Annotated in this window: 403 protein-coding genes, 3 tRNA genes and 3 pseudogenes (2 of these 409 cut by a window edge); 210 read left to right on the top strand and 199 right to left on the bottom strand. The window is 36.0% G+C overall.

Annotation, left to right across the window (positions count from 1 at the left end; genetic code table 11):
- The 6 genes from KFE94_01240 to KFE94_01265 form a co-directional block, all read right to left on the bottom strand.
- Positions 1 to 853, bottom strand: the 5' portion of a protein-coding gene (locus tag KFE94_01240; protein UTW66765.1) for a DUF2911 domain-containing protein. The gene continues 14 nt to the left of window position 1, outside the view; only the first 853 of its 867 coding nucleotides appear in the window; its start codon is at positions 851 to 853; its stop codon lies beyond the left edge, outside the window.
- A 229-nt stretch (positions 854 to 1,082) separates the two neighbouring features.
- Complete coding sequence (locus tag KFE94_01245) at positions 1,083 to 1,883, bottom strand: DUF2971 domain-containing protein (protein ID UTW66766.1); 801 nt, start codon at positions 1,881 to 1,883, stop codon at positions 1,083 to 1,085.
- Positions 1,884 to 1,979: 96 nt separating this feature from the next.
- On the bottom strand, positions 1,980 to 3,080 hold the full coding sequence (locus KFE94_01250; protein ID UTW66767.1) for a putative phage abortive infection protein: 1,101 nt from the start codon (positions 3,078 to 3,080) through the stop codon (positions 1,980 to 1,982).
- A gap of 86 nt (positions 3,081 to 3,166) precedes the next feature.
- Positions 3,167 to 4,588 (bottom strand): T9SS type A sorting domain-containing protein, encoded by a 1,422-nt coding sequence (locus KFE94_01255; GenBank protein UTW66768.1) that lies wholly within the window; start codon positions 4,586 to 4,588, stop codon positions 3,167 to 3,169.
- Positions 4,563 to 7,334, bottom strand: coding sequence for a T9SS type A sorting domain-containing protein (locus KFE94_01260; protein ID UTW66769.1), 2,772 nt, complete (start codon positions 7,332 to 7,334; stop codon positions 4,563 to 4,565). The genes KFE94_01255 and KFE94_01260 overlap by 26 nt, the downstream gene beginning before the upstream one ends.
- A 420-nt stretch (positions 7,335 to 7,754) precedes the next feature.
- The gene (locus tag KFE94_01265) at positions 7,755 to 8,561 is read right to left on the bottom strand and encodes a T9SS type A sorting domain-containing protein (GenBank protein UTW66770.1); all 807 of its coding nucleotides are present in this window, start codon (positions 8,559 to 8,561) and stop codon (positions 7,755 to 7,757) included.
- A gap of 272 nt (positions 8,562 to 8,833) precedes the next feature.
- Here KFE94_01265 and KFE94_01270 point away from each other — a divergent pair, with 272 nt between their 5' ends.
- The gene (locus KFE94_01270) at positions 8,834 to 11,653 is read left to right on the top strand and encodes a histidine kinase (protein ID UTW66771.1); all 2,820 of its coding nucleotides are present in this window, start codon (positions 8,834 to 8,836) and stop codon (positions 11,651 to 11,653) included.
- On the top strand, positions 11,646 to 12,374 hold the full coding sequence (locus KFE94_01275) for a response regulator transcription factor (protein ID UTW66772.1): 729 nt from the start codon (positions 11,646 to 11,648) through the stop codon (positions 12,372 to 12,374). The genes KFE94_01270 and KFE94_01275 overlap by 8 nt, the downstream gene beginning before the upstream one ends.
- Before the next feature lie 56 nt (positions 12,375 to 12,430).
- Here KFE94_01275 and KFE94_01280 read toward each other — a convergent pair whose 3' ends face one another.
- The 5 genes from KFE94_01280 to KFE94_01300 form a co-directional block, all read right to left on the bottom strand.
- Positions 12,431 to 15,451, bottom strand: a complete 3,021-nt coding sequence (locus KFE94_01280) for a T9SS type A sorting domain-containing protein (GenBank protein UTW66773.1) — start codon at positions 15,449 to 15,451, stop codon at positions 12,431 to 12,433.
- A gap of 137 nt (positions 15,452 to 15,588) precedes the next feature.
- Positions 15,589 to 16,254, bottom strand: coding sequence for a response regulator transcription factor (locus KFE94_01285; protein ID UTW66774.1), 666 nt, complete (start codon positions 16,252 to 16,254; stop codon positions 15,589 to 15,591).
- 85 nt (positions 16,255 to 16,339) lie between these two features.
- A complete protein-coding gene (locus tag KFE94_01290) occupies positions 16,340 to 16,483 on the bottom strand; it encodes a hypothetical protein (GenBank protein UTW66775.1) in 144 nt (47 codons plus the stop codon).
- Positions 16,480 to 16,758, bottom strand: a complete 279-nt coding sequence (locus KFE94_01295; GenBank protein UTW66776.1) for a hypothetical protein — start codon at positions 16,756 to 16,758, stop codon at positions 16,480 to 16,482. The genes KFE94_01290 and KFE94_01295 overlap by 4 nt, the downstream gene beginning before the upstream one ends.
- An 81-nt stretch (positions 16,759 to 16,839) precedes the next feature.
- Positions 16,840 to 19,785 (bottom strand): AsmA family protein, encoded by a 2,946-nt coding sequence (locus KFE94_01300; protein ID UTW66777.1) that lies wholly within the window; start codon positions 19,783 to 19,785, stop codon positions 16,840 to 16,842.
- A 191-nt stretch (positions 19,786 to 19,976) separates the two neighbouring features.
- Between KFE94_01300 and KFE94_01305 the strand changes: the two genes are divergently transcribed.
- The 8 genes from KFE94_01305 to KFE94_01340 all read left to right on the top strand — a co-directional run bounded on the left by KFE94_01305 (position 19,977) and on the right by KFE94_01340 (position 28,830).
- Positions 19,977 to 20,867, top strand: a complete 891-nt coding sequence (locus KFE94_01305; GenBank protein ID UTW66778.1) for an SDR family oxidoreductase — start codon at positions 19,977 to 19,979, stop codon at positions 20,865 to 20,867.
- 132 nt (positions 20,868 to 20,999) lie between these two features.
- Positions 21,000 to 23,159, top strand: a complete 2,160-nt coding sequence (locus KFE94_01310) for a TonB-dependent receptor (GenBank protein ID UTW66779.1) — start codon at positions 21,000 to 21,002, stop codon at positions 23,157 to 23,159.
- 20 nt (positions 23,160 to 23,179) lie between these two features.
- A complete protein-coding gene (locus tag KFE94_01315) occupies positions 23,180 to 23,839 on the top strand; it encodes a hypothetical protein (GenBank protein ID UTW66780.1) in 660 nt (219 codons plus the stop codon).
- A 21-nt stretch (positions 23,840 to 23,860) separates the two neighbouring features.
- A complete protein-coding gene (locus tag KFE94_01320) occupies positions 23,861 to 24,262 on the top strand; it encodes a DUF2141 domain-containing protein (protein ID UTW66781.1) in 402 nt (133 codons plus the stop codon).
- Positions 24,263 to 24,324: 62 nt separating this feature from the next.
- Positions 24,325 to 25,371 carry a sensor histidine kinase gene (locus KFE94_01325; protein ID UTW66782.1) on the top strand — a complete coding sequence of 349 codons (1,047 nt, stop codon included), beginning with the start codon at positions 24,325 to 24,327 and terminating at the stop codon, positions 25,369 to 25,371.
- 6 nt (positions 25,372 to 25,377) lie between these two features.
- Positions 25,378 to 26,148 carry a response regulator transcription factor gene (locus tag KFE94_01330; protein ID UTW66783.1) on the top strand — a complete coding sequence of 257 codons (771 nt, stop codon included), beginning with the start codon at positions 25,378 to 25,380 and terminating at the stop codon, positions 26,146 to 26,148.
- An 84-nt stretch (positions 26,149 to 26,232) separates the two neighbouring features.
- Positions 26,233 to 28,119, top strand: coding sequence for a M1 family metallopeptidase (locus tag KFE94_01335; GenBank protein UTW66784.1), 1,887 nt, complete (start codon positions 26,233 to 26,235; stop codon positions 28,117 to 28,119).
- Between the two features lie 60 nt (positions 28,120 to 28,179).
- Positions 28,180 to 28,830 carry a hypothetical protein gene (locus KFE94_01340; GenBank protein ID UTW66785.1) on the top strand — a complete coding sequence of 217 codons (651 nt, stop codon included), beginning with the start codon at positions 28,180 to 28,182 and terminating at the stop codon, positions 28,828 to 28,830.
- A gap of 64 nt (positions 28,831 to 28,894) precedes the next feature.
- On the opposite strand, the gene KFE94_01345 is transcribed toward KFE94_01340, so the two are convergent.
- Positions 28,895 to 29,707, bottom strand: coding sequence for a T9SS type A sorting domain-containing protein (locus KFE94_01345; protein UTW66786.1), 813 nt, complete (start codon positions 29,705 to 29,707; stop codon positions 28,895 to 28,897).
- A gap of 101 nt (positions 29,708 to 29,808) precedes the next feature.
- Between KFE94_01345 and ppk2 (KFE94_01350) the strand changes: the two genes are divergently transcribed.
- Both ppk2 (KFE94_01350) and ppk2 (KFE94_01355) read left to right on the top strand, forming a co-directional pair.
- A complete protein-coding gene (gene ppk2, locus KFE94_01350) occupies positions 29,809 to 30,660 on the top strand; it encodes a polyphosphate kinase 2 (GenBank protein ID UTW66787.1) in 852 nt (283 codons plus the stop codon).
- 4 nt (positions 30,661 to 30,664) lie between these two features.
- Entirely contained in the window at positions 30,665 to 31,453 is a 789-nt protein-coding gene (ppk2, locus tag KFE94_01355) for a polyphosphate kinase 2 (protein UTW66788.1), read from the top strand.
- On the opposite strand, the gene KFE94_01360 is transcribed toward ppk2 (KFE94_01355), so the two are convergent.
- The 5 genes from KFE94_01360 to KFE94_01380 form a co-directional block, all read right to left on the bottom strand.
- A complete protein-coding gene (locus KFE94_01360) occupies positions 31,438 to 31,860 on the bottom strand; it encodes a response regulator (GenBank protein ID UTW66789.1) in 423 nt (140 codons plus the stop codon). The two genes, ppk2 (KFE94_01355) and KFE94_01360, sit on opposite strands and share 16 nt — an antisense overlap.
- Positions 31,850 to 32,959, bottom strand: a complete 1,110-nt coding sequence (locus KFE94_01365) for a hybrid sensor histidine kinase/response regulator (protein UTW66790.1) — start codon at positions 32,957 to 32,959, stop codon at positions 31,850 to 31,852. Before KFE94_01365 ends, KFE94_01360 begins: the two co-directional genes overlap by 11 nt.
- Positions 32,952 to 35,123 carry a GHKL domain-containing protein gene (locus KFE94_01370; protein ID UTW66791.1) on the bottom strand — a complete coding sequence of 724 codons (2,172 nt, stop codon included), beginning with the start codon at positions 35,121 to 35,123 and terminating at the stop codon, positions 32,952 to 32,954. The genes KFE94_01365 and KFE94_01370 overlap by 8 nt, the downstream gene beginning before the upstream one ends.
- Before the next feature lie 13 nt (positions 35,124 to 35,136).
- Positions 35,137 to 35,823, bottom strand: a complete 687-nt coding sequence (locus KFE94_01375; GenBank protein UTW66792.1) for a hypothetical protein — start codon at positions 35,821 to 35,823, stop codon at positions 35,137 to 35,139.
- Positions 35,824 to 35,951: 128 nt separating this feature from the next.
- Positions 35,952 to 37,052 (bottom strand): Rv1355c family protein, encoded by a 1,101-nt coding sequence (locus KFE94_01380; GenBank protein UTW66793.1) that lies wholly within the window; start codon positions 37,050 to 37,052, stop codon positions 35,952 to 35,954.
- A gap of 183 nt (positions 37,053 to 37,235) precedes the next feature.
- Here KFE94_01380 and KFE94_01385 point away from each other — a divergent pair, with 183 nt between their 5' ends.
- Entirely contained in the window at positions 37,236 to 37,724 is a 489-nt protein-coding gene (locus tag KFE94_01385) for a response regulator (GenBank protein UTW66794.1), read from the top strand.
- Positions 37,725 to 37,777: 53 nt separating this feature from the next.
- Here the strand turns inward: KFE94_01385 and KFE94_01390 are convergent, their stop codons facing one another.
- From KFE94_01390 to KFE94_01400, 3 genes are all read right to left on the bottom strand, one after another.
- A complete protein-coding gene (locus KFE94_01390) occupies positions 37,778 to 38,467 on the bottom strand; it encodes a hypothetical protein (GenBank protein ID UTW66795.1) in 690 nt (229 codons plus the stop codon).
- Between the two features lie 107 nt (positions 38,468 to 38,574).
- Entirely contained in the window at positions 38,575 to 40,230 is a 1,656-nt protein-coding gene (locus KFE94_01395; protein UTW66796.1) for an alkaline phosphatase family protein, read from the bottom strand.
- 147 nt (positions 40,231 to 40,377) lie between these two features.
- The gene (locus KFE94_01400; protein UTW66797.1) at positions 40,378 to 41,445 is read right to left on the bottom strand and encodes a Cj0069 family protein; all 1,068 of its coding nucleotides are present in this window, start codon (positions 41,443 to 41,445) and stop codon (positions 40,378 to 40,380) included.
- A 473-nt stretch (positions 41,446 to 41,918) separates the two neighbouring features.
- Between KFE94_01400 and KFE94_01405 the strand changes: the two genes are divergently transcribed.
- The 5 genes from KFE94_01405 to KFE94_01425 all read left to right on the top strand — a co-directional run bounded on the left by KFE94_01405 (position 41,919) and on the right by KFE94_01425 (position 46,782).
- Positions 41,919 to 42,398, top strand: coding sequence for a hypothetical protein (locus KFE94_01405; GenBank protein ID UTW66798.1), 480 nt, complete (start codon positions 41,919 to 41,921; stop codon positions 42,396 to 42,398).
- Between the two features lie 67 nt (positions 42,399 to 42,465).
- Positions 42,466 to 43,359: a GntR family transcriptional regulator gene (locus KFE94_01410; protein UTW66799.1), complete on the top strand. Its 894-nt coding sequence runs from the start codon at positions 42,466 to 42,468 to the stop codon at positions 43,357 to 43,359.
- A 52-nt stretch (positions 43,360 to 43,411) separates the two neighbouring features.
- Positions 43,412 to 44,932 carry a 2,3-bisphosphoglycerate-independent phosphoglycerate mutase gene (gene gpmI, locus KFE94_01415; protein ID UTW66800.1) on the top strand — a complete coding sequence of 507 codons (1,521 nt, stop codon included), beginning with the start codon at positions 43,412 to 43,414 and terminating at the stop codon, positions 44,930 to 44,932.
- A gap of 117 nt (positions 44,933 to 45,049) precedes the next feature.
- On the top strand, positions 45,050 to 46,069 hold the full coding sequence (locus KFE94_01420) for an SRPBCC family protein (protein ID UTW66801.1): 1,020 nt from the start codon (positions 45,050 to 45,052) through the stop codon (positions 46,067 to 46,069).
- 83 nt (positions 46,070 to 46,152) lie between these two features.
- Positions 46,153 to 46,782: a CPBP family intramembrane metalloprotease gene (locus tag KFE94_01425; GenBank protein UTW66802.1), complete on the top strand. Its 630-nt coding sequence runs from the start codon at positions 46,153 to 46,155 to the stop codon at positions 46,780 to 46,782.
- Position 46,783: 1 nt separating this feature from the next.
- Here the strand turns inward: KFE94_01425 and KFE94_01430 are convergent, their stop codons facing one another.
- Complete coding sequence (locus KFE94_01430) at positions 46,784 to 47,788, bottom strand: DUF481 domain-containing protein (protein ID UTW66803.1); 1,005 nt, start codon at positions 47,786 to 47,788, stop codon at positions 46,784 to 46,786.
- A 121-nt stretch (positions 47,789 to 47,909) separates the two neighbouring features.
- Between KFE94_01430 and KFE94_01435 the strand changes: the two genes are divergently transcribed.
- The 5 genes from KFE94_01435 to KFE94_01455 all read left to right on the top strand — a co-directional run bounded on the left by KFE94_01435 (position 47,910) and on the right by KFE94_01455 (position 53,195).
- Entirely contained in the window at positions 47,910 to 48,398 is a 489-nt protein-coding gene (locus KFE94_01435; protein UTW66804.1) for a hypothetical protein, read from the top strand.
- 198 nt (positions 48,399 to 48,596) lie between these two features.
- A complete protein-coding gene (locus KFE94_01440; GenBank protein ID UTW66805.1) occupies positions 48,597 to 48,899 on the top strand; it encodes a hypothetical protein in 303 nt (100 codons plus the stop codon).
- 211 nt (positions 48,900 to 49,110) lie between these two features.
- Positions 49,111 to 51,756, top strand: a complete 2,646-nt coding sequence (gene clpB / locus KFE94_01445) for an ATP-dependent chaperone ClpB (protein ID UTW66806.1) — start codon at positions 49,111 to 49,113, stop codon at positions 51,754 to 51,756.
- A gap of 123 nt (positions 51,757 to 51,879) precedes the next feature.
- Positions 51,880 to 52,176: a hypothetical protein gene (locus KFE94_01450; protein ID UTW66807.1), complete on the top strand. Its 297-nt coding sequence runs from the start codon at positions 51,880 to 51,882 to the stop codon at positions 52,174 to 52,176.
- Between the two features lie 143 nt (positions 52,177 to 52,319).
- A complete protein-coding gene (locus KFE94_01455) occupies positions 52,320 to 53,195 on the top strand; it encodes a cupin-like domain-containing protein (GenBank protein ID UTW66808.1) in 876 nt (291 codons plus the stop codon).
- A 14-nt stretch (positions 53,196 to 53,209) separates the two neighbouring features.
- On the opposite strand, the gene KFE94_01460 is transcribed toward KFE94_01455, so the two are convergent.
- Positions 53,210 to 53,659 (bottom strand): DUF4440 domain-containing protein, encoded by a 450-nt coding sequence (locus KFE94_01460; GenBank protein ID UTW66809.1) that lies wholly within the window; start codon positions 53,657 to 53,659, stop codon positions 53,210 to 53,212.
- A 78-nt stretch (positions 53,660 to 53,737) separates the two neighbouring features.
- Here KFE94_01460 and KFE94_01465 point away from each other — a divergent pair, with 78 nt between their 5' ends.
- Positions 53,738 to 54,388 carry a chloramphenicol acetyltransferase gene (locus KFE94_01465; GenBank protein UTW66810.1) on the top strand — a complete coding sequence of 217 codons (651 nt, stop codon included), beginning with the start codon at positions 53,738 to 53,740 and terminating at the stop codon, positions 54,386 to 54,388.
- A 58-nt stretch (positions 54,389 to 54,446) separates the two neighbouring features.
- Here KFE94_01465 and KFE94_01470 read toward each other — a convergent pair whose 3' ends face one another.
- Complete coding sequence (locus KFE94_01470; GenBank protein UTW66811.1) at positions 54,447 to 55,073, bottom strand: hypothetical protein; 627 nt, start codon at positions 55,071 to 55,073, stop codon at positions 54,447 to 54,449.
- Between the two features lie 22 nt (positions 55,074 to 55,095).
- Entirely contained in the window at positions 55,096 to 55,944 is an 849-nt protein-coding gene (locus KFE94_01475) for a hypothetical protein (GenBank protein UTW66812.1), read from the bottom strand.
- Positions 55,945 to 56,109: 165 nt separating this feature from the next.
- On the opposite strand from KFE94_01475, the gene KFE94_01480 reads away from it, so the two are divergent.
- From KFE94_01480 to KFE94_01500, 5 genes are all read left to right on the top strand, one after another.
- Positions 56,110 to 57,585 (top strand): NAD(P)/FAD-dependent oxidoreductase, encoded by a 1,476-nt coding sequence (locus KFE94_01480; protein UTW66813.1) that lies wholly within the window; start codon positions 56,110 to 56,112, stop codon positions 57,583 to 57,585.
- 117 nt (positions 57,586 to 57,702) lie between these two features.
- Positions 57,703 to 57,987: a hypothetical protein gene (locus KFE94_01485; GenBank protein ID UTW66814.1), complete on the top strand. Its 285-nt coding sequence runs from the start codon at positions 57,703 to 57,705 to the stop codon at positions 57,985 to 57,987.
- A gap of 100 nt (positions 57,988 to 58,087) precedes the next feature.
- The gene (locus KFE94_01490) at positions 58,088 to 61,129 is read left to right on the top strand and encodes an ATP-binding cassette domain-containing protein (GenBank protein UTW66815.1); all 3,042 of its coding nucleotides are present in this window, start codon (positions 58,088 to 58,090) and stop codon (positions 61,127 to 61,129) included.
- 128 nt (positions 61,130 to 61,257) lie between these two features.
- The gene (locus KFE94_01495; protein UTW66816.1) at positions 61,258 to 61,590 is read left to right on the top strand and encodes a tetratricopeptide repeat protein; all 333 of its coding nucleotides are present in this window, start codon (positions 61,258 to 61,260) and stop codon (positions 61,588 to 61,590) included.
- A gap of 151 nt (positions 61,591 to 61,741) precedes the next feature.
- Entirely contained in the window at positions 61,742 to 63,784 is a 2,043-nt protein-coding gene (locus KFE94_01500; GenBank protein ID UTW66817.1) for a dihydrofolate reductase, read from the top strand.
- 639 nt (positions 63,785 to 64,423) lie between these two features.
- Here KFE94_01500 and KFE94_01505 read toward each other — a convergent pair.
- The 10 genes from KFE94_01505 to KFE94_01550 all read right to left on the bottom strand — a co-directional run bounded on the left by KFE94_01505 (position 64,424) and on the right by KFE94_01550 (position 81,728).
- Positions 64,424 to 65,326 (bottom strand): T9SS type A sorting domain-containing protein, encoded by a 903-nt coding sequence (locus KFE94_01505; GenBank protein ID UTW66818.1) that lies wholly within the window; start codon positions 65,324 to 65,326, stop codon positions 64,424 to 64,426.
- Positions 65,327 to 65,346: 20 nt separating this feature from the next.
- Entirely contained in the window at positions 65,347 to 66,150 is an 804-nt protein-coding gene (locus KFE94_01510; GenBank protein ID UTW66819.1) for a T9SS type A sorting domain-containing protein, read from the bottom strand.
- Between the two features lie 23 nt (positions 66,151 to 66,173).
- Positions 66,174 to 67,106 (bottom strand): T9SS type A sorting domain-containing protein, encoded by a 933-nt coding sequence (locus KFE94_01515; GenBank protein ID UTW66820.1) that lies wholly within the window; start codon positions 67,104 to 67,106, stop codon positions 66,174 to 66,176.
- A gap of 16 nt (positions 67,107 to 67,122) precedes the next feature.
- Positions 67,123 to 67,983, bottom strand: a complete 861-nt coding sequence (locus KFE94_01520; GenBank protein UTW66821.1) for a T9SS type A sorting domain-containing protein — start codon at positions 67,981 to 67,983, stop codon at positions 67,123 to 67,125.
- Between the two features lie 18 nt (positions 67,984 to 68,001).
- Positions 68,002 to 68,913 carry a T9SS type A sorting domain-containing protein gene (locus KFE94_01525; GenBank protein UTW66822.1) on the bottom strand — a complete coding sequence of 304 codons (912 nt, stop codon included), beginning with the start codon at positions 68,911 to 68,913 and terminating at the stop codon, positions 68,002 to 68,004.
- Between the two features lie 20 nt (positions 68,914 to 68,933).
- Entirely contained in the window at positions 68,934 to 69,800 is an 867-nt protein-coding gene (locus tag KFE94_01530; protein ID UTW66823.1) for a T9SS type A sorting domain-containing protein, read from the bottom strand.
- A 16-nt stretch (positions 69,801 to 69,816) separates the two neighbouring features.
- Positions 69,817 to 71,355, bottom strand: a complete 1,539-nt coding sequence (locus KFE94_01535; protein UTW66824.1) for a T9SS type A sorting domain-containing protein — start codon at positions 71,353 to 71,355, stop codon at positions 69,817 to 69,819.
- Positions 71,355 to 76,295 (bottom strand): T9SS type A sorting domain-containing protein, encoded by a 4,941-nt coding sequence (locus KFE94_01540; protein UTW66825.1) that lies wholly within the window; start codon positions 76,293 to 76,295, stop codon positions 71,355 to 71,357. The genes KFE94_01535 and KFE94_01540 overlap by 1 nt, the downstream gene beginning before the upstream one ends.
- Positions 76,296 to 76,614: 319 nt before the next feature.
- A complete protein-coding gene (gene rocD / locus KFE94_01545; protein UTW66826.1) occupies positions 76,615 to 77,862 on the bottom strand; it encodes an ornithine--oxo-acid transaminase in 1,248 nt (415 codons plus the stop codon).
- Between the two features lie 233 nt (positions 77,863 to 78,095).
- Positions 78,096 to 81,728, bottom strand: coding sequence for a T9SS type A sorting domain-containing protein (locus tag KFE94_01550; GenBank protein ID UTW66827.1), 3,633 nt, complete (start codon positions 81,726 to 81,728; stop codon positions 78,096 to 78,098).
- Positions 81,729 to 82,099: 371 nt separating this feature from the next.
- On the opposite strand from KFE94_01550, the gene rlmD reads away from it, so the two are divergent.
- Complete coding sequence (rlmD, locus tag KFE94_01555) at positions 82,100 to 83,545, top strand: 23S rRNA (uracil(1939)-C(5))-methyltransferase RlmD (GenBank protein ID UTW66828.1); 1,446 nt, start codon at positions 82,100 to 82,102, stop codon at positions 83,543 to 83,545.
- A gap of 1 nt (position 83,546) precedes the next feature.
- On the opposite strand, the gene KFE94_01560 is transcribed toward rlmD, so the two are convergent.
- The 3 genes from KFE94_01560 to KFE94_01570 all read right to left on the bottom strand — a co-directional run bounded on the left by KFE94_01560 (position 83,547) and on the right by KFE94_01570 (position 87,502).
- On the bottom strand, positions 83,547 to 85,016 hold the full coding sequence (locus tag KFE94_01560) for a hypothetical protein (protein UTW66829.1): 1,470 nt from the start codon (positions 85,014 to 85,016) through the stop codon (positions 83,547 to 83,549).
- Entirely contained in the window at positions 85,016 to 86,713 is a 1,698-nt protein-coding gene (locus tag KFE94_01565) for a hypothetical protein (GenBank protein UTW66830.1), read from the bottom strand. Before KFE94_01565 ends, KFE94_01560 begins: the two co-directional genes overlap by 1 nt.
- A gap of 84 nt (positions 86,714 to 86,797) precedes the next feature.
- The gene (locus KFE94_01570; protein ID UTW66831.1) at positions 86,798 to 87,502 is read right to left on the bottom strand and encodes a response regulator transcription factor; all 705 of its coding nucleotides are present in this window, start codon (positions 87,500 to 87,502) and stop codon (positions 86,798 to 86,800) included.
- A 144-nt stretch (positions 87,503 to 87,646) separates the two neighbouring features.
- Between KFE94_01570 and KFE94_01575 the strand changes: the two genes are divergently transcribed.
- The 9 genes from KFE94_01575 to KFE94_01615 all read left to right on the top strand — a co-directional run bounded on the left by KFE94_01575 (position 87,647) and on the right by KFE94_01615 (position 96,415).
- Entirely contained in the window at positions 87,647 to 88,900 is a 1,254-nt protein-coding gene (locus KFE94_01575; GenBank protein UTW66832.1) for a T9SS type A sorting domain-containing protein, read from the top strand.
- Positions 88,897 to 89,964 carry an isochorismate synthase gene (locus KFE94_01580; protein UTW66833.1) on the top strand — a complete coding sequence of 356 codons (1,068 nt, stop codon included), beginning with the start codon at positions 88,897 to 88,899 and terminating at the stop codon, positions 89,962 to 89,964. The genes KFE94_01575 and KFE94_01580 overlap by 4 nt, the downstream gene beginning before the upstream one ends.
- A gap of 41 nt (positions 89,965 to 90,005) precedes the next feature.
- Positions 90,006 to 91,688, top strand: a complete 1,683-nt coding sequence (gene menD, locus KFE94_01585) for a 2-succinyl-5-enolpyruvyl-6-hydroxy-3-cyclohexene-1-carboxylic-acid synthase (protein UTW66834.1) — start codon at positions 90,006 to 90,008, stop codon at positions 91,686 to 91,688.
- A 49-nt stretch (positions 91,689 to 91,737) separates the two neighbouring features.
- Positions 91,738 to 92,559: a 1,4-dihydroxy-2-naphthoyl-CoA synthase gene (menB, locus tag KFE94_01590; protein ID UTW66835.1), complete on the top strand. Its 822-nt coding sequence runs from the start codon at positions 91,738 to 91,740 to the stop codon at positions 92,557 to 92,559.
- A gap of 22 nt (positions 92,560 to 92,581) precedes the next feature.
- Positions 92,582 to 93,568, top strand: a complete 987-nt coding sequence (locus tag KFE94_01595; protein ID UTW66836.1) for a fumarylacetoacetate hydrolase family protein — start codon at positions 92,582 to 92,584, stop codon at positions 93,566 to 93,568.
- 11 nt (positions 93,569 to 93,579) lie between these two features.
- Positions 93,580 to 94,197 (top strand): rhomboid family intramembrane serine protease, encoded by a 618-nt coding sequence (locus KFE94_01600; GenBank protein UTW66837.1) that lies wholly within the window; start codon positions 93,580 to 93,582, stop codon positions 94,195 to 94,197.
- Complete coding sequence (locus KFE94_01605) at positions 94,197 to 94,685, top strand: HAD family hydrolase (protein UTW68188.1); 489 nt, start codon at positions 94,197 to 94,199, stop codon at positions 94,683 to 94,685. The genes KFE94_01600 and KFE94_01605 overlap by 1 nt, the downstream gene beginning before the upstream one ends.
- Positions 94,682 to 95,524: an aminotransferase class IV family protein gene (locus KFE94_01610; GenBank protein UTW66838.1), complete on the top strand. Its 843-nt coding sequence runs from the start codon at positions 94,682 to 94,684 to the stop codon at positions 95,522 to 95,524. The genes KFE94_01605 and KFE94_01610 overlap by 4 nt, the downstream gene beginning before the upstream one ends.
- A 147-nt stretch (positions 95,525 to 95,671) precedes the next feature.
- Positions 95,672 to 96,415, top strand: coding sequence for a T9SS type A sorting domain-containing protein (locus KFE94_01615; GenBank protein UTW66839.1), 744 nt, complete (start codon positions 95,672 to 95,674; stop codon positions 96,413 to 96,415).
- A gap of 73 nt (positions 96,416 to 96,488) precedes the next feature.
- Here the strand turns inward: KFE94_01615 and KFE94_01620 are convergent, their stop codons facing one another.
- The gene (locus tag KFE94_01620; protein ID UTW66840.1) at positions 96,489 to 97,199 is read right to left on the bottom strand and encodes a Crp/Fnr family transcriptional regulator; all 711 of its coding nucleotides are present in this window, start codon (positions 97,197 to 97,199) and stop codon (positions 96,489 to 96,491) included.
- Between the two features lie 130 nt (positions 97,200 to 97,329).
- Here KFE94_01620 and KFE94_01625 point away from each other — a divergent pair, with 130 nt between their 5' ends.
- From KFE94_01625 to KFE94_01650, 6 genes are all read left to right on the top strand, one after another.
- Complete coding sequence (locus KFE94_01625) at positions 97,330 to 98,571, top strand: response regulator (protein UTW66841.1); 1,242 nt, start codon at positions 97,330 to 97,332, stop codon at positions 98,569 to 98,571.
- A gap of 1 nt (position 98,572) precedes the next feature.
- Positions 98,573 to 99,505, top strand: a complete 933-nt coding sequence (locus KFE94_01630) for a pyridoxal-phosphate dependent enzyme (protein UTW66842.1) — start codon at positions 98,573 to 98,575, stop codon at positions 99,503 to 99,505.
- 72 nt (positions 99,506 to 99,577) lie between these two features.
- Positions 99,578 to 100,699 carry a peptidoglycan DD-metalloendopeptidase family protein gene (locus tag KFE94_01635; GenBank protein UTW66843.1) on the top strand — a complete coding sequence of 374 codons (1,122 nt, stop codon included), beginning with the start codon at positions 99,578 to 99,580 and terminating at the stop codon, positions 100,697 to 100,699.
- A 344-nt stretch (positions 100,700 to 101,043) separates the two neighbouring features.
- Positions 101,044 to 101,748, top strand: a complete 705-nt coding sequence (locus KFE94_01640) for a hypothetical protein (protein ID UTW66844.1) — start codon at positions 101,044 to 101,046, stop codon at positions 101,746 to 101,748.
- 80 nt (positions 101,749 to 101,828) lie between these two features.
- Positions 101,829 to 102,641, top strand: a complete 813-nt coding sequence (locus KFE94_01645) for an SDR family oxidoreductase (GenBank protein ID UTW66845.1) — start codon at positions 101,829 to 101,831, stop codon at positions 102,639 to 102,641.
- Positions 102,642 to 102,696: 55 nt separating this feature from the next.
- The gene (locus tag KFE94_01650; protein UTW66846.1) at positions 102,697 to 103,482 is read left to right on the top strand and encodes a class I SAM-dependent methyltransferase; all 786 of its coding nucleotides are present in this window, start codon (positions 102,697 to 102,699) and stop codon (positions 103,480 to 103,482) included.
- A gap of 2 nt (positions 103,483 to 103,484) precedes the next feature.
- Here KFE94_01650 and KFE94_01655 read toward each other — a convergent pair whose 3' ends face one another.
- Together KFE94_01655 and KFE94_01660 are read right to left on the bottom strand one after the other, a co-directional pair.
- On the bottom strand, positions 103,485 to 104,576 hold the full coding sequence (locus tag KFE94_01655) for a DUF5106 domain-containing protein (protein UTW66847.1): 1,092 nt from the start codon (positions 104,574 to 104,576) through the stop codon (positions 103,485 to 103,487).
- Between the two features lie 30 nt (positions 104,577 to 104,606).
- Complete coding sequence (locus KFE94_01660) at positions 104,607 to 104,966, bottom strand: DUF4369 domain-containing protein (protein UTW66848.1); 360 nt, start codon at positions 104,964 to 104,966, stop codon at positions 104,607 to 104,609.
- 390 nt (positions 104,967 to 105,356) lie between these two features.
- Between KFE94_01660 and KFE94_01665 the strand changes: the two genes are divergently transcribed.
- Both KFE94_01665 and KFE94_01670 read left to right on the top strand, forming a co-directional pair.
- The gene (locus tag KFE94_01665) at positions 105,357 to 106,112 is read left to right on the top strand and encodes a hypothetical protein (GenBank protein UTW66849.1); all 756 of its coding nucleotides are present in this window, start codon (positions 105,357 to 105,359) and stop codon (positions 106,110 to 106,112) included.
- A gap of 2 nt (positions 106,113 to 106,114) precedes the next feature.
- On the top strand, positions 106,115 to 107,095 hold the full coding sequence (locus KFE94_01670; protein UTW66850.1) for a cytochrome-c peroxidase: 981 nt from the start codon (positions 106,115 to 106,117) through the stop codon (positions 107,093 to 107,095).
- A 55-nt stretch (positions 107,096 to 107,150) separates the two neighbouring features.
- Here the strand turns inward: KFE94_01670 and KFE94_01675 are convergent, their stop codons facing one another.
- The 4 genes from KFE94_01675 to KFE94_01690 form a co-directional block, all read right to left on the bottom strand.
- Positions 107,151 to 107,342 carry a cold shock domain-containing protein gene (locus tag KFE94_01675; protein ID UTW66851.1) on the bottom strand — a complete coding sequence of 64 codons (192 nt, stop codon included), beginning with the start codon at positions 107,340 to 107,342 and terminating at the stop codon, positions 107,151 to 107,153.
- 113 nt (positions 107,343 to 107,455) lie between these two features.
- Positions 107,456 to 108,280, bottom strand: coding sequence for a ChaN family lipoprotein (locus KFE94_01680; protein ID UTW68189.1), 825 nt, complete (start codon positions 108,278 to 108,280; stop codon positions 107,456 to 107,458).
- A 54-nt stretch (positions 108,281 to 108,334) separates the two neighbouring features.
- On the bottom strand, positions 108,335 to 108,859 hold the full coding sequence (locus KFE94_01685; protein ID UTW66852.1) for a DUF192 domain-containing protein: 525 nt from the start codon (positions 108,857 to 108,859) through the stop codon (positions 108,335 to 108,337).
- An 18-nt stretch (positions 108,860 to 108,877) separates the two neighbouring features.
- The gene (locus KFE94_01690; protein ID UTW66853.1) at positions 108,878 to 110,755 is read right to left on the bottom strand and encodes a M1 family metallopeptidase; all 1,878 of its coding nucleotides are present in this window, start codon (positions 110,753 to 110,755) and stop codon (positions 108,878 to 108,880) included.
- Positions 110,756 to 110,926: 171 nt separating this feature from the next.
- Between KFE94_01690 and KFE94_01695 the strand changes: the two genes are divergently transcribed.
- The gene (locus KFE94_01695) at positions 110,927 to 114,226 is read left to right on the top strand and encodes an SBBP repeat-containing protein (GenBank protein ID UTW66854.1); all 3,300 of its coding nucleotides are present in this window, start codon (positions 110,927 to 110,929) and stop codon (positions 114,224 to 114,226) included.
- On the opposite strand, the gene KFE94_01700 is transcribed toward KFE94_01695, so the two are convergent.
- On the bottom strand, positions 114,223 to 114,729 hold the full coding sequence (locus KFE94_01700; GenBank protein UTW66855.1) for a GNAT family N-acetyltransferase: 507 nt from the start codon (positions 114,727 to 114,729) through the stop codon (positions 114,223 to 114,225). The genes KFE94_01695 and KFE94_01700 overlap by 4 nt on opposite strands.
- 141 nt (positions 114,730 to 114,870) lie before the next feature.
- Here KFE94_01700 and KFE94_01705 point away from each other — a divergent pair, with 141 nt between their 5' ends.
- Positions 114,871 to 116,067 (top strand): pyridoxal phosphate-dependent aminotransferase, encoded by a 1,197-nt coding sequence (locus tag KFE94_01705; protein UTW66856.1) that lies wholly within the window; start codon positions 114,871 to 114,873, stop codon positions 116,065 to 116,067.
- A gap of 72 nt (positions 116,068 to 116,139) precedes the next feature.
- Entirely contained in the window at positions 116,140 to 117,060 is a 921-nt protein-coding gene (locus KFE94_01710) for a D-glycero-beta-D-manno-heptose-7-phosphate kinase (GenBank protein ID UTW68190.1), read from the top strand.
- Positions 117,061 to 117,210: 150 nt separating this feature from the next.
- On the opposite strand, the gene KFE94_01715 is transcribed toward KFE94_01710, so the two are convergent.
- From KFE94_01715 to KFE94_01765, 11 genes are all read right to left on the bottom strand, one after another.
- Positions 117,211 to 117,690 (bottom strand): hypothetical protein, encoded by a 480-nt coding sequence (locus KFE94_01715; protein ID UTW66857.1) that lies wholly within the window; start codon positions 117,688 to 117,690, stop codon positions 117,211 to 117,213.
- A 226-nt stretch (positions 117,691 to 117,916) separates the two neighbouring features.
- Entirely contained in the window at positions 117,917 to 120,331 is a 2,415-nt protein-coding gene (gene priA, locus KFE94_01720) for a primosomal protein N' (protein ID UTW68191.1), read from the bottom strand.
- Positions 120,332 to 120,497: 166 nt separating this feature from the next.
- Positions 120,498 to 120,953, bottom strand: coding sequence for an effector binding domain-containing protein (locus KFE94_01725; GenBank protein ID UTW66858.1), 456 nt, complete (start codon positions 120,951 to 120,953; stop codon positions 120,498 to 120,500).
- An 81-nt stretch (positions 120,954 to 121,034) separates the two neighbouring features.
- On the bottom strand, positions 121,035 to 121,661 hold the full coding sequence (locus KFE94_01730; protein ID UTW66859.1) for a hypothetical protein: 627 nt from the start codon (positions 121,659 to 121,661) through the stop codon (positions 121,035 to 121,037).
- Positions 121,662 to 121,674: 13 nt separating this feature from the next.
- On the bottom strand, positions 121,675 to 121,908 hold the full coding sequence (locus KFE94_01735; GenBank protein ID UTW66860.1) for a hypothetical protein: 234 nt from the start codon (positions 121,906 to 121,908) through the stop codon (positions 121,675 to 121,677).
- A gap of 4 nt (positions 121,909 to 121,912) precedes the next feature.
- Positions 121,913 to 122,371, bottom strand: coding sequence for a GNAT family N-acetyltransferase (locus KFE94_01740; protein UTW66861.1), 459 nt, complete (start codon positions 122,369 to 122,371; stop codon positions 121,913 to 121,915).
- Between the two features lie 55 nt (positions 122,372 to 122,426).
- Positions 122,427 to 123,011: a DinB family protein gene (locus KFE94_01745; protein UTW66862.1), complete on the bottom strand. Its 585-nt coding sequence runs from the start codon at positions 123,009 to 123,011 to the stop codon at positions 122,427 to 122,429.
- Positions 123,012 to 123,067: 56 nt separating this feature from the next.
- Positions 123,068 to 123,610: a Crp/Fnr family transcriptional regulator gene (locus KFE94_01750; protein ID UTW66863.1), complete on the bottom strand. Its 543-nt coding sequence runs from the start codon at positions 123,608 to 123,610 to the stop codon at positions 123,068 to 123,070.
- A gap of 24 nt (positions 123,611 to 123,634) precedes the next feature.
- Positions 123,635 to 123,880, bottom strand: a complete 246-nt coding sequence (locus KFE94_01755) for a hypothetical protein (GenBank protein ID UTW66864.1) — start codon at positions 123,878 to 123,880, stop codon at positions 123,635 to 123,637.
- Positions 123,877 to 124,293: a phage holin family protein gene (locus KFE94_01760; GenBank protein ID UTW66865.1), complete on the bottom strand. Its 417-nt coding sequence runs from the start codon at positions 124,291 to 124,293 to the stop codon at positions 123,877 to 123,879. Before KFE94_01760 ends, KFE94_01755 begins: the two co-directional genes overlap by 4 nt.
- A 68-nt stretch (positions 124,294 to 124,361) precedes the next feature.
- Positions 124,362 to 124,661: a YtxH domain-containing protein gene (locus KFE94_01765; GenBank protein ID UTW66866.1), complete on the bottom strand. Its 300-nt coding sequence runs from the start codon at positions 124,659 to 124,661 to the stop codon at positions 124,362 to 124,364.
- A gap of 188 nt (positions 124,662 to 124,849) precedes the next feature.
- Between KFE94_01765 and KFE94_01770 the strand changes: the two genes are divergently transcribed.
- Both KFE94_01770 and smpB read left to right on the top strand, forming a co-directional pair.
- Complete coding sequence (locus KFE94_01770; protein ID UTW66867.1) at positions 124,850 to 125,515, top strand: metal-dependent transcriptional regulator; 666 nt, start codon at positions 124,850 to 124,852, stop codon at positions 125,513 to 125,515.
- 2 nt (positions 125,516 to 125,517) lie between these two features.
- A complete protein-coding gene (smpB, locus tag KFE94_01775) occupies positions 125,518 to 125,970 on the top strand; it encodes an SsrA-binding protein SmpB (GenBank protein UTW66868.1) in 453 nt (150 codons plus the stop codon).
- Positions 125,971 to 125,974: 4 nt separating this feature from the next.
- Here the strand turns inward: smpB and KFE94_01780 are convergent, their stop codons facing one another.
- From KFE94_01780 to KFE94_01800, 5 genes are read right to left on the bottom strand one after another with little or no spacing between them, the layout of a single operon-like run.
- A complete protein-coding gene (locus KFE94_01780) occupies positions 125,975 to 127,657 on the bottom strand; it encodes a S8 family serine peptidase (GenBank protein ID UTW66869.1) in 1,683 nt (560 codons plus the stop codon).
- Positions 127,632 to 128,324, bottom strand: a complete 693-nt coding sequence (locus KFE94_01785) for a toxin-antitoxin system YwqK family antitoxin (protein ID UTW66870.1) — start codon at positions 128,322 to 128,324, stop codon at positions 127,632 to 127,634. Before KFE94_01785 ends, KFE94_01780 begins: the two co-directional genes overlap by 26 nt.
- Positions 128,325 to 128,344: 20 nt before the next feature.
- Positions 128,345 to 129,337, bottom strand: coding sequence for a glycosyltransferase (locus tag KFE94_01790; protein ID UTW68192.1), 993 nt, complete (start codon positions 129,335 to 129,337; stop codon positions 128,345 to 128,347).
- A gap of 22 nt (positions 129,338 to 129,359) precedes the next feature.
- Complete coding sequence (locus KFE94_01795; GenBank protein ID UTW66871.1) at positions 129,360 to 130,334, bottom strand: glycosyltransferase family 2 protein; 975 nt, start codon at positions 130,332 to 130,334, stop codon at positions 129,360 to 129,362.
- The gene (locus KFE94_01800) at positions 130,327 to 130,938 is read right to left on the bottom strand and encodes a DUF4199 domain-containing protein (GenBank protein ID UTW66872.1); all 612 of its coding nucleotides are present in this window, start codon (positions 130,936 to 130,938) and stop codon (positions 130,327 to 130,329) included. Before KFE94_01800 ends, KFE94_01795 begins: the two co-directional genes overlap by 8 nt.
- Positions 130,939 to 131,071: 133 nt before the next feature.
- Here KFE94_01800 and KFE94_01805 point away from each other — a divergent pair, with 133 nt between their 5' ends.
- Complete coding sequence (locus KFE94_01805; protein UTW66873.1) at positions 131,072 to 132,253, top strand: acyloxyacyl hydrolase; 1,182 nt, start codon at positions 131,072 to 131,074, stop codon at positions 132,251 to 132,253.
- A 53-nt stretch (positions 132,254 to 132,306) separates the two neighbouring features.
- Positions 132,307 to 134,058, top strand: coding sequence for a DUF748 domain-containing protein (locus KFE94_01810; GenBank protein UTW66874.1), 1,752 nt, complete (start codon positions 132,307 to 132,309; stop codon positions 134,056 to 134,058).
- Here the strand turns inward: KFE94_01810 and xth are convergent.
- The 4 genes from xth to KFE94_01830 all read right to left on the bottom strand — a co-directional run bounded on the left by xth (position 134,048) and on the right by KFE94_01830 (position 138,070).
- Positions 134,048 to 134,803, bottom strand: coding sequence for an exodeoxyribonuclease III (xth, locus tag KFE94_01815; protein UTW66875.1), 756 nt, complete (start codon positions 134,801 to 134,803; stop codon positions 134,048 to 134,050). The genes KFE94_01810 and xth overlap by 11 nt on opposite strands.
- A 75-nt stretch (positions 134,804 to 134,878) precedes the next feature.
- Positions 134,879 to 135,682 (bottom strand): META domain-containing protein, encoded by an 804-nt coding sequence (locus KFE94_01820; GenBank protein UTW66876.1) that lies wholly within the window; start codon positions 135,680 to 135,682, stop codon positions 134,879 to 134,881.
- A gap of 78 nt (positions 135,683 to 135,760) precedes the next feature.
- Positions 135,761 to 136,834 (bottom strand): cytochrome-c peroxidase, encoded by a 1,074-nt coding sequence (locus KFE94_01825; protein ID UTW66877.1) that lies wholly within the window; start codon positions 136,832 to 136,834, stop codon positions 135,761 to 135,763.
- A gap of 78 nt (positions 136,835 to 136,912) precedes the next feature.
- On the bottom strand, positions 136,913 to 138,070 hold the full coding sequence (locus tag KFE94_01830) for an iron-containing alcohol dehydrogenase (protein UTW66878.1): 1,158 nt from the start codon (positions 138,068 to 138,070) through the stop codon (positions 136,913 to 136,915).
- 174 nt (positions 138,071 to 138,244) lie between these two features.
- On the opposite strand from KFE94_01830, the gene KFE94_01835 reads away from it, so the two are divergent.
- Positions 138,245 to 138,625: an OsmC family protein gene (locus tag KFE94_01835; protein UTW66879.1), complete on the top strand. Its 381-nt coding sequence runs from the start codon at positions 138,245 to 138,247 to the stop codon at positions 138,623 to 138,625.
- A 69-nt stretch (positions 138,626 to 138,694) separates the two neighbouring features.
- On the opposite strand, the gene KFE94_01840 is transcribed toward KFE94_01835, so the two are convergent.
- Positions 138,695 to 139,207 (bottom strand): flavodoxin, encoded by a 513-nt coding sequence (locus tag KFE94_01840; GenBank protein UTW66880.1) that lies wholly within the window; start codon positions 139,205 to 139,207, stop codon positions 138,695 to 138,697.
- Between the two features lie 20 nt (positions 139,208 to 139,227).
- A complete protein-coding gene (locus KFE94_01845; protein UTW66881.1) occupies positions 139,228 to 139,863 on the bottom strand; it encodes a response regulator transcription factor in 636 nt (211 codons plus the stop codon).
- A 141-nt stretch (positions 139,864 to 140,004) separates the two neighbouring features.
- Here KFE94_01845 and KFE94_01850 point away from each other — a divergent pair, with 141 nt between their 5' ends.
- The 4 genes from KFE94_01850 (at position 140,005) to KFE94_01865 (ending at position 144,436) form a co-directional block, all read left to right on the top strand.
- Positions 140,005 to 140,544, top strand: a complete 540-nt coding sequence (locus tag KFE94_01850; GenBank protein ID UTW66882.1) for a hypothetical protein — start codon at positions 140,005 to 140,007, stop codon at positions 140,542 to 140,544.
- A 121-nt stretch (positions 140,545 to 140,665) separates the two neighbouring features.
- Complete coding sequence (gene folE / locus KFE94_01855; protein UTW66883.1) at positions 140,666 to 141,334, top strand: GTP cyclohydrolase I FolE; 669 nt, start codon at positions 140,666 to 140,668, stop codon at positions 141,332 to 141,334.
- Positions 141,321 to 141,563 (top strand): hypothetical protein, encoded by a 243-nt coding sequence (locus KFE94_01860; protein ID UTW66884.1) that lies wholly within the window; start codon positions 141,321 to 141,323, stop codon positions 141,561 to 141,563. The genes folE and KFE94_01860 overlap by 14 nt, the downstream gene beginning before the upstream one ends.
- Positions 141,564 to 141,745: 182 nt before the next feature.
- Positions 141,746 to 144,436: a T9SS type A sorting domain-containing protein gene (locus KFE94_01865; GenBank protein ID UTW66885.1), complete on the top strand. Its 2,691-nt coding sequence runs from the start codon at positions 141,746 to 141,748 to the stop codon at positions 144,434 to 144,436.
- 130 nt (positions 144,437 to 144,566) lie between these two features.
- Here KFE94_01865 and sucC read toward each other — a convergent pair whose 3' ends face one another.
- On the bottom strand, positions 144,567 to 145,754 hold the full coding sequence (sucC, locus tag KFE94_01870; protein ID UTW66886.1) for an ADP-forming succinate--CoA ligase subunit beta: 1,188 nt from the start codon (positions 145,752 to 145,754) through the stop codon (positions 144,567 to 144,569).
- A gap of 203 nt (positions 145,755 to 145,957) precedes the next feature.
- Between sucC and KFE94_01875 the strand changes: the two genes are divergently transcribed.
- Together KFE94_01875 and KFE94_01880 are read left to right on the top strand one after the other, a co-directional pair.
- Positions 145,958 to 146,617: an ABC transporter ATP-binding protein gene (locus tag KFE94_01875; GenBank protein UTW66887.1), complete on the top strand. Its 660-nt coding sequence runs from the start codon at positions 145,958 to 145,960 to the stop codon at positions 146,615 to 146,617.
- A gap of 8 nt (positions 146,618 to 146,625) precedes the next feature.
- A complete protein-coding gene (locus tag KFE94_01880) occupies positions 146,626 to 147,402 on the top strand; it encodes a TIGR02757 family protein (protein UTW66888.1) in 777 nt (258 codons plus the stop codon).
- A gap of 47 nt (positions 147,403 to 147,449) precedes the next feature.
- On the opposite strand, the gene KFE94_01885 is transcribed toward KFE94_01880, so the two are convergent.
- Positions 147,450 to 147,914 carry an ester cyclase gene (locus KFE94_01885; protein UTW66889.1) on the bottom strand — a complete coding sequence of 155 codons (465 nt, stop codon included), beginning with the start codon at positions 147,912 to 147,914 and terminating at the stop codon, positions 147,450 to 147,452.
- Between the two features lie 115 nt (positions 147,915 to 148,029).
- Between KFE94_01885 and KFE94_01890 the strand changes: the two genes are divergently transcribed.
- Both KFE94_01890 and KFE94_01895 read left to right on the top strand, forming a co-directional pair.
- Positions 148,030 to 148,350: a helix-turn-helix transcriptional regulator gene (locus KFE94_01890; protein UTW66890.1), complete on the top strand. Its 321-nt coding sequence runs from the start codon at positions 148,030 to 148,032 to the stop codon at positions 148,348 to 148,350.
- A 34-nt stretch (positions 148,351 to 148,384) separates the two neighbouring features.
- Positions 148,385 to 148,921: a hypothetical protein gene (locus tag KFE94_01895; GenBank protein ID UTW66891.1), complete on the top strand. Its 537-nt coding sequence runs from the start codon at positions 148,385 to 148,387 to the stop codon at positions 148,919 to 148,921.
- Positions 148,922 to 148,986: 65 nt separating this feature from the next.
- Here KFE94_01895 and KFE94_01900 read toward each other — a convergent pair whose 3' ends face one another.
- Complete coding sequence (locus tag KFE94_01900) at positions 148,987 to 149,214, bottom strand: hypothetical protein (protein UTW66892.1); 228 nt, start codon at positions 149,212 to 149,214, stop codon at positions 148,987 to 148,989.
- Between the two features lie 217 nt (positions 149,215 to 149,431).
- On the opposite strand from KFE94_01900, the gene KFE94_01905 reads away from it, so the two are divergent.
- The 6 genes from KFE94_01905 (at position 149,432) to KFE94_01930 (ending at position 152,986) form a co-directional block, all read left to right on the top strand.
- Positions 149,432 to 149,803: a hypothetical protein gene (locus KFE94_01905; protein UTW66893.1), complete on the top strand. Its 372-nt coding sequence runs from the start codon at positions 149,432 to 149,434 to the stop codon at positions 149,801 to 149,803.
- A gap of 10 nt (positions 149,804 to 149,813) precedes the next feature.
- On the top strand, positions 149,814 to 150,311 hold the full coding sequence (locus KFE94_01910; protein ID UTW66894.1) for a DinB family protein: 498 nt from the start codon (positions 149,814 to 149,816) through the stop codon (positions 150,309 to 150,311).
- A complete protein-coding gene (locus KFE94_01915; GenBank protein ID UTW66895.1) occupies positions 150,308 to 150,820 on the top strand; it encodes an alpha-ketoglutarate-dependent dioxygenase AlkB in 513 nt (170 codons plus the stop codon). The genes KFE94_01910 and KFE94_01915 overlap by 4 nt, the downstream gene beginning before the upstream one ends.
- Positions 150,821 to 150,850: 30 nt before the next feature.
- On the top strand, positions 150,851 to 151,312 hold the full coding sequence (locus KFE94_01920; GenBank protein UTW66896.1) for a hypothetical protein: 462 nt from the start codon (positions 150,851 to 150,853) through the stop codon (positions 151,310 to 151,312).
- 84 nt (positions 151,313 to 151,396) lie between these two features.
- A complete protein-coding gene (locus KFE94_01925; protein ID UTW66897.1) occupies positions 151,397 to 151,882 on the top strand; it encodes a hypothetical protein in 486 nt (161 codons plus the stop codon).
- A gap of 105 nt (positions 151,883 to 151,987) precedes the next feature.
- Entirely contained in the window at positions 151,988 to 152,986 is a 999-nt protein-coding gene (locus KFE94_01930; protein ID UTW66898.1) for a metal-dependent hydrolase, read from the top strand.
- Between the two features lie 82 nt (positions 152,987 to 153,068).
- Here KFE94_01930 and KFE94_01935 read toward each other — a convergent pair whose 3' ends face one another.
- Positions 153,069 to 153,632, bottom strand: a complete 564-nt coding sequence (locus tag KFE94_01935) for a hypothetical protein (GenBank protein ID UTW66899.1) — start codon at positions 153,630 to 153,632, stop codon at positions 153,069 to 153,071.
- 486 nt (positions 153,633 to 154,118) lie between these two features.
- Here KFE94_01935 and KFE94_01940 point away from each other — a divergent pair, with 486 nt between their 5' ends.
- Entirely contained in the window at positions 154,119 to 155,966 is a 1,848-nt protein-coding gene (locus tag KFE94_01940) for a hypothetical protein (protein UTW66900.1), read from the top strand.
- A gap of 45 nt (positions 155,967 to 156,011) precedes the next feature.
- Complete coding sequence (locus tag KFE94_01945) at positions 156,012 to 157,190, top strand: hypothetical protein (protein UTW66901.1); 1,179 nt, start codon at positions 156,012 to 156,014, stop codon at positions 157,188 to 157,190.
- On the opposite strand, the gene KFE94_01950 is transcribed toward KFE94_01945, so the two are convergent.
- Positions 157,187 to 157,402 carry a helix-turn-helix transcriptional regulator gene (locus KFE94_01950; GenBank protein UTW68193.1) on the bottom strand — a complete coding sequence of 72 codons (216 nt, stop codon included), beginning with the start codon at positions 157,400 to 157,402 and terminating at the stop codon, positions 157,187 to 157,189. The two genes, KFE94_01945 and KFE94_01950, sit on opposite strands and share 4 nt — an antisense overlap.
- Positions 157,403 to 157,496: 94 nt before the next feature.
- On the opposite strand from KFE94_01950, the gene KFE94_01955 reads away from it, so the two are divergent.
- Together KFE94_01955 and KFE94_01960 are read left to right on the top strand one after the other, a co-directional pair.
- Positions 157,497 to 157,685: a SymE family type I addiction module toxin gene (locus KFE94_01955; GenBank protein ID UTW66902.1), complete on the top strand. Its 189-nt coding sequence runs from the start codon at positions 157,497 to 157,499 to the stop codon at positions 157,683 to 157,685.
- A gap of 70 nt (positions 157,686 to 157,755) precedes the next feature.
- Positions 157,756 to 158,559 (top strand): alpha/beta hydrolase, encoded by an 804-nt coding sequence (locus KFE94_01960; protein UTW66903.1) that lies wholly within the window; start codon positions 157,756 to 157,758, stop codon positions 158,557 to 158,559.
- Between the two features lie 71 nt (positions 158,560 to 158,630).
- Here the strand turns inward: KFE94_01960 and KFE94_01965 are convergent, their stop codons facing one another.
- Positions 158,631 to 159,065 carry a hypothetical protein gene (locus tag KFE94_01965; GenBank protein ID UTW66904.1) on the bottom strand — a complete coding sequence of 145 codons (435 nt, stop codon included), beginning with the start codon at positions 159,063 to 159,065 and terminating at the stop codon, positions 158,631 to 158,633.
- A gap of 268 nt (positions 159,066 to 159,333) precedes the next feature.
- On the opposite strand from KFE94_01965, the gene KFE94_01970 reads away from it, so the two are divergent.
- Positions 159,334 to 159,915: a hypothetical protein gene (locus KFE94_01970; protein UTW66905.1), complete on the top strand. Its 582-nt coding sequence runs from the start codon at positions 159,334 to 159,336 to the stop codon at positions 159,913 to 159,915.
- A 110-nt stretch (positions 159,916 to 160,025) separates the two neighbouring features.
- Here the strand turns inward: KFE94_01970 and KFE94_01975 are convergent, their stop codons facing one another.
- Positions 160,026 to 160,616, bottom strand: a complete 591-nt coding sequence (locus KFE94_01975; protein UTW66906.1) for a LemA family protein — start codon at positions 160,614 to 160,616, stop codon at positions 160,026 to 160,028.
- An 83-nt stretch (positions 160,617 to 160,699) separates the two neighbouring features.
- On the bottom strand, positions 160,700 to 162,592 hold the full coding sequence (gene htpG, locus KFE94_01980) for a molecular chaperone HtpG (GenBank protein UTW66907.1): 1,893 nt from the start codon (positions 162,590 to 162,592) through the stop codon (positions 160,700 to 160,702).
- Positions 162,593 to 162,808: 216 nt separating this feature from the next.
- Between htpG and KFE94_01985 the strand changes: the two genes are divergently transcribed.
- The 3 genes from KFE94_01985 to KFE94_01995 all read left to right on the top strand — a co-directional run bounded on the left by KFE94_01985 (position 162,809) and on the right by KFE94_01995 (position 164,687).
- On the top strand, positions 162,809 to 163,426 hold the full coding sequence (locus KFE94_01985) for a DUF4136 domain-containing protein (GenBank protein UTW66908.1): 618 nt from the start codon (positions 162,809 to 162,811) through the stop codon (positions 163,424 to 163,426).
- A gap of 1 nt (position 163,427) precedes the next feature.
- Entirely contained in the window at positions 163,428 to 164,021 is a 594-nt protein-coding gene (locus KFE94_01990; protein ID UTW66909.1) for an outer membrane beta-barrel protein, read from the top strand.
- A 246-nt stretch (positions 164,022 to 164,267) separates the two neighbouring features.
- Positions 164,268 to 164,687 (top strand): OsmC family protein, encoded by a 420-nt coding sequence (locus KFE94_01995; GenBank protein UTW66910.1) that lies wholly within the window; start codon positions 164,268 to 164,270, stop codon positions 164,685 to 164,687.
- 14 nt (positions 164,688 to 164,701) lie between these two features.
- Here the strand turns inward: KFE94_01995 and KFE94_02000 are convergent, their stop codons facing one another.
- From KFE94_02000 to KFE94_02010, 3 genes are all read right to left on the bottom strand, one after another.
- Positions 164,702 to 165,553, bottom strand: a complete 852-nt coding sequence (locus tag KFE94_02000; protein ID UTW66911.1) for a hypothetical protein — start codon at positions 165,551 to 165,553, stop codon at positions 164,702 to 164,704.
- Between the two features lie 97 nt (positions 165,554 to 165,650).
- Positions 165,651 to 166,595 (bottom strand): thioredoxin-disulfide reductase, encoded by a 945-nt coding sequence (gene trxB / locus KFE94_02005; protein UTW66912.1) that lies wholly within the window; start codon positions 166,593 to 166,595, stop codon positions 165,651 to 165,653.
- A 319-nt stretch (positions 166,596 to 166,914) separates the two neighbouring features.
- Complete coding sequence (locus KFE94_02010) at positions 166,915 to 170,400, bottom strand: hypothetical protein (GenBank protein ID UTW66913.1); 3,486 nt, start codon at positions 170,398 to 170,400, stop codon at positions 166,915 to 166,917.
- A gap of 282 nt (positions 170,401 to 170,682) precedes the next feature.
- On the opposite strand from KFE94_02010, the gene mtaB reads away from it, so the two are divergent.
- On the top strand, positions 170,683 to 171,972 hold the full coding sequence (gene mtaB / locus KFE94_02015) for a tRNA (N(6)-L-threonylcarbamoyladenosine(37)-C(2))-methylthiotransferase MtaB (protein ID UTW66914.1): 1,290 nt from the start codon (positions 170,683 to 170,685) through the stop codon (positions 171,970 to 171,972).
- A gap of 42 nt (positions 171,973 to 172,014) precedes the next feature.
- On the opposite strand, the gene KFE94_02020 is transcribed toward mtaB, so the two are convergent.
- The 3 genes from KFE94_02020 to KFE94_02030 form a co-directional block, all read right to left on the bottom strand.
- Complete coding sequence (locus tag KFE94_02020; GenBank protein UTW66915.1) at positions 172,015 to 174,012, bottom strand: T9SS type A sorting domain-containing protein; 1,998 nt, start codon at positions 174,010 to 174,012, stop codon at positions 172,015 to 172,017.
- A gap of 345 nt (positions 174,013 to 174,357) precedes the next feature.
- A complete protein-coding gene (locus KFE94_02025) occupies positions 174,358 to 174,849 on the bottom strand; it encodes a hypothetical protein (protein ID UTW66916.1) in 492 nt (163 codons plus the stop codon).
- Between the two features lie 36 nt (positions 174,850 to 174,885).
- Entirely contained in the window at positions 174,886 to 175,272 is a 387-nt protein-coding gene (locus KFE94_02030) for a nucleoside triphosphate pyrophosphohydrolase family protein (protein ID UTW68194.1), read from the bottom strand.
- 172 nt (positions 175,273 to 175,444) lie between these two features.
- Between KFE94_02030 and KFE94_02035 the strand changes: the two genes are divergently transcribed.
- From KFE94_02035 to KFE94_02080, 10 genes are all read left to right on the top strand, one after another.
- Positions 175,445 to 176,485 (top strand): MoxR family ATPase, encoded by a 1,041-nt coding sequence (locus KFE94_02035; GenBank protein ID UTW68195.1) that lies wholly within the window; start codon positions 175,445 to 175,447, stop codon positions 176,483 to 176,485.
- A gap of 24 nt (positions 176,486 to 176,509) precedes the next feature.
- Positions 176,510 to 177,385: a DUF58 domain-containing protein gene (locus KFE94_02040; protein ID UTW66917.1), complete on the top strand. Its 876-nt coding sequence runs from the start codon at positions 176,510 to 176,512 to the stop codon at positions 177,383 to 177,385.
- A gap of 23 nt (positions 177,386 to 177,408) precedes the next feature.
- A complete protein-coding gene (locus KFE94_02045) occupies positions 177,409 to 178,359 on the top strand; it encodes a hypothetical protein (protein UTW66918.1) in 951 nt (316 codons plus the stop codon).
- Position 178,360: 1 nt separating this feature from the next.
- Positions 178,361 to 179,350, top strand: a complete 990-nt coding sequence (locus KFE94_02050; GenBank protein UTW68196.1) for a VWA domain-containing protein — start codon at positions 178,361 to 178,363, stop codon at positions 179,348 to 179,350.
- Complete coding sequence (locus tag KFE94_02055) at positions 179,350 to 180,387, top strand: VWA domain-containing protein (protein UTW66919.1); 1,038 nt, start codon at positions 179,350 to 179,352, stop codon at positions 180,385 to 180,387. Before KFE94_02050 ends, KFE94_02055 begins: the two co-directional genes overlap by 1 nt.
- Positions 180,384 to 181,250: a tetratricopeptide repeat protein gene (locus KFE94_02060; protein ID UTW66920.1), complete on the top strand. Its 867-nt coding sequence runs from the start codon at positions 180,384 to 180,386 to the stop codon at positions 181,248 to 181,250. Before KFE94_02055 ends, KFE94_02060 begins: the two co-directional genes overlap by 4 nt.
- On the top strand, positions 181,251 to 183,062 hold the full coding sequence (locus KFE94_02065; protein ID UTW66921.1) for a protein BatD: 1,812 nt from the start codon (positions 181,251 to 181,253) through the stop codon (positions 183,060 to 183,062).
- Entirely contained in the window at positions 183,059 to 183,829 is a 771-nt protein-coding gene (locus KFE94_02070; GenBank protein ID UTW66922.1) for a tetratricopeptide repeat protein, read from the top strand. The genes KFE94_02065 and KFE94_02070 overlap by 4 nt, the downstream gene beginning before the upstream one ends.
- Before the next feature lie 70 nt (positions 183,830 to 183,899).
- Positions 183,900 to 184,433, top strand: a complete 534-nt coding sequence (locus KFE94_02075) for a hypothetical protein (GenBank protein UTW66923.1) — start codon at positions 183,900 to 183,902, stop codon at positions 184,431 to 184,433.
- A 108-nt stretch (positions 184,434 to 184,541) separates the two neighbouring features.
- Positions 184,542 to 186,596 (top strand): M48 family metalloprotease, encoded by a 2,055-nt coding sequence (locus KFE94_02080; protein ID UTW66924.1) that lies wholly within the window; start codon positions 184,542 to 184,544, stop codon positions 186,594 to 186,596.
- 19 nt (positions 186,597 to 186,615) lie between these two features.
- Here KFE94_02080 and KFE94_02085 read toward each other — a convergent pair whose 3' ends face one another.
- On the bottom strand, positions 186,616 to 187,332 hold the full coding sequence (locus KFE94_02085) for a hypothetical protein (protein UTW66925.1): 717 nt from the start codon (positions 187,330 to 187,332) through the stop codon (positions 186,616 to 186,618).
- Positions 187,333 to 187,500: 168 nt separating this feature from the next.
- Between KFE94_02085 and KFE94_02090 the strand changes: the two genes are divergently transcribed.
- The 6 genes from KFE94_02090 (at position 187,501) to KFE94_02115 (ending at position 192,201) form a co-directional block, all read left to right on the top strand.
- Positions 187,501 to 187,935, top strand: coding sequence for a GNAT family N-acetyltransferase (locus KFE94_02090; protein ID UTW66926.1), 435 nt, complete (start codon positions 187,501 to 187,503; stop codon positions 187,933 to 187,935).
- A gap of 109 nt (positions 187,936 to 188,044) precedes the next feature.
- Positions 188,045 to 188,563, top strand: coding sequence for a hypothetical protein (locus KFE94_02095; protein UTW66927.1), 519 nt, complete (start codon positions 188,045 to 188,047; stop codon positions 188,561 to 188,563).
- 83 nt (positions 188,564 to 188,646) lie between these two features.
- Positions 188,647 to 189,234: a TetR/AcrR family transcriptional regulator gene (locus tag KFE94_02100; GenBank protein UTW66928.1), complete on the top strand. Its 588-nt coding sequence runs from the start codon at positions 188,647 to 188,649 to the stop codon at positions 189,232 to 189,234.
- A 47-nt stretch (positions 189,235 to 189,281) separates the two neighbouring features.
- Positions 189,282 to 190,526, top strand: coding sequence for a beta-ketoacyl-ACP synthase II (gene fabF / locus KFE94_02105; protein UTW66929.1), 1,245 nt, complete (start codon positions 189,282 to 189,284; stop codon positions 190,524 to 190,526).
- Complete coding sequence (locus tag KFE94_02110) at positions 190,519 to 190,791, top strand: hypothetical protein (GenBank protein ID UTW66930.1); 273 nt, start codon at positions 190,519 to 190,521, stop codon at positions 190,789 to 190,791. Before fabF ends, KFE94_02110 begins: the two co-directional genes overlap by 8 nt.
- 345 nt (positions 190,792 to 191,136) lie before the next feature.
- On the top strand, positions 191,137 to 192,201 hold the full coding sequence (locus KFE94_02115) for a hypothetical protein (protein UTW66931.1): 1,065 nt from the start codon (positions 191,137 to 191,139) through the stop codon (positions 192,199 to 192,201).
- Between the two features lie 148 nt (positions 192,202 to 192,349).
- Here the strand turns inward: KFE94_02115 and KFE94_02120 are convergent, their stop codons facing one another.
- From KFE94_02120 to KFE94_02155, 8 genes are all read right to left on the bottom strand, one after another.
- Positions 192,350 to 193,708: a T9SS type A sorting domain-containing protein gene (locus KFE94_02120; protein UTW66932.1), complete on the bottom strand. Its 1,359-nt coding sequence runs from the start codon at positions 193,706 to 193,708 to the stop codon at positions 192,350 to 192,352.
- A gap of 146 nt (positions 193,709 to 193,854) precedes the next feature.
- Positions 193,855 to 195,216: a T9SS type A sorting domain-containing protein gene (locus KFE94_02125; protein UTW66933.1), complete on the bottom strand. Its 1,362-nt coding sequence runs from the start codon at positions 195,214 to 195,216 to the stop codon at positions 193,855 to 193,857.
- A gap of 170 nt (positions 195,217 to 195,386) precedes the next feature.
- Positions 195,387 to 196,751, bottom strand: coding sequence for a T9SS type A sorting domain-containing protein (locus KFE94_02130; protein UTW66934.1), 1,365 nt, complete (start codon positions 196,749 to 196,751; stop codon positions 195,387 to 195,389).
- A gap of 146 nt (positions 196,752 to 196,897) precedes the next feature.
- Positions 196,898 to 198,409 (bottom strand): T9SS type A sorting domain-containing protein, encoded by a 1,512-nt coding sequence (locus KFE94_02135; protein UTW66935.1) that lies wholly within the window; start codon positions 198,407 to 198,409, stop codon positions 196,898 to 196,900.
- Positions 198,410 to 198,425: 16 nt separating this feature from the next.
- A complete protein-coding gene (locus tag KFE94_02140) occupies positions 198,426 to 203,534 on the bottom strand; it encodes a T9SS type A sorting domain-containing protein (protein UTW66936.1) in 5,109 nt (1,702 codons plus the stop codon).
- 365 nt (positions 203,535 to 203,899) lie between these two features.
- Entirely contained in the window at positions 203,900 to 204,310 is a 411-nt protein-coding gene (locus KFE94_02145; protein UTW66937.1) for a transcriptional repressor, read from the bottom strand.
- A 9-nt stretch (positions 204,311 to 204,319) separates the two neighbouring features.
- A complete protein-coding gene (locus tag KFE94_02150) occupies positions 204,320 to 206,629 on the bottom strand; it encodes a TonB-dependent receptor (protein UTW66938.1) in 2,310 nt (769 codons plus the stop codon).
- Positions 206,619 to 207,182, bottom strand: coding sequence for a type 1 periplasmic binding fold superfamily protein (locus KFE94_02155; protein UTW66939.1), 564 nt, complete (start codon positions 207,180 to 207,182; stop codon positions 206,619 to 206,621). Before KFE94_02155 ends, KFE94_02150 begins: the two co-directional genes overlap by 11 nt.
- Before the next feature lie 239 nt (positions 207,183 to 207,421).
- Between KFE94_02155 and KFE94_02160 the strand changes: the two genes are divergently transcribed.
- The 5 genes from KFE94_02160 (at position 207,422) to KFE94_02180 (ending at position 212,471) form a co-directional block, all read left to right on the top strand.
- Positions 207,422 to 208,009: an aspartyl/asparaginyl beta-hydroxylase domain-containing protein gene (locus KFE94_02160; protein ID UTW66940.1), complete on the top strand. Its 588-nt coding sequence runs from the start codon at positions 207,422 to 207,424 to the stop codon at positions 208,007 to 208,009.
- 57 nt (positions 208,010 to 208,066) lie between these two features.
- The gene (locus tag KFE94_02165) at positions 208,067 to 208,339 is read left to right on the top strand and encodes a hypothetical protein (protein UTW66941.1); all 273 of its coding nucleotides are present in this window, start codon (positions 208,067 to 208,069) and stop codon (positions 208,337 to 208,339) included.
- A gap of 59 nt (positions 208,340 to 208,398) precedes the next feature.
- Positions 208,399 to 209,484, top strand: coding sequence for a BamA/TamA family outer membrane protein (locus tag KFE94_02170; GenBank protein ID UTW66942.1), 1,086 nt, complete (start codon positions 208,399 to 208,401; stop codon positions 209,482 to 209,484).
- Between the two features lie 195 nt (positions 209,485 to 209,679).
- Positions 209,680 to 211,020: a Trk system potassium transporter TrkA gene (trkA, locus tag KFE94_02175; protein UTW66943.1), complete on the top strand. Its 1,341-nt coding sequence runs from the start codon at positions 209,680 to 209,682 to the stop codon at positions 211,018 to 211,020.
- Positions 211,020 to 212,471 (top strand): TrkH family potassium uptake protein, encoded by a 1,452-nt coding sequence (locus KFE94_02180; GenBank protein ID UTW66944.1) that lies wholly within the window; start codon positions 211,020 to 211,022, stop codon positions 212,469 to 212,471. Before trkA ends, KFE94_02180 begins: the two co-directional genes overlap by 1 nt.
- A 32-nt stretch (positions 212,472 to 212,503) precedes the next feature.
- Here the strand turns inward: KFE94_02180 and KFE94_02185 are convergent, their stop codons facing one another.
- The 5 genes from KFE94_02185 to KFE94_02205 all read right to left on the bottom strand — a co-directional run bounded on the left by KFE94_02185 (position 212,504) and on the right by KFE94_02205 (position 219,734).
- Positions 212,504 to 213,283 carry a C40 family peptidase gene (locus tag KFE94_02185; protein ID UTW66945.1) on the bottom strand — a complete coding sequence of 260 codons (780 nt, stop codon included), beginning with the start codon at positions 213,281 to 213,283 and terminating at the stop codon, positions 212,504 to 212,506.
- 142 nt (positions 213,284 to 213,425) lie between these two features.
- Entirely contained in the window at positions 213,426 to 214,604 is a 1,179-nt protein-coding gene (locus KFE94_02190; protein ID UTW66946.1) for an acetyl-CoA C-acyltransferase, read from the bottom strand.
- Between the two features lie 107 nt (positions 214,605 to 214,711).
- Positions 214,712 to 217,534: a PAS domain S-box protein gene (locus KFE94_02195; GenBank protein ID UTW66947.1), complete on the bottom strand. Its 2,823-nt coding sequence runs from the start codon at positions 217,532 to 217,534 to the stop codon at positions 214,712 to 214,714.
- Complete coding sequence (locus KFE94_02200) at positions 217,527 to 218,069, bottom strand: heme NO-binding domain-containing protein (GenBank protein UTW66948.1); 543 nt, start codon at positions 218,067 to 218,069, stop codon at positions 217,527 to 217,529. The genes KFE94_02195 and KFE94_02200 overlap by 8 nt, the downstream gene beginning before the upstream one ends.
- A gap of 108 nt (positions 218,070 to 218,177) precedes the next feature.
- A complete protein-coding gene (locus tag KFE94_02205) occupies positions 218,178 to 219,734 on the bottom strand; it encodes a hypothetical protein (GenBank protein ID UTW66949.1) in 1,557 nt (518 codons plus the stop codon).
- A 225-nt stretch (positions 219,735 to 219,959) separates the two neighbouring features.
- Between KFE94_02205 and KFE94_02210 the strand changes: the two genes are divergently transcribed.
- The 3 genes from KFE94_02210 to KFE94_02220 all read left to right on the top strand — a co-directional run bounded on the left by KFE94_02210 (position 219,960) and on the right by KFE94_02220 (position 223,377).
- Complete coding sequence (locus KFE94_02210; GenBank protein ID UTW66950.1) at positions 219,960 to 220,424, top strand: transcriptional repressor; 465 nt, start codon at positions 219,960 to 219,962, stop codon at positions 220,422 to 220,424.
- Between the two features lie 14 nt (positions 220,425 to 220,438).
- Positions 220,439 to 221,725, top strand: a complete 1,287-nt coding sequence (locus KFE94_02215; protein UTW66951.1) for an adenylosuccinate synthase — start codon at positions 220,439 to 220,441, stop codon at positions 221,723 to 221,725.
- A gap of 86 nt (positions 221,726 to 221,811) precedes the next feature.
- On the top strand, positions 221,812 to 223,377 hold the full coding sequence (locus tag KFE94_02220) for a hypothetical protein (protein ID UTW66952.1): 1,566 nt from the start codon (positions 221,812 to 221,814) through the stop codon (positions 223,375 to 223,377).
- Positions 223,378 to 223,406: 29 nt separating this feature from the next.
- Here KFE94_02220 and KFE94_02225 read toward each other — a convergent pair whose 3' ends face one another.
- The 7 genes from KFE94_02225 to KFE94_02255 all read right to left on the bottom strand — a co-directional run bounded on the left by KFE94_02225 (position 223,407) and on the right by KFE94_02255 (position 229,196).
- Positions 223,407 to 223,871 carry a DUF1572 domain-containing protein gene (locus KFE94_02225; GenBank protein ID UTW66953.1) on the bottom strand — a complete coding sequence of 155 codons (465 nt, stop codon included), beginning with the start codon at positions 223,869 to 223,871 and terminating at the stop codon, positions 223,407 to 223,409.
- 111 nt (positions 223,872 to 223,982) lie between these two features.
- On the bottom strand, positions 223,983 to 224,228 hold the full coding sequence (locus tag KFE94_02230) for a kazal domain protein (GenBank protein UTW66954.1): 246 nt from the start codon (positions 224,226 to 224,228) through the stop codon (positions 223,983 to 223,985).
- Between the two features lie 87 nt (positions 224,229 to 224,315).
- Positions 224,316 to 224,801 (bottom strand): ABC transporter ATPase, encoded by a 486-nt coding sequence (locus tag KFE94_02235; GenBank protein ID UTW66955.1) that lies wholly within the window; start codon positions 224,799 to 224,801, stop codon positions 224,316 to 224,318.
- A gap of 2 nt (positions 224,802 to 224,803) precedes the next feature.
- Complete coding sequence (locus tag KFE94_02240; protein ID UTW66956.1) at positions 224,804 to 225,595, bottom strand: (Fe-S)-binding protein; 792 nt, start codon at positions 225,593 to 225,595, stop codon at positions 224,804 to 224,806.
- A gap of 89 nt (positions 225,596 to 225,684) precedes the next feature.
- Positions 225,685 to 227,034, bottom strand: a complete 1,350-nt coding sequence (locus tag KFE94_02245) for a (Fe-S)-binding protein (GenBank protein UTW66957.1) — start codon at positions 227,032 to 227,034, stop codon at positions 225,685 to 225,687.
- An 8-nt stretch (positions 227,035 to 227,042) separates the two neighbouring features.
- Positions 227,043 to 227,951, bottom strand: coding sequence for an MCE family protein (locus tag KFE94_02250; protein ID UTW66958.1), 909 nt, complete (start codon positions 227,949 to 227,951; stop codon positions 227,043 to 227,045).
- Positions 227,952 to 228,008: 57 nt separating this feature from the next.
- A complete protein-coding gene (locus tag KFE94_02255) occupies positions 228,009 to 229,196 on the bottom strand; it encodes an N-acetylmuramoyl-L-alanine amidase (protein ID UTW66959.1) in 1,188 nt (395 codons plus the stop codon).
- Between the two features lie 140 nt (positions 229,197 to 229,336).
- On the opposite strand from KFE94_02255, the gene KFE94_02260 reads away from it, so the two are divergent.
- Positions 229,337 to 232,003 (top strand): LPS-assembly protein LptD, encoded by a 2,667-nt coding sequence (locus KFE94_02260; protein ID UTW66960.1) that lies wholly within the window; start codon positions 229,337 to 229,339, stop codon positions 232,001 to 232,003.
- A gap of 57 nt (positions 232,004 to 232,060) precedes the next feature.
- On the opposite strand, the gene msrA (KFE94_02265) is transcribed toward KFE94_02260, so the two are convergent.
- The 12 genes from msrA (KFE94_02265) to KFE94_02320 all read right to left on the bottom strand — a co-directional run bounded on the left by msrA (KFE94_02265) (position 232,061) and on the right by KFE94_02320 (position 245,427).
- Entirely contained in the window at positions 232,061 to 232,675 is a 615-nt protein-coding gene (gene msrA / locus KFE94_02265; GenBank protein ID UTW66961.1) for a peptide-methionine (S)-S-oxide reductase MsrA, read from the bottom strand.
- Between the two features lie 98 nt (positions 232,676 to 232,773).
- Positions 232,774 to 234,087 carry a spondin domain-containing protein gene (locus KFE94_02270; GenBank protein ID UTW66962.1) on the bottom strand — a complete coding sequence of 438 codons (1,314 nt, stop codon included), beginning with the start codon at positions 234,085 to 234,087 and terminating at the stop codon, positions 232,774 to 232,776.
- 192 nt (positions 234,088 to 234,279) lie between these two features.
- Complete coding sequence (locus KFE94_02275; GenBank protein ID UTW66963.1) at positions 234,280 to 235,725, bottom strand: HAMP domain-containing histidine kinase; 1,446 nt, start codon at positions 235,723 to 235,725, stop codon at positions 234,280 to 234,282.
- Positions 235,726 to 235,728: 3 nt separating this feature from the next.
- Positions 235,729 to 236,427, bottom strand: a complete 699-nt coding sequence (locus KFE94_02280) for a response regulator transcription factor (protein UTW66964.1) — start codon at positions 236,425 to 236,427, stop codon at positions 235,729 to 235,731.
- 83 nt (positions 236,428 to 236,510) lie between these two features.
- Complete coding sequence (locus KFE94_02285) at positions 236,511 to 237,023, bottom strand: DinB family protein (GenBank protein ID UTW66965.1); 513 nt, start codon at positions 237,021 to 237,023, stop codon at positions 236,511 to 236,513.
- Between the two features lie 139 nt (positions 237,024 to 237,162).
- Positions 237,163 to 237,477 (bottom strand): YbjQ family protein, encoded by a 315-nt coding sequence (locus tag KFE94_02290; protein UTW66966.1) that lies wholly within the window; start codon positions 237,475 to 237,477, stop codon positions 237,163 to 237,165.
- 93 nt (positions 237,478 to 237,570) lie between these two features.
- A complete protein-coding gene (locus KFE94_02295; GenBank protein ID UTW68197.1) occupies positions 237,571 to 238,905 on the bottom strand; it encodes a c-type cytochrome in 1,335 nt (444 codons plus the stop codon).
- Positions 238,906 to 239,041: 136 nt separating this feature from the next.
- The gene (locus KFE94_02300) at positions 239,042 to 240,115 is read right to left on the bottom strand and encodes an imelysin (protein ID UTW66967.1); all 1,074 of its coding nucleotides are present in this window, start codon (positions 240,113 to 240,115) and stop codon (positions 239,042 to 239,044) included.
- A 10-nt stretch (positions 240,116 to 240,125) separates the two neighbouring features.
- Complete coding sequence (locus tag KFE94_02305) at positions 240,126 to 241,424, bottom strand: autotransporter outer membrane beta-barrel domain-containing protein (GenBank protein ID UTW66968.1); 1,299 nt, start codon at positions 241,422 to 241,424, stop codon at positions 240,126 to 240,128.
- A 187-nt stretch (positions 241,425 to 241,611) separates the two neighbouring features.
- A complete protein-coding gene (locus tag KFE94_02310; protein UTW66969.1) occupies positions 241,612 to 243,864 on the bottom strand; it encodes a transglycosylase domain-containing protein in 2,253 nt (750 codons plus the stop codon).
- 110 nt (positions 243,865 to 243,974) lie between these two features.
- Positions 243,975 to 244,412 carry a heme-binding domain-containing protein gene (locus KFE94_02315; GenBank protein UTW66970.1) on the bottom strand — a complete coding sequence of 146 codons (438 nt, stop codon included), beginning with the start codon at positions 244,410 to 244,412 and terminating at the stop codon, positions 243,975 to 243,977.
- A 94-nt stretch (positions 244,413 to 244,506) separates the two neighbouring features.
- On the bottom strand, positions 244,507 to 245,427 hold the full coding sequence (locus KFE94_02320) for a winged helix-turn-helix transcriptional regulator (GenBank protein UTW66971.1): 921 nt from the start codon (positions 245,425 to 245,427) through the stop codon (positions 244,507 to 244,509).
- A gap of 172 nt (positions 245,428 to 245,599) precedes the next feature.
- On the opposite strand from KFE94_02320, the gene KFE94_02325 reads away from it, so the two are divergent.
- From KFE94_02325 to KFE94_02335, 3 genes are all read left to right on the top strand, one after another.
- A complete protein-coding gene (locus KFE94_02325) occupies positions 245,600 to 246,820 on the top strand; it encodes a T9SS type A sorting domain-containing protein (protein UTW66972.1) in 1,221 nt (406 codons plus the stop codon).
- Between the two features lie 93 nt (positions 246,821 to 246,913).
- The gene (locus KFE94_02330; protein ID UTW66973.1) at positions 246,914 to 247,417 is read left to right on the top strand and encodes a hypothetical protein; all 504 of its coding nucleotides are present in this window, start codon (positions 246,914 to 246,916) and stop codon (positions 247,415 to 247,417) included.
- Positions 247,418 to 248,092: 675 nt separating this feature from the next.
- Positions 248,093 to 248,713, top strand: coding sequence for a hypothetical protein (locus KFE94_02335; protein ID UTW66974.1), 621 nt, complete (start codon positions 248,093 to 248,095; stop codon positions 248,711 to 248,713).
- A gap of 105 nt (positions 248,714 to 248,818) precedes the next feature.
- Here KFE94_02335 and KFE94_02340 read toward each other — a convergent pair whose 3' ends face one another.
- Positions 248,819 to 251,530 carry a T9SS type A sorting domain-containing protein gene (locus KFE94_02340; protein UTW66975.1) on the bottom strand — a complete coding sequence of 904 codons (2,712 nt, stop codon included), beginning with the start codon at positions 251,528 to 251,530 and terminating at the stop codon, positions 248,819 to 248,821.
- A 119-nt stretch (positions 251,531 to 251,649) separates the two neighbouring features.
- Between KFE94_02340 and msrA (KFE94_02345) the strand changes: the two genes are divergently transcribed.
- Positions 251,650 to 252,192: a peptide-methionine (S)-S-oxide reductase MsrA gene (msrA, locus tag KFE94_02345; protein UTW66976.1), complete on the top strand. Its 543-nt coding sequence runs from the start codon at positions 251,650 to 251,652 to the stop codon at positions 252,190 to 252,192.
- A 57-nt stretch (positions 252,193 to 252,249) separates the two neighbouring features.
- Here the strand turns inward: msrA (KFE94_02345) and KFE94_02350 are convergent, their stop codons facing one another.
- Complete coding sequence (locus tag KFE94_02350) at positions 252,250 to 253,842, bottom strand: endonuclease (GenBank protein UTW66977.1); 1,593 nt, start codon at positions 253,840 to 253,842, stop codon at positions 252,250 to 252,252.
- Between the two features lie 111 nt (positions 253,843 to 253,953).
- On the opposite strand from KFE94_02350, the gene KFE94_02355 reads away from it, so the two are divergent.
- The 5 genes from KFE94_02355 to KFE94_02375 all read left to right on the top strand — a co-directional run bounded on the left by KFE94_02355 (position 253,954) and on the right by KFE94_02375 (position 259,708).
- Entirely contained in the window at positions 253,954 to 255,885 is a 1,932-nt protein-coding gene (locus tag KFE94_02355; protein ID UTW66978.1) for an ABC-F family ATP-binding cassette domain-containing protein, read from the top strand.
- 204 nt (positions 255,886 to 256,089) lie between these two features.
- Positions 256,090 to 257,133 (top strand): T9SS type A sorting domain-containing protein, encoded by a 1,044-nt coding sequence (locus KFE94_02360; GenBank protein ID UTW66979.1) that lies wholly within the window; start codon positions 256,090 to 256,092, stop codon positions 257,131 to 257,133.
- Positions 257,134 to 257,299: 166 nt separating this feature from the next.
- Entirely contained in the window at positions 257,300 to 258,073 is a 774-nt protein-coding gene (gene rfbF / locus KFE94_02365) for a glucose-1-phosphate cytidylyltransferase (protein ID UTW66980.1), read from the top strand.
- Complete coding sequence (gene rfbG / locus KFE94_02370) at positions 258,058 to 259,158, top strand: CDP-glucose 4,6-dehydratase (GenBank protein UTW66981.1); 1,101 nt, start codon at positions 258,058 to 258,060, stop codon at positions 259,156 to 259,158. Before rfbF ends, rfbG begins: the two co-directional genes overlap by 16 nt.
- Positions 259,159 to 259,171: 13 nt before the next feature.
- Positions 259,172 to 259,708 carry a dTDP-4-dehydrorhamnose 3,5-epimerase family protein gene (locus KFE94_02375; GenBank protein UTW66982.1) on the top strand — a complete coding sequence of 179 codons (537 nt, stop codon included), beginning with the start codon at positions 259,172 to 259,174 and terminating at the stop codon, positions 259,706 to 259,708.
- 1 nt (position 259,709) lies between these two features.
- Here the strand turns inward: KFE94_02375 and KFE94_02380 are convergent, their stop codons facing one another.
- The 4 genes from KFE94_02380 to KFE94_02395 form a co-directional block, all read right to left on the bottom strand.
- Positions 259,710 to 260,387, bottom strand: a complete 678-nt coding sequence (locus KFE94_02380) for an SCO family protein (protein ID UTW68198.1) — start codon at positions 260,385 to 260,387, stop codon at positions 259,710 to 259,712.
- Positions 260,329 to 260,913 (bottom strand): toxin-antitoxin system YwqK family antitoxin, encoded by a 585-nt coding sequence (locus KFE94_02385; GenBank protein UTW66983.1) that lies wholly within the window; start codon positions 260,911 to 260,913, stop codon positions 260,329 to 260,331. Before KFE94_02385 ends, KFE94_02380 begins: the two co-directional genes overlap by 59 nt.
- A complete protein-coding gene (locus KFE94_02390; GenBank protein UTW66984.1) occupies positions 260,885 to 261,646 on the bottom strand; it encodes a YHYH protein in 762 nt (253 codons plus the stop codon). Before KFE94_02390 ends, KFE94_02385 begins: the two co-directional genes overlap by 29 nt.
- Positions 261,647 to 261,816: 170 nt before the next feature.
- On the bottom strand, positions 261,817 to 264,408 hold the full coding sequence (locus KFE94_02395; protein UTW66985.1) for an adenosylcobalamin-dependent ribonucleoside-diphosphate reductase: 2,592 nt from the start codon (positions 264,406 to 264,408) through the stop codon (positions 261,817 to 261,819).
- Between the two features lie 886 nt (positions 264,409 to 265,294).
- Here KFE94_02395 and KFE94_02400 point away from each other — a divergent pair.
- From KFE94_02400 to KFE94_02480, 17 genes are all read left to right on the top strand, one after another.
- On the top strand, positions 265,295 to 266,965 hold the full coding sequence (locus KFE94_02400) for a hypothetical protein (protein ID UTW66986.1): 1,671 nt from the start codon (positions 265,295 to 265,297) through the stop codon (positions 266,963 to 266,965).
- Positions 266,962 to 267,285, top strand: a complete 324-nt coding sequence (locus tag KFE94_02405) for a hypothetical protein (GenBank protein UTW66987.1) — start codon at positions 266,962 to 266,964, stop codon at positions 267,283 to 267,285. Before KFE94_02400 ends, KFE94_02405 begins: the two co-directional genes overlap by 4 nt.
- 2 nt (positions 267,286 to 267,287) lie before the next feature.
- Positions 267,288 to 267,872 carry a DUF4255 domain-containing protein gene (locus KFE94_02410; protein ID UTW66988.1) on the top strand — a complete coding sequence of 195 codons (585 nt, stop codon included), beginning with the start codon at positions 267,288 to 267,290 and terminating at the stop codon, positions 267,870 to 267,872.
- Positions 267,873 to 267,874: 2 nt separating this feature from the next.
- On the top strand, positions 267,875 to 268,888 hold the full coding sequence (locus KFE94_02415) for a hypothetical protein (protein UTW66989.1): 1,014 nt from the start codon (positions 267,875 to 267,877) through the stop codon (positions 268,886 to 268,888).
- Positions 268,889 to 268,905: 17 nt separating this feature from the next.
- The gene (locus tag KFE94_02420; GenBank protein ID UTW66990.1) at positions 268,906 to 270,795 is read left to right on the top strand and encodes a phage tail sheath family protein; all 1,890 of its coding nucleotides are present in this window, start codon (positions 268,906 to 268,908) and stop codon (positions 270,793 to 270,795) included.
- A gap of 33 nt (positions 270,796 to 270,828) precedes the next feature.
- The gene (locus KFE94_02425) at positions 270,829 to 271,287 is read left to right on the top strand and encodes a phage tail protein (GenBank protein UTW66991.1); all 459 of its coding nucleotides are present in this window, start codon (positions 270,829 to 270,831) and stop codon (positions 271,285 to 271,287) included.
- Between the two features lie 2 nt (positions 271,288 to 271,289).
- Complete coding sequence (locus KFE94_02430) at positions 271,290 to 271,736, top strand: phage tail protein (GenBank protein UTW66992.1); 447 nt, start codon at positions 271,290 to 271,292, stop codon at positions 271,734 to 271,736.
- 2 nt (positions 271,737 to 271,738) lie between these two features.
- Complete coding sequence (locus KFE94_02435) at positions 271,739 to 271,897, top strand: hypothetical protein (GenBank protein ID UTW66993.1); 159 nt, start codon at positions 271,739 to 271,741, stop codon at positions 271,895 to 271,897.
- A 1-nt stretch (position 271,898) separates the two neighbouring features.
- Positions 271,899 to 272,558, top strand: a complete 660-nt coding sequence (locus KFE94_02440; GenBank protein ID UTW66994.1) for a LysM peptidoglycan-binding domain-containing protein — start codon at positions 271,899 to 271,901, stop codon at positions 272,556 to 272,558.
- A 4-nt stretch (positions 272,559 to 272,562) separates the two neighbouring features.
- A complete protein-coding gene (gene vgrG, locus KFE94_02445; protein UTW66995.1) occupies positions 272,563 to 274,347 on the top strand; it encodes a type VI secretion system tip protein VgrG in 1,785 nt (594 codons plus the stop codon).
- Positions 274,348 to 274,349: 2 nt separating this feature from the next.
- Positions 274,350 to 274,805 (top strand): GPW/gp25 family protein, encoded by a 456-nt coding sequence (locus KFE94_02450; protein ID UTW66996.1) that lies wholly within the window; start codon positions 274,350 to 274,352, stop codon positions 274,803 to 274,805.
- A gap of 3 nt (positions 274,806 to 274,808) precedes the next feature.
- A complete protein-coding gene (locus KFE94_02455) occupies positions 274,809 to 278,474 on the top strand; it encodes a hypothetical protein (protein ID UTW66997.1) in 3,666 nt (1,221 codons plus the stop codon).
- Positions 278,471 to 279,226 (top strand): hypothetical protein, encoded by a 756-nt coding sequence (locus KFE94_02460; protein UTW66998.1) that lies wholly within the window; start codon positions 278,471 to 278,473, stop codon positions 279,224 to 279,226. Before KFE94_02455 ends, KFE94_02460 begins: the two co-directional genes overlap by 4 nt.
- Before the next feature lie 12 nt (positions 279,227 to 279,238).
- The gene (locus KFE94_02465) at positions 279,239 to 282,124 is read left to right on the top strand and encodes a hypothetical protein (GenBank protein ID UTW66999.1); all 2,886 of its coding nucleotides are present in this window, start codon (positions 279,239 to 279,241) and stop codon (positions 282,122 to 282,124) included.
- The gene (locus KFE94_02470; protein ID UTW67000.1) at positions 282,121 to 286,296 is read left to right on the top strand and encodes a hypothetical protein; all 4,176 of its coding nucleotides are present in this window, start codon (positions 282,121 to 282,123) and stop codon (positions 286,294 to 286,296) included. Before KFE94_02465 ends, KFE94_02470 begins: the two co-directional genes overlap by 4 nt.
- Complete coding sequence (locus tag KFE94_02475; protein ID UTW67001.1) at positions 286,287 to 287,633, top strand: ATP-binding protein; 1,347 nt, start codon at positions 286,287 to 286,289, stop codon at positions 287,631 to 287,633. Before KFE94_02470 ends, KFE94_02475 begins: the two co-directional genes overlap by 10 nt.
- Before the next feature lie 118 nt (positions 287,634 to 287,751).
- Positions 287,752 to 288,141: a DUF4280 domain-containing protein gene (locus tag KFE94_02480; GenBank protein UTW67002.1), complete on the top strand. Its 390-nt coding sequence runs from the start codon at positions 287,752 to 287,754 to the stop codon at positions 288,139 to 288,141.
- An 80-nt stretch (positions 288,142 to 288,221) separates the two neighbouring features.
- Here KFE94_02480 and KFE94_02485 read toward each other — a convergent pair whose 3' ends face one another.
- From KFE94_02485 to KFE94_02495, 3 genes and pseudogenes are all read right to left on the bottom strand, one after another.
- The gene (locus KFE94_02485; GenBank protein UTW67003.1) at positions 288,222 to 289,400 is read right to left on the bottom strand and encodes a DUF4157 domain-containing protein; all 1,179 of its coding nucleotides are present in this window, start codon (positions 289,398 to 289,400) and stop codon (positions 288,222 to 288,224) included.
- A gap of 1,763 nt (positions 289,401 to 291,163) precedes the next feature.
- Positions 291,164 to 291,622, bottom strand: a pseudogene (locus KFE94_02490) (DUF4157 domain-containing protein).
- Between the two features lie 9 nt (positions 291,623 to 291,631).
- Positions 291,632 to 292,291: a TIGR02594 family protein gene (locus KFE94_02495; protein ID UTW67004.1), complete on the bottom strand. Its 660-nt coding sequence runs from the start codon at positions 292,289 to 292,291 to the stop codon at positions 291,632 to 291,634.
- Between the two features lie 180 nt (positions 292,292 to 292,471).
- Between KFE94_02495 and KFE94_02500 the strand changes: the two genes are divergently transcribed.
- Positions 292,472 to 293,056, top strand: a complete 585-nt coding sequence (locus tag KFE94_02500; GenBank protein UTW67005.1) for a methyltransferase — start codon at positions 292,472 to 292,474, stop codon at positions 293,054 to 293,056.
- Positions 293,057 to 293,089: 33 nt separating this feature from the next.
- Positions 293,090 to 293,599: a phosphoribosyltransferase gene (locus KFE94_02505; protein UTW67006.1), complete on the top strand. Its 510-nt coding sequence runs from the start codon at positions 293,090 to 293,092 to the stop codon at positions 293,597 to 293,599.
- Here the strand turns inward: KFE94_02505 and KFE94_02510 are convergent, their stop codons facing one another.
- A complete protein-coding gene (locus KFE94_02510) occupies positions 293,600 to 294,112 on the bottom strand; it encodes a shikimate kinase (protein UTW67007.1) in 513 nt (170 codons plus the stop codon).
- Between the two features lie 127 nt (positions 294,113 to 294,239).
- Here KFE94_02510 and KFE94_02515 point away from each other — a divergent pair.
- From KFE94_02515 to KFE94_02530, 4 genes are all read left to right on the top strand, one after another.
- Positions 294,240 to 294,312 (top strand) — tRNA-Lys (locus tag KFE94_02515).
- 157 nt (positions 294,313 to 294,469) lie between these two features.
- Positions 294,470 to 294,542, top strand: a tRNA-Lys gene (locus tag KFE94_02520).
- A gap of 166 nt (positions 294,543 to 294,708) precedes the next feature.
- Positions 294,709 to 295,746 carry a histidine kinase gene (locus tag KFE94_02525; GenBank protein ID UTW67008.1) on the top strand — a complete coding sequence of 346 codons (1,038 nt, stop codon included), beginning with the start codon at positions 294,709 to 294,711 and terminating at the stop codon, positions 295,744 to 295,746.
- Between the two features lie 5 nt (positions 295,747 to 295,751).
- The gene (locus KFE94_02530; protein ID UTW68199.1) at positions 295,752 to 296,480 is read left to right on the top strand and encodes a response regulator transcription factor; all 729 of its coding nucleotides are present in this window, start codon (positions 295,752 to 295,754) and stop codon (positions 296,478 to 296,480) included.
- A gap of 69 nt (positions 296,481 to 296,549) precedes the next feature.
- Here KFE94_02530 and ettA read toward each other — a convergent pair whose 3' ends face one another.
- Together ettA and KFE94_02540 are read right to left on the bottom strand one after the other, a co-directional pair.
- On the bottom strand, positions 296,550 to 298,238 hold the full coding sequence (ettA, locus tag KFE94_02535) for an energy-dependent translational throttle protein EttA (GenBank protein UTW67009.1): 1,689 nt from the start codon (positions 298,236 to 298,238) through the stop codon (positions 296,550 to 296,552).
- Positions 298,239 to 298,244: 6 nt separating this feature from the next.
- A complete protein-coding gene (locus KFE94_02540) occupies positions 298,245 to 299,021 on the bottom strand; it encodes a hypothetical protein (protein UTW67010.1) in 777 nt (258 codons plus the stop codon).
- Between the two features lie 158 nt (positions 299,022 to 299,179).
- Between KFE94_02540 and KFE94_02545 the strand changes: the two genes are divergently transcribed.
- The 8 genes from KFE94_02545 to KFE94_02580 all read left to right on the top strand — a co-directional run bounded on the left by KFE94_02545 (position 299,180) and on the right by KFE94_02580 (position 309,552).
- The gene (locus KFE94_02545) at positions 299,180 to 301,327 is read left to right on the top strand and encodes a T9SS type A sorting domain-containing protein (GenBank protein UTW67011.1); all 2,148 of its coding nucleotides are present in this window, start codon (positions 299,180 to 299,182) and stop codon (positions 301,325 to 301,327) included.
- Positions 301,328 to 301,330: 3 nt separating this feature from the next.
- A complete protein-coding gene (locus KFE94_02550) occupies positions 301,331 to 302,617 on the top strand; it encodes an OmpA family protein (protein UTW67012.1) in 1,287 nt (428 codons plus the stop codon).
- A 77-nt stretch (positions 302,618 to 302,694) separates the two neighbouring features.
- A complete protein-coding gene (locus KFE94_02555; protein UTW67013.1) occupies positions 302,695 to 303,519 on the top strand; it encodes a universal stress protein in 825 nt (274 codons plus the stop codon).
- A gap of 126 nt (positions 303,520 to 303,645) precedes the next feature.
- Complete coding sequence (locus KFE94_02560; GenBank protein ID UTW67014.1) at positions 303,646 to 304,464, top strand: universal stress protein; 819 nt, start codon at positions 303,646 to 303,648, stop codon at positions 304,462 to 304,464.
- Between the two features lie 154 nt (positions 304,465 to 304,618).
- The gene (locus KFE94_02565) at positions 304,619 to 306,784 is read left to right on the top strand and encodes a S9 family peptidase (protein UTW67015.1); all 2,166 of its coding nucleotides are present in this window, start codon (positions 304,619 to 304,621) and stop codon (positions 306,782 to 306,784) included.
- 66 nt (positions 306,785 to 306,850) lie between these two features.
- Positions 306,851 to 308,380, top strand: coding sequence for a peptide MFS transporter (locus tag KFE94_02570; protein ID UTW67016.1), 1,530 nt, complete (start codon positions 306,851 to 306,853; stop codon positions 308,378 to 308,380).
- Between the two features lie 96 nt (positions 308,381 to 308,476).
- Positions 308,477 to 308,992 carry a thioredoxin family protein gene (locus tag KFE94_02575; GenBank protein ID UTW67017.1) on the top strand — a complete coding sequence of 172 codons (516 nt, stop codon included), beginning with the start codon at positions 308,477 to 308,479 and terminating at the stop codon, positions 308,990 to 308,992.
- A gap of 2 nt (positions 308,993 to 308,994) precedes the next feature.
- On the top strand, positions 308,995 to 309,552 hold the full coding sequence (locus KFE94_02580; protein UTW67018.1) for a DUF255 domain-containing protein: 558 nt from the start codon (positions 308,995 to 308,997) through the stop codon (positions 309,550 to 309,552).
- Positions 309,553 to 309,561: 9 nt separating this feature from the next.
- On the opposite strand, the gene KFE94_02585 is transcribed toward KFE94_02580, so the two are convergent.
- Positions 309,562 to 311,517: a TonB-dependent receptor gene (locus KFE94_02585; protein ID UTW67019.1), complete on the bottom strand. Its 1,956-nt coding sequence runs from the start codon at positions 311,515 to 311,517 to the stop codon at positions 309,562 to 309,564.
- 418 nt (positions 311,518 to 311,935) lie between these two features.
- Between KFE94_02585 and bioB the strand changes: the two genes are divergently transcribed.
- Genes bioB through KFE94_02615 form a run of 6 tightly spaced genes read left to right on the top strand, consistent with a single transcriptional unit; the run spans position 311,936 to position 317,003 of the window.
- Positions 311,936 to 312,925 (top strand): biotin synthase BioB, encoded by a 990-nt coding sequence (bioB, locus tag KFE94_02590; protein ID UTW67020.1) that lies wholly within the window; start codon positions 311,936 to 311,938, stop codon positions 312,923 to 312,925.
- 3 nt (positions 312,926 to 312,928) lie between these two features.
- Complete coding sequence (locus KFE94_02595) at positions 312,929 to 314,038, top strand: pyridoxal phosphate-dependent aminotransferase family protein (GenBank protein ID UTW67021.1); 1,110 nt, start codon at positions 312,929 to 312,931, stop codon at positions 314,036 to 314,038.
- Entirely contained in the window at positions 314,035 to 314,655 is a 621-nt protein-coding gene (bioD, locus tag KFE94_02600) for a dethiobiotin synthase (protein UTW67022.1), read from the top strand. The genes KFE94_02595 and bioD overlap by 4 nt, the downstream gene beginning before the upstream one ends.
- Positions 314,627 to 315,928: an adenosylmethionine--8-amino-7-oxononanoate transaminase gene (bioA, locus tag KFE94_02605; protein UTW67023.1), complete on the top strand. Its 1,302-nt coding sequence runs from the start codon at positions 314,627 to 314,629 to the stop codon at positions 315,926 to 315,928. Before bioD ends, bioA begins: the two co-directional genes overlap by 29 nt.
- A 2-nt stretch (positions 315,929 to 315,930) precedes the next feature.
- The gene (locus KFE94_02610; GenBank protein ID UTW67024.1) at positions 315,931 to 316,542 is read left to right on the top strand and encodes a hypothetical protein; all 612 of its coding nucleotides are present in this window, start codon (positions 315,931 to 315,933) and stop codon (positions 316,540 to 316,542) included.
- Between the two features lie 53 nt (positions 316,543 to 316,595).
- On the top strand, positions 316,596 to 317,003 hold the full coding sequence (locus tag KFE94_02615) for a DUF1232 domain-containing protein (protein UTW67025.1): 408 nt from the start codon (positions 316,596 to 316,598) through the stop codon (positions 317,001 to 317,003).
- Here the strand turns inward: KFE94_02615 and KFE94_02620 are convergent.
- Complete coding sequence (locus KFE94_02620) at positions 317,000 to 317,908, bottom strand: glycosyltransferase family 2 protein (GenBank protein UTW67026.1); 909 nt, start codon at positions 317,906 to 317,908, stop codon at positions 317,000 to 317,002. The two genes, KFE94_02615 and KFE94_02620, sit on opposite strands and share 4 nt — an antisense overlap.
- Complete coding sequence (locus KFE94_02625) at positions 317,908 to 318,576, bottom strand: ATP-binding cassette domain-containing protein (GenBank protein ID UTW67027.1); 669 nt, start codon at positions 318,574 to 318,576, stop codon at positions 317,908 to 317,910. Before KFE94_02625 ends, KFE94_02620 begins: the two co-directional genes overlap by 1 nt.
- Before the next feature lie 191 nt (positions 318,577 to 318,767).
- Between KFE94_02625 and KFE94_02630 the strand changes: the two genes are divergently transcribed.
- The 3 genes from KFE94_02630 (at position 318,768) to gyrB (ending at position 325,779) form a co-directional block, all read left to right on the top strand.
- Positions 318,768 to 321,920 (top strand): tetratricopeptide repeat protein, encoded by a 3,153-nt coding sequence (locus KFE94_02630; GenBank protein UTW67028.1) that lies wholly within the window; start codon positions 318,768 to 318,770, stop codon positions 321,918 to 321,920.
- Positions 321,913 to 323,649 carry a hypothetical protein gene (locus tag KFE94_02635; protein ID UTW67029.1) on the top strand — a complete coding sequence of 579 codons (1,737 nt, stop codon included), beginning with the start codon at positions 321,913 to 321,915 and terminating at the stop codon, positions 323,647 to 323,649. Before KFE94_02630 ends, KFE94_02635 begins: the two co-directional genes overlap by 8 nt.
- Before the next feature lie 171 nt (positions 323,650 to 323,820).
- On the top strand, positions 323,821 to 325,779 hold the full coding sequence (gene gyrB, locus KFE94_02640) for a DNA topoisomerase (ATP-hydrolyzing) subunit B (protein ID UTW67030.1): 1,959 nt from the start codon (positions 323,821 to 323,823) through the stop codon (positions 325,777 to 325,779).
- Between the two features lie 55 nt (positions 325,780 to 325,834).
- Here the strand turns inward: gyrB and KFE94_02645 are convergent, their stop codons facing one another.
- The 3 genes from KFE94_02645 to ccsA form a co-directional block, all read right to left on the bottom strand.
- On the bottom strand, positions 325,835 to 326,695 hold the full coding sequence (locus KFE94_02645; GenBank protein UTW67031.1) for a hypothetical protein: 861 nt from the start codon (positions 326,693 to 326,695) through the stop codon (positions 325,835 to 325,837).
- A gap of 79 nt (positions 326,696 to 326,774) precedes the next feature.
- Positions 326,775 to 327,563, bottom strand: a complete 789-nt coding sequence (locus KFE94_02650) for a 1-acyl-sn-glycerol-3-phosphate acyltransferase (protein ID UTW67032.1) — start codon at positions 327,561 to 327,563, stop codon at positions 326,775 to 326,777.
- A gap of 3 nt (positions 327,564 to 327,566) precedes the next feature.
- Positions 327,567 to 330,692: a cytochrome c biogenesis protein CcsA gene (gene ccsA, locus KFE94_02655; GenBank protein UTW67033.1), complete on the bottom strand. Its 3,126-nt coding sequence runs from the start codon at positions 330,690 to 330,692 to the stop codon at positions 327,567 to 327,569.
- Between the two features lie 234 nt (positions 330,693 to 330,926).
- On the opposite strand from ccsA, the gene KFE94_02660 reads away from it, so the two are divergent.
- The 4 genes from KFE94_02660 to maf are packed head-to-tail and all read left to right on the top strand — an operon-like array spanning position 330,927 to position 333,772.
- A complete protein-coding gene (locus tag KFE94_02660) occupies positions 330,927 to 331,694 on the top strand; it encodes a DUF2520 domain-containing protein (protein ID UTW67034.1) in 768 nt (255 codons plus the stop codon).
- Positions 331,691 to 332,218 (top strand): HAD hydrolase family protein, encoded by a 528-nt coding sequence (locus KFE94_02665; GenBank protein ID UTW67035.1) that lies wholly within the window; start codon positions 331,691 to 331,693, stop codon positions 332,216 to 332,218. The genes KFE94_02660 and KFE94_02665 overlap by 4 nt, the downstream gene beginning before the upstream one ends.
- Entirely contained in the window at positions 332,212 to 333,204 is a 993-nt protein-coding gene (locus KFE94_02670) for a geranylgeranylglycerol-phosphate geranylgeranyltransferase (GenBank protein UTW67036.1), read from the top strand. The genes KFE94_02665 and KFE94_02670 overlap by 7 nt, the downstream gene beginning before the upstream one ends.
- Positions 333,197 to 333,772: a septum formation protein Maf gene (gene maf, locus KFE94_02675; GenBank protein ID UTW67037.1), complete on the top strand. Its 576-nt coding sequence runs from the start codon at positions 333,197 to 333,199 to the stop codon at positions 333,770 to 333,772. The genes KFE94_02670 and maf overlap by 8 nt, the downstream gene beginning before the upstream one ends.
- Before the next feature lie 323 nt (positions 333,773 to 334,095).
- Here the strand turns inward: maf and trxA are convergent, their stop codons facing one another.
- On the bottom strand, positions 334,096 to 334,458 hold the full coding sequence (gene trxA, locus KFE94_02680) for a thioredoxin (GenBank protein ID UTW67038.1): 363 nt from the start codon (positions 334,456 to 334,458) through the stop codon (positions 334,096 to 334,098).
- A gap of 84 nt (positions 334,459 to 334,542) precedes the next feature.
- Between trxA and KFE94_02685 the strand changes: the two genes are divergently transcribed.
- A complete protein-coding gene (locus KFE94_02685; protein UTW67039.1) occupies positions 334,543 to 334,965 on the top strand; it encodes a hotdog fold thioesterase in 423 nt (140 codons plus the stop codon).
- 2 nt (positions 334,966 to 334,967) lie between these two features.
- Here KFE94_02685 and KFE94_02690 read toward each other — a convergent pair whose 3' ends face one another.
- On the bottom strand, positions 334,968 to 338,465 hold the full coding sequence (locus KFE94_02690) for a hypothetical protein (GenBank protein UTW67040.1): 3,498 nt from the start codon (positions 338,463 to 338,465) through the stop codon (positions 334,968 to 334,970).
- Positions 338,466 to 338,708: 243 nt separating this feature from the next.
- Between KFE94_02690 and KFE94_02695 the strand changes: the two genes are divergently transcribed.
- From KFE94_02695 to KFE94_02705, 3 genes and pseudogenes are all read left to right on the top strand, one after another.
- Positions 338,709 to 339,317, top strand: coding sequence for a superoxide dismutase (locus KFE94_02695; protein ID UTW67041.1), 609 nt, complete (start codon positions 338,709 to 338,711; stop codon positions 339,315 to 339,317).
- Positions 339,318 to 339,449: 132 nt separating this feature from the next.
- Positions 339,450 to 339,938: pseudogene (locus KFE94_02700) on the top strand (SRPBCC family protein).
- A 620-nt stretch (positions 339,939 to 340,558) separates the two neighbouring features.
- Positions 340,559 to 340,816 (top strand): hypothetical protein, encoded by a 258-nt coding sequence (locus tag KFE94_02705; protein ID UTW67042.1) that lies wholly within the window; start codon positions 340,559 to 340,561, stop codon positions 340,814 to 340,816.
- A 98-nt stretch (positions 340,817 to 340,914) separates the two neighbouring features.
- On the opposite strand, the gene KFE94_02710 is transcribed toward KFE94_02705, so the two are convergent.
- From KFE94_02710 to KFE94_02735, 6 genes are all read right to left on the bottom strand, one after another.
- The gene (locus KFE94_02710; GenBank protein UTW67043.1) at positions 340,915 to 341,640 is read right to left on the bottom strand and encodes an FKBP-type peptidyl-prolyl cis-trans isomerase; all 726 of its coding nucleotides are present in this window, start codon (positions 341,638 to 341,640) and stop codon (positions 340,915 to 340,917) included.
- 7 nt (positions 341,641 to 341,647) lie between these two features.
- Positions 341,648 to 342,370, bottom strand: coding sequence for an FKBP-type peptidyl-prolyl cis-trans isomerase (locus KFE94_02715; protein ID UTW67044.1), 723 nt, complete (start codon positions 342,368 to 342,370; stop codon positions 341,648 to 341,650).
- Between the two features lie 114 nt (positions 342,371 to 342,484).
- Positions 342,485 to 343,261 carry a TerB family tellurite resistance protein gene (locus KFE94_02720; GenBank protein ID UTW67045.1) on the bottom strand — a complete coding sequence of 259 codons (777 nt, stop codon included), beginning with the start codon at positions 343,259 to 343,261 and terminating at the stop codon, positions 342,485 to 342,487.
- A gap of 1 nt (position 343,262) precedes the next feature.
- Positions 343,263 to 343,946 (bottom strand): two pore domain potassium channel family protein, encoded by a 684-nt coding sequence (locus tag KFE94_02725; protein UTW67046.1) that lies wholly within the window; start codon positions 343,944 to 343,946, stop codon positions 343,263 to 343,265.
- Between the two features lie 12 nt (positions 343,947 to 343,958).
- On the bottom strand, positions 343,959 to 344,768 hold the full coding sequence (locus tag KFE94_02730) for a TPM domain-containing protein (protein UTW67047.1): 810 nt from the start codon (positions 344,766 to 344,768) through the stop codon (positions 343,959 to 343,961).
- 8 nt (positions 344,769 to 344,776) lie between these two features.
- Positions 344,777 to 345,220: a TPM domain-containing protein gene (locus KFE94_02735; GenBank protein UTW67048.1), complete on the bottom strand. Its 444-nt coding sequence runs from the start codon at positions 345,218 to 345,220 to the stop codon at positions 344,777 to 344,779.
- 116 nt (positions 345,221 to 345,336) lie between these two features.
- Between KFE94_02735 and KFE94_02740 the strand changes: the two genes are divergently transcribed.
- The 7 genes from KFE94_02740 (at position 345,337) to KFE94_02770 (ending at position 353,530) form a co-directional block, all read left to right on the top strand.
- Entirely contained in the window at positions 345,337 to 345,795 is a 459-nt protein-coding gene (locus KFE94_02740) for a DUF962 domain-containing protein (protein UTW67049.1), read from the top strand.
- A 14-nt stretch (positions 345,796 to 345,809) separates the two neighbouring features.
- Positions 345,810 to 346,418: a GNAT family N-acetyltransferase gene (locus KFE94_02745; GenBank protein ID UTW68200.1), complete on the top strand. Its 609-nt coding sequence runs from the start codon at positions 345,810 to 345,812 to the stop codon at positions 346,416 to 346,418.
- 327 nt (positions 346,419 to 346,745) lie between these two features.
- Positions 346,746 to 347,630, top strand: a complete 885-nt coding sequence (locus tag KFE94_02750) for a DUF916 domain-containing protein (protein UTW67050.1) — start codon at positions 346,746 to 346,748, stop codon at positions 347,628 to 347,630.
- 34 nt (positions 347,631 to 347,664) lie between these two features.
- Positions 347,665 to 348,444 (top strand): hypothetical protein, encoded by a 780-nt coding sequence (locus tag KFE94_02755; GenBank protein UTW67051.1) that lies wholly within the window; start codon positions 347,665 to 347,667, stop codon positions 348,442 to 348,444.
- Between the two features lie 64 nt (positions 348,445 to 348,508).
- Positions 348,509 to 349,135, top strand: a complete 627-nt coding sequence (locus KFE94_02760; protein ID UTW67052.1) for a hypothetical protein — start codon at positions 348,509 to 348,511, stop codon at positions 349,133 to 349,135.
- Between the two features lie 82 nt (positions 349,136 to 349,217).
- Positions 349,218 to 352,178, top strand: a complete 2,961-nt coding sequence (locus tag KFE94_02765) for a hypothetical protein (protein ID UTW67053.1) — start codon at positions 349,218 to 349,220, stop codon at positions 352,176 to 352,178.
- A gap of 77 nt (positions 352,179 to 352,255) precedes the next feature.
- The gene (locus KFE94_02770; GenBank protein ID UTW67054.1) at positions 352,256 to 353,530 is read left to right on the top strand and encodes a DEAD/DEAH box helicase; all 1,275 of its coding nucleotides are present in this window, start codon (positions 352,256 to 352,258) and stop codon (positions 353,528 to 353,530) included.
- Positions 353,531 to 353,538: 8 nt separating this feature from the next.
- Here KFE94_02770 and egtD read toward each other — a convergent pair whose 3' ends face one another.
- Positions 353,539 to 354,501, bottom strand: a complete 963-nt coding sequence (gene egtD, locus KFE94_02775; GenBank protein ID UTW67055.1) for an L-histidine N(alpha)-methyltransferase — start codon at positions 354,499 to 354,501, stop codon at positions 353,539 to 353,541.
- Positions 354,502 to 354,735: 234 nt separating this feature from the next.
- Here egtD and KFE94_02780 point away from each other — a divergent pair, with 234 nt between their 5' ends.
- The 5 genes from KFE94_02780 (at position 354,736) to KFE94_02800 (ending at position 358,985) form a co-directional block, all read left to right on the top strand.
- Complete coding sequence (locus tag KFE94_02780; GenBank protein ID UTW67056.1) at positions 354,736 to 355,128, top strand: acyl-CoA thioesterase; 393 nt, start codon at positions 354,736 to 354,738, stop codon at positions 355,126 to 355,128.
- On the top strand, positions 355,128 to 356,378 hold the full coding sequence (locus tag KFE94_02785) for a permease (GenBank protein UTW67057.1): 1,251 nt from the start codon (positions 355,128 to 355,130) through the stop codon (positions 356,376 to 356,378). Before KFE94_02780 ends, KFE94_02785 begins: the two co-directional genes overlap by 1 nt.
- Before the next feature lie 11 nt (positions 356,379 to 356,389).
- Positions 356,390 to 357,334, top strand: coding sequence for an ion transporter (locus tag KFE94_02790; GenBank protein ID UTW67058.1), 945 nt, complete (start codon positions 356,390 to 356,392; stop codon positions 357,332 to 357,334).
- A 5-nt stretch (positions 357,335 to 357,339) separates the two neighbouring features.
- Positions 357,340 to 358,008, top strand: a complete 669-nt coding sequence (locus tag KFE94_02795) for a hypothetical protein (GenBank protein ID UTW67059.1) — start codon at positions 357,340 to 357,342, stop codon at positions 358,006 to 358,008.
- Between the two features lie 191 nt (positions 358,009 to 358,199).
- Entirely contained in the window at positions 358,200 to 358,985 is a 786-nt protein-coding gene (locus KFE94_02800) for a tRNA pseudouridine(38-40) synthase TruA (GenBank protein UTW67060.1), read from the top strand.
- A gap of 66 nt (positions 358,986 to 359,051) precedes the next feature.
- On the opposite strand, the gene KFE94_02805 is transcribed toward KFE94_02800, so the two are convergent.
- Positions 359,052 to 359,540 carry a lipocalin family protein gene (locus KFE94_02805; GenBank protein UTW67061.1) on the bottom strand — a complete coding sequence of 163 codons (489 nt, stop codon included), beginning with the start codon at positions 359,538 to 359,540 and terminating at the stop codon, positions 359,052 to 359,054.
- Positions 359,541 to 359,743: 203 nt separating this feature from the next.
- On the opposite strand from KFE94_02805, the gene KFE94_02810 reads away from it, so the two are divergent.
- Positions 359,744 to 361,429 carry a glycosyltransferase family 39 protein gene (locus KFE94_02810; protein ID UTW67062.1) on the top strand — a complete coding sequence of 562 codons (1,686 nt, stop codon included), beginning with the start codon at positions 359,744 to 359,746 and terminating at the stop codon, positions 361,427 to 361,429.
- Positions 361,430 to 361,436: 7 nt separating this feature from the next.
- On the opposite strand, the gene KFE94_02815 is transcribed toward KFE94_02810, so the two are convergent.
- Positions 361,437 to 363,593, bottom strand: coding sequence for a S46 family peptidase (locus KFE94_02815; GenBank protein UTW67063.1), 2,157 nt, complete (start codon positions 363,591 to 363,593; stop codon positions 361,437 to 361,439).
- 113 nt (positions 363,594 to 363,706) lie between these two features.
- On the opposite strand from KFE94_02815, the gene KFE94_02820 reads away from it, so the two are divergent.
- Positions 363,707 to 364,273: a hypothetical protein gene (locus KFE94_02820; protein UTW67064.1), complete on the top strand. Its 567-nt coding sequence runs from the start codon at positions 363,707 to 363,709 to the stop codon at positions 364,271 to 364,273.
- On the opposite strand, the gene KFE94_02825 is transcribed toward KFE94_02820, so the two are convergent.
- The 5 genes from KFE94_02825 to KFE94_02845 are packed head-to-tail and all read right to left on the bottom strand — an operon-like array spanning position 364,270 to position 367,664.
- On the bottom strand, positions 364,270 to 365,442 hold the full coding sequence (locus KFE94_02825; protein UTW67065.1) for a BamA/TamA family outer membrane protein: 1,173 nt from the start codon (positions 365,440 to 365,442) through the stop codon (positions 364,270 to 364,272). The genes KFE94_02820 and KFE94_02825 overlap by 4 nt on opposite strands.
- Positions 365,443 to 365,463: 21 nt before the next feature.
- Positions 365,464 to 366,123 (bottom strand): tRNA (5-methylaminomethyl-2-thiouridine)(34)-methyltransferase MnmD, encoded by a 660-nt coding sequence (gene mnmD / locus KFE94_02830; GenBank protein ID UTW67066.1) that lies wholly within the window; start codon positions 366,121 to 366,123, stop codon positions 365,464 to 365,466.
- Positions 366,124 to 366,139: 16 nt separating this feature from the next.
- Positions 366,140 to 366,724 carry a DUF479 domain-containing protein gene (locus KFE94_02835; GenBank protein UTW67067.1) on the bottom strand — a complete coding sequence of 195 codons (585 nt, stop codon included), beginning with the start codon at positions 366,722 to 366,724 and terminating at the stop codon, positions 366,140 to 366,142.
- 4 nt (positions 366,725 to 366,728) lie between these two features.
- The gene (locus KFE94_02840; GenBank protein UTW67068.1) at positions 366,729 to 366,953 is read right to left on the bottom strand and encodes a hypothetical protein; all 225 of its coding nucleotides are present in this window, start codon (positions 366,951 to 366,953) and stop codon (positions 366,729 to 366,731) included.
- Between the two features lie 27 nt (positions 366,954 to 366,980).
- Positions 366,981 to 367,664: a Crp/Fnr family transcriptional regulator gene (locus KFE94_02845; protein ID UTW67069.1), complete on the bottom strand. Its 684-nt coding sequence runs from the start codon at positions 367,662 to 367,664 to the stop codon at positions 366,981 to 366,983.
- Between the two features lie 176 nt (positions 367,665 to 367,840).
- On the opposite strand from KFE94_02845, the gene KFE94_02850 reads away from it, so the two are divergent.
- The 18 genes and pseudogenes from KFE94_02850 to KFE94_02935 all read left to right on the top strand — a co-directional run bounded on the left by KFE94_02850 (position 367,841) and on the right by KFE94_02935 (position 383,401).
- Positions 367,841 to 367,922, top strand: a tRNA-Leu gene (locus tag KFE94_02850).
- Between the two features lie 126 nt (positions 367,923 to 368,048).
- A pseudogene (locus KFE94_02855) lies at positions 368,049 to 368,336 on the top strand (tyrosine-type recombinase/integrase).
- Positions 368,337 to 368,396: 60 nt separating this feature from the next.
- Positions 368,397 to 369,017: a hypothetical protein gene (locus KFE94_02860; protein UTW67070.1), complete on the top strand. Its 621-nt coding sequence runs from the start codon at positions 368,397 to 368,399 to the stop codon at positions 369,015 to 369,017.
- Between the two features lie 220 nt (positions 369,018 to 369,237).
- Positions 369,238 to 369,858 (top strand): hypothetical protein, encoded by a 621-nt coding sequence (locus KFE94_02865; GenBank protein ID UTW67071.1) that lies wholly within the window; start codon positions 369,238 to 369,240, stop codon positions 369,856 to 369,858.
- A gap of 97 nt (positions 369,859 to 369,955) precedes the next feature.
- Positions 369,956 to 370,384: a hypothetical protein gene (locus KFE94_02870; GenBank protein ID UTW67072.1), complete on the top strand. Its 429-nt coding sequence runs from the start codon at positions 369,956 to 369,958 to the stop codon at positions 370,382 to 370,384.
- 513 nt (positions 370,385 to 370,897) lie between these two features.
- A complete protein-coding gene (locus tag KFE94_02875) occupies positions 370,898 to 371,176 on the top strand; it encodes a polymer-forming cytoskeletal protein (GenBank protein UTW67073.1) in 279 nt (92 codons plus the stop codon).
- Positions 371,177 to 371,212: 36 nt separating this feature from the next.
- Positions 371,213 to 371,800 (top strand): alpha-ketoglutarate-dependent dioxygenase AlkB, encoded by a 588-nt coding sequence (locus KFE94_02880; protein UTW67074.1) that lies wholly within the window; start codon positions 371,213 to 371,215, stop codon positions 371,798 to 371,800.
- Between the two features lie 291 nt (positions 371,801 to 372,091).
- Positions 372,092 to 372,898, top strand: coding sequence for a hypothetical protein (locus KFE94_02885; protein ID UTW67075.1), 807 nt, complete (start codon positions 372,092 to 372,094; stop codon positions 372,896 to 372,898).
- Positions 372,899 to 372,955: 57 nt separating this feature from the next.
- A complete protein-coding gene (locus tag KFE94_02890; GenBank protein UTW67076.1) occupies positions 372,956 to 374,095 on the top strand; it encodes an AraC family transcriptional regulator in 1,140 nt (379 codons plus the stop codon).
- A gap of 84 nt (positions 374,096 to 374,179) precedes the next feature.
- Positions 374,180 to 374,902: a hypothetical protein gene (locus KFE94_02895; GenBank protein ID UTW67077.1), complete on the top strand. Its 723-nt coding sequence runs from the start codon at positions 374,180 to 374,182 to the stop codon at positions 374,900 to 374,902.
- A 5-nt stretch (positions 374,903 to 374,907) separates the two neighbouring features.
- Positions 374,908 to 375,621 carry a M23 family metallopeptidase gene (locus KFE94_02900; protein UTW67078.1) on the top strand — a complete coding sequence of 238 codons (714 nt, stop codon included), beginning with the start codon at positions 374,908 to 374,910 and terminating at the stop codon, positions 375,619 to 375,621.
- Between the two features lie 208 nt (positions 375,622 to 375,829).
- Positions 375,830 to 378,070, top strand: a complete 2,241-nt coding sequence (locus KFE94_02905; GenBank protein UTW67079.1) for a T9SS type A sorting domain-containing protein — start codon at positions 375,830 to 375,832, stop codon at positions 378,068 to 378,070.
- Positions 378,071 to 378,215: 145 nt separating this feature from the next.
- Entirely contained in the window at positions 378,216 to 379,337 is a 1,122-nt protein-coding gene (locus tag KFE94_02910; protein UTW67080.1) for a transglutaminase domain-containing protein, read from the top strand.
- Positions 379,338 to 379,435: 98 nt separating this feature from the next.
- Entirely contained in the window at positions 379,436 to 380,482 is a 1,047-nt protein-coding gene (locus KFE94_02915; protein UTW67081.1) for an alpha/beta hydrolase, read from the top strand.
- Positions 380,479 to 381,015: a GNAT family N-acetyltransferase gene (locus KFE94_02920; protein UTW67082.1), complete on the top strand. Its 537-nt coding sequence runs from the start codon at positions 380,479 to 380,481 to the stop codon at positions 381,013 to 381,015. The genes KFE94_02915 and KFE94_02920 overlap by 4 nt, the downstream gene beginning before the upstream one ends.
- A gap of 12 nt (positions 381,016 to 381,027) precedes the next feature.
- Positions 381,028 to 381,552, top strand: a complete 525-nt coding sequence (locus KFE94_02925; protein ID UTW67083.1) for a DinB family protein — start codon at positions 381,028 to 381,030, stop codon at positions 381,550 to 381,552.
- A 58-nt stretch (positions 381,553 to 381,610) separates the two neighbouring features.
- Positions 381,611 to 382,342: a hypothetical protein gene (locus tag KFE94_02930; GenBank protein UTW67084.1), complete on the top strand. Its 732-nt coding sequence runs from the start codon at positions 381,611 to 381,613 to the stop codon at positions 382,340 to 382,342.
- Between the two features lie 153 nt (positions 382,343 to 382,495).
- Positions 382,496 to 383,401 (top strand): hypothetical protein, encoded by a 906-nt coding sequence (locus KFE94_02935; protein UTW67085.1) that lies wholly within the window; start codon positions 382,496 to 382,498, stop codon positions 383,399 to 383,401.
- Positions 383,402 to 383,479: 78 nt separating this feature from the next.
- Here KFE94_02935 and KFE94_02940 read toward each other — a convergent pair whose 3' ends face one another.
- Positions 383,480 to 383,830, bottom strand: coding sequence for a RidA family protein (locus tag KFE94_02940; GenBank protein ID UTW67086.1), 351 nt, complete (start codon positions 383,828 to 383,830; stop codon positions 383,480 to 383,482).
- Positions 383,831 to 384,049: 219 nt separating this feature from the next.
- Between KFE94_02940 and KFE94_02945 the strand changes: the two genes are divergently transcribed.
- The 4 genes from KFE94_02945 (at position 384,050) to KFE94_02960 (ending at position 388,292) form a co-directional block, all read left to right on the top strand.
- Positions 384,050 to 385,801 carry an amidohydrolase gene (locus KFE94_02945; GenBank protein ID UTW67087.1) on the top strand — a complete coding sequence of 584 codons (1,752 nt, stop codon included), beginning with the start codon at positions 384,050 to 384,052 and terminating at the stop codon, positions 385,799 to 385,801.
- Between the two features lie 6 nt (positions 385,802 to 385,807).
- Positions 385,808 to 386,977 (top strand): hypothetical protein, encoded by a 1,170-nt coding sequence (locus KFE94_02950; protein UTW67088.1) that lies wholly within the window; start codon positions 385,808 to 385,810, stop codon positions 386,975 to 386,977.
- A 63-nt stretch (positions 386,978 to 387,040) separates the two neighbouring features.
- On the top strand, positions 387,041 to 387,553 hold the full coding sequence (locus tag KFE94_02955; protein UTW67089.1) for a M23 family metallopeptidase: 513 nt from the start codon (positions 387,041 to 387,043) through the stop codon (positions 387,551 to 387,553).
- 163 nt (positions 387,554 to 387,716) lie between these two features.
- Positions 387,717 to 388,292, top strand: coding sequence for a DoxX family protein (locus KFE94_02960; protein UTW67090.1), 576 nt, complete (start codon positions 387,717 to 387,719; stop codon positions 388,290 to 388,292).
- Positions 388,293 to 388,351: 59 nt separating this feature from the next.
- Here the strand turns inward: KFE94_02960 and KFE94_02965 are convergent, their stop codons facing one another.
- Positions 388,352 to 388,903 carry a hypothetical protein gene (locus KFE94_02965; GenBank protein UTW67091.1) on the bottom strand — a complete coding sequence of 184 codons (552 nt, stop codon included), beginning with the start codon at positions 388,901 to 388,903 and terminating at the stop codon, positions 388,352 to 388,354.
- Between the two features lie 96 nt (positions 388,904 to 388,999).
- Here KFE94_02965 and KFE94_02970 point away from each other — a divergent pair, with 96 nt between their 5' ends.
- The 3 genes from KFE94_02970 (at position 389,000) to rplS (ending at position 390,963) form a co-directional block, all read left to right on the top strand.
- Positions 389,000 to 389,782: a hypothetical protein gene (locus KFE94_02970; protein ID UTW67092.1), complete on the top strand. Its 783-nt coding sequence runs from the start codon at positions 389,000 to 389,002 to the stop codon at positions 389,780 to 389,782.
- 24 nt (positions 389,783 to 389,806) lie between these two features.
- On the top strand, positions 389,807 to 390,484 hold the full coding sequence (trmD, locus tag KFE94_02975) for a tRNA (guanosine(37)-N1)-methyltransferase TrmD (GenBank protein UTW67093.1): 678 nt from the start codon (positions 389,807 to 389,809) through the stop codon (positions 390,482 to 390,484).
- 128 nt (positions 390,485 to 390,612) lie between these two features.
- Complete coding sequence (gene rplS / locus KFE94_02980; GenBank protein ID UTW67094.1) at positions 390,613 to 390,963, top strand: 50S ribosomal protein L19; 351 nt, start codon at positions 390,613 to 390,615, stop codon at positions 390,961 to 390,963.
- Positions 390,964 to 391,041: 78 nt separating this feature from the next.
- Here the strand turns inward: rplS and KFE94_02985 are convergent, their stop codons facing one another.
- From KFE94_02985 to guaA, 4 genes are all read right to left on the bottom strand, one after another.
- On the bottom strand, positions 391,042 to 391,518 hold the full coding sequence (locus KFE94_02985) for a hypothetical protein (protein ID UTW67095.1): 477 nt from the start codon (positions 391,516 to 391,518) through the stop codon (positions 391,042 to 391,044).
- Positions 391,508 to 392,047, bottom strand: coding sequence for a DUF4920 domain-containing protein (locus tag KFE94_02990; GenBank protein ID UTW67096.1), 540 nt, complete (start codon positions 392,045 to 392,047; stop codon positions 391,508 to 391,510). The genes KFE94_02985 and KFE94_02990 overlap by 11 nt, the downstream gene beginning before the upstream one ends.
- Before the next feature lie 19 nt (positions 392,048 to 392,066).
- Positions 392,067 to 393,839: a LysM peptidoglycan-binding domain-containing protein gene (locus KFE94_02995; protein ID UTW67097.1), complete on the bottom strand. Its 1,773-nt coding sequence runs from the start codon at positions 393,837 to 393,839 to the stop codon at positions 392,067 to 392,069.
- An 84-nt stretch (positions 393,840 to 393,923) separates the two neighbouring features.
- Positions 393,924 to 395,456 (bottom strand): glutamine-hydrolyzing GMP synthase, encoded by a 1,533-nt coding sequence (gene guaA / locus KFE94_03000; GenBank protein ID UTW67098.1) that lies wholly within the window; start codon positions 395,454 to 395,456, stop codon positions 393,924 to 393,926.
- Positions 395,457 to 395,592: 136 nt separating this feature from the next.
- On the opposite strand from guaA, the gene KFE94_03005 reads away from it, so the two are divergent.
- Positions 395,593 to 397,719, top strand: coding sequence for a lamin tail domain-containing protein (locus KFE94_03005; protein UTW67099.1), 2,127 nt, complete (start codon positions 395,593 to 395,595; stop codon positions 397,717 to 397,719).
- A 76-nt stretch (positions 397,720 to 397,795) separates the two neighbouring features.
- Here KFE94_03005 and bshC read toward each other — a convergent pair whose 3' ends face one another.
- The 34 genes from bshC to KFE94_03175 all read right to left on the bottom strand — a co-directional run bounded on the left by bshC (position 397,796) and on the right by KFE94_03175 (position 434,781).
- Positions 397,796 to 399,385, bottom strand: a complete 1,590-nt coding sequence (bshC, locus tag KFE94_03010) for a bacillithiol biosynthesis cysteine-adding enzyme BshC (protein ID UTW67100.1) — start codon at positions 399,383 to 399,385, stop codon at positions 397,796 to 397,798.
- Positions 399,386 to 399,462: 77 nt separating this feature from the next.
- Positions 399,463 to 400,278 (bottom strand): 3'(2'),5'-bisphosphate nucleotidase CysQ, encoded by an 816-nt coding sequence (cysQ, locus tag KFE94_03015; GenBank protein ID UTW67101.1) that lies wholly within the window; start codon positions 400,276 to 400,278, stop codon positions 399,463 to 399,465.
- Between the two features lie 31 nt (positions 400,279 to 400,309).
- A complete protein-coding gene (gene rimO / locus KFE94_03020) occupies positions 400,310 to 401,626 on the bottom strand; it encodes a 30S ribosomal protein S12 methylthiotransferase RimO (protein ID UTW67102.1) in 1,317 nt (438 codons plus the stop codon).
- A gap of 9 nt (positions 401,627 to 401,635) precedes the next feature.
- Positions 401,636 to 402,595, bottom strand: a complete 960-nt coding sequence (gene ftsY / locus KFE94_03025; GenBank protein UTW67103.1) for a signal recognition particle-docking protein FtsY — start codon at positions 402,593 to 402,595, stop codon at positions 401,636 to 401,638.
- Between the two features lie 138 nt (positions 402,596 to 402,733).
- Positions 402,734 to 402,886 (bottom strand): DUF4295 domain-containing protein, encoded by a 153-nt coding sequence (locus KFE94_03030; protein UTW67104.1) that lies wholly within the window; start codon positions 402,884 to 402,886, stop codon positions 402,734 to 402,736.
- 16 nt (positions 402,887 to 402,902) lie between these two features.
- On the bottom strand, positions 402,903 to 403,088 hold the full coding sequence (rpmG, locus tag KFE94_03035; GenBank protein ID UTW67105.1) for a 50S ribosomal protein L33: 186 nt from the start codon (positions 403,086 to 403,088) through the stop codon (positions 402,903 to 402,905).
- Positions 403,089 to 403,103: 15 nt separating this feature from the next.
- Positions 403,104 to 403,343 carry a 50S ribosomal protein L28 gene (gene rpmB, locus KFE94_03040; protein UTW67106.1) on the bottom strand — a complete coding sequence of 80 codons (240 nt, stop codon included), beginning with the start codon at positions 403,341 to 403,343 and terminating at the stop codon, positions 403,104 to 403,106.
- Between the two features lie 55 nt (positions 403,344 to 403,398).
- On the bottom strand, positions 403,399 to 403,887 hold the full coding sequence (locus KFE94_03045) for a CinA family protein (protein UTW67107.1): 489 nt from the start codon (positions 403,885 to 403,887) through the stop codon (positions 403,399 to 403,401).
- A gap of 3 nt (positions 403,888 to 403,890) precedes the next feature.
- Positions 403,891 to 405,075, bottom strand: a complete 1,185-nt coding sequence (locus KFE94_03050; GenBank protein UTW67108.1) for a DegT/DnrJ/EryC1/StrS family aminotransferase — start codon at positions 405,073 to 405,075, stop codon at positions 403,891 to 403,893.
- 72 nt (positions 405,076 to 405,147) lie between these two features.
- Positions 405,148 to 405,786 (bottom strand): acetyltransferase, encoded by a 639-nt coding sequence (locus KFE94_03055; GenBank protein UTW67109.1) that lies wholly within the window; start codon positions 405,784 to 405,786, stop codon positions 405,148 to 405,150.
- Positions 405,787 to 405,797: 11 nt separating this feature from the next.
- The gene (locus tag KFE94_03060) at positions 405,798 to 406,403 is read right to left on the bottom strand and encodes a sugar transferase (GenBank protein ID UTW67110.1); all 606 of its coding nucleotides are present in this window, start codon (positions 406,401 to 406,403) and stop codon (positions 405,798 to 405,800) included.
- Between the two features lie 4 nt (positions 406,404 to 406,407).
- Complete coding sequence (locus KFE94_03065; GenBank protein ID UTW67111.1) at positions 406,408 to 407,646, bottom strand: glycosyltransferase family 4 protein; 1,239 nt, start codon at positions 407,644 to 407,646, stop codon at positions 406,408 to 406,410.
- Entirely contained in the window at positions 407,612 to 409,426 is a 1,815-nt protein-coding gene (locus KFE94_03070; protein UTW67112.1) for a heparinase II/III family protein, read from the bottom strand. Before KFE94_03070 ends, KFE94_03065 begins: the two co-directional genes overlap by 35 nt.
- A gap of 92 nt (positions 409,427 to 409,518) precedes the next feature.
- Entirely contained in the window at positions 409,519 to 410,610 is a 1,092-nt protein-coding gene (gene wecB, locus KFE94_03075) for a UDP-N-acetylglucosamine 2-epimerase (non-hydrolyzing) (GenBank protein UTW67113.1), read from the bottom strand.
- Positions 410,611 to 410,644: 34 nt separating this feature from the next.
- Positions 410,645 to 412,765, bottom strand: coding sequence for a bi-domain-containing oxidoreductase (locus KFE94_03080; protein UTW67114.1), 2,121 nt, complete (start codon positions 412,763 to 412,765; stop codon positions 410,645 to 410,647).
- 29 nt (positions 412,766 to 412,794) lie between these two features.
- Positions 412,795 to 414,675, bottom strand: a complete 1,881-nt coding sequence (asnB, locus tag KFE94_03085) for an asparagine synthase (glutamine-hydrolyzing) (protein UTW67115.1) — start codon at positions 414,673 to 414,675, stop codon at positions 412,795 to 412,797.
- Complete coding sequence (locus KFE94_03090) at positions 414,663 to 415,799, bottom strand: glycosyltransferase family 4 protein (protein UTW67116.1); 1,137 nt, start codon at positions 415,797 to 415,799, stop codon at positions 414,663 to 414,665. The genes asnB and KFE94_03090 overlap by 13 nt, the downstream gene beginning before the upstream one ends.
- Positions 415,786 to 417,108, bottom strand: a complete 1,323-nt coding sequence (locus KFE94_03095; GenBank protein UTW67117.1) for a hypothetical protein — start codon at positions 417,106 to 417,108, stop codon at positions 415,786 to 415,788. Before KFE94_03095 ends, KFE94_03090 begins: the two co-directional genes overlap by 14 nt.
- A 3-nt stretch (positions 417,109 to 417,111) precedes the next feature.
- The gene (locus KFE94_03100) at positions 417,112 to 418,077 is read right to left on the bottom strand and encodes a glycosyltransferase family 2 protein (protein ID UTW67118.1); all 966 of its coding nucleotides are present in this window, start codon (positions 418,075 to 418,077) and stop codon (positions 417,112 to 417,114) included.
- Positions 418,078 to 418,079: 2 nt separating this feature from the next.
- On the bottom strand, positions 418,080 to 419,279 hold the full coding sequence (locus tag KFE94_03105) for a glycosyltransferase family 4 protein (protein UTW67119.1): 1,200 nt from the start codon (positions 419,277 to 419,279) through the stop codon (positions 418,080 to 418,082).
- Positions 419,263 to 420,321: an NAD-dependent epimerase/dehydratase family protein gene (locus KFE94_03110; GenBank protein UTW67120.1), complete on the bottom strand. Its 1,059-nt coding sequence runs from the start codon at positions 420,319 to 420,321 to the stop codon at positions 419,263 to 419,265. Before KFE94_03110 ends, KFE94_03105 begins: the two co-directional genes overlap by 17 nt.
- A gap of 10 nt (positions 420,322 to 420,331) precedes the next feature.
- Positions 420,332 to 420,928, bottom strand: a complete 597-nt coding sequence (locus tag KFE94_03115; protein ID UTW67121.1) for an acyltransferase — start codon at positions 420,926 to 420,928, stop codon at positions 420,332 to 420,334.
- Positions 420,925 to 422,412: a hypothetical protein gene (locus KFE94_03120; protein UTW67122.1), complete on the bottom strand. Its 1,488-nt coding sequence runs from the start codon at positions 422,410 to 422,412 to the stop codon at positions 420,925 to 420,927. Before KFE94_03120 ends, KFE94_03115 begins: the two co-directional genes overlap by 4 nt.
- A 2-nt stretch (positions 422,413 to 422,414) precedes the next feature.
- Entirely contained in the window at positions 422,415 to 423,887 is a 1,473-nt protein-coding gene (locus KFE94_03125) for an O-antigen translocase (GenBank protein UTW67123.1), read from the bottom strand.
- A 2-nt stretch (positions 423,888 to 423,889) separates the two neighbouring features.
- On the bottom strand, positions 423,890 to 424,987 hold the full coding sequence (locus tag KFE94_03130) for a DegT/DnrJ/EryC1/StrS family aminotransferase (protein UTW67124.1): 1,098 nt from the start codon (positions 424,985 to 424,987) through the stop codon (positions 423,890 to 423,892).
- Positions 424,980 to 426,173: a hypothetical protein gene (locus KFE94_03135; protein ID UTW67125.1), complete on the bottom strand. Its 1,194-nt coding sequence runs from the start codon at positions 426,171 to 426,173 to the stop codon at positions 424,980 to 424,982. Before KFE94_03135 ends, KFE94_03130 begins: the two co-directional genes overlap by 8 nt.
- Positions 426,170 to 426,580: a WxcM-like domain-containing protein gene (locus KFE94_03140; protein ID UTW67126.1), complete on the bottom strand. Its 411-nt coding sequence runs from the start codon at positions 426,578 to 426,580 to the stop codon at positions 426,170 to 426,172. The genes KFE94_03135 and KFE94_03140 overlap by 4 nt, the downstream gene beginning before the upstream one ends.
- A complete protein-coding gene (locus KFE94_03145) occupies positions 426,570 to 426,980 on the bottom strand; it encodes a WxcM-like domain-containing protein (GenBank protein ID UTW67127.1) in 411 nt (136 codons plus the stop codon). Before KFE94_03145 ends, KFE94_03140 begins: the two co-directional genes overlap by 11 nt.
- Positions 426,977 to 427,846: a glucose-1-phosphate thymidylyltransferase RfbA gene (rfbA, locus tag KFE94_03150; GenBank protein UTW67128.1), complete on the bottom strand. Its 870-nt coding sequence runs from the start codon at positions 427,844 to 427,846 to the stop codon at positions 426,977 to 426,979. Before rfbA ends, KFE94_03145 begins: the two co-directional genes overlap by 4 nt.
- Positions 427,847 to 427,849: 3 nt before the next feature.
- Complete coding sequence (rfbB, locus tag KFE94_03155; protein UTW67129.1) at positions 427,850 to 428,902, bottom strand: dTDP-glucose 4,6-dehydratase; 1,053 nt, start codon at positions 428,900 to 428,902, stop codon at positions 427,850 to 427,852.
- Positions 428,903 to 428,904: 2 nt separating this feature from the next.
- Positions 428,905 to 430,191: a nucleotide sugar dehydrogenase gene (locus tag KFE94_03160; GenBank protein ID UTW67130.1), complete on the bottom strand. Its 1,287-nt coding sequence runs from the start codon at positions 430,189 to 430,191 to the stop codon at positions 428,905 to 428,907.
- 175 nt (positions 430,192 to 430,366) lie between these two features.
- On the bottom strand, positions 430,367 to 431,503 hold the full coding sequence (locus tag KFE94_03165) for a DegT/DnrJ/EryC1/StrS family aminotransferase (GenBank protein UTW67131.1): 1,137 nt from the start codon (positions 431,501 to 431,503) through the stop codon (positions 430,367 to 430,369).
- 26 nt (positions 431,504 to 431,529) lie between these two features.
- Positions 431,530 to 433,977, bottom strand: a complete 2,448-nt coding sequence (locus tag KFE94_03170) for a polysaccharide biosynthesis tyrosine autokinase (protein UTW67132.1) — start codon at positions 433,975 to 433,977, stop codon at positions 431,530 to 431,532.
- 3 nt (positions 433,978 to 433,980) lie between these two features.
- Positions 433,981 to 434,781 (bottom strand): polysaccharide biosynthesis/export family protein, encoded by an 801-nt coding sequence (locus KFE94_03175; GenBank protein ID UTW67133.1) that lies wholly within the window; start codon positions 434,779 to 434,781, stop codon positions 433,981 to 433,983.
- Between the two features lie 255 nt (positions 434,782 to 435,036).
- Between KFE94_03175 and galE the strand changes: the two genes are divergently transcribed.
- Positions 435,037 to 436,074 carry a UDP-glucose 4-epimerase GalE gene (gene galE, locus KFE94_03180; GenBank protein ID UTW67134.1) on the top strand — a complete coding sequence of 346 codons (1,038 nt, stop codon included), beginning with the start codon at positions 435,037 to 435,039 and terminating at the stop codon, positions 436,072 to 436,074.
- A gap of 6 nt (positions 436,075 to 436,080) precedes the next feature.
- Here galE and KFE94_03185 read toward each other — a convergent pair whose 3' ends face one another.
- Positions 436,081 to 436,554: a 23S rRNA (pseudouridine(1915)-N(3))-methyltransferase RlmH gene (locus KFE94_03185; GenBank protein UTW67135.1), complete on the bottom strand. Its 474-nt coding sequence runs from the start codon at positions 436,552 to 436,554 to the stop codon at positions 436,081 to 436,083.
- Positions 436,555 to 436,690: 136 nt separating this feature from the next.
- On the opposite strand from KFE94_03185, the gene KFE94_03190 reads away from it, so the two are divergent.
- From KFE94_03190 to KFE94_03200, 3 genes are read left to right on the top strand one after another with little or no spacing between them, the layout of a single operon-like run.
- Positions 436,691 to 437,077, top strand: a complete 387-nt coding sequence (locus KFE94_03190; GenBank protein UTW67136.1) for a DUF4783 domain-containing protein — start codon at positions 436,691 to 436,693, stop codon at positions 437,075 to 437,077.
- A 14-nt stretch (positions 437,078 to 437,091) separates the two neighbouring features.
- A complete protein-coding gene (nadC, locus tag KFE94_03195; GenBank protein UTW67137.1) occupies positions 437,092 to 437,928 on the top strand; it encodes a carboxylating nicotinate-nucleotide diphosphorylase in 837 nt (278 codons plus the stop codon).
- Positions 437,929 to 437,933: 5 nt separating this feature from the next.
- The gene (locus tag KFE94_03200; protein ID UTW67138.1) at positions 437,934 to 438,887 is read left to right on the top strand and encodes a YihY/virulence factor BrkB family protein; all 954 of its coding nucleotides are present in this window, start codon (positions 437,934 to 437,936) and stop codon (positions 438,885 to 438,887) included.
- A 1-nt stretch (position 438,888) separates the two neighbouring features.
- Here the strand turns inward: KFE94_03200 and KFE94_03205 are convergent, their stop codons facing one another.
- On the bottom strand, positions 438,889 to 442,383 hold the full coding sequence (locus KFE94_03205) for a gliding motility-associated C-terminal domain-containing protein (protein UTW67139.1): 3,495 nt from the start codon (positions 442,381 to 442,383) through the stop codon (positions 438,889 to 438,891).
- A 138-nt stretch (positions 442,384 to 442,521) separates the two neighbouring features.
- Here KFE94_03205 and KFE94_03210 point away from each other — a divergent pair, with 138 nt between their 5' ends.
- The 3 genes from KFE94_03210 to KFE94_03220 are packed head-to-tail and all read left to right on the top strand — an operon-like array spanning position 442,522 to position 445,117.
- Positions 442,522 to 443,463 (top strand): glycosyltransferase family 2 protein, encoded by a 942-nt coding sequence (locus KFE94_03210; GenBank protein UTW67140.1) that lies wholly within the window; start codon positions 442,522 to 442,524, stop codon positions 443,461 to 443,463.
- Positions 443,460 to 444,482 (top strand): polysaccharide pyruvyl transferase family protein, encoded by a 1,023-nt coding sequence (locus tag KFE94_03215; protein ID UTW67141.1) that lies wholly within the window; start codon positions 443,460 to 443,462, stop codon positions 444,480 to 444,482. Before KFE94_03210 ends, KFE94_03215 begins: the two co-directional genes overlap by 4 nt.
- 5 nt (positions 444,483 to 444,487) lie before the next feature.
- On the top strand, positions 444,488 to 445,117 hold the full coding sequence (locus KFE94_03220; protein UTW67142.1) for a CatB-related O-acetyltransferase: 630 nt from the start codon (positions 444,488 to 444,490) through the stop codon (positions 445,115 to 445,117).
- Here the strand turns inward: KFE94_03220 and KFE94_03225 are convergent.
- Positions 445,110 to 445,985: a hypothetical protein gene (locus KFE94_03225; protein ID UTW67143.1), complete on the bottom strand. Its 876-nt coding sequence runs from the start codon at positions 445,983 to 445,985 to the stop codon at positions 445,110 to 445,112. The two genes, KFE94_03220 and KFE94_03225, sit on opposite strands and share 8 nt — an antisense overlap.
- Before the next feature lie 70 nt (positions 445,986 to 446,055).
- Between KFE94_03225 and KFE94_03230 the strand changes: the two genes are divergently transcribed.
- Positions 446,056 to 447,591, top strand: coding sequence for a polysaccharide biosynthesis C-terminal domain-containing protein (locus KFE94_03230; GenBank protein UTW67144.1), 1,536 nt, complete (start codon positions 446,056 to 446,058; stop codon positions 447,589 to 447,591).
- On the opposite strand, the gene KFE94_03235 is transcribed toward KFE94_03230, so the two are convergent.
- The 3 genes from KFE94_03235 to carB all read right to left on the bottom strand — a co-directional run bounded on the left by KFE94_03235 (position 447,588) and on the right by carB (position 453,374).
- A complete protein-coding gene (locus KFE94_03235) occupies positions 447,588 to 450,134 on the bottom strand; it encodes a YfhO family protein (protein UTW67145.1) in 2,547 nt (848 codons plus the stop codon). The genes KFE94_03230 and KFE94_03235 overlap by 4 nt on opposite strands.
- 112 nt (positions 450,135 to 450,246) lie before the next feature.
- Positions 450,247 to 450,537, bottom strand: coding sequence for a DUF4834 family protein (locus KFE94_03240; GenBank protein ID UTW67146.1), 291 nt, complete (start codon positions 450,535 to 450,537; stop codon positions 450,247 to 450,249).
- A gap of 20 nt (positions 450,538 to 450,557) precedes the next feature.
- Positions 450,558 to 453,374 (bottom strand): carbamoyl-phosphate synthase large subunit, encoded by a 2,817-nt coding sequence (gene carB, locus KFE94_03245; GenBank protein UTW67147.1) that lies wholly within the window; start codon positions 453,372 to 453,374, stop codon positions 450,558 to 450,560.
- 183 nt (positions 453,375 to 453,557) lie between these two features.
- Here carB and KFE94_03250 point away from each other — a divergent pair, with 183 nt between their 5' ends.
- Positions 453,558 to 454,385, top strand: a complete 828-nt coding sequence (locus KFE94_03250; GenBank protein ID UTW67148.1) for an alpha/beta hydrolase — start codon at positions 453,558 to 453,560, stop codon at positions 454,383 to 454,385.
- Positions 454,386 to 454,438: 53 nt separating this feature from the next.
- Here KFE94_03250 and rpmH read toward each other — a convergent pair whose 3' ends face one another.
- Positions 454,439 to 454,597 carry a 50S ribosomal protein L34 gene (gene rpmH / locus KFE94_03255; protein ID UTW67149.1) on the bottom strand — a complete coding sequence of 53 codons (159 nt, stop codon included), beginning with the start codon at positions 454,595 to 454,597 and terminating at the stop codon, positions 454,439 to 454,441.
- Between the two features lie 400 nt (positions 454,598 to 454,997).
- On the opposite strand from rpmH, the gene KFE94_03260 reads away from it, so the two are divergent.
- A complete protein-coding gene (locus tag KFE94_03260) occupies positions 454,998 to 456,689 on the top strand; it encodes an ATP-binding cassette domain-containing protein (GenBank protein UTW67150.1) in 1,692 nt (563 codons plus the stop codon).
- An 18-nt stretch (positions 456,690 to 456,707) separates the two neighbouring features.
- Here the strand turns inward: KFE94_03260 and KFE94_03265 are convergent, their stop codons facing one another.
- From KFE94_03265 to KFE94_03280, 4 genes are all read right to left on the bottom strand, one after another.
- The gene (locus KFE94_03265) at positions 456,708 to 458,066 is read right to left on the bottom strand and encodes an exopolysaccharide biosynthesis polyprenyl glycosylphosphotransferase (GenBank protein UTW67151.1); all 1,359 of its coding nucleotides are present in this window, start codon (positions 458,064 to 458,066) and stop codon (positions 456,708 to 456,710) included.
- 102 nt (positions 458,067 to 458,168) lie between these two features.
- Positions 458,169 to 460,022 carry a hypothetical protein gene (locus KFE94_03270; protein ID UTW67152.1) on the bottom strand — a complete coding sequence of 618 codons (1,854 nt, stop codon included), beginning with the start codon at positions 460,020 to 460,022 and terminating at the stop codon, positions 458,169 to 458,171.
- A complete protein-coding gene (locus KFE94_03275) occupies positions 460,015 to 461,094 on the bottom strand; it encodes a DUF1972 domain-containing protein (protein ID UTW67153.1) in 1,080 nt (359 codons plus the stop codon). Before KFE94_03275 ends, KFE94_03270 begins: the two co-directional genes overlap by 8 nt.
- Positions 461,091 to 461,373, bottom strand: partial view of a glycosyltransferase family 4 protein gene (locus tag KFE94_03280; GenBank protein ID UTW67154.1) — the 3' end only. It continues 797 nt past the right edge of the window; only the last 283 of its 1,080 coding nucleotides appear in the window; its start codon lies beyond the right edge, outside the window; the stop codon is at positions 461,091 to 461,093. The genes KFE94_03275 and KFE94_03280 overlap by 4 nt, the downstream gene beginning before the upstream one ends.

Consider the following 461,373-nt stretch of genomic DNA (forward strand, 5'->3'; position numbering starts at 1 on the left):
GTTTTTCAATCAGCAACTCACACTTGGCCACATATCCGTAATCTCCGGATGAACTTTCTCTGGCCATTCTCAAACTCTTTTGAACCATTTCATTGGCTGTGTCATAATCTCCCAAAGTAAAAGCCAATTCCGCTCTATAGTACACATACCAAAATGCATTAGGTCTTAGTTCCATAGCTTTCTCAAACCAAATCGCAGCTTGCTCTAAATCTCTATTCTTTTCATAATAAAACTGTGCGGCATCAAAATATGTCTGCGCTTTCACCGGGTTCTGTCCACCATCAATAATTTTTTCCTGAATTTCCTTATAGATCTGATCATCTGAATCTACAAAAACCGGAACCACTACTTTCGTATTTTCCCACATGATCACCAAATCAGCCCCATTGGCATGAAATGCTTCAAAGTGTATAGATAATGTTTCTACATAATCTTTTAGTTCTATAACCGGAACTTCAACACGAAATAAATCTTCCTTTTCAGAATATCCCCCGGCACCCCACAATTCAGAATTCTTACTGATGATAATGGTCCAACTTGATTTTCCGGGAATACTATAAATTGCATAAACACCTTTTGGAACCACCTTCTCTGCCAGAGACACATCTCTATCAAAATGAATTTTTGTAGACGAATTTGCTCCAGTTCGCCATACTTTTCCATACGGAATTAAAGCTCCAAATATGGCCCTATCCCGTACACTGGGTTGCCCATATTCCAATTTTACATGCGTTAAACCCACCTGAAGTTCTTTGGTCACTTTAGGACTCAAACCCGGTTTATTAATTTGAGCTATTCCTAAAACGGGAAGAATACAGATCAAGAATACCAGAGATTGAATAGAGATTTTCATAGGACGTTTTTATTTGATTTAAAACGAACGAATATAAATCTCGATTTAAAGAATTTCAGAGATTCTCAGAACATTAACAAAATTCTAAGAAAGGGTTATTTAACCTCAAACTGTATCGTTTGGGTTTGATCTTTCATTACCAGATACTATGTTAAGAATTTTCCCTCTTAAACGTTTAAATTTACTTACTCACCTAGAAAGTACTTTTTGAATATAATATCATACGAGTTTAATATACTTTCATCGTATTTTCTATGTATTCATCGCTAAATGGGAAACTTTTGAATCCCTCATTGCTATATGCTATTTTTTCAATTTTAATTCCATCACTAAGCTTAATCAAACTTGGTAAATAAACTAGATTAAATTCACAACCAATAATTATTCTTTTAATAGACTTCTTAATAGATACATACTCATCTAAATCTGACTCAGTCGAAAATTTTAATAGTCTAGTTTCTCTTTCTGCCTCCCAGTCAACGAATTTTTTAAAAAATAGATAATCCATATTAGCTTTCTTAAATTCATTAAAATATCTTTCTTCTCCTACTTCTTTAAGTCTATCATAATAAATCCAGGGATAATCAAATTTATAGACATAGTCTATTGCCTTTAAAAAAGTATTTTTTAATCTATCGCTATTTTCATCCATAAAAATATTTTTATCGATTTCAAAACAAACTCCAGTATGATTATGTCCATAATGAGCCCACATCCTTGGTAGATTATATCCATCAAACCATTCCTCATCTATTTTATAATCTTGAGAAAAGCATAAAACCTTCACTCCCTTTCTAATCAAATTAGTTGCTTTTGAATCCCATTCTTGATGTTCTCTAATTTCTTTTCCACTCGAAAACTTTCCATTTATAGCACCAAAACCAAATGATTTGTATTCTCTGGGGTCATTTGTATTTACAATTGAATTAAGCCTTAATTCAAAATTAGGTAAAATGTGTTCCAAAGCGACCTTAAAATTAGTAAAATGGTATAACGAATTTGACGGTTCCTTTTCGTAGTTTTCTTTCATCTTTTATATCAAATTTAAAGTCTGAATGAATTAAATTTTGGAAGGTTTAAATACCAGTATTAATCACAGCGCATTTTGATTTAAGAATTAATACTATTATTCCCAGTCTTGAAACTCAAACAATGGGTCCTTTTGTCTATTCTTTTCCGTTCTATATCCAATTTGTAAATCAAATATTTCGTGGAATTGAAAGTCGTCCACTAAAGCATCTCGTTCAATATTGTGAATCATACGGTAATCTGTAAAAAATTTATTTCTCTCATCTTCCCATTGGCTTCCATATCCTGACAGCCAATTATAAAAGAGTAACATTTGCTCTTGGTTTGATAATTCCGCCCTAAGGATTCGTAAGTATCTTCTTTTTTCTTCATATGTAATGAAGGACTCATCTTGATTTGCTACAAACTTTACGATTTGAAATAATTGTCTATAATAATGTGCTAACTGATTTGAATGACCGAGAAACATATCATACTTTGGAGTAACCAAAAAATTATATGGAGGCCCCAATCTCATTTCCAATAACAAATCCAAATTCCAATAGTATTTCCTTCGGTGATCCGAGTTAATTCTCTTTAAATATTCTCTAAAAATCGGATAATCATAATAATTTTCAATTCCACGAAAGAAATAACTATATGCTATATTAATAAGTGATTTGTCAGTTTTATCAGACAATTCTTTTTTAACTAATTCATAAGCTATTTCAAACTCTGTTAGTAAGTAAACTAAGGCCTTAATACCTCTAATTGTTGTAACGGTATATTTTTCATCACTTTCATAATTCTTTTGAGTAATTTCAATATTATTTACGTTCTGGTTATGTAATTTAAGCATTTCATAAAACTGATTCTCAAATCTATTTTTATGGAACTGATCTTTTTGTAAATCTAGCTCTTGACGAAATTGTTCTTTTTCTTTATTTAGTTGAATATTAAACTGATCTCTTTGATAGTGATTTGCTTTGTATTGCATATAGAAAGCTAAAAAAGTTACAGCTACACCTGCCATAGCAATAAAGGGGTTCATAATTCCACCTAACGTATCTCCAATTTCACCCGTATCAGTAAAATCTACAATCGAATATTGCGTAAATATTAAAGGAGCAATAATTGATAAAATAATAAGTGAAATCGCTATTGCAAGAAATATAATTATTAATCTTCTTATTTCTTCTTCCTGATTTTGGTTTTCCATTATTTAATAATTGAAGTTTTTAGAGTTCCATCGCATATACTTTCCAGATAGTGACTTTTGTTTTTTCAGAGTCTTAAATACATAAATCACTCCTTCACAAAAGAGAACACATAGTTCTTATTCTTTGTGATCAATTCTCCAAAGTACATCCCTTTAGAAAGCTGGGATAAATCCAGTTGTAGCTTTTGATTGGCTAAATACTGAGAACGCTGGAACATCAACTGCCCTACCTGATTGTATACTAGAATTTCCACTTCTTGATTTTGCAATTCAGGGAGCATTAAATGAATTACATTACCGGCAGGATTTGGATACCCCACAATCTGTTTTCTTTCGGCTTCCAGTGTTTTAATCCCCACAGTGGTTGAACCACAGGTGTCTGCAAAATCATCTCCAATAAAACGTGCAATTTTAGCAATACTGTCTCCATCAATATGATTAAATCCACCACCAATATAGAGCGTATCTCTATAATGAGTCATAGCTACGATTTGACCATCAAAAGTTGAACCGCATCCACACCATTCATTTCCATCCCAACGGGCAATAGAATTCGCAGGAATTCCTCCCGGGGTTTGAAATTGACCAGCGACATATAAATATCCATCATGAACGTGCATCACATCTATGGTTTCAGAACCAGGTGCGATGCCCCAACCAAATCCTCCACCCACGGTTTTCCAGTTTTGTCCATCCCATCGAGCTATCATATTTTCTTTACTATGATTGGTTTGGTAAAACATTCCTCCAATATATAAATCTCCTTGATACTCGATCATATCATTGATTCCACCCAACTTTGAAACATCCGTAATCCCACTATCACAATCCGACCAGTTTTGTCCGTCCCACATCATCACGCCATTCATCAAACTACCTGATACGTAACTACCTTTTCCACCCACATATAAATTCCCTTGATATTGGGTCATAGCAGAAATCCTGTCCCCTTTATAGGTCACATCCGTAATGTTTTGAAACTCGGTAAATGTGGTATCTCCATCCCATTTTAAAAGTTGAGGTCTTTTCTTTAACGGATAAAAATAGCCTGATGCCAACAGATAATAGTTTTTATATGGAATGATTTTCCGAAAACTATGATATAAATTATGGTGGTTATAAACCCATTGACCGTTTTTATATATGGAAATCCCAAAATCTCCAACCACAATCATGGAATCATGAGAAAATAATACATCATGAACCGTGGAAATGCCAACGATATTATAATCATGAGGGGCTAAAATTTCCACGCCATTTTCTGGTGTCCATTTTAAAATAGACGAAGACGAAACACCATTTACTTCTGTTAAATAATCTGTCCCTCCTAAAACCAGTTTGTCTTGAGTAGAATCTACTGATAAGTGATTAAAATAGGCTAATCGAATATCTCCAATTCCTAACCCTTCCCATTTTTGAGCAAAAGAGGTTTGGATCAAAAAGAAGAAACTGATACCACAAAGTGGTATCAGTTTAGTTAGTTTATTGTTTAATAAATGAATACACATATTTTTTAGTGTTTGGATCATTTTTCGGTTCAATTCTCATAAAATACACCCCACTTTTGAGTGAAGTAATATCGAGATTTAGACGGTTTCCTTCGGTAAAGGTAGCTATTCGTTGGATTTCTTGGCCTCCATTATTGTAAATTATCAATTCTACTTCGATAGATTGAGTAAAAGGCATCTGTACCTGAATATTATTTATTGCAGGATTTGGATAGCCTTCCAAATAATCAATCGTCCCTTTTTGCGTCAACTCTTCTAAAAAGAGCGCTAAATCCGTCACATTCACTTTGGCAATATATCCATCATTGACTCTGGTATTACTTAAAATAGATCCTTGTTGATCATCATAGTATGCTCCTGCCCAGGACTGATGGCGTGGCGTGTTTAAACTTCTGGTATTGCCCCCAAAATAAATCCATTCCGAATTAAACACGGTTAATGCCTCGACATATTCATCTCCCTGATCATCGGTACATCCTGAACATCCACCCCCATAATAAGTAGACCATAATCGGGTATTGTCTTCATCAAACATCAACAAGATATTATCTGAACCATTTCCACTTTCAGTGATATGTTGGTTATCGAACTGATAATACACCCCACCAGGATCATTTGTGCTCATGTTACTTGGACTCGAAGGATTCGGTAACGAATTGGCAGTTACATAAACATTATCTTCCTGATCAGATACGCAGTTTACAAATCCGTAATAGGCTTCTTGTCCGGTACCGCCATAACAGGTAGACCAATGTAAGACTCCAGCATCATTAAACTGGGTAATCAAAACATCACGCATCCCTTGATTCGAAGCCGTATAAGCCGTTGGAGATGTGGCACATTTAGGGATGTCTCCATTTAAATTCGTGGTACATGTTCCTGAGTTATCAGTACTGGATTCAGTATACCCTACTACAGTGACCCCGTTACCATTAGTCGCAATATCGGAAAACTGATCATCACCATCGCCTCCATAAAAAGTTGACCAAACCAATTGGCGTTGATCATTGAATTTCGCTAAAAAACCATCTGCAACACTGGTAGATGCAGTTGCCCCCAATACAGACTGGAAGTATGCGCCTCCCTGTGGATCAGCCAAAGGGAAACTGCCATTAGAATTGGCACTAACAGGCGAAGTATATGAACCTGTGGTTTGAGAAGTACTGGTTTTTCCGGCCAAATAAATATCATTTTCTTGGGTGGCACTATTGTACTTGTAGGCTATGGAATAGGCTCTATCATTTTGATCTCCCCCTAAAAATGTACTCCATTCTAATTGGATTTGTTGTAATGGTTTGGCACTAAACTGCGCCACAAAAGCTTCTTTTCCTCCTTGATTTGAGTTTTGATAAAAACTATTTCCCAAACTGTTGCACATCGGCATTCCGGCAGAACCTGAACAATTTCCAGTATTAGTAGATGAAGTAACTCCACAGATATAGAGTTCTTCAACGGAAGCTTTCATATCCATAATAAACTCTGATCCATTTCCGCCAAAATAAGAGACCCAAAGTTTTAATCCTAAACTAGCTTCAAACTTCATCAAAAGGCCATCTAATCCTTGTTGCTTGGTTTGGTTAAATGTAGAAGTACTTTGTCCATTCTCTAAATTATCGCTAAGCGTATATCCTCCTATGTAAATATTCCCTTCTGCATCCGGTACAACCTGATACGCTATGGCCATTCCATTATCGTCTTCCGTACCACCGATATAAGTGGCATACTCTCTCTCTTCATACGGATAGAATTTAGAAATCATAATATTGAATGATAGATTATTGGGGTAAGTTACACCATCAAGAGCCGGAAAAGAAGCGCCACTCCCTTTCACATTGCTCAGGGTATAAAAGTTACCAACCTGATCAATATCAAAGTCTTTGTTTTCATCAATCCCTTCGCCCCCATAATACGTTCCCCAATGTGCAGGCGTACTTGATCCTGATAATCCGGATGGAGACGCCAAATCAGGACCACCCATTTCAATGATTAAAGGCAAATCCGCATTATATGATCCAGTCGTAATAGAGACAATTCCATTTCCGTCATGTACCCATAGAGGTGTCCAATTCACTAAAAACGGTTGTCCGTTACTGACTTGATAGGCATAGGCTTGTTTGAATTTGAGTTCCCAGGAACTCAATAAGAATTCAATGTCTCCATTCGGATGTTCCGTGATGTTGTCTTGTCCTGTGAATTTCAAAAGGATATCGTCAGGGTCTGCGCTAGGCTGTACGATGAAACGTGCTTTTAGACCGGATATATTACTGGTAAACTCCACATCAATATCAGGGTAGGCATCTTCGTATACCAACCGTTCATAACCATGAACTTGCTCTATCCCTTCAGAACAATGGGGCAAATAGTAGTTTAAATGTTCTTCTTTTTGATTTTTAGGTACAGGATTATCTACAGCTTCATTCACATTTATACTTGGAGTTCCCTGATAAAATTCCATATCAATCCGTAGACTGGTATCGGGGTTGATCGAATCCAATCGCAATGTGGTAAAGCTGACTTTGTTATTATGAAAATAGTAGGATGGGGAAGTCATTTCGGTATAAAACAAAACTTCGGGGTGTAAATTTCCATCGTCATCGGCAATCTGTCCTTGATTGGGATAATAAAAGTGGGACGGATTTACCGGATCGTTACTTAAAAAAGGTATTTCAGTTTCTTGTGCTTGAATATTTGCACTAAAGAGAGCTACAAGGCTAAATGTAATGGCTCTCGAAAAATAAGAGTTCATGTTCTAAATAGTTAATGAATAAAATTTGTGTGATGGTAGGTGCTTTAGCTTTATTTGATTCAAGCTAAGTGAATCCTGAAAGGGATAATATTCTCTTTTGAGTGGTGTTTTTCGAAAACATTATTTTAAATTAAAAATTTCCTTTAAAACAAATAAGGAAACATACATTTCACAACAATCACAAATCTATAACTTAAATATTTAATTTTATATCCGCATAAACACGTATTTTATCAATGTGGTAAACACGTACATAAAACTCGTTAGACATTGATATTAAAGCAAAAAAGCCTTGATGTAAAATACACCAAGGCTTTTCATAAAGTGATTTTTAATCCAAATTCGTTTTAATAAAATATCAAAACATCATACGATAGATTTTTACGATTCTTAGTACATTAACAAAATTCTAAGAAAAGGTTATTTAACCTCAAATTGAATCGTTTGGATTTGATCTTTCATTACCAATTGTAAAACATATACTCCTGTATTAAGTTCTTCGATATTCAAGCTTCTTTCATTTGCGGTATAACGTTTTACTTCTCTTCCATTTAAGTCCCAAATACTGATTTGATCTATCAGGATATTCTGATCAAAATCCAGATTTAAATATTGAGATGTCGGATTGGGATACACCTGAACCTGATTCAAAGTATTTTCGATTTCTACTCCACCCACAGTACTGGATACGCTTATATTGTCGATCGATACATCCAACCAATTTGACGTGGTTTGATACCTGATTCCAAGGTAAAAACTATTCGAAGCATTTACCGATACCGGAATATTGTAAAATGTTCGCCAGGTATTATCATTCGCATAGGTAGAATCAGTGAATAACTTCAACAAAGTCATAGATGTTGCCTGCTCCGGGTCGTTACTTCCTTCAAGGACATATAACGCAATAGTATCTTCTCCCATCGGCATTCCAAATCCACCTGCTTTAAACATAATGGAATCAATAATAGCTCCGGAAGTATAACTCAATTCGGGAGAAACCATCCAGTCATTGGTGAGTTGTGAGCCTCCAACCGGATAACTATGGTTTAATTGATTCGAACCAAAGTTCCATTTATACAGAGGGTCTTTAGCCGGCCCTACTCTGAACTCAGTCCATTCAGACTGCTCCTGCACGGTTTCAAACCCCGTTGCATATGGTAATGTTTTTTGCGCATTTCCAAGAAGTGGTAGTAATAACGCTAAGGCGAAATAGTATAGTTTTTTCATTTTGGTTGATTTATATGGTTTATCAATAAGACTGATAATCAAGTTAAATGGTTGGTTCGGTTTGAATACTTCTTGCCAACTTTAAATTATTTATCCACGTATAACAGATATAGTCTTACCTTTCCGCTGGAATGAACTTTATTTATTTCAATTGTTGGCATTTAACTTGTGACCATATTAGATAGATTTTCCAGGAAGACCTATTGTTATTTCTTACCTCAATGAAACTTTACATCATATCAGTTTTATATGCTCTATTGATCTGCTTCAAAATGTCAGCACAAATTCTTCCGGTTAAACATTTCGGACAAGAGGATGGATTGTCCGATGAAAAGTGTTATGATATTCTACAGGATTCAAATGGTTTTATTTGGTTAGCTACAAATTCCGGTATTATTAAATATGATGGTATAGAATTTAAAAATTTCCCATTTCCTCAAGATACCGAGGAAGATGCTTATAGAATTGTTCCATATAAAGATTATTTTATCATCACTTCTGCAGACCATGGTTTCTATCTACTCAAAAACGATTCTCTGTTTCAACCTGAATACTTCACGCAACTACATAAGTCTAAATCAAAGCATCGATTTACAAAACGGGAATTTACACAGGATACTTATCAAAATTTATGGTTAACCTATCATGCCCAGGATACTTCTATCTTCAAATTCACTCAAATCACTTCAAATAATCAAATCCAACAGATTTACATACCCGCAGACCAAAACGAAATAGGATACGCCAAAGTATTTGTCAATGAAAACATCCAGTTCTCGTCTTGTCAACCTCAAAATAAAGATGGCCATAACTTTACCCTAATAATAGAAGATCAACGCACGGATACTACATTTTATGTAGATCTTCCAAATCCACAGGTGATCTATGATGTAAAATGCAACTCCAAAAATCTATTTGCGATTTCACAGGTAAGAAAACTCATTTTCACCAATGGTTTGACCACTAAAGTCATTGACACTAAAGAATTCATCCAAGTAGATGGTCTTTATTTTGAAAACGATTCCACCATTTGGTGCGCGTTTAGAAATGCCCCCACATTAAGGTTTATCATTAATAATCTTAAAACACTGGATTATAGCATCACAGAATATCCGGAACTCATTAACATAACCAACTATTACCTTTCAAAAAATCAGTTATGGTTGACTTCAGGTACACTGGGTTTTTATCAAATAGCGTCAAACAATATTCAACAAATCCGTACCAATACATTAGTTACAGACTTTACTTTTTTTCAAGATCAACTTATTTATGGAGATCAACATCGGATATTTAAGCATCATACCACGACTCCTCCTGATACAATACTAAAGGTATCATCTACAATCAAAAAGCTGTACTCTACCTCCCAAAATATAATCCTTAGTACGAATTCCAGTAAAATTAAAATTAATCATCCCTTTATTTATCATATCCTTTTTCAAGGAAACAGAGAACACTTTATAAACTATGACAGTACACTAGTCTTTTCTAAAAGAACCGCATCCAGATATCATAAAACCAAAGACAATATTCTCAAAACCACGTCTTTTGGAGATTATGACCAATTCGTCCAAATCAATCGAAACTTGTTTTATGCACTAAAAGGAAATGAATTACTCCAAATATTTGCTTCCAATGATTCCATAAATAATATGGATATACTGGCACAAGATGTATACAAAATTTATACGGCACAAAACGGAAGAGTTTTTTACACCACCTTAAATGGTGATTTATATGAGATTTTTGAAGATCAAACTTTAACACTGATCATAGAACAACATCCTTTGTTTAAAGGACAAATCAAGCAGGTTGTTCCATATAAAGACTTCCTCTTCTTTTTACTTGGTAATGGTATGATTCGATATGACCAGAAAAATCAACGACATCCACTCCAATATTATTTTGGATCTTCAAAATTATATAAGGGTCCTTTTCAAAAACTCAAAATCCATAAGGACACCTTGTATTGGCTTGCCGATGGTCAAATTTTCTATTCAAACAACCCTTTTGAAAAATCATCGCTCCCTCAATTTAATACCTATCTCACCGAAAACGGAAGTGAACGTAAAAAGGAAAGCTCAATTGATAAAACATTTTATGAAAATTCGATTCTACTCCATAGCTCATCTTTCAATTATTCTAAAAAACCTTATATCCGACAAATGATGAAGATTGTTTCCGATCGAAACGAAATTGTTTCTCCGGTTTATCAGAATAAAATCTTTCTTCCTGACCTTGATCCCGGAGCTCATACAATATTGACGTATCACCAAAATATCATTACTTCAGAAACTTCCGCACCTTCGAAAATTGTAATCTCCATCGAACGTCCGTTTTGGAAAGAGTGGTGGTTTTGGCTCATCATAGCTTGTGCAACTATAGGCCCATTGGTTGTTTTTATTCGCCATCGTAACATTGCAAAAATTGAAAAACTCACTTTAACACATCAATTAAATCAGTTACATTCTCAAGCAATTTCGTCCCAACTCAACCCTCATTTTATCTTTAATGCACTGGGTAGTATTCAGTTTCTGATCAATGATGAAAAAACGGAAAAGGCAGACGATTACTTAAGCACATTTGCGCAGTTACTCCGATCGGTTTTAGAAAATTCAACGCATGACTGGTATTCCTTTTCTAAAGAACGAAAGGTTCTGGAACTCTATTTGTCTTTGGAAAATCTAAGATTCAAAAAAGACAATAAAATTGAATTCGTATATGGTTCTGGAATCACTGAAGAGCATATAATGATTCCTCCATTACTCCTTCAGGTAATTGTCGAAAACTCGATTATTCATGGACTTCAACCATTGGAACAAGATGGTGTAATTCGAATAGAAATCCATAACTATGATCAGGGTATGATTCAAATATCCGTACTGGATAACGGAATTGGATTTGGAAATACGCCATCCCAGTCGAAAAACAAAAAATCATTAGGATTGGCAATGATTGCCGAACGTCTAGAAGTTATTTCTAAGATGGAAAATACAACTTGTCATATGACTTATGGAATCGTAGATCATCCCAACACGTTTAATTCTTTCGTTAAAATGACGATCCCCAAAAAATTATCACATGAATAAACTTAAAACCATAATTGTAGACGATGAAATAGATGCCATTTCATTGATTCAAAAATATTTTCAGAAGTATTTTAAAGATGATATTGAGGTTATAGCAACTTTTACTCAGTCCACAGAAGCATTCTCATTTATCTCTTCACAAGATCAACTGGATTTAGTGATTTTTGATATTCAAATGCCAGAAATGGATGGTTTAGAACTCATTGAATCTTTTCCTAACCGGAATTTTGAAGCGGTATTCATTACAGCTCATGTTGATTTCAGTTTAGAAGCATTTAAATCTAAAGCATTGGATTACATCTTGAAACCCATCAACCGAAAAGAGTTTATTCAATCGATGCAAACCACCATTGAACGTGTAAGACAAATCAAATCCAAAACAGATTTGGGACCTGATTCTAAAAGGTTTTCGATCGTCCATAAAGGAATTAATACGTATATCAACTACTCCGATTTGGTCTACTTACAAGCGGATGGCAGTTACACCAAAATTCAAACGACCTCGGAAGATTATATAACCTCTAAAAATCTTAAAACTACATTTAGCGACCTTCATTATAAAAACCTACTTAAAGTCAATCGGTCATTTGTGATTAATCTGGACCATGTCGTGGGTTATTCGAAAAGTAATGATGGTCATATTGTATTATCCAATCAGTATGAAGTCGGAATTAGTAGAAAACTAAAAAAAGAAGTATTACAGGTTTTAGATCAACTTTAAATAAAAAAGCCGATGCTTCCCAGCATCGGCTCTTCCCCTATTTATTCACTTCACCTTTATTTCACTACTTTTTCGGAACGCATTCCAGCTAAAGTCTCTACCTGGAAAATGTATACACCCGAAGGCATATGAGCCAAATTCACTTGCTGAGATGTGGAATTCTTATGGGTACTAAATACCAATTTTCCGATCATATCAAAAACTTTGATTGACTGAATATCTTCTTCTGATTTTACATTAAACACACCAGGATCTTCCGATCTCCATACTTTAACATCAATCTCTTCTTTTTGAGTAATTATATCAAAGATCGATGTGGTCGAAGTTGGTTTGGTTTGCATAGCTTTTTTATATGACACACCACTATTTTGATTACAGGCATAACGGTCCCCTAATTCTGCGGAATTGTTAATAGTAATCGGGTATTCATTGAAGTTGTCTGTCACCACACTAAACGGACGTTGAATCACATTAAAAATCAAAGGGTTACTATTAACTGTAAATTCTTCCACACAAGGATGTCCATCTATTTTATTTGGATCGGGAGATGTCAAGATCAAAGACTTACCAAAATCATTACCATTTACTCCCATTAAAATGTTCTCTTGTCCATTTTGTTGGTTTGTTATCATTGCGGAACTTAAAACTCTACTGGTACTATTCTGATTGTCATATATATAGTTTTGAGGGTTTGCAATTCCGGTATTTCCATCAACATTTATCATTATAATCTTATCCGTTCCATTAAAACTAATGGTCGCTGGATACATAATGTTTGGATTACCCGGAATACTTAATAGCTGTCCTGAATGCCCATTTATCACTCCGGTAATATTTGGGGTATAGTAATAAGAACCCGCTGGATTCAGATTTGAATTCAACAATAGCATTCCCGGCCATAACATTCCGGAATTATCAGAAATCGCGTATCCAATTCTGACTTCATTATTAATCATTGTTACCGTAATTTCAGCAGGTACTATTCTCTGTACGGGTCCTTGTTGACCTGTAGGTGTATAATATTTTATCGGTGATGCAGGTAACCCACTCGACAAATTAATTTTACACGTAAAGATGCTTGAACTTGTATTAGATACAGTAGAACCTACAATTAATAGTTCATTACCCATAACCAAAGCTCTGCAAGGAACCAAATGTACATTTGGCATCATAGGATCTTCTATGTGACTAATTGCAGATACCGCATTTAATGTATTTAATAAGACCAAACTAGGTCTAATCATAATACTAGGATTACTATGAAAGGCCAACATTATTTTTTGACCTCCTGCTTGAATAAATTCCACAGGATGTGTTTCTACCCCATCTGTAGAATTCCCTAAAGACATCATCACATCCACCTGACTTCCATTAATTGCATCTCCAGTTAATTTGTTAATCTCATATTTGACGAAACCACTTGACATATTATTTCCAGCAACCAATAAATCAAGGGGAAAATCTTTAATCACCGGGAAATCTCCAATATTACCTGGAAAATCATGATGTCTGGATTTATAGGTATGCCCACTGGTCTTATCTACACCAAGCAACCAGTATCCATACTGATCCACCTGAGAAATATCCCAAAAATAATCGTCTCCTTCAGCAATACTATGAGACCAAATTCTATTTTCTGACCATATATTATTTGCTTCATATTGATTATCCCAATAGGCGCTATTGAATAACTTTACCATCCAACCATCTGCCATTCCATTGTTGGGTGTTGTTTTATTTGATGGTGGTAGACCTGCAGGGGAAAAAGATTGACCGCCAACCAAAATATGATCATCAAAAGTTTGAATTACATCGTTGTTGAAATCTGTTGCAGACCCGCCCAATGACTTTTGCCAACAAATTGATGCATTTGAATTCATTTTAAATACCCAGGTATCCATAACGCCAATTAATGGCATGCTTTTATTTCCGGTTTGGCCAGAAAATGAAGAACATGAAATTACATAGTTATTATCCGAAGTTTTAATAAAACTACCTAGTTGTTCATCACTATTACCTCCGATAACATCTTGTGGTAAAACTCCTCCGGAGGATGTCAGTTTTACTAACCAAATATCACTGGAACCATTGATATTGGATGGAATTTTATTTCCAGACATCCCAGGTGAATCTGAGGTACCTGCCACCCAAAAATCTCCACTAGGCATTTCAACAGCTATGGGGTTTTCATCAATATCATTCCCCCCATAAGTTCTATCCCAAAGTAGATTTAAATTTTGATCTAGCTTAATCACCCAATAATCTTCCAAACCATAAGCCCCGGAAGTTTTATAGCTGGCATTAGATCCAGATTGTGTTGTTCCGGTAATAACGAATTCATTATTACTGGTTAAAATAATCTTATGAGCGATATCATCTGCAGTTCCTCCGTACACTTTTTCATTTGTAACATTCCCAGAAAAATCTGTTTCTACCACCCAAATATCATATCCTCCTAAATTCGGGACTGTCTTATTATTTGTAGGAGAAATAAGCCCTGCAGGCGAATTAGATGAAATCACAAAAACATAACCTGTACTGGTCTCTACCATATCCGCCATGATTTCATTTCCTGATCCTCCGTAAGACCTTTGGATGACGGCACCTCCTGTTCTAGCCATCAATATAACCCATCCATCGCTGATACCTTTTAGAGGAATAGTTCTTCCACTCCCTCCAACTCCGCCAATACCACCGTATGAAGTTCCTCCTGCTACAATATTGGTAGTCGCAGAATAGGCAAAACTTAATTCATCATTTGCAGTGGAACCATAACACCTTTCCCATATAAATGCTGATCCAGAAGTTCCATCACCCTTAGAATCAGTTATACCAATCCAGTAATCGGATAATCCGTGATTCGGGGTGTTTTTCAATCCAGAACTAAAATTAGATGCTGATCTCATTCCCAATAGAATGTCATTGTTAGGCTCTTCGTTCAGAGATATTATCTCATCCATATTGGCAGCGCCAAATCCTCGTTGCCATTTAATGTCTGGAGTACCTTGTGCCCATGCTCCAGATGCACATGCCCATAAGCAGGCTGCGGTAAGTAAATGTTTTGTTCGGTTTTTCATAAAAATTAAATTTTAAGTTAATAATCCACCGAAAATTACTTTGTGCGCTAATTACAAATTGTTCAATTTATGTAGGCTGTAGGGTTTCTTTTGTGAGTCGTAGGTTTTATTTTATAAATGGTAATTTAGGTATAATTCTAAATCCGTTCTGGCTTATCCACCTCATACAAACCATTTCGAATCGCATATAAAACTATTCCCACAACACTATTTACTCCAATTTTAGTATATATGTTCTTTTTGTAAATCTCAACGGTCCTTCTGGTCACAGATAGTTTTTCTGCCATTTCTAAAGTTGTCAGCTCATTACAAATCATCTTAATAATCTCCAATTCTCGCTCTGAGAATTCATGTTCTGTTGCTTCTTTCTTTCCTGTTCTTAAGAAAAAATCGATCAGTTTTTTTGATTCCCGTTCTCCTAAGTAATACCCCGTTTCCAAAACCGATTTCACGGCTAACAAAAACTCTTCTCTACTAGCTCCTTTACTGACATATCCGCTCACCCCAATTTCAAATAGTTTCTTCACCAATCGAATGGATTCATCTATGGATATAACCAATATTTTTTGATCCGGATTTTGAGATAAAATAATTTCTGACGCTTCAATACCATTTAAATTAGGCATATACGTATCCATTATGACCAAATCTACCTGATGGTGCTCACAAAAATTAATAGCTTTTAAACCATCCCCCACAGTGCCGACCACCTGATATTCATCTGAATTACCATCAGTTAGAAACAACTTCAAACCCAGGCTAATCAACTCGTGATCTTCAACAATCAATACACTTTGGCTCATAAATATTCGTTTTCACGAATATACAATACTCCTTAAATAGAATATTCTATTTCGTAAAAACGCAAACATAAATTCTACGTTACTCCTATATGCTATTTCTTGGTGTTTGTCTTTTTAGCTCATTTTCCTTCCAGATTTTTTCTTGTAAGTCACCTTTTCGTTTTAATGAAATACCATAAAACACCAACCCCATAGGAATAATGACTATAAAACCATCGAATAAAGTCATGCTAAATAGTGTAATCCCGATTCCAATAAAAATCCACAAAATACCCATACCTTATTCTTTTGGTAATTCAAGGGATCTCCTTCTGACATATGTCCAGCCCTCGACATTTTCCTTTCAAAATGAGCAACTACCTCATCTTTATCTTCATCATAATCATTACAATTACCTTCAAAAGTGGCATGTTCACCGGTTAAACTGCACAATAATCCTTTTTTAATGTTTGGTTTTCTCTTGGTACATACCAGACAAAACTCTAAACGCTCTTCTCTTGTCATATTCTAGAGTTAATTTCAAAATAGTAATTAGAGTTAAAAAAGGTCTGAAAATATACATCAGACCTTTATTTATATTTTATTCTAAGCCGCTTCTATTTTAGCATCCGCCTTTTTCTTGGCGTCTTCTAAAATCTTATCTGATTTCTTTTGGGCTGCATCAATTAGTTTTTTACCCTGCGCATCTGCTTCTTTTTCCAGTTGTTTGGCTTTGGCATCTGCTTGTTTATTCAACTCCGCGGCACCTTTTTCAGCTGCAATCTTAGCAAATGGATTTGTGGCTTGTTTAATCAACTCTTTACCTTGTTTATCTGCTTCAGCTTTAAGCTGCGCTCCCAGTTTTTTCGCTTCCTGATTCAGTTCATCCGCTTTCTTTTTTGCCTCATCCATTAATTCTTTCTGCTGCTTACGGGCATCTTCCATAATCTTATCCGCTTCCTTTTGCGCATCTTTCTTCAGGTCTTTTTTCACCTCTTCTATTTTCTCTTTGGCAATCTCTTTCACCTGGTCTTTAACCTCATCCGAAGCTTCTCCTTTTCCAAATACCGGTTTGAACTTAGGATCATCCATTTTCCCGGTTACGGCTATAACTACAGGAATCGTCTCCGGCATTTTCGCATCTACCCCATTGCTTTTCAGAAATCCACTGACCTGACTCATTACGGCATCCGCTCCTGCACCCATTTCAGAGGTTTTGATCTTTGTATCAATTAAATAATTGATATCCTGATCCAATGTAGTATAACCGGAAATCTTCGCTTTTTGTGTTCCAATCTTCACATCAAAAGGCTCTACCTCCAGGACTCCATTTGTACACTTATACTTCAACGTTAAATCCTCAGCTTTTAATGGATTGTAATTTTTGGTTTTTGTGATACTGTTTAGTTTTTCCAGGTTATCACTTTTCAGCATCAAATCTTTGGTGGTAGAAACACCACTAAATGACAATTCATTTAAGATCGGTTCCAAATTCGCATCTAAAGTTCCGGTTGTATGAATTTCCGTACTAAATGTTCCCGAAGCTGTTTTCAAAATCGGAGCCAATTTATCTATGGTATTGAATGTATTCGCTACGGGACTAATCGCCCAGTCTTTAATACCCATATTAAAATCAAACGATGGCTTTTCCGGATGTGTTGTTGGATCAAATACCCCATCCATAGATGCAGTACCCTCAAACATTCTTAACCCTGCATCTTTAAAGATCACTTGCCCATCTCTGATGATAATCGACCCTTTTAAATCCTCAATCTTCATGCTATCATAAGCGATAAGCTTCATATAGGCATTCATCGTAAAATCAATATTGGTTGGAATTTCATAGGTCTCAGCAGCTGCTGTATCCATAACAGGAGCTTCAACGGCCTCAGTTTCTTCCACTACCTCTTCTTTAGCCACTTCTGTCTCCGCAACTTCTTCCTCTTCTGTCATCCATTCATCTACATCAAAATAATTGGAATTAAAGTCCAGAACACCAACTAAAGTGGACTCACTCATGTACCATGGAATAAAGTTTTCCAATGCACCAGTGGCATGTACATCTGATTTACCCACCATGGCATCAAATGCGGTTAAATCCACCTTATTCATATCAAAATTCATGGCGACATGCTCAATCTTCATAGGTACACCTCCGGTTCCATCATCATATTGAATACCCCATGCTTCGAATAAACCATGAGCTTCTACTTTATCGTATTGCTCATGATCGAGGCTATTCATGTCTGCCTTGAAATTCAAATCAGTTTTCATTTTTCCGGCATACTGTTCTTCCTCTTCTACTGGCATCATAGTTGGAATCGTAGCCAAATCAAAATCCATTTTAAAATTACCCGTCATTACCGGATTTGTCATAGAATTTTGAATCAACAAACGCATATCAAAATAGTTCTCAGCCAACTCTAAATGGGCTTTCTTTAAATCCACAACCAGTCTATCCATATCTCCTGCTGGTGAGTTGATATGTAAATCAATTCCAATATTCTCAGCTGTGGCAGGTAAATCAGGATATTTCACCATACCATTTTGTACTCCTAAATCAATCTTAAATGCCGGCATTAACTCTTCATAATACACACCTTTAAATTCAGCTCCAAAAGACATTTTTCCGGTTACTTTAACATCTTCATAGCCTTCGATATATGCATCTGGAATCAGAGAGAATAATTCTTTAAACGAATTATTTCTTGAAGACATTTTAATATCCATATCAATAGAATCATTTGGCATTGCCAACCATCCTTCCAGATTTAATACCAGTGCATTTAGTTGAACAAAAGTTGTATCAAACTGAAATCTCATTTGATCCATATCCATGGCCATATTAATACTGGAATTTAAACTGGCCTTCTTCAATAGTTTATCCCCTTCCATCGCAAAGCTCATAGACTCTACGGTAGTTTTAGTTTCCAATATGAATTGAGAAAGGGTAAAATCGCCCTTACCATCATGATTCATATTTTTCATTTCAAAATACATGTCTCCTTGCTGGTCGTCATAGATCAAATTGAAATTATGAATGTAATATCGTTGTAACTTGATTTGTAACTCGGTTTCCGCACTACTGGTCTCTTCAACCGGAGCACTTTCCTCAGCTTCTTCTGTCTCTGTTTCAGTTTCGGTAGTACCCGATTCATCTTCAATTGCAATATCATAATTTGCTGTTCCATCTTTCAGGACGATCACATTCACATCCATTCCATCTATACCCACTTCTCCGATTTCAACATTTCCATCAATCAATTTCATTAAATCGACTGTTGTTGTAATGGTTTGCGCACCAAATAAAGTAACACCTTCAAACTCATCTTTTCCGGATACTTTTAATCCCGATATTTCTGCAGTAAGATTTGGGAAATTTGGAATTAAACTCAGATCAAAATCTGCCATTTCAATCCTGGCATTTACAGTTTTATTGGCCTCATCCATAGCCATTTGCTGTAATTCAGCTTTAAATAACATAGGGATCGCTACTATCGCTACGATAATTAATAACATAATCGTACCGATGATGATAAGAAACTTTTTCATATTGAAAGTGAATAAGGTTTTAATTACGCTCAAAAGTAATTTAGTTTTTGAGATGTAGAACTATTTTAAGGCTTTCATCAGTATAGAAATTTATTGTGTACCACTGTGAATTAAAAATGATTTTACGGTCAATTATTTTGGAACTTTATTCAATGTCAAAACCTAACTTTGACGCCTAATTAACTTATGACATGAAAATTCTAATTTTTGGCGCCTCAGGTTTAGTTGGAGGCAATATGCTTAAATACTTTAAATCATTACCTGATGTTGAAGTTGTGGGAACACACTTTTCTTATGAAACTCCTGATACGGTTCCTTTCAACACGTTAGATTTAGATGCTGAATCGAATTTTGATGCGCATAGTTATAACCCTGATGTGATTATCAATTGCGGAGCACTTACCTGGGTGGATTACTGTGAAGAAAACATTGATGAAAGCTATACCAAAACTGTTGTTTCAACCATCAATACCTTAAAAATATGCAATGCTGTAAATGCCAAGTATCTGTACATCGGGACAGATTATGTTTTTGATGGTGAAGCTGGACCTTATACGGAAGATGCTCATCCACATCCGCTAAACGTATACGCACGACATAAACAAGAGGCAGAAACTTTGGTTTTTAACACCAGTAAAAAGAACCTATCACTTCGTATCACCAATGTATATGGAGACGAACTAAGAGATAAGAATTTTGTTGCCCGATTAATGAACCTTGCAAAAAGCGGAGAACCACAACATTTAAAATTACCATTTGATCAATATGCAACTCCTGTAAACGCATGGGATATCGCCAGAGCTGCTTACCTTCTTTTAAGAGATGACAAAAACGGCATTTACAATATCGCATCTACGGATTTTGTCAACCGGGTACAATTGGCACAAATGGTTTTGAATAGATTTCCCGGACATCAGGTGACCATTGAACCTATTTCTACGGAAGATTTAAATCCACCGGCAAAACGTCCATTGACCGGAGGATTAATCACGGCTAAGTTTCTATCAGAATACCCTGATTTTCAATTTGACAATGTGAGTTCTTATCTTACCAGAAAGTTGGAAGAACAGGCTGTTTCATAGAAATTTACCGCCTCTTTTTTTAGAAAAAGAATTACATCCTGACATTTCATCCCCTTAATCCTACGTTTCGGTCAGAACAATTTTAGGTTGGACTGATCTGATTTCATATTTGCCTCTGTAAATGAAACGAATATGAAAACAACTATACTATTTCTCTTCTCTTTATTCACTTTCCAGGTAATGGCTCAGACCATTTCAGGAACAGTTGCAGACAAAGACGGAATCGGACTGCCTGGAGCAAATGTATATATCGAAAACACTTTCTCGGGTGCTTCTACAGATGCCAACGGACACTACTCTTTTACATTTGATAAAAAGGGCACCCATAACCTAATTGTAGAATTTGTTGGATTTGAAGATTATAAAAAAGAAATTCAGCTCGATGGTCAAGATCATCAATTTCAAATTGAGCTCAAGGAAAAATTCAACCAGCTAAAAGCGGTAACCATAACTGCCGGAAACTATGGAACGGGCAAATCGGAAACCGCAGTAGTAATGAGTTCACTTGAAATGGTCACTACAGCAGGTTCTTTAGGAGATATTAATGCAGCTATGCGTTCTCTACCTGGAACCAGTAATAATGGTGAATCGGGTAAACTATTTGTACATGGTGGCGAAGGCACAGAAACCGGAACTTACATTGACGGAATTTATGTGCACCAACCTTATACCACATCAGCACCCAATATGGCCGTGCGTGGTCGATTTAACCCTTTTATGTTTAGTGGAACATCGTTCAGCACAGGTGGTTATTCAGCTGAATACGGTCAGGCTTTATCATCTGTTCTTACCCTAAATACGAATGATATGCCAGCCGAAGACGCATTGAATATTTCGTTAATGACAGTTGGTGGTGATGTAGCCGGAACCAAAATGTGGAAGAATGGTGCCATCACGGGTTCTTTTAATTACATCAATCTAAAACCCTATATGCAGCTAATTCCTCAAAACTACGAATGGAATCAGGAACCTGAAGCTTATGGTGGTTCAATCAATTTCAGACAAAAAACCAAAGGCTCCGGGATGTTTAAAATCTATGCTTCCATGGATCAATCTAACTTGTCTCAATTTGCCATCACCAGTGACGGAACCAATGCACCATCAAGTACTGATATTCGAAATGATAACAAGTTCATCAATCTGAACTGGCATGGGTCTCCATCTAAAAAGTGGTTCACTACAGTGGGAAGTTCATATACCTATAACAATGATCGCTACACGCAAGGAGATTTGGTTTTAAATCAAAAATTAGAAGGGAATCACCTAAAAGCAACAGCTAAATATGAATTAACTGAGAAAACCAGATTTAGATTGGGAATCGAAAACTTCTATACTGATTTTGAAAATCAATATTCTCAAGCTCAGATTGAAGGTGATAGTACTGTGGGGTATCAGGAAAATTTAACTGCTGCATTTATAGAAGCTCAAATCTATACTTCTCCTAAGTTCTTAATTAATGCAGGGTTAAGAGGCGAACATTCGCAATACCTAAACGGCAACACGCTGGCACCAAGAATCTCGGCTGCATACAAATTGGATGAAAACACCAGTTTATCTGCCGCATATGGATGGTTTTATCAAAATCCATTAAACGAACAATTACTTAATAGAAATTACCTGAAAAACGAAAGAGCTGAACATTACATTCTAAGTCTTTCAAGAAACGTGAACAAACGTACTTTCAGAACTGAGGCTTACTATAAAAAATATTCTGATTTGGTAAAGTATGGAGCTTCATTTCAAGATCCATATAAAAACACAGGTTCGGGATATGCTTACGGTTTTGACCTGTATTTCAAGGACACCAAAACCATTAAAAACGGTACTTATTGGGTTTCTTATTCTTTCTTACAATCCGAGCGGGATTTCAGATATTATCCGCATGCCGCTACTCCAACCTTTACGGTTCCACATAGTGTAACAGTTGTTTACAAACATTGGATTGGAGACTGGAGATCATATGTAGGTGCATCATTCAGATATGGAAGTCCGAGAGTTTATAATGACAAAAACAGTCCGGAGTTTAATGCTGCTAAATTACCATCCAATGCCAGTCTGGATGTGAACTGGAGTTTTCTATACCGTCAAAATGTAATTTTCTATGCTTCAGCTACGAATATCCTGGGATTCGATCAGGTTTTCGGATACCGATATGATGCCGTTCCGGATAATAATGGCATCTATGGTAGAACACCTATTCTACCGGCTGCGAAAAGTTTCTTCTTTATTGGTTGTTTCATCACTTTAACGAAAAATGGCGAAACCAATCAAATGGATAAAATCAATATGTAACAACTTAAAACATCAATACCATGAAAACAATGACACTCGCATTCACAATTTTTATAGGCTTCAGTTCTTTTGCAGGTACACCTGCATTTAACGAAGCCATGAAAAATGCTTTAACACAATTTGGACAATCTAAAAATGTAGCTGATTTCCAAAGTACTGCAAATACGTTCCAACGAATTGCCAATTCTGCTAAAGACGAATGGCTTCCCGAATATTACCAGGCACAATGTTACATCCTAATGAGTTTTATGGATCAAGATAAAATCCAGAAAGACGCTTATTTGGATATTGCAGAAAAAGCAATCAACAGTATACTTTCTAAAGTTCCGGAAAACTCGGAGGTTTACGCTATTCAAGGGTTTATGTATACCGCAAGACTGGTGGTAGACCCCGTAAATCGTGGACGAGAATATTCCATCTTATCCATGGAATCATTAAAGAAATCCTTACATTTCAATCCACAAAATCCTCGTGCTCTATACCTTCAGTTAAGTAATGAAATAGGCACTGCAAAATTCTTTGGAACAGATGTTTCCATGTATTGTGAACGTATAAATACCCTGATTAAAAACTGGGATGATTATAACCAGGCTGAGCCTTTATACCCATCATGGGGAGAAAAACAAGCGCAAGGTCTTACCGAAAACTGTACAGAAACCAATACCGATTCAATTAAATAAATCACTTAAATCTTTATTATTATGAAAGCTATTATTTTAACAATCTTCATCTCTGTTCTATCATTCTTTACTCAAGCACAGAACACATTAACGATCGAAATCACCAATTTAAAAACCGACAATGGTACCGTGATGATTGCCCTCTATGACGGACAGGAAAAAGCCGTAAAAAAATTAAAAGGTACTGTTAAAGATAAAGTTTGTACGGTTGAAATTTCTGATCTTCCAGCAGGAACTTATGCGGTTCAGTACTACCATGATGAAAACGATAATGGTAAAATGGATACGGGAATGTTTGGTAAACCTGAAGAAGGATACGGGTATTCAAATGATGCCAGAGGATTTATGGGACCAGCTGATTTTGAAGATCAAATTTTTGAATTAACCGAAGATATGAAGATCGTACTCAAAACAGTACGCTAGTATTTTTTAAATCATTTCACTTACACAGGCGAGAATCACATTAAGAAACTATTTTTGAATTCATGAATTTTAAACAAGTCATACATCCATTTAAAAATATTTGGCAGGTTATCGGTGTCATGGTATTGATCAACCTGGTATTCTTTATGTTTTTCTGGCCTGCTGTTTATGACAGTTGGTCCAACTTCATTATGGGTATGATTTGGGGATCAACAATCTGGTTGACCCAATCTGTGGGTAACAGCGCTGTATTTAGATTTCTGGACGAAAAACTTCCCTGGAGAGATGGTATGTTAAGGAGAGCCCTGGCGACAGTCGTATCTGTTGGAACCTACTCCGCATTCGCCTATTTAGCCGTTCAATTCATAATGTTCTTCATTTTTGTGGATAATGCAACGGTTGAAATGGTTTGGACCAATTCTATACGATCTCTTTCTCTAACATTGGCCATATCCTATGGGATTTCTTTTATTCTCACTTTCGTTGGTTTTGGTAAAGCACTCATTCGATCTGAAGTTGAAAAGGAAAAGCTGAATTCCGAAATGATGACTTACAAATACGAGTCTTTACGTAATCAAATCAATCCCCATTTTCTATTTAATAGTTTTAACGTGTTAAGTGAATTGGTGTATGAAGATCAGGATTTAGCCGTAAAGTTTATCCGTCAACTCAGTGACTTATATCGATACGTGTTGGATGCGAAAGAGAAAGAAGTGATTTCTTTATCCGAAGAATTAAAGTTCATCGAATCATTCACATTTTTACTTAAAACGAGATTTGAATCCAGAGTTAATTTTGATTTTGAAATCCAGGTGCAAGAAGAGGAGTACATCGTTCCGATGTCACTTCAGTTACTTATTGAAAATTGTATCAAACACAATGAAGCGACTTCCAAAAGCCCTTTAAACATTAACATAACCAGACAGGGAAAATACATTGAAGTCAAAAACAACCTGCAGCGAAAATCTGTCCCGGATGTTTCATTCAAAATTGGACTCAACAACTTAAAAGAACGCTATAGCTATTTTAACGATCAGGAGGTTTTGGTAAATGAAACCGATGATGCTTTTATTGTTTCCATCCCGATCATCCAAATCTCTGAAAACTAATTGATCATGAACGCCATTATTATAGAAGATGAACCTCGTGCAGCCAAGAGATTACAATCATTACTCAACGAAATTGATCCGTCCATTCAAGTTCTGGCTCAAATAGAATCTATTTCCGAAGCAAAAGAGTTCTTAGAATCCCATCAACACCTGGACCTCATATTTTCTGATATTCAATTGGCCGATGGATTAAGTTTTGAGATTTACGATAACCTCGTGCACCTCCCTCCTATTATTTTTACTACGGCCTATGATCAATACGCGATTAAAGCATTTAAAAATAATGGGATCGATTATTTGCTTAAACCTATAAATCCGGAAGAACTTCAAAATGCCATAGGCAAGCTCAATCGATTTCAACAAAAATCTATTGATCCCAACATTCTTCAACTGCTGGCACAACAAATTCATCAACCCGATACGCAATCTTACAAGGACCGTTTTCTTGTTAAAGTGGGACAACATTTAAAGAGTTTCTCCACTCAAAACATCCATGCATTTTATAGTTTGGAAAAAGCCACATTTATTCAGACCCATGATGGCCGACATTATGTCATTGATCATACCATTGATCATCTGGAATCCATTTTAAATCCGAAACTTTTTTTCAGACTTAATCGTAAGTACATCCTGAATATTAACGCTTCGTTTGAAATCACTGCCTGGACCAATAGTAGATTAAAAATCACATTGGAAGGTTCAGATGATGATATGATAATTGTGGCGCGTAACAGAACCAAAGAGTTTAAGCATTGGTTGGGCGAATCAAGTAATTAGATCTTAGGGATTAAAAGTTATATCTCTTGTCATTACAGACTGCAAGTTCTAAGCTATATTTGTGGCCAACTAATATCAAAATATATGACCAATTCGTTTCGATTTTTATTCGGTATTCTTTCTATTCTAGTAGTTGCTTCTTGTAATCCTCCTCAAAAGGAAACAAAAACAGAAGAAGTTGTTGAAATCACTTATGATTCTACAGATACACATACTTATGCGCAAAAACAAGATGCGTATGTGACCCATCTTTTCTGGGATGCAGAAATAGATTTGGAAAATCACATTATTACTGCTACAGCTACCTGGGATTTTGAAAATGTATCTGATACCGATACGATCATTTTTGATATGGTAGACTTAAAAATTAAAGACGTTAAACTAGATAACGGTGAATCTACCGGATTCAAAATTGGTGAATCCATTCCACATATGGGGGCTCCATTATATGTAGCCATTACCTCGGAAACTAAATCGGTAAGTATTACATATGAGAGCGATCCTTCTGCCGGAGCTGTTTTATGGTTAAGTCCGGAACAAACTTATGGGAAGAAGCACCCTTTTATGTTTACACAGTCTGAGGCGATTTTAGCACGTAGCTGGATTCCTTGTCAGGATAGCCCGGGTATCAAGTTTACTTACGATGCCAAAGTAACCGTGCCTAAAGATTTACTTGCGGTAATGAGCGCAACTAATCCGCAAGCTAAAAACGAGACCGGAACATATGAATTCAAAATGAGCCAACCCATTCCAAGCTATTTAATGGCTTTAGCAGTAGGTGATTTAGAATTTGGTAGCTTAGGTGAACGTACTGGTGTTTACGCAGAACCAGGACAATTAGCAGCTGCAGTATATGAGTTTGGTGAAACCGAAAAAATGGTTCAGATCGCTGAAGAGCTTTTTGGTCCTTACCGTTGGGAAAGATATGATATGCTGGTATTACCTCCATCCTTCCCTTTTGGTGGAATGGAAAATCCAAGATTAACTTTCGTAACACCAACCATTATCGCTGGAGATCGTTCACTAACTTCTTTGATCGCACATGAATTGGCGCATTCCTGGTCTGGTAATTTAGTAACCAACGCCAACTGGAATGACTTCTGGATGAATGAAGGTTTTACCGTGTATTTGGAACGTACAATTATGGACTCTCTTTATGGAACTGATTATGCGGATATGTTATCAATATTAGGCTATCAGGATTTACAATTCTCATTAGAGGATTTACCAGCTGAAGATACCCGATTAAAACTTGATTTAAAAGGTAGAAATCCAGATGATGGGATGACTGATATTGCTTACGAAAAAGGTTATTTCTTCCTGACCATGCTTAAGGAAAAATTTGGCAAGAAAACCTTGGATAACTTCCTAAAACAATACTTTACAGATCATTCTTTCCAAAACATTACTACAGAGAATTTCATCACTTATATGGATTCTAACCTGATCGTAAAAGATTCTGCTGCGCGTCCATCATTGCTTATCGAAAAATGGATTTACGAACCTGGACTGCCAAGAAACTGTCCGAAAATTGTATCTAAAAGATTCCAGAATGTAAGTTCTACTTTAAAAGCATGGAGCGATGGGTCTTTTCATGCAGATGAAATTGATACTAAAAACTGGTCTACTAACGAATGGTTGCAATTCATCAGAAAACTTCCTGATTCTTTAGATGTAGAAAGATTTGAAGAGCTGGATAAAGCTTTTGGATTTACAAACTCAGGAAATAACGAAATACTGGCAATTTGGTTAGAAAAAAATGTTCTGGCTGGAAACCATGCGGTAGACCATAAACTAGAAGTATTCCTGGTAACGGTAGGAAGAAGAAAATTCTTAACGCCACTTTACCGTGCCATTCTTAAAGTAGACCCTTCTGGAAAATGGGCGACTGATATTTATACCAAAGCAAGACCAAATTACCATTCCGTATCTACGGAAACATTAGACAAACTTTTAAATTTCAAGAATTAATCTAACATTTAATCTTTAATGGATTAATAATTATTTATTTTGACAATTAAATTTATAACTATGAAAAATAAACTACTTATTGCATTACTAGCCCTGGCGTTCGCTCCGATTATTGGATTTTCTCAAATTGACCTTATGCCTTGGGGTGGATATAACTTTGGCGCCCGTGTAGGGATTTACGGAGGTGAATTACGAGTAAATGGAGCGGGTACTTTTGGGATCAATATCGATTATAATTTGGATTATGACAATGCCATTCAATTTTCATATTCTAACACACAATCAAAAATTAGAATCAACGATTATTACTATCCTGGAGGTGGAATCACAAATGGAAATTTCTCTAACGTTTCTGAAAATTATTTCCTTTTAGGTGGCGTAAGATACTTCATGGATGATCAAATCAAGCCTTATGGTTCTGTAAGCATGGGATTGGCTTATTACAAAATAACAAATGTGGATAATTATTATCAAAACTATCCCCAAGAAGATATGCTACGTTTTGCTGTTGGATTTGGATTAGGTATGAAAGTAATGCTTTCTGACATGATCGGAATCGATATGCATATTCGTGCATTGGCTCCTATTCAATGGGGCGGTGTTGGTATTGGTGTAGGAACCGGTGGCGCAAGTGCTGGCGTATATGCGGGCTCATCTTTCATCTCAGGTGATGTTGGTGGTGGATTAATCATCAGATTAGGAGATAAATAAACAATATATCATTCAATAAAAAAGGCGCTCATTGAGCGCCTTTTTTATTGTTTAAACTTTTATATTAGTTCTTTACAAACCTTAAGTACTGCACATCCTGCCCTGAAGATACTTTTACGATATATGTTCCTTTAACATAATCTTCTACATTAAATCTAACGTTATCTGTATTCACAGCTCTTTGTTCCATCAAAGTTCCGTTCAAAGCATATATCTGAACTTCTTGCATTTCTTCACTTGAAGAACGAATAATGACTTCAGAAACCGTAGGATTAGGATACAATTCCAGTCCTTCAGTAACATTCACATGAAATACACTATTTGGAGTTCCTTCTGGTAATTTAACTGGAGAAATACTCACGTATTCATCACCATTTGTCAATCCATCACCATTGGTAGATAAAGCACTTCCATAAAAAGTTACTTCTCCACTCCCCGCTGCAGGTGCCACCCAGGTCATTTCATACGAACCTCCGGTTACCGTTTGCGATTGTTCAAAATACCATCTGCCACCTAAACTTGTTTTTTGCGTTCCGGATGTTACTACCGTACATGATCCCGCAGATGAATTATTAGCTAACAAGCCAGTGATTTGAAATCCATGTCCGCTGTTACCCGTAGATTGAATATCTACTTTTACAGTATAGGTTTCTCCAGGAATATACTCTGTAATTGGTCCTGTACCATCACTAACTACAATAGAAGCTGAAGTTGAAAAATTTGCACCTGCTAAATGACACATGGTACAAGCCGGGGAGCTCACCGGACTATTGGTTCGATCCTTCTGTTGGATCTTTGCTACTCCACCTGATGCACTCATCCAAAGAACGGCCCCTAACGCCAATGGAAGTGGAGATAAAATGTAAAGTTTTCTCATATCGGTTTATATTTATTTCACCCCAATAATAGCTATAATATCTACGAAAAAAAATAAAAAGTTCAACAGTTAAATTTTATCTTTGAGGTAATGATATAACCATGAATAAGAAAATCACTTCAGAAGAATTTCTCGGTATTAATTCAAAGGAAGAATTAATGGATTTGATCCACAAAAAGAAGATCGATATATCCAAAATTGAAAACACTATTGCGTACGAGCAAGAGTTACGTGCTTTGCAAATTGAATTGGTAAAGCTGCAGCAGTGGATTGTGAAAACGAAAAAGAAAGTGGTGATCATTTTTGAGGGTCGGGATGCAGCCGGAAAAGGAGGTTCTATCAGACGTTTTGTAGAGCATATGAATCCTCGTTCTATGCGCGTGGTAGCATTAGCTAAACCCACCGAAAAAGAGCGGGGTCAATGGTATTTCAGACGCTATGTTAAAGAATTACCTCAGCCAGGAGAAATTGTATTCTTTGACAGAAGCTGGTACAATCGAGCGGTGGTGGAGCCGGTAATGGGGTTTTGCAATACACATCAGTACAATACTTTCTTGATGCAGGTTCCTGAATTTGAGCAAATGCTTTACGAGGAAGGTGTGATCATGATTAAATTCTGGTTCTCTATAGATAAAGAAGTACAGTTGGCCAGATTGGAGTCTAGAAAAACTGATCCGCTTAAAATATGGAAGATTAGTCCGGTAGATGAACTAGGACAAGAGTTATGGGATAAGTACACCCACTACAAAGATGAGATGTTCAGTAAAACGCATACAATGGTTTCTCCATGGATTATCATCAAGGCCAATACCAAAAAAATTGCGCGACTGGAATCTATCAAATACGTACTTTCTAAGTTTGAATACGAAGGAAAAGAAGATGCCAATATCGTATTGGCTCCTGATCCGAATATCGTAATGAGGTATCAACGTTCACTATACCTAACAGATTAATACAATGGAATTAAACGAAAAAGAGGCCAAACTTTTAAGTTCTAAAAAGGGCCTGAAAATATTGCTTTCGCAAAATGAACTTAATCTGGAACGTGGTTTACGTAATGTAAAATACGAGAAGGAATTGGTGAAACTGCAAGTGGAATTATTAAAACTCCAACGTTGGGTTCGTGATCATAAAAAACGCGTGATTATCATTTTTGAAGGGAGAGATTCTGCCGGAAAAGGTGGGGCGATCAGAAGGATTACGCAATATCTAAATCCTCGATTACTTCGTATCGTAGCATTACCTAAGCCCACTAAAGAAGAAACAGAGCAATGGTATTTTCAACGCTATGTCTATCATTTTCCTAAGTATGGTGAAATTCTATTTCTGGATCGTAGTTGGTATAACCGTGCAGTTGTAGAACCTGTAAACGGATTTTGTACGCAAGAACAATACGAGCAATTTATGGGCGAAGTCAACAACTTTGAAAAAATGCTGGTTTCAGAAGATTCTATTTTGATTAAGCTCTATTTCTCTATCTCAAAAGATGAACAGCTTAAACGTTTTACCAGTATTCTGGAAAACCCATTAAAGAAATGGAAATACAGCGAGGTAGATAGTAAAGCTCAGGAACTTTGGGATGAATACACCAGGTATAAAAAAGAAATGTTCCTAAAAACAAATACAGAACATGCACCCTGGAAAATTATCAAAGCCAATAAAAAAGGATTGGCACGTTTGGAGGTTATCAAATATATTCTGGGAAAAATACCTTATCAGGAAGACGAACCTCAGGAGGAAGAATGACATTGAGGTAATCCATTGATCACCTGATTTATGGTATCAACAGTTAAGGGCTTTCCAATAAAACCTTTAATCAGATCAGATTTCTTTACTTTTTTCAAATCTAAATCATCAATAGTAGCAGAAAGTAAATAAAAAATGGTGTTCTTTTTATCGTATTTGGATATTTGATCAAATATTTCCTGTGATAACTTAAAACCATTACCATCAGGCATATAGATATCTATAAAAAAAACTACATCGTTTGATGCAAAATAATCTTCATCAGAGCGCACCCATGATACGACCTCACAAAATGAAGAAAAGGTCTTCACCGTAATGTTAGAATCAACTCTTGATATCAAACGTTTACCAATCATTAAGTCTATTTCATTATCGTCTACAACTACTATGTTTACATCATTCTTCACCTTTTCCGGGTATATTCATAATAATTTCAGTTCCTTTACCAAATGTAGACTTTAAATCTATATTACCACCTAATTTTTCAATAGCTTCTTTAACAATAAATAAACCTAAACCTGATCCTTTATCGTCTACTTTTTCCCGGTAGTACATATTAAAGACTTCATCTACTTTGTTTTCTTTAATACCGATACCATTATCAATAACACGTATCAAAGCATTTCCATTTTTAACTGTTGCTTTGATATCTACCCATTTATTGGCCTCTTCTTCTCTTTGATATTTAAACGCATTTGAGATTAAATTACTCAATATCGTTTTAATATTCATATGGTTAGATACAAATGATCCTTCTTGAACAACATTCACATTAAATCTCACGTCCTGCGCTTCTGGGTGGAACTTAATGCTTTCGATAATTTCATTTATTAATTCTTTAAAATCTATTTGATCCGAAAAATCACTTCCGTGAGTTCCTTTATAATGATCGATAATTTGATGAATATATCCATCTAGTTTATCTACCATTCCTTTAATAGATTTAAAATATTCCAGGGCTTTTTCGTCTTCAACATCCAACTCTGCCAAATTCGCGATTCCCAAAATCGACATCAAAGGTGATCTTAAATCATGCGATACGCTATAGACAAACTTGTCCAGCTCATTATAGGCTACCTGTAACGATTCATTCTTGGAACTTAACGCTTTTCTGGTATCATACAATTCTATGGCATCATGCAGCGCCATTCTTACACGATCGGTATCCCAGGGTTTATCAATAAACCTGTATACCTGACCCTTATTAATCGCATCTACAACTGCATTAATATCAGAGTAACCAGTGAGAATTATCCTCACCTTATTCGGATATATATGTCTGACCTTTTCAAAAAACTCAACTCCGGTAATGTCCGGCATACGCTGGTCAGAAATAATTACTTTAATGTTGGGGTGCTTTTTAAGCTGTTTCAGTGCTTCAACAGCATTAATAGCAGTGTACACATGCAATTCTCTTCTGAATGCAGCTCTGAAAGAATTTAAATTATTCTGTTCATCGTCCACATAGAGAACTGCCCCATCATGCTCTTTTTCCAGTTTAATCATCGCTCAGTGGTTTAGTGGTGTTTGTTATAGGTAGTGTGATTATGAATTCTGTTCCTTCATCTATCTCTGATTTTACATCTATTTTTCCATTAATTTTTTCAACTATCTTATAAACTATGGATAATCCCAGACCTGTTCCCTCTCCTACTGGTTTGGTGGTAAAGAAAGGTTCAAACAACTTGTTTTGAACTTCCTCTGTCATACCCGGCCCATTATCCGCTATAGAAATATATACGTGACCCTCATCGTGAGAAGTTGAGATCACAATTTCTCCTTCCAACGTTTTCTCATCGCTTTTAATAGCTTGAATCGCGTTATTCAAAATATTCATGAATACCTGATTCATTTTTCCGCCATAACACTCTACGTTTGGAATATTGCTAAAGTTCGTTTTTACTTTTAAATGATGCTTAATATTACTATTAAGTAATACTAAAGTTGACTTGATTCCATCTTCCAGATTTACCATTTTCAAATCATCTTCATCTACTCTGGAGAATAATTTCAAACCTTTAATGATCTCAACAGTTCTATTCGCTCCATCCTTCATGCCATGTAAAAGATGATTAATTTCTTCTTTCACATAGTCATATTCTATTTCTTCCTTAAGATCTATAATTTCCTGATACATTTCCGGGCTCATAGATTCTTTGGCTAATTTTTCGGTCGCTTCAAAAACACTCACGATATCCTCCACATCTCTTTTCAATGGTCCTACGTTAGAGCTCACAAAGTTAATCGGATTGTTAATTTCATGTGCTATCCCTGCAGTCAATTGTCCCAAAGACGACATTTTTTCTGCATTAACCAGCTGCGATTGCGTATTCTTTAATTCGGAGTATGCTTTTTCTACTTCGTGATTCTTTTCCTCAAGAACTTTATTGGTTTCATTCAACTCTTTGGTTCTCGCATTAACCTTTTTCTCCAGGATGATATTCTGTTCAAATATCAGTGTTGCTTTTTCCTTCTCTAATCTTAATGACAAGCTTACGGCTTCTTCTTGTTCACTCTTCAGAATATTAATTCTATTTGCCAGTGCAAAAGAAAGTAATACAACTTCCAGTCCGGCTCCAAATGTAATCGTGAGCGTAGTGATATTGTTTCTTTCAATCACACCTACTTCAGCCATTACAAAAACCAGAATTCCCAACAAGAAGGTCGACCATGCCAATAAATAATACTTTGCAGGTTTATAACCACTCATCATTACCACAATGGCAACTGAGAGTATAAACAATGCGATGATCGGTTGAAAAGCAAGTAATAGTGCATTTACTATGGTTACATCAAACCATACCAACACTACTAATACTGAATAAATAACCAGGAAAATTTTCGATACGATATTTAGTCTTGGAGCATGTTCAGCCGTTTTCAAAAATGCATTCATGAATATTAAACCTCCCATTGTAGCTACAGCGGTTAGCAATTCACTACCTATATTCTGGAAAAATATATTCTCCGGCCATAAATACTGATATGATACCCCATAGAGTACCATTTGCAAAATTCCGGTTAAAAATGATAAAATCACATAGATTAAATACATGGTTTCCCTCAGCGAAACATATAAAAACAGATTATAGCCTACCATGGCAAATATGACTCCAATCAGAACCGCAAATATCACGATTGCAGTGGTTTCATATTGCATCACAGCATTATGCTCCCCCACAATTATATTGTAAGTAGTTTGTACTTTATTTCTTAATCTCACATAAAATACCGTTTGCTCTTTCGAAACATCTATGTCAAAAACAAAATGATTGACTTTGTACTTACGATGATTGAACGGGTAATCATTTCCGTAATTGATGACACGCCAACTCCCATCCGCATTTCTCTGATAAAAATCAATGGTATCCATATTGGCCTGATCCATTAAAAACACCAGTTCATGCATCTTATCCAGATCGACATTCATGTCCACCTTGATCCAGGTATTGTAGGTATTGAATATCTCAGATCTGTTTTCCTTAGTCTTTCTAGTGAAATTCGCATTTTCAATTTCATCAATAGACAATTGATATGTTGAATCCACATAGAATTCAAAATCTTGAAGATTATAGACCTTATCAGGATTGTCAATATAATTCACCTCCTGTGCACTTACTATCGTAGTGACAAATACCAAGCAAAGCCATATGTATTTTAAATAATGCATCCCAATCTTCTTTTTATGGTAGCTTCAATCGGTATTCCAATTCAAACTCACCTTTTGGCCATGTTTCGGTCGTTCTAAAATTTAATAGCTCTCTTAACTTAAATATTTCAGACCGCTCCTTTTCAGTAGCCAAATGTAATTCCATTGGATCATAACAAACCACTGCCGTAGCAATTAAATCCAATTTCGGATAATTAAATTCGCCCTGATTTCCTACCACGGTAAATGGCTCAAACCCTTTTTCGTATCCTCGCTGTCTTGTTGCCCTTGAAGCAAACGATAACATGGTATCCAATCCAACTTGAGGAGCTAAAGCAATAGACGACCGCATCAAATAAATGGCACCTAATCCCAGTCCCATAATTTTACGGCTATTCCAAATGCCACAAATTTCCGCAGTTCCAGCATCCATGAGTTTATCGATTTCCTCGTAAATACGCGTGTCAACTTTAGCAATAGCCTCCACCATTGGTAGAACGGTCACACGATTTGCAACATGCAATCGTACTCCCCCAACAATCTCATTGTCATTAGCAGTATCTTCTACTACCATAACATAAACATTGGGATCGTCTATCCAATCGTTTTTACCCGATGTTACTTTGACACCTATATCTTCCAGTACCTTTCTATGACCAACCGCAAATCTTTCACCTGCATCTTGATCGTCTGGTGCTTTAAAAGCGCGTATCCTTAACATCGGTTATGTCTTAAATATTTAATCATTTGATGTTCGGGATATCGACAACTGGAATTAAAAACCTAAAATCCATGACGAATCTTTTTATTCTAATAACGTATATTTTTCATTATAAATCTAACATATTTTTATGATTTGTTCTTAATAATACTTTCAATATCAACATAATACCTACCTGAATCTTGAAATTGATCTAACAAAATTCTTCTTGAAACATCAGCTCCAACAGCACCTCCTAAAATGACAGAAGTTGCTAATTGCGGCCAGGTAGTTATTGTCTTTTTTACTTCTGCCAATGAAGACTTGGCCCGATCAGATAATTTCTCAAAATCCAGGATTTTAAGAACTACCGGAATTTTTTCTTCATTGGTAAGACCTTTTAATGTTTGACTATCGATACCATCTAATCTTCCATGTAAAATCGGACGATCAGGTGTTAAATCAAATCTTTCCACATCAATCATTCCTCTATCAGAGGTATCCATGATTACCGGGATTCTATGTTCTTTTGCAAATTCACGGGCATATATCTTCATATCTAACCCATCGCATTCATCCACAAATAGATCTAGCTTCCCATCGGAAAACATAAAGTCTTCAATATTTTCTTCGGTAATACCTTCTTTGTAAATCTTGACTTTTACAAATGGGTCTATTTCAGCAATCTCTCTTGCTGTAGCCACTACTTTATGTGTCCCAAGATTATATAAAGGTGTCCGAATTCTGTTCAAATTAGAAAGTTCTAAATGATCAAAATCGGCCAGACGGAGTTCACCACAGCCTCTTTCCATGACTAATGTCAATGCGATAGACTGTCCGACACTAAGCCCCATGATACCGATTTTCTTCTTAGAAAGTTCCCTTTGCTCAGCAGTTGTAATTTTATTACAATTCCTATTGGTACGAAGCGCAATAAATTCATCTTCGTCCAATATATGTACTACCTTACATAGCCATGGATAATATACCCATACACCATATTCGTCTTTGCTCTTAGATCCAAATACTGATTTAACTTTCGATTCCAGATTTTCTGTCTCCAAACCTTCAGGATGCCGTGATTTAATAAGCTCCCTGACTTGTGCATCAATTTCATCAGTTATCGAAATATGGGGATTTTGCGACAACAACGTATGTAATGATAGTTTTGAAGAAGAATCACTTAACCGGAAGAAATCAGGATGAATCACATCATGCTGATTATCAACGCGTTTAAAATTATCACTCATTATTTTTATTAAGTAAATTCATCTATAAATCCAAAAGTATAATAAAAAGCTATCGGCATATGGGGCTGATTATCAATCCTGATTCAAATCCTATCTCTAAAAATTAAATTATTAATATTTCGTCAAAAGGTTTAAAAGAATTAGGTTATTTTCGAGCCTATAATCCCCATAATACCAATTTTTATGTCAGAAAATCAAAACAAATCAGCTAAATCCGATCGAATGCAGCTTCTGTATGTTGACGATGAGGTGAATAACCTAATTAGTTTTAAGGCAGCATTTAGAAGGGATTATAAAATTTTCACTGCAGAATCCGGCTCAGAAGGACGCAAAATACTAGAACAAAATAATATCTCGATCGTTATTACCGATCAACGTATGCCTTTCATGACCGGTGTAGAGTTTTTAGAATCTATCGTAAACGATTACCCAGAAACCATCAGAATATTAATTACTGGTTTTTCAGATATCCAGGCTGTAATTGACGCTATTAATAAAGGTAGAATTTACCACTATGTTCAAAAACCATGGGATGAAACATATCTAAGAAACATTATTAATAATGCATTCGAAACACATAGACTTAGAAGAGAAAATAAATTTATGATGGAACAACTCAAGCTTTCAAACGAGCAATTAGAGTTTCTGCTCCGTCAGGAAATGTTATCATAAAAAAAGGGTTCGTATTAAATACGAACCCTTTTTTTATGATTTGATTTGGTTCTTTATTTCGAAAATGCTGTTAATTCAGATTTACCCATAAATTTCTGTTTCTTATCGTAAACCTCCTGCTTTACCATTCCAACTCCCATAGCAAACCAGGTATATGTTGTAGATGTTACTGTCATCATCCCAATTTTTGTTGTGGAAATTTGTTTGATTTTAAAACACTTATAAGTTCCTGCTGAAGTCGTCACTTCTTCCTCTGCCATCACTTCTCTATTGGTGATATTAATGGCAATACTCATAATATTTACCCCACTGGATTTAAACTTCACGTTGACCTTACCATCGGGTAATTTATCACCCACTTTTATTTGCTCCGGAAATTCTAGAAACGACTCTGCCATTTCCATCTCCATTCCTTCCATTGAAGCCATCTTATCTGATGGAATAAATGTGGTCATATCCAAATAGAACTTCCCACCATTGCATTTCGCTAAATAATCCGTGGTCACCAGTTCTTTGCCTTTTACATCCCAGGTTTTAGCCTGAACTTTAAGGTCCACTCCATTTCCATTTGAATTACTTTCTTTGATCTCGTGTTTTACCTTAGCAACCTCTTTATTCTTCTTGTCGTAGTTCGTTATTTCAAACCTGGTTCCTTTCTCTGTAGGGAAGAATACATTACAATCTTGCGCTTTTATAAAGTTAATGGTAGATAGTAGTACTAGAATTAATAAGATTTTTTTCATTTTGAATTATTGTTTAGTTATTAGATTCGGAAGCCAAATTTAGACTTCCAATCAAAATAAAAAAACTGCTACCCACTTATTTTCAAAAGATTATTCTAACACGTCAACTATCGAATGGCTTGATGCACATTTTTACCTGTACATCCCATTGGAGGTTGAATCCCAACAATTGCCGAAACAGTTGGAACAATATCCTCTACTCTGGTTCTTTTCTGAGTTTCACCTTTTTCTACACCATATCCATATAATAAAAATGGGACATGCGTATCATAAGTCCATGGTGAGCCATGAGAAGTGCCTCCTCTTCCTTCATAACTATCCGAAATCCATCCTGGCATCATGATTAAAGCCACATCGCCTGAACGTTGATGGTTCCATCCTTTTTGTACCACTTCTTTTGTTCTATCCGTGTATTGTTGCGAAATCAAATCTTTTTTAGTCATACCTGATTTCACTCCATCTTGTTGCATTGCAATTTCAACAGTCTTTTCACTTAATTCGGAGATATTAATTTTATGCTTTGCAATTAGGTCATGATCAAAAAAGAACTGATAATTTGAATAACTCTTTATCAAACTATCTACTCCATATTGTGCCATTAAGCCAGAATTAACCGATGCCCAAATCGTAGAGTCATTATAATATCCTACTTCCACACCTTGATCTATTAACTCCTGAGGAACATGTGCAGCTCCGTGATCAGCTGTTAAGAATAATACGTATTCGCCTTTTCCTACTTTTTGATCCAAATAATCCAACAATTCTGAAATGGATTGATCCAGTCTTAAATAGGTATCCTCTACTTCAATTGAATTTGGGCCATATTTATGACCAATGTAATCCGGACTTGAGAAACTAATTGTAAACAAATCCATTATACTATCCTGACCTAATCGTTCATGTTCAATCGCTTCTTTCGCAAAATCAACTAAAAGATTATTACCAAATGGTGTACTCTTTATCAAGCTATATCCTTCTTTTTCTTTGATTTTCTTCAAATCATACGGAAATGTCGGGCTATGTCCTTTATGAATACTTTGTTCATAATGGTTATCATCCGGATTAGATTCTGTGTACTCACTTATAGGGAGCATGGTTTCCCATGTTTGAGATAAATAATGCTCAGGTAGCTGTTTTTGATTAAAGGTCTGTACCCATTCTGGTAATTCATTCATATAATAGGTGGAAGAGATAAACACGCCATCTTTTCCTCCTTTAAACCAATATGCCGCATCAGCCATCTTTCCAGCCGGTAAAACCGCAGCGCGATCTTTAATTGAGATTCCAATCACCTTACCCTTATGATTCGTAGCCAACTTCACCTGATCACCTAATCCGGTAACCAACATATTGCGGGGAGATCTGTTTTCCTTTTTAAAATCTCCTCCTACTGACTTTACCAGAGTATCTTCCACACAATAAATCAAACGCTCTATGGATTTATCATACCAATTGTTTGCTATAATACCATGAACCTGCGGTGTTGTACCTGTAAATACGGAAGCATGTCCGGGCCCTGTAAATGTTGGCATATAACTAAAATGATGTGACTTACATTGAAACCCATCACCAATCAATCTCTTGAATCCTGTTTCACTATACTTACTGGCATAACGTGTGAGATAATCAAATCTCATTTGATCCACGACCACACCTACAACCAATTTAGGAGAAGAAGCAATTCCGGTATGTTTTTGTTTTTTTTCGGCCGGCTGACATGAAAATAGGATGGCAGCCAAAACAAGATATAATATGTTACGCATCTGATTCATTAAAATATAATTCGCAAATGTAAGTCATGATCATTTTCTTAGGTTGACTTCATGTCAAGTGAACGTTAATAAAATGTCATAAAAAAAAGGTAGCCGATTACTCGACTACCTTTCCGCGCACGTAGGTTCAAAATAGAGTTATTTCGTAAATGCTGCCCATTTGGAGTTTACTGCAGACTCTGCATCCAATAATGCCAGCACTTCATCTGCAATGTTTTCGCTCAATTCCAAATGTGTGGTAAATCCAACGCATGAAGCATTAATCTCACCTAAAATATATTTGTCCTGGCCAGTTTTCTTATCTGTATCCAGAATAAAATCAGCAGTCCAAATCAATGGTAAATCATAGTTACCTAATCTCCTCTGGATCATCGGAATTGATTTTGAAATAGCTTTCACTAAATCAGGCCATTGTTCCGGTTTATCGTAACGATATTTCGCTCCTGAGAATAATGTTGCTGAAAATGCATCTTTTGTCTCTGCCGGTTTTTTGTGTACGATATTCACTACCGAATCTCTTAACATTAATACACGAATCTCACCTTCAACGATTCTTTCCAAAAATGGCATATCTAATAACATCCCATTTTCACCTTCCAAATACTGGATACAGAACTCTAAAAATTCTTGTAAAGTTTTTTCTTCTGTGTGGTTGTCTTTTGCTTCAGTTAATTTCAATTTCGCATCCAATGGTACACGACCTTTCATTTTTTCTTTTCCAAGCACTTCAACTCTCCAAATACCTTCACCGGTAGATCCTCTGTTTTGCTTGATCACACGTACACCATTCAATAAACTCTTTGGGAATTTTTCTTTTAGGGTATCAAAATCATAATAAGTGTACACATCATCCGGAACGATATCTGTTCCTTTTAACTTCTCTACCGAATTTTTAGCGCCATATGCCACCATAGCATCCGGATGGGGCAATCCTTCCACTCCATTTGCTACCAATTCTTTCAACATTTGGAAATATCCTACCTCACTTGGCAAGTTACCTGGGTTAACTCTACTGATATAAGCATCAGCTTTGCTCGTAGTGTAACGATAAATCTCTCCACGATCTTCGTCCGAATAAAAAATAATCTCTGCTGTCCATCCTCTGGATTTTAAAGAATCAATAATAGGCTTAGAATCCATTCTGAATCCATATTTACCCTTATCCGATCCTCCACGAGCCTCAAAAATTACAACATGTTTTTTCATTTAATTTTTTGTTTGTTTTCTGATTATTACTACCCAAATTTATTTTGCAATTATAGATCAATAAATGATCTACATACATATTAAAATTTGAATCTAATCATATTAAAAATTAACATTTATCCATAAAAAAAGTGCGACAAATATTGTCCTCTTAAGTGATTATTTTTAGGCGTTTAGGTTATCAAATTTTTATTTTTTCACCTGGTAATTTTATCAAATTGTTAGAAAGTCATAAAATCTATATTTCCAGTATGTTTCCAGATCATTTTAAAGCACATAAATATGAAGAATTTTCATTCTCATTCTTAAAATACTGATCTAAATCATATCGAAACATACAAATAGAAAATTCGAGTTTTTTTTGTCAAAAACGCGTAATAATATAGGTGTCATTTTGGATAATGATTCTTCTTCATTTGCATTCGATCTCTAAAGCACTTTCTTTTGCATTTTAAGCATCTTAATTATCAATAATGCATTATTTCACACTGGCAAGAGTCGTTCATATTGTTGCTGTTGTTTTTTGGATTGGAGGCGTAGCTATGGTAACTACTGTAATTTTACCTGCAGTGCGAAGAATGAACTCAAAAAAGGATAAGATCGATACATTCGAAAAAATTGAGGGTAAATTCTCCTTGCAGGCAAAGGTCACCACTTTGCTCACCGCAATCAGTGGCTTCTACATGATGTATGAATTGGATGCCTGGGATCGATATCATCAGTTAAGATATTGGTGGATTACAGCCATGACCATGATTTGGGTCTTGTTTACGGTTGTATTGTTTATTCTCGAACCTTTCGTTCTGCACAAATGGTATCAAAAGAACGCAGAAAAAAATCCCGAAAAGACCTTTCAATTTATACAACGCTTCCACTGGGTTTTATTGACCTTAAGCATGATCACATTAATCGGAGCTGTTGCAGGAAGTCATGGGCTTTTCTTTATTCAGTAAATTCAAGCCAAAAGATCAGTAACCACTCTATATCCCTAACTTATCTTTGCACCATTAAATCAAAAGAATGGAATTAGGAGAATTCAATAAGTTACATATTCTAAGATTCAGAAGTAATGGGTGCTATCTGGGAGAATTTGATGGAAACCCGGAAGATATTACAGACGATGTAGATCCGGCAGAAAATCCATTTGGAGAAGGTGTGCTTCTGCCTCAGCGTTATGTTACGGAATCAATGAAATTGGGCGATGAATTAAATGTTTTCCTATATACCGATTCTGAAGATCGAATTGTAGCCACAACGGAACATCCTAAAGTAGTCTTACATGAATTTGCCCCTTTAAAAGTGAAGTCGGTTACTGCTGTAGGTGCTTTTATGGATTGGGGATTATCCAAAGATCTTTTTGTGCCTTATGCTGAGCAAAACAAAAACGTAAAAGTTGGAAATACCCATGTGGTCTTTTTATATCTGGACGCTGAAACAGAAAGGCTGGTTGGAACTACTAAAATTGAGAATGTAATTGACAACGAAGAAATCATTGTATCTGAAAAAGAAGAAGTCAAATTACTTATCTATAAAGAAACCCCTTTAGGTTATAAGGCGATCATTAATGATGAAAATATAGGTCTACTCTATCGTACCGAATTGAACAAGACTGTGAATATTGGTGATTACCACACTGGTTATGTCAAAAAGATTCGTGCAGACCGTAAAATCGATTTAGCACTCGATATCCAGGGAGTAGAAATTATCGAATCCAGTGCTAAAGCACTTTACCAAAAAATCCAATCTGAAAACGGATTTGTGCCTTTCCATGATAAATCTGATCCACAAGACATAAGAGACTATTTTGGAATGAGTAAAAAGACTTTCAAAAAGGCTGCCGGAGCACTTTACAAACAACACCTCATAGAAATCAAAGATGACGGTCTACACCTCATCATCGAAGATATAGACTAACCTACACGATTTTATTTAAATTTTAAATTTGCCGAAAATTAAAGATCAGTTCATGAGCAATAAAGTTATCCTAATGATATTTGATGGATTTGGAATCGCTAAAAATCCGGAAGTATCTGCTATTCATAAAGCTAAAACACCATTTTTAGATTCACTCTATCAAAAGTATCCTAATGCACAACTTGAAGCATCCGGGCTTTTTGTAGGACTCCCTGATGGACAAATGGGTAACTCTGAAGTTGGACACATGAATTTAGGTGCTGGTCGTGTGATTTATCAAGATATCGTTCGAATTAATAAAGACATCGAAGATGGAGCTTTTTATCAAAATGAAGTTTTGGTAAACGCATTTAAAACAGCGATTCAAAACAATAAGAAAGTTCACGTTCTGGGACTTCTTTCTGATGGCGGAATCCATTCGCATATCAATCACCTAAAAGCAATTTCGAAATATGCGAAAGACTTAAATTTCGATAATTTGTTCTTACATGCGTTCATGGATGGTAGAGACACAGATCCTAATAGTGGCAAAGGTTTCTTAGCGGATATTGAGCATCATTTCAACCAAAACTCAGGTAAAATTGCTTCTATTGTAGGGCGTTACTATGGTATGGATCGTGACAACCGTTGGGAGCGCGTTCAACAAGCATATCACCTGCTTGTAAATGGGAAGGGTGCCGAATTTACTTCTGCTCAGGATGCCATAGAAAGTTCTTATGCGCAAAACATCACCGATGAATTTGTTCCTGCATCTGTGATTACTGAAAATAACAATCCTGTTGCGACAGTTGAAGAAGGTGATGTCATTATTCACTTTAACTTTAGAAGTGATCGTGCCAGAGAGCTTACTGCTGCTATTACCCAAGGTATCGAAAATGAATATGGAATGAAAAAATTGGATGTACATTATAATTGTATGACCAATTACGATTCTAAATTCGAAGGCCTGGAAATTCTTTATAGAAAAGACAACCTTAATAACACCTTAGGTGAAGTTGTCGCACAACATCAAAAAAAGCAAATTCGAATTGCGGAAACAGAAAAGTATCCACACGTCACCTATTTCTTTAATGGAGGCTGTGAAGAACCGTTTACAGGTGAAAAAAGAATTCTCATCCCATCTCCTAAAGTAGCGACTTACGATCTTCAACCTGAGATGAGTGCATTTGAAGTCAGAGACGCCATCGTAGCTGAATTAAAAAAACAGGAAACTGATTTGGTTGTATTGAATTTTGCCAATCCGGATATGGTAGGTCATACCGGTGTAATGGAAGCTGCGGTTAAAGCAGTAGAGACTGTTGATGATTGTGCGCAAACGGTTGTTTCAACAGGTTTAGAAAATGGCTACAGTACCATTCTATTGGCAGATCACGGAAATGTGGATTGTATGATGAACGAAGATGGATCACCCAATACGGCACATAGTACACAACCGGTTCCATGGTTCTTTATCGATCAAAACCAAAGACCAGAACTTAAAAATGGGAAACTGGCCGATGTAGCGCCAACCATTTTGAGTTTTATGGGAGTTCCTATTCCAAAAGAAATGGATGGAGAAGTTTTGATCTCCTAATCTTATTTTACGGATCATGTGAAACTTTCGTTTTTCGCATGATCCCATCTCTATATTCCAAATAAATAGTATTTTTCTCGCTCACTTAATATCAACCAGTTATATATTGTCCACACGATGAAAACTTTCAAATACATTGGCACTTCCCTCCTTATTCTTGTACTCATTTTTGTAGCATTCGGATTCTTTCAGAGTAAAGAAGTTTCTGTGAGCCGATCTATCGTGATTGCCGCACCGATGGATATCGTTTTTGACCAGTTCAATGATCTGGAAAAAAGAATCAAATGGTCTCCCTGGGAAGCTCAGGATTCTACTATGGTTACACAACTGGGTGATATTACCAAAGGAGTTGGAGCAAGCTATTCATGGACTTCTGAAAACTCAGGTAAAGGAACCATTAGATATTCTGAAGTAGTTCCGCATCAGTTAATTCAATCTGATCTATTATTCGGTGAACCGGGAGACGAGCCTGCTCAGGGTTTAATGATATTCGCGGAAGCTGAAGATGGAGTCAAGGTAACCTGGGAAGTTCATATGGATATGGGTAATAATCCGTTCATGAGAATTATGGGACGCTATATGGATGACATCGTGGGCTCAACTTTTGAGATGGGTTTAGAATCGGTAAAACAAATCTGCGAAGCTGAAAAAGCATCACTTCCGGATTATGGCGATGTAAAAATTGAAGAAACTACAGTTGAATCTATTTCTTGTATCAGTTTAAACGATTCTTGTAGTTTGGCTGAATTGGAAGGTAAAATCGCTGAGAACTTTCAAAAACTAGATGCCTATATCCATTTATACAACCTAACTCCAAGTGGCTATTCGAGGATTATTTTTCACAAATTCGATCCTCCAAGTTCTGTGGTATTCCAACCGTTGTTTGTGACGACAAAACCTGCTGAAATTTCTGAAAATGGAATCACTCCGGGTAATACATATGCTGGTAAAGTAATTACTGCAACGCATATTGGTCCGTACAATAAATCTGCTCATGTTTGGGAAGCATTGGATGCATATCTTGCTAAAAATAATCTGGAAATGAATGGCTCTCCATGGGAACAATATGAAAACACACCTAGAGATGAGCCAGATGAAGACAAACTCATCACGCATATCTTTATACCGGTTAAATAAAGATTTTCCTCATCTAAAATCATAGTAAATATTACTTCCCTACTTGGATCACTTATGTAGATTTGCACTCCTTTTATTGAGAGATGCCAAAATCTAGATTATATGCCATGGGCTTTGCTACTTTATTGGGTTTTCCAATTGTAGGAATTACTCTGGTGGGTTTTATTGAATCCAATCCGTGGGATTTTGAGTTCAATTGGCTTTATCCAGAAAACCTGATTATCCAATTAGGTGTTGGATTAGCTTTTGGAATACTTGCTGGATTTCTGGCCTGGTTTATTGTAAATCACAAAAGTTTCATTCAAATCAAAATGAAGTATGGTGTTTTAATCCATAGTTTCAGAATGAGCACGTGGGAAATCTTATTCATTTCATTTTGTGCAGGGGTTGGAGAAGAATTCCTTTTTAGAGGCATTATTCAACCCTATTGGGGTGTCTGGATTACAGCTATATTCTTTGTGGCCATACATGGTTATTTAGACCCAAGGGATCGCAAAATGATGTTTTATGGAATGACTATGACTATCGTTATCGGGATTTTAGGATACATGAAAGTCCATTTAGGATTAATCGCACCTATGGCTGCGCATTTTGCAATAGATGTAGTTTTACTTTACAAACTCACAAATGACAAATCATTTAAGATCATTCAGATCCCTACTCCACCACCAGTAGATGAAGAATCAGATTACCCTGAAAATTTAGAAGATTAATCTACCACTCCCAACCAAATCCTGTATTTAAAACATAATCCACTTCTCCTGCTCCTACAGTAGGTTGATTATCGTAGTTCAATGTAAAACCGCCTTTAATGTAAAAATCCAATGGTAAATCGTATTTAACATCCATCTTAAAGTCAGTTCTAAATCTACCTCTTTCCGTAATCCCGGGATAAGCTGAAACTTTAGTAAACAATCCAAAATCCCCAAAATCAAATAAGTTTAACTCTGTACTGATAAACCCCTCCATACTCTCTTTCCCATTCTCACCATTACTATAAGTTTCATTGATATATGCTGCTCCCCCAGCAAAACTCCAATACCATGTATTTTTATGAACGATATAATAACCAAATCCTCCACGCCCATTAATCCTTAAATCTAAAAGCTGCTCCGTATTCGATAAAAAATCTGTTGCTCCGGTTAAAAACCAATCATCCGGTAAAAACAAATTAGCCGAAACACCACCTTCATTTCTAATCGTGGGTTGAATAGAATCTTGTGTAGAATTTAAAGAACTGTATCTGGCATCCCATGACCAGTTCTCACCCAAATATCCCAAACCTGCTGTAATGTTTAACTGTCGAAGGTTTTTGGCTTTGGTCACACTTAAACCAATATCCACATTCGCGTAAATCTGGCTCCAAAGTCCTTCATCTAAGGATTTAAGATATACGATTTCATTCGATCGGACATATTTTTCTCCCTCCATAGTTTTGAGCATTAGGCTTACCGAATCCCCATGCGCAATAGCGCCTTTAAATCGGGTTCCATCTGATAATGTAATCAGAAATATAGTAGCTGTACTTAATCTTTTAACCCCCTTCCACTCTATCTTAAAATCAGAATCACTATAGGAAGTTTTAAAGGTAATCACCCCTCTATCCAAAGTCTTTAATTCTCCTACTATCTGATCCCCATTGTTAAACAGAATAGTGTCTTGCCCATATGACATTAAAACTCCAAAAAAACATATTAAAAGTAGTATCAGGTGACGCATATTGATTTATTTCAAGGTTTAAACATTTTCCAAGTTTCTACAATTTCCCCTCCAGGGATGAGAAATTTGTGCTTTGGTAATTATTATTACTTTTATCGCATACAATTTAAATAAAGCAAATATGAAATTAAAATCTCTCTCGCTACTATTATTAAGTTCTGTATTTACCGTTTTTACAGTTTTAACCAGTTGTAACTCTTCTGCTGAAAATGATACTTCAAAAGCCAACGTAGAGCAAACTGCAAACGAAGATGATTCTGAAACATCTAAAAAAGAATGTAAAAAAGGTGATGCGGAGTGCAAGAAGAAATGCAAAAAAGACAGTAAGTGCAAAAAAGATAAAGAATGTAAGAAGGATGGCAAATGTGAGAAAAAATGTGTTTCGACTTGCAAAGAAAAATGTAAAGGTGAATGTGGTAAGGGCGATTCTAAGTGTGATGAAGAATGTCAAAAAGCATGCGCAGAAAAATGTAAAAAAGAATGCTCTAAATCTGACTCAGCAGGTGTAGATCATAAATGTGGTGAAGGCAAGTGTGGCGAAGGTAAATGTGGTGATAGCACACAAACTGAAGAACACAAATGTGGAGAGGGAAAATGTGGGGAACAATAAAACTTAAAAACTCTCATTTTTTAAAGGCCTTTTGAAATTCAAAAGGCCTTTTTTATTGACATCTACCTAAATATGAAAATCAGACTGAATGTAATGCCGAGAAACTTTCTTTCATTAACAAATAATTAGCTTCTTTTTTATCTTCTAAAAACCCTAAAACTCCTATATTTACTGGCTATAACACAAAAAACATTTTATATGAAAATCAACTTTTTATCTATTGTAGCTCTATTCTTATTTACACTGACCACAGTCACTATTCATGTAAATGCCAATACCTTACAATCCACCTCTATTTCTATTATTGATCACGATGGAGATTGTGATAAATGTAAAGATGGAAAATGCGATGGCAAGTGTACCAAAAAGGAAGGTGAAAAAAAGTGCAGCGATGACTGTAAAAAAGAAGGGAAATGCACCAAAAAATCAGAAAGCGAAAAGAAATCTGGATGCGCTGAAAAGAAATCCTGTGGAAATAAAAAAGGATGCGGTAAACACTAAACCCAAAACAATTTAAATTTTAAAAGCTCAGAATTACATCTGGGCTTTTTTTATATCTCAACATTATAAAATCCAGACATTTTTTCACTCAAACCCACTATACATCAGCCATATAGTCACAATTTAGATTTAAAGCATGTCAAGAATTCTGAAAAATATAATCGGTCTACAATTTGTCTAACGCCAACCGAACCACGAAAAAAATAGACAAATGAACTTCGATAAATTCACAATAAAATCACAAGAAGCCATTCAACAAGGACAACAAATTACTTTGGGGAATGGACAACAAACTATTGATACTGCTCATATTCTGAAAGGTATCTTAATGGTAGACGAAAACGTTACGCCTTTTCTTTTGAAAAAAATGGGTGTCAACGTTCCTATTTTCACACAAGCTATTGACAGAATAATTGGGACATATCCTAAGGTCAGCGGTGGACAAATACAACTATCTCAAAATGCATCTCAAGCTTTAGTCAATGCGCAAAATATTGCACAAAAAAATGGTGATGAGTACACGAGCATTGAGCACATCATTTTAGGTTTACTAAAAGGAAATGATGAAATCGCTCGTATGATGAAAGACAGTGGACTAAATCAAAAAGATCTGCTATCTGCAATCAACGAATTACGTAAAGGTGAAAAAGTAACCAGCGCCAACGCTGAAGACAATTATCAATCTTTAGCAAAATATGCCATCAACCTAAATCAACAAGCCCAGGATGGTAAGTTAGATCCGGTTATTGGTAGAGATGAAGAAATCAGAAGAGTACTTCAAATTCTATCCAGAAGAACTAAAAACAATCCAATCCTGATTGGAGAACCCGGTGTGGGTAAAACCGCCATTGCAGAAGGTTTAGCACATCGTATTATTAATGGAGATGTGCCGGATAATCTAAAAAGTAAAAGTATCTATTCATTAGATATGGGCGCTTTGGTTGCCGGAGCAAAATTTAAAGGCGAATTTGAAGAACGTCTTAAAGCAGTGGTCAAAGAAGTGATCTCGGCTGACGGTGAGATTGTACTTTTCATTGATGAAATCCATACACTGGTGGGAGCTGGTAAAGGTGAAGGAGCCATGGATGCTGCGAATATATTAAAACCAGCATTGGCTAGAGGAGAATTAAAAGCCATTGGGGCCACTACATTAGCGGAATATCAAAAGTATTTTGAGAAAGACAAAGCATTAGAAAGAAGATTCCAAAAGGTAACGATTGATGAACCAAATGATGAAGATGCGATTTCCATCTTAAGAGGAATTAAAGAAAAATATGAAACGCATCATAAGGTTAGAATTAAAGACGAGGCCATTTTAGCTGCTGTAGAATTATCTCAACGTTACATTACAGATAGATTCCTTCCGGATAAAGCGATTGATTTGATTGATGAAGCCTCTTCCAAAATGCGTATGGAAATGAACTCCATGCCAGTAGAGTTAGATGAAATTGAAAGGAAAATCAGACAACTTGAAATTGAACGTGAGGCCATTAAAAGAGAAAAAGATCAAAAGAAACTAGATATTCTAAATGCGGATATTGCGGAACTCAGCGATAAGAGAAATGATCTGAAAGCCCAATGGGAAAGCGAGCGTCAGGTGGTGGATGGAATTCAAAGCACTAAGGAACAAATTGAACAGTATAAACTCGATGCGGAACGTGCTGAAAGAGATGGAAACTTTGCTTTAGTTGCGGAAATCAGATATGGAAAATTAGTTGAAGCTCAAGAAAAGTTAAATCAACTGGGCACCAAATTTCAGGAATTAAAAGACAAAGGCTCTGTTCTGATTAAAGAGGAAGTGGACGCTGAAGATATTGCTGAGGTAGTCGCAAAATGGAGCGGTGTTCCGGTAAGCAAAATGCTTCAATCTGAAAGACAGAAACTCCTTAATCTGGAATCTGAATTACATCATAGAGTTATCGGTCAGGATGAAGCCATTCAAGCGGTTAGTGATGCGGTACGTAGAAGTCGTGCAGGATTACAGGATCAACACCGTCCAATTGGATCTTTCCTCTTTCTGGGGACTACCGGGGTTGGAAAAACTGAGTTGGCTAAAGCCTTGGCAGAATTCCTATTTGACAACGAAAACGCAATGACCAGAATTGATATGAGTGAATATCAGGAACGTCATGCCGTTTCAAGATTGGTAGGTGCGCCTCCGGGATATGTGGGATATGATGAAGGAGGTCAATTAACTGAAGCAGTCAGACGTAAACCTTATTCGGTGATTCTTTTAGATGAAATAGAAAAAGCGCATCCTGATGTATTTAACATCTTACTGCAAGTATTGGATGACGGTAGATTAACCGATAATAAAGGGCGCGTAGCGAACTTTAAAAATACCATTATCATCATGACATCCAATATGGGATCTGACATTATCAATGAAAGCTTTCAACAAATCAATGCTTCAAACTTGAATAGTGTGTTACAAAAAACAAAAACACAATTATTGGAGTTATTAAAGAGAAGTTTGAAACCTGAGTTTTTAAACAGAATTGATGAAACAATCATGTTCCAACCACTCAATGAGGGAGACATCCACGAGATTGTAAGATTACAATTCAAAGGGGTTCAGAAAATGCTACAAAAACAGGATATTCATATCTCCATTACAGACCAGGCCATTCGCCTCTTATCCAATGAAGGATATGATCCTCAATTTGGTGCCAGACCAGTAAAAAGAGTCATCCAAAAACAATTGCTCAACCAATTGTCAAAAGAAATTCTCTCTGGTAACGTCCACGCTGGTGCCCGCATTAGCATTGATGCAAGTGATGGTAAATTCATATTTAGCAATGTATTTAAAGACTCAGAGAATCCGGAAAATCCGGAATTGATGAATCATTTAAATTAAACATAAATCAAAAAGGGCAAGCCCCATCCAACAGAGTTGGATGGGGCTTTTTTGCTTCTTCACGTAATAACCATTCATGAGGTCCGTTATCCAGATATTAAAACGTAATCAAATTATAATCAGATGACTTCAGAGCTTACCGTACAAAAAACAGATCCCTCTCTCCTACTACTAACAAATGCTGCATTTATCACATTGTTTTTATTCTTTATTGACGAAGGCTACTATAACTTCAACTGGATGACCAACTGGGGCGCCTGGCTTGTATTTAGTATTTATACCATCGTCTTATTTCTGATTCAGGTTGGTATTTCCAAATTAATCGAAATCAAAGTTCAATCCGCTAAAAAAGTAGCTTTGGGAATTATCTCAACAACATCATTGGGGATACTACTGCTTAGTATTTTACTCGCGATATAGTGTAATATAATTGTAACATTTTCATTTTTTAACCTTTCTAAATTGGTATTCTCAAATGAATCATTCACTTTTGAGCGCTCAATAAATCAATTAAACCATCAATATTTTAGCAATTAAAAAAATCTCAAGGATTTGAGTTTATTATGGCTTTAGATTTAAGTTTAGAATGTGCAGTTGAAAACGCTGCCGACCTTACTGTAGAAGAATTTAGAAGGAAATATTTAATTCCTCAAAAACCAGTACTCTTAAAAGGCTTAGCAAACCTTCAACCTGCCGGAAAGAAATGGACAATTGATTGGTTTAAACAAGAAATGGGTGATTTGGAAGTAGGTGTTTTCGATAACACAAAAGAAAGACACGTCTACTCTACAACCGTAAATCCAGATTTCAACATGCCATTTGGTGAGTTTTTGGATATTATTACCAAAAAGGAACCAAGTACAATTAGAATGTTCAGATATAATCTGTACAAACAATATCCAAGCCTAAAGAAAGACTTCTCTTGTCCTAAATTCATTAATAAAGGGATTATGAAAACCTTTGGATTTATGTTTTTAGGAGGAACCGATACTGAGGTAAGATTACATTATGATGTAGATAATTCAAATGTATTACTCACTCAAATCCACGGAACCAAAAGGGTTGTTTTGTTTGCTCCAGATCAGGGGAAGTATTTATACAAGGTTCCTTATAACACACATTCATTAGCTGAACTTAAGGATCCGGATTTTGAAAAATGGCCTGGACTTAAGCATGTAAAAGGTTGTGAAGTTATTCAGGAAGCCGGTGACGGCATTTTTATGCCAAGTGGTTACTGGCATTACAATACCTATTTGGAAGGTGGTATTTCTGTTGCTTATAGAATGCTGGCTCAGGATCCAGTCACGTTGATGAAGGGTGCTTTCTTTATGGGCTTTACGATGCCATTCGATAAAATCATGAATATGATATTCGGCAAAAAGTGGTTCGAACGTAAAAAGAAATTAAGTATAGCAAGAGTAAATAAAGCGATTTCATAATCGCTTTTTTACTTTTATGAGGTATGGTCAATTACAATTTTCCATTCTCCATCTATCTTTCTCCAAAGTAGCGAGAACTTTCCGCCAAAGTCCACATCCGACCTTTTTAAATTCCACGATCCTAAAACGACCATGGCATCGGGTGATAACTGTTCCGTTTTATCAATATCAAAAGTCAACGTTCCCATCAATTCTTTTGAGCTGTACTTGGCTTTATAATTATCAGTCACTTTTTGCCACCCAAAAGAAATTTTCTCACCACTGACAAAAACCAAACTATCGCTATTCCAATAACCATTCATAAAGCAATCTATATCCCCTTCATTCCAGCAGTCTTGTTGTTTAAATAATTCTGCTAAAACAGCCTCTTTTACATTTTCTTCCTGTACTTGAGGGGTTGGAGCCGTACTACATGAGGTTAATGCCAAAAACGCAAATAAAATAGATGCCCAAATAAATTTCATAGTTCGATTTTTCACGAACATACAAAAAAGCTTTGGTTTAATATTTACTAGTTTTTTATTTGCAATCAATTTGAAAAAATGGGCACGGTCAATCATAAATATCAGGAAATTTCAATAGAGAACTGGAACAGAAAATCCACATTCGATTTCTTCAAAACATTCGATTCTCCTTTCTATAATATCACTGCTCCTGTTGATGTTACACGATTAAAAGCGTTTTGTAAAAAGCACGATTATTCCTTTTTTCTGGTATCACTATTTATCTCTCAAAAAGTGATTGATCAAATCGAAAATTTCAGATACAGACTATATGAAGATTCGGTTAGAAACTATGAGATAACCCAAGCTGGGAGTACCGTTTTACTGGATGACAATACTTTTGCTTTTTGCTATTTCGATATTGAGTCAGACATTCATCAATTCGTTCAGAAAGGTGAACAGGCTATTCATCAATTAAAGTCCGACCCCGATTTTGAACCACGTCAGGGTGATTTAAATATGATCTTTTATTCTGTGATTCCATGGGTCTCTTTTACTTCATTTCAACATGCCCGAAAAAATGACTTGAGCGATAGTATTCCAAGAGTTGTTTTCGGGAAGTATTATGAACTCAATAACCAACTTAAAATGCCAATTTCCATCGAAGTTCATCACGCATTAGTGGATGGTTTTCATGTTGGGCAATATTTTGAGCTATTTGAAAAAGAAATTCAGCAGTTAGAATTATAAAACTATACGCAATAAAAAAGGCAGCCTTGGCTGCCTTTTTTATTATAATGATTTCTGTTTAATGCGTTTGCATGGTACCCTCACTTTCCTCTTCAGGTAAGAATAAGTATCCCATCATCATCACTACACACCCACGACTGGTATACGATCTGTCTTCCGCATCCGTTGGAGGAATTAAATATTCTACAAACAAATAAGACCCTTTAAAATCTTCTGTCAACTCAAAAGTATTGATGGGTTCATCCGGGTTAGATTGAAATAATAATTTTCTTTTCTTCTCCCCTTTGGCCTTGTCGTATACTTTAATTTGGATGTTTTGAGGTAATCCTTTTGTACTAAAAATAATACGGTGATCATTACTATTATAAATAGGAATCAAAACACGCATTAACTGCGGATATCTCTTATAAGTAACCGTAGTGGTTTTAGATAGATTATATTTAAAAGGACGAATCAATAAACGTACTTCTTCTCTCAATTCATTTCTGTTTTCACAACTATTCTTGACCGGTTTCATTTTCGGTTGTGATGAAGTATTATTTGTAGCAGTATTGGATTCCTTTTTTTCAGCTTCTTTATTTTCTTCCTTCTCAGTCCAAAAATCTTCTCCCTCTTGTGCCATCACAGGAGAAACCATTCCCATCATTATAAACAGGAACGCGATGGATAAAAATTTAACTTTCATCTGATTTAAATTTAGTATAGAATTACTCTACGATTAAGTTTCTTAATTTTAAAATCTTATCCCCTAACAATTTCATATCAGTAGATGGAATTTCAACTTCGGTAATGTTACCTTCCATTTCTGCAATCACAGGGATGTTGATATAGAATTCATATAATTCTCTCATGTGATTTAACACGACATCTACTCTTTTGCTAGAACCTTCCAAAGGAGTCAACCCTTCGATTAGCTTATCTAAAATCACCATTTGCTCGATGATTCTTCCGGTGAGTTCCGAATGATCAGTCAAACTCACTGTAGAAACACCTAAATACATCCCTTCTGCCCATCCGCCAACAAAAGCCACTAAAGCAAACTCTTCCTGACCATTATCTTCAACATAAGCATCGGTACGCTCATCAATTTCAATCAATATAGATAAAATAGAATCGTTATTCTCTAAGTTACGATCAAATCTGTCCAATAACTCTTTGTTATCGAAAACTTCACCTGCACCCAAATCCGTAGATAAATCTTTGATTACCTTCATGTATTTACGCGCTTCCTGACTTTGATTGTTTAATACACAATAGGTCATATCCGTCCAATACGCACCAAACGCAAAGTACTTATCATAGGTGGTATTGTAGCTGGACGCTTTTTGCGGATCTAACGTTAATCCTCCTACATACTCTAATCCTGAATTCCTGAATAAATCTCCAATCTGAACCGTTGATGGTAATACAAACTCTTCCACTTCTCTAATTTCAGTATCATCAGTTTGTTCAGTAGGTACGGTTACTTTCTGGTCTTCTGCTTTGGGTTCTGAACCGCATGAAGCCATAAACATAGCACCTAAAACAGCGCTATACAGTCCAATTTTCATTTTCATCTTTCTTATTTTGATGTAACAAATTAATTCCAAAGTTACACCTTGAAATCAAACGGTTGTAATAATTTCAAATTTAATTTAACTGTTTCATAACTTTTGAACCGAATCTATGGGATTCAAATCGAAACATATTACTTTAGTTGGACAAACTAAAACCATAATACCTTGAAACATTACGATTTATGCATTATCGGAGCGGGACCATCCGGATTCGCTTCCGCCATGAGAGCCATCGACTTCAACAAAAAAATATGCCTAATTGAACGTGAAAGTGTAGGTGGAGCGGGTATTTTTAATGGAGCTTTATCCTCCAAAACCATGTGGGAACTTTCGCAAAACTATCAAATGATGAAATCGTCCAAATACGGCTATTACGTATATGATTCTCATCTTAGTTTTTCAGCGGTGGTCCATGAAACACATAAAGCTGTAAATGAGAAGTTTCAACAGTTAAAATCTCAAATTGACTTCTACGTTAAGTCCGGTCAATTGGATTTCATTCGTGGATCGGCATCTATGCAATCTACCACAGAAATCTTTGTTGAAAGAGAAAACGATGATGATTTAATGGTTTCTGCAGACCACACAATTCTGGCTATCGGAAGTCGCCCTAGGTATTTACCGAACATCCCGATTGATGAAAAAATCATCTATACGAGTGATGGTATCCTTTCTATGGAACACTATCCAGAAAGTATCGTTATTCTGGGAGCCGGAGTCATTGGTTGTGAATTTGCTACTATTTTTTCCAACTTCGGAAAAACTAAAGTATACCTGATTGATAAAGCACCACGCATTTTACCATTTGAAGATCCTGACATCTCAGACATGGTAGCAACAAACCTAGTTGCTAATGGTGTTCATATTCATAAAGGCGCCAGTCTGAGTGAAATGACTATAGATAATGGTAAGGTGAAATACACTTTGGAGTTTGATGATGGAACCAAAGAAATCCGATATGTTGAAAAAGCACTTGTATCGGTGGGTAGAGTTCCAAATTCTGAAAATATTGGTTTGGATAAAATCGGATTAAAACTAAACAATCGTGGTTATTGTGAGGATGAAGACACCCAAACTTCGATTCCAAATATCTACGCTATTGGAGATTTTACGGCAGATATTGCTTTGGTAAATATCGCAGAACTTGAAGGTAGACATGCAGTGGAACGAATCTTTGGTAATGCACCTAAACCACTCAACTATGATAATATTTCTACTATCATGTTCTTAAATCCTGAAGTCGCATCTGTAGGGATGAATGAAACACAAGCCAAAAAAGCGGGAATCCCCTATCGGGTTTCTAAAATGAGTTTTGACTATATGAATCGGGCCATTGCCATGCGCCAAAAACAAGGGTTTATAAAACTCATCGTTTCTGATGATGATGAAATGACACTCTTGGGTATGCGGGTATTGGGGGCACATGCTTCCAGTACAATTGAGGCAATCGCCTTACTGATTTCTATGAAAAAGAGTGTTCGCGTCCTTGCCGAGTTGATTCATGCACATCCATCTATCCCGGAAGGAATTCAGGAATGTGCTAGAATGCTTTTGGGCAATTCGATTACCAAACCGGAAGTCTTTTCTCAAGGTCTAACATGTTATTCGGTAAAAACCGATGGAACCATCAAAAATTTATAATTTGGTCTTGCTAAAACTAACTTAAACAAACTAAAAATGCTTAGACTATTCACCCTGCTGATTATTACTTTCACAAGCCTGTATTTTTCATCTTGTAGGAAAGTTTGTAACTACAATATGATAACAATCGTTGTTAACGTTTCGGGAGAGACTCTAACTGACTTTTATACTATTCGGGACTTAAGTGAAGATACCATTCGGTTTAAGTCTTCCTTTCCTTTTCATTCTGATACCTTATATCCAATTTTAGATGATGATTATAACGACATCATACAATTTCCCGAAACCTTCAGGTTTATTGGGGAAATAAATGATTCTATTGTCATTAACGAGAGATATATCATAGACAGCGATGGCTGCCATATTGATAAATTAAAAGGAAAAAAAGAAATTCAATTATAGCAAAACAAAATTTCATACCTGCTTTACAAAATATAAGTATTTTTAGAGCTAATTTTTAATCAATCGTCACTTACTAACTAAGTAAAAACCTACTAATACCATGAGTGAGGAAATATTGAGGGCAATGATGCAGCTCTTTGCGCTGGCATCCAATACTAATGATATCACCAATGAGAGTCGGGATATCATCAAGCACTCTCTAAGAACAGAATTGCGTAAAGAACGTGTCAATAAATTTCTTGCAATTTATGACGAGTATCTTCATGAATTTCATTCTGGTAATTCCAGCTATGAGGAAGCTCTTAATCCAGAAAATGTAAAGTCAATTTGCGAGAGCATTAATGCGGAACTCAGCAAAGTTCAAAAGTTTATTGTTCTGTTTAGATTACTGGAATACATCTTCGTGGATGGTAATATTTCTGAACATGAATCCAGATTCGTTGAGATTCTATGTGATACCTTTAGTATCTCTGAAGAGAATTACAAAAATGCTGTAGAATTTACCAAAGTAAAAATTGGAAACTGTCCGGATAACAGCCAAATGATGGTGGTTTCTAAGGATGCGCATAAAGAATTCAAAAAAACCAAATACATTTCGGGAGCTAATTTTGATGGTGTTCTGATCATTCTGCAAATCAAGGAAATCAATATGTATGTCTTTAGGTATGTGGGTACATCAGGATTGTTCTTAAACGGTTCTGCGGTAGCTCCGGAAAGAACATACATTTTCAATAGCGGTTCAGCCCTTAGAGGCAACAAGATGAACCCGGTCTATTTTAGTGATATTCTTTCCGTTTTTGTGAATGAATCTGCCAGCGAAAAAATTGTTTTCCAGGCACATAAAATATCTTACGACTTCCCTTCCGGTGATGTGGGACTTCATGAATTCAGCTTTAGAGAGCGCACAGGTCGACTCGTAGGAATTATGGGGGGCAGTGGTTCCGGAAAATCCACCATGTTGAATGTCCTTAACGGCAATTACAAACCTACCACCGGAAAAGTCACCATTAATGGCGTGGATATCAACAAAAATGAAGAAGATATCAAAGGTGTTATCGGATTTATTTCTCAGGACGATCTACTTATTGAAGAGCTTACGGTATTCCAAAACCTTTTCTTTAGTGCGAAACTGAGTTTTTCAAATTTATCGGATAAAGAAATCACGCATAAAGTCAATGATGTACTTAAGTCACTGGGACTCTACAAAGTCAAAGATCTTAAGGTCGGTAATCCAATTGATAAAGTAATTTCCGGAGGACAAAGAAAAAGATTGAATATCGCATTGGAATTGATCCGAGAACCTTCCATTCTATTCGTAGATGAGCCTACATCCGGATTATCCTCCAGAGACTCGGAAAATATTATGGATTTAATGAAAGAGCTAGCCTTAAAAGGTAAACTTGTATTCATTGTAATCCATCAACCGTCTTCATATATCTTCAAACTATTTGATCGTTTATTACTTCTGGATAATGGCGGGTATACCATCTATTATGGTGAACCGGTAGAAAGTGTCACCTACTTCAAGAGTCTGGCGCGACATATTGATGCAGATGAAAGTGAGTGTCTCACTTGTGGTAATGTCAACTCTGAATTAATCTTCGATATTATTGATCAGAAAGTAGTCAATGAATACGGTAAAAAAACAGATCGAAGAAAAACACCTCCACAAGAGTGGTACAAAAAGTATAAAAAGAACGAACCGGAAAAAGTAACGGCTCCACCGATTGAGCAAGAGGTTCAGCTTCCGAGTTCATTATCTACTCCGCATCCACTTAAACAGTTTTTGATCTTCTTGAAAAGAGATGTCCTATCAAAAATCACCAATAAACAATACCTCATTATCAATCTTCTGGAAGCCCCATTACTGGCTTTGTTCATCTCCTATTTTGTAAGATATTCCGCCTGGAGTCGCGATGGCCAGGAAGCTTATAAATATTTGTTTAATGAAAACATACCAGCCTATATATTTATGGCAGTAGTGGTCGCACTATTTATAGGGATGACGGTGAGTGCAGAAGAGATTTTCAGAGATCGCAAACTTCAAAAAAGAGAAAAATTCTTAAGTCTGAGTAAAGGCAGCTATTTATCCTCAAAGTTTGTCCTCCTCTTTTTTATCTCTGCCATACAAACCTTACTATTCATTTTAGTGGGGAATTCTATTTTAGGAATCGAATCGATGTATTGGCGCTATTGGTTGGTCATGTTCTCTACCTCTTTCTTTGCCAATATGGTCGGGTTAAATATCTCCAACAGTTTCAATTCTGCTGTTGCGATTTATATACTTATTCCATTTATGATTATCCCTCAACTTATTTTTAGTGGCGTAATCGTGAGCTTTGACCGATTAAACCCTGCTGTAAGCTCCAGAAAGGTTGTTCCGGTAATTGGTGAGGCGATGGCTTCACGTTGGGCTTATGAAGCGTTAATGGTCACTCAATTCAAGGATAATCCACTGGAAAAACAATTGTATCCTGTCGACAAAAAATTAAGCCAGATCAACTATTTAAAGACCTACTGGATCAGTGAACTGGAATCACAACTTCAGTTTATTCGATACAATCTGAAAAATCCAAAATCGGAAGAAAAAATCAACCGATTTGGAAAAATCATCCAGAATGAAGTAGCTAGAAAACATCCGGGAATTGAGTTTCCTCAATTCGTCTTTAAATCTGACTTCACCATTCCGAATATTGATCAAAAACGGGTCAAAAAGATTGAATACTATCTTCAGGAATATAAAAAGTACCTGAACAAGGAATTCACTAATCAATCCAAAGAGCGTGATAAACTTATTTATCAGATTGAAAAAAATAGTGATGAAAACAATTACTTTAATCTTTTAAAAGAGCGCTATTTTAATGAAACACTAACCGATCTGGTAAGGCTCAACAACAAGTTCAATAAAGTCATTGTCATTGATGACGCATTAGTACCGATTGTCGATCCCGTATTTAGGGATGCGGCCGGAATTCGTTCCCATTTTTATGCTGCCAATAAAAAACTGGGAAGTCAAACCATAGATACCTTCTGGTTTAATGTAGGAGTACTTTGGTGCATGAGTATTTTGATGATGGTTACCCTATACTATGATCTATTTAAAAAGCTGGTGGAGTTTTTTGAGAAAGGAAAGAAACGCTAGTTTTAATCTGCTTGCATAATGTATTGATTTATATATCAATAATGTTGAAAAGTTGTTTCATAACGTTTTAAAACCCCTCCAAAATAGGGATTGTTTTCAGCTATCTTTGAGAGAACAAAACCTAAAACATGGAACAAAACAGACTACAATTCATCAATCAAATGCACGAAAAAAACCCCAAAGATTCGTATCTCGCATTTGCAGCTGCTGTGGAACACCAGCAGGCTGGAAACCGTAAAAGGGCCATAAACATCATTGAAAAATTGATCATTAATGATCCCGAATACACTGACGCCTACTTTAAACTGGGTAAGATGTATGAAAATGATAAAAAGCTCAAAAAAGCGATACAAACATATCATGCGGGTAAAATCGTGGCGACTAAAAACAAAGATCAAAAGTCTTTAGGAGAGATCACAGAAGCTTTGATGCTGTTAGATGAAGAAGAGGGCAACTGGTAAACCTCTATTCACATTAAACCAAATCAATCGTTTTTATTTCTTACCTCACACATTTCATTTAGTTAATTTTCTGTGTATAAACATTCTATATTAATTGAGATTTCCGCATCTCAATCGTTACATTTGTGGCTATACTCAAAATAAATATTGAATGAAAACAAATACAATTATTGGAGCCATTGTGGCCTCATGTATGTTGGGCTCATGTGCGACAAATGAACCCAAAGAAACACCAACAGAAAACAAACAGGAAATGGTACAAGAAGAAAAGACTACCAATTTTGAATGGATTGTTGAAGATTTCGCTGATTTAAGAGTGCTGAGATACCAGATTCCGGGATGGGATCAACTAACACTTCAACAACAAAAGTTAGTGTATTACTTAACTCAGGCTGGTTACGAAGGCCGAGATATTATTTGGGATCAAAACTATCGTCACAATATTGAAATTCGTAAAGCTTTAGAAAACATCGTAAAAAATTACGAAGCTGATAAAACTTCTGCGGATTGGAACAACTTTATGGAGTACACCAAAAGAATTTGGTTCTCTAACGGGATTCACCACCATTATGCGAATTATAAATTTACTCCAGAATTCTCAAAAGAGTATTTCAACCAACTTTTAACAGAAACCGGAACTCAGCTTGATGCTGAAATCGTTGACATCATGTTTGACCCGGCTAAAGACGCTAAGAAAGTAAGCTTAGATCCTAAGTCTGATTTAGTTTTAAGTTCTGCGATCAATTTCTATGATCCGGAGATCACTCAAAAAGAAGCGGAGGCATATTATGCTGCAATCATTGATGCTGATTCTAAAGAGCCAATTTCATATGGATTAAATTCTAAATTGGTAAAAAATGAGGATGGAACTATTTCAGAGGTCGTTTGGAAAGCTGATGGAATGTACGGTCCAGCGATTACTAAAATCATTGGTTGGTTGGAAAAAGCCGTGGAAGTAGCAGAAAATCAAGCACAGGCTGATGCTTTAAAATTATTAATCGAGTATTACAAAACAGGTGATTTAAAAGTCTGGGATGCTTACAATATTGCTTGGTGTGGTGCAACTGAAGGAGACATCGATTATATCAATAGTTTTATTGAGGTTTACAACGATCCTTTAGGATACAAAGGATCTTACGAAAATATCGTACAGATCAAAGACTTTGAGGCTTCTAAGCAAATGGCTGTTGTAGCAGATAACGTACAGTGGTTTGAAGACAATTCTTCAATCATGGATGAGCACAAAAAGAAAAAAGTTACTGGAGTAACTTATAAAGTAGTAACTGTTGCTGGTGAGTCCGGAGATAGTTCTCCTTCTACTCCAATTGGTGTAAACTTACCAAATGCCAACTGGATTCGTGCTACTCATGGTTCTAAGTCTGTAAGCTTAGGTAACATCATTTCTGCGTATGACAATGCAAGTGGTGGTGCATATACAGATGAATTTGCGTATTCTGAAGAAGAAAAAGAAAGAGCTAAAAAACACGGTCAGCTAGGTGGTAAATTACATACCGCATTACACGAAGTTGTAGGACATGCTTCCGGCCAGTTAAATCCTGGTGTAGGAACTCCTAAAGAAACTTTAAAGAACTACGCGTCTACTTTGGAAGAAGCGAGAGCTGATTTGGTTGCTTTATATTACTTAATGAACAATAAACTAATTGAAATTGGTTTAATGGAGTCTTTAGAAGTGGGTAAAGCAGAATATGATGGTTATATCAGAAATGGTATGATGGTTCAATTAAGACGTCTTAAAAAAGGCGAACACCTGGAAGAAGCGCATATGCGTAACCGTCAGTTGGTGGCATCATGGGCGTATGAAAAAGGACAAGCTGAGAACGTAATCGAAAAAATCACTAAAGATGGAAAGACTTACTTTGTGATTAACGACTACGTAAAACTTCAAAGCATTTTCGGTGATCTACTAAAAGAAATTCAACGTATCAAGTCTGAAGGCGATTACGAAGCTGGAATGGCATTGGTTGAAGGATACGGTGTAAAGGTAGATCCGGAACTTCATGATGAGGTATTGGCACGTTCTGAAAAATTAAACGTTCCTGCATTCTCTGGTTTCGTAAACCCAATGATTGTTCCTGTAACTGCAGGTAATGACATCGTAGGCTTTGAAATCAAGTATGCAAATTCATTCGAAGAGCAAATGTTAAATTATAGCGCTACTTACGGGAATCTATAATTCATAATACTAAAAAGAAGAGCCATTCTCGACTTTGTTGGGAACGGCTTTTTTTATATTTTCATTTCTCACAAATAAGTCAAATTACATTTTAACTCAAAATATTATTTTATTTAACCTTATTCAATCTTACAAATTCATTATTTTTACAATGTTTGAATCTAGATTTAAAACAACACTTAAATTTTAAAATCTTTGAAATTATAGTGTATCGCCCATAGAGATTTACCACACATATTTGCTTCCAGAAGTTTAAATGCTTCCCCCACTAACACACCAAAACACCAACTAGCTACCTGGTTATTTTAATAATCAAACCGCTAATCACTTACAAACACTAACCACTGTCTTGGCAGTCTAAACCGCTAACAAGAACTTGAGACCGGTAACGAGAGTTACCGGTTTTTTTGTGACCGATTAAACCCAGCAACTATAAGTTCCCCTCTCTCCTTTCTGTTGCTATCTAATCATTTCACACGAAAGTGTACTCAAAGAAGTTTACATAACAAGACGTAGCTGCCATTATCGACCAATAAACTGGGTGCTGGGCGTCCTGTGCTGAGCGGAGCCGAAGCAAGTCGAAGTGCCCTCTGTAAACTCTACACCAATCAAACCTCATCACTCAAAACTCAACCCTCCTTACTCCACGACCATCTTCCCTCTCTGATCCCCTATCACATACATATATACCCCGGATTCCAGCGTTTCAATATTGATCTCCGATTCCGGTGGATAAATCATTTGATGTAGTACCAATTGTCCGGTGATGGAATAAATCTTTAATTCTTGGGCGTCTCGAATATTAGGATCTAAAAATTGAATTCGGATGGTTTCTTGAGCCGGGTTTGGGGATATTCCTAACTTCTCTGAACTAACATCTAAACGCTTAACCGAATTTATAACAGCACAATTTGTATCGCAAGTAATTACTGAATAAATTACATTTCCATTCTGGACAACACAATTTAGGCTTTCACTGCTTTCAAATGGACAATAAAAAGATCCTAATGGCCCAAAATTACTACCAATACCCTCAATATGATATAGATATACATCTTGCCATTCTATACAACTATCTAATAATAAACGTTTTCTGGGTATTCCGTCTATATCTATTGTATCTATACTCTTTACAGTTCTAAAGTTGTTATAAATAGGATGTTTTAGAGTATCACCAATATTTAAGCTAAAGTCATACCACACCCTATCATCATTCCAATCGTTCATCCTTAAATAGACCTTTCTTTCAGTACTATCATTCCTGAAATAACCAATTTGTTCTTGAACAAAATATGGAGTCGAATTAAAAATACCTCCCCATTCCCAAGGATAGATTAAACTCCGTTCCATAAGTTTATGATATACCTTACCACTAATAACTGTATCACTATCAACTATAATTTCATATTTACGCCAATAACCTTCATGATTGGTTTCAAATCCTTTCCACCTCATATGCTTAGTAGGAAAAGGAACATACGATTGTGAATTTCCAATCTGAAATATTCCAAATAAAATCACTATTAAGTATAAAGTTCTCATAGGCTTTTTATTTAATTATATCACTCCACCACCATCTTCCCTCTATAATCCCCTATCACATACATATACACACCAGATTCCAATGTTTCAATATTAATCTCCGATTCCGGTGGATAAATCATTTGATGCAGCACCAATTGTCCGGTAATGGAATAAATCTTTAGTTCCTGGGAATCTCGTATATTGGGGTCTAAAAATTGAATTCGAATGGTTTCTTGTGCTGGGTTTGGGGTTATTTTAACTTTTGTTTCTTTATTATTCTCATAAACGCTTTGTGGAAAATCAAACATATAAATATCATCAATTATCCATCCATCTCTTCCTTCTGAAACACTATCACTATAGATGGTGAACTTAAATAACAAACTATCAGAATTTCCCCAACTTGCGCCAAAGGTAAAACCTTGCCAATTTGAGCTATGACCTTTAAACTGACCATCGTCAATTATCTGCCAAGTAATTCCCTTATCTCTAGAATATTGTATTTCTCCAAAATCATTTACCGAATCCATATCGACCATGTACACAAAATTTAGTTCAGGCCATTCCCAAGAACTATTAAGTTTAGGAAACCATAAATAAAATGTAGAAGTATCATTTACAGAGTACGGATTTATAGTATCAGTAACAATCGCGTTTGGCTGAGTTGTAGAACTAGTAAAATTCGATTTTTGTGGCTTCCCAATCTGCCAGATATTATTTGGATTAGATACTGTATCTATCGTAATCAGATCCAAATTATTAGTATCATCAAAGCTTATTCTAATGGCTGATTGACTAAATACCTCTAAAGGGAATAAACAAATAGTAAGTAAATATTTCAAATTCATCCTATTTAAGTCTTTAATTATTCAATAACAATCTTCCCTCTATAATCCCCTATCACATACATATACACTCCCGATTCCAGTGTTTTAATATTGATCTCCGATTCCGGTGGATGAATTATTTGATATAACACTAATTGTCCGGTGATAGAATAGATTTTCAATTCTTGTGAGTCTCGAATATTAGGGTCTAAAAATTGAAGTCGGATGGTTTCTTGCGCTGGGTTTGGGGATATATTGATTACGGTTTCATTTGCAAGCTCATTAACATTATTAAAAATATCCATTTTAATACATAGGTTATCAATTTGCCATCCTTCATGTCTGCCTATACTATCAGCCACAAAACTGAATTTCAACAAAATACTATCCTCTTTGAAAAGAGAATCACCAAAAACAAGCTGTTCAATATTCTTTGAAATTTTTGAATGTACCCAACCATTTGAGTTTCCTGTAACTGATAAACTATCAAAGATTGTATCATTAAGGCCAAAAAAATAGTGGTAATTTTCATAATCCCCCCAGGTATAATTATATGTACTGGACAAAACATCATACCAGGTGTTTCCTCCGTTAAATGACATTTCAATAGTTCCGTAATCATAAATTGAGTCTGTATCAAATCGATGTATCAATTCAATCTCCAAAGGATAAAATAGTCCTAGATAATTGGGTATCCACCCATGATACGAATACGAAGCATAAAATATTGAAGTATCCTTGTTAGGATATAACGAATCCAAATCCGTAACGATCGAATTTAAACCTGAATAAGAACTATCAAACTCAGATTTATTTGGTTTGCCAATTTCCCAAATTCCACTACTATCTATGTTTATTAAAACAACATTTGAATCAAAAGAATTACAGATTGAAAATGAATCAATCTGAGAGTAAGAATTCACCTGGACTATTATTAGATTTAAAAAAATAAGTAGTTTCAAATATTTCATCTTGTTAAGTTTTTAGTTACTCCACGACCATCTTCCCTCTCTGATCCCCTATGGTATACATATACACTCCGGGTTCCAGCGTTTCAATATTGATCTCCGATTTCGGTGGATTAATCATTTGATGAATCACCAATTGTCCGGTTATAGAATAAATCTTTAATTCTTGGGCGTCTCGAATATTGGGGTCTAAAAATTGAATTCGAATGGTTTCTTGAGCTGGGTTAGGGTTAATATTGATTTTTAACTCAATATTCTTCTCTACTATGTTTGATATATAATCATACATCTTTATATCATCTATTATCCATCCATCCTTAACATCGGGAATATTGTCAGAGTAAAAAATAAATTTAAATAGAATACTATCAGTATAACCATAATTATCATCCCAATTACCAAACCCTATAAACATATCCGTCCAATGTAAATTTCTTCCTGTAAAAGGGTTATTTCGATTACAATTACAATTTACCGAAATACCAGGATTGTTATCTTCAACCTTAAACCAAGTACTTCCTTTATCTGGAGAAAATTGAATCTCTCCATAATCATTTAACGAGTCAGTATCAGTTTTAAATTTAAATTCTAAAGTAGGCCACCACCCAGGTTCTTTATGTTCAGTATACCACAAATAAAATACAGATGTGTCGTTAATTGGATAAGGATTTATTGTATCAGTAACCATGACGTTTGGATCAGAATAAGCACTGTTAAAAGAGCCTTTTTGAGGTTTCCCAATCTGCCATATATTATTGGGATTAGATAAGGTATCTATGATAATCAAATCCAAATTACTGGTATCGTCAAAAGAGATTACTTCTTGCCCCAAAGTCCCAAAAGGGAGTAGACAAAAAAACAATATATATTTAAAATCCATCTCTTGTTAAGTTTAAAGTTACTCCACCACCATCTTCCCTTTCTGATCACCTATCGTATACATATACACTCCAGATTCCAGCGTTTCAATATTGATCTCCGATTCCGGTGGACGAATCATTTGATGAAATACCAATTGTCCGGTGATGGAATAAATCTTTAGTTCTTGTGAAGCACGAATATTAGGGTCTAAAAATTGAATTCGGATGGTTTCTTGAGCAGGGTTTGGGGATATTCCTAACTTTCCTGAACTACTATCTAAATGCTCAACCGAATTTATTATTGAACAGGCAGAATCTAAAGCGAATAAATAATAGATTACACTACCATTTTGCTCCACACATTTTAATATTTCAGAATCCTCGTAAGCACAATCATACGAAGCGAATGGTCCGAAAGTACTCCCAATGCCTTCTATAAAATATAAATTAGCCAATAAATTAGTTGAATCACCGCATTCGGCTAATAACAATCTTCTTCTCGCTAACCCGTCAATATTAATTGTATCTATATCAATTACAGATTTATATGATACCGGATGAAAAGGATTAACCATAGTATCTCCAATATTTAAACTGAAATCATACCAAATTTCCTCTTTATTCCATCCTTCAGCTAATAAGTAAATCTTTTTATTTATGCTATCATTCCGAAAAACACCCATATATTTTTGAGAAAATACTGGAGGTTTATATGTTAAACCTCCCTGAGCATAATACGTCCAACTTTTTTCGATAAGCTTATGATATGTTATCCCCCCAATAATTGTGTCTCCGTCAATAATAACATCATAAAACTTCCTAGAGTTCGGATAATACATATATTCCATTCCTTTCCACCTCATATTTTCGGTTGGAAACGGAACATAAGTTTGAGCGTTTCCTATCTCAAATATTCCAACTAAAATCACTATTAAGTATAAAGTTCTCATAGGCTTTTTGTTTAATTATATCACTCCACGACCATCTTCCCTCTCTGATCCCCTACGATATACATATATACTCCGGATTCCAACATTTCAATATTGATCTCCGATTCCGGTGGGTAAGTCATTTGATGAAGTACCAATTGTCCGGTGATGGAATAAATCTTTAATTCTTGGGCGTCTCGAATATTGGGGTCTAAAAATTGAATTCGGATGGTTTCTTGTGCTGGGTTTGGGGTTATATTAATCTGGGAGACATTGTTACTCTCCTGAACGTCCATATAATAATCGTAGGTAAAAATATTATCTATCATCCAACCTTCACGATCATTATGAATACCATCACTATAGAACGTAAATTTGAATAAAATACTATCTGTATATCCAAAATAATCATCCCAACCAACAAAGGCTATTCCGAAATCTAACCAATCAGAACCACTATTTCCAGTAAATAAATCTTTACAACTACTACACCTTAAGTTATATGGTAAATTGGTATCAGCTAAAGAATACCAAGAAACTCCCTTATCAGTTGAAAATTCAATTTTACCAAAGTCATATAATGAATCTGAATCAATTTTATAATTGAACAATAAAGCTGGCCAATTATATGGAGTAAGATGATTTGTATGCCATAAATAAAAAGATGATGTATCATTAATTGGATACGTATTGACCGTATCTGTAATTATCGCATTGGGACTGGTCTGAGCACTATCAAATAGCACTTTTTGAGGTTTCCCAATCTGCCAGATATTATTGGGATTAGATAGTGTATCTATTATAATCAGATCCAAATAATTGCTGTCTTCAAAGTTTATTGGAGAAGTCCATTGTCCCATTAACCATACTGGGCACAAACAAAAAATAAATAAATATCTTAAATTCATCTTATTAAGCTTTTAGTTATTCAATAACTATCTTCCCCCATACCTCATCGATTTTATAGGTATAGATTCCTGAGGCTAAACCGGAAACGGATATCGTATTTTGATACGATTGCAGTTTTTGAGTCAGTACGCGTTTACCTAACAAATCATAAAGTTCAAAATCATATACGCGAGGGTTCCCATTGGGAGTGATTTCGATATTTAGAAGATTATGTGTTGGGTTGGGATATATTTTTAGCGCAGCAATAGATGTTTCTATTTGAGGAACACTTACCACTTCACAGCCTTGAACTAAACATCCAAAACTATCTACTTTGACCACCCAGGTATCTTGCGTTCCGGTATCGGGTGGATTGGGGAGCAAATATCCTGCTGCTGCAAAACCTCCATCATCTGTTTGTACTATACTATTAAAAAAATGATCGGACCAGGGACTTTGTACGTTCTCAGGATGAACAAAACTTCTACTCCATAAGGAATCTCCATTCGCAGAATATTTAGCAATCACACCCATCGTACTGTATTTTCCCTTAAAATTTACAGTATCTAGATTAAGTCTAACATGCGTTCCACAAACTACCAAACTCCCATCGGCTAATTCTATCAAATCGTGATATTCTGAAAATACAGGTGAAGGAGAACCTTCTTTATTCATCTTAGACCACATGATATTTCCCTGACTATCCAATTTCACTATCCAGGGAAAATGAGTATCAGACCCAGTATATTTCATAACCCCCAAACCACCTACAAATGCGTAACCTCCATCTTGTGTATTTATAATATTATACACGGGTAAATTGTTGGTATCTACTGCCCCATACGTTTGTTCCCACTCCACATTTCCAACACTATCAATCTTAATAATATACGGACGTTGTTCATCTGAAAAATCCGGGTGATAAACCGCTCCTCCTATTATATAGCCACTATCTGGAGTAATTTGAACCGAAAAACCTTGTTCAAAATTCGTAGTATTTCCATAAACCCTACGCCATAGTTCATTACCTAAACTATCAGTTTTAATCAAAATTATATCTTCTGTTCCCATTTGATTTGCAGGAATAGTTTGAATTCTTCCGACAAATACTAACCCCTCATCCCTATCTTCTACAACATCAAGTACTGACAGAAACAAAGAATTATCTATATATGTTTTAGTAAAGACTGTATCGCCATAAACATCATACTTAACGACCATATATCGATAAACCAAACTATCGGTTATGGATTCAATACTCATTACATCATAAAATCCTCCTTGAGAATAACCAATTAATGAACCTGAAAAAACTTCTGTACTATCTGCTTCTATTCTTACACCAAGGGTATTGCTTCCATTGGTAATGTTCATGGTCGAAAAAGTCTGACTTTTAAACCCGGCTGCATTAAAGTTATAGCCGATATTCACATATAATGAATCATTTTGATTCACTATGGCCCGAGTGCCGCTTCCCCAGGCACCCGTTTCCGGGTACCGCATATTAAAATAGGTGGATTGGGCTCCCAACTGAGAGCCTAATCCGAATAATATGATGATCCAGAAGAATCGCATTATTTGATGATTTCTAACATTTGTTTTTGTACTTCATGTGCTCCATCCAAAATACGGATCACATACATTCCGGTAGGTAATGATCCCATATTAATATTTTGGCTTGCTGTGTTCATTTTTTGGTTGGTCAATACCACTTTCCCCTGGCTGTTAATGATTTCTATACGAATCACATTTTCAGAAGCATATCCAGCACTTTGTACTGTAATATATTCCTGTGCCGGATTTGGGAATATTTCAAAGATAACTTCTTCTTGTACTTCGCGCAATTCAAAAACGCTTTGTTGCGCTCTTTTACCTGCTGGTGGGTTATAGGTCACCATCTCCGGTAAATACAGCTCTTCCTGACTAAACTTTAACCACGATTTTGCATACACCCCTTTTCGGGTATCAGTTTCCTGACTATAGTTATCTAAAGTCGTCTCGGTAATGGAACTCAACTCCTTCAATTGCTGTTTCCCTCCGGAAACGGCCTGATCATATATATTGTATACATCTTCAACGCCTGAGATCATATCCTGTTGCCAGGAGGTTAGTTCATGCGCATCATCCATCGCACTCATAATCAAATTTGCTTGCTCCATATTTCCCATCCCGCGGTAATACGCGATGCGTTGCAAATCCGCCATTGGCGTTGGAATCTCAGCCAAGAGTGCCGGAATACTATCTGAATCATCTCCGGTACTATCCGCCATCCAGTGGGCAATCAGTAATCGTGCAGATTTATTCATGGCTATGGCTTCATGGGCAATCTCAGCTTCGAGTACATCACGTTGTGACAGTACTTCAAATAATCCTAAAAAGGTATTGATCATATAAGCCGGCATCGGAACCGTTTTGGTTTCTAATAAGTTCATGATTTCCTCATTTCGAGAAGCATGAGCATTCACCATCAATACATCCAAAAGTAGCGCATTGGACAATAATCCATCATTAATGGTTTCTATAATCACTTCATCACTTAACGGGGAATCATTGATTAAATCATTACGTAAATTCCAGGCATCCTGAGGTTGTGTGGTTTGCACGGTATTCAATAACCCATAGGTATCTCCACCATCAACCGTACTGGTATAGACATATTGCGCTTGATGGTAATTGGACTTAGCTTCATTAAACACACTGCGTTCACTTTCTCCTTTTTGTTGATCCATTCGTCCGCGATCCTGACTTAAAAAATGCTCAATACTCGAAAGACAATTATCATTAGGGTTGATGCCCCCTTGTAAATCATGGGTAATGACCTTTAACGGATCAATATCGGTCGGTTCTAAAATATATCCTGCCGAATTGGTATGATGAAAGTAATTCATGATCACCCCAATGGAAGAATTATTGGCAATATGTTTTTCAGGAAATAAACTACTGCTATTGGTAAAGGCATTATCCGCAGCATGATTTGAAGCTCCTTGATTTCTGGCAATTCCAGTTCCTCCATGAATGGTGATATCATAAATCCCCGGATTTTGATGGAGATTACATTCATATTGTAGTCCAAAGAAAGTATTACCAGGGTCATTATTATCCTTATACGCCATATTCCCATAATAGGCATTCTCAAAACCATTCTTATCAATCAGATTCACTGCTCCACCGGTAGAACGCGCTAGAATCCCAGTCGTGAGTCCATCCAGTTTATTTTGGGTTACGGTAAATTGATCTGCCACATTTAAATAAATCCCAATAGAACTTGGGGGTTGCACCCCAAAACCATTGGCATCCAGGCTAAATGAATTTCGGGTAATCACCGCATGTTGTACTCCATTGGCCACCACCCCATAATCACAATTGATAAAGTTGGTCGTATCTACCATAAACGCATAGCCCATTCCACTACTGGTGGCATCAATTCCGGCTTTTAGTCCTATAAAATGACTTTGTACCGGAGTAGTACATGGATACTGGTTACACCATTCTTTTACGGTATAATCGGCATCCCAGGAGTAAATCCCCGCTTTGTTTAAACTCTGCCCCGAGATGTTTTTAAAATCACATCCGTCAAAATCAATTCCACGTACTTGCCATAGGGTTACCATGGCATCTCTTGGTGGTTTCACATCAAATAAATAGTTCTGGTCTATGATAAAATCACATTTATAAAACGCACTGCGATAAGGCGCCACTTGTCCTGCATTTGGCCCACTATTATAGTGGTTTTCAAACGCCATAAACTCTACATCTCTTCGGTTGTTTTTAAAGAATGAACTACTTGCATAGATCATTCCCCCACGCATATTCCAATCATTTGGATTCCATAAACGCACCGCATTATCCGCATTTTCAATAGTGGAATAATTCATGGTTAGTTTCCCCACCAAACAAGATGTCCCAGAAGGACAATACTGGGAATTGGTGTTATATGAACTATTCCCCCATACTTCAATGCCATCCCAAAAAGCCCCACATTCATTGGTAATGGTACTTGAGTTTAAAATCAACTCCGCCCCCTGATCTACAATAATCTTGGTTCCGGCTGCCATACTGATGGTCGCGTTGTTGATGGTGAGTTTATCTCCCGGTTTGATATGTATCGTTTGATGTATTTTTTGATCTGCATTCCATACTTCACCATTAGGACTACCTGCTAGAATTTCATTCGCAGGTAATAAATCTGTACTCCACATCCCTCGCCCATATGTAGCTGCATATATTTTTCGATGACAATAATTTATCTCTACATCCATCACCACCACTGAAGGTAATCCTGAATTAAAGCATTCCCATTGATTCATAGATGCGTCTCTATAAAACACACCGATATCCGTAGCTAAATACAATCGATCATTGGAACCTTTTTCATATTTAATCTGGTGTACCGGAAAGTTCTCTAACCCCTCAGAGTAATTACTCCATGTTGTCCCTCCATTTGTAGAATGAAATACTTTATCTGGATTTGGAGTATTTGAATTATCATAAAAACCACCTAACGTAATCCATAATTCTTGATCATCATCCGGATTGACTTCAATATCCGTTATGGATGAATTATCTCTGGCCGCCCATTCCGGAGTAATCCCTATCCAGGTTGCGCCACCGTCAGTTGTTTTAAATAATGCCGAATCAATCAATGTTCCAGAACCCCATTGCGTTCTATCCGTAGATAAATAGATCAGATTAGAATTGGTATAAGACATGGCTAAGTCAGACACATATCTTTTGGAGTTTAATGTCGGTGATATATTTACTTGCGAAGCATATATATTTGATGCTGTTAAATCATGTTTATATACATCATGAAGTCCAAAATAAAACACACTTGGATCCTGTGTATCCAACATAAATGCAGTAGTATGTGTAGCAACTCCTAAACACAAGGATCCTGGCATCCCTACTTTAGCACAAATATTTGTTTCAATGGTCTTCGTAGAAGATAATTGATTAATATCCGACATACCAATATAGCTATTGGTACTATGAATCACATATTCTTTACCTCCAAAATTGGTAAACATTGAACTTCCGCCATCTCCACCTGATATTTTTCTCCATTGGCGATTTACCTGCAACATGGTTCCATTATCCTGCGTTCCCATAACTTCATAAGCCTTGCCATATTTATTCACGTCACATTCCCAGGCTTGTGTGATATCTAAACCATTTCGCGTCTTTTTATATACTGAACTGGGGCCGACAATTAAGCTTACACCACCATCTGTTCCGATTAACAATGAATCATTTATACCATTCGTCCCAGAGGCTGATGATGATATATATGCAATGGAATGAATATCATCATGAATACTACCATAACTTGTATATTCAACAAAACTATTTCCATTATTAATAGTCCTATGCACATCCTTTCCTCCAATGTAAAAGATGTTAGATTCGGTAGGAGAAACCGCCAATGCGTTTCGATTGGGTATTTGCCCACTAAATGATGCTGTCTTTGACGTATATGTGTTTCCTCTATCATTTGAAATAAATGCTTTTCCAACATATTCTAAATATAAATTATCTGGCGCTGCAGGAGTTACATCTATAAAAAAACGCTCTCCGGTCATATTGGGATCAGTAATATCTGTCCATATGGTAGTATTCATATTATAACGCCAGACCCTAGCTGGATTTGAACCATTCTTATGCGCAGTCACATACAATAACATATCCCCCCCTGAATTGATCATCTTTAACTTATCAAATTTTTGTCCATTGGGGTCCGTTCTAAAAACTGAAAAAGTGGTACCTCCATCCAATGTCCTCATGATTTGACCCTCATAGGTTACATACAACTCATTGACGTTCAGTGGTGACATTTCAATATCTGCAACAATTTTATATTGGGTAGTACCATTAAAAGTCTGAGATATATTTTCCCAGGTTTGCCCTCCATTTGTCGTTTTATATATTCCTGCTCCATACCGAGAACTTATTGGACCCGATAATCCTGTTGCAATCCATACAATATCAGAATTAGTCGGATGAATTACGATATCCACAATACCTAAACCCGGAACACGAATAGAATCCACGTCAAATACACTTTGCCATGAATTACCCAAATTGGTACTTTTAAACAGGCCTCCAGTATTTGAACCTGCATATACAATGTCGTGATTTTGCTCATACACTGCTATACTTTCTATTCTACCAATTCCATTAGAATTAATTGGTAAGGTCCCCAAGGGAATTGTTGATGGCCCCTCACTTTTCCAGTTTCCCAGGCTTCCACAAGTTACAAATCCAGCATCAGGTGCATCTGTATAACCTGTAGTTCCATCAGTGTTCAATCTAGTTTTCCAAAATTGCTCCCATCTGGCATAATTCTTTAAATCTGAAGAATCACTATCGGTAAGAATAGCCTTATTCTGATATAAGGCTTTAACCGAAGTTTGAATGTTCTCAAAGGTCATGTTATGATTACTTATATAATCATCAACTGACTGTCCAAAAGAGTTAAATGTAATGGTTAGCGCTAAAAGAGTTTTAAAAAGTTTCATAATGTTTTGTGTGTTTAATATTTCATGTCGTAAACTTAATTATTCATTTCTCTTTACACAATACGTATAAACCACATTTGTCATTAACTATACGGTTAAAATATTTAAATATACATTCAAAAAGTCTATTTTCATCAAATACAGGGTCAAATCCGTTTCATTATTAATTCAAAAAATGAGTACATCATTTACAGTTAGCAAACTTAATCGGGAACCAAAAAGAAATTTTTATTACATTTTAAATCCCAATAAAAAGTAGGCGCATAAAAAAAGCCATCCTCAAACGAGAATGGCTTTTATCATTATAATGTATTTCGAATTATGCTTTTTCGAAATCTAAAATCGTATTGCTAATAATCTGAACACAATCTAAAATTTGCTCTTCGGTCATCACCAATGGTGGCGCAAAACGAATAATGTTACCATGTGTTGGTTTTGCTAATAATCCGTTTTCAGCCAACTTCATACAGATATCCCATGCCGTAGTACTGTTTGGAGAATCATCAATTACAATAGCATTCAATAACCCTTTACCTCTTACCTGACATACCAGTTTGCTCTTCTCAACCAATTTGTTGATTTCAGAACGGAATAACTGACCTAAAGTCTCTGCGTTCTCTGCTAGTTTTTCATTCTTCACTACATTCAAGGCTGCAATTGCAACTGTAGCCGCTACCGGATTTCCTCCAAACGTAGATCCATGTTGTCCCGGGTGAATCACTTCCATAATATGCTTATCTGCCAATACTGCAGAAACCGGATAAACACCACCAGATAATGCTTTACCCAGAATTAAAACATCTGGTTTTACATTTTCGTGGTCTACCGCTAACAACTTCCCAGTTCTTGCTACACCAGTCTGTACTTCATCCGCAATAAACAATACGTTTTTCTCTCTACACAATTTAGCCGCTTCGGTAATGTAACCTTCTCCCGGAACATATACCCCAGCTTCTCCTTGAATAGGCTCTACTAAAAACGCTGCAATATTTGGATCGTTTAAAGCTTCTCTTAACGCATCAATATCATCATAAGGAATACGAACAAAACCTGTTGTGAATGGTCCAAAGTTTTGACGTGCATCCGGATCATTACTAAAAGAAATGATCGTAGTCGTTCTACCGTGGAAATTGTTTTCACAAACAATAATCTTCGCCTGATTTTGTGGAATTCCCTTTTTCTCGTATGCCCACTTACGAGCCAGTTTTAACGCAGTTTCTACTGCCTCAGCACCAGTATTCATTGGTAATACCTTCTCAAAACCAAAGTATTCTGTTACAAACTTTTCGTATACACCTAACTTATCGTTAAAAAATGCACGAGATGTTAAAGTTAAAGTGGAAGCCTGTTCATTTAAAGCTCCGATAATTTCAGGATGACAATGTCCCTGATTTACTGCAGAATAAGCAGATAAAAAATCATAATACTTCTTTCCTTCTACATCCCAAACGTGAACACCTTCACCTTTGGACAAAACCACTGGTAGCGGATGATAATTATGTGCGCCATATTTATCTTCCAACTCGATATAGTGCTTTGAGCCTAACTTTTCCATTGTATTTGCCATACCTAAAATTTTATTTAATCAATAGCGCGAATTTAAACGTTTCTCAGCATCTTATAAAACAAAAAAGGGGGAAGAAATCATCTTCACCCCTTTATGCTAGTTAACTGTCAAATTCTAAATTTCACAGTTATTAATACCAAACATCAATCATTGTAGTAAGTGTTTAATTAGTAATTGTAGTTAGCGTGTTAAAAGCATTAAGACCAGCGCCTTAATGATAGATAGTTAGCCTTTTAATATTTTATAAATTTAATGAATTTTATGTGGTTTTCCACATTTGTCTTGAGCAGGTAAACACCGGCAGAAAACTCAGAAACTGATATATTTTGCGAAACGTAACCTTCCCAAACACCCGACTGTATTGACTTTCCGGATAAATCTAATATTTCATATGCCACATCTCGATCCGTATTTAAGTCAATATGTAAAACATTATTGACAGGATTTGGATATATTTTGATAAAATCTGTTGTGATTTCATTTACCCCGGTGCATACCATAACTTCAATTACAGAGGACGTTTCATTTTTACAACCATTGCCATCTTCTATCTTATACGAAATTGTATGCTCACCGGTTCCTGCAAGCTGTGGATAAAACTTGCCATTTTGCAATCCATTTCCGGAATATATCCCGCCTAAAGGAATGGCATTCGGTAATTCTATTCCACTCGTTTGATCCAAACAAACCTGGGCAACCGAAAAAGCATCCATTTGCACCAATGGTAAAGGATTCACCTTTACAAATCGATCTTTTGTATTTTCACAACCATTCACATCCACGATTTTAGCCGTGTAAGTAGTCGAACTCTGTGGTTTTACAATCGCTCCATTTGGAATTCCAGAATTCCAGGTGATTGCTCCATTCCCAATTCCATTCAGTAGAACCCCTGCTCCCTCGCAAATTGTAGTATCTGAACCAATATTCAATGTTGGAATATCATGTACTTTAATAGTAACTTCTGTGGAATCACTACACCCCTGATTATTTTGAACGATGGCTTTATAGGTTTGTGTTTGCTGTGGAGTCACCACAATATTTCCGGTCACCCCGTGATTCCAAATCACAGGTGCATTTCCAAATACAGAAATATCCACCGAATCTCCGATACAAATTTCATTTTGGGATGGCTGCACAATTAGCCACGGCTTTGGCAAGATTTGTACATAAACCGAATCTGTTTGCGAACATCCATGAACATTTGTCGCAGTTGCGGTACCATAAGTTGAATTCCCCAATGTAACCTGAGTAGGATTCCCAGCACCTAAATTCCAGGTTACATTACCATTGGAAATAGCAGATAACGTTACAGGCTGTCCATAACATACTGGAGTAACGTTATTGATGTTTAACGTTGGCAATGGATGCACCGTAACCCAAACCGAATCTGAAGTTTCACATCCATGAATACTTGTTGCAGTGGCTTTATATACTCCAGAATTAGATGGATTTATCACTACTGTATTCCCTACCCCCGCATTCCAGGAAACACTGGTTGCTGATGTCGCATTGGCATGTAGTACCACAGACTGCCCCACACAAATTGGCGCCACACTATTGACACTTAATTGTGGTTTTACATGCACTACAATTAATGTACTATCCATAGTTGTACATCCGTAATTATTTGTTGCGGTTACAAAATAATGCGTTGATGAAGTGGGTGAAGCATATACCGGATTCCCTCCAACATCCCAGACTGATGCAGCATTAGACGTAGCACTCAAAAGCACAGAATCTCCTTCACAAATTGTATCCGAAGCATTTACATTCAAAGTAGGTTTTGGCCATACAGTTAAATGTATCGAATCCGAGTTCACACATCCATTTGCATCAGTTGCTATTACCGAATAAGTGGTATTTACCGATGGACTCACCGCTATTGACGAATTGGTCGCACCCGTATTCCATACCAATGACTCATTTGAATTGGCCTGAATAGTGGCCGACTCTCCCAAACAAATTGGATTGACTGGAGCTATATTTAAACCTGGCAAATTCCAAACGGTTACTTCAACCGAATCTAGACGAATACATCCAGAGTTATCTGTCGCAGTCACATAATACATGGTATTCTGTTGTGGACTCACGCGAATCACACTTCCTGTACCTGTATTCCATTGAATGTTCGCATTAGAATTTGCAATTAAATCAATCGAATCTCCCATACATATTGGAGCGGTGCCTGCAATACTTAAAGTCGGATTAGGGTTTACGACTACGGTGGAACTATCCTCCGTTATACAACCAAATGCATTGGTTGCTGTGGCATAATAAGTTGTGGTCGTTGCCGGGGAGACCATTACAGAACTCCCTACTCCCACATTCCAATTGACCACTCCATTAGATATCGCATTTAATTGTACTGAATCTCCATCACAAATAGTTGGAGTACTTGCCGTAAATATGACCGGATTCGAATGTACGATCACCTCAATGGAATCTTTACTTTGACATCCATTTGTTCCGGTGGAGGTTACAAAATATTCAGAGGTCGTTTGCGGATATAATTGAATATTATTTCCTACTCCAACATTCCAATTCAATTGCCCATTCGTATTGGCATATAAAATGGCCGCATCGCCTTCGCAAATTGGAGGTACCGGATTTATAACTAAAGATGGCAAAGCCAATACACTGACTTCTGCAGAGTCTTTTGTCACACAACCCTGAACGGATTGCGCAGTGACCACAAACGTTTGCGAAGTTTGCGGTTTCGTATAAAAATTATTTCCTGGACCTACATTCCAATTTACACTCGCATTTGAGATCCCGCTTAATAAAATCGAATCTCCGGCACAAATCGAATCCGGAATCGAAAAACTTAATGTTGGATTTGCAAAAACTGTTACCTCCACACTGTCCTTCACTTCACAACCAAAACCGTTTATAGCCTGCGCTACATAAAATGTATCTTGTTGTGGTGAAACCTGCATAGGACTACTATGACCTGAGCTCCACGAAATCGTTCCGGTACCGATAGCACTTAAACTCACTGTATCACCAACACATAAACTTATCGGAGCACTTACGGATAATTGAGGTAAAGGAATAACAAAAACAGACGTTGAATCATAATTTACACATCCACTGGCATCTTCTATGGTAACAAAATAATCCATTGAAGCTTGAGGGGCTAAAGTGAAAGTTCCGGTATCTCCGGTATTCCAAATCATCGTACCATTTCCAATGGCCTGCAAAGTCACCGAGTCACCTGCGCAAATCATACTATGAGAAGCAACCGCTTGTACGGATGGTGTTGGGTAATTTATAATTTTTGTTACAAAAAAGGAATCGCATACTGTAGTACTATATACGGTGTCGTAATAAAGTCCGGGATTTGAAAACCACTCTCCCCTAACCAAAACCGAATCATCCACACATTTGTAAATTGTTTGATGTACTTGCGTACTGTCCTTATAAGAAAGATAAACCCCCATTACACTATCACAACCAAAAGTTGATGTTAACGTATCGAAATACAATCCCGGAGACTTTCTCCATTCATGGCCTAACAACATACTATCTCCATTACAAATGGAGTCTTGCGTGTAATAAAAATAATGGGGTTTAAACAAAACATTGTATACCACTATACTATCACATCCTCCGGCTGAAACCAAAGAATCGGTATACAATCCACTACTATAAACTGTTTGATTATTTATTGTTAAAGGTGAACCCGCACATAAGTCCATATCGACATATACGGTAGTATCACAAGAATTACTTCCTCCAACATTATTGGAGGTGATATCGGCTCCATAATTCAATTCCATACGCCAATCTGGGGAGATTGCTTTTGCGTAGGTGAATGAAAGAGCCAGCACAATGAATGTGCTTAATAGGTGGTGTGGTGCTTTCATACGTGGCGCAAATATAGACAGCCCAAACACTCGAAAAGCATGAATTACAACACACTAACACCTATTGAAAGTTTAATGAAACAGATTGCTAAAATCTTTAAAAACACAGGTTTCCAACTCACTTACTCAAAACTTAAAACTGAAAATACATTAAATCACAACAACCAACAATATTTACATATCATAAAATACTACTTCACAAAACCTTATTTCGAAATCATTATTCCACAATCAAATCAATGACTTTATAGCTCAAAAATTTGCCATGCGATTATAAATCATCTGTCAAAAGAGAAATTTCAATCGATCTTAACATTGCTATTTTTCGACTTAGAATTATCAATAAATTTGCAGGCTCTTAATGAAACGGTATGGATATCAAAAAGATTAAAAAAGGACACATTATCGAACTTCAAATTTCAGATTTGGCATTTGGAGGAAAAGGAATATCAAAAGTTAAAACCGAAGATGGAGATTATGTGTTTTTTGTACTAAATACTTTTCCCGGACAAACGGTTAAAGCACGAATCATTAAGAAAAAAAGAAAATACGCGGAAGCAAAAGTTACGGAGATCGTCAAACCATCTGAAGACGAATATGAGATTCCATATCAAGCTATACCTGGCGCACCGTATGCGACATGGCCAGTAGCTAAACAACAGGCGCATAAGAAAAAAAGTACATTAGATGTACTTCAAAGATTAGGTGATGTACAGAATACCGAAGAGTTATTTGATGAATTTATCGCTTCCCCTTCTGACTGGCATTATCGCAACAAAATGGAATATTCTTTTTCCACCATTATATGGGATGAAAAAGAGAAAACTGATATTGATGAATTTGGTTTAGGGTTTAAACATCGCGGGCAATGGCGTGTGGTGGATAATTTAAACGCGGATTCCGGACTATTTGATGCCCAAATCGAAAATGGCGTTCAAACGATTCGTCAATGGTGTGAAAACTCGGGGTTACCTGCCTGGCATCCGGTAAGACATCATGGTTTTTACAGATACCTGACTGTTCGAAAGAGTTTTTATAGTGACAAAATTCTATACAAACTCACTACAAGCTCTTCACATTTAGACCAGTTTGATGTTGAAGGATTCATTCAATTGTTAAAGGATATAGTAGGAGATCGTTTGGCAGGAGTCATCCATACTTTGAATGATGGACAGGGAGATCGTACACAGGATGAAAGTTTGATCTCAAAAGTCATTTACGGTGAAGATCGTTTAGAAGAAAAAATTCATGATCTTAAGTTTGATGTGAGTATTGGTAGCTTTTTTCAACCAAATCCACAATCTGCAGAACTATTGTATCAAAAAGCCATTGACTATACGTTCTTAAATCAAAATTTCACCGATCAGGATACTATCGTAGATCTTTTTTGTGGAACAGGTACCATTGGACAATTGGTTGCCAACCAGGCCGAGGGAAATGTACGTGTCATTGGGGTGGATATCATCAAAAAGGCCATTGAGGATGCCACAAAAAATGCCCAAAAGAATGGGTTGCAAAATCTGGGATTCTTTGCAGCCGATGTCAAGAATTTCTTAAACGAACACCCGGAATACAAAAACAATATTAAGACCGTAATTCTCGATCCACCCAGATCAGGGATTACTCCTAAAGCACTAAAAAGAATCATTGAATTAAACTCTTCTCGCGTAGTGTATATCTCCTGTAACCCAGCTACACAAGCCAGAGATTTACAGGAATTCACCGCGGCCGGTTATGTCATTCAAAAAATCAGTATTGTAGATCAGTTTGTACATACCGCACACGTAGAAAGTGTGGTTCTAATGGAAAAGGAATAAGCTATTTCCTCAAAGTCAATCCGACAAATAATATGATGGCATCGCCTTTAAAATTCATATTATTCTGCTGAACACCTTCTAATTTATATGGTGTTTCTGATTCTACATGAATAGGCGGTGTGAAGTTCGCGAATGCAGGTTGATTTTTTGCTCTGGAAAAAGAATATTCAATTCCAAACAGGACATCAAAGTTCAAGAACGCAAAGTTTTTTCCCGCAGAAAAATGATAGTAATCGGTCTTTGCATTTAACAGCTTATTTAGAGGTGCCAATTCTTTATAATCAAAGTTATTGAGTGCATCGAAATCTGTTTTAAAGCCAAATAACCACGATCTGTTATTTGGTAAAAACTTCTCCATTCCTATTGCGATATTTAAAATACTGTTCCCACCAGCGGCAAAAGACAAAAACTCATCTTGTTGCTCCACATTTTCCGTAACGGTGGTTTCCACGTTTCCCTGACGCTCATCCACCAATCTATACGGTTTTAATCCGGCAAACCATTCCATCGTTAGATTCCAACGGTAAAATTTATTATATCTATAATCCACCCCCATCGCAATAGACATCGGATCCTTAATTTTAAAACCCAAATTACTTCCTACTTCATCGTACATATAATCCGGCAAGAACTCAGTATTATCCTTATTCAGTACATTTACATAGGATATATTACTTGCTGCATCCGCACTACCAAAAACAAACATAGATGGCGAGGTAAATACCAAACCTACTTTCACTCTATCATTTATCGCGTAATTCGCTCCAACTTTAATTGTAGCCCGCCAGCAGTAACCTTTAATATAAGAGGTGGAATTATTCACTGATACCATTTCAGAATTATCTACAGTATCTCGAGAAGTGACCTCAACTTGTTTTCTGGCATTGTATCTTAGATTCGAATTTCGTGCGAAAAAACTGGCTCCAACAGAAAAACGAGAATTAAAGAATTTCGCCACTCCCAGCCCATACCAATAATCATTATACTCTCTTCGAGAACTCACCTTTCCCAAATACTGTTCATTCCCCGGGATATTCTGATATACATCAAACTGTGTACGGTGTTCCCCGGAAAAACTATTATCGAAATTGGTTTTATTAAACACAGCGGCTTTCCAAACCAATCCAAATTTATCTTTTGGATATAAGCCCACAGATATAAACCCAGAAGCTACCGTTGGCTCCCAGTTTTGCACATCCAAACCTTCGCCCATTGCATTCTCATAACGCACCATATCAAACTTAACCAGGCCATTCGAAAAGGTAAAGCTACTTTCATTGCTATCTCTTAATATGGACGGGTTATAGTAAATTGATGTCTCATCAGCATATCCTCCTACTACTGCTCCGGAAAGCAATGCCGCTTTGGTACTAAAACTTTCGTTCCAGTGTCGGGTAAATTGTCCCAGACTATTCTGAGTCCAGAAAAACACCCCCAAAAAGCAAAGTAGTAGAATTCTATTTCGATTCATTATAAAATCTTAAGGATCGGTAATCGGTTATGCGATGGTTCATAATATGGTGATTTTTTATACAACCAATATAGTCTGTAATCTCCACTCTCAGAAAATCTTTTATCCTTAGCCATCATTTGATCATATTCCATTTGCAGCAACGGATCTTCTTCTAACATTTGCTGTGCATACGGTTCAAAGACATAGGCTGAATACCATTCTTTTTGCTGCACAATTTCATCATAAAAATTCCACGCAAAAAAACTATCCTCAGATTTAGGTTCCAAAACATTAATTAAATATCTCCACCCAGCCTGTCCCGTTGGAATAATATAATCTCCTTTCTTAAATGTCATTTGAATCACAGAATCCGTCACCTCTACATGAGAATGTAAAAAATGTCCTTCGTATGGAGTTCGCTTACTTTTATAGGATTTGATAAACATTCCCACGCCATCCATCACGGAATCTTGTTCCAAAAGCATCATTTGAATCTGATTTCTTTTCAGACGATCAATCACATCTCCCCAGGCCGCAGAGACTACATAATACTTTGGTATTTGAATCTCATCTACTTTATCAAAGTAATTGTAATACTTAATAGATATTTCTTCAGGAGCGTTTCTATCGTAATACAATTGCTTTCTCCCCAAAATTTCACTATATCGATATTCCGCTTTGTATGATTTGAATGGAATCATATCAAATCTGGTAGTATCCAGTTTCAAATTCACCGCTTCGAAAGGCATTGGTAATTCCGTATCCGAAGTTCTTTTGTTTTGAATAATTTCTTTAGAATTTGCATTTGAGAACGTAGCAATTAAATCAATAAACTTTTTGGTCGCCTCCACACGATCATCATAGGGTTTCCACATATGTGCTTCGGTAGTAAAACCGATACAGTTGAATAAAGATACATAGCCGGTGGAAAATCTAGGTAAATCATTAAACGCATGAATTCCATTGTTCGGTGTGGTACCAAAAACATTTACATATGGAGTTAAAGGTTTAAAATTATCGTAAATGTACGGCTCTAACTTTCCTACCAAAAACTGACTCAAATGAGCGTCCAGACGTTCTTTTCTTGGAGATAATAACGTCATGGTGTACTCATAATCCGCACCATTTGAGGTATGCGTATCTATAAAAATATGCGGTTTCAACCAATGAAATAAGCGCGTAAATGAAGTTGCATTTTTACTATCGTTCTTGATATAGTCACGATTTAAATCCAGATTTCTGGCATTTCCTCTAAACCCATGTGTTTCCGGACCATTCTGATTGGCTCGGCTACAACACCCGCGATTTAACATACCTCCAACATTATACACTGGGATAATTCCGATCACGACATTTTCAGGGATCTTATTATTCTCAATGGTAGATTTTGCCCATTCCAAACTCGCATCAATACCACATGGCTCGCCTGCATGAATTCCATTTTGGATCAAAATAATCGTCTTCTGTTGTAAAGCTTCAGGATAAAAAGCACTATCACCATTTATTAAAAACAGATGCAACGACCTTCCTGAATCGGTCTCCCCAAAAGTAATCAGATCACATGTTTGATATCGATTTGAAAGTTTTTGATACTGATGAATTAACGCATCATAGGTGATCGTTTGGTTAGATGCTCGGGAATATTGTTGAGCGAATGCATCATTTACATTCCAAATGAGCGCACTAATGAATAATAATCGTAGATATGTTTTCATATGATGATTTAAACCTCGCAAGCAAAGTTAACAGGAGTTTTAAATGCACCAACGACCAGGTTATGAATCGCTAATTTTTGGCTTTTAATCTTCAGATTCAAACTTATACCCTACACCACGTACCGAAAAGAAATGTTCTGGTTGTCTTTGATTTTTTTCAAAATACTTACGGTACGCCAGAATATAATTATCAATTGTTCTGGTAGATGGGAATACATCATACCCCCAGATTTTCTGTAGGATTTCTTCTCTTGAAACCACTTTCCCCCGCTTTTCAATCAACAACTTCAATAGCTTCATTTCACGTTTGGAAAGCGTTTTTTGTTCCCCATTCCAGGTCTCAATTTCAAAACTTAAAAAATCAACTTTATTCCCTCCAAACTCAAAGTTATCAAAGTTTTCCAACTGCGAATCCGACAATTCATGGCCTCTTTTCACCAATAAATTCACACGAAGTAAAAACTCCTCCAAATTAAATGGCTTAGCCATATAATCATCTGCTCCGGTCTTTAATCCATTGATCTTATCTTCTGCACTGTTCTTCGCAGACAAGAACATAATCGGCACTTTAGAATTCTCCAATCTAATGGTTTCACAAACCACAAACCCATCAATCTTAGGAATCATGACATCCAAGATAATCAAATGAAAATGTCCAGCCTTAAACTTTTCTAACGCCTGTTCCCCATCCACAGCAACGGTTACATTATAACCTTCAAGTTCCAGGTTCAGTTTTAAAGCTTCATATAATGACGGTTCATCTTCAACGATTAAAATACGGTCTGCCATAGTTTTTGATTTTTCACAAATTTAAATGTTTATGTACGCATTATTTCTGTCCAATATCATTTATCCATTCCCATTTTGAAAATTTACAGAATAATGACAGTTACAAATATTGTATGCGCCCTTGAATACTCATATTTTTGAACCATGCAGAGTGTCTATGTCAGCTTGATTTTATTTTTTTCAGTTTTAGGTGGTTTTGCCCAGACATCATCTCATATTCACAAGTGCAGCCAGCAACAGCATAGTGACTCGATTCGAAAAGCTCATCCTGAAATTAATGAGCTCATCAATCAAAACGAACAGGAACTTCAACAATGGCTGAAATATACTTCTCAATATCCTCAAGTACAATCGGTCATTACCATTCCTGTGGTTTTTCATGTATTATATGCCAATGAGGATCAGAATCTTCCTGATGATCAAATTATGGCACAATTAGATGTGCTCAATAGAGACTTCAGACGTCAAAATGCCGATACGATCCTCACGCCTCAAAGATTTAAATCCATTTCAGCCGATACTGAAATTGAATTTTGTTTGGCCACTCAAAAGCCAGATGGTCAGCCAACAAATGGTATTATTAGACAACAAACAGATATTCCAAATATTGGGAATACTAATAAATACTATAGACCTACGCAGGGTGGTTCTCAAATTTGGGATCCGCGATACTATTTGAACATCTGGGTTTGTGAAATCACAGACACTTTATTAGGATTTACCTATCTACCTGGAGAAGCTCAACCCAATTATGACGGAGTCGTTTTGAACTACAAAGTTTGTGGGGACAAATCCTATATTCCAGCACCTTTTAACATGGGGCGAACATTGGTTCATGAAATCGGTCACTGGCTCAACTTGCAACACGTTTGGGGGCCACAAGATGGTTGTCAATATGATGATGGCATTGCTGACACACCTCCACAGGAAAAATCCAATTCTAAATGCCCAAACACCGTGGTCTTATCTTGTAATAACGGCCCAAATGGAGATATGTGGGTCAATTACATGGATTACACCTACGATCAATGTCAAACTGCATTTACCTATGGTCAAAAAAACAGAATGTTAGGCACTTTAAATACCAGCAGAAAACTTCTGCCATCTTCTCAGGGTTGTGCGCCTCCGGATACCACACAGCCATTTGTTGAATCTCTCAAAGTCTATCCTAATCCGGTTAGAGAGGTTTTAAACATTGACTTTAATTTATCCAATCAACAAACAACCACTGTTTACATTTATGATATTACAGGCCGTTTAATAATGAGTTCAACCGAACTGATGGATATAGGAACATCATTTATTGATGTGAGTCACCTAAACTCCGGATGCTATATTGCATCGATTTCAACCTCCAACCTGAATCAAAAAATTAAATTTATAAAGACGGACATATGAGTCTATTTCAGAAGATCGTAAATATCTGTTTAGATAAAAATTTAAACTTCGTTGTATTTAGTTATCCTGGAAAACAAGATTTTCAACTCGTTATTGAAAATCCGGATTCTGATCTTCGTACCGATTCGGAGTTTATTTTTCATCCCTTTAAGGTATCGAAAGCGACTCCGGAAATCAGAATCCAATCACATTTTTGCTTCAACTCTTCAGAGCTTAACGATCACAATTTGGAAGAAATTCAAACGCTTAAGTCAGCTCCTAAAATTGAAATTAGTGAAGAAATTGAAGAGATTTCTAAGGATCAATACGTAAATGACCTTGGAAAAGGGATCAAAAACATGGGAACAGCAGGGTTAGATAAATTCATCTTCTCAAGAATCACAACACACATAAAATCAAATAATTTAGATTTATCGAATTATTTGATTAGCCTTAGAAAAAACCACAAAAAAACCTTCACCTACCTACTTCAACACCAAAGTTCAGGCATTTGGATGGGAGCCACTCCCGAAACTTTACTCAGTTGGAAAAATCAAATGATCTCAACTATGTCTTTGGCCGGCACACAAAAATCTGATTTGAACGTTTTGCCGCTATGGACACAAAAAGAAATTGAAGAACACGAATACGTCACGCAATATATTGAACGCACATTTGCGGACCTCAAAATTCCCATTATCACTAAAGCCAGAGAAACAGTTCATGCCGGTCCGGTTGTTCATCTTAGAACATTAATCTCATCCAAAGGTCAGGTTGATTTTAAATCCGCTTTACAATGTGCGAATGCTTTACATCCTACCCCAGCCGTTTGTGGGTTACCCTTAGAAAAAGCACAACAATACATCTCAGAAATTGAATCTTATGACCGCACCTATTACACAGGATATTTGGGTTGGATACATGCAGATAAAGAATTAGAATTATTTGTGAATTTAAGATGTATGCAAATACACCCAAAGAAACTAGCTTTGTACGTTGGTGGTGGAATCACCTCAAAGTCTGATGTAGAAAAAGAATGGGAAGAAACAATGCTTAAAGCACAAACATTGTTGAACGTTCTCTAGTAATTCATCGGACCTTTTTTTGAACTTTTTATTGCTATAAATTGATAACAACAAATAAAAAAAGTGTTCAACAGCTTCTAGATAAACTTTGGCAAAAAGGTGTTCAACACATTGTTATTTCTCCGGGGTCCAGAAATGCCCCAATGATTTTAGGTTTTACTTCACACGATAAATATACTTGTCTCTCTGTTCCGGATGAGCGCGTAGCAGCATTCGTTGCTTTAGGAATTGCAGACGAAACAAAACAACCGGTAGCATTGGTTTGTACCTCCGGTTCTGCATTGTTAAATTATTATCCTGCAATTGCGGAAGCTTATTACCGTCATATTCCTCTGATCGTATTATCTGCAGATCGTCCTGCGTATTTAATTGATCAGGGAGATGGTCAAACCATTCGACAGAAAAACGTTTTTTCAAATCATATTTTATATTCAGCGGAATTACACGAAGCGCCTCAAAACAAAGAAGATGAACAGGAAAATATGGATCGCATCCAAGCTGCACTACGATTTTCAAAACCAAATATGCTTTCCAATGGAGGTCCCGTTCATTTAAATATGCCCTTTGAAGAACCGCTATATGATAGTGAAGAATATCAGCCGAATGTGGACTCCTCAAAAACAATTCAAATCGCGGAAGAAGTTTCCAATGATGATGTGCAGTTAATTCTCAATCTTTGGAATCATGCGGAAAAGAGAATGATTCTTATCGGACAAATGGATGCGGATACGGAATTAAAGGAGTCGCTCCAAGGGTTATCCCCAAACGCACTCATCCTTTCTGAAACTACCTCCAACATTGAAATACCGGGAGTTGTTAAGAATATTGATCGTTTGATTACACCTTTTTCTGAAGAGGAAAAAGAATCATTTCAGCCGGATATACTGATTACGTTTGGTGGAAATGTAGTTTCCAAAAGAATTAAATCAGTCTTAAGATCGTATCAACCTAAAAATCATATTCATATTCAGCGTACCTCTCCTCCACTCAATACGTATCAATGTCTCACACATCATGTAGAGTATACACCTTCTGTATTTTTAAAAGCGTTTGCAAAAAATGTAAATTCAGAGTCTTCCGATTGGGTTAAACACTGGATAAACCTGGACCTGTCGAGACAACAAGCGCATACGAATTATATCGCAAAAGCACCTTATTCTGATTTAACAGTCATTCATAAAATCAGTCAATTAATTCCGGACGATAGTATTGTGCATTTAGCCAATAGTACCCCGGTCAGATATGCCCAACTATTGGATTGGAAAAACAATTTGGAGTTTAAATGTAACCGTGGAACCAGTGGTATTGATGGAATCGTTTCCACTGCAGTGGGTAATGCCATTGCCAGTAGCAAACAAGTATACCTAATCGTTGGAGATTTGTCTTTTTTCTACGACACCAATGCGTGGTGGCATAGACATATCCCTCAAAACATCAAGGTTATTGTAATCAATAATGCAGGTGGAGGAATCTTTAGATTTATTGACGGACCAAATAGTACCGGTCAATTAGAGAATCACTTTGAAACGCACCAGAAAAACAGTGTTGAACACATTGCTTTAGGTTTTGACGTTAATTATCTTTGCGCGTCAAATTTGGATATGGTAGAAGAACAATTTAAAATACTTTCAACGTCTGATCAGGCTGGTATTTTAGAAATTACCACACCACAAATCCAAAATGCAGAAATTTTAAAACAATATTTTAAGAATCTTATCAATTGATCATATGATCAACTGATTGAAACATATTATTCACCATAAATTTAAATCAATGGCAAATAGAGAATGGACCACCATCAAAGAATACGAAGACATTTATTTCGACTTTTTTGAAGGTATTGCAAAAATCACAATCAACCGTCCGGAAGTATATAATGCTTTTAGACCACAAACCAATATGGATATGCTAGATGCGATGACGATCGCTAGAGAAGATCCGAAAATTGGAGTTGTGGTTTTAACTGGAATTGGCGACAAAGCATTTTGTTCAGGTGGAGACCAAAACGTAAAAGGAATTGGTGGATACGTTGGAAAAGACGGAGTTCCAAGACTAAATGTATTGGATTTACATAAAGCGATTCGTTCATTACCTAAACCAGTAATTGCTATGGTAAATGGTTATGCCATCGGTGGTGGACACGTTTTACACGTAGTTTGTGACCTGACCATTGCTTCTGATAATGCACGATTTGGACAAACAGGTCCTAAAGTAGGAAGTTTTGATGGCGGATTCGGTTCAAATTATTTGGCACGCCACGTTGGACAGAAAAAAGCACGTGAAATATGGTTCTTATGTGAACAATACACTGCTGCTGAAGCTGAAAAAATGGGTATGGTCAACAAAGTAGTTCCTCTTGCTGATCTGGAAGATACTACGGTTGAATGGTGTAAAACCATTATGAAACGTAGTCCAATGGCGATTAGAATGCTTAAACGTGCACTAAATGCAGAATTAGATGGACAGCACGGAATGATGGAGTTCGCTGGTGATGCAACTATGATGTATTATTTGATGGAAGAAGCTCAGGAAGGAAAACAAGCATTCCTGGATAAGCGTGATCCTGATTTCCAGAAATATCCAAAATTCCCTTGATCCACTGAAAGATTTTTAATCCATGAAATTAGCAACAGTTAAAAATAATACCAGAGATGGACAATTGGTCGTAGTCAATAAGACTATGACCAAAGCTGTTTCTGTAGCTCACATTGCTTCAACAATGCAAGATGCAATGGACAGATGGGCCGAAGTTGAACCACAATTACAAGAAGTTTCTCAAAAATTAAATTCTGACGAATTATCCGATGTATTTGATTTTGATGTAACACAAACTATGGCGCCTATCCCAAGGGCATATCACTGGGCAGATGGCAGTGCATATGTAACACATGTGGAATTGGTACGTAAAGCGAGAAACGCGGAATTACCGGATACATTTTGGACCGATCCTCTGATGTATATGGGCGCAAGTGATGCTTTCATTGGTTCTACTGACGATATTGAAATTGAAAACGATGAATGGGGTATCGACTTCGAATCTGAAGTAGCCGTGATTACTGATGATGTTCCTGCGGGAGTTTCGGCAGAAAAGGCTCTGGATCATATCAAACTCATCGCGATTGTAAATGACGTTTCTTTAAGAAACTTGATTCCGCAAGAATTACACAAACAATTTGGATTTTACCAATCTAAACCATGGACCTCATTTTCACCGGTTGCAGTAACACCGGACGAACTGGAAGATTCGTGGAAAGAAGGAAAGGTACATTTGCCTTTGGTTTCCACCTTAAATGGTCAAAAAATTGGGACTCCAAATGCGGGAGTAGATATGACATTTAATTTCGGACAGCTCATTGCGCATGCTGCAAAATCCAGGTCGTTAATGGCCGGAACGGTAATTGGATCAGGTACAGTAGCCAATCAAGGGAGTCCAACAGGCTCAAGTTGTTTGGCCGAAGTAAGATGTTTGGAAATTATCGCTGATGGTAAGCCTTCTACTCCATTTATGACTTATGGCGATCAAATTGAAATTGAAATGTTTGATCAAAACAATGCTTCTATATTTGGAAAAATCAACCAAAAGGTAGTTCAATACAATCCATAATTTAAAATAGAATGATCACTTTTCTCATCATCGGAGCCACTGCGTTACTTTCCATTCCGGCATTTAACAATCGAGATTTATTTAATAAATACTTGTTTGATCCATACCTGGTTTCTCATAGAAAACAGCATTATAGAATCGTCACGCACGCTTTCTTGCACGGTAGCTGGATGCATCTATTAGTCAATATGTTTGTACTATGGCAATTTGGTGGTGCCGTGGAATCTTCCTTTGAAGCTTTCTTTGGTCAGATTGGGACATTCTATTATTTGGTTCTTTATTTCGGTGGGATTATCGCATCTTCTCTACCCACATTAAAGAAAGAAGCGAACAATCCTTACTATCGTTCTATTGGGGCTTCAGGGGCTGTATCAGCAGTACTGTTTTCATATATTCTGATGTATCCAACAAGCATGTTAGGCTTTATGATTGTAATTCCAATTCCAGCTATTGTATTTGGGGTACTATACATATGGTATGAAAAGCGTATGGCTGAACAAGGAATTAATGATGGGATCGGACATGATGCCCATTATTTTGGTGCACTATTCGGAGTAGTAGCGACTATCGCATTTAAACCTGCTTTAGTAGTGAACTTCTTTCAACAAATTCTTGGCGTTTTCTCATGATCTCAAAAAACAAAGCGCTCTTTTTGGACAGGGATGGTGTAATTAATAAAGAACGTGGGACATACACCTATAAGGTTGAAGATTTTGAAATTTTACCATCTGTACCCTCAACGTTAAAAAGGGCTCAGGATTTAGGTTATCAGCTTATCGTGATTACCAATCAAGGTGGAATTGCTAAAGAAATCTATTCGCATAAAGACGTAGAAAAAGTACATCAATATCTGAGGGAAGAACTAAATACTCATGATATCCAACTTACGGATATTTTCTATTCTCCACATCACGATGCTATTGGAAAATCGTTAGATCGCAAACCGAATTCTCTGATGCTAGAAAAAGCCATTGCGATATATAACATTGATCCCAAACAAAGCTTTATGATTGGGGATAGTGAGCGCGATATTATTGCAGCAAAAAAAGTGGATGTTTCTGGATTTCTGATCCAGCCCAATGAATCTATTGAGTTTATTTTAAATCATTTGAAATGAGCGGTTATATCAGTTTAAACGGTAAATTACTTCAAAAAGATGCTGCAATTTTATCTGTAGCCAATCGCGCATTTAGATATGGTGATGCCTTATTTGAAACCGTGAAATGTGTCAACGGACTTCCGTTGTTTTTGGAAGCGCATCTGCAACGTTTGTATTCTGGTATGGAAATATTAGAATATACATGGAACGACCAATTACTAAAAACGGTTTTAAATGAAGAAATCAAACGCTTACTGGTTCGAAATCGTTTAAAAGAAGGCGCACGTTTAAGAATTACAGTGTTTAGAAATGATGGTGGTTTTTATACCCCGGAGACCAACGAGGTTTCTGTTGTATTGGAGACCACTCCGGATATTGACAGTTATCAGCTAAATGAATCGGGATTATCTATAGGTGTGTTTGACGAAATTTTCAAACCCATTCATGCTTTCAATGGTTTAAAATCCGCGAATGCCTTACTCTTTGTCAAAGCTGGTTTAGCTAAAACCAGAAAACAAGTTGATGACCTAATTATCCTGAATTCCAAAGGACTCGTTTGCGAAACAATTAGTTCAAATATTTTCATGATCATTCACAAAAGGCTGATCACCCCTCCTCTTTCAGAAGGCTGTTTACCGGGAATTATGCGTCAAAATATATTGGCACTGGCCCCTAAACTCGGCCTGGAAGTATTGGAAACTCCGGTAGGTGTAAATGCTTTGGATCAGGCCGAAGAGGTTTTTGTGTCAAATGCGATTCATGGAGTTCAGTGGATTAAAGGTTATGAAAACAAAAGATATTTCCATAAAATCTCCAAGCGAATCATTGATGAACTCAATACTTTAATTCAGGTTTAATTCATTCTACACCTTTACGAATTAAACCTTTATAAACGTGCACCTTACCTCACTTTTAACCCGAGGTAAAAAATAATTTAAGATTTAATTACTTTTCCCTAATTTAGAGCCCAAATTAATTTACGAACTATTATTAAGAAATAACTTATGAAAAAACTTCTACTTTTTGCTTTATCCTTAGGTCTTGGTGCTACTGGATTTTCTCAGGGAACTCCAACCAACTTATCGGTAAATTCTTTTATTCAACCTACAGGAACAGTATACATTGATGGTACTGGAAACGGAAACGTTTTAACAACTATTGAAATTGAAATTCAAAACAATGATCCAGCTGTAACTTTCCCAAGTGGGGCTCAAGTATCTTATGGGGTTACTCTTGATGGAACACCGCTTACAGATCCAAACGGAACAGCATGGGTTAAAAATTTAGCCGTTGCATTAGCTCCAAATGCAACACAAAACGTTGTATTGACAAGTGCATGGGGTGCTTCTACTACTGCTGGAACGCATAATCTTTGTGCATCTTTAAATGGTGTTGTAATTGTTGCGGCTCCTCCGGTATTATATACCAATCAGGATCAAAACAAACAATTATGTAAAGATTTCACTTTTGACTTCGCTTCAAGTGTAAACAATTTAAGTTTAGCTGAAATTTCTCAGATTAAAACTGAAGGTGATATAATGACCGTATTCGTAAAGAATTCTAGTAATAACGCACAAGTTCAAATCATGAGCATTACCGGTCAAATTGTAAAGACTGTAAACGCTGCTAGCGGAGGCCAAAACTTCTATCAGGAAATCAACATCTCTGATTTAACTTCAGGTGTTTATGTAGTTGCGATCCAAACCGAAAAAGGTATTTCAGCTGCACAAAAAGTAATGGTACAATAATCAATAAAAGTTTATTGCATAAAAAAACACGGTCGATGACCGTGTTTTTTTATGCTTTATTTTTAATTCTTTCTTAGTAGATATTCCCTACTTTAACCAAACGTTGCGCGTCTAATACCATGATCTTACGCCCATTGGTTTGAATCAAATTCTCTTCTTTAAAATCGTGTAGTAAACGAATAATTGTTTCCGTTGCCGTACCTACGATATTCGCTAAATCCTCTCTGGTCAAATTAATCTCAGCAGGTTCGTTCGGGCGATCTTCATCGATGTAAATATCCTTTAGCATCAATAACGAAACAGCTAATCTTTCTCTTACTGACTTTTGTGCCAAGTTCGTTAATGATTCGGTCATCATACCCAATTCATGACATGCTTCTCTTAATAGCATCTTAGAAAAGTCAGGAGAATCAGTTAGCAATCTTTCAAACTCAGACTTTGGTATAAAACAAACCTGTACATCTTCCAATGCTTCTGCAGTCACCGGATATAAATCCTCACCAATCATGGCACGGTATCCCAATAAATCACCTGGCTTTGAGACCTGAATAATTTGATCCTTTCCATCATCACCAGTTTTATAAACTTTTAGTCTTCCTTTATTGATACAGAAAACTCCCAAAGGTCTGGTATCCTCATGAAAAATGATTTGCCCTTTTTTATATGCGGTACAAGATTTATTGTAATTCACCTTGTCTAAATTCTTCGCACAAAGGGTTCCGAATTTTGAAATTTTCTGAACCTGGCATTCATCACAAGTAATACTAATTCTGCGGCCTCTCATACATAGTCAAATTTGCATTGCAAAGTAACAATTTTACGGTTACATTACATAATACCGCTAGTTTTATTTTAACAGAAAGTATTTTAACAAGCAACATGTAATCGTTACTTTAGCTACAAATATTGAGGCCATGTCATACAAAATTCTAATTACCGAAGACGATAAAGTGACCGCACTTTTCGTTCAGCGTGTGATCACGCAAATGGGGCACCAATCAGTCGGTATAGCTTACTCTGGTACAGAGGCTTTACAACTGGTTGAAAGTTCCAATCCTGATCTGGTTTTAATGGATATCTCTCTCCCCGGAGAAATCGATGGTATTTCGGTGACAAACCAATTGATGAATGACTACGATCTTCCCGTAGTTTACATCACTGGATTATCAGATAAGGATACCATGAATCGTGCATTGAATACGCATCCTTACGGCTATATTTCAAAGCCTGTTAAAGAAGGGGTGCTACGGACCGTTATCGAACTTTCCATGCAACGATTCAATCTGGAGAAAGAGCTTCTAAGCAGTCAGGATCAACTTAAACAACTCAATTCTAATCTGGAGGAAAAAGTTAAAGAACGTACACAAGAATTAAACTCCAAAAATCAAGCACTGAACAAAGAGGTTGCAAAAAGAAAAAAATCAGAAGCGCAACTGAAAGTTTCTTTGGCCAGAGAAAGAGAATTAAATGAGTTAAAGTCGCGAATTGTAAATATCATTTCTCATGAAATCAAAACACCTTTAACCAGTGTAAAGAGTTCTGCAGAACTGATTGAAATGCATCTCGAAAACAATTCTCCTGCTGAAAAAGTAAGTAAACACATTAAGAATATTGATCGCTCGGTAAACTCACTAACCAATATTATCAATGAAACCTTATTAATCGGTAAAATTGAGTCCGGAAATCTCAAACCGGAAATTGAACCTACGCATCTTAGAGAACTGGTAGATGAAATTGTTCAAACCGTTGAGAATGGAGTGGGTAAAAATCATTCTATCTTACTTGAATTTGGACCTGAGGTCCCGGTTTTGTTTAAAACGGATAAACGTTTATTTACTCAAATTTTTACCAACCTCTTAAGTAATGCTGCTAAATATTCTCCTGATGCTGAAATTATTGAAGTGAAATTCAATATAGATGATGGCATGTTGCATTTCGCAGTTATTGACTATGGTTTAGGGATACCTGAAAAAGATCAGAAATTCTTGTTTGAGATGTTCCACAGGGCTTCAAACACCAATGATATTGAAGGTGTTGGTTTAGGACTGGCTATCGTAAAAAAATCTATTGAAGAATTAAACGGTCAGTTAGATTTTGTAAGTTCAGAAAATCAGGGAACCACTTTTATGGTTAGCCTACCGCAATCTGAAGGTTAATATGATTCAAGCTAAAGATATCATTGAAGCGCACGAAAGGATTAGTCCTTTTATTCATCAAACACCTGTTCTAACTTCAAAATCTATCAATCAGATGGCACAGGCTTCTTTATTCTTTAAATGTGAAAACTTCCAAAAAGCAGGTGCATTTAAATCCAGAGGGGCCACAAATGCGATTCTTAAAATTCCAGAAAATCAACGACAATTTGGAGTCGTAACACACTCTTCTGGAAATCATGCACAAGCGTTGGCTTTAGCAGCACTTCGTAACGATATCAAATGTTATGTAGTTATGCCTGAAAATGCACCTCAAATCAAAGTTGATGCAGTAAAAAGTTATGGTGGTTTAATCACCTTCTGTCCCCCTACGCAAGCAGATCGGGAAAAGTATACTCAGGAAATAATTTCAAATACTGGAGCTACATTTATCCCTCCATATGATCATAAACATATCGTTACAGGTCAATCTACTGCTGCCAAAGAAGTATATGATGAACTATCCGAATTAGACTTTATCATTACTCCGGTTGGAGGTGGTGGCCTGTTATCTGGTACTATTCTCTCTACCCAATACTTTTCACCTAATACCCAGGTCATTGCTGCGGAACCATTTGGCGCAGATGATGCTTATAGAAGCTGGAAATCCGGAGAACTGGTTCGCCAACAACAACCCAATACCATTGCAGATGGTCTGTTAACAACCCTGGGAAATCTAAACTGGTCTATTATTCAACATGGTGTGCATGACATTATTCGTGTGGATGATGATGAAATTCGCCACGCGATGGAATTGATTTTCCAAAGAATGAAGATTATCATAGAACCTTCATCTGCAACAGTTTTAGCAGCTGTTCTCAAAAATCAAAACTATTTCAAGGGTAAAAAAATTGCTTTGATTTTATCCGGTGGGAACTATGCGCCCTCTATCCCTTAAAATAGATTCAATTTGTTTCAACAAAAGTTATTTCATTTCTCCTTTTTAATAAAAGTATATTTTTGACCTTGCATGACGAAACCAACTTTACATTTCTATTGGGGAATAAAGATGTGTATTGCCCTGATTTTAGGTCTTTCTACGCTTTCTACCCAGGCTAGTGATAAAGGTCCAAAAAAGGATACCTTGATTGCCCAGGTCGTCTATGGAAATCAATACTTATTCAAAGGTATTGATACCATGAGTATCGCTCAATTACAGGTATATGAAGATTCCCTAAATAATGCATCTACTCCGCCAACCGAGCTGATTTCTCAATTGCATCTTTATTTAAAGATTAAATCAATGAAATTTGATGCGATCTACGAAACTATCGACTCTTTATTTGAACTGGAACAAGTTCCTTTTGCATTGATAAATGAACTCAATAAATACATTGCCAATCATCAAAAAGAGACTTTAGCGGAAGAAATTATTGATACCAGTCAATATCCCGCAGATTACTATTATCAGGACTGGAATACAATTACACCAAATCCTTATAATTCTCAGAAATTGGCGAGTTCGGATTCTGTAATTGAACTCCAACTTATTGGAACAAAACAAAGTCCAAAGTTTGTGATGCCCATAAATGATGTCTTAACTTCAAAATATGGTTGGCGAGATGGACGTATGCATAATGGAATTGACATAGACCTTCAAGTTTGGGATACCGTAGTATCGGCTTTCTCCGGTATGGTTCGTGTGGCCAGAACTTACGGTGGTTACGGTCGTGTAGTTGTCGTAAGACATTTCAATGGATTAGAAACACTTTACGCTCACTTACATCGCATAAAGGTAAAGCCAGGGCAAATTGTTCAGGCAGGTGAACTTATTGGACTGGGAGGTAGTTCCGGGCATTCTACCGGTAGCCATTTACACTGGGAGGTTCGATTTAAAGGTGTTCCTATCAACCCTTTAAATTTTATCGATTATTCAGAGCAAAATCTAATCAATTCTACGCTGGTTTTAAGAAAAACCAAACACGGATTTGCAGGATATCCTAAAGGAAGTGTATTCTATACCGTGCGAAATGGAGATTATTTATATAAAATTGCAGCGCAATACGGCACAACTGTTTCAAAGCTTTGTAAATTGAATGGAATTCGTAGAAATTCCAGTCTTTGGGTTGGCCAAAAGATACGTGTAATATGAATCTTCCTTCCTTTGATTTTACCAATTGGCGTGAGCATCCTAGTGACAATAGGTATACCATATTCTTTTTTAAAAACAAATTGGAAAGTGATTACTTTGAGAAACTCTTACGTTCTCATAATATATGGTTTGAACATAATTTTGACGATGAGGAACCTACCTATAAGTACTTTTTTGCCGTTAATAAATTAAACACCAAGGAAGTCATTAAGTTAAATCACTTGGCGATTGGCGAATACAGAAAACCTTTTATCTCAAATACTTTTTTGAGATATGGGCTCGTTATTCTGATGTTAATTATAATGACGATTGCAATTACAGGATATATTAAATCTCTTTAAACATTGAAAAAGACAGTTTTATTTGTTACGATTTTACTTTTAGGACAGCTAGTTTATGGCCAATCCAAGGGATATAGTGGTGGCTTCCAATTTAAAGGGATGGTGGCCAATAATTTTTTATCCGGAGGTACTGAAACTATTGGTTTAGACTCCGTTCAAATTAATAATAGTCAAAAGTTTGGCTATGTTTTTGGGATGACCATCCGTAAACAATTCAATAAAACTTTAGCTGTTGAATCCGGTTTAAGATTTGTACAAAGAAACTATAACACCAAAATTGACAGTACGTTTGGGAATTATAATGGTTCTATTGACTATCGAATTATTGGATATGAAATTCCATTCAAAGGGATGGTTAGATTAAGAGCTTCTGATCACTCTTACTTTAGTGTGTCTTTGGGAGCACAATTGGATTTTTATCCAAGTGATATATTCAATGAGGACAACGAATGGCAAGTTGAAGTAAGACGTGTAAGCTGGATTCAGGGTTCATTTTTAGCCAATATGGGCTGGGAAATTCATCCGCCCAACAACGGGACATTCTATGTCGGTTTTTCATTTAATCAACCTTTTGCAGATCCGTTTGTAGCTAATATTGGATTATATAATACTCCGGTCGCAATAGCAAATACGAAACTGAATGCCTCTTACTTATCTTTAGACTTAAGATACTACTTTGAGCAAAAAAATGATCGCCCTTCCAAATAGTGATTTTATGAGGTAATTTAAATCTAAAAAAAATTGCCTTCATTCATAAAATAATATATTTGCTTCAAACAAATTTTACAATGGGAAAAGATCTTTTAAAAGGAAAAAGAGGAATCATTTTTGGTGCCCTTGATGCAAACTCGATTGCTTGGAAAACTGCTGAAAAAGCACATGAAGAAGGTGCTACTTTTGTTTTGACAAATGCACCAATTGCTCTTAGAATGGGTGCTTTGGATCAACTTGCTCAAGATACCGGATCTACTATTATTCCAGCTGACGCTACTAACAACGAAGATTTAGAAAAGCTAATTACTCAAGCTGTTGAAATACTTGGAGGACCTTTAGATTTCATTTTACATTCTATTGGAATGTCTCCTAACGTTAGAAAAGGAAAACCTTATTCAGACTTAAATTACGACTGGTTCCACAAAACATTAGACGTATCTGCGATGTCATTACACCGTGTACTTCAAACTGCATATAGATTAGATGCAATGGCAGAGTGGGGTTCTGTAATTAGTTTATCGTTCGTTGCTGCTCAAAGAGCATTCCCAGGTTACAATGATATGGCTGATGCAAAATCTTTAATGGAGTCTATCACTCGTAACTTTGGTTACCAATATGGAAACAAGAAAAAAGTTCGTGTAAATACAATTTCTCAATCTCCTACCCTTACCACTGCTGGTAAAGGTGTTGGTGGATTTGATCAGTTTATCAACTTTGCTGAAGATATATCTCCTTTAGGAAATGCATCTGCTGAGCAATGTGCGGATTATACAGTAATGATGTTCTCAGATTACACCAGAATGGTGACCATGCAGAACTTATTCCATGATGGCGGATTCTCTTTCACAGGAATTAGTGAAAAAGTAATGAAAAAATACGGAATGTAATATTCCATAATACGATAAGTCGAGGGGTGGTTTTTCCACCCCTTTTTTGTGTCTTATGAATCAACTTCAAATCATAATCTCTTATCTCAAACATCAATGGAGTGCCAATAATCGTCATGGTATCCATTCTCCGTTTGTCTATAAGTTTTTAGATGAAGTTTTATATCATGACATTAAAAACCCTGAATACAATCAACTGCGGAACCTTAAACGAAGTTTATTGAAAGACTCCAGAACCATTTCCATTACGGATTTAGGCGCTGGATCAACTATCAATAAAAGTCCTAATCGTCTGGTACGTGATATTGCCAAAAATTCTTCCAAACCTGAGAAATATGTGCGACTGTTCTTCAGAATGGTCAACTACTTTCAACCGAGAAGTATTATTGAACTGGGGACTTCATTAGGGCTTAGCACAATTTATTTTGCAAAAGCTCAAAATACAATTCCGGTTCATACCTTAGAGGGATGCCCCGAAACTCTTGCTATTGCTCAAGAAAATTTTGGGAAGCTCCATCTCAAAAATATCACTGGTCATTTAGGAGACTTTAATGATACGCTTCCTAATGTTCTAAAAGAAACCAGTACCGCTGATCTGGTATTCTTTGACGGAAACCATCGTGCTGAACCTACTTTAAATTATTTTGAATTGTGCCTAAAACACATGACTGATCAAAGCATATTCGTATTTGACGATATTCACTGGTCGGATGAAATGCACCAGGCATGGGAAAAAATAAAAGGCCACCCCAAAACTGTGGTGACCTTAGATTTGTTTTTTATTGGGATCGTATTCTTTGATGCCAGACTATCCCCTCAACACTTTAAAATCAGATTCTAGTTTTACTTTTTCTCCGATTTCTTTGCTTTTTCTGCTTCCTCAGCTTCTGCTGCTTGTCTTGTTTCATATTGCTTAATGAAATCAGGCATTTGCTCTGCATTGATTTTCTTCGCAATAATCATTTTATTTTCATCCAGTAAATAAAACTGCGGAGTTGAGAAGATATCCCAGTAATCCCTGAAGTTCAAGCTATTCAATGTTGTCTTACCTTCTAAAATGTATTTATGTGCATCCTTATTTATTTCAGGATTATCTGATACATCAATCCAGGTATAACCCTGCTCCTTGATATAAGCAGGCCAATCTTTATTGTCAAACTCTGTACTTACTGCAAATACCTCTACTTCACCTTTATTCTCTTTGTAAAACTCCTGAAGTTTCGGCATTTCTTTTTTACAGTGTCCACAATTTGGATCCCAAAATACCACCACAGTATATTTTGCTTTAACATCATATAAAGACCTCCAGTTAGAATCCACATCCATTAATACGATATTTTCAGCCTTTTTCCCAATCAACAAATTCTTTCTGGTGTTATACATCTTTAAAATCTCGTCCAATTTGTCATCTTCAACCCACCAGGCTTTTCCTTCAGCGTAATAGTTTTCAGCGATACACACAAATACACCATCCATTCCCATAATATCCGACTTTTCAAAAGTGTTTGTTGTATACTGAATAATATACTTGTACATCAAACTTGTATCCGATGCAGTTTGGCTGGTCAAATACTGAACGGCAGCACAAATAGAATCCGGTACCTGTGGAGTTAGCTTAGTTAGATACGTCTCAATCTTTTGGTTTAACACCGGAGTTCTTAACAAACGGTCATCTTTTAGATCTACATTATCGAAATAGTGATCATGATAATATCTAAAGCGTTTTTGATCATCCTTTGAACCATCTTCTTTCTTGAATTCAGGTACATTGATTTCATCAGAAGTACTTAACACTTTTGCGGCAAAAAGCTTTTCATTCTTCTTTAAATACTCCGCCTTAAATTTTTCTGCTTTTTCCTGTTCCTCCTTAATTTGCGCATCAATCTTTTTAACGTTTGCTCCTTCTTCTGCTTTTTGGTTATTCAAATCTGTCATTCTTTTTTGAACACCGGTTACAAATTTCAACTACGCATAAAAAGCTTTATTTTCTTCAGAAACCTTCACAATCATATTGGCCTCAGGATTCTGAATTGTGGTTTCCATAACAATCTTTTCTTCATTTATAACCACTTGAAAATAGGTCTTATTATCTGGAAATATCACAGCATAAATACCGCCTGGTTTCGTTTCTTTCCCTTTGAATCTTACCACTCCATTTGCATCGGCAACTGTTGTATCATTATAATACATTTTACCCCCAAAATAGTTGGCTAAATACATCGTAGTATCGGCAATACCGTCAATTTTAAATGTGAAATCGTGCTGAGCGTAAGAACTAATTGTTGATAGAAATACAGTAGTTAAGAGTAATACCTTTTTGATCATATTTATTCTATTATTTTCTGAGGTTTACAAATGTAATTGCTTTGGCATAATGACTCCAAAAATGAAGATAAAATGCCGCACAAATTTGGCTTAACAATTCTTTAACAGCATAAAAAAAGTTAAATGGTTTGATTCTAAACCGCTAGATTCCCTGGTCTCTACCATAATCCTACGTTGTTCTTTTATAACTTATAAAACTTCTATTTATCCATCCTTATTTCTCCTCAAAACCCATACGGAAACATTGTATTTAACAAATACGTATGGGGTAGTATAAAATATCACTGACTTCATTTTTAAAGTCTCATATATTTGTCAACGATCATTAAATAGTTTGAAGCAAACAAATATTTGAGTATTATTACCGAACGTATTCTTTTAAATATGACTATGAAATTTACTGCGCGAAATACCTTCCACTTCCTAACCATGATCTCTATAGCTGTAGTTTTACAATCTTTTTCAGGTTGTTCAGGTGGGGATCCTGAGCCGGATCCGGTAATTAAAGAGCCTATAAATATTCATATCAAACACTTCTATAACGGACAAGCTTTAGAATTCAATCATATTTATAAAAGTCCTCAAAACAACAATATGTGGTTTACGAAAAAGAAATACTACTTATCTAATATTGTGGGGGTCAAATCAGACGGAAGTAAAGAGCTTATCGCAGATGTGGGACTTATTAATGCGTTTGAAAATAGTTCAACAATAAGTGGAAACATCGTTCGTGGTAATTATACCGCAATTATGTTCGACTTAGGTGTCCGTCAGGATTTAAACGCAATGGATCCCGCTACTTTTGTTGTTTCTCACCCTTTAAGCGTTACCAATAACATGTATTGGGGTTGGTCTACACAATATATTTTCTCTAAAGTAGAAGGTTATGAAATTGGCCAGCAAGACACAGCAAGTTTCGTCATTCATACTGGAACTCAAGGATTATACCGTCCGGAAGTATCTGTAGCAAGAAAATTCACTTTAGGCTCAGGAGGTACCGATGTTACGGTTAATTTGGATTTATATGCTTTACTAAAGCAAAATGATTATACTTTTGATTTGATTCAGGATGGGCAATCTCATACTGTGGATAACAAACCTCTTGCCGTCCAATACATGGATAACTTTGAAAATGCGTTCAACTAAAAATGAAATGGGTTTATAGCCTTCTCATATTATTTCTTTTTATTCGTTGTGAAACAACATCTAATGAGCAGCAGGATGTTGTAGAAATTCCTACGCATTTTGACACATTAAACCTTGATTTTTTAAATGATCTCACTCCTGCGAAGATTGAGTTGGGTAAACGGCTGTTTTTTGACAATAGACTGAGTAAAAACCAAAACATTTCGTGCGCTTCCTGTCACCAACCTCAACACGCTTTTGCAGATAGTGTATCTGTCAGTGTTGGAACTAATGGAGAACCCGGGTTTCGCAACTCTCCCTCAATCGTTAATGTAGCTTTTAAAGAACTGTTTCATAAAGATGGTGGAGTAAAAACTTTAGAACTACAGGTTTTAGCTCCAATCATTGATACCAATGAATTAGGGGCTGATTTTCTCGTGGTGTTAGAGCGTTTAACTCAAGATTCCAATTATGTCAAAATGTTTAAAGATGCTTTTGATACCTTACCTAATGTTTTTGGAATTACCCGTTCTATAGCGGCATTCGAACGGTCATTGGTCATGGGCAACTCAGCATACGACAGGTATATTCTCGGAGATTCCAATGCGCTCAATTCTAATGAAAAAAACGGATTGCGATTGTTTAACTCTTCCCGTTTAAACTGTACTTCTTGCCATTCGGGAGTACTCTTTACCGATTACTCTTATCAAAATATTGGGTTGGAACATCAATTCGAAGATAGCGGGCGTGCCAGAATTACGTATCGACCTTTGGATGCTGGAAAGTTTGAAGTACCCAGTTTAAGAAATGTTGCGATAACTGCTCCTTATATGCACGATGGTTCCATGGACACTTTGGATGAAGTTATCCGATATTTAGAAAAAGGAGGCGGAAGTCATCCGAATAAAAGTGAACTGTTAAAACCATTCACTTTAACTGCCAATGAACGTAATGACCTTATTGAATTCTTATACGCCTTAACCGACCAACAGTTCTTAAATTAAAGGCATAAAAAAACCTGTCCGAAGACAGGTTTGTGATATAAAAAAATATAAATACTTACGCAATCTTAACGTTCACAGCGTTTAATCCTTTTCTACCTTCTTTTAGTTCAAATTCAACTTGATCATTTTCTCTGATCTCATCGATTAAACCTGTTACGTGTACGAAGTACTCGCTATTAGAGCCTTCTTCAACAATAAAACCGAAACCTTTAGTTTCATTGAAGAACTTTACTTTTCCTTTGTTCATTACAATTATGTTATATAAAAATCCAAAGTTAAGTTATTTAATTAATGCAAAAAGTCGATCATCGTGTTTTTTATTGAAAATCAACAAAAAACAATGATCGCTTAACAATGAGACTAATAGGTTTTAGTCATATCCTCTGTGATGACCAAAATATAATCCCCTAATTCCTTATACTTCTCTTTGAATTCCATTTCTCCACCAGCTTCAACTGTACTTATGGTTAATACATCCAAACTGGATTTCCAGTGCTTTAAATACCAATAAATTCCACCATAATGCGCTGAATGAAAATCACCCTGATAATGAATAAAAGTGGTTTTCTTTTCGATGTTTTCTAAAATAAAATGTGCCATTGTTGCATCTTTAACAGACTGCGCCTTAACCATAGACTCTACCTTAGGGCCTCCTTTACCGTGCCCAAAATCCATTTGTAACATTCTTTGCGCACTTGGATTGGTGGTATCATACACCATTGGTAATGGCATCATATAAGATTTCGATTCATCCGATAAAGAATCCAACACCGTAAAACCTTTTCGATTCACTAATGCCGCATATCTACGCGGAATATTTGTCGCCACAAAATTCACCTTATGCTCTCTCGCAAACTCTAATAAAGGTTTATAGTCCGTTTCGTAATTTTTCCACAAACGCATTTCTTTCTCAAAGTCTTTTTGACGAATAAACCCTTTAAAGTATTCATCAATCAACAACTGGTTATCTGCTTCAAACATTTCAGCCCCCATAGTTAGTTTCTGATTCTTTTCATAAATGGCCTGGGTTACTTTTAACTGCATCCAGTGACAAATTGGATTATTATGTAATTCACCAAACAATACCACATCAGATTTTGCTAAAGATTTTACCATTTTATCCATGGACACTTCTTTGCCGTCTTTTGTGTATAATTTATATGTTGCCTGTCCATATGACAACATCCCTATGAGCATAAATGCTAATCCTAAAATCTTAGATTTCATCTTTTGTAATACCTAATTTCTATTATAAATAAATTTTGTCCCTTTTCTTAATTGATGACGCTCCATATAACCTCCGTTAACTTCCAAAACATATTGCGCAGCTCCGGACGATGGTAATGGTTCTACTGAATATGGCGTAGTGGATTGATAATATGAGTCAATTAATCCTTCTTGTGTGATATAAATAATATCTAAAGGAATCTTCGTGTTTTTCATCCAGAAAGATCTTTTTTCCATATTGTTAAACACAAATAACATCCCTTGATTTTCTCTCATTTGCGAACGATCCATCAAACCTTTGGTGATTTTGTAATCTGTATCCGAAATCTCTACATCGACATTCGCCAAAGTATCTCCGGTTTCTGATATAAACCATGCACTTCCCTGACTATAGTCCTCTGCAGCATTATTCAACTTCACTTTACTTGAAACATGTGTCTTTGTTTTCGTTTTAAATGTCGGTAAAACCTTTACCAGAAGAAATGCGACCAGCGCAATTGACATAACGATTATAGTAGTTTTCTGATTCCCGATCATCTTCCCCTCTTTTACGACCTACTTCTTTTTGTTTTTGCTTTTCTTTTTCTTCTTGCCTTTTGATTTTGACTTAGGTTCTTCTTTCTCCGGAACTTCTTTTCGAGGATATATATTATTCTCCATATGGATATCTGCTAACATTCTATTTGGATCAATCTCCACACTTTGAATATCATTCATAGAATACTCCACATCGAAACTATAATTTGGATCTACCCACGCCCATGGTTTTAATGTTTTCGCATCCGTAGATTTTGCACCTCTCATTTGTCTTAGAGGAATATAATACCAGATCTCTTTCCCATCTTTCAGTGTAACTCTTACATCAATTGGCATCGGAAAATTTCCTGCATTTTTAATTTGAATTTGAGTCCCCTTATCCGTATTTGCTACATTTATATCGTAATCAATATGATGTAAGGTATATACCCAATGTTCGAAAAACCAATCCAATTCCATATCCGACTCCAACTCCATAATTCTCAATAAATCATTTGGAGTAGGATGTTTGAATTTCCATTCTTCAAAATATCTTAATACCGCACGATAATACACTTCATCTCCAACAATGTATCTCAACATATTTTGTGTGATTGCTCCCTTAGAATATGCACTGATACTATAAACTCTATTGTAATCAAACAAATCTCCCGGAGTAGCTAATGGCTCTTCTTTTTCAGCCCATTTAACCGCTAACGCTCTATAAGAGTCGTAAGAATGCATTAGGAAATTCTCCCCATTCAAACTATCCAGTTTATCCATGGCATATTCTTCAGCATAAGTCGTCATTCCCTCATCCATCCATGGATATCTGTATTCATTTGTTCCTAACACCCCATAATACCAGTTATGAATGCTTTCATGTGTAATCAAACCAACCATTCCATGGCGAGAACCATGCCCAAGAACCATCGTACACATCGGATATTCCATTCCTCCATCTCCACCTTGAATAATTGAAAAATCAGAATATGGATAGCGTCCAAATGTTTCATTGGTTATTTTAAACATCTGTACCACATCGGGTTGAATTTCTTTCCATTGATCTGCTAAAGTATCTGCCTGATAAAAGAAATGTAGCTGTAATTGATCGTCAACCGGTACAATATCATGTTGATAATCCGGATCAGCAGCCCATCCAAAATCATGTACTTTATCTGCTTTAAAATGCCAGTTTAATTTATCAGTTTTTGCTTGCGAATTACTATAACCATGTCCTACTTCTTCGGGGTTTTGAACGACACCCGTTCCCGCTAAAACATAGTTAGAATCTATTGTAATATGTACGTCAAAACTTCCCCATACGCCATAAAACTCTCTTCCTACATACTCATTTGCATGCCATCCATCTCGATCATACTCTGCCATTTTAGGATACCATTGCGTCATGGTATATTCAATACCTTCAGCATTATCTCTTCCCGACCTACGAATTTGCTTAGGTACCTGTGCTTTAAATTCCATATCGAATACCACTTTCTCACCCGGTACAATGGGATCTGCTAATTTCACGGTAAGAATAGTTCCTTCAATAGAATACTCCACATTTTTTTCATTTTGCGTCAGAGATAGAATCTTTTGATATCCTATTTCGTCCGGTGACAACTTATAAATTCTGTCTTTTACCCTACGATCCGGATCCGAAATTGTTCTACTTCTCACATCCATCATACTTCCGGGTTGAAACGCATTAAAATACAAATGATAGTATACTTTGTGTAAAGTATCGGGTGAGTTATTGGTATAAATCAATTCCTGTTTTCCATTAAACTGGTTCGTTTCAACGTTCATATCAATGTCCATAGAATAGGCCACATGTTGCTGCCAATAACCTTGAGCTAAAACATTTACACCAAGAAAGGTTAAGATAAAAATACTTAGGAGTTTACTTCTCATATTTGATTCTTTAATTTGGGTGCCGAAGATAGAATTTAAAGTTAATTCATTCGAATCCATTTAGGATCTTAAGCAAATATTATTCTTATCAAAAAGTTCACTTTTTTATATCTACTTAATCATAATATATTTACGATCTAAATATTCAAATCCATTTTCAAAAAGCTATACATGAAATCCCCAGATTTTTTCCTGAAATTTATTCTCATTTCAGTATTCTTTTTTATTCAACATCTATATGCTCAGGATATGTCTTTGGATTGGGCACATGGATTTGGTGGTACGTCATATGATGTTAGTCAAGATATGACCATTGATGATTCAGGTTATGTTTATGTGACCGGATACTTCAATACAAATGTTGATTTTGACCCTGGAGTTAATTCAGTTTTATATACTGCATATGGCAATGACGATATTTTTATACAAAAACTGGATTCATTCGGAAATTTGGTATGGGCTAAACATATCGGAAATGGTTACAATGATAGGGCTAATTCAATTGCTACAGATGATTCAGGTTATGTTTATGTGACCGGATACTTCAACGACACTATTGACTTTGATCCTGGAGTTGGTGTCTATAATGTAATTTCTACAGGAGGGCCGGATATGTTTATTCTAAAACTCAATTCATCTGGTGATTTTATTTGGGTAAAAAGTACAGAAGGAGCATATTCCAGCGGTGAAAATATATGTTTGGATCACACAGGAAACATATATGTATCTGGTGAATTTGGAGGAATAATAGATTTAGACCCTGGATTAGGTGTCTCCAGTTTTACTTCATACGGTCAATCAGATGCTTTTATCTTAAAACTGGATACGCTTGGAAATTTTGTTTGGGCCAAACGAAGAGGAAGTATTCATGTGGATAAAGACAATGATATGATATTGGATAGATTCCATAATATTTATCTGACCGGTTATTTTGCAGATACCGTTGATTTTGATCCCGGAGTTGGGGTTACCAACAAAATTTCAAATGGAGATGCGGATATTGTCATTCAAAAATTAAATTCTTCAGGAGATTTAATTTGGGTAAAGACAATGGGGGGAAGTTATATTGATATGGGAATGAGTATTTCGTTAGATACAAATGGATATGTTTACTCTGCAGGTCTTTTTTCTAATCTGGTTGATTTTGATCCAAATTCTGGAACACAAATGATCAGTTCCCAGGGGGAATACGATGCATTTGTACTCAAGCTTGATACACTTGGTAACTTTATTTGGGTAAAAACCATTGGAGGGGTTTCCAATGATGTAGCAAGATCTATTACTGTAAAACCTAATGGAGATATTATTTGTTCTGGTGTGTATTCCAGTACATGTGACTTAGACCCAAACTCAGGTGTGATCTCAAGAAGTACATCTGGAATCTATGATTTTGATATTTATATTCAAAAGTTAGATGCCAATGGAAACTTAATTTGGGTAAAAACGATGGGAAGTACTTTCAATGATTTACCCAATGCTATTATCTCAACAGCAAATAATCAGATTTATACTACAGGTTATTTTTCAGCAAACATGGATTTTGATCCCAATGCAGATACTTTCAGTATTTCCAATCAAGGTAACTCGGATTATTTTATTCAAAAATTAAAACCATGCGTTTCTACATCTAGTATTGACCATCAAACTGCTTGTAATAGTTATACCTGGATCAATGGAGTGACCTATACCGCAAATAATAATACTGCTACCACTATTCTGGCCAACAACGCAGGATGTGATTCTGTGGTTACTCTAAATCTTACTTTATATCAACCATCATCTGATACTCAAACAATCACCGCTTGCGGAAATTATACTTGGATTGATGGAAATTCTTATTCTTCAAATAATAATACCGCCACGCATACATTAACAAATAGTCAGGGGTGTGATTCTGTGATTTATTTAGATTTAACCATTTTAAATAACGCCGCCTCAACAGACATTCAAATGCAGTGTGACTCATTAGTATGGATAGATGGGATCACATATTATACCTCAAATAATACCGCAACTTATACGTTTGCTAATGTAGCTTCCAATGGCTGTGACTCCATTGTAAGTTTGAATCTTACGATATTATCAGATTCAACCACCTATACCGTTACCGCATGTGATAGTTTCAATTGGATTGATGGGAATACCTATTACTTGAGCAATAATTCTGCTAGCCACACGCTAACGAACAGTCATGGTTGCGATTCAACAATTATCCTGGATTTAACATTAAATCATTCAACCAATTCTATGGATTACATCACCGCATGCGACAGTTTTACCTGGTTAGATGGAATCACTTATACCTTGAGTAATAATACAGCTGTTCATACAATTACCAATAGTTTGGGATGTGATTCCATTATCACACTTGACCTAACGATCCATAATTCGGATCAAACAACTGAAACCATTACATCATGTGATTCATATACCTGGATAGATGGAATTACCTACTACTCCAACAACAATACCGCTACACATACACTTACAAATAGTAACGGTTGCGACAGCATCATCACGTTAAATCTTATCATCAATCAATCTGATAGCATTACCGATATAATTTCAGCTTGTGGTAGTTATACATGGATTAATGGAACAAACTATACGTCAAATAACGTTATAGATTCTATGCTTTTTGTAAACTCTAACGGATGCGACAGTATCGTCTATTTGGATTTAACTATAAATTATCCTTCTTCTTCAATTGATACTATTGTTGCATGTGATAATTATACATGGATTGATGGAATAACGTACACTTCAAATAATACAACAGCAACCCATACTTTAATTAATAGTTTAGGTTGTGATTCCGTAGTGACATTAAATCTAACAATCCATCATTCTAATAATAGTACCGATATCATCACTGCCTGCCAGAACTATACGTGGATCAATGGAGTAACTTATACCACTAGTACCAGTAATGTAAAGCATACACTCGCAAACGCTCAAGGTTGCGATAGCATTTTAGTACTAGACTTAACCATTATTCCAGTAGATACCTCGGTTATAAGAAATGGATTAACACTTGACGCCCAGGCCACAAACGCTAGTTTCCAATGGGTTAACTGTAATACAAATGCATATATCCCCAATCAAACCAATTCCTCATATCAAATAGAAAATAGCGGTCAATATGCCGTAGAAGTCACCCAAAACAATTGTACCGATACTTCTTCCTGTTTCACATTTATTAATGTTGGTATAGAACAAAATAGGTCAATTGGAGACATATCAGTCTACCCCAATCCAACCAAAGATGCTATTTTCATAAGTATCAAAGGGAGTTTCAGCACTTCAAAAATTCGATTGTTGGATCAAGTTGGACATCAATTAATGTATAAACAGTCAGATATACGACAATTGAATTATAGCTTAGATTTAACTCATTTAGCTACCGGAACATACTATATTGAAATTATTATTGATGAATCTATCTACAGATATCCTGTGTTTAAACTTTAATTAGATTCTTTCCTCACCGCATAAATCAGTTCATCTAAAAAGACTCCATTCTTAAAAAACGTTTTTTCCAATCTGGCTTCCAGAGTGAAGCCTGCTTTTTCTAAAACACGTTGTGATGCTAAATTCGGACCATATGGTCTTGCATATATTCTGGTAATATCAAATGTTTCAAATGCATACGAAACAATCTGCTGGATGGCTTTGGTAATGATTCCATTTCCCCAATAAGGTTCAGCCAACCAATACCCTAATTCCATATTTTTAGCATATACATCATTATGATCATGAACTCCTATTCCACCTACTGCATTACCATCGACATCGATTGTAAAAATTTGTGTCGGCTGATAACTCATCGCCATTTGAATAAATGCTTTGGCATTTTCCAATGTATATGGGTGCGGAAATTTATTTGTAAGGTTATTTGCGATCTTTTTATTGTTTGCAAAATGTGCCAGGTTTTCAGCATCTGACTCTTGCCAGGCTCTAAGTTGAAAGTCCATCTGTAATTGTATTAAGAACCCAAATTTATATCAAATTGAAAATCTAAATATCAGTCTATAAAATACACAAGACAAAAACACGTCTTACACCTTTGTATAACCCCAATCTATTATACTTTTGAAACGATCTATATTTAGAATATGAGTAAACATATATCGAACCGCATTCTGAACCTTAGCGAATCTCAAACACTTGCTATGGCAGCAAAAGGGAGAGAACTTCGTGCTCAAGGAATTGATATCATCAGCTTAAGTTTAGGTGAACCTGATTTTGATACACCGGACTTTATCAAAGAAGCTGCATATGACGCTATTCGCAATAACTATACGCATTATCCTCCGGTTACCGGATATTTGGAAGTTAGGGAAGCGATTGCACGTAAATTCAAAAGAGATAACAATCTGGATTATGGTCCCGAAAATATTATCATTTCCACCGGAGCAAAACAATCATTAATGAATGTTGTTTTGAGTCTGGTAAATCCAGGAGAAGAAATTCTACTTCCAGCGCCATATTGGGTAAGTTATCACGCAATGGCGGAAGTTGCAGAGGCAAAACCGATAATCATTCCAACGACTATTGAGAGCAACTTTAAAATTACTCCTGAACAACTTAAAGCGCATCTATCAGAAAATACACGTTTAATGATCTTCAGTTCCCCTTGCAACCCAAGTGGAAGCGTGTATACCAAAGAAGAATTAGAAGCCTTGGCGGATGTTGCAGCGGAAAAAGAAGACTTTTATATCATTTCTGACGAAATATATGAACACATCAATTTCTCGGGAAAACACGCCAGTATTGGAACGATTGAAAAAATTAAAGATCGTGTAATTACCGTAAATGGTGTAGCCAAAGGCTTTGCCATGACAGGTTGGAGATTAGGCTATATCGGAGCTCCGGAATGGATTGTAAAAGCAGCAGCTAAAATCCAGGGACAATTTACATCTGGTGCAAATACCATTGCGCAAATGGCAGCCAAAGCAGCTGTTGAAGCTGATCCGGAAGTCACTAAAGAAATGCAAGCTACATTCTTGAAAAGACGTGGAATTATCATTGATGCCTTAAGCCAAATTGAAGGAATTCAATTAAATGTTCCTCAAGGGGCGTTTTACATCTTCCCTAATATCAGCAGTTTCTTTGGGAAGAAATATAAAGATTATCATATTCAGAATGCATCGGATTTATCCATGTATATTTTGGATGAAGCACGTGTGGCTACCGTAACAGGAGATGCTTTTGGAAATCCGGAATGTATCCGGTTGAGTTATGCCACTAGTGATGAGATCATCATTGAAGCTGCAAAAAGAATAAAAACTGCATTAGATAAATTACAATAAGTGAATCCGCATTTAGTAAACAGAGTTTTTGATATATTTCCTAATCTTAACGCACTGGTTATCGGTGACGTAATGATCGACTCCTATTTGTTTGGGTCCGTTGATCGAATTTCGCCTGAAGCTCCAGTTCCGGTGGTTTCAGTAAATCAAAAGGAAAATCGATTGGGCGGAGCGGCCAATGTTGCATTAAACATCAAAGCACTAGGAGCACATCCCATTCTTTGTTGTGTAGTAGGCGATGATCAAAATGCCAATCACTTTTTTGATCTGATGAACCAAAATGAATTAGATACCATTGGAGTTCTAAAAGATGATTTCAGACCAACTACCGTAAAAACTCGGGTGATTAGTCAGCATCAGCAAATGCTTCGCATTGACGAGGAAGATTCAACCAACTTAAATAGAAGTGTTACTGAACAAATGACCACTAAGATTCTAAAAATCATGGACGAATCTAAAATTGATGTGGTCATTTTTGAAGATTACGATAAAGGTCTCATCACACCCGAATTAATTCAGGCGGTTGTGGCTAAAGCAAATGAAATGAATATTCCAACCACTGTTGACCCTAAAAAAAGGAACTTCAATGCCTATGAGAATGTGACTTTATTTAAGCCCAACTTAAAAGAGCTCAGAGAAGGTTTAAATATTTATGTTGAGCCGGTTAATCTAATCAATTTGAAAACCGGGGTGAATACGCTCAAAGAGATTTTAAATTGCGAAAATGCTTTGGTTACCCTCTCTGAATTAGGAATGTTTATTAGTGATGGTGAACATGGTGAAATTATTCCTGCACACGTCAGAAATATTGCAGATGTTTCAGGAGCCGGTGATACAGTGATATCAGTAGCTTCGCTGAGTTTAGCTGCAGGTATGGATGCGGTATTCTCTACAAAATTGGCAAATCTGGCAGGAGGCCTGGTGTGCGAAAAAGTAGGGGTAGTTCCAATTGATGGAGAACATTTAAAGAACGAAGCTTTAAGACTTTCGTAAAACAAAAAGGGTATAAATAGAAAAAGTTCCACCTCCCGGTGAAACTAGTTCTTTTCTTTACCCTGCTACGAGATTCTTAAATATTTTGTAAAATCAGGCGGGTTGGAAAAAAGGGGTATTTTCCCAACCCGCATTACTATCAATCCTGACTTATTGACTTAATTTATTGGTGTTGATTAATTGATTACCGCGATATACGTTTACTGTATACTCTCCTTTAGGCATTGCTTCCAGATTATACATCTCGCTAGAATCTTTTGAAGAATATACCTGGTTTCCTTTTGCATCAACAACGATTACAGTAATTACATCTTGAGATACCGGCATATTAGACATTGTTGTGGTATTGATGACCTGATCACCTTTCTTTACACGAACAGTGTATTCTCCATATGGTAATTCTTCCAAATTATAGTCTAATGTTGGATCCGTTGAAGTCACTACATCTGTAAATTTTACATCACCGTTTACATCTACAACCTCTACATTCATTGTAGCAAGCGGTGCTGCTTTTTCTCCTTTCTTGCCATCAAAATCTGATTCTGAAGCCCAGGACTGTACTCCTAATAAAAGCATTACCATTGTAAGGCCTGTAAGTACGAATTTGAATTTTAGTTTACTTGTTTTCATCTTGTATTTATTAATAATTTTAAATGGTTTAGTTTGATTTGTTGAAACAAACGTACCACGTAAATACAAGGCCTGAAATAACTTTATATACGAGCTACCTTATGAATAATTTGAATTACAATATGGGGTATGTGAAATGCAATAGTGCAATTTGAAATGCATCAAAATTTTAGATGATATGCATTTTTAAATCCTTTTTTAATACCGAAAAAAGCGTCTAACTGCACTAATACGGATCAACATCAATAAAAACCTGTACAGATCCAAACTCTTTGTTTTGTCTGAAATCTAAAATCTTGGATTGCAAAATAGATTTGGCTTTCTTAATCGAAGCTTCTTGTTCAATCTTAATATAAAGGTGATTGATGTATTTATTTCTAATTCGAGGAATTCCCGGAAATTCCGGTCCCAGAATCCGCGAACCAAATGTTTGATTCAGAATCTCACCCAATATCGTAGCAGCATCTACCAACTTATCTCTGTTAGCGTGCTTCATCACCAATTTCAATAATTTAAAATACGGTGGATACATATACTCTTTTCGCAGATTTAACTCTCTTGTATACATCCCTTCATAGTTATTCTGTACGACCTGTTGTATAATGGGATGTTTTGGTTGGAAAGTTTGAATAATCACCAACCCTTGTTTGGAACTCCTTCCTGCACGACCTGCAACCTGAGACATCAACTGATAACTTCTTTCATGCGCACGAAAATCCTGGAAGTTTAACGATTGATCCGCATTTAACACCCCTACCAAACTCACATTTTCAAAATCCAGACCTTTAGTCACCATTTGGGTTCCTACCAGAATATCAATATTATGATCTTCAAATTCAGAAATAATTCTCTGATACGCATTTTTCGAACGTGTGGTTTCCAAATCCATACGTCCTACTCTGGCATCCGGAAACATCAACGAAATATCCTCCTCAATTTTTTCCGTACCAAACCCACTTAACTCTACCTCATGCGAACCACAGGCTTCACACTTTTTGACGACATGACTTTCGAAACCACAGTAGTGACATTTTAATCGATGCAAATATTTATGATAGGTTAAACCAACATCGCAACGATTACAATACGGAGTCCATCCACAAGATTTACATATGATATAAGGTGAAAATCCACGCCTGTTTTGAAACAAAATCACCTGCTCCTTTTTCTCCAGGGCTTGTTGAATACTTTCCATCAACTGCATGGAAAAATGCCCTTGCATCTGCTTCTTTTTATGCGCATATGCCAAATCAGCGATTTCGATTCTTGGCATCTTCACTCCCCCATGTCTTTTCGATAAAGTCACCAAACCATACTTTCCTGTCTCTGCATTATGCATAGTTTCAACAGCAGGAGTAGCAGAACCCATCAATACTTTTGCACCAAACATATGCGCCAGTACTACTGCTGAATCACGCGCATGATATCTTGGAGCAGGTTCATATTGTTTGAAACTTGAATCATGCTCTTCATCGATTATGATTAATCCGAGATTGTCAAATGGTAAAAATATAGACGAACGTGCTCCTAATACAATATCGTAACAGTCAGAGCTTAATTGTTTATTCCATATCTCTACGCGCTCACTTTGATTAAATCGAGAGTGGTATACACCAACCTTATCTCCAAAATATTTTCGTAATCGATTAATTATTTGGGTAGTCAGTGCAATTTCGGGTAACAGATAAAGCACCTTTTGCTTCTTTGCCAAAACCGATTCTATGAGCTTCACATATACCTCTGTTTTTCCCGAGGAAGTCACCCCATGCAATAAAACCGTGTCCTTACTTTCAAACTGAGCTTTTATGGAATGCAGCGCTTTTTCCTGATCAGGATTTAACGTCACCTGATGAGATTCCGATTTGGAATACTGACCTAATCTCCCAACAATGACCTCATCCACAGTAAATATCCCTTTTTCAACCAAGGACTTAAGTTGTGCCGAAGATGCCTGACTCGATTCTAAGAGTACTTTTTGCTTTACAGCTGATTCTTTCTCACTAAACATTTGACTCAACTCGATATATTTCATCAAAATCGCCAGTTGCTTCGGTGCTTTACCCAGTTTATCAAACAAAGCGCGCAGCACTTCCTCTTCCTGATATTCGGAATTCAGCTTTACATATTTATCCTTTTTGGGTTTAAATTTAGACTTGATTTCCTCCAACACCACAATGACATTTTGCTCCAACATGGTCTTAATCACCGGATAAATCGTTTTACGATCTAATATTTTTGAGATTTCGTCCAGAGACAAAACCTGATTGATTTCCAATGCTTCGTAAATTAAGTATGCATCATCACTTAATGTTGAAGTATTAATTTGAGAATCTGATTGCAATAAAACCTGAGTCTCACTGCTTAACTTGAGTCCACTTGGCAAAGCAGCACTCATCACATCTCCTGGGTGACATAAATAATAGGATCGAATCCAGTCCCAAAACTTTAGTTGAGTTTCTCTCACCACTGGTTTCTCATCCAAAACCATGTGAATATCCTTTGCCACATACTTTTGGGGAGCATCATGATGAATTTGATACACAATTGCACTATACAATTTAGATTTACCAAATTGCACAATTACACGATGACCTAACCCCACCTGATCCACCCATTCTTCTGGCAACCGATAGGTATACATATTCGGAATACCTAATGGCAGGATCACATCTATATATGTTTCTTGAAACAGCAAATCTTGTCTTGTCTGACAAAGATGATGGCTTCAAAGGATTTCTTCACTATTCGTTTAAGGATTTTTTTGAACCAAATTCCACCCTATTGATTTGATGTAGGATAAACTCCTATTAGACAGCAATGTAAATATCTACCTCTGCATTTTCCGGGTTTTGGGCTTTTGCTCCGTAGATTTCAAAATCGGAGGTGTATTTACGATCTAAATCTGAGTTCCAGATCTTTTGCCATTCTGCAACAACCACCCCTTCGTTTAGATTTCCTTTCGCAACAAAAGGTTGATAGGTTCCTTTTACTACTTTATGCGCAACCATTCCCTCCGGGACTTCATCAACACTGTTGACTTTACATCCTAAGATGGTCGTATAAGGCAAAGTATAATCCCCCTCATATTCGGTATACACAGAATAAATATCAAATCCTGATTTATTTGGAATTTTCTCGGCTATTCCTTCACCAATAAATCTATTCCATAGTGCACCAATGTCTTTAGCTCCTTGTCCATTTGCATTGGTTGTTCTCACTGAGATTCCAATAATGTGGAATTCTTGAATGTCTTGTATTTCCATTTTTTAATTTTTGATTTCTCAAAAGAACATCGCACTTATGACACATGATGTCAGACGTCTATTCTCTTATCAAAAATATGATCATAGTTTAGACACTTTATCCAGGACTTTCAGAATACGCTTCTTCTTACTCTCTTTTTCTACTTCAGGTAATCTGGATTCCAAAGTTTGCGTAAAGCCAGATTTATTGTGCACATCAACAACTTTTAATGCTTTTTCGGCATACATAGGTAATTGATTTGTTGGACAACTTAACAGTTGCTCTCGTAACAATTCATACGCCTCAACTTTATACGGTTCCAAACCTGCTAAATAAATGAGCAGATACACGGCTTGATCTCGTGTGATGACCGAACCTTTATCAACGGTCTCCATTATGATATCCAGATGTTTATATATCACCTCAGGATTTAATCTCACAATCTGATTTAAAGCAGTCATTGCCCCCCACTGTAATCTGTTATTTTTAGTTTGTAATGCCTGAAGAAAGACGTTCCAATGTGGCTCAATTAATTGAGGCTCCAATACTCCAACTTCATAGAGTACTTTGATACTATCATTTTGGACAGCTTTGCTGCTCCCCAATAATTCAACTAACTCTGCTATGGATTTTTCATTTTTTGTAGCAATGATATCCAAAGCCAATTCAATATTAGGTTGTTCATCTTTTCTATTTTGTGATGATGCCAATCTATCTTTTATACCCATTCTCCAAAGATATTTAACGACCTATATTATGAACTCTTCCTTTCAAATTATGTCTGTTAAATTTACTTACTCGATCACTATCTTGTTTCTTGAGTAATGCATAAACAACTCCTGGAAACAATAATGAACCGGAAGTCACATATATTCCATATGGGTTATTGGTTTTATATAGCAGTGGGTAAACAAAAAGATATGTTGAAAAAGCTATTTCTTCTTTACATTCCGTGCATTTGGAATATACTTTCATAGGGTTAAATTTTTAATTTCATTTCTAAAACGACCTGATGTTTACATTGAATCCCATTCTCGTATATCGGCTCAGGATAATTTTTGATAAAATGATCTTTTACAATTTCAACCATCTCAAATCCCATTTTTTGATACAACGCCAGTTGTCCAATACTTGAATTCCCTGTAGCAATCATCAGTTTTTGATATCCGGAATCCAATGCAACCTCCTTTGCAAGCATCAACATTTTTTTCCCATATCCCTTACCCTGGTGAACTTCTGAAATTGCCACATTTTTTACCTCCAACTTTTCGGGGGTTAATTCACTTAATACAAGTACTCCTGCAATTTGGTTTTCCAACTTTAAAACAAAACACCTACCTTGTTTTAAGTACAATTCAATCTGTCTGCGAGATGGATCTGCCAATTCCAGCAAATCAAATGGAGCGTCCTTAGGGTCTTGTAATTCTTCTATGGTCATTTTTGACGAATTCGTATTCACGTATTATACTTTGATTCGTCTAAAGTACAGTTTTTTAATGTACCTGAAGTTGATATTCTTTGAGTCGCTTTACTGTTCGACATGCCTGACGCACATGCCTTTGGTTGTGAAGTATTTCAACTCGAATGGTATCTCCTAATCTTAATCTAACCATAGGTATAGTTGAATCAGTTCTAACTTTATTTAAATCAATTTTCTCTGCCTGATTCAATAACTCTTTTAATTCATCCTGTTGCTTTAAAAACTTATCCAAGACGGAAATATCCAAAGGTTTAGATATCGGATTTAACTTTTTAAACGCATTCATTTTATTCAACTCAGCTTCAGGTCTTGGAGCTACTGCGTTTGCAAAATAATTACCCCACCAACTATATTTAAAGTTCAAACTTTCGGGATTGTTCCCAGGAGTTACAGATTGAATTCTTTTTCGAATTTCAGGAATATAGAAGTCTCCATACATATTTAAATGCTCAATACATTCCAAAGCATTCCAGCTATCCGGGTTTTCTTTCCACATTAAAATTTCAGGATCCAATTGTGTTAACTGCTTCACACTTTGCACACATTCTTCTAACCCTTCCTGTAATTCATTGATCAGCGCTTTATTCGATATCTTCATTTGATTTATTTTCAAACAAAGTACGCGAATCGAAAATCTTTAAATCTTGATTGAGATCAAGATTTTTTTAAGCGTGTAAATGTTTCAGGAGTCATCCGTAAATACGATGCAATATATTTCCCCGGAACAATTTGAAACAATTTAGGGTTACGTTTCAAGACCCTTAAATAACGTTCTTTGGGAGATGATGTCAACAAATCCAGTTCTCGTTCTCCCTGATCCAGTATTACACCATTCATCAGGTCCTGCCATAATTTTTGATGCGCAGAATTACTTTCTAAAAACTGTACAAAATTTGATTTTTTAATCACACGAACTTTACTCTTTTTGATCGCCTTTATCCCAAAATCAGATGGCTTTTCAGAGATATAAGAATCTAAGGCTGAAATAAAATTTCCATTATAAGCAAACCGAAATGTGATTTCCTCTTCTTCTCGTTCTAAGATAATTCTTAGACTTCCTTCCTCAATAAAGTAAACGTTGGTGTCTTTGGTTCCTGGTACTTTTAAATATCCATTTCGTAAGACCGTAATGTCTTTCTCCCAGATATCAATAGGATACTGATCTATTCTTAATTTAAGCTCAGCAAATAGATCCATAAATCATGAATTCAGGTGGGTGATTTATTTCATAAATCGCAATAAAAATGCAGGTAGGTATTTCATTGCCAGCCTTTGACCCAATGATTTTCCTTCCTCTCTAAAAGTCTCTTTAATGCTTTCAGGTTGAAGATTCATTTGCACTTGAATCAAACTGGCTTTAAACTCTAATTGCTTTAACTGCATTTCATATTTCTTTTCCAATTTCAAACGATTCAGGTCTTCCACGGACTTAATCTCAGAAATCAGTTTAACTCTTCGCTTCATCATATCGCATCCGGTTTTGATGTTTCATTTTTTTCATCATCCGATGAATCTAATCCTAAATCATGTGCAGTTTCTTCTACTGCTTCAGTTAGCGCTGCAATAATTGGATTTAAAATCCATTGTACTCTGTTTCGCCACAAAATCCAACCACCAATGCCATATAACACAGCCACAATTAAATAACCAATTGAAATATGTGCCAACAGTTCACCTAAAAACTCAGCCAATGCAAACGAGCCAAAAAAGATGACCATAAATACAGTAAATCCCGCTATCGCTGATGAAATCGATTTAGATAGTAAGAACACCAGCTTATCAAATGCAACGATTTGATAATAGTCCAAATGGGCATTTACCAAATCAATAATCTTGTTGGCAGCATCTTTTATGGACTCCGATATTTTAAGAAATGACATACGAATAATTTAAATCACTGATCTTCATTGATCAAAATGAATTTACTCCTGAAAAATACTCAGAGTTATTAAGCCATATTCTCTTTTAACGCTTCTGTAGCATCCTCTAACCTGGATTTTACATCAGCTGCTTTGTCTTTTATTCCCGACTCTTCCACTTTAGTCTTCAACTCGTCAGTGAGTTCAGATACTTTTGCTTTTAGTTTTTCGATCTCCGTTTGATAGTGCTTATCCAACTCATCACCCAACTCTGAAGCTTTATTTTTAATATTTTCTCTTGTTTTCTCTCCCATTTCTGGTGCAAACAAAACTCCTGCTACAACACCTGCTGCAAATCCTGCAGTAAGGGTTACTAATAATTTACTCATATCATTCATGGTCGGTTATTTTTTAATTACACACAAATTTACGATTTAATACGAACCAATGTTCCTATCCATATTTTACTATTTGTTTAAAGAATCATAAAACAACATTATGTTGTAGATAAAATAACATCTGAGTCAAACCTCACCCAGCTTTTTAAATAAATTTGTATGCTCAAATTTCGAAAATCATGTTATCACATACAGAAGAAAATTATCTTAAAACTATTTTTTCACTTATCGAAAACAATAAAGGTACTGCCTCTACAAATGAAATAGCTGAAAAAATAAAAACTAAGGCTCCTACTGTAACAGATATGCTAAAAAGGTTATCGTCAAAAAACATGATTGTTTACAAACCTTATCAAGGAGTTCAATTTACCGATGAAGGATTACAAACCGCTGTGATTCTGGTTCGTAAGCATAGAATTTGGGAAACTTTCCTGGTTAAGAAATTAGGGTTTGGCTGGAGCGAAGTTCATGATATTGCAGAGGAATTAGAGCATGTAAAAAGTATTGAGCTTATTGATAAACTAGACGAATTCTTAGGCTTCCCCAAGCATGATCCTCATGGAGATCCAATTCCGGATTCGAAAGGACGTATGGAATACCATCAGGATGTAACCATAGCTACGTTAGGATTAAATCAATTCGGATTAATTGTAGGCTTAAAAGATACATCTCCGGATTTCTTAAACTATTTGGTAAAATCCGGTTTGACTTTGGGCCAATCTGTTGGGGTTAAGGATATCAATGACTATGATAATTCTATAGATGTATTAGTGGGTTCCAGTAATAACCTCACGATTTCAAATATCGTAGCTCAAAATATTTATATCAAAAAACTTTCGCGCTAAACATGTCGAACGATATTGTGATTAAAAATAAAAAGGCTTCACACGAATATGAATTTCTGGAAACCTTTACGTGTGGTATTGTTTTACAAGGCACCGAAATCAAATCAATTCGACAAGGCAAAGCCAGCATTATGGAGGCATATTGCCGATTTGATCGTAGTGAATTGTTTATTTATCATATGCATATTTCAGAATATGATAAGGGTGGCTTTGTAAATCATGTTCCAACACGAACAAGAAAGTTATTACTCAATAAACTGGAGCTTAAACGACTTGAAAAGAAACTTAAAGATCAGGGGTTAACCATCGTTCCAACACGACTATTTATTTCTGAAAGCGGCTATGCAAAACTCAATATCGCACTAGCGAAAGGAAAGAAACTCTTTGATAAAAGAGAGTCTTTAAAACAAGCGGATAGTAAAAGAGATATGGACCGCGCGATGAACAGGCGCTAGAACTTTAGTTCTTAAGCACCTTCACAATTTGAATTCCATCATCCGTTTGTACTCTAATCATGTACACACCATTAGGATAAATAGATAAATCCAACTCTATGGTTGATCCGGCTATTTGAGGTTGATTGATTTGTGCAACTTCATGTCCTATGTAGTCATATATAGATACAGACTGTACTTTGGAATTTCTGGATGAAATATAAAAATATCCATTCGTTGGATTTGGATACCCTGAAATGCTTACTTGATTCTTATTAACTTCCTCTAAATCTGTGATCAGATAATGCGCCATTCCCATATTAGGAATTCCATAACCATAATGGTCATTTGGAGATAAATACTTATCCGCACTTTCTTCAATTGCGTGGAATATTTCCATATTATTATAGCTTGATCTGGATTGCCATAAACAAGCTGCAGCACCCGCTAAAATAGGTCCGGAAAATGAGGTTCCATTGATAAATTGCACATCAGAGTCTCCAATAGGTTGTGGTACTCCTCCCCCCATTGCCATAACATTTGGTTTTACTCTTCCATCTGCCGAAGGACCTCTTGAACTAAAATTGGTAACCACTCTATTCGCAGAAACAGCTCCGATAGCCAAAACGCTATCTCCATCCGCAGGTGCACCAATATAATACCAGGAGCTCGCTCCGGAATTACCAGCACTATTTACCATTAACATTCCTTTAGACGCTGCAATATCCGCTCCTCTGGTAATCACTGTCGTATTTCCATCTAAATCTGCATACGTATGATCTTTTGAAGGATCGTCAAATGTGGTATAACCTAAAGAAGTATTTACAACATCCGCTCCAACACTATCTGCAAATTCAGCTCCAGCCACCCAGTTATACTCTTCAATTATATTTTCTGTAGGCGCATCTTCCGTACGAATCAACCAATAGTTGGCATCAGGTGCTGACCCAATATAAAAGCCTGGAATATTTGCTCCCATACAATCCAATACGCCCGTTCCATGGCCAGAATGTTGAGTATAATCCACCGTTTGTCCATCTACAAAATCCCAGGTTCCCATAATTTGATTGTTATTAAATAAGGGTAACAATGCTGTAGTGGTATCTGCACCATAAAATCCTGCATCCAATACCGCTATGGTCATGCCTGCTCCGGTAAATCCCAAATCATGTAAATAATCTACTCCAATCATGGTATTCTGGTGTTCCGAGATTCCATAATCTAAAGCTTCAGACCCTCCGGTTTCCAGATCTTCTGCCTTATAGGTCATTCCGGCTGTTTCCATTTTTACCGATGCAACCTCACCACCTTCTGTGATCACACTTTCAGCATTTGCCGAATCTACATATGGCAATGCCATAATCTGAGCCAATCCCACGGTATCGGTAGTTTGAATGATAATCCCATTTAACCACCTGGATTGTAACAGTACATTTACATTCGCAGCTTGCTGCACACCTTGAATGTAAGATGGGTTTACCGGAAAATCTTGAGATGTAATTGCTATACCCTGAGCATTTCGTCTATCAATTGCTTTTTGAGATAAAAACACCAAAGGGGCATTCACCGAATATGGACTGTTATTCTTGTCTGTAAAAGGAATCCAATATTTTTCAGGAGCGACCTGCCCCCAAACAGATGATATTCCACCCATCATCAACAACATACATATTCCGATATTTTTAATCTTTTTTAATCCCCAGTTCATAGTGTTCTACTTTAATCTGTTTTCCGTTTTCATCGAAATATACCCAGTCTCCATCTTTAACAGCATGTTTGTATGCACCCTTAACACTTACTTTTCCATTGGTGTAAATAATTTGCATTCCATCCATCTGTCCATCTTTGATTTCCCCTTCAGTAAGCAAATTACCTTCACTATCGTAAGTCTTTCGGTATCCGTTCTCTACACCTTTTACAAAATATGTTTCTCTTGAGATTGATCCATTCAAATTGTATACGATGTATTTTCCGTCCTTTTTACCATTAGAATACGCTTCTTGACTGGCTATAATTCCTTTTCTATCATAGAAACGCCAAATTCCTTCCTTTTGTTGGTTCACATAGTAACCATATGCTGCTTTTTTTCCATTGGAATGATAATGCGTAGCCATAACGGTGTCCGGAGTAATGTACTCCAGGATGGAAGAAATAGTTCCTTCTTTATCGTAATATTTAAACTTCCCATATGGTATATTATCCTTAAACTGACCCTTATAGTGAATTTTCCCACTTGGTCTTTTCTTTTCCCAATAGCCTTGTTTACGACCTTCTTTATCGGTCACATTCGTTTGAGAAAACACTTGAGAACTTACGAGTACAGCAAGTAAAAAAAAGCTAGCTTTTAAGAATGGAAATACTAATTTATTTTTCATAGATTTAACTATTTCAAAAATTAATCGTAAAACGAATTATCGAATGCAGAATACAAATCCTGTCCCAAAATAATTCTCTTCCAACCAGCCATGATAAATCCTAAACCATAGCTTAGTAATTGAATATAGCTCGTTATCACAGAAAGTAACCCAATTAAAAGGTTTTTATTCTGTATAGAAGAATCAATAAAAATAGTTGTTATATGAATCAGCGGGAAAATCAATAAATATTTGGAATAGAAAATACTCCCTAAAAGAACGGTCAACAAACCCATAAAAAAAACCGAAGGCGCAAAATGAACCAATTTCAGCGATGATGGATAGAGTTTATATAAATTAATTCGTGCAATACCCGAATTATAAATCTGTTTGTAAAACTGTCTTAAATTCGTTCTTCTTTTATGATACACATATGCATCTTTGAACAACCTGGTTTGAAAACCATTACCCAGAATTCGAATACTCATATCTATGTCCTCCCCAAAACGCATTTTCGAAAACCCACTAGTTTTATTGAACACGTCTCTCGAGTATCCCATATTAAAACTTCTTGGGTAAAATTTATCCAATTTCTCCCCTCCGCCCCGAATACCTCCGGTGGTAAAAAAAGAAGTCATTGAATAATTAATCGCCTTTTGTAAACTGGTAAAATCAGCATGAGCGGCATCCGGACCTCCGAATGCATCTACATAATTACTAGTCAATTGCTCAGATACAATTTCAAAATACTTTTTAGGAATAACACAATCTGAATCCAGGAAAATAGCATAATTACCTTCAGCTTTTTCAAATCCGTAATTTCTACTTTGACCGGGTCCAGAATTTTTTTTATAGAAATATCTAATATCCAGAACATCTTTAAATTGTTCTACAATATTATCAGACTTGATTTTCGAACCATCTTCGACAATAATTATTTCGAATCCTTTTTTTGTTTGTTCGCTGAGGCTTTGCAATAGTTCGTTTACCTCATCGGGTCTATTAAAAACTGGAACAATAATTGAAATATTCAAATCCATTTTCCTTTACAAACTATTAATCATTATTTGTGATTTTCTCTATTTGATATTTGTTTCGATCGCTTGACGATCTGGAAATCATTTCGCCTAAGAATCCAGCTAAAAACATCTGAGTTCCCATAATCATCATCGCTAAAGCTATGTAAAAATAAGCACTGTCCGTCACCAATCTTAACGGTTCGTGGATAAACAAATAATATAGTTTTTCCGCTCCAAGAAAAGTAGCCAAAACAAAACCCACGAAAAACATAAAAGTCCCAATAAAACCAAAAAAGTGCATTGGTTTTTTGCTGTACTTGGTCACGAATGAAATAGATAATAAATCTAAAAAACCATTGATAAATCGTTCCAATCCGAATTTGGTTACCCCATATTTTCTGGGATAGTGTTTTACCACTTTTTCTCCAATCTTAGTGAAACCACTTCTTTTAGCTATCACCGGGATATAACGATGCATTTCACCATATACCTCAATGGAGCGGACTACCTGTCCTCTATACGATTTCAATCCGCAGTTAAAATCATTCAATTCGATTCCTGACAACTTACGTGTTGCCCAGTTAAACAACTTGGTTGGAATCGTTTTTGAAATAGGATCATGACGCTCTTTTTTCCAACCGGAAATTAAGTCATACCCATCTTTCATAATGAGATCATACAATTCAGGAATTTCATCCGGGCTATCTTGTAAATCTGCATCCATGGTCATCACCACATCTCCCTTCGTCTCCTGAAAACCTACATGTAAAGCACCGGATTTACCGTAATTTCTTCTAAACTTAATTCCCTTAATGTTCTTATTCGAACTACAAATGGATTCTACAATACTCCAGGAAGTATCCGTACTCCCATCATCTACAAACAAAACCTCGTAGCTAAAGTTGTTGGCATCCATTACTCTGGCAATCCAATCTGCCAGTTCTTGTAGTGATTCTTCTTCGTTGTAAAGAGGAATAACCACTGATATATCTAATGTACTCGATTTATTCATGTAAGTTAATCGAATCTTCGTGGAATGGATTCGGATTTTCTTTTTTGGTAATTGCTGCACCAATCAATGCACCTATGGTTCCCATGGCTACCATAGTTACATATGTTTGTATGAAACCACCTATTGTGTAATTGTCATGGATATCTTCTCTAACGGTACCCATTTCATTATAAGTCTCTTCTAAAACCTCTTCCGGCACATCAAAACTTTCCATCATTGACATGGTTTTCTCAATCGTGGCCTCAGCCATTTTTCCTGGAAGTTCCGGATCAATTACTGTACCTAGCAGGTGATTGAATAACAAGTATAAAAACGTACCCAAAGCATATATTACCATAAGCGATTTAAATCCTTCGCTTAAAGTCATGTATCCACCTCTTGCCTTTCTCACCTGGGTTCCCATAAAAATCATAATTGCCAAACTAAAGACCAAAGAGAATCCGATATTCCAGAAACTAATCATGGTTTCTATCCCCATAACGTAAGTTACCATCATGTATACAATATTGACAACCCCGTAGATTAATCCGTTTTTGATGTAAAATTCTTTATCCAGCATCTTTAAGTCTTTTTTAGGTTTTTCAGTGCCAGCAAATATATTCAAATGCATAGAATTTATGGCTTTTGATTCACGTTATTACATAGATGGTTTCGCTTCAATTTCAAATACTCAGATTTTCATCAAACTATTTTTTTAACTATTTCAGAAATATATTTTTGAAGCCACTTTTAAGAATATGAATTTACTTCGATTAACTTTTCTTACTCTTCTCTTATTCACCGGAATAATTGGAAACGGACAAGAGAGCCTGGATGAAAAAGCCTCTTTAAATAGTCCAATTTCTTTTAGGTTGAATTATGGGCACGCCAGTGTAATTGCCACCAATGATTTTTTAAGAACGGAAAACAAAAATGGAACTCCAATCACCGAAGCAAGAAATATTACGGGAGAAATTCTATTTCAAACAGTTGGAAAAAAAGACTGGCATCAATTAAACAGTTTCCCTAAATATGGTTTTGGAGTCCAGTATATGTGGTTTCCGCAAACAGATGAAATTGGAACTCCTCTATCCATTTATGCATTAATGGAAGGCCCCATACACCGATGGAAAAATGCACAATTGGATTGGGCATTTCATTTTGGGATGAGCGTGGGATGGAATCCTTTTGATTCAATTTCCAACCCCTATAACGTTTTATTAGGGTCTACAGCATCCATCTATGCACATTTAGGTGTTTTGTATCATCAACGAATTACCGATAGATTTGGATTAGAAGCAAGCCTGGGATTAAGTCATTCAAGTAATGGAGCCCTTAAAATGCCCAACTTTGGAATTAATATTTTAGACCCCAGAATTGCAGTGACGTATAGTTTGAGTAAGGAACGTCCTCAGTTCATATCCAAAAAATTATCGGAATTTAAACCTTCAAATGAAATCTCATTGACCTACGCCATGGGCTCCAAACAAATTGATGTATCCGGATCTGACCCTCAATATCAACAACAATTTGGTAAAATGAGTTTTACGGTGTATAACTTCGTTCTGGCATATCAAAGACAAATATCCCGAAGATCAAAAATCGGTGCAGGAATCGATTTTACCGTTGATCCATCCGATAATGTTCATGGATTGGCTTATGGTGATGAGAATGCTGCCTTCCCTGTACCTTTTAGCGAACAAGCTAAACTGGCTTTGGTTTTGTCTTACGAATACAATATCGATAAATTCTCACTACTCTTACAACCGGGCTTTTACTTTTACCGAACCACGCATGATCCTACTCCATTCTTTTATCAAAGAATTGGTGGACGGTATATGCTTTACAAAGGCTTATATGCCGGAGTTTCTCTAAGAGCCGTGAACTTTGGTCAGGCAGATTGGATTGAATTTAACTTCGGATATAAAGTTAAATTCTAAACCTTTAGGTTTTGATAATTCTTTATATTTATCGATCATTATTACTATACTTAATGAAATTTAAAAAAGTTTTACTCTGGTTTCTCGGTATCCTGATTCTTGCCCTGGGAATAGGTTTGGGTTATTTGTACTTCAATGCACAACAAATTGCACAAAACATTATCCGAAATAAGATCATTAAAAGCTATAATGAAAGTCCTGAAACCAAATACCTTTTATCTTTAGAAAGTATTAAACTTAATCTTATGGATGGCTCCATCCGACTCATCAATATCGATGCAACTCCCAAGGATAACCTGGTAACATTTGAACGAAATCTTGATGGAAAAACCATCGCAAATACGAGTATCAATGTACACATTGATGAAATAGCGCTACTTGGATTTGATTACATGAAAGCGCTAAATGAGCGCAACATCAGTATTGATGAATTTGAAATCAATCAACCGATTATCGATGTCTATCAATACGAAGGTGTCCCGGATGAAAATACAGCACAACAAGATACTATTGATTTGAGGAGTATTTTCTTAACTAATTACGACACTTTTAGGATTAAGGAGATTCACCTGGGAGATATGCGCATGACATTTTACAAATTGAATGAGCAGTTCGATACTCTGAATCAAATCAAACTAGAGCAAATAGATTATCGAATTACCAACGTTACGGCCAACAAAAAAACACTTTATAGCTCTTATTATTTTGAATTTGAGGATTACTTCATTCATACCGGGAATGTAATAGCTGATATTAAAAACAATCCGCATTTAAGTCTCAAATCGGTTGACTATGATAGTGAAAAGGAACATTTAACCATTGAAGACTTTGAGCTTAAACCCAGAGTTACACCTACCGCATTTTGGAGGGGTAGAAAATACAAAAAGGCCTGGCTACAGTTGAATGTAAATAAAATCCAAATGGATAGTTTGAACATTAAAGACTGGTTGGCAAATGAAGAAATTGATATTTCAAATTTAAAAGTCGAGAAACCTAAACTTTTGGTTTTTACCAACTCCACACTTGAGTTTCACCCTAACGATAATAAACCCATGCTGGGAGATATCATCAAATCATTACCGATACCTATACATGTAGATGAAGCGGATATCACAGATGCACATATTGAGTTGGACATCATTGGAAAAAACACGACCCAACACGGTAAACTCATGTTCCATAACATGAATATTATGGCTTACAATGTGACCAACATTCCACAAAAAATCGATCAAAATAAGAACCTGGACATCCTGGTCAATACAAAATTGAACAACACCGGAAACATTCATTCCAAACTCAAAATTGATCTGGCCAGTAAAGAAAGCACCACCAAATTTGATGTAAATGCTAAAAATCTGGATTTAAAGAAATTCACTTCTATCCTGAAACCTATTCTTAGAATCAGTATTCTGGATGGTAAAATGGTTTCTTTAAAAATAAATAGCACGCTTGATATCCATGGTGGCCAGGGACAGATGGATGCCCATTATCGTGATTTAAAACTTCAGTTAGAATCTAAAGAACTTTCCAAGAACCCTGGTTTCTTTAACAAAGTTGTTTCGGATTTAGCTAATGGTATCCTTAAAACCCAGAATATTCCCGGGGATAAATTTTACCATCAAGGGAACTTTGAATTCACTAAAAGCAAGCACGATGCGTTCTTTAAGATGCTCTGGTTAACCACTCTATATGGTCTGGAAGACTCTGTATTTGGTAGTGAAAGTAGAGATCAACGCAGAATCAAACAAGAGCAACGTAAGAAAAAGAACAAAGACAAATGGTGGAAGAGCGCTATACTGTAATTCCTACAGGACAGTGATCTGACCCCATTACTTCATTCATTATGTAGGAGTCTTTTACGTTAGAAAAATAGGCTTCTGAAACTAAAAAATAATCCAATCGCCAGCCGATGTTTTTCTGTCTGGCTCCACCTCTATAACTCCACCAGGAATATTTCACTTCTTCAGGATATAACTTTCTGAAAGTATCTACCAACCCCGAATTGATATAATTTGACATCCCATCAATTTCTATTTGTGTATATCCGGCAGATTTATTGTAATTCGGTTTTGGTCTGGCAATATCAATTTCCTGATGACAGACATTCATATCACCGCAAAAGATGACTGGTTTCTTTGCTTCCAAAGCTTTTAAATAAGCCAGCATATCCACGTCCCATTGTTGGCGGTAATCCAAACGTTTTAATCCCTGGCCTGAATTCGGCACATAAGAATTCACCACATAAAAATCTTCAAATTCTGCAGTAATCGTTCTTCCTTCCTGATCATGTTCTTCAACTCCTATTCCATTTGCAACGGAAATTGGTTTTACTTTAGAGACAATGGCAGTTCCAGAATACCCTTTTCTTTCTGCTTCATTGGCGACCACGTGTAAATTTAATGGCGCTAAAACTTCCTCTACCTGATGAACCTGTGCTTTAGTTTCCTGAAAACAAACAATGTCAGCGTCAAATCCTTCTACAATTTCTAATAGTCCTTTTTTAGCTACAGCACGAATGCCATTTACGTTCCATGATACCAATTTCATATGCGTTGATTTAATCTTATTCGACTCCCAAAATTAACTTTCTATTCCAATAAGGAATACCTGTTCCAATGAATTTTACTGAGCTCTTTCCAATTCAAATACGACTTTATTATCTGCTAATAACACCATCTCATCGTCCGATACAAAGCTATACGCCAGGGATACACCTGATATATTCTTTGCCAGTTTTTCTTCAAGGTCCATGTGCTTATCACACATCATCAATGTTGTAATCGTATTTTTATTGAAGTGTAAAATATTCTTATCCAAGACATAACCTCCTCCCATGGAATTACAGCTAATCCGAGCGCCTACTCTATCATTTTTGCTATCGAAAGTGAGGGTTCCGTAATTTCCATTATTGGTTTTCCCCATCTTTTTTCCATTCATTTTACGAATCCACCATTTACCATTTAATCTCGGGTCTTCCACATAAACCCCACAACCATTTTGCCCTGATTCTGATTCACTATTGGTGCGCGTGACACTCACTCTAAATGGTCGGGTGATTCCTTCAAACTGATCTCTACAGTCTGCTTTTACAAAATCAATAATAATCTTATTCCCCAATGAATCTATCCCGGTATAGGTTACTTGATTGGAATCAAATGTGGTCATCAAATGATAAGTAACCGGTTCACTCAATCGAATATCCGAATATATCATATCATCATTCTCCAATTTGACTTTCCACTCCGGGTTATGCCCAACAGCCTCAAAACTTTCTCTGTAGCTCTGAAACATATACTGACTCGATTCAAATCCCTTTTCATCCGGACCATATGTCCAGCCCACCGTTTTGTTCACACATGCTTTTCGATTACATGATGTAAAACCTAAAATCACAACGAGTATCCATAAAACTTGATTTCCATTCATAAGCATAAAATAAAAAGGCCTGCGTATAGCAGGCCAATCTAACATATTATCATGGAAGTTTAAAACTCCGTTCAAACTTTACATCTTTAATTCTGCTGGAACTTCTCCGGTAAGCGCATTTAAGAAAACTTCAATTTGAGCCACCTCAGTATCGGTCAAATCTTTATTCAACTGCAATTTCCCCATGATTTGAATCGCTTTTGCCAAATCATCCACGCTTCCATCATGAAAGTATGGTGCAGTTTTAGCCACATTCAATAACGATGGTGTTTTAAACATGTATTTATCCGCTTCATTTTGGGTCACTTCAAATCTTCCTTCATCTTGTTTTTCACTTCCGGTTAGCGCCCAGTAATCTCCATAAACGCCAAACTTCTGATACATATTTCCACCCAGCGTTGCAGATGAATGACAAGTCACACAACCTACAGAAATAAACGTTTCCATACCAGCAACTTCTTCATCGGTTAAGGCTGCATCATCACCATGCATAAACTGATCAAACCTACTTTTAGTGATTAATTTACGTTCAAATGCCCCAATCGCTTTTTTCATGTTTTCGTAGGTAATCGCTTCCGCATCTTCCGGGAATGCTGCATCAAACATATCGATATACTGATCTTCTTCAGACAGACGTTCTACAACCTCTGCTTCACTGCTCATTGCCATTTCTACAGGATTTAGCACTGGTCCTCCAGCCTGGGCTTCCACATCAGGTTCTCTACCATCCCAGAATTGCGCCATATGCAATGCCGCATTTAAAGTACTTGGGGAATTTCGACCACCTAAGGTTCCATCATTACCCGGTGAAAAACTAAGATTATCCACACCATAGGTATCCAGGTTATGACATGAATTACATGAAATTGTACGGTCTTTAGATAAAATCACATCGTAATACAATGCCTTACCTAATGCCACCTTTTCAGGAGTTATTGGATTCTCCGGATTCTCAGCTACATCCGGTAAAACATCAAAAAAGGTTTGTGCCTTCTTTAAAGCTTCCAAATGGCTGGTACCTGTTTGCTCGCTTTTAACTTCTTGTACCGGTTCACTTTTGGGTGTCGATACTTCTTTTTGTTCGGTATTAGATGGTTCGCAACTTACTGCTCCCAACAAGATAACTCCTAATAATAAATGATGACTTTTCATGCTGACAATTTTGTGACAAATGTAAAAGCCATCATTTAATTAAACAATTTAATTGTTTCTATATATTTATAACTAATACTAATACGACATCTCTACGATCTCTTTTGCTTCTTTAGGTCCAATCTCTTTTCGCTCTCCCATTTCTAACCAGCCCCTTTCTTCAAATCGGTTGAATACCACCTGAGAAGTTTGCTCATAGTTTTCCGCATTCTCAGAAAGTTTTGTCTTCATTCCCATTTGATGATAAAATGCAATGGTCTGTTCTATGGCTTGCTTTGCTACCTGCGCATCATCACCAGACAGTCCCCATACACGTCTACCATATTGTGCCAACTTCTCTTTCTTGTTTTCAAACTGGTGCTTGTACAAATTTGGTCCAATGATCGCCAATGTACGTGCATGATCAATCCCATGAAGCGCGGTCAATTCATGCCCAATCATATGAGTTGCCCAATCGGTTGGAACACCTTTTTGGATTAAACCATTTAAAGCCATTGTACAAGCCCACATAAAGCTAGCCGCTAAATCATAATCTTTTGGATTTTGTACAATCTTTGGCCCTACTTCAATCAGTGTCTGCAAGATCCCTTCAGAAAATCTATCCTGGATGTAGGCATTGTGTGGATATGTTAAATATTGTTCCATAACATGCACATAAGCATCAATCACTCCATTTTGCAATTGTCTTTCCGGAATGCTATAAACCACAGTTGGATCTAAAATCGAGAACTTTGGGAATAACCCTCTTCCGCCCATCACTCTTTTTTCCTGGGTAGCTGCTTTAGTAATCACTGCCCCTGAATTCATTTCCGACCCGGTAGCCGGCAAAGTCAATACAGTTCCAAATGGCATTCCGGTTAAACTTGGAATTCCCCGTGCCAAAATTTCCCATGGATCTTCTCCATCGTACACTGCCGCACCACTTAAGAATTTAGTTCCATCAATGACAGAACCACCTCCCACAGCCAACAAATAGTCTACATTTTCAGATTTAATAATCTGGTACGCTTCCATTAAAATCTCATATTCAGGATTAGCCGGGATCCCTCCAAACTCAATCACCTCATACGATTCCAATGCCTGCATCACTTGCTCGTAAATCCCATTACGTTTAATACTTCCACCTCCATACAGCATCAATACTTTAGAGTTCGCAGGGATTTCATTTTTTATATTCTCGATTTGTCCTTTTCCAAAAAGGATTTTCACCGGATTTTGAAATTCAAAATTGTTCATCTCGTCAAATTTTATCTAACAAACTTATAGAATCCTGAAATGTCATTTCAAGTGAATCAAAATTTTCACTAAAATTTCACATAGTCTACATATTTTATTTGTCTGCAATATTTATCACAAAAAGTCAGCACCAAATCGTCTCAAATTTGCAGCACAAAACAAAAGTTAAACAAAATGGAAATTGAAATAAAATTTGATCAACACGGGCGTATCGTCCCATATATGAATGGAAGTGAAATCACCATGGATGTTTCACCATTCCTAATCTTTTTGGCTACTGCCGGTATGTGTTCCGCAGTATTTGTACAAGCGTTTATGAACCAAAGAGGAATGTCTACGGACGGAGTTAAGATCATCCAACGAATGAATTACGATTACGCGACTAACAAAGTAAAAGACATCGACATTCATGTAGATTTACCGGAATCATTCCCAGAAAAATACAATACTGCTATTAAAAGAGTTGTAGACCAATGTCCGGTGAAACAACACTTGCTGGCTCCACCAACATTTAATGTAATCACCAACATCGATAAAAAGGTAGCGGTTAACTAATACTGACGCACCTAAACCAAAGAAGTCCGGCAAAACCGGACTTCTTCTTTATAATTAAAACAATGGATTTTAGAATCCGAATGCTTCTTTGACCATCGGTACCCACTTTTCCAATCTCTCTTCAGTATAATCATCCTGATTATCCTCATCTAAAGCCAGTCCCATAAAATATCCATCTCCCATATCTGCTTTAGATTCTTCAAAGTCATAATCATCGGTAGGCCATTTCACCACCAATTCTCCACCTTGATCCGTTACATATTTTCCAATGATTCCTACTCCATCGATAAAGTAATCCGCATATCCAAATTGATCTCCCAATCCAAATAACGCCACTTTTTTCCCGGTAAAATCTATAGATTGAAAAGACAATTCAAAATCGTCAAACGCACTCACCAATTGTCCATCATACCAGGTAGACAAACCAAAAATGATTTTATCATATTTGGCAATATCCTCTACTTTCACATCATAGATATCGTAAATATCTACGATATCCTCTCCCATCATTTTCTGAACTAACCCTGCAACAACTTCCGTGTTTCCAGTGTCAGAACCGTAAAACAATCCTATCTTATTCATTCGTATTTTTAATTTGATTGTTAGTTTAATTCAGCATGCAATCCATTTTGCACGGCATAAATCACTAATCCAGCTGTGTTTTTTAAACCCAATTTACTCATCAGGTTCTTTCTATGGGTTAAAACAGTATGTACAGATAAAAACATTTCTTCTGCAATCTGTTTATTAGAATATCCTTGAGCAACCAATCCAATCACTTCCAACTCTCGCTTCGACAATTTAATCCCTTCACAAGTAAACGATTTTTGAGAATTCTCTTTGTCTATGACTTCAATCACCTTTCCACAAAAGAAACGTTCGCCTTTTAAGGTATAAGTCATCGAATCTGAAATCTCCTGAAAGTCGCATGAATATAATAAGTGACCATCAATTCCATTTTTGATGTATCGCATTACACTCGTTCGCTCCGGTCTATCTGTAATTCCTATCACCTTAATATCCGGTAAAGTGTTCATGATCAGCTCCACATCACTTTCCACAATTAAAGGAGAAGAATAATTAATAAACAAAATATCCGGAGATGCGTTTACTAACATAGGAATCAGTTCTCCACTATTTTCAGCTTCACCTACAAGAGATGCTCCCGGAACCTTATGGATAACAGATTTTAAACCTTCTCGTACTAAAAAACTACTTTCGGCAATAAAAACTTTCACGACTCACTATTTAGAATAATTCTTAATAACGCAAATGTAATTTTTTTACAGATACAAACACAAAAAGAAATGATGATAAAAATCAGTTTTTAGTAGCAGGCAAAAATTTACTATTTTGCACACTCCTTAAAACGTTACATTATGTGGAAAAACGCATTTCTTTTTATCCTGATTTCCAGCTTTTTTACCTTTCAATCATGTAAAAAGTCATCTGGTGATGGCGGAACTCCTCCTACTCCGATAAACAACCATATTTCATTTAAGGTAAACCAAACTCCGGTTGAAGCAAAATTCAAAGTAATTCTTCAGGATCAGATTTTCAATGCGTATTTCGTTAAGGACCAAACCATAGAAATGCAAAGACTGGTGGAAAACGGAAATCCACAGCGTTTGATCTTTAAAGTAGAACGTATCGATTTGGAAAACATTGATTTTCCACATGTGGTAAAATACAGTTTACTTCAAACAGAATCTTCGGTTTCTGTTACTTATGTGGATGCAAACAATGTCCCATATGGTTCAAATACTTCTAACCCGGATGATTTTGTACTTACGGTAAATGGATATGACAATAAAGTACTCAATTGCTCTTTTGAAGGCTCATTATATGCTGCGGATCCAACACAAACTCCAGCGGTAATTTCGGAAGGTACTTTAAATCTGGAATTGGTCGAATATTAATTCTTCCTATACGTCTTTAACAAAAGAATATATCTTTTTCCGCTCCCACATCTTATATATAGGTTAACTTTGTCCGCTAAATTTGGAGTGACTATAGTGTTACTCACAACCATTTAAAAGGATGAAATATAAAGAAAATCTAATGGATGAAATGGGTGATGCTCATGCTTCATCTTCTTCAGAAACTCCATTGCGCGCAGACGCTTTTGACTTACAACCAAAAGAGAAGAAAGAAATTATTGAAAAGCATTTCTTTAAAATCATGGAGACCCTTGGATTGGATATGACCGATGATAGTTTGAAAGGAACGCCTCATCGGGTTTCTAAAATGTTTGTCAACGAAATCTTTAGCGGATTAGATCCTGCGAATAAGCCAAAGATGTCTACCTTCAGTAATAAGTACGATTACAACAAAATGTTGGTAGAAAAGCATATTTCAGTCAATTCTACCTGTGAACATCACTTCTTACCAATCGTTGGAAAAGCGCATGTTGCATACATTTCTACAGGTAAAGTGATTGGTTTATCAAAAATCAATCGTATCGTAGATTATTATTCCAGAAGACCTCAGGTTCAGGAGAGGCTGACTATTCAGATCATGGAAGAACTGAAAAAAGCTTTGGATACGGATTCTGTTGCGGTAATTATTGAAGCACAACATCTATGTGTTACCAGTAGAGGTATTACAGATAGAACCAGTACTACTGTAACGGTAGAATACAGTGGTGAATTCAAGAAAGAAGACATTAAAGCTGAATTCTTAAAATACATTGGAGATGGTATCAACTAAAACAAACTTTCACTTTGAAGATTTAATCATTAAAACTTTAAAGGAACGAAAAGATCTTATTGGTACTGATCCTGGTACAGATGCTTTGGTTAAATTCCTGGTGGAGATTAGAGAAAGTGCTCGAAAAAATGAAAACTATGAGGCCTATGAACACATCACGAGTGCCTTTGAAAATGAGCTTTCCATCCAATTAAAGGAAGAAACCAGAATTACGGCTTTCAAAAAATAGTCGTGAAAATGTCAAAAGAGGACATATTGGTCGATTAGTTTTGACCAGTTCTAATTTTGAACATATATTTACGCGGTTCGAAATTCACACCAATGCTACGAAGCGTATTCAAGTTTCGGACACATAAGTAATATTGTTTGTAACCATTATGGTTATAAATTCAAACGTATCAATATATTTTAATGAAAATATCTAAGTTATTTTTTGCGTCCGTTCTGACAGCAACGTTTATTTCATGTGCGCATAATGAGACTAAAGAATTATCCAAACATGAAGCTACAGTATTAGGGCGCGCGGAGTTTCAGTTTGAAAGATTAAAAGATCCTGCTACCGGTCAAATTCCGGAAAATATTAGAATGCGTGAATTGGCATTCGCATCAAGTGTTCCAAAAACTTTTTCTAAAAACGCCAGAGCCAGTGCTCAGGAGTTTATTCCTATCGGGCCAAGAAATGTGGGAGGAAGAACACGAGCTATTTCTTTTCATAAAGACAATCCCAATATCATTTTAGCCGGAGGTGTTTCCGGAGGAATGTGGCGTAGTACCGATTTCGGTCAATCTTGGGAACGTGTAACTAACTATGAAGATCAATCTGCTGTTTCTTGTGTGATTCAGGATCAAAGACCAGGTAAATCAAATGTTTTCTATTACGGTTCAGGAGAATCTGTAGGAAACTCAGCCAGTAAAAGTTTCTCTGCAAACTATTATGGTAGCGGAATGTATAAATCTGTAGACCATGGAGCTACCTGGACGCATATTGCTTCTACGGCAGCATTGGTTCAAAAACGTACAGAATGGAGCTATATCTATAATATCGCTATTGATAATTCGCGTACGGATAAAGATATTTTATATGCCGCAACTTCTAACGGTATTCGCAGAAGTGAGGATGATGGCCAAACCTGGACATTAGTTTTAGGGGGAAATTCCGGGGCAGATTATACCAATGTAGTATTGACCAGTACCGGAGTTTGTTATGCAACTATTAGCGGAACCGGAAGTTCTCCAGGTTTCTGGCGTTCGGATGATGGAACCAACTGGACCAACATTTCCCCTGCAGATCTTCCACCAAATCACCAACGTACCTTAATGGCTATTGCTCCGAGCAATGAAAACACGGTGTATTTCTATTCTGCGACACCTAACTCAGGTTCTTCTGATGTCACTTTCTGGAAGTATAGCTACGTTTCAGGTAATGGAAGTGGCGCTGGTGGCCAATGGAATAACAGAACAAATAATTTACCTCCTGTAAACGGATATAGCTTAAATACGCAAGGTTCTTATTGTATGAGTTTAGCTGTAAAGCCTGACAACGAAAACATGGTTTTCTTGGGTGGCACCAATCTTTTCCGTTCCAACAATGCTTTCTCAAACAATTCGAGTATGAGACAGTTGGGAGGGTATGATGCTGATGGGTATTCTAACTTCGATTACTATCAGGATAACCAACATCCGGATCAACAAAGTTTAGCTTTCAATCCACACAACCCGAATGAACTATTGGCGGGTACTGACGGTGGATTACACTTCACTACAAATCCTACTGGATCAAAAGTGGTATGGCAAAGCTTTAACAAAGGGTATCAAACCACACAATTTTATGGAATTGCAATTGATCACCAATTAGAAACTGAAATTGTATGTTCGGGTTATCAGGATAATGGTAGTTGGTGGACCAACTCTGCGGACACCAATACAGATTGGTTATTTACACTAGGTGCGGATGGCTCCTATTGTGCAAAGCAAAACGGACAAGACAATTATTATTTCTCTTCTCAATATGGTAACATTCGTAGAATCAAATTGAATGCGAATGGTGATGTACTTTCAAGAAGAAGCGCAAATCCTCAGGGCTTAAGTGGAGGTTACTTATTTGTACACCCATTTATCTTAGATCCTTCGGATAACAACCGTATGTACTTACCAAATGACAATACAGTTTGGAGAAATAGCAACTTAAATGCAATTGATAACAATCAGTATTTATGGACGCAAATTGCGACTCTTCCTGTAACGAATGACATTACAGCAATTGCTGCTTCTAAAAGTTCTCCGGGTATTGTTTATGTAGGAACACGTAATAGAAAGATCTATAAAATTGAAGACAATGGTTCTTCAAATGCAACCATTACAGATTTAACTACGGGTATTTCTTCCGGAACTTATACTTCTTGTATTGCGGTTGATCCGGATGATGCAGATAAGATTCTAGTTGTATACTCTAACTACAACGTTATTAGTATTTGGTACACTGAAGATGGTGGTAGCAACTGGAGTAATGTAGAAGGAAACTTAAAAGGAAATACCGATGCAGGTGTACCACCTCAATTGGATTACATTGGCGATGGACCTTCCTTCAGATGGGCTAGATTTATCAAAACCGATAATGGTTCTTCTGTATTGATTGGAACATCTATTGGTCTATTCGCTACGCCTACTCTGGATGGAGCAAATACAGAATGGATCCAACAAGCTTCTGATGTTGTAGGTAACGTGGTTATTGAGCAAATTGATTACCGTGAAAGTGATGGATTCTGTGTGGTAGGAACACATGGTGCCGGAGCTTATAAGACTTATTTTAAAAACAACTGGGATATTACTTCTGTAGAAAATGTAGAAACTGATAAATTGAATGTTTCAGTATATCCAAATCCAGTAGTTTCTAATGCATGGGTAGCATTTAATTTAGATGCTCCTGAAGAAATTAGAATTGACTTAATGAATGCAAACGGACAAATTGTTCAAACGAAATATACGCAAGGCGTAAATGGTGAAAATAAAGTTGAATTGAATTTATCTGACATGGCACAAGGTGTGTATTATGTAAGATTGAATTCTCAATATGGTAACTTTACAAAGACCATTATCAAATAAAGGCGTTATTACCTGAGAAAAGGGCGAGTTTCATTTTTGATCTCGCCCTTTTTTATGCGCTAAAGTTTAGACATAAAAAAATCCCTTAGCATTTCTGCTAAGGGATTTTTATTTGAATATGTTTAACGGATTAAACCGCTTCTCTTACTCTATCTGCAGCATCTTGCAATGTAATTGCAGACGTTACCTGAAGTCCTGAGTTATCGATCAATGCTTTTGCTTCTTCAGCATTTGTACCTTGTAAACGAACGATTACCGGAACTTTGATGTCACCGATTGATTTGTATGCATCAATTACACCTTGCGCCACACGGTCACATCTTACGATACCTCCGAAGATGTTTACCAAAATAGCCTCAATCTTAGGATCTTTCAAGATCAAACGGAAAGCTTGCTCTACTCTTTGTGCATCAGCAGTACCACCTACATCAAGGAAGTTTGCCGGATTACCACCTGACATTTTAATAATGTCCATAGTAGCCATTGCCAAACCAGCTCCGTTTACCATACAACCTACATTACCATCTAACTTCACGAAGTTCAATCCTACTTTGTCTGCTTCGTATTCCGCTGGATCTTCTTCAGTAACATCACGCATTTCAGCGATGTCTTTATGACGGTACAATGCACTGTTATCAACAGTTACCTTAGAATCTACTGCGATGATGTTATCATCACTTGTTTTTAACACCGGATTGATTTCAAATAATGAAGCATCAATACCTTCGTATGCTTTATATAATGAAGAAACGAATTTCACCATTTGCTTCATTGACTTTCCAGATAAACCTAAGTTAAAAGCGATTTTTCTAGCTTGAAAACCAGTTAAACCTACTTTAGGATCAATTTGCTCTGTAAAGATTCTTTCAGGAGTTTTTTCCGCAACAGCTTCAATATCCATACCTCCATCCGGAGAATACATTACGATATTTCTACCTGCCTGACGGTCCATCATTACAGACATGTAATATTCTTCCGGCTCAGAATCACCAGGATAATATACATCCTGCGCTACCAATACTTTGCTTACCAATTTACCCTCTTTTGAAGTTTGAGGAGTAATTAAGTTCATACCGATGATGTTACCAGCGATCTCTTTTACTTCGTCAAGAGATTTTGCCAATTTAACACCGCCACCTTTACCACGGCCACCTGCGTGAATTTGCGCTTTGATTACCCACCAGTCGGTACCAGTAGTTTTGTTTAATTCCTTCGCAGCCTCAACAGCTTCTTCAGGAGTATTTGCTACGATTCCTTCCTGGATCGCTACTCCGTAACTTTTCAAAAGGGACTTACCCTGATATTCATGCAGATTCATTGATATATCTTTAAAAAATTAGTTCAAATTTAAAGCCCCAAATGTAACATTTAATTGTAGAAAATACGGAGCTAAAAAACATCAATTTAAAAGGGCTTACTAACAATTGTTTAAACCATCTTTATTTAATTTATTCATCCTATTATTCCTTGCTTTAAATATAAAGTGGAATCCCGTATTTTCGCAGCACCAAAAAAGAACGTATGACCGTTATTGAAGCCAAAAACATTTATAAAAACTATGATGATTTACAAATTCTAAAGGGAATTGATTTGTCGATCAACAAAGGTGAAGTGGTTTCAATTGTCGGGGCATCCGGAGCGGGAAAAACTACGCTGTTACAAATTCTGGGAACACTGGATGCTGTAGATCAGGGAAGTTTAAAAATTATGGATACCGAAGTCAGCCAATTAAAATCTAAAGCATTGGCCAAATTTCGAAATAAGAACATTGGTTTTGTATTTCAATTCCATCATTTATTGCCTGAATTTACTGCATTAGAAAATGCGTCACTCCCACTCTACATTGCCGGATATTCCAGGTCAGAAGCAGCTAAGACAGCAACGGAATATTTGACTTTTATGGGACTGGAACATCGTTTGCACCATAAACCTTCAGAACTATCGGGCGGGGAACAACAAAGAGTAGCCGTAGCCAGATCGCTGGTTAATAAACCGGCTATTGTTTTTGCAGATGAACCTTCGGGAAACCTTGATTCAGCTTCTGCCCAAGAACTCCATCAATTGTTTTTTGATCTCCGCGATCGGTTTGATCAAACGTTTGTAATTGTAACCCATAACAACGAATTGGCCAATATGGCCGATCGTAAACTTTTGATTCAGGATGGTAAAATCAGCCAGTAACCATTTCCATGACGAAATCAGAATTACAAGGCTTTTTAGATGAAAAAGCCGAATATTACGAAACCTTGAATTTTATCGAATCTGATCCCATTCAGATTCCACATCTCTTCTCAAAAAAAGAGGACATTGAAATTTCTGGTTTTCTGGCGGCATCCATTGCCTGGGGCCAACGCAAAACAATCATTCGAAATGCCAGGTTTTTGATGGAACATATGGACATGGCTCCTTATGACTTCATTTCTCATTTCGAAGATTCTGATCTGGATGCTTTTGCGAACTTTAAACACCGTACGTTCAATTTTGACGATCTCAAAGGCTTCTTTACGGCACTGCAAAATATCTATCGGAATCATGGTGGGTTGGAATCTGTATTCGCCACCCATACCGAAGATATGGCAGCCAATATTTCTAACTTCAAAAAAGTATTTTTTAAAGCTGAACATTTGCCACGTACCCACAAACATGTCTCCGATCCTTTAAAAGGTTCCGCAGCCAAACGCATCAATATGTATTTACGTTGGATGGTGCGTTCTGCAGATAAAGGGGTAGATTTTGGGATTTGGAATCAGGTGCAACCGCAACATTTGTATTTACCACTAGATGTGCATACGGCCAATGTATCCCGGCAGTTAGGTATTCTTAAACGGAAACAAAACGATTGGAAAGCCCTCAATGAGCTGATGACCCAACTACGATCTTACGATGCGACCGATCCGGTAAAATACGATTTTGCTTTGTTTGGATTAGGAGTATTTGAAGGGTTTGGAAAACCCAAAGACAAATAATAATTTAAAGACCTCTCCACGTCTGAAACGAAGAGAGGTCAATTTCATTATGCTCCTTTTAGCTGGTCAAACATTCCCGCAAGATCTTCGACATGCCAAATTTCAACTACTTTACCGTCCTCGACTTTTAGTAAATCATGTCCAACAAAGTTTACCATATTGTTGGTTGCAGGTACACCAAAAAACGCTCCGGTATGCTTTGCGGTCATTCTCCATCTCACAAAAACTTTATCATCTCCAATCAGTTCTACAACTTCAAGTTCGTGTTTAGAATTTGAAAAACCTTGTTTTAACGCCAAAGTCAACTGTTTAATCTCTTCAACTGCATTGCCTCCATGTCCATCATGATCAATTAATCCCGGTGCCAATAAATCTTCCATTTTTTCTGCATTTCCCTGATCCAGTATCTCGTAATACGATTTTGCAATTTGATTTCTTGTTTTCATGTTCTTTTTTGTTGTGAAAGCCATTAATGCCAGACTTCCAATGAATAATAAAATTGTTTTATACATAATATTGAATTTGTGAGGCCAAAACTATACCTTTACCCACTGTTCATCAAGTACTTACGAAATAGTTCAGTACTTACCAAAAAGTAAAAATTATTGTTTATCAGCATTTTACAACATGGAGAATATTCAAAATAAATGTCCGGTGGGTGAAGCGTTAAAATATATTGGTGGTAAATGGAGCCTCCAGATCATTTATGAAATCGGGACGGAAAAAAGACGATTTGGAGAGTTGAAAAGGCTTCTTCCGGAAATCAGTGAAAAAATGTTGATTCAAGAGCTGAAGAAAATGGCACAAACCCATATTGTTCATAGAAAAGCATATCCTGAAATCCCTCCGCGAGTGGAATACTCTTTAACTGAACGTGGAATTAGAATTCTACCCATTCTCGAACAAATAGAAAGTTTTGGTTTAGAATTGTTAGAAGAAAAATGCTAGTGTTTAAACCAATCATGTTTCATTTATCATACGTATGCAAGACTATATCGATTTAGCCAAAAAGAATGGTGTGACGCTCTTAGATGATGGACCATGTCAATTTTGTGGTGCACACACTCAAAGAGGTGTTCATGAATGTCTGGAGATTTTCAATGTCGGTTTTCAGGATATTGACTTTTCTAATCCGGCCAATCACATCTATCGATTCCTGATCGTAGACGCGCATACTTTACAACATCCGGAGATTCACGGAAGATGGAATAATCATTTTCATTTGTCTCGATTGCATCTGATATTTAACTACAAAGTAAAATGGACCTATGCCCATTCTCCGCGGTTGAGTGATCATTTAAATCGCTACAAAAAGGATAAACAAAATGAGTATTTAACCCCTCCTCCACTTTTACAAAGAGGCCAAATCACCACAACAGATATATTGGCGGTTTCGGATGATCCCACAAAACGTAAAGAGCTAATTACCCAATGGGCGCTAGAAGTGTATGATACATGGAAAACGCATCATTCGACTGTGGATATGGTCGCGCAGGGATTTTTAAAGTCGTTATATTAAATTATGAGTGGAATCATGAATAAAATTCTATTGTCAAAAGAGGTTTCCTTGAGTACTTCTCCAAATCAATTAAATGAAATATTCTCTAAAATGGATTCCAAATCATTTCGAGTAAAAAAACTAACCGCCAGGAAATATAAATTCCTGGCCAGGTTTTCTTTAGGGACTTTAATATTTGGGAGTACTCCGGGAATAGTTGAAGGAATCAAAGTATATGGAGAAATCAAATCCACATCAGATACCAAAACCACAATAGAGTTCACCACTGAACTTAGAATAGAATTAATCCTCATTTGCTTTTTTTGGTTTGCTGTTATTTTAATTCAAATATTTGGAAATGAAACCTTTCCAATATGGGTGAATTTGCTAATTTTTCCGCTGTTTTTATTTTGGTTCTGGTTTATTTACAGAAAACAAGAAAACGAACTGTGTGACAACGTCATAAGGGAGTTACAAAATAACCATCGGATAAAATCTAACTCGTAATCAAATGATGATATATAACTTCCAATGAAAAACAGCAAACACATTATCACTCTTTTGGTATTAGCCTTAATAGGCTCCAATCTGTTTTGGATGGTGGATAAATATCGATCCAACAACAAACAGAGGTATGAGGATACTTACAACTGCGAACTCAATGAATTGAATTATTGTCTGAATACGTTTGAAAAAGGAATGTCCTACTCCACCTTTAAAAAGAAGATCAAAAAAATGAACCTGGTTCCATTTAACACATGGAATAACAATAACCTTCAGTACCTCATGATCCAAAACATTCTATTGCCATGTCCGGAATCCAACCGTCCCTATTGCGGAATACGCTTTACATTTGAAAATCAAAAACTGACTCATATTGAAGTGGGTTATCCTTGTCATTAATATCTCTTAAATGAATCCAAAACCACAATTTAGAACAAACGGAGCTATTGGCGCCTTACTGGATGAATACGAAAAGGCTTTAACCGAATTAAAGCGCACCATATCTGATTTAACTCGTGAAGAGTTGATCCGCATTGTAGATGCCGAAACACAAAACGAAGAATGCAAATCCATTCAAACCATTTTATCGCATATCGTGCAAAGTGGCTATACCTACGTGGTTGAAATCAGAAAATGGATGGGCAAACCGGATGATTACCGACCCGTGATCCTGTTGGATAGTTTAGGCGAATATCTCACCGCGTTGGATCGCATGTTTCATTATACCGAACAGTTGTTTTTGGATCATCCTCAAGTCAAATTAACCGAGTATGATTTCGACAAAAAAATCAAAGTACGTTGGGGTCAATCTTACGATGTGGAACAGCTCATGCAACACGCTATTGTTCATGTGCTCCGACATAGAAGACAAATTGAGAAGTTTAAGCTTCAAATGAAAACAACATGAAAGGGATCACCTATATAGAAAACTTTATAGATACACATTTGGAATTATTTGAATTCCTAAAATCTCATGTAGATTGGGATGAAAGAATGTATTCCAGAAAGACCGCAAGTTTTGGAAATGCGTATAATTATTCTCAGATCAGCTATCCTTACAAAGAATTCCCAAACGAGCTGGAAACTGTCATTTCATTGATAGAACAAACGCTACATTTTAGACCAAATAACTGTCTGATTAATTATTACCTCGATGGGAAATCCAAAATGGGATTTCATTCCGATCAAACAGATATTCTTTCAGAAAATACCGGGGTTGTTATCGTTTCTTTAGGAGCTACCCGAACGCTTCGATTTAGAAATATAAAAGACAAAGAACTGATTCATGATTTTACCCTTCCTTCCGGTTCACTCATCTATATGACCCAAGAAGTTCAGAATCATTGGCAACATGCCATTCCCAAATCTCCAACAGATTTTGGACGAATGAGTTTGACTTTTAGAAAGATGGTATAGTCTATTTTGAAACACAGATGATCAATTACTATGAATAAAAGCATCACACTTGAAATCGTAAAGAAAGATCCCAAATACTTCGGATATATCTGGATCATTATCATCATTCTGATGCTTTCTTCCATATGGGTTTACTTTGCTGCTTTTGGTCCACTAATGGGGTTATTAGTGATGTTCAGTTTATATCAGACTTTTCGAAAAAAATCTAGAGGCCAAATCACTTTCAATCACTCAACTGTGATCATACAGTTTGAAAATGAACCTGAATTAAAAGTCGGATTGGATCAAGTTTCTGAACTAACGGCAGACCTCCATCACTATCAATATGAACCACCCCATTTGGGTAGAATATTTTCAGAAAGCCGGAATTATTCCGGATATGAAAATAGCATTCGGTTCAAAATCGGAGAGGTTGAACATGAATACTTGGTATTTATTAAAAATGCTACACGTTTAGAAAAGATTAGAGATTATTTTATGGAATCTAAATAAACCTCCATCATACTAAACACCTTCCGACACACGTATTATAAGATGTCAATAACGGATATGCGCTTTAAACAGATCTCAATCATTATGTTGTTTCTCCTCGGTATAGAAGGTCTGAGTATAGGGCAGAATTCAGAAACGATTAACAATACGTCAAATCCAAAAGAGCCCGCTACTCCATCTCAAGAATTAATAGGCACATGGGTATTAACCCAGACTGTTACACCTGATGATTCAATAACACATGAACCCTCTTTGCAATTATGGAAAACTCCAGATGCACCACCCTTTACAATCATTCAAATTGATTCGGCATACCGCTTTGAAATTGAACAATCCTGTATGAAATGTCCGCTATTGTTGTGGTCTGGCACCTTAAATTCCTGGCCTAGCAAATTAAATGGCGTCTGGTATTTATATCTGCACTTCACAGATTCCCGCTTTGTCAAAAAAACACGACAAAAAGAAACAGAACTCGCATTTAACGGCTATCTCACATATCTTGAAAATAACCTGATGATTATTATAGATCGTAAAGGACAGCAATGGGTGTATCAACATTTGGAGGAATGAACGTTTTGGTTCATGTTAAAAAATTTAACTGTCATAAATGTCTCTAAAACTTGAGGAATATAATTATCCAACAAACTCTCCACGCTTCTCTTTACATTTGCGGTCATGGATTCACTCACACAGGTAGTTTTAGGAGCAGCAGTAGGAGAATTGGCTTTGGGAAAGAAAGCCGGCAACAAGGCCATGCTGTATGGAGCCATTGCAGGTACCATTCCTGATCTGGATGTGTTGTCCTCTCATTTTACAGATACCACCCGGGCATTAGAACTCCATCGGGGGTTTACACATTCCATAGTTTTTTCGGTGGTCTTTGCGCCTGTTTTTGCCTGGCTTGTGACCCGGTACGAAACCTATAAAGATTTCAAAGGATGGTTCTGGTTATTTTTCTGGGCGTTCTTCACGCACCCTATTTTAGATGCCCATACCACCTGGGGAACGCAACTCTTTTGGCCATTTGATTTACGCCTGGCATTCAAAACCATCTTTGTGATTGATCCGTTGTATACACTCCCCTTCCTCACATTTTTGATTTTGGCACTGATTCGCAAGCGTACCAACCCCAAAAGACAGTTTTATAATAACCTGGGATTAATCATCAGTTCCAGCTATTTGGCGTTGACTTTCCTGCTTAAATTTATAGCTACTTCTCAGTTTGAAGCAGCACTGGAAGAACAACAAATCCAATACAGTCAATTGGACACCCGACCCGCTCCGCTCAATACCATTTTGTGGAGTGCCAATGTAGATACCAAAGATGCGTATCTACTGGCCGATTATTCCTTTTTTGATACACAGCCTATTCAATTCAGATCCTATCCTAAAAATCATCATTTACTCGGCCAATTAGCCCAAAATGAACGCATTCAACGGATGATTCACATCTCGAAAGGCTGGTATATTATTACTCAGGAAAACGATACACTTTACTTTAACGATCTGCGCTTCGGGATGCTGGGCATGGACTCCAATGCCCAAAACTTTGTATTTAAATATGCCATCACTCCCACCGATCATGGTGAAGTGGAATTAACCGAAGTAGAGAAATCGCCTCGTGATGGGAAGAAACTCTTACAAGAATTGTGGACGCGTATACAGGGGAATTAATGATCATCATAGAAAAAAAGAACAATATTTATTGGGTCTATCAAACGTTTGAAGAATAACAAATGCGCTCTATACGCGTCAACTATTCTATAATCACATCAACAGTTACTTTGTAACCACCGGTGGCTTCGTCCTCAATCATATCGTATACACCCTCTATCAAAATTATAGAGTTCACCCCAAGTAATTCTGCAATTTCTTCACCCAATTCTAATTCAGGTGCTGTAAATGTACCATCAATATATCCACCTTCATCAAACCAACCCTCCCGAATTTGACCAATATTTAGTGTTAATGTATTATTACTTGCATTTAATGAAATAGAACCACTAGCATCTGTTCCTAATACATAATCCCCGGTGGTCAATGGAGAATCATAATCGGGACAAAAACCCGGACCATATGGACATGTACCTGTATCACCATCCAATTTAAGACCATAATACACCTGATTTTGATTCTCAGGCCCATAAGGAATCTGAGTTGCCGGATCTACAGAAACAACTTCTTCATTTAATAATATATTTTTATGAGACTCCGAATTGGTGATCGTTTCATCTTTGCTACAACTGGTATACAGCATAACTAATGAAAGTACACCGGTCACTATTAATCCAAATTTTACAGGTTTCGTTTTTGAGTTCATCTTTTTTTCATTTTAGTAGTTAAATAGTTATATCACTATAAATCTAGATGATTACCACAAACAGTACGTTAATCATTTCATAACCACGGCAGTTTATTTCATAAACCCCACATCTGATTTCATAAATGACTTTTTAACTTATGGACAATATGTATCAATTGTTTGATGGTAAAAAACACTATACGGGTACTTTTATTAAAAACTAAATCATTATCCTCATCTGCTCCCCTTCTTAAAATATGCGGTGCATAGATGACTCCTCATGTTTTCTTGTGTCTGATGTGTTTTTATTACACCCTAAAAACCAACACTTGATAAGATTATTATACGTATAAACCACATCAGTAAAATACGTATTTACCACATTTTTTAAAAAGTTTGGAAGTTCTAGTTTTACTGGGTTTTATACGAACTATTTTGCTTAAAAAACCATCCATGGTCCTTTTTAAATGGATATAAACTTGGATAGAAATAAACCTTCATTTTATGAAATTAGAAAAAATCTTAGATAAACTTGGGTCCATTGAAAAAAACTCCTTTATCAAAATAATTGACAATATCATATCCAAAGAACCTAAAAACATTAAACAAATACAGGATATTTTAAGTTCTTCAGATAAAGGCTTAAAATCTGTGGATAATCAAAATATTGCAAATGTATTTTCACTTATTGAAAATGAATTTCAAGATCATATACGATGCGAATTCCAGGAAATATCCTCTCAATTAGATATTTTAATTGATATCATAATCCGTGACGGAAACAGTATTATGAAACAAGATTGGTTTTCAAGACTCTATGAAAACGAAATAAAAAACCTGAAAAAGAAAACCAAACTATTAAATGCTGATTTTGAAAATGAAAAATCGGAGTTAAGTGAGTCTCGTAAAAGAGATTACAAAATTTATAAAGCCTGCCTAAATACAGCTTATAACAACGATATCGAAAATAATAGAGATGCAAAAATATCATCAGATGAACTTTCAATTATACTTACTCTTTCAAAACAACTAGGTCTATCTCAGGAAGAAGTAAAATTGGTAAACTACTCGATTTTACCAATAAAGAAGATTGATATTCAAGATGTCATTAAAGGGCTTAAAAACATTGGTGTAATCTTCTACTCAAATAAAGAAAATACTGTTTACGTAGCTGACGAAATGGTTAGAATGTTACGTAAAATAAGAGAAAAAGAAGTGGCAGAAAAGTTTTATCGTAGAACTCTCAAACTTTTAAGAGAACCTATTATCAATCAAATTGCAAGAAAACATAACATAGATCGAAAGCTCTCGTATTCTCAAAAAATTGAAGAAATAATAAAAGAGGGAATTTCGTTCACAAATCTTCTTTTAGATGACATATATAAACCTGGGAGCACATTAACTGAAAAGAAGAAAATTCTAAACGAACTTTGTGAAAAGAGTCTAAGTATAAAAAACCTAAAAGGAAGTACATTAGATGATAAAATAAAAAGCCTAATCCAGTATTTTGACGACATTGAACGAGACGAAAAAGTGGGAATATCATTAGATGGTTTTGACAAATTACTTGCCGAATTAAACTTAACCTTACCTAAGTTAAACGTTCAAATAAAAAAACAATTTGAACTTCAGGATGAATTTGTTCTTAAAGCTGATTATCTATTGGACTATAACATTAAGCCTAGAGATGTTCTTGATTTAATTATAAAACCAGATTTAACTAAATTCATAAAGGATAACGGAATAAAGCAAAGAGGTAACGATATATTAAACGTTCTTGAACATTATAAAGATGTTGAAAATCTTTATTTGGAGAATTACGAAAATGTAGCTTACAGAAATCTGAATCAATTAAAGGAAAATGGAATTACAGTAAAAGAAAGTGAACTTGGAACTAAGTTTGAAGAATTAACGAAAGTGATATTTAATGATTTAGGATTTAATGTCGATGAAGTTTTTAGAAAAAAACTCAATACCAAAAAGGATATTATGGATATTCTTTTGAATCTCGGAAGTAATGAGATTATCATAGTCGAATGTAAAACCAGTAAAGAAAGAGGATATAATAAATTCAGTTCAGTATCTCGTCAACTAAAATCCTATCAAAATTTGGCTCTGAAAAACGATTTAAGAATTGTAAAAATCTTATTAGTTGCCCCAGAGTTTAGTGATGATTTTATAACTGACTGTGAAATGGATACTGAAATGAATTTATCTCTCATTACAGCATCTACTCTATATAATATTTCAGAAGCATTTAAAACATCAAAGTATAAAGAATTCCCTCATGTTCTATTTCGTGATATAGTGATTAACGAAGAGCGTATCCTAAAGGCTTTGAGTAAAAAATAATATTAAGCTAATCGCAAACATTAACCTTAATTCTAAGGCAATCAAATGGATTTTGAACAACTGAGAAACCTTTCAGAACAGTATGAAGTTCGAATAGATAACCACTCTGATTTCGAAAGAACACCTCCCTTCTATTATGATTCTTTAAAGCATGCGTTTACAGCTTATTTTAACACATTCCATACCCAAAATGCATCATATGATTACTACGCTCGAGGTCTAAACAATAGAAATATAGAAATTCTGAAAAGACAATTATTAGATGAGGATAATACCGTTTTGGCTATAATTGGATTTGAGCGATACTTTGAATTATTTCTAAAGGATTTATTAAAACAAGTTGATAGCAATCTGATATACCAAGTAAAAGATAATAATAAAAATATATCAACTTTAATCAATAGAATTGAATGTAATAAATTTAAACTAAAAGAAATAGGTGGTAAACCTCTTACGATTCCATTTAGGGAAACTATAAACAGATTTTTTGGTCTTGCCGAGCTGGTTAAGAATGAAGGTAAAAGTAATTTGATTATCCCTAAATTTACCTTAATGCTTAAACAGTATTCTTTTCTTGTGTCTACCAATAACAAGGCTTCTTTAAAACTACTTAATTGGTATAGAGACAGAATACTTCACAATGGGAACAGATTACCGTCATTATGGCTACTTGACTATATTGTAACGCAACGGTTTGCTCCAATTATTAAAGATATTATTAACACGGATCACAAAAGACTTGGTAAATCCATGTATTATCTAACAACAGTAACTGAAATTGATATTTTAAAAGAACTATGCTCAGTACACTTTGAATTTAGTGATCTACAAAACAAACCGAAGGACAATCAAATATTTCAGTTATTACTTCGCATAGGGCACTTGAAAGAACTTGGGAGAGCTAATCTTAATATGAATCTTTTCGTCAGAAAAAATTACCAAGCAGGATACGAATACAATTATAAAGACCCAATTGGTAGAGGTAAGAGATTTGCTCAAATTGAAAAGAAAAAACATGAACACGCAAAAGACATCAAAAATTGTCCTTGCTGTGGAGAAAACTCTTTGGTTCTTTACAATGAAAAAATAGACGATATTTTTAACCAAGGTCAAAAAAAAAATATTCAATGGATTAAATGTTATACTTGTGATTATCATCTACGCGATAATGCAGATGATCCTTTCTTTTTTAATTTATATCCAGAAACGATTTTTAAACCCTAAAAATCCACCAACTTCTTTAGGTTCACTTCCAATGCTATAGAGATTTCCAATAGAGAATATAGTGTAGGATTAACTTTACCGTTTTCTAACTTTTCGAGGGCTTGTCGGTCTTTATTGCAAGCACGGGCTAGATCAGACTGACTCCACCCCTTTTGGGTTCTAAGTTCTACGATACGCTGACCGATTTTCTTTTTGAGTTGCTCTTTAGTCACATCCAAATGTCATCTTATTATACGACAATTTTGTCATATTTTAGTTTGACAAACCAATTTATTTTAATAGCTTTGTCGTATACTTATATGACAAATGAATAGATTTAGACAATTAAAAATCCAGCGGAGATTTCGCTATAAAGGGTCATATACCACCACCGTCCCTGAAATCAGATTGGAAGGTCGGTGGTTAGAAAAATTAGGATTTAATGAAGGAGACCAGATACAAATAGAACAACAACCCCAAAAACTAACCATCACACTTCTTAAAGAATCGCAATAAATCTCTATTTTTAGGGTTAACGAGTCTGTACATCGCACTCACATAATTAATAATGTATTAAGATTTAACCATGAGATATATTAAAGTAGTCATTCTATTCCAACTGTTTATCCTACTAGGGTGTTCAGGTATACGCAATAAGATGACCTTTTTCCCGGATACAAAAAGTGAAATCCCAAAAGAAAATATTCCGGAATACATCTCCGAAAAGAAAATAGTAACATCAGATCAAGAACGTATCCAGGCTTTTTATTTTAATCACCCTGATCGTTCCAACCATCCATTGGTGATCTATTTTCATGGAAATGCGGGAAATCTTTATGGCCGATTTGGCTATGCGCAGCAACTCTATGAAATGAACCAAAATGTACTGTTGATTGGCTACAGAGGCTATGGCAAAAGTTCAGGCAAACCCAGTGAAGAAGGAATCTATATGGATGGACAAGCCGCGGTAAATTTTGCAAAAGATAGTTTGGGATATTCGGAAGGTGAAATCACCATATTGGGTAGATCTTTAGGAACTACCGTTGCAGTAAACACTGCTCAAAAAAGAAGTTTTAAAGGAGTAATACTCATTACTCCACTGACCTCAGGAAAAGAAATGGCTGCAGCTATGGGAATGAATTCTTTAACTTCAGTGGCAGGAGATTCTTTTAATTCTATTGGTAAAATTGATCATCTAGAATCTCCTATTCTCATCATTCACGGAACCGATGATGAAGTCATCCCATATGACATGGGAGAAGCGCTTTTCAAAGCGTATTCCGGAGACAAAAAATTAATCACCATTGAAAAAGGAAACCATAACAATTTACAAGATGTTGACTCAGAATTATTTTGGGGAGAGATCAATGAATTTGTAAATAAGATGTAACAAACCACAAAGCCAGTCAACGCAGCATGGATACTGCGCCAACTCCGCTTTGAGGTTGTCCCTAAACCTGGCTACAATGAAGTTTGTTCGTAATTGTATGGTTGAATATCATAAGAAATTTCCCCACCCGAACTAAAGATATAAAATTCAGAAGGTTTCGTATTTCCGGCAGATTGGTTTTGGCTTACAATCAATGAAGCATCCGCCCATTCTCCGTTGACATTTTTCAACTTAAATTCGTAATTGACATAACCTGATTTCTTATTGGTTTTTACTTTCATTTTTTCGATGGTAAAGATTTGCTCACCCAATTTTAAAGTGCCATTTAAAATAGAAATCTCAATGAGCTGTGAAGCCGACTCTCGCTCTACCCATTTATCAGATGTATAACTATATTCAAAAGAACCGGTGGTCATATAGGTTCCGTCAATAGTAAGTGGTTCGTTGGAAAGTGCAGAAGTTGCTATACCTAGTACAAACAACATCCATAGCGTGATCTTTTTCATAGCATTTGATTTTGATGTGTAACTAACTCATATGGTGAATCATACTATCAAACGCAACTCCCATTTTATTAAACGCTAAAAATCAACATTTTACACAAAGTCAACCTCTTGCAATTTTCCAGAATATGGAATAATTTATCCTGATCGGGAAAAATACGCTCCATATTTATATCGGCAATCATGATATATTATATACATTCGCCTCTTTTAATAACCGAAGATTTAGAAATCTTCATTTAATTCTATAACAAACCTGAAACATATTACGATGGAAAAATTTAAACTTTTAATTTCTATAACCTTATTCTTTGCACTCTCAATCTTTACAGTATCAGCAAATACCGTGATCACTGTTTATAAAACTTATGAAGATTATCAGAATAAGATTGGAGAAAAGTATGACAAGTATGATGGATATATTCATTCCTTGGGCAAAGTGAAACTTTATTTGTATAAAAATGGGGTCAAAACCAAAGTTAAATGTGCAGATATATGGGGTTTTACATACAATACCGAACTATTTCGTATTTATAAAAAGGATGCTCAACCAGTAAGAGTTATAAACAATGGAAGCATTATTTATTACGAAAATGGTGTTGCACATTTAGAAATGTTAGCAACAAACTCGAAATCAGCAGAGTTATATGTAGGATACTACTGTTTTCTATCAAAAGGTATTAATACTCCGATAATACCTATGCCAGGTGTTTGGACTATCACAGGTTATGCTAAAAAGCAAGTCAAAAAATTTAGAAAAGAATACCCTGAATATTCGGATTTATTTGATTGCATTGACGAAAACTATAGGTACACCAAAATGAGGGTTTGTGTTCAGATATATGGAAAATAAGTCTATTAAACCAATGCCAGATTAAGGGTTAACATCTTTAATCGATATGTAATTCATTAAAAAAGCCGGAAGATTACTCCCGACTTTACATCACTAATGATATGTTTTCCTTAAAACTTCACTTCAGGGGCTACATCTGTACCTTCTTTGGCTTCGAAATATGGTTTCTCTTCAAAGCCGTTACTTGAAGCTATAAACTTGTTTATAAATCCTTTGATATATCTATTGTATTCCTTAGATGTATCATTATATCTGGTTCTGGCCACACTGATTCTATTTTCAGTACCTTCCAATTGTGCCTGTAACTGTAAGAAGTTTTGATTGGCTTTTAAATCCGGATACTTCTCTACCACTACCATCAATTTAGACAATGCACTGGCCAATCCGGTTTGCGCACCATTAAAATTTTGAATATCCTGTGCAGTCATATTACTCGGGTCAATATTTACCGAAGTCGCTTTGGCCCTTGCCTCAATTACCGCAGTTAAAGCTTCTTTTTCGTGCGCAGCATATCCTTTGACCGTACTCACCAAATTGGGAATCAAATCGGCTCTTCGTTGGTATTGCGCTTCCACATTTGCCCACGAAGCATTTACTTCTTCTTCCATAGCTACCATCGTATCATATTTTCCGGTAAACCATGAAAATCCAATGAGTCCCAAGACCACTATAGCCGCAATTCCTATTAATAAATTTCTCATATTTTCTGATTTAATTAAGTTATCGATAAAAGTAGGCAAAAAAAGAGGCTTTCAAATCTGAAAGCCTCCTCTTTTAAGCTTTATTAGTCAATCAATTCAACACTTCGTTTTAAGAAAGCGCTTAATTTTTCACCTTTTAATAAGTTTTGAGAAAGCAATGCCAAATCAATAGCTTGTTGTGCCAAACTTGATTTTTTATCTGCATCTACTTCTACCAAAATCTTACTGGTTAACGGGTGATTGGCATTCACTACTAAATTATACATATCCGGGAAATTGCTCATTCCCATCATACCGCCACCCATGGCTTGTTGATCTTTCATTCTACGCATAAACTCTGGCTGTGTAATAATCACAGGCGCATCATTTTCAGTCAGCGCTTCGAATTGAACGGTATAAGATTGTTTGTCTACCAATTGCTCTACCACTTCTTTCAATTCTTTCTCCTGATCTTCAGATAAGTTAGATGCCACTTCCTCATCTTTCTTGATCAATTTATCGATCGTATCCGAATCAACACGCACAAATGAAGCATTCTCCAATTTTGTTTCCAGGAACTGTACATAATGCGGAGTTAATGGCGTATCAAATACCAATACATCATAGCCTTTGTTTTTTGCACTTTCTACAAATACGTGTTGTTCTTCGGCATTATCAGAATACAAGTACACCAATTTGTTATCCTTATCCGTTTGGTTTTCCTTGATTTTCTCTTCGTACTCAGCTAATGTCGCATATGTATTGTCTGTGCTCTTTAACAACAATGATTTTTTAATTCTATCAAAGAATTTTTCATCCGTTAACGCACCATACTCCATAAATACTTTGATGTCGTCCCATTTAGACTCAAAATCAGCGCGGTCTTTCTTAAACATAGAAGCCAATTTGTCGGCAACTTTTTTAGAGATATGAGATGAAATTTGTTTCACCTGCTTGTCCTCTTGTAAGTAAGAACGAGAAACGTTTAATGGAATGTCCGGAGAATCAATCACCCCGTGTAAGATCGTTAAGAACTCAGGAACGATGTTTTCCACGTTATCGGTAATAAACACCTGATTCGAATACAAGCTGATCTTGTTTTTCTGTACCTGAATATTATTGCTCAATTTCGGGAAGTATAAAATTCCTGTCAAATTGAACGGGTAATCCACGTTTAAGTGAATGTGGAACAACGGCTCTTCAAATGTAGCCGGATACAACTCTCTGTAGAAATTCTTGTAATCATCCGCTTCCAAATCAGCAGGCTTCTTCGTCCATGCCGGAGTTGGGTTGTTGATGATGTTATCTACTTGTCTTTGTAATTGTTTTACATTACCGTTTTCATCTTTCTCACCACTTGGATCGTCATAAGACTCACTCTTTGTTCCGAATTTGATTTCAATTGGCAAGAATTTACAGTATTTGTTTAAGATGCCGCCAATTCTGCTTTCTTCCAAAAACTCTAAAGAATCATCATCCAGGTGTAAAACGATATCCGTACCACGATTTTCTTTCGTGATCTTTTTCATGTTGTACTCCGGATCTCCATTACAAGTCCATTGTACCGCATCCGCATCTTTATATGATTTGGTGTTTACCTCTACTTCTTTAGCCACCATAAACGCAGAATAGAAACCCAATCCGAAGTGACCAATAATTCCCGCTTCTTTACCTTCTTTCTCGTATTTTTCTAAGAATTCTTCCGCACCGGAAAAAGCCATTTGGTTTAAGTACTTCTTGGTCTCCTCTTCCGTCATCCCGATACCATTATCCGAAATGGTTAATGTTTTGGCATCGTTATCAATCTTCACTTCAACTCTAAGGTCATCAACATCACCTGAAAATTCGCCTGCTTGTTTTAATGCTTTTAATTTTAATGAAGCATCAATTGCATTTGAAACCAATTCACGTAAAAATATCTCGTGATCAGAATATAAAAACTTCTTTATTACAGGAAATATGTTTCCCGATTCTACTTTTATTTTTCCTTTCGCCATTTTAGTAATTTTATATGATGGCGCCCTTTTCAATTGATATACCAAACCGTAAATGCTGACAGGGTGTCGCGATATTTCAAAAATCGCTTTTTAACACGAGGTTTTAATGACATTAAAACTGCAATTCTGACAACTATTGATCTGACGCAGTACATTGCCTGTGCTTTAAAATTTGTTAAATTCGCGCAACAGAAAAACTAATTAATTACGAAAATTATGAAACTAACAAAATGGATGTCTTTTCTTTTTATAGCTGGAGTCATTGCTTCCTGTTATCCTGAGAAAGATAGAACGATTGAAGATTTTGATTTAGTAGGGACCCGATTTGCCGACAATGTGAATTTTGATGACTACAAAACCTATCACCTGTATGATTCTGTAGTGATCGTTTACGATACCACTGAAGAAAAACCAGATTACCCAAAAGAAGAAGCGGATATTATTATCAGCGGAATCAGACAAAATATGATGAACTACGGATGGGTGGAAGTTGCACAAGGTGACACTCCTGATGTGTATTTAGAAGCAGCTGTTTGGACCAATAAAATTGTAGGTGCTTCATATTACCCGGGATGGGGTTATCCTGGATGGGGATGGAACCCATGGTGGGGATATCCTGGATGGGGTGTTTCATACTACTCGTACACAACAGGTACAGTATTGATGTCTATGATGGACGTGAAAAACTATGATTATTCTGACAAGCCTGCCCAGGTGATCTGGACCGGAGGACTAAATGGTTTAGTGTCTTCTTCGAATAACAATAACCTGAGCAGAATTGAATATTCCGTGAATCAGGCATTTACTCAATCTGCTTACTTAAATAAAAAATAAGATGAAAAAGTTTAAACTATTTATACTAGCGAGCGTATTATCTACCGGTTTATTCGCTCAGGACAATTTCTTCGCGATTACGTATAACATGGCAGCACCTATGGGTGAAACTAAAGATTTCATCGACAAGTATAGCTGGGGAGCGATGGGCCTTGAATGGAAGAAAATGATGTCGGACAATGTATCTGTTGGATTGAATATTTCATGGCAGATATTGAGTCAAAAAATCAACAAAGCAACACTTGAGATTCCGGAAAGAAATATGACTTTATCCGGAACACAATTGCGTTACTTAAACTATTTCCCAATGACTTTAACAGGTAATTATTTTTTCAACCCTGAAGGTAAAGTCATTCCTTTTGTAGGTGCGGGAGCTGGTTTATACAGAGTATTACAAAGATTTGATATCAGTGGTTTTGCGTATAATCAAGATACCTGGAACTTTGGGTTCTATCCTGAAGCAGGTGTGATCTTCCCTACAGGAGGTAGTGCAGATTTCTTTGTGAATACTAAATACCACTACGTGCTTCCAGCTGGAGGACACCAAAGTCACAATTTCTTAAACATTAATGTTGGGTTTAGTTATTTCTATTAATCTCCAACGTTAAATCATATTAAAGCGGCTTCATGCCGCTTTTTTTATGCGCATCATTTTACCCGATTGAAAGCGGTTGACATCTAAATTCTTTATTCTGCGCGGACCGGATATTTCAATAAACTTCGGGCGATTTGTTCAGCATCTGACCAAAAGGTCAATTAGATGGTTTTTACTGGATAAATGTCACTTAACTTCAGATCATTTCCTGTTACATTTGTGCAGCAATAATTAAAAATAGAACATATGAATCACGAAGTTTCTTTTGGATATAATGGTGGCATGTCTCTTAAAGGTGAGGTAAATGGTCATGAAATGATTTTGGATGCGGATGAGAGCTTTGGAGGGAATGATCAGGGCCCAAGACCTAAACCTCTTATCTTAGCTTCTTTGATCGGCTGTACTTCTTTGGATGTGATCTCACTACTTAAAAAAATGCGCGTAGATTTTAAAGACTTGCAGGTGACCGCCAATGGTTCTTTAACCGATGAGCATCCAAAATATTACGATCACATTAAGTTGATCTATAACATCTGGGGAAAAGATTTAAACCGCGATAAAGTTGAAAAAGCTGTGGTGTATTCTCAGGAAAGATACTGTGGAGTTACTGCTATGTTAGAGAAAGCAGCTAAAATTGACTATGAGATTGTATATCACGAAGACTAATCTTGCAAAACGTCTTAAACCATTTGTTTAAGGCGTTTTTTTCTTCTCGCAGCACCACCATCACCATTTGAAAACGCATCTTTTAACTCATGCTTGTGTGAGTCTAATTTATACATGCGATAGCGTTTAATATCGATCTGCTCTCTTCCGGCAATGATCAGATAGGCCAATATGATTCCGAAAATGACATTTACCAAAATCATCAAATACGGATTTCTGACACGCACTACCCAGAACATCAAATCGTAAAAACCAACCATCATCAGGATGACCACTTCGCGCATCATCAGTTTTTCATTTCGCTCCTCATACTGTGCATAAAACTTACCGTATTTGCGTTTTTGCTTGTCATATACCAATCGAATCTTTTTGGTATACCAAAAAAGCTGTAAGTACCACAATACATGCGCTGAAACCAAAACGTATCTGGCAATTTTTTTACTGGTGACTCCTGACTCTAATTTTTGCAGGGTAAGAATATCATTTACGTCTTTGATCGAAAAAATAGACAAACCTACCACCAGAATCAGCACACTATAAATGGCCGGCACAAAGTTTAAAGCAATCTTCTGATGTCCCAAAAGTTTGTGCTTCATGCCCATTAAAGATTTCTGATACATCAACAATAAAGGTCCGGCCAACATGGAAAACGGCATCAATAACACAAAACCTACAATTTGTGTTTCACCCATTTCCACCTCGGTCATCAGGTTGAATAAAAAGAAGCTTAAAACTGAAAATAAAAATGCACCGAATATCGTTCTCGAGATTCCTTTATTTCTATTGGAATAAATATCCAACAGCCCAATGGCAATGACGCCCACCGGAATAAGAAAGGTAATTAATGATAGTATGAATAAATTCAAAAAGTGTGCAATTTGTTGCGACTAAAATAAAAAAAAGGAGACATATGTCTCCTTCTCTTATCACAAATTTTGACTATTTGGTCAAATAGTTAAACTATTATTCCATCGCAGCAAGATATCTTTCAGCATCCAAAGCAGCCATACATCCACTACCCGCTGCTGTAATCGCTTGACGGTAAGTATTATCCGCTGCATCACCTGCAACAAATACACCTTCAACATTAGTTTTTGAAGTTCCTGGTACATTTTTAATGTAACCCACCTCATCCACATCGATAAACTCTTTAAAGATATCCGTATTTGGCTTGTGTCCGATAGCCACAAAGAATCCGTCTACTTTAATATCCTGTTCTTCACCGGTCACATTGTTTTTAGCTCTTACACCTTCCACAACATCTTGTCCCAAAACCTCAACCGTTTCAGTATTGTATAATACTTCAAGATTTTCTGTAGCATTTACACGGTGTTGCATTGCTTTAGACGCACGCATTTTGTCTTTACGAACCAACATGTATACTTTGTTACATAGCTTCGCTAAATACGTTGCTTCCTCAGCCGCAGAATCACCCGCACCTACAATCACCACGTCTTTTCCTCTATAGAAGAATCCATCACAAGTTGCACAGGCGGAAACTCCACCTCCACTCTTTCTGATTCTTTGCTCACTTTCTAAACCTAACCACTTTGCAGAAGCACCAGTTGAAATAATTACAGTATCCGCAGTGATGTGTTTTTTCTCATCTACTACCACTTTATGTGGCTTACTTGAAAAATCAACAGAAGTTACTCTACCAAATCTCACATCCGTTTCAAAACGTACAGCTTGATTCTTAAGATCTTCCATCATTGCCGTTCCATCTACACCATTCGGATATCCTGGGAAGTTATCTACTTCTGTGGTGGTAGTTAATTGTCCTCCAGGCTCCATTCCTGTATACATTACCGGACTCATATCCGCTCTGGCAGCATAAATTGCAGCAGTATAACCTGCAGGGCCAGATCCTATAATTAGGCATTTTAAGTGTTCTATTTCTTCTGACATCTTATTATTTATTTTTTCAAGTTCACAAATTTAATTTTTTCTCATTCCCAATAAAATCTTATTGGAAACCAGGCAAAATTGCAACAAACCTAAACTTTAAATTGTAACATATCTTACAGTTTTGTAATACTTCTATAAACAAAATATTAACCTCCGTTGAAACCATATAAACGTCCAATAAATCTGTATTTTACTTATTGGGTTTTCTTATACAGTTGCTTTTTTATTTATCCCAAAACACAAAAAATAACTTCACAAAAAAAGCCCCTTTCGCTTTCGCAAAAGAGGCTTCGTTTTCAAATCTAAATTTTAAATATGATTAATGACCTTTAGTTTCTCTATTGTACGTTGCTTCGTCAATTTTCTTTCCATTTTTAAAGTAGAAAACCGCACCATAGTTATACACTTCTTTCTTGTACTCATCCCCTCTACCATTGGCTACAATTACAATTCGTGTAGTGGTTTTACTTCCTTTCTTGGTCGTTTCATTTAAACCATTTGGATATTGTTCGGCCAACTGACGGTTAAACTCCGTATCATTCTTCGCATGGAATTCAGCCAGTTTACGTGCTTCTTCAATCTGTGCAGAGACATCACGCATCTTTTGCGTCACCACTGCATCACCCGCAATTAATTTCAGGGCCGCTTCGTATTTGTACTTCCCTTTCTCCAATTCTCCTTTTTGTACAAAGTCATCACCTTCTGCAACTAAAGCATCAAACTTTTGTTGGTTTTCTTCACGTTGCTTGGCCAGCAATGCTTCTTCCTCAGCTTTTCTTTGCGCCTCTAATTCCAGACCTTCAATCTTTTTCAACTGAACTCCCGGATAAGGTTTGTCCGCAAAAATTTGCTGTGCTGCCTGATACTCTGTTTTCGCCTTAGCGTAATCTTTGGCTAACAATGCTGCATCACCCGCTTTAATCGCTGTTTGATATTGTGCTTCTTTAGCTTCTAATTCTGCCTGTGCTTTTGCTTTTGCAGCTTCTTCAGCGGCCAATAATTCAAGCTTCTCATCAATCTGCATGATTTGACTGGTTGGATACGTCTTCCCTTCAAAAATGGTCAATGCATTTTGATATTCTGCTTTCGCACCATTCCAATCTCCAGCTTTAAACATTTGATCTGCTTTCGCTATCGAAGCTTTATAGTTTTGCTCTTTCTCAGCTAATGCCTGTGCCTCAGCTTCTGCTTTAGCCTCAGCCGCAGCGATCTCAGCTAGTTTTGTGTTGATCACTTCTATTTGAGTCTTAGGATACTCCTCTTTTGGTTTCACCTCTAATGCACTTTCATAAGCGGTTTGCGCTTCAGTATATTTCTCTAATGCCATTTGTGCGTCTCCCTCTGCCACAAAACCATTGTATTTATCTTCAACCGCTTTTTTCTCAGCTGCTAACGCAGCAGCCGCAGCCGCAAGTTTAGCATCAATAGCCGCAATCCCATCTTTAGGCTTTTGCTCATTTGGCTTTAATTCAGATGCCGCCTGATAGTCTGCTTTTGCTAATTCCAGTTTCCCGGATTGTTGCTTCTGAACAGCACTTACCATTAACTTATCGTATTGTTTATCGATACCTTCTAACTTAGCTAATGTTTCGTTGATCGATGCAATTTGCGTTTTTGGATATTCCTCTTTTGGCTTTAACGCCAATGCCCCTTCATAATCCGTTTTTGCTTTTGCATAATCCTTATTCTCTAAAGCACCATCTGCACTTGCGATTAAACCATTGTATTGATCCTCCAGTGCTTTTTCTTTAGCTGCCAACTCCGCTGCCATAGCTGCTAATTTCGCATCAATTGCAGCAATCTCATCCTTTGGCTTTTGTTCAGCTGGTTTTAACTCAGATGCAGATTGATAATCTGTTTTAGCTAACTCCAATTTCCCTGCCTGTTGCTTTTCAGCCGCACTCGCCATCAATCTATCGTATTGCTTATCGATGCCTTCTAATTTGGCTAATGTTTCATTGATTGACGCAATTTGCGTTTTTGGATATTCTTCTTTTGGTTTTAATGCTGATGCCCCTTCATAATCCGTTTTTGCTTTTGCATAATCCTTATTCTCCAAAGCACCATCTGCACTTGCGATTAGACCATTATATTGATCCTCCAATGCTTTTTCTTTGGCCGCAATCTCAGCTGCCATAGCCGCTAATTTTGCATCAATTGCTGCAATCTCATCTTTCGGCTTTTGCTCAGACGGTTTTAACTCAGAAGCGGCCTGATAATCCGTTTTAGCCAATTCCAGTTTTCCGGTTTGTTGCTTCTCAGCTGCACTCGCCATCAACTTGTCGTATTGCTTATCGATGCCTTCAAGTTTCGCTAATGTTTCATTGATTGATGCAATTTGCGTTTTTGGATATTCCTCTTTTGGTTTTAGTGCCAATGCACTTTCATATTCAGCTTTCGCTTTTTCGTATTCTTTATTAACCATCAAAGCATCTGCACTGGTAATCATGGCATCATACTGCTCTTTCAATGCAGCCTCTTTTTGAGCAGCCAACTCTGCTTCTTTCGCTTTCAATGCAGCCATATTTGCCAGCAACACATCAATCTCAGAAATCTTTGTTTTTGGTAAAGCCTCATCCGGCTTCAAAGCCAATGCCTGATTATATGAAGCTTTTGCCGCATCATAATCTTTATTGTTCATTTGCGTATTTGCGGTAGCTAACAGACTTTGATAATCCTTATCCGTTTTCGCATTTGACGCTAAAATAGCGTCAATCTCTTTGATTTTAGTCTTTGGATATACCTGTTTAGAATCCATCGCAACAGCTTCGTTGTACTTTCCTTTAGACTCTGCATATTTTGATAATGCCAATAATGAATCCGCTGAAGCAATGACCGCATCGTATTTGGCTTTTCTTTCCTTTTCTGCCATTTCAGCGGCTAATGCTTTTTCTGCCGCTATACTCTTAATAATTTTATCGATCTGATCTTTTGGATATTCAATCTTTGGCTTCACATCATGCGCCATTTCGTAATTCTTACGCGCTGTTTCCCATTCTTTGTTGTCAAATGCCTCATCCGCAGCCTGAATATGAGTCGCGTACTGTTCATCCACAGATTGGTTGGCCTGCATGATGGCCATCGTTTTCTTAATCTGTTTGTCCGGATATGTTTCTTTAGGTAAAATCTCTTTGGCTGCCTCGTATTGAATCAATGCATTTTCATAATCTCCTTCTTTTAAGAAAGCATCACCATCTTTTACGGCCAACATATAATCATCATAAGCTTCTTCCGAATTAACGTCTTTTTGCTCATATGCATCATACACCTGATCCGCTAATTTTATCAAACTTGGACGGACTGAACGTTCGTATTTTTTATCGGTACTAAATCCATCTTCCGTTGGGTTATACACCACAACCGCTACAGGTTTTTTTAGAATAGAATAATCCACATCCAAATCCAATGGATACATATCTACCCTCCAGCCTTTGTAATAGAAAGGGTATTTTCGATTGTTTTCGGGAACATTACGGGTATCTATTTCCACAATCTTATCTGCAAAGTCATCCTTTACAAAGTGCAACGTAAAAATCTTATCTAATTTGATTTTTACTTTAAATTTTCCGTTCTCATCACTACGTACTTCATCTACTACATCTCCATCTTCCTTGAGCAACAAAGACACATTTTCCAGACGTAACCCATCTGCATATAAAGTTCCGCTAATCGTTAAATCTGCCTTCCCGACTTTTCCAGAACTACCTTCTGCTCCACCATTATCTTCCTGAGAATAAACCGGAACGGTGAACATCAAACAGCTCAATAAAATGAACAAAATAAACTTGGGGAATTTATGTATCATGGTGATGTTTAGTTTATACGAACACGCAAATTTAGCCAATTTAGTATGTGATCAGATGCAATTTTATGAACTCTAAACAAATTGATTCATTGGTTAAAATGGCATCAGATCGATGTGGCAAGGGGAAAACAAAAATAAAACCAACTTTAGTATTCTCCAACTCCGTTTCTCCTAATAAATACCCATTTCGTCACAAGACCATAGTGTTTAACAGAATATTCGCATTCATCCTATCGCATATGCATCTATTATTTCATTTAAACGATATACTTTTGCGCGCCAATGAAAGCTTATAATACTGCTGCATATTACACTTTAGGTTGTAAACTGAATTTTTCAGAAACATCGACTATCGCACGTAATTTAAAAGATGCCGGCTATGCCAAGGTAGATTTTGAACATGGCGCAGATGTTTACGTTATTAATACCTGTTCCGTAACCGAAAATGCAGATCGTAAATGTAGAAATATTGTAAGACGTGCGCAGAAATATAATCCGGACGCCAAAGTAGTTGTCCTGGGTTGCTATGCGCAGTTAAAACCAGAAGAGATTTTAAAAATCCCTGGAGTTAATTTGGTTTTAGGAGCCAGTGAAAAGTTTGATGTGGCAAAATACATGGAGCAACTGGAAACTGACGATAAGCAAGCACACTATAAAAAAGTGAGTCGCGCCAAAACCTTCTATCCTTCTTATTCTGTTGGAGATCGTACCCGTACATTTTTAAAAATCCAGGATGGATGTGATTACTTCTGTTCCTTTTGTACCATTCCTTTAGCACGTGGTAATAGCCGTTCACAAAGCATTGCGGAAACTATGAAAGTGGTGAGCGAGATTGAACAAACGGACGTGAAGGAAGTAGTTCTTACCGGAGTAAACACTGGAGAGTTCGGAATTGGAACGGATGAAAATTTCCATGATTTAATTCAGGTGTTAGATCAAACTGAAATTGATCGTTTTAGAATATCATCTATCGAACCAAATCTGCTCACCAACGAGATTATTCATTTCTCTGCGCAGAGTAACAGGTTTGTTCCACATTTTCATGTACCATTACAATCTGGATCCAATCGGATTCTTAAAGATATGAAAAGGAAATATCTCAGAGAATTGTATGCGGACCGGGTACATACCATCAAAAAAGCTATGCCAGACGCTTGTATTGGTGTGGATATCATTGTAGGATTCCCTGGAGAAACGGACGAAGAATTTATGGAAACTTTTGAATTTGTAAGAGACCTACCCGTTTCCTATTTTCATGTATTCACATATAGCGAAAGACCAAATACCATCGCCAATCGTATGGACCATCCGGTCCCAATGCATGTGAGAAATGAACGTAGTGAAAAACTAAGAATCTTATCACAAAAGAAAAGACGTGCATTCAATGAAACGCAATTGGGCAAAACCAAAACCGTTTTATGGGAATCACATCAAGATGAAGATGGAATGATGCATGGTTTTACCGAAAATTACGTAAAAGTATCCAAACCTTATGATGCCGATTTAACCAATACTTTTGAGCAAGTCACGCTAAAAGAATTGGCACCTGAAGGAGTGGTGAGGGTAGGCTAAAAAAACGGAGCCTTTTATATATAAGGCCCCGCTTATGAAAGACTATTTGTGCTGGATAATTACCTTTTCATTATGAATAAACCCATCAGCTACAAAACTCAGTATGTAAATTCCATTTGGAATTTCATTTGTCTGTAAGGTCCATTTTGAATCATTCCCGATCTGAGTCTTATTGATTCCAACATTTACTCTTTTTCCTACTGCATCTGTCATGTATATTTCAGAGATTAAGCTTGAATTCACACCTGACAGTTCAATTGATAACTGTTCAGAAGCAGGGTTAGGATATATACTCAACTCTTTAAATATTTCCGTTTCATTTATGCTAAGCCCCTTCTTCCATTCTCCTTTTTCCAGACACAATTCAGAATTATGATTAATAACTTCATATTCACCTCCTGGCTCAACAACGAAGTTTGGACCAAAGAATACTTGTCCTCCTGCTTCAAAAACAACTTTCACTCCACTTTGAATAACAAAATCTCCTCCTGAATAATTTTTATTTCCCATAGCATCATCCGCTTGATATGGTGAGTTTTCATAACCCACATAAAGGTTATCCTTTGCATAAAAATCCTGATCAAAATAACAATATCTATTGCTTAAGTATAAGCTATAACACTCTTTATCCCAATGTGCAGCAACCATATCTCCCCATCCTTTCATACGCATTCCTTCAGTTATGTAATAAACAGAAGCATCATTGTGATATTTAATATATGCACCATATAAATCCATAATTATGTTATAAACATTTGGAGCAGTATTACTTCCTGAATTGTCAAACTTATATAATGGAGTCCATGCTAATCCAAATAGTCTCGCTTTAGGATCATCAAAAGTAAAGGTCATAAAATCTGTGTATATATTATTTTGCGTGGTACCGTCAACCCCCATATGGAATCCATCATAAACTTGTCCTCCACAACATACATAATTATTATCCCATATATTCTTAGTGAAAGTGTTTCTAAATCTTTCCATATGGAAATTCTCAAAGTATTGACCGGTAGTTACATGATTATAAATCAAAGACTTGTTCTTATTATATAACAATGGAAACATGATATCCCATGTGGCATGTCCCATATCTTCAGTAAAAGTGTAAGAACACGCATTCCAAGGATTATGTCTCCACCAATATGCGCCAGTTGAAAAATTATATTTCAAAGCATTAGAAGTCGGCCATTGCGCTGTCCAACCGCAATTTTGTTCATCACAGCCATTTCCCATAATCAACTTTGCAATATCCACAGCCCTTTGTCCATATAAGTAATAGTTATTTACATTAGACAGATACATGTACAAAAATGCAATGGCCCAGGGAGTTTGATGATTAAATTCTGCCATAGCTTCATTGGCAAAGTTATGCCCCATACCACTCTTGTTTAAACATTCTGAATCATTATACCACATGTTATTCATATTTTGAGAATTGTTCCACGAAATCGCCCATTTCAACGTCTGATCAACATTTTTTTCCACCCAATTGGCATACGCTCCGAAAGTGTAATAATTCTTGTATAGCGTATTTCTATCCTCTCCTGGATATAGCTCAATTGGCGTGTTTTGAAGGTACCAATCTTTTTTGACGATATAATTAAAATGTGCGAGAACTAACAATACACGACCATTAAATGCAGCCCCTAAACCATTTCCCGTAGCATCTACGTTATTGTTATAATCGACATCACGAAACCATAATGGATAATGATTAGAACCATACACATAATCTCGTCTAGAATTAATAATTTGTGTACTTTCCTTCATAAAAGCATATAAGTATGCTTTATCTTTTGTCGTTTCATACATCGTTAACAATGCTTCCAATGCAGGACACCAGGCTGATGACAATCTACTTGCTAAGCCACTACCGCCACCCAATTGTAGTTCATATCCGGTATAATCGTATTTAGTCCTATTCTGGTAAGATTCGATAAACATTTTGTCAAAATGTTCCTTGATATGATAGTTTTGGTATTGAGAAAACGCGGCAATATTAATGACCACGAACATTAGGATTAATGATACTTTTTTCATTTTAGATATTTTAAAGTTAGTATAGAGTTTTACTAATCCAAATGTATGTATTTATCTTATCAAACCATAACTAACTTCTTAATAATCGAATCAAATTGTTCGAATTCTACCCAGTGGAATCAAATCCCATTTAAAATTCTTTTCTAGAGCATTTTTCTCCTTCACACCAGCGTATTTTGAATTGATACAGAAAATAATCCCTCTTTTAATTTCACCGTTAGTAGCTATATATTCAATTTCCTGACCTATTTCATATCCATAGTATCGAATTTGATCTTCGGTTTTAGAGGCATGTAAAACATGTGAATAATGATAGTTACTATACCCATTAGTGTATACTACTTCTCACCGCTTTTGTCCAAAACCAGAAACATAACCTTTATCCAAAGTCATCGCATACTCGTTGGTCATTACGTAAACAGTATCTCCAACCTTAAATCCTACATGTGCATTGGGGTTATAAAGTAAATATACATCTTCGAATTCCTCTTCGGTATCCATTGGATTAAAATCTATCACATCAGCAGAAACAGTTATCAGAGTTTTTTCATAAAATAAAACAAATGTCTTTTTTATATCAACAGTCACGTTGGCTAAAGCCTGACCTTTTCTCAGTGGGTAATTCGTCAACATATCCTTCTTAGCTTCCAATACCAAAGCTGACTTTGAGAGTCCTCCAATGCCTAAAATATGTGTAGTAGAAGCCTGACCATCAATTATTCCTGCGACTCTAAAGTTATTATTTGCAATACTCGCATTTCCAGTCATCATTCCAGTATGAAATGCACATGAAGACATGATAAGAGCCAAAAGGTTAATAAGTAAAAGGTTTTTCATAGTTAAAATATTATATCATAATGTTTTCGAAAATAGTTAATTATCAAAAAAAGCACCAATATCAGGTTTAAAATAATTCTCCCCTTTAAGGACTTTCCCATCCGCACGATATACTGGTTTTCCATCTGCTCCCAATTTCGACATATTGCTCCTGTGAATTTCGGTAAACACCTCTTCAATTTTCCCCTGCATTCCATGCGCTAACATTGTTCCACATAAAATATACAGCATATCACCTAAAGCATCAGCTACTTCAACCAAATCACCTTTTTGCGCGGCTTCCAGATATTCCTGATTTTCTTCTTGCATTAAATCAAAACGCAATTGAACTGTTTTAGGATCCAATTTCACCGAAGGCTGATCTATACTATTGATACCGAAAGCATCATGAAATTCACGAACTAATTTTATCGTTTTTTCCAGTGTCAATTTTGAATCCATATTTCCAGTTTTAGAAATTCAAAGTAATTTCAAAACATCAATAAAATTAAGGTTTTCAAACAGAATTGTTAACAAAATTTAACGAGGTCGGATTTGATTAAAATTATCATTAATCCATATTTGTTGGTTGCTAAAAAATGCTTACAAAATGGATATGTTACAATCAGACGGATTGAATCAAAATACAGCTGCTACTTCTACCCCGGCTGTAGATATCAGATTACTCAATGAAATGATTCAAAAAGAAAGCGCTTTTATTGATCTCGTAAGAATGGAGATGAAGAAAGTACTGATCGGTCAGGAATATATGATCGATAGATTATTGATCGCTATGTTGGCCGATGGACATATACTTTTAGAAGGGGTTCCTGGTCTGGCAAAAACATTGGCCATTACCACACTATCAAAAACGATCGATGCAGATTTTAGCAGAATTCAGTTTACTCCGGATTTGCTTCCTGCCGATTTGGTTGGAACCATTATTTACAATGCCAAGTCAGGTGAGTTCACCAATAAAAAAGGGCCGATCTTTGCCAATTTTGTATTAGCAGATGAGATCAATCGTGCGCCTGCTAAAGTGCAAAGTGCGTTACTGGAAGGAATGCAGGAACGTCAGGTCACTATTGGAGATACCACATACCCGCTACCTAAACCATTCCTCGTAATGGCTACTCAGAATCCGGTAGAACAAGAAGGTACATATCCGCTTCCGGAAGCACAGGTAGACCGTTTCTTAATGAAAGTGGTTATTGACTATCCTACCCGAGAAGAAGAAAAACTAATTGTAAGAATGAATATGCAGGCTAAAGGTTTTGCCAAACCTAACCCTGTGTGCAAACCTGATGATGTAATCAAAGCCCGTGAGGTGGTTCGTCAGGTCTATATGGATGAAAAAATTGAGCAATACATCGTTGATATTGTTTTTGCTTCCAGATACCCAAAAGATTATGGCTTAGATCATCATGAGAATTTAGTCAGCTTCGGAGCTTCTCCAAGAGCTTCTATTAGTTTGGCTTTAGCAGCAAAAGCATATGCTTTTATCAACCGAAGAGGTTATGTGATTCCTGAGGATGTACGTGCCGTTTGTATGGATGTCATGAGACATCGAATCGGAATTTCTTACGAAGCAGAAGCAGAAGACATTACCAGTGTTGATATTGTCAATAACATTCTGAATAAAGTTGAAGTTCCGTAACATTTTCTCCTGCTACCACACTAAATGGAAACAAAAGAACTATTACGTAAGGTTAGACGCATCGAGATTAAAACTCGTGGGTTATCCAATCAGATTTTCTCTGGGGAATATCATAGTGCCTTTAAAGGACAAGGGATGACGTTCTCTGAAGTTAGAGAATATCAGCCGGGTGATGAAATCCGAAAAATTGATTGGAATGTAACTGCACGGATGGGACATCCATATGTAAAGATTTTTGAAGAAGAGCGTGAACAAACCGTAATGCTTATTGTAGATGTCAGCGCCTCAGAAGATTATGGCAGCCACGAAATTCTAAAAAGAAACTATGTAACTGAAATTTGTGCAGTTTTAGCATTCTCCGCAATTCAGAATAACGATAAAATTGGAGTCATCTTTTTCTCCGATAAAATTGAAAAGTTTATTCCGCCCAAGAAAGGTCGTGGACACACATTACATATCATCCGTGACCTGCTCAACTTCAAAGCAGACAGTAAAGGAACAGATATTGAAATGGCCCTGAGCTATTTCACTGGAGTCATCAAAAAACGAAGCATTGCTTTTTTGATTTCTGACTTTATCAGTAGTCCATTTGAAAAAGCCATCAAACTAGCGAACAAAAAACATGATTTGGTAGCACTTAGAGTGACTGATCCTATTGAAAGTCAATTCCCTGAAGTTGGACTGGTTCCATTAACAGATCCGGAAACAGATGAAGTGTTTTGGGCAGATACCAGTTCTAAAAAATTCCAGGAAGCTTATGCTTATGAGCTTTTAAAATTCGAAGAGGAATTAGAACGAACTTTTAAGACTGCCGGTGTAGATTCGGCTATTATGCCTACACATGAGAATTACGTACAACCATTGATGAAACTATTCAAAAAAAGAGAATCTAAGCGATGATTGAGGCGTTAAAACATAGCACTTTGAAATGGGGATTTATAGTGTTACTCTCATTTATCAGCGTACTTTCTTTGGCGCAAACCAAAAGAGTTTCTATTAATCCGTTTAGCCAGTCCATTTTAATTGGTGAGCAGGTTCGGGTAGAATTGCAGGTAAATGCTTCGGCTCATGAAGAAATTATTTGGCCTGAATTTAAAGATACGATTACAACTCCTCTGGAGATCATCGAGTCACATCCGATTGATACATTATTTGATGATTCTACCACAAAGGCCAACATATTAGGGTACCAAAAGCAATGGGTCATCACTTCATTTGATTCTGGTTTATGGGCATTCCCTGAAGTTACTGTATGGATAGATTCTATCCCATTTAGTACCGATGCTTTTCTATTTGAAGTCAATACCGTAGAAGTCGATACTTCTAAAGCGTTTGTAGACATTGTGGAACCTATTGAAGTTCCGATGACTTTATTGGAATATATTCAGGAATATTACATCTATGGATTGTTGGCTTATGGAGCGATAATTATGGCTGCCATTATCGCCTTCCTGATTGGAAAAACTCCGGAGAAAAAATCAACTGCACCAATTATTCCTAAAGTGGCTGCACACGTTTTGGCTATTGAACGATTAAATCAGTTGAAATCAGAAGAACTCTGGCAAGTTGGTGCATTTAAGGCTTACCATGTCCAAATCTCAGACATTACCAGAGAATATATTGAAAATAGATTCCATATCCCGGTAAAGGAATCCACTACAGATGAAATTAAGCATCTGTTGAAAAAAGCTAAAATGGACAGAGCTTTACGTCAAAGAATTATCGAATCGTTACGGATTTCCGATTTGGTAAAATTTGCGAAAGCCACTCCTCTACCTGAAGAAAACGAACAATGTATGCACATTGCATTTGAGCTAGTGGAAAGCACCAAAATTGTAGAACCCCAAGAAGAACAGGATACCACAAATGAATAATATTGAGTTTGCATATCCGTGGGTTTTATGGACTTTGGTCATTGTTCCGTTACTATGGCTTTGGCACTTTATGAGATATGAAGGCCGGAAAACGAAAGTAAACCTGCCTACACTTTCATTCGCAAAAAAAACCGCTCCGACCTTTAAGATCATTTTATATCATAGCTTATTCATTGCTAAAACAGTTGCGCTGGGACTTATTCTGGTAGCCATTGCGCGTCCACAATCTTCCAGTAGTTGGCAAAATATTAAAGCTGAAGGTATTGATATTATTCTTTCCATGGATATTTCCGGGTCTATGCTTGCGCGTGATTTGGAACCCAATAGATTGGAAGCCGCCAAAACGGTAGCAGCGGATTTCGTAGATAAACGAATCAATGACCGAATCGGATTGGTGATTTATGCCGGAGAAGCCTACACACAATCTCCTTTAACTACCGATCATTCGGTAATTAAAGGTTTATTGAGAAGTTTACAAAATGGTATGGTTGAAGATGGAACCGCAATTGGTTTGGGATTGGCAACTGCTATAAATAGGCTCAAAGAAAGTGAAGCTAAAAGTAAAGTGGTGGTTTTACTTACAGATGGAACTAATAACTCCGGTGATATTCCTCCATTAACCGCTGCTGAAATTGCACGCAAATTTGGTATCAAAGTCTATACAATTGCAGTGGGCACCAATGGCATGGCACCTATGCCATTCTCTCAACCCAATGGTCAGATCATCTACCGCAATCAACGTGTTTCTATTGATGAAATCACACTGAAGAAAATCGCAAAGCAAACCAATGGCAAATACTTTAGAGCCACAGATAATGAATCTTTGGAAGGTATTTATGCACAGATTGACGAGTTAGAAAAAACTGAAATTGACGTTAAAGAATTCAGAAAGCGAAATGAACAGTTTTATAGTTGGGCCATGGCCGCAGCGATTATCTTGCTTCTGGAGTTTTTATTACGTAAAACCATACTAAAATCTATTTCCATATAATGTTTCGTTTAGCACATACAGAATATTTATGGTGGTTAGCTGCAATAGCGATCTTCGCAATTGTATTTGCGATAGATTTAATCTGGACCAAGAAAATGGTTCGCAAACTCAGTCATGTGAAGTTCCGAGGGTATGTATTACCTCAGATGAGTTTTCAATCTAAGTGGATGCATTTTCTTCTATTTTCAGGAGTATGGATTTTCCTTATTCTGGGAATCACCAATCCTCAAATTGGCAGTAAATTATATGAGGCCAAACGTGAAGGTATTGACATCATGCTTGCGGTAGATGTATCTAACAGTATGTTGGCCGAAGACATTCGCCCAAATCGTTTGGAGCGTACACGAATGGGTGTAGAAAAATTGATTGATAATTTGGATGGCGATCGTTTGGGTATCATTGTGTTTGCAGGACGTGCTTATGTACAGTTGCCATTAACCACAGACTATGCAGCTGCAAAACTATTTACCAATTCATTAAGCACCACAAGTGTCAACAATCAGGGAACTTCTATTGGTGCCGCATTAGATATGGCTTTGGAATCATTTGATTACAACACCAAAACCAGCAAAGCCATTGTGATTGTAACAGATGGTGAAGATCATGAAGAAGATGCGGTAAATCTGGCGGAAAAAGCACAAGATATGGGTGTTGTGGTATATACCATTGGTTTAGGCTCAGTTCAGGGTGCTCCAATTCCTATTTATCGTAATGGAATTCAACTGGGCTTTAGAAAAGACAAAGAAGGGAATACCATCGTGACCAAATTAAATGAACAGATGCTTACGGATATTGCGGAAGCAGGAGGTGGCAGATTTTTTAGAGCGGATAACGGAAATATTGGTTTAAAATCCATTTTAGAAGAAATCAATAAATTGGAAACCACCGAACTGGAATCCAAAATTTATAGTGATTATGAAGATCGTTTTCAATACTTTTTAATTGCCGCTGTTCTACTTTTGATTCTGGAAATTTTATGGCCGGAGAAACGTATGAAGTTTATGGATAAGTTAAATTTATTCGAAGTCAAAAAATGAAGTATCTATTCGCATTCATAGGGTTATTTATCGCGCTTTTAGGTTTTTCTCAAAATCCTAAGAAGTGGGTACGTGAAGGTAATGCGTCTTATAAAATAGATTCTACACAAAAAGCCATTTTGGAGTACGAAAAAGCTTTGGAGATAGATCCTAAAATGGAAAGTGCCAAATTCAACCTTGGAGATGCGCAATATCGTTCAGGAAAATATGCTGATGCGATCAAAACGTACGAACAACTGGCGCAAACAACTACAAATCCTAAAATCAAATCAGACTCGTATTTCAACATGGGGAATGCACATATGCAAACGCAGAAGTATCAGGATGCAATGAATGCCTTCAAAAATGCAATGAAAGCCAATCCGCAAAACTCAAAAGCCCGATATAATTATGAGTACGCCAGAAAGAAACTAGAAGAACAACAAAAACAAGATCAGCAGGATAAAGACAATCAAGATCAAAATAAAGACGACCAGAACAAGGACGATAAAAATAAAGATCAGAATAAAGACAATAAGGATAACAAGGATCAGAACAAAGATCAAGATCAAAACAAGGATCAAAACAAAGACCAGAATAAAGATCAGAATAAAGACCAGGAAAAGAATAAAGACGATCAAAACAAAGACCAGAACAAGGACAACAAAGACAACAAGGATCAAAATAAGGATGATCAAAAATCAGATCCAAAGGATGAAAAAGGGGATCAAAAAGATCAACAACCTCAACCTGGTCAAATGTCAAAAGCTGATGCGGAGCGTTTGTTAAAAGCAATGGAGGATAAAGAGAAAAAGACACGAGAAAACGTTGCTAAAAAGAAAGCTAAAGCTGCTTCACGTAAAAAATCAGAAAAAGATTGGTAGATGAATAGACTGATACTCTTCATATTATTTTTAACATCTGGTATTGCTTCAGCGCAAACTCCGGTTTTGAATGCTTTGGTTAGCAAAAACACCGTACCGGAAGGAGGCAATTTCACCTTAAGCTTTCAGTTTAATGCTTCTGGTGATGATTTTACCGCTCCGGGAAACCTGACCAAAGATTTCAGAATTTTACGTGGCCCGAGTAAATCATCCGAGATGCGTTATATCAACGGAAAAATGTCAAGTAGTGTCAGCTACTCTTATATTCTTTCTCCGTTGAATAAAGGGAAGTATACTATTGAACCTGCGCGGATTCAATTTGAAGGGAAAACCTACAAAAGTAAACCTGTTGAAATCACAGTAACGGAAGCTTCAGCAAATCAAAATGGCAATGGTTCTGCAACTACTCAATCCGAAGTAAACCGTCAGGAAAAACAAAAAAAGGAACTCAAGAAGAACATTTTTATACGCCTGGAAGTCAATAAACGCACGGTCTATCAGGGAGAACAAATTATTGCGACTTATAAATTGTACAATCGTGCGAGCTTAAGAGGGATTGAAGCGCAAAGGATGCCTGAATTTGACGGATTCTATACTTCTGATATTGAGATTAGCAATAACAATAACCACACCAGAGAGATTATTAAAGGGATGCAATATGACGTTTTCACGTTAAAGAAAACCATTTTAATTCCACAGAAAACCGGAGAGCTTACTTTGATCCCTCTTGAAGTGGATGCTGTGGTACAAATTCAGGGTTCAAAACCGGTAAATACCTGGTTTGGTCCAAGGTATCAAATGAAAGATGTCAACGTTCTTTTAAAAAGTAATCCCATAAAAATCAATGTAAAGCCATTGCCTCCCGGAGCCCCTGAAGGTTTTTCAGGAGCAGTTGGACAGTTTAATTTTTCTACAAAAATTACCCCTACAGAATTGGCGGTAAACGATGCGTTAAACTATTCCATTAAAATCTCTGGTTCTGGAAATATCCCACTTATTGATCATCCTGTTCCGAATTGGCCTCAGGAATTTGAGGTATATGATCCAAAATTAAAATCTAGCGTAAATAATAAAGCCAATAGATTAGCAGGGGCTAAAACCTGGGAATATCTGGCTATACCAAGAAATGGAGGTACTTATGAATTCCCATCCATTTCATTCTCTTATTTTGACCTGGCTACAAAAAAGTACAAAACCATCGAATCCGAGGCGGTAGAAGTTAATGTTTCCGGAACTTCTGATGCCGGTTCAGGAGGAGCCCAGGGTCCGGGAGTTAACCGACAAGATGTTTCTCGTCTGGGAACTGATATTCGTTTCATTCATACCAAAAATCCTGAATTAGAAATGGAAGGTACTTCCTTCTTTAATTCCGTATGGTATTATTTCTGGATCGTTGTTCCAATATTTCTTGCAGGATTAGCCTATATCATTTTACGAAGACAAAATGAGTTACAAGCGGATACTATTGGTATGAAAAAACGTAAAGCAACAAAGTTTGCTAAACGTTTACTCAAACAAGCTGAAGAAACACTTAAATCCAATAACAAAAACGCATTTTACGAATCTGTTTTTAAAGCTCTAAATGGTTATTTGGCCAACAAACTCAATATTGCCAATACAGATTTAAACAAATCATTTATACAAAAGAAACTACTCCAGCATCAGGTTTCTGAAAATACTGTACAACTTCTGATCACTACTTTGGATCATTGTGAAATGGCTCGATTTGCTCCGGTAAGTCAAATCAGCGATGCTGAACTTTTGGAACAGGCGCAAAACATTATTGTTAAACTTGAAGACGAAATCAAATGAAACAGTTCATATTAATCTCTTTTTTGGTATCCGGTTTTCAGTTTATGGCAATAAGTTCTGAACTTAATGCGCATTATGATTCGCTATACACACTGGGAAATCAAAGCTATCAGGAACAAAAGTTCGAAGACGCCTTAAAGTCGTATAATGCCATTGCCGAATCTGGCATGCGTTCTTCAGATTTATATTACAATATTGGAAACTGTTACTACAAACTCAACAAAATCACTGAGGCGATTCTTTACTATGAACGAGCATTAAAAATGCAACCAAATGGTGAAGATATCAAATACAATCTGGCTTTGGCCAATAAGCAAATCGTAGACAAAATTGAAACCCTCCCTACCCCTTTTTATAAAGAATGGTGGTATACACTGGTCAATTCATTTGCAATGGATACCTGGGCATATATAAGTATTGTATTCATCGTTTTAGGCATGTTAAGTCTGCTCTTATTTTTAATGACCAGATCCACCGGAGTTAAGCAATTATCCTTCTATTTATTTTTGGTTCTCTTACTGGCTACCGGAATGACCTTCCTATTTGCACGTGCACAATATCATAAAAATATTGCGGAGCAAAATGCCATTATTTTTGAAACCAGAACTAATATCTATTCGGAACCTAATACAACCAGTACCGTTTTATTCGTGATTCATAATGGACTAAAAGTGAAAGTACTCAAAACATCCGGACAATGGTTAAAGATTATGTTACCAGACGGAAGTATTGGCTGGATTCCTGAGGAGACTTTAATGGTGATTTAAACCGTCTGTCATAAATCTTACCTTACCGGCAAAATTAAATCCTACCTTTAGTCCCAATAATCTTCGGGTATTGGATGAACACAAAAAAATATTTCGACTAGACCTACTAGAACTGGCACTTCGTATTTGGACTGCATTTTTCATTTTCGTTTACGGTGTGGCAAAATGGAAACAATTTGAAGGTGCTAAGCTTATAGAAGTTGCAATCAAAGATGCTACCGAATTTCAAATCATGTGGGCTTTTTTTGGAACCACCAAAACATATCCATTAATTGTTGGTGGCATTCAGGTTATTGGTGCTTTTATGCTACTATTTAGGAGAACAAAACTTCTGGGAGCAGTATTACTCACTCCGGTATTTATCAATATCATCTTATTGGATATTTTGTATAAAATCAATCAGGGTGCGCTTTTAAATGCCATAGTTTTTCAATCGGTCTTCATCCTGATTTTCGTTCAACAACGAAAGAAAATTATCCAGGTCTTTAAAACCTTACGCATAGATGAAGCTCCCTCCATGACTCAAAAAACGAAATGGATCAGATTTGCATGGGCCACGCTTATTGCCATTGGAATGTTCTTCGGATATCAGGTGCTTACTTAAAGTAATGTAACCATAGATGCAGAACAATTGTCAATCAAAAAGACTACTTTTACAAGCGTTAATTAATAACATTTAGAATTATCCCTTATTCGTACAAAAAACTCTAACATGATGCAACAGGATATTAAACTGTCTTCTCAATTTAAAACCCAAACCACTAAATCTGTAATCAGTATTCTTTTATTTGTTATCACTTATATTGCTATTCTATTATTTGCGATTGGATTAACTATAGGCTCCTTTTATGTTGGGCTTATTCTAATTTTAAAAATACCAAACCTCTTCACTGTTTTTATTGGAATTGGCTTCGCTAGTTTAGGGATTTTGATTTTGGTTTTTATCTTGAAGTTTGTCTTCAAATCTCACAAAATTGACTTATCACATCTTATTGAAATTAATCGAAAAGATGAACCTGAATTGTTTGAAATGATTGAAGATATTGTAAAAACAGTAGATACTGACTTTCCTAAAAAAATCTATCTATCACCGGATGTAAACGCAGGTGTTTTTTATGATTCCAGTTTCTTTAGTATGTTTCTCCCAATAAGAAAGAATTTACAAATCGGTTTGGGGTTAATTAATACGGTTACGAAAAATGAGTTAAAAGCCATATTAGCGCACGAATTTGGTCACTTCTCGCAAAGGTCTATGAAAGTAGGAAGCTATGTGTATAATGTCAATCAAGTTATATTTAACATGTTATACGATAATGAATCCTTCGATCGAGTTATTCAAAAATGGGGTAATGTAAATGGTATTATTTCAATATTCGTCTTATTAGCCATCAAAATAATAGAAGGAATTCAATGGGTATTAATCCAACTATACAACATTATCAACAAATCATATATGGGATTATCTAGAGAAATGGAATTCCATGCGGATGAAATCGCAACTCGCGTAACCGGTTATGAACCTCTAAAAAACGCTTTGCTCAGAATGAATCTCGCTGAGTACTCTTTTAATTCGGTTCTTTCTTTTTACGAAAAAAAAATATCAAATAATCAGAATAGTCCGAATATCTATCCTGAACAATCATATATCATGAACTTCATTGCCAGGGATGATGAATTAAAATTCATAAATGAATTACCATCAGTAACCATTGATGAATTAAATAAGTTCAATAAATCTAAATTGGTTATTAAAGATCAATGGGCTTCGCATCCTAGTACTGAAGACCGAGTGAACAAAATTGAAGCACTGGGAATAGAATCAACTAGTTCCGATCAAGCACTTGCAAACAACCTTATAAATCGATTGAATGATTATCAAAAAGAACTTACAAAAAAGGTTTTTTCTCAAATTGAGTATAAGGGTCAGGTCTCTCAACTTTTATTTACAAATTTCAAGGATGAGTATGATACTTTATTTAATCAAAACTCATTTTCAAAAATTTACAATGGATATTATGATATGAAAAACCCACTTCCGTTTGATCCTATTACAATCAGCGGAAATACGGAGTCAAAGTCATTGAATCAACTGTTCTCTGAGCAAAATATCAATATGGTGTTCTCCTATGTATATTTAAAAAGTGATTTAGACATCATAAAACAAATCTCAGACAAAACCATCCGGATTAAAAGCTTTGATTACGATGGTATAAAGTATAGCAAAAAAGAGAGTTCTAAACTTTACAACAGATTAAATACTGAACTTTTAGATCTTGAGGAAAAAATTAAACAAAACGATATTAATGTCTTTTCACACTTTAAAAAAATAGAACACGACAAATTACTTACCAATAAATTGGCTTCGCTTTACAAGAACTTTTTCGAATTTGATGTCAGATACGATTCTAATTATAAAATATACGAAGAGTTAAGTAATCAATTACAATTTGTTCAATTTTCACTACCTATTGAGGAAATAGAAAAACAGTTTAGAAATATAAAATCACAAGAACAAAAACTCAAAATTGAGATCCAGGCAATTCTAAACAATCCTCTTTATAGAGAAGAACTCACCCCCGAAATCAAAGAAAACTTTGAAACCTATTTATCAAAAGACTGGTTATACTTTGGGCACAGCGTTTACAATGATAAAAATTTAGAAATGCTCTTTTCAGCATTAAATGATTATGCATTCCTCCTATCTAGAGGATACTTCATAATGAAGAAACAAATTCTGGATTATCAAATAGACCTGATTTCAAAATAAACACACATCGAAATAACATTTACTTAAACAACTCATCATTATGATACGTTTCAGAATACATTTCTGCGCAACTACATTCTAAATGAACCGGTTTATTCGGAAAGAATTTCTGATATAATTCAATGCGTTTTTCTAATGCGATATTTATCCCCCACGCCCCTCTATTCATCCACATCCCTAATACTAGTAAAGGCTCATGAATAGGAGGCCTCCAGCCATCATATCCACAGAAACGCGTGTGATATATCAAATGCATTCCCAAAATCTTTTCATTAAAAAAATTAGGCTCCAGTTCTCTATAATTTGATTGTTCAAACGCTTCGACATCCTCCAGCGCAGATGCATATAGAATTCCCACGCTCAATACCCCAACCAAACAGATTTTAGACCCAACAAAAAATGCTTTGCGTATCATTTTAGAGCCTTCCTTTAGAAAAAGCTTATACCATATTTGACCAGCTAAAAAGTGAGGCGTAAAAGTTAAAATTGCAGATCCTGTAAATATGAAAATAAGCCCCCAGAAATTCATCTCTCCCAGGAAAATAATGCAATAGAGATACATCCAAAAAGACAACGCCCCAATAAACCCAATAATAAAATGATACTTTTTATATTTAATCACAAAGGGCAAAATAATGGTATATAAAAAGCTAATGGTAATAAATACAATCGCCCAGGAAGATGGATTACAGAATACCTGCCAATAAGAATTAGCCCAAATTGCCGCTAATATCAATAACGTATTTAGAGCGGATAACCGTATTGGATTTGCAAAAAAAGAAATGAGCTTTCGGATCATATGATTCTGTAAACGCCAAAATCAATTTTTATTTTATCACATCTAAAAGTACAATATCTTTATATCTTGATATTGCACATTTTCATTCATCAAATTCGTTATCCATTGGAATTCCAAATCAGACCTGTTAAATCAGAAGATGCCTTAGCCATCACACGGTTATCCGATCAACTAGGGTATCGTTCTCCTCAGAAATCCATAGCAACCAGAATTGAACTCATCCTTAAAGATCCGAATCATCAGGTATTTGTGGCTGTTTTAAACCAACAAATCGTAGGCTGGATTCATGGTTTTTATGTGCTAAAAATAGAGTCCGAACCATTTATGGAAATCGGTGGCTTAATAGTTGATGATCAATTTCGGAAAATGGGAATTGGTAAAAAACTGGTTCAGCAAATAGTCATCTGGTCAAATCACAATGGCATCTCAAAGTTACGTGTCAGATGTAATGTCATTCGATTAGAATCACATAAATTCTATGAAACGATTGGTTTTGAATTAAACAAAGAACAAAAAGTTTTTGACCGTTTTCTAGGTTAAAGGTCTAATTATGAGAATTAAAAATACCATAAGATTATGTCTCCTCTACATTTTTTTAACGTGTATACCTCTAGTTAGCGTAGGGCAACATTTTTTGGATAGTCTTCGTATGGAATCTGAAAGAATTTATCCCAATTCAAAAATTGACACCATTGATCTGGATCTCTTTAATCAAGATTTCTTTACTTCCTCTGAAGTAAAAATGAAAATCAGACCAACCGGTCAATACCAAATCATGTTTATTCATGAGACGGGTTGGTCGCATACGTATGGTATGGAAGGCCCATGGACCTATAAACAAGCTCAAAAAGAATCTCAAATATTACATCTGATAGACTCCAATTCCATTTCTACTGCAAAAACACAGATACTCCATTGTCATGCTGCAAAAAGCTATTCCGGACAAGAGCTCAGTAACGGTCTGGGATTCCTCGTTCGAAAAAATGATCATTATCAGACTATCCATTCATTCCCTGACGTTTACGAAAGAGATGATCCTTTAAACCGAAGGTGGACATACTTTGAAAATGATACATATTTGGTTCTTAGATATGTCCATAGCTACCCACATGGAAATCAAACCAGTTTTTACAATGAAATTGTGATCTATTTCAAGCGTTTAGATTAAGAATTAAGTACTTTAAAAAACTCCTCTATCAATCAAAACCTTAAATAATTTGCATTTCATATACCGTACAGTATATTTGTTTTATGATTCGATCTGAAAAAACCAGGCAACTCATCATTGAAAAAACCGCATCTATTTTTAATAAAAAGGGATATACCGGCACCTATTTGTCAGATTTAACCAATGCTACGGGTCTTACCAAAGGCAGTATTTACGGAAACTTCAAAGACAAAAATGAAGTAGCGATTGAAGCATTTCGATACAATTATAAATTTCAATCGGACCAACTATTTGCTAAAATGCAATTACATGATCATGCCATTGATAAACTGTCGGCCTTCTTAAATCATTTTAGAACGCATTACCAGCAGGTTTTTAATAATGGTGGATGTGCCATACTGAATACCGCTGTAGATTCGGATGATGGAAATGAATCTCTAAAAAATGAAGTGGTTTTGAAAATTAATAACTGGATTAAATTAACCAATGAAATTCTGGTGTCGGGAGTTCAAAAACAAGAAATTAAGCATATCGAAACTTTAGATTTTTCCAATAAAATTATTGCATTATTAGAAGGGAGCATTCTTTTAGCCAAGACATTAAATCAACCTGGAATTCTACTCAAAAACATAGATGCACTGGAAAAAGAAATTCAAGAACTAAGAACCTAAAATTTTTTATCAAAACATATACCGTACGGTATATATAATTAACTATTATGAAAAAAGTTGTTATTACCGGATTAGGAGCCATCACTCCTATTGGAAAAAATGTAAATGAATACTGGAAAAGTTTACTTAACGGGCAATCAGGCGCAGATAAAATCACTCGATTTGATCCCGAAAAATTTAAAACCCACTTTGCCTGTGAAATAAAAGATTATGACCCCAAAGACTATTTTGACCGAAAAGAGATACGCAAATTAGATCGTTACAGTCAATACGGGATAATCGCTGCGGATGAAGCCATTGCCGATGCAAAATTGGATTTTTCTAAACTAAATACGGACAAAATCGGAGTTATTTTCTCGAGTGGAATCGGTGGTTTTGAAACATTTGAGAAGGAAATAATTGATTACACTCAAAAAGACTTTATCCCACGATTTAATCCATTCTTTATCACTAAAATCATTTCTAATGGCTTATCCGGATTGATTTCTATCAAACATGGTTTAAGGGGGATCAATTATTGCCCGGTGACGGCATGCGCTTCCTCTACCCAAAGTATTATTCAGGCCTTTAATTATATCCGACTGGGAAAAGCGGATATCATTATTGCTGGAGGGTCTGAAGCACCAATTACAGAATCATCAGTTGGGGGTTTTAACGCAATGAAAGCTATGTCTACCAACAATGAGAATTTCATATCGGCCTCCAGACCTTTTGATACACACCGGGACGGATTTGTAGTTGGCGAAGGCGCAGGCGCTTTAGTCATTGAAAGCATAGATTCTGCCAGAGCAAGAGGAGCAAAAATCTACGCGGAAATCGTAGGCGGAGGCGAAAGTTCTGACGCATATCATATTACGGGAACTCACCCGGATGGATTAGGCGCTTATCTGGCTATGGAAAATGCCATTTCTGAGGCCAATATCTCACCTGGCCATATTGACTATATCAATGCTCATGCAACTTCAACAGGTGTAGGAGATATCTCTGAGATTAATGCCATAAAAAGATTATTTCAATCTCATTTAAATGAATTGCAAATCAGCGCCACTAAATCAATGACGGGTCATTTATTGGGTGGAACCGGTGCGATTGAAGCTATTGCTACTTGCCTCACAGTTCAATCCAACTGGATTCCTCCAACAATAAATACTACACATGTAGACGAAAGAATTCCAACAGAACTTAATCTTTCTCTGGGAAAGAAATCTACAAAACAGGTTAACTACGCATTAAGCAACAGTTTCGGTTTTGGAGGACATTGTGCGGCTTTAGTTTTAAAGAAATATGTGTAAGGAGTTGGGAGTTGGGAGTTGGGAGTTGGGAGTTGGGAGTTGGGAGTTGGGAGTTGGGAGTTGGGAGTTGGGAGTTGGGAGTTGGGAGTTGGGAGTTGGGAGTTGGGAGTTGGGAGTTGGGAAAGGTGTTATTTCAGACGACACAAATATTATTATTCAAATAAAATTATTAACGAAAACATTGATTATATCTCACGCTCAAAAACGCTTTACTTATTGTACGGTAATCCGAAGTGAATATATAAAACCCATAATGGGACACTGAACGAAGTCGAAGTGCCCTTACTACTCTATACTTCCACCTCAATACTCATTCCTTGTCTCTCGTTGCTCCCTACTCTACGCTTATTACAAACTAAGTATAAACCACATTCCTTATACGTAGTTTCCACATTTTTTTGATTTCCACATGAGATCAAATTGCCTTCTGAGTCCATTAATAGTTGTGACTTTTCGGTGGAATTGTTTGTCCAAAAGCACATTCTTCCATTGAAGCCTCATTTTAAAAAGCTTCATTATCCGGAATGAATTGTTTTATTTTATAGAAACCAATACCATCAGTCCGATGCAACTTTTCAAAAACATATACATCATCCTACTATGTCTTGTTATGCCATTTGTTGTAGATTATCCGGAACCATTTGGAGCAATATCTATTGGATATGGAGTCATTGCATTGATCTATTTTATTTATACCACCACACGTAAAGACCCCATGGATGAAGTCTTTGTTACACTGGATAAAAAATTAGACGAAGTCGATAGCTATTTAGATCAGGGAAAGGGAATTTTTGAAGTAGCTCAAACATTCAAAAATGAAGCCGGTATTCCACCCGTACTTACCATCAAAAGTATTTTATATACCATACAAGAAGCGTGTAAAGAAGATGTTTTACCCTATACCCATGCCCTGGATCGTAAGGCTCCTTCTGATGTCGGGGTGATGATGTTATTGCAACAAATGCTAAAAGACTTTAAGAAAAAAGAACATTTTGATATCTCTGAAACCATTAAAGAGATGGATGAATTTGAAAATGTACTGTACGTAAAGGAGAATGTAAACTTTAAAATCACCAGAGAAAATGAAGAACCACGTAAAGGTTTTGGTGTTCTAATTCTCACGCTACATGAAATTCTTTTTATTCCTATGAAATGGGAGTTTCTTAAAAATCTGGATAAAGGAAAACTATTTGATTTACTGGGAGAAGCTACTTCAAGTATGCCATTTTTAAATGTGGGGTTGGCCACTTCTGAACTGTTTTTAGCATATAAAGATGCTCAAAAACCCGAAGAAATATATTTCAATGAAGAACGAAAAACAGAAATGTTAAGTCATTTTGAGATCAATAATGGTTGGCATATCCCATACCATCATGTAGATGAATTGACTTTTCCATATAAAATGAGAGGTCTAAAAGGTGTGGATCATTCATTATATGTCAGATCAGATCAAACCACGTATCAGCTTTATCACATTGAAGATAATGAGGATTTTAAAATCGAAATACTGGAACAACTTTTATTGAGTACTTTACTGAATCAGAATATTTATTACCCGATTAATGACAAATATGATGGCCACTTTCACAAATGTGATTTGGTTCCGCATACAGAAATCGATTACGATGATCCCAGAATGGTGGAATTTCGGGAACAGGAAATGAAGAATTCTTAAAGAGGGTGTATTGAGTTTTGAAGGACGAGTAATGAGAGTTGAGTATTGTATTAGAATATCATAATTAAACACACGTTATACATTCCTCTACAACACTCAATTCTCAATCTTGTTTACTCATTACTCTATCCTCTTTACTGTGCGCTTCTTACTCCAACACCACCATTCCCCTTACCGTTCCTAAACGATAGGTATAAACTCCGGTGGGTAAATGTGATATGGAAATAGAATTAACCCCGTTTATTAAATTAGCTCTTAAAACTTGTTTGCCTAAAACATCATAGAGTTCGAATATTGAATTTTGATTATATCCGGTAACCAAATCTATATGTAGAATATCATGTACAGGATTTGGATATACAGAAACTTCACTGGTTTCTAAAACAACATGAGGCACATCGGTTACGATTTGACACGGATTATTTGCCGGGTAATTACCCACAGCAATACGTTTTCGAAGATAATCCTTACCACAGTTTGTTTCAACCTTTAGTTTTACTGTATAACATTCATAAACTCCCGCTGGACTATAAATATGGTTTGGATTAGCTCCCATTGAAGTATCTCCATCACCAAATTCCCAGTAAAATTTACTTCCACTACCATCATAGTAAAAATCTACGTCAAGCCCTTGAATTGAAGACTTAATTCTTGACCCCCAATACAAACCACTATAGACATATATCACCTGTTCAAACGTATCTATCCCACACTCATTAAACGCATATAACTTAACATTGTAACACTTCTCATTTTCAATGGTCCACGGATAAACATGCACAGGGTATTTATTTGTAGAATATAGTCCATCCCCAAAATCCCAATAAAACGAATCCGCATGCATAGATACATTATCAAAAACAACAGTAAAGTTACTTGATGAATCAAAAAAAAGAGCAACCGGATCTAAAACCGACTCCACCCAAATGGAATCTGTACTAGAACATTGTTGCTCAGTCACGGTTACTGCATAATATCCGGTATCTGCTACTTGAATGGATGGTGTGGTATCTCCATTGCTCCATACATAAGAATCATATAATCCGGCATCTAAAACCACACTATCATTTTCGCAATAATGTGTTGAATCGTTCAAGTCAACAGGTAATATCGTATGGATTACTATTGCATTGGTATCATTGGTCATATCACCATCCATATTACCATTGGGCCATTTGGTCCATGCTACCATAACGATATTGTTAGACGGTACGGTAACCGTTGTTAGTGCTATTTGTTCGGTTATTGACCCCGTACCACCTATAGTGTCTAGCGGTTGATATACCCACATTGAATCCAGCACCAAATTGATTTCCCAAAACACCATAAAACTATCAATGGGATTGATTCCGTAATTGGATACTTCTGCATATACCGTATCAGTATTACCTACACATAAGGATACAGGTTGAATCCCCTGAACACCTATATCATTGGATGTTTGAGCATGGATAGCCAGCACGGATAAGATACTGAACCATACAGTTACGAGTATATTTTTTGTCATTATTTTAAATTTAGTGGTTTTCCTTTTTTGCTTGTCAAAAAAAGAAAACAAAAAATACTTTATTTATTACGGTTAGCTCATTACTCGCCACCGTTAGGTCACTGAGCGTCTTGTGCTGAGCAAAGCCGAAGCAAGTCGAAGTGCCCTTACTCCAACACCACCATCCCTCTTACCGTTCCTAAACTATAGGTATAGACTCCGGTGGGTAAATCTGAAACCGAAATAGAATTAACCTCATTTATCAAATGAGTTCTTAAAACTTGTTTGCCTAAAACATCATAGAGTTCAAATATTGAATTTTGATTATATCCGGTAACCAAATCTACATTTAGAATATCATGTGCGGGATTAGGATATACAGAAACTACACTTGTTTCTAAAACAACTTTGGGCACATCGGTTACGATTTGACATGGGTTATTTGCTGGATAATTACCTACAGCAATACGTTTTCTAACATAATCATACCCACAATATGTTAAAGCTCTAACTTGTACTGTATAACATTCATAAGCTCCATTTGGACTATATGTGTGTACTGGCTTGGACTGTTTCGAGGTTTGCCCATCTCCAAATTCCCAGTAGAACTCTGTAGCCGATCTGGAATATGAAAAATCGACTTGCCAATTATTTATAGAAGACCCGATACCAGAGTACCATATAGGTGGATAAACTCCGACATAAACAATTTGTCCAAATGTATCCGAACTACATATGTTTGAAGCAATAAGAATTGGATTGTAGCATAAGGAATCATGAACCGTCCAAGGATAAGTGTGAGTAGGACTTATATCGGTAGAATAAGTTCCATCTCCAAAACTCCAATAAAAGGAATCCGCATACAAAGATAAATTGGTTAAAACTACAGTCCAAAAGCTTGATGAATCATGAAAAATCGCAACCGGATCTAAAACCGATTCGACCCAAATAGAATCTGTACTAGAACATTGTTGCTCGGTCACTGTTACTGCATAATATCCGGTATCTGCAACTTGAATGGATGCTGTGGTATCTCCATTGCTCCATACATAAGAATCATATAATCCGGCATCTAAAACCACACTATTATTTTCGCAATAATGCGTTGAATCGTTCAGGTCAACGGGTAATATCGTATGGATTACCATTGCATTGGTATCATTAGTCAAATCACCATCTGTATTACCATTGGGCCATTTGGTCCATGCTACCAAAACGATATTGTTAGATGGTACGGTAACCATTGTTAGTGCTATCTGAGCGGTCATTGATCCCATACCACCTATGGTATCTAAGGATTGATATACCCACATTGAATCCTGCACCAAATTGATTTCCCAAAACACCATAAAACTATCAATGGGATTGATTCCGTAATTGGATACTTCTGCATATACCGTACCAGTATCACCCACACATAAGGATACAGGTTGAATCCCCTGAACACCTATATCATTGGATGTTTGAGCATGGATAGTCAGCACGAATAAGATACTGAACCATACAGTTACGAGTATATTTTTTGTCATTATTTTATTTTTTGTTTTTGAGTAGTGGGGAACGCATTTTGAGTAATGAGAGTTGAGTATTGTATTAGAATATCATAATTAAACACACGTTATTCATTCCTCTACAACACTCAATTCTCAATCTTGTCTATTCATTACTCTACCCTCTTTACTCATTACTGTTCATTACTTCACTCCAACACTACCATCCCCCTTACCGTTCCTAAACGATAGGTATAGACTCCGGTGGGTAAATGTGATATGGAAATAGAATTAACCCCGTTTATCAAATGAGCTCTTAAAACTTGTTTGCCTAAAACATCATAGAGTTCAAATATTGAATTTTGATTATATCCGGTAACCAAATCTATATGTAGAATATCATGTGCGGGATTTGGATATACAGAAACTACACTTGTTTCTAAAACAACATGAGGCACATCGGTTACGATTTGACATGGATTATTTGCCGGGTAATTCCCTACAGCAATACGTTTTCTAACATAATCATATCCACAATGTGTTAAAGCACGAACTTGTACGGTATAACATTCATAAGCTCCATTTGGACTATAAATATGTATGGGGTTTGCTTGTGTAGAAGTTTGTCCATCTCCAAATTCCCAGTAAAACTCTGTCGCTGATCTGGAATATGAAAAATCAACTTGCCAATTATTTATGGAAGACTTAATTCCAGAATACCAGTTTGATGATCCATAAGACCCAACAATAGTAATTTGTCCAAATGTATCTGAACTGCATACATTCGAAGCAACTAGAATGGTATTATGGCATATAGTATCCTCATTGGTCCAAGGGTAAATATGCACAGGATCTTTATCCGTTGAATGGGTCCCATCTCCAAAATCCCAATAAAACGAATCCGCATGCTGAGATAGATTCAAGAAAGCTACCGCAAACAAACTAGATGAATCATGAAAAAAAGCAATCGGATCTAAAACCGATTCCACCCAAATGGAATCTGAACTAATACACTGTTGATCAGTCACAGTTACTGTATAATATCCGGTATCTGCTACTTGAATGGATGGTGTGGTATCTCCATTGCTCCATACATAAGAATCATATAATCCGGCATCTAAAACCACACTATCATTTTCGCAATAATGCGTTGAATCGTTCAAGTCAACTGGTAATATCGTATGGATTACTATTGCATTGGTATCATTGGTCATATCATTATCCACATTACCATTGGGCCATTTGGTCCATACTACCATAACAATATTGTTAGACGGTACGGTAACCGTTGTTAGTGCTATTTGTTCGGTTATTGACCCCGTACCACCTATAGTGTCTAGCGGTTGATATACCCACATTGAATCCAGCACCAAATTGATTTCCCAAAACACCATAAAACTATCAATGGGATTGATTCCGTAATTGGATACTTCTGCATATATCGTATCAGTATTACCTACACATAAGGATACAGGTTGAATCCCCTGAACACCTATATCATTGGATGTTTGAGCATGGATAGCCAGCACGGATAAGATACTGAACCATACTGTTACGAGTATATTTTTTGTCATTATTTTAAATTTAGTGGTTTTCCTTTTTTGCTTGTCAAAAAAAGAAAACAAAAAATACTTTATTTATTACGGTTAGCTCATTACTCGCCACCGTTAGGTCACTGAGCGTCTTGTACTGAGCAAAGCCGAAGCAAGTCGAAGTGCTCTTACTCCAACACTACCATTCCTCGGACTGTTCCTAAACGATAGGTATAGACTCCGGTGGGCAAATCTGAAACCGAAATGGTATTCATATAAGGCTGTAACTTGGTTTGATAAACTCTTTTACCTAACATATCATAGAGTTGAAATTCATACGTATTATTTTTAGTTTTTTGAATTCCCGAAGTGATTTCTATATGTAATATGCCTTTAGATGGATTCGGATAAATTTTCAACGTTTCTATGGTTTGTGCAATTTCAGGAACACCAATGACTTCACAACCCGGTTCTAAACATCCAAAACTATCTACTTTTATCACCCAGGTATCTTGGGTCGTATCAGTTGATGGATTTAACCACCCAGCCGCCACAAAACCGCCATCTGAAGTAGGTTCCACGTCATACAAAAAATGTTTCGTATTCCATAAATCCACTGCTTCAGGATGTCGATATCTTCGTTCCCAAATATGTACTCCGTCCCTAGAATATTTTGATAGTATGCCATGTAATCTAAATTTAGCCGGTTCAACAATATTGGGATTCCAAATATTCCTCTGTCCACAAGCAATTAATGAACCGTCATCCAATTCTAATATATCGTAATACTTATTGTCAATGATGGTTGCATCCTTTGTAGAAGCCGTATCATTCCATATCATATCTCCCAAGGAATCAATTTTAACAATCCATGGAGATTTTTCGTCTTTAACGCCATCATTCCGAACTCCAACCCCACCTACGAATACATAACCTCCATCTTGTGTTTGTAAAATTCCATATGCTGGTGAATTACTTAAAATATTGCTTCCATATTCTTTTCTCCATTCTATATTCCCCAAACCGTCTAATTTGACCACCACGGGTTTCACCTTTTCTTTTGGTACTATTGTGTAATCATTTTCCGCCCCCCCTATAATAAACCCACCATCATCGCATAAAGCAATACATTCTCCATTATGGCCATTTCCTCCTAGCCAAAGTGATTTTTGCCATAATTCATTCCCCAGACTATCCATCTTTACTACAAAAACTTCTTCATCATTGGGATGGGTTCCTGATTTTTGGATTGTTCCTACCGCAATAAAATTTTTATCCGGTAACTCTTGTATTTCATTTATTACTACAAATTGATATTGACCAGTATTCATATTATGAAAAATCATTTTTCCATTCAAGTCATACTTCATCATTCCATAATGATGCTTACCAGAACCAATATCCAATATTGTAAAAGCTTGGTATAAAGTAGAACCTTTAGACTTTTTAAAACTATTTACATATATCTGTTTATCTAAAAAATGGATGCTATCAGTATTTGAAATCATATTACCATTCGCATCAAGCTTACCTATTTTATTCCACCATGTACCGTCCAACTTATCTAACGACCATCTAGAAACAAAATAACCAGAAGATTCGTTGACAATAGAAAATGATCCACTCGCCCAAGTCCCTGAATCCGGAGGATAACGCATATTAAAATAGGTTTGCCCCCAAAGAATTTGGGGACAAACCATTAAAAAGCATAATATTTTAATGAATAACTTCAAGTGGTTGTTTTTCAAATAAAACTTCGTTTTGGTAAATTAACACAAAATACGATCCGGGCGCAAGGTTTTGTGTCATTAAGTTTATGACCATCCCATTTTGCACCTGATCACGGTGGGTCAACATCACTTGACCAGCCGTATTGATCACCTGAATCTGTACAGATGTTTGTGCCTCTATATTTTGCATTTTTAACGTGACATAACTATTGGCCGGAACAGGATACATCTCCATTGTCTTTTGTGGTGTTTCTACCCTTGGTGCACGTGGATTACGCCATGCTTTTTTCCCTGCGAGAGCATCCGGCAATACCGGCCAATACGTTTCCTCATTTAACCACATTAAATAGTTTTTTGCCATCCGTCCTCCTTTTAATTCCGGTTGCGCAGCCAACTGTTCTAAAGCAGATTTTTGTGATTCACTCGGATTTTGTACCGCATCGTTCTGAATCAAATTGATCCAGGTATTGTAATAATCATTCAACACATCATATTGATTGGTCGCCCAATCTCCCAATTCAAATTTACCCGGAATCGCATTTTTAACGATCTGTGCATCTTCCAGATTTCCACGCGTGACCAGATACGCCACACTGTTCCAATCGGCCTCCGGAGTATGGAGTTGCTGATTGTAAATCAATAAACTATCATCATATGGATCAATAGAATCTGCACGCCAGTCTACATAGATTTGACGCATCGCTTCACGGGCATCTTGCATGGCACTTGCCATTTCAGCTTCTAATACATCTTTTTGCGTTTGCCCCTCATAAATTCCAAGTAGCGTATTGATCATATATGCCGGCATCGGATTGGTTTTGGTTTCCAATACATGCATCACTTCTTCATTCCGTACCGCATGTGGATTGACCATAATGACATCATGCAGTAACGCATTGGACAATACACCTTCTTCAATGGTTTCCATAATCACTTCGATACTTAGAGGAGAGGCATTAATCAACTCCGTTCGTAAATCCCAGGCCGTTTGGGCATTGCTACTTTGCACACTATTTAACAAACCATAGGTATCTCCCCCATCAATCGTACTCACATATACATATTTGGCCTGGCTATATGCATTTAATGCCCCATCAAAATCATTTCGGATCAGTAACGAACGTCCTCCGGTCGCCAACCCCTTAGGATTTTGATCCATGACATTTCCCAACCTGGAAGGACAGTGGTCATTTATATTGAATGTAATATTCACTTGAGAAGTAGTCACATTTCCACTAATTTTAAGCGGTTCAAATACATACCCTCCATCATCTGCTCTGTGATAGTAAATTATTGGATTAGCCCCATCATTTGCTATATGCCCTTCCGGGTTTACTATATTGGAAGTAAACATATTATCTACCGGACGGTTATTGCCCCCTTGGGCTCCTGCAATTCCTCCTGGTTGATCTATGGTATACACATTAAAGTCTCGATATTTAGAACCAGCCAATTCGTTACACCCATATTCCAAACCTTTATTTGGTTCACCTGGATTAAAATTAGTACCAAAAGCCGTATTGCCTACATATACTTCTTTAAAGGTATTTTTATAAATGGCATTATTTCCAGCCCCTGAGTTCTTTACTACAATCCCACGGTCATCACCCAGAAATGGAATCCCAACTGGTGGTTCCGGTGGAGAATAATTGATCATGGTATTCTCTATAAAATTTTCCTGCACGGTATATTGATCGGAATTCTCCAGAAATATCGCAGTCGGTTTATGAAACAAAAAATCATTGGTAATTTCAAAATGGTTATTGGTCACCACCGCATAATCTACAGCAGATGTGGCCACCCCAAAACGACAATCCGTAAACTCTGCATGATCTACCACAAAATGGTAGTCCAATCCGGTACTTAAAGCCGTAATTCCTGAAGCCAGATGTTTAAATGTTGATTTTTTATGGCTCGTACATGGGATATTGCTATTGGTACAATAATCGGTCACCACAAAATGCGCATTATGCAGGTAAATACCCGCTACTTCCAAAGGTTGTCCTGAGGTGTTTTTAAAATCACAACCGTAAAATTGTACTCCTCGTACTTCCCATGCCGTAATCATTTGATCACGTGGGGGCTTTACATCAAACATATAATTGGCATCAATTTCGAAGATACAGTCTTTAAAACGACTCGCATTATCCATCACCGTAGAAGTGCCTGGGCTATGGTTTTCAAATTTGGCAAATGCAATGGCTTTTCTATTATTTAAAAAATGTACATTGGTGGCATTAATCACGCCTCCTCCATTGACATATACGCCATCCTGATCACTATTTATCGCGATATCTGCTTTTTCAATAGTTGAATTTTGGATTACTACTTTTCCGACCAAACATCCTGAGTTACAATATTGCGTTTGTGCATTTGGATCTGACCAGATTTCTATTCCTCCCCAAAATGCATCACAATAACTAGTTAATATAGAATTGGAAACATTTAATTTCCCACCTTTTTTTACAATGATCTTGGCTCCTCCGGCCATAGAGATGGTGGCTCCGGTAATATTAAGGGTCGCACCTTCTTCAACTACCACATCAGAATAAAATGTTTGATTAGTTGTCCAGTTTACAGTAGCGCCTCCGGTTCCTACTTTTTTCTGCGGCCATAAATCACTTAAATCTGCTTTATAAATCCCATGTCCAATCGTTGCTGCATATAATTCGCGGGTACAATATTTGACTTCAAAGTTTTTTACAATCGTTGGTGGCAATCCATTATTGTAACATTCCCAATCAGAATTGTTATCTAATACACGGTAATACACCCCTAAATCCGTTGCAGCCAATAAAACATTATTCGGATAGGCATCAATCATCTCCAATTCATGTACTGCCACATTCGGCAACGATCCGGTAAAATCAGCCCAACTGTTTCCTCCACCCAACGAACGAACCACTTTATACGCTCCGGGAACAACCCCACTAATAGACAAATACACATGATTTTGATTGTCCGGATCAACCAAAACATCTGTAATATGTTGGTCACCGTTATTATAGTTTAATATATGATTAGAACCAATCGTTAATGTAGAAGACATATCTGTCCAATCGGTGCCCGATGGCCCTCCCTTGGTTGTCGTCTTATATAATGATGCATTATTCTCTCCGGTTCTAACATTTGATACCCAAATTACATTTTCATCACTATGCGACATCGCAATTCCGGTGATTTTATTATTTCCGAAGTTGGATAGTTTAGTATAAATTGGAGGGCCTTGAGTAACAAAACTGGTTTGGAAGTTTACATTCTTATGAGCCGTCAAATCATATTCAAATAAATCGTACTGCCCTAGCAAAGCTCGATCTCCATGTACGGGATTTTGAATTTGCGGACATCCCATAAAAACCTCATTATTACTTTGAGAAAAGGCGATCGTAAAAGCCTGCTCGTTTTGTCTATCAAAATAATAAGGATCACCGTTAACATGAAATAAACCATAATTTTCATCATCATCAAAAAACAATGCAGGTGATCCATCTCCACCACGTAAAAACCCAAACCAAACTCCATTTTTATTCCAATGAGTACCAATATCTAAAGCACCAGCAATAATATCGCTATGACTTTCCGCAATTCCAACATCATAATACTCCCCAATCGTCATATTTTTATGTTCTAGTATCCAAGTGCTCCCTTGGTCTGTTGAACGGTGGAGGCCACCATCATGCGCTACCCAAATTTCTTCAACTCCATTGCGTATAATAATTTCAATGTCTCTTACATCGTCATGAAAACCAGGAACTGTTTTCCACTTATTTCCTGTATTTAAATTGGTTTTAAGAAATTCAACAGCAGCATTATAAAATACCTGATTATTATTTGAGGTTAATTTTGAAAATGCGATATCATTTCTATAAAAATTCATTCCCGTTCTAGAGGTAGCAGAATTCGTATTAAACACACTGGCCCAGGTAATACCATAATCATCTGATTTAATGACTTCTACTACGGAACCTTCTCCATAACTGGCTATAATACTTTGCGGATTATTTCTAGAAATATCAATCGCAATACGTTTTACGTTATGTGGATTTGTTTTAATCAAGTTCACCGTTTGCCAATTGTTTGCATTATTTACTAGTTGCAAATTATTTGTCGCATCCAGATCGTGATACATAAGTTCCGCTTCTTGAAAAGCAAAAACATCATGAGTACTGATAAAAATACGTCTTGGAGCACCATTTTGAGGCGCAACAAATCTAATATCTCTAATCAGTTTTCGGTAGGTTGAACCCGGAGCAGGATTGGGATGTGTTGAAAACACTTCTATAAAATTATTTCCATCATATCGATACAATTCATTTCCTACACTGGCAAATAAAGTATAGGGAGGAAAATCAGTATACACCACTGCTATAGCCTCCTTATCATACTGATTATTCGAAAAATTAATTCGCTCCCAGGTATCTCCTCCATCCGTGGTATGAATCAAACCAATTCCATACCCATGCATTCCTTGATATCCGCCATAAGCTGTGGCACAATAGATTTCATTGGGGTTGGTGGGATGAATCGCTATTTCCTGAATTCCCAATGCCGGGAAACCAATTTTATCGGTAATATTCTCCCAATTATCCGTCCCAATGGTTTTACGCCATAAACCACCAGATTCTGATCCAGCATATACCAAATTATTCACTTTATCTATAGCCACACTAGTTAGCCTTCCATTATTCCCCATATTAATGGCATAAGAATTCCCTTGATTTGGCGCTATAAGATTATCTACCATGTTAGGTCCCAAACTTTGCCATCCTTTTGATGGCCCTACACCACAACCATTAATATTGGGTAAAGGTTGAGCCAATGCTGCAGATTGTGTTAAAAAACCGGGATAAAAATGATCTACAGTTCCATCTGCTCCCAAATATGGACCATAATACGCTTGATGACGGTTATAGGCTTTAATCAAACTTTGATCTACTGTTCCTCCTCCGGTCACATAATTATTCATCTTTTGTTGCAATTCGAGGTAATCGCTTTCCGGGTTGGCCATCATACTTCTGATGGAATCTACGGGTTGTGTAAGTCCTACCTGGCTTAAACACCATAGGGCACCTACTAAAAGGTAGTTTTTCTTCATAGTTAAATATAATTTTAGTTTTAAGGCTATAAATCTATCGCTTCATTTTAATATTTCATATACGTATAAACACGTATTTTATAAAATAAAGAAAAAACCATAAAACACAATCAAAACACTAAAAAACAATATTTTAAACATTTAAAATTTCGATTTAAGAAAATAGATAGAATTGAAAAAAGAAAATATCAACGTCAGTTTTGAAGTATTAGAGTTAAAAACAACAATAAGTTAAAATTACATAAAGGATCAAAAAGAAACATTTATTACATATTTATTATCAGTTGTGAGTAGTGAAAGTTATTTTTTATATAACTCAATACTGTTAACTCCCTACTCGTGCCCCAACACTCTTCCCTCATCACTCACTTCTTACAATTCTCACAAACACCAGTAGCAACCACCTCTATTTGATGGATGTCATGGTTGGATAGTGGAATTTGAAATGAAGATTCTATTTCCAAACAAGATACCGTTTTACATTCCACGCACTTAAAATGAATATGTTCATGGTGATGATGGGTTGAATCACAAGTATGTTCACACAAAGCGTAATAGGTATCGTTTTCGTCAATGGCTGCTTTATGAATAATTCCTTTATCCGTTAAACTGTTCAGGGTTCTATACAGTGTAACTCTATCAAAATTAGTTAGTTGTTTTTGCAGAACGGTATACGGAATCGCACTCTCAAATTCAGAAATAATCTGTAATACTTCAAGCCTTATCCCCGTGGCTTTCAAATTCCTATTTCTAAGTAATGCTTTTAATTCCTCCATGTTATTCTACTAAAAAGAAAACGAAGCACCGAATACAATACTTCTTCCCAAATCATCTGCAAAATAACGCTGTCTGTTTAAATAATCTCTATACTTTACGTTGAATAAATTATCGACATGGATAAAAAAGTGCCATTCGCTTTTTTTCATGGGAGCGGTACCTGATATTTTCATCCCTACCAAATTATATGCATCAGGAGGTAAAACGAAATCCTGCCCCTCAACAATATTGGTTTGCTCAAAAACATACTTATTGGTCAACGAGAAGTCGAGGATAGAAAAGAATCCATTCAAATTCCAAGCATATTTTACAGAAGCAAATAGACTATTGGAAGGCATATTGATCAATCCTAAATTATTGGTCAGATCTTCACCTTTGATCCAACTGTATTTCAATGAAGTTTCAACCGCTTCGATTGGTTTATATACCACAACTGCATCCCACCCCATAATTTGTGCAAAGGTTTGCTCATACTTAAACACCGGAAAAGCACCACGAATCGTAAGCCTAATTTCATTTTGTGGAGCTAAATAAATATAATCCTGAATAGACTGGAAATATAATTCGGACGAAACATTCCATTTGGTGCTTAATTGGCTCCTCCAGGATAAAGTTGTTTTTAACGACTTCTCAATTTTTAAATTAGGATCGCCTTCTTCAATTCCTCCAACTCCCTGATGTAAGCCATTACTATAAAGCTCATTAACCTCCGGGTTTCGGGATGCATATCCAATGTTAAAAGCTAATTTAGAGTCATTTCTGACTTGATAAGTAACTCCCCCCAGAATTCCGAATGTATTGTACACATTTTCAGAACGTACAATTTCGCGTGGAAATCCATTTGTAATTCTCACCACTCTTTGGTCTACTCTATTCCATCTCCCACCGGTTTCTATTTCCCAGTTATTCCATTGTCTTTTAAGTATAGCAAAAACACCATTTTCGTATGACAAATAATCCGGAATTAAAGGTAATATATTCGTTTCCGGATCATTCGTATTATCTATGCTTCGGTATTGAACTCCTCCGACCAAACTCCAGTATTCACCAAAGTACCCATGGTATTTACCTTCTAAAAAATGTGACCACTGATTTAGACTTAATGCCGGAATATCCGAACGCCCTCCTCTTCGTACATCAAACTCTTTTCGGAGGTCCCATTGCCCTGCATAGGTCGCTTCTACCCATTGTGTGCTGTCAATCGTATATTTTGAATGTAGCTTTAACAACTGGTGATTCACTAACTGACGCGGGGCTTCAATATCATACGAAAATGTACTCCTGGTAAAAAAGGGTTCTTCTCTTTGCAAGGCTTCTTCTAAATCAGTGGTATTCCCAATATGAGATCCTCTTAAAATCCCAATTTCCGTATTATAAGAACTTAAATAGGCATCTACCTTCCATTTATCATTGAATCTTTTTTCAATTTGAAAAGCACCATTCGCTTCTTTGCTACCGGTATTGGTTAAGTAATAATCCGGAGTATGCAAATCTCCGTTTTGCTTTAATGTAACATTTGCCCGCCAGGCCCAACCATTTTTGTAATTTCTCAGTTGTAAATTCGTTGCATGTCCACGTCCATTGGTTTCATACACATACAACGCACGCCCGTGCCAGCCTTCTTCGTGTGGAATATCTCCAGGGTTAACAATCACTACGCTACCTAATGAACTTCCCATATAAGCCAGCGCACTTGCTCCTTTGATTACCGAAATTTCTGAAGCTACCAAAGGATCTATTTCAGGGCTATGATCTACTCCCCATTGTTGCCCGCTTTGCGCAACTCCATTATTCAATAAAGTCAATCGGTTTCCATATAATCCCTGCACAACAGGTTTCGAAACCTTATTTCCACTTTTTATAGTGGTTACCCCAGAAATATCTTCCAGCATATTTGCCAGATTCTTGTTACTATTCTCTGTGATCGTTAAACGATCCAGTACAGCCGTTTCCTGGGTAGATGCTGTACTCGAAGTTCCTACGATGGTAAGGTCTTGTAAAACCTCACTATTAGGTCGGAGTTTAACCGTAAAACTCGTATCGGAATTTACCGACACATTTAGATGCTGTGCTGAATAACCCACACAGCTTATTTCTATTTGATAAACTTTGGTACATAAATTATGAAGAACAAACTGCCCGACAGAATCACTTACATCCCCTTGTTGCAATTCACTAATGTAAATGTTTACATACGGAATTGGCTGGCTGGTTTGATCATCCAGTACTTCACCTTGAATGTGAAAATTGCATTCCTGAGTTTTACCGGTTAAAAATCCGATTGATAAAAAAAATAAAAGAATAAACTTATTGTACATTCACATTAAACGTTACCTGGATATCTGTTTCTCCACCCGCATTTGCAATCTCTCCATCAGATACTCCAGGAGCAGTTTTGTCCGGTTGGTGGCGCAAAACTACAGTAAGTGTTCCACTTCCCTGTGCTCCGGTAACAACATGTGTTTTAATTCCGATTGGTCTGTTGTTTTTATCTTGATCCATATAATTTACCTGTAAACCAGCAATATCATTTGGAAAGAAAAACTGATGCTCATCTCCTTCTTCTTCAACTTCCAGCGTAATATCCTCTGCTGGAGATTCTTGCTCGTTTAATAATTGGATCACACCTGAATACTCTGTATTCTCCTTTAAATCACCATTAACAATCACAGGATCATCTCCTCCATCTCCATCTAAATCTTTAAAACTCAATACCACCGGTGTTCCCCCTGCCGTAGGAGTTAAAGTATAAGTTAATGTGGTAATTACTTCTTCTTCATTTGGGACTTGTGGAGTCTCTTGTTCTTTCTTACAAGCTGACAATCCTACTAATAAACTAATCGCTAACGCTCCAAAAAATTTAATTTTCATGATAATATTTTTTATGACGGTGCAAACATAGTATTTAATGCAACAATGTTGCATTTAAACTTTAATTAATTTTTTATTTATCTTCAAAATGCGCTTTCAACCTACATAATACTTCAGAAAATCTCTATTCAAGTCGTAAAAAATATTAGTTTTACCATATTAACCAGACTATTGCTCCAACCACACAGTAAAGGTCTGATAGACTTATTAATTTATTATCTCTATTTAAAACATTTACTATGTCAACTCAAACAACCGAGGCTATTAATGACCGTGTGAAACTTCCACTCACATTTGATGCGGAAAGAATGTTGGAAGAAATTCGTAACATGAATCTGGAAGAATTTACCCACTATAATGTAATTCCATTACGCTCTCCCGCACATATTGTGGATCCTTCTCGTCCATTCCCTCCACCCGCTGATGATTACGCAGATGGTTCCTGGACCGAATGGCTAAATACCCCACAATTGGAAAGTAGCCCCTACCTCACCGAAGTTATCAATACATTTAGAAAACATACTGACGTAACTCTGGTTAGAATACTGAGACTAGAACCGGGAGGTATTTTACAACGTCATACTGACCCTACATTAGGATTAGAGATAGAAAAATCTGTAATCAGATTAACCATACCGGTTTATTCCAATGATCAGGTTCAGTTTTTATTAAATGATACCCATGTACCAATGCAAAATGGAGAATGTTGGTATATGAGATTAACAGATCCACACGAAGTTCTAAATCCAGGAGAAACTGAACGAATTAACATATCTATTGATATGATCCCTAATGATTGGGTGCGTTCAATGATATTAGACAATTAAAGTAGGTTCCCCTTAAATATTATTTTAAGGGGACTTTTTGCTTGTATTTCTTGCAATATGGATAAGCTTTTTAAGCTATTCTTCTGGCTTCGGATATTTATTTCTCCCACGCTCATTGGGGTTATATTAGGGCTTATCACACTTGCATATTTAAATGACCCTTATGGACTTGTCATTGGTATTCTACTATCTATTACTGGCATTATTCTAGGAATTGTATTTGCTGAAAAAATGAGAAAAAAACATGGAACAGCTAGGTTTATTTCTAAAGTTGATTCCAGTATTCCCGTCAAAACCGAAAAGAGAAAACCTCAGATACCGCATAAGTAAATGCATACCTGTATGCATGAATAATACTACTTTTGACGCGTTTAACTAAAGCCATCAATATGAAAGTATTGTACCGTTTTTTACTTCTAATTGGAATTTGGAGTTGTTGTGCATCTAACTTATATAGTCAGGGTGTGCCAAGCACCGGAGGTGGGAATAATGAAAGAAGTGATGAAAATTTCAAATTCATGCCAATTCCTTATATTGATTATAACCGGAGTTTGGGATTTACTGTTGGAGCCGTTCCAATTGCCATGTATAATCTGAGTAAAAAGGATACGATTTCCCCATCATCATTATCCGGAGCTATTGGAATGTACACCACCACACAATCGTGGTTTGTGGTTCAGTTTAACCGTTTTTATTTTAATGAAGATAGGTACCGTGCCACATTAGTTGGAGGACAAGGAAATATTAACTTCCAGTTCTTTCTGGACATGCCATTTTCTCCCGGATATATCGATTACAACACGGGTGCCACTTTCTTTATGGTAGAACTTCAACGGAAAGTTTACAAGCAGTTATATCTAGGGGCAAATTACACTTATACCAAGTTGATTACCAACTTTGACATTGCCAACGCACCTCAACAAGAAGATTATTTAAACGGATTGGGAGCTGTGGCTTCCCTCGACCTCAGAGATAATGTGTATTACCCGCATAATGGTTTTATTGCCAATCTGGACTACTCCACCTTCCCTGAATTTTTAGATAATGAATTCGTATCTCAAAAAATCGAAATGGACTTTGATTATTTCATTGAGATGAAAAACAAAAAAGACATTATTGGAACCCGAATCTATACGGGATTTGGAATTGGAGATTTAAACTTTAATCAGCAATTTGTGGTTGGACAAACTGATATCCGTGGGTATTCATTAGGAAAATATAGAGGAGAACAAATTATAGCCGTTCAGGGAGAATATCGTTACAATCCTTTTAAAAAGTTGGGATTCGTTGGCTTTTTAGGATTCGCTTCCATTTTTGGATCTATCAACGATGGAGACAATGGATTGATTTTACCTGGACTTGGAACTGGATTTAGATACATGGTTTTTGAAAAAAATCATTTAAATGTCGGGATGGATGTCGCTGTAGGTAAAGGAGATTGGGGACTATACTTTAAAATTGGAGAGTCTTTTTAGTCTAAAAAGTTGATCCTTATCCTAATTTATTCCGTATCTAAATCATATTCTGGAAAGGGAAACGGTTATACATTTACACATAGAAAAAAAGTCTAATCTCAAGCTTTAAGGATTAGAAACATAGGTGAATGATATTGTATAAATTACATGTATATTGGACGCCTCAAAAAAGGAGATAAAATTAGATAGAATCGGATGAAGATTATTATTGCCGGAGCAGGAGATGTGGGGTTTCACCTGGCCATGCTATTATCGTACGAAAACCAGGAGATTACGGTAATTGACATGGATGAGGAAAAATTAAAACACATTTCATCTAAACTTGATGTGGCCACCGTAAAGGGAAACTGTACATCATATAAATCATTGGAAGAAGCAGATATAAAATCTGCAAAGCTCTTGATTTCTGCCACGTCCTCTGAGGAAACAAACATCACTACGGCCATTTTTGCCAAGCATCTGGGTGCTCAAAAAACAGTTGCCAGAGTTAAAAATCTGGAATACTTACAAGACCGTGAACGTGCCTACCTTAGAGAATTGGGGATTGATGAGATTATTTCTCCTGAATATCTGGCTTCAAAGGAGATCAAGAGACTTTTAAACTCCACGGTTTTAACCGATGTTTTTGACTTTGAAGATGGTAAGTTGACTCTCTTAGGTATTCTGGTAGATGATCAGTGTATTCTACGAAACAAGACATTAGCTGAATTAGCATATCTCAATCCCAACAATGATTTTATTACCGTAGCCTTATTGCGTGACGGACAAACAATCATTCCGCATGGAAACAATAGTTTCTTGCCAGGAGATCATGCTTACTTCCTTGCAAATCCGGAAGGGGTAGATCGTGTATTGAGCTTTAGCCATATCAAAAAGAAGGTCATCAAAAATGTGATGATTCTTGGTGGTAGTTACATCGCCAGACATGCCGCTAAAAAACTAAGTGAGAAGTATAATATCAAACTCATTGAACAGGATAAGCACAAATGTTTTGATCTTGCTGATGAAATGCCAAATGTATTGGTTGTTCACGGGGACGGTAGAAATTCCGACCTTATTGAACAAGAGGGGATTCAAAATATGGATGCATTTATCGCCTTAACCGGAAACTCTGAAACAAACATTATTTCCAGTTTGGTAGCCAAGCAGCATGGTGTTGAAAAGACCATTGCATTGGTTGAGAATGTAGATTACATCCACCTTTCTCAAAATATTGGTGTAGATACTTTAATCAACCGTAAACTGATCGCGGCAAACTTTATTTTCCGTTACATTCGTAAAGGAGATATTATGGCTATCACCAGTATTCATGGTGTGGATGCCGAGATTGTAGAGTTTGTAGTAAAAGAAAAATCTAAGATTACCACACAGTATATCAAAAATCTAAAATTCCCTAAAAACGCTTTAATTGGTGGGGTGGTACGTAAAGACCGTTCCATTATCCCAAATGGAGATTTTCGTATTCGAACCGGAGACCGTGTAGTGGTACTCTGCTCTCGTCAGGCTATTCATACTGTTGAAGAATTTTTTAACTAATGAGTTTTAAAAATATATTCGGAATTCTGGGAATGCTGATTGCGCTAAATGGTGCGTTTATGCTCACCGCTATTCCATTTTCCATTTATTATAAAGAGGATTATTTTCCATTGCTTACGGCCAGCTTAATCTCTATTATCCTGGGTTTATCCACATGGGCAACCATGCGGATGAAAAACAAGAAGGAACTGAGTAAAAAAGAAGGTTATTTGGTGGTCGCTTTGGGCTGGGTTTCGATGTCCACGTTTGGAATGCTTCCATTCTTACTCAGCGGGTCCATTGAAACCATTCATGAAGCCTTTTTTGAGACCATGTCGGGCTATACTACAACAGGTGCTTCCATTCTTAATGATATTGAGGCGGTACCCAAAGGGATTCTATTTTGGCGCAGTCTTACCCAATGGATTGGGGGTATGGGAATTATTGTACTGACCATTGCACTCCTCCCTATGTTGGGTGTTGGTGGAATGCAGTTATTCATTGCCGAAGCTCCCGGAATCAGCCCCGATAAACTCAAGCCCAGAATTGCAGATACAGCCAAACGTTTGTGGTTAATCTATCTAGGTTTAACTGCTGTCGAAACAGTTCTTTTACGTTTGGGTGGAATGAACTTTTTTGATGCCATCAATCATAGTTTAACCACCATGGCAACCGGGGGATTTTCAACAAAAAATGCATCTATGGCACACTATGAATCTACTCCGTACATCCAGTATGTTGTCATGATTTTTATGTTCCTGGCCGGGGTCAATTTCACCCTAACTTACTTTGGTCTAAAAGGTCGTTTCCAAAAGGTCTGGAAGAATGAGGAATTCAAAACATATCTGTTTTTTACAGTTATTTTTTCTGTTTTTACTACCGCTGGAATTCTGATTTTTACGGATTCTGAATTTGAACCTGCTTTTAGAGATGCTACATTTCAGGTCATTTCTGTGATCACAACTACCGGATACATTTCCGCGGATTATACGTCCTGGGCTCCAATTCTTACCGTGATGTTCTTCTTCTTAATGTTCTTGGGAGGTTCAGCTGGCTCTACTGCTGGTGGGGTGAAAATTGTACGTCATTTGGTGATGATCAAAAACTCATTTTTAGAAATGAAACGTATTCTCCATCCATCTGCCATTTTACCGGTGAGATTGAATGATCATGCGGTAAGTCAAAGCGTTACGCACCATGTTCTGGCTTTTATTATTGTATACTTATCTATATTCGTTTTTGGATCACTAGCGGTCGCTTTAACCGGGGTAGACTTTATGACAACGATTAGTGCCGTAGCTACTAGTTTAGGGAATGTTGGACCAGGTTTAGGATCTGTTGGACCAGTAGATAATTTCGCTCATCTTCCAATGCTCACAAAATGGATGTTGTCTTTCTTGATGTTAATTGGAAGACTTGAATTATTTACAATTCTTATCCTATTTACACCTTACTTCTGGAAGAAGATTTAAGTGGGGTTGAATACGAAAATCAAAGATTTAAATTATTTGATCACGCGTGTGATTAATCTCAAATGATGAGAATAATCATACATTTCATCATTAAAAATACCTTGATGATCTATACGATCTACGCGTACTTTTCCCGAAGCATGGATGATCTTATTATCTCCAAGTAGAATACCTACGTGAGTAATTCGTCCTTCACTATTATCAAAGAAAGCCAAATCACCAGGAGTTGCCTCTTCAATAAAACTCAATCGATCTCCGACCTCTGCCTGTTGCGATGCATCTCTAGGAAGATCTACTCCACACATACGATATACGATTTGGGAATAGCCCGAACAATCGATGCCAAAAGGAGTTCTTCCACCCCATAAATAAGGAGAGTTTAAATATAAAAATGCAGTCTCTATCAATAAATCCCTTCCAACCGTTGGATGTTGTAAAACCTCGTCTTCGAATTCAAATTTTTGATCGGAAAATTCTAATAACCCCTCAGAATATTGAGGTAAAACACTTCCCATTACCAAAGGAGAAAATGTCTCGGTTTGAAGCGACTTTAGTAAGGAAATGAGTTCAATAGAAAATGTCCTGGGGCTTTTCTCCAAAGACATGAACTCTTCACGTTTCATCTCTTTGTGTTGCTTTCGATCAATCCAGGATTCATACCCATCATGTGCCGCACGGATTTTCACCCATTTCTTACGCTCATCAATTACACGGTAAATTTCACCAAATAACAATTGAGATACCATCTCACTGGTATCTGCAGGTTCTAGTCTGCACGGGACAATACTTAAGGCACAAATGCCGTACTTCATTCTAATTGTTTTTGGTCCGCTTTAAATAAATCGAATCACTCGAAAGAAATTTAAATGCCCGACAAATAAAAGCATTGGTCTGCTAATTTGTCGGGCATCTATAATGATCTTATTAACAACTAAACGTTATTTTATAAAACGTTTAAGCTAATTCTAATACAAATGCAGAAGCACCTCCACCACCGTTACAAATTCCAGCAGCTCCACGTTTACCTCCGTTTTGTTTCAATACATTGATTAATGTTACCAGGATTCTTGAACCTGATGATCCAAGTGGGTGTCCTAACGATACCGCGCCACCATTTACATCAACTTTTGCAGGGTCTAATCCTAATTTTTGAGTATTTACAATCCCTACTACTGAGAATGCCTCGTTTAACTCCCAGAAATCGATATCAGAGTTTTCTAAACCTGCTTTTGCCAATGCTTTTGGTAATGCTTTAGATGGTGCTGTTGTAAACCACTCTGGCTCATGTGCTGCATCTGCATAGCTCACTACTTTTGCCAATGGAGTTACACCTAACTCACGCATTTTTTCACCACTCATTAAAATCAAAGCCGAAGCTCCATCATTAATAGTTGATGCGTTTGCAGCAGTTACCGATCCATCTTTTTTGAATACCGGACGCAAAGTTGGAATCTTTTCGAATTTCACATTCTTATACTCCTCATCTTCGGTTACCATTAATGGCTCACCTCTTCTTTGTGGTACTTCAACAGGAACAATTTCATCATTAAATTTTCCAGCTTCCCATGCTGCAGCTGATCTTTTGTAAGACTCTACTGCGAATGCATCTTGCTCTTCTCTGGAAATATTACACTCAGTGGCACACATATCTGCAGCAACTCCCATGTGGAAATTGTTGTATACATCTTGAAGGCCATCTAAAATTAAACCGTCTTGCGCTTTAAAATCACCTAATTTAAATCCTCCACGTGAGTTTTTAATGTAATGTGGTACCTGAGACATGTTCTCCATTCCACCTGCAACAACAACATCGTTATCTCCAGTCATAATAGATTGTGCAGCCAACATTACCGCTTTCATTCCTGAAGCACATACTTTGTTTACAGTCGTACATGGTACATTTTGCTCAATTCCAGCAAAGATTGCAGCCTGACGTGCCGGAGCTTGTCCTGCACCTGCTTGTAGTACATTACCCATAAATACTTCTTGTACCCATTCTGGTTTGATACCACCTTTATCTAATGCGCCTTTGATTGCAGCTGCCCCTAACTTGGTTACAGGTACCGAAGATAAGATTCCGTTGAAACTTCCCATTGGTGTACGCACCGCTGAAACTATATATACTTCCTTCATATTGTATGTTTTAAATATTCAAATTTTACGGCTGCAAATTTAATGAATTCAACATACTTTGGAAAGTGAAATTCCAGTGTTTCCCGAGGATTAAAATCAAACCGAATCTAATTCATTTTCTTTTGCTGAAAATCTTCTGAAATCAGATTCATCACTTCACAATACTTCTCGATTATAGTGGTAATTCGATCTACATTCTCCCCTTTTTCAGCCCATTTTTCCAGTTCACGGATCTCATCAGTTAATGATGAGATACTCAATTGATCGATAACCGGTTTCATTTTATGCGCGACCTTTTTGATTTCAGGAAAGTCATGTTGCTCAAGTGCTTCTTTAAATTGTCCTGTGGTCAGTTCCGTTTCTTTAATGAAAATTCCAACTACTTTTTTAATGAAAGCATCGCTTCCCCGACTAATCTGTTCCAATTTATCCATAGAATAGAGACCATCTGCAGAATCCATTTTTTCAGGCTCAAGCTCCAAATCCACTCCTAACCATAAAGACAGTTTACCAATGATCTGATATTCTTCAAAAGGTTTAGGAACAAAATCGTTCATCCCGGAGTTTAAGTACTTTCTTTCGTCTCCTTCAATCACATTTGCCGTTAGAGCAATGATCGGGATATCCATTTTTAATCGATCTCTGATAATTTGAGTCGCCTGAAGCCCATCCATGACCGGCATTTGTACATCCATCAAAACCAAATCAAACTCTTCGGTTTGTAGTATATCAATTGCTTCAGCTCCATTCTCTACAAAAGTTAAATTCATCTCATAGGGCTCTAATGTAGCTTCTACCACCATTTGATTCATGGAGTTATCTTCTGCTATTAAAATCCTTTTATCTTTTAAATGATTCACACTATTGGCATCTATTTCTTCTACTTTGGTATTGATAATCCCTTCATGTAATTCTAACGGCAATTGAATCGTTACAGTAGTCCCTTTTCCTTTTTCACTCTCTACAGCAATATTTCCATCCATCAACTCCACCAACTCTTTACAGATATTCATACCTAGGCCTGTACCTCCGAATTTGCGTGCGGTTGAACTTCCTTCCTGAGTAAACTTCTCAAAAATCTTATCCAGGAACTCTTTATCCATTCCATAACCTTCATCAATAACCGCAATTGAAATCAGTTGTCGATCTACAGTATTTCCAATTAAATCCGCTTTAATTTTAATGACTCCTTCTGGGGTAAACTTGATAGAATTTCCAATTAAATTCAATAGAACCTGAGTGATTCTATGGGAGTCGCCAAAAAACGAAGCATTAATTTCCGGTGCAACTATCACTTCTATTTCCAAATCAGACTCCTCTGCTTTTGGAAGCATGACATGACGTGCGTGGTGCAGCATTTTACTAAAATCAAATGCCTCTTTCTCAATGGTAAACTTCCCTGCCTCTATCTTCGATAAATCGAGAATATCATTCAGAATTACCACCAGGTTATCTGATGCGGATTTAATAATATCTAAATAAAATTTCTGCTTATCACTTAAATCAGTCCTGAAAAGCATTCTGGTCATCCCAATAATTCCATTCATCGGTGTACGAATCTCATGGCTCATATTGGCTAAAAACACTTCTTTGATCTTAGCCGTTCGCTCAGTTTCCAGCTTAGATTCTATCAATTCCTTTTCAAGATTCTTATGCTCTGTCAAATCCAAATGAATCCCAATTGATCCTGAAACCGCTCCGACCTCATTATACAATGGGGCCCCACTGATAAGCCACCACCTTTCATCTCCTTCCTTATTTCTTACCGCTACTTCATACGTATCGGAAACCCCGGTTTTTCTAGACTCAATCTTAGAATCAATAATTGGCATATTTTCTTCATCCAAAAGAATCTCGGTTGAAGATTTACCCAGTATCTCAGACAATTCATAACCACTCATTTTACTAAAACTTCGGTTGACATACTGAACGATTCCTTCAGTATCCACTTCCATCAGTCCCAAATTCATATTAGTGATAATACGCTGATACTTTTCTTCACTTCGTTGGAGGTTCTTCAGATATTTTCTTTGTTTGGTTACATCCACATAATTCCACATGTGACCGCTATAGTAGTTTTCCACATATATCGGGATAAAAGAACGTTCGATGATTCTTCCGTCTTTAAGTTCCAATTCTTCATCAATAACCAACTTTTTGTCTGTTAGAAGTTCTTGAATCCGATCTTCATATTCTTTTTCAGATTCGAAAGCTCCTTTAACCTGAGATAATAAGTTAAATCCCATTTTGCCTATCAGCTCTGTTGGTGATTTAGCTATTCCAAACAGTTCACAAAATGCTTCATTCACAATGACAGATCTACTTTGTTCATCTTCTAGTAAGACCGCAGTATGGAGGTTTTTAATCAGATTATTTAATCTGGTTTGAGAAATTTTAGCATCTGTAATATCTCTCGCTACCGCATTGACCTGCAAAACATCTCCTTTTTCATCGAATTGCATCATGACGTTTTGCCCGAGCCAAAACAATTCACCCGTTTTTGATATGACAGGAAATTCTTTGTAGGTATCAACAATCTTCTCTTCCCATTGCTTGTAATAAAACTTACTCATACTTTCCTGATGACCGGAAAGTATCAACTCGGTAAAGTGTTTCTTTTTTATTTCTTCAATGGTATAACCGGTTTTCTTTAATGTAACCGGATTGGCATATGTAAAATACCCTTCTGCATTTAACCTGTAGATTAAATCTGACGCAGTTTCAACGATAGATTTAAAACGTGCTTCATTGATCTCCAGTTGGCGTGATCGTTCTTCAACCTGATCCTCGAGACTTGCATTGAGTTGCTTAAGCGCCTGATTCGCCTCATACAACTCAAAACTTTTTAACTCCAGAATTTTTTCAGCTTCTCTCCTTGCCAGCCTTTCACGTTCAATCTTTCGTTTTAAAAGATCTTCTGTCTTACTCATCAAGAACTTTTTTCACTAAAAATAAAACGCTGTTTCCTTCGTCATCCAGTTTTTCAATTTCTAATTTCTCCCCAAAATATGCCGCGCATCCATGCATCAATCCAATTGCCACATCTCCCATACTGCGGTGAGAATCGTATCTCACCTTCATGGTATTTTCATCAATTTGCTCTCCTTTGATTTGAGGTGGATTGGCTTCCGGATATAACTTTCTGACTTCGCTATGAATCAAACCATCCACATTCATTAATAATTGAAAAGTACTATCAATACCCCGTAGTAAATCCGGGTGACTTTTAACCAGTTTAGGGAATAAGTATTCGCCATAAGTGCTTAGTAAAACTTCAAGCGGAACATCTGTTTTTTTCTGTAGTTCTATAATTAATTGCACCAAATGAGAATGCCCATAGGTACCTACAGAAGTATAAGCTCCGTTATGAGGGTCATTTGCATTTTCTAAGATTTCGTCAACAATTTCATAGCCAAATTTCTCTTCGGCCATTTCTAAGAATTCGGTAAAAATAATTCCTTTCATATTTGATGGATTAGTTAATGAGTTCCTAAAAATAAAGATTTTAAATGAAAAAAGCCGCTCCCAATAGAATTGGAAACGGCTTTTCAAATAAAATAAGTTTAACTAATGCTAAAACACCAATTTCACAAACTTGGTGGCTTTTCTTGCCTGTCCCAGAATAATCATTTCATTTTCGCTTACAGGAACACTTACATATGGGCGACTAATCACTTCCTCATCAGCCCCTTTGTATAAAATATACCTTCCCAATTGACCTTCATCTGAAATCTCAAACAACACCACATCAGTATTTTTCTTATTTGGATTCCATGTATAGAATTTGCCTGAAGTATCGTAGTAACTATTTTTAGGGTTGTCATTAAACACAAATACTAAATTTCCATTTTGTAATTGCATTAAAGCATATCCAGAATAATATCCTCCGTCAGTCGAGTGTTGACGTTTAGGAATTAACTCCATCCAATCTACATCTCCATTTTCATCAAACTTTACGATAATGATATTACCATAAATATAATGCGTGGTATAATGTGTATTCCCGTTTGCATCAGTATAAGATGTTGTATAGGTATAATACTGTTCTGCAATCATGGTAATCGTAGCATCCTTATTTTCAATCAAAGCATCGATGGAATAAGAATACATTTCAATTTCTTTACCTTTAGCTTCTTTCTTCTTTGCTTTTTTCTTTGACTTTTCTGAAGAGTGCTGTACAATAAAATCAGTTGGGAACTCAGTCGTAGATTGATTTGAAATGGTATAATCCGCATCAAATAGCATATTAAATACTCCATTTTGTCCGTATCCATCCGTTGAATAAAATCCAGCTACCTGAATCTGACCATTATCCAATCTTTCAAAAGTGATATCAGTAACATGCTCACCTTCTAATGTTACGTCAAACTCTTCAGGTTCTCCCTCTCCTTCTTCATCGTATACCATCATTTTAAAAGAATAGTTGATTTCCCCTCTTTTGTATTTTCTGGAAGAATCATACACTTTAGCCAACAAGTATACTTTTCCATCATTTCCTACCTGCATGTCATATCTGTAGAAATCATCTTCCTCCTCTTCTACTTCCAGTTCTTTCTCACTCCAAACCTCATTCATTTCATTATCATAAACAATGAATCCGAATTTATCTTTATCGTCTTTGTTCGTTGGTAAATCTGACACAAACAACAGATAACTTGAATCAGCAGAAGTCGTAAAAGAATAACGCGCAGACTGTCTCTTTTTGTAACCTTCGTAAGATGCTTTCGCCAAAACTTTTGGTTTTGAAAAAGTCAATGATTCTTTATCTAACATCTGACTGTACAGATAAGTCATCTTTTCCTTCTTATCTCGATAAGTTGTAAAAAGTACAAACTCATCTTTCATTTGAACAATTCCTTTATACCATAAATCATGTTTTTGGTATTCCAGTTTAAAAGAATTCTTACGCTTTTGGTTCAGATCATTGTCGTAGTAAAACAAAGTCACCTCTGAGCCATACTTGGCCATTACATAGGTTCCATCCTCGTCTTTTCCAATGATCTTGTCAATAAGCTCTTTCTTCTTTAGCTTAATTTCTTCTCCAATAATAATTTCCAGGTCGGGTCTCTTATTTTGTGCTGCAAGGGTTAAGGTTAGCAGTGCGAATAAAAATGATGTGAATAATCTCATTACTAATTTTTGATTTGTTAATTATTGCATCCAAAAATATATTTTCTGTCAAGTTATAAAAGATTATGGTAGATATATTTATACTCCATTTAGGATTTATTTACACATTCCATTCACAATTTATGATTTAAAGATTTTATAACTGGTGGATAACTTACATTAAAACTTAAGTTTTAGCTTTATTATACCCCACAAATTCGGTAATATTGCCTGTCATTTTTTCTTATGGAAAACACGGATAGAAAAGAGCAGGTAAAACAAATTTTTTCCAACTTTTTGGAGCAAAACGGACACCGTAAAACGCCCGAAAGATTTGCAATACTTGAAGAAATTTATAGTCATGATGGACATTTTGATGTAGAATCGTTGTACAATCAAATGACCACAAAAAAGTACAGAGTGAGTCGCGCTACTTTGTATAATACCATTGAACTATTACTTTCTTCCGGCTTGATTCGTAAGCACCAATTTGGAAAAAATCAAGCGCAATTCGAAAAAGCCTTTGCCAATAAACAACACGATCACTTAATTGATGTGGAATCGGGCAAAGTAATCGAGTTCTGTGATCCACGTATTCAGATGATCAAAAACAGTATCGCAGAACAATTCGGGGTGGAAGTTTTATATCATTCTTTAAACATCTACGCTAACTTTTCACCTGAACAATCAGATAAAGAAAATTCAAAATAAAAATATAACCAGCAATGCAGGCAGACGTATTATTAGGGTTACAATGGGGTGACGAAGGAAAAGGTAAAATTGTTGATTTTTTGACTCCCAAATACAACATTATTGCAAGATTTCAAGGTGGACCTAATGCGGGCCATACTTTGGAGTGGGAAGGCAAAAAACATGTTTTACACACCATTCCTTCTGGAGTATTCCGTCCGGATACGATGAATCTAATCGGAAACGGAGTTGTGATTGATCCTTTTATACTTAAAAACGAAATAGAAGCGCTTGAGCCGTTTAATGTCAACATCAATGAAGTTCTTCAGGTTTCGAGAAAGGCACATCTTATTTTACCTACTCATAAATTGTTGGATGCGGCTTCTGAACAAGCAAAAGGAAAAACAAAGATTGGATCTACCCTTAAAGGTATTGGCCCAACTTATATGGATAAAACCGGAAGAAACGGTTTAAGAGTAGGTGACACCACGCATCCAAAATTTCAGGAGAAATATAATGCTTTAAAGGCTAAGCATATTAAAATCTTAAATCAATACGGATTTGATCTTTCAAACCTGGAGAATCTTGAAAAAGAATTTTTCATTGGTGTGGATAGATTAAAACAAATTCCATTTGTAGATAGCGAACATGCGGTTAACAATGCTTTAAAAAGTGGTTCTTCTGTATTAGCAGAAGGTGCACAAGGGTCCCTATTGGATATTGATTTTGGCTCTTATCCTTATGTGACTTCTTCAAATACAGTAACAGCAGGAGCGTGTACTGGATTAGGATTAGCTCCAAATAGAATTGGTGAGGTATTCGGTATTTTTAAAGCTTACTGTACACGTGTAGGTAGTGGACCTTTCCCTACTGAGTTATTTGATGATAATGGTGCGGAATTGGCAAAAAAAGGACACGAATTTGGCGCAACAACTGGTAGAGCCAGAAGATGTGGATGGATTGATTTGCCAGCGCTTAAATATGCAATTATGATTAATGGAGTTACCCAATTGATCATGACTAAAGCAGATGTTTTAAGTGGTTTTGACAATGTTCAGGTATGCACACATTACATGTATCAGGGAGATCAAATCGACTTCTTCCCATATGATATTGTAGATAACGAAATCGAGCCGGTATATAAATCTTTCCCGGGATGGGAAGATGATCTGCAAAATTTGAACTCTGAAGATGATTTTCCAGCGGAATTGAAAAACTACATTCAATTCTTAGAGGAAGAACTGGAAGTTCCTATCGCTATTGTATCTGTAGGACCGGATAGAGAGAAAACATTGGTGAGAGATCAAAGCATTTTATCTTAAACTGATTTGATAATAAAATTTAAAAAAAGTGATTAGATTGAAGTTTAATCACTTTTTTTGTCCTCCAAATTTAAATCCTTGATTCATTGAAGGTTTCCAGTACATATTTCGTATTTCTAATAATCCTTTTTCTTGGTATCGCATCTACTGCTTTTGGACAGAAAAAATCCAAACTGAAACTGTTGGGCGCTGAGAAAATGGTATATGACGAAGAAGCTCATGGTAAGGTTAGGATCTTGCAGGGTAATGTACGCTTTAAGCAGAATTCATCTTTGATGTATTGCGACAGTGCTGTACTTTACTCCGAAACGAATTCAATGAAAGCATTTGGAAACGTGAAAATTATAGATTCACGTAAAAAGACCGAAATGCGTGGTGACTCTCTGATTTACAATGGAAACACCAAAAAGGGTAAACTTAGAGGCAAAGTAACTTTCATTAGTGAAAGCCAGATTTTGGAGACGCGTCACCTGGACTTCAATACACAAACGGATGTGGCTCAATACTATGGCGGAGGGCACATCATCAATACTGATGACCAATCTGAATTAGATAGTAAAATTGGCTATTATTACTCCAGCACCAAATCTTTCTTTTTTAAAGATTCTGTAAAGTACATCACCAAAGATTACGAGATTTACTCTGATACCATGGAATATGATGGCAACGAAGACATCGTATACTTCCATGGACCTACAAGAATGTATGGTGATTCCAGCTCTATTTTATGTAGCAGTGGTTGGTATAATAAAAAGACCAAATTGTCTACGTTTTCTAAAGATGTGGTTATCGAATCCGATGGACAGGTATTAAAATCTGATAGTGTAATTTATCATCAGGAATCCAAAACCGGAGAAGCATTTGGATCAGTAGAGATTTTAGATACTACTAACAATACTCAGGTTAACGGTGATTACGCAAAATACGATAACATCAAGAAAAAATCTGTGGTTTCCGGTCATATCGAATTGGTGCTGATTTTCTCTGAAGACTCCCTGTATCTTCATTCGGATACCATGTATACGGACTATGATCCAACGAATACTCACCGTTTGATTCATGCATATAATCGTGTTCAGTTTTATAAATCAGATCTTCAGGGAAAATGTGATTCTTTAACTTTCTCTGAAGTGGATTCTACCATCAGAATGTTTGTGACTCCAGTAGTTTGGATTGACAGTAATCAGGTAACGGGTAAAGAAATTGTCATTAAAACCTATGATGGTGTAATTCAAAACATGCAAATCTTTGAAGAAGCGTTTATGGTTTCAGAAGAAGATTCTGCATTGTATAATCAGGTCAAAGGAAAATCTTTATATGCCCATTTTAAGAACAATGAGATTTATAGAATTGATGTGAATAGATCAGGTCAAACCATTTACTATGTAAGGGATGAAAATCAGGAATTGATGGGGATGAACCGCTTGGATTGCAGTAATATGAGCATCTATGTGGATTCTTTAGGCATCAATAATATCAAGTTCTTCAAACAACCTGACGGTACCTTCCATCCTATGAAAGAAGTGAAACCGGATATGCAGATTCTACGTCATTTTTATTGGAGAATTGATGAGCGCCCGGCAAAACGTGAAGATATTTTCCATTGGAAAGAAGTTCCCGAACGTATTGCCAAAAGAAGTAAAGGAAAATAATTCAATGTTCCACCTTTAACTTCAAAATTCTAACTTCGAATCATTTTTTTGATTATAGCAATTTGCCCTAAATGATAATGCGTATGTTCTATCAGGCCTATTAAATTTCTAAAATAAATCCCATACTTTGGGTCTGCAAAATCTTGCCACATTTTCTCCTCAGGAAGCTGTTCAATTAAATCTGCACATTTTTCCGCCTCATCCCAAATCTCATTACGCATCTTATTCCAGTCTTCTGGTTTGTTTATTTCCGGATGGTCAAAACTATATGCATCTTTTGCTTCCAAAGGCTTTCCTTCAAGTACCTTACGAATAGCAAAAACGTAATAACTCATATGGTAAGTCAGAGTCACGATATTATTCAAGGAATCAATTTGATGTAACGCTTCGGTCCAGGTAACATCATCCAGCAGGTCCTTTAAATTTGAAGTGGTCCAATTACCACCGAAAAATACCTCTCTAAAATGTTTGGCTGTTTGTTGGGATACATTCATAATACAATCTGATTAAGCCCTAAAATTAATGGTTTATCTCTTATTGTACCGATTCATTTTATCATAAAAAAAGCGCACATTAATGTGCGCTTTTAAATATGGTTGACTGAATTATTTCTGACTACAGGGAATGGTATCTGCAGGATGTACTTCGAAACCCGCTTTCATTGCTTCACATTCATTACAATACGTGACACCGTTACATGCACAAACACCATCACAAGTTGCCACACAAACCGAATCTTTCATAGACTCGGCCAGAGCTGCATCATAACAAGCATCATTACGTGGATCGTTACTACAACTAATAACGAATAACACGCCTAAGATGAATAATGCTAAAACAATTCTTTTCATTTATATATTTTTCATTCCGGATATCCTTCTCACCTTGAGGTTCGAAATCATCATATTTGCCTCAAATATAGTCTTTGTTCAAAATGGTTACAACAACTGCTGATGCCAACTCTCTTTTAAAGCGACTTCCCATTGATTTCTTAATCCGCCCATATTCTCAACGAGATTATTAAAAACAGTGGTTTCCGCGTTAATAGTTGCCGAATCCAATTTGCTTTGGAAATCAAACATAGGTTCTACCAAAACCTCTTGCGATTCGTTTTTATACGCAATATTCAATTTATCCAATAGTGTTACCTGATACTTCTTTTCTAATTCTTGTATAAATCTTACGGAACTATCAATCCCGCATCCCGAAACACCAGCAACTTGTTCATCAGCCGCGATGATGATAAAACGTCCATACATGACAATACAATCTGCTTCCAAAGCACTTCCGTGCGCTTTCCAGTTAGACACAAATGCTTTACCCAATTGAGTGATTTCATCAGTTTCTACAGAAGTAAACTCTCTTGAAGCAGTATAAATCCACACGCGTGAATGATCTGGTAAATGTGATAATATTGTTTCCATAATTATAGATCAGCAGCATTAGCAATTAATTCTGCGACATCCAGTACTTCTATTTCGTCTTCTTTGTTAAAACGCTTCACTCCATCTGTTAGCATGGTGTTACAGAAAGCACATCCAGTAGCTACTACATTGGCGTTCGTTTTCAAAACATCTTCCGTTCTTTCTACAAAAATCTCCTTGTCGCCTTTTTCAGCCTCTTTAAACATCTGTGCACCTCCAGCTCCACAACATAATGAGTTTCTTCTGGAACGTGCCATCTCTACCAACGCAGTATCAATCTTACCTAAAACTTCACGTGGTGCCTCATATACATCATTTCCTCTTCCTAAATAGCAAGGATCATGATAAGTAATCTTTTTACCTTTAAATTCCCCTCCTTCTACAGTGATCTTACCCGCTTCCAGTAAATTATTGATCAACTCGGTGTGATGAAGTACTTCATACTTTCCTCCTAATTTAGGATATTCGTTTTTCAGGGTATTAAAACAGTGTGGACATGTAGTTACCACTCTGGTTACATTATACCCATTCATTACCTGAATATTCATCATGGCCTGCATCTGAAACAAAAACTCATTTCCAGCTCTCTTAGCAGGATCACCAGAACATGCTTCTTCAGTTCCCAGAACAGCAAATTTTATATCCGCCTTGTTCAATATCTTTACAAATGCTTTTGTAATCTTTTTGGCTCTATCGTCAAAACTTCCTGCACAACCTACCCAGAATAATACATCCGGAGTTTCTCCGCTTGCAGTCATTTCAGCCATTGTAGGCACTTTAATCTTGTTTTCCATTTCGCTATCGAATTCTAAAAATCAAAACTTGATTTTCGGTTTGAATCACATGATGTAATTCATAATCATTAATCCCTCTACTAAAAAGTCTATTCGTCTTTCCAGTTTAATCTATCCGCCTGAGCAAATTGCCAAGGTGCTCCGTTGTTTTCGATGTTGGTGTAAACCGCATTTAACTCAGATGGTCCTTGCGATTCTTCCATCACTAAATATCTTCTTAAGTCAATGATAATAGATGCCGGATCAATCAAAACCGGACAAGCTTCCGTACAGGCATTACATGTAGTACAAGCCCAAAGTTCTTCTGGTTTGATATAATCATTTAATAATGACTTACCATCATCATAATCTGCTCCATTTTTATCTATGTTTTGCCCCACTTCTTCCAAACGATCACGTGTATCCATCATGATCTTACGAGGCGACAATAACTTACCTGTGAGGTTTGCCGGACATACTGAAGTACATCTTCCGCACTCTGTACAGGTATACGAATCCATCAATTGTTTCCAGTTTAAATCCTGAACATCTTTGGCTCCAAATCTTTCCGGCACAGCGTCCTCCGCTCCAGCAGGAGGTGCTGCATATGGATCTGCAGAAGGATCGAACATCATTTCAACCTCTTTGGTTACAGACTCCAAATTGTTTAATTCTGTCTTAGGCTCCAATTTCGCATAGAACGTATTTGGGAAAGCCAAAATAATGTGGAAGTGTTTAGAATATGGTAAGTAATTCAGGAACAACATAATTCCTATGATATGAAACCACCAGGCACCTCTTTCAATATAATGTAGTGCATCCAGATTTTCCGGCATTAATCCGGTTAAAAACTGGCTTACGGCAAACTTACCATCTAATCCCAAAGCATACTTTGACAATCCAGCAGCTTCTAATTGGTCTACAGGGGTAGCCATTAAAACCTGATCAGCAGCGTTCATAATTAGCAAAGCTGACATTAATACAAACTCAATGTATAAAATGTACAAAGCATCATTTTTAGCCCAACCTTTCATTTCCTTACTCCAGAAACGTGGAATCTTAACCACCATTCTTCGAATCCAGAATACTGTAACGCCAACGATTACCAAAACCGCCAGAACTTCAAAGAAGTTAATGATCATAAAGTAAAAATCACCTAATACAGAATGAAACAATCTATGTGTTCCGAAAATTCCATCCAAAATGATTTCTAAAACTTCAATATTGATTAGGATAAATCCTACATAAACAAATAGATGTAATAATCCTGCGACCGGACGTGCACTCATCTTAGATTGTCCCATAGCTACTCGAGCCATGGTCTTCCATCTCTCGTCTTTGCGATCAGAACGATCAATATCTTTACCTAAAAGAATGTTTCTTCGAATAACACCCACCTTTTTGGCAAACACATAAATCCCCGCTGCCAGAATAATTATAAAAATTACCGAACTTATCATACCTCTCTCTAATTATCAGATTCGTTTTTTTCCTCTTTGTCTTTTCCTCCCCAGATAGAAAAGTGAACATAGCGTTTTGGATGCTCTTTCATGTCTTTAAGTAGCAAATCCAAATCTATAGCTGACTGATTGAGGTTCGTATATAGCGAACTATCATTCAACATCTTGCTCATGGTTCCTGTTCCATTGTTGACCTTTTCCATCGCCTCTTTCATTTGAAGCAAAGCCAAATTCGCATTTTCTAACATCTTTTTGATATCCGCCTGACTCAACGAATCGCTTAAAGCAGACATATTTTTTAAGCTATTCGAAATATGCGCGTTATTATCTTCTAAATTTTGAGTGATTGAAGCTGCATTACTGGTAATGGCATGGATGTTTTTTCGCTCATTTTCCAACATAGAATTCACCGTCACAAAGGTTTGATTCACATTGGTTAATAAATCTTTTACAGCGGTCATTGTAGAATCATATTTCACCTTAAGCGGCTCAAATCTGTTCTCTACCTCAGCCATCATACTCACAGCTTCCTGACTTACTAAAGTATCCCCGGATGCCACATATTGATCTGAACTCTGGATTAAAAGGTTAATCGCTTTTGATCCAAAAATATCCGTACTTAAAATTTGGGCTACTGTATTTTTTGTGATTTGAATAGATTCGTTAACTACAACATACTCTACTAAAAGTTTCCCATCTCCACCACTCGCAAACGTGATCTTTCTTACTCTTCCTATCGGGAATCCATTAAGTACCACTTTACTTCCAACATGGAGGCCTTCCACATCATCATATACAGAGTATAAGACAGTACCTTCATTGAGCAGGCTATTTCCCTTTAAATAATTAAAACCGAAATACGCAACTACAAGACCTGCAATCGATAATATACCTACTTTAATTTCTTTAACTCCCATCTAGAAAAAATAATTTCCAAAGTTGACAAATTTCGTGAAATTACCGAATGAAAACTACTATTTATTTTGGTTAATGATATTCTCAGCTTCTTTTAGATTGATTTCTTTTCCTTTGTAAAACACTACGATATAAGCGTCTTTAAATGCTTCCTTTCGTAATTCTCTTTGGAAAGCAACAGCGTCTTCAAAATTGGAAAAATGGCCTAAAAAATATCGATACTTTCCATTTTTCTCGATCATTGAAATATCGCTATATCCTTTAAAGTTGTAACTCTTTAATTCCAGTTTTTTTGTAGATAATGCCACCTGAACTCTATAATCAATTCCTTCAACTGTTTTCATCTCAGGTTTTAAATCCAGATTTGTTGGAGTTGATGCATTGGGATTGATATCTGTTTTAACAGGATCTTCTTTTGCTTCCTGCTTTGGAGTCGAGCCAGTTTTAGGTTTGGATGTATCTACACCCTCCATTTCAGTTTTATAATCTCTAAAAGCTCTATAAATGGCAGAAGCCATATACACTTTACCATTTTCTGAATTTAGAAAATCCTCCTCGCTATTGTTACTGATAAAACCCAACTCAATTAAAACACTAGGCATCAATGTATATGAAATTACCCAATAACCTGCTTGCTTTACCCCTCTATTTTTTCTTCCCACACGATGTTCAAACTGCTGCTGTACTTTATTGGCAAACAAAATACTTTGCTCCAAATATTGACTTTGCATCATCGTTAAAGCAATCATACTTTCCGGAGAATTAGGATCAAATCCAGCGTAGTTTTCTTCGTAATCCTCCTCTAAGTAAATCACCTGATTCTCGCGCTTTGCCACTTCCATGTTGGCTTTGGATTTGTGCATTCCGATCACATAAGTTTCTGCTCCGTATGCAGATGCATTTCCATTCGTATTACAGTGGATCGAAATAAAAAGGTCTGCTTTAGCTTCGTTGGCAATTTTCGTTCTTTCGCGCAATTCAACAAAATTGTCCGAATCCCGGGTCATAATCACCTCTACGTTATCGTAATACTTTAAGATGTATTCTCTTACTTTTAGACTTACATCAAGCGCTAAATCCGCCTCCGTATCCGAATGTCTACCTGTCCCAATCGCCCCCGGGTCTTTTCCTCCGTGTCCTGCATCAATAATGACTCTTTTAATTTGGTAACCAGTAGGAGTTTGCCCCAATAGAAATATAGGGAAAACCAAGCCAATCAGGACAATAACTAAAAATTTCGTCTTCATTTAAATTTTCTTTCTTTCAAATTGTTAAGAATTGCTGTTACCATAATCGAATTCTTAGTTTTGCAGCATCAAATTTATTGTAACAAAAATATTCGGTTAAATTGTTTCGCATCTTCAACCTGTATAAAATAATTCACGTTTTGCTGTTAATTGTTATGGTATTCAAATGCAATGTTATCAATGCATATGCCAACAATTCAGGGGATGATATTTCAACGCCACCAACCGAAAAAGATTATACCGTTGAGGACTTCCAAGAGGATTTCATTTTATACAATGATAGTGTTGAACGTGTAAAAGGCGATACTATTCCATTTGACTCGGCAAGAATAGATTCTCTTAAAGAAATTATTAAGAATCCAAAGAAAGCAGAATCTACATTTAAATCTAAAGTCACGTATCATGGCGATGATTCTATTATGATTGATAATCGTCATAATAAAGCCTATATGTGGGGAAATGCCTGGGTAAAATATGAACAGATTGAACTCCAGGCCGACTATCTGGAAATTGATTTTGAAAATAATGAGGTCTATGCCAAGGGGCTGCCGGATTCTACAGGGAAACTACAAAACACCCCTGTTTTTATTGAAAAAGGTCAGGAGTACAAGTCGGGTGAAATGGTATACAACTTCAAGAGTAAAAAAGGTCTAATTAAAAAGATTACAACTCAGGAAGCCAGTGGTTACATTCATGGAGAAAAAGTAAAAATGGCTTCTCAGGATGTGTTTTATATCAAAAACGGACGCTACACCACTTGTGAATTGGATCATCCGCACTACTATATCCAGTCTAAAAAACTAAAAATCATCAATAATGATAAAATTGTAACGGGACCGGCTTATATGGCTGTTGAAGATGTTCCTACATTTTTGGCCATGCCATTTGGTTTCTTTCCGAATCAAGATAAAAGAACTTCTGGTATTCTTATTCCTGCTGTGGGTAGTTCACAAACCAAAGGTTTTAGCTTAACAGATGGCGGTTATTATTTTGGTTTTAGTGATCAATTTGATTTGACCTTCCAGGGGGATGTCTATTCTGATGGAAGTTGGTCCGGGAGAGCCTTAGCCAATTATAAAACTCGTTATAAAAGAAACGGATCACTTCGTGCGAGTTATACCAACAACAAAGAAGGGGACAAAGACGACCCCAACGCGGTAATTAGAAAATCATTCTTCGTCAACTGGCGCCATACTCAGGATCCTAAAGCAAAACCAAACAGTACGTTTACTGCAATGGTAAATATTGGTAGTAGTGATTATTTCCAAAACGATTTAAATACTTCAAGTAGTAATTTCTTACGAAATGAGTATACCTCTAACATCACCTATACGCAGAAATTCAGACAAAGTCCATTTACGGCTACGGTTAACGCCAGTCACAACCAAAATAACCAGGATTCTATTATCAACTTCGTATTACCAGAGGTTAACTTAACCATGGCCAGAATTTATCCATTGAAAAGAAAAAACAAAATCGGTAGAGATAAATGGTACGAGAAAATTGGGGTAACCTACTCGGGTGGATTTAAAAATGAACTTTCTACAAAAATCACTAATATATTTCCTACTGCCGATTCTGAAAACCAGCCAATGACTCCTGCTGATATTATTGGTGATTTTAATAATGGAGTAAGACATCGAGTGAATACAAGTACTTCATTGAAGTTAGGCCATTTAAATGTTTCTCCGGGAGTCGCTTACAGTGAAACCTGGTACTTTAAATCCGTTAACCAGGAATACGACACTGCAAATAATATAATTAGAGATACCATACCTGGGTTTAGTCGTTTTGGAAGTTTAAATCTAAATACCTCTATGTCAACAAAATTATACGGGATTTTTGCCTTTAAAGGAGAACGTATCAAAGCAATTCGTCATACCATGACCCCAGCTGTAACTTTTTCTTATCAACCTAACTTAAGTAAAATCCACCCGGAATACTTTGGAGAAAGAACCGATACTGCAGGTAATACTACAACCTATAATGTTTTTGAAGGATCTGTATATGGTACGCCAAATGGAAGTGAAATGGGACTGGTTTCATTTCAACTGCAAAACATTGTAGAAATGAAACACAAAAAACGTAATGACACTACCGATAAGTATACCAATGTAAATTTATTAGATGCATGGAATTTTAGTACATCCTATAATATGCTAGCTGATTCTTTTAATTGGCAACCAATGCGAATGGACATTAGATCCAGAGTTGGAAAGTTTGTAAATTTAGTGGTAGGGTCTACCTCCGATTTCTATGGATTAAAAACTGATCCTGAGACGGAAAAAGTTTCAAGAAGTACTAATTTCCATTACAACCAAACCGGTAAATTTTTAAGATTAACTCAATTAAGAACCAGTGTAGGTTTATCCTTGTCAGGTGAGTCTTTGGGGACCACTAAACAAAATGAAGAAATAGATCGTATTAAAGCACCTCAGGATGAAAATACCATTTATGAGGAAGAACGCTATGTAAACTTTAATGTGCCATGGGATCTAAAAGTGAATTACGTATTGACCTATAATAAACCTCTAGATGAAGTTACCGTAGTTAACTCACTTACCTTCTCAGGTAGTATTAACCTAACTCCTGGATGGAAAGTTAGAATGCGTTCTTCTTACGATTTTGACCAAAACAAACTGGGATATACAGCTTTAGATATTTATCGTGATTTACACTGCTGGCAAATTGATGTAAATGTGATTCCTTTTGGTTCCAGAAAGAGTTTTATGGTGAACGTCAAAGTAAAACAAGGGTTCTTACAAGATCTGAAGCTGACTCGTAATAGCAGATGGTTCGATAACTAATAAAAAAAAGGGACGGAAGCATTACCCCATCCCTATTCTCACCTATACTACTACTCTCTACTTTAACTGATCTTTAAATACTTTTCTAAATTTTTCTAGCTTAGGTTGTATTACATAGGTACAATATCCTTGATTTGGATTGTTACTGTAATAATCCTGATGATAGTTTTCAGCGATCCAAAACTTCGTTAATGGTACCACCTCAGTTACGATTGGATTTGGATATGCTTTCTCTGCATTTAACTCTTTAATGATTCTTTCAGCTGTCTCCTTTTGATAATCATTGGCATAAAAAATCGCAGATCTATATTGCGTTCCATGATCTGCTCCTTGATAATTGAGTGTAGTGGGATCGTGTGTTTTAAAAAATACAGCCAGAAGTGTTTCAAAACTTACAATATCCGGATCGTAAGTGATTTTTGCCACTTCAGCATGACCAGTTTTTCCAGAGGTGACTTCTTTATATGTGGGATTGGCATACGTTCCTCCGGTATATCCACTTTCTACACTATATACTCCTTTTAATTCTTGAAATACGGCTTCTACACACCAGAAACAACCTGCTCCAAATACTGCTACTTCCATTTTTTTATGATTCATTTCTTTTGTATTGGCCCACAAACTTTGAGCTCCTATTAATAATACCGATATTACAATTCCTAGCTTTTTCATCTTACTTCAATTTACGTTAAACAAAAATAATAGTTCAAGAGTGGTGGTTAAAAAGAGGAACTACATACAGCAGCCCCTCTTCACTTATGGGAGGATGATTAGTTTAATGACAAGGTCACTCTAATACTCTTGTCATTCATAATGTAGGTGTAGCCATCGTTTACCGGAATCACTGTTCCGTTTTCATCAGCTCCGGTATTTGGACCGGATTGACGTGGTGGTTGATTCATTCCAAATCCAGGTAATTCATTTACCTCAGTACCTGCATCCCATAATTGTACAACTGAAGTGATATCTCCACTTTGTGGAGAATTGCCACTCCAAAGCTCGTATCCATCCTGACCAAATCCATAGAATAAATCATTGGATTGAACATACATAGTTGCGATAGATAAGTATTCCCCTTTTGTTGCAGTGAATGTAAATTCATACTTATCTCCAGGGAAAATTGGACCTGGTGCAGATGCCCCCATCGGGGTATTGAATACACCAGAAGACGTCACACCACTTGCTGTTTCCAAAGCTGTACCTAATACCGATGCATCACCATCTTCAGCTAACGCTTCTAGTCCTGCAGAACTGTTATCTCCTGACATAAAAACTGGTTTTACGTTAGCTGAATGTACTGCCCAAACTCCCGGTGCAAATGGTGTATTGATCCCTGAATTCATTTCTAAATAAGCTCCTAATGCTACTGGTGATCCATCTTCAGCTAATGCTTCCAAACCATTTCCAGCATCTGCCATGTTTTCTCTAAAAATAGGATATCCTGATTTGTGAACTGACCAAACACCTGGTGCGATTGCGGTGGTACTCCCTGACAAGTTTTCAATTCTAACCACAACTTCATTCGCGTTCGTACCTGCAGTTAAAGTCACTCTAATCGTGCTAGCTACTGAAGGATATGTGAATCCGTCCATCACATTGGCGATATCACGAACTGTTCCGTTTTCAGCAGGCCCAGTATTTGGACCGGATTGATTCATCGGTTGATTGGCTCCCGAACCCGGCATTTCATTTACTTCGGTTCCCGCATCCCATAATTTAATTTGTGCGGTTACATCTCCTGTCACCAATGTCCCATTGTTATATAACGGTAACCCACCTTCATCAGGCGCAAAAAACAAATCATTTGAACCAACAAACATTGTTGCAAAAGACAATCTACTATCCTGATCCGCAATTACTGTAAATTCATATGCATTTCCCGGAGCTGCACCTCCTGGCATTGATGCTCCAACCGGAGTATTAAAAATTCCAGATGACTGATACATATAAGGTGTTTGAATATTCTCAATCGTTACTTTGAACTTTTGAGTTTCTACACTCGGAGTTTCAGTAGTGTCATCCTTCTTACAAGAAGCCATTGTAACTGTAGCTGCAGCTACGAATAATAATGCTTTGATTTTCATAGTATATTGTTTTTAACTTTATGACACAAACGTACCCGTAGGAAATCACGAGAATATCACAAAAGCGTATACAGAATATAGAATCCTCAACTTAGAGTCAATATATTGTCATGAAATGGGAAAGGCACTTAAAGAATGATCTCTAAGTGCCTTTAAATTCAAACGTATATACGTTTGAGGAAGGATCTTTACTTACTTCATCGGCAAACTGAATGTGAATGATGTTCCTTGTTGAAGGACACTCACCACATCAATTTTACTATTATGTAATTCCAATATTTTCTTCACAATTGCCAATCCTAAACCAGTCCCTGATTCAGAATTTCCCTTGCGATATCGATCAAAAATGTACGGTAATTCTCCATCTGGAATTCCAACTCCGGTATCCTTAACAGAAACCATAAGTTGATTGTTGATCATTTGAATCACCACCTTGACTTTTCCACCTGAAGGGGTATGTTTAATGGCATTATCGATTAAATTCTGCATGACACGATTAATCAAAGCAATATCCGCATAGACATAAGGCTTTTTAACATCCGATTCAAATTCCAATTCCAGATCATTGCTTTTAGCAATCAACTCATATTTAGAAACAATATCCGAAACCATTTCTTCGATCGAGAAAGTTTCAAATTGCGCACGTACACTATTGGACTCTAGTTTTGAGATTTCAAATAAATCATCTACCAGTTTTTTAACTTTTTCCGTACTCGACAAAATAAAATTGGTGTATTTCATTTTATCTTCTTTACTCAACTTTTCATCTAACATGACCAGCGTTTCAGCATATCCCTGGATGGATGTTAAAGGAGTTCTCAAGTCATGCGATACGTTAGCTATTAATTCTTTCTTGAGATTTTCCAGTGACTTCCTTTCATTGATGTATTCTACCAAAGTGTCTGACATCTCATCAATGTTATTCGCAAGAACGGACAGTTCTCCCTTTGTTTTTAAGTTAATCCGCGCATTTAAATCGCCATTCTTAAAATCATTTACCGACTTTATAATTTTATTGAGATTCTTAGTCAAATACCAAATCAAAATCAACCCGATCACGATAGTTGAAATCAACGTAATTAGAATTGACTTTGTAGCCAGCTTCATTCTAAAACTATTCTCCAACATATGAGTGACGGTAGTATACTCTTCACTAGCTAAAATCACATAAATATATCCGACCTGATTTTCGCTATCTAATATTTTCGATGCTGAAAAAATCTTGTATACTCCAGGGTTTCTTGGATCTTCGCCTTTAATCACAGCATCAGGGTTTTCTTCAAATTCATGAATTGGGCCTAAATCCAAATGTGTCAATTTCACTTTGCCGAATGGGGCGTAAAAAGACAAAATTTCCCCTTCATTATTTAATAAATACACTTCAACGGATGGATTCAAAACCATCACATTATGAAAGATATTTTTGACTTCTAGAGTATCCAAGCTTCCATTTAAAAACGGCTTGGTATGTTTGGCTATTCTTTTGGCAACAGATCGATTTAGTTTTTGCGAAGTTTCCTGTGAATACTCTAAAGATGTAGAATAGGTAATATAAATATAACCACCTGCCAATAACATTAATCCTAGAAGGAAAAACAGAGATAAACGCCAGAACAAACTATTTTGTAAAGATTTCATAGGCTATAGTTCATCGTTAAATTTATATCCTACTCCCCAGGATGTTAAAATATAATCCGGTTTATTTGGTGTTTTTTCAATCTTCGCTCGTAGTCTATTAATATGAGAATTCACCGTATGCTCATACCCTTCAAATTGGTATCCCCAAATCAAATTCAAGAGCTTTTCTCTGGTGTAACTTACACCTTTATTTTGTGCTAAAAGAAACAATAAATCGAATTCTTTCTTGGTTAAATCTACCGGAGTTCCTCTTAAAATCACTTTACGCTTGGCTTCGTCAATTTCTAAATCGGCAAATTTTAAAACTTCAGCTTCTTTGATTGGAGGTAATACTTCACCCCTTCGGATACTCGCTTTAACTCTAGCTAAAAACTCTCTAATTCCAAATGGCTTGGTCACATAATCATCCGCACCTGATTCCAGACCTAACACTTTGTCAATCTCTTCGTTTTTAGCTGTAAGGATGATAATTGGAGTTTGGATTTTTTCCATGCGTAACTTACGGCAAACATCCATTCCGTCACCATCAGGAAGCATTAAATCTAATAAAACCAGTTGATAAGATTGATTCATCGCATGATCCATTCCCGCACGAACGGTATCAACATGATCTACTTCATATGAAGCATTTTCCAAATGAAGTTTCACCAACTCTGCGATAGATGGATCATCTTCAACCAATAAAATCCTCTGTTTACTCATGGTTACAAAAGTAACAGTAGAATATCACAAAATTCTCACGAAATGATTTTTCGCTGATTTTGAAGGGTTAAAACATCTTATTTTTACAAATATCTTTCTCTGATAATTCTATTATGATGGTAATTATGTCCAGCCATGAACCATCCTATAATTCTTGGGGTCACAATGATTCCATTCCCATTACCTTCCAAATCCAAAACATCCGGTTGAATAGATTTCATTAATGAAATTGTGGACAATCTGGAAACAGCATAATCTTCACAAATGGTATTCAAATCTACACGCTTGGTATAATCGTTATCCACAAATAACTGATCATCAAATCCGGGTAACTTCTGCATATCACCACGTGCAATACTCAGGGCTCGATAACAAAATACGCGTTCACAATCGATCACATGCTGAAATAGCTGCTTGATATTCCATTTGCCTTCTGCATAAGCAAAAGATTCTTTTGGAGCAGATATATTCTGAATCAAATCGATTGTTTCTGCTCTGGAATTCACCAAAGCAGATATTAAATCCTCTTCGGGTGCCGTATCAATTATGGATGCAAAATAGGCATTGGGCACATACTTGGTTGGCTTCGAAATCATAGCTTAATTATCACGATTTTCAAAATCCTCATGTTTTTTGGACTCTATTCTTTTCATGATAAAATAGATCAACAAAACGAAAAGGATAACTCCTCCCAAACCATAAAACCCTAAAATCACTAACGGAAAAGCTTCCATCTTACGAAAGTTTTACGGCTGTTCCATATGCCAATATCTCGGAACATCCTTGCATGACCATTGATGTGGTCAAACGGACATTGACGATCGCATCAGCACCTGATTTTTGTGCATCCTGAATCATACGCTGCATCGCCTGTTCTCTAGATTCTGCTTGCAGTTTAGTGTATTCACTAATCTCACCTCCAACAATATTTTTCAATCCAGCGAAAATATCTCTACCTATATTTCTAGCTCTTACGGTGCTACCACGTGCTACACCTAATATTTCAGTGATTTCTTTTCCGGGTATTGTTTCAGTTGTTGATACAATCATCTTATTTAAGTTTGGTTACCACCAAATATAAATCATTCTGTAAATTCAACTGAAATAATGTGTTAAACGGAAAATTCTCGTTTACATATGGTTTTATAAGGAATTCAAAAAGGCGATTACAGCTGCTCTATTTTTCGCATCGAGTGATTTAAAGTTACTTGTAGACTTAGCAGCTTCTCCACCATGCCATAAAATAGCTTCAGTCAAATTTCGCGCACGTCCATCATGTAAAAAATGTGTGTGTCCACCAACCACTTCTGTTAAACCAATCCCCCACAAAGGTCTGGTTTTCCACTCTTGTCCGTTGGCACTAAACGAAGGTCGGTCATCTGCCAAACCAAAGCCCATATCATGTAGTAACATATCCGTATACGGATAGATCGTTTGATTAGATATTTCGGGAATTCCCGGAAATACACCAGTTTCATGTTTGGGCACGTGACATTTCGCACAACCTATTGTTTCAAACAGTTTTTCTCCAATTAAAACTTCTTCATTATTGACATTTCTTGGAGCTGGAACCGCTAAAGTTCTACAATAGAACGTAGCATCATCCAACGATTGCTGATCCAGTTCAGGATCATTTGGATTTGGATCAGAGTTATTGGTTTGACCAAATGAATTCTCAACAGGAAAATACGGATTGGTAATCCCCATATCATTGTTATATGCACCCGCACATTGTTGCAATACAGTTGGATTAATTCCTTTCCAACCAAATCGACCCAACTGCATAGTTGCTTCTTCATGATTCCACACATAATTTGGTTTTCCGGAAATTCCATCACGATCACTATCTTGTTCGTCTGCCAGAGCTACAATACTTTCTTCAGGAATAGCTTCCAACAAACCCAATCCAAATACCGGAGGACCAACTCTTGGAGAAAGCATGACTTGAGATGGTAAAGGGATGTAAGTATTTTTTAAGTAATAGACAGGCTTGCGTAATGTCACAGGAGTTCCATCATCAAAAGTAACCACAGTTTCCGTGTAGACTACTGCAAAGTCTGCCTCAGGTTTTGTTCCGATTACTGAATTTTGTTGAATTTGATCACCAAATCCCGGAATTGGTAAAGGACCTCCATGGGCATCTGTTCCCACAATACTGCCTCTTAGAAACAATCCGGTAAAATCGTTTAATTCTGTTGGGTGTGGTGCTCTCCCATCTTTGGGATGACAAGCAATACATGAACTGTTGTTATAGATGGATCCTAAACCCTGATTCAGTGGTGCCGGAGGAGTTACAAAAACCTGTTCGAAAGCTGCATCTCCATCTAAGTGCTGCGCTAAGTTATCTCCAGTCAGGTTTGATGCCGGTGAAGAGAAGGCAAAACTACTTTCTTCAAAAATGGTGGTCTCTCCACCAGCATACAACCTTGATCTGGACTGTGGTTTTATTTCTTCTTTAGTATTACATGAAGTAGTCATTCCTAACACGACCCCTACTCCAATAAAAATTTTTCCTTTTAAAAATTTCAATGCGCTCATATTCATCGTAAAACAAAGTGGAGCCCAACATTGGACTCCACTGTCATTTAGGGGTATAACACTAAATCAACCTAAATTATAAATTGTTAATGATCGGTAAGATCTCTGATTCCAGAGTAGTTTGAATTACCGTTATTTTATCTTTTGCTTCGTTTACAGCGGCTTGATTATTGAATACCGCATCACTGAATGTTCCAGGAATGTTATCAATTGCAGTAATCGCTGCGTTAATTTCATCATTTAAACGATCTGCTAAATTTTGATCTGATTCTTTTACCACATCATAAATTCCTAATCCGTTTACATTGAATTTTCCATTGTAAACATTTGAAATACTACGAACGTTATTGGCAAAGTCATTCTTAGAGTTATGGCTAAACTGTGATTCTTCTTTGCTTAAATCTTGTTGAGATAACGGATCGTTAATCTTTCCATTAGCCACCTCATCAGCAATTCCAATCATACCCTGAACTAACTCTTGTAACGCAGACTTTTCGGTTAAGTAAATACTTGAAGAAGTCCCTGCTTCTGTTAAATTTTTAACAAAATTCTCCCCTGCCGGATCCCATGAATCCGCTAAAATTTTAGTCTTATTCTTAAGGTTTTCTGTTACACTTAATAAGTATTCAAATTCACGTGCTGTGAAATCTCCAACTTGCTTATTTCCTGTTCCTCCCCATAGTAAATACTCAATGGTATGAAATCCTTTTAATTCACCAGCTAGTGCATCAATAAAACTTTCTGTTAATGCATCCGAACCAGCCAAAACAGCATCCAGATCAATTTTGTTTACCGGCCAGCTATCAATAGCCGGGTCAATTCCTTTCGTGTCTACAGGTCCAAACAAAAACCCTTCTGATTTCTCCCATGGCACACGAGTGTCTCTCCACGCTCCACGTGCAATATCCAAATTAGAAGCCGTTTGGTTATCTTTTAATTTTACTACTTCACTGTACAGAATTGCAGATTTACTGGCCAACTCCTTATACGTTTGGGTAATCACATTGGTTCCAATGTTTGAAATATTTGCAGAATACGATTTCTTCGCAGTAGGTGTTTCAGTTGAGTCCTTTTTACACGATGTAAAAGTCATTGCCATAAGTCCTAAACCAATAGCAGTCGTATTTCTCCAGTTTAATTGTGTCTTCATATAGTTTTAATTAATAATTGCGAGTACTGAATTTAAATCCAATCCCAATCAAGAACGTGTTTTCTTTGTTATCTACTGCTAACCCCAGCGTTCGCATAGCGTAATGTGATTTAATTACCACCTCTGGGTGTGGGAAATAATTAATCCCAAATGTAACCGCGCTTCGCTCCCATCTCGGATTTTTAAAAATCCCAGGCTCCACACCATACATAGTATCATAAAAGTCATATCTGCCAAAAACAAAAAGCTGTTTGTCTTTCACTTTTGTAAATGACAAGACATCATATCCTGACTCCACAAAAAATCCTAACATATCAGATCCAACCGGAGTTCTTTTCTCGTTCAAATTGTTAGATAGATTTCGATTTGCTTCGGAAATCAAATCTGAGTTTTGCAGATGTCCATACATCAACATACTACGCACTTTAAACTTCTTGAAGTTCAAACAAGCATGAGCGTCCACAATACTTACATGTCCGGGCACTCCTTCTAAATCAGGCTTAGGGCGGTTGTCGTTAGAGTTTCCAAAGTATCCTGAAACGCCTACCCAGCTTTTGTTTTTCAAATTGTAATCGAATCTACCAGCTACCGCTAAGTTTTCTGCATTTGCCACCTCAAAACGTCTTTGAAAACCACGCTTGATCCAATTCGCAGAAGAGAAACCTGAACTAGAAAGTCCGTTTACCAAATACAACTTGTAACTCCATTTTTTCTTTAGACCAATATCACCAAATGCCTCTAACCCAACTTCATACCATCCTAGTGGTAAAATGGTATTCTCCATAGTTGAACGATATCCTGTGAAATAATCAACCGGCAAGTCTAGCTTAGAGGAAACACCCACATATAGTTTTAATCGACCCGCGCGAATATTTAACCAGGGTTTATAATTGAAAGTAATATTTAACTGCTCCAATAATACCGCTCCACCTGCTTCAATTTCAGTCTCAAACTCTCCAAACTCCTCAAATTTGTCCAACTCCATGGTTGCTCCGGTCCCACCATGCTCAATTTCAAACTCGGTCTTTAGGGTAATTTTATCTGTGAAGCGATATTTCATATACATATTGATACGTTCAATATCTACAGCATCTCTTCGATCCGGATCAGTTTGCCAGTCATAGTTATAGTAATTCACTACTCCATAGGCTTTCATACTTAATTTGCTGATGGCCTTAGCCAGCTTTTCAGCCAACTGAACTTGTTGAGTCGAATCGTTTGGGTTTGAAGTGGTATTCTGACCAAATCCTTCAACCTGATGCCCCAACAAGATGATCACAAAAGAAAGTATAGTAAATCCGTTTTTCATTTAAATCATTATTTAGATTGATTCTAAATAGACTGCAAATAAAGATTCTATTTAGACTGATTCCAAATAACAAATAGGGAGATTTTGAAAATTACCTACTAATAGGTAGTTCGCTGAATGCACTATAAACAGTGGGCTTTAGAGACAACAACTTTAAGTAATCCTTTGATATAAGCAGGGTTAAATGCTATTTTTTCTTCTTAAACAAGCCTCTTTTCTTTTTCTTCTTTTTGGACTTTTTCTTCTCGGGTTTGTTTTTACTTTCTTGTTTTTCAATCGTGGTTTTGTCTTTTTTCAAGAACAATTTCAATTTATCCAATGTACTATCTTCTTCAAAATCCGGACAGTTTAATTCTTGCAATAAAGGATCTGATAATTCCTTAAAATCCTGATCGTATAATTTCAAAACTTCCTTTGATTTTTGAACCTGTTGCAATGTTAAAGCTACAATTGGCAAAGCCAATCTCCCGCCAGAGCCTTCGCTACCGGAATTAAAATGAATGGAGGAATATGAATTCCCTACACGACTTACCATCACTACATCCGGATTATAACCTACAAACCACGCATCCCCATAATTTTGAGAAGTTCCTGTTTTCCCGGCCCAGGGAATACGCACACTATATCGAGAGCGTATCGCTGTTCCTGTTCCCTGATTAATTGCTTTCTGCAATATTTCATTCATGAGATGACTTGAACGCGACTCCAAAATGGACTCGTTCAAGTCCTGTTTTTTCTTTTCATATATAACCTCTCCATCAGCCGTTTTTATGGTCTCAATGGTATAGGTATTGATCTTAAATCCTCCATTGGCAAATGATGCATAAGCAATAGCCATTTCCTTCATATTCGCTTCAACCGTCCCTAAAGCCATTGAAGGCGTGTGATGCAATTTACCTGTGCATCCCATTTTACGCCACAGATAATCTACCTCATCAAAACCTACTTTAAAAAGCAAATCTACCGATGGGATATTTTTTGAACGAATCAAAGCACCTGTGAGAGAATACTCTCCCCCTTCCGAATGATCATAATTTGATGGTTTCCATCCGCCCTGATCTTCATATTCTAATGGGGTATTACTCAAGTAATCACATGGGGACATTCCCTTTTCCAATGCTGCTGCATATAGTACGGGTTTAAACGTAGACGCAACTTGTCTTTTGGCCAATATTTGATCATACGGATTTGTTCTGAAATCAATTCCTCCTACCCACGCTTTTACCGCACCCGTTTTCGGTGAAATTGCCAAATATCCGGCCTGAATGGTTAACAATGCATTTTTTATACTGTCTTCTACAGTAATGGAGTCATAATAGATACTATCCCATGAAAACACTTCTGCGCGAACTATTTCATCTTTTCTATTTTCCCATTTGTTCCGTTGAATAATAGAAGTTACCAACTCGCTCAAATTCTTTTTAGAAGTACCACTTTGATACTGTTGAATCAACTTTTTTTGTTTGCCCGATAAGTGCTTTTTAAACGAATTCAAAGCAAAACCCTGTACTCGCGAATCCAGTGTTGTTTCTACAATTAAACCATCGGTTCTATAATTCCAATTCTTCCCCGTTTGATTTAAAACTGTTTCCAGAATTTGCTTCAACTCCTTCTTCACCTCTACCATAAAATAGTTGGCACGACCCTGGGACTCCAGATTTGCATAATCTAAAATGATCTCTTGTTTTTGAAGTGAATCCAACTCAGTTTGATCCAGATACTCATACTTAAACATTTGTCCCAACACAACATTTTTTCTTTGGAAAGCATGCTCTGGATATAATCGTGGATTGTAATATGTATTGGCCTTCAGCATCCCTACCAGAACTGCGCTCTCGGTAATATTTAGTTCTGAAACAGGTTTATTAAAAAACAACAATGAAGCCGATTCTATTCCATAGACTGTTTCTCCAAACGGGATAGTATTTAAGTAAAGCGTCAGTATTTCTTCTTTGTTATAGATGGATTCTAAACGATAAGCCAATAAAGCTTCTTTTGTCTTATTTACCAGAATGGTAAACGGGCCAAACTTCTGACGACCATACATGTTCTTCAACAATTGTTGTGTGATCGTACTACCTCCTCCTGATCGTGCATCGTTCATAAGGATGGTTTTAAACAAAACGCGAATCAAACTTCTGGAATCCACACCTTCATGCTCAAAATAGCGTGCATCTTCTGTAGCAACCAACGCATCAATCAAATGTTGTGGCAACTCATCGTAAGTAACATTTGTACGGTTTTTAGCAAAGAATTTTCCAATCAAAATTCCATCCTGACTATAAACTTCCGTGGCTAATTGATTTTTAAAATCTTTTAACTCTTTTTTACTATACAGATGACCAAAAACCTCATAATTGACCGCAACAACAAACAATACAAATAGAGTTATGCTTATTAGAATAAGCCCGATTGCGTAGCGAACAATACGTTTTATCATAAGTTTCTGTGGTTTCTTGCTGGATAACGATCCGAAAATAAAGATATTTTAATGGACAAAAAAAATCCCGAATGCAGATACATTCGGGATTTGTATTCATTTTTAAAGAACTATCTTACTGAATTGAACCACTCTTCCAGTAATTCTTTTTGTTCATCCGTTAACTTGGCATCACCATGTGTAATGGTATATGGCTGCAATGGCATTTCGCCTTCTTCTACCTCCTCAGCACACTCTTCCAATTTGTGATCTTTACGCTCTGCATCGTAAGTACCCCACTCTGAAAAATTCAATTCTTCTCTCCCTTCTTCAATATGATGTTCTACCCACCAGGAAACTGGCGCAACATTACTATACCATGGATAATTGGTTTCATTCGAATGACAATCATAACATGACGTTCTCAAAATTGCCTCCACCTCAGCGGGAGGATTCATCATTGAAATAAAATCATGTTCATAATTTACAGTAGGATTCTCCATATCAATTCTAAACAACTGCATGCCTAAAAACAATATAACCAGCCCCAATAAGATTCGCTTTTTCATACTTCTTTTCTATTTGGTGCAATTTTACTATTAAAATCTGGCTATATCGATACCTACAATTCGTTATTTTTTGATCTCCCAAAATCAGTAAATTTTAAGCATCATTCAATACTAACTTATAGCCAATCCCTCTGATATTTATGATTTTGATATTCGGATCCCGATCTAATTTCTTTCTCAGCTTGGAGATAAATACATCCAGAGTTCTTCCTACGTAATCTCCCTCATCCCCCCACACATTCTTTAATATTTTTTCGCGTTCCAAAGTTTCATTTACAGAATGATACAGAAGTGTAAGTAAATCTGTTTCCTTCCCCGTTAACTCTTCATTTTCACCTTCGAATTGTAATACCATGTTTTTTGTGTCAAACTGATATTTTCCAAGTACCAACATATTGGATGGTAGCACGTCCTCTTCCTTTCTCCTTTTATACATGACCCAACCGAGACCAATAATGATCGGTAAAATCCATAACATCAGTTTTGATTTATGCTCTCCTTTTTCTTCAGGATCTGATGACACGTTGCTGCTAAATAATACAGGGGAAAATACAGAGTCAACTTTTGGGTTCTCTGGGGAAGGTCCTAAAATCGTTACAAATACTTCATAACATGCTTCTGGATATTCTCTCCCTCGGCATGGAATCACATAAGAATCCTTCCTGGTCCCATATTCATATGCATACACCACTTGATGGTCAGTACAATCTTCCACTTCCACAATGTAATGCTCAGCTATTTTATATTCAGCGATTACACTATCCATATGTAGTGTCAAATCATCAGGGTTAAAATCAAACGAAGACTCAAATTGAATCTGAAATCGTCCCTCTTTTAATTCAACCGGTAATACTCTTGAAGTAGAATCCCCTACACTTTTTAGTATTTCATGACCAATCATTCTCATGGCCACTTTGTAGTGTTTTAATTCATTCGATTCTCTGGCAGTGATTTGCCCCAGACTAAAAAACCAAATGAAAATAAGAAGTAAATATCTTAAGTGCTCTCTTCGCATATTACAAAACTACTGGATTAATATTTTCTCAAATGGCTTTCAAATCAAATTACCATAGATTTACATTAATTTACATTTGAAATATCGAAAAAATGCAACTCCGATCAAATTGATTTATGAAATGGCAACTGAATCTGGAGCAATTCGTTCTAGAGGATGTTTTTAAACTCATATGAAAAAGGTTCTACTTATTTTGATGCTGATCGTAGCCATCAAATCTCACGCGCAAAATACCACTCAAATTCTATTTATAGGAAACAGTATTACTTATTATAATAATATGCCTCAAACATTTGAGTCCATTGCAAACTCCCTCGGAGATACTACGGAAGTTACTGTTTATGCCCCTGGAGGAACCGGTTTTGTCAATCATGTGAATGATCCAAATGTTTATAACCATTTTATGCAAAAACAATGGGACTATATTGTCTTACAACCTGGTTCTAACGAATCTCCTGGATACTCTTTTCCAATTGAGATAACCTATTCAAGAGCGCAGATTTTACTAGATTCTATTTATAAATACAATCCATGTACTCAAGTATTATTTTACGAAATTTCATATGGAGTATGGGGAAATAGCACAGCTGATTTGGTGACCTATAACAATACGATGTCCGCTATCAAAACCAATTTAGAATATCTTGTCGATTCTACAAATACCTTTTTTGCCCCAGTTGGGGAAGTCTTTAGACATAAATGGAATACCGATCAAAATGATATTTTATGGGGAGGTTTCGGAGATATTCATCCTAATGACAAAGGTTCATATGTTGCAGCCTGTACCTTCTATTCCTCAATTTTTCAAAAGCCATCTTTAGGCACTTCCGAAATTTCTTCTTTAACATTATCTGATGCCAATCAAATTCAAAAATTAAGTGATAGTGTCGTGTTAAATCATTTCTCAAATTGGAGAATTAATACCTATAACCAAGTCACAGACTTTAGCTATACCATTCAATCCGATACGGTATTATTCACCAATACATCTCAAAATATAGATAGTTTGACATGGGACTTTGGGGATGGGACATATTCTAATCTTTCAAACCCATCTCATGTATTCCATTCAACCGGATCATTCGAGATTTCTTTGACCACATACCAAAATGGTTGTGAACAAGTGAAAAAAGATACCATTCACATTCTTTCAATTGATCATTTTTCAAATACGTTTCAATGGCAGATTTACCCCAACCCTGTTTCTGATGTATTGTATATTGAGAACAACAAAAAAGGCCTGTATTTATACAAAATATACAATGCAAATGGTCAATTAATTTACTCCGGTCAAAACCATATAATTCCAGTATCCACATTCGAATCTGGACACTATTTCATTCAAAGAATTGGTAAAACGGATTCACAAGTAAAAAGGTTTATAGTATGGTAATGATTTTCTTTTATGAAAATGATAAATCTAGATTTTATTTGATTTTTTAAAAGTGAATTATTCTTTCGCAGTTTAGTACATACAATTTCAAATATGACCGAACTTTTCCATACTGAACTTAAGAATGATCGTATATCAGTTAACCCTAAATTAAAGCTACTTTTAGCTATAGCAGGTATTATTGTTCTTATTAACCTAAACGACCTATTAATAAGCTTGGTGGGCTCTAGTATTTGTGTTGTCCTTATCATTATCTCCATTTTTCAACTAGGAAAAAGGCATGTAATTATTCTTACAGCTGAATCGCTTTATTATGAAACTTGGATATTCGGTCAACGATTCATTGATACCTATCATATTTCTGAGATTAAAGATTTAATGTACAGAAAATTTGTGAAATCTGATTTAGAAACTACAGCAGCCCGACAAAAAGTCTTTGGGGTTGATGTCACACCTGATTCAAGCCGAACATTCTATATACATCCTGAAATCGTCCAATTTTCCTATCAAGGTAAAACAATCTCAATTGGGAAGTACAAAGAAGAATTCGGTGGTCAAAAACTATTTGATTTGATCACAGAACTTCAGAACGAATAAAAAGTAATACCCTACCGTATAATGTTTATAGTCGTTTATTCTAACAAGGTTAAGAATGAAACAATATATGCTGTACCTTAGGTCATCAATTTTAAACAATAAAAAATAGCCGTTATACAGAAGGTAATATTATCCAAATCCTTATATCAAACCTTAGAACGTTGACAGTAATTATGAGAAAATCTATTCTAATAATCCTTATTTATTCTCAAATAATTGCCTGTTCTATTGTGAAAAATAATACCAAATATGATCCTTCTTGCAGGGGTGTTTTTTTGACAAAAGTGGATTGTAAAACAATTATTAAAACCGAATCAGATAGTGATAACATTGAATATACTATTGTTAGTTACCGAGAATCAACAATAATCCCAGATCCATTTATCGGTATAATATAAGACCGATTCAAAAGACACTACCCAAACTATAAATGAGGGATATTCTAAACTTTATTTAGAAAAGGGGGAATAGGATCTATTTTTAACGAAGAAGGGCTTCGCAAGTTTAGTGATTTCTAAAATTCCGATATCCAGAGATAGCGTTGTTCTTATAAATGTTCTGTTGGGTCCCAATTGTAATCACATTATTGATAAATTAGATTTAAGAACTTGATAAATATAAAACTACAATTAACGCGTAATATATAATTTAGTTTTTTAAAAGAATCTAATATAAATGCAAATCATACTGTACATAATTGGAGGATTAATAGGGTTAATTGTAATTTTCTTGATTTATAGATATTGGGCGACAATAAAAGCCTCACAAAAAAGAGATAAAGATATATTTGAAAAAGTCAAACCGCTTATTAATTCATTGGATAAAAAAACAACTATTGACCATGAACTAATCAATAAATTAGCCAATGATCCCGGAACAAGAGGAATACTTTATTCAATATTAGAAGAACACAATAAGACCAACTTGTTTCCTGATAAATACAATAACTTCAAATCAAGTGCTGAGTCCTCATTGGTTTATTGGCTTCTACATCCAAATGAATTAGGAGACCGACCAGACCAAATTGAATACGTTCAAAAAGTAACAAGGGAACAGGAAGTTAATAACAAAAACCAAAAGCTTGATTACTATGTATTCAAATTCAAGATGAATCCTCCACATTGGGCCGCTGATGACGGCTGGACCATTGGGATTGCAGGCCCTTATGATAATGATAATGTGCCCTATGATTTTGCTCCAGGAACATTTAGTTCTTTTGAAAAATTTGACTCAAAATCTCCTGATGAACATGTGGATTGGCTACATGGAACTCTGAACAAAAAAGGTTTATATTAAAATATTCATAAACAAATGAAAGTAAACTTATTAATCCATAAAGAAATCGAATCAAATAAAAAAGGCCACATAAATGTGGCCTTTCATTTTAGATTCTTATTCGTGTTACTTCACAATAAAATTGGAAGTATACACCTCTTCTCCAACGAAAATCTGAACATAGTATACTCCAGCTCTCCAAGTTCGAACATCAATCTCTTCAAGTTCATTTTGAATTATTTTTTGATAGCTCAAAGCTCCTTTGGCATCTACTATTCTAAGTTCCGAATCTACCCATTCAGGTCTTAAGTCTAAATATACTTTATCCGAAGTGGGATTTGGGTATAGTGATATTTCATGACCTTTTCGAACTAAATCCTCAATACCAACACAGATTTCTGTTGTGACCACGATGGTATCTGATCCACTACACCCATTATTATTGGTAGTCGTTACAGAATAACTTCCTGCTGTATTTACTGAAATCATTTGAGTGGTTTCTCCTGTAGACCAAATCCAACTTATTCCTACCCCACCATCTAATGTGATTATAGCTGTATCACAAATCAATGTATCGGGTCCAAAATTCACAATTGGTTTTGGGTGGATTGTTGCAAAACCCGAATCTGCATTTGAACATCCATTAACCGCTATTTGTACCCAATAGATACCCGCTTGATTCGTTGAAATACTGGAAGTTGTATCTCCTGTTGACCATAAATAGGATGCCCCATTTATGGTGTTGGCATGAACTGAACCATAATCACCATCACAAAATGTCAGGGCCGTATCTGATAAAAATACCGGAGGAGCCGGATTTTCTACTGCAAATGCCGAATCTATATCCGAACACCCCTGAGGAGATGTTACAGTTACAACAAAAATTCCCGGTTGGCTAATCGAGGTTGGATTGCCTGTAGTTCCATTACTCCAGGTATAAAGATTTCCGGTTCCCTGAGCAGAAACCTGAACGGAACTTCCCTGACAATAATGCACCGTATCTCCATTGATCTGTGCTACCGGAGTAATTCCTTGTTGTACAAAAGAGAATCCTGTTTCGGAGCATCCATCAGAACTCGTTACGGTCACATGATAGGTTCCCGGAGTGTTTACTACAATTGAAGAATCTGTTGACCCGGTTGACCATAAATAAGTATAAGTCGGATCATTATTTGCTACCAAAGTTGCTGATGTATTATCACAGATTCCAACCACTGCCGGAAGTACAACAATTGGTAATGGTAATTCACTAACCACAATCGTATCTCTTACTGCACAACCTCTGGCATTGGTTACCTCTACCCAAAAATTAGTATCAGCCATTGAAACAGTAGACACTTGTGTTGTTGATCCATTGCTCCATAAGTAAGAAGAAAATCCGGAAGGAGCGGTTAAATTAATAGAAGAACCCGCACAATATCCAGTATCATTACCTAAAGAAACCGTAGGCCAGGAAGCTACGCCAAAGTTTGGTCGAATTGCTAACGAAACATTGAATCCGGAAGACTCAAATGAAGTCCACCCAGTACCTCCATTAAACCAGGTTACACCCGGTTCATAAAACTCAGAAGTATATCCCATCGATAAATTGTTGGTCGCCAACTGCTCTATCGCAAAAAAGTATTTACCTGGTGTTAATATGCGGTCACATGGAAACTGCAATGTGTACCATTGTGCCGTATCGGCAGGAATATTAAAACTGGCCGTAGAATCCATAATAGTTCCAGGTTGTCCGGTTGTACTATTCCATTGATAGATTTTTACTTTGATATCATCATTAATGGTCGGTCCTACTAATTTGAAAGAAACAGACGTTAATGAATCCGTATTAAATATTTCAAACATTTGTCCAAATACACCCGTGGCACCTGTAAAACCAATTCCTTGCGTAACATTATCATTTTCACGTGCATAAATCGTATCTGAAATTTCAAACATATATTGCGCAGAATCATTGAATAAGGTGGTATCCGTCTCTGAGATGGCAACCGTAAAATCAGCAATATATAGACCTATTGTAGAAGGGGTATATGTTGAACTTAAAGCAATGGTATCTTCAGTTGAAGGAAGAATCTGCGTCACAGAACCAGACATAGGAGTTGTATTCACAGAAGCATTTAGAGTCACATTGGTAATTGTATCTGCTCCTTCATTACTCACCACCCCGGAAAAAGTTACAGTTTGCAATTGAGAATGTGGCGTCATGTAATACGGATGTGAAGGCAAAATTTTGTTCAAACTCGCATCGTATGGCGTCATCTGAATCAGACTTACATCATCAATAGCCATATCTCCTGACCATGCAGTACCAAATTCTGCTCTAAACTTCACTTTAATCACTCCGGAAAAAGCGCCCAAATTCACCACTTTATTTAACCATGGGTCGGCCGGATCAGCTTGCGTAGCTCCAATTAAAGAATCTACGCCCAATTGCCAGGTTCCCCCACTCAATACATCGATATACATATTTCCCATTGCAGTTCCTGCCATATGGTACCAAAAACTCAATCCCGGATTTGGCACTCCTGTCAGGGTAATGTTCGGACTTATTAATGATGCCGTATCTCCAACCGCAGCAGGCAATGAAGCTTCTACATACATATAGATTCCGGCTGCTGTTCCCAGTGTGTGATCCACATTTGGTCCGGTTCCCGGAGAGATTGTGGGTCCTGCATTTGCACGCCAACTATAATTGGTTGTAGGAGACCCTAACCAACCATTTGAAAAACTTCCAACATCACCGGAAGTTAATCCATCAAAATTGTAAGATTGGGCTGTCGCATCTGAAACAAAAAATGCGCTTAATAATGCGATCATGAGAGTGTAAATATTTTTCATAGCATTTCAGGTTTGTTTGCTCATAAAATTAATAAAATTTTAACAATCAAGGGGTTCCGTTAAAAACTTCCATTATTGATCTAATAAATTAATTTCGTCCACGATTAAATCATTCGAATATGGAAAAGGGTAAAAATGAAATTGCAATTTTAGGCGCGGGTTGTTTTTGGTGTATTGAAACCATATTTCAACAACTCAATGGGGTGGAATCTGTTCAATCCGGATATAGTGGTGGACATGTTAAAAATCCATCGTATAAAGAGGTTTGTAACGGGACAACCGGACATGCTGAAGTTGCTAGAATTAATTTCAATCCTGAAGTCGTTTCATTTACTGAAATACTTGAAGTATTCTGGAAAGTACATGATCCTACCACATTAAACCGACAAGGTGGTGATATAGGTACACAATATCGTTCAGCTGTTTTTTATACGTCTGAAACACAAAAAGAATTGGCAGAAAAATATAAAACCAAATTAGATCAATCTGGTGTTTATGCTAATCCTATCGTTACAGAGATCACCGCTTTTGATGTATTCTATCCAGCTGAAGATTATCATAATGATTATTATAATCTTCATGGAGATGAGCAATACTGTAGATTAGTGATTCAACCTAAGGTAGAAAAATTCAAGAAGGTCTTTAGTGATAAATTGAAATAGTCAGGCACCTTTAGAAATTATTAAAAGTCCTGCATGTTTCAGGACTTTTTCATTTCATTATTTTACCATCAAAACCGTCTTTTTCAACTGATCGCCATTTACTGCTTTTACCACATAAGCACCCGCCTCCAGATTTGACACTTGAATTTCGCTCTGAGTTGAAGTACTTACACCACTATAAACCAGCTCTCCCAGCACATTGAAGATTTGGATCTCATAATTAGTATTCCCTTCCCAAACGATATTTACAGTCTCATTTGACGGATTTGGAAAAACCTCTAAATTGTCTTTCGCTTCAATTTCAGAAGTAGAAACCGTAGTCCACTCTCCCAACAACGCAATGCTCACCTGAGACATTCCGGTTGCATCAGAATCAAAGTTTAGAAAATCCGTCACTGTGGTATTTGCGGTTGGTGTGACATTAATTTTGATTTCTAATCCTTTACCCGGTAACAGCACTTCTGTGCCCATAGTTTGGGCGAAAGAAAAGTTACTGGAATTTGGAATATCAAAGTTGGTCATTGTTATTGCCTGATTTCCTGTATTCACTATTCCAATGGTGTAATACAAACTGTCTGTTTGAAAACGCATATCTACGGTATCTCTGGACACGTATAGAGTTTTAACCACAGGTGCTACTGAATTTCCGGATATCTTTTGGATTCGTTTTAAAAATTGCGGATAATCCACAAATGGATTTCTATTCTTCTGTAATGCATGAATATCATCATTTCTTTGAATCTCTTTCGCATCCGGTAAATCATTGTAATACCAATCTCTTAAAATGCTTTCTTGTCCCTGAACATGATTGGAATAATCCTGATATCTCACCACAAAATAGAATAATGCTCTGGCCACATCTCCTTTATGTGGATCTCTTGGCTCAAATACACCACCACCTTTTTTAGAACCACCATTACTCCAACTTGGAGTTCCAAATACCACACCAAATGGTAAGTTTCCTCTTTGGCTATTTGAAGTCACATCAGTTGGGAACAAATGATGAATATCACTTCTCATCGGTAAACCCTGACTAAAGAACCCTTGTGGGAAAGTATGTTCACAATTAAAATTATTCGCATTTGCCCCCGGACGCGTATTAAATGTGGCTACTCTGGCTGTATATACACAAGTTACATCACCATTCACGTTATCAATACTTCCGTACATATTATCACGTGCCACGTTGTATGACAATTGTTGATATCCCGAAGCCAGGATACTTTTCAGTTCATCCTTAAGCGCTTGCTCTTTTTTATCAAATGTTGCTGAATAATAAGGATTACTAAACAATCCGGATCCTCTTAAATCCAACAAATAATCTCCTCTAAAATCTGTATGTACTACGGCCTGCATCTCATGGAAAATATTCTGCTCAGGTTTAAAATACATAGGCACCGTATGTGTTCCTCCTGCTGTAATGGTAAAAACAGAATCAAATACATAAAACGGGCGATGATCATATTTTGAGAAAAAGGTCAGCCCGGTCACATTGATATCATACCCGGAAACATTATCAATTATAACATTGATATAATTCGAATCCGAATAAATAACATTTTGAAAATCATAGCTTTTACTAGCAAAATCAAGCGGTTGTGAATATCCAAAAAAAGGTATTAAAAAAAGAAATACGAAAAGCTTTTTCATCATCATCAATTGTTTAGAAAATCAAAAGTAACTTAATTCATCAATTCGTTTGATATGATGCCGCTTCGGTTAAATTTGTGACTCTCGAAAATCACTTTAAATTAATTTGTTTTGATCAGTATTAACGGTATCAGTGTTTCTTTTTCAGGAATTGATCTTTTTAAGGACATTTCATTTTTGGTTAATTCCAGAGATCGTATTGGATTAGTGGGTAAAAACGGAGCGGGAAAATCCACACTCATGAAGGTCATTATGGGGCGTCAAAAACTAGACTCCGGTTCTGTTACGGTATCGAGTGATGAGAGTTTGGGTTATCTGGCTCAGGAACTCATGTTTCAATCTGAAAAAACGGTGTTGGAAGAAGCTTTAAGCGCATTCGAAGAAATGAATACACTTAAACAGGAAATCGAAGACATCAATCATCAATTAGAAACCAGAACAGATTATGAAAGTGATGCATATCAGGCTTTAATTCAGCAGCTCACCGAAAAGCACGAGCGTCTGGATATTATTGATTTGGGAAATCCGGAAAGTGAGGCAGAGAAAATTTTAATTGGGTTAGGTTTTACGAGAGACAAACTCCAAATGAAAATGACCCAATTCAGTATGGGGTGGCAAATGCGTGTGGAACTGGCAAAACTACTTCTCATCAAGCCTACGCTATTGCTACTGGATGAGCCGACCAACCATTTGGATATTGAAGCTATTATCTGGCTGGAAGGATATTTAAAAAACTACTCCGGTGCGATGATGATGATTTCACACGATAAAATGTTTTTGGATAATGTGACCAATCGTACCATTGAAATCGTTATGGGTAAAACATACGATTACAAAGTGCCTTATACCAAATATCTCACATTAAGAGAGGAACGTATTGCACAACAATTACGTGCACAAAAAAATCAGCAGGATTACATTAAGCAGCAAGAACGATTTATTGAGCGATTTAAAGCCAAAGCAACCAAGGCAAAAGCAGCACAATCCAAACAGAAACAACTAGACAAAGTAGAGCGAATAGAAATTGATATTGTGGACAATAGCAGTATTCAATTTAAATTTCCAGAAGCGCAAAGATCCGGTCAGGTGGTTTTAAAGGCAGAAAATGTAGCTAAAGCGTATGGCAAGCATCAGATTTTCACAGATGTGAATCTGGAAGTGAATCGTGGCGAGAAAGTGGCTCTTGTTGGACAAAATGGAATGGGGAAATCCACTTTCCTCAAGCTATTCTGTGAAGACGAAAGACATGAAGGAAAAATAATGTTGGGACACAATGTGGAAATGAACTATTACGCTCAGGTTCAGGAAAACACTTTAGACACGGATATCACCGTGTATCAAACCATTGAAAACATTGCAACCAACGAATGGACCAACCCCGCACGTATGCGTGGACTTTTAGGAACTTTCTTATTTAGAGAAGACGATATGGATAAGAAGGTAAAAGTACTTTCAGGAGGAGAAAAATCTCGATTGGCTTTAGCTAAAATGTTATTGGTATCGAGAAACCTGCTCGTAATGGATGAGCCTACCAATCACCTGGACATTGCTTCTAAAGAGATGCTGAAAAAAGCACTTTTGGAATACAATGGAACTTTAGTAGTTGTTTCTCACGATAGAGATTTCCTGGATGGATTAACACAAAAAACCTTTGAATTTATCGATGGTCGGGTTCAGGAACATTTAGGTCCAATCAATGATTTCTTACGTAAACATCAATCTGATACCTTTAGAGATTTTGAAACATCAGCTAAAAAAGCTCCCGTTATCAAGACGAATAAGGAGTCTGCGCAAAAAGATGCGTATCTACAGAAGAAAGAAAATGATAAATTGATTCGAAAAATCAATAAGGATATCCAAAAAGCTGAAAAGAAAATCGAGAAATTAGAAACAGAAATTTCAAATATCGAATCACAATTAGCTCAAGCGGCAGATTCCAATCCTGAAGAACTCTATACCCAACATGCTGAAAAATCAAGAGAATTAGAAACGGTTATGGCCAATTGGGAAAAACTTCATACCGATTTGGAAGATCTGCAATAGATCAAATTCCTCGTACATATAGAAAAATTAGGGGTTATCCCCTATTGTGTAGATTTCAAAACACCTTTACGTTTGTTGTATAAGTTTTCATTAGGATGTAAAGGGGGGAGCCTTTACATCTGCCCCTAAAAACCGTTTTGGCCCCTAATCAAAACGGTTTTTTTATGGTTCGATTTTTGTTATTTTTGAGTAAACACCGGATTCATGACAAGACTTATATCTCTCGCTTTCTTTTTGTGTACACTCTCATCATATGCTCAAGTAACTATTGAATCATTTGATCTTCCACAACCCGGTAAATCATATATCCGATCTAATTCAACCGCTACCAATTTGGATTTGACGCAAACCGGACCTAATCAAACATGGGATTTCACCAGTCTGGTGAGAAGTAGCAGAGATACCATCACTTATCAAGCGGTATCCCAAACACCCCTCTTCTATCAAATCATGTTTAACAATCCGTTAAATCCTCCGTATAAAGCTTCAGAAGCACGTAAGAGTCCGGATGTGAATATTGGTGGCTTTCTGGATTTAAGTAACAACTATCTTTTCTTTAAAAATTCATCCAGTGAATGGAATGAAGTTGGAATTGGAACCACCATTATGGGTGCCCCATTACCTACACAATATTCTGATATTAAAACAAAGTTGCGACTCCCACTAAATTACAATGATGTCAATACTGACAATTATACGTACCTCATTCAGGTCCCTACTTTTGGGGCTATCGGACAAAGTGGCACCTTAAATTATGTTGTGGACGGTTGGGGTATTCTGAAAACTCCGGGGGGTACATTTGATGCTTTACGTGTTAAAACCGAGGTGATCAAAGCAGATACCGTATATGTGAACCTTCTGGGAATTGGAACTTCTATACCTTCAATGGAAACTACTTACGAATGGTATACAAAAAATGAAGGTTATCCGGTTTTGTCCGTAACCACCCAACTAGGTGTGATTACTTCTGTGCAATTTGCAGATGATCTCACGACCAGTATCAACGAAGAAGATATTGTGGTACATCAAAACAGTATTTACCCAAATCCGGTTAAAGATTTATTGCATTTACAATTAACCCAAAATGATCTTAAAATTACCGTTTTAGATATTTCAGGTAAAGTGGTTATGCAACCGGATCAACTGAGTCCAAAAGTTTTGGATATGAATCATCTCCCTAAAGGAATTTACTTTATCAGGTATTCCAATGATCAAACCAATGAAGTTCAGCAGTTTGTTAAGCAGTAACTGCTTCACTCAGTAGTAATTGGTGGCATTTAGTATCGTGATATCCTAAGGTTAATTTTTGGTTATTTCACTCTTTCATTTTTTAAGAAACTTAAACTTATTAATCCATAGTCAATGTCTTATATTTGCGACATATCGCTGTTAAGCAGGCACAATAAAATACCGAATGAAAGTAGTCATTTTTGCCGGGGGTAAAGGCACCCGAATCTCAGAAGAATCACATTTAAGACCAAAACCAATGATTGAAATAGGTGGCAAACCTATTTTATGGCATATCATGAAAATGTATGAGTCCTATGGTCACAAAGAATTCATCGTTTGTTTGGGTTACAAAGGTTATATGATCAAAGAGTATTTCCTGAACTATTATTACCACAATGCGGATGTGACTGTTGATTTGGAAAGCAATCAGGTGAAAGTCCATAAAAACAAATCTGAATCATTTAGTGTGACTTTAGTCGATACTGGTTTGGAAACAATGACTGCCGGAAGATTAAAACAAGTTGAGCCTTATATTGGTAATGAAGAATTCATGTTGACCTATGGTGACGGTGTATGCGACATCAATATGGATGATGAATTAAAATTTCACCGCTCACATGGTAAAATTTGTACGATGAGTATTGTACAACCGGGTAGTAGATTTGGAGTGATTGATCTGGACGAGAATAATGTCGTTCAAAAATTTGTTGAGAAGCCCAAAGAAGATGGTGCCTGGATCAATGGTGGTTTCTTTATTCTAAAACCGGAGGTGTTCAAATATCTTCATGATGATGCAAACGATATCATGTGGGAGCGTCAGCCATTGGAAGATATTGCCAAAGATGGTGAGTTAGTCGCATACAAACATGATGGTTTCTGGAAGTGTATGGACACCTTGAGAGACAATAAGGATTTGAATGCACTTTGGGAACAAAAACCTAAATGGAGAAACTGGTAATGCTGGATTTACTCAAAAAAACTTACGCTGGAAAAAAAGTATTTCTAACAGGGCATACCGGTTTTAAGGGAAGCTGGCTTTTAGTTATGCTCAAAGAACTAGGGGCTGAAGTGGTAGGTTTTTCTCTCAAACCGGAATCAGAAAAAGATTTATATCACCAAATCAACGGGGATCAACTGTGTACTTCAATCATAGGTGATATTAGATATCGTGAAAGAGTTAAACATGCGATCTTAGACTTCCAACCTGACTTTGTAATTCATATGGCCGCACAAGCTTTGGTAATTCCATCTTATGCGGATCCGCTGGGAACTATGGACACCAACGTGATGGGAACTCTTCATGTTCTGGACGCTTTCAGGCAATTGGAAAAACCTTGTGTAATGGTTAATATTACCACGGATAAAGTCTATGAAAACAAAGAAAGACTTGAACCATATACCGAAGATGAACCAAAAGGTGGTTACGATCCATATTCAGCTTCTAAAGCGGCTGCGGAGATCGTGAGTCAATCTTATAGATTATCATTTCTAAATCCTGAGCAGTATGAAACACACCATAAATCTATGTCTACCGTAAGAAGTGGAAATGTGATTGGCGGTGGAGATTGGAATGAAGCAAGAATTATCCCTGATCTGGCACGTGCATTGGGACAAAACGAGAAACTTATTTTAAGGAATCCTAATGCAGTAAGGCCCTGGCAACATGTATTGGATCCATTATACGGATACTTGTTGATCGGAGCTAAAATGGCTGAAGATCCGGTGAATTTTGCCTCAGCGTATAATTTCGGACCTGAACCGGAAAATGAATTGACAGTTGAGGAACTGGTTCAAATTTCGATTGATGTTTGGGGAAGTGGTTCTTATGAAGTTCAACAAGTAGAAGGTCAATTACACGAAGCCGGGTTGCTTAAACTAGATATTCAAAAAGCAAAATCTACTTTAAACTGGTATCCTATGTTAAATGCGAAGGATACGGTCATCTGGACCATTGACTGGTACAAAGCACCTGAGTCCGAATGGGCTGAAAAAACGACAGAACAAGTACGTTCGTATTTTGATAAATTGTCTTCCTTTGCGTAACTAAAGCGGTATGATGAAAATCCGAAAAACCAATATTGACGGTTTATTTGTAATTGACTTATTTCATGCTGAAGATGCGCGTGGCGGATTCGTTAAGACTTTCCATGCTTCTACCATGAAAGCGTCCGGATTGAATACCGATTTTTCGGAAAGCTTCTACTCTATCAACAATAAAGGAGTGATTAGAGGAATGCATTTTCAAACTCCTCCTCATGATCACGATAAACTTGTTTTTTGTAACCATGGCCGTTTAAATGATGTTGTATTAGACATTCGTACATCATCTCCAACCTTTGGACATTTTGCGAGTATAGAACTATCGGGAGACAATCATCGCGCACTTTATTTAGCCAAAGGTTTGGCGCATGGGTTTGAAAGTCTGGAAGATCATACCATCATGACATATTTGACGTCTACTGAACATCAACCTTCACACGATCAGGGAATTCGTTTTGACAGTTTCGGTAAAAAATGGGATACTCCAAATCCAATCATTAATGAGCGAGATTTATCCTGGCCAGGATTGGACGAATACGATTCGCCATTCTAAATCAAGATTCTTTTTTTAATATATGAATGTCGGCTATGAGTTGTTTGACATCTACCAACAAGGTGCCATTATATATTCCCCGAATTCGTTGATTCTCATCTACTAAAATAAAATGTTCCGTATGTAAAAATTCGGTACTGTCTTTTGTAAAACCTATATCCTCTTCTGCAAAATATGATTGTCTGGCTAAATCATATATTTCACTTTTGCTCCCGGTCAGGAAAAACCAATTCGGGTCTTTGATTTTTTTGTCATAAACATATTCATTCAATCTTTTCACGGAATCACTCCAGGGAGTTACTGAATATGATAATAACATCACTTCATCATCATCTAGAAAGGCATCACTCACCAGCTTCATGTTGTTGGTCATTTTAGGACAAATACTGCCACAACTGGTAAACATAAAATCTGCTACGTGAATTTTTCCTTTGATGTTCTCATGGGTGACATCTTGATTTAAATGATTTTTAAATTTAAAATCATCTATGGTATGTGTGATCTTTTCAGTTACTTCATTCTCATTTTGTATAAAATGAGGAGTAAAATCCGGAGTATTAAAATATGGTAAGCGTTCAATTGGTTCGGAACATGAAAATAAAGTCAATACTCCAATAACGCTAATCCACAAATAAACTATCAGAGATGTTGACGCAGTTTTTCGTCCCCAAAAGCCCATACCTTCTACCATTTTTGACCACATAATTTGATTTAATTTTTCCATTATCATACCATACTTTTTGTGTTCCCACTTCGTGTCCTGCTACATAATTCATTTCGCGAACTAAACTTCCCTCCGAATTCCATTCTTTTAAAACCCCATGATATTCATCGTTTTTAAACATATATTCAAACTTCTTCTTGCCATTTGGCCACCATCCGGTATATATGCCTTTTTTCTGTCCATTCTGAAAATATCGGCTTTCAGCTAATTGTTGTGTGGGATAGTATTTTCGCCATTCTCCATTTCGCTTCCCCTCAATATATTCTTTAATATACATAGTGTCTTCGCCAGATGGATATAGCTTAAACGATTGTCCTGAAAACAACGTTCCATTCCTGTACATCAAGCCTTTGGATTGTTGCCATTGAGATGACTCCTCATTCACCAATTCAAGATGTCGGATCTTCTTAGGTGAACAAGAAATCATCAATGTCAGGCTCAAAAAGATGATGCTATTGCGAAACTGTTCCAGGTATACCATAGTAACCATTTCCGTTTATATATGGATCTACTGAAGTGATATGATAATGATAGATCCCATCCGGATAATCAGTTGTAGCATGTGTATGTCCATGGTAATCGTCCAAATCTGATTCCTGAACCAATTGCCCATTTTCCATTGGTCCATACACGGGAAATCCATCTAACAAAAAGCCCAATAAAGCCTCTTGCCCGTTATTCGCTGTTAAATAAACAGGCTCCAAATGATAATGGTAATTTCCTTGTTGCTGTGGATGTCCGTTAAACTGATCAAATGAATTGATCTCATCTGTCAAAGGCTGATTATTCGGTCCGGCATACTGATTATAAAATGCTACTCCATTCAAGGATATTCCAATTGGCCCCAAAGGTGTTGCGGTATGATTCGCATCCACAGTAGGGTTTAATGGAATCTTATACGTCATCGTAAACTCCGAGATTCTATTTGGATTTAAATGGAATTGTGGGTTACTCCCATTATATGCTTCATACAACGTATTTTCCCATTGCGTATCTAAATAATAAGGACTCTTATGATCTGGGGTTCCCGGAGTCTCAATTACCACATAGTCTCCGGAAATATAAATATCTGATGCTCCGTAAATCTTTTTGTAAACATCCGGAACAGTTCCTCCTGTATTTTGATTATTTGACCCTGACGTTTCCGAATCCTTTTTGCACGCTCCCAAAACGATAAAAGCCAGTGCCATGATGATAAATGATACCCTTTTCATAAGCATAGTTGAATTTAGTTTAACTGATTTCCTACATAGGACTACTACTTTGTGAAAAGGTTTAAATCGAAAGAAAAGTTTTTTAATTCTTTTCTGCAATTGAGGGCTTTATAAACAAAAAAGGTGATTTCATAATGAAACCACCTTTTCTAATCTGTTATATCCTTAGATTAACCACATTTAGAATGTCCACATGACTTACATGTTAAACAACCTTCCTGGTAAACCAGACTGTTTTCACCACAACCAGGGCATTGGTTTTCTACAGGTTTTTCTCCGTCTTTAATGAACTTCTTTAAAGAACGAACAACACCATTTTTCCAGGTATTTAAAGCATCATCTCTCAAGTGTAAGTTAGATACCATGTGCACCACGAATGGTAATGGCATTCCGTGACGTAATACACCTGAAATCAATTTCGCATAGTTCCAGAACTCCTTGTCGAAGGAACGAGATAAACCTTCAATAGTCGTTCCGTAACCATCGCGATCTTCATATCTAAAGTCATATCTAGTTGAGTCCTCTGCGTCTTTAGATTTGATTACCCATCCTTTTTCCACGTATGACGGTAAGAAGAATGAGTCTACAGCTCTACCTGTAAATACTTCATATGGACGTCCATTTAATACTCCGATAACAGCAATCCATTTTTCTTCATCGTTCATAAAACGAACAATTTCAGCTTCTAAGATGTCCGGTCTTTTTGGAGCTTGAGTTTCAGCAAATACATTTTCTTCCTCTGCTTCTTCTTTCTTATCATTTGAAACCAATACACCAGATCTAGAACCGTCTCTATATACTGTAATTCCTTTACAACCTGACTCCCATCCGGTTTGATAAATCTCACTTACCAAACTCTCTTCTACATCATTAGGAACATTTACAGTTACACTAATAGAGTGATCTACCCATTTTTGGATAGTTCCCTGTAAGTGTACTTTTTGTACCCAATCTACATCATTTGCAGTCGCCTGGTGATATGGAGATTTCTCAATAATTTCTTTTAACTCCTCATCGGTCATGGTTTGAACTTGATTTACATCATATTCATTTGCCTCTAACCAGGTTTTGAAGTTATGGTGGAATACCTGATACTCTTCCCAAGAATCTCCAACCTCATCTACGAAATCAACTCTAGAATTCGTATCATTTGGATTTACTTTCTTTCTTCTTTTATAAGCCACCATAAATACCGGCTCAATACCAGAAGTTGTTTGAGTCATCATACTTGTTGTTCCGGTTGGAGCAATAGTTAACAACGCAATATTTCTTCTTCCGTATTTTTCCATATCCTGAACTAAAGCAGGATCTTGTTTACGTAGTCTTTCTACAAAAGGATTCCCTTTTTCACGATCTGATTCGTATACAGGGAAAGAACCTCTTTCTTTCGCCATAACCACTGAAGATCTGTAAGCTTCGACTGCTAAATGACGGTGAATTTTTTCAGAGAAGAAGATAGACTCATCAGAACCATAAGTAATTCCTAATGCTGCTAACATATCTCCTTCTGCGGTAATACCAACACCAGTTCTACGACCTTCGATCGCTTTCTTTTTAATGTTATTCCACAAGTTACGCTCTACACTTTTAATGATATCGTCTTCTGGATCTAAATCTACTTTTTCTAAGATTTTATCAATTTGCTCTAACTCCAAATCAACAATATCATCCATAATTCTTTGTGCCATTGCTACATGCTTCTTGAATAATGGAAAATCAAACGAAGCCTCACTTGTAAACGGATTGTTCACATAAGAGAATAAGTTAATCGCTAACAGTCTACAGCTATCATAAGGACAAAGAGGAATCTCCCCACATGGGTTTGTAGATACTGTTTCAAAACCTAAATCTGAATAGGTATCCGGAATAGACTCATTTACTACTGTATCCCAAAATAGAATTCCTGGCTCAGCAGATTTCCATGCATTATGTACAATCTTATCCCATAATTGCTTTGCATTTACAGTCTTTGTATATTTTGGATTGTCTGAGTCAATCGGGAATTTTTGTACATAATCTTTTCCCTCTTTAACTGCTTGCATAAATTCATCATCAATTTTCACCGATACGTTTGCTCCGGTCACTTTTGTACCATCCAATTTTGCATCAATAAAATCTTCCGAATCCGGGTGTTTAATAGAGATACTCAACATCAAAGCTCCTCTACGACCATCTTGAGCAACTTCTCTTGTAGAGTTCGAATAACGTTCCATAAAAGGAACTACACCTGTAGAAGTTAAAGCACTATTCTTCACCGGGCTACCTTTAGGACGAATGTGAGAAAGATCATGACCAACTCCTCCTCTACGTTTCATCAACTGTACTTGTTCCTGATCGATTTTCATAATTCCACCATATGAATCTCCTTTTCCATTGTTTCCAATAACGAAACAATTAGACAAAGAAGCTACCTGATGTGAATTACCAATTCCAGACATCGAACCGCCTTGAGGTACTATATATTTAAATCCTTTGATTACCTCATAAATCTCATCTTCAGAATAAGAATTTGGATATTTTGACTCCACTCTGGCAATCTCTCTTGCCATTCTTCGGTGCATATCGTCCGGAGTTTTCTCAAAGATGTTTCCGTCAGAATCTTTAAGAGCATATTTGTTTAACCAAACATTTGCAGCCAGGGTATCACCATCAAAATACTCTGTACTTGCTTCTAAAATTTCTTCATAAGTATACGTTTGAGGTGTTTGTTTTTTGCTTTCAACAGCATCCTGTGCTTTCTTTTGGTCGATGTCTAACTCCATAATTTAAATTGCTATTCGATAAAAAATAATAAGATTTCCCCGTTTTTACTGGGATTTTGCCCCTTCGATTTCGGATTGGAAAAGTATGTTCCCTACGACCCAAAATCCAAGCATAATATATTCACAATTTCCATTAGTTTTCAACGAGAATATTTTTTAGTATCTTCATTCAATTGTTAATTATTTTTAATTGAAAAAATCTCAATATTTTGTTTTTTTTTACTTATTTTAGAAGCGGCTCGTTTCAACTCTAAATCACATAAAACACTACAAAACAACAAAATACGACTCACATCAAAAGCTACACGTATATATTTCAACGGTTTATTCTAAAAGTTATTTTATTTTCTAACTGGACTTATTCCCTCCTGATTCCACTCTAATTTGCACCCTTAAATTCACCTAAAAAAGGCCGAAAAAACTGAGCTTTTTAGAGCTCAAAACCTTGCTAATTTTCATCCATTTTAAGACCTTTTTTTAAAGTTTTTATCTATCGGGATACAAAAATCAAATTACGACCTCAGAATTCTTATCAAGTCTCTTTTCTTTGATTTCATTCAATTTTAAATCCATCCGATTCAGACTTAAAGTCTTATCCTTCATTACCGCTTGTTTTCTCCCATTTTTACTCGCCTAGGTAAAATTACCTGTTTTGAAGAATCGCGTATTAATCACATGATTATTATTTGTTTACGGCTTTAACTATATCTAAAATTGAAAAGGATTTGACCAAATAGTGTTCGCAAATCCGAATTATTACAAACCACATGACGATATTCTTTAAGCTATACACCAAAAAATATCCATCAGATTAAAATGACACTCTAGAAACATGCACGGCAAGAACAAAATCATACACTACTATATATTATATATACTATGTAGTATGTTCATCTCTTCGCCTGCATGGACCCAAAAAAGCGATTCGTCCAAAACAAAATCTAAAGCAGAGTCAGGGTTTAAGAAAGAACTTAAAAAAATTGAAAAGGCTATTTCATTTAAAAATCTGATTCATCATTTCGACTCTGTTCGAATGGTCAATCGGTTTATTCATGAACAACATCAACTTACCAAAGGTCGTCAGGGTTATCCTTACAATGTCAAGCATGAGGATATTCCATTAAAAGTTACCCCTTACCAACCGGATAGCATCTTTGCTTTGGATTATGAAGTTTTAGGTTGGTACCCTTACTGGGAAGACAGTTTATATAAAAATCTAAACTATTCTTTACTGAGCACCATTGCTTATTTTTCCTATGAGGTGGATCCAGCCACGGGAAAACCCACCACCATCCATGATTGGAAAACTTCTCCGGTCATCGATTCTGCTCATGCCCATCAAAAAGATATCCTTTTAACAGTAACTAACTTTAGCGAAGCCAATAACAGACAATTCTTGACAAACAGTAAATCTGTTCAAAACTGTATTACTGAAATTAAATCATTGCTTAAATTTCGATCGGGTAATGGAGTTTGTATTGACTTTGAAGGAATTGCTAAAAGTGAAAAAGAAGACTTTTCAAAATTCATCACACTCCTTCATCAGGAATTAAAACAGGCCAACAAAGACTATAAAATATACATTACAATTCCGGCTGTAGATTGGCAAGGATATCTAAATATCGCAGCGCTAATCCCTGTAGTAGACCAATTTGTAATCATGGGATATGGCTATTACGGATCTACCAGTACAGTGGCCGGACCTGTGGCTCCATTACATAGTGGTAAGGAATGGGAACATTACAACCTCACCACCTCGGTAGATTATTATCTCGGAAACAACATTCCCGAATCCAAACTTATTCTGGCGTTACCATATTACGGAGTCATCTGGGAAACTGAAAATGGTAATCTGGGTTCGAAAGTGAAAAGTTTTATCGGAAATCGAACCTTGGACTATATCCAAACCTATGTAGACACTTTTGCCATTCAATACGATACAGTAAGTCAAAGTGCGTGGTGTAGCTATGTCGTGAATTCCGATCAGTCACAATACCGTCAATGTTGGTTTGATGATGATTCTACATTAGCCATTAAACTCAATTACATCAAGAGTAAAAAACTCAAAGGAATGGGTATTTGGGCTCTGGGTTATGATCAGGGATATCATAAAATGTGGAAATCCTTAGCAAATAACTTCACCAATACAAAAATTATTGCTGAAGGTGGAGTAACTCCGACTCATACAGACTCTTTAAATGCGGATAGCTCTATGACCGGTTTTATGAAAACCATTACACAGATTGAAACTGTAATTAGTACAGTAACCAATTATAAAACTGTTCTTCTTTACACCTTATCATTTGTGGTATTCTTCGGTGGAGTCGGATTAGTAATCTCGATGTTCCAACCCAACACCCGAATATTCTTTTTTGGAAATACCGCCTACACCATCTATTACACCGCTACTATTCTATTGTTCCTCATAGTCATTTTGAGATGGACCAATATAATAACTGACCAAACCATTCTATTCTTTTTAGGATTTGTCTTAGGAAGTATCGCAATGTATATCGTCAATCGAATTATTAAAAATATCGATAACAACAGACCATGAGTAATACACTGGCACAGGAAAAAGCCAATTTGGCTAAGGACGAAGGGATTATAAAAAAACTCTTCGCTTCCATTCAAAAATTCTTTGCAAAAGAGTTTTTATGGGTGGTCTTTGTTCTCATCCTGGGATTACCATTAGGTCTCACAATTACATATTTGATCCAGCATTTGGCATCTCTACAAATTAAAAATGCCATTCTCGAAATTATTCATCATAAACCATTGTTCATCGCTTGTTACGTATTCAGTCTGGTGGGAATCTATTTTACCAGAACAGTTATCGGAGCTATTGATATGATGGTTCATAAATCAAAAGGGTAAAAATGATCGCTAAAGCACTCACATTCATTTCCAATTTCCTAAACAAGGAAATCAAAATGGACTACGGTATTGATGAAGACCGTGTCGTGGTGAGTAGTTTGATTAATCCTGACGGGACGGTTTCTGATCAAATTGAAAATAAAGTCATTATCTCTGTAATCAATTTAGAACATGAAACTACGGTTAAGTCTTTGAACAATTATGTTTCCGGAAATACCAATAGTTTCGGCAAAATAGCTCCTCCGGTTCACCTTAACCTGTATTTGTTGGTGTCAGCAAATTACGATTCCGGAAATTATATCGAAGCTTTAAAGATGCTCTCATCCGTCATCGGAATTTTTCAATCCAACACCTACTTCACCAAAAGTCTAAATCCAGAAATGCCAGCTCCATTAGAGAAATTGACATTCGAAATTTTCAATCTGCCCATTAACGAATTAAGCCATATATGGAGTGGTATTGGAGCAAAATATGTTCCCTCGATATTATATAAAGTACGTATGATCACCATGCAAGAAAATCTTATCAGAGAAGAAATCTCTGGTATTGATGGGCTGAAAGGAGATCCTAATCTCAAAAACAATTAAGCATGGATATCACCTATCATAACTGGTTAAATATTGAGATTACGCATTTGTACTTTACCGATGGTATCTGTTCTAATATTCATTTGAATCCATTTCAAAATACCTCGACTATATGCCAGAATTATAATATCTTACTTCATCAGAAACAAAACACGACTTCTTTCTTTGTAGGAAACAAAAAATCCAACTATACACAGGAAGATTTTCTGGCTATCACTCCGATGTATTTCCAAATCACATCAGATGATTTATACTTTTTCAATTACACAAACATCTCTCCTACCCCCGATTCATTATTGTTTTTTGAAACCAGCTCACACATCAACATCCAGAACGGAGATTATGCTTCTGCCAAAAACTTGATTTCGCATAAGCCTTTAGTGTTCGATATTTCCATACCATACAACAATGTTCAAATTGAGGTACAACCCATTCACGGCAGACCTTTTATTTCAGAATCCGTTGATGGAACTCAAAACTCAGAATACAACGTAAACTTAGTCACTCAGGAAACCGGAGTATATCAAATCTTATTGAATGGAGAAGTCGAAGAAACCTTCTTCATTTCAACAGTGGAGTTAAACCCGAACTGCATTGGAATCTTATATCTAAATCCTTTAGAAGTGATCTCACAAAATCTGAGCACTCCACTAAAGATAAACTTCCAAACGCGTTCTACCTATCGTGAATACCAAATTGTGGTTCCCACCAAAAGAAAAATCAATATTTCAAGCATTACAATTCAAGGGGGAAATGGAGAAAAGTACTCAGGTCCTAAGGAGGATAAAATTCTAAATGGCCAAACTGCACAGGTCTTCACTTCTACATCACCACTCCCGCTTGAAAAGGAGCCTAAAACACATCCTAAACTATATCTGGATTACACCAATCAATATTCTAACCGCACCAACCAAATGGAAGTGTTGTTACCCAATCCAGATACTCAAAATATAAAACCATACAATCTCAAAGGGGATTCCAATTCCTTTTACTCATCCAATATCGTATATGTTTAATTTAAATCAATAATTCTATGTCAACAACAATGAAGACCCCCGGGGTTTATATCCAGGAACTGGATGCTTTTGGAAATGCGGTTGTACCAGTTGCAACTGCAGTACCGGCATTTATTGGGTATACAGCAAAGACTTCCTACAATGGGAAAAGTCTGGTAAACAAAGCTGTTAAAGTGACTTCTTTAACAGAATTCCTAACCATTTTTGGAAATACACCTCCAGAAGTTCAATACAATATCACCTCATCGATATTACCTGAACGAATTGAAACCTTACAAGAAATTGCCGCCCAAGCTGCTGCAAATTTAGCTGCTGCTCAGGCTGTGGTTGATAAGGTAAAAGCTGCAAAAGGAACGCCAACACCTGCGGAGACTAAAGCGGTAACCGATGCCACTACTGCGGATACCAATGCAAAAAAAGCGGTAACTGATGCGCAGGCAGACAAAAACATCGCTGCATTAACCGCTGCTCAAACTGCGCTGACAAAAGCTCAGGAAGCAAAACCTCAGGTCCCAGCTGATATAACCAAAGCACAGGCTGCTGTAAAAGCTGCGCAAGATGTATTTACTAAACTGGAAGCTGAAGCTAGTTTTAATAGCGAAGGATACGCTTATAACATCAAGAACAAAACCATCAATTACAGATTATATAGCAGTATTAAATTCTTCTATGAAAATGGCGGGGGTGATTGTTATATCATGACGATCGGCACATATGATTATACCAAAGAGGCTATCACCGATACTACAGATTTTACAAATGCCATCACACTTCTAAAAAAGGAAACTGAACCTACAATGTTGGTCATTCCAGATGTGGTTGAGATTATGGACCCAACAGCTGATCCTACATCAGCGACATACTTACAAGATAAGTACGCTAATGCTTATTCTCTTCAAAGTGAAATGCTAAATCACTGTGGAGATATGATGAATCGTGTGGCTGTTCTGGATATTCCTGGTGGTTTTAGCGAGCCATTAGTTGGGACCACAAGTGTAGAACAATTTAGAAATAGTGTGGAACCTTCAATATCTAAATTCAATAGTTACGGAGCGGTATACTACCCTTGGTTACATACTACGGTTTATCAAACATCAGAGATTTCTTTTAAAAATGTTGAAAAAGCGTCTTATGCTCAAGTTCAACAAATGCTGACTGCTGAATTTACCGATCCTAAAAAAGGACTAAATTCTGATATGGCAAAAATCATTTCTGCTTTTGCTACCCCTCCTGGAGCAGATGCACCTCAATTAGATGCTGCAGATACCATTTTACAGAACCTTAGTAAATCTTATCAATTATTGATGGGTGCAATTATGGGCAACATGAACCTTATGGCACCTAGTGCGGGTATGGCTGGTGTATATACCACTGTAGATAATAATGAAGGTGTTTGGATAGCTCCAGCTAATGTTGGGGTACAAAGCACTATTTCTCCTGCAATTAAAATTGACAATGCCATGCAGGAAGACCTAAATGTTCCAATTAATGGTAAATCAGTATGTGCGATTCGTGCATTCACCGGACGTGGAAATTTGGTTTGGGGAGCCAGAACTTTAGATGGTAACTCTAACGATTGGAGATACATCAATGTACGTAGAACCCTTATTTACATTGAACAATCGGTAAAAGAAGCTGCTAAAGCTTATGTATTTGCGCCAAACGATGCCGGTACCTGGGTAGACGTAAAAGGAATGATTGACAATTTCCTTACCGGGTTATGGAATCAAGGTGGATTAGTTGGTCCTAAACCAGCAGATGCATTCTCTGTAAGTGTTGGACTGGGAAGTACGATGACTGGAGATGATATTCTAAATGGAATTATGAGAGTTGCTGTAAAAGTAGCTGTATCTCGTCCTGCGGAATTCATTGAAATCACATTCCAACAAGAAATGCAAAAAGGTTAATCATTAAATCAATAACATTAAAAACATATAATTATGGCAGACGGAGCTACTCAAGATAATGTGTGGCCATTACCAAAGTTTTACTTTAAAGTAAACTTAGGCTCACAAGATAATACGGTTTCTTTCCAGGAAGTTTCAGGCTTAGAAACAGAAACACAACCTATCGAATACAGACACGGAGATAGTAAGGTTTTCTCTACTATTAAAATGCCTGGAATCGCGAAAACAGGAAATGTTACCCTAAAAAAAGGTGTGTTTGTTAAAGACAATAACTTCTGGAAATGGTATGACGCGATTAAAATGAATACCATTAAAAGAGAAACGGTTACGATCCAATTGTTAGACGAAAAAGGAAGTCCTACGATGACCTGGACCCTGACCAATGCATGGCCAACAAAAATTTCCAGCCCTGATTTAAAATCAGATGCCAATGAAGTGGCAGTTGAAACACTGGAATTGGCTCATGAAGGATTGACGATTGCAAACAGTTAATCATGAACTCATATCCTCCAGTATCATTTTATTTTAAGCTTTCATTTTCCGGCATTTCCGGACAAGTGGAAGCTTCCTTTAAGGAAGTTTCAGGAATAACAATGGAAATGGGGATAGAAGAAATTGCAGAGGGAGGAATCAACGGTTATAAACATCGTGTTCCTACCACTGCAAAATTTTCAAATCTGGTTTTAAAACGTGGTTTAGTACCTAAAGATTCCGAACTCGCGGAATGGTGTACCAATACAATAAGCGGAAATTTGGAAGAATTGGTAGAAACGAAAATGATCACAGTTCATCTACTTGAAGCATCACGTAAACCGCTAAAGTCATGGAGTTTTAATAATGCCTGGCCAGTAAAATGGGCCGTATCTGATCTAAATTCCATGAATAATGAAATTGCCATTGAAACTTTAGAATTTGCCTATAGTAATTTCCAAGCCAGATAACCATGTCCATAGAAATCAGAGAACTTCTAATTAAAGTAAAAATTGAGGATCCGGAACAAGTTGCATCTGGCGACCTCAATATGAATCAGATCAGACAATTCATCTCAAGAGAATGTAAAAAGGAAATCAAAAAACAATTGAATAGAAAAAAGGAACGATAGTATGGCAGCACAAAACAAAATGACAATTGTTGCATACCCAAATAATAAATACTCTGGGAATGGAAATGGAAAATGCACGGTTTCTATCAATCCGGCATCCTACACACACAACCATAAAGCAAATTACAACAACCATACTGCTCAAGGTGCACCTGGAACCACTTTATTGTTTCAAGGGATTCCACCTGAAACCATTTCTTTTGATATTCACTTTGATGGCACGGGAGCTATTGAAAACAATAAAACACCTGTTAAAACTCAGATTGATGATTTTAAAAACATCTGTTTTGTTTACAATGGAACCATTCATGAACCTAACTACTTAATTGTATCGTGGGGCTCTCTGGTTTTTAAATGCAAATTAACCAGTATGAATATTACCTATTCCCTTTTCAAAAAGGATGGGACTCCGCTACGTGCCAAAGCTTCTGTTACATTTGAGGAAGCGGTAAGTGCTTCCAACATTGCTAAAGAAGCCAATAACCAATCTCCTGATCTTACGCATTTGATTGTAGTAAAAGAAGGGGACACGCTTCCATTGATTTGTTACAAAACTTATGGTAATCCCAACTATTACCTTCAAGTAGCTGAATTTAATAACATCGTGAATTTCCGGGATATTACTCCTGGAACCCAATTGTATCTCCCTCCAATAAAATAAGTATATGCCGAATTCTCCATTAAAAGTTGACGCCAGTATTGTTTCCTACTCTATTCTTTCAGCCGGGAGTGAAATCCCTGCCACATATGAGATTTTAGATTTAAGAATCGATCAGCATATCAATAGAATTGCGGAAGCAGAGATTACAGTACGTGATGGAAATACTGCAAGTCAAACTTTTGAAATTACGGATTCTGATACTTTCAAACCCGGAACTGAAATAGAAATCAAACTAGGATATCAGGGTGAAGAAGATTCCGTTTTTAAAGGGGTAGTTACCAAACAAATTTTAAAGGTTGGTCAGGACAACGGTTCTCAATTGGTCGTGGTCTGTAAGGACAAAGCGCTTGCCTCTGCCATTAACCGTAAGAACGCCATCTTCACAGATATGAAAGATAGTGCGGTTATTGAACAATTAGCAGGGAATTATGGACTTCAAACCGATGTGGCTTCAACTTCTGTAGAACATAAAGAACTGGTTCAATATTACTCTACCGACTGGGATTTTATAATCAATCGTTCTGAAATCAATGGACTGGTGGTGGTTACAGATAGCGGCAAACTTACAGTAGCTAAACCAGCGGTCTCAGACTCTCCGGCATTACAAGTTCAGTTTGGTTATGATATTATCGAATTTGATGGAGAATTAGACGCAACTTCACAATACTCCGGTGTTGAAAGTAATGCCTGGGACATGTCTTCCCAAAGCATTATCAATGCATCGGCCAGTGAACCTTCAGTCAATGAACAAGGAGATCTCTCCGGATCCACTTTGGCAGATGTATTGTCTGCTGGGGATAATTCTTTGAATGCTTCCGTTCCTATCACTCAAGGAGATATTGAAAACTGGGCCAATGCTGCTCTCTTAAAATCCAGACTTTCTCGATTTAAGGGAAGTATCACTTTTCAGGGTTCATCCAAAGCCAAAGTCAACTCCACCATAAAAATAATGGGTATGAGTAATCGCTTTAATGGTAACGGATATATCTCTGGAGTCACCCAAATCCTAGATCAGGGACAATGGCATACAGAAGTCAAAATTGGACTTTCACCAGAGTGGTTTGTAGAAAATCATCCAGTATCTACCCCAATTGCATCCGGACTACTTCCCGGAGTAAAAGGATTACAAACCGGAATTGTCAAAAAAATATATGACGATCCTGATAATGAATTTAGAGTTCAGGTAGAGATTCCAATTCTCGGTGCAGATGGTGAAGCCGTTTGGGCCAGATTAGGAACATTTTACAACGGCAATAGTTTTGGTGCGTTCTTTATGCCTGAAGTCAATGATGAAGTCATTCTGGGCTTTATGAATGATGATCCAAGATTTCCTATCATTTTGGGAAGTGTTTATAGTAGCTCCATCCCAGCCCCTGAAACTCCGGATGAAAAAAACACTATTAAAACCATTCTTACGCAAAGCAAACTACAGCTCAAGTTTGATGAAGAAAACAAAGTCATTACACTACTCACCCCTGGAAATAACACCATTGTGATTAGTGATGAGGACAAAGGCATCACACTTCAAGATCAAAACAACAACAAAATTCAAATGAATGACAGCGGAATTGTGGTGGATAGTGCATCAGATCTAACGCTAAAAGCGGCACAAAGTGTCACTATTCAAGGAATGTCTATTTCAGTAAAAGCTGATCAATCTTTAAGCTGTACCGGAGGAACTGTTTCGGTCACCGGTAACCAAACTACAACCGTAAAAGGAAGTGCACAATGTACCATCAGTAGCGATGGGCAAATGAATGTTAAAGGAACAATGGTCGGAATAAACTAACGATGAATAAAGACAAATCATTTTTAGGACGTGGTTGGAGCTTTCCTCCCACTTTTAGTAATAAAAACACAAGAGGTGTGGTTATGGTGGAAGGTGAAAAAGACATCAAACAATCTCTCGAGGTTTTGATGTGCACCAGTTTAGGTGAACGTACCATGTTACCCGAATATGGCTGTGATCTCCAAACCTATTTGTTCGACTCCATTTCAAATTCAAAAAAGTATTTCTTAAAAGAACTGATTAAAGATGCGATTATCAATTATGAACCTCGTATTGAATTGAACGATATCATTATTGATGCAACTGATTACCAGGATGGAATCATACGTGTCAAATTGGATTATACCATTCGCACTACAAATACCCGATTCAATCTGGTATTCCCTTATTACAAAATTGAAGGAACTGATATCCCTCAATTGTATCACAAACAAATCACACAAAGTATTGTACAATAATTCATGATAGAAAGAAGAAATGGCATACAAAGAGATAAAAGGTTAAATGGTAATCTTTTAGACAGTCCTTTTCAGATTGACCAAAGACCTTTTTGGCATCTTCTGGGATATATTTCTTCATTGCTCAAGCACATTAACTATTATGACTTAAACAATGAACATGACGGTCAATGGAATGAAGTCATTAAAAGTGACCCTATCATCTTAATGGTACACATCATTAACGAACCTGTAGATCGTCTAACTAAAATCATTCAGGATAATGAACTGCAATTATCTACAGATAATATACTGAAAAAAGAAGTGGTTGGGATCCTCATCAAATGGTATGATAAAATTGAATCATGGTATCATCATTTACTAAGTCATGGAGAAGAAAAATTGGCTTATAAAATCAAAAATGTCCTTGTGGATGTTTTGGAATTGCAAAAAGAACATCTCATCACATATCAAAATCAAATTAATCCTAAAGGTGCGTTCGTTCAAAAACTTAGTTCACCCGGACCATCTGATGATGACACCCCTTTTAGTTTGGAAAAATCACTCCATAACTTCACTAAAGTCATCATTCATATCCAGGAATTTACCAAGGATTATCTGGAAAAGAATATTTACAGTAACAACGACCTCACCCCTAACAATGCGCTATATGTAGCTTTTTCATTACTATTCAGAACCGCTCAAAATCATATCAATACTTTATCCCAAAGGCATTTAGACTTTTATTATTCCGATATTCTAAAACAAAGTATTGGGAAAGGACGATCTACATCTACCATCGTCAATTTTGAATTATTACCAGACATTGAGTATTCTCTGGTAGATAAGGGGGTGCAACTCTCCGCAGGCAAGCTATTTGGAAGTAAATCTGATATCTTATTTGAAACCGAAAAGCCACTTATAGTATACCAAATGGAATTGGTTGAATTGCAAACCTTGCTTTTTGAATCTAATCCTTATATCAAAGTGGGTACAGATCAACCTTTGGTTTCCTCCATTACGCAAAACACCTTGATTTCTAAAGGCGAGGAAGCTTCATCAAAAGACCAATGGTATACTTTCGGAGCGAATAAGAGAAGTATCAGAAACACACAAATCCAGGCAAATTCCATTGCAGAAATGGGGTTCATTATTGGGTCCTCTGTTCTTATTTTACAAGAAGGAAACAGACATATTCGATTACAATTCAATCTCCAAAAATCAGATCAACCCAATACATTCTGGACCTTACTTAATGAGATTAAGGAAAACCGAAAAATTGCCATGGATACGGTTTTTTCTGATGTTTTCGACAATGGGTTTAACATCTCCTATTCCAGTAAATCCGGTTGGGAATCTATACCTGAATATGTTATGGAGTATAATGAAACTTCCGGTAGTTTTTCAATTTTACTGTTTTTAGACAGCGCTGCACCAGCGGTTACAACGAGTGAAAAAATATCTCCGACATTAACCTGGCCATCCATAAAAGTGGAGCTAAATCCATATGCTCCCAACTACCTGTACTCTTTCTTTAGAGGTGTTGATTTAAACTCCATTCGAATTGATGTTGAGGTGGAACAAATGAAAGATCTAATGCTTTACAATAACATTGGTAAAATGCCGCTCAATAAGACTTTTGATCTATTCGGACCTATCCCGGAAAAAGGTGCTTTTTTGATGATTGGTAATCCTGAATTGTTCCAAAAACAAATTAACTCGCTCACCGTTAATATTGACTGGTCTAATCTCCCTGATGATTTCGGAGGTTTTGAATCATATTATAAAGGGTACTCTACAGCATTTAATAATGATTCTTTTCAGGTTCAATTTTCCGCACTCTCCAATGGCTATTGGTTGCCCAATGTAGAACCAGAAATTCCTGTATTCAATTTATTTGATACCATAAATTGTGTCACTCCGGAAGGATATTCCAGTACAAAACTGAAATCCACCACACAGATTAATTTACAAGATTTTGGTGATTTAGGAATTGCGCAGAACTTCAATATCCCACTCCCTCTTGCTTATGATATCACCTCTCAAAGTGGTTTTATCAAATTCACATTATCCAGTCCTTCTGTCGGTTTCGGAAATGACCTGTACCAAAAGGAGTTTATTGACATTGCGACATTTAATGCTAAAAACAAAACTCAAATTCCATATCCTAATAAGCCGTATTTACCAAAAGTAAATAGTGTTTCCGTCAACTACAAAGCTTCAGATACGCTATATTTTACTGAAAGTTTATCCAAGAGTTCAGCCTCAGTAGAAAACACCGGAAGTTTCCAACATATCACTCCATTTGGAATTACAGATGTTATATCCGGACATCAAATTAATAGTCAGACACTTTTAGCCAATTACTCAGCCGAAGGTTATCTTATTTTGGGGTTAAACGGAGTAAAAGAAGACACGTTTATTTCTGTTTATTTTCATTTTCTCCATTCCAGTACTTCTACTCAAATCGATCCGAACGGATTGACCTGGGAATATCGTCAACAAAACGAATGGATCGAATTTAATCAGGGCAATATTGTACTGGACGAAACCAATGGATTTATTAAATCAGGAATCGTTGAACTCATCCTCCCCAAAAAGAAAAACTACAACGAAACTACCTCAAATGCGACCTATTGGATCAGAATTTCTACAGCTCAAAATGCACCACACTACCCTATTATCAAGGGTATTTATCTGAATGCCATTAAAGCCACATGTATAGATCTAACTCCAAATGTAGTTGGACAAACCATCCCTGCAGGAAGTATCACGAAGCTTGTAGGAAAACATCCGGATATCAAAAAAGTAAATCAACCCAGAAACTCGCTGGGAGGAAAAGTGACGGAATCCGCAACTCAATATTATACAAGAGTAAGCGAAAGACTCAGACATAAATCCAGAGCCGTCACCATATGGGATTACGAGCGACTCATTCTGGAAAATTTTGATGAAGTTCAAATTGTTAAATGCACCAATTTCAACAAAAATTTTCAATCAGTTCCGCAACAGGTAAAAGTCATCGTTATCAGCTCCAGGTGGACCAATAGCGAGCGTCATTATTTTAATGAAGATGCGCTAGATCAAATGAAAATGTTCTTACGAAAATTGACAAATCCATTTGTGAATATTACGGTTATGAACCCTACCGTTGAATATCTCCTGGTTAACTGTATTGTCGAATTTATGCCGGAGGATAATGGCGGATATTACATCCATCAACTCAACCAACATATCACTGATTTCTTATCTCCGATATCCAACTCCAATACCGGAATCGGTGGCATTGGCGGAACTGTAGTTCCTACTATGGTAGTGAGTTCTATTGATAATTTATCCTTCATTAAGTCCATTAAAAAACTCACCATCGAACATATTATTCGAACAGATATTGAAACGTTTACTCTTGGGGTGTATCAAGGTGGACAAGAAATTCAAAGCACTACTCCATGGGCCATTTTGGCTCCAATGCAAAACCACAGAATAATCAGTCAACTTCCCGGTCAAAAGTCTACTAATGATTTGGATGTAGGCATTTGCAATATGCAAATCGGGGTTGATTTTATTCTGGAATCAGAAGCAGAAATCACACAGCATTCCGGTTCACCACCTTCAACTTCTTCACACCAAAACGGTGGAGATTTAACAGATTCAATTCTTGTTTTTAAAGATAAATCACAGCAATCATGAGCGAAAAACCTTTAAGTAGAGGGAGCTTAAAATCCCTATTTAGTAATGGGAGCAGACCAAACGAGACCAATTTCGGTAGTTTAATTGATTCCATGATCAATAAGGTGGATGATGGAATTTCCAAAAATCTGGATGATGGATTGATTCTTTCACCTGAAGGTAAAAGTTCCAACCGTTTAATCAGTTTTTACGAAAAGATTCAGGATGAAACTCCGGAATGGGGTGTGAATTTATCTGAAGAAGCACCACAAGGATTAGGAATTGTTGAACCCATTTCGGCCACAGAACAAAACACCAGAATATTTCTCAAAAAAGGAGGGAATATCGGCATTGATACCAATACACCTCAAACATCACTCGAGGTCAATGGAATTTTAGGAACTAAAAGTCGAGTTGGCACTTATAAACTAGCTACAGTCCCGGCAGATGGAAAATGGCACGATATCCTTTCCAATCTGAATGGTTGTACCGCATTCGAAATTGTCGCACAGGTAGGAAAAGAAAAAACCGGAAAGTATGCGTTGCTATTTGGGCATGCCTTAAGCACATTTGGTAAATCCAGAAGTAAAATCAAAACAACTCAGGCGCATTACGGGTGGTGGTGGAACAAACTCGCTTTACGCTGGACCGGAAGTACCTATAACTATAAACTTCAATTACGAACCCGTTCTAATTACGGAACCGATCAGGAAATTAAATATTATATCACCAAACTATGGGATAATGAAATAATGTCTCTGTTTGACCAATAAGACTAGACGTTTATGTCAAAAGGATTTATCCATAAAATAGAAGATAATACCTCCGATTATCAGGACATTTATACCGAAGGTTTAGAGCTTTTGCAAAGACTTTCCGGTGCGGAATGGACAGACTTTAACGAGCATGATCCTGGGGTCACTATTCTGGAAAACCTATCCTATATTTTTACGGATGTTAATTTCAAAACCCAGATTCCTATTCAGGATATTCTTACTGAATCAAAAGGGAAACGTCTTAAATCTGGAGATAACGGTTTTTTTATTCCTTCTGAAATACTGACTACTAACCCAATTACCGAAAACGACTATCGTAAAATTTTTATTGATCAGATTACCAACGTTAAAAATGTCTGGTTAAAGGTACAAGGGCAAAATCAACACAATGATGATTCGATTACCAGTGGTAATAATCTGAAAGGTTTATACCATCTCTTTATCGAATTGTATGATTATGATAATGACCCCGAAGATTTTGCGGAAGAAAAAAATCGAATCATTGACGAGGCTCAAACCTTATTTCACGCGCATCGGAATTTATGTGAAGATTTGTATGGAGTAACTATTTTCTCTCCGTTTCACTTACAAATGGATTTAACACTCAATCTGGATTCGAATACCAACGGAGAAGAAATATTAGCCCAGATTTATTATCAGATTGATGATTTTCTCACACATGAAATCTTGTTCTATTCCCTTTGGGAATTACAAGATCAGGATGAAAACATCAATCAAATATTTAACGGTCCCCTATTAGAAAACGGTTTCATTAAAGAATCGGAACTCAAAGGACGTTTACGAAAAATCATTCCTTCGGACATTGTTAAAATCATCGCCAAAATTGATGGGGTAATCAGTGTTGATCAATTTCTGTTGTCCTATAAAGAAAATAACATCTGGACTCCGATACCTGAATCGGGACTCTCACTTCCTGAAAACACCTCCCCAATTCTTCTTTTCCCTTCGGAAAACAAGCATCTGATTTTTAAAAATGAGGGCGTGGCATTTTCTCCGGATTTAAATGAGGTCCAAAAGCAGTTCTCTTATATTCAGGCGATGAATTACGGAAGTTTTAAATCAGTTTCCCAATCCATTAATACTATTGACATTCCCAAAGGTGAATCAAAAAATGTGGTTTCCTATTACCCGGTCAGATATCAATTCCCTACTGTTTACGGTATCGGTCAATTTGGTCTTCAGACAGGATTACCTCCACAGCGTTATGCGCAAGCCAATCAACTAAAAGCGTATTTACTTCCTTTTGATCAATTGTTTGCCAATTTTTTGAGTCAGCTCGGAAACCTGTATACGCTATATGATGTAAGAGACGATAATTATCAATCCTACTTCTATCAGTCGCTTTCTGATATGGATAAACTTACTGAATTAGTCTCTTCAAATAAGCATTCAGATACCTTACACCATTGGGAAGACAAACTCCATTCACTGAATCATAAATTTGATTCTAATGCGATCCAAAGATTGAATGAAGTTGCAGATAATTTACTGGCCAGATTTGCGGAACAATTCCCAACTTATGCACTTAGAAAAATCAATACCAATAGCTACGGGAAAAGGCTTACTGATGAATCTTTTGAAACAGACCTGCTCTCCTGGAAAAGAAAATTGGTTAAACACTATGGTGAATTAAGTTATAACAGGGCCAAAGCTTATGATTATACACAGCCTATTGATATTAGCAGTGGGTTTATTGATTTGGAGAATAAACTTACTCCAGGTTTAATTCAAAAAACTGCCATTTTAATGGGGATTCACAATCCACAACTCAAGTCATTATCCGAAGTTATTCTAACCTCGGGAATCAAAGTCTATCAGAAAAAAGACGGGGTAGATATCGTTAATGAAAAGTTGGAAATTCTGCTAAAAACTAATGATATGGAAATCATCCTGGCCGATGATATTGTTATTGTGGATGACAAAGTAGAAAACCTAAGAGATGCTTTTTATTTTCTGGGAAACTCCAACTCCATATTAGATGATACGCTAAAAAATGGAGTCATCCGAAGAAATTACACTATCAAAGAAACAAGTGGAGATCATAAAAAATCTTACTATGTTTTATTTGCTCAAGATGGAGGCAATTCCAATATCATTCATATTTCAGAATCTGAACAAGAAGCAAAAGATGCCATTGATTATTCTATTCGATTTTTAGTGGAACTCAATAAAAAAAGCGAGGGGTTATATCTGGTAGAACATTTATTGTTAGCGCCTTCGTATCATGGAAACCACTTTGGCTTTTCTTTTACTATTCCACTCAATGACAACACTGAAATTGAATTCAATCATTTTGAATTAAAATCTATTGGAGATCGGAATTCAGTGATCGAGGAACTTATTGAGAACCTCATCGGTTCAGGCAGTTTACAATTCCGAAGCATTACATGTGACAATAAGTATGTGATCCAAATTCTAAACAAAAACGGAGATCAATTGGCTGTAACAGTAAACGCTTATGATCATAAACACGAATCGGAAAATGAAATCAAAAAAATCGTGGATCAACTGTATACGTTTGCTGAAAAATACTTTGCCGATAGATTTACACATTTTGCTTACTACGGAGAAGGACAAAAAGTGGATGAAACATTTTTTACATTTCAAATTAGCTTCATTCTGCCTGCATGGCCCGTGCGCTTCCAATCTGAAAGTTTTAAAGCCAAATTCAATAATATTGTTTTTGAACAGGTCCCTGCTCACATTGCATTTCAGTCATATTGGTTAGACCTTAACGAAATGGTTGCTTTTGAAAAACTCTATTACAAATGGCTTTCATTATTGGGTAAAAACAGTCTGGATCAGGAGCAAATGAATCGTTCGTATCAACTCATTCAAACCATTCAGAATTTACATCAACAAATGCTGCAATGATAGAAGGTACAGAACATATCATTGGTTCACAGCAATTTCAAATCACATCATATGATGAGAAAAAAGCACATCAATATCAATCCACTATAAGTGTTTTGCAAGAATCTTCTATTCGGAATTTACTGGAAAAAATACTAAATCGTTTTTCAGACCCACATAGTATCTATCGTTTTAAACAAATAGAGCTTGATTTAGGTTCGATCTCTCCTCATAATCTGGATAATGAATTACTATTCAAGATTGAGGAACAGTTAATTCAGTTTTTTAAATCCAATATTCAATCTGATGGGAACCTAAGAAAGGGCGAAAAAATTGTACTCTTCAATGAAAAACTGGAACAATTTGAACATTTTTTGATCAATGGTTTTTTGAAATGGAATTCATCCTCTACCTATACCCCGCAAAAACTACTACATGATCTTTTTACCGAAGCTCCAGAAAGTTTAACTGAACTTTTATTCCGCCAGGGGAAAAAACAAGAGATTCGAAAACGAATGATCTTGCAATTCCCGGAAACTTCACTGGAAAGAATCGTTACACATGTCGCGCCCAATGAGGGAGAATATATGATCTCATATAAGCAAAACATGCTGGAGCATCATCAAAAAACAAAATTTGTAGACACCAGTTACTCCACTTTTAGAAATGCTGTTTGGGAAATCATCCTGGCCTATTTATTTAACGCTTCCAATAGCTATTACAATCGCAAAAGTTTCTTACAGTTTTTGATTCAAAAAATTGCTTTAAAATACAATCTCACCTATCATGTATTGCTGGAAATCATATCCAGAGGCGTTTCACTTGATGAAGACACTGCACAAATTCCTGAATTCAAAAAACTCATCATTGAATTAAAAAAAGATGAAGAGATCATAGCATCCGGGAAAGATCAAAATGAACCGATTGATTTGCCTAAAGTTCTTAAACAAATAGACCTCTTTTTAAATGATAGAACTTACTCTACACGTGCTTTAATTGCATCATCTGAAGAGTTTATCTCCCAAATACAAATAGTTCTTCTGCGACCAAGTTTAACCTCAAAAACACATATTTCGAAGTGGTTTAATCAGCCGGAAATCATTTCTAAGCTGATACAACTCTTAGACTCTAAAACCATATCTACCCTGTTAGAACTGGGTGCCCCCGATCATCTACATAGAATTAATCAATTTTGGGAGGAGATTCAATCCAAACAAAATGAGATTCCAACTGCATCTAAAGTGTGGATTCAAAAAATTGAATTGCAAAAACCACAACTCATATTACTCTCTTTAAACCAAAAATCACATGATCCCTTCCTATCATTCCTAATTACGATACAAAAGGAAATCAGTTTCTATTCGAATCAATTATTTATCTTCCTAAAAGAAACTGGTTCATTCGTAAATCCTGTTTTTCAAAAAATCATTGCAACGTTTTTAAAAGCAAACGCTCATGAAGTATTCACCTCCAAGGCTTCTGATTCAAAGAAAAAACTCATCAGTTCTATCATTGTCGAGTTAAAAAAATTCACTTCCCAAAATGAACCTTTTACATGGTCAGAATGGATTCAATCCAATCTACCAATTTGGAAAAAGCAATCTAAATTAGATATTACCATTTCTGAAATATTGGCGTTACTCCAACATGAGCTTATAGAACAATTCGCTCCCCTTCAATTGGCAGATTTTGTTTCAAAAGAAATTCAATTGCAACAAGAATTCAGATCTGAATCAACTCAAAAAGGTTCCAATGCGCAAAGTAATATTCACCCGCTTATTCTTGAATTCATACATAGGGAACTGAATGAAATCTCGTTAGATCCATTCTCTATCTGGGAAGTTGAAACAATTGCACTTTTCCGTAAAACAAGTATTCAATATAAGATTTCATTTCAAAATTTGATATCTACCTATTTAGCATCTTTATCGCCTGGTAGAAAAGAACTAAGACAAGCGATTAAAAAACTCATCGCTACCCAAAAGTTTCAATCGGTTGTAGAAAAAGAGCAATTTCAACATACTCAAAAACAGTATAGAAAGATCTTATCTTTTGTTTTAAACTTTAAGAAATGGCCCTGGTGGTTACCTCAATACGATTATATGCAATTCAATCGTGATTTTGAAACACTTTGGGAAAACTCATCGGAACGAAAAACGCTACTTCAAATCATCCTGAGAAAATCAAATACACAAAATATTGCCCCTTTCTTTAATACTTATAACACACATAAGATATGGAAAGCCATAGATGCTACAGCTCAAAAAACCAAGGCACTTTTTATTATTCATGTACACCAGTTATTGATTCAAAAGTTTATTCCCATCTCCAGTATTTCATCAGGAGAGGTCATAGCATTTCACAAACTATCTTTCCAAATTCTAAAGGATAAATACTCCACAAAAAAGGCAATCACATCTATACAGGAATGGCTTAAATCCACTATAATTCTATCCAATAGAACAACACAGAGAATTTGGATTCGAGCAATAACATCATATGCTAACACTACCTCAGGTTCATTAAAGAAAGAACTACTCAACTGGATTCAGGAGGTTAAAAATGAAGCTACTTTTTCTCATTCGCAAAAAGATGTTATTCAACTCTTTTTGTCCAATTACTATTCAGAAGATGTTTCAAAATCAATCCCAGATCAACTAGAACAAATTACCGTTCAAAAACCGGAAATCTTTAGACAATGGTTACAGCAACCCGAGTTTAGAACCTCAATGATTGAGCGTTTGTCAGAAAAAGACTTTATTCATTTGATTCAACTCCAATGGAACAGTCCACAACAACAATTTTTTCATTCGGTATTTCAAATCTACAAACATCTTATTCGTCACTTAAGTTCAACTGATGCGATATCATTTAAGCATTCATTTTTCAATTCGATTTTGATTCAAATGAGTTCGAATAGAACACGTATCTGGAATCAAACCGATTGGAGTCAAATCTTGGCGCATTCTGCTTTAAAAATTGCGACTCCATCTACTTTAAAAATTATTACCCAGGTTCTGAAAGAAGTCAAAAATGCACCGCCTCTTTTGATTCAAAGTATCCATACACAAATTGAGGAAAACGCTGTTTCATCTTATGTTTCAACTCTAACTCCCGAACTTTTTATGGACAGACTCAAAAAAGCCAAAGTCCGAAATCAATCCTTAGCTCAACAAATCAACCTTCAAACCATTTTTCCAGAACACAGAGAATGGTTGGGTGAGACATCATTTATACAACAATTAACCGAAAACATAAGTGAAAAAGATTTGGTGTACCAAATCAAACAGGTTCTTGATCATACGCAACAGGTACGACTTCAAATTGCTCTGGATTTTATTCAACGTATTTCACTAACTACCAGCGAAAAAAAGAAACTGAAACTCGCGTTCTTTCAGACCATTCTCCTCAAATTGGGAACGGGTGGATTTACACCCTGGAAAATTCAAAACTGGAGTGCGCTCATCTATCACTTACTTCAAAACACATTGGATCAGGCTAAATTTAACACGATCATATTAACAGAAAAACAAAAACTCATGACGTCCTCCCCATCAGAAAAAGATTTGGATTTTTTACTCCAGATTGAAAAAGCATCACAATCCAATAGTATTCCGAATGCATCTAAAAGTCCAAAAATCGAAGATGAAAATTACCGTAAACTTGGCGAAACTCAAGAATACGAATATCTGGATCCGATTTTTGTCAACTATTCCGGAATTGTTATCCTGGCACCATACTTAGGTATGTTATTCGAAAGATTGGGATTACTAAAAAATAACACTTTCATTGACCATGACAGTCAATCTCGAGCGGTGCATTTGCTGGATTACGCTGCCACCGGCAGTGTGGGTAAAGAAGAACATGAACTTGTGGTTCACAAAGTACTATGTGGAATGCAAATAGCTGATCCCATAGCCCATATCACCGACCTTACTGATCAAGAAAAAGAAACAATTGATGGATTGTTAAACGCCATTATCCAGCAATGGACACCCTTAAACAACACTTCCATAGAAGGACTAAGAGCTTCATTTCTAATTCGAATGGGAAAGCTGGAAGAAGACGAAAATTCTTTCCATATGAACGTTGAACAAAAATCTTATGACATGCTTTTAGATCAGATTCCGTGGAACATTTCTCAAATCAAACTAAGTTGGATGGAAAAAATGCTCATTGTAGAATGGAGGTAAATTTACTGGAACATAACGCCCAAAACATATATCAGGAAATTGCATGGTTCGAAACAGTGGTCAATACTGCATTGACTTTATACTTTAAAAATGAATCAGAGTTTGAATCTATTTATGATATTGGATTGCCTGATTTATCAGAAGATCATTCCACCTATGGAAGATTCGTACGTGAATATCAATTGGGATTTGAAGAACGTATTATCCTGATCTTATCCATCATTCCACATATCAAACCACAAAGTCTGGATGTTTTCTTAATCAAGAATCAAAGTCTGGATATTGAGTTTTCTGAATTTGGTGGTTATAAGATTCCGGATTCCTCTGCTTTTTTACCTACACTCGAAACTGCTGCTTTTATATTAAGTGGCGATAATATCGCTTTAAAGTTTTACTTCATTCACAACTTTAATCTACATCACCGACTTTACCGAAATGGTATTATGGATTATGATCAGGAACAAGATTTTGGACTCCATCAGAAATTGACCATTTCCAATGAATATCTGAGTTACTTTATCACCGGGATCAAACAACTTCCTCAATACAGTTCAAAATTTCCAGCAAAGGAAATCACAACTCCACAGGAATGGGAAGATTTGATTGTAGATGAAAACGTAAAAAATGATTTGAATGAAATCATAGATTGGATGCGGTATCACGATCTCATTTTAAACGAATGGGGCCTGCATAAAAAACTAAAATCAGGATATCGCGCATTGTTTTACGGTCCTCCTGGAACTGGAAAAACTATGGCGGCTTCACTTATTGGAAAAACAATAAACCGACCGGTCTTTAGAGTCGATCTTTCATTAGTGGTATCGAAATACATTGGTGAAACCGAAAAAAACTTAGGTCGACTTTTTGACGAGGCAGAACATAAAGATTGGATTCTATTTTTTGATGAAGCAGATGCCTTGTTTGGGAAACGTACCCAAACCAAAGGAGCAAATGACCGATATGCTAATCAGGAAGTGGCTTATTTACTCCAGCGTATTGAAGATTTTTCTGGCTTAGTCATTTTAGCTACAAATATCCAAACCAATATTGATGAAGCCTTCTCCAGACGTTTCCAGGCGATGATTCATTTTCCAAAACCACATAAAACACAACGTAAATTACTTTGGGAAAACCTGGTCGAACAAAACTTTGATCTGGAATCTAACATTGATCTGAATGAATTGGCCAATACCTATGAAATTAGTGGTGGTGAAATGATCAATGTTTTGAGATATTGTGCACTGGAAGCTGCCAAACGTCAAAAACGAGAGATTCAATATAATGATCTCATAACCGGAATTAGACGGGAATATAGTAAGTCGAATAAGACGATTTGAGTATTGAGTATTGAGTATTGAGTATTGAGTATTGAGTATTGAGTATTGAGTATTGAGTATTGAGTATTGAGTATTGAAAGATAAGTTATAAACTAATAGAATATTAATTTTTTTAAATATGCCACAACAAGTATGTATGGGAGCAATGATGACCTGCTCCTTCGGAACCGCACCTTCTTCATTAGTCGTTTTACCAACAAATAGAGTGATGACCAATAATATGCCTGATGCCAATATCATGGATCATATCCCAATGGTAAACATTTTACCTTTTGCCATGTGTACCTCGTTAGCAAATCCGGTTGTGGCCTCTGCAACTGCAGCTGCATTTGGTGTACTCACTCCCATGCCATGTATTCCAGCTACTCCTGCGCCCTGGGTTCCTGGCTCACCTACAGTTATGCTCGCCAATATGCCAACATTAAACAATTCATGTACACTCAACTGTATGTGGGGCGGAGTAATCTCCTTTTCTCAGGCTGGGCAGGTCACGGTGAATGTGGGGTGATTCACTAATCTACTCAAAAATAAACCTATCATATTACATTTATCTCTAGGTTAAAAACCGAAACTAATATCAATGATGAATTATAAAGCTTCTCTTCCAACTTCATTACCTGAAGCATCTGTAAAAACAACATGTGTTGCTACAGCCGGTGGAACTGGAAGATTTGCCTTATTTAGACGTGATGATGCTTCTCCTGAACCAGATGAGTTTTTAGCACCTGAGGTTCCTCCCCCTAATCTTTCGTTATGGGTGAATGATCTTGATAAAGGATCTGAAATTATAGTAGTCTTGACAAACGTTGTAGCCCCGATTTTTGCCTCACAATCAAATTCTGATCTTGGCTTAGTTCTAAAGTTTCCTCCTCCTCCTAACCAATTAGCTTTTACTGTATAATCAACAACATTACCAGCCAAAACAGCAGCTTTAACTGGCTCTTCAACCTCTTTACTATGTTGTGAATTAGCATTTGAGGTAATAGGATAAATATTTGCCGGGATTCCTAATCCACCTAAATTATCATTCAATAAATGTCCTCTAATAAACGTTTCCGTTGGATGAGCATTATCTAACGGAGCATAAATAGCATCATCCTGACCAGATAATCCAGGGCTAGATCCCTTTGGTAAATCAGCTTTATCTAGTTTTGCCACTGTCTTCTTACCTACCTTTGCATTTTGGTTTATCGCCATGCCTGGTCCTAGATTATATGGTAAAGTTTGCGATTCATAGGTAATTGAGGAAGCCATTTGAACAGTATCCCCACTTACATTTTTTTGTTGAACGGTATTTAATACATATTTCATCTGCAAAGCCTTTGCTCCCATCATATCCGCTTCTCTTTCCAACCCCGCATCATCATTAATGTTGACTTTGCCTTTCATTTGCCTAGTCGGCTGTACACGTCCTTGTTTTTGTTGCACCACATGCCACGCTTCATGAGGCAAATGTTTCTCTTGTCCGGACGCTACATGGATATCTGTTCCCTGCGCATAGGCATATGCATTGAGTTGCGCAGGTTTTGACGAATTATAATGCACTTTTACATCATCCATTGAATAACCCGATAAACTTTCAATTCCTGATTTTAGTTGGTGAGGAAGTCCAGTATTATTCATTTTTTTATTCGATCTATTTGCGATTTCTTGTAACTGACTTACCTGATCATCACGTTGATCTTGAAAAGCAACTCGTTGTCGTACTTTTTTTAATTGCGTATTATCAACTCTAGGTTGGTATTTTTTGTAGTTTAATCTTTCCATTTAAATTCTATACTTCATTATTATGTACCCGGTGCCTCAACGAACCCGGCTTTATAGGTATCTATTGCTTGCTTAGATTTTATAGCAACGTTAATAGCATCTACCCATTCACTTTTTTTATCTGGGATTTCCTTAAACAAATTCCATAGAACATTCTTGCTAATTCCTCCAATAGTTGCTGCAGGTAGCCCTGTGATTGCAATTACCAAATCATTCCTCGAATTAGGTTTATTGTCATTAGTTCTTGTATCAACATAATCTTTTAGTCGATTAGCTTCTGCAACAATATCATTGGTAAATATTACCTCAAAAACTGCCTTAACAGCACCATTATTCAACGCATATAATGCAGATACTTTTTTTGCCAGAGCATCAGGTTTAGCATGGGACTGTAATGCTTTACCCGAGGTTAATTCATCTTTTGATAATTTCCCTGTTTTGAATCTAGGGTCATCATCTGAATAGGGGTCATCAAACCTTCCTGCATCCGTATATACTGCTGCCTTGGTATCAAAAGCCGCATGCGTTTTAAACCAATTGGCATTGTGCGCAGACAACAGATGATCTCTTAGATGTAATGATTCCACATTCTTATCACCAAATGGCTTTTTATCACCACCGGTCACTTCATCATAGTTCTGAGTATTTAATAACAAGTTGGGTTCCGGCCAATAAGGCGCTGCTGGATTCACACTTGCTGCAGCCTCTCTAACTTTCATATCTAATTCGCTGGATTTAACAGTTTGTAACGACTTAGCCTTTACTTTATCGCTATCCCCATCTGGCCCCGCAGCCATTGGATCATCTCCGGTACCTAAATGTCTAAACCTATAACCTCCTGCCACTATTGCAGGATCAACATGTTTTGATGCTTTATGAGCTCCTATAACATTATCAAACCTTTCAAACAAGGTTTTCTCCACACTGCCCAAATCAGAAGGATCTTCTTTTGCTTTCATATTGACTGCATCCGGATCACTCACATGAATATAAACGCGTTTATATCGCTCCTCGAGCATTGTCTTAAATTCTTTCGTATAGGTTGATTTCATAATCAAATTCCTAGCAAGATTAGGTGCATTTGATAATGATCGCTTCTTCTCTTCTACTTTTAGTTCTGACTTTCTAGTAGCTTTATGAATCCCCTTTCTAGCGTTTTTATATTCTTCAACACTTGCTCCGGCTTTGTTTAAATGATTTTTCACACTATCTGAACTACTATCATCTTCGGCTTTATCTGATGCATCTTTATCCACTGCATCTCTAACTTCTTGGATCGGAACTTCATCACTTGTACCCTCTTTTACCCATTTAGGTCGCCACAAATGACCTATTGCACCTGCCGGAAACGCACTAATATTTTTTGCTGTATCTACTTCTGATTGGATTTTAGCTTTCTGAGTATTTTCCTCTTCTGCTGCGGATTCCATAGAATTCACTCCAACCACTAAAGCAAATCTCTTTGCGGCAGCTTCCGGAGTAGAAAATGCTTCGGTTTTGTATTGGTTAGCAATCCCTACCGGATTTTTGTCTTTGCCCCTCGCAATTGTTGCTACATTACCGATATATGCATTTGCGTCCACCTTATCTCCCAAAGGAACCGGTTCTGTGGATACAATAGCATTTTTTGCCGGTGTCACATTTACGGTTACATTACTTAACTCATCTCCACTCTTAATTTCATACCCGGCAACAGCTCTTTGAACTAGCTGAACTCTATTTCCATTTGTACATAAATTACATACGTTGGGCACGGTGGTCTTCATCTGTAAAGCTTTCGCTCCCATTACATCTGCTTCTCTTTCCAAACCTGCATCATCATTAATATGGACTTTACCCATTAATTGCCTGGTCGGTTGTACTCTTCCCTGTTTTTGTTGCACTACATGCCAAGTCTCATGAGCCAAATGCTTTTCCTGTCCAGACGCGACATGGATATCTGTTCCTTGTGCATAGGCATGTGCATTGAGTTGGGCGGGTTTTGAAGAATTATAATGCACTTTTACATCATCCATGGAATAACCTGATAAACTTTCAATTCCTGATTTTAGTTGATTGGGTAATCCGGTGTTATTAGACTCATTTGCAGAAGAATTTGCCATCAATTGAATCCTAGAATTTGTTGTAGACTCCTTTCGGTTATCTTTAAATTGCACAGATTGATTTGGGACATTTTGTAAATTGTTGTGACCTGTATCCACTTTATTCTCTTGTACTCTCATAATTCTGAATTAAGACTGTAACACTGATTCTATAGCTGTTTTATCTGCATCCTTATACACTCCATCAATTTCTAATTGATTATTCGCCTGGAGCAGTTTTAAAGCTGAAGCCGTTTTGTTTCCAAAATCACCATCCACATCTCCACAGTTACATTTTAAATGATTCAACATCAATTGTAACTTGATTACTTCTTTTCCTTTGGCACCATGTTTTAAAATTGGGTTTGGGATTTCCAATGCTGTAGATTTGGATAGTACTCTATAACTTAAAACTTTTGCCACATCATAGGCTGCAATAGATACGGAATTGCTTTGATTACCTCCTAAACAAAAAACTTTATCTCCGGTTTCATCAAAACCCAAAAAGAATCCTACATGCCCTTTCCAGGAATGTGGGCTACTTCTCCAAAATACTACCACATCTCCGGGCTTAGGTTGAGAAGTTGCTGTTCCAATATTTGTCCAGGAACGCGCATTAGGTTTTCCGGTATATGGTAAATTGGCTTTCATGGTACACCAATTAACGAAGGTACTGCACCATGGAATTTCATCATTATGAATTCCAGAAATCCCGGTTTCTTGCGCATATTTTACGATTTGAGGTTGGCTTTCATCACCCGCTATTTCATGAATACCAAGTTGTGAAAATGCAATTTTTAAGACGTCCATAGGTTACATTTAAATCCAGTCTCAAATTATTCATTTCTTCGCTTTTACTTATAGGTAAAATTACCTGTATTATAGTGTTGTGGATTTTACCTATTTCAAGTTTAAATACTCACATCTAGGTATATTTTGAAATACAATAAAGCTTTACTTTGCAGCCTCAATCAATTAAGATTTAACCACATGGAGATCATAGATAAAAATTACTGGGATAGCAGATATAAATCAAATGAAACCGGATGGGATATTGGTTATGTATCCACACCTATTAAGGAATATCTGAATCAACTTCAAGATAAGTCCATCGATATTTTAATTCCCGGTTGTGGTAGTGCATGGGAAGCTGAATATTGTTTTCAAAATGGTTTTATCAATACCCATGTGATTGACATATCTGATCAGGCGATTGAAAGATTTCAAAAAAGAGTTCCTGATTTTCCAAAAGACAAAATCTTCAATGCGGATTTATTCACCCATGATCAACAGTATGATTTAATTATCGAGCAAACTTTCTTTTGTGCACTTCCACCAACCATGCGAAATGATTATGTCAAAAAAATGCATAGTTTAATTAAACCTCAAGGGAAACTTGCCGGACTTCTATTCAATATTGAATTGTTTAAAGATCACCCTCCTTTTGGTGGAGATCGCATGGAATATTTGGAATTATTTTCCCCTTATTTCCATATCAAAACTATGGAAGTTTCACACAATTCTATACCACCCAGAGCCAATAGTGAGCTATTTGTGATTTTAGAAAAAAAGTAAGTTTATTCATTACCAATTCAATACTTTTGAAGCATGACAGAAGTAAAAGAACGTACCATAATTCTAGATCACAAACAGGTTGAACAAAAAATCACCCGAATTGCACACCAATTGTATGAAAACAACTTTCAGGAAAAGTCAATTGTGATAATGGGCATTCATGGTGAAGGTTATGTTTTAGCGGAAAGACTAACTTCTTTACTTCGTGAAATTTCAGATCTAAATATTGAATTGTTTGGAATCAATATGGACAAGAAAAAACCACTTAACAGTGGTTTGAATTCTGAGATCGATGCCAAAACACTGAAAAACAAAGCGGTTATTTTAGTGGATGATGTACTTAATTCGGGTAAGACATTGGTTTATGCGACTAAATTCTTATTAGACTTTAGTGTAAAAAATTTGCAAACCGTTTGTTTGATCGATCGTAAACATAGAAAATTCCCAATCCGTGCGGATTTCGTAGGACTAACGCTTTCTACCACATTACAGGAGCACATTACAGTTGAGTTCGGAAAAGAGGATATTGTTTATCTGGATTAGTTAAAGCTGTTTTATTTCTTTTACTAACTCATCTAGGCGTTTTGAATTTAAATGGAGCATTTCAAATTGCAAATGCGCACGTTCGTAATACGGTAATCTTTCCTTCAAATGCGATTTGACAAAAGTTGTCAATTCTTCCTGATCCTTTCCCGCTAATAAAGGTCTTGAATCTCTGCTATTTAATAAGCGATTTATTAACGATTTTTCATCTAGTTTTAGGAAAATTGACCTTCCATTTGCATTAATGGCATCCATATTTTGAAAAAAACACGGGGTACCACCTCCTGTGGAAACCAAAATATTTTCAAAATCACATACTTCTTCCAGATATTTTTTTTCGAGAATCCTAAAAAAACCTTCGCCCTTATTTTCAATTATTTGTGCTACTTTTTGATGTTCCCTTTCTGCTATAAAGTGATCTAAGTCTATGAATTTCAGATTTAAACGAGCCGCTAACTTCTTCCCTATTGTGGTTTTACCCACTCCCATGTATCCAACTAAAAATATTCGCATCTTCTGTTTCAAAAATATAAAAGCAACTGGTTTTGAAGACAATAAAATAAAGTTTAAAAAAAATCAAATTTCATGCATGTCAATCTTTGAACTCTATGTATATTTGCACCGCGCTTTTAAAAAGCACGGTTCGGTAGCTCAGTTGGTAGAGCATCTCCCTTTTAAGGAGAGGGTCCTGGGTTCGAGCCCCAGCCGAGCCACATCAATAAAGAGCAGTATTGATTTTATCGATACTGCTCTTTTTTTTGCACCATACTTTTTCTACAATCTCCTTTTATGTTAAAAATTCAATTGAAGAAAAAAACACTTGGTTATCTATAAACTCTATATATATTTGCACCCGCTTTTGAAAAGCACGATTCGGTAGCTCAGTTGGTAGAGCATCTCCCTTTTAAGGAGAGGGTCCTGGGTTCGAGCCCCAGCCGAATCACTTCAAAAAAAGGGAAGTTTTCAGCAATAAAAACTTCCCTTTTTTTATGTCATTTATTTTCACTTTACATCAATAATTTAACCCCTCAACGACTTCAAATTCCGTTTATCACTTTCAGTTTATTACTTCTTTACAAAAACTTACATTTGAACAACGAGAAACGGACATGAAAAAAAATCAGTTATATCTATTGCTCCAATTTGGAGGTTGGTTATTCTACACCATCATTGCCCTGTTCCTAATACGCATCCAAAATGAACCTATCACACTAAAGTTCGTTACCGCATTATTTTTAATTTATGTGATTGGGATAGGATGTACACATTTTTATAGAAACTGGATTCATAAAATGGGCTGGAAAAAACTTAACATTTCCCAGTTGATTCCTAGCATTCTTGTTGCCGTCATTATTCTGTCATTTGTTTTTCAAGCGCTCTATATTTTAGGGAGGTTCATCATGTTTCATGAACCTCAACCTCTGGATTTCACCAGTAATATTGGAAATATTTTAAACTGGAGTCTATTACTTGGTATGTGGAGTGTAATCTATTTTGCATATCAGTTCTTTGAACGTTATAGAACTGAGGAGATCAAGAATTTAAAATGGGAAGCATCTAAAAATGAAATTGAGTTAAATAAACTCAAGTCTCAACTTAATCCACATTTTATATTTAACTCGATGAACAGTATTCGTGCGTTAATTGATGAAAACCCGGTTAAAGCCAAGAGATCCGTTACGCAACTTTCTAACATCCTTCGTAAAACTTTAATGATGGGGCGTAAAAAGACCGTTCTATTTGAGGAAGAAATGGCCGTTGTAAATGACTTTATAGAATTAGAAAAAACCCGCTATGAAGAACGTCTGGATTTTGAAACAGACATTCATGAGGAAGCCTATACTTATCAAATTCCGTCTTTAATGATTCAAACTTTGATTGAAAATGGAATCAAACATGGCATTTCCAAGATTCCAGAAGGAGGAAAAATTGATTTACGTGCACATGTTATCGAAGATAATCTTATTATTGAAATTGAAAATACAGGTGAACTTATAGAAAACTCTAAACCAGAAACAGGTTTTGGAATTATTAATACTACACAAAGGTTACATTTGTTATACGGAGATCAAGCTACATTTAAAATCTCCAATTCTGATAATCACACCGTGTTAACACAGGTAAGTTTACCCAAAGAACCGATATAACTATGATTAAGTGTCTTATAATTGATGATGAACGTTTAGCTCGGCAAGAACTAAGACGTATTCTGGAAAATCATAAAAACATTGAAATTCTAGATGAATGTGGTAGTGCAGATGAAGCCATCACCAAAATAGAAGAGTTAAAACCAGATCTGATCTTTTTAGATATTCAAATGCCTGGAAAAAATGGATTTGATGTCCTGGAAGAAATTATTTACACACCGGAAGTTATATTCGTCACTGCCTATGATGAATTTGCATTAAAAGCATTTGAAGTAAGTGCATTGGATTACATCCTTAAACCGGTCGAAGAAGATCGTTTTGATGAATCTTTGAAAAAGGTAATCCAAAAGATCAATGACAAACGCCAGGATAGTGATACGAATTTACCTGCGGAGCAATTAGGTGAAAATGATCAGGTGTTCGTAAAAGACGGTGACAAATGTTGGTTTATCGAATTAGGCAAAATTCGCTTATTCGAATCTGAAGGAAATTATGTTAGAGTCTATTTTGACAACAACAAACCGCTTATTTTAAAATCGCTGAACAATCTGGATAAAAAATTAAGCGATAAGCTATTTTTCCGTGCCAATAGAAAGCACATTATCAACCTGAAATGGATTGATAAAATTGAAACCTGGTTTAATGGTGGACTTCTCGTGATTCTTAAAGATGACAAGAAAATTGAAATTTCGAGAAGGCAGGCGGTTAAACTTAAGGATCGAATGAGTTTGTAAGAAATTAACCTTCCCCAATAATCTACTAGGTTTGAAAAACCTAGTAGATTATTGGGGAAGGTGTTTAAATTAAGAATTCATCAATTTTTTATATCTGAATTTTCCAGGAGGATTATCTCCAAGTCTTTTCTTCTTATTGATTTCATAATCGGTAAAATCTCCTTCAAAGAAATATACCTGAGAATCTCCTTCAAACGCTAAGATATGAGTACATACCCTATCCAGGAACCATCTATCGTGAGATATAATCACGCAACAACCGGCAAATTCCATTAAAGCATCTTCTAATGCCCTTAAAGTATTAACATCAATATCATTCGTAGGCTCATCTAATAGAATCACGTTTGCTTCTTGCTTTAAACTCATCGCTAAATGCAAACGGTTTCTTTCACCACCTGAAAGCACTCCTACTTTTTTACTTTGATCATTTCCGGTAAAATTAAACTTACCACAATACGCTCTGGAATTAATTGTTCTACCTCCTAGCTCAATATTATCATGACCTCCTGAAATCACTTCCCAAACAGTTTTCTCAGGATCAATATCCGCATGCGCCTGATCTACGTATGAAATCTTAACCGTTTGTCCGGTGGTAAACTCTCCACCATCTGGTTGAATTTCATCCATGATCATCTTAAATATGGTTGATTTACCAGCTCCATTGGGACCAATAACCCCAACGATTCCTGCAGGAGGAAGTTTAAAGTTTAGATCTTCATACAATAACTTATCTCCAAATGCCTTTTTCACATGAAGCGCTTCAATCACTTCATTTCCTAAACGCGGACCTGGTGGAATGAAAATTTCCAATTTTGCTTCTTGCTCTTTCACATCAGCATTCAGCATCGCATCATAATTCTTCAAACGCGCTTTAGATTTGGTTTGTCTTCCTTTTGCGCCTTTACGCACCCAATCTAACTCTTGCTTTAATGCTTTTTGTCTTTTAGACTCTTGCTTTTCTTCGTTGGCTAACCTTTTTGATTTTTGATCCAACCAACTAGAGTAATTTCCTTGCCATGGAATTCCTTCTCCCCTATCCAACTCTAAAATCCAACCTGCAACGTTATCAAGGAAATATCTATCGTGTGTTACAGCAATGACTGTTCCTTTATAATCCGCTAAATGATGCTCTAACCACATTACCGCTTCCGCATCCAGGTGGTTGGTTGGCTCATCGAGTAGTAAGATATCCGGCTCTTGAATCAATAATCTCACTAACGCCACTCTTCTACGTTCTCCACCAGATAACACCGCAATTTTTGCATCCGGATCCGGACAGTTCAACGAAGCCATAGCACGCTCAAGTTTACTATCTAAGTCCCAGGCTCCAAGTGCATCAATTCTATCTTGTAGTTTACCTTGCTTTTCCATGAGCTTCTCCATTTTATCCGGATCTTCATATACTTCTGGTAAACCAAACTGGTTATTAATTTCTTCGTATTCGTTGATTAAATCAACAGACTCTTGCGCTCCTTCTCTTACAACTTCAATAACGGTTTTCTCGTTGTCTAATTCTGGTTCCTGCTCTAAGTATCCTACAGAGTAACCCGGAGAAAAAGTTACTTCACCACTAGATGTTGGTTCTATTCCTGCGATGATTTTTAGCAAGGTAGATTTCCCCGCACCATTCAGCCCCAGAATTCCAATCTTTGCCCCATAGAAAAAAGACAAATACACATTATTCAGAATTTTCTTATTTGGGGGTACTACTTTACTTACCCCAACCATTGAAAATATTATCTGCTTATCGTCAGCCATATTTTATTAATTATATATTGGTAAATACACAGGATTTCTTCGATTGTATTCTCTCAGGACATTATGCATCTCCTTCAGTCTATACCTCTTATTTAATCCCACATAATTGTTAAACATTATTTCATCATCTTTAATCATTTCCAGTAGCATCTCAGGTGTAAATTCCACAATTGGGCCTTTATCTATTCTGAAAATGTATTCTGTAATTTGACTTCCACCATTGATCTGTACACCTACACCAACTCCGGCTCCTCCCCAGCTACTCATTCCGACACCTGCAGTAGGTTGAACCCTAGGTCTACTTGCATCGTACGACACTTTACAAATTCTACCAAAGTTCGACATACGAACAAATCCCAATTGGCCTAAATTCACATAAAACACACGGTTTTGGACAAAACCAAAAACCTGATCTACACTATAATATTTATATGTGCTATCCGGTTGCATGGCTTCAAAACTTCCTTTTGCTAAAATTTTATGGTAAATATCCGGATCAGTATAGGGAACAGTTGTCATCACCTTATCCAAAGTAATCGGTTTATTCTCCAGGAATGCGCCACGACCAATATAAAAGCCATCTCTAAATTGATAGGATGCAGAATACTTAATGGAATCCTGTAATGAGAACTCTTTATCCGATTCATTCAATAACGGATTTCCGGTAGTATCTACTTTTGATTCTTGAATGATCGAATCAACTGCAACACTATCCATTTCATTTTGTGCTTGCACTGTACCAGCAATAAGTATCAAACCCGCACTCCAAAGTAATCTTTTCATATTCGGAAATTTCTACGTTTTCAAAACTAACATCTAGAATATGTTTTACAAGGCAAATGCTTATAAATTTACATTGCTTTTCACATCTCCCGATTCCAGAAATTAATTTATTGAATGTGACAATTTTTCGTATTTTCGGAACCAAGTTTAGTGGGCATATGAAGAAAATTATACTAGGAGTTATTTTTATGTGGAGCTTTATCGGATTTGCGCAAAATCAAATCAGTTCCAAAAAGGTTGTCATCAAAGGTGTCAGTGTGGTCGATCCAAAAGGTAAACCAACATCTTATGCACCACTCCTAAAAAATCTGGAAGCCCCAAATCCCGGAGGAAAAGGATATAAACAATTTTTAAATCAACAAAAAGTAAAATCTGCCCAATTACCTCAATCCCGTCAAAGCGATTCAGAAAGTATTAAATATGGAAACCTCCCTGATCCTGTGATTTTGGATTCCATGAAAATGCGTAAATACATTGCTCAAATTGATTTGGAAGACATTTACAACGGAGGCACTCCTTTAGATAATACCATGGCTTTAAGTAACGACTATTTATTGGCTAGTGTGAATAGTTTTTTATGGGCTTACGATGTTACCGGAGATTCTAATTTATTTGTCGATGAGTTTGGAAGCACATACAATATTTCATTTGCACAATTTGGTCAGGATTACATTGTAAATCCAAATGTCGAGTTCCCATTTGATCCAAAACTATTATACATCCCTGAACGAGATCGTTTTATTTTCTTGTTTCTTTCAGGTAGACAACCTTCAGATTCTAAAACGATTGTTGGATTTAGTTCTACCAATGATCCACGTGATCCATGGTACGTATATATGATTCCGGGAAACCCTCGCGGTGTAGACCAATGGAGTGATTTTCCAATGGTAGGTTATGACAATGACAATATGTATTTATCACTTAATTTACTTAAAGCCAACACCTCATGGCAACTTGGTTTTCAAGGCAGTATTGTATGGCAAGTTCCAATGGATGAAGGTTTTGGAGGTGATTCTACCCTAAACACCGTGTTGTATGATGACATTACTCATGGAGGAAATAATATCCGTAACCTGACACCAGTGCAGGCATCTACAAATTCATTAGCTGCTGAAAAAGGATTAACTTTCTTTTCGAACAGAAATTTTGATATTCAAAATGACTCGCTTTTTGTGGTTGAAATTAATAGAGGAAATCAAGACAAAGATATTTATACTTTGTCTTTACCCATCAATTATGGTGTTCCGCCAAACGGAATTCAGGCAGATGATGATCCAAACGATTTAACAGATGGATTACAAACAAATGATGCCAGATTTCTAAGTGCAATCTCTTATAACAACTCTTCCAACCAAAAATGTTACGAGTTTGTAGGAAATACCAAAGACTTTGGCACATCAAGATCAGGGATTTATCATGGTAAGATCATTCAAAAAGAGTCCTTAAAGAAAAATCCGGAAATCACTGCCAATATTATCACTGTAGATTCTTTGGATTTTGGTTATCCTAACATTTCATATGTCAACAACGGAAAAGGATGTTACGAAGGTTCTTTAATTGCATTTAATCACACTTCATCTACAGAATTTGCCGGTGTTTCTGCAATACGTCATTCTTTTCTTGAAGGCTACTCTAACATTATCAGACTTAAAAACGGTGATGATTATGTAAGGCGTTTAAGTGGCAGTTATGAAAGATGGGGCGATTATTTTGGAATGCAGACTTTACCAAACGATCCTAGTCAGGTGTATACAGCGGGTTTTTATGGCACCAATAAAAAGAGCTCTTCTACCTGGTTTACGCATTTGGCCGTTTCGGATACCAATGTGATGACCAATTCTCAAATTGTAAATAAAGGTGATTATTTTAATTGCTATTCTGAAGTAAGCATGGTGACCCAAAATGGTTTTGCACCATATACATACAGCTGGTCAAATGGAGTAACAACCAATCATAACATCATTAATTTTTGTGAGGGGTTCACCGTGACTATTACAGATGCTAAAAACTGTACTACCGAAATTGTAAGTAAACCTATCGATATTAAAAAGAATGATGTCTTATATCCTAATCCGGTGACCGACCAATTGACAATCGGATTTCGTATTGCTAAAAACACATTGGGTAATTTTGGCATTTATGATGTTTCAGGAAGTTTGATCGTTAATTTAGGAAGTCAAAATATTCTGGCAGGTAAAAACGAATTCTCATTCTCAGCACTCCCATTACAAAAAGGGGCTTATGTCTTAATCATTAAAGACATCAACGATGAGATTATCATTCAAAAACGATTTGTAAAATTATAGACCTTGAAATCTATCCACATTTTCCTGACGACCCTGTTTATTTCCAGTATTGGTATTTCTCAAATGCGTGTAGACATCTACCCCACGGAAAAATTTATGGTGTCTAACATTCTTATGGCGGACTCCTCCATAAAAGTATGGAATGTCTCATTTCACGGAACTCATGAAGCCAGAGGAGTATTCTACAATTCCGGTACTCCAATAGCTATTGAACAAGGATTAATTCTAACGACTGGACATGCTACCAATGCGCAAGGTCCGAATAAAGGTACAGGATTCACCACATCGAATAGATCTCGAGGAGATCAGGATTTACACTTTTTGGCTAAGTTCAAAACATACGATGCCACTTCTATTTCATTTGATTTTAGCGCCACCAATGACCTGATTCGATTCAATTACGTTTTCGCTTCTGAAGAATATCCGGAATATGTAGGTTCTACGTTTAACGATGTTTTCGGCTTCTTTTTAACAGATTTGGAAACAGGAGAAATGACCAATTTAGCCGTCATCCCAAATACAGAATTACCAATCACAGTAAACAATATCAATCATAGAAAACATAAAAATTTTTATGTAAACAATTCCTTCGGTGAAAACAACGGACCTACTATAGAGTATGATGGTATGACCAAAACTCTTATTGCATATAGTGAAGTGGTACCAGGTAGAAAATACAACATCAAAATTGCCATTGCGGATGTTGGAGATGATGCGTTTGATTCCGGAGTGTTTCTGGAGGGAAACTCCTTTAGAAGTGAGGATAAAGAGACCTTCTATAAAATGAACACTTCATATTTCAAGGCCTTTGGAAATTCAGAAATCACTCCACAAATAGCATCACAGGAAAATAAGCCTTCCGCAACTGCCGAACAGATTATTGAAGAAAAGCAGGTTGAAGACATGACCTCTGAAGTTCAGGTTCCTCGAATGGAGAAACCTTTAGCGCCTCAACTTGATTCAATTATTATTTATTTTGACTTTGATAAATCTCAAGCAAGTGAAACTCAATTAAAAATTGCACAACAAAAACTAAACGAAATACCACTGGAACACTATGACTTAACCATCTCAGGTCATACAGATCAAAAAGGTTCTCATAACTACAACCTCACCTTATCCCAAAAAAGAGCGTTTTTTATTAAGAATTGGATTTTAAACCATTATAAAACTAATATTATAGCAGTAAAAGGCTTTTCATTTGATCAACTGGCTCATACTCAAACCCATGATTCTGCAAGGGCAAAAAACCGAAGAGTTGTCATACGTTTTTCTTTGAAAACCCGCTGATATCAGACCTAAAAGTATTTGTATATCTTACTTCTATTAACTACTTTCGAAATACTAACATATAAAAATTATGTCCCATGGAAACCAAGTATAAATTAGCTGTCAGTGTAGATTTCACTGAAACTTCGCGTCATTCATTTTCTGAATCTTTATATTTAGCTAAGAGAGCTAATTTAGAAGTGGTCATTGTCCACATTAATTGTGACCCTACCAAAACAGAAGCAGATTTCGATAAACTTATCACTGAAATGATTGAGGATAATGGAGATGCTGCAAAAGAAGTGGATATCTCATATAGAATTATACCTGGTGAAAAAGGCGAAATCGTTGAGAGACTTGCCAGAACCATTGATCAAATTGATCCACTTTATGTTGTGGTAGGTTATGAAATCAAACGCGGAATGGATCGTTTTGTGGGACCGAATATCAAGAAGATTATTTACGAAACTAAATATCCGGTAATTGCATTGAAAAATATGGAAACCGTTAAAGAGTTGACTACTTTGTTTTTCCCTTTAACACTGGAACAATTTTCACGTCAAAAGACAAATATTTCGATCAAGTTTGTGAAGGATATGAATTTGAAATTCCAATTACTTCCACTTAGAATCAGCAATACCAAAAAAGATGATGTCCACCAGGAAATCATCACTAACAATATGATCAAAAAATTAGATGATCATAATGTAGATTACGATGTAGAATGGGAAGAAGGAAACGATGAAGTAAAAATCCTTCTAGAGAAAACCGCAGAAGATAATACCGGCATTGTTTCCGTTGTTTTTGAAAGTTCTCCCGACTTTTTAGATAACTTCAGAACGACCAGAGAGGAGAAATTACTCCAAATGACGCAAGATCCTCTGCTCATTGTGAAATCTCATCATAGTCCATTCTTATATTAAACACAGAGTATAAAACAATTAGAGTCTGATTTTTTCAGACTCTTTTTTTTAGGAGCCACTCCACCTTTATTTTGGTAAAAAACAAATTAAATAATACTTTCACCGCCCAATTAAATCAATTAAGTCATGGATGTTTGTAAGAGAATAGCAGTACCAATTAGCTTTAATAAAGCCTCTATTCATGCTGCTGGCGAAGCTTTTTTTCTCGCTCAAAAAAATGGAGCTGAAGTTGTATTTATTCACGTGAATACGGATCGTTCTAAAACCGAACGTTACTTTAACGATGAGTTTAGAAAGGTGATCGAAAGTCATGGTGAACTGTCTCATAATCTAGACATCAGTTGGAGAATTATTCCAGGTGAAAAAAATACAATTGTGACGCAAATTGCAAAGACAATTGATTTATTAGAGCCTCTGTTCCTGGTTGTCGGATATGATGTAAAGTCGAAGTATGATTTAGGTCCAAACATTAAGGATATTGTTTATAAAACCAACTATCCTGTGATTGCTTTAAAAAGTGGTGAAACAGTAAGACAATTAACTACTGTATTGTTCCCACTTACATTAGAGCCAAACTCGAGACAAAAAACAAATATCTCTATCAAGATTGCCAAAGATTTAGGCCTTAAGATCGCTCTATTCCCTATGAGATTAGGTAATACGAAAAGAGATGATACCAAAGAGCACATCTTTGTGGAACAACTTAAAAAGAGGTTTGAAGAAAACAAAATTGACTATAGTGTAGAATGGGCAGACGGTAAAGATGCTGTAGATTTGATTCTGGATCGTACGAACTACAATAAAACCGAAATCATCGGTATTGTATTCGAAAGTTCTCCTGACTTCCTGGACAAATTCAGAACAACCAGAGAAGAAAAGGTACTGAGTAGAAATACCAATCCATTATTGATTGTAAAATCTCACCACAGCCCTTATATCTACTAATTACAATATTTTATCAACAAAAAAGCCGATTTGGATTCCAAATCGGCTTTTTTGTTGAATATATTTAACCATCCCAAACAAAAGGCATTCTTTTTGTTAATTCGGTGACGTATATTGCGGCTGCAAAAAATTTCAAGTATTCTAATCAAATTATATGTTGAGAAATCAAACGACTCTCGTTGTCATACTTTTATTTTTAGGGTTTTCTTCATTTGCCCAGGATAAATTAATCACATTAGACGATATATATACAAAAAACACGTTTAGATCTAAACGTGTTTGGGGTCTAAGGTCCATGCATAATGGAAATTACTACACAACCATCACAAGAACCAAAGAAGGACAAAATATTGTCAAATTCAGTTATACCACAGGTGATTCTGTGGAAACTATCTTTAGCACTTCCACAATTAATCAACCTTTTGAATTCTCTGATTATCAATTCTCTGCAGATGAATCAAAAATCATGTTCACCACTGATGAAGAAAGAATTTATCGTCATTCTACCAGAGAGCATGTGTGGATTTACGACATCAAAAAATCTGAGTTAAAACAGATTTCTCAAAACGGTAAACAACGTTATACGACCTTCTCTCCAGACGGGAAAAAAGTAGCTTTTGTACGAAACAACAATCTTTATATTTATGATTTAAAATCAGGAAAAGAAACTGAAGTTACTACTGATGGTGAATTCAATAAAATCATCAATGGAGCTACAGATTGGGTATACGAAGAAGAATTTGCTTTTGACAAAGCATTCACCTGGGCTCCGGATAACAAACACATTGCATATTACAGATTCGATGAATCACAGGTAAAAGAATTCAATATGATCATGTACCAGAATCAACTTTACCCAAAAGATTATCGCTTCAAATATCCTAAGGCAGGAGAAGACAATTCTAAAGTCGATATCTACATCTATAATCTTAAATCCAACAAATCTGTAAAAGCGAATTTTCCGCAAACAGAATACGTTCCAAGAATCAAGTGGGCATCTCAAAATGATTTGGCAATTCAAACTTTAAATCGTCATCAAAACGATTTGACCATTCACTTTGTAGATCCAATTTCCAATACCTCTCATGTAGTGTATCATGAGACTTCCGAAACTTATGTTGAAGTAGTTGACGATTGGTTTTTCTTACCGGACTCAAGACAAATGTTAATCACCAGTGAAAAAGATGGTTACAAACACATTTATAGCATTAACTATCAATCTGGTATTGAAAAGCAGTTAACTTCTGGACAGTGGGATGTTACCAACTTCTACGGTGTTATGGAACAATCTGAAAACATCTACTTCCAGTCTGCTGAAGTTTCTCCGATGCAAAGACATATCTACAAGATGGATTTAAAAGGCAATGCAATTACACAATTGTCTCAAAGAAATGGATGGAACAATGCGGCATTCTCCAGTAACTTCTTGTTTTATATCAACACACACTCCAGCGCGAACAAACCTTATACTACTACTCTAAATCTGGAGAATGGGAAAGAATTAGCGCAGTTAATGGATAACAAAAAACTGGAAGCAACTCTTGCCCAATATAAAATCAGTCAAAAAGAGTTTATCAAAATCCCAACCTCGTATGGCACAGAATTGAATGGATGGATGATTAAACCCGCAGATTTTGATCCAAATAAAAAATATCCTGTTCTGGTAACCATCTATGGAGGTCCGGGTTCTCAAACTGTAAAAGATGTTTGGGATAACAATATGATGTGGCATCACTTATTGGCTCAAAAAGGTTACATCATTGTTTCAGTTGACAATAGAGGTACTGGTGCCAGAGGTGCCAATTTCAAAAAGATGACTTACCAACAACTAGGAAAATTAGAGGTGGAGGATTATATCGAAACTGCGAAACACCTGGGAAGTCAAAAATATATTGATCCGGAAAGAATTGGTATCTGGGGATGGAGTTATGGCGGTTACATGTCTACTCTAGCTATTTCGAAAGGTGCAGATTATTTCAAAGCAGCTATTGCTGTAGCTCCGGTAACTACATGGAGATATTATGATAATATCTATACAGAGCGATATATGAGAACACCTCAAGAGAATCCTTCAGGTTATGATGACAACTCACCTATCAACTTTGTAGAGAAAATTAAAGGGAATTATTTATTAGTTCATGGAACCGCGGATGACAATGTTCACTTTCAAAATACTGCGGAGCTTGTAAATGCGTTAGTGAATGCCAATGTACAATATGATTTCTATATGTATACCGATAAAAACCATAGTATTTATGGCGGCAATACACGTAGACATCTATTCACAAAATTTACCAATTTCTTACTTGAAAAACTATAAATAAGCTTCTTCCACAAGAGTGGATAGAATTGATATATTTGGAATCATTAAAAATCATATAAAAACATGGATAATCAAAATACACTGGATTCAAACGATGAACTTGAAGTAAAAAATGCACGGACAAAACACCCTTCCGGACTATATACGCTTTTTGCAACCGAAATGTGGGAACGCTTTAGTTATTATGGAATGCGTGCATTATTAACACTGTACTTAACTGCGGAACTTGTTAATGATGGTTTTGGACTTTCTAGAAATGAAGCATTAGAACTTTACGCGATATTTACTGGATTGGTATACTTAACTCCGATTCTTGGTGGATGGGTAGCTGATAATTTATTCGGTCAAAGAAAAACGATTTATGTTGGTGGCATCGTAATGGCTGTAGGTCAGTTGCTTTTAGCTGCAAGTGCTTTTATGGCCCAGGATTTAGAGCCTGAATCCAGAAACTTTTTATTCAACTTTGGACTTGGTGTATTAATTATCGGTAATGGTTTCTTCAAGCCAAACATTTCTACCATTGTAGGTGATTTCTATGATGACAATGACCCGATGAAAGATGCCGCATTCAATATCTTCTACTTAGGAATTAATCTGGGTGCCATCCTGGGAACATTCGTTGCTGGTGGTTTAGGAGAGAGTATTGGCTGGGGCTATGGATTCTTAGCTGCTGGTGTAGGTATGATTATCAGTGTAATTTGGTTAAACTACAAAGAAGAGACATTATTAAACAATGGTTTACCTCCTAAAGGTGATCAGAACATTGTTAGAATCGGCACAAAAGACTGGACACAAATCTTCATGACTTCTGTAGGTTTAGTTGCAGGTACTTTAGCGGTAATTACTATTTGGGGACTTATTCCTGAGGATGTAACGACTTATATTACCACTGCAATGTTTGCGATTCTAATCTTAGGGTTAGCGATCGTAATTTTCAAAGGTACTGAAGGTCCTAGTGAATGGAGTAGAATGTCAGTAATCGTAATTCTGGCAATTTTCAATATTGTATTCTGGGCTGGTTTTGAACAAGCCGGTGGTACATTCAACCTATTCGCAAAAGAAAACACCAACCGTATGATTGGAGGCTGGGAAATGCCTGCAACTTGGTTTCAAAATGTGAATTCACTGGTAATTTTAATTGGTGCACCTTTATTTTCTCTTATGTGGTTGAAACTAGATAAAATGAAATTCAACCCAAGAACACCTTTAAAATTTGCTATCGGATTATTCCTTGGAGCCATTGCATTCTGGGTAATGTCACAAGCTAAAAGCCTTGCGGATACAGGCGTATTGGTTTCTCCATTCTGGTTAGTTGCAGTATATACGCTACTAACTCTTGGTGAATTAATGCTATCTCCTATTGGTTTATCTATGATTACCAAACTGGCTCCAACTAAGCTGGTATCAGTAGTAATGGGATTATGGATGGCCAGTTTTGCAGCAGGTAATTACGTAGCTGGTATGCTTGAAAGTATTCTTGAAAAATATGATTTCGAATTGTATCCATTCATCACCATGTTGATGTTAGGTTCTGGGGTTGCGTTACTTGTAATTTCTCCACTACTCAACAAAGCAATGAAAGGGATTCACTAGAATCATTCCTAATATACTGTTAAAGACTAAAAAGGCGGAACGAAAAAGTTTCGCCTTTTTAATTTATAAATTTAAATTTGAAGAAAATTGAATCTTATGAAGTTCTTAAATCTTATCGGACTCGTAGCTTTACTCGCAGTTGCAACACCTAACAACATTAATGCACAGCCACTCAAATCTGGATTGGCTTCATCATACACAGCTTCTATACCTGGTTGGTTAACCAGTATTGAAGAAGCAAATGCTTTATCTGAGAAAACTGGCAAACCTATTATGGCCAACTTTACCGGAAGTGACTGGTGTGGATGGTGTAAAAAACTAAGAAGAGAAGTTTTTGATACTCCTGAGTTTATTGCCTGGGCAAAAGACAATGTGATTCTATTGGAATTAGATTTCCCTAGATCATTTCAAATTCCGGATAACATCAGACAACAAAATCAACAAATGCAACGTGCATTAGGTGTAAGCGGCTATCCTACCATTTGGTTTTTCACTTTAACCAACAACGATCAGGGACAAATCAATATTAATCCATTAGGAAGAACAGGATACGTACCAGGTGGACCATCGGCATTTATCAAAGTGGCAAATGAACAAATCAAGAAAAAATAAGGATGAAGTTTAAAGCATCTTTATTCATCATTATTTTTGCCCTATTCTCAAGTATTCATGTCTTGGCGCAGGACCAGAATAAGATTCACTGGTTGACTGTAGCTGAAATGCAGGAAGCAATGAAAAAAGAACCCAGAAAGGTTCTTATTGATGTGTATACCAACTGGTGTGGACCTTGTAAAATGATGATGAGTCAGACCTTTGGTAATCCACAGGTTATCAAATATGTCAACGAAAACTTTTACGCAGTAAAATTTAATGCTGAAGGTAATGATGCCATTACGTTTAAAGGCATCGACTTTGTCAATAAAGCGTACAATCCGGCAAACGCCAATCGTAGAAATGGCACACATGAATTCACGAAAGCGATTGCTCCGGTAAATGGTAGAATTGCATATCCTACCATTGTGTACTTGGATGAATCGCTTCAGATTATTTCTCCGGTACAAGGTTTTTGGAAAGTTCCACAATACATTCCCCTACTTCATTTCATTCACGATGAAGTATACAAAACATCGGTATCATTTGAAGCCTATTTAAAACAATTCACGTCTAAATAGAATTTGAATTTAGAGCTTAACGCTTGCACCGATATTAAACCATCTTCCAGGCATTCTGGCTCCTAAAATATCACTATAATTTTCATCAAATAGGTTAATCACCTCTCCCTGGATTTTGCATTTGTTATCCAAAACACTCATCCCAACACTCAGGTTAACCACAGTATAGGAAGGTTTTAATTCCACGTCTAACGTATTTGAATACGCAGACTCTCTCATTTTATACAACCCACTTACTCCAAAATCAAATCGGTTAACACGCATCAAAACATTACCATTGATTAAATGTTTTGCATGAGCCGAAACATACTTGGACACCGTTCCTTCAGGGTTTGAAGATTCTAAACCGGTATATCCCAAAGAAGCCGTTAGGGCATCACCTGAATTAAATTGTTTGGAATACCACAACTCTACTTCTACTCCCAATGTATTCACAACAGAAAGGTTTTGAGAATATAAATACGTTCCATCCGGAACCAATTGTACAGGTACATTATTGATGTTACCGCCTAAAGTTGGTACATAATCGATTAGATCATCAGATGCACGATAAAAACCGGTAGCCACTAATTTTAGACCTGAACTCAAATAATAATCCACTCCCGCTTCATAACTCCAGGAAGATTCTGCTATCAAATCCGGATTACCAATATTTCTTCCCGGAGAAAGTGTTTTTAAGTTATTGGATACAAATCGCTCCGTATAATCAGCCGCTCGAATCCCTTTTCCTAAACCTCCTCTAAAAACAAACTTATCATAGATATAAGCCAAATTTAACTGTGGACTCAACTCCCATTCGTAATTATCATCATAGTCCGTTCTCAAACTTACTGTTGAAGTCAAATTCTTAATAAACGTTCCAATCCATTGTCCATAAATACCTGCATGAGAATTGGTATGATTTCCTCGATCATTACTTTCAATAGAACGTGTATCCAATTGAACTCCATACACAAACGTATGTTGGTCAGACATTCTATAACTTTGATTTAATTGAAACAATCCAAATCTGGTAGTATGATTGTTTTTGGTAAATAATGGATTAAAAATAAACTCATCCGTACTTTGTCTGAACGCGACATCGATTTCTGTTTTGAATTTACCATTACTTCCAGATAGTTTCAAATCATTAAAGAAAACCGAAGTACGCTCTATAGATTCATCGTATGAACTCGCTGTATAGAAATATTTAGCATTGAAATTTCTTTCATCGTATGAACTTCTTAAACCAATGTTCCAATGATCTCCCAATGATCTCCCCACACTTCCTGAGAATGTATTCGTTTCAAACCAGGTATTATAATTAGGCTCAACACCTTCTACCAAATAATAATTTGGATTCTCAAATTGTTGTCCCTTCGATTTATTACTCTGCGCACCTATAGAAAACTTCCATTTATTCTCTTTTCCGAAAATGCTCAAGTCATAACCTGAATAGCTATTTGAACCTACTTTAGCACTGGCATCAATATCGAGTTGTTCATTGTTTGGCTCTACCTTAGTAATAATATTTACGACACCACCCACAGCATCTACTCCATAGATAGATGTGGCGGTACCTTTGATCACCTCCACCCGTTCAATTTCTGAAAGTGGCACAGGTATGTATCCATTAAAATGTCCGGTTAACGGATCGTTAATCCTAACACCATCTACCATTACCAATACTTGATTAAAGGTAGACCCTCTTAATGTTAAATCACTTTGTACGCCATATCCACCTCTGGACTGTACCTCCATTCCGGGAACATATCTTAAAAGTTCGTCAGTGGAATGTACAGGGAGTTCCTTGATTTTATCTGATGTAATTACCAAAACATTTCTACCTGTCCTCGTAATATTTTGTATGGTACGAAATGAAGTTACCTCTACTGAATCAAAATCGATTCCCTGATCTGATATATTCTGTGCTTGAATTTTAGTTCCGATTAAAATCAGAATCACTCCTAAAAAAACATTTTTCATCCTATTAAACTTATTGTCAACGGTTACCCCTAAATTTCCGTTGCGTTTATAAAATTTCGATGCGAATAAAACATGAATCCGGAGCCTGACAAACATATTTCTGTCATATTCTACACATGATATTAACTTCCTTTTTATTCGAAAAAAATGTTATTTATTGTAATAAATAATATTTATATGTTTTGAGTTTTAATTACCCATAATTAATAAGAAAACTATCCTAAAAGTTTGACTGAAGATTTCCTGTATTTAGTACAATTTTATTCTGTAATTAGACAAAAAACTTCATGCATATATTATCGTTTCGCATAATATTCTAGTACACAAGCCCATGGAGATATGACTATAAAATGGCAAAGAAAAAAGTGATTATTGTCACTCAAAAAATACCTTTGTCGGTTGGAAAAAAATGAAAACAATGAGTATAGTAAGAAACGACTGGACAACAGAAGAAATTAGCGCGATTTATAATAAACCGCTTTTAGATTTATTATATGAAGCCGCAACAGTTCATAGAGAAAACAAAGATTATTCTGAAGTTCAAATTAGTAGTTTGGTTTCTATTAAAACAGGAGGATGTCCTGAAGATTGTTCCTATTGTCCGCAAGCAGCAAGATATCATACAGATGTAAAAGCACAGGGGTTAATGCCTATTCAGGAAGTAATCGACTTAGCTAAAGAAGCTAAATCACAAGGTTCTTCAAGACTTTGTATGGGAGCCGCCTGGCGTGAAGTTAAAGATAATAAGCAATTTGACCGTGTTTTAGAAATGGTCAAAGAAGTCAACAACCTGGAAATGGAAGTATGTTGTACTTTAGGAATGTTATCTGCTGATCAGGCGCAAAAGCTTGCTGACGCTGGGCTTTATGCTTATAATCACAATATTGATACCTCAGAAGAACACTACGGAGAAATCATTTCTACGCGTACCTATGACGATCGTTTAAAAACAATTGAAAACGTACGTAAAGCTGATCTAACTGTTTGTTCCGGTGGAATTATTGGATTAGGGGAAACCAATGAAGACCGAATCAAAATGTTAAAAGTATTGGCCACAATGGAAAAACATCCGGAGTCAGTGCCAATCAATGCATTGGTGCCAGTTGAAGGTACACCATTACAAGATCAACCTAGAGTTCCATTTGATGAAATGGTTAGAATGGTAGCAACTGCAAGAATTGTAATGCCTAAATCTGTAGTCAGACTTTCAGCGGGTAGAACAGAAATGCCTACAAGCGAGCAAGCATTATGTTTTATGGCTGGAGCAAATTCGATTTTTGCAGGAGATAAATTACTTACAACTCCTAATCCATCTGTAAAATCAGATATGGAGATGTTTGATATTTTAGGTCTTACACCCAGAGAAGCATTCAAGAACGAAAAGAAAAAAGCAGCTGTTGAAGCTTAGTTTTTGGAATTTCTCAATACCATATTAAAGAAACGTGAAACAGAAGGTTTAAAGAGAAATATTAAGCCTTCTGTTACTGGTATTGATTTTTGTTCTAATGATTATTTGGGATTAGCCAGATCATCTAAACTTCATCAGGATATTCTGGATGCATTACACCAAAGTGATTTTAAAAATGGCGCTACTGGTTCCAGGTTGTTATCTGGAAACAACGAAGCATATGAAGAATTAGAACAGCATATTGCTTCATTTCATGATGCTGAAGCTGCACTCATTTATCCATCAGGTTATCAAGCCAACATTGGATTATTACAATGCATTGCTGGTAAAGGAGATACTTTAATTCTAGATGAATTAGCTCATGCTTCTTTGATCGATGGCGCACGTTTAAGTCACGCCAAAAGATTTAAGTTTCAACATAACAATCTGGATGATCTTCAAAAAAAATTAGCACAAGCGAGTGGAAAAATCTTTGTAGTCATTGAAGCTCTATATTCCATGAATGGAGATGTTGCAGATGTAGAATCGATAGTGCAGATCTGTACAAAATACAATGCACATGTTATCGTAGATGAGGCACATTCGGCAGCTGTTTATGGGACTAAAGGGCAAGGATTAACATTTGAATTAGGGTTACAACATAAAGTGTTTGCTAGAATTATCACATATGGTAAAGGGTTTGGTTCTCATGGAGCCGCAATCATTGGTTCTCGAACCTTAATTGATTATCTGATCAATTTCTCGAGATCATTTATCTATTCAACTGGATTATCACCTGTTCATTTGGAATCCATAAAAACTGCTTACCAACATGTGAAGGAAAGTACCATTCAACGGGAACGACTTTTTGAAGTGATTACATATTTCAGATCAAAAATTTTGGAAAACGCATCCTGGTTATACAGCTCCAGCGCTATTCAAAGCTTGGTTATTCCAGGAAATTCCGTGGTCAAAGCAGTAGCGCTTCAACTCAATAAAAGCGGGATTAGTGTATTTCCAATTTTAAGTCCAACTGTAGCCAAAGGCTCTGAAAGAATTCGGTTTTGCCTCCACTCCTACAATACTAAAGAAGAAATTGATCATTTATTTCTAAATCTCGAACGTATTTTATGAGTCAAATAAAACAATATATTATTGCTGGAATAGGGACTGAAGTTGGAAAAACCGTAGTTTCTTCCATCGTTACTGAAAAACTTCAGGCAGATTATTGGAAACCTATCCAGGCAGGTGACTTGGATCAGTCTGATTCTATAAAAGTTGAAAAATGGGTATCTAATACGCAAACACATATCCATCCGGAAGGAGTCAGATTAAATCATCCTATGTCGCCACATGCCGCAGCGGATCTTGAAAACAGACGTATCCATTTATCAGATTTAAATCTACCGGAAAGCTCCAATGATTTAATAGTTGAACTAGCAGGAGGTATTTTAGTTCCTATCAATCACCAAATCACCAATCTGGATTTGATCAAAAAAATCAAGCTTCCGGTGATCCTTGTTGTAAATTTTTATCTGGGAAGTATCAATCATACTTTACTTAGTATTGAATGCTTAAAATCTCATCAAGTTAAAATCGAAGGACTCATTTTTAATGGAGAGATCAATGAAGCGTCTAAAGAGGTTATCCTGGAAATGTCTGGATGTAAAAACTTAGGAGAGGTTCCTCCTATTCAAGGAGAAATCACTTCTGAAATCGTTCATGAATATGGAAAATACATCCAACTATAATTGGGAATCAGGATTAGAGTTTGATCAGGAGCATTTATGGCATCCTTATACTTCCATTGAGAATGCCATTCCTGTTTATCCCATTGAATCTGCAGATGGGGTATGTCTCAATATGCCAGACGGGACTCAACTGGTAGATGGCATGTCTTCCTGGTGGACCGCGATTCATGGTTATAATCACCCTGAATTAAATCAGGCAATTACCGATCAATTGGCGCAGATGTCTCACGTTATGTTTGGAGGAATTACGCATCAACCAGCCATTGAATTAGGTAAGTTACTGGTTGACCTCACTCCTGCTCCATTGCAAAAAGTATTTTATTGCGATAGTGGTTCCGTATCCGTAGAAGTCGCGATCAAAATGAGCTTACAATACTGGTATGCTAAAGATCTTCCTGAAAAAAATCAAGTACTCACTATAAAATCAGGATATCACGGAGATACATTTAAAGCCATGTCGGTATGTGATCCTGTAAACGGAATGCATCATATCTTTAAAAATGCATTTCCAATATCATATTTTGCGGAAGCTCCTCAATCAAAATTCGAAGAAGAATTACAAGTTGGAGATATTGATTCCCTCCAAAACATTATAGAATTACACCATCAGGAAATCGCAAGTGTAATTCTCGAACCTATTGTTCAGGGTGCCGGAGGAATGCGATTTTACAGTCCACAATACCTCCTTAAGGTTAGAGAATTGTGTGATTCCTATAACATCCTACTTATTGCCGATGAAATTGCCACGGGATTTGGCCGCACGGGAAAAATGTTTGCTGTAGAGCATGCCGAAATTTCTCCTGATATTTTATGCCTGGGAAAAGCACTAACCGGAGGATATATGAGTTTAGCAGCCACACTTACTACTGATGAAGTAAGTCAAACTATATCCAGTAAAACACCCGGTGTATTTATGCATGGTCCGACTTTCATGGCCAATCCATTAAGCTGTGCCGTTGCTGTAAAAAGCATCCAACTTTTACGAGGTTCTCCCTGGCAGGAAAGAGTTCATCGTATTGAAAACCAACTGCAAGAAGAATTATCACCTTTGCAAGATCATGGTAAAGTTCAGGATGTTAGAGTTCTTGGCGCTATAGGAGTTGTAGAAATGAAAGAAAGCGTTGATGTAAAGTCAATTCAAAAAATATTTGTCGAAAACGGGGTTTGGATTCGCCCTTTTGGAAAATTGATCTATATCATGCCGCCTTTTATAATAGATTCCACTCAATTAAATAAAATCACTCAAGCTATTAAACTAGCTATAAATAGTTAAAAATGAATATTGAAAATATCATCAATACCATTGTATCGAATAATGAATGGCATGCCAAATGGTTAAACACACTTTCCATGATGGAAAATTCAGGTGCCAGAAAAATTTCTGCATCAGAGCATCCTACCAAAGTGAATTTGATCATTCTAAAACATGCAGCAGAAGAAGCTCGTCATGCGTATTATTTAAAAAAACAACTTTCTAAGTTAGGCTATCAGGGTTGTGAAGATTATACTTTCAGAAACCTTTTAGCTCCAACCGAGAGTTACCAGTATTTGCATCGTTTAGATACTCAGATTAGCCGCTATATTCAATCTGAATTGAATCTTGATGGCTATGAATTGCGCTATGCGGCTTATTTACTTGTAACATATGCCATTGAAGTGCGTGCAGATAGTTTATATGAAATCTATCAATCGGCATTGAAGAAACACGAAAGCCGTGTGACCGTAAAATCGATTATAGCAGAAGAAATTGGCCATTTGGAAGAGATGACCAGACAATTAGAAGAGTTCTCCGATGATTGGAAAACACATGCTGAATTTGCAGTGAATTTGGAAAAAGAGCTTTTCCAAAAATGGATGTCTAGAGTAGAATTAGAAATTGCTGCCTAAATCCAATATTTGGTTATCTTTAGGGTTATTGTCTAAAGCAATAAAGAACCAATATGATTTTCAGAAGAAAAAGAAAGCAAAAAATCAACGAAGAATTCGTTACCGAAAATGCTGAAAAAATCGGGAAAGAAGACGTTGAAAAAGTGGTTAGGGAATCTTCTAAGATCAAATCCAAATTAGAAACTAATAGTCGATTCGAAAAATTTATTGATGAGGGAAAAACCATGCTTTCCCTCATTAAAGACTATTGGAAAAAAGACTATACCAAAATTCCCTGGTATGCGCTTACAGCCATTGTATTTACCCTACTCTATGTTTTGAATCCAATGGACTTATCACCGGATTATATTCCGTTTGTGGGCTACATTGATGATGTTTCTGTTTTTTCTTTTGCTTTAACCCTGGTAAACAAAGATTTAACCGCTTATAAAGAATGGAAGGAATTACATCTGGAAGATTAATCCTGCGCTACTGTTTCTTTTAATCGGTCCAATTCCAACATAAACTCTCCCAATTTATATAAAGAGAATTTTCTGAGCTTGGCATTTCCTTTAAGCAAATCCTGGTAATATCCACGCTGTCGTTTGTACATCAAAGCGCGAGTCAATCTCACAAAACCCGTCTTTTTTAATTTCTCGTAAATTTTGATCAAACGAACATGCCGATCCAGTTTACCTTGATAATATAATTGTGCCAGGTTTTTAACTCCTTCAGTTGTTTTTTCCAAAAACTCCTGATTCGTTTCATTACATAAATGACGAATTGGGTTTTTAATATGCACCACCTTTACATCGTTGTTTTTCAACTGTAAACCAAACAATGTATCCTCATGACCATACCCTGTATGCGCCTCATCAAAAGGATATTGGAAAATCATTTTTTTGGAAATCGAAAAGTTATTGGCCATAAAAGATCGGTAAGGTGATTTCTTACGGTCTTTTAACGAACGAGCTTCTACATTCGTTCCATAGTTCCAACGCAACATTTTATCCAGACTACTTGGAGGCTCGGTTGCAAATAATTGCCCGCCAACCAAAACTGTATCTTCTTCAAACTTGACCTTATACGTATCAATAAATCTGGATTGAATCGGTTGACAATCCGCATCAATAAAAATCAATTGATCATATTTTGCTTCATGTGCCAGAAAATTACGAATTCGTGATCTTCCTAAATTTTCATCTAGCTGGATAAAGCGATATTCTATTCCCTTGTAGTTGGTAAATGCAGGTGGGCGCGGTTGTGGGCTTGCATCATCGCAAACAATAATTTCAACGGCATAGTCTAACGTTTTGGCTTCTATAGCCAAACTCGCCAATTGCGCATCAATTGATTCACCATATACCGGAATTAATACTGAAACCATTAATCTACTGTTACTCTACCCTCGTGACAACGAATTGTTTTTGATTTATACTTTTCCATTAAGTTCTGATCATGAGTGGCCATCAATATAGCTGTCCCCCCCATACTAATATCAGACAATAGATGAATGATTTTTTCAGCAGTTTCCGTATCCAGATTTCCTGTCGGCTCATCTGCTAATATAATCTCCGGTCTATTGATCAATGCTCTTGCAATCGCAACCCTTTGTTGCTCCCCTCCTGAAAGTTCATGAGGCATTTTATCTCTCTTGTCACTCAATCCTACCTGATCCAAAAGCTCATTCACACGCTCTTCCATCTCACTTTTCTTATCCCAACCAGTAGCCTTCATCACAAAAATCAGATTGGCGTAAACAGATCGATCCGGTAACAACTGAAAATCCTGGAATACAATTCCCAATTTTCTTCTTAGAAAAGGGATTTTACTTCTTTTGATTTTATTGAGTTTAAATCCAGCAACTTTACCTGAGCCTTCGGTCAATGGTAAATCTGCATACAATGTCTTTAGTAATGAACTCTTTCCACTTCCGGTTTGTCCCACTAAATAAAAAAACTGTCCCTTATCAATTTGAAGATTTACCTCCGATAAAATCTCGGTTTTATCCTGGAATATTTTGGCGTTTTTAAGTTCAATTACAAATTCTGACATATACTCTGTGACGTTTACAGCAAATTTATATTTTTCGTAAGACTCTACCGCCTTTCGTTAGAATCAATTTTCATCATCATTGTGGCTAAATACTTCAACATAGTTGCGTTAATAACTCCCATTATCAAAATCCTTCTTCCCTCACAATACAAAGTACTTTTACCTGTTAATACAAATAAAAGCCAGACAATTTGAAAAAGATATTTTTTGCAATAACACTCACGGTTTTCGGGTTGTTTTCTCAACAAATTAATGCCCAGGAAACACGAGTTTATACCTCAAATTTAAGATGGTATAATGAGGGATTAGAACTCCTTGAAAAAGAAAAATACAGTGCGGCCATTAATGCTTTTGAAAAAACCAGAAGCTCAATTAATGATAAAAACTCTGAAGTTTACGTAAATGCTACGTATTACAAAGCGGTTTGTGCTTTGAATTTGTTTAACAAAGACGCTGAATTTCAACTCAAAGAGTTTATCAAAAATTACCCTGAAAGCCCGCAGGTAAAGCATGCTTATTTTCAACTTGGAAAATACAATTACAGAAAAAAGAAATGGGAAAAAGTAATTTACTGGTTTGCCAAAACAGATGCTTTTAGTTTCAGCAATAGTGAATTATACGAATACAATTTCAGACTGGGCTACTCTCATTTCAGATTAGAAAATTACGAAAAGGCTGCCCCTTTCTTTCATGAACTGGTAGATATTCAAACACCTTACTACGTACCTGCAAACTACTATTATGCACACATTGCGTATTTGGAAGGGAATTATGAGTCAGCGATTCAAGGATTCAATAAAATCAGATCAGATAAAAAATTCGGAGTGATTATTCCTTACTACATCACCCAGATTTATTACAAGCAAGAACGATATGATACTTTGATCAGCTATGCGACTCCAATGTTGGATAACGCCAAGACCAAAAGAAAACCTGAGATTTCAAAATTGGTTGGAGACGCCTATTTCAATCAAAAAAATTACGCTCAGGCTATTCCTTACCTAAAATTCTACATCAAAGAAGGAGAACAACAAATTCCTGAGGATTATTTCCAATTGGCTTACGCCATGATGCAAAATGAAGAATACGAAGATGCCATCAAGTATTTTTCAAGAATCAGTGCCAAGGAAGATGAACTAGCACAAAAGTCGATCTACAACATGGCAGAATGTTATCTCAAAGCAGATAATAAACCTTATGCCAGAAATGCATTTTTTAAAGCTTCTAAATTGGATTACAATCCCGCAATCGCAGAAGAATCATTATTAAACTATGCAAAACTTTCCTACGAAATTGCTTACGATCCATATACAGACGCTATTGATGCCTTTATTCAATATTTAGAGAAGTATCCGAATGCGTTGAAAAAGGACGAAGCATTTGAGTATTTGGTAAACATTTACTTGTCTACCAATAACTATCGTGCGGCATTAGCTTCCCTGGAAACGACCAAAGAACTTGATCCCAGATTAAAGAAGGTTTACCAGCAGTTACAATTTAACCTGGCTGTGGAACAGTTTCAAAACGGGAATTACAAAAATGCTGTGGAGTCATTCAGAAAATCTCAGGCTCAAGCAGAAGACAAAGATTTAAATGCTCAAAGTTCTTATTGGATTGCTGAATCTTTTTACCGTCAAAAAGCATATAAAAAAGCCATTGATGAATATGAAAACTTCATTTTTGAACCTCGGGCTTTTTTACTTCCGGAATTTAAAATTGCCAACTATGCTTTAGGTTATGCTTATTATCAGCAAAAAGATTATAAAAATGGTGCAAAATGGTTTAGAAAATATCTAAACTATACAGATGCCAGTCCTACACGTAGACACGATGCTTTACTTAGAACCGGAGACTGTTATTTCATTACTAAAAGCTATTTGCTTTCTGAAGAGTATTACAAAAAGGCCTTTGTAGAAGGGGGTAGAAACGCGGATTATGCGTTGTATCAATATGCAATCACTCAAGGGCTGCTTAAAAAGAAAGTACAACAAAACGAAAGTTTGGAAAAGCTTCTTGCAGATTTTCCTAAGTCTACATATGCGCAAGGTGCATTATACGAATTAGGTAAAAACTACATGATCTTAAATCAAAACGATAAGGCTTTAGCCAATTTTGAAACGGTGGTTTCAGGAGACCCAAACAATCCGTATCGAAAAAGATCTTTAGAGAATATGGGGTTGATTTATTACAACAATAATGAAAACGAAAAAGCACTTAAGACCTTCAAACAAGTTGTTGCAGAATACCCAACCTACGCTGAATCTAAAAGTGCTTTAAGCCAAATTCAGTCTATCTATAAAGCAACTGGTAACATTGACGAATACGAAGCTTATATCGGAACATTGGCGTTTATGAATATCTCGGATGGCGCGCTCGATTCTTTATCTTACGCTTCAGCTGAAGACTTTTATATGGATCATAATCTGGACAAGTCTATTCGATTATTCCAGAAATATATTGATCGATTTGACAATCCAATTTTTGCAAACAAAGCACACTTCTATCTGGCAGAAAGCCAATATCAAGTTGGTGAATTAGGTGCTGCGTTACCCAATTATGTCTTCAATGTAAAATCTAACGATCCACTATTTTTCCAACCTTCTTTGGAACGTGCAGCGGAAATAAGCTACAAACTTGAGGATTATAGAAAATCATTGGTATACTTCCAACAACTGCAACAAACCACAATCAATGCGGATGAATTAAATGATGTTCACTGGTGGGCATTTAAGAGTGCTTCTAAAATCGATTCACACCAAATCGTGATTCAGGAAGCTGCATTTCTATTGCAAGATTCATTGGATGATGTTCAAAGAGAAGCGCATATTAAATTCACTTTAGCAAATTCGTATCGCGCATTAAATGATACCAATCAAGCTTTATCGCTTTACAGAGAGGTGACAACTATATCTCAGGAAGAAAAATCTGCAGAGTCTTTATACCGAATAGCTGAAATACTTTACGAACAACAAAATATTGATTCCAGTGAAGCCATCATTTTTGAATTGGCACAACACACACCTACTTATCCTAAATGGTTGGCAAATGGCTTGATTTTACTCTCTGATATTTATGTATTACAAGAAGATTATTTCCAGGCCAGAACCACTTTGGAAAGCATTATTGCCAACTACAAAGGAGATGAAGAAATTCTATCAAGTGCACAATCTAAACTGGATAATCTAACTGCTTTGGAGAACAGTAACTTTGATGAGCCTGAAAGCAAGACTGAAGAAGAAGTCACTTTTGATGATGAAGAAAACGATGATTTAATAGATGATCTTTTTGACGAAGAAGAACTGGAAGAAGAAGTAATACCTCAAAAACCACAAGACAATGAATAAGAAATTAAATACTCAAATTCTAGCGTTAGTTGTAGGTTTAACCAGTGTTACACCTACACTATGGGGGCAAACAACAAAAGATGATTCTCTATCTAGCGAAACTGTTGTTATTGTCAGAGAGTTTGAACCTGTCATTAAGAATGCAAAGAAAATCAATCATCAACCGGTGATTGATCAGGTGACTAAAAAGGCTCCAAATTTCACTTATGATATGGTTCCTCAAAATCAGGAATACAATTTCAATCCGGATACTATCGATGCGGTAAAAATTAAGGGAGAACCTTTAAACAAATTATATCGTGCCTACGTCAAAGCCGGAATGGGTAATTATCTTAACAACTATGGACAATTACATATCAATAGTTTAAGATCCAGAGATTTTCAATGGGGATTAAATGTACATCATTTGGGTTCTAATGGCGGCATTGAAAACAGATGGGATAGCTATATGTCAAAGCAAAATGCAGACTTAAGCGCCAAGAAAATGTTGAAACGCCATGCTATTCATGCCGGGTTTATTTTCGATCGTGAACAGATTAATAAGTATGGAATTAATCGTGACGTACTTGATGCGCCAATTCAAGATTTGTATCCACAAAATCCGGAGCAGACTTACATGATGTATAAAGGTAAAGCAGGTATTCAAAGCTTTATATCGGATAGTAATGCTTTAAATTACATTGTTGATGTCAACTATTATAATCTGGCTATAAAGCCTTATAGCACTGTTGAAAATAACGTCCTAATCACCTCTCAATTTTCTAAGGATTTTGGAACCGAGACAGGATACTTATATTTTGATGTAGATTACAATAAAGCGAAATCTGATAGTTTAGATTACAAAGGCAATATATTAATCAAACCATCTATTGATATCGAATTTAAAGGCGATAAATGGCACTTAATGGCCGGATTTAAAACTGCATTTGAAAAAGGTGATGAAACACGTTTCTATTTCTTCCCTAATGCTGAGTTTAAGTTCAATGTCGTTCGTAACCTTATCGTTCCATACATTGGAATTACAGGTAATGCAAAACGTAATTCATTTAATACATTGCGTAACGAAAACCCATTTTTATATGAATATTCTGAATTAAAGACTTCTCGTACATCATATGATGCTTATGCCGGAGTACGTGGATTAATTAGTTCTAACCTCTCGTATAACTTATCTGCAGGTTATAAACAGGTAAAAGACATGGTACTTTATACCAGTGATCAACCGGTGAATGGACTTTCAGGTAATTACTATTACGAAAACGTGTATCAGCCTATCTATGATACCGTTGATGTGACACATGTTTCTGCTCAAATCGGTTATCAGAGAGATGAAAAATGGAATGTGCTGTGGAGGTTAAACTACAATAACTATCAAACCAAAAGAGAAGCAAAGGCTTGGAACCTTCCTGATTTGACTTCTGATTTGACGGTACGTTATAATCTTCAGGATAAAATCATCGCAAAGTCTAGTATGACATTCATGAGCAGTAAGTATGTGAAAACCAATGAAACCAATGGTACTGAAGAATTAGCGTATCAGGTTTATGGTCGAAAAATCGATCCTTTGTTTGATTTTAACCTGGGAATCGAATACAGATTTACTAAAAAAGTATCCGCATTTGTTGATGTAAACAATATTCTTTCGCAGAACTACGAAATCTGGGGTAATTACCAGGTACAGGGTATTAACGTTTTAGGAGGAGTAACTATCGCGTTTTGGGCTAAATAGTTAAGTCCAAAACATCATATACATGACACTTCCAAATCCTTTGGGAATGTTAATAAAATGTGGAAAAGTGCGTCATATTTAACTCCACAAAAACGACCTGAAAACGCACTAATTTTATCTTTGTGTCTGGCTCGAAAAAAAGCCTGTATTTTAGACTAAATCATATCTCATATGAGTGACGAAAATAAAGAAGAAAAACGAGATTATTCCGCTGGGAATATTCAGGTATTAGAAGGATTAGAAGCGGTAAGAAAACGTCCGGCCATGTATATTGGCGATGTTGGTATTCGTGGTTTACACCATTTGGTTTACGAGGTTGTAGATAACTCTATTGATGAAGCATTAGCAGGATACTGTACAAAGATTGATGTTATTATTGAAGAAGATAACTCTATCACAGTTATAGATAATGGTCGTGGTATTCCAACAGGTTATCATGAGAAAGAGAAAAAATCTGCGCTAGAGGTTGTAATGACGGTCTTACATGCCGGTGGTAAGTTTGATAAAGATACTTACAAGGTTTCCGGTGGTCTGCACGGTGTTGGGGTTTCCTGTGTGAATGCCTTATCAATCAACTTACGTGCTGAAGTACATAGAGACGGAAAGATATTTGAACAAGAGTATTCTCAAGGTATTCCTAAATACGATGTACGTGAAATTGGTACAACTGATATTACAGGAACCAGAGTTACTTTTAAGCCGGATGCTGAAATTTTCGAAAATAGAGAATACAATTTCACTACTCTCGAAAATAGATTACGTGAGTTAGCATACCTGAATAAAGGTATTAACATTAGCATCACGGATAAAAGAGAAAAAGACGAAGAAGGAAATTTCATTTCAAGTAGCTTTATCTCAGAAGGTGGATTGAAAGAATTCGTTTTATTCTTAGATCAAAACCGTGAGCAATTAATCCAAGATGTAATTTACATCGATGGTGAAAAAAATGGAATTCCTGTAGAGGTAGCTTTGGTTTACAATACTTCTTATTCTGAGAACCTACATTCATATGTAAACAACATTAATACGCACGAGGGTGGTACACACCTTCAGGGTTTTAGAAGAGGTTTAACTGGTACTCTAAAGAAGTATGCTGAAGAATCCGGTCTGTTGACTAAATTGAAATTTGACATTTCAGGTGATGACTTTAGAGAAGGTCTTACTGCAGTCATTTCTGTTAAAGTTGCGGAACCGCAGTTTGAGGGACAAACTAAAACCAAATTGGGTAACCGTGAGGTAAATGCTCCGGTATCTCAGGCTGTTTCGGAAATGCTTGCCAACTATTTGGAAGAAAATCCGAAAGATGCTAAGACCATCGTGCAAAAAGTAATCTTAGCTGCACAAGCGCGTAATGCCGCACGTAAAGCACGTGAAATGGTTCAGCGTAAAAATGTAATGTCTGGTTCAAGCTTACCTGGTAAATTGGCAGATTGTGCATCTCGTGATCCTGAAATCAGTGAAATCTTCTTAGTCGAGGGAGATTCTGCGGGTGGTACAGCTAAACAAGGTCGTAACAGAGAGAATCAGGCAATTATGCCACTTCGTGGTAAGATTTTGAACGTTGAAAAAGCGCTTTCTCATAAGATTTTTGAAAATGAAGAAATTCGTAACATCTACACCGCGTTAGGTGTAAAAGTGGGAACTGAAGAAGATTCTAAAGCGCTGGACACTTCTAAATTGAGATATCATAAGATTGTAATCATGTGTGATGCGGATGTCGATGGTAGCCATATTGAGACTTTGATCTTGACTTTCTTCTTCCGTTATATGAAAGAGTTAATTGAGCAGGGAAATATCTATATCGCTACACCTCCACTTTATTTAGTGAAAAAAGGATCTGATCAACGTTATGCATGGAATGATGAACAACGTGATGCTTTTGTTCAGGAAATGAAAGGAAAAGGTTCTGAAACAAGTGTGGGAATCCAACGTTATAAAGGTCTGGGTGAGATGAATGCAGAGCAACTTTGGGCAACAACCATGAATCCTGAAAACCGTACTTTACGTCAGGTAACTATCGATTCAGGTGCTGAAGCTGATCGTGTATTTAGTATGCTTATGGGTGATGAAGTTCCTCCACGTAGAGAATTCATCGAGTCTCATGCAAAGTATGCGAATATCGATACTTAATAGATATCATTAAAAAAGATAACGAGCCTCTTCATCATCAGATGGAGAGGCTTTTTTATTGCTGTTCAATCATCTTAAAAATATCTCGAGCAGGTTCATTCTTGTATTGAAATAATAAATCAGAAGCTATTTTAGATCCCAGTATGTTATCCCATGATTTACATAATTCTTCAGGTGAACTATGATTCTTTCTGCAACAATCCACATAGGCATCAATAAGCTCTGTTAATTGCATTTCATGGTTCTTCTGGAGCTGTTTATCCAGTACGTAGAAAAAAGTGAATCCTCCCCAATACATATCCGGATATTCCCATTTCTGCCTTAAACTATCTGCCACTTTCGGAAGGGGTTGATCACTTTGATAATTTTCCTTACACTCCGCAATTCTTGTTAAAAATCGTTTGGATACCTGTTCTGCTGTATATACCCCTTGATTTTGCATAATCTTATACTGCATAAATGTAGCATAGCCCTCCGAGAACCAGGCATTGGAAGATCCTAAGAATGGAATAGACAAATGGCTAATTTCATGCTGAGCGGTCCAATCATTTAGAAACTCATCCACATCATAATCCATATTAACATGAAAATGTACACCCTGCTCTTCGCTCCTTGAAGTATGTGCCCAGGGTACTGGTTCATCTCCCCTCTTACTCCTATGAATGTAAAAATGCATCTCGAAATTGTACTTCCCAAGCGTATGAATCACTGCCTGATCAATTTCCTTTAACCAGGATTTAATTTGACTAACCTCATCTTTGGAAAATCTATTTTCCCAGTGCCAAACAATATTATTTGAAATCTCTATTGATGAAGCTTTTTCTATCGGGCGCTTCGTTTCCGAAGCATTAGAATCCTGACACCCACAACACGGAATCAGAATCCATAAGCCAAGCAACCATATCCATCGAATCATACGCACAATTTAGAGCAAAACCAGGGTTATCGAAATTCTTTTTAAACTTTTAAATACAAATTAACATGTATCTGACCGTCTACTTATTCCACTGTTCCAAATTCGAACTGATAAAATCTATAACTTGTTGATGTTCCTGCTTACCAGGTCCTTTAATATGAATTGGTTCGCCAAATTTGATATGAATTTTTTGCGATCTATCTAACTTCCCTATATCCTTAAATACGGTTCCATTTGTCCAAAAGTCCGTTTTAATAGCCACTGGAATAATTGGCGCTTTCGCTTTCTTTGCCAACTTAACCCCAAGCGTATTAAACATCTTTGGATCAAACTCTACCATACGCTGACTTTGTGGAAAAATAACCACCGAAGTCCCAGATTTCAGATTCTCCATTCCCTCTTGCATGACAGTCTTAAAGTCTGCAATCGGATCCTTTCGGTCTACAGCAATAGGCTTTCTAGCACGCATAGTTGGTCCAAAAACAGAATGTGTCGTTAAACTCTTTTTTACGACAAAAGTCACCTCACGTTTATCAGCAATCAATCCGGGGAAAACCATACTCTCCAGCATACTCATATGGTTACTGATAAAAACTACAGGTTCATCTAATTTGAGAATATTATCTAATCCTTCAATATGAAATTTACCTCCGCAAGATTCCAATAAACGAAAGATATCCATAGATCTACTCGCCCAGGTATGGGTATCAAACTTTCCATCTAAGGCTAGCTTTCTATTCCCCAAAAGCATGGAAAAAAACCTCGCTCCAAAATAAGCCGGTGTCCCTAATGACAAAACATCTAGAATCGCTCGAGATTGATTCTCCGGAGTATTGTATTGATCGGTCTTTATGAATTGATTGTCCATACTTTATGATTTTGCTTCTTTACCCGCGTTAAAAGAACTCCATCTACGATTGGCAACAATAGAAATGATTGCTACAATAACAATGGTATAATAAACAAAACTTGGAATCGGCACAGGATCTCCGGCTGCATAAGAGTGCAATCCACTTAAATAGTAATTTACCCCGAAATAGGTCATAATGATAGAACTAAACGAAACCAATGTCGTGAAGTTATATGCAAAACCACCTCTTAAACCCGGAATAAATCTCATATGCGCTACAAAACTATATACCAATACAGAAGCCAAAGCCCATGTTTCTTTCGCATCCCATCCCCAGTATCTTCCCCAGGATTCATTTGCCCAAACACCCCCCAGGAATGTTCCTACTGTCAACATAAATAAACCAATGGTAATGGTCATCTCATTGATTGTGGTTAACTCTTTAAATGTCAATTGGATTTTCTGAATTCCTCTTGGTGCAGTAATGATGAGTATCAAATTGAATAATCCCAATAACGCGCCCAATGCTAAGAACCCATAACTCGCAGTGATAATAGCCACATGAATCATTAACCAATATGAATCCAATACAGGAACCAAATTCGTAATTTCCGGATCTAACCAATTCAAATGCGCTACCATTAAAATAAACGCGGTAAGCAGTGAAGTTGCTGCTAAAGTAATCTTAGAGTTTTTACTAAAAATAAATCCAGATAAAATTGTAGCCCAGGCAATATAAACCATAGATTCGTAGGCATTACTCCACGGAGCGTGACCTGAGATATACCATAATAATACCAGCCCTAAAGTGTGAACAGAAAACCCTAAAATGATCAACCAATTGAATACTTTAATTACCCCATTCAGGACCTTAGAGTCATTAGAAAATAACTGTACAAACAACAGAATTAAAAAGATCAAACCTATGGTGAAATAATAGAAAAACAGGTTATTAAAAATTCTAGCCTTATTGTAGAAAATCTCATAATTCAATTTTTGATTTGAGATGACCACTTCAGCACCCATTTTCTGCTGATATTTATTAATTGATTGTATGGTTTTAGTCGCTGCTTCCCAATTTCCTGTCTCCTGACCTTGATCCAAAGCACTAAAATACATTGGCAGAATTCCAGCTACAAACAAAGAGTCATTGCCTTTAAATACATTTACCGCATCACCTGGAGCATACCATTTATTTGTTGGATCATTTGGCAATGGGAATATACGCATCAATGATCCGGTATAAATCATATAGCAAATATTCACACGCTCATCTACTGTAATCACATCGTTATCATATTTGCTTCTTTCGCTTGGTTTCTTTCTATTGGCCTCAGCAATATCCTCAGTAAGTACATATTGAAATTTCTCATCGAAGAATCTAATAAATGAAGCATATTTTTCATCTTCTTCCATTCCTAGTTTTTTCTTTAGTTGAGGATGAAATACTTTAATCATTTTTGAGACCTGCCATGGTTGCGGATCATAGATCATCCCTAACAATACCTGATCGGGAGTTAAACCATTAAAGTTAGATTTGCGTGCTACTTTTCTTAAGACTTCAGAAGACAACGTATTCATGGGCTTCATTCTCCCCCCCTGATCTTGAATCTGCAATCTTCCAAACATTTCCGCCTGTTCAATTGGAACTGTTTTAGGAACTACCAATGAATCGGTATGTTGTGCAAAAACACCACCTACGCCTATCACAAAAGCAACCACAAGAGTTAATGCTTCTTTTTGGATTCTAATCTTATCCAACTTCTTACTCAACTTACTAAAACGACTATCCTGAATAAACAACGTAAAGAACATGCCCACACCCATCAAGATATAACCTATGTAGGATAACCAGGTTCCCCAGAAATCTCTATTTACAGATAAAACCGTTCCTCCTTCGTCCTGATCATAGGAAGACTGGAAGAGACGATATCCACGGTGGTCCAAAACATGATTCATGTAAATTCTATGCTCTTCATGAATATCCTGTTCCTCATCAATCAATGTGATCTCACTGGCATAAGACGAAGGGCTCATAGAACCAGGGTAACGATCTAACTGGAAATCTCTTAATTGAATATAAAATGGCAAATGGATGTACTTTGAACCATATGCCAGACTAAAGTATAATCCATCTGTTTCAATCAACTCAGGAGGTAAAACTCTACCAGCACCACCTTTAATTTTCACATCTCTGTGCTTACCATCAATTTCTAGATCCACTATTAAAACATCGGTTCCCTGAGCTGCATTTCCACCTTTAAATGTTGTAATATCTTTTCTTACTTTTTCATGTAAACCTTTAAATACGATACTTACCCCATTGATTTGATATAGTCTTCTGCTTTCAAATGGATGCACGGTATCGGCCGATAAAACACCTTGAGAACGATCTGCCATTTTCAAATAGCTTACTTCATAAGGAGAGATGAATGACAATCCATTTGAATCTCTAAAAATTCTCAAACCGTCATTCGAATTACCTTCTCCGAATTTCACTGTAACAAAACCAAAATTGGTTGTTTTACCTTCTTCCAAATAGTTGGTCTTTCTTCCCTGACCATCAGTCGTAACCAGTTCTAAGAAAGTAGATCCATTTTCATCCGGAACCACAGTATCCACCGCATTTTGGATGTAATCTTTATAAGTCACTCGGATGTCCTTATCATTAAACGTAAAACTGTTACTAAATCCCGGATTATGTAAAGGGTTTAAGAATACCGCCTGATCAAAACTATACTGCATTTTGCGGTCATCCACTTTAAAACGGAAATACGTTTTATCACTCACCACAGCGTTACTCGCTTTCCCTTCTCTAATATGTAATAGTCCTTCCTCACTAATGTAACGAGTTACCGCACCACCAGCAATCATAAAAATAAAAGCCAAATGGAACATGAAGATCGGCCACTTGGAAACCTTATACATTTTATACCTGAAAATATTTGCAACGAGGTTAATGAATAAGAAGAACAACATTAACTCAAACCATTTCGCATTGTAAACGATCGCTTTGGAAGCAGGTGTACCAAAATCATTTTCGATAAATGTGGCAGCACCAATAGATACAGCAAACAGCAATATTAAAAATGCCATAAACTCCATGGAAATAAAGAAACCCCACAGTTGTTTAAAAATACTTTTCATAATCTATAGATTATCTATCTTTTATACTGAAATACAACTAATTACCCGATCAATTGTTTTTTATTACTAGAGTTCACAAATGTAGGGTATAGATTCGCGACAGACGACAATATGGCTATTAATTTAAATATTATTGAAATCGATTTTTTTAAACTTAGCATCCCCAATATTTTATCTGGTTGAAATCCGCAAATCATTGTGAAATCAAGTTCAAACCCATTACTTTGGCGCACTGTGAAAAAGGTTTCTATAATAGGGTCTGGAAATGTAGCAACACATCTTGCTAAAAATCTGTTTGACAAAGGGATAATCATTCATTCCATCTATAGTCAAACCATAGAGAATGCTCAGCAATTGGCTGATCAGGTAAAAGCACAGAGTATTTCACAATTGCAAGATTTAGATTTATCTGTAATCGATGGGGCAATTATCGCCTTAAAAGATGATATCATTGAAGATATTTCAAATCAGCTCCCGGAATCTGATACAATCATTGCACATACTTCTGGGACAGTTCCTTTATCTGCTTTAAAAAAGCACTCTAAAATTGGTGTTTTTTATCCATTGCAAACGTTTTCGAAATCAAAAACATTAGACTTTTCCAAAGTACCTATGTGTATCGAAGGCATCACTCCTGACGTACATGCAAATCTTATAGAACTGGCCAAATCTATTTCTGAAGATGTAAGGTCTATTGATTCTGATACCCGGAAACAAATTCATATTGCGGCAGTATTTGCATGTAATTTCACCAATCACATGTTGACCATAGCAAATCAACAATTGCAACAATCAGATCAGGATTTATCCATACTGGAACCTTTGATTCGAGAAACCATAGAAAAAGCATTTACCAATACACCGGAAAACGTTCAAACAGGTCCGGCAGCACGAAATGATCAACAGGTCATTCAAAAACATCTGAACATGTTAGAGGTCCAACCTCAACTTCAAAATATTTATACACAAATCAGCAATTCAATAATCAACTGGAAAAAATGAGCGAGCACTATTTAAAACTACTACCTAAAATCACCACATTAATTTTTGATATAGACGGTGTACTAACTGATGGTATTGTGACGATAATGCCTAATGGTGATCAATTGAGAAGCTTAAATTCCAAAGATGGTTTTGCCATCCAACTTGCAGTGCGTAAAGGATTAAAAGTTTGTGTAATTACAGGTGGAAATTCTGAAAATATTAAAATGCGTCTGGCTAAAATGGGTGTGACAGATGTCTATCTCAATATTGCACAAAAAATTGATACTTATGATGATATTAAAGTAATGTATGATTTGACAGATGAAGAGATTATGTATATGGGTGATGATCTTCCTGATTATGAAATCATGCAGCAAGTTGGAATTCCTGCTTGTCCACAGAATGCAGCAAGAGAGATTAGAGATATTTCCAAATACATTTCTGATCAGGATGGTGGTAAAGGTTGTGTAAGGGATATCATTGAAAAAGTATTACGCGCTCAAGGAAAATGGATGACAGGTAAATCTGATTTAACATGGTAAAAGAAAATTCTCAAACACCCCAGATCACCCATTTGTTTCGTCCATTAAATCTTTTAATTATAGGAGTTACCATGTATTTGCTGCGTGGAGGCTTATTAAAACCGATGCTGGGTTTTATAAGTAAACAGGTAGATCTTGAATTGGAATCTCAAATCCCGGAGTTTTGGTTTGCATTACTTGTACTAAGTGTGATTTTAATTGCAGCGGGTGGTTATATTATCAATGATATTAAGGATGTCAATACAGACCAACTTAATCATGGTAAAAATCCCGTTGGATCCTTGATTAGCTCTGAAAAGGCTTATTTGTGGTACCAAATCACTACTGTTTCTGGATTGATTCTTGGTTTTATCATTGGTTTCCATTTTGGAAATTACAATCTGGGAATCATTCAACTTACCGGAGCCATTTCCTTATGGTTTTATTCCTATTACTTCAAAACCGAGTTTTTAGTAGGGAATCTAATTGTCGCATTTATGGTAGCCTTAGTTCCTTTGACCGTAGGAATTTATGAAGTATCATTAATTCAAAACTTTTACATCTCACAAATCACAAAATTCCAGGATTTTAATTTCAACTTTGTAGCTTTCTGGTTTCTGGGATACTCGGCATTTGTTTTCTTACTTACCTGGATTCGGGAGTTAATTAAAGATATTGAAGATTTAGAAGGAGATCGTAAAACCGGAGCCCGTACGCTACCTATTCAATGGGGAGAAAAGGCAGCTAAAATTGTGGTTACCCTGCTCTATTTAGTTGTATTGGCTGGTATCCATATGATTCGAGGCGAATTCTTAACAGATCAAATTTCTTTGATTTTTATCCTACTTATTATTTTCATGATTCTCTTTAATATCATTACAATATGGATGAATAAAACCATTTTGCTGTCCTGGAGTTCTTGGAATAAATTATTGTCCATGGTTGGGGTTTTATATCTGATCGCGTTGGGTTATATCATTAACAACGAATTGTTTTTCAATGTTTAAACATCTTGATTCATACAATATTACTTTAGCTTCCAATTCTCCTAGAAGAAAACAACTTTTGGGAAACTTAGGAATTGAATTTAAAACCAGAAGTTCTCAAGGAGAAGAAACATATCCGGATGATTTACCTCCAATTGAAGTTGCTAAATTCTTAGCTATTCAAAAAGCAGATTGGTTTACAGATTTAACTGAGCATGACCTTTATATTACTGCGGATACCATAGTAATCGTAGATCATATAGTTTTAGGAAAACCTCAGGATGTTCAGGAAGCCTTAGAAATGATCCAACAACTAGCAGGTAAAACCCATCAGGTAGTAACAGGTGTATGCATCAAATCAAAAAATAAATTGATCTCTTTTGATGCAGTTACGGATGTTACTTTTAAAAGTCTTTCGGATGAGACCATTCGATATTACATCGATACATACCAACCATTTGATAAAGCCGGTTCCTATGGAATTCAGGAATGGATCGGAATGATTGGAATCACCGAGTTAAAAGGTTCGTATTTTAATGTGATGGGGCTGCCTACTGACAAGCTTTTTGACGCGCTTAAAAACTTTTAATAACTATTTGTTATTCTTTAATTAAGCTAAAAACAGGGCTTAAATTTTACTTTTATTTTACGAAATGGAACGTCTATAAAGGAATAAGACCCTGTCTCTCGACAAGGTCTTCTTCAACCATCTACTTAACCCTACTCTTAAATATCGTATCTACTAATAGGTGTAGAAAAATGCTTTTGGGCTTAAAGTATGATGCAAATTTACGATCAATTTCTAATATTCCAACTATTATTTCAGTTTTTTTTCGGCTAAAGGGAACTTTAATTTGCCTCCCGACAAATTAAAGTTCTACTATCTACTTAACCCTAAACTTAAACTTTTACTTAAGCCGTAACGACTAGTTCTTTATTGATAATATCAGCCAAAGCTTCTTTTGGAAGTGCTCCGGCTTGCATCATTGGTTGTCCATTTACCGGTACGAAAAGTATACTTGGAATAGAACGAATTCCAAATACAGCAGACAATTCTTGTTCAACTTCAGTGTCTACTTTATATATGTTTAATTTACCATCGTACTCTTCTGACAGTTCTTCTAAAATTGGAGCTACCATTTTACATGGGCCACACCAATCTGCATAAAAATCTATAATTGCAGGAACCGAATCATTATATTCCCACTCTTGCTTTTGCGTGAAATCAAAGAACTTTTCTTTGAATCCCTGCGTTGTTAATTTTATTGTTGCCATAATCTTATTGTCTAAATTTGTGGGCACAAAGTTACGTGCGCTTTTAAGTTTAAAATGTAACTTTCATTACAAATATGTTTTTATATGATTTGGTTTAAAGATTACAAGATTACGGATTGGGAAGACCGTGGTAAAAATACCATTCACGATTCGTTAGGCATAGAAATTACGGAGGTGGGTGAAAATACCATATCCGGAAGAATGCCTATCGATGAGCGCACATTTCAACCCATGAGGATTTTACATGGAGGTGCTTCTGTAGTTCTGGCTGAATCATTGGGAAGCATTGGTTCTTCTATGATTGTAGATCCTGACCAATACTTTGCAGTAGGGCAATCTATCAATGCCAATCATGTACGCCCGGGAATCAAAGGATGGGTATCAGGTACGGCAAAACCGATTCATATTGGTAGCCGATCACATATTTGGGATATCGAATTGTTTAACGATGACCAGAAGTTGGTCTGTACATGCAGACTCACTATGGCGATCGTTAAAAAAGCCTAAATCTAGAATTTATACTTACGGATGTTCCAGTTGTAAGCATCCTCTCTAATCTTTTTACCATTTAGGTAGTAGAAGTGTTCTCCCCATGGGTAATCAAATCGGATCAGGTATCTGCCTTCCCCATTTTCTACGATAATACTCTTGGTCAATACAACATCATTTTCAGTATCGACTTCTTCCGTAATTCCATCCGGATATCTCTTGGCCAATTCTTCAGGTGAATTCTTACGAAGTTCTGCCAAATAAGCTTCTCTTTTCTTTCTGGCTTCTTCCTGCCTTTTCTCTAATTCAATAGCAGCCAATCTTTGTCTTTCTTTTTGCGCGGCTATTCTTTCCGCCTCAATCACTTTATATTGCTCCATTGCATTATTATATTTAGACTGTACACCACTGTCTTCCGGTTTTAACTCTAAAGCTTTTTTATAAGATGAAACCGCCAACTTTAAATTTTTATCTCCCATCGCCTGATCACCATTTGCTACATAAGATTTAAAATCATCCTCTAATTGCGCTAACCTTTGCGCTTCCGCTTCTTTCTTCAGCCTTTCTTTTTCTAATGCTGCTAATCTAGCCGCCTCCTCAGCCCTAGCCTTTTCAGCAGCAGCTAATGCTGCAGCCTTCCCTTGTCTGGCTGCACTTAACTTTTCTTTAGGATACGCTTCTTCAGGTTTCAAAGCCATTGCACCTTCATAACTTTTAATGGCCTCGTCCCATAATTCTGAATTCAACGCCTGATCACCGGACATGATAAACCCATTATAGTTATCCTCCAATTGTTGCGCTTTTTGTGCTGCTGCAGCCTTTTTCTCCTCTTCTAAAAACTGCGCCCATAACGCTTCAGTTTCTTCTAGTTTTTGCTTTGGTAATTCTTCTTCCGGCTTCAGTTTGGAAGCCCCAAAATAAAATCGTTTCGCATCTGCAAACTTGTTATTTTGTAACGCTTCATCCCCATTTTTCATACGTTCCTGATAATCGGCTTCTAAAGCTTCAGCTTGTTGGGCTAAATCTTTTTCTTTTTGAATTAAAGCTTCGATCTCCGCAATACGTTCTACAGGTCCTTTATTATCTGGTTTCAACTCCAACGCAGCATTAAAACTTGATTTCGCAGCATCCCAGTTCTTTTCAGAAATAAAGCTTTCGCCTTCGGACATCAACTGACTGTATTGACGATCAATCTCTTTTTGTTTCTCCAGTTCAGCCGCATTTTGTGCCAGAATCAGTTCCTGAATTTCCGATAGTCTATTCGAAGGATAAGTCTCTTTAGGTTTTAGCTTTAAAGCTTGTTCGTAATCCGCTTTTGCACTTTCATAATCCTTACTTCCAAATGATTTATCTGCTTTTGCAATCAGATCTTCATATTGTTTATTGAGTGCCTGAGCCTGCGCCTCTTTTGCTTTTTCAGCAGCCAATGCCTCTTGTTCCTTAGCTTGTAGTTTAGCCAATTCACTTTGCATTTCTTCTACCCTGGGATTATCCGGGAAGAATGCCTGCGCAGAATTAATCGCTCTTAAAGCCAAATCCCAATCGCTATCTTTGATAGCTTGCTCATACTCTTTGACTGCCTTTTTAAAATCTTCCTGCTTTTGTTTTTCTTCTTGAGCCAATCTCTCTCGTTCTGCAGCTTCCTGTTCAGCTTTGAGTTTAGCTTCTTCTTCTAATCTCGCTTTTTCAGCCGCTTCTGCGGCTAACCTTTCTTGCTCTGCAGCTTCAGCAGCAGCCTTTTCCGCTGCAAGTTTTTCTTCTTCCGCTTTGAGTCTGGCTTCTTCTTCCAATCTCGCTTTTTCAGCTGCCTCCGCAGCTAACCTTTCTTGCTCTGCAGCTTCCGCAGCAGCCTTTTCTGCGGCAAGTTTTTCTTGTTCTGCTTTGAGTCTGGCTTCTTCTTCTAATCTCGCTTTTTCAGCTGCCTCTGCAGCTAATCTTTCCTGCTCAGCAGCTTCTGCAGCAGCCTTTTCTGCGGCAAGTCTCTCTTGTTCTGCTTTGAGTCTGGCTTCTTCTTCTAATCTCGCTTTTTCAGCCGCTTCTTCTGCAAGTCTTTTTTCCTCCGCAATTAATTTATCCAACTCTTGCAATTTCGCTCCCGGATCAGATTCTTCAGGTTTTAATTTCTTTGCTTCGTTAAATGCCTGACGTGCATTATCCCAATTTTTTTCCGTCAAAGCTTTATTCCCTAAAGCCATGGCACTTTCATATTGCTTTTGCGTTTTTAACCTGGCTTCTTCTTCCGCCTTTTGCTTTAACGCCAATTCCTCTGCAGCTTTTTTACCTGATTTCGCCTGCGTCAATAACTTTTTGACATCCGTATGATCCGGCTTAATTGAACTTGCAGTTACAAAAGATTCTATAGCAATATCCCATTTTTCATTGGCTAAAGCTTCTTCACCAATCTTCTTATGTTTTTGGAATTCCGATTCTTGTTGTTCAGCCTTCTTTTTGGCTTCTAATTCTTCTGCAATTTTTCCTTTGGCTTCTGTAATTCTGGTTTTCGGATAAGATTCTGAAGATTTTAAACCCGCAGCTTGTTCATACACGGGGATCGCAGATTCCCAATCTTTGGAATTAAAAAACTGATCTGCTTTAGTGATTAACCCTTTATATTCTTTGTCAATTCGTGCACGCTCTCTTTCTGCTAAATAATCCGCTTTGAGTTTATCTACAGAATTATATTGTTCTTTAGCATAAGCTTCTGCAGGCTTTGTTTCCATAGCCAACTTATATTTAGCTTTAGCTGTTTCCCAATCTTTAGCTGCCAATGCTTGATCTCCGGCATCTATCATCGCTTGATAACGCTTATCCAATTTAATTTGCTCTGCCTGAGCTTCAGCTTCGGCTTTTAATTTATCCACCCGTACCGCCTGCTCTCTTGGATAAGATTCATCCGGCTTTAATTTCGATGCTTTTTGAAATTGTTGTTTCGCTACATCCCAACTTTTTGAAGCCAGTGCCTTTTCTGCCGTAGCAATTGCCGCATCATATTGCTTTTGAATCGCAGCAGCCTGAGCAGCTGCTTTAGCTTCAGCTTTTAATTTCTCTACCTTGCTGATTTGAGATTTTGGATATTGCTCATCCGGATTCGCAGCGGCTGCCGCTTTATACCCTGCAATGGCTTCATCCCATTTTTCACTGGCCATTAAAGCATCCGCTTTGGCAATTAATCCTTCGTATTTTTTTCTGGCTTCGGCTTCCTTCGCCTTTGCAATTTCCTGGTCAATCAAAGCCAATCGCGAAGAAGCAAATTCAGAATCAGGTTTTAGTTTTAACATCTGACCATAATACTCCTTGGCTTTTTCAAACTTTTTAGTCTTAAAAGCCGCATCTGCTTTAACCTTTATCGCCTTATATTCTTTTTCAATCTTCTCCGCTTCTTTTTGCTTCGCAGACTCATCATCTAACTCACTTCCAATACTATTCAGAATATCCTCTTCACTTTGCGCCATTGTAATCTGAGGAACTCCCACCAAACAAATGAGTACAACAATAAAACCCCAGAAATTAAAATTCATATTCACACAAAATTTCTAGTCCATATCCCCTATCCAAATATGAACTTATGATTGAAAACTTTGCTAAAATAACTAAAGCATTTGATATATTTTAATTTGTTTCCCACATCCAAAAAATCGGTATAATTATTATTAATCTTTTAAATAATCCCATAAATAATTGTATGCACAACTCACCCCACATTCCAATAAATACATGTAGATTTACAATCTCAGAATTTAATAACTAAAACAATATAAATTATGTCTTTTACATTACCAGATTTACCATACGCATTCAACGGTTTAGAGCCTCATATTGATGCCATGACCATGGAAATTCACCATGATAAACATCACGCAGGTTATACTAACAATTTGAACAATGCGATTCAAGGAACAGATTTAGAAAATGCTTCTATCGAAGATATTTTGGCTGATATCTCAAACCAATCAGGAGCAGTAAGAAATAATGGTGGCGGATATTATAACCACTGTATGTTTTGGGAAGTAATGTCACCAAACGGTGGTGGAGCTCCAACCGGAGAACTAGGAGATGCAATCAACGCAAAATTCGGTTCTTTTGAAGCTTTTAAAGATGAGTTCTCAAAAGCTGCTGCAACAAGATTCGGTTCTGGATGGGCTTGGTTAGTTGTTGATGCTTCAGGAAACTTAGCTGTAACTTCTACTGCAAATCAGGACAATCCAATGATGGATATCGCAGAGGTTAAAGGAACTCCAATTTTATGTGTGGACGTATGGGAACACGCATACTACTTAAAATATCAAAACCGCAGACCAGAATACATCGAAAACTTCTTCAATGTTGTTAACTGGGATGAAGTAACTAAAAGATATAATGCAGCTAAATAATTAGTATCGCATATAAATGATTAAAGGGAGCTTATAGCTCCCTTTTTTTGTGTTTGAGTTTTTCTGGTTTAATACTCTTTATACTTAAATATCGATGTATCTTTAGCATTTAGTTACCAGATATTCTAACAAATGCCCAAAATTGAACTTCGAACAGAAATAAAAGCTGATCGAGATGTCGTATTTGACCTTTCAAGAAGTATTGATTTACATACAAAATCAACTAAATCAACAAACGAAGAAGCTATCGCTGGGAAAACTAGTGGATTAATTGATTTGGGAGAAAGTGTTACTTGGAGAGCAAAACACTTTGGGTTTTATCAAAATCTAACTTCAAAAATCACGAAGTTTGATCACCCTAAATGTTTTACAGATGAAATGGTGAAAGGGGCTTTTAAGGGATTTAAACATGATCATTATTTCACTGAATTAAATAAAGGGACTTTGATGACAGACTTATTTGAATATGAATCACCTTTTGGAGTATAAGGGAAATTAGCCGATAAATTATTTCTCAAAAAATACATGACCGAATTCTTAATTGACCGAAATCGAATAATAAAAGAATACGCAGAATCAAATAAGTGGAAAGACGTACTAAAAAAAGTCGATGGCTATTAACTCCAAATAAGTACTTTCAAATCGAGGGCCTATAAATATAGTCATACAACAACATCAAATGGATATTCAGATAGTTCATATCATAATTGTTTTAGTAGCATTTCTAATAGGTAAATATCCTCGATATAAAACATCAAGAGTTATTTTCTGGGTATTATCCATATCTCTGATGCTTCAAGTCATCCAATTGAATTGGGCCATAACTCTAGGGTATATTGGGCTATTAACTGGAGCTATCATTTTATCAATTAATTCCTTTAAAATTACAAAGAACTCTAGAAGCAGTTTGATTTACACCCTAGGGATTACCGTTCCCGTAATAATTCATTTAGTGTTTACCGTTCAACGTTATCCTTATACATCAATAGTCATATATACTCAAATAGTATCAATCATATCCTGGGTTTTAGTTGTAACATATCATAAAAAATGGTTGAATCCGAATTTCAGTTCGCTTTCAATTCTGACATATTGGGCTTTAACACAATTCATTATTTATCAAACAACGTAAAGCAAGAATTATGGAAATTTTATGGATTATACCAATTTTGTTAGTAGTGCTCTTATTAATGATTCGTGCTAAAATCAAATTTACCACGATTAGAAATAATAGTATTAAAGTGAGGGCCCGTGTTGTAGAGTATAGAAAAGAAAAAGTTCCTATTAGAAATGACTATACTAGAATGGATTATCCTTTTGTTGTACTCTTGCCCGATCGTGATAGAATAATTCGAAAACTCAGATATGCCAATAGTTGGAGCAAACCATTCGAAATAGGAGAAGAAATTGATGTCTTCTTTAATGAAAATGATCTTTTGTATTGGGATGCTTATGAACAGGGGATCTATAAATATATGCCTGATACATGGAGATTTTAGTCATAAAAATAGGTGCCTAGCAAAAAATTACGCCAGTACTAAAACAAAAAAGCCTCTTCATTATCTGAAGAGGCTTTTCCTTTTATTCTAATTTATTCTTAGTTGATTTTGATCAACTCTACTTCAAAAATTAAAGCTGCGTATGGCGGAATATCTGCTCCTGCTCCACGCTCTCCATATCCTAAAGTGTAAGGAATGTAGAATTTGTATTTTGCTCCAGGTGACATTAACTGAACACCCTCAGTCCATCCTGCAATAACTTGATTTAAACCAAACGTTGCTGGTTGACCTCTTTTGTAAGAACTATCAAATTCTTTTCCGTCAATCAAAGTACCTTTATAGTGAACTGTTACTTGATCAGTAGCCGCTGGTTTCGCTCCTTCTCCCGGAGTGATTACCTCATATTGTAAACCGCTAGCAGTTACTTTAACCCCTTCTTTCTTTGCATTTTCTGCTAAAAAGTCTTCACCTTCTTTAGCTGCCATTTTCGCTTTCTTTTGTTGTAATTCAGTAAAATAAGCTTGCAATAATTTGTTAGACTCTTCGTCTGAAATTAATGTAGAATCACCAGCTAAAGCCGCTCTTAATCCCTCTGCAAACGCTTTTTGATCTAATGAATCCAAACCTTGTTGTTTTAGATTCGCTACGATATTCATCCCCAAAGAATAGCTTACTTTGGTTAATGTATCATTCATGTTTAACTCCATCTGTTCTGTTTCTTTAGCTTTCTTCTTTTTACCTTTTTTGAATTTTTGCGCATTCGCAGTACCTGCTACACACAATAAGGCAAAAACAATTAAACCCGATTTCAATAAAAATTTCATACTAATTTTAGTTTTGAGCTGCTACAGAAATCAACTCTACTTCAAAAATTAAAGTTGAGAAAGGAGGAATACTCTCACCTGCACCCTGCTCACCATAAGCTAAGTAATGCGGAATGTAGAAAGTATACTTAGATCCTGGAGTCATTAACTGTAATCCTTCAGTCCATCCTGGAATTACCTGATTTAAACCAAATGTAGCTGGCTCACCTCTATTCACCGAGCTATCAAATACAGTTCCGTCCATTAACTTACCCGTATAGTGAACAGTTACTTTATCCGTTGGACCTGGTTTGTCACCAGCACCTTCTTCGTTGATTTTATATAAAAGTCCAGAACCTGTAGAGATCACACCTTCTTCTCCCTCTTTTTGAGTTAAGAAAGCTTCTCCTTCAGCTTTTGCTGAACCATATTTTTCTTCCATTTTCTTTGCTTGCATTTCCTGAAAATATGCCTGTGCAATTTGTCCACCTTCTTCTCTGGTAAATAATGCAGCAGAATCTCCTTCAAATCCAGCTCTAGCTCCAGCAGCAACAATTGCCTCATCATAAGTTTCCATCGCAAACGCCTCTTTCAACTGACTACCAGTCATCATTCCCATAAAATAAGTAACTGTGTCTAATTTTGTTTTTAGAACCACTTCTTTAGAAGTAGATTCTCCACCTGCGTTGTTGCATCCTGTAAGAACCACCACACCAGCGGACAGGGTCAATACTAATCCTTTTAAATTCATTCTAAAATTTATTTAATTATATTATTTTTTGATTGGCGCGAATTTAACGTTTTTAATGAGATCGCTCATGCATGTCTTAAATTATTTAACAATCTCTAAAAAATTCTATACCAATTAGTTCATGCCTCTGGCCTTCTTCACCTCTTCATATGCTTGTTGCACCTTCTGAAACTTCTCTTTTGCAGCATTTTGGAAATTTGGTCCCAATGAAGCTACTTTATCGGGATGGTACTTTTTAGCCATTTTTCTATATGCTTTTTTCACCTCATCATCCGATACATTTGATTCGATTTCCAGAATCTTATAAGCTGAAGAAAGACATAAAGAAGAACTTCCCGGACGTGTCCCAGATTGCGAACTTTGTCCGCCAAACATCGCATTAATCGAAAAGAAATCCTTTTGTGAAATCCCCAAATAACGCGCAATTGTATTTAATGTATTTAACTCTACACGGTGCACATTTCCATCGGCATAGCCTACTCCAAACAGATAATGCATCAATTGCAGTCGCATCGGGTGCGACATATGTGAACGGATTTGTAAACATACCTGACGTACTGGGACATCTGTTTTTAAAACTTCTCTTAAAGCAGTGACCAGTTCCTTGGCTTGTTCCTGACCAAACTGACGTACCAAATAGGATTTTACAAACTCTAATTCGGATTTCATGATTCTGTTATCTGCTTTCATAACAGCAGCAGATAAAATCACCATACTCATTCCAAAATCTCCTGGTTGTGTGGTTTGAGATTGCGAATACCCTTGTGGTCCTTCTTCTTGCTGATTTAAACTATTATCAAATAAGGCGCCTAACGCAAAACCAGCTATCGCACCAACTGGACCTCCTAAAGACCATCCAATACCACCTCCAATCCATTTTCCTAAACTCATCCTAATCTTCTTTATTTTTTATTGTTTCATTAGAGATAAACTTCCCTACGATCATCCCTAAAACAATCGTATTATAAAATGCTCCGGTAACTGAAATTAAAATCCCAAAAGACTTTGCCGGAGCAGTTACGGGTAACATATCTCCATATCCGAGCGTGGTCAAAGTCACAAACGAATAATAGATTTCATTAAACATTCCGGCCGAAGAATCCGTATCAAAATTAAATGATCCCGGATTCGAATATGTCCAGATCCACAGTACAATGGCCCAACTAATTCCTAGCAACAAATAACCGGATATAGAATTAATCACCACATTGGCATCTACTTTTCTGGCGCGAATAATCAATCTGAACATTACTACCGTAAGGATCAAAAAGAAACTCAATCTAAAAATCTGTATGATTTCAGAATACATGGGTTCTAAATCCAGAATCATATCTACCAGAGAAACGAAAATGGTGAGTAATCCGAAATAAAACTTAAAGTTGAAACGATCTGTTCGATGGGTATAGGTCACACTAACTCCGGAAACCACAATCATAACAATAGCCAAATCTGACATGAGAAGACCTCTATTCATAGTGGTTTCCCAGATTGGTGATGCTACAAGGAAAATCAAACTTCCCAATAACAGGATATGGTCAAACTTTCTTAGTATAGATTTTAAACGGCCAAATATCATCTTGTCATTTTTTTACCAACTTCCTCCGGCTCCTCCACCGCCAAAGCCTCCACCTCCGAAGCCTCCAAAACCACCAAATCCGCCTCCACCGGAAGTAAAGTTGTCATAGTGTCCGCGGTGACCTCTGCTTTGATTCATCAACATCAATGCGGTCCAAAAAGGAATATCATGCCCCACACTATAGCTTCTTGCCGCTCTGGCACGACTTACCATCGAAATTATGATTACAACAATAAGCAATAGAAATGGAAAAAATGAAAATCCACCAGAACCTCCACGATTGGCATACGCATCCGAACTATACTCCCCGACCGCTAAAGCCTTCACGACTTGTAGCCCGGACTCCACTCCTTCAAACATTCTCCCTTGTTTGAAATAAGGAATCATATCATTTTCTACAATCAACTTTGTGGTCGCATCCGGAATAGCTCCTTCTAATCCATATCCGATGGCAATAAAAACCTCACCTCTAGAGTCTGCTGTTTTAGGTTTAATTAAAATGACTACACCATTATCAAACTCTCCTTGTCCAACGCCCCATTTATGCCCAATTCCAGTTGCCATTTCATATGGATCCAAACCTTTTAAATCCTTCAAAGTCACAATTAAAATTTGATTACTTGTGGTATCATTAAAAGCATTGAGCTCCCGCTTCAAATAAGCTTCTTCTCTATCAGAAAATACTTCACCCCAATCCACTACCAAACTTGGAGGGTTCGGTGAATCTGGTATGACTGTATCATTCTGGGACCATCCGTTTAAGGATAAAAATACCCCTGGAAGTACAAAACTTAGTATTTGAATATATTTCTTAAGTTGCATTATTCTCTTTAGTTTTTTCCAAACGAAATTTCATCAGAAAGTTCATTCACATCATCCGCTTCATATGGGAAATATTTCTTGAGCCGTTCTCCTGCCATCACAATTCCTTCCGACAGTCCTTTCTCATATTGTCCCTTTTTAAAATTTTCAATCACATGGTTTTTGATGTTTTCCCAAAAACCATCTTCGACTTTTTGGTTAATCCCCACATCACCTAAAATGGCAAATCCATGCGGTTCAATAGAGACGTAAAACAACACGCCATTTCTAAGTTGTGTTTGATGCATCTCTAATTTTTCAAAAATAAAAGCGGCATGATCCATTACGTCTTCTTTGCAGTAGTCTTCGATATGTAATCGAATTTCCCCTGAAGTATTCTTCTCCGCCTCTTGAATGGCATCGACCACTTTGGCTTGATCTTCTTTCGACAAAAAATTACGCGCTAAACTCATGATTCAATTTTCTTATTGCGAAAGTACATTTTTGGGATGCAAATTGGTAGTTAATGAACGTTAATACCAAATTATAATCTCATCTGATCTTGTGACTTTTAACTATCTTAGTGCACATGAAATCACAAAAAGAATGGTTTGAAGAATACGCAGAAAGTCATCAAAATATTACCAATCAAAGAATTCATTATGTATGTGTCCCACTAATTTTCTTCAGTATCGTGGGAATGATTATGAGTATTCCTTCGGGCACATTGAGTCATTTGTTAGGTTTTTATGATCCTGTTTTTGTGAATTGGGCTGCTCCAATTCTATTACTCCTTATGCTCTTTTATATTCGACTTTCATTCAAAACATTTTTCTTAATGCTGTTATTTTCGCTTTTCTCACTTTACGGGAATTATTTACTGTCTGAAATGATGCCATTACTATATACTTCCATAGCTATATTCATCATTGCGTGGATAGGACAGTTTTATGGACATAAAGTAGAAGGGAAAAAACCATCTTTTTTTAAAGATTTACAATTCCTACTAATTGGCCCGGCATGGGTATTTGAAAAAATGAGTCGATAACTTAAAAACTATTTATTGTGAAAGAATTTCATCCTGAAAACCATTACTCGATAGAAAATGACATCGTACTATTACGCCCGTTAAAAAAGGATGATTTCGAACATTTAATCACCTATTCCATTCATGAACCGGAATTATGGAAATATTCTTTAACACCAGCGAATAGTAAAGAACTACTTAAACAGTACATTGACAATGCACTCTCAGAACGTCATGAAGGTAAATCATATCCATTTATTGTATTTGACAAAAGAACCGAGCAATACGCAGGGTGTACCCGATTTTATGATATTCAGTTATTTCATAAAACGGTATCGATAGGTTATACATGGTATGGAAAACAATTTCAGGGAACAGGTTTAAATAAGAACTGTAAAATCATTATGCTGGATTTTGCTTTCAAAGCGATGCAAATGGAACGTGTGGAATTTAGAGCAGATGCCCGAAATCAAAAAAGCATTGCAGCCATGAAAAGCATTGGCTGTAAAGAAGAAGGAACTCTTAGAAGTAATTGTTTAGCCCCTAATGGCAGACGTGACAGTATTGTATTGAGTATCCTTAAATCCGAATGGGATCAGGAAGTAAGACCTAAATTGCTCAATAAGATCAATCTTCAATCTTAAGAATTCTACGCTTTTTCCTAAAAATTCGATCAAAATCCAATTAAATCGTCTATTCTGGCATTTTTCTTATGAACAGAAAAATGAACATTTCCATTTTCCCTATTATATATAATAAAGGTATAGGACTCCATTTTTAATCAAAAATTCAAGGATTTTCACTATAAATCTAAATGCTACCCAAACCCCTACACAATACATATTTTGGTGATTCTATATTTAAAGAGATTAAAATTTTGCATAAACGCAAGTGTTAACGCTCCATCTACATTTGCCATGTAAATATGAAGTTATCCCCAAAACTTTTAAATATTAATAAAACGAAAAACAATGATCAAACAATTATCACTCTCTCTACTAGCAACTTTAATCATGTCCTTTTCATTTGCTGCAGGTTATCAAATAACCGATCTGAAAATCGAAACCGTTGCGGCAGATTCAAATGAAAATGATGATGTAGATACTAAAGGAATTTCTGTTTCCCCTGCACACTTCCATTTGAATATTAAACCAGGACAATCAAAAACCTACAAAATCAAGATCAACAACGATACCGAGTCAAAAAAAGAATTTAAAGTAAACCTTTATGATTTCAACATGAACGGAAAAGGTAAAAGTTCTTTCTTACCAGCAGGGTCAGGTGAATACTCACTTTCTAAATGGATGAATGTTTCTCCAACTTTCTTTGAAGTAAAAGCAGGAGAAAAAAAGGAAATCTCTTTTACAGTAGCAGTTCCAAATGATGAAACAGGTAACAGAGCAGCATGGTCAATTATTATGATTGAGCAAGCAGAGCCTAGAAAACAATTGCAACCCGCTCAAAAAGGATCTGGAACAGTTGCGCTGGGTGTTGTGCCAACATTCGCTTTCGGAGTATTCGTTTACCAAAATCCTCCAACAGTTAAAACTGAAAATGTTGAAATGACAGATTTCAAAATGGAGACTAAAAACGATGAAAACACCATTTTCATTGAAGCAGAAAACAAAGGTGATGGTATCGCTTACTGTACTTCATACATTGATATGATCAACAATGCTACCGGGGCTCAGGTAAGATTAACCGTTAAAAAATTCACCATCGTACCAGGTTTAGTTAGAGACTTTGTGTTCAAACTACCAGCTATGGTTCCTGGAGATTATACAGCAATTGGAGTATTGGACTATGAAGGTTCTGATGAAATCCAGGCTGCTAAAATGCAAATAACAATTAAATAGAATATAAATTTTTACTAACCAATAATCACTAATTATGAAAAAAGTAGGATTACTTACAGCAGCGATGATGTTCGCTGGATTAACAACTGTTAACGCACAGTTGATCGATGAAAAAGACGTAACAGTAACACTGGACTTACAACCAGTTTTACAATTGGATATGTCTACACCAGACCAAATCGAATTCGTATTTGACGATATCGATGAGTACTATGCTGGTATTACACACTACGGAGCAACTATTTTAAAAGTAAGCTCAACTGTATCTTGGGATTTATATGCTGTTGGAAGATCAACAGGAACTAACGGACCTGAGTTTTGGGATCAACAAATTGATTACGGAAACAGTAATCCAAACGCAGTTCCAAACTTACCATTAAGTTTATTAGAGTTACGTCAAGCACAACCAAACAACGGTGACGGTGCTGCAACTGGTGGTTTCTCTGATTATAGCCAAGCGTTCTCACCTTCATCTGTTCCTTCAGGAGGTAACAGTTTATATGTGAACGGTGGTACAAACACTGCACCAACTGCAAATGATAAATATATTGCTGGTCACGCTGGTACTTCTGGTGTTGCTGGACAAGATTTCATGGAAGGTGGTAGTTACATGAACCAAAACGGTATCAACTCTAACTATTACTATGTAATCGACTATAGAATTCTTCCTGGATTACCAGCAATTTTCCCAATGGCTGCTGATGCTGACGGAGCAACTATGGAAGATCTTGTAACTGTAAACGGTGCTGGAGCTTATGCTGAGCCAGGTGTTTACACTATGTACGTTCAGTACATCTTGTTAGAAGATCAATAGAATTTTTCCACCATATTCAAAGGAAGTGGCTTCAGAAGTCACTTCCTTTATTTAAAACAAAATAATGAACACCACTCCCCAAATAAAATCATTATTCAGTTTAGTAGTTTTTCTACTGCTATTTGTAGTAGCTCATTCACAAGTTCACTGTGGGTTAGTACAAATAGAACCGAATACCTCGGTAAATGCGATGATGAGTTTTGATTCCTTTACCAAATACCAGGGTGGTTATGTCATCAATGGTGTAGCTAGAATCAAAATACGTGTTGAAGATAAAGCGATTGCCGATCCGCTATGTTCATGGAATTTAATTATGACCATTGACAACAATCCGGCTGCGGGCACACCGCTTACAGAATGGGAAGAACTAAACCAATACGGAAGCGGTTTAGGACAAAACCCAACAATCGATGCTCTGGAAATTAGAGTCCGTAACAGTTGTGGGACTTCTCCTATTGACGGTTTATTTACCACCTTCACTAACAACATGGATGTGATCGATATTATCGCACCAATGTTACCAGTAACTCCAGCAGGTACCTGCGCTTTAAACACCAACGGGCCTGGTAGCTATTTAAGTCATTATGACGAATTCAATTTTACTGTAGATATTCGGGTAAAACCAGGATTTCAGTTCAACCCCGGGATTTTTCAGTTAAACATAAAATTTCGATTAGAAGAGAATATATAGGATGTCTTTTCACCGCCACACATATCATCCCCAATTTAAGATCTTCTTAGTTATTGTTGTATCTATTTTGAGCACCGTTTCTATGGCTCAAGTCAGAGGTATTAATGGTGATACATTAAATGCTATTGATGGAGATACATTAGTTTCTAATATCGATTCAACCGCAATAGATTCCACATCAACACAAAAGAAAGAACGTGAACTATTACCAAATCAGGTGAATGCTTTTTTCACCAATGAAATGGTAGAGTTGAAAAAAGGAGAAGTGATCTCTAATGTTCTGACTATCGTAAACAAAACCGCAGAAGAGCAAACATTCATTATTGACATCCTCTTCCCTGCCGGATGGATGAATTTAACGGATAACAAAGCATACAAACTACAACCCGAAGAAAAAATATTTGTTCCGGTAATTCTGATTCCGCAACAAATGATGAACAGTAATACGGAGATCATCATCAATACCTTCCTGGTCAATCAGGAAGACGAACAATTATCCAGTACATATTTCACTATGTTTACCAAGAAATTGGTTTCATGGGATGCGACTATTGAAGAAGGCGCACGTTTGTATTTTAGAAACGGTGAAACCGAAAAAGACTTCAATTACAGTATTATGAATACGGGTAATTTTAGTCAGGATATCTTGATTAGTCATAAATCAAATCATGGCGAGATGGTTTTGACCGACACCAATGATAGAATCTTAAAAGATCGTGCTTCTACAATTAAACTTTTACCTGGTCACGATACAACTATCACTTACAGAGCTTCTACAGGAAATACTGATAGAAGAAATTTCAAAAAGATTTCGTTACAAAACCACGATCCAAACTCTAACTTAAGCTATCGTAAACATACTGTTTATATCAATTCATCTGAACCAAAAGGATTAGGAAATGACATCTACAAAAAAGGAAATAAAGTGGATATTATCCGTTTACCAAACAATATTAAAGTTTCTCCTTATGGATATCCTAATTTACCATTAACCGTTGAAGCGAATGTGCAAAACATCCTTTCAGATTTCACTTTTATGTCTGTAAACATGAGAGGTTTTAAGCAGTTGAACAACAATGCCAGTCTTGCCTACTTCACTCAGTTAAACTACTCTCAAGCATACTGGAACGATGATTTATTAAAAACAGTTCCATGGTATATTGGATACTATGATCAAAATACAACAGTAGAAGTTGGTCAGGTTAGTGGGAACTTAATTGGTGTATACAACTATGGTCAGGGTATTAAAGCTTCTCACTCATATGCACAACGTCAGAAAACTTCCGCTTTTTATGTTCGTGATCCGAGTTTATTTAAAAGTGCCAGAACCGAATCTTTTGGTGTAGGACATGAATTTAAGTTTAATGAAGATATTAAAATTGCTGGTAAAATTGGTCGCGGTATTAACAACCAAACGAATACCACTATTGATGTAGCATCTTTAAACCCTTCTTTTAATTTTAAAAAGAAGCATTTTTTCAATTTTATGGGTGCTGTATCTAACCGTAGTGTTAATGCTCCCGGAAGAGAACTTACCGTTCAGGGATATTTGATTGGTGGAAACTACTCTACCAACTATTTCGATAAAAAAGTAAAAACAAGTCTTTCGGCTAGATATAACGGTCCAAACTTCAGTTATGGTTCATTAGAAAGAACTACTGGTACACACAGAACATCAATTACGGTAAAGCCGGATTTTAATATTTATGTAAACAACAATTACCAAAAAATGATTTCTTTCAATACTACAGGTAACAATGTAGCTTTTGATCAGGAGATGATTTTTAACAATGTTATTTTTAGTAAATCGACAAAATATGGAACCATCCAACCGGGTGTTTTCTATAACATCTCTGATTATCTGGCAAACAGAGTACATTCAAGAGGTCTTTCTTTCCGTTTTTCTAATTTCGATTTCCAGAAAAACATCTTGTCTTCTATTTACGTAAAAGCGGCTTATAACGATCCAATTGAAATTCCTGTAAAATCCGATTACTTCACTTTTGAATTATCTGGTTTGGTACGTTACCGTGTATGGAACTTTAGCTTAAAATACAACTACGGTGCTTTGTCTACTAATGCATTGGTAAATATGCAACGTGAAGGAATTACGCCTCAATCTTTTAGAATTTCAGTTCAAAACCAATATCAATTTAAAAACCCACATTATGTAATGGAGAATTCTGTAATGTATAACTACAACAACCGTTTCAATGGTCATAATGTTGGTGTATATCCTCAATTCTACTACTTCACAAATTCTGGATGGAGATATGGAGTGGAAATGAACGTCACTTATTCTTCAAGCAACTACTCTTCTATTTACGAATCATATAACTTAAATACAGGTTCAAGTAGAGATGTTGGTCCGAATACCAATAGCAATGTGAATTTAAGTGTAAGCGTCAGAAAAGAGTTTGGTATTCCCGTACCATTTGCTAAAAAACGTCACGCAACTAATAAAGTAATGGCTTTCTATGATGTAAACGGAAATCATGTTAGAGATAACAATGAACCTGTAATGGAAAACATCATTGTACGAATCAATGGTAACGAAGTAATCACAAATGCAAAGGGAGAAGCTGAAATTGCCAACATGCCAATCGGAACATATCCACTATCCATCATCGCTTTAGATAAAATGGAAGGATGGTTCCCGGACATCTCGGATTCGATTACAATCTTAAACAATGGCCAGATTTACATCCCATTTGTTAGAGGTGTAAAAGTATATGGTGATGTGATTTTGGATAGACAAAAAATTGCAATTGCAGATAAAGACAAAGTATTCGACATGTCTCGTATTAAAGTTACTGCAGTGGGTAGTAAATCATACAATACACTTACAGATATTGACGGGCACTTTGAATTCTACCTTCCAAATGGAGAATATACTTTAACTATGGATGAAAGTATTTTAGGTGATGTCTACAAATTGTCTAAAAACAATATTCCATTGACTCTGAAAACTTCTCAAGACGGAGTGTATATGTCATTCTATATCGTTGAGAAAAGAAGAAAAGTGAAGTTTAAAACTTTCTAATTCTTCCTCCTTACTATTCACAAATAGAACCTTTCCTACCGTGCATGCCAGTATAATGTGAAAACTATCTTTGCAGCATGAAGTTTGACGATTATCGTATTGCGGAAAGAATAAAAGAGCAGCTTAGAAAACAAGGATTCAAAAGACCGACTGATATTCAATATCGGGCGATTACTCCTATTCTGAGAGGGGAAGATGTTTTGGCTATTGCCCAAACCGGAACCGGAAAAACAGCTGCTTTTGTGATTCCTATTTTGGACATTCTTCAACGTAATAAAAATCAACGCAGAGTGGACGGGATCAAATGCGTAGTGTTGGCTCCTACTCGAGAACTGGTTTTACAAATTCATTCGGTTTTTGAATCATTAGGAAAAAAACTCTCCATAAAATCACTTGCTGTATATGGTGGTGTAGAACAAGATCCTCAAATTCAAAAACTCGAAAAAGGAATAGACATTCTGGTAGCTACTCCCGGAAGAATGTTCGATTTAGTCAATCAAAAGTACATCCATCTACACCGTGTAAAACATCTGGTACTGGATGAAGCCGACCACATGTTGGACCTAGGTTTTTATAAGGATATAGAAGATGTCAAACGCTTTTTACCTAAAAAGCATCAAACACTATTCTTCTCTGCAACCATTAATAAAAAGATTAAGAAGTTAGCACACTCTCTAGTACGAAACCCAATTCGAATTCAGGTTTCTCCTAAAGATCCGGTTTCAAAAAATATTGAGCATTCAGTCGCATTTATTAAAATGGAAGACAAACGCTTCTTTCTGGAGCAATTCATCAAAGATGAGCCGAATAGTAAAATTCTCGTTTTTGTAAGAACGAAAGTACGTGCCGAACGTGTCAGAAATGCCATGCTTAGGGTTCAAATTCATACGGAAACCATCCATGGCGATATTGTCCAAAAACAACGTGAAGAAGTTTTACAAAACTTTAGAAATGGTAAAAACAGGGTACTTATAGCTACGGATGTCAGCGCACGAGGTATTGATATTCCCGATGTTGATTTTGTGATCAATTATGATTTACCGGATGAAAATCCCGAAACATATGTACACCGAATTGGACGTACCGGACGTGGAAAGAAAAAAGGAATTGCGGTTTCCTTTTGTAGCGATGATGAAAAAGAAATGCTTCAACAAATCGAAACTTTCATTACCAAATCCATTAAGATTTTAGACATCAATAGTGACGACTATCACGATATCATGTTTGCATCAAATGAAAACAGTGACAACATTGCTGCACTCATGAAAGAGATCGAAGAGGTCGAAGCTCATAAAAAGAAAAAAGCAGGTAAAAAGAAAGCCAGTAGACTTAAAAAGAAGAGAAACAAGTAGGAATTGGCTCACACCGCTTCCCACATAGAGTTCACATAATATCTTTTCTCATCATAAAAATTCTTTGCAGTCATAAAGCCGCATTTTACGGCCAATTCATCTAAGTTAGATACCGAGTATTTTCTGGATATTTCAGTATGTATGCACTCCCCGGCTTCAAACTCCACCTCAAAATTTAATTTATCAAATGTGACTTTTTGATCTTCCAGAGAAACGATATAACTCCGGGCCTCTCCGGTAATTGGCTCATATAAAGGATAATGTTTGAATTTATCCAATAAAAAATCAGCCCCGAGTTCACGATTCATTCTAACCAGTAGATTCATATTGAAACTCGCTGTAATTCCAGTCTTATCATTGTATGCCTCTAAAATCACATCCGGATCTTTCTTTAAATCTACGCCCAATAAAAGTTTATCGTTTGGTTTGAAATGACTTTGCAAATTGGATAGAAAAATTTCCAATTGTCTGGACTCAAAATTTCCAATATTGGAACCCAAAAACATCGTAATATTTTTACGGTCACCAAATTGTTCCATTCCCTTCAGCGCTTCGAAATAATCCATGTTCAATGGAATGACATCTAATTCTGGGAACTCTCGATTCAACATCTCTACCAATTCATTCAGTATATGCTGCGAGATATCTACCGGATAATACGTAAAGTCAATACCTTTACTTAAAAAATGTTCCAGTAGTACTTTTGTTTTTGATCCGTCTCCGGCTCCTAATTCTATTAAATTAAATGGTAATCCTTTTGGACACACTTGTTGAAATATTTGCTCTTTTTGAGTCTTAAATATTTCCATTTCGCTACGGGTCAGATAGTATTCAGGCATTGCCATGATTTGCTGAAAAATTTCATCTCCTTTGGCATCGTAAAAATACTTCGACTTTAAAGTCTTCTGTATCTTACTTAGCCCCTCTATGGTATCTTCTCCAAATTGTGAAATTTCTATGATTTGCTCCATATATAGTTTTTCGATTGTTCAGTTGATGGTACTATCTTGTAAAGGTAGGTTACATCTATGTTAGATCCGGTGTATTTCTAAAATTTGACTAAAAATTAATATCTAACTCTAAAGATACACATTCCTGATCTTTCTAATTTTTGTGTAAAAAAATAGCTTCTTCCCTCATTGGAATATCAGATATCTTACAAATTAGTGCATTTTACGTCTTAAATTTGCAGTCAATTTTATAGGATGGAATTTATAAATCAACGTATTTGTATGGGTAAGGACCTTGGGGTCCATGGGAATTTATTTGGTGGTAATATGCTGAGCTGGATTGATGAAGCAGCTGGTACAATGGCAGCAAGTGTTTGCCAATCACCAAATATGGTAACGGTTAAAATTGATGAAGTCGTTTTTAGAAAAGCGGTTAAAGTCGGTTATTTAATTAAGATTTACGGTAAAGTAGTTAAAATGGGGCGTACTTCAGTGACGCTAAAGATTGACGCTCGTAAACACAACGTAATTACCGAAGAAGAAATTCCGGTTTGCGATACAGAAGTTACCTTTGTGAGAATTGATGAATATGGAGATGCGGTTCCTATTCCTGAAAGTGTAAGAGAAAAATATCAACATTTGCGTTAATGGATGCCATTGTAAAATTCGTTTCAACATTCTTTACAGAGTTCATTTATCTGTTTGCAGAAATGGCTCCCTATTTGATCTTAGGGTTTGCCCTGGCTGGAATTTTACATGTCTATTTTCCAAAACACAAAGTCGCAAAATATTTAGGTCGTAAAAATTTGATCTCAGTATTCAACGCAGCAATGCTGGGTATTCCGCTCCCACTCTGTTCATGTGGAGTTATTCCAACTGGTATTTCATTTAACAAAAACGGAGCAAGTAAAGGAGCTACCGTTTCTTTTCTTATTTCTACGCCTCAAACGGGTGTAGACTCCATATTGATCACCTATTCTTTACTGGGTTTACCATTTGCTTTGATTCGACCAATAGCAGCATTTATTACCGGAATTTTTGGTGGGGCTATCACCAATGCTGTTGATGATACTGAAGAAAACCTTTATCAAAACGAACCTGAAGTTCATATAAGAGGATCAAAATTTCAAGCGGCATTAAAATATGCTTTTGTGGAATTCCTTCAGGACATTTCCAAATGGTTGATGATCGGTTTGGTAATTGCTGCCTTTATTTCTGCAATAATTCCGGACGGTTTTATTGAAAACAACATGAGCAACCCATTTGTGAATATGCTCATTGTATTGATCGCTTCTATCCCAATGTATGTCTGTGCTACCGGGTCGGTTCCTATTGCAGCAGCTTTAATGATGAAAGGCTTATCTCCTGGAGCAGCCTTTGTTTTTCTTATGGCTGGTCCGGCAACCAACGCTGCAACCATGACAGTGATCAAACAAACCATGGGAACGAAAACGTTGATTTCTTATTTATCCAGTATTATTGGAGGTGCATTACTCATAGGACTTGCTATAGATCAAATGCCTACTGGATGGTTTTTACTTCCTGGTATGGAAATGGGTTCTCATAATCATGGTGCCGAAAATCTGGATTGGTTCTCAATTCTATCCGCAATTGTACTTGCAACCCTACTATTAAATGGGTTAAGGCTCAAATATTTTCCAACAACTATAAAACGAGATATGTCAGAAAACGAAAAAGTGTTTAGTGTAGAAGGAATGACTTGTAACCATTGTAAGTCATCTGTTGAAAAAAACCTTTCTAAGTTAAATCAAATAGAATATGTAGAAGCGGATTTGGCTTCTAAAACCGTAGTCGTAAAAGGCAACAATATTCAGGCATCAGAAATTGAACAATCTATTAATGATCTTGGATTCGAATACAAAGGCGAAAAAGCATAAGGTCAACCGGATTGAAGAAAAAGCTACTAAAATATATTACCGATACCGGATTTAGTTCAAATACTAAAAATGAAGGATCACGTCTACTCAATAAAGATGGTTCTGTTAGCTTAAATAGAATTGGCTTAACCTTTAGTCAGCGATTTAGTGTCTTCCACTGGTTGATTAATATGGGATGGATCTCGTTCTTCTCTATCCTATTATCTGGTTACGTACTGGTCAATCTATTTTTTGCGCTACTTTATGTGGGCTTTGGGATTGACGGATTATCCGGTGATCATTCTGATGCTTTTGTAGATCAATTATTTGACGCTTTCTATTTTAGTACACAAACGCTAACCACAGTTGGATTTGGTGCGATCTCTCCAGTAAAAACAGCTCACAATATTATAGCTTCTCTGGAAGCATTTTTGGGTTTATTAAGTTTTGCCATGTCAACCGGGTTGCTCTATGGGCGTTTTTCCAAGCCTCAAGCCAAAACACTTTTTAGTAAGTATGCATTGATATCCCCATATCAAGAAACTAAAAAGGGATTGATGATTCGTATGGCCAATAGACAAGACAATCAGTTGATCAATGTAAATGCCAGATTGATCCTCTCCTGGGTAGAACAAGAAAAAAACGGGGAAAAAAGAAAATTTCAAAACCTGGAACTCGAATATGAACATATAAATATGCTCGTTTCCAGTTGGACGATTGTTTATCCTTTTAAAGATGACACGCCATCCGCATTAAAATCAGCGGACAAAATAAAATCCCATAAAGTGGAACTGGTATTACAAATTGATGCATATGACGAAACTTATTCGCAGCAAATTCATTCCAGAACTTCATATACCTGTGATGAGATCATTTGGGGTGCTAAATTCGTCCCGATTCTGGGTAAGGATGACTCTGGAAATGCGATCCTAAGACTGGATCAATTTGATGATTATTCAGATGTTAGCCTCAATTAATTAATATGGCAAGATATCTAAGAGACATAAGCATACACCTGGGATCAGGACAAGAATTACCGAATGGATTAAGTCAGCGAGATTTCAATATTACGACACATACTGTTCAAGACATCTTCTTGTACATGATTCCAAAACACTTCGAATTTGGCAATATCTTAAAATTAAATATTGGCGTTAAAGGAACAGACGCAGTTAGTAGCGAAATAAAGAATTTTGATGGCTATGTCCATTACGATTATATCGGGTTTGATTTCGAAAACTACTTCAGAATATCTAAAGAAGAACAAAATGTAATCATTCTGGAAGTCCTAAGAGATGTTCTAAGAAGAGTTCCAGAGCAAAATCAAGAGAATAAAGGTATTGCACTGGGAATTACTGATAAAATATCCGACCAAAATTTTAAATACTCTTTTGAAAGTAGATTATCGAAACAACAAAGAAGCAAAAGATTTAAAGCCATTGTGGAAATTCGTATTAATGATGAAGGTCAAAATGCATATTTAAGGATAGAGAAAAAAGGTGGCGAAACTATTTTTGAGACTTTTCTTTTAAAAAACACTGTTTATGAATTCTATAAAAACTTACACAAATCAAAGTGGCAAGAAGACAAATTCATGATCATGAATAGAGACGGAGGAATTTATAGAGAATTTGAAATAAAAAGAGGCTAACACGGTATATAGCAAATAAGGCATGCTGTGGTTATTTGAAACACCGCTCATCCGTCAGCTGACGGATGGCTTTTAAAATGAATAAATTTAAAAACAAAAACAACGTTCTGACTTGGAGTAAACCTGAAAGTTTATCGTTTCCTACTGTCCCACTTGTCATATAAATGTTGAATTGAAATAAACCTTTATCCGTGTTTAATAAAAAGTACTATTACCTGATTCATATTCAATATCTGGGATTCCGTTTTCATGGATGGGCAAAGCAACCTCAGGTTAAAACGGTACATCAACTCATTGACAAAACATTCAAGTTCGTATTGGGTGATATCCAATTTAAAACTTTAGGAACCAGTAGAACCGATGCATTGGTATCTGCCAATCATAGTGCTTTTGAGCTTTTTATATCTCAACCTATTCAAAACCTGGATGTATTTCTGAGTATGGTAAATATCAATTTACCAGCAGATATTCGAGCGATCCATATTGAACCAGTAGATGAACAATTTAACATCATCAATACTGCAAAAACCAAAACCTACGAATATATTTTTGGCTACGGTGAAAAACCTCATCCATTTAGTGCTTCTATTATGTGCGTCATTCAGGATCATCTGGATGTTGAGCTCATGAAACAAGGTGCACAACTTTTTCTGGGCACCCATAACTTCGGAACATTTTGCACTAAGCCTTCGGCCAACACTCAATTTACACGGACTATTCTCACATCAGAAATTGAGAACAACACGAAATATACTGCCAGTTTTTTTCCTGAAGAGAGTTTTATCTATCGTGTAAGTGCAAAGGGTTTTATGCGTAATCAGGTAAGATTAATGATGGGTCAATTGATTTTATTGGGGAAACATGAAATTACGTTAGAAGATCTCAAAATCATGTTAATCGAACGTACCCCTGAACCTTTAACTTATATTGCTCCTGCCTCCGGTTTAATTTTAGAAAAGATCGATTTCGAAATGTAAAGGCAAAAAAAAACGCTCTTTGAAAGCGTTTTTTTGTGTGGGGAGTGTGCAGTAATTTTTTCTATCTTACTTGTGTTTGTATGTAAACCTTCCGGTTACATCAGCCTGCAATGTCGCATCGAATTCCGTGAATTCTACAATAAACTCTGATGACGTTAAGGAAATAATCTTAAGTGTTGTGATATCCGTACCTTCGGTTATAACTAATTCCGTTTCATTGCTTGCAAATTCCCAGGTTCCCGCATCTTCAGTTTGAGGATCGCTAGGAGTACATTTCACTGCCCCTGCATCTTCTACAATCTTTTTATCAGACTTAAATTCAACAAGATCATCTTTTTCGCATTCATCCATCAACAAAAACAAGTCTAAATCACCAGTAGGTAATTTCATAATCGCTGACGAAGTTATCCAGGGTCCGGATGCCAATAATGACGCTTTTGTAACTGGCGCACCTGTAGATCCTGAGTCAGAGTCTTTTTTACACGATTCTAAAGTGGAAAGAAATGCGATTGCAAAAATGAATAATAATGCAGAGAAATATTTTGTCGCTTTCATAATAGTTGGTTTGTGTTCAGGCACAAAAGTATACGAGAAACTCGTTTTCACAAATTATTTGGTCACAAATTATAACTATTTGGTCACACGAATATCATATTTGAATCATATCTTAAAAAAGAGCGAAAAATTATTTCGAAAGCATCTTTTGAATCCGACTGAATTTTATCAACTTTTGCGCTCAGTATTATTAAATAGGTTCTATGTACAATATTCCCAGAGGATTTACGATTGCAACATTTTTAGGATTACTCACTGTATATATCGTTGGACTATTCGCTCCCGATCTAATGGAGGTTGATGCATCACAGTATGCGTCTATCAGTATGGAAATGGCACATACCAATAGTTTTTTAGAAGTTTACCACCTGGAAAACAACTACTTAGACAAACCTCCTTTGTTATTCTGGTTAGGAGCTATCTTTATTAAGATTTTTGGAATTAATCATTTTGCTTATCGCTTACCCACATTCCTTTCTACATTATTGGGTTTCTATGCCACTTATAGATTAGGTAAAAGACTTTATAATCACAATACAGGTGTGATCAGTGCCGTAGTTTTAGCGAGTTCTCAAATTTATGTTCTCCATAATCATGATGTAAGAACAGATACCTTATTAACCAACTTTGTTATAGTCGCTATTTGGCAAGGGGTCTGCTATCTACAAACCAAAAAGCTTTCTCATTTTATATGGGCTTTTATCTCTGTTGGGTTAGCAATGACTGCCAAAGGGCCTATTGGTGCAGTAGTTCCGGTTATGGCTATAGGAACTCATTTAATATACCAACGAGACTGGAAAAACATCTTTAATTGGCGTTGGATTCCGGGAGTCATTATTGTAGTTGTGGTGTTGGCACCAATGATGTGGGGACTTTATACCCAATTTGACTTAAGACCAGAAGCCAGTGTAAATGGACGCGTTGGAGTTTCAGGATTACGCTTTTTCTTTTGGGAACAGAGTTTTGGTAGGATTACCGGTGAAAATGTATGGAAGGATGATTCCTCTTATTTCTTCTTTACCCATAATTATTTATGGGAGTTCCTACCATGGTCACTTATTGGAATTTTCGCTTTTGGGAATAAAATCAAACAAATGATTGATGCTAAATTCAAACCAGTAGCCAATTTGGAATTGTATTCTTTTGGTGGGTTTATTTTTCCCTTTATCGCACTATCTACATCACATTATAAATTGCCACATTATATAATGGTTATCATGCCAATGGCCGCTATCTTTACAGCAAGTTATATGGATCAATTACTTAAAAAGTCAAGTGAAAAATCGTATCTTACATTTAAGTGGGTTCAACTGGTGTTCTCAATTCTAATTGGCTTCCTTGTTCTATTTATCCTGTATTGGGTATTCCCTGCTACACATGCTTTCTGGTGGGTTATTCCATTGGGAATATTTGGATTTATCTCTTTTGCAATTATCAAGTCTAATCCGGTCGTAAAATTACTTGGTCCTTCTTTAGTGGCCGTGGTTGGAACAAATATCGTGATGAATGGATATTTCTATCCGCAAATGAACCAATACCAGTCTGGCCGAGTTATGGCAGATTGGATTGTAGAACATGATTTGGGAGTAGATGATTTTGTGGCCTATGCCAAACATTATCATGTGATCAATTTCTATTCAAAAGAATATAGATTCCATCACTGGGCAGGTACAGATTATATCCGTAACAAAACCAAAACTCACGATCTTTATTTATTTACAAGTCAAGACGGTATTAACAGCTTAAAAGAAAATGGCATCACCTATCAGGTAGTCAAAAATTTATATAATTTCCCAAACACTGAACTTACAGGAGAGTTCTTAAATCCGAATACCCGGGAAAAAGCGTTGGAAAAATTATATATCGTTAAAGTTGAGAAACACGATTAAGACCTGATTATTTTATCAGGTCCATTTCTTCTACTAAATGTGTAGCTCCTGCGTATTTGTCTATGATAAATAATACATAACGAATATCCACCATAATGTTTCTACAAATATTAGGGTCATACATGATATCACTCATAGTACTTTCCCAGGTACGGTCAAAATTGAGCCCTACTAGCTCACCCTTAGCATTTAATGCCGGACTACCGGAATTACCTCCTGAGGTATGATTTGTAGCCGTATAACAAACGTGCATTTGTCCGGTTGAATCTGCATATTGCCCAAAATCTTTACTTTCATACAAGTCCATCAATTTCTGTGGCACATTAAATTCGTATGAAGCCGTATCTCTTTTTTGCGCTATTCCTTTCATAGTAGTGTAATACTTGTACTCCATTCCATCAACAGGTTCACTCCCTTTCACTTTTCCATAAGACAAGCGTAAAGAAAAGTTCGCGTCCGGGTAATAGTTTTTATAATCAGGTAATACTTCCATTAAACCTGCCATATAAACGCGCTGAATACTGTCCAACTCCATTTGACCACTCTTGAAATGTGGAGACACCACATTACGATATGTATTTTCAATATCCGTAGCAATAATATATGCTGGATCTGATGCTACTTTTTTATACGATTTTGAATTGTATTTATCCAAAAAGGTAAATAATCTTTCTTTTGATGCGAAAATAGATTTATCGAATACCGATTTTGAAGTTTTACCAGCCTTTTTAGGATCATTGTAACCAAACATGTTAAACACAGTCGGAGGTACCAAACTTGTAGTCACTGATACCAAATATTCAGGGATCATGTTTTTCATTAACTCCTCATCTACCAGAGGGTCATAATCTTTATAAAACTTTTCGGCAGCAGCTTTCAATTTTTCAATTTCCGCTTTCCGCTCCTCTTCCGTCAGAGGTTTAGCCAATCTGGAGAACTTTTTTGAAAACCTTAAAATCTCAGGTCCATAATAATAGATTTCAATGAACATGCTGCGCGCCATCGAGTATGCCGTAAAATCTTTGTATTGTACTTCGTAAGCTTCTAACACACCCTTGTACTTTGAGAATTTTGCATTGTTATTTACTTTTTCATTAAACGAACGTTCTATCTCTTGCTTTTTTTCAATTGCGTGTGTCTTATTCAACCCTAAAATCTGTCCCTTGTATTTCTTCCAGGCATTTGAAATTCTGGATTGCTTTGCGGCATATTTGATATTTAATTCTGCACTTGATCTCATTGCCTTATTGATAATTCCTAAAGAAATATCACGCATTCTAATCTTAGACGGGTTTTCTTCATTAATAATATACTTCACTGCGGTTGACGGCAGATACTCATTTGTTCTTGCTGGAAATCCGAAGACCATTGAAAAATCATCTTCAGCTACTCCAGCTAAACTTACAGGAAAATGATGTCTCGGTCTATATGGTACATTATCTTCCGCATATTTTGCCGGTTTATTGTCTTTACCAGCGTAGATTCTAAACACCGAAAAATCTCCAGTATGTCTAGGCCAAACCCAGTTATCCGTATCAAAACCAAATTTTCCAATTGAAGATGGAGGCGCACCTACCAATCTTACATCTTCGAAGGTTTCTGTAATAAACATGAAATACTGATTCCCATGATAAAAAGGTTTAATCTGTGAACCATAACCATCCTCTTCTTTTACTGTCTTTTTTAATGAATCAATTCTTGATGCAATCAATTCTTGTCTTTTAGACTCATCTGTTTTGATATCAATTCCTTCCAAAACTATCTTAGAAACATCTTTGATTTCTTTAATGAAAGTAACCGATAATCCTTCATTAGGTAATTCTTCTTTTTGATTCATCGCCCAAAACCCATCTTTCAAGTAATCATGTTCTACTGATGAATGGCTTTGAATACGTCCATACCCACAATGGTGGTTCGTAAGTAATAGACCCTGATCAGAAATGATTTCAGCAGTACATCCTCCCCCGAATAAAACCACAGCATCTTTCATACTTGATTTATTGGCATCATAAATATCACTTACAGATATTTTTAGGCCCATATTTTCCAAATCAGAAGCGTTGTATTGCTGTAATAGTAAGGGAATCCACATTCCTTCTTTTGCCATTACATTCACAATCATTGTGCACATCAACGCACCCACTAACCATAATTTCTTCTTCATAACTTTGTGTCTTAGTATACCTTTCCTTGTAGGTTATTCCACGCGAATTTACACATTTCATTTTCAAATCATATTTCTATAAAATGCTAATGTTTTAACTATACTTTTGCCGCATGCATACCATTGAACCATATTGGAATTGGCGTAATCTGTATACCGCAGAAGAAGATCCAAACTCTCCATTTTTTGGCAGGATTTATAGTGAGTTTGAATTTCAGGACCGTATCTATGATCATGTTATTCATCCACAGTGGGATAACATTGAATCTCAAACATTGTTTATCAAAATCCTGTTTGCCGATTATGACCGCCAATACGCGATTATTGAATTGATTGGAGAATGGAATGATACGTTGTACAATGACATTATGTTTCTAAAACGAAACATTGTAGATACCTTAACCGATCACGGAATTAATCAATTCATTCTTATTGGTGAAAACGTGCTTAACTTCCATAGCTCTGACGATTCTTATTATGAAGAATGGTTTGAAGATATTGAGGATGGCTGGATCGCATTACTCAACTTTAGAGATCATGTTTTAAATGACTTTAAAGATGCGAATATCGATCACTATTTCTTGTTAGGTGGAGAGTTAAATGATCAATCCTGGCGGACCTATAAACCAGAACAGCTGTATACAAAAGTGGAGTCTTTAGTACAAAGACGAATTGGTTAAAACGCTTCTCCGATTTCGATATAAAATCCCTGGGTACTCTCACCAATAGCATAATCTAAACGAACAAAATATCTTTTTTCGGGAAGTGGTGTAAATCTCAATCCTGTTCCTACGGTATAGCGATAATTAGAGGTCACCTCATCAAAATCATTTCCTATCCCACCATAATTCCCGAATAATACAAATCCAAAGTACTTAAAAAACAATCGGCTACGGTATTCCAATTGATACACATGCATTTGTCTATCCCTGTAAATTCCCTCCTGATAACCTCGCATTCGGTATCTCCCCCCCAGCATTGACATTAGATTAAAAGGAACATCTCCGGTATGAGACTGAGCAAAAATCTGAAATGCCAATACATCCTTTTTCTTTGAAACAGTTAGATACTTACGCGCATCTAAAAGCAAAACCTGATCTTCATAGTCACCTCCCCACGATTTAGAATTCCACATAGTATACGCATTAACATACCAACCTTTCGTTGGAGACCCTATAAAATCTGTGGTTCTATATTTAAATCCAAAACCTAGAGATGATTGTACACTTCCTCCTTCTCCGGGTATCTGCCCATTACCCAACAAACTATCCGGGGGTGATGTGATTTGGGTATTTTGATATCGGTAACGTAATCCAGCAGACAAGCCCTTTGGACGTATTTTACGATAAGCATTCACCTTCAATATTGGATATGTGGCATCATACCATTCTTTGTAAGATAAATCATGTTCATTCCCAATCCCAGAAAAGAAATATGGATAAACCAAATACCCTACTTTACCACTTACAGTCCAGTTTCTATTCGTATATAATTGATAATGTACTGTAGCTAATACCTGCTTATTTAAAGTATATATAAATGAAGGTTGAATCTGTGAAAAAGGCAATAAACTATCCTTTTGATGAAATCGAAACATGTAAATTCCTGAAGCTCCAAATGCCCAATCAGTCTCTGGAGTGTAGTATACTAAGGGTAAAATCTGAAAAGAAGTTTTACGTTGAGATTTTTTTAATTCCCGATCCAATTTCTTTTGCAAAGCTGCGGCCTCTTTCGGGGTTAATGTATCCGTTTGAACCTGAGCTTGCACCTCTTTTCCCATTAAAAGAAAAAACAGGGATAGAACACCTATGGTTATGTGAATTGGAAACCGCATTGATGCATCAAACATACATCATTGTAATATTTTTAGCTATATGGGTTTTACAGCTCTTAACATTTCTCGCTTTCCGGGAGGACCAGGTAATTTACTCACATCAAATCCTGCTGCGATCATATTTCTCCGTACTTGACCTTTGGCAGAATAGGTTACTAGAATTCCTCCTGGTTTTAGGAAATTAAACAGTTTCTGAAATACTTCCAAAGTCCATAGGTCCGGCTGTACTTCAGGTCCAAATGCATCCCAATAAATAATATGGAAAGCCTCATCTGCATTGAAATCAAATAATGAAGTTTTCTTTTTGCAAATACTAAGATACTCTGAAATCACTTGTTCTTGTTCCCACTCCACCTCGTGCAATTGATTGTAAATCTCATGCTCTTCCTCATTTCTATAATAAGTCAACTGCCTCCAAAACTCTTCTTCCAAAGGATACAATTCAATCGTGGTTACGTCTACTTTGATTCGGTGTTGCTCCGCAAACTCCCAGGTAAGCAATTGATTTAATCCGGTTCCAAAACCCATTTCAAAAACCTTGATGTTTTCAAGATGAGTCAATTCATCCATCCCCATTTTTATGTATACATAAACGCTTTCACGATATGCTCCATGACGAGAATGATACGTTTCATCCAATTCATCATTGTATAATGTTGGAGATTCATCAGACGTTGGAATAATCTTTAAACTCATATGGATCTGGAAAGATTTACAATTGCTCAATAAACTCTTGAGAAGCTTTTTGCAAGGATGGGTAAAATTCCTGAAATAATGGTAATAATTCTGCTTCGTGTTTAATCAAAATAGGCACGCCCTGTTCCATATTTGATTTAAAACGTGCACGAGAAGAAACACCATTAAATACATGGCGCATACCTCCTTTGTTTCCATATTCAAAAAAGATATCGCGTTCTAACAGGAAATGATAAAAATTACGGGCACGATCAGGTAAAATATGTTTTTTACGCTCTAATAAGTCATACACACCGTGTGTATAATCACGTAACGAAACCACCGAATAATCGTCAAAGTTAGAGGCCAGAAAATAATCAAAGTAAATATCCGAAACGACCGGAGCATATTTTGAAAAATAGGGTTGTAACATCTCGTTAACTGATTTTACCACAGGATGTTTATCCGTAAACTCATCAATAAAACGGTGTAATTGAATCCCATTCAATACATTTCGCGGAAGCTCATCCAAATTACTTCCTCTTACAAAATCTCCGATAAAGTTACCTATCGCAATTTCTTCATCGTCACCTGACAGATGAAAATGCGCCAAAAAATTCATTCACTTATGATTTGATCATCACCCTATTCAAATGGTCTATTACATCTAACCCGTATGCCACCAAAGTATCATCCCGCATCAATGCTGGTCTCACAAAGACATCAAATGCCAAAGGTTGTTCTAATTTATCTACATCTACAATTTCCACATCCAGGGCGTTTTCCTTTATAAACCCTTGAACTATATGACAGTCGTGACATCCTTCCCCAATGTATAATACGTACTTCATTTCATTTATTTTTTGTGCGCTATTTCTTTATACCAAATCATCCATTTCATGAACAATAATACTTCTGCGGTCAAAATCCAGAATGCCCTGCTCACGCAATTCATTCAACACAATCGTTACCGTTTGGCGGGACGTAGCCGTTAAATTGGCCATATCCTGATGTGTCAATTTATGTTTTACCGCATACTCAAATCCCACCTTTTTTCCTTTATTCAATACCAGATCACGAATAAAATCTACAATTCGATCACGTGCATCTTTAAAAATCAAAGACTCAAACCTACGTTCCATCTTTTGTAATCTTACACCTATTAAGTGCGTAATCTTTAGATTCAAACGCGGCATGGACTCGAGTATTTTCAACATCTCCTCCTTATGTATCGCACAGATCTTAACATTATTATCCAAAACCTGAGCAAAATCCTGACGTTTTTCCTGCCCTGCAATTGCCAATTCCCCGAAGATTTCTCCCGGTTCCAGAATGGCTTTGGTAATTTCTTTGCCTTCCTCAGAATAGGTTCCAATCTTCACCCGACCGCTTTTCAATAAGAAAACCACCTTTGACGGTTCTTCCGGGAAGTATATAAACTTACCCTTCTCCAACGTCTTCATAGATGAAATTTTATCTACTCTGTCTAGATCGTCCGGACCTAAGTCTCTGAAAATGTTAATCTGTTCCAGATACCACAATTTTGATTCTGCTGCTGCCATAGTTCGGATATTTAGGAATGATCAGATCATTCGAATTATGGCTCTAAATTATATTTTTTACATCTATAATTTATCACGAGAAGATCACAAAATCGTAACACAAAAAAATATTAAACTAAAAAACTATACTGTCGGATACTTGACTAATCCATAAATTATACATTTGCAGCAAATCTACTCGGGTGGCGGAATTGGTAGACGCGCACGCTTGAGGGGCGTGTGTCTTAGGACGTGTGGGTTCGACTCCCATCTCGAGTACAAATTTTACTAAGGGGCTTTTAGCCCCTTTTTTATGCTCCGCTGTTTCCTCTATTTCAATAAATTATAACTATTCTTTAACTTTTTGAGTGACTTCGTCATAGCTTTTAAGAATACTAAAGGAAACCAAAAAAGTATTTATTCGAAGGACAACGTGGAGGGAAATATTCTCCTGAAAGCGTATCAAAGGTTATTAAAAATTCAGCAAAAAATGCACGGGTCAACAAACTGGTAACACCACATATTTTAAGACATTCCTTCGCTACTCATTTATTGGAAGCAGGAACAGATTTAAGATATATTCAAACCCTTCTTGGGCACAATAGTAGCAGAACAACCGAAATTTACACACATGTTGCAATAAGTTCATTTAAAAAAATAAAAAATCCTTTAGATTCCATACATTTGGGATAAAACATATAGTGTGTGTGTATGTACAAGTACATATACACGTACGTTGGGCACAATTAAAAAATGACAAGAACCATATTTAACATACTGACACTAATATTCACATTTACAAGCTGCTTCTCTCAGACTGAAATACATAAGAATAATGCTTGTGATGTTGAACTTCAATTTGAGCTAAACCGAAATTCCTCAATCCAATTTTATGACTCTACTGGAAAAAAGACATGGTTTTGGGAAAATGATACACTTGATTTCATCTACACATATTTTCATTCTAATACCTCAGTTGGAAATCTAATTCAAATTGACTCAATAATGATTTTAAATGGAGGAAATCAAAATAATTCTAACGGTTGGGAACTTGATTCTGAAGGAGATAATGAAATTGTTGAACTACTTAAAGGTAGTTGGATAAAACTAAGCGATTGTACTATAGAATTAAGCGAATGGATACTATATGGAAATTATAAAGACCCTTTTACCCCTTACATTTTCGAAAAACCTGATACAAACTCAACTAAAACCCAGTTTGACCCAAGGGACGGATGGACTACACATAAAGTAAAAATTCTTGAAGTTAAAGGAACTTGGTTTTATATAGAGCTATTAATGAATAATGAAAAGAAAATTGGATGGATGCCTTCATATAATTTATGTTCCCATCCTCATACGACTTGTAATTAAAAAATAAAAAAACTGTGCCCAACAACGTGTATAGCCAATAGGACATTTAGTGATAAATTGAAAGTCTTGTTCTTTGAGCAGACAACCCAAAACAAAGTTTTGACGTCTAACAAAAAGAAATTTAAAAGTAAAAACGTTTGTTTTGACTTAGTGGTAAATCGAAAGTGTAGTGCTTCGAATCTGCCCTACTGCCCATACACAGAACGTTAGGCAAAATTAGATGAAAGTAATTCTCACAATATTAACTGTTCTATCATTTAACTTATCGTTTGGCCAAGATTTCAAGTTGGTTTATTGGATAACAGGATTGGGATCAAATGCAACTTGGTATATGGCTGAGGAATATAAAGACTGTGCTTCCGGATTGAAAATTGAAATTAATGATACTGTATTAACTTATTCGATTTGTGAAAGGGCAGAGAAGTATAGAATTGATACAGTGTTTAATGATACAATCTGGACAAAAGAAAGAAACTTCTATCACGTTAAGTTTAGAGAGTCATCAATAGATTCGATAATATCAATTCTGGATACATTACAAGGAAAATACGTTTACCGAACAAATCCTCTTGTAATGAGCGGTGGGACATTAAATTACTACATTGAGTATGGAGGGAAATGTAGTCAGTTTGTAATGAAAAACACTTACGACAGCACAGCCTTACAAATCACCAATCTGATAAACTCATATTTGGATGAGAAGTATCATATATATGTTCCTGATTCAAGATGGGCGAGTAATAAATATGATAAGCCCCTGATAGAAGCTTGTCCAAGAGATGGAAATGGTACTTATAGAGAAGTTTTAGAACAGGAATATGATGTTATTAAAAAGAAATAAACTTTGCCTAACAATGGCTATAAAGCATAGGCCTAACCAACCAAACCGTTCCTACGCTTCATAGCCGGAACGTTGTAGGGCATTAAAAAACAAAGACATGAATAAAATTTTGATTCTCATATCATTTATGACAATTTCCGTTTTTGGATATTGTGACACTCTTGACTACTATCATGTATACCTAAATGATTCACTAATTGAACAATACAACTCTTTGTCCGAAAAACCTTCAATCGAGTTGAAATCATCTGAATTAAATGATAATGATGTAATAACTGTTAGATATGGAACTGACCATCCTTGTTTTGAGTGCGTGTATGTTTTGAATGTTCTAATTGAGGTAAAAGAAAAAACACCAGAAGTTGAAACTACTGAGAATTACGGAAAATTATCAATCCCGATTAAGGACTTAATTTACTTCCGAAACAAGTATGAAATAGATAAGTATCACTTCAATTATTCTGTCAGAACCAAAAAGAAAATGAATGGTAAAGGTACTCACCTATTTGAATTAAAATTTATTTAAAATTAAAAACGCCCTACAACAATGGCTATAAAGCATAGACCTAACCAACCAAACCGTTCCTACGCTTCATAGCCGGAACGTTAACACTTATTATTTTTAAATTTAAAAACTCAAATCAATTATCTAAGAGCTACATACCTTGATTCTTGAATAATTAGATTCGCATCCAACATCAAAGAGTTCGATATTTGTCCCACTTCGGGTACAAATTTTATTAAGGGGCTTTTAGCCCCTTTTTTATGTGCTAATATTTTCAGGACGTAAACTGATTAAATTATTCTTTAACTTTCTGATAGTTCTGATTCAGGTTAGGAATACAAAACTTAAAAGTTCTTTTGATTACCTACATTTGGGATAGAGCATTTATATGAACCTTAATAAACAGTAAAACATTACATGATTCTAGATGGCTTTAGCATAATTGAAAAATTAAAGTTCAAGTTTTAAAAAAGTAAATTAAACATACTATCGATTGATATCTTACATCCCCAAAAGTATACTGTTAATCATAATATGGAGTTTACCGGAACACACATCGGTGAAATAAATGTAAGCGCAGGGTTTATTTTCATTTTAAGAGGGGAGTTAATTGGAAATCTGCACATATCCAAAGGCTCAGAAGTAATAATATTTGGAAAAATAAAAGGTAAAATTTACTCTGATGAAATTTTAGATATCAGAAAAGGATCCAAAATAGAAGGAACATTAAGTACAATCGGAATTAAAATTCAAAATGGTGCTTCTTTAAATGGAATCACCAAAAATTACACCGAAAAAAACAATAATTATTAAAAGGTTAAACACCAAAGCTAAGCACCACAAAATAAAATGAGACTACCTATAAACTGTACAGTCGATTATATCAAAGACTTCTTAACTCACAAAGAGTCAAACGAATTGTATGTTCTATTGATAAATCAATATCAAATAGATCAAGCCAGAATAATAATTGAAGCAGGAGGACGATTAACCCAAACGGATAGTTTCAAAATTTTGTTTTTAACAGATGAATTGAAGGACCAAAAAAGTCATCCGGAAGAAATACACGGTCAAACTTTTGCTTTTAAAGGTAAAATGTTAGAATTGAAAAAAAAGGTTGAACAGTTATTGAAAAAGGAATTTGACCTTGCTATGTGTTTGTATTACCCGGATGGTAATTATTTTGCACCATATCATAGTGATCAGGAGACTTCTGGATGCAATACCATTCTACCATCAATCAGTTTGGGCGCAGTCAGAGAGTTTAGTTTTAGGGCTAATACTGGTGATGAATGTTATAATTTAAAGTTAGCGAATGGGAGTCTCATCATTATGGGGGCTTATTGTCAATCCAGATATACACATAGTCTAGTAAAGAATCAAAAGTGTGCACAAGGTAGAATTAACATCACATTTAGAGAACGGAATTTTCAGTAGGGTTAAATACGCAAATGGGAATAATACAGTATGTATATTTTACCTGGAAAATGATTTAATCACATGGTTTGTCTTTCTATTCTATTTTAGGTTTTAAATTTATGTGAGGGCTTTTAGTCATTTTGTATTCTGTCATTTTTTTAGGAATTTCTATTAATTACAGATGTAGTCTAACTTTTTGATCATTCTCGCTCAATTAGGTTCTTGAGTTATATCTTTGAGCTAAACATTTAATACGAATAAGCGTATCAATTCGTCAATTCCATTACTAACCATAATAATAAACGAACCTTGGAAATAATATGTTATAGTTGTGGCAGAGGGGAAAATCCTGAAAATTCAATCGAAGGAATTCGACACTGCCTGAAAGTGAATCCCAATTGGCGCATTGAAATGGATTTACAAATTACAAAAGATGGACATATTATTTTATTTCACGATTATGATACAGAAAGAACAACCGGAATTATAAATGTAATTCATGAAATGAACTTAGATTCCGTCAAAAAACTAAATGCGGGATACAATTTTAAAGTAGGCTCTGAATTCCCTTATCGCCAAAAACCAATAGAAATCCCAACCCTCGAAGAAGTTTGTTATTCTTTTCCAGATGCAAAATTATTACTCGATATACATACTAGTAATTTGAATGCTATTGATAAAATAATTGAAACAATAGAGCGCAATAAAATGGAAAAGCAAATTGTCGTGGTCAGTCATTACGACCAAGTACTATCAAAATTTAAAATAAAACGTCCGAATTGGGAATATGGAGCTGCAACGAAAGAAGTAAAAAAAATGGTCTACAGTAGTTTTCTTTTTTTGGACAGTTTATTCCCAATAAAATCAAATATTTTAATGTTACCAGTGCAATTTGGTAACATTAAACTTCTAACCCATAGAGTAATAAATCACGTCAAAAAAAGAAATAAACGACTTTGGGTTTGGCTAAGCGAAGGGGAAAAAGTTGTAACGGTAAACTCAATAACAGAATTAAATGCATTGGATGACATTGGTGTAAATGGAATCTTTACAGAATTCCCTACTAAACTGAATGATGAAATGACATTAGTTAAAATGGTCTCAAAGCCGCTATAAAATCAATATTGAATGGCTTTAAAACAGGCTCAATAACTTACAAGAATACTCAACAAAATGACCTTATTAATTACATTTCTTAATATCGCTATTTTTCAAGGGTTTGTTTTAGGATTTATCATTTTAAAATCTCCTATATTTAAAAGTAAAGCAAATAAATATCTGGCTTTTGGCATTTTTTCACTTTCCATTTCTCTGCTAAACTTTGTTCTTGATGAAGGTACAGGGATATATAATACCTATCCTTTTCTAAGGTTTATTGATATAATTGATTCTGGCACCCTGTTCCCTATTTTTATCTTTTTATATGTTATTCATCAAATTGATCACCCCATAAAAAAATCCAGAAAAAAAATGGGGCTGTTCATACCTTATTTATTTTCTCTCATTCACAGTATTCTGGATGAAGATTCAATTACCAACGCACTACAAATTCCATCAATCATTCAACTTTCAGGCAATATCATTGAAATCCTGATCATTTTTTTGTTTATCCCCGGTATTATAATTTACACATACACCTTTATCAAACTTTCAAATAACACCCAGGAAAAAAAGTGGCTTACCTATTTATGGCTTTTAACTTTTTCCCTATTTGGTTCCTGGGTTTTGATTCTTCTTTCCGGTATTTTTTTAGATAATGAATTTGAATCCGTTATGATGATACTTACTTTAATTGCAGCGTTCTTAATGCACTGGATAAGTTATTTTGGAATTTTTAAATTTAGAATTGCAAAAGATCAGGAAGAAATTAGAGCATTAATTGCCAAACAAAAGCTAAACCATACGACCCCCGTCATAAATAAACCTGAACTATCTAAAACAGATGATGTAACAAAAACCGAGTCCCTTACCAAAGAAAATTCTTACTTCAAAAAACTAGAAAGTCTGTGTATCAATGACCAAATTTATAGAGACAGTACCCTGGACCGGGAAAAAGTGGCGGAGTTATTAGACATCAGTCCGGGTTATGTTTCCCGAATTGTAAATGCTGTTACCGGAGATAATTTTTCGACTTTTATCAATCGTTTCCGTGTGGAAGAAGTAAAAAAGATTATGTCCAATCCAGAGTTTGACAATTACAGTCTGTTGGCAATCGGATTGGAGTGTGGATTCTCTTCCAAAACCACTTTTTACAATTCTTTTAAAAAACATACAGGAATGACACCAAGCGCATATAAAAAAATGCAAAAATAAGTTCGGATTCGTGCTTTTTAGAGGTTTCGGAACCTTACTTCCCTTAACCAGCACTAGGTTTGGCCCATCTTAAATTCATCCGAAATGGTCAAATTAAATATGATTCAAAAACAATATTTCGCAATTGTCATTACCTTTTTCGTTGTCAGTATCTCATTCGGACAAAACACAAAATTAAAAAACGAAGGTGGCATTAAAATCGGTTATTGCTGGGGGGGATTTAAAAATCTAACTCTAGCACCAGTATCTCAATACCACTACCATAGTCCCGTCTTTGAGGTCAATTATATACGTAATACAAAAAAAAATAGAATCGTAGAACTGAGATACCAACACTGGAAATCGGAACTCAATTCTGAACGGATTCCAGCTTTAAATTTGGAATACAAAAGTGACCTAATAAGTTTAAACGTTTTATACCCGGTATTTGATAGAAACAAATGGATTCTATATATTGGTTTTTTCACACAATCCGCAGCTCACCTATATGGTGGTATAATCGCAGGTGAAGTGCGTCAAAGACTGGATTTTTCTGCAAGAATCGCATATCAAATAAACGAAAAACATCTCATAATATCACAGTTATCAATTCCTATGATATTTTTCGTCTACGGCAAATTAGACACTGACATTTATTTACCCGATAAATATCAAGGTTATATTTTTAATATTGAATATCAATATGCCCTTTCAAATAGGCTCAATCTTGTTACTCAGTTCCGCTCTCGGTACGATAGATTACAATCTGAGAACATTTACAGAGAGTTACAAAGTAGAATATCAACCGGAATCAATCTTAAATTTTAATCCATATGAAATATTCAAAATGCATCAGTCTCCCACTTTTAGTTTTAGGCTCCATATACATTTTGGGAAGCTGTCAAAAAGCATTCATAGGAAATGATGGAGAGTTTGAAGAAGACATTTATTTAAACTACCAAACGAAAACCGATTTAAAACTACCTTTTCAAGATCAATGGTATATTTTTCATGGTGGTAAGACACATCATGAAGGTGGTCACCATTTTATTACCTGGGGCCTGGGTCAAAGATATGCCATTGATATCGTCATAAAAGTTAACGGTAAATCTTACATCGGAAATGGAAATAAAAACGAAGATTATCACTGTTTTGGTAAACCCTTGTACGCTCCTGGAACTGGAAAAATTATTGAAGTGGAAAACAATATCGATGATAATATCCCTGGAGAGGTAAATGAAAACGAAAAATTATCTAGCGGCAATTACGTCATGATTGATCATTTTAATGGCGAATATTCTATTTTGGCACATATTAAAAAGGGAACGGTTATCGTTTCTGAAGGTGATACTGTTGTTCAGGGGCAAAAACTTGGAGAAACTGGGAATAGTGGAAATTCTACCGAAGCACACTTACATTATCAATTACAAAACTCTTCGAATTCTACTTATAGTACAGGTCTACCTGCCCAGTTTAGAGATTACTATGCTGATGGAAAATTCATCAGAAAAGGAGAACTTATAAAAGGCCAAATTGTTAGAAAATAGGCTAACTCTAAAATAGGGGAATTACTTTGAATAATTCATCCTCCATTTAAATCAGGCGACTTCTACCCCTCTCTATCACCAAAAATTACAATCTTCCATTCACAAAAAAAATACTACTACTCACAAAAACATTTCTACACCACACAAAATTTTCGAGTTATGAAATTACGGATGTTGGATTTTTGATCGTGAACAATAAACTATCATTATGAAAACATTGAAAAAAATCAGTTTGGGAATTCTAGGTATACTCACCATAGGAATTTCTGTACAGGCGCAAAACCCATGTGCCAATATTCCGGCAATATCTGCTAATGTTGAAAAAGCTACCAAGGTTCAAGGATTGGAAGGTAGCGATATTATTTTGAATGCACCATCCTCAGGCACCTCTTACCAATGGGTGCTATACAATTCATCCAGTAAAACATATTCCAATATACCTGGTGCAACCAATGCCACATTTGTTTTAAATAGTATAACACCCAATGATGCTGGGTTATATAATTGTCAGGTGGATGGAGTTATGGAAGCCATCGATGTTCAGATCTCCATATTTGCAAATAACGCTTTAGACCGGAAAAAGGACTCTTTAGCCTTAGTCGATTTTTTTAATAGTTCAAACGGACCATTAACGATGGGAAGCTGGAATGACAAGACAAATTGGCTTACATCAGCTCCAATTGATACCTGGAAAGGAATAACGGTTCAAGGTTGTAGAGTCACTGAAATCAGACTCTCTCAAAATAATATCATAGGGACTATTCCTACTTCATTTAAAGATTTAACAGAGCTAAGACTCTTGGATATTTGGGATAACCAGTTGGGCGGTACCATTGATATATCCACTATGCCCAACCTTACCTGGGTATCGGTAGCCAAAAACAACCTAACAGATATTACTACAAATACCAGTGATAACTTTTATGATGCTTTAGTGCATTTAAATATTTCAAACAATAATATGACCAATAAAACCCTGAATATAAAGGGAATGCCCGCATTAAACAGACTTCATTTCGAATACACGGGAATCAGCACATTTGAACTGCATAATGAAAACAAACCTGGTAACTCTGCTTATTATTCAAATCTTAAATATCTTATTCTGAATAGTAATAATGTTTCCGGTCCATTAGATGTTTCTGCAATGCCTATTTTGGAATCAGTAACGGCACATTACAATCAGATCTCTGATTTTATCACCTCATCCATTGGCCATCCTAACTTGCATTATGTATTAATATCCAATAATCTATTCAATAACAAACCTTTGGACCTGACACGTCTTCCGGTCATCAATAATATTCAAGCTGAAAACGCCCAAATTAACGATTTGATGATTGGACTTACCAATCAAGTGAGTAGGATCAGTTTGTCAGGGAATAACCTTACATCATTTAACTCTGTAATTGTAGCTCCTACCATTGTTCATTTAGATCTTGGAAATAACAATTTAAATCAATTCACAGTAGGCCCTGTGAATTATCCCAATCTGGATTATTTAAGACTCCAAAATAGTAACGGACTCAATGGTACTTTGGATTTAAGTAATATGCCAAATCTTAAATACTTTAATGCAAATTCATGTAATTATAGTTCTGTAGATTTCGGTAACACAAGCACACCACAAACTACTATTGAGACCATCTATTTGGGAAGTAACAGCATTACTTCTTTTAATGTGAAAAACATGCCTACTTTATCATATGTTTACCTGGTTTCAAACGGATTAGAACATTTCGAATATGATGATCCCAACAGCACCTATCCATCCAATTTTGCATTTAATCTGGTAAACAATAAACTGGACTTTCTGGATATTGCGCCATATTCCTCCTATAGTTTAAATGGATTATCTCATAGTTATTTTAACCAAACCAAGGTAAATCCAATTCAGAAAGGTTTAGATACCATTGAAGTAAATCATGCCGGTATACCAAGTACAACAAGTTATCAATGGTTTATCAGATCGGGTGGTTCAGCGACACCAATACCTTATTGCAATACCAGAGTTTGTGTACTGAACAATCCTGGAGGAGTATCCAACACGTATTACTGTAGAATTACCAATTCCAATGCAACCGCATTAACCATATTTTCAAATGATATAAGTCTTAATGCTTCTCCGATTGCACCAAACAATGGAAATGGATTAAATCAAGCATCAAGCTTAAATCAAAATGTAGTATCCTCAACGGATTTGGTATACCCAAATCCAATTAAAAAAGGGCAAACATTCTCTGTAAAGAATGTAGCAATTAGTAACAATACATCCATTAAAGTTTTGTTTCATTCTATGAATGGAAAATCAAGTGTATTGAATTCAAGTGAAATAAAAATCAACGGAGATCACATTGAAATACCAGCCTCCGTAAAAAAATCAGGCGCATATATTGTTGAATTGATCATTGATGGAAATTCATCCAGGTATCGTGTGATTGTGGAATAAAATCTTTCTTAGTTTCAGATCTTAAAGGGGCCAAGGCCCCTTTTTTTATTTTAGAAACAAATCATTGACCCAAATAAAAACTCCGTGCAACATTTTAAAATTATCCCGGTCAATAGAAGTATTAACACTTTAAACAATACTATAGATGAAATTCAATTTATTGCTGACTATCTTACTATGTGCTCAAACCTTGCTGGCTCAAAATCAAATTCCGATAATTAATGCCTCTTCCCTTCAAGTGGATATCAAAGAAGATGATCAACGCTATAATAACGCCTGGACCATTGTACCTGAAACTAAACCGGATGTTTTTAAAACCTCAGCAAAAAGAGTCTCATTCTATACCGATCAGGATTCAATTTCGTTTGATGTAGAACGCAATAAAAAATATGATTTTATCATTCTGGTAAACGGAAAAGATTCGGCATATACCCAAATCTTATGGGAACCTTCAAAACTGGAAATTCTTACCAATGGAGCTGCTTACAATTATTCGGATGATCGATTTATCCCTCAATTCACATATCAGGATCAAAACTCACCTGAACTCAAACGAATTCGAACAGAACTCAAACTAGATTCTATTGCAGGAAAAGGAAATGAACTTTCTCAAATCTTCAATTTAATGCACTGGGTTCATGATTTGGTTGAACATGATGGCAGTAGTAACAATCCTGCGTTAAAAAATGCTGTTGACTTAATCAAAGTATGCCAGACGGAAAAACGCGGAGTCAATTGCAGAATGATGGCTACCATTTTAAATGAATGCTACCTGGCCATGGGGATCAAATCTCGTTACATTACTTGTATGCCCAAAGAGACACAATTTGATGATTGTCATGTCATCAATATGGTATATAGTACAGAGTTAAATAAATGGTTGTGGATGGACCCTACCTTTGATGCATATGTAATGGATGAAAATGGGAATCTATTGGGTATTCAGGAAGTCCGTGAAAGATTGGTAAAAGGCCAACCTTTAGTACTTAATGCCGATGCAAATTGGAATAGAACGAGTTTACAAACCAAAGAACACTATTTGGATTATTACATGGCTAAAAATCTCTATCGTCTGGAAACACCATTAAACAGCATGTACAATACCGAGACCACAGAAAAAGGTAAAGAAATTATTTATGTAGAACTTTTACCATTAGATGGTATTGAACAGACACCACAAAAAGTGGAAAAAACGGGTAAGAAAAGTGGAGTTAAATATATCACGTATAAAACCAACAATCCGAATTTGTTTTGGGTAAAACCTTGATTCGGTCCTAAAAATATTTAATAACGAATCTTAAAATATAAATGCAAATACTCAAATGAATATATCTTTAGCCCATTATTATACTCCATTGGAAATAGATGCACATCACATTTAAACGATTACTTTTTTTATTCCTACTCCCGCAAATATCCTGGGCCCAGAATCCTGATCAAATTGATTTTAAATCAAAGTTTGATCAAGCAGTAGCAGATTATCAAAAATTTGAATCTGATCATGGGCATTATATCCAAACCCCAAATGTCAACATGCACTACTCTACCTGGGGAAATCCACAGGATACACCTCTTGTTTGGGTACACGGTTCTTACCAAAACTCCACAGAGATTTTAGAAATTGTAGATCGTTTGGTTGCTGCACATATTTATGTAATTGCCATTGATTATTACGGCCACGGACTTACAGATATACCAGATAAAGATGTTTCAATTTATCATGTTGCTGATGATATCGATTATTTGTTAGATCATCTGCACATCGATCAAACCATCATTGGAGGATGGTCTAGAGGAGGAACTATCGTCTCTGCATTTTACGACAGCTACCCGGAAAAAGTTAAAGGAATCATTCTGGAAGATGGAGGTTCGGCCAATTGGCTTCTTCCCCGTCAAATGTTATCTCAGGAAGAGGTAAAAAACTGGTATACAAAAATGTCACAGTATATGAATCATACAACATTTGAAACTCAATTTGACGCGTTCAAACATTATTACAAAGAACAAGATTCAGACTCACAATTTTGGCGACTGGCTTATATCAAATCCAATGAAAATGATTTTTGGGCTTGGAATTTAGGATTATCCGAATGGTTAGAAGAAAGTACGATCGAAGATGGCGTAAATGGAGTATTCAGAACAAGCACCTGTTCTCAGTTTAAAAGCTCCACGTTATTTCTTCAACCGTTAATCGTATACCGAAACCTAGATGTTCCAATGTTAATTTTCGATCCAACTAAAGACGATGCAAACGGCTTTATGAATCTTACAAAACAAAATCAACAATTAAAATCTGCGCATCCGGAGCTAATTACATATCTGGTTTACGTAGACGCAAGTCATTCGGTACACTATCAACAACCCGACAAGTTTACCACTGACGTCCTGGCTTTCATAAATAGTTTAAAATGACACCGATCATATTTAATACCGACAGATTAGAAGTCAGAGAACTTCAACCATCCGATAAAGATTTCTTTATTGAATTATTGTCGGCACCGGAAATCATTAATCCGATACCTCAACCACAATGGTCTACAGAGGATATTTTAAAAAAGTTCGAATCGTCAATAAACTATTCCCCTTCTCCTGAATTATGTAATCAGGTGATTTGGGGCATTTATGAAACTGATAAAACAGAATTAATTGGTCTGTGCGCACTTCTTACCAATGACCTGAACCAAAGGGGAATTGGTTATCGATTTAGAAGTACTTATTGGGGTCAAGGTTACGGTACTGAAATCACAAAAGGTATGATCAGCTTTTGTTTTTCCAACCTGGGAATACCAATGCTTACTGCTGATGTGAATATTGAAAATCTCCCATCCGTTAAAATTCTGGAAAAATTCTTCCATCCAGCCCAGGAGTTCTATAATGACAAGGATCATTGTACAGATAGACGTTACGAATTAAGAAAATCAGATTGGTCAAATTCAACAACCTAAAATCTAAAGCATATGAATCAAATTGAGTTAATCAAATATCAAACTGAAGACGCCTACCGATGGGTGAATAAAATCGTTGAAAGTATCCCTTTTGAAAAATGGAATGAAATTCCTGAGCATTTAGATACACATGTATCCTGGCAGGTGGGACATTTATTATTGAGTTTTAACTTCCATACGATCATGGTTATTCGTGGCCACCAAACTGACCTTTATCAAAAATTCCCAATTCAATTGTATGCCAGGTTATTTGTCAAATCAGCGCCACACGAATCTGTTGGACAGACCGACCCGGAAGCTTTACTAGATCATTTAAAAATTGTTCAGGAAAAATCAATTGAAATTATCTCGACACTTTCGGATGATGAATTATATGATGCACTAGAGCCAACTGATGTCCCACATCCCCTTGCTAAAAATAAATTGGAAGCATTGGACTGGAATATTAAACATACTATGTGGCATTGTGGGCAACTGGGAATTGTAAAACGAATGGTTGATCAACGAATTGACTTTGGGTTAAAGGATCGTCCGTAATTATATTATTTGACTTCGGACTTTTATGAATACAGGTCAAACTCTCTAAAACAAGAAGATGAAACATTTTATTCCCATAATTTTCCTAATTATCTCCAATATAGCCAATGCTCAATCTGAATCACGAATTGAAAAATTCAGAAATCTTGAACCCGATATTTGGTTAAACATATGGGACGAAGACCATTCAGAAGAAAATATCAAAGTTCAAAAATTAAATTATGATGAAATACCCAAATATCTAAACTTTAGAGGTACAGTTGTAGAAGCTTTGAAATGGTATGATAAATCTGGAGAAAACATCCTTATTCAAACAGTAACAGGTCACTTTAAATGGAAAGATTATTATCCTGACACAACAGAGTATATGCTTCAAGATAAATCTGAATTATATGCATATCTATTCCATAAAAGTATAACCTCTCAAACGTTTAAACCCAAATGGAGACTCTACGATTTTACTGAGTGCTTTGGTGTTGACTGGTATACCGGTTTTATTCCAAAAGCAACTACAATCACGGACTTAGACGGTGACGGACTTACCGAAATCAGTATTCCATATGTATTAATCTGTAGAGGCGGTGTTGATCCAGGAACAATGAAAATCATAATGTATGAAGGGAGTTCTAAATATGCACTTCGTGGCTCTACGATGGTGGCTTGTGAAAGTCAGTATTCTTTTGGAGGAGAATTCCAGCCAAGTAAAAATCTAAATGATCAAAAAACATTTCTCAATTTCTTGATCGGACATTGGAATCTCAATAAATGTGAAAATGATAGATTCCATTGATATAAATGTACAAGCTTTCTTTTAGGCTTAGAGGATCGTTCTTAAGTAATTTCACCACAGCATAAAACAGGTGTTTTCAACGTTTTAATTCGAAATCCTATCTGGTAATTTTAGAGCGGATAATTGAATTTATCAATCATTAAATCAATCCGCATGATTTCGCGCGTAATAACATCACCAAAACAGAAAGCTGATCAAAACACTAATCCTACTGCTCAAAGAAAGAGCCTTCCTAAGATAGGTTTCAAAAACAATCGTGTGGAATCAGTTGCCCAAAGGAAATTGCATCAATCTATTCATAATAGTTCTCCGGTAACACAGTTAAAAAATCAGGTGATTCAACTTCAGTCTAAAATCAATTACGGACCGTTAAACGATATGAAAGCCGGAGACTATAACATAAAGGTTGGCAGTAAAGTAGATGCACATCTTGATCCAGCAAAACCACTAACCGGAAGTGATACTTCCGGTTTTTCTGGATGGGGAAAAAACTTTTATACTGACATGAAAGCACTCACAAATGATAGCTGGGTGGCTGGACATCTAATTAATCACGACCTGGGAGGTCGTGGAGTTTTACATAACTTTTTCCCAATAACAAAAAAAGCCAATAGCCTTCATCTTCATGAGGTGGAGTATCCTGTTAAAGGATGGATCTCTGATGGTCATACTGTGGATTACTCCGTATCTGCATGGAAAAAAGATGGCGCAGATAATCCAAACCCCTCAGGATATTTTGATTGCACTGCCGAAGTCACAGCTCCTGCATCCGGAAAGTCAAAACCAGGAAAAATTCATAAGCAAATTCAATCCCTAACAACTAAATTTGATGATAAACGTGCAAAATATGCCTATTTCGATGATAATAAAATTACCGAAAGAAAACGAAGAGGTGTTCCCTTAGCCTGGTTACACGAAAGAGGAGGGAAAACAGATCGAGATTACGAAAAAGAATTTGGAACCGGAAGTTGGTGGAATAGTAATGATACAACTAAATCATCATTTTTTGGAGGCGAATTTGGTAGCGATGAAGATTCTTCTGATGAACATGAAGACTAAAATGTCGCATTACAACTCACATAAATATAGGAGCTAATTCTTGTCACATTTAATATCCAGTACCTCTCACATTCCATACTATCTCTTCGCTGCAATTACAGACATCTCAACAAGTAATTCCGGGCGTGCCATTCGTGCTTCTACACATGCTCTTGCCGGTTGAGTCCCTTCTTCCACCCAGACATCCCAGACTTCATTCATGGCGGAAAAATCTTTCATATCTCTTAAATAGATGGTTACCGACAGAATATGTTTTTTATCCGACCCTGATTTTTCAAGTAATTCTTCAACTTTCTCTAAAGTTGTAATAGTTTGTTCTTTAATATCTTTAGAGGCATCTTTTGCAGTTTGACCGCATAGATATATTGTTCCGTTGTGTTCAACTATTCTACTCATTCTAGGAGTTGAATCTGTTCTGATAATTTGCATTTACTTCTGATTTTGTAACAGGTCAAATCTAAAAAATAATACCGCCTTAAAAACCCGATAATATCTGATTATAATCATATCTCATTCATAATCCATTCAACAGAACACCTTTAATCTATGAGGTAATCTGAGTGCAATAGATCTTATTCACTTTTGACGTATGTCATCTAAATTCCGTATCTTATCTCCCTCAATTTCAATTTTATCAAATCAAAAAGTATGTGGGTATCACGTTTTCTTAGTATCGGTTTATTATTTCTACTCTTTTCTTGCTCTAATCCGAATACGCCTATTGCAGACCAAATTTTTACAAATGGAAAAATTTATACGGTCAATGAAGCGCAACCCTGGGCCGAAGCAATTGCCATCAAAGGGAATAAAATCATTTTCGTAGGCGCTTCTGAAGATGTTAAATCATATTCAGGAAAAGAAACTCAAACAACAGATTTGAATGGTAAGATGATCCTTCCTGGTTTTGTGAGTGGCCATGATCATCTTATTGCATCAAACTGGACAAAAGCCGGGGTCAATTTATTTCCAGCTAAAAACAAAGAAGAATACCTCGCTTTAATAAAAGAATACGCGGAAGCACACCCTGATGATGAATTTATCTATGGTTATGGTTGGAATTATACTTCCTACGGTACAGAAAGACCAACAGCTGCAGATTTAGATCTTGTTGTTCCTAATCAAAAAGCTATTCTATTTGACTTTACCATTCATGATGCCTGGTTAAACTCTAAAATGCTTGAAGCTGGTGGAATCGATAAGAACACGGTAGATAAACAACCAGGATTTAGTTATTGGGTCCGTGATCCGGAAGGAAATCCTACCGGAAATTCAGTTGAACTTTCATGGATGGAAGCTTATAGTAATTCGGGAGCCTGGAATAAAGATGAACTACTGGTTAATAGTCAAAAAGAATTATATGACCGAGCGGCTACGCAGGGCTGGACGGCTATTTTAAACCTGGGTTTGGTTACCCCTAATATCTCCACATACGAAGAATACTTTGAGGACAATAAATACGCTATGCAACATCTTCAAAATCTGGATGATTCCGGAATGCTTAAACTAAGAACTTTCACGCATTATCTTTTCAAGAATGGAAGTATTCCTATTCAGGATATTATTGAAGCTGCTCAAAAACTGAAAAACACGTATAACTCTGACATGGTACGAATGCAAGGAATTAAAATCCACCCCGAAGCCAATTGGGGAACACATACCTCTTTAATGATTGATCCGTATACCGACCGTCCAGACTATCACGGTATTAATGGCATAGCTCCCGAAATAGTTCAGGAAATGGTTATTGCAGCCAATAAACAAGGATTTGATGTTTCGGTTCATGCTGATGGTAGCGCAACAATTCATACCACAATAAATGCGTTTGAAGCTTCACAAAAAGCGGGACAAACAAACTCCAGAAACTCTCTTCAACATTTTGCGGTTGTTCACCCAGATGATATGAAGCGTGTAGGAGAATTAGACATTCCTGTGAACTTAACTCCTATTTGGAGAACTGATTGGGGGAATACTTATCAATTAGCCATGGACAAACTGGGAAAAGATCGTACAGAATATTATTACCAACAATTACGAACTGCTTTTGATTTAGGTGTTAAAGTAAGTATTTCTGCAGATGTCCCTTCCACTCCATCTCAAGAAGCAGGTGCTTTATTTTTAATTGAATCTGCAATGACTCGAATGAATCCTAACGACCCAAATTCAGTTCCATTCCCTCCGGCATCTCAAGAAATTACTTTGGAACAAGGGATCAAAGGGGTAACAATATACCCCGCCTGGCAAGTCAGAATGGAAGACAAAATCGGATCTCTTGAAGTGGGTAAATATGCCGATTTAGTCATTCTTGAAAAGAACTTATTTGACGTAAATCCGGGAGAAATAGCTGATGTTCAAATTCTTGCTACAATGGTCAATGGAAAATATACGCATCAGCTTAAATAAATATCATTGAAAAAATATCGTCTTATTTTATTACTGTTGGTATGGTATCAAATATCGTATGCTCAAAATGATACCACGCATATTATTCAAAAGCCAAATGTATTTGAAGCCATAGAAAGTTCACGTATTTCATCTGAAAATACCAAATCTGGTAAAACCAACTTTGAACATTGGAGCTATTCGACCAAACCACACGCGATTGTTGGATATTTGGGTTCCATATTTCAAGGGGGATTTTCTAACGAAAAATCAAGTTCAAATTGGCACTATGATATAGGCGCCATCTATCGAGGTAAATTGATCAATTCAAAAGCATACAAACTCAATATTCATGCCTGGGTAGAACATACTAATTTATTAGGAGGTTCAGCACCCAAAAAGTTTGCAAAGGATTTACAGATGTTTTCCGTCACAAATGCATCAGACGCATCAAACGCCAGTTTCTCATTAGAGTATTTACATATTGAAAACTTCTTTTTTGATGGTTTTTGGGATGTCTCGGTAGGTAAATTAGAACCTCTGTTTTACATGACCTTTGCAGATTATAGCGGATGGGATAAACTTACTTTTTTTAGTAAAACAACTGCATCGGATCCTGTTCCTGACATGGATGGCGCTTTTGGTTTTTATACGGAACTTAATTTCTCTGATCATATTTCTATCGGAGGTCAAATCATTGACGACAACCCAAGAAACGAATATCTGGATCCAGCAAACTTCTTTTTAAACACCAGCTATGCGTATCAGGGTTTTGTACGTGTTAGTATCCCTTCTCAGAAGAAACTATACAGTTCACACGTGTTTGATGTGTATTCTTATGAATCCAGTTCAGAAAAATCAAGCGGAAACGGATGGATTTATGTGGGAAATCAAGGATTGACCAAACGATTCATTCTTACAATGAAACTATCCAATGGTCAGGGCCGAATTCTATCTTACAATGGTGCTTACAGCGCTGGTATAGTTCTACTAAGACCCTTTAATCGCGCTGGTGAACAATTTGGTGCAGCACTCCAGATAAATGAATTAAAAGAGCAATACGAGTATGGTATAGATTCTTATTATAAGTTTTTTCTTTTTGAATGGATCACGGCTTCGGTTAATACCCAACTATATTACACCAAAAACAAAAAACTGGCTTTTATCCCGGGAGTCCGAGTGATGATGACCTACTAAACGTATACAATCTCAATCGATAATTTAAGTTTATACTTCTGTACTAATTCAAAACCATTCAAGTTGAAAAGAAGAAAAAAGGTTCTTATGGGCATTCTTATAATTGGGTCAATTGGCTTTATTATTCCTCAAAATTTGAAAATGCCTGTTCAGGGAGCTACGAAATCAGATTATAACTTAAAATCATTCTGGTTCTATCCCTGGGGTAAATCAATTACGCATAAAGGAGTTGATATTTTCGCTAAAAAGGGTACCCGGATTAATTCTGCCACGTGGGGTATTGTAATATACTCCGGAAACATCAGCATGGGTGGTAACTTTGTCCTTGTATTGGGTCCTAAATGGAGATTACATTATTATGCCCATCTAAACGAACTAAAAACTTCCCCACTCTCACTAGTCAATAAAAACACTGCTATTGGTACTGTTGGTGATAGTGGTAATGCATCGGGAAAATCACCACACTTACATTATTCTATCGTCACATTAGTTCCATATGTTTGGAGAGCTGATCAAGATCGACAGGGGTGGAAAAAAATGTTTTATTTGAATCCTATTACATATCTTGAACAATAACCTTTTCGTCCTGTTTATTGAATCCTTTTCATTTTAATGACTTGAATAGATTGCAACTTTTTGTAAATCAAACTTATTTGTATCTGACCCGACAATTCATCGCTAAGAGGTATCTTATGTTTGTATCATCCAAACGGCACCATTATTCATCAACTAATTCATTATGGAAAAGATCAAACAAACGATTCAAACATTCAAAAATCTCTTAGATCAAATGCAAGATATTCCCTTGCTTGCTATTCGTTTTTTGCTTGCATTAGGTTTTTATTTCCCCGCAATGGAAAAGTGGAATAACATGGAAGCAACTATCGCATGGTTTGGAAACGAAGATTGGGGATTAGGATTGCCTTTTCCGGAACTTCAGGCCTATCTCGCTGCTACCACTGAAATTTTAGGCGTTTGGATGTTAATCTTCGGAATTGGAACAAGATTGATCTCTATCCCTCTAATTGGTACCATGGTAGTCGCAATTCTAACCGTACATATTGATCATGGTTGGTATGTGATCGGACAATCTGCCTTGAACCCGGAAATAGCAGAACGAATTGGAGCTGCTAAGGGTATTTTAAAAGAACATGGAAACTACAACTGGTTGACAGATAAAGGTAGTTTCGTGATTTTACAAAATGGGGTTGAAACAGTAGTTACCTATATCATATTACTCCTTACGCTAGTTACTAAAGGTCCTGGCAGGATTAGTCTGGATTACTTCGTAGAAAAAAAGCTTTTTGATAAATAGTAGTTCATTACATTTATCTACCTCCACACAAAAAAGCCTTGAGATATCTCGGGGCTTTTTTATTTCCTTTTCATAATCTTCCTGATTTGCATTAAGAGTTCTCCCTGATCTTTTGCATTTAAATGCACTCCTATTCCGACACTCTTACCGATATAATCAAATACGATTTGCTCGTTGCCGACAATCCAAAAAGACTTGTTTAAGGCTGCATTAATCGATTTTTGATCGGTCTTTACTTTTCGAACATCTTTTATATTTTCACGTGTATATCGCTGTACTTTTCCGTAAGAAAAAACCGACTTCTTGATATACCATTCATTTGGGGTGATCTTAATCAATTCAAATCCATAGGTTTTATACAACCAACTATACAATACCTTAATCTCGAAGTAAAACCAAAAAACGATATACGTAATAAAGAAGAATAACTGCTCAGAAGTAAGCTTTCCGGAAAAAACATAATAGACCACGTATAACCCTGTAAAAGTCCATAGTACCAACCATCCCAACAAAGCATGATTCATCCACCCTTCGGTCTTTCCTAAAATCTTAATGATCGTCTCTTTATCCTTTTTACTAACCGTTATTCGTTCCCCAATTGACAGCTTCATATAATTTTATTTTTGGAATACTTATTGTTTCATCTCAAAACTTATTTTTGCGAAGTATTCAACACGCCAAAAGTGGCACTTTAAATTGTTATGACCATGAAAATTCAGTCTGTAGTTCAACGTTTATCAATTAGTTTTTTGTTTCTAATCGTATTCTCATTTAATGCAACATCGCAGGTTGCAGGAGCTAAACATGAAAAATTAATTGACCTATACGTAATGGGCCGATTCGAAGACTGTATGTTGAAGGCTCAGAAAATGACACTTAATGATAAGTACAAAAGTGAAAGTGAACCTTATTTATGGGTAGCTATGTGCCTGATCGAATTAACTAAAGATCCTGAATTAGAGGAATTCTATCCTGAGCAAAAAACAATCAAAGAGGCCATTAAATATGGCGTGAAGTTCAAAAAGAAAGACGATAAACTTAAGAGCAAAGATCAGGATTACATTTTTGACCAAAATGTTGATTTTGTATACGAGCTTATTGAAATGGCTTTGATTGAAGGTAAAAGTCAACTGGCTGCAGACAGTTATTCAAAAGCATCATATTTCTATAAATTAGCTGCTAAATTAGATCCGGAAAATCAAGAGCTTCAGTTAATGAATGGTGTGGTATACCTTTACAATAAAAATAGAGAAGGTCAGGATTTTGTGGATTCAGCAATGGACTACTTCAAGGCGCAGGCTGAAGTTGGAGGATTTGAAGTAAACCCTAAATCAGAAAGAGCATTTGTAGATGGATTTTACTATTATTCTCAATATTTAGAGTCTAAGGGACAGGCGGATGAAGCTTTTAAAGTAATTGCATTAGCTGTGAAATTAGATCCGGAAAACCAGAAGTTTATTCAACGCTATAAGCAGTTAAGCGGAGAGTAACCTCAAAACTTCTTCTCATATCAGATGCGTATAGATATTGTTACGTTATTTCCTGAAATTTTTAATGGTCCGTTTTCAGAGTCTATCGTAAAACGAGCAATTGAAAACCAAATTGTTTCGATTCATTTTCATAATCCGAGAGATTATAGTCAAAACAAACACAAAAAGGTAGATGACTATCAATTTGGTGGTGGTGCAGGAATGGTCATGATGGTTGAGCCTTTAGCTTTACTGTTGGATGAGCTATTAAATGAACGAACTTATGATGCGGTCATATATATGACCCCAGACGGCCATCGACTGGAGCAAAAGGATTTAAATCAGTACTCTTCTTTTGATAACATTATTATCATCAACGGTCATTACAAAGGAATTGATCAAAGAATCCGAGATCATTATGTGACTCACGAAATCTCCATTGGAGATTATGTTCTTTCCGGAGGAGAATTAGCTACTTCGGTTTTTTGTGACGCTTTGATTAGACTAATTCCTGGAGCTATTGGTGATGGTACTTCGGCTTTATCAGACTCTTTTCAAGATGATTTGTTGGCTCCACCTGTGTATACGCGTCCGGCAGAATTTAGAGGTTGGAAAGTTCCGGAAATACTTACTTCCGGAAATTTAAAAGCCATTGATGACTGGCGTCATGAGCAAGCCGTCTCAAAAACCTTGGAGCGAAAACCATGGATGCTTAAAGATTAAGTGTATAGCACTTAAAAAATATTCTTTGTTTTTGTCAAAAAAACATTCACATCACCTAACATATTAAATAATATTTTGTATTATTGCACCCCCAAATTTAATGGGTTGAAATTATTAAGATTAGAAAAATGAATCCGAAAGTACAACAAGCTGCAATTAGCAACGTAGAGATAAAAGAACTTCCAAGTTTTAAAGCGGGTGATACCATTACTGTTAACTATAAAATTAAAGAAGGTAACAAAGAAAGGGTTCAGCCTTACCAAGGTGTTTGTATCAAAAGAACTGGTGAAGGTCATACAGCAACATTTACGGTTAGAAAAATTTCAAATGGTGTAGGTATTGAAAGAATTTTCCCTATCTCATCTCCATTCATTGAAGGAATCGAAGTAAACAAAGTTGGTGTAGTAAGAAGATCTAAAATCTATTACTTAAGAGAAAGAACTGGTAAGTCAGCTAGAATTAAAGAAAAAAGAATGTAATTATACATTTAATCATACAATAAAAAAGGTCAGACAAATGTCTGACCTTTTTTATTGCGTTATATTTTGATTCCCCAATTAAGGAACCAGTTTTAATCTGTTAATCTTTTTTATAGGGCCAGGACAAAACGATTGATGACAATGGACACAAGCGTTCATTACTTCATTATAATGCGCTATATCCTGCGATTGCTTAAAACCATCAAGCTTATTTAACCAAACATTGGCAAATCCATAAAACTGTTCATTTAAATCTTCAGGATTAGTCGCTTTTGCATTCAACATACGCTCATAGCCCTTCAATAATGAATCAGGAACTAACTCTTTTTGATCCACCATTTCACCCACCACAGTCATATTCGCATACATCTCACGCATGACCTGTGCCAATTCACTTGGTTCGTATAAAACTCCTTTAGAGGCTTTCTTAGTCTTTGCTTTTTCCTCTATATTAGGAACTTCGGATTCCTTCTTCTGAGCAGGCTCAGAATTACATCCCATTCCAACAAATAAGATAGCCGCTAAAGAATACAGTTTTATGTTTCTAGTTAACATAAACTCCGGTAGCCTCGTAAGACAATGTAATAATTGGCTCTGTAATTTTATCAATAGAGTCCTGGCTTGCATTCGCATCCATAGCATAATGCTTCAACTGCTCCACAGATAGAGTATCGTAATATAAAACACCGTTCAATACTGTTTCATGACCTTTTGAATCAAGAGGTACAAAAAAGTCGTAATCTTTAAACGAAACTCTGATATCCTGATCACCGGCAGTTACGTTCATCCAACATCCTTTCTTTTTACAATTCTCTGTAATGGTCGATGCAAATGCGATTTCCTTTGGGTTACCATCAAAGCTTTTGATCAATTCAATCACATCCTCCTCGGAAGACAATTGGTTTTTATCGAATTCTTGTCCGGCAAAATACGGGTATACCGACTCTTCTGCTTTTTCATCTTCAACCGCCTCAGCCACTTCTACATGTTCTGCCTGCTCAGTTGTATTTTGTGTTTGATTTTCTGTATTGCTACAAGAGATTCCCAATAATACCAATGGGAGTACATACAAGATCTTTTTCATTTGGTTCGAAATAATTTGTTTATTCCGCCAAATTTAATTGATATTCATGATTCCTAAGGATAAATCCACCTTGATTTTCATACCCGCTATCCTCTCCGATTTTGACAAAATCCATTTTAAAGGATAATCCTTCATTTTTATGATTTTCGATATAGTCTTGCCAATTTCCTTTAGACTCATAAATCGCAGGTACAAAATACATCCCGATATCAAATGCAGACCAGGTATGATTAGAAGGGTCAGTGAAATATAAAGCTCTGTATTTCTCAATTACCTGAATTACTTTTTCATCCTGATAATCTACGAATTGCTGAGCAGGATATGTCACATCTAACCCCATTAAATAATCGAAATCAATACTTGAAAATTTTTGCCAACTATCAATTCCTAACACAGACACTTGAGTGGATTCATCCTCAAACCCATAAAAAGCAGACATTGATGAAGAAACAAAAGCCTCATCACTACTAATTACCGCAACATAATTATGCGCTCCTTGTTTCATGTATTTCTTAAAATTGTATACTGAAGGTTGCCAAATTCGATGTATCGGAATGGAATCTCCAACAGTATTACTCAAGTATTTTTGGAAGATTTGTGCATACCTTTTATCCTTCTGGGCACCTCCGTATATAACCGTAATGGTCGAATCTGCATACATGCGCCCCATGTATTTAGACATTCGGATGATTTGTGCTGGGGATGATGCGTATGACTTTATCACATACTTATTATCTAATAATAATCTGGATGAAATTTTAACTGGGCTTACAATAGGAACCCCAAGTTTCTTGGCTTGATCTGCAAATAACTTAAAATTTGTTTGGAATAACGGCCCAACAAATAAATGATAGCTTTCTAATTCCTTTTTGGCCAGTATCTCCTTACACACATTTGTATCGTTTTGTGTATCGTAGTAATCCACCTCAACATAAAATCCTAAAGATCTTAACGAATCCATTGCCAAATCATAGCCTCTCATAAAATCTAACGAGATCTTCGTCAAACCATAAAGATTCATGGCTTCTTTTTCTTCATTCTCTTCAACAGCTTCTTCCTCTGCCTCTTCTTTTAAATTCTTCGCGGTACAAAATGGTAAAAATACCCCGACTCTTATAGTGTCCTTAACCAATAATACTCTGGTTAAAGAATCTCCAATTACTTGAGTGGTATCTTTGTCCTTAACATAGTTTGGGTTTAATATTGGAATTCGAATAGTACTTCCGATTTGCAATCCTTCGGAAAGGCCATTGTTTACCATCTGAATAGAATCAGAACTTACACCATACTTCTGTGAAAGTGCATATAATGTTTCTTTAGGTTGCACTGTATGTAGTAATAATGAATCTTCCTCTGGCATTTGGAAATCTACTTCAGTACTCGTAGAGTCTGCAGAAGGGATTACCGGAATTTTTAATCTCATCCCAATTTTCAATCCTTCTTCTAATTCAGGGTTTAATTTTATAAGCTCCTCAGTTGAAATCTCATACTTTTTTGTCAAAGCATAAAGCGTCTCTTTTTTTAACACTTCGTGATAAATAGTATCTCCACTAATTTCTACTTCTGACTTCTTAGCTTCCTTTTTATTGACTTTATTCATTGGAATTCGAATAGACTGCCCTATTCGAATTCCAAACTCTTCTATATCTTGATTCGCACTTTTGATATCTTCCACCGAAACAGAATATTTCTTTGAAATTGCGTAAAGTGTCTCTCCTTTCTTCACCACATGAATTATATATTCTAATCCATCTGTTTTAATTGTAGCAGGTTCTTGTGCCGAGATCTCCATAAAAGGATTTAAACACAATAACAAACACACGCTTATCGAAATAATATTCTTCATTCTCAATATCAAAATTAACTATCTATGATCCTACTCCCATTCAATAGTAGCTGGTGGCTTTGAACTGATATCATATACCACTCTATTAACCCCCTGAACTTTATTGATAATGTCGTTAGACACTTTTGCCAAAAACTCGTAAGGCAAATGTACCCAATCTGCCGTCATTCCATCCGTAGACTCTACAGCTCTCAAAGCCACAGCATTCTCGTAGGTTCTTTCATCTCCCATAACCCCTACAGATTTCACCGGTAATAAAATAGCTCCAGCCTGCCACACCTTATCATACAACCCATTAGATTTCAATCCATTGATAAATATTGCATCGACTTCTTGCAACAAGCGTACCTTTTCTGCTGTAATATCCCCTAAAATACGAATTGCTAAACCTGGTCCTGGAAAAGGATGACGTCCTAACAATTCATCTGATAAGCCCATCGCTCGACCTACACGTCTTACCTCATCCTTAAACAGACTCCTTAACGGTTCCACAATTTTCAATTTCATAAAGTCCGGCAAACCACCTACATTATGATGCGATTTAATAGTTGCTGATGGACCGCCATTTACAGAAACAGACTCAATCACATCCGGATAAATGGTTCCTTGAGCAAGCCAAACAACATCCTCGATTAAATGCGCCTCTTCATCGAAAACTTCAATAAACGCGTTTCCAATCGCTTTTCTTTTCTTTTCAGGCTCTTCCAGGTTAGCTAATGCATCATAAAACTTGTTACTGGCATCTACCCCTTTCACATTTAACCCTAGACCTTGATATTGCTCTAATACACTTTTAAACTCATCCTTTCTAAGTAAACCGTTATTTACGAAAATGCAATATAGATTCTGTCCAATCGCTTTGTGTAACAACATAGCAGCCACAGAAGAATCTACACCACCGGAAAGACCTAACACCACTTTATCATTTCCAAGTTTTTCTTTTAACTCAGCAACCGTGCTATCCACAAAAGAATCGGGAGTCCAATCTTGAGAACATCCACAAACATCAACCAGGAAGTTTTTCAAAAGAATGGAACCTTCAGTTGAATGATATACTTCAGGATGAAATTGAATTCCAAAAATATTCACGCCATCAAATTGGTAACCCGCAACTTTGACATCCTCAGTACTACAAATCACTGTAGCTCCATTTGGTGGAACATTAATGGTATCACCATGCGACATCCACACTTGAGAATTATGAGAAATCCCTTTCATCAAAACATTCTCGCTATCCACAAATGATAAATTCGCACGGCCATATTCTCTGGTTTTAGATGGATAAACATCTCCGCCATGTGTTTGCGCTAAAAATTGTGCCCCATAACACACACCTAAAAGTGGCAAATTTTCAGGAATCTTATCTAATTCTGGAACCGGATGGTCAGCATCCCTAACGGAGGAAGGACTACCTGAAAGAATTACACCTTTTGTATCAGCATCTAATTCAGGAATTTTGTTGAATGGATGTATCTCGCAGTAGATATTCTGCTCTCTAACACGTCTTGCAATTAACTGAGTATATTGCGAACCGAAGTCTAAAATGATGATTTTTTCTTGCATGCGCAAATGTAAAATTCTCGTAGAAATCTACTTATACTCTTAGTTATCTTTAATTACATTATTTATATATATTTCCATTTTAGGCATATAAATGTTACATTTGCAGGTAATTAATTTCTGAACAAAACAAACTACTATGATCAAAACACTTACAAAAAAAGCCGCACTAGTACTATTATTATTTATTCCGTTGGCTCAGATGGCTCAAACGGTTGTCATTTCGGAAGTTGGTTTTAGATCATCGGCTTCTAGTGATGATTATGTTGAATTATATAATACTACTGGATCAGCGATTAATCTTAACAACTATACATTAGTTCCTTCTGTAGGATCTACTGTTACAATAACCGGTACAATTCCTGCGAATGGATTTTTCATTATCGCTAAAAATACAGCTCAAGCAAGTTTTGAATCTTCATGGGGCGTTACGCTTGGTGCTTCTGTAGGTTATTACAATTCTGGAAATGTTTTATCGACCACAAGTGGAGTTACCTTTACTTTAAACGATGCTTCAGCAACTGCCTTAGATAATACTACCGGCTATGGAATCACACCCGGAACTAGATTATACCAATGTCCTGTAGGTTCTTTTTTAGGGAATAATCAATCAAATACCAGTATTTCTGATTGCAATCCTGGAAGTGTTGAATCTTTGAGTGTAGATGATCTTACTCACTGGACTGTGAGTATCTATAATAATACATGGGATGTTCCAAGAATTAACCACGTAACTCCAACCGAAAACCTAATCATTAAAAATGAGGCATGGACTCCTGCTCCAAGTGATTTGGTTAACGATGTTTATATCAGCAATTCATCTTATATAAATATTACTACTAGTGCCGTGACCGTTGGTGGTAATTTATATATCAATGATAATGGCAGTGTTCGTATCACAAGTACGGGTAGTTTATCTGTTACGGGTACTGTTTATCATACTATGACTGGGGAAAATACAAATAATAAATACAATGTTTGGTCTACACCATTTAGTTCTACGACAGATATTTTAGGAACATTTACAGGTGTCAACCCTTGTGATGTCTACACATTTCAGGCAACAACGCAAGAGTGGAAAAGTGACTATAGTGTACCTTTTAGTACAACATGTAATGGTAATTCTGTTACATTTCAGAGTGCTAATGTAATCTCGTCTCCTGAGGGAACTCCAGATGGAAATATGGATGTTGGTAGAGGTTATTTTATTCCTGGAGATGCTAGTAATACGACTAGAACTTTATCTGGATCTAGTTTAAACAATGGAAACATCAATGTTTCTGTTTATGGTTCTAGTGTTTCCGTTGCAGGAGGAAATGACTGGAATATTGTTGGGAATCCTTATCCAGGTGGTTTATGGATTAATCAATTTCTGCAAAATGCAAATAATGCTAGTTTAATCAATGCTGTTTACATCTATAATGGTAATAGTGGCGCTTATGAGACATATAATCCAACTTCAGGATTTGTTATTTCAGCTTGTCAAGGATTTTTTATTAATGCAGTCTCTACCACAGATGGTTTATTAGGATCTTTGAATTTCACCAATAGTATGAGATCTAGATACTCTACTACTTTTAGAAATAGTAATCAAACTATCTATATTTCTATGACAGCACCTCAATTTTCTGACAATATTCAAATTGTCCTAGATCCAAATAGTTCGGATGGATTGGATCCAGTTCATGATGCGTTTAAATTACCTAATCCAAACAACTTTAATTTAGCGACTTATATTGATACTGAGTTATTTGTTTTTAATGGTATTAAACCAATTGAGGAAAATCAAACAAAAACTGTAAGAGTCTATGTTCAGACTCCAGATGCAGGAAACTATGAAATCAATATTGATTCGTTAAACATGATTGGGGCTAATATTGATGTGGTATTAGAGGATAAGGTTAATGGAAGTTTTACAAATTTGAAAAATTCAAATTACGCCTTTTCAACTGCTCAATCCGAAACATTCGACAATCGCTTTTTCTTGCATTTAACAAACAACGTAACTTCAGTTAGTGAGTTAACAAATGAGCTAAATGTTTCCATCTATACTACAGATGGTTTTGTCAATGTAAATGCGTTAGGCAAAACGAATATTGATAAAGTTGAAATCTATGATGTTTTAGGTAAAATTACTTACCTATCAAACAAATCAAATAATTCTCACATTATCAATGTTGAGGAATACCAATCAGGGGTTTATTTTGTAAAAGCTTATGGAGAGAATGGTAAGCTATCTACTAAAAGAATCTACATTAGTAACTAATGTTATCCAGAAAATAAAACAAAAAAAGAGCCGCTAATGCGGCTCTTTTTTTGTTTTATTAATTCGAATAATTACGTCATATATGTATTAATGATATAGTTCTATCGAAACTATCTGATTGTTGATAGAGCATATCAATAAAACCCGTTCCATATTTTCTTAGCATATCAACCACATTTACTCTTCTTTCCTGAAAAACATTCCCTGGGAAAACTTCTTCTCGAATAGTATCTACTAAATTTACTTTATCTACATGCTGTTTTTTCACAGATCTATAAATGCTCTTTTCAAGTTTTGAGAGTTCATTAAAGATTTTCTTTTGTCTGGCATTTACCGAATGTTCAATATTTTTATCAACACCTCTAACTTTAGATATCAGCAGCTCTGTTTCCTTTTTAAGTTCTTTTTTATATTGTACAAAATCTTCCCCTAATGGGATGTCATCCGCTAATATCAATTTAAGTAGTTCCTCTTTCTTTAAAAACAAACTCTCCCACGGTATATTATACTTTCCGATCTTCTTTAATACGCTAGAACTTAAAATTGCATAAGAACTTCTAATCTGTAATAATGGATAAGATACATTGTAATGATTAAAAAGAGATCTTAACTCTAACCAATACGCTAATTCTGCTCCTCCACCAATATACATTATATTAGGCAAAACAATCTCCTGATAAAGAGGTCTCAAAATTACATTGGGACTAAACCTCTCCGGATACTTTTTTAGCAAAGTCAATATCTCCTCTTGTGTAAAAATGATGTCTGTATTAACTACTTCAAATCCCGATTCAGTTTTTACAATTCGTTCACGCAAATTTTCCGTAGCATAAAATAAATTAAGTTCTCTAGGATTAACCTGGGCTTTAAACTCTTTAGAAAATGATTCGATTGATTCTGAAACCAGCTTATAAGAATTAGTCTCTAATAATTCTTTTTCAACTATTCCAGCGAATCGCTTTTTCAAATTAGGACTATTACCATCAACTATAATTAAGCCATAGTCCTGAAATAAAGAATTCACCAAACATCGTGTCGCTTCTGCAAGATTCTTTTTTCCTAAATACGCAGCCTTAAGACTATTTAATATCTCTTCATCAAACAACGAATCATCCAAGAGCTTTTTTAGCTGATCAAAAACGTTTTCAATCTTGTCCAATTTGAAATCACCAACCATTCCAAATTGGTTAGTATTCCATTGCACCTTTTCTCCAGATATATATGTATGATTGATTTCCTCAAAATCATGATCCTCTGTTGCCATCCAATACACTGGAACAAATGAGTAATCTGGATACATTTGATTCAAATCATCTGCAGTTTTTATCGCAGAAATAATTTTATATATAAAATACAATGGCCCAGAAAAAAGGTTGAGCTGGTGTCCGGTAACTACCGTATAACAATTTTCCTCTTTAAGATACTGAATATTCTTCGCAATTCTTTTTCCCAATTTGATTCCCGAATATTGACTTTCTAACTCTCTAACAAGCTCTAACCTATCACATGAGAGCATTTTTTTTCGCTGTCTGATTATTTCCGGAACACTTTCAGGTGTTGAGGGTAAATTATATAGATGTCGAACCGAATGGTCATCATTTAGATAAGCTCTGGTAATTTTAGACAACATTTTTGCCTGGTCATACGATATTGAAACCTTTGTCATATATGTTTTTGATCTTCGTAATCAAAAATAATCATTCGATAGATTGAAGTTGGATATTTTAGCCAGTTAACAAATCTTTATCCAATACTATTACAAACAATAAATGGTGGGTTTAATAACTCTGACTTATTATATCTTAATTCTTCCTTTGTAGTATAGTCCAAAACATAAAATCCTGCTGCCCTACAAATTGCATCACCAGCAGCAGTATCCCACTCCATTGTGGGGCTAAAACGTGGATACACATTTGCTTTTCCCTCCGCTATCATACAAAACTTTAAAGAACTACCTTTTGAGATCAATCCTACATTATTATGTTGCTTTTCCGCATCGGTAACATAATCAAGAATTCTATCGCTCATGTGTGATCTACTACTTACAATTACGTATTCATCACGAGAAGTCATTATAGGAAGTTTTACTATATCAACCCGGTCAACCTCATTAAGATTATTGGGGCAATTCTCAATTTTAAACGCACCATGAGATTTACTTCCAAAATACAAGGTTCGGCTCATAGGTACATAAATTATGCCCTCCACTGGAATATTATCTTCTATTAAAGCAATATTAACCGTAAACTCTCCATTCCGATTAATAAACTCTTTAGTACCATCCAAAGGATCTATTAACCAATAAGTTTTCCACTTCTTTCTTTCTTCAAATGAAACAGAGCGCCCCTCTTCACTTAAAATCGGAAGTTTAAATTGTGCATTTAGACACTTTTCTAAAATATTGTGAGATTCTTGATCGGCTATCGTTAAAGGACTATTATCTGACTTTAGTTCTGGTTCAAAATCATTTTTTTGATAAATCTCAAGGATTGCCTTTCCCGCATTTATTGCAGCCTGTAATACAGCTACTTTTTCAAAATAATCATTAACCCTACTCAAAATAAATCATTTACGAGCCTCAAGATAATCTTTATCTTGCTACAACACCAAACAAATCATAAGGTTCGGCATCTGTAATCTGTACATCTGCAAAATCACCGATCGATAGATAGTGTTCGTCATCCATGGTCACCCATACCTCATTATCCACTTCAGGCGAATCATATTCAGTTCTTCCAACGTAAAATCCAGATTCAATTCTATCTATAAGTACTCGAAGTGTATGTCCAATTTTGGATTTATTTTTTTCATGTGAAATCCCACTCTGTAACTCCATAATTTTGTCTACACGCTCTTTCTTCACCTCATCCGGGACATCATCCTCTAAATTAAATGCAGAAGTATTTTCCTCATGTGAATACGCAAATATCCCAAGTCTATCAAACTTCGTTTCCGCTACCCAGTCATACATTTCCTGAAAATCTTCTTCTGTTTCTCCAGGGTACCCTGCAATCAATGTTGTTCTCAAACCAATATTTGGAATACGCTCTCTTATCTCTTCAACTAAAGAAATCGTTTTTTCTTTAGTGATCATTCTTCGCATACTCTTTAACATTCTATTGCTAATATGCTGAAGAGGCATGTCTAAATAGTTACAAATGTTTGATTTTTCTTGCATCACATCCAAAACATCTTTTGGAAATGCTGACGGATATGCATAATGTAGTCTGATCCATTCAATGCCCTCTACTTCACTAAGCTCACGCAATAAATCAGCTAATTGTCTCTTCCCATTTAAATCAATTCCATAATAAGTAAGATCTTGTGCTATCAACAATAACTCTTTAGTTCCGTTTGCTGCCAACCGCCTCGCTTGTTTTTTTAATTCTGCTATTGGAGTAGATACATTCATTCCCCTCATAATTGGAATCGCACAAAAAGAACATGTACGATCACAACCCTCAGAAATTTTGAAATATGCGTAATGTGTAGGGGTAGTTAATAACCGTTCACCAACCAATTCTTTTTTATAATCAGCCTTTAGCGTTTTTAATAATCTTGGTAGTTCCTTGGTACCAAACCAGGAATCAACTTCCGGGATTTCCCCTTTTAAATCATCTGCATATCTTTCAGATAAACAGCCCATGACAATGACTTTCTCAACATCACCATTCTTTTTAGCGTCTACCCAATCTAAAATCGTATCAATGGACTCCTGCTTGGCATCACCTATGAAACCACATGTATTTATAACAACAGTATCCGCACCATAAGAATCTTCTTCGTGCCCCACACTGACATTTGAAGCTTTTAATTGCCCCATTAAAACCTCAGAGTCAAAGATATTTTTCGAACATCCTAGAGTGACAACGTTCACGGATGACGTACGCTTTTTACCTGTCTTCATGAATTATTGTTATTTCTTTCCTCCAAATAATGAATCAACAAATTCAAGCTTATTAAAAACTTGTAAATCATCAATACCTTCTCCTACTCCTATATATTTCACCGGAATTTGAAACTGATCTGAAACCCCAATAACGACTCCGCCTTTAGCCGTACCATCTAATTTTGTTACAGCTAATGAAGTCACTTCGGTTGCTTTTGTAAAGGCTTTAGCCTGTTCAAAAGCATTCTGACCAGTAGAGCCATCAATAACGAGCATGACATCATGTGGAGCATCAGCATGAACCTTTTTCATCACGTTTTTGATCTTTGACAGCTCATTCATCAGGTTAATTTTATTATGTAATCTACCAGCAGTATCTATAATGACAACATCAACATCATTCGCAACCGCTGAGGATATGGTATCATATGCCACTGATGCAGGATCTGCCCCCATTCCTTGAGATACAACTGGAATATCAGTACGTTCTCCCCAAATTTTGATTTGATCTACTGCAGCAGCTCTAAAAGTATCGGCAGCTCCAAGCATCACCTTTAATCCTTTACTTTTGAATTGATTGGCCAACTTACCAATCGTAGTTGTTTTTCCAACTCCATTTACACCTACCACCATGATCACGTAAGGACCTTCTACATTTGGAATTTCAAAATCATCTACTCCCTTAGAACCATTCTCTTCTAAAAGTTCAGCAATTTCCTCACGTAAAATTCTATTTAATTCTGAAGTTCCTACATATTTATCTTTTGCTACTCTTTCCTCAATTCTCTCAATCACCTTAAGAGTTGTTTCTACCCCCACATCTGAAGTTACCAATACCTCTTCCAAATCATCCAGCACTTCATCATCCACAGTATCTTTTCCCGCAACGGCTCTAGATATTTTAGATAAAAAACCCTCCTTGGTTTTTTCCAACCCTTTATCGAGTTTTTCCTTCTTTTCTTTAGAAAATATATTCAACCAACCCATATCAATATTATTTATTCCTACTTAATTCCCCCATTTAGCGACACAAATGTACATTGAAATCTATCTGAATTTAATAATTCAAAAAAAAAGCTTCTTTAGAAGAATCCAAAGAAGCTTTTCTGTAATTAATTTTCTTAATTATTTTGAGATGAACTCATTTACTTTGTCAGTTGGCACAAGTTTTTCTTCAAACATATATGCCCCAGTTTTTGGTGATCTAACTGTCTTAATAACTTTAGTAATGCTCTTTGCACCACCTTTACCTAACGTTGCTACTGTTTTCTTAGCCATTTCTTATAATTTAGGTTTATTTAATCTCTTTATGAACTGTCATTCTCTTAAGAATAGGATTGTATTTTTTCAATTCCATTCTGTCCGGAGTATTCTTTCTATTCTTAGTAGAGATATAACGAGATGTTCCTGGTAATCCAGAAGCTTTATGCTCTGTACACTCAAGTATTACTTGAACTCTATTTCCTTTTTTCTTTGCCATGATTCAATCTCCTTATTATCCTTTATAATAACCTTTTGCTCTTGCTTCTTTCAAACAAGCGGTAATTCCTTTTTTGTTGATGGTGCGAATAGCAGAAGTAGAAACTTTTAAAGTAATCCATTTATCCTCTTCCGGAATATAAAATTTCTTTAACTGAAGATTTGGTTTAAAAACTCTCTTAGTATGTGCACGTGAGTGAGAAACATTGTTTCCCGACATTCTCTTCTTTCCTGTTATTTGACAAATATTAGCCATCTTTTCTTCTTGTTATAATTCACCCTACTTATAAGGGGCTGCAAATATACAACATTTATTTTGATTTTTTCAAATCCTTTTTTAATTCTTTTAAAAGTAATTCTAATGCACTTTGTGTTGCTTGTTTTATAACAGACTTTCGATCACCCAAAAACACATATTTAATAGCGTACACATCTGATTTAGAAGCCAGTCCTACCCAAACAGTTCCTACAGGTTTTTCCTCTGAGCCTCCAGATGGTCCCGCAATTCCGGTAGTCGAGATAGCGTAATCCGTTTGCATCAATCGTCTGACTCCATCCGCCATACTCTTTGCAACAGGTTCACTTACCGCACCATAATTAGACAAGTCTTTACTATCTACTCCAAGAACACGTTCTTTAATTTCGTTAGAATAAGATACGACCGAACCTAAATAATATTCAGAACTACCACTTGAAGAAGTGATTTGACCAGCTATATTACCTCCGGTACAACTTTCCGCTGTAGAAATGAATACTCTCTTACCAATTAAAAGTTTATGTAATTTAATTTTAACATCCACCTGTTAGGCAATTTTGGACATCGTAACACCTTTATCATCTTCATGAGAGCCATTAAAGACCTCTCTAATAATACCAACAACTCTATTTAAATCACTCTGAGTCAAATTAGAACCGGATGGCAAACACAGACCATGCTGAAAAAGATTCTCGGCTACTCCATTTCCATAGTATTCTGCATACTTATAAACTGGTTGCATATGAAGTGGCTTCCATAACGGTCTGGATTCAATATTATCAGCATCAAGTGTAAGACGAATTCTCTCTCTCGTAACACCATTAGACAACTTTGGCTCAACAACTATTGCGGTTAACCATCTATTTGAAAAATGTCCATCAGGTTCCATTAAAAATGATAAACCTGGAAGGTCATTTAACTTCTCATAGTAAAAGTCAAAATTAGCCCTTCTTTGCTGCACTCTCTTGTCTAAGACTTTCATTTGTCCGACTCCAATTGCGGCACAAATGTTCGAAATTCTATAATTGTATCCAATTTGTGAATGTTGATAATGAGGCGCATTATCTTTTGCTTGAGTAGCTAAAAATCTAGCTTGGGAAATAGTATGCCAATCATTACTTAATAAGGCACCACCACCACTTGTAGTAATAATTTTATTTCCATTAAAACTCATTATTCCCATTCTTCCGAATGAGCCGCATTTCTTACCTAAATAGGTTGACCCGGCTGCTTCAGCTGCATCCTCAATAATAGGGATATCAAATTCCATTGATATGTTTTCCAATTCTGTCATTTTAGCAGGCATTCCATACAAATGCACCACAATAATCGCTTTCGGCTTCTTCCCCTTTGCTATTTTATCAACAACAACTTGCCTAACAACTTCAGGGTCAATATTCCACGTATTACTTTCAGAATCAATAAATATAGGTTTCGCTCCAAGATATGTAATAGGGTTTGCAGATGCTGCAAAGGTCATAGATTGACAAATAACCTCATCACCTCTCTTCACTCCTAAATTCACCAAAGCCAGATGTAAAGCACCAGTTCCAGAAGCTAAAGCAGCAGCATCATGCACATTAAAATACTTCGCTAAATCTTTTTCAAATTGATGAATAGCTGGCCCAGCAGGAGCCACCCAATTATTTTCAAATGCATCCTTTACATTTTCTAACTCTTCATCCCCCATGTGAGGCGATGATAACCATATCTTTGGATTTTGAATACTCATATTTTACACTTAGGTTCGATACAAATAAACAAATAATCTTTAAAACGTCTAAGGGTTAGTTTAACATATTACCTAAATATTCAAAACCCTTCCCGGGTTACCTACTACAGTCACTTTATTAGGGACATCTCTAATTATAACTGCGCCCGCTCCCACTGTTACCCATTCACCTATCTTTTTTTGATTGATAATTGTAGCCGAAGTCCCTACATAAACACCTTCACTAAAAAATGTTTCTCCTGAAATATTTACATTCGGCATAAATGAGCAATAATTCTTTATAACTGCATCATGACCTACCGTACAACATAGATTTAGCGTAACAAAATCACCTAGCTCAAAATTTTCAGTTAAAATACAACCAGCTGTTATAATACAGCCATTTCCCATTTTATAGTTCTCACCGATTTCAACATTTGGATGTATTAATGTTGGATAAGACAGCATTGTATTTTGATTGAGTTGTACCAAAACATCTTTTTTCACCTTCGGACTTCCAACACCCAAAACCAAGCTAATAGAATCTTTTACCATTTTTAAGTCTTCAATTCCTCCCAAAACTTCGTAGCCATTTACAAGAGTACCTTTTTCATGACCATCATCAAAGAAACCAATAAAATCCCATTTTTTCTCTACCCTATTAATCTGGTTGATGAGCATTAATACCTCTCTACCGAAGCCACCTGCTCCAAAAACCGCAATTCTATTCATAGCCATCTTATTTAATTATTACCTTTAAATTTAGTTGTCGTTGCCATACCAGGTGCTGTAATACCATGTGATGCGATAACTTTATACAATGTTTTGTACAAGATAATAATATCAAACTTCAAACTCACATTTTTTACATAATAAACATCATGTTTGAACTTATCCTCCCAGGAAATCGTATTTCTACCATTTACTTGTGCCCACCCCGTAATTCCAGGGCGAATCGTATGTCTTAACCTTTGCTCTTCGTTATATAGTTCCAAATACTCTACTAATAGAGGTCTTGGACCAATTAAACTCATATCACCTTTAATAACATTAAGTAATTGCGGAATCTCATCCAACGAAGTTTTTCTAACAAACTTTCCAATTTTAGTAAGCCTTTCAGAATCTGGAAGTAAATTACCTTCATCATCACGCTTATCATTCATCGTTCTAAATTTGATCACCTTAAATATCCGTTCATTCTTACCCGGTCTAGCCTGAAAAAAGAATGGCTTACCACTATTAGCAATAAATAATGCTACCATAACAATTAAAAACACTGGTAATAGCAGAACAAACCCAATTAGTGAGAGCATAAAATCAAAAGCTGGCTTAAATATATTCTTATACATCTCCTTATTTAATAATTTGGTTTAGGGAATCTAAATATTTATTAGCAATTACTTTGCGATCAAAATGTTTCTTAGCATATGAATATCCATTTTCACCTTGTTCACTTAATTTATCATTTGAATAATCCAAGAACTTGCGAACTACCTTCTCAATTTCTAAGCTATTTTCTGGCTCGGCATATAATCCACATTCTGCATTTTCTACCAATTCCCGACTTACACCATCTATCAAAAGTAAAATTGGCTTCTTACACGCCATATAGTCGAATGTTTTATTGGAGTAGATAGTTTTAAACGTATCGACCTTCTTCAATACAGATGTTCCAATATCTGAAGCCAAAATGTATTTAAATACTTCACTTTTTGAAACAGGGTCCCTAAATACAATATTTTCTAATCCTCTTTTTTTAGTTTCTTCAACTAGCATATCTTTTTGCATTCCAGAACCAATTAACTGAAAAATCACGGAAGTATCTTTAAGTAATTCAGCAGCATCAACCAACTGAATTAGATGGTTCGCCACACCATGCGCCCCAACGTAAGTAATTACACATTTATCCTGAAATCCTAAATCCTTCTTAAACTGTATCGCGTCAAAACGCTTTAAGAGTTCATCCGATAACTGAAAATCAGCAGCATTTGGTAACATAATTACCTTTGACTTTGACACCTTCTTTTCTTCTATTAATTTCTTTTGAAAAGCGGGAGTAAGCGTATTAATCAAACTAGCCCTTTCATAAATAAAGTTTTCAAACCAAAAGGCGAATTTAATAAGTAGTTTATTTGTCAACACTCCAGTATCAATAGCCGATTCAGGCCATAAATCTCTAATTTCAAATGCAAATGGAATTCTTTTGATTTTTGAAATGACATAAGCTGTAATTCCAACAAATAGCGGAGGACTTGTAACCACTATTACATCGAATTTCCCTTTTGTCTTAAACAATCCAGCCCAGATACTACTGAAAACAAACGAAAAATAAGCCCACATCCTTCCAATAAAGTTTACATTATAGGCCTCGGAAACATGACAACGAACAATGTTTACTTTTTCGTGTTGATCTTTAAAAAACCATTTATTCCTATAACGGTCTGCTTTTTTTCCTGTAGCATAATGCACCATTCCAGCTAAAACAGTTACCTCATGTCCTAACTCAGTCCATTCTTTGGTCATTTCATTAAACCTGGAACCTCCACCGTCATCTTTTTCAAGAAAATACTGGTGAATTAATAATATTTTCATCGATCGTTATTTCAGTTTTAAAATACTTCCCCGAGCTTTCTAATTCGAGCTGTTTGAATGGTGTTAACATACCATATTGAACAGCATTCCAGCCATCTTTATCGGAATATTGCATTAATTCCCCATTCGTATCGTAGGTCTTCAAAGAAATGAACTTTTCATATCTTGACAAATAATTCCAGTGTAATTTTACATTATTATCATTCGTATCACCTAAAACTTCATCCTCTACAATCCAATTCAGCTGACCTTTTACTTTATTTATTTTTCTCGATATCCAAATCCCGCCAGTTTCTTCTTTAAATCCAAAGTATTTCCCCGAATATGAAAATACATGATCCTCCTCTTCCAAAAGGTTTTCTGTTCGCTTAATCCAATTGTACCAAATGAACCTATCTCCCTTAAACATTTGATCATACCTTCCAATTTGAATGCTATTGTGTCCTCCAGTACCAAAAAAGAAATCTACATACTTTTTCTCCGTATTATACTTATAGGTTCCAGGATCAAAAAAAACATTATGCCCTGACACGTGTATATCTAAATGTAATTGATCACTTTGCGCAGGTCTATTTATATAACAAGGATTATTGATAACCGTAGTAGTTACATCATCTTTAATTACATATTGACCAGCTATTTCGAATTCCTTGATATGCGAATTAGATTCATAATTCTGCATCTTACTTCCATTCGTTAATCCATACCATTGTGCATCTGTATACAGGGATTCTTCTATAGGTAAGTCTAACAAAATTCTTAATGCCTGCAATTGAGGTCTAAAATCCCTAAAATGTTGATCTGAAAATGGAAAAAACAATGCGCCATCATTTTGTCCATAATTGGGTAACCACCCCGTTTCTCTTTGACATAACTCAGATAAAAACTCAACACTTTTAACGGCCCTTTCAATCACAACTTTCGAGAAGGACTCCTTGTGCTTTCTTGCTGTCAATATTCCCCATGTCATTAGTTGTATAACCACTCTATGGTAGTTATGACTATACTGCAAAAAACCTCCATCTTTATACAGCTGATAAACTATTTCAGTTTCAAACCATTTTTTTCCTTTTATACTCCAACTCTTAGCATTTGGAATAAATGGGAACCATTTACCAATCATATATAGCGCCAACGTTTCAGTAATCGCGTGATTATTTCTAACTGCTATCCTAGAAAAGTTTATGTTGTTAAATATATGATGGTAGTGTGCATATATGGAATCGATTATTTTGTCAAATAACTTTTGTGTTAAATACTCGCTATTTCTATAATAAAACAATGCATAGGACCAATTAAATATACGTATACTCATTTCCTGACTACACTTATATTGAGGACCGAAATTTACAGGGTTATGATCAATAAAACTCTCTATCTCATTGAATATAAAATCATCTTGACTTTCTCCTGTTTGTTTTTCGTACTTAATCAAACTATAAACGAAGGAAAATCTAGCTTTTTCCCAAACATATTTTATATCTCCTATTTCAGAAGAAAAATCATTTATTTCAGTAAAGTGTTTCTGAGGATAAACATAACCACTTATTGGGTGTTTGGCCCAATTGGAAATTTTTATCCATTGGTGACCAAAAAAAAGTATTTCACCAGCTTTTATTCGTTGGACAGTTCTTTTTAAATTTTCTAATTGTTGATCGTCATAAGAAGATACAGATAAATTATTAAAATCAATAAAAAAATCAGATTCAAACCCTCTCCAATTATCAAGTGTAGGCTTCTCAAAAGGAGGAAACGAGGTTGGGAATTTTTTTTTTATCAATCCAAGTTTTGAACCCAATAAATATCCAACACGAAAACTAACGTAACGCCATCCCATGTTGGTAAACAACTGTAATATTAACCTTAAACTCCTCAATTCGTTAATTGCAACAAATGATCAATAATTCGTTCAGCAGTTCCACCATCCCATAATTCCGGAACGCCTCCTTTTTTCCAATCTCCAGCAAACAATTTTTTCATGGCTGGTGCTATTGCCTCAGGGTTAACACCTAATAACTCATTGGTCCCGATAGCAATTGTTTCAGGTCTTTCGGTATTATCTCTTAAAGTCATGCAAGGAACACCCATTACTGTTGTTTCCTCGGTAATTCCACCCGAATCAGTTATTACTGCCTTAGCATTCTCTACCAAATAATTAAACTCTAAATAACCAAGGGGATCGATCATATAAAGTTTAGGGTAACTTATTCCCATTCTTTCAAGAATCTTTTTTGTTCGAGGATGAACCGGAAAAACCAATGGTAGATCATGACTTGTTTTCACAATTGAAGCAATCAACTGTTTTAAAGTACTTTCTTCATCAACATTAGCTGGTCTATGTAATGTCATTACTATATAGTCTCCTTTAGACAAATCCAACTCGTCCCAAATTGGAGGAGCCATAAACCTTGGTCTTTGTTTCAAAAGAGTGTCAATCATTGTATTTCCTACAAAGAATATTTTATCCTCATTAACTCCTGATTTAATTAAATTATCTCCTGCTAACTTGGTAGTGGTAAAAAAATAGTCTGTGATACTATCAGTAACCATTCTATTTATTTCTTCCGGCATTGAAATATCACCTGAACGTATTCCCGCTTCAACATGAGCCACTTTGACATGCAGTTTTTTCGCTGCAATCGAACAAGCCATTGTTGATGTAACATCACCAACTACTAGGCATAAATCGGTTGATTCTTTCATTAACAGCCCCTCATATCCTACCATAATTTTCGCAGTCTGTTCAGCTTGAGTTCCACCTCCTGCTTCAAGGTTAATGTGCGGCTTAGGAATATTAAGTTGCTCAAAAAAAGCACCACTCATATTCTTGTCATAGTGTTGGCCAGTATGGACTAATCTAAATGAAATCTCTTTACCTAACTTCATTTGCTTCTGAATCGCATGAACTATTGGGGCAATTTTCATAAAATTTGGCCTTGCACCAGCAATTAAATCAATTTTCATCCTCTAAAATTTTCGGTTATTTAATATGAATTCTTTAATCAAGTACCTCCACCCAGGTTCCTGTCTTCAAACTCTCAATACAGGCAAAACTTGCTTTTGTAGCATTAATCAACTCTTCATAAGGAATCATATTAACCCCTTTACCTTCACCCATATTTTGAACCAGTCTAGAAAATTGATTTTTATGACCTTTATCTAACTTTGTTTTCAATTTGGAAAAACCTTTAAATCCATACCCTTCTGTTTTTAAGAAGTTATCCATAACCAAAGTTCTTTCTTGACTATAAACTTCTAACCTCTCCTTAGAATAAGACTTGGAACCATTAGCGAAATAATTAATAACACCAGTAGATCCATTCTCCATCTTCAACATAATCGAAGCATTATCCGTATTCTCTGCAGGATTTTCTCCCATAGCATTCATGCATACGGATTTAACCATACTACCCGTAAGAAATATAATTAAATCAATATAATGACATGCTTCTCCAATTATCCTTCCGCCACCAACAGCCATGTCATGCACCCAAACATTAGCAGGAATTGCTCCGGCATTCATCGTAGCAATAACATTCATCTGAGAGTTTCCCAATAGTGCTTTCATTTTCTCAGTATGTGGAGAAAACCTTCTATTAAAACCAATCATCAATGAACCTTTGCTTTTACTATAACTTTCTTCAATCGATTTTAATTCATCGATGTTTAAGGCCAATGGTTTTTCTACAAAAACATGTTTATCATCGTTAAGGGCATCAATAACCATTTTAGCATGTAGATTATGTCTGGTAGTGATCATCACTATATCTACATCAGAATCTGTTAAAACCTGATTATAATCTGTGGTACTATTTGTAATTTCATACTTCTGTGCAAGAGCAGTTCCATTTACCCCTCCAGCAGAAACTATATATTGTAAATTCGCTCCTGTCCCTTTTAATGCAGGTAGCATTGTCATTTTCGTAAAGTTACCCGCACCAACTATAGCTATATTACCATTAGACCTGCTCACTTCCTTTTCGGTCACTTTAACCGAACGAACCGGCTGATTAGATTCTTCATACTTTAAAATAGACGCAATAGACTTGGATGATCCTATATCACCATAGATTTGATCAAAATTCTCAATTTCAACCACCTCTGTTATCAAATTCTTTACATCTAACTTTCCAGAAGAAATAGCTCCTAATACCGCTTCAAAATTTCTCTTTTCCGTCCATCTTACAAACGGTAGCGGATAATCAATTCCCTTTTGTTCATAGGCATCATCGTAACGTCCGGGTCCATATGAGCATGAAACTTGAAACGTTAATTCTTTTTCATAAAAATCTGCTCTCGATATATCCAAACCTATTACACCCACCAAAATAATTCGACCACGTTTACGAGACATATTTGCAGCATCTGATATGATCTCATTATTCTTCGCAGATGCTGTTATTATAATAGCATCTGCTCCAACTCCATTAGTTTGATTATGAACAAAATTCACAGGATTATCTCCAGATGCCGGATTAAACGCAATGATTCCCTTTTCTCTAGCTATTTGAACTTTTGTATCGTCCAGGTCATAACCTATCACTTTACAACCATTTGCAATTAGCATTTCAGCAGTTAATAAACCAATCAATCCCAACCCAATAACAACAACGGTTTCTCCAAATGTCGGATCAGCCAATCGAATACCTTGTAAACCAATTGATCCAATTACAGTAAATGCCGCTTCATCATCACTAACATTATCTGGAATATGAGCTACAAGGTTCTGTGGAACAGATACAAATTCGGCATGTCCACCATTGGAAGCAACACGATCACCAACCTTGAAATCCGTAACCCCGGCACCAACTTCAATAACCTTTCCAACATTACAGTATCCCAGAGGTAATGGTTGTTCCAATTTATTAAAAACTGTTTCCAATGTCGGCATCAATCCTTCGGCTTTGATTTTGTCCAACACCATTTTCACTTTATCTGGCTGCTGTCTTGCTTTTGAAATCAGCGATGCCTTACCAAACTCAACTAACATTCTTTCAGTACCAAGAGATACTAAACTTCTTGTTGTCTGAATAAGAACTTGTCCATTTGACACCCTGGGAGCAGGTAGTTCTGCTAACTCTGTAACACCCGTTTTAAATGATTGTAATATTTGTTTCATTACTAATAAATAGTCGTTTGTTAGTTTAATTATTTTTTCCAGCTAAATTGCTTCAGCCAACTTTGTAATGCCAGCAGGCTTAAGATCGTATAGCCATGGTCCTCTTTTCCAGAATTATGATCATCTAATAATCTCTGTACCGCTAAGGGAGAGAAAATACCTTGTTGTGCTAGTGAATCCGAACTTAGATAGGTTTCAATTAATGGTTTAAGTTCATTACTAATCATATCACGTACCGGTGCACCAAAACCTGTTTTTGATCTATATATAACCTCTTTAGGTAAATATCGTTCTGCTACCTTTTTTAATATATACTTTGCTTCTCCTCCCTTTATCTTAAAAGAATCCGGAATCATGTTAGCCAAAGCCACCAACTCAAAATCAAGAAAAGGTACCCTTGCTTCAACACCTTCCAACATTGACATTTTATCGGTATAATTTAAATTATGATCTACTAAAAAAGTAGCCTGTTCAAGATATAACATTTGCTGTAGCAGCGATTCTCCTTTATTATTAGCTAATATTTGTTCACCATAATTATTGGGGTTATAATCATCACTTAATTCCGGCACAATCTCATGAACAAAATTGTTATTTGGTAACCAATTAAAATACCCTAATAAACGTTCATGCGATGTTTTACCCCAATCCCTGCTTAATTTATTCATTCTCCTAAAAAAAGGAATTTTACCTGGTAACATGTTAATTATACCTTTAAAAAGGTAGAGCAATCCCTTTGGAACTTTCTCAATTTTTTCTTCTAATAAGATTGCATGATGGCGTCTATAACCACTAAACAAATCATCTCCTGCAGCTCCTCCAATCAAAACTTTTATCCCTTTTTTCTTTGCCAAATTGCAAATCAATCGAACATTTTCTGGTGCTAAATCTGCTTGCGGCTCATCCAATGTATAAATCATTTGATCAAACCTATCGACACTTCCTCCATCAATATCTACTTCATGAAGATTCACTCCAAGGTGTTGAGCTACTTTCCTTGCATATGGCAAATCATCAGAGAATCCTTCTTTTCCTTTATTCGTTGATGTGTTTATCGTAAAACAATCCAGATCTAAATTTGGATTTTGTTTTCTCGCCATTGCAACCAATAAACTAGAATCCAGACCTCCAGATAGGAAAAAACCAAGCGGTACATCTGACAACATTTGTCTTTTAACCGCACGATTCAGTACCTCATCAACTTTATCAATCCATTCTTCTTCTGTTAATTTTGATAATATTTCATTTGGACTGTAAAACTCTCCTTTTTGGCTTTTAACGGAATTATCTTTAAGGTTAACCTCAAGTTCAAATCCCGGTAATACTTTCTTTACACTTTGATACATCGTATCCTCTCCGGGACTCCATAAAAAACTTAAATAATTCCCTACAGCATCCAAATTAATCCTATTATCAAAGAACTTTAAACTATTAAATGACTTTAGCTCTGAAGAAAACACGAATTGATCCTTATCTTGGTATACATATAGAGGCTTAACACCATAAGGATCTCTAACCACATTTAAACAAGATTTTTTAAGGTCGTAGATAGCAAAAGCAAATATTCCATTTAATCTTTTAAGAATCTCTCGCCCCTCATGAATCCAACCTTTTAATAATGTTTCTGTATCAGAACCCGAATTAAATTCTACATTATATTTTGACTTCAAGTAATCCCTAATATCTAAGTGATTATAAATCTCCCCATTAAAAATAACAACAAATTTTTCATCCTCCGATATCATTGGCTGATTACCGGCTGCACTTGTATCAATAATACTTAACCGTGTATGACCCAGATATAAATTACCATTAGAATAACTTGATGAATAATCCGGCCCTCTCTGTAAAATGGATTTTAAAGGGTCTTCAACCCATTTAGCATTAACACTTCCAACTATTCCACACATATTTCCTGGTATTTATCAAATAAATAATCAAAAGTAGCCCCTGCACAGTTTTCCCAAGTTCTCTTCTCAGCAAATTCCAGTGCTTTTGCACTCAGCTCTTCTCTCAACTCATTCGACTCTTCCAAAAGAGTTATATTGGATTTGATACTCTCTTGATCTAAAGGGTTAAAATAAATTGCCGAACTTCCAAAATTACTTCTCATTGAACTATATTTTGAGCATAAAATTGGCAGTCCCATTCCCATAGCTTCGGTTACAACCATACCATATGTTTCACATGTTGAAGCAAAAATAAAAGCATCTGCCGAACTATAAACATCCACTAATTCTTCATATGGTATTTTTCCAGTATATCTTATAGCATGGTTTAATTCTGGTTTTCTATTCAGCTCCTCATTTAATTTCTTCAAAGCCGGGGGATAAGAAGGACCTACAAGGATTAGCTCTATTCTCTTACCTTTTTCAACCAAATCTTTAACCGCTCGAACTATTTCCCATTGATGCTTATAAACATCAACAACTGACACATACAGTAACCTAAAAACATCACCTGTTTTCCGTTTGTTTACTCCAATATTTTTTTTAAACTTATCTGATAATCCATGAAGAATCACTTTTAAATCAGAACTATTCACATTCACATGTCCCTTTAAATGATTTCGACAATAATCATTTAAACATATTATTCCTGATGCGTTCTTAAATGAATACTTATGTATCTCTCTCAACAAAAGAAGTCTAAGCCAAGTCTTAGAAAAAAAATACCTCCTGGTTTCTCTACTCTCTAGAGGCAAAAGGTTCCTGAACATAGTTATATACGGCATCCTACTAGAACCTGTCCCTGGAATAAATAATAAACTATTTGTGCTTTTAACTTCTCTTGGTAAAATAAAATATTGCCAGATACTAATCTTCAAATATCCCTGTTCCAGATACGCATGATGCTTCTTTTCTAGTTTATCAAAATCTTTCAAACTATCTAAAGTAGCTTGAGATGCCCAAACCAAAACTCGAGTAAATTTTGAATTTAAGAATGCCTGACTAGATAAAATTTCTTTTAAATGCGTCAAACCTCCTCCTGCTCGAATATTGGAAGCATCAATTGTTAAACTAACCTCTTTCATAATTAACAACAGAATTCATATCCTTAACTGAAGCCCCAAGAGCTATTGCAATAATATATAAAGTGTGGACTGAGAAAAATACCATACCAAATATTATCCCCGTATAAAAAATGAAAATATAATCCTGTTTAACACTTAATGATATAATCTTATTGGTTCTAAAAAAAAACCAGGCCCAAATAATCAACCCAATAATCCCTACTGATGATAGCTGATTTACAATCATATTATTGGGAACAGAATCGATTCTTTTTTCAGTATAAAAAATAGAGTGCTTGGGGATGTATTTACTAGAAGGTATGTGCACTAAATTAGGGCCTACGCCAAAAGCCAAATACTCTGGAGATTCTTTAAAGAAAATAAGAGCCAATCGATCAAATATGTCAAACTTTTTAAACAAAAATGGTTCATTTTCAATCCACTCTTGATCTTCACTATAAACCACCTTTTCAATCTTTCTAACAGTTTCTTTGGAATATAGAAAAGAAAGGTTTGATATGATCAACTTAAAGTCAATAAAGAAAAAAACCACAAGCATTGATACCATCAAAATTTTAAGTACCAGATTCTTTCTCAATAAAACAACAGCAACCAAAAACATAAAAAGCATAACAAACGCTGATGCACTATTACTTAATACCAAACCAATAGCGGCAACCATAACATACGGCCAATCCTTATCCAACCTTCCTAATGCGATTAACAGGGCTATGGTCAAACTCATTGATCTTCCAAAAACTTTTGGTTCCCCATTTAACCCAATAAATCTATTTGCTAAATCTGCCCTGAAGTAAAATAAAGTTTCCACTATTCTATGACCTAAAACCATCCTATCTAAAACCGCTACCACGAAACCCACAACCAGCATTATTTTAAGATACTTCAATATTAAATCCTTATCGACCTTACCCGTTCGAATAATTAAATAGATATATAAAAAAATAGATATCTCACTTATTAATCGAGATATACTAATCAAACTTCTACCAAAAGATTGCTGCCCCCAGGAACGAAGGCCGGAAATGTCTATCCAAGGATCAAAAACACCAAAATAAAAGAAAGATACAAGGTATAAAATTATGAGTATGAATAATGGCGTTCTAATCAACTTTAGCTCTCTTAAATAAGCTCTATTCTGAAAAACAAACGGCAAGACCAAAAAGCCAACAAAATGCGCAGATAACATTGAACCCACTACGTTTATCCTCAATACATCTGCAAAGAGAGAAAAAAAAGTTACGAAAAATAATATCCTATGCTTACTAAATACAGTAGCCCAAACTAAAAATATACCTAAGACTAACTCCAAAATTTACTTTAGTTTTAAATATATAGGATAAATCAATTTCAATAATCTAATAAAGCTTTTAGGTAAAAGTTTAGCCGCATTCTTAAAACTATCATTGTTTTTAGAATAATTAGCAGAATCACTTAAGATCTCAAGAAATAAAGAAAAATTTAACTTTTTTCCACTCAGAAGAGAACCATACAGTTTCTTTTGTTGCTCAATATATCTTATATCTTCTTGATTCCATTCTTTGGTATAATTGTCTTTTAGATATTCAAAAGCTTCTAACATAGCTTTCCACCCATCTTCTAAGTAGTTTTTATCTCTCTTTTTAGTGACTCCTACTTCCACTCTATAAATTCCACCTACTTCATTTATATAGACAATTTTATCAGCTTCTGAAATATGATTGAACCCTTTATAAATATCTAAAGCTAAATGACTATTAAAATTAGACGACAACTCTTTTTCAGATTTACATTTATCATATAGAACTCGCGAAAAACCAACTCCTCTAAAACTAAGTCCTTGTCTTAATCTACTCCAATAAACACCTTTATCTCTTTCAGAATAATTATCCCATAATGAAGTTAATCCATTTGGATACAGATGCACCGAATTAGATATAATCAAAAAATTATCTGTTAGTTTCAATTCATTTTCAGCAATTGCCTTATTCAGATTCTCCAAGATATTTACATCCAACAAATCATCTCCAGAACACCAGGAAACAACATCTCCTTTTGGTAGTTTCTTAATAAAATTGAAATTTTCAATCAACCCCATATTCGATTCATGACGTATATATTTTATATATTCAAATTTACGTGCATATTCTAATACGATCTCGCCAGTATTATCGGTTGAGCAGTCATCAACAACATATACTTCAAATGGTTCAATAGTTTGACTTACTATTGAGTCCAATGCTTTTGATATAAACTGTTCCTGATTATATGTTGGAACTAATATGGAATGACGTACTTTCATATTTAAAGCGTCTTCAACTCTTTTTTAAGTCGCTCACCATTAACTCTATAATCGAATTTTGTTTCAGCAAGTTTTCGGCTATTCTTAGCGATTTGTTCTTTTAAACTAACATCTGTAATCACCCTTTGAATCGCATTTTTCATACTATTAGAATCACTAGGCTCGCACATTACAGAATTAACCCCATCTTCAAAATAATATGGAACGTCTCCTACTTTTGTTACCAAAATTGCTTTCCCAGATGCTGAGTATTCCGCTAGTTTCGTTGGCAATCCTGCTTTTGAAAAATCATGATCGGTTTGACTCACCACCAACAAGTCTGCCGCGGAAAATATTTTTTTAACCGTATTGGTGTCCACCCATCCTGGCAGGATCACTTTATCCTTAATACCCAACTCTTCTACCATTCCTTCAACATCATCATGCAATGGACTTTTGGTATACTTACCTGCAATTAATAATTTAGCATTTGGAAACTCCAATTGAATTTTGTTAAACGATTCAACTAAATATTTAACCCCTTCATGATGCCATAACCCTCCAACATATGCAATTAAGAAGTCATCCTCTGATAATCCCAAACCTTCTTTTGATGGCAATTTATTTTTTAAAATTTCTTCACTATCAAATAAATCAGAATCAACGAAAATAGGATACTTAACTATTGGCACATGAGGAGCAAATCCTTCTATTCGGTCTTTTAAAAAATCTGAAATTGTAACAACAAGATCTGCCTCTTTTGGTAAATTTTCATCATTCTTTATTGCTAAGTGCTCTTTTAGACTCCAATTACCAGTAACACCTGAATGTAAATCACAAATCTCAACAATAACTTTCAGGCCACGCTTCCTTGCTCTCTTCGCAAAATAAGCACTTTCATAAGTTGTATTATATAAAAACAAATGTGTATACCCTTCTTTTTCACAGAGTTTAATCAAACTTGTCCAAAATAAAAACCTATTTAATACTTTAACCTTTGCTCCCAACTTATTACCGATGTATCTAATTTGAAAGTCTTCAGGAGCATCTTCATATGAAGACGCTCTTTGATATTGTGGTATAAACATCGTAACATCTGCACCAGCTGATTTTAAACCTCGCACATAATCTCTAATTCTCCGATCAGCACCGCTTGCTCCCGTTTTCTTAGGATAAGGACTGGTATATACCACTGCAACTTTCATATTACTTACTTTTTTCAAAGTTAAAGATTTGGACAAGGATGTCTTTTACATCATATTTTTGTTCCCATCCAGGGTAATGTGCTTTAAACTTAGAAGTATCACTGATATACCAAATATGATCACCAATTCTATTTACTTCTGAATATTTATAATTAAACTTATTACCAGTGATTTCTTCAGACATCTCAATCGCCTCCATCATTGAGCAATTAGAAAACCTTCCTCCTCCAACATTGTATACTTCGGCAACCCTTGGTGATTTATGGAATTCATGGAACATACGAATCAAATCATCACTGTGAATGTTGTCTCTAACCTGTTTTCCTTTATAACCAAAAATGGTATACTCTCTTCCTGTAATTGCACATTTCATCAGATACGATAAAAATCCATGCAACTCAGTTCCAGCATGATTTGGACCAGTCAAACATCCACCTCTAAATATTCCAGTATTCAAATTAAAATATCTACCATATTCCTGTACCAAAACATCTGCTGCAACCTTAGATGCTCCAAATAAAGAGTGCTTTGATTGATCAATAGAAAACTTCTCATCAATTCCTTGTGCAAAGTATTGATGATTTTGATCAATCTCCCAACGTTTATCTAATTCTACTAATGGTAGAGAATTTGGTAAATCCCCGTATACTTTATTTGTTGAAGTAAAGACAAATGTTGCTTTCTCTGCATACTTTCGGTATGCCTCCAACAGCACTAATGTCCCATTTGCATTAACACTAAAATCAGTAAAAGGCTCTCTCGCTGCCCAATCATGCGATGGCTGTGCCGCAGTATGAATTATTAACTCAATATCCTTTCCATATGCCTCGAATACTTTGTTTATTGCTTTTTCATCTCTAATATCAGCTTCAACATGCACAAAATTTTCAATCTCCTTTTGTAAAAATTCTGAAGAATGTTTTGTTGACGCTTCTTTTCCAAAAAAGTATGATCTCATGTCGTTATCAATCCCAACAACTGTATCGAAATGTTTTGAAAAATGATTCACTGATTGACTTCCAATTAAGCCTCCTGATCCTGTAACTATTACTACAGACATAATTATAAATTTAAGTTATTGATTTAATATATTTTGCAGGGTTTCCACCCCAAATTTCATTTTCTGGTATTTTACCTTTAACAACAGATCCAGCACCAATAATGCTATTCTTTCCTATTACAGACCCTTTGAGTACGATTACATTACAACCCAAAAAAGCATTTTCTTCGATTATTACAGGAGCTGTTTTTATTTTTTCATCTTCTATTTTAAGCCTTTCTTTCCATTTTAATGAATGGAAATCTGTATCATATATCTGACAACCACCACCTATCATAGCCCCTGATTTAATATGAATACTTTTCTGAGAAAAAATAACCGAATTACTAATGGCTACATTATCATCAATCTTAATATTTCCTCCTGGAGAACAATAAATTGAAGTATTAGAACCGCCTCCAACCGGGTTAGATTTATTACTAGAAGTTAGTATATTTTGTTTCCCTAAAGCAATCTTCCCTCTATTCAAAACATTAATACGCCCAGCCACCTTTGGAAACCTTGAATAGTCGACACCCTCAACACTAAATATCAGCCAATTAATCAAAATGCTGTATAATTTAAAAATCAGCCCAGTAATTTTATTTAATATTTTTGAAATGATCATCTCAATTTACTTAAAACTACTCGTGGGATTTGAAGGGCTGCCATAAATATTCCTTCTATTGAAATTCGACTTTTTAATTGCCTAACTTCCTCAATAAAAAACCTTCTGTTAAACATATTTTCGAACTGCAAATATAAATCTAATAATTCCTTTCTATCCCATGAAAAACCCTCAATATCATTAATTTCATACCCTAAATTTCCATCTCGGAATCTATCCATGTTTTCTTGAAAACTTTTTTTATCGGGAAAAGAGTAATATAATTTCTTAAGGATACCTATTTGCCCTTTGGTCAATCCCTCCTTACTAAAACGATTAAGTTGAGTCACAAAGCTTTTCACATTTAAACTATCAAAATCATCCCCACTTAAATAAACCTCTTTAGTTCCATAAATTCCTTTTAACTTCTGAGTGGAAACCCGAAAAACTGGTTTGAAATTTCTGATTGCAATTTGTCTCATTAACCCACCACCAAATGGAAATGTATCTATTAGACAATCAACTTGTTCCAAAACTTTATCCAAATCTTTTTGATAACCAAGAAACTTCACACGATCTAATAATTCTTGTTTTTTGAAATATTCTTTAATTTCTTCTTGGCCTCCAATAGTTGCTATCCAAATACTTAATTTAGGAATACTATTTAATGACTGAGTCAAAGCATCAAGTAACCCTTCTGCACCTGGATATAAAATTTTAAGTCTATTTCCCGAAACTAACGCGATCGTCTTACCATCAGTTACTCTAGGTGTATATAACCATTTACTTTCTTCACTTTTTTGTTCTCCAACTCCAATCGGATAAAATGGTACTAACCCCAAACTTGACTCTTTGATTTTACGAAATCTACTAGATGAATAAACTCCTCCCATTTGAAACTCTGTAAATTTCTCAACCAGATCAGTTCCTAACCAAAAACTATGTGAATTATGCACTATGTAGAGTCCCGTCATTTTTTTAAACAAACTCAATGCTGCATATCCTTCAACATGATCAGGAGCTAGATGAATCCATATTTCGGACGGATTATAATCTTTGATTACTCCTGCCAGGTCCTTTATCTGTGCAACCCCTTCAGAAGCAATTGTAACATTTTCCTTTGTTTTAGATAAAATTCTTTTTCCTCTTTGAGATGCCTGATTATCAGTAGTTACGTATAAATAGTCTTCACCTCTGTCAATTAGGTAATCGAGATATTGCTCAGTTAGTGCTCCATTATCAACCGTTTGAGAACTAAAAAATAGAATCCCTTTTTTCTCAGTTTCTTTTTCCGAGAGGTTAACAACTTTATTTCCTAACTTTAATAAACCCGCTTCGATTTCAAGATCAACAAAATCTTCTAAAATAGGAAACCGTCTAGCCAAAGAACATGCATAATTTGCGTGAACCAAAGCAGTTTCAAAACTATTTTTTTCCAATTGATTAAGAAAAGCCCTCTTATGTTTTTGAAATCTCTTAAGAACCAGTTCTTCCGTTACCAACATAGTTACAATATTTTTTTCTTAATAAGGTTTGTTATGTCCAGTCTCTTATTTAATTCGTTGTAAGACATAATAATTGAAACTAAAAAAATGATCCCTCCAAAAATATATTTAGTCCAATCAGATATTAAAAAATGAACTAAAACAATTCCGGTGACCAGAGATAACTGAATCAACAACATTCTTATAAAACTATTCGAAAATGAAAAGTCAATTTTCCTTCGAATAATAATGTATACTTGAATACCATAAATAATGTATGTGACCAGTATGGCTAATCCCAGACCAGAGAGTCCAAAAAAGTAATATCCTAATAAACTAGATACAAAAAAGTATATATTATAAACCAGTTCATTCCAGAAAAAAGCTTTGCTCTCTCCAGTTGCCAAAAAGACATAAGCCAACGCCCAGCTCACACCTTTTAACATCGTTCCGAGTGCAGCCCACACAACCATATTAGTTACTGATAAAAAATCAGAAGAATATAAAATGCTAATTCCAAAATGAACGAATAAAATTAATCCGCCCAATATAGGTGTCAACATTATAGAAGTTATTTCAGCTTGCTGATTAACCAATAATATCATTTGCGACTTATCATTATTAGCTGCCGATAACCTCGGAAAATAATCAGTACTCATAGCAGAAAATACAAGTCCTACATATGAATTCACAATAGTGAACCCTGCCGTAAAAAGGCCAACATCATCTAACCCGCCATCACTCCTCATATAAATCCGAATCCCATACGCTACAACCATATTTAATATACCCGAAACAGATATCGCCATTCCAAGTTGTAACAAAGGCTTAGAATTCTTTATCAATTCATTTGAATCTAGTCTAACTCTTTTTATTTTTAGCTTTTTGAAAAAAGGTATCGTTACAAAATACCCCACAATTGATGACAATATCATACTTGGGACAACACCATCAAGTCCATACCAGTAATATAATGGAACAGACACACATAGACCTAAAAAGCTCCCAAAAAGAGTTGACAATGCCAGATATGACAATTTTCGAGAACCTTGAAAAATTGCCTTGTTCCCAACCAATAATTGATTTACCAATAAAGTGATTGATAGCAATCTTAAACCCGTATTAAAATCACTATTACCAAAAGTTAGCTTCCCAATTGGCTCAGCAAAAATTAGTAAAAGTAAAGCTCCAAAAATTCCAGTTACCCAAACTACTCGCCTAATTATTCCAACTGTCTTATAAAAATCTTCTTTATCATCAGAAACATAAGCTTGTGAAATCTCCTTAACCGCACTCGTACCAATACCAAAGTTGGTTAGATTCGTTATTAAACTGATCGTGGTATTTAATAATCCGACTAAACCGAAACCTACAGGCCCTAGTAAAACCGCCATTACTTTAGATTTCGCTATCTGAATTATTATTTGAAATACCTGTACTCCACCAAATAAAGTTGTCCCTTTGAGAATATCAGAGTATCCCTTACTTTTATTCAAAATCAATAATTGTTAATAGTATCTACTACCAATTCCAACTCATCTTTACTCAAGACCCCACTCATTGGTAAACTTAAGACTTCATTGTGTAGTTTTTCTGTTAAAGGATAGCTTTGATCTTTATAATTACTATACGCTTTTTGTTTATGTGGTGGTATTGGATAGTGAATAATAGTACTCACCTTATGATCCAACAGATATTTTTGAAATTCTTCTCTGTTTGATATTCGAATAACAAATAAATGCCAAACGTGACCTACTTCACTCAATACTGTAGGCAACACAAGCTTTTCATTATTAATATTTGTCAGATAAAAGTTTGCCACGCTTCTTCTTGCATCAATATCATCTTTTAGGTATTTCAATTTCACATTAAGAAATGCAGCTTGCATTTCGTCCATTCTAGAATTATATCCCTGGTACATATTTTCATATTTAACATGCGATCCATAATTCCTTAAAGCCGAAATTACATTCATCAATTCCTTGTCATTCGAAGTTACCGCTCCAGCATCACCGAGCGCTCCTAAGTTTTTACCTGGGTAAAAACTATGCCCTGTAACATCTCCTATACCACCTGATATTTTTCCATTCCACTCGGCACCATGTGACTGGGCACCATCTTCAACCACCTTCAGTCCATATTTCTCCGCAAGAGCTAACATGTTATGATCTATGGATATTTGTCCATATAAATGAACAGCTAAAATTGCCTTAGTTTTTGAAGTAATTTTTTCCTCAATTTTAGCACTATTAAGATTGTAGGTACTTTCGTTAGGTTCTACAAATACTGGTATCAAATTATTATCCGTAACAGCCAATACCGAAGCGATATAAGTATTTGCAGGAACAATAACCTCGTCTCCATGATTCATTACTCCCATCTCAATATAAGCCCTAAAAATCAGACGTAAAGCATCTAAACCATTCGCCACACCCAAAGCATATTGAGTATTACAAAATTTGGCATAGTCAGACTCAAATTGATTCAACTCTTCTCCTAATAAATACCACCCTGAATCAATTACTCTATTTGCTGCTTCCTTTAATTCCTGGTGATATTGTGCATTTACTTTCTGTAAATCCAAAAATTTAACCATTGTTCAATACTTTATTTATACCATTAAAATGTTGGTTATTTGGATCAAGATAATCTAAAACTGAAAGTCCTTTCCAATCTTTTTTATCAATACCAACTCCCAGTTTAATAAGCCTTTCTATCATTTTTAGATCACCACTAATCTCTGCATACGATTTAGCATACATTAAGACTGTAGTGCCTTTAAAATTCTCACTATTAACGTCTGCCCCATTTTGCAACAAATATTCAAACAAATCCAAATATCCGTTATACGCAGCTATTATAATGGCATTCCACCCTTTTTTGTTTCTGAAATTCACATCGTCAATAAACGAAATCATATTCTTAATACCATCCAAATCATTCTTCTCAACTAATTTGATGAATTTCAAATAGTAATCTTTAAACAATCGAATATTATAATCAATTGTTGAAATTTCGAAATACTCATCCGTCTCTTCGAAAATCGTTCCTGGCTTAAATACACTAGCAACATTTGTCATTTCACTTTTGGCTATTTCCCATCCTTTATAACTAACCAACTGATAATCTCTAAAACTAAATGCTCTAATAAAATTATGCACTTGATATGCACATTGCTGAAAGTTGATTTTAATATTTGAGAAATCAATGGTCGTTCTGGAGTAATAAGAAGCTCCCTCACAAGGTTGCTTTTGGGATGTTTCCGTCCCATTTAAAAGACTTGGTAAATTTGCTTTAAACAAATCAAAACTTTTGTCCAAAAACGCTTGATACAAATCCCGACTATTCATGTCCAAAGAAATTGGAATACGCTCTTGCGAAATGATCTCTCCTGTATCAATTCCACGATCAATTCTATGTAAAGTTACTCCTGTAAACTCCTCACCATATAAAATTGGTAATACCGCAGTAAACATTCCCTTGTAGCTTGGCAACATAGAAAAATGAACGTTATATAATCTTTTCGTAGCAAATAACTTTGGTTTAATAATCTGATCAAACTCTAACGACAAAAATAATAAGTCTCTAATGCCATATAAATCTTTAAGCTCTAGAATCGGCAGGTTTCTATTTTGAGCTTCAAACTTTAAAGATGGTTGCCAGTCTGGAATTCCTGAATCAGTCCTATTAGCAACAACTACTAATTCTTCATTTGGGTAGTTTTCATGAATATAGATTAGCGCATTCACCGCTATTTCATTTTTTCCCGCAATACAAATCATTTTTGAGCTTTAAAGTCTTTATAATCTCTAATATAATCACTTTCTGTATATACCTCAGAAGCCAACACCATACAAATTGATCCTGAAGAAAAGTTCTCTAACTCACGCCATAAACCCGGTACAATATGCAAAGCAAGATTCGGTCTATTAAGAGTCACTCTTTTTTTATTGGTTCCATCATCTAGAACAACATCAAAACTTCCACTCGCAGCAATTATAAATTGTTCTAACTCTAAATGTCCATGTCCCCCTCTTGATTCTCCTCCTGGCACATCATATAAGTAATATATTCGTCTAACATCAAATGGAATATTATTTCCATTCTCAACAACCGTTATATTTCCTGAATCGTTATGGACCTTGCCTATATCGATTATCGAACAATCAAAAACTTTATTATCCTTCATCGTTAAATTTTATCCCCTTAAACTCATCAAAATCTCTAATATAATCACTCTCCTTAAATGGAATCGAAGACACAATTAATGCTAAAGAGTTTGTAGAAAAATTTTCTAATCTTCTCCACAACATATTAGGCACATATACCCCGTAATACGAACGGTTCAATGCAAACCTCATTTCTTTATCACCATCATTTAATACTACATCGAAACTTCCGGATAATGCAATGATAAATTCATGAGATTCTTTAAACGCATGACTCCCTCTTATTTCTCCTCCTGGAACATCATAAATCCAATAAGCTCTTCTTATTTCAAATGGAATTTGATTTTGATTTTCAAAAAAGCTAAGATTCCCTCTTCTATCCTTAATCTTAGGCAATTCAATTATATATGGCTTACTCATGAAATAACTCGCTTAATGTAAGAGTAATATTCACTTTTTTTGTTCTCAACGAGTTGGACTACCTCATCAGTTGTCAACCAACCTTTTCTCCAGGAAATTTCTTCCAAACAAGCAATTTTTAACCCTTGTCTTTTTTCAATGGCATGTACAAATTGTGTAGCTTCACTCAAGGCCTCATGAGTACCAGTATCCAGCCAGGCAAAACCTCTACCCAATAACTCAATTGATAGTTGCTTTTCATCAAGGTACATTTGATTTAGTGTAGTGATCTCCAACTCACCTCTATCCGAGGGTCTTACTTCTTTAGCCATTTGAGATACTCCCGATGGATAAAAATATAATCCTACGACTGCATAATTAGATTTAGGGTTCTGCGGTTTTTCCTCAATCGAAATCACTTCTCCTTTATCATCAAATTCTGCTACCCCATACCTTTCCGGATCCTGAACCTGATAACCAAATACCACCGCTTTTCTATCTTCTTCAACCTTTCTCTTAGCTTCTCTAAGAATACTCGTAAATCCTTGACCGTAAAATAAATTATCCCCCAAAACAAGGCAAACATCATCATTTCCAATGAAATTTTCTCCCAATAAAAAAGCTTGTGCCAAACCATCAGGGCTCGGTTGTTCAATATAACTTAGCTTTAAACCGAATCTACTTCCATCTCCTAGTAACTTCTCAAATATCGGTAAATCCGTAGGAGTAGAAATTATTAATATCTCACTTATATCCGCCAGCATTAATGTTGCCAGAGGATAATAAATCATTGGTTTATCATGAACTGGCAATAATTGCTTTGATATCGTTTCGGTTAATGGATGTAATCGAGTACCTGAACCACCCGCAAGAATAATACCTTTCATAAATTATCTGTTTAAATACATTTCATCATAATATTTCTGGTAATCACCTGATGTGATATTGTCCATCCATTCCTGATGGTCCATATACCAGTTTATGGTTTTCTCGATTCCTTCTTCAAATTGTAATGATGGTTCCCAACCTAATTCGGACATCAGTTTAGAGGAGTCAATCGCATATCTTAAATCATGACCTGCACGATCTTTCACAAAAGTGATCAGCTTTTCTGAAGTGCCTGTTTCTCGGCCTAGCCTTTTATCCATGGCTTTACAAATTACTTTGATCAGCTCAATATTGGTCCATTCGTTTTCCCCTCCAATATTATAAGTCTCTCCATCAACTCCTTTATGGAATATGACATCAATAGCACGGGCATGATCAATCACAAATAACCAGTCTCTGACATTTTCACCTTTACCGTATACTGGTAAAGGTTTGTTGTTTCTAATGTTATTAATGAATAACGGAATCAGTTTTTCGGGAAATTGATTCGGACCGTAATTATTAGAACAGTTGGAAATAACCGTTGGCATTCCATAAGTATCATGATAGGCTCTCACAAAATGATCTGAGCTTGCTTTAGAAGCTGAGTATGGGCTATGTGGATCGTAAGCTGTAGTTTCTAAAAACATCCCTGTTTCGCCAAGTGAACCATATACTTCATCGGTAGAAACGTGATAGAATAATTTGTTTTCAAAGTTATTGTTCCAAATATGCTTAGCAGCATTCAGTAGGTTAACCGTACCTACCACATTGGTCATTACAAACTCAATTGGATTTGAAATGGAACGATCTACATGACTTTCTGCAGCCAAATGAATTACTGCATCAAACTGGTGCTCTTCAAAAATAGATTGAATAAAACTAGCATCAACGATATCCCCTTTAATGAAGGTATAGTTAGAAGCATCTTCTATATCTCTGATGTTTTCCAGGTTCCCCGCATAAGTAAGTTTATCCAGATTATAGATATGATAATTGGGGTAATTCTGAACAAATAGTCTGACAACATGACTACCGATAAAACCTGCTCCTCCTGTTATTAGAATTTTTTGCATATTTATAATCTCCCATCAATTTTGTTAATATCTAAAACCCCCTTGGTATCAAAGACTATTGCTTTATCATCTTTCAAGGACTCCATATCTAATCTCAAAAACTCTTCATGAGAAACAGCTAAAATAACAGCTCCATATTTTTTATCAGGTAATTCATTACTAATTTCAAGACTATACTCCTCCATCACTTCACTTTTATCAGCCCATGGGTCATATATATCCACATTACATTCAAAACCTTTTAATTCATCAACAATATCTACAACCCTGGTATTTCTAATATCAGGACAATTCTCTTTAAAAGTAACTCCCAGAATCAAAATATCAGCTCCTTTAATCACATGTCCTTTACCAATCATTAATTTAACAACTTTATTTGCTACAAACATCCCCATATTATCGTTAACCCTTCTACCAGATAAAATTACTTGGGGGTGATAGCCCAGGGCTTCAGCTTTATGAGCTAAATAATATGGATCTACTCCAATACAATGCCCTCCAACAAGACCTGGCTGATATTTAAGAAAATTCCATTTAGTCCCCGCAGCTTTCAAGACATCATGCGTATCAATACCAACACGATCAAAAATTAGAGCCAATTCATTGACAAAGCTGATATTTAAATCTCTTTGAGCATTCTCAATTGCTTTACTAGCCTCCGCCACTTTCATATTAGGGGCCTTATGAGTTCCTGCTTCAATGATCACATTGTACAAGTCATCTACCTCGTCAGCAGTTTGAGGTGTTGAACCTGACGTAACTTTAACTATTTTAGTTAGAGTATTCACTTTATCTCCCGGATTTATTCTTTCTGGAGAATAACCACAGAAAAAATCTTTATTAAAAGTTAAACCTGAACTTTTCTCTAACTGCGGCACACATTCTTCCTCTGTACAACCAGGATAAACAGTAGATTCGTATATCACAACATCCTCAATATTCAAATGTTTACCCACCATTAAAGATGCATTCCTTAATGGGGATAAATCAGGTGCATTAAATTGATCAATTGGTGTTGGCACAGTTACTATGATTATATTACATGAATCCAAGTCATTTTCATCAAATGAAAACTCAATTCCATTGCTACTTCCATTTTTTTGCGCTTCAATTAACATTTGAAGGTCATCAATATTAGCTTCTAATGTACTATCCTCACCTTTTTGCAATTCTAAAATACGGGCCTCATTAATATCAAAACCAACCACTTTAAAATGCTTTGCAAACTCAATTGCCAGAGGTAATCCAACGTAGCCTTGACCGATTACCGCAATTTTTTTATTTTTCATTATATATATCGTTAGATTCGTTCAATCAATTTATTCAGTCCCTCTTAAATTATTCTTCTCGGAACCGTTTCAAATGTAGTAAATGGTTATAAATAAGTATTAAGAATTACGTTCTTTTTATATGCAGGAATTAATTATTCATCACTCAATAATCTCATTATTTTGTATCATATATTTAATCCTTTAATAAATCCAAAAGCACGTTACACACATACTCGACATCTTGCTTATCTAATGTGGGATGAATTGGCAGACTTATCATTCTTTCCTGTACTCTCTTTGTATTACTCAAAGGTTCAATCACTTCTTCCATAAACGGCTTCTGCTCATGTATGCTTTTGGGATAATACAACTTTGCCGGCACACCTCTTTGGTTTAGCTCATTCAATACTTGATCCCTATCCGCATTAATTAAAATGGTAAACTGATGAAAAACATGTTCTGCATAATCTGGCACTATTGGTAAGCTTATTTTTTCGTTCACTCCTAAAAGCTCCTTATACCATTCTGCAACAATCTTTCTTTTTATATTCCACTGATCCAAACATCTAAATTTCACCAATAGGACTGAAGCCTGCAAAGTATCCAATCTACTATTTAACCCTATTATTTCATGTTGATACTTTGAAACTTGCCCATGATTAGCAATCATTCTTACTTTTTCCAATAAGTCTTCATCCTTTGTGACAATAGCCCCACCATCACCAAAACATCCTAAATTTTTAGATGGGAAAAATGAAATGCATCCGATGTCACCTATCGTAGATAAGTATCTTTTCCTTCTTGTTTCAACATCGATATAGCGCGACCCTATTGCTTGAGCAGCATCTTCAATAACATAAATACCTTTACTTTTAGCAATATCTAAAATCCCCTTCATATCACAAGCCAAACCGTATATATGAACAGGCATTATAACTTTTGTTCTCTCAGTTACCTTAGACATCAAATCCCCAACATCAACAGTATAAGTTTTGAGATCAATATCAACAAAAACTGGTTTTGCACCTACCCTAAGTATCGCCTCAACACTAGCGAAATAACTAAATGATGGTACAATCACTTCATCCCCCGCACCCACATCTAAAGCTAACAAACTAATTAACAACGCATCAGAACCGTTAGCAACTCCTAACACCTTAGCACCAAGATAATCCCCCAACTCTTTCTCAAAAGTTTTCACCTCAGGCCCATTAATAAACCTTTGATGCTGTAAGACATTACCAATTGCCAAATCCAACTCGGCTTTTATCGGATCATGCAATGCTTTTAGATCAACATCGTAAATTGGCCTAGATGGGTGAGTACTCATATATCACATTTTTTTAAAACCTTATGTTATATTATTTTCTTCCACCAAGGAAGGTTCAACTCATCCTCATCATAATAACCATAACCGTATCCATAACTATATCCGTAGTTATAACCATAACCGTAGTTATAACCATAACCATATGCAGTATGAACTACATCATTAAATACAATAGATATATTTTTAACGTTATTTGAATTATACTGATCATTAATAATCGTAAGTAAATCCTTATGAGTATAATTCTGTCGGGTAAGGTATAATGTGGCATCTGCATATTTCATGAGCTCTAGCGCATCTGAAACCAATGCAATTGGTGGTGTGTCCAAAATAATATAATCATACTCTTTTTTTAACTTTTCGAATAGCTCAGGCAACAAAGAACTCAACAACAACTCACTTGGATTTGGAGGTACTGGCCCAGCAGTAATGAAATCTAAATTATCAATTTGAGTACTCGTAACAATATCATCAATTCCCGTTTGCCCTGACAGGTAGTTGCTCAAACCTAAATCATTACTTAATTTAAAATCATTAAATATTTTAGGTTTCCTCATATCTAAACCTATAATTACAGTCTTTGCTCCACTTATTGAGATAATTGACGCCAGATTCATTGCACAGAATGTCTTTCCCTCGCCTCCAATGGAAGACGTCACCAAAATCATTTTTGATGTCCCCAGACTTGTGGACTGCTTAAACAAAAAATTGAGATTGGTTCTAATAATCCTAAAGCTTTCTGCCACAGCCGACTTCAGTCCATTTTCAATAACAATATTACTTGAGCCAGAAGAATGTCCAATTGTTCCAATAATTGGAATTCTCGTAATTTTTTCAAGTTCTTTCCTAGACGAAATTTTTGTATTAAAGAAATCCCTAATGATAACAAATGTTGCAGGTATCAATATCCCCACAATTAAACCTATCATATAGTTCAAAGATTTTTTAGGTTTAATTGGCATATCGAAATAATCTTGAGCTCTATCAATAACTTGTAAATCAGGCAAATTACCAGCCATTGACAATTCTGCTTCAGCTCTTTTTTCTACTAAAAAATCATATTGCCTACTACTCAACTCATATTTCCTTCTAATATTTATAAGCGATTGCTCAGTTCCTGGTAATGATGATAGTTTAACTCTCATATCTGCAATTCGACCATCCAATTCCTTTTGCTTAATTGAAGTCGCCTGAATCAAATTACCTACATTTTCTTTTAAACTGTTTTTAGTAAGTAGGATTTCACTTTTTATCTGTTCTAAAGCTGGGTTTTCCAGCTTTAGCGAATACATCATTCTGTTTTTCTTGATACTAAGTTCAACCAAATTATTAACTAAAGTCACCAACACAGGATCCTCAACTCCAACTACCGAAGGTGTCATTAATGAACTAAAATCATCCCCATCTCTAAGATAAGAAAGAAGATAAGTATAGTATTTCTCTTCAAGAATCAACTCAGCTTTATTTTGCTCCAGATTAAGAAACTTGGTATATAGTTCGCTAGCTTGCGAGCCTAAATCCATTACTTCATGCTCTACTCTAAAATTCTGCAATTCCAATTCTACTATTCTTAGAGTATCAATAACACTTTGTATTTGCATATCCACGAATTTTATCGTGTTCTCCGCGAGTTTATTTTTCTCTTCTAACTCATACTCCGCCAATAAATCAATTGATGTATTTAGGTAGGCAATTATTTTAGACTTATTATCACCAACCATTGATACATTCAACAGAGACCCGCCCTCAGACTCGTGAGTAACATTTATGTTATTCACATAACTATCAACAATGGACTTCGGGGATTGGAATTGAAAAAACCAATTTGTATTCTCATCAATACCAACGAATTCTTCATTCCAAACAATCTTAAATCTACAAGCTTCATTTTCTACCCACTCACCAACTTTATAATTTTCTTTAAACTTAGCACCTTTTACAGTATAAGATTTACCATTTGAAAACTCTATTACATTATAATGCGCAGGTTGTTCAAACTTTAAAGTGAATTGTTTTTGATCGTTTGAAAAATCGATATCAAATGGAATATTTAAGATTTGAGGATGTGTTTTATCGAATTCTACTTTGAAAGGTGACTGACCATACCTTGTAAACATCTTAATTCTTCCAGTAGAATAGTATTCTACTTCCAAATTAAGTCTATCGATCACCTTTATATTATGATTTCTTGATTTAAGTATTGCTATATGAGACTGGATTAACTCACTGGCTCCTCCCCACTTAAACATCAAATTTACACTTGAGCCTGCTAACGGGTTCTCACTTTCTTTAATATTAACCAAGGTAGACAACTTATATACTTCGGTTGAATATCTATTTACCAACCAAGAAATAAAACTGGTCACCACAATTGCTATTAAAAACAACTTCCAGTGTGACAACAATTTAAACAGAATATCTTTAAAATCTACCTCTTCTAGTTCATGAGCCTTATTCTCATTAATACTTTGCATAAACTATCTTAAATTACTAAATGATACAATTATTAAAAGTGTGGAAGATATTAACGACAAAATTAGTGCTGTAGATTGTGCAGCATTTGTCCCAACTCCCCATGATTTTGCAGGTAAAGGCTCTACATATATCACATCATTTGGTTGAATAAAATAATAGGGGGTATGTATTAGATTACGATCCAATAAATTAATCTTATGGATTTTTGTTCCCTCAGGATACTGTCTTATTATCTTTACATCTGATCTGGATGCAACCATATCCAAATCACCCGCTAAGGCAATCGCCTCGAAAATAGTAGCCTGATTTTGTAAAATTGTGTACTTTCCTGGTCGTTTAAATTCTCCAAGAGCTGAAAATCGGATCCCTCCAAGTTTTAACACTAAATAATATTTCGAAAAATACTTACGAACATGTAAATCGACTTCTCTTTTAGCTTCTTCCAATGTTTTATCTAGAATGTTCACTTTACCAATAATCGGTAAACTAACGTACCCACTATCATCAATACTATATCCTGTGATATAGTACAAATCTCCTAAATTCGCTGTCTGCGCAGCACTACTCGCAACGGAAACATTATTAGAATTAAATAGTTTATTAACCTTTTCATCCAATGAAACAATTTTTACATCCACAATATCATTAACCTGCAACTTATAATCCACACGTTCGTATAAAAAAACCGAATCACCTTCATTATTCTCCGATTGAAGATAAACCATCTTCTTTTTAGGCACACACGAAGCGAACCACATGATCAGCCCTAAAAATATAACCAGTCTTACAACGATCGAACGCATATCCACTTTAATTAAATTGTTAATTCCAAATATTGCAAAGCGCACAAATGTAAAGGAATAGTTTATATAATATATTATCAGAATATAACTAAAACTCATGCCTTTTCCTTAATTTTCAACAAACATTAAATAAAACTTTTTTTGAGCAACTCTTTAATGCAAAAAACTAAATGAATAAAACATATTGTTTTCAAGACATGTAATATTCATTGGAAAACATCATTTATTTACTTTCGTGGGTAATAATTAATTTTTATGCCTAAAATACTTGTTACAGGTGGAGCTGGATATATTGGTAGTCACACAATTATAGAACTACTCAACTCTGGATATGATATTTTATCTGTGGATAATTATAGCAACTCATCAGAGTCTACCTACAATCGAATAAAAGACATTACAAGAACAGAAATTCTTTTTGAGCAATTGGACTTATCGAATCAATTAGATACTGATGTTTTTTTTGAAAAACACACAGACATTGATGGTATTATTCATTTTGCTGCATTAAAGTCCGTTCCGGACTCAGTAGAAAGACCTATTGAGTATTATAGAAATAACAATGATAGTTTGCTTAATGTTTTAGAGCAAGTTCAAAAGCACTCCATTAAGGCTACGATTTTTTCTTCTTCGTGTTCAGTTTATGGAAATCTCAGATCGGATCAACTACCTGTAGTTGAAACTACAAGTTGGAATGAAGCCGAATGCCCGTACGCAAACACTAAACAAATGGGGGAAGATTTTATTCGAAACTTTTCTAAAATCTGTAAGCAAAACTTCATTGCACTTCGCTATTTTAACCCTGTCGGTGCGCACATTAGTGGATTAAACGGTGAAATGCCTTCAAAAGTTGTAAACAACCTAGCTCCAATAATCACTCAAGCTGCCGCTGGATTAAGAGACCAGCTAACGGTTTTTGGAGACGATTACAATACCAGAGATGGCTCCTGTATTCGTGATTATATCCATGTAAGCGATATTGCCAAAGCGCATGTTAAGGCTATAGATTTGGCACTGTCAAATCGTATGGAAAATAATTTTGACGTCATTAATCTCGGATCGGGGAATGGTATAACGGTATTCGAGGCTATTCAAGCTTTTGAAAATACCACAGGGATTAAAGTACCATATCAAATAGGGTCCAGAAGACCAGGCGATGTTGAAGCCATTTTTAGTGATTGTACCAAAGCTGAAAGTACATTGAATTGGAAATGTCAATATGATATTAATGACATGATGAAATCTGCCTGGAAATGGCAACAATATCTTATTCAGCAAAACTTAATAGCCTAACTCATACTATGAGTGATGGTATGGTTCTCCTTTGATTATAGTATAGCTTCTATATACCTGCTCTAAGATAAAAACGCGTATCAACTGATGGGGAAAGGTTAATTTCGATATTGCCAATTTCCCGTTAGCTCTAGCATATAATTCTTCACTAAATCCATAAGCTCCACCAACCACAAAAACAAGATTTTTAAGTCCTGAGTTCATTTTCTTCTTGAAGAAAGAGCTCAGCTGCACAGAAGTCATTTCTTTACCTTTCTCATCAAACAAGATTAATTCATCATCATTATTTAACTTACTTAAAATTGATTTACCTTCAATCTTTTTCAGTTCATCAGCGGAAACTTTACCTCTATTTTTGTAATCCGGTAATTCCACCCAATCTACCTGAATATATCTTCGTAACCTTTTTCGGTACTCATCCATCAATATCGTTAACTCTCTGGACTGCGTTTTACCTACTACAATAATGGTTATTCTCATTTTTTCAAAGTCTAAAGACGACCAAAACTAATTTAACCAAAATTACTGGCATAGTTTTAGCTTAATGAGTTATCGTAAAAAAATTGTTGAACTAATCATCAAATCACTTAATTTTGGCTGTGATATTTTCTTCTATATGAAAAAAATAAAATATACTCTAACTTTTGGCTTACTGTTTGTCTTCCTTTGTTCCTTTACTGGAATAACTGAAGATGTGGCTGCAGCGCTTAAAAGTGGGAATGCTTTTAAACTTTCAAAGTTTTTTCAGGAAAAAGTGGATTTAACCATTTTGGATGAAAGTGATCTCATCAGTAAACTTGAAGCTGAACAGAAGCTTTATGCCTTTTTCCGTGAAAACCAACCTTCAAACTTTGAAATTCTGCACCAGGGTGAATCTAAATCCGGTTTAGAATATACCATTGGAAAACTGGTTACCGATAATGGTAATTATCGTGTTTCTTTCTACATAAAAAAAACATCTAATTCTGAATTTATTCAACAGATAATAATAGATACAGAATAATCCTCGATACATTTATGAATGAAATTGAATTTCTAAAATCTGCACTTCAAGAAGATGTTGCAGAAGGTGATCATTCTTCTTTGTCTACAATTCCCTCTTCAGCAAAAGGCAAAGCGCATCTTTTAGTCAAAGAAGCAGGAATTATTTCGGGTATTGATGTTGCAAAAAAAGTTTTTGATCTCGTTGATCCTGATATTCAACTTGAAATTTTCATTAGAGACGGTGATCAGGTCTCTTCTGGAGATATCGTATTTATTGCAAGTGGTTCATCTCAAAACTTATTAAAAGCAGAGCGTTTAATGCTGAACCTGATGCAGCGCATGAGTGGAATCGCAACCACGACTCATAAATATGTGCAACTTACAGCGGGCACTAAAGCTAAAGTGTTGGATACAAGAAAAACAACACCTAATCTAAGAGCATTTGAAAAACAGGCTGTAGTTCACGGAGGTGGAACAAATCATAGATTTGGGCTATATGATATGATTATGATTAAGGATAATCATATTGATTTTGCTGGCGGAATTGCAGAAGCACTGACCAAAGCACATAATTACATCAAGAAAAATAAACTCGAACTTAAAATCGAGATAGAAGCTCGAGATTTGGATGAAGTTCGACAAGTTCTGGACTGCGGACTTGGAGACCGTATTATGCTGGATAATTTCAACTATGAAGATACTAGAATTGCTGTTGAATTAATCAATGGCCAATATGAAACTGAATCTTCCGGTGGAATCACTCTTGACACTATTGCAAATTATGCCAAATGCGGTGTAGATTACGTATCTGTTGGTGCACTCACCCACTCAGTTAAAAGTTTAGACCTTAGCTTCAAAGCAATTAATTAACAGTTATGTTTTTTAAAATACTCAGTAATCTAAAAAATAAGCTTTATCAGATTACATTTATTCGGAAACTGGTATTTTTTGTCAAGCATGTTAAAATCCCATTCTTTGGTGGTCTTGAAATTTACAAGGTAGGAATATTCTTTATTCGTGGCTTAGCAGGTGGTTTTTTGACTACAAGAGCCGCTGCAATTGCATTTAATTTCTTTCTTGCAATTTTTCCATCAATAATTTTCATCTTTAGTTTAATCCCATTCATTCCTATAGATGGTTTTCAGGAAGAGCTGCAAGCAGAATTATTATTTGCCGCCCCAAAAATCATGGATACTTTCCTTGAAGATACTTTATTTGATATCATAAAAAACAAACATACCAGTCTACTTTCTTTAGGTTTTATTCTGGCCATGTATTTTGCCACAAATGGAATTAACTCATTACTCACTGCATTTGTAATGTCTTACCATACTGAAGAACATCATGCGAGATCTTGGTTCTCTCAACAAATAACAGCTATAATGCTGACGATTTTCCTAACTATATTTCTATTTATAGCAATATTCTTAACCATTTTTGGAGGGCAAATTATCCAATTTGTATTCGATACGATATTAGACTTTAGTCGATTTGACATTCTTCTCATCAATCTGGCAAGATGGATAATTATTATCGCATTTATCTATTTTTCAGTAGCCTTTATATATTTCTATGGGCCTAAGCAAAAAGTTCAGTTTTTCTCTCCGGGAGCCTCATTAGCCACGATTGCAGTAATTCTATTCACCTTGGGGTTTGCTTTCTATATCGACAACTTTGCTTCATATAACAAACTCTATGGATCCATTGGAACGGTTATGGGGATTATGCTTATGATTTACTTAAATAGTCTCGCGCTACTTATCGGGTATGAACTTAATGCCGCAATTGAACATGGGAGTACACATATTCGGTTAGAAGAGTATGAATAAATCACCTCACAATAGTAAAACTACCTTGAACCGGCTTTTCATTCTGTCCTAAAAAAAGAGTATAAAAATACACTCCTTCCGGAACATTGTATGCATCCCAAAAATTTCTATAATTGGTTGTCTGGAAAATAATCACTCCCCATCTATTAAAAATTGTCAGTTCATTAGTTTCAAACTTTCCAATATTCGGGAACTCCAAATAATCATTAATTCCATCTCCATTTGGTGTAATCACATTCACACTCACCACATCATCAGATATTCTATAATTAAATTTCACCGAATCTATACATCCATTTTCTGCCCAAACTTTATGTAATATTTCTAAATTTTGTCCTGAATAAAATGTGATATCCAGATCCTCATTCTCTGAAAGAATAGAATCATTCACATTCCAAAACCACCGCACTAAATTTCCAGGACTAATTTGAGAATCATCATAAAAAGTTAGCGGGACATATGCCATGGAAACATCCTCTGGATCCACGGTAATTCCTGCATTGGGAGCGGGTATAAAATTTAATTGAAACGTATCCACATAGATACATCCATTTGAATCGAATACTCGCAATTCATGTTGACCATAATTCACATAGATGGAATCTAAAGTATCTCCACTACCCCATTCGTAAAAATGATTATTCTGTCTATTAAAAGTTAGCAGCCCTTGCATATTTTCACAAACTTCACTCTCTCCTACAATGGTAACCTCAGGACTTGATGACGTGACTTTAAATAGAGGAGATTTTGCAGTGCAACCATCATTATTTCTAACAAAAACTGAATATACTCCAGCTCTCACTTTAATACTGGAATCTGTCTCATTTGTGGACCATAAATAGTGATCAAACCCGCTAATATTCAGTATAGCAGAATCTTCAAAACAGTAATGATTTATTCCCTGAATGACGGGATAAATCGATGGTTTAACAACAACATCAATTGTATCAGATGTAACACAATACCCCTTATCCTCAACAGTCACAGAATATATCCCTGGGTTTGTGTATGAAATCCCCGGACTAGTTTCTCCAGTATTCCAAATAAATTGCTGATAACCCAAATCAACATATAAAAAACCTCCGTTGGTATCACACATCACAGTATCTCCCAAAATCTGCACAGTATCAGGTGTATTCATTGTGATCGTGACCGTATCTGTAGTTGCAAAGCATGAGTCTAAATGTACCACGCACCAATAATCTCCCGGAGCATTTATATTCGTTGAAAAACCGATGCTTCCATTGCTCCATTGATATAAATCAAATCCGAACTCAACCGTAAGTTGCGTACTTTGTCCTGGACAGATTTCAGTAACTCCATGGACATCGACACCATTTATTAGTTCATTTACACGATGCCATTTAACAGAAGAACAACCATCTTTCCATGCCGTAACTCTTTTCCAACCATATCCTGTATATATAGTGTCGGTGATATCTCCCGTGTTCCAAAACAATGAATCCCAAACATCTCCAACCGCGACTAATCTGGCACTATCCACAGTATCACAATAAAATAAATTACCCAAAATCCCTAAACTCGGAGTATCTACACCTAAAATATTAAAACTCAATGAATCAATACACGTACTGTAAGAAACCTCTACAAAATGTAACCCTGGAATAGAATAAATGCTACTTTGCGCTGTTATTCCATTATCCCATAAATAAGAGTCAAATACACTATTTACGGAAATTACGGTACTTTCATCCCCACAAATAACCGAATCCCCGGAAACAGTCAACGTTGGATATGTTACATCCCCAATTAAAATACTATCATATGCATGGCACACCGTGCCATCTCCAGAAAATTGAGTAACTGTTATTAAATAATTTCCTGCGAGCACATTAATAGAATTAGATATATCACCCGTACTCCAAAGAATACTATCATAGATATCAGGAACAAATAGTATCACCGAATCACCATTACATGAATTTACATTGCTGGCCGCAAGATTAACATCATGATCACTAAAACTTGTAATTTCAACGCTATCGGAATTTACACATCCATCATTAAATACTGTTACAGAATAAACACCTGGTTGTGTTATATTAATTTTAAATACTGAATCTCCAGTATTCCATTGATACATATCATTATTATCAAAAACACTTAACTCCAAAGTATCTGGAAGACAAATAAATGGTTCAGATACTATATCTGAATTAGGGATATTTGCTTTTACCAAATGGCTCACTGACTTCTCGCAGTGGTTATACCCAACTGTTACTGTATAAATTCCAGGAGTAACATTTATTACACTTGATCTCCCTCCATTGCTCCATAAGTACGTTTCATATACTGAAGCGACTGATAATTGTGTTGTGTCATAACTACAAATGATCGTATCTCCTATGATATTCACCGGTTCAGGTAGACTATCTATTTGAACAACAAGTTCTATTTCATAAAAGTGACCTGGCTGACCATTATCAATTATTGTAATTGGTATCGAATGAACTCCGATATTATTAACTCCTCCAACAATTTCCAAATCTAATGAAGCTACGTTTCCTGTAATTATATTAGTTATTTTTTGCCCAATAAACGCACTGGTATCCGCATTGATATATGTTAATTGATCTGTTTCAGGCGCAAAGAAATATAACGTTTCTCTAAGCGTATCACCAATGCAAACTCCAATGGTATCTTTTAATTTATCACCTAAAACACCAGGCTTATTATTCAATGAATCACATGGATTTAGATAAATCGTTTTTCCTTCTAATGCCAACACTCCATTTAAAGAATCTTTAGACACAGAAAAAGATGTATCATTTTTATTAAAAGCTCCGATACTTGAGTATCTAGTTCCATCCCCATAATTTAGTCCTATTTGTGCTGGTGCTCCTCCAAATCCTCCGATACCTCCCGAACCATCTCCTGTAGTCCATTCCATATTATCGTAAAAGAAACCTATCGTATAGCCAAAAGGTAATAACTCAGAAGATCCATCTGTAATGATTAATTGAAAAGAATTTCCTTTTGAAGCATTTTGTTCATAATACCCTACATCCTCCCAGGAAACAATCAATGCATTGGGTAATAATTTGTAAAAAACACCACCTCTACTTCTGGTATCAACATCCGACCAATACGGAGCAATAACCTGAAAATTAGAAAAAGGCATTGCGATTGGGGTACCCGTAGAAAATGATTGATCAAACGAAATATTACCATTTGAATTGATATAAACTTCGTTTTTCACATCTCCCCACCAACAAAAGTCAAATGGTAAATTAATCAAAGCGGAACTCCCATCATCACTTGGGGGTATAGCTTGAATAAAAGATGAATCAGAAGGACCTAACGAATAGCTGGCTCGATTAGCGTTTAACCTGATACTATAGGATTCAAAAAACGACAATTTCGAAGTTCCCTTTAACTTTGCATACTCATTTTCACTAATAGATATTTGGCCCCATATCTTCGTGACAAACAACATTTGCATCAAAAAAACACCTATATGCAACAGTCTAAACATCAAAACAATATAACTCTTACTTCAATTACTGGCAAAGGTCAACACATAATAATAACTACACAATTAATTTTTCACTTAATTTGCAAGCGTGTTTTCTGATGAAAACATATATTTTGCAACTACTAATTGCAATAACACATGAGCAATACAAAAGTTTCTACTCCACAATTATCGGTGATTGTTTGCACTTATAATCGTGAAAAGTACATTTTAAGAAATCTTGAAAGTTTCATAAATCAAACTGCGGATTACTCTGAATTTGAAGTTATTATCATCAATAATAACAGTCCAGATAATACGGACCAAATATGTCGCCACTTCATAAAGAACAATCCTAAAATTCAAACGACATATGTTATTGAAAAAAATCAAGGACATACTTTCGCTAGAAATAGAGGGATAAAAGAATCTAACAGTAAAATTTTAGCCTTCATAGATGATGATGCTTTTATACGTCCAGAATACTGTGAAAACATTATAAAATTCTTCTCTCAACATCCAATGGTAGATATTATCGGAGGTAAAATTATCCCTGTTTACGAATCTGGAAAAGAACCAAATTGGATGTCTCCTTATCTTCTTACATTAATGGCTGCTCAAGATTATGGCGATCAAGTCAAAGAGTTTAATAAGAATAAATTTCCAATTGGGGCAAATATGATTTACCGATCAAGTGTTTTTGACAAGATTGGTTTATTCAACACAGAATTAGGACGAAGAGGTGATGGTTTAGAAGGAGGAGATGAAAAAGATTTGATACACAGATTTAGGCAAACAGACGGACTTATTTACTATGTTCCAAACGTTGTCGTTGACCATATAATTGGGATACATCGTGAAGACATGAAGTATATCAAAGCCATGGGTATTGGTGTTGGCACTAGTGAAAGAACCAGGTTAAAAGAATCTGGAACAAATGTTATTTTAGAAAAAATACTCATGGAAACTTTTAAATCCATGGCTACTCTTATTCTTTTAATATTTTACTTACTAACTATTAGACCATCAAAAGGATGGACTCTTGTAAAATTCAGATTCTGGGTTATTCAAGGATTAATTTTAGATAAACAAAGACAATGATTACTATTTTAACCGGAGCCAAAAAAAATATAGGGGACTATTTGATTGGTGATCGAGCAAAATCTCTTTTAAAAGAATTCGTTGACGATGATATTCTTGAACTTGATCGATTTAAAGATTTAACTCCTCATCTGGATCAGATTAATTCCTCTAGAGCATTGATACTTTGCGGAGGGCCGGCATACGATGAAGATATATATCCGGGTATTTACCCTCTGGTTAATGATTTATCCAGAATTAAAGTTCCGATTATCCCATTTGGACTAGGTTGGTCCGGAAAACCTATTTTTCAACCGAAAGCATTTACTTTTAAACCAGAAGCACTCGACTTCATACAATCTATTCACTCCAAAATTGAAAAATCAAGTTGCAGAGATATTGTCACTGAAAAGATTTTAAACAATCAAGGTATTAAAAATGTAATCATGACGGGCTGCCCTGTCTGGTATTCTTTACCTGATATCGGTAAAAAAGCAAAGAATACCACAATAAAAAAAATTGTAGTAACAACACCGGCTGGAAAGCATTTATGGAATCAATCAAATGAAGTTCTTAAATCTGTAAAAAAACAATTCCCAGAAGCAGAAATCATATATAGTTTCCACAGAGGTATTTACCCTGGTTCCGGAACACCATTAAGACAAGGTTTAAGCTATATGTTAATGTCATTTTTAGGATTCATTAATGGCGCTAAAATTGTTGATGTTTCTTACGATCTTAATAAAATTAAATTCTATGATGAATGTGACTTGCATGTAGGTTATAGAGTACACGCGCATTTATACTTTCTTAGTAAACGAATACCATCGATACTTATCAATGAAGATGGTAGAGGTCTTGGTATGACCGAATCTTTAGGACAGGAGAATTTAACTATTAATCAAGAAAATTTATTAGAAAGATTAAACTTTATTCTTTCAAATAACAAACAAAACAACTTTAAATGGTTTGATCAGGTATACAACAAAATTGATTCTCATTTTGAGGTGATGAAAGACTTTTTAAAGTCTATTAAATAACACAAATGATAGGTAATCTACTTCGAAAATATTTATTAAAACTGAAGCATCCAACCGCAAAATGTTCAAAATCGGCTGTAATTAATAATGTTGACTTTGGAGAATATACTCAGGTGACCTCAAATGCATCCCTAAGCAATACTAAACTCGGTGACTATAGTAGTGTTGGTAGAAACACAACTATCAACCATGCTGATATTGGGAAGTTTTGCAGCATTAGCTGGAATGTTACTATTGGCGCCACTTCACATCCAGATAATCATATAACTACACATGCTTTTCCATACATTAGCCAATTTGGGATGGTTAAAAAAAATAAAAAAATAAAAGTAAAAACTATCGTTGGGAATGATGTGTGGATTGGTACAAATGTAGTTATTATGCCTGGTATTAGTATTGGAAATGGAGCCATTATTGGAGCTGGCAGCATTGTAACAAAAAATGTCCCTGATTATGCTGTCGTTGTTGGTGTTCCCGCTAAAATTACTCGCTATAGATTCACATCTCAAGAAATAAATATCCTTTCAAAATTAGAATGGTGGAATTGGCCTAGAGAAAGGATTAAAAATAATATTGAATTATTCAAAATTCCAATTACGGAAAGCCTGCTAAAAAAACTAAAAGATATTAGTTAACACTTTTACGTTTAAACGCATCAATAAAAGAATTTGGTGTCAAATTAATTATTTCACACCCTATCGATTTTGCATATCCATCGATAACAAAGTAAGATTTAAATGCGTAAGTAAACTTTTGTAACACTTCATATAATTTACGATCAAATGATTTACTATTTGCATTATACATTTTCTTTTCTTGCGCTTCCTTTTCATCGTAAAAGTGTTTTTGAACCATTACTACTTGATTTTCTTCTGTCACCCTAACATATGGCATCCAAGAATGATCTGCCCCCAAAATATTTATTGTTTTATAACCCAAATTAATACCAACAACTAACGCTGGAATCAAAACATTATGTGGTCTAGGCAACCCTAATCTATTCCTCATAATCCAATTAGCTATTTTCTGATTTCCATCAATTGGCGTCATATTAACAAAATAGATTTTTATTCGTTTATTCTTCGAAAAATATCCTAAGGCATTTTTACAATTCTTAGCAGTCAATGGAGCTATAATTGATAAATTCCATTCAGTATCATAAATCAACGGATCTGCGGTTTTGTAAAACTCATCTTTCAGAAATTGATCATGTTCATGATCCCAAAACTCAATCGGAGTTAAAACCAATACCGAAGGTTTTAACTTTTTATACAAAGGAGACCTAGACAGATGATTTACACCTATTAAATCAGAGTTTAATATTAAATCATGATGTTCATCAATACTTTTAAGTAAACTTGGACCGTTACCTAAAATCAAAAGGTGTTTTCGATTACCTTTATTAGGCAAAGGTTCCCTTTTCCATCCGCCAATAGCAACTTTCATTAAGGAAAGCCCCCCCATTACCAAATCAACAATTTTTTTCTCCGTTTTTGGATTCATTTTGCACAGAATGTTATTGTTTATCCTAATAGTAGCAAATCTAATCGTTTCTAGTATCTAATGTTTACATTTGGAATCTAAATCTGGTCATCTTTTAAAATTACATTTCTTACCTATAAATATGGGAAGTATTTCCAACCAAGCATTTAAATCTTCAATTTTTTCATACTTAGGTGTTCTAATTGGATTTGTAACCATTGGATTTCTTTTACCAAGACTTTTTTCAACAGGTGAAGTTGGAGTTATTCGTCTAATTTTGAATTATTCTGAAATAGCAGCAAGAATTGCTGCTTTAGGCTCAGGAACTTTAATTCTTAGATATTTTAAATTATTCAAAAACCCAAACAATAAGAACAATGGATTTCTCACCTATATGATTCTTATTAATATAATTGGTTTTATTTTATTCTTTGTTGGATTTCAGGTAGTAGATGATTATTTAATTGATCATAACCAAAGTAGATCACCACTTTTTGCTCAATATTTCAAATGGATTCTTCCTATAACACTTTCTGTGCTAATTTTCCATTTAATGGATACATACGCCACCGCTCTTAAATTATCAGCTGTAGGAATCTTCTTTCGTGAATTTATTCAAAGAATACTAATTCTATTCCTATTGGTTGGAACTGGAATTTTTATTTTGCCTTTCTCAACTATTATTGGTTTATACATGCTAATAATTATCTCAACGCCACTTTTATTAACAGTCTATCTTCAACATAACAACCATTTAGGATTAGGGATAAACTTAAATTTTTTAAACAAAAAACTGCTATCAGAGATGGGCTCTGTGGCTAGTTTCGCTCTTTTCACTGGTATTGGAGGCACAGCCGTTGTTTTCATAGATAACATCATGATTAATGAATTAATGGGAGAAAATCAAACCGGAATCTACAGCACTCTTTTCTTTTATACCGCTTTAATTTTAATCCCAACTAAAAGTATTTCGAAAATAGCCTCATCTTATGTCGCTGATGCCTTTGTTAGTAACAAAATAAATGAAATAAAATCCATATACTATAAAAGTTGTTTAAATCAATTTATCCCGGGGCTTCTCATTTTCATATTCATCTGGACAAATTCTGATTTTATTTTCTATATACTCCCATCAGAATATCAAAATGGAAAATATGTACTTCTTATATTGGGAATTGGTAATCTTTTTAATGCTGCAACTGGAGTAAACACTCAAATAATTGCATTCTCTCCTTTTCACAAATATAACACCATATTCATCATAGGACTTTTAATAATAACCATCGTATCAAATATTGTTTTTATTCCAATATATGGTATAACAGGAGCTGCAATTGCGACTGCTATTTCACTATTCACATTTAATCTTGCGAAATTTCTACTGATATTATTAAAATATGGACTTCAACCATTTGACAAAAAATACCTTATTCTAATTTCAATAACCTTACCAATTCTTTATCTTGGAAGCTTAATCGTAATCGACAATATATTTCTTCAATCTACATTAAGAACGATTCTTGTTTTTTTGCTCTTTGTTATACCCACTTATTCGTTAAATATTTCTCCGGACTTAAATGCATTTATTATCAATCTAGTAAAAAAATATGTCCCTTTTAGTTTTTAAATTTCAGGAGTTTTGTTGCGATTTACTTTAAAACCAAAATAAATTCCACCTATCATCAATAAAATGAGGATAATTGATCCTCCCAAAGCAATTTGTTCACCAACATAATATGAATCAGGAGCAAAAATGAATTCTATTTCATGTTTACCAGCAGGCACCTCAATCGTTCTCAACAGATAGTTTGCTCTACCAATTTCTATAGGTTCTCCATCTATAGTTGCCTTCCATCCAACCGGATACCAAATCTCAGATAAAACAGCCACCTGATCCGAAGTTGAATTGGTTTGATAAACTAAGCGATCCAAATCATAATTAACTAATGAAATAGTACCATTTCCATCACCTGCGTTATGAATCACATCTTTCTGATCAGTTCTGATAACAGCGGTATTTTTCAAGTCTGTTACCCCAATAGTCATCATCTCCTCATCCGCATTATCGACCCACTTGATATTATTTACAAACCAGGCACCTCCATTCGCTTTTGGATTTCTTATCGCAGGTGAATTTGGATCATAGATTACATATTTAGTATTCAACATATTTAGGACCGGTGTACTTTCAAAAACAGGAATGATATCATTCATTGTTTTCGCATTTCTTAAGCCTCCGATAAACAATTGAATTTCTCCTGAAATGTATTGTTCAATAACTTCTTGATATTTTTTAAGTTTTGCACCATTATATCCTCCTAAAGAATGATGGAAATAAGAAGTACCTGTTTCATTAAAGGTACTTACACTAACATTCAACACACGTTTATCAGGTGCGTTATCAGCTAAAATTGACTGATCTGCTTTAGACATCTGGAACGGTTCTGTAACGTTCTTTTTCTTTTCAAAACCTTTCTTCACATCCATGTATCTCGTATTCACTCCCCACATATCTATTAAAACCAAAGCAGCAATAATATACAATGATGTTACCGGCTTGATTTTATCTTTCATATAAGCCCATATCAACCCAGTAGCCACTAGTATAAATCCAAACGTTCGAATGGCATCAGCTTTAAATATTGCCACTCTTGCCGCTTCTACATTCATCATCAACTCATCAATCTGATTTACTGGCCAACCATTTTTTTGAAGCGTATTCATATAATTATCATACTCATCCATTTTAAAGAAATCAAAAAATGTAGTTGGCATCAACCAAAACAATAGCGCTATACCTCCTGTTAAAGCAAATGATATATAAACCGCTTTTTCGTTAGTCCAGCTTAACGTTTTTCCAAAAATCACCATTGGTTTATGTAAAAGGTCTTTGTCGGAATAGATCGTTTTTAAAGCTAAAACCGCTAGCAATGGTATCGCAAACAAAGCCACTATTTCAATAGATACAACAGCTCTAAATTTGTTATACATTGGGAAATAATCAATAAAGAAATTCGTTAATGAAGGGAAGTTTTTACCCCAGGATAGCATTGTGGTCATAACGGTAGCAAAAACCAAAGCCCATTTCAACATACCATCTACTACAAATAATGCCAATACAAACAAAAACATAATAATGGCTCCTGCATACATAGGACCTCCAATAATAGGTTGATCTCCCCAATAGGCTGAAATACCATCCATAGGCTTTTTATACTGCCTATCAACTGCGTTCATACCTACTTTATGATCAGACAAACGACTAGACCCAGGTCCTTTAGCATGTGGTATTAACAATGACCATGTCTCACCAATACCTCCACTCCAGTTGGTAATGTATGATCGATCTAAACCTGAAGTCTTATCCTGATTATCGGTAATAGTTAATTCTGACTTTCCTCTGGTACTATTCGGAGTATACTCCTTCGTTGTCATCAATTGTGATGCCGATGGTAATATTCCTAAGAATACTGCTAAACCAAAAAGACCGGCCGAAACCAAATAACTTTTTACCTGTTTGCTCTTAAAGTCCTCTATAAATTCTAGCACAAAATATATAGCGATAAAAAACACAAAAAAATAATAAGTCATCTGTGGATGATTAGAAATGATCTCAAATGACATAAACAATGTGGTAACAACTATACCTAGTAGATATTTCTTTTGTCTAAGCAACAGTGCTCCTGCAAAGATTCCAGGTAAATACCCCAAAGCCATTACCTTTGCAAAGTGTCCTGCCGCAAGAATTACAAAATTATAACTTGAAAACGCATACCCAACCGAACCAAGTATTCCTATGGGATATGGAACTCTTAAAACCAACATTAAAACAAAAAATGATGCTAAACTCCAAAAGATATATAAAGCAGGTCTCTCCAACCCCAGAGTCGTGAGTGGTCTAACATATTTCGAAATCAAATTCTTGGGGTATCTCATACCAACATAATATGCCGGCATTCCACCAAACATAGAATTTGACCATAATGCTACTCTATCGGTTTCATCAAATGCTTTATTTATTTCATGCACTCCACCTTTCCACTGTTTTTGATCATGTGTGGCTAATTTTTTTCCCTGTAACTGCGGATAAAAATAGCCTAAGCTTATTGTGATAAAAAATAATAACACACCTACATATGGTAGTAACTTTTTGAAACTAAAGTTATTCATTAGATTACGATTTTTGTGCCTGCAAAATACAGAATATAGGTTGATTTTTTACTTATTTAATTTAGATTAATACAAAACAAAAAAGCACTCTCAAATTTGAGAGTGCTTTTGATTATTCTACTTCTTCAAAATCCACATAATCACCTATATCATCAAAGGATTTTGTTGGTGACTTCTGCGATTTTGTCTTTTTGATTGATACTTTACCATCATCCGAAACTCTTTCTTCATTCGCGTTTCGAAATCCAGAAGTATCAAATCCCTGATTACGTAAATTTTCCTGAGCCTTCTTACTCAAATACCCCATAAAGTTTTTTAGTACCCATGGGAGCACATACCTTCCAATTAATCTAAATCCCCAATAAATGGCTAAGATGATCAGAAGTGTTCTTGCAAAATTCACCAATTCAGCATGTTGTTCCACTATCTACTTAAATATAAGTTTCTTTCAGAATATACTTTCTTAAAGAATGGATCTCTTAAGTGCTTGATAAAACGAATTGCTTCACCTGTAGATTTCATCTCTGGACCTAATTCTTTATTCACATTCGGAAATTTATCGAAAGAGAACACTGGAATCTTAATCGCGTATCCTTCTAATTGCGGATTGTAATCCAAATCCTTTACTGTCATCTCTCCTAACATTACTTTGGTTGCCCAATTCACATATGGTTGCTTGTAAGCTTTTGCAATGAAAGGTACCGTTCTAGATGCTCTTGGATTGGCCTCAATTACATAAACCGTATTATCCTTAATAGCAAATTGAATATTTAACAACCCTTTTGTTTTTAATGCAACTCCAATTTTATGTGAATAATCTTTGATAGTCTCAATGATTTCTTCACTTAAATCAAATGGAGGCAACACCGCATATGAATCACCAGAGTGGATACCAGCTGGCTCGATGTGTTCCATTACTCCAATAACTAGGTTATCTTCTCCATCGCAAATTGAATCAGATTCTGCTTCAATAGCATTTTCTAAAAAGTGATCCAGCAAGATACGGTTACCGGGTAAATCTTTTAAGATATTAACTACATGGTGCTCTAGCTCCTGCTCATTAATTACAATCTTCATAGACTGACCTCCTAATACGTAACTAGGACGTACAAGTAACGGGAAACCCAATTCTTTTGATAATTCAATAGCTTCTTCAGCACTATCAACAGCCCCATACTTTGGATAAGGAATCCCAAGTTCTTTCAAAGTATCTGAAAAACGTTCTCTGTCCTCAGCCATATCTAATGCCTCAGCCGAAGTGCCAAGAATCTTAATTCCGTAACGTGTTAACTTATCTGCCAATTTCAATGCAGTTTGTCCACCTAACTGAACAATTACACCTTCTGGTTTTTCATGCTCAATAATCTCATAAATATGCTCCCAGAATACTGGCTCAAAGTATAATTTGTCTGCTGTGCTAAAATCTGTACTAACCGTTTCTGGATTACAGTTAATCATGATAGCTTCGTAACCTGCTTGTTGGGCAGCATACACCCCATGAACACATGAATAATCAAACTCAATCCCCTGACCAATTCTATTCGGTCCAGAACCTAAAATAATTACTTTTTTCTTATCGCTTACAACCGATTCGTTTTCCGAATCGTATGCAGAGTAGAAATAAGGAGTTTCAGCTGGGAACTCAGCCGCACATGTATCCACCATTTTAAATACACGGTTAATACCCATTTCCTTACGCTTATTGTATACCTCGCTTTCTAAACAACGTAATACATGCGCAATTTGTCTATCCGCATAGCCTCTTTCCTTCGCATCTCTTAACAAACTTTCTGGAATATTACCTAAATGGTATTTTTCCATTTCATTTTCAATAGAAATCAACTCATCAATCTGGTGTAAGAACCAAGGATCAATTTTAGTAATTTCATGAATCGTGCTAAAAGGTATTCCCAGTTTAATAGCATCATACAAGTGGAATAATCTATCCCATGATGGTTTACCTAAACTAGCTAAAATTTTATCTTGATCGCGTAATTCTTTTCCATCAGCGCCAATACCGTTACGGTTAATTTCCAGCGACTGACAGGCTTTTTGAATAGCTTCTTGGAAATTACGTCCAATTCCCATTACCTCTCCTACAGACTTCATCTGTAATCCAAGTTGTCTATCAGAACCTTTAAACTTGTTAAAATTCCAACGTGGGATTTTTACAATAACGTAATCCAATGTTGGCTCGAATAAAGCCGAAGTATTTTTAGTAATTTGATTGTCCAGCTCATCTAAGTTGTATCCAATAGCCAATTTCGAGGCAATTTTTGCAATTGGATATCCCGTAGCTTTAGAAGCCAAAGCAGAAGACCTAGATACACGTGGATTAATTTCAATGGCAATAATCTCCTCTTTCGGATCTGGCGAAACCGCAAATTGAACATTACAACCTCCAGCAAAATCACCAATAGATCGCATCATCTTAATGGCCATGTCACGCATTTTTTGGAAAGTCGTATCCGACAACGTTAATGCAGGTGCAACAGTAATTGAATCTCCAGTATGGATTCCCATTGGATCCATATTCTCAATAGAACAAATAATAACGACATTGTCGTTATCATCTCTCAATAACTCCAGCTCATATTCTTTCCAACCTAAAACAGCCTTGTCAATCATCACCTCATGAATAGGTGAAATATGAAGTCCTTTGTCTAATAGACTATCAAACTCTTCCTCTTCATGCACAATTGCCGCTCCCGCACCACCTAAAGTAAAAGACGCTCTAACACATAACGGAAAACCAAACTCTTGAGCAATTGACTTTCCTTCCAAAAATGATTTAGCTGCCTTCTGAGGAGCCATCGGAATATCAATCTCAGTCATTAGATCTCTAAAGGCTTCCCTGTTCTCTGTGATTTCAATAGCATCAATATCAACACCAATCATTTTTACACCATAATCTTTCCAAAGATCCATCTCATCACATTCAATACAAAGATTCAATGCAGTTTGACCACCCATCGTAGGTAGAACTGCATCAATTTGGCGCTCAGATAAAATTTTCTTAATAGACTCAGGTGTAAGAGGCAACAGATACACATGATCCGCTGTTACGGGATCTGTCATAATTGTTGCAGGATTAGAATTAATCAAAGTTACTTCAATCCCCTCTTCCTTAAGTGATCTAGCTGCTTGAGAACCAGAATAATCAAACTCACAAGCCTGACCAATAACGATTGGTCCACTTCCTATAATCAATACCGACTTTATACTTTTATCTTTAGGCATACTTATAAAATAATGATGTCAAAATAATTCGCGCAAAAGTACACTATCGGAATAGTGGATACAAAATTGAAGTATGGTTTTTACTTATGGTTAAATAGTTATTTTGAACGAGATTTCAACAGTTTTGTATCATCCCTATATTCAAATCAACTATCTCATTATTTAAATATATTTTCGTAATCTATGATTAAATCTGATTTTCATACGTATCAGAACCTTTCACTTGAGTATTATAAGTTTGGATCTGGAACTATCCCTCTTTTAGCTTTTCACGGTTTCGGAAGACATGCCAAAGATTTTGAAGCATTCGTTTCAACTTTTGGAAAAAAGTATACCATCTATGCTTTTAACCTTTTTCATCATGGTGCCAGCAAATATCCAGATCATAGAATTGAAAAAGATACACTTACCAAAGACGAGTTTAAATTATTGTTTTCTTCATTTCTGGATAAAAAACCCTTCAATAAAACTGCAATTATGGGGTACAGCCTGGGAGGAAAAATTGCATTAATGTTTACAGAGATTTTCCCAGAACAAGTTGAGTCTTTATGGCTATTCGCTCCCGATGGTGTAAAAATGAATCCCTGGTATTTTATTGCAAGTAAAACCCAAGTGGGAAGAAGTATATACAAGTACTTTCTACATCAACCCCAACTCTTTTTTTTCATGGTAAATTCTCTTCATAATACGAAACTTATCAATGATAAGATCAAAAAATTTGCTCTAAAGAATATGGATTCCAAAGAGAAAAGAGAACTGGTCTACAAAGTATGGCTAACCTTCAAGGATACAAACCCTAATATTAAGCTATGTGTGCGCAACATACTTAAAAATAAAATTCCTGTTTATCAATTCTATGGAAAAAATGATAAAGTCATTCCTCCAACTATAGGGCAAAAGTTTAGCAAACGACTTAAACAAGAACAGAATTTTCATATGCTACAATCCGGACATCAATTGATAACGGATAAAACCTCAAAATACATTGCAGAACTAAGAATTATAAAATAAAAAAGCCATTCGATATCGAATGGCTTGAAATCTTTTATGAAAAGAATGACCTATTAACGCTTGTGTCTAGGCTCATCTGATACTGAAATTCTTTTTCTTCCCTTAGCTCTTCTACGTGCTAAAACTCTACGTCCATCCTTAGATGACATACGCTCGCGAAATCCGTGCTTATTCTTACGCTTTCTTTGTGAAGGTTGAAATGTTCTTTTCATAACTTATATTTTTAATTTGTCTTCCTCTTTCGACAAATTCTTATTGTTCAAAATTTTGGACTGCAAATGTACTGTAATATATTTTTTCTGCAAGATAATTTTCAAAAAAAATCAATTCATTAAAAACAATATCCTAAGTCGCATTCTAACAATAATATAAAACAGAAATTTCAAACTACAATTCGAGTTTTATATCACTCCAATAGTTTATAACTAATATGACAATTTCCTAACGATCGAATCGTCCAAACATCACTACATTTGCCACCCTAAAAAAAAGCTTGTGTTTTCTCCTAGAAATAAAAAAGAAAAAAAGATAAAACTTCAAAAAGGAGCCTGGAAAAAGGCCTTTCAAATATTTAAATACTTCAGTCCTTATAAATTAAAATTTGGGATTGGAATGTTAATATTAGTTGTTTCCAGTTCTCTATCTATGCTCTTCCCTGCGCTAGTAGGTAAACTTATTGATGCGGTTAATGGTCAACCAGTCGACTATCTGGGCTATACTTTCAATGGAATTAATTCTTTGGCCATCGCTCTTTTTATTCTATTTGGTATTCAAGCCGTTTTTGCTTTTTTTAGAATCTATCTGTTTAATGATGTCACTGAACGCGTTTTAATGACTATTCGAAAAGATACTTATCATCACCTACTAACCTTACCCATGACATACTTCAATAGCAAAAGAATTGGAGATCTTAATAGTAGAATTTCTAATGACATTGCCCAAATTCAAGAAACGTTTACTATAGTCATTGCAGAACTTATTCGCCAGGCTTTAACCCTTATTATAGGTATTACCGCACTTACATTATACTCCCATAAGCTCACATTAATAATGCTAGGGACTTTACCTGTGGTAATTATTATAGCCGTGATTATAGGCAAAAAGGTAAAACAATATTCAAAAAACACTCAAAATAAAATTTCAGAATCTAATGTCATAGTAGAAGAGACCCTGACTGCTATTCAAAGTGTAAAGGCTTTTGCTAATGAATACTTCGAAATAAACAGGTATACGAAAAAGGTTGAGGAGGTGAGAAATATTGCTATGAAAGGTGTTTACGCCCGAGGCTTTATGAGTAGCTTCATCATTTTTGCCATTTTTGGGGCTTTTATTCTTGTTATTTGGAGAGCTGCTGTATTAATGGAGGCTGGCGAAATGTCTAACGGAGACCTAACCACCTTCTTATTCTACACTGTATTCGTAGGCGCATCTATCGGTGGATCTGCTGATTTATACTCAAGACTACAAAAGGGTGTAGGAGCCACAGAGGATTTACTTAAAATTTTTGAAGAAAAACCAGAAGCTATAATCACTACTGATAAACTTCAGAAGATTCCTAATCTTAAAGGTGAAATTGAATTTCAAAACGTAAACTTCCATTACCCAAACAGAAGTAATATTGAAGTCCTTAGAAATATTTCATTTAAAGCAAATCAAGGTGAACGCATAGCCTTAGTCGGGCAATCCGGAGCAGGAAAATCAACTCTGGTTTCACTTATTCTAAGATTTTTCAATCCTCAAACAGGGAGTATCAAGCTAGACACAAAAAACATAGCTGAGTATGAATTATCACCTTTAAGAAACGAGATGGCAATAGTTCCTCAGGAAGTAATACTTTTCGGTGGGAGTATTCAGGAAAATATCGCATATGGTAAACCGGATGCCTCTTTAGAAGAAATAAAAGCTGCAGCTCAAAAAGCCAACGCTTTAGAATTTATAGAATCTTTTCCAGATGGATTTGACACATTAGTTGGTGAAAGAGGGATTCAGTTATCTGGAGGGCAAAGACAAAGAATAGCTATTGCGCGTGCAGTGCTTAAAAATCCAACTATTCTTATTTTAGATGAAGCAACCTCATCTTTGGATAGTGAATCTGAAAAACTGGTACAGGAAGCCTTGGATCAATTAATGAAAAACAGAACATCTATTGTTGTAGCTCATAGGTTATCCACAATCAGAAAGGCAGACCAGATTTTGGTTCTCAAAAATGGAGAAATCATAGAACGAGGTACCCATGAAGAACTCATTAAAATTGAAAATGGGAATTATAGAAACCTTAACGAGCTACAGGTAAAAACAGAGTAAAGCACTAAAAGACATATATTAATATGCCTTCTCTTCTCCTCTGACACCATTTACCAATGTATCGTAAATGATTTTAATATCCAGAAAGAAGTTCCAATTCTCTATGTAAAAACGATCAAGGGTAATTCTACCTTTAATATCTTGTTTTGTTTTAGTTTCCCCTCTATATCCCATGGTTTGAGCTAAACCAGTAATACCTGGCTTCACAAAATGACGTAACATATATCTATCTACAACATTAGAAAACTCTTCAGTATGTTTCACCATATGCGGTCTTGGACCAACAACTGACATATCTCCTAAAAGCACATTAATAAACTGAGGTAACTCGTCAATACTGGTTTTACGAATAAAAGCACCAATCTTCGTTATTCTGGCATCCCCTTTTGAAGCTTGTAAGCTATTAGCGTTTTTATTCACAGTCATTGATCTAAACTTAAAACAATCAAATTCTTTATTATTAATTCCTGACCTTTTTTGTTTAAAAATAACAGGACCTTTCGACTCCAGTTTAATTAATAATGCCATTAACGGCATAAGCCACGATAACACAAAAACAATAACAAATAATGAAAAAATAATGTCAAAACCTCTTTTAACCTGAGCATTCATCCAATCATCAAGGGCTATTTCGCGATAAACCAAAACTGGTTGATATCCTACATAATCCAATTTCAAATTACTCGCAAAAAGTCCAGAAAAATTAGGCACCACACGAATCTTGATTAGATTATTGTCAGCATAATCAACAATCTTATTAAATTCGTCCGATGAAAACTGTTTTGCTGAAATGAAGACCACATCAATCTTTTTATCCTTAAGCACTTGAACAAACTTATCAAACTGGTAATCAGTATTATTCAACACTCCTTTCAAATGATATCCTAAATCATTCCCTTTAAATAAGTTCCTTTCCAAGTTTTTTGTATCAGGAGTATTTCCCAGAATTAAAACGTTTCTATAGTTATGCCCCAAGCTTCGATATCTCTTAATCATCACGATTTCGACAATGCGAATCAACATAACAAACCCCAAGAACAAACCATGAAAAAATAAGTAAAATGAGTGACTATAATTTGCTCCTAATACAAATGATTGCAACATGACATTTATTCCTAGATATATAATTCCAAGTCTTGTAATATCATGTAAGATTTTGGGGGTTCTCGAATATCTCTTTAATCTATAATTTCTTATTAAATAAAGAGAAACAGTCCAAGCTAAAAGTGATACAAGTAAACTTTTAGTAAGCAACTGATAATTAAAATATGAAAGCGCTGCATGCCAGATTATTTCAAGAATAATCACATCCAATAACACTTGAAGTGGAAATAGTAATTTAGAGTATCTCATGGGCAGTAATGTTTTTAAGGTCAAATGCAAATTTAACCATAATTCAGTTTGTTAGGCTTTGTTTGATAATTTTTAGTTTGTTGGAAGTATAGACGAAGTTTTAATTGATAGGGTTGGCTTGGAATGTTATTTTTTGCGTTCCTGCATTAAATATATTTGAAATACAACCATTGGAAAAAATACAAAGGAGATAATCCCTTTCGACCGCAGCAACAAAGATTCCGAAAACATTATGGTTAAAAGCATCAAAAAAACTGCAAACATCAAATGATTTTTTCTTCTAATTGCAAATGAACATAATTGGAATAAAACAAAAATCAAAAACAAAAAACCTCCAATCCCTGTTTCAATCAGAGTCTGAATGTATTGATTATGGAAATTGTACACATAGAATCCTCCTCTCTCGTCCGAACTCTTTCCCTTATATAATTCATAAAAATCATATCTTTCATCTAATAAGGGTTGACCATTATTAACTCCTACTCCTAAAATGGAATTAAATTCAGAACTTTGCTCTATTTCCCAAAAACACCGTAACTGAAATATTCTAAGGCTTAGTCCATTCCATGGATATACGGGTCCAAACTTTTCATTGTATAATGCTTCTTTTGCTCCTTTCAAGTCCAAAATATCTAGATATCTGGATTGCAACTTTTTCGAAGACGAGAGAACCAAAACAATCATAATTAATACAACGCTCAACATACCCAGCATTCTCTTCATACCTCTTAATTTATTCTTAGCCTTAGACGCAAGAAGCACGATAGTTGAAATTATCAATGCAAACGAAATCATTTTCGAACTCAACAATACTATATATATAAACAATAGTATAATAATTAAAAACGCCCCTATATCAGACATTTCATATCGTAATGTACTGATATTAATCAATAGAACCATAGCATATAACAAAGCAATATATATGGCATTTGCCCCACCAAATGGTTCTAGCAAAGTATGATAATAAAACTCTTCAGAATTTAAAGTTGTACTATACCTAAGAGTAGCCAGAAAAATGCTAAATAATGCAAATAGGATATAAGATAAAGCTACATATCTGAAGACTTTTTTAAAATCAAAATTATTCAATGGCTGTGATAACCAAATTGGTAGTAACACCAGAGGAAACAATCTTCCTAACATTATTAATGAATTAAGTTTATCTATACTCCATATAAATGAAATAGAGGAATAAATAAACAGCATTATAAATGATCCAAATTGTAGCGCTCTAATTTCCCGTTTTTTTATCCATAAATCATAAATAAGAAACAGACCAATAATTATTAAAACTTTACTTGACCAATGTTCATTGAAAAGCAATGAAACACTTACCAGATAAATCAAAACCTCATCCCTATGTATCCTATTTCGAAAGTCATTATTTAAATACGAGTCAATGGTTATTGTTAGTAAATATGATATCAATATTGTTATACTAATCAATAAAGCAATTTCTACCCAATTTATTTTATAAAAATAGAGTACTGGAACCCTATATTTATACTTTTCTCCCTTAGAATCATTAAATGAATAAGCTCTTAAATCACTATCTCGCCCCCTTTTATTTCCTACAAAATTGTTCAAAGGTAATTGTATCTTTTGACCATTAAACAACATCTCCATACGTTTAATAAACGTATGAGGGTCTCCCATTTTAGAACTATTTAAAATAAAATACTTTGGTATTGAATCTGAAACAAATCCAAATATCATCTTGTTATTAGATAAATTGGACACTTTATAAGTGTCTTCAGAAAAAACGATGCTATCTCTAACGTCAGCTATAGACATTGTAATTAAATCAGGAAAAGCTTGAATACTATCCTCAAATTCAATTTTTAATGCAATTTTATTTTGCTTATAGATAGGAACATTATAATAATTAAACTCTTGTAGAACTGAAGAAAATACAGCTAATAGGGTAAATAGCAAAAAAGCCCCAAAAAAGACAATTATTTTAATGTTTTTATTCATCCAATAATGACAAATATTCTTTATTTATTTTTTGCCAGGAAAACTTCTTTAGAACTATCAAGTGTGCCCGTTTAACCATATCTGTGTAATCCACCTTATTACGCTCCTTGATCAAATTAGAAACATCTGTTTCATTTGAAAAGTAAAAACCATTTTCCTCTAATATGGATCTATTAAAAACATTATCGTGTGCACATATTAACGTATCTGAGACCATTGCTTCTAGCAAAGACGGGTTTGTTCCACCAACACTATGTCCATGAAAATACAAATTAGAGTTTTTTCTTAATGAGTTTAATTTGCCCATATCATAAACACCACCTAAAAATAGAATATTAGAGTATTCTTTAAACTTATTAACCAAATACTTACCGAACCCATTATCCGTTTTACCTACCACTACAAATTTTGTCTTCATCTTAGAACGCACAAAACCATCTAATATTACTTCAATGTTATTCTCAGGTTCCATACGCGCGATCAACAAATCATAATTGTCTTTTTGCAACTGATAATCAGCCAATACGGAATCATTAAATGTATTCTTAGGATTTACTCCGTACGCAATATATTTAGAATTTACATTATACTTCTCTTTAAGGTATTCCTGAATTCCAATAGAATCTGCTATAAGTATATCACTATTATCAACAGCTAATTTCTCAGCATACATCAAGAATTTCTGAACCATCTTGTTGTATTTTGATCGCTTCCACTCCAACCCATCCATATTGGTAATAATCTTTGCTCCTTTGGGCAAAAGTTTACTCCAAATAGAGCTACTGGTATATCCCAACTGGAAAATCACATCAAAATTCCTCGATCTACTATCCAGAATGCAATTTAGGTCGTAAATAAATTGCCCAGACGTTCCGATTCGGTTTTCCGGATCGGTTTGGTGAATTAAATTGATATCATTCCAAATACTTTTCTGATATGGATGCAAAGACGAACAGTATACATAAGTTTCATGGTTATTCTCAACCAGATACTTCCCAAAAAACTCTGCAAACTGTTCAAAACCTCCATGATAATTTGGGATTCCTCTCGTACCTAAAATTGCAACTCTCATTCTTTCTGTCCTTCTAATCTCTTTTCGTATTCTTTAGCTGCATATTCCCAATTATATGCGCTTAATATTTCATTTCTAATTTTATCAAAAGGGTAAATATCATCTGATATTGCCTTTAAGATCAACTCTTCAAATTCTAATTGATTATCAGGATCATAATGATACTTAAAAAAATCAAACTCTTTCATTGCGGTCGCATTTGAACAAATCACCTTAACGTTCATTACAGCCGCCTCTAAGGGTGGAATCCCAAACCCTTCGGCCAAAGAAGGAAAAACA

This window comes from bacterium SCSIO 12643, from assembly GCA_024398135.1.
Classification (GTDB): Bacteria; Bacteroidota; Bacteroidia; order Flavobacteriales_G; family Salibacteraceae; genus CAJXZP01.

Coding starts and splice junctions, on each gene's coding strand:
- KFE94_02735 (UTW67048.1), bottom strand. CDS start 345,220: ATGAGTTTAGCGCGTAATTTTTTGTCGAAAGAAGATCAAGCCAAAGTG.
- KFE94_02920 (UTW67082.1), top strand. CDS start 380,479: ATGACACCGATCATATTTAATACCGACAGATTAGAAGTCAGAGAACTT.
- KFE94_03090 (UTW67116.1), bottom strand. CDS start 415,799: ATGAAAGAGGTTAGTTTAACAATTGATGCTTCCAATATTCGAGCAGGA.
- KFE94_02610 (UTW67024.1), top strand. CDS start 315,931: ATGAATATTGAAAATATCATCAATACCATTGTATCGAATAATGAATGG.
- KFE94_03225 (UTW67143.1), bottom strand. CDS start 445,985: ATGAATCCAAAAACGGAGAAAAAAATTGTTGATTTGGTAATGGGGGGG.
- KFE94_01860 (UTW66884.1), top strand. CDS start 141,321: ATGGTATCAACTAAAACAAACTTTCACTTTGAAGATTTAATCATTAAA.
- KFE94_02820 (UTW67064.1), top strand. CDS start 363,707: ATGCATACCATTGAACCATATTGGAATTGGCGTAATCTGTATACCGCA.
- KFE94_01620 (UTW66840.1), bottom strand. CDS start 97,199: ATGAGAGGCCGCAGAATTAGTATTACTTGTGATGAATGCCAGGTTCAG.
- nadC (UTW67137.1), top strand. CDS start 437,092: ATGAATGAAATTGAATTTCTAAAATCTGCACTTCAAGAAGATGTTGCA.
- KFE94_01655 (UTW66847.1), bottom strand. CDS start 104,576: ATGACAGATTTGAATAACCAAAAAGCAGAAGAAGGAGCAAACGTTAAA.
- KFE94_02685 (UTW67039.1), top strand. CDS start 334,543: ATGATTTGGTTTAAAGATTACAAGATTACGGATTGGGAAGACCGTGGT.
- fabF (UTW66929.1), top strand. CDS start 189,282: ATGAAAAAAGTTGTTATTACCGGATTAGGAGCCATCACTCCTATTGGA.
- KFE94_01830 (UTW66878.1), bottom strand. CDS start 138,070: ATGAACAATTTTGAATTTCAAAATCCGGTGAAAATCCTTTTTGGAAAA.
- KFE94_02340 (UTW66975.1), bottom strand. CDS start 251,530: ATGAAAAATATTTACACTCTCATGATCGCATTATTAAGCGCATTTTTT.
- KFE94_01365 (UTW66790.1), bottom strand. CDS start 32,959: ATGATTAAACTGGAAAAAGAGCATGATGGGGCAGTTCTCTATGTGGAC.
- KFE94_02625 (UTW67027.1), bottom strand. CDS start 318,576: ATGTCAGAATTTGTAATTGAACTTAAAAACGCCAAAATATTCCAGGAT.
- KFE94_02195 (UTW66947.1), bottom strand. CDS start 217,534: ATGAGTAAGACAGAAGATCTTTTAAAACGAAAGATTGAACGTGAAAGG.
- KFE94_02450 (UTW66996.1), top strand. CDS start 274,350: ATGAATAAAGACAAATCATTTTTAGGACGTGGTTGGAGCTTTCCTCCC.
- rpmG (UTW67105.1), bottom strand. CDS start 403,088: ATGGCAAAGAAAAAAGGAAATAGAGTTCAAGTAATACTTGAGTGTACA.
- KFE94_03205 (UTW67139.1), bottom strand. CDS start 442,383: ATGTTTAGACTGTTGCATATAGGTGTTTTTTTGATGCAAATGTTGTTT.
- KFE94_01285 (UTW66774.1), bottom strand. CDS start 16,254: ATGAGCCAAAGTGTATTGATTGTTGAAGATCACGAGTTGATTAGCCTG.
- KFE94_02055 (UTW66919.1), top strand. CDS start 179,350: ATGTTTCGTTTAGCACATACAGAATATTTATGGTGGTTAGCTGCAATA.
- KFE94_01635 (UTW66843.1), top strand. CDS start 99,578: ATGACGAAACCAACTTTACATTTCTATTGGGGAATAAAGATGTGTATT.
- KFE94_01785 (UTW66870.1), bottom strand. CDS start 128,324: ATGAAAAATAAATTAGTATTTCCATTCTTAAAAGCTAGCTTTTTTTTA.
- KFE94_01925 (UTW66897.1), top strand. CDS start 151,397: ATGTTGTTTCTCCTCGGTATAGAAGGTCTGAGTATAGGGCAGAATTCA.
- KFE94_02720 (UTW67045.1), bottom strand. CDS start 343,261: ATGAGTTTAGGAAAATGGATTGGAGGTGGTATTGGATGGTCTTTAGGA.
- rfbB (UTW67129.1), bottom strand. CDS start 428,902: ATGCAAAAAATTCTAATAACAGGAGGAGCAGGTTTTATCGGTAGTCAT.
- KFE94_02430 (UTW66992.1), top strand. CDS start 271,290: ATGAACTCATATCCTCCAGTATCATTTTATTTTAAGCTTTCATTTTCC.
- KFE94_03210 (UTW67140.1), top strand. CDS start 442,522: ATGAGCAATACAAAAGTTTCTACTCCACAATTATCGGTGATTGTTTGC.
- KFE94_02865 (UTW67071.1), top strand. CDS start 369,238: ATGAAAGTAATTCTCACAATATTAACTGTTCTATCATTTAACTTATCG.
- KFE94_02525 (UTW67008.1), top strand. CDS start 294,709: ATGAAAAAAAATCAGTTATATCTATTGCTCCAATTTGGAGGTTGGTTA.
- KFE94_01705 (UTW66856.1), top strand. CDS start 114,871: ATGAGTAAACATATATCGAACCGCATTCTGAACCTTAGCGAATCTCAA.
- bioA (UTW67023.1), top strand. CDS start 314,627: ATGAATATGGAAAATACATCCAACTATAATTGGGAATCAGGATTAGAG.
- KFE94_03275 (UTW67153.1), bottom strand. CDS start 461,094: ATGAGAGTTGCAATTTTAGGTACGAGAGGAATCCCAAATTATCATGGA.
- KFE94_02635 (UTW67029.1), top strand. CDS start 321,913: ATGAATAAGAAATTAAATACTCAAATTCTAGCGTTAGTTGTAGGTTTA.
- rfbA (UTW67128.1), bottom strand. CDS start 427,846: ATGAAAGGTATTATTCTTGCGGGTGGTTCAGGTACTCGATTACATCCA.
- KFE94_01400 (UTW66797.1), bottom strand. CDS start 41,445: ATGAAAAAACATGTTGTAATTTTTGAGGCTCGTGGAGGATCGGATAAG.
- KFE94_02205 (UTW66949.1), bottom strand. CDS start 219,734: ATGAGATTATTCACATCATTTTTATTCGCACTGCTAACCTTAACCCTT.
- KFE94_01270 (UTW66771.1), top strand. CDS start 8,834: ATGTCAGCACAAATTCTTCCGGTTAAACATTTCGGACAAGAGGATGGA.
- KFE94_01935 (UTW66899.1), bottom strand. CDS start 153,632: ATGAACTCAAAAACGAAACCTGTAAAATTTGGATTAATAGTGACCGGT.
- KFE94_02210 (UTW66950.1), top strand. CDS start 219,960: ATGGAAAACACGGATAGAAAAGAGCAGGTAAAACAAATTTTTTCCAAC.
- rpmB (UTW67106.1), bottom strand. CDS start 403,343: ATGGCTAATATTTGTCAAATAACAGGAAAGAAGAGAATGTCGGGAAAC.
- KFE94_02325 (UTW66972.1), top strand. CDS start 245,600: ATGAAAAAGGTTCTACTTATTTTGATGCTGATCGTAGCCATCAAATCT.
- KFE94_01565 (UTW66830.1), bottom strand. CDS start 86,713: ATGAAAACATATCTACGATTATTATTCATTAGTGCGCTCATTTGGAAT.
- KFE94_02845 (UTW67069.1), bottom strand. CDS start 367,664: ATGGCAGCAGCAGAATCAAAATTGTGGTATCTGGAACAGATTAACATT.
- bioB (UTW67020.1), top strand. CDS start 311,936: ATGAGTATAGTAAGAAACGACTGGACAACAGAAGAAATTAGCGCGATT.
- rocD (UTW66826.1), bottom strand. CDS start 77,862: ATGGCAAATACAATGGAAAAGTTAGGCTCAAAGCACTATATCGAGTTG.
- KFE94_01715 (UTW66857.1), bottom strand. CDS start 117,690: ATGAAAACAAGTAAACTAAAATTCAAATTCGTACTTACAGGCCTTACA.
- KFE94_01520 (UTW66821.1), bottom strand. CDS start 67,983: ATGGATTTTAAATATATATTGTTTTTTTGTCTACTCCCTTTTGGGACT.
- KFE94_02895 (UTW67077.1), top strand. CDS start 374,180: ATGGTCAAATTAAATATGATTCAAAAACAATATTTCGCAATTGTCATT.
- KFE94_02065 (UTW66921.1), top strand. CDS start 181,251: ATGAATAGACTGATACTCTTCATATTATTTTTAACATCTGGTATTGCT.
- KFE94_01525 (UTW66822.1), bottom strand. CDS start 68,913: ATGAGAACTTTATACTTAATAGTGATTTTAGTTGGAATATTTGAGATA.
- KFE94_02795 (UTW67059.1), top strand. CDS start 357,340: ATGGCAAGATATCTAAGAGACATAAGCATACACCTGGGATCAGGACAA.
- KFE94_02815 (UTW67063.1), bottom strand. CDS start 363,593: ATGAAGAAGAAATTATGGTTAGTGGGTGCGTTGATGTGCACAATGATT.
- KFE94_02310 (UTW66969.1), bottom strand. CDS start 243,864: ATGATAAAACGTATTGTTCGCTACGCAATCGGGCTTATTCTAATAAGC.
- KFE94_02285 (UTW66965.1), bottom strand. CDS start 237,023: ATGATTTCGAAGCCAACCAAGTATGTGCCCAATGCCTATTTTGCATCC.
- KFE94_02670 (UTW67036.1), top strand. CDS start 332,212: ATGGTAAAAGAAAATTCTCAAACACCCCAGATCACCCATTTGTTTCGT.
- KFE94_02990 (UTW67096.1), bottom strand. CDS start 392,047: ATGAAAAAGATCTTGTATGTACTCCCATTGGTATTATTGGGAATCTCT.
- KFE94_02835 (UTW67067.1), bottom strand. CDS start 366,724: ATGAATTTTTTGGCGCATTTTCATCTGTCAGGTGACGATGAAGAAATT.
- KFE94_01450 (UTW66807.1), top strand. CDS start 51,880: ATGACTTCAGAGCTTACCGTACAAAAAACAGATCCCTCTCTCCTACTA.
- KFE94_02385 (UTW66983.1), bottom strand. CDS start 260,913: ATGGTATACCTGGAACAGTTTCGCAATAGCATCATCTTTTTGAGCCTG.
- bioD (UTW67022.1), top strand. CDS start 314,035: ATGAGTCAAATAAAACAATATATTATTGCTGGAATAGGGACTGAAGTT.
- KFE94_02040 (UTW66917.1), top strand. CDS start 176,510: ATGGAAACAAAAGAACTATTACGTAAGGTTAGACGCATCGAGATTAAA.
- KFE94_02470 (UTW67000.1), top strand. CDS start 282,121: ATGATAGAAGGTACAGAACATATCATTGGTTCACAGCAATTTCAAATC.
- KFE94_01515 (UTW66820.1), bottom strand. CDS start 67,106: ATGAAATATTTGAAACTACTTATTTTTTTAAATCTAATAATAGTCCAG.
- KFE94_03215 (UTW67141.1), top strand. CDS start 443,460: ATGATTACTATTTTAACCGGAGCCAAAAAAAATATAGGGGACTATTTG.
- KFE94_01485 (UTW66814.1), top strand. CDS start 57,703: ATGATAACAATCGTTGTTAACGTTTCGGGAGAGACTCTAACTGACTTT.
- KFE94_02465 (UTW66999.1), top strand. CDS start 279,239: ATGTCAAAAGGATTTATCCATAAAATAGAAGATAATACCTCCGATTAT.
- KFE94_02890 (UTW67076.1), top strand. CDS start 372,956: ATGACCTTATTAATTACATTTCTTAATATCGCTATTTTTCAAGGGTTT.
- KFE94_01330 (UTW66783.1), top strand. CDS start 25,378: ATGAACGCCATTATTATAGAAGATGAACCTCGTGCAGCCAAGAGATTA.
- KFE94_02120 (UTW66932.1), bottom strand. CDS start 193,708: ATGACAAAAAATATACTCGTAACTGTATGGTTCAGTATCTTATCCGTG.
- KFE94_01975 (UTW66906.1), bottom strand. CDS start 160,616: ATGAGAAATTTATTAATAGGAATTGCGGCTATAGTGGTCTTGGGACTC.
- mtaB (UTW66914.1), top strand. CDS start 170,683: ATGAAAGCTTATAATACTGCTGCATATTACACTTTAGGTTGTAAACTG.
- KFE94_03175 (UTW67133.1), bottom strand. CDS start 434,781: ATGCGTTCGATCGTTGTAAGACTGGTTATATTTTTAGGGCTGATCATG.
- KFE94_02025 (UTW66916.1), bottom strand. CDS start 174,849: ATGAAAAACCTTTTACTTATTAACCTTTTGGCTCTTATCATGTCTTCA.
- galE (UTW67134.1), top strand. CDS start 435,037: ATGCCTAAAATACTTGTTACAGGTGGAGCTGGATATATTGGTAGTCAC.
- KFE94_02585 (UTW67019.1), bottom strand. CDS start 311,517: ATGAAAAATGTTTTTTTAGGAGTGATTCTGATTTTAATCGGAACTAAA.
- trxB (UTW66912.1), bottom strand. CDS start 166,595: ATGTCAGAAGAAATAGAACACTTAAAATGCCTAATTATAGGATCTGGC.
- KFE94_01795 (UTW66871.1), bottom strand. CDS start 130,334: ATGAATAAATCGAGTACATTAGATATATCAGTGGTTATTCCTCTTTAC.
- KFE94_02730 (UTW67047.1), bottom strand. CDS start 344,768: ATGCAACTTAAGAAATATATTCAAATACTAAGTTTTGTACTTCCAGGG.
- KFE94_02995 (UTW67097.1), bottom strand. CDS start 393,839: ATGGAGATCTCGGCACAAGAACCTGCTACAATTAAAACAGATGGATTA.
- KFE94_01560 (UTW66829.1), bottom strand. CDS start 85,016: ATGAATCGAAATAGAATTCTACTACTTTGCTTTTTGGGGGTGTTTTTC.
- KFE94_02160 (UTW66940.1), top strand. CDS start 207,422: ATGTCAACTCAAACAACCGAGGCTATTAATGACCGTGTGAAACTTCCA.
- KFE94_02780 (UTW67056.1), top strand. CDS start 354,736: ATGGAATTTATAAATCAACGTATTTGTATGGGTAAGGACCTTGGGGTC.
- mnmD (UTW67066.1), bottom strand. CDS start 366,123: ATGAGTTTAAAGATTATTCCAACGTCTGATGAATCTCCAACATTATAC.
- bshC (UTW67100.1), bottom strand. CDS start 399,385: ATGACAAAGGTTTCAATATCGTATGACCAGGCAAAAATGTTGTCTAAA.
- wecB (UTW67113.1), bottom strand. CDS start 410,610: ATGAAAATTGATTTAATTGCTGGTGCAAGGCCAAATTTTATGAAAATT.
- KFE94_01695 (UTW66854.1), top strand. CDS start 110,927: ATGAAATCCCCAGATTTTTTCCTGAAATTTATTCTCATTTCAGTATTC.
- egtD (UTW67055.1), bottom strand. CDS start 354,501: ATGGAGCAAATCATAGAAATTTCACAATTTGGAGAAGATACCATAGAG.
- KFE94_02650 (UTW67032.1), bottom strand. CDS start 327,563: ATGGACAATCAATTCATAAAGACCGATCAATACAATACTCCGGAGAAT.
- KFE94_01900 (UTW66892.1), bottom strand. CDS start 149,214: ATGAGGATTAATTCTATTCTAAGTTCAGTGGTGAACTCTATTGTGGTT.
- KFE94_01405 (UTW66798.1), top strand. CDS start 41,919: ATGCATTATTTCACACTGGCAAGAGTCGTTCATATTGTTGCTGTTGTT.
- smpB (UTW66868.1), top strand. CDS start 125,518: ATGTCGAACGATATTGTGATTAAAAATAAAAAGGCTTCACACGAATAT.
- KFE94_01690 (UTW66853.1), bottom strand. CDS start 110,755: ATGAGAAGTAAACTCCTAAGTATTTTTATCTTAACCTTTCTTGGTGTA.
- KFE94_01500 (UTW66817.1), top strand. CDS start 61,742: ATGAAAACAAATACAATTATTGGAGCCATTGTGGCCTCATGTATGTTG.
- KFE94_01375 (UTW66792.1), bottom strand. CDS start 35,823: ATGTTAAGGATACGCGCTTTTAAAGCACCAGACGATCAAGATGCAGGT.
- KFE94_01610 (UTW66838.1), top strand. CDS start 94,682: ATGAGCGGTTATATCAGTTTAAACGGTAAATTACTTCAAAAAGATGCT.
- KFE94_01495 (UTW66816.1), top strand. CDS start 61,258: ATGGAACAAAACAGACTACAATTCATCAATCAAATGCACGAAAAAAAC.
- KFE94_03100 (UTW67118.1), bottom strand. CDS start 418,077: ATGAAAGTACGTCATTCCATATTAGTTCCAACATATAATCAGGAACAG.
- KFE94_02080 (UTW66924.1), top strand. CDS start 184,542: ATGATGCAACAGGATATTAAACTGTCTTCTCAATTTAAAACCCAAACC.
- KFE94_01665 (UTW66849.1), top strand. CDS start 105,357: ATGAAATTTACTGCGCGAAATACCTTCCACTTCCTAACCATGATCTCT.
- KFE94_01910 (UTW66894.1), top strand. CDS start 149,814: ATGAATCCAAAACCACAATTTAGAACAAACGGAGCTATTGGCGCCTTA.
- KFE94_02320 (UTW66971.1), bottom strand. CDS start 245,427: ATGCGAAGAGAGCACTTAAGATATTTACTTCTTATTTTCATTTGGTTT.
- KFE94_01680 (UTW68189.1), bottom strand. CDS start 108,280: ATGTTGTCATATGGACAGGCAACATATAAATTATACACAAAAGACGGC.
- KFE94_02480 (UTW67002.1), top strand. CDS start 287,752: ATGCCACAACAAGTATGTATGGGAGCAATGATGACCTGCTCCTTCGGA.
- KFE94_02455 (UTW66997.1), top strand. CDS start 274,809: ATGATAGAAAGAAGAAATGGCATACAAAGAGATAAAAGGTTAAATGGT.
- ccsA (UTW67033.1), bottom strand. CDS start 330,692: ATGAAAAGTATTTTTAAACAACTGTGGGGTTTCTTTATTTCCATGGAG.
- KFE94_02095 (UTW66927.1), top strand. CDS start 188,045: ATGGAATCTGAAAGAATTTATCCCAATTCAAAAATTGACACCATTGAT.
- KFE94_02290 (UTW66966.1), bottom strand. CDS start 237,477: ATGATTGTATCAACAACTGAAACAATACCCGGAAAAGAAATCACTGAA.
- ppk2 (UTW66788.1), top strand. CDS start 30,665: ATGGAATTAAACGAAAAAGAGGCCAAACTTTTAAGTTCTAAAAAGGGC.
- KFE94_01930 (UTW66898.1), top strand. CDS start 151,988: ATGGATTCACTCACACAGGTAGTTTTAGGAGCAGCAGTAGGAGAATTG.
- msrA (UTW66961.1), bottom strand. CDS start 232,675: ATGAAAAAGCTAGGAATTGTAATATCGGTATTATTAATAGGAGCTCAA.
- rimO (UTW67102.1), bottom strand. CDS start 401,626: ATGAAGACAGGTAAAAAGCGTACGTCATCCGTGAACGTTGTCACTCTA.
- KFE94_01435 (UTW66804.1), top strand. CDS start 47,910: ATGAAATTAAAATCTCTCTCGCTACTATTATTAAGTTCTGTATTTACC.
- KFE94_02785 (UTW67057.1), top strand. CDS start 355,128: ATGGATGCCATTGTAAAATTCGTTTCAACATTCTTTACAGAGTTCATT.
- KFE94_02180 (UTW66944.1), top strand. CDS start 211,020: ATGAGTTTTAAAAATATATTCGGAATTCTGGGAATGCTGATTGCGCTA.
- KFE94_01885 (UTW66889.1), bottom strand. CDS start 147,914: ATGTATAAAACAATTTTATTATTCATTGGAAGTCTGGCATTAATGGCT.
- KFE94_01420 (UTW66801.1), top strand. CDS start 45,050: ATGAAAACTTTCAAATACATTGGCACTTCCCTCCTTATTCTTGTACTC.
- KFE94_02335 (UTW66974.1), top strand. CDS start 248,093: ATGCAAATCATACTGTACATAATTGGAGGATTAATAGGGTTAATTGTA.
- KFE94_02145 (UTW66937.1), bottom strand. CDS start 204,310: ATGGAGGAATTAAAAGCATTACTTAGAAATAGGAATTTGAAAGCCACG.
- KFE94_01985 (UTW66908.1), top strand. CDS start 162,809: ATGAAACTAACAAAATGGATGTCTTTTCTTTTTATAGCTGGAGTCATT.
- KFE94_02420 (UTW66990.1), top strand. CDS start 268,906: ATGTCAACAACAATGAAGACCCCCGGGGTTTATATCCAGGAACTGGAT.
- KFE94_02035 (UTW68195.1), top strand. CDS start 175,445: ATGTTACAATCAGACGGATTGAATCAAAATACAGCTGCTACTTCTACC.
- KFE94_01820 (UTW66876.1), bottom strand. CDS start 135,682: ATGAATGGAAATCAAGTTTTATGGATACTCGTTGTGATTTTAGGTTTT.
- KFE94_02070 (UTW66922.1), top strand. CDS start 183,059: ATGAAACAGTTCATATTAATCTCTTTTTTGGTATCCGGTTTTCAGTTT.
- KFE94_01905 (UTW66893.1), top strand. CDS start 149,432: ATGAAAAACAGCAAACACATTATCACTCTTTTGGTATTAGCCTTAATA.
- KFE94_01625 (UTW66841.1), top strand. CDS start 97,330: ATGTCATACAAAATTCTAATTACCGAAGACGATAAAGTGACCGCACTT.
- KFE94_03190 (UTW67136.1), top strand. CDS start 436,691: ATGAAAAAAATAAAATATACTCTAACTTTTGGCTTACTGTTTGTCTTC.
- KFE94_01645 (UTW66845.1), top strand. CDS start 101,829: ATGGGAAAAGATCTTTTAAAAGGAAAAAGAGGAATCATTTTTGGTGCC.
- KFE94_02925 (UTW67083.1), top strand. CDS start 381,028: ATGAATCAAATTGAGTTAATCAAATATCAAACTGAAGACGCCTACCGA.
- KFE94_02425 (UTW66991.1), top strand. CDS start 270,829: ATGGCAGACGGAGCTACTCAAGATAATGTGTGGCCATTACCAAAGTTT.
- KFE94_02245 (UTW66957.1), bottom strand. CDS start 227,034: ATGATAAGTTCGGTAATTTTTATAATTATTCTGGCAGCGGGGATTTAT.
- KFE94_01995 (UTW66910.1), top strand. CDS start 164,268: ATGAATCACGAAGTTTCTTTTGGATATAATGGTGGCATGTCTCTTAAA.
- KFE94_01895 (UTW66891.1), top strand. CDS start 148,385: ATGCAAGACTATATCGATTTAGCCAAAAAGAATGGTGTGACGCTCTTA.
- KFE94_02305 (UTW66968.1), bottom strand. CDS start 241,424: ATGAAAAACGGATTTACTATACTTTCTTTTGTGATCATCTTGTTGGGG.
- KFE94_03130 (UTW67124.1), bottom strand. CDS start 424,987: ATGGTTAAATTTTTGGATTTACAGAAAGTAAATGCACAATATCACCAG.
- KFE94_02500 (UTW67005.1), top strand. CDS start 292,472: ATGGAGATCATAGATAAAAATTACTGGGATAGCAGATATAAATCAAAT.
- KFE94_01370 (UTW66791.1), bottom strand. CDS start 35,123: ATGCATTATTTAAAATACATATGGCTTTGCTTGGTATTTGTCACTACG.
- KFE94_02545 (UTW67011.1), top strand. CDS start 299,180: ATGAAGAAAATTATACTAGGAGTTATTTTTATGTGGAGCTTTATCGGA.
- KFE94_01295 (UTW66776.1), bottom strand. CDS start 16,758: ATGACAAGAGAAGAGCGTTTAGAGTTTTGTCTGGTATGTACCAAGAGA.
- maf (UTW67037.1), top strand. CDS start 333,197: ATGTTTAAACATCTTGATTCATACAATATTACTTTAGCTTCCAATTCT.
- KFE94_02140 (UTW66936.1), bottom strand. CDS start 203,534: ATGAAGAAAAACTACCTTTTAGTAGGTGCCCTATGGTGTTTAAGCCAG.
- KFE94_02235 (UTW66955.1), bottom strand. CDS start 224,801: ATGGAAACAATATTATCACATTTACCAGATCATTCACGCGTGTGGATT.
- rpmH (UTW67149.1), bottom strand. CDS start 454,597: ATGAAAAGAACATTTCAACCTTCACAAAGAAAGCGTAAGAATAAGCAC.
- ftsY (UTW67103.1), bottom strand. CDS start 402,595: ATGGGTTGGTTGAATATATTTTCTAAAGAAAAGAAGGAAAAACTCGAT.
- KFE94_02240 (UTW66956.1), bottom strand. CDS start 225,595: ATGGAAAACAAGATTAAAGTGCCTACAATGGCTGAAATGACTGCAAGC.
- KFE94_02060 (UTW66920.1), top strand. CDS start 180,384: ATGAAGTATCTATTCGCATTCATAGGGTTATTTATCGCGCTTTTAGGT.
- KFE94_01540 (UTW66825.1), bottom strand. CDS start 76,295: ATGAAACTTTTTAAAACTCTTTTAGCGCTAACCATTACATTTAACTCT.
- vgrG (UTW66995.1), top strand. CDS start 272,563: ATGCCGAATTCTCCATTAAAAGTTGACGCCAGTATTGTTTCCTACTCT.
- KFE94_01675 (UTW66851.1), bottom strand. CDS start 107,342: ATGAACAAAGGAAAAGTAAAGTTCTTCAATGAAACTAAAGGTTTCGGT.
- KFE94_01670 (UTW66850.1), top strand. CDS start 106,115: ATGAAATGGGTTTATAGCCTTCTCATATTATTTCTTTTTATTCGTTGT.
- KFE94_03140 (UTW67126.1), bottom strand. CDS start 426,580: ATGAAGGATAATAAAGTTTTTGATTGTTCGATAATCGATATAGGCAAG.
- KFE94_01990 (UTW66909.1), top strand. CDS start 163,428: ATGAAAAAGTTTAAACTATTTATACTAGCGAGCGTATTATCTACCGGT.
- KFE94_01730 (UTW66859.1), bottom strand. CDS start 121,661: ATGGGTATAAAAGATAGATTGGCATCATCACAAAATAGAAAAGATGAA.
- KFE94_01580 (UTW66833.1), top strand. CDS start 88,897: ATGAGTCTATTTCAGAAGATCGTAAATATCTGTTTAGATAAAAATTTA.
- KFE94_03220 (UTW67142.1), top strand. CDS start 444,488: ATGATAGGTAATCTACTTCGAAAATATTTATTAAAACTGAAGCATCCA.
- rlmD (UTW66828.1), top strand. CDS start 82,100: ATGGATATCAAAAAGATTAAAAAAGGACACATTATCGAACTTCAAATT.
- KFE94_02860 (UTW67070.1), top strand. CDS start 368,397: ATGACAAGAACCATATTTAACATACTGACACTAATATTCACATTTACA.
- KFE94_02380 (UTW68198.1), bottom strand. CDS start 260,387: ATGGGCTTTTGGGGACGAAAAACTGCGTCAACATCTCTGATAGTTTAT.
- trkA (UTW66943.1), top strand. CDS start 209,680: ATGAAGATTATTATTGCCGGAGCAGGAGATGTGGGGTTTCACCTGGCC.
- KFE94_01255 (UTW66768.1), bottom strand. CDS start 4,588: ATGTGTATTCATTTATTAAACAATAAACTAACTAAACTGATACCACTT.
- KFE94_02740 (UTW67049.1), top strand. CDS start 345,337: ATGAAATCACAAAAAGAATGGTTTGAAGAATACGCAGAAAGTCATCAA.
- KFE94_02390 (UTW66984.1), bottom strand. CDS start 261,646: ATGAAAAGGGTATCATTTATCATCATGGCACTGGCTTTTATCGTTTTG.
- KFE94_03115 (UTW67121.1), bottom strand. CDS start 420,928: ATGATCATTTCAAAAATATTAAATAAAATTACTGGGCTGATTTTTAAA.
- KFE94_01770 (UTW66867.1), top strand. CDS start 124,850: ATGTTATCACATACAGAAGAAAATTATCTTAAAACTATTTTTTCACTT.
- KFE94_01575 (UTW66832.1), top strand. CDS start 87,647: ATGCAGAGTGTCTATGTCAGCTTGATTTTATTTTTTTCAGTTTTAGGT.
- KFE94_02215 (UTW66951.1), top strand. CDS start 220,439: ATGCAGGCAGACGTATTATTAGGGTTACAATGGGGTGACGAAGGAAAA.
- KFE94_03055 (UTW67109.1), bottom strand. CDS start 405,786: ATGAATAGAATTGCGGTTTTTGGAGCAGGTGGCTTCGGTAGAGAGGTA.
- KFE94_01470 (UTW66811.1), bottom strand. CDS start 55,073: ATGAAAGTTAAATTTTTATCCATCGCGTTCCTGTTTATAATGATGGGA.
- KFE94_03080 (UTW67114.1), bottom strand. CDS start 412,765: ATGAAACAAATATTACAATCATTTAAAACGGGTGTTACAGAGTTAGCA.
- KFE94_02910 (UTW67080.1), top strand. CDS start 378,216: ATGAAATTCAATTTATTGCTGACTATCTTACTATGTGCTCAAACCTTG.
- KFE94_03145 (UTW67127.1), bottom strand. CDS start 426,980: ATGAGTAAGCCATATATAATTGAATTGCCTAAGATTAAGGATAGAAGA.
- KFE94_03110 (UTW67120.1), bottom strand. CDS start 420,321: ATGTCTGTAGTAATAGTTACAGGATCAGGAGGCTTAATTGGAAGTCAA.
- KFE94_01245 (UTW66766.1), bottom strand. CDS start 1,883: ATGAAAGAAAACTACGAAAAGGAACCGTCAAATTCGTTATACCATTTT.
- KFE94_01260 (UTW66769.1), bottom strand. CDS start 7,334: ATGAACTCTTATTTTTCGAGAGCCATTACATTTAGCCTTGTAGCTCTC.
- KFE94_01475 (UTW66812.1), bottom strand. CDS start 55,944: ATGAAAATGAAAATTGGACTGTATAGCGCTGTTTTAGGTGCTATGTTT.
- KFE94_02575 (UTW67017.1), top strand. CDS start 308,477: ATGAAGTTCTTAAATCTTATCGGACTCGTAGCTTTACTCGCAGTTGCA.
- KFE94_03050 (UTW67108.1), bottom strand. CDS start 405,075: ATGAGTATTCAAAATCCAAAGATATGGTTATCATCGCCTCACATGGGG.
- KFE94_01805 (UTW66873.1), top strand. CDS start 131,072: ATGAATTTACTTCGATTAACTTTTCTTACTCTTCTCTTATTCACCGGA.
- KFE94_01455 (UTW66808.1), top strand. CDS start 52,320: ATGGCTTTAGATTTAAGTTTAGAATGTGCAGTTGAAAACGCTGCCGAC.
- KFE94_02190 (UTW66946.1), bottom strand. CDS start 214,604: ATGAAGGAAGTATATATAGTTTCAGCGGTGCGTACACCAATGGGAAGT.
- KFE94_01425 (UTW66802.1), top strand. CDS start 46,153: ATGCCAAAATCTAGATTATATGCCATGGGCTTTGCTACTTTATTGGGT.
- KFE94_01750 (UTW66863.1), bottom strand. CDS start 123,610: ATGGATCTATTTGCTGAGCTTAAATTAAGAATAGATCAGTATCCTATT.
- KFE94_01570 (UTW66831.1), bottom strand. CDS start 87,502: ATGGCAGACCGTATTTTAATCGTTGAAGATGAACCGTCATTATATGAA.
- KFE94_01915 (UTW66895.1), top strand. CDS start 150,308: ATGAAAGGGATCACCTATATAGAAAACTTTATAGATACACATTTGGAA.
- KFE94_02505 (UTW67006.1), top strand. CDS start 293,090: ATGACAGAAGTAAAAGAACGTACCATAATTCTAGATCACAAACAGGTT.
- KFE94_02880 (UTW67074.1), top strand. CDS start 371,213: ATGAGACTACCTATAAACTGTACAGTCGATTATATCAAAGACTTCTTA.
- KFE94_02540 (UTW67010.1), bottom strand. CDS start 299,021: ATGAAAAGATTACTTTGGAGTGCGGGTTTGATACTTATTGCTGGTACA.
- KFE94_01840 (UTW66880.1), bottom strand. CDS start 139,207: ATGAATAAGATAGGATTGTTTTACGGTTCTGACACTGGAAACACGGAA.
- KFE94_02620 (UTW67026.1), bottom strand. CDS start 317,908: ATGGTTTCAGTATTAATTCCGGTATATGGTGAATCAATTGATGCGCAA.
- KFE94_02125 (UTW66933.1), bottom strand. CDS start 195,216: ATGACAAAAAATATACTCGTAACTGTATGGTTCAGTATCTTATTCGTG.
- KFE94_02615 (UTW67025.1), top strand. CDS start 316,596: ATGATTTTCAGAAGAAAAAGAAAGCAAAAAATCAACGAAGAATTCGTT.
- KFE94_02915 (UTW67081.1), top strand. CDS start 379,436: ATGCACATCACATTTAAACGATTACTTTTTTTATTCCTACTCCCGCAA.
- KFE94_02225 (UTW66953.1), bottom strand. CDS start 223,871: ATGAATGTATCCCAACAAACAGCCAAACATTTTAGAGAGGTATTTTTC.
- KFE94_02665 (UTW67035.1), top strand. CDS start 331,691: ATGAGCGAGCACTATTTAAAACTACTACCTAAAATCACCACATTAATT.
- KFE94_02255 (UTW66959.1), bottom strand. CDS start 229,196: ATGAAGACGAAATTTTTAGTTATTGTCCTGATTGGCTTGGTTTTCCCT.
- KFE94_02690 (UTW67040.1), bottom strand. CDS start 338,465: ATGAATTTTAATTTCTGGGGTTTTATTGTTGTACTCATTTGTTTGGTG.
- KFE94_01530 (UTW66823.1), bottom strand. CDS start 69,800: ATGAATTTAAGATATTTATTTATTTTTTGTTTGTGCCCAGTATGGTTA.
- KFE94_02415 (UTW66989.1), top strand. CDS start 267,875: ATGGATATCACCTATCATAACTGGTTAAATATTGAGATTACGCATTTG.
- ettA (UTW67009.1), bottom strand. CDS start 298,238: ATGGCTGACGATAAGCAGATAATATTTTCAATGGTTGGGGTAAGTAAA.
- KFE94_01945 (UTW66901.1), top strand. CDS start 156,012: ATGGATTTTGAACAACTGAGAAACCTTTCAGAACAGTATGAAGTTCGA.
- KFE94_02840 (UTW67068.1), bottom strand. CDS start 366,953: ATGAAGTACGTATTATACATTGGGGAAGGATGTCACGACTGTCATATA.
- KFE94_02410 (UTW66988.1), top strand. CDS start 267,288: ATGATCGCTAAAGCACTCACATTCATTTCCAATTTCCTAAACAAGGAA.
- KFE94_01490 (UTW66815.1), top strand. CDS start 58,088: ATGAGTGAGGAAATATTGAGGGCAATGATGCAGCTCTTTGCGCTGGCA.
- KFE94_02150 (UTW66938.1), bottom strand. CDS start 206,629: ATGTACAATAAGTTTATTCTTTTATTTTTTTTATCAATCGGATTTTTA.
- KFE94_01410 (UTW66799.1), top strand. CDS start 42,466: ATGGAATTAGGAGAATTCAATAAGTTACATATTCTAAGATTCAGAAGT.
- KFE94_01710 (UTW68190.1), top strand. CDS start 116,140: ATGATCGACTCCTATTTGTTTGGGTCCGTTGATCGAATTTCGCCTGAA.
- KFE94_02555 (UTW67013.1), top strand. CDS start 302,695: ATGGAAACCAAGTATAAATTAGCTGTCAGTGTAGATTTCACTGAAACT.
- KFE94_02760 (UTW67052.1), top strand. CDS start 348,509: ATGAACACCACTCCCCAAATAAAATCATTATTCAGTTTAGTAGTTTTT.
- KFE94_01265 (UTW66770.1), bottom strand. CDS start 8,561: ATGAAAAAACTATACTATTTCGCCTTAGCGTTATTACTACCACTTCTT.
- KFE94_02750 (UTW67050.1), top strand. CDS start 346,746: ATGATCAAACAATTATCACTCTCTCTACTAGCAACTTTAATCATGTCC.
- KFE94_03260 (UTW67150.1), top strand. CDS start 454,998: ATGTTAATATTAGTTGTTTCCAGTTCTCTATCTATGCTCTTCCCTGCG.
- KFE94_01755 (UTW66864.1), bottom strand. CDS start 123,880: ATGATGAAGCGAAGAGTTAAACTGATTTCTGAGATTAAGTCCGTGGAA.
- KFE94_01810 (UTW66874.1), top strand. CDS start 132,307: ATGAAATTTAAAAAAGTTTTACTCTGGTTTCTCGGTATCCTGATTCTT.
- KFE94_02770 (UTW67054.1), top strand. CDS start 352,256: ATGAAGTTTGACGATTATCGTATTGCGGAAAGAATAAAAGAGCAGCTT.
- KFE94_01305 (UTW66778.1), top strand. CDS start 19,977: ATGAAAATTCTAATTTTTGGCGCCTCAGGTTTAGTTGGAGGCAATATG.
- KFE94_02165 (UTW66941.1), top strand. CDS start 208,067: ATGGATAAGCTTTTTAAGCTATTCTTCTGGCTTCGGATATTTATTTCT.
- gyrB (UTW67030.1), top strand. CDS start 323,821: ATGAGTGACGAAAATAAAGAAGAAAAACGAGATTATTCCGCTGGGAAT.
- folE (UTW66883.1), top strand. CDS start 140,666: ATGAAATATAAAGAAAATCTAATGGATGAAATGGGTGATGCTCATGCT.
- KFE94_02805 (UTW67061.1), bottom strand. CDS start 359,540: ATGAAAGCGACAAAATATTTCTCTGCATTATTATTCATTTTTGCAATC.
- KFE94_02875 (UTW67073.1), top strand. CDS start 370,898: ATGGAGTTTACCGGAACACACATCGGTGAAATAAATGTAAGCGCAGGG.
- KFE94_01965 (UTW66904.1), bottom strand. CDS start 159,065: ATGAAAAAGATCACGCTATGGATGTTGTTTGTACTAGGTATAGCAACT.
- KFE94_02940 (UTW67086.1), bottom strand. CDS start 383,830: ATGCAAATTATCAGAACAGATTCAACTCCTAGAATGAGTAGAATAGTT.
- KFE94_03120 (UTW67122.1), bottom strand. CDS start 422,412: ATGTTGGTAACGGAAGAACTGGTTCTTAAGAGATTTCAAAAACATAAG.
- KFE94_02565 (UTW67015.1), top strand. CDS start 304,619: ATGTTGAGAAATCAAACGACTCTCGTTGTCATACTTTTATTTTTAGGG.
- KFE94_02580 (UTW67018.1), top strand. CDS start 308,995: ATGAAGTTTAAAGCATCTTTATTCATCATTATTTTTGCCCTATTCTCA.
- KFE94_02400 (UTW66986.1), top strand. CDS start 265,295: ATGTTCATCTCTTCGCCTGCATGGACCCAAAAAAGCGATTCGTCCAAA.
- KFE94_02395 (UTW66985.1), bottom strand. CDS start 264,408: ATGGAGTTAGACATCGACCAAAAGAAAGCACAGGATGCTGTTGAAAGC.
- KFE94_01550 (UTW66827.1), bottom strand. CDS start 81,728: ATGAAAGCACCACACCACCTATTAAGCACATTCATTGTGCTGGCTCTT.
- priA (UTW68191.1), bottom strand. CDS start 120,331: ATGTATACCTATCGGTTGCCAGAAGAATGGGTGGATCAGGTGGGGTTA.
- KFE94_03200 (UTW67138.1), top strand. CDS start 437,934: ATGTTTTTTAAAATACTCAGTAATCTAAAAAATAAGCTTTATCAGATT.
- KFE94_02570 (UTW67016.1), top strand. CDS start 306,851: ATGGATAATCAAAATACACTGGATTCAAACGATGAACTTGAAGTAAAA.
- KFE94_02715 (UTW67044.1), bottom strand. CDS start 342,370: ATGAATTTAAAAGGATTAGTATTGACCCTGTCCGCTGGTGTGGTGGTT.
- KFE94_02315 (UTW66970.1), bottom strand. CDS start 244,412: ATGAAAAAGCGAATCTTATTGGGGCTGGTTATATTGTTTTTAGGCATG.
- KFE94_01850 (UTW66882.1), top strand. CDS start 140,005: ATGTGGAAAAACGCATTTCTTTTTATCCTGATTTCCAGCTTTTTTACC.
- KFE94_03030 (UTW67104.1), bottom strand. CDS start 402,886: ATGGCTAAGAAAACAGTAGCAACGTTAGGTAAAGGTGGTGCAAAGAGC.
- KFE94_02155 (UTW66939.1), bottom strand. CDS start 207,182: ATGAAAATTAAATTTTTTGGAGCGTTAGCGATTAGTTTATTAGTAGGA.
- KFE94_02985 (UTW67095.1), bottom strand. CDS start 391,518: ATGTTAACTAGAAACATAAAACTGTATTCTTTAGCGGCTATCTTATTT.
- KFE94_03250 (UTW67148.1), top strand. CDS start 453,558: ATGATTAAATCTGATTTTCATACGTATCAGAACCTTTCACTTGAGTAT.
- KFE94_01880 (UTW66888.1), top strand. CDS start 146,626: ATGACGAAATCAGAATTACAAGGCTTTTTAGATGAAAAAGCCGAATAT.
- KFE94_01335 (UTW66784.1), top strand. CDS start 26,233: ATGACCAATTCGTTTCGATTTTTATTCGGTATTCTTTCTATTCTAGTA.
- KFE94_03060 (UTW67110.1), bottom strand. CDS start 406,403: ATGTATAAGAATATATTTAAGCCAGCTTTTGATTTTATGCTCTCACTA.
- KFE94_02485 (UTW67003.1), bottom strand. CDS start 289,400: ATGGAAAGATTAAACTACAAAAAATACCAACCTAGAGTTGATAATACG.
- KFE94_01685 (UTW66852.1), bottom strand. CDS start 108,859: ATGATCGGGAATCAGAAAACTACTATAATCGTTATGTCAATTGCGCTG.
- KFE94_02765 (UTW67053.1), top strand. CDS start 349,218: ATGGCTCAAGTCAGAGGTATTAATGGTGATACATTAAATGCTATTGAT.
- KFE94_02100 (UTW66928.1), top strand. CDS start 188,647: ATGATTCGATCTGAAAAAACCAGGCAACTCATCATTGAAAAAACCGCA.
- KFE94_01440 (UTW66805.1), top strand. CDS start 48,597: ATGAAAATCAACTTTTTATCTATTGTAGCTCTATTCTTATTTACACTG.
- KFE94_01275 (UTW66772.1), top strand. CDS start 11,646: ATGAATAAACTTAAAACCATAATTGTAGACGATGAAATAGATGCCATT.
- KFE94_02330 (UTW66973.1), top strand. CDS start 246,914: ATGACCGAACTTTTCCATACTGAACTTAAGAATGATCGTATATCAGTT.
- KFE94_02270 (UTW66962.1), bottom strand. CDS start 234,087: ATGAAAATCAAAGCATTATTATTCGTAGCTGCAGCTACAGTTACAATG.
- KFE94_02350 (UTW66977.1), bottom strand. CDS start 253,842: ATGAAAAAGCTTTTCGTATTTCTTTTTTTAATACCTTTTTTTGGATAT.
- KFE94_02375 (UTW66982.1), top strand. CDS start 259,172: ATGAAAATCCGAAAAACCAATATTGACGGTTTATTTGTAATTGACTTA.
- KFE94_01325 (UTW66782.1), top strand. CDS start 24,325: ATGAATTTTAAACAAGTCATACATCCATTTAAAAATATTTGGCAGGTT.
- KFE94_02905 (UTW67079.1), top strand. CDS start 375,830: ATGAAAACATTGAAAAAAATCAGTTTGGGAATTCTAGGTATACTCACC.
- clpB (UTW66806.1), top strand. CDS start 49,111: ATGAACTTCGATAAATTCACAATAAAATCACAAGAAGCCATTCAACAA.
- KFE94_01300 (UTW66777.1), bottom strand. CDS start 19,785: ATGAAAAAGTTTCTTATCATCATCGGTACGATTATGTTATTAATTATC.
- KFE94_02200 (UTW66948.1), bottom strand. CDS start 218,069: ATGAAAGGAATTATTTTTACCGAATTCTTAGAAATGGCCGAAGAGAAA.
- KFE94_02755 (UTW67051.1), top strand. CDS start 347,665: ATGAAAAAAGTAGGATTACTTACAGCAGCGATGATGTTCGCTGGATTA.
- KFE94_02945 (UTW67087.1), top strand. CDS start 384,050: ATGTGGGTATCACGTTTTCTTAGTATCGGTTTATTATTTCTACTCTTT.
- KFE94_02460 (UTW66998.1), top strand. CDS start 278,471: ATGAGCGAAAAACCTTTAAGTAGAGGGAGCTTAAAATCCCTATTTAGT.
- guaA (UTW67098.1), bottom strand. CDS start 395,456: ATGCAAGAAAAAATCATCATTTTAGACTTCGGTTCGCAATATACTCAG.
- KFE94_02900 (UTW67078.1), top strand. CDS start 374,908: ATGAAATATTCAAAATGCATCAGTCTCCCACTTTTAGTTTTAGGCTCC.
- KFE94_01725 (UTW66858.1), bottom strand. CDS start 120,953: ATGGAAATACAAGACATTCAAGAATTCCACATTATTGGAATCTCAGTG.
- KFE94_02300 (UTW66967.1), bottom strand. CDS start 240,115: ATGAAGACACAATTAAACTGGAGAAATACGACTGCTATTGGTTTAGGA.
- KFE94_02250 (UTW66958.1), bottom strand. CDS start 227,951: ATGGGAGTTAAAGAAATTAAAGTAGGTATATTATCGATTGCAGGTCTT.
- KFE94_01660 (UTW66848.1), bottom strand. CDS start 104,966: ATGATCAAAAAGGTATTACTCTTAACTACTGTATTTCTATCAACAATT.
- KFE94_02870 (UTW67072.1), top strand. CDS start 369,956: ATGAATAAAATTTTGATTCTCATATCATTTATGACAATTTCCGTTTTT.
- KFE94_02475 (UTW67001.1), top strand. CDS start 286,287: ATGGAGGTAAATTTACTGGAACATAACGCCCAAAACATATATCAGGAA.
- trxA (UTW67038.1), bottom strand. CDS start 334,458: ATGGCAACAATAAAATTAACAACGCAGGGATTCAAAGAAAAGTTCTTT.
- KFE94_01535 (UTW66824.1), bottom strand. CDS start 71,355: ATGCGATTCTTCTGGATCATCATATTATTCGGATTAGGCTCTCAGTTG.
- KFE94_01765 (UTW66866.1), bottom strand. CDS start 124,661: ATGAGTAAATTATTAGTAACCCTTACTGCAGGATTTGCAGCAGGTGTT.
- KFE94_01345 (UTW66786.1), bottom strand. CDS start 29,707: ATGAGAAAACTTTACATTTTATCTCCACTTCCATTGGCGTTAGGGGCC.
- asnB (UTW67115.1), bottom strand. CDS start 414,675: ATGTGTGGAATAGTTGGAAGTGTTAATGCTAAATGGGTTGAAGACCCT.
- KFE94_01250 (UTW66767.1), bottom strand. CDS start 3,080: ATGGAAAACCAAAATCAGGAAGAAGAAATAAGAAGATTAATAATTATA.
- KFE94_01460 (UTW66809.1), bottom strand. CDS start 53,659: ATGAAATTTATTTGGGCATCTATTTTATTTGCGTTTTTGGCATTAACC.
- KFE94_02185 (UTW66945.1), bottom strand. CDS start 213,283: ATGAAGTACGGCATTTGTGCCTTAAGTATTGTCCCGTGCAGACTAGAA.
- htpG (UTW66907.1), bottom strand. CDS start 162,592: ATGGCGAAAGGAAAAATAAAAGTAGAATCGGGAAACATATTTCCTGTA.
- KFE94_02280 (UTW66964.1), bottom strand. CDS start 236,427: ATGAGTAAACAGAGGATTTTATTGGTTGAAGATGATCCATCTATCGCA.
- KFE94_02825 (UTW67065.1), bottom strand. CDS start 365,442: ATGTTTGATGCATCAATGCGGTTTCCAATTCACATAACCATAGGTGTT.
- KFE94_01290 (UTW66775.1), bottom strand. CDS start 16,483: ATGACTTTATTCGATGGTTTTATAGTCATTATTCCTATGGGGTTGGTG.
- KFE94_02275 (UTW66963.1), bottom strand. CDS start 235,725: ATGAAATCTTTACAAAATAGTTTGTTCTGGCGTTTATCTCTGTTTTTC.
- KFE94_03135 (UTW67125.1), bottom strand. CDS start 426,173: ATGATTTGTATTGCGGGAAAAAATGAAATAGCGGTGAATGCGCTAATC.
- KFE94_02135 (UTW66935.1), bottom strand. CDS start 198,409: ATGGTTTGTCCCCAAATTCTTTGGGGGCAAACCTATTTTAATATGCGT.
- KFE94_03185 (UTW67135.1), bottom strand. CDS start 436,554: ATGAGAATAACCATTATTGTAGTAGGTAAAACGCAGTCCAGAGAGTTA.
- menB (UTW66835.1), top strand. CDS start 91,738: ATGGCAAATAGAGAATGGACCACCATCAAAGAATACGAAGACATTTAT.
- KFE94_02010 (UTW66913.1), bottom strand. CDS start 170,400: ATGATACATAAATTCCCCAAGTTTATTTTGTTCATTTTATTGAGCTGT.
- rfbF (UTW66980.1), top strand. CDS start 257,300: ATGAAAGTAGTCATTTTTGCCGGGGGTAAAGGCACCCGAATCTCAGAA.
- KFE94_01650 (UTW66846.1), top strand. CDS start 102,697: ATGAATCAACTTCAAATCATAATCTCTTATCTCAAACATCAATGGAGT.
- KFE94_01385 (UTW66794.1), top strand. CDS start 37,236: ATGTCAGAAAATCAAAACAAATCAGCTAAATCCGATCGAATGCAGCTT.
- KFE94_02020 (UTW66915.1), bottom strand. CDS start 174,012: ATGAAAAAAGTATCATTAATCCTAATGTTCGTGGTCATTAATATTGCC.
- KFE94_03065 (UTW67111.1), bottom strand. CDS start 407,646: ATGAAAATATTATTAATTCACCAGTATTTTCTTGAAAAAGATGACGGT.
- KFE94_02405 (UTW66987.1), top strand. CDS start 266,962: ATGAGTAATACACTGGCACAGGAAAAAGCCAATTTGGCTAAGGACGAA.
- KFE94_01320 (UTW66781.1), top strand. CDS start 23,861: ATGAAAGCTATTATTTTAACAATCTTCATCTCTGTTCTATCATTCTTT.
- KFE94_01430 (UTW66803.1), bottom strand. CDS start 47,788: ATGCGTCACCTGATACTACTTTTAATATGTTTTTTTGGAGTTTTAATG.
- KFE94_01630 (UTW66842.1), top strand. CDS start 98,573: ATGATTCAAGCTAAAGATATCATTGAAGCGCACGAAAGGATTAGTCCT.
- KFE94_02970 (UTW67092.1), top strand. CDS start 389,000: ATGAAAATTCAGTCTGTAGTTCAACGTTTATCAATTAGTTTTTTGTTT.
- KFE94_02360 (UTW66979.1), top strand. CDS start 256,090: ATGACAAGACTTATATCTCTCGCTTTCTTTTTGTGTACACTCTCATCA.
- KFE94_02810 (UTW67062.1), top strand. CDS start 359,744: ATGTACAATATTCCCAGAGGATTTACGATTGCAACATTTTTAGGATTA.
- KFE94_01340 (UTW66785.1), top strand. CDS start 28,180: ATGAAAAATAAACTACTTATTGCATTACTAGCCCTGGCGTTCGCTCCG.
- KFE94_02435 (UTW66993.1), top strand. CDS start 271,739: ATGTCCATAGAAATCAGAGAACTTCTAATTAAAGTAAAAATTGAGGAT.
- KFE94_01310 (UTW66779.1), top strand. CDS start 21,000: ATGAAAACAACTATACTATTTCTCTTCTCTTTATTCACTTTCCAGGTA.
- KFE94_02170 (UTW66942.1), top strand. CDS start 208,399: ATGAAAGTATTGTACCGTTTTTTACTTCTAATTGGAATTTGGAGTTGT.
- KFE94_02110 (UTW66930.1), top strand. CDS start 190,519: ATGTGTAAGGAGTTGGGAGTTGGGAGTTGGGAGTTGGGAGTTGGGAGT.
- rplS (UTW67094.1), top strand. CDS start 390,613: ATGAATCCGAAAGTACAACAAGCTGCAATTAGCAACGTAGAGATAAAA.
- KFE94_01505 (UTW66818.1), bottom strand. CDS start 65,326: ATGAGAACTTTATACTTAATAGTGATTTTATTTGGAATATTTCAGATT.
- KFE94_01875 (UTW66887.1), top strand. CDS start 145,958: ATGACCGTTATTGAAGCCAAAAACATTTATAAAAACTATGATGATTTA.
- KFE94_02510 (UTW67007.1), bottom strand. CDS start 294,112: ATGCGAATATTTTTAGTTGGATACATGGGAGTGGGTAAAACCACAATA.
- KFE94_01760 (UTW66865.1), bottom strand. CDS start 124,293: ATGTCATTTCTTAAAATATCGGAGTCCATAAAAGATGCTGCCAACAAG.
- KFE94_01465 (UTW66810.1), top strand. CDS start 53,738: ATGGGCACGGTCAATCATAAATATCAGGAAATTTCAATAGAGAACTGG.
- KFE94_01825 (UTW66877.1), bottom strand. CDS start 136,834: ATGAAAAGTCATCATTTATTATTAGGAGTTATCTTGTTGGGAGCAGTA.
- KFE94_03160 (UTW67130.1), bottom strand. CDS start 430,191: ATGAAAAATAAAAAAATTGCGGTAATCGGTCAAGGCTACGTTGGATTA.
- KFE94_02725 (UTW67046.1), bottom strand. CDS start 343,946: ATGATATTTGGCCGTTTAAAATCTATACTAAGAAAGTTTGACCATATC.
- KFE94_02440 (UTW66994.1), top strand. CDS start 271,899: ATGGCAGCACAAAACAAAATGACAATTGTTGCATACCCAAATAATAAA.
- gpmI (UTW66800.1), top strand. CDS start 43,412: ATGAGCAATAAAGTTATCCTAATGATATTTGATGGATTTGGAATCGCT.
- KFE94_02495 (UTW67004.1), bottom strand. CDS start 292,291: ATGGACGTCTTAAAAATTGCATTTTCACAACTTGGTATTCATGAAATA.
- rfbG (UTW66981.1), top strand. CDS start 258,058: ATGGAGAAACTGGTAATGCTGGATTTACTCAAAAAAACTTACGCTGGA.
- msrA (UTW66976.1), top strand. CDS start 251,650: ATGGAAAAGGGTAAAAATGAAATTGCAATTTTAGGCGCGGGTTGTTTT.
- KFE94_01395 (UTW66796.1), bottom strand. CDS start 40,230: ATGCGTAACATATTATATCTTGTTTTGGCTGCCATCCTATTTTCATGT.
- KFE94_01380 (UTW66793.1), bottom strand. CDS start 37,052: ATGAGTGATAATTTTAAACGCGTTGATAATCAGCATGATGTGATTCAT.
- KFE94_01865 (UTW66885.1), top strand. CDS start 141,746: ATGAAAATATCTAAGTTATTTTTTGCGTCCGTTCTGACAGCAACGTTT.
- KFE94_03005 (UTW67099.1), top strand. CDS start 395,593: ATGATCAAAACACTTACAAAAAAAGCCGCACTAGTACTATTATTATTT.
- KFE94_02645 (UTW67031.1), bottom strand. CDS start 326,695: ATGATTCGATGGATATGGTTGCTTGGCTTATGGATTCTGATTCCGTGT.
- trmD (UTW67093.1), top strand. CDS start 389,807: ATGCGTATAGATATTGTTACGTTATTTCCTGAAATTTTTAATGGTCCG.
- KFE94_03235 (UTW67145.1), bottom strand. CDS start 450,134: ATGAATAACTTTAGTTTCAAAAAGTTACTACCATATGTAGGTGTGTTA.
- ppk2 (UTW66787.1), top strand. CDS start 29,809: ATGAATAAGAAAATCACTTCAGAAGAATTTCTCGGTATTAATTCAAAG.
- KFE94_01835 (UTW66879.1), top strand. CDS start 138,245: ATGGAAATTGAAATAAAATTTGATCAACACGGGCGTATCGTCCCATAT.
- KFE94_01280 (UTW66773.1), bottom strand. CDS start 15,451: ATGAAAAACCGAACAAAACATTTACTTACCGCAGCCTGCTTATGGGCA.
- KFE94_02935 (UTW67085.1), top strand. CDS start 382,496: ATGATTTCGCGCGTAATAACATCACCAAAACAGAAAGCTGATCAAAAC.
- KFE94_01615 (UTW66839.1), top strand. CDS start 95,672: ATGAAAAAACTTCTACTTTTTGCTTTATCCTTAGGTCTTGGTGCTACT.
- KFE94_01595 (UTW66836.1), top strand. CDS start 92,582: ATGAAATTAGCAACAGTTAAAAATAATACCAGAGATGGACAATTGGTC.
- xth (UTW66875.1), bottom strand. CDS start 134,803: ATGAAATTGGTATCATGGAACGTAAATGGCATTCGTGCTGTAGCTAAA.
- KFE94_01780 (UTW66869.1), bottom strand. CDS start 127,657: ATGAACTGGGGATTAAAAAAGATTAAAAATATCGGAATATGTATGTTG.
- KFE94_01740 (UTW66861.1), bottom strand. CDS start 122,371: ATGACCATAGAAGAATTACAAGACCCTAAGGACGCTCCATTTGATTTG.
- KFE94_01315 (UTW66780.1), top strand. CDS start 23,180: ATGAAAACAATGACACTCGCATTCACAATTTTTATAGGCTTCAGTTCT.
- carB (UTW67147.1), bottom strand. CDS start 453,374: ATGCCTAAAGATAAAAGTATAAAGTCGGTATTGATTATAGGAAGTGGA.
- KFE94_02710 (UTW67043.1), bottom strand. CDS start 341,640: ATGAAATTTTTATTGAAATCGGGTTTAATTGTTTTTGCCTTATTGTGT.
- KFE94_01700 (UTW66855.1), bottom strand. CDS start 114,729: ATGGACTTTCAACTTAGAGCCTGGCAAGAGTCAGATGCTGAAAACCTG.
- KFE94_02230 (UTW66954.1), bottom strand. CDS start 224,228: ATGAAAAGAATTGTTTTAGCATTATTCATCTTAGGCGTGTTATTCGTT.
- KFE94_01390 (UTW66795.1), bottom strand. CDS start 38,467: ATGAAAAAAATCTTATTAATTCTAGTACTACTATCTACCATTAACTTT.
- KFE94_02960 (UTW67090.1), top strand. CDS start 387,717: ATGGAAAAGATCAAACAAACGATTCAAACATTCAAAAATCTCTTAGAT.
- KFE94_01735 (UTW66860.1), bottom strand. CDS start 121,908: ATGAAAGTATATTCCAAATGCACGGAATGTAAAGAAGAAATAGCTTTT.
- KFE94_03165 (UTW67131.1), bottom strand. CDS start 431,503: ATGAGTACTCACCCATCTAGGCCAATTTACGATGTTGATCTAAAAGCA.
- KFE94_01920 (UTW66896.1), top strand. CDS start 150,851: ATGAATAAAAGCATCACACTTGAAATCGTAAAGAAAGATCCCAAATAC.
- sucC (UTW66886.1), bottom strand. CDS start 145,754: ATGAATCTGCATGAATATCAGGGTAAGTCCCTTTTGAAAAGTTACGGA.
- KFE94_01600 (UTW66837.1), top strand. CDS start 93,580: ATGATCACTTTTCTCATCATCGGAGCCACTGCGTTACTTTCCATTCCG.
- KFE94_03270 (UTW67152.1), bottom strand. CDS start 460,022: ATGAATAAAAACATTAAAATAATTGTCTTTTTTGGGGCTTTTTTGCTA.
- KFE94_02115 (UTW66931.1), top strand. CDS start 191,137: ATGCCATTTGTTGTAGATTATCCGGAACCATTTGGAGCAATATCTATT.
- KFE94_01955 (UTW66902.1), top strand. CDS start 157,497: ATGAATAGATTTAGACAATTAAAAATCCAGCGGAGATTTCGCTATAAA.
- KFE94_03170 (UTW67132.1), bottom strand. CDS start 433,977: ATGCAAAGTATTAATGAGAATAAGGCTCATGAACTAGAAGAGGTAGAT.
- KFE94_01960 (UTW66903.1), top strand. CDS start 157,756: ATGAGATATATTAAAGTAGTCATTCTATTCCAACTGTTTATCCTACTA.
- KFE94_02965 (UTW67091.1), bottom strand. CDS start 388,903: ATGAAGCTGTCAATTGGGGAACGAATAACGGTTAGTAAAAAGGATAAA.
- KFE94_02930 (UTW67084.1), top strand. CDS start 381,611: ATGAAACATTTTATTCCCATAATTTTCCTAATTATCTCCAATATAGCC.
- KFE94_02130 (UTW66934.1), bottom strand. CDS start 196,751: ATGACAAAAAATATACTCGTAACAGTATGGTTCAGTATCTTATCCGTG.
- KFE94_02560 (UTW67014.1), top strand. CDS start 303,646: ATGGATGTTTGTAAGAGAATAGCAGTACCAATTAGCTTTAATAAAGCC.
- KFE94_02295 (UTW68197.1), bottom strand. CDS start 238,905: ATGACTACTTCATGTAATACTAAAGAAGAAATAAAACCACAGTCCAGA.
- KFE94_01890 (UTW66890.1), top strand. CDS start 148,030: ATGGAGAATATTCAAAATAAATGTCCGGTGGGTGAAGCGTTAAAATAT.
- KFE94_01970 (UTW66905.1), top strand. CDS start 159,334: ATGGAAAAATTTAAACTTTTAATTTCTATAACCTTATTCTTTGCACTC.
- KFE94_01745 (UTW66862.1), bottom strand. CDS start 123,011: ATGAAGATATCGAATAAAGCGCTGATCAATGAATTACAGGAAGGGTTA.
- KFE94_02695 (UTW67041.1), top strand. CDS start 338,709: ATGTCTTTTACATTACCAGATTTACCATACGCATTCAACGGTTTAGAG.
- KFE94_01940 (UTW66900.1), top strand. CDS start 154,119: ATGAAATTAGAAAAAATCTTAGATAAACTTGGGTCCATTGAAAAAAAC.